Source organism: Limnobacter humi (genome assembly GCF_024518835.1).
Lineage (GTDB): Bacteria > Pseudomonadota > Gammaproteobacteria > Burkholderiales > Burkholderiaceae_B > Limnobacter > Limnobacter humi.
Genome location: NZ_JANIGO010000002.1, coordinates 291,190 through 752,562, shown reverse-complemented (window position 1 = coordinate 752,562; position 461,373 = coordinate 291,190). Strand labels below are relative to the sequence as shown.

409 protein-coding genes, 11 tRNA genes, 1 other RNA gene and 4 pseudogenes (2 of these 425 cut by a window edge) are annotated in these 461,373 nt (G+C 55.7%); 243 read left to right on the top strand and 182 right to left on the bottom strand.

Features of this window, described 5'->3' with window-relative positions; genetic code table 11:
- The 4 genes in view from NQT62_RS08515 to NQT62_RS08500 are tightly spaced (at most 20 nt apart) and all read right to left on the bottom strand, a layout consistent with a single transcriptional unit that may run on beyond the window.
- On the bottom strand, positions 1–308 hold the 5' portion of the coding sequence (locus NQT62_RS08515) for a rhodanese-like domain-containing protein (protein WP_256764254.1). Its footprint begins 103 nt before the window's first position; the window shows 308 of its 411 coding nt (coding positions 1–308); it begins with the start codon at positions 306–308; its stop codon lies off the left edge, out of view.
- Complete coding sequence (locus NQT62_RS08510) at positions 278–715, bottom strand: DoxX family protein (RefSeq protein WP_256764253.1); 438 nt, start codon at positions 713–715, stop codon at positions 278–280. Before NQT62_RS08510 ends, NQT62_RS08515 begins: the two co-directional genes overlap by 31 nt.
- A gap of 20 nt (positions 716–735) precedes the next feature.
- Positions 736–1,218 carry an acyl-CoA thioesterase gene (locus tag NQT62_RS08505; RefSeq protein ID WP_256764252.1) on the bottom strand — a complete coding sequence of 161 codons (483 nt, stop codon included), beginning with the start codon at positions 1,216–1,218 and terminating at the stop codon, positions 736–738.
- Positions 1,219–1,228: 10 nt separating this feature from the next.
- Positions 1,229–2,809, bottom strand: coding sequence for an aldehyde dehydrogenase family protein (locus tag NQT62_RS08500; RefSeq protein ID WP_256764251.1), 1,581 nt, complete (start codon positions 2,807–2,809; stop codon positions 1,229–1,231).
- A 222-nt stretch (positions 2,810–3,031) separates the two neighbouring features.
- On the opposite strand from NQT62_RS08500, the gene NQT62_RS08495 reads away from it, so the two are divergent.
- Entirely contained in the window at positions 3,032–3,898 is an 867-nt protein-coding gene (locus tag NQT62_RS08495) for a bile acid:sodium symporter family protein (protein ID WP_256764250.1), read from the top strand.
- 15 nt (positions 3,899–3,913) lie between these two features.
- Here NQT62_RS08495 and NQT62_RS08490 read toward each other — a convergent pair whose 3' ends face one another.
- The gene (locus NQT62_RS08490; protein WP_256764249.1) at positions 3,914–5,917 is read right to left on the bottom strand and encodes an alkyl/aryl-sulfatase; all 2,004 of its coding nucleotides are present in this window, start codon (positions 5,915–5,917) and stop codon (positions 3,914–3,916) included.
- An 81-nt stretch (positions 5,918–5,998) separates the two neighbouring features.
- Between NQT62_RS08490 and NQT62_RS08485 the strand changes: the two genes are divergently transcribed.
- Positions 5,999–6,628: a class I SAM-dependent methyltransferase gene (locus NQT62_RS08485; RefSeq protein ID WP_256764248.1), complete on the top strand. Its 630-nt coding sequence runs from the start codon at positions 5,999–6,001 to the stop codon at positions 6,626–6,628.
- On the opposite strand, the gene NQT62_RS08480 is transcribed toward NQT62_RS08485, so the two are convergent.
- The gene (locus tag NQT62_RS08480; protein ID WP_256764247.1) at positions 6,591–7,400 is read right to left on the bottom strand and encodes an ABC transporter ATP-binding protein; all 810 of its coding nucleotides are present in this window, start codon (positions 7,398–7,400) and stop codon (positions 6,591–6,593) included. The two genes, NQT62_RS08485 and NQT62_RS08480, sit on opposite strands and share 38 nt — an antisense overlap.
- Complete coding sequence (locus NQT62_RS08475) at positions 7,397–8,419, bottom strand: FecCD family ABC transporter permease (RefSeq protein ID WP_256764246.1); 1,023 nt, start codon at positions 8,417–8,419, stop codon at positions 7,397–7,399. Before NQT62_RS08475 ends, NQT62_RS08480 begins: the two co-directional genes overlap by 4 nt.
- Positions 8,420–8,591: 172 nt before the next feature.
- On the opposite strand from NQT62_RS08475, the gene NQT62_RS08470 reads away from it, so the two are divergent.
- Genes NQT62_RS08470 through NQT62_RS08445 form a run of 6 tightly spaced genes read left to right on the top strand, consistent with a single transcriptional unit; the run spans position 8,592 to position 12,925 of the window.
- The gene (locus NQT62_RS08470; RefSeq protein WP_256764245.1) at positions 8,592–9,107 is read left to right on the top strand and encodes a PAAR domain-containing protein; all 516 of its coding nucleotides are present in this window, start codon (positions 8,592–8,594) and stop codon (positions 9,105–9,107) included.
- On the top strand, positions 9,104–10,189 hold the full coding sequence (locus tag NQT62_RS08465; protein WP_256764244.1) for a DUF2515 family protein: 1,086 nt from the start codon (positions 9,104–9,106) through the stop codon (positions 10,187–10,189). Before NQT62_RS08470 ends, NQT62_RS08465 begins: the two co-directional genes overlap by 4 nt.
- A complete protein-coding gene (locus NQT62_RS08460) occupies positions 10,186–10,854 on the top strand; it encodes a hypothetical protein (protein WP_256764241.1) in 669 nt (222 codons plus the stop codon). The genes NQT62_RS08465 and NQT62_RS08460 overlap by 4 nt, the downstream gene beginning before the upstream one ends.
- 41 nt (positions 10,855–10,895) lie before the next feature.
- Positions 10,896–11,546: a hypothetical protein gene (locus tag NQT62_RS08455; RefSeq protein WP_256764240.1), complete on the top strand. Its 651-nt coding sequence runs from the start codon at positions 10,896–10,898 to the stop codon at positions 11,544–11,546.
- A gap of 40 nt (positions 11,547–11,586) precedes the next feature.
- On the top strand, positions 11,587–12,237 hold the full coding sequence (locus tag NQT62_RS08450) for a hypothetical protein (protein WP_256764239.1): 651 nt from the start codon (positions 11,587–11,589) through the stop codon (positions 12,235–12,237).
- A gap of 40 nt (positions 12,238–12,277) precedes the next feature.
- Positions 12,278–12,925 carry a hypothetical protein gene (locus tag NQT62_RS08445; protein ID WP_256764237.1) on the top strand — a complete coding sequence of 216 codons (648 nt, stop codon included), beginning with the start codon at positions 12,278–12,280 and terminating at the stop codon, positions 12,923–12,925.
- A gap of 7 nt (positions 12,926–12,932) precedes the next feature.
- On the opposite strand, the gene NQT62_RS08440 is transcribed toward NQT62_RS08445, so the two are convergent.
- From NQT62_RS08440 to NQT62_RS08410, 7 genes are all read right to left on the bottom strand, one after another.
- Positions 12,933–13,535: a TetR/AcrR family transcriptional regulator gene (locus NQT62_RS08440; protein ID WP_256764236.1), complete on the bottom strand. Its 603-nt coding sequence runs from the start codon at positions 13,533–13,535 to the stop codon at positions 12,933–12,935.
- Complete coding sequence (locus tag NQT62_RS08435) at positions 13,532–16,645, bottom strand: efflux RND transporter permease subunit (protein WP_256764235.1); 3,114 nt, start codon at positions 16,643–16,645, stop codon at positions 13,532–13,534. The genes NQT62_RS08440 and NQT62_RS08435 overlap by 4 nt, the downstream gene beginning before the upstream one ends.
- A gap of 71 nt (positions 16,646–16,716) precedes the next feature.
- Positions 16,717–17,871: an efflux RND transporter periplasmic adaptor subunit gene (locus NQT62_RS08430; protein WP_256764234.1), complete on the bottom strand. Its 1,155-nt coding sequence runs from the start codon at positions 17,869–17,871 to the stop codon at positions 16,717–16,719.
- A gap of 94 nt (positions 17,872–17,965) precedes the next feature.
- Entirely contained in the window at positions 17,966–18,688 is a 723-nt protein-coding gene (locus NQT62_RS08425; RefSeq protein WP_256764233.1) for an SDR family oxidoreductase, read from the bottom strand.
- Positions 18,685–18,957 carry a SemiSWEET transporter gene (locus NQT62_RS08420; RefSeq protein WP_256764232.1) on the bottom strand — a complete coding sequence of 91 codons (273 nt, stop codon included), beginning with the start codon at positions 18,955–18,957 and terminating at the stop codon, positions 18,685–18,687. The genes NQT62_RS08425 and NQT62_RS08420 overlap by 4 nt, the downstream gene beginning before the upstream one ends.
- Positions 18,958–18,960: 3 nt before the next feature.
- The gene (locus NQT62_RS08415) at positions 18,961–19,929 is read right to left on the bottom strand and encodes a PA2778 family cysteine peptidase (protein WP_256764231.1); all 969 of its coding nucleotides are present in this window, start codon (positions 19,927–19,929) and stop codon (positions 18,961–18,963) included.
- A complete protein-coding gene (locus NQT62_RS08410) occupies positions 19,926–20,306 on the bottom strand; it encodes a PA2779 family protein (RefSeq protein WP_256764230.1) in 381 nt (126 codons plus the stop codon). Before NQT62_RS08410 ends, NQT62_RS08415 begins: the two co-directional genes overlap by 4 nt.
- Before the next feature lie 96 nt (positions 20,307–20,402).
- Between NQT62_RS08410 and NQT62_RS08405 the strand changes: the two genes are divergently transcribed.
- The 3 genes from NQT62_RS08405 (at position 20,403) to NQT62_RS08395 (ending at position 23,260) form a co-directional block, all read left to right on the top strand.
- A complete protein-coding gene (locus NQT62_RS08405) occupies positions 20,403–20,969 on the top strand; it encodes a hypothetical protein (protein WP_256764229.1) in 567 nt (188 codons plus the stop codon).
- A 178-nt stretch (positions 20,970–21,147) separates the two neighbouring features.
- Positions 21,148–21,636, top strand: coding sequence for a TadE/TadG family type IV pilus assembly protein (locus tag NQT62_RS08400; RefSeq protein WP_256764228.1), 489 nt, complete (start codon positions 21,148–21,150; stop codon positions 21,634–21,636).
- Positions 21,626–23,260, top strand: a complete 1,635-nt coding sequence (locus tag NQT62_RS08395; protein WP_256764227.1) for a pilus assembly protein TadG-related protein — start codon at positions 21,626–21,628, stop codon at positions 23,258–23,260. The genes NQT62_RS08400 and NQT62_RS08395 overlap by 11 nt, the downstream gene beginning before the upstream one ends.
- On the opposite strand, the gene NQT62_RS08390 is transcribed toward NQT62_RS08395, so the two are convergent.
- The 5 genes from NQT62_RS08390 to NQT62_RS08370 form a co-directional block, all read right to left on the bottom strand.
- Complete coding sequence (locus NQT62_RS08390) at positions 23,250–24,137, bottom strand: DMT family transporter (RefSeq protein ID WP_256764226.1); 888 nt, start codon at positions 24,135–24,137, stop codon at positions 23,250–23,252. The two genes, NQT62_RS08395 and NQT62_RS08390, sit on opposite strands and share 11 nt — an antisense overlap.
- 10 nt (positions 24,138–24,147) lie before the next feature.
- Positions 24,148–24,741, bottom strand: coding sequence for a hypothetical protein (locus tag NQT62_RS08385; RefSeq protein WP_256764225.1), 594 nt, complete (start codon positions 24,739–24,741; stop codon positions 24,148–24,150).
- Positions 24,742–24,795: 54 nt separating this feature from the next.
- Positions 24,796–26,349, bottom strand: a complete 1,554-nt coding sequence (ahpF, locus tag NQT62_RS08380; protein WP_256764224.1) for an alkyl hydroperoxide reductase subunit F — start codon at positions 26,347–26,349, stop codon at positions 24,796–24,798.
- A gap of 98 nt (positions 26,350–26,447) precedes the next feature.
- Positions 26,448–27,011, bottom strand: a complete 564-nt coding sequence (gene ahpC, locus NQT62_RS08375; protein ID WP_256764223.1) for an alkyl hydroperoxide reductase subunit C — start codon at positions 27,009–27,011, stop codon at positions 26,448–26,450.
- 136 nt (positions 27,012–27,147) lie between these two features.
- On the bottom strand, positions 27,148–27,759 hold the full coding sequence (locus tag NQT62_RS08370; RefSeq protein WP_256764222.1) for a TetR/AcrR family transcriptional regulator: 612 nt from the start codon (positions 27,757–27,759) through the stop codon (positions 27,148–27,150).
- A gap of 148 nt (positions 27,760–27,907) precedes the next feature.
- Here NQT62_RS08370 and NQT62_RS08365 point away from each other — a divergent pair, with 148 nt between their 5' ends.
- Both NQT62_RS08365 and NQT62_RS08360 read left to right on the top strand, forming a co-directional pair.
- On the top strand, positions 27,908–30,421 hold the full coding sequence (locus tag NQT62_RS08365) for a hypothetical protein (protein WP_256764219.1): 2,514 nt from the start codon (positions 27,908–27,910) through the stop codon (positions 30,419–30,421).
- On the top strand, positions 30,422–32,044 hold the full coding sequence (locus NQT62_RS08360) for a hypothetical protein (RefSeq protein WP_256764217.1): 1,623 nt from the start codon (positions 30,422–30,424) through the stop codon (positions 32,042–32,044).
- Positions 32,045–32,057: 13 nt separating this feature from the next.
- Here the strand turns inward: NQT62_RS08360 and NQT62_RS08355 are convergent.
- Positions 32,058–32,243: pseudogene (locus NQT62_RS08355) on the bottom strand (sll1863 family stress response protein); the annotation flags it as partial.
- A 98-nt stretch (positions 32,244–32,341) separates the two neighbouring features.
- On the opposite strand from NQT62_RS08355, the gene NQT62_RS08350 reads away from it, so the two are divergent.
- From NQT62_RS08350 to NQT62_RS08325, 6 genes are all read left to right on the top strand, one after another.
- On the top strand, positions 32,342–33,271 hold the full coding sequence (locus NQT62_RS08350; RefSeq protein WP_256764215.1) for a VTT domain-containing protein: 930 nt from the start codon (positions 32,342–32,344) through the stop codon (positions 33,269–33,271).
- A gap of 100 nt (positions 33,272–33,371) precedes the next feature.
- Entirely contained in the window at positions 33,372–34,250 is an 879-nt protein-coding gene (locus NQT62_RS08345) for a phosphate/phosphite/phosphonate ABC transporter substrate-binding protein (protein ID WP_256764214.1), read from the top strand.
- On the top strand, positions 34,247–35,116 hold the full coding sequence (phnE, locus tag NQT62_RS08340; protein WP_256764213.1) for a phosphonate ABC transporter, permease protein PhnE: 870 nt from the start codon (positions 34,247–34,249) through the stop codon (positions 35,114–35,116). The genes NQT62_RS08345 and phnE overlap by 4 nt, the downstream gene beginning before the upstream one ends.
- Positions 35,117–35,860 carry a phosphonate ABC transporter ATP-binding protein gene (locus tag NQT62_RS08335; protein ID WP_256764212.1) on the top strand — a complete coding sequence of 248 codons (744 nt, stop codon included), beginning with the start codon at positions 35,117–35,119 and terminating at the stop codon, positions 35,858–35,860.
- Positions 35,853–36,752, top strand: a complete 900-nt coding sequence (locus NQT62_RS08330) for a hypothetical protein (RefSeq protein WP_256764211.1) — start codon at positions 35,853–35,855, stop codon at positions 36,750–36,752. Before NQT62_RS08335 ends, NQT62_RS08330 begins: the two co-directional genes overlap by 8 nt.
- A 119-nt stretch (positions 36,753–36,871) precedes the next feature.
- A complete protein-coding gene (locus tag NQT62_RS08325) occupies positions 36,872–37,699 on the top strand; it encodes an alpha/beta fold hydrolase (RefSeq protein ID WP_256764210.1) in 828 nt (275 codons plus the stop codon).
- 29 nt (positions 37,700–37,728) lie between these two features.
- Here NQT62_RS08325 and NQT62_RS08320 read toward each other — a convergent pair whose 3' ends face one another.
- Positions 37,729–38,907 (bottom strand): hydroxymethylglutaryl-CoA reductase, encoded by a 1,179-nt coding sequence (locus NQT62_RS08320; protein ID WP_256764209.1) that lies wholly within the window; start codon positions 38,905–38,907, stop codon positions 37,729–37,731.
- Positions 38,908–39,074: 167 nt separating this feature from the next.
- On the opposite strand from NQT62_RS08320, the gene NQT62_RS08315 reads away from it, so the two are divergent.
- A complete protein-coding gene (locus NQT62_RS08315; RefSeq protein WP_256764208.1) occupies positions 39,075–40,058 on the top strand; it encodes a TerC family protein in 984 nt (327 codons plus the stop codon).
- 10 nt (positions 40,059–40,068) lie between these two features.
- On the opposite strand, the gene NQT62_RS08310 is transcribed toward NQT62_RS08315, so the two are convergent.
- Together NQT62_RS08310 and senA are read right to left on the bottom strand one after the other, a co-directional pair.
- On the bottom strand, positions 40,069–41,187 hold the full coding sequence (locus NQT62_RS08310; protein ID WP_256764207.1) for an NAD(P)H-dependent flavin oxidoreductase: 1,119 nt from the start codon (positions 41,185–41,187) through the stop codon (positions 40,069–40,071).
- A complete protein-coding gene (senA, locus tag NQT62_RS08305; protein ID WP_256764206.1) occupies positions 41,147–42,454 on the bottom strand; it encodes a selenoneine synthase SenA in 1,308 nt (435 codons plus the stop codon). Before senA ends, NQT62_RS08310 begins: the two co-directional genes overlap by 41 nt.
- Before the next feature lie 137 nt (positions 42,455–42,591).
- Here senA and NQT62_RS08300 point away from each other — a divergent pair, with 137 nt between their 5' ends.
- Positions 42,592–43,110 (top strand): RcnB family protein, encoded by a 519-nt coding sequence (locus NQT62_RS08300; protein WP_256764205.1) that lies wholly within the window; start codon positions 42,592–42,594, stop codon positions 43,108–43,110.
- Here NQT62_RS08300 and NQT62_RS08295 read toward each other — a convergent pair.
- Positions 43,095–43,982: a LysR substrate-binding domain-containing protein gene (locus tag NQT62_RS08295; RefSeq protein ID WP_256764204.1), complete on the bottom strand. Its 888-nt coding sequence runs from the start codon at positions 43,980–43,982 to the stop codon at positions 43,095–43,097. The two genes, NQT62_RS08300 and NQT62_RS08295, sit on opposite strands and share 16 nt — an antisense overlap.
- Before the next feature lie 100 nt (positions 43,983–44,082).
- Between NQT62_RS08295 and NQT62_RS08290 the strand changes: the two genes are divergently transcribed.
- The 11 genes from NQT62_RS08290 (at position 44,083) to NQT62_RS08240 (ending at position 53,799) form a co-directional block, all read left to right on the top strand.
- A complete protein-coding gene (locus NQT62_RS08290) occupies positions 44,083–45,102 on the top strand; it encodes a YeiH family protein (RefSeq protein WP_256764203.1) in 1,020 nt (339 codons plus the stop codon).
- A 59-nt stretch (positions 45,103–45,161) separates the two neighbouring features.
- Positions 45,162–45,923 carry a GntR family transcriptional regulator gene (locus tag NQT62_RS08285; protein ID WP_256764202.1) on the top strand — a complete coding sequence of 254 codons (762 nt, stop codon included), beginning with the start codon at positions 45,162–45,164 and terminating at the stop codon, positions 45,921–45,923.
- Between the two features lie 12 nt (positions 45,924–45,935).
- Positions 45,936–47,660: a fumarate reductase/succinate dehydrogenase flavoprotein subunit gene (locus tag NQT62_RS08280; RefSeq protein WP_256764201.1), complete on the top strand. Its 1,725-nt coding sequence runs from the start codon at positions 45,936–45,938 to the stop codon at positions 47,658–47,660.
- Positions 47,661–47,717: 57 nt separating this feature from the next.
- On the top strand, positions 47,718–47,951 hold the full coding sequence (locus NQT62_RS08275) for a 4Fe-4S dicluster domain-containing protein (protein ID WP_256764200.1): 234 nt from the start codon (positions 47,718–47,720) through the stop codon (positions 47,949–47,951).
- A gap of 8 nt (positions 47,952–47,959) precedes the next feature.
- On the top strand, positions 47,960–48,922 hold the full coding sequence (locus NQT62_RS08270; protein WP_256764198.1) for a HEAT repeat domain-containing protein: 963 nt from the start codon (positions 47,960–47,962) through the stop codon (positions 48,920–48,922).
- Positions 48,919–49,263: a ferredoxin FdxA gene (gene fdxA / locus NQT62_RS08265; RefSeq protein ID WP_256764197.1), complete on the top strand. Its 345-nt coding sequence runs from the start codon at positions 48,919–48,921 to the stop codon at positions 49,261–49,263. Before NQT62_RS08270 ends, fdxA (NQT62_RS08265) begins: the two co-directional genes overlap by 4 nt.
- An 89-nt stretch (positions 49,264–49,352) precedes the next feature.
- Complete coding sequence (locus NQT62_RS08260) at positions 49,353–50,798, top strand: ABC transporter substrate-binding protein (protein ID WP_256764196.1); 1,446 nt, start codon at positions 49,353–49,355, stop codon at positions 50,796–50,798.
- Positions 50,799–50,823: 25 nt separating this feature from the next.
- Positions 50,824–51,831, top strand: coding sequence for an ABC transporter permease (locus NQT62_RS08255; RefSeq protein ID WP_256764195.1), 1,008 nt, complete (start codon positions 50,824–50,826; stop codon positions 51,829–51,831).
- Positions 51,828–52,697, top strand: coding sequence for an ABC transporter ATP-binding protein (locus NQT62_RS08250; RefSeq protein ID WP_256764194.1), 870 nt, complete (start codon positions 51,828–51,830; stop codon positions 52,695–52,697). Before NQT62_RS08255 ends, NQT62_RS08250 begins: the two co-directional genes overlap by 4 nt.
- A complete protein-coding gene (locus tag NQT62_RS08245) occupies positions 52,694–53,026 on the top strand; it encodes a gamma-butyrobetaine hydroxylase-like domain-containing protein (protein ID WP_256764193.1) in 333 nt (110 codons plus the stop codon). Before NQT62_RS08250 ends, NQT62_RS08245 begins: the two co-directional genes overlap by 4 nt.
- Positions 53,023–53,799, top strand: coding sequence for a ferredoxin--NADP reductase (locus tag NQT62_RS08240; RefSeq protein WP_256764192.1), 777 nt, complete (start codon positions 53,023–53,025; stop codon positions 53,797–53,799). Before NQT62_RS08245 ends, NQT62_RS08240 begins: the two co-directional genes overlap by 4 nt.
- Positions 53,800–53,831: 32 nt before the next feature.
- On the opposite strand, the gene NQT62_RS08235 is transcribed toward NQT62_RS08240, so the two are convergent.
- Together NQT62_RS08235 and ppnP are read right to left on the bottom strand one after the other, a co-directional pair.
- The gene (locus tag NQT62_RS08235) at positions 53,832–54,296 is read right to left on the bottom strand and encodes a DUF3828 domain-containing protein (protein WP_256764439.1); all 465 of its coding nucleotides are present in this window, start codon (positions 54,294–54,296) and stop codon (positions 53,832–53,834) included.
- A 5-nt stretch (positions 54,297–54,301) separates the two neighbouring features.
- Positions 54,302–54,616 (bottom strand): pyrimidine/purine nucleoside phosphorylase, encoded by a 315-nt coding sequence (gene ppnP, locus NQT62_RS08230; protein WP_256764191.1) that lies wholly within the window; start codon positions 54,614–54,616, stop codon positions 54,302–54,304.
- A gap of 99 nt (positions 54,617–54,715) precedes the next feature.
- On the opposite strand from ppnP, the gene NQT62_RS08225 reads away from it, so the two are divergent.
- On the top strand, positions 54,716–56,734 hold the full coding sequence (locus tag NQT62_RS08225) for a YhgE/Pip domain-containing protein (RefSeq protein ID WP_256764190.1): 2,019 nt from the start codon (positions 54,716–54,718) through the stop codon (positions 56,732–56,734).
- 17 nt (positions 56,735–56,751) lie between these two features.
- Here the strand turns inward: NQT62_RS08225 and NQT62_RS08220 are convergent, their stop codons facing one another.
- From NQT62_RS08220 to NQT62_RS08210, 3 genes are all read right to left on the bottom strand, one after another.
- Complete coding sequence (locus NQT62_RS08220) at positions 56,752–58,371, bottom strand: alpha/beta hydrolase family protein (protein WP_256764189.1); 1,620 nt, start codon at positions 58,369–58,371, stop codon at positions 56,752–56,754.
- Between the two features lie 96 nt (positions 58,372–58,467).
- On the bottom strand, positions 58,468–59,124 hold the full coding sequence (locus tag NQT62_RS08215) for a hypothetical protein (RefSeq protein ID WP_256764188.1): 657 nt from the start codon (positions 59,122–59,124) through the stop codon (positions 58,468–58,470).
- On the bottom strand, positions 59,121–59,612 hold the full coding sequence (locus NQT62_RS08210) for a M23 family metallopeptidase (protein WP_256764186.1): 492 nt from the start codon (positions 59,610–59,612) through the stop codon (positions 59,121–59,123). Before NQT62_RS08210 ends, NQT62_RS08215 begins: the two co-directional genes overlap by 4 nt.
- Before the next feature lie 146 nt (positions 59,613–59,758).
- Here NQT62_RS08210 and NQT62_RS08205 point away from each other — a divergent pair, with 146 nt between their 5' ends.
- Together NQT62_RS08205 and NQT62_RS08200 are read left to right on the top strand one after the other, a co-directional pair.
- On the top strand, positions 59,759–60,670 hold the full coding sequence (locus tag NQT62_RS08205) for a restriction endonuclease (RefSeq protein ID WP_256764185.1): 912 nt from the start codon (positions 59,759–59,761) through the stop codon (positions 60,668–60,670).
- A 45-nt stretch (positions 60,671–60,715) separates the two neighbouring features.
- Complete coding sequence (locus tag NQT62_RS08200; protein WP_256764438.1) at positions 60,716–61,498, top strand: endonuclease/exonuclease/phosphatase family protein; 783 nt, start codon at positions 60,716–60,718, stop codon at positions 61,496–61,498.
- Here the strand turns inward: NQT62_RS08200 and NQT62_RS08195 are convergent.
- Positions 61,495–63,687 (bottom strand): malate synthase G, encoded by a 2,193-nt coding sequence (locus NQT62_RS08195; RefSeq protein WP_256764184.1) that lies wholly within the window; start codon positions 63,685–63,687, stop codon positions 61,495–61,497. The genes NQT62_RS08200 and NQT62_RS08195 overlap by 4 nt on opposite strands.
- Before the next feature lie 144 nt (positions 63,688–63,831).
- Positions 63,832–64,998 carry an acyl-CoA desaturase gene (locus NQT62_RS08190; RefSeq protein WP_256764182.1) on the bottom strand — a complete coding sequence of 389 codons (1,167 nt, stop codon included), beginning with the start codon at positions 64,996–64,998 and terminating at the stop codon, positions 63,832–63,834.
- A 207-nt stretch (positions 64,999–65,205) separates the two neighbouring features.
- Between NQT62_RS08190 and NQT62_RS08185 the strand changes: the two genes are divergently transcribed.
- Positions 65,206–66,465, top strand: a complete 1,260-nt coding sequence (locus NQT62_RS08185) for a hypothetical protein (RefSeq protein ID WP_256764181.1) — start codon at positions 65,206–65,208, stop codon at positions 66,463–66,465.
- A gap of 72 nt (positions 66,466–66,537) precedes the next feature.
- On the opposite strand, the gene NQT62_RS08180 is transcribed toward NQT62_RS08185, so the two are convergent.
- The 4 genes from NQT62_RS08180 to NQT62_RS08165 form a co-directional block, all read right to left on the bottom strand.
- Positions 66,538–67,893 (bottom strand): hypothetical protein, encoded by a 1,356-nt coding sequence (locus NQT62_RS08180; RefSeq protein WP_256764179.1) that lies wholly within the window; start codon positions 67,891–67,893, stop codon positions 66,538–66,540.
- A gap of 162 nt (positions 67,894–68,055) precedes the next feature.
- Positions 68,056–69,300 (bottom strand): MFS transporter, encoded by a 1,245-nt coding sequence (locus NQT62_RS08175; protein ID WP_256764177.1) that lies wholly within the window; start codon positions 69,298–69,300, stop codon positions 68,056–68,058.
- 34 nt (positions 69,301–69,334) lie between these two features.
- Positions 69,335–69,769: a styrene oxide isomerase gene (locus NQT62_RS08170; protein ID WP_256764176.1), complete on the bottom strand. Its 435-nt coding sequence runs from the start codon at positions 69,767–69,769 to the stop codon at positions 69,335–69,337.
- 73 nt (positions 69,770–69,842) lie between these two features.
- A complete protein-coding gene (locus NQT62_RS08165; RefSeq protein WP_256764175.1) occupies positions 69,843–71,885 on the bottom strand; it encodes a methyl-accepting chemotaxis protein in 2,043 nt (680 codons plus the stop codon).
- Between the two features lie 210 nt (positions 71,886–72,095).
- Here NQT62_RS08165 and NQT62_RS08160 point away from each other — a divergent pair, with 210 nt between their 5' ends.
- Positions 72,096–72,368 (top strand): YkgJ family cysteine cluster protein, encoded by a 273-nt coding sequence (locus NQT62_RS08160; RefSeq protein ID WP_256764174.1) that lies wholly within the window; start codon positions 72,096–72,098, stop codon positions 72,366–72,368.
- Between the two features lie 11 nt (positions 72,369–72,379).
- Here the strand turns inward: NQT62_RS08160 and NQT62_RS08155 are convergent, their stop codons facing one another.
- Complete coding sequence (locus NQT62_RS08155) at positions 72,380–72,814, bottom strand: SRPBCC domain-containing protein (protein WP_256764173.1); 435 nt, start codon at positions 72,812–72,814, stop codon at positions 72,380–72,382.
- Between the two features lie 106 nt (positions 72,815–72,920).
- Between NQT62_RS08155 and NQT62_RS08150 the strand changes: the two genes are divergently transcribed.
- From NQT62_RS08150 to NQT62_RS08140, 3 genes are read left to right on the top strand one after another with little or no spacing between them, the layout of a single operon-like run.
- Positions 72,921–75,035, top strand: coding sequence for a molybdopterin oxidoreductase family protein (locus NQT62_RS08150; protein WP_256764172.1), 2,115 nt, complete (start codon positions 72,921–72,923; stop codon positions 75,033–75,035).
- Positions 75,036–75,068: 33 nt separating this feature from the next.
- The gene (locus NQT62_RS08145) at positions 75,069–75,944 is read left to right on the top strand and encodes an SDR family oxidoreductase (protein ID WP_256764170.1); all 876 of its coding nucleotides are present in this window, start codon (positions 75,069–75,071) and stop codon (positions 75,942–75,944) included.
- Between the two features lie 33 nt (positions 75,945–75,977).
- Complete coding sequence (locus NQT62_RS08140; RefSeq protein ID WP_256764169.1) at positions 75,978–76,973, top strand: AraC family transcriptional regulator; 996 nt, start codon at positions 75,978–75,980, stop codon at positions 76,971–76,973.
- 32 nt (positions 76,974–77,005) lie between these two features.
- Here the strand turns inward: NQT62_RS08140 and NQT62_RS08135 are convergent, their stop codons facing one another.
- Entirely contained in the window at positions 77,006–77,143 is a 138-nt protein-coding gene (locus NQT62_RS08135) for a hypothetical protein (protein WP_256764168.1), read from the bottom strand.
- A 95-nt stretch (positions 77,144–77,238) separates the two neighbouring features.
- Between NQT62_RS08135 and NQT62_RS08130 the strand changes: the two genes are divergently transcribed.
- The 4 genes from NQT62_RS08130 (at position 77,239) to ovoA (ending at position 82,844) form a co-directional block, all read left to right on the top strand.
- A complete protein-coding gene (locus tag NQT62_RS08130; protein ID WP_256764166.1) occupies positions 77,239–78,381 on the top strand; it encodes an acyl-CoA dehydrogenase family protein in 1,143 nt (380 codons plus the stop codon).
- A gap of 41 nt (positions 78,382–78,422) precedes the next feature.
- Positions 78,423–79,319: a MaoC family dehydratase gene (locus NQT62_RS08125; RefSeq protein WP_256764165.1), complete on the top strand. Its 897-nt coding sequence runs from the start codon at positions 78,423–78,425 to the stop codon at positions 79,317–79,319.
- Positions 79,316–80,608 carry a thiolase family protein gene (locus NQT62_RS08120; RefSeq protein ID WP_256764164.1) on the top strand — a complete coding sequence of 431 codons (1,293 nt, stop codon included), beginning with the start codon at positions 79,316–79,318 and terminating at the stop codon, positions 80,606–80,608. The genes NQT62_RS08125 and NQT62_RS08120 overlap by 4 nt, the downstream gene beginning before the upstream one ends.
- An 82-nt stretch (positions 80,609–80,690) precedes the next feature.
- On the top strand, positions 80,691–82,844 hold the full coding sequence (gene ovoA, locus NQT62_RS08115) for a 5-histidylcysteine sulfoxide synthase (protein ID WP_256764163.1): 2,154 nt from the start codon (positions 80,691–80,693) through the stop codon (positions 82,842–82,844).
- Positions 82,845–83,059: 215 nt separating this feature from the next.
- On the opposite strand, the gene NQT62_RS08110 is transcribed toward ovoA, so the two are convergent.
- From NQT62_RS08110 to NQT62_RS08090, 6 genes and pseudogenes are all read right to left on the bottom strand, one after another.
- Entirely contained in the window at positions 83,060–83,587 is a 528-nt protein-coding gene (locus NQT62_RS08110; protein ID WP_256764162.1) for a hypothetical protein, read from the bottom strand.
- On the bottom strand, positions 83,584–84,627 hold the full coding sequence (locus NQT62_RS08105) for an AAA family ATPase (RefSeq protein ID WP_256764161.1): 1,044 nt from the start codon (positions 84,625–84,627) through the stop codon (positions 83,584–83,586). The genes NQT62_RS08110 and NQT62_RS08105 overlap by 4 nt, the downstream gene beginning before the upstream one ends.
- Positions 84,628–84,734: 107 nt before the next feature.
- Positions 84,735–85,208 (bottom strand): annotated as a pseudogene (locus NQT62_RS08100) (DDE-type integrase/transposase/recombinase); the annotation flags it as partial.
- An 82-nt stretch (positions 85,209–85,290) separates the two neighbouring features.
- Positions 85,291–85,653, bottom strand: coding sequence for an IS3 family transposase (locus NQT62_RS15525; RefSeq protein WP_370569146.1), 363 nt, complete (start codon positions 85,651–85,653; stop codon positions 85,291–85,293).
- Between the two features lie 38 nt (positions 85,654–85,691).
- The gene (locus tag NQT62_RS08095; protein ID WP_256764159.1) at positions 85,692–86,096 is read right to left on the bottom strand and encodes a transposase; all 405 of its coding nucleotides are present in this window, start codon (positions 86,094–86,096) and stop codon (positions 85,692–85,694) included.
- A 371-nt stretch (positions 86,097–86,467) separates the two neighbouring features.
- Positions 86,468–86,683 (bottom strand): annotated as a pseudogene (locus tag NQT62_RS08090) (IS3 family transposase); the annotation flags it as partial.
- A gap of 1,013 nt (positions 86,684–87,696) precedes the next feature.
- Here NQT62_RS08090 and NQT62_RS08085 point away from each other — a divergent pair.
- Positions 87,697–88,376, top strand: a pseudogene (locus tag NQT62_RS08085) (site-specific integrase).
- An 87-nt stretch (positions 88,377–88,463) separates the two neighbouring features.
- Here NQT62_RS08085 and NQT62_RS08080 read toward each other — a convergent pair.
- Both NQT62_RS08080 and NQT62_RS08075 read right to left on the bottom strand, forming a co-directional pair.
- Positions 88,464–89,144, bottom strand: a complete 681-nt coding sequence (locus tag NQT62_RS08080; protein ID WP_256764156.1) for a hypothetical protein — start codon at positions 89,142–89,144, stop codon at positions 88,464–88,466.
- Positions 89,145–89,419: 275 nt separating this feature from the next.
- Positions 89,420–89,496: transfer RNA gene (locus NQT62_RS08075), tRNA-Met, on the bottom strand.
- A gap of 181 nt (positions 89,497–89,677) precedes the next feature.
- Here NQT62_RS08075 and NQT62_RS08070 point away from each other — a divergent pair.
- From NQT62_RS08070 to NQT62_RS08015, 12 genes are all read left to right on the top strand, one after another.
- On the top strand, positions 89,678–90,130 hold the full coding sequence (locus tag NQT62_RS08070; RefSeq protein WP_256764155.1) for a DUF4442 domain-containing protein: 453 nt from the start codon (positions 89,678–89,680) through the stop codon (positions 90,128–90,130).
- A gap of 15 nt (positions 90,131–90,145) precedes the next feature.
- Positions 90,146–90,373 (top strand): DUF1289 domain-containing protein, encoded by a 228-nt coding sequence (locus tag NQT62_RS08065; protein ID WP_256764153.1) that lies wholly within the window; start codon positions 90,146–90,148, stop codon positions 90,371–90,373.
- A 465-nt stretch (positions 90,374–90,838) separates the two neighbouring features.
- Complete coding sequence (gene scpB / locus NQT62_RS08060) at positions 90,839–91,453, top strand: SMC-Scp complex subunit ScpB (protein ID WP_370569145.1); 615 nt, start codon at positions 90,839–90,841, stop codon at positions 91,451–91,453.
- Positions 91,422–92,912 (top strand): 23S rRNA pseudouridine(2605) synthase RluB, encoded by a 1,491-nt coding sequence (rluB, locus tag NQT62_RS08055; RefSeq protein WP_256764152.1) that lies wholly within the window; start codon positions 91,422–91,424, stop codon positions 92,910–92,912. Before scpB ends, rluB begins: the two co-directional genes overlap by 32 nt.
- Before the next feature lie 228 nt (positions 92,913–93,140).
- Complete coding sequence (rimP, locus tag NQT62_RS08050) at positions 93,141–93,650, top strand: ribosome maturation factor RimP (protein WP_256764151.1); 510 nt, start codon at positions 93,141–93,143, stop codon at positions 93,648–93,650.
- A 10-nt stretch (positions 93,651–93,660) separates the two neighbouring features.
- A complete protein-coding gene (gene nusA / locus NQT62_RS08045; RefSeq protein ID WP_256764150.1) occupies positions 93,661–95,130 on the top strand; it encodes a transcription termination factor NusA in 1,470 nt (489 codons plus the stop codon).
- A gap of 96 nt (positions 95,131–95,226) precedes the next feature.
- Positions 95,227–98,055: a translation initiation factor IF-2 gene (gene infB / locus NQT62_RS08040; RefSeq protein ID WP_256764149.1), complete on the top strand. Its 2,829-nt coding sequence runs from the start codon at positions 95,227–95,229 to the stop codon at positions 98,053–98,055.
- 36 nt (positions 98,056–98,091) lie between these two features.
- Entirely contained in the window at positions 98,092–98,463 is a 372-nt protein-coding gene (gene rbfA, locus NQT62_RS08035; RefSeq protein WP_256764148.1) for a 30S ribosome-binding factor RbfA, read from the top strand.
- A gap of 2 nt (positions 98,464–98,465) precedes the next feature.
- Positions 98,466–99,443, top strand: a complete 978-nt coding sequence (truB, locus tag NQT62_RS08030) for a tRNA pseudouridine(55) synthase TruB (protein ID WP_256764147.1) — start codon at positions 98,466–98,468, stop codon at positions 99,441–99,443.
- Positions 99,440–101,260 carry a translational GTPase TypA gene (gene typA, locus NQT62_RS08025; RefSeq protein ID WP_256764146.1) on the top strand — a complete coding sequence of 607 codons (1,821 nt, stop codon included), beginning with the start codon at positions 99,440–99,442 and terminating at the stop codon, positions 101,258–101,260. The genes truB and typA overlap by 4 nt, the downstream gene beginning before the upstream one ends.
- On the top strand, positions 101,257–102,264 hold the full coding sequence (gene dusA, locus NQT62_RS08020; protein ID WP_256764145.1) for a tRNA dihydrouridine(20/20a) synthase DusA: 1,008 nt from the start codon (positions 101,257–101,259) through the stop codon (positions 102,262–102,264). The genes typA and dusA overlap by 4 nt, the downstream gene beginning before the upstream one ends.
- Before the next feature lie 59 nt (positions 102,265–102,323).
- The gene (locus NQT62_RS08015; protein ID WP_256764144.1) at positions 102,324–102,668 is read left to right on the top strand and encodes a hypothetical protein; all 345 of its coding nucleotides are present in this window, start codon (positions 102,324–102,326) and stop codon (positions 102,666–102,668) included.
- Here NQT62_RS08015 and NQT62_RS08010 read toward each other — a convergent pair.
- From NQT62_RS08010 to wrbA, 3 genes are read right to left on the bottom strand one after another with little or no spacing between them, the layout of a single operon-like run.
- Positions 102,665–104,095, bottom strand: coding sequence for an FAD-binding oxidoreductase (locus NQT62_RS08010; protein WP_256764143.1), 1,431 nt, complete (start codon positions 104,093–104,095; stop codon positions 102,665–102,667). The genes NQT62_RS08015 and NQT62_RS08010 overlap by 4 nt on opposite strands.
- Complete coding sequence (locus NQT62_RS08005; RefSeq protein WP_256764141.1) at positions 104,079–104,477, bottom strand: DUF2069 domain-containing protein; 399 nt, start codon at positions 104,475–104,477, stop codon at positions 104,079–104,081. Before NQT62_RS08005 ends, NQT62_RS08010 begins: the two co-directional genes overlap by 17 nt.
- On the bottom strand, positions 104,474–105,085 hold the full coding sequence (wrbA, locus tag NQT62_RS08000; protein WP_256764140.1) for an NAD(P)H:quinone oxidoreductase: 612 nt from the start codon (positions 105,083–105,085) through the stop codon (positions 104,474–104,476). The genes NQT62_RS08005 and wrbA overlap by 4 nt, the downstream gene beginning before the upstream one ends.
- On the opposite strand from wrbA, the gene NQT62_RS07995 reads away from it, so the two are divergent.
- From NQT62_RS07995 to NQT62_RS07960, 8 genes are all read left to right on the top strand, one after another.
- Positions 105,084–106,472 (top strand): YihY family inner membrane protein, encoded by a 1,389-nt coding sequence (locus NQT62_RS07995; RefSeq protein WP_256764139.1) that lies wholly within the window; start codon positions 105,084–105,086, stop codon positions 106,470–106,472. The genes wrbA and NQT62_RS07995 overlap by 2 nt on opposite strands.
- A gap of 168 nt (positions 106,473–106,640) precedes the next feature.
- Positions 106,641–106,874, top strand: a complete 234-nt coding sequence (hfq, locus tag NQT62_RS07990) for an RNA chaperone Hfq (protein ID WP_008248719.1) — start codon at positions 106,641–106,643, stop codon at positions 106,872–106,874.
- 58 nt (positions 106,875–106,932) lie between these two features.
- Positions 106,933–108,054, top strand: coding sequence for a GTPase HflX (gene hflX / locus NQT62_RS07985; RefSeq protein WP_256764138.1), 1,122 nt, complete (start codon positions 106,933–106,935; stop codon positions 108,052–108,054).
- Between the two features lie 36 nt (positions 108,055–108,090).
- Positions 108,091–109,386 (top strand): FtsH protease activity modulator HflK, encoded by a 1,296-nt coding sequence (gene hflK / locus NQT62_RS07980; RefSeq protein ID WP_256764137.1) that lies wholly within the window; start codon positions 108,091–108,093, stop codon positions 109,384–109,386.
- A 2-nt stretch (positions 109,387–109,388) separates the two neighbouring features.
- Positions 109,389–110,258, top strand: coding sequence for a protease modulator HflC (gene hflC / locus NQT62_RS07975; RefSeq protein ID WP_256764136.1), 870 nt, complete (start codon positions 109,389–109,391; stop codon positions 110,256–110,258).
- A 168-nt stretch (positions 110,259–110,426) separates the two neighbouring features.
- Positions 110,427–111,629: an ATP phosphoribosyltransferase regulatory subunit gene (locus NQT62_RS07970; RefSeq protein ID WP_256764135.1), complete on the top strand. Its 1,203-nt coding sequence runs from the start codon at positions 110,427–110,429 to the stop codon at positions 111,627–111,629.
- On the top strand, positions 111,626–112,927 hold the full coding sequence (locus tag NQT62_RS07965; protein WP_256764134.1) for an adenylosuccinate synthase: 1,302 nt from the start codon (positions 111,626–111,628) through the stop codon (positions 112,925–112,927). The genes NQT62_RS07970 and NQT62_RS07965 overlap by 4 nt, the downstream gene beginning before the upstream one ends.
- A gap of 104 nt (positions 112,928–113,031) precedes the next feature.
- The gene (locus NQT62_RS07960) at positions 113,032–113,529 is read left to right on the top strand and encodes a phosphoribosyltransferase (RefSeq protein WP_256764133.1); all 498 of its coding nucleotides are present in this window, start codon (positions 113,032–113,034) and stop codon (positions 113,527–113,529) included.
- Positions 113,530–113,595: 66 nt separating this feature from the next.
- Here the strand turns inward: NQT62_RS07960 and NQT62_RS07955 are convergent.
- Positions 113,596–113,682 (bottom strand) — tRNA-Leu (locus NQT62_RS07955).
- Positions 113,683–113,728: 46 nt separating this feature from the next.
- On the opposite strand from NQT62_RS07955, the gene rnr reads away from it, so the two are divergent.
- The 4 genes from rnr to htpG all read left to right on the top strand — a co-directional run bounded on the left by rnr (position 113,729) and on the right by htpG (position 121,438).
- Positions 113,729–116,230 (top strand): ribonuclease R, encoded by a 2,502-nt coding sequence (gene rnr, locus NQT62_RS07950; RefSeq protein ID WP_256764132.1) that lies wholly within the window; start codon positions 113,729–113,731, stop codon positions 116,228–116,230.
- 83 nt (positions 116,231–116,313) lie between these two features.
- Positions 116,314–117,048, top strand: a complete 735-nt coding sequence (gene rlmB / locus NQT62_RS07945) for a 23S rRNA (guanosine(2251)-2'-O)-methyltransferase RlmB (RefSeq protein WP_256764131.1) — start codon at positions 116,314–116,316, stop codon at positions 117,046–117,048.
- Positions 117,049–117,140: 92 nt separating this feature from the next.
- Positions 117,141–119,462 carry a DNA topoisomerase IV subunit A gene (gene parC, locus NQT62_RS07940; RefSeq protein ID WP_256764130.1) on the top strand — a complete coding sequence of 774 codons (2,322 nt, stop codon included), beginning with the start codon at positions 117,141–117,143 and terminating at the stop codon, positions 119,460–119,462.
- A 77-nt stretch (positions 119,463–119,539) separates the two neighbouring features.
- On the top strand, positions 119,540–121,438 hold the full coding sequence (gene htpG / locus NQT62_RS07935) for a molecular chaperone HtpG (RefSeq protein ID WP_256764129.1): 1,899 nt from the start codon (positions 119,540–119,542) through the stop codon (positions 121,436–121,438).
- 27 nt (positions 121,439–121,465) lie between these two features.
- Here htpG and NQT62_RS07930 read toward each other — a convergent pair whose 3' ends face one another.
- From NQT62_RS07930 to NQT62_RS07915, 4 genes are all read right to left on the bottom strand, one after another.
- Positions 121,466–121,960: a hypothetical protein gene (locus NQT62_RS07930; RefSeq protein WP_256764128.1), complete on the bottom strand. Its 495-nt coding sequence runs from the start codon at positions 121,958–121,960 to the stop codon at positions 121,466–121,468.
- A gap of 119 nt (positions 121,961–122,079) precedes the next feature.
- Positions 122,080–122,703 carry a glycine zipper 2TM domain-containing protein gene (locus NQT62_RS07925; RefSeq protein WP_256764127.1) on the bottom strand — a complete coding sequence of 208 codons (624 nt, stop codon included), beginning with the start codon at positions 122,701–122,703 and terminating at the stop codon, positions 122,080–122,082.
- Positions 122,704–122,810: 107 nt separating this feature from the next.
- Positions 122,811–123,986 carry a vWA domain-containing protein gene (locus NQT62_RS07920; protein ID WP_256764126.1) on the bottom strand — a complete coding sequence of 392 codons (1,176 nt, stop codon included), beginning with the start codon at positions 123,984–123,986 and terminating at the stop codon, positions 122,811–122,813.
- Positions 123,987–124,015: 29 nt separating this feature from the next.
- Positions 124,016–124,858, bottom strand: coding sequence for an AAA family ATPase (locus NQT62_RS07915; protein ID WP_256764125.1), 843 nt, complete (start codon positions 124,856–124,858; stop codon positions 124,016–124,018).
- Between the two features lie 245 nt (positions 124,859–125,103).
- On the opposite strand from NQT62_RS07915, the gene NQT62_RS07910 reads away from it, so the two are divergent.
- Together NQT62_RS07910 and NQT62_RS07905 are read left to right on the top strand one after the other, a co-directional pair.
- Positions 125,104–125,433: a c-type cytochrome gene (locus tag NQT62_RS07910; protein WP_256764437.1), complete on the top strand. Its 330-nt coding sequence runs from the start codon at positions 125,104–125,106 to the stop codon at positions 125,431–125,433.
- Between the two features lie 30 nt (positions 125,434–125,463).
- Positions 125,464–125,796, top strand: coding sequence for a c-type cytochrome (locus NQT62_RS07905; protein WP_256764124.1), 333 nt, complete (start codon positions 125,464–125,466; stop codon positions 125,794–125,796).
- 52 nt (positions 125,797–125,848) lie between these two features.
- Here the strand turns inward: NQT62_RS07905 and NQT62_RS07900 are convergent, their stop codons facing one another.
- The 7 genes from NQT62_RS07900 to fdxA (NQT62_RS07870) form a co-directional block, all read right to left on the bottom strand.
- Positions 125,849–126,280, bottom strand: coding sequence for a DUF1841 family protein (locus NQT62_RS07900; protein WP_256764122.1), 432 nt, complete (start codon positions 126,278–126,280; stop codon positions 125,849–125,851).
- Positions 126,273–127,364, bottom strand: coding sequence for a hypothetical protein (locus NQT62_RS07895; protein ID WP_256764121.1), 1,092 nt, complete (start codon positions 127,362–127,364; stop codon positions 126,273–126,275). The genes NQT62_RS07900 and NQT62_RS07895 overlap by 8 nt, the downstream gene beginning before the upstream one ends.
- A complete protein-coding gene (gene nth, locus NQT62_RS07890; protein ID WP_256764120.1) occupies positions 127,361–127,993 on the bottom strand; it encodes an endonuclease III in 633 nt (210 codons plus the stop codon). Before nth ends, NQT62_RS07895 begins: the two co-directional genes overlap by 4 nt.
- On the bottom strand, positions 127,990–128,664 hold the full coding sequence (locus NQT62_RS07885) for an RnfABCDGE type electron transport complex subunit B (RefSeq protein WP_256764118.1): 675 nt from the start codon (positions 128,662–128,664) through the stop codon (positions 127,990–127,992). Before NQT62_RS07885 ends, nth begins: the two co-directional genes overlap by 4 nt.
- The gene (locus tag NQT62_RS07880; RefSeq protein ID WP_256764117.1) at positions 128,639–129,874 is read right to left on the bottom strand and encodes a polyhydroxyalkanoate depolymerase; all 1,236 of its coding nucleotides are present in this window, start codon (positions 129,872–129,874) and stop codon (positions 128,639–128,641) included. Before NQT62_RS07880 ends, NQT62_RS07885 begins: the two co-directional genes overlap by 26 nt.
- A gap of 121 nt (positions 129,875–129,995) precedes the next feature.
- On the bottom strand, positions 129,996–130,802 hold the full coding sequence (locus NQT62_RS07875) for a ferredoxin--NADP reductase (RefSeq protein WP_256764116.1): 807 nt from the start codon (positions 130,800–130,802) through the stop codon (positions 129,996–129,998).
- Complete coding sequence (gene fdxA / locus NQT62_RS07870; protein WP_256764114.1) at positions 130,799–131,122, bottom strand: ferredoxin FdxA; 324 nt, start codon at positions 131,120–131,122, stop codon at positions 130,799–130,801. The genes NQT62_RS07875 and fdxA (NQT62_RS07870) overlap by 4 nt, the downstream gene beginning before the upstream one ends.
- Before the next feature lie 167 nt (positions 131,123–131,289).
- Between fdxA (NQT62_RS07870) and NQT62_RS07865 the strand changes: the two genes are divergently transcribed.
- The 3 genes from NQT62_RS07865 to NQT62_RS07855 all read left to right on the top strand — a co-directional run bounded on the left by NQT62_RS07865 (position 131,290) and on the right by NQT62_RS07855 (position 133,460).
- Entirely contained in the window at positions 131,290–131,979 is a 690-nt protein-coding gene (locus NQT62_RS07865) for a LutC/YkgG family protein (RefSeq protein ID WP_256764113.1), read from the top strand.
- Positions 131,979–133,118, top strand: a complete 1,140-nt coding sequence (locus NQT62_RS07860) for a TRAP transporter substrate-binding protein (protein WP_256764112.1) — start codon at positions 131,979–131,981, stop codon at positions 133,116–133,118. Before NQT62_RS07865 ends, NQT62_RS07860 begins: the two co-directional genes overlap by 1 nt.
- Positions 133,119–133,184: 66 nt before the next feature.
- Positions 133,185–133,460, top strand: coding sequence for a polyhydroxyalkanoic acid system family protein (locus tag NQT62_RS07855; protein WP_256764111.1), 276 nt, complete (start codon positions 133,185–133,187; stop codon positions 133,458–133,460).
- Here NQT62_RS07855 and NQT62_RS07850 read toward each other — a convergent pair.
- Entirely contained in the window at positions 133,440–134,207 is a 768-nt protein-coding gene (locus tag NQT62_RS07850; protein WP_256764110.1) for an NAD-dependent epimerase/dehydratase family protein, read from the bottom strand. The two genes, NQT62_RS07855 and NQT62_RS07850, sit on opposite strands and share 21 nt — an antisense overlap.
- Before the next feature lie 189 nt (positions 134,208–134,396).
- Here NQT62_RS07850 and NQT62_RS07845 point away from each other — a divergent pair, with 189 nt between their 5' ends.
- Positions 134,397–135,437 (top strand): CDP-6-deoxy-delta-3,4-glucoseen reductase, encoded by a 1,041-nt coding sequence (locus tag NQT62_RS07845; protein WP_256764436.1) that lies wholly within the window; start codon positions 134,397–134,399, stop codon positions 135,435–135,437.
- Here the strand turns inward: NQT62_RS07845 and NQT62_RS07840 are convergent.
- From NQT62_RS07840 to NQT62_RS07820, 5 genes are read right to left on the bottom strand one after another with little or no spacing between them, the layout of a single operon-like run.
- A complete protein-coding gene (locus NQT62_RS07840; RefSeq protein WP_370569155.1) occupies positions 135,419–136,138 on the bottom strand; it encodes an ABC transporter ATP-binding protein in 720 nt (239 codons plus the stop codon). The two genes, NQT62_RS07845 and NQT62_RS07840, sit on opposite strands and share 19 nt — an antisense overlap.
- Positions 136,139–136,166: 28 nt before the next feature.
- Entirely contained in the window at positions 136,167–136,943 is a 777-nt protein-coding gene (locus tag NQT62_RS07835; protein ID WP_256764108.1) for an ABC transporter ATP-binding protein, read from the bottom strand.
- The gene (locus tag NQT62_RS07830) at positions 136,940–138,046 is read right to left on the bottom strand and encodes an ABC transporter permease subunit (RefSeq protein WP_370569144.1); all 1,107 of its coding nucleotides are present in this window, start codon (positions 138,044–138,046) and stop codon (positions 136,940–136,942) included. The genes NQT62_RS07835 and NQT62_RS07830 overlap by 4 nt, the downstream gene beginning before the upstream one ends.
- Positions 138,043–139,008 carry a branched-chain amino acid ABC transporter permease gene (locus NQT62_RS07825; protein WP_256764107.1) on the bottom strand — a complete coding sequence of 322 codons (966 nt, stop codon included), beginning with the start codon at positions 139,006–139,008 and terminating at the stop codon, positions 138,043–138,045. The genes NQT62_RS07830 and NQT62_RS07825 overlap by 4 nt, the downstream gene beginning before the upstream one ends.
- Before the next feature lie 58 nt (positions 139,009–139,066).
- Positions 139,067–139,321, bottom strand: a complete 255-nt coding sequence (locus NQT62_RS07820) for a hypothetical protein (protein ID WP_256764448.1) — start codon at positions 139,319–139,321, stop codon at positions 139,067–139,069.
- Between NQT62_RS07820 and NQT62_RS07815 the strand changes: the two genes are divergently transcribed.
- Positions 139,254–140,408 (top strand): branched-chain amino acid ABC transporter substrate-binding protein, encoded by a 1,155-nt coding sequence (locus NQT62_RS07815; RefSeq protein ID WP_256764106.1) that lies wholly within the window; start codon positions 139,254–139,256, stop codon positions 140,406–140,408. The two genes, NQT62_RS07820 and NQT62_RS07815, sit on opposite strands and share 68 nt — an antisense overlap.
- Before the next feature lie 83 nt (positions 140,409–140,491).
- Here the strand turns inward: NQT62_RS07815 and NQT62_RS07810 are convergent, their stop codons facing one another.
- Positions 140,492–140,800, bottom strand: a complete 309-nt coding sequence (locus NQT62_RS07810; protein ID WP_256764434.1) for a c-type cytochrome — start codon at positions 140,798–140,800, stop codon at positions 140,492–140,494.
- 265 nt (positions 140,801–141,065) lie between these two features.
- Here NQT62_RS07810 and lgt point away from each other — a divergent pair, with 265 nt between their 5' ends.
- Complete coding sequence (gene lgt, locus NQT62_RS07805) at positions 141,066–141,872, top strand: prolipoprotein diacylglyceryl transferase (protein WP_256764105.1); 807 nt, start codon at positions 141,066–141,068, stop codon at positions 141,870–141,872.
- On the opposite strand, the gene NQT62_RS07800 is transcribed toward lgt, so the two are convergent.
- From NQT62_RS07800 to NQT62_RS07775, 6 genes are all read right to left on the bottom strand, one after another.
- Positions 141,869–142,681 carry a sulfite exporter TauE/SafE family protein gene (locus NQT62_RS07800; RefSeq protein WP_256764104.1) on the bottom strand — a complete coding sequence of 271 codons (813 nt, stop codon included), beginning with the start codon at positions 142,679–142,681 and terminating at the stop codon, positions 141,869–141,871. The two genes, lgt and NQT62_RS07800, sit on opposite strands and share 4 nt — an antisense overlap.
- Positions 142,682–142,793: 112 nt before the next feature.
- Positions 142,794–142,976: non-coding RNA, 6S RNA (ssrS, locus tag NQT62_RS07795), on the bottom strand.
- A gap of 5 nt (positions 142,977–142,981) precedes the next feature.
- Positions 142,982–143,308 (bottom strand): cell division protein ZapA, encoded by a 327-nt coding sequence (locus tag NQT62_RS07790; RefSeq protein WP_256764103.1) that lies wholly within the window; start codon positions 143,306–143,308, stop codon positions 142,982–142,984.
- Positions 143,309–143,536 (bottom strand): hypothetical protein, encoded by a 228-nt coding sequence (locus tag NQT62_RS07785; RefSeq protein WP_256764102.1) that lies wholly within the window; start codon positions 143,534–143,536, stop codon positions 143,309–143,311.
- A 100-nt stretch (positions 143,537–143,636) separates the two neighbouring features.
- Positions 143,637–144,458 carry a 4-hydroxy-tetrahydrodipicolinate reductase gene (dapB, locus tag NQT62_RS07780; RefSeq protein WP_256764101.1) on the bottom strand — a complete coding sequence of 274 codons (822 nt, stop codon included), beginning with the start codon at positions 144,456–144,458 and terminating at the stop codon, positions 143,637–143,639.
- Between the two features lie 18 nt (positions 144,459–144,476).
- A complete protein-coding gene (locus tag NQT62_RS07775) occupies positions 144,477–145,010 on the bottom strand; it encodes an outer membrane protein assembly factor BamE (RefSeq protein WP_256764100.1) in 534 nt (177 codons plus the stop codon).
- Between the two features lie 134 nt (positions 145,011–145,144).
- On the opposite strand from NQT62_RS07775, the gene fur reads away from it, so the two are divergent.
- On the top strand, positions 145,145–145,576 hold the full coding sequence (gene fur, locus NQT62_RS07770; protein ID WP_256764099.1) for a ferric iron uptake transcriptional regulator: 432 nt from the start codon (positions 145,145–145,147) through the stop codon (positions 145,574–145,576).
- Between the two features lie 2 nt (positions 145,577–145,578).
- Here the strand turns inward: fur and recN are convergent, their stop codons facing one another.
- A complete protein-coding gene (recN, locus tag NQT62_RS07765) occupies positions 145,579–147,237 on the bottom strand; it encodes a DNA repair protein RecN (protein ID WP_256764098.1) in 1,659 nt (552 codons plus the stop codon).
- On the bottom strand, positions 147,227–148,174 hold the full coding sequence (locus NQT62_RS07760; protein ID WP_256764097.1) for an NAD(+)/NADH kinase: 948 nt from the start codon (positions 148,172–148,174) through the stop codon (positions 147,227–147,229). Before NQT62_RS07760 ends, recN begins: the two co-directional genes overlap by 11 nt.
- Before the next feature lie 79 nt (positions 148,175–148,253).
- Between NQT62_RS07760 and hrcA the strand changes: the two genes are divergently transcribed.
- The 5 genes from hrcA to dnaJ all read left to right on the top strand — a co-directional run bounded on the left by hrcA (position 148,254) and on the right by dnaJ (position 154,559).
- A complete protein-coding gene (gene hrcA / locus NQT62_RS07755; RefSeq protein WP_256764433.1) occupies positions 148,254–149,270 on the top strand; it encodes a heat-inducible transcriptional repressor HrcA in 1,017 nt (338 codons plus the stop codon).
- Between the two features lie 143 nt (positions 149,271–149,413).
- Positions 149,414–150,535 carry a ferrochelatase gene (gene hemH, locus NQT62_RS07750; RefSeq protein ID WP_256764096.1) on the top strand — a complete coding sequence of 374 codons (1,122 nt, stop codon included), beginning with the start codon at positions 149,414–149,416 and terminating at the stop codon, positions 150,533–150,535.
- 120 nt (positions 150,536–150,655) lie between these two features.
- Positions 150,656–151,249 carry a nucleotide exchange factor GrpE gene (gene grpE, locus NQT62_RS07745; RefSeq protein ID WP_256764095.1) on the top strand — a complete coding sequence of 198 codons (594 nt, stop codon included), beginning with the start codon at positions 150,656–150,658 and terminating at the stop codon, positions 151,247–151,249.
- Between the two features lie 112 nt (positions 151,250–151,361).
- Positions 151,362–153,311 (top strand): molecular chaperone DnaK, encoded by a 1,950-nt coding sequence (gene dnaK, locus NQT62_RS07740; RefSeq protein WP_256764094.1) that lies wholly within the window; start codon positions 151,362–151,364, stop codon positions 153,309–153,311.
- Positions 153,312–153,434: 123 nt separating this feature from the next.
- Entirely contained in the window at positions 153,435–154,559 is a 1,125-nt protein-coding gene (gene dnaJ, locus NQT62_RS07735; RefSeq protein ID WP_256764432.1) for a molecular chaperone DnaJ, read from the top strand.
- A 453-nt stretch (positions 154,560–155,012) separates the two neighbouring features.
- Here dnaJ and NQT62_RS07730 read toward each other — a convergent pair whose 3' ends face one another.
- Together NQT62_RS07730 and uvrB are read right to left on the bottom strand one after the other, a co-directional pair.
- Positions 155,013–155,504: a low molecular weight protein-tyrosine-phosphatase gene (locus NQT62_RS07730; protein WP_256764093.1), complete on the bottom strand. Its 492-nt coding sequence runs from the start codon at positions 155,502–155,504 to the stop codon at positions 155,013–155,015.
- Between the two features lie 80 nt (positions 155,505–155,584).
- Positions 155,585–157,645 carry an excinuclease ABC subunit UvrB gene (gene uvrB / locus NQT62_RS07725; RefSeq protein WP_256764092.1) on the bottom strand — a complete coding sequence of 687 codons (2,061 nt, stop codon included), beginning with the start codon at positions 157,643–157,645 and terminating at the stop codon, positions 155,585–155,587.
- 276 nt (positions 157,646–157,921) lie between these two features.
- On the opposite strand from uvrB, the gene NQT62_RS07720 reads away from it, so the two are divergent.
- On the top strand, positions 157,922–159,109 hold the full coding sequence (locus tag NQT62_RS07720) for a pyridoxal phosphate-dependent aminotransferase (RefSeq protein WP_306173583.1): 1,188 nt from the start codon (positions 157,922–157,924) through the stop codon (positions 159,107–159,109).
- A gap of 120 nt (positions 159,110–159,229) precedes the next feature.
- Positions 159,230–159,305: transfer RNA gene (locus NQT62_RS07715), tRNA-Asn, on the top strand.
- An 87-nt stretch (positions 159,306–159,392) separates the two neighbouring features.
- Here NQT62_RS07715 and NQT62_RS07710 read toward each other — a convergent pair.
- Positions 159,393–160,685: a GDSL-type esterase/lipase family protein gene (locus NQT62_RS07710; protein WP_256764091.1), complete on the bottom strand. Its 1,293-nt coding sequence runs from the start codon at positions 160,683–160,685 to the stop codon at positions 159,393–159,395.
- Between the two features lie 170 nt (positions 160,686–160,855).
- Here NQT62_RS07710 and NQT62_RS07705 point away from each other — a divergent pair, with 170 nt between their 5' ends.
- The 5 genes from NQT62_RS07705 to NQT62_RS07685 all read left to right on the top strand — a co-directional run bounded on the left by NQT62_RS07705 (position 160,856) and on the right by NQT62_RS07685 (position 166,553).
- Positions 160,856–161,272, top strand: coding sequence for a hypothetical protein (locus tag NQT62_RS07705; RefSeq protein WP_256764090.1), 417 nt, complete (start codon positions 160,856–160,858; stop codon positions 161,270–161,272).
- A 465-nt stretch (positions 161,273–161,737) separates the two neighbouring features.
- Entirely contained in the window at positions 161,738–163,783 is a 2,046-nt protein-coding gene (locus NQT62_RS07700) for an ATP-binding protein (RefSeq protein WP_256764089.1), read from the top strand.
- Positions 163,784–163,861: 78 nt separating this feature from the next.
- Complete coding sequence (locus tag NQT62_RS07695; RefSeq protein WP_256764088.1) at positions 163,862–164,653, top strand: DUF1295 domain-containing protein; 792 nt, start codon at positions 163,862–163,864, stop codon at positions 164,651–164,653.
- 20 nt (positions 164,654–164,673) lie between these two features.
- Complete coding sequence (locus tag NQT62_RS07690) at positions 164,674–165,801, top strand: SAM-dependent methyltransferase (RefSeq protein ID WP_256764087.1); 1,128 nt, start codon at positions 164,674–164,676, stop codon at positions 165,799–165,801.
- Between the two features lie 14 nt (positions 165,802–165,815).
- Positions 165,816–166,553: a hypothetical protein gene (locus tag NQT62_RS07685; protein WP_256764086.1), complete on the top strand. Its 738-nt coding sequence runs from the start codon at positions 165,816–165,818 to the stop codon at positions 166,551–166,553.
- Here NQT62_RS07685 and NQT62_RS07680 read toward each other — a convergent pair.
- Genes NQT62_RS07680 through NQT62_RS07665 form a run of 4 tightly spaced genes read right to left on the bottom strand, consistent with a single transcriptional unit; the run spans position 166,547 to position 170,831 of the window.
- The gene (locus NQT62_RS07680) at positions 166,547–167,137 is read right to left on the bottom strand and encodes a nucleotidyltransferase family protein (protein WP_256764085.1); all 591 of its coding nucleotides are present in this window, start codon (positions 167,135–167,137) and stop codon (positions 166,547–166,549) included. The two genes, NQT62_RS07685 and NQT62_RS07680, sit on opposite strands and share 7 nt — an antisense overlap.
- Positions 167,134–168,135: an XdhC family protein gene (locus tag NQT62_RS07675; protein ID WP_256764084.1), complete on the bottom strand. Its 1,002-nt coding sequence runs from the start codon at positions 168,133–168,135 to the stop codon at positions 167,134–167,136. Before NQT62_RS07675 ends, NQT62_RS07680 begins: the two co-directional genes overlap by 4 nt.
- Positions 168,136–168,143: 8 nt before the next feature.
- Entirely contained in the window at positions 168,144–170,357 is a 2,214-nt protein-coding gene (locus tag NQT62_RS07670) for a xanthine dehydrogenase family protein molybdopterin-binding subunit (protein ID WP_256764083.1), read from the bottom strand.
- 15 nt (positions 170,358–170,372) lie between these two features.
- Positions 170,373–170,831 carry a (2Fe-2S)-binding protein gene (locus NQT62_RS07665; protein ID WP_256764082.1) on the bottom strand — a complete coding sequence of 153 codons (459 nt, stop codon included), beginning with the start codon at positions 170,829–170,831 and terminating at the stop codon, positions 170,373–170,375.
- A 157-nt stretch (positions 170,832–170,988) separates the two neighbouring features.
- Between NQT62_RS07665 and NQT62_RS07660 the strand changes: the two genes are divergently transcribed.
- Entirely contained in the window at positions 170,989–171,690 is a 702-nt protein-coding gene (locus NQT62_RS07660) for a DUF305 domain-containing protein (protein ID WP_256764081.1), read from the top strand.
- Between the two features lie 25 nt (positions 171,691–171,715).
- Complete coding sequence (locus NQT62_RS07655; RefSeq protein WP_256764080.1) at positions 171,716–173,197, top strand: LVIVD repeat-containing protein; 1,482 nt, start codon at positions 171,716–171,718, stop codon at positions 173,195–173,197.
- 15 nt (positions 173,198–173,212) lie between these two features.
- Here the strand turns inward: NQT62_RS07655 and NQT62_RS07650 are convergent, their stop codons facing one another.
- The 3 genes from NQT62_RS07650 to NQT62_RS07640 form a co-directional block, all read right to left on the bottom strand.
- Positions 173,213–173,851: a DUF305 domain-containing protein gene (locus NQT62_RS07650; protein ID WP_256764079.1), complete on the bottom strand. Its 639-nt coding sequence runs from the start codon at positions 173,849–173,851 to the stop codon at positions 173,213–173,215.
- A gap of 18 nt (positions 173,852–173,869) precedes the next feature.
- The gene (locus tag NQT62_RS07645) at positions 173,870–175,384 is read right to left on the bottom strand and encodes an LVIVD repeat-containing protein (RefSeq protein WP_256764078.1); all 1,515 of its coding nucleotides are present in this window, start codon (positions 175,382–175,384) and stop codon (positions 173,870–173,872) included.
- 63 nt (positions 175,385–175,447) lie between these two features.
- Positions 175,448–177,151 (bottom strand): acyl-CoA dehydrogenase family protein, encoded by a 1,704-nt coding sequence (locus NQT62_RS07640; RefSeq protein ID WP_256764077.1) that lies wholly within the window; start codon positions 177,149–177,151, stop codon positions 175,448–175,450.
- A 163-nt stretch (positions 177,152–177,314) separates the two neighbouring features.
- On the opposite strand from NQT62_RS07640, the gene NQT62_RS07635 reads away from it, so the two are divergent.
- Positions 177,315–177,638 carry a hypothetical protein gene (locus tag NQT62_RS07635; protein ID WP_256764076.1) on the top strand — a complete coding sequence of 108 codons (324 nt, stop codon included), beginning with the start codon at positions 177,315–177,317 and terminating at the stop codon, positions 177,636–177,638.
- A gap of 18 nt (positions 177,639–177,656) precedes the next feature.
- On the opposite strand, the gene NQT62_RS07630 is transcribed toward NQT62_RS07635, so the two are convergent.
- The gene (locus NQT62_RS07630) at positions 177,657–178,304 is read right to left on the bottom strand and encodes a TetR/AcrR family transcriptional regulator (RefSeq protein ID WP_256764075.1); all 648 of its coding nucleotides are present in this window, start codon (positions 178,302–178,304) and stop codon (positions 177,657–177,659) included.
- Positions 178,305–178,509: 205 nt separating this feature from the next.
- Between NQT62_RS07630 and NQT62_RS07625 the strand changes: the two genes are divergently transcribed.
- Positions 178,510–179,652 (top strand): acyl-CoA dehydrogenase family protein, encoded by a 1,143-nt coding sequence (locus tag NQT62_RS07625; RefSeq protein WP_256764074.1) that lies wholly within the window; start codon positions 178,510–178,512, stop codon positions 179,650–179,652.
- Between the two features lie 68 nt (positions 179,653–179,720).
- Positions 179,721–181,031, top strand: coding sequence for a hypothetical protein (locus NQT62_RS07620; RefSeq protein ID WP_256764447.1), 1,311 nt, complete (start codon positions 179,721–179,723; stop codon positions 181,029–181,031).
- A 49-nt stretch (positions 181,032–181,080) separates the two neighbouring features.
- On the opposite strand, the gene NQT62_RS07615 is transcribed toward NQT62_RS07620, so the two are convergent.
- Positions 181,081–181,893 carry a sulfite exporter TauE/SafE family protein gene (locus tag NQT62_RS07615; protein ID WP_256764073.1) on the bottom strand — a complete coding sequence of 271 codons (813 nt, stop codon included), beginning with the start codon at positions 181,891–181,893 and terminating at the stop codon, positions 181,081–181,083.
- A 174-nt stretch (positions 181,894–182,067) separates the two neighbouring features.
- Here NQT62_RS07615 and NQT62_RS07610 point away from each other — a divergent pair, with 174 nt between their 5' ends.
- Together NQT62_RS07610 and NQT62_RS07605 are read left to right on the top strand one after the other, a co-directional pair.
- Entirely contained in the window at positions 182,068–182,664 is a 597-nt protein-coding gene (locus NQT62_RS07610) for an isochorismatase family protein (RefSeq protein WP_256764430.1), read from the top strand.
- Between the two features lie 69 nt (positions 182,665–182,733).
- Positions 182,734–183,069, top strand: coding sequence for an H-NS histone family protein (locus NQT62_RS07605; protein ID WP_256764072.1), 336 nt, complete (start codon positions 182,734–182,736; stop codon positions 183,067–183,069).
- 201 nt (positions 183,070–183,270) lie between these two features.
- On the opposite strand, the gene NQT62_RS07600 is transcribed toward NQT62_RS07605, so the two are convergent.
- Together NQT62_RS07600 and gltX are read right to left on the bottom strand one after the other, a co-directional pair.
- Positions 183,271–184,470, bottom strand: a complete 1,200-nt coding sequence (locus tag NQT62_RS07600) for an O-succinylhomoserine sulfhydrylase (protein WP_256764071.1) — start codon at positions 184,468–184,470, stop codon at positions 183,271–183,273.
- Positions 184,467–185,894 (bottom strand): glutamate--tRNA ligase, encoded by a 1,428-nt coding sequence (gltX, locus tag NQT62_RS07595; RefSeq protein WP_256764069.1) that lies wholly within the window; start codon positions 185,892–185,894, stop codon positions 184,467–184,469. The genes NQT62_RS07600 and gltX overlap by 4 nt, the downstream gene beginning before the upstream one ends.
- A 64-nt stretch (positions 185,895–185,958) precedes the next feature.
- On the opposite strand from gltX, the gene NQT62_RS07590 reads away from it, so the two are divergent.
- The 5 genes from NQT62_RS07590 to NQT62_RS07570 are packed head-to-tail and all read left to right on the top strand — an operon-like array spanning position 185,959 to position 193,137.
- Positions 185,959–186,594 carry a YcbK family protein gene (locus NQT62_RS07590; protein ID WP_256764068.1) on the top strand — a complete coding sequence of 212 codons (636 nt, stop codon included), beginning with the start codon at positions 185,959–185,961 and terminating at the stop codon, positions 186,592–186,594.
- Positions 186,595–186,654: 60 nt separating this feature from the next.
- The gene (locus NQT62_RS07585; protein WP_370569154.1) at positions 186,655–188,934 is read left to right on the top strand and encodes an ABC transporter substrate-binding protein; all 2,280 of its coding nucleotides are present in this window, start codon (positions 186,655–186,657) and stop codon (positions 188,932–188,934) included.
- Positions 188,931–189,908: an ABC transporter permease gene (locus tag NQT62_RS07580; RefSeq protein WP_256764067.1), complete on the top strand. Its 978-nt coding sequence runs from the start codon at positions 188,931–188,933 to the stop codon at positions 189,906–189,908. Before NQT62_RS07585 ends, NQT62_RS07580 begins: the two co-directional genes overlap by 4 nt.
- A gap of 11 nt (positions 189,909–189,919) precedes the next feature.
- Positions 189,920–191,311: an ABC transporter permease gene (locus NQT62_RS07575; RefSeq protein WP_256764066.1), complete on the top strand. Its 1,392-nt coding sequence runs from the start codon at positions 189,920–189,922 to the stop codon at positions 191,309–191,311.
- Between the two features lie 2 nt (positions 191,312–191,313).
- Positions 191,314–193,137, top strand: a complete 1,824-nt coding sequence (locus tag NQT62_RS07570) for an ABC transporter ATP-binding protein (protein ID WP_256764065.1) — start codon at positions 191,314–191,316, stop codon at positions 193,135–193,137.
- Between the two features lie 16 nt (positions 193,138–193,153).
- Here the strand turns inward: NQT62_RS07570 and NQT62_RS07565 are convergent, their stop codons facing one another.
- Together NQT62_RS07565 and gloB are read right to left on the bottom strand one after the other, a co-directional pair.
- On the bottom strand, positions 193,154–194,503 hold the full coding sequence (locus tag NQT62_RS07565; protein WP_256764064.1) for a transglycosylase SLT domain-containing protein: 1,350 nt from the start codon (positions 194,501–194,503) through the stop codon (positions 193,154–193,156).
- 164 nt (positions 194,504–194,667) lie between these two features.
- Positions 194,668–195,444 (bottom strand): hydroxyacylglutathione hydrolase, encoded by a 777-nt coding sequence (gene gloB, locus NQT62_RS07560; RefSeq protein ID WP_256764063.1) that lies wholly within the window; start codon positions 195,442–195,444, stop codon positions 194,668–194,670.
- On the opposite strand from gloB, the gene NQT62_RS07555 reads away from it, so the two are divergent.
- Genes NQT62_RS07555 through NQT62_RS07505 form a run of 9 tightly spaced genes read left to right on the top strand, consistent with a single transcriptional unit; the run spans position 195,435 to position 210,731 of the window.
- Positions 195,435–196,295 carry a class I SAM-dependent methyltransferase gene (locus tag NQT62_RS07555; protein ID WP_256764062.1) on the top strand — a complete coding sequence of 287 codons (861 nt, stop codon included), beginning with the start codon at positions 195,435–195,437 and terminating at the stop codon, positions 196,293–196,295. The genes gloB and NQT62_RS07555 overlap by 10 nt on opposite strands.
- Positions 196,296–196,321: 26 nt before the next feature.
- Complete coding sequence (rnhA, locus tag NQT62_RS07550) at positions 196,322–196,762, top strand: ribonuclease HI (RefSeq protein ID WP_256764428.1); 441 nt, start codon at positions 196,322–196,324, stop codon at positions 196,760–196,762.
- A gap of 15 nt (positions 196,763–196,777) precedes the next feature.
- Positions 196,778–197,506, top strand: coding sequence for a DNA polymerase III subunit epsilon (gene dnaQ / locus NQT62_RS07545; RefSeq protein ID WP_256764061.1), 729 nt, complete (start codon positions 196,778–196,780; stop codon positions 197,504–197,506).
- Complete coding sequence (locus NQT62_RS15455) at positions 197,503–199,191, top strand: patatin-like phospholipase family protein (protein WP_306173581.1); 1,689 nt, start codon at positions 197,503–197,505, stop codon at positions 199,189–199,191. Before dnaQ ends, NQT62_RS15455 begins: the two co-directional genes overlap by 4 nt.
- Before the next feature lie 24 nt (positions 199,192–199,215).
- Complete coding sequence (locus NQT62_RS07525) at positions 199,216–199,995, top strand: 3',5'-cyclic-nucleotide phosphodiesterase (protein WP_256764060.1); 780 nt, start codon at positions 199,216–199,218, stop codon at positions 199,993–199,995.
- A 12-nt stretch (positions 199,996–200,007) separates the two neighbouring features.
- Complete coding sequence (locus NQT62_RS07520) at positions 200,008–201,678, top strand: ShlB/FhaC/HecB family hemolysin secretion/activation protein (protein WP_256764059.1); 1,671 nt, start codon at positions 200,008–200,010, stop codon at positions 201,676–201,678.
- A 10-nt stretch (positions 201,679–201,688) separates the two neighbouring features.
- Entirely contained in the window at positions 201,689–206,989 is a 5,301-nt protein-coding gene (locus NQT62_RS07515; RefSeq protein ID WP_256764058.1) for a two-partner secretion domain-containing protein, read from the top strand.
- 11 nt (positions 206,990–207,000) lie between these two features.
- Positions 207,001–208,479 (top strand): FecR family protein, encoded by a 1,479-nt coding sequence (locus NQT62_RS07510; protein ID WP_256764057.1) that lies wholly within the window; start codon positions 207,001–207,003, stop codon positions 208,477–208,479.
- Complete coding sequence (locus tag NQT62_RS07505) at positions 208,476–210,731, top strand: CHASE2 domain-containing protein (protein WP_256764056.1); 2,256 nt, start codon at positions 208,476–208,478, stop codon at positions 210,729–210,731. Before NQT62_RS07510 ends, NQT62_RS07505 begins: the two co-directional genes overlap by 4 nt.
- 5 nt (positions 210,732–210,736) lie before the next feature.
- On the opposite strand, the gene NQT62_RS07500 is transcribed toward NQT62_RS07505, so the two are convergent.
- The 7 genes from NQT62_RS07500 to NQT62_RS07470 are packed head-to-tail and all read right to left on the bottom strand — an operon-like array spanning position 210,737 to position 225,037.
- Positions 210,737–213,217, bottom strand: a complete 2,481-nt coding sequence (locus tag NQT62_RS07500; RefSeq protein WP_256764055.1) for a cyclic nucleotide-binding domain-containing protein — start codon at positions 213,215–213,217, stop codon at positions 210,737–210,739.
- Position 213,218: 1 nt separating this feature from the next.
- Complete coding sequence (locus NQT62_RS07495; protein WP_256764054.1) at positions 213,219–214,586, bottom strand: multiheme c-type cytochrome; 1,368 nt, start codon at positions 214,584–214,586, stop codon at positions 213,219–213,221.
- Positions 214,583–218,491 carry a hypothetical protein gene (locus NQT62_RS07490; RefSeq protein WP_256764053.1) on the bottom strand — a complete coding sequence of 1,303 codons (3,909 nt, stop codon included), beginning with the start codon at positions 218,489–218,491 and terminating at the stop codon, positions 214,583–214,585. The genes NQT62_RS07495 and NQT62_RS07490 overlap by 4 nt, the downstream gene beginning before the upstream one ends.
- Before the next feature lie 18 nt (positions 218,492–218,509).
- On the bottom strand, positions 218,510–220,747 hold the full coding sequence (locus NQT62_RS07485; protein WP_256764052.1) for an SH3 domain-containing protein: 2,238 nt from the start codon (positions 220,745–220,747) through the stop codon (positions 218,510–218,512).
- Positions 220,748–220,758: 11 nt separating this feature from the next.
- On the bottom strand, positions 220,759–222,732 hold the full coding sequence (locus NQT62_RS15560; RefSeq protein WP_256764051.1) for a heme-binding protein: 1,974 nt from the start codon (positions 222,730–222,732) through the stop codon (positions 220,759–220,761).
- A 7-nt stretch (positions 222,733–222,739) separates the two neighbouring features.
- On the bottom strand, positions 222,740–224,212 hold the full coding sequence (locus tag NQT62_RS07475) for a cytochrome c3 family protein (protein ID WP_256764050.1): 1,473 nt from the start codon (positions 224,210–224,212) through the stop codon (positions 222,740–222,742).
- Positions 224,213–224,221: 9 nt separating this feature from the next.
- A complete protein-coding gene (locus NQT62_RS07470; RefSeq protein WP_256764048.1) occupies positions 224,222–225,037 on the bottom strand; it encodes a hypothetical protein in 816 nt (271 codons plus the stop codon).
- Positions 225,038–225,225: 188 nt separating this feature from the next.
- Between NQT62_RS07470 and NQT62_RS07465 the strand changes: the two genes are divergently transcribed.
- The 9 genes from NQT62_RS07465 (at position 225,226) to yghU (ending at position 233,043) form a co-directional block, all read left to right on the top strand.
- Positions 225,226–226,428, top strand: coding sequence for a tetratricopeptide repeat protein (locus NQT62_RS07465; RefSeq protein WP_256764047.1), 1,203 nt, complete (start codon positions 225,226–225,228; stop codon positions 226,426–226,428).
- Between the two features lie 3 nt (positions 226,429–226,431).
- The gene (locus NQT62_RS07460) at positions 226,432–227,844 is read left to right on the top strand and encodes an ATP-binding cassette domain-containing protein (protein WP_256764046.1); all 1,413 of its coding nucleotides are present in this window, start codon (positions 226,432–226,434) and stop codon (positions 227,842–227,844) included.
- 3 nt (positions 227,845–227,847) lie between these two features.
- Entirely contained in the window at positions 227,848–228,564 is a 717-nt protein-coding gene (gene ccmC / locus NQT62_RS07455) for a heme ABC transporter permease CcmC (protein ID WP_256764045.1), read from the top strand.
- Positions 228,561–228,749: a hypothetical protein gene (locus NQT62_RS07450; protein WP_256764044.1), complete on the top strand. Its 189-nt coding sequence runs from the start codon at positions 228,561–228,563 to the stop codon at positions 228,747–228,749. The genes ccmC and NQT62_RS07450 overlap by 4 nt, the downstream gene beginning before the upstream one ends.
- Positions 228,746–229,150, top strand: a complete 405-nt coding sequence (ccmE, locus tag NQT62_RS07445) for a cytochrome c maturation protein CcmE (RefSeq protein WP_256764042.1) — start codon at positions 228,746–228,748, stop codon at positions 229,148–229,150. The genes NQT62_RS07450 and ccmE overlap by 4 nt, the downstream gene beginning before the upstream one ends.
- Positions 229,147–231,141: a heme lyase CcmF/NrfE family subunit gene (locus NQT62_RS07440; RefSeq protein WP_256764041.1), complete on the top strand. Its 1,995-nt coding sequence runs from the start codon at positions 229,147–229,149 to the stop codon at positions 231,139–231,141. Before ccmE ends, NQT62_RS07440 begins: the two co-directional genes overlap by 4 nt.
- 5 nt (positions 231,142–231,146) lie before the next feature.
- A complete protein-coding gene (locus tag NQT62_RS07435) occupies positions 231,147–231,734 on the top strand; it encodes a DsbE family thiol:disulfide interchange protein (RefSeq protein ID WP_256764040.1) in 588 nt (195 codons plus the stop codon).
- Positions 231,721–232,113 carry a cytochrome c-type biogenesis protein gene (locus tag NQT62_RS07430; RefSeq protein WP_256764039.1) on the top strand — a complete coding sequence of 131 codons (393 nt, stop codon included), beginning with the start codon at positions 231,721–231,723 and terminating at the stop codon, positions 232,111–232,113. The genes NQT62_RS07435 and NQT62_RS07430 overlap by 14 nt, the downstream gene beginning before the upstream one ends.
- A 63-nt stretch (positions 232,114–232,176) precedes the next feature.
- Complete coding sequence (yghU, locus tag NQT62_RS07425) at positions 232,177–233,043, top strand: glutathione-dependent disulfide-bond oxidoreductase (RefSeq protein ID WP_256764038.1); 867 nt, start codon at positions 232,177–232,179, stop codon at positions 233,041–233,043.
- Between the two features lie 73 nt (positions 233,044–233,116).
- Here the strand turns inward: yghU and ettA are convergent, their stop codons facing one another.
- Together ettA and NQT62_RS07415 are read right to left on the bottom strand one after the other, a co-directional pair.
- On the bottom strand, positions 233,117–234,778 hold the full coding sequence (ettA, locus tag NQT62_RS07420) for an energy-dependent translational throttle protein EttA (RefSeq protein WP_256764037.1): 1,662 nt from the start codon (positions 234,776–234,778) through the stop codon (positions 233,117–233,119).
- A gap of 33 nt (positions 234,779–234,811) precedes the next feature.
- On the bottom strand, positions 234,812–235,954 hold the full coding sequence (locus NQT62_RS07415) for an NAD(P)/FAD-dependent oxidoreductase (RefSeq protein ID WP_256764036.1): 1,143 nt from the start codon (positions 235,952–235,954) through the stop codon (positions 234,812–234,814).
- A 192-nt stretch (positions 235,955–236,146) separates the two neighbouring features.
- Here NQT62_RS07415 and NQT62_RS07410 point away from each other — a divergent pair, with 192 nt between their 5' ends.
- Positions 236,147–236,977 carry a L,D-transpeptidase Cds6 family protein gene (locus tag NQT62_RS07410; protein WP_256764035.1) on the top strand — a complete coding sequence of 277 codons (831 nt, stop codon included), beginning with the start codon at positions 236,147–236,149 and terminating at the stop codon, positions 236,975–236,977.
- Between the two features lie 80 nt (positions 236,978–237,057).
- Here NQT62_RS07410 and NQT62_RS07405 read toward each other — a convergent pair whose 3' ends face one another.
- The gene (locus tag NQT62_RS07405) at positions 237,058–238,113 is read right to left on the bottom strand and encodes a saccharopine dehydrogenase family protein (protein WP_256764034.1); all 1,056 of its coding nucleotides are present in this window, start codon (positions 238,111–238,113) and stop codon (positions 237,058–237,060) included.
- Positions 238,114–238,179: 66 nt separating this feature from the next.
- Positions 238,180–238,644: an SRPBCC family protein gene (locus NQT62_RS07400; RefSeq protein ID WP_256764033.1), complete on the bottom strand. Its 465-nt coding sequence runs from the start codon at positions 238,642–238,644 to the stop codon at positions 238,180–238,182.
- Positions 238,645–239,039: 395 nt separating this feature from the next.
- Here NQT62_RS07400 and NQT62_RS07395 point away from each other — a divergent pair, with 395 nt between their 5' ends.
- From NQT62_RS07395 to NQT62_RS07370, 6 genes are all read left to right on the top strand, one after another.
- Complete coding sequence (locus NQT62_RS07395; RefSeq protein ID WP_256764032.1) at positions 239,040–241,535, top strand: acyl-CoA dehydrogenase; 2,496 nt, start codon at positions 239,040–239,042, stop codon at positions 241,533–241,535.
- Positions 241,536–241,651: 116 nt separating this feature from the next.
- Positions 241,652–243,439: an MFS transporter gene (locus NQT62_RS07390; RefSeq protein ID WP_256764031.1), complete on the top strand. Its 1,788-nt coding sequence runs from the start codon at positions 241,652–241,654 to the stop codon at positions 243,437–243,439.
- A 323-nt stretch (positions 243,440–243,762) separates the two neighbouring features.
- Entirely contained in the window at positions 243,763–245,631 is a 1,869-nt protein-coding gene (locus tag NQT62_RS07385; protein WP_370569152.1) for a PrkA family serine protein kinase, read from the top strand.
- Between the two features lie 11 nt (positions 245,632–245,642).
- A complete protein-coding gene (locus NQT62_RS07380) occupies positions 245,643–246,899 on the top strand; it encodes a YeaH/YhbH family protein (protein ID WP_256764029.1) in 1,257 nt (418 codons plus the stop codon).
- 18 nt (positions 246,900–246,917) lie between these two features.
- Positions 246,918–248,384, top strand: coding sequence for a SpoVR family protein (locus NQT62_RS07375; RefSeq protein ID WP_256764028.1), 1,467 nt, complete (start codon positions 246,918–246,920; stop codon positions 248,382–248,384).
- Entirely contained in the window at positions 248,374–249,378 is a 1,005-nt protein-coding gene (locus NQT62_RS07370; protein ID WP_256764027.1) for an aminotransferase class I/II-fold pyridoxal phosphate-dependent enzyme, read from the top strand. Before NQT62_RS07375 ends, NQT62_RS07370 begins: the two co-directional genes overlap by 11 nt.
- 20 nt (positions 249,379–249,398) lie before the next feature.
- Here NQT62_RS07370 and NQT62_RS07365 read toward each other — a convergent pair whose 3' ends face one another.
- The 5 genes from NQT62_RS07365 to NQT62_RS07345 form a co-directional block, all read right to left on the bottom strand.
- Entirely contained in the window at positions 249,399–249,866 is a 468-nt protein-coding gene (locus NQT62_RS07365; protein ID WP_256764026.1) for an RDD family protein, read from the bottom strand.
- Between the two features lie 9 nt (positions 249,867–249,875).
- Positions 249,876–250,301 carry a DUF3106 domain-containing protein gene (locus NQT62_RS07360; protein ID WP_256764025.1) on the bottom strand — a complete coding sequence of 142 codons (426 nt, stop codon included), beginning with the start codon at positions 250,299–250,301 and terminating at the stop codon, positions 249,876–249,878.
- Positions 250,302–250,318: 17 nt separating this feature from the next.
- Positions 250,319–250,822 (bottom strand): DUF3619 family protein, encoded by a 504-nt coding sequence (locus NQT62_RS07355; RefSeq protein ID WP_256764024.1) that lies wholly within the window; start codon positions 250,820–250,822, stop codon positions 250,319–250,321.
- Entirely contained in the window at positions 250,819–251,379 is a 561-nt protein-coding gene (locus NQT62_RS07350; protein WP_256764023.1) for an RNA polymerase sigma factor, read from the bottom strand. Before NQT62_RS07350 ends, NQT62_RS07355 begins: the two co-directional genes overlap by 4 nt.
- A gap of 227 nt (positions 251,380–251,606) precedes the next feature.
- Positions 251,607–251,738 (bottom strand): hypothetical protein, encoded by a 132-nt coding sequence (locus tag NQT62_RS07345; RefSeq protein WP_256764022.1) that lies wholly within the window; start codon positions 251,736–251,738, stop codon positions 251,607–251,609.
- A gap of 39 nt (positions 251,739–251,777) precedes the next feature.
- Between NQT62_RS07345 and NQT62_RS07340 the strand changes: the two genes are divergently transcribed.
- From NQT62_RS07340 to ilvC, 3 genes are read left to right on the top strand one after another with little or no spacing between them, the layout of a single operon-like run.
- On the top strand, positions 251,778–253,490 hold the full coding sequence (locus NQT62_RS07340) for an acetolactate synthase 3 catalytic subunit (RefSeq protein ID WP_256764021.1): 1,713 nt from the start codon (positions 251,778–251,780) through the stop codon (positions 253,488–253,490).
- A 19-nt stretch (positions 253,491–253,509) separates the two neighbouring features.
- Positions 253,510–254,001, top strand: coding sequence for an acetolactate synthase small subunit (ilvN, locus tag NQT62_RS07335; protein ID WP_256764020.1), 492 nt, complete (start codon positions 253,510–253,512; stop codon positions 253,999–254,001).
- A 41-nt stretch (positions 254,002–254,042) separates the two neighbouring features.
- Complete coding sequence (gene ilvC / locus NQT62_RS07330; RefSeq protein WP_256764019.1) at positions 254,043–255,059, top strand: ketol-acid reductoisomerase; 1,017 nt, start codon at positions 254,043–254,045, stop codon at positions 255,057–255,059.
- Between the two features lie 105 nt (positions 255,060–255,164).
- Here the strand turns inward: ilvC and NQT62_RS07325 are convergent, their stop codons facing one another.
- Positions 255,165–256,793: an inositol phosphate phosphatase SopB gene (locus NQT62_RS07325; protein WP_256764018.1), complete on the bottom strand. Its 1,629-nt coding sequence runs from the start codon at positions 256,791–256,793 to the stop codon at positions 255,165–255,167.
- 88 nt (positions 256,794–256,881) lie between these two features.
- Here NQT62_RS07325 and NQT62_RS07320 point away from each other — a divergent pair, with 88 nt between their 5' ends.
- The 7 genes from NQT62_RS07320 to zapE all read left to right on the top strand — a co-directional run bounded on the left by NQT62_RS07320 (position 256,882) and on the right by zapE (position 266,060).
- Positions 256,882–257,145 carry a hypothetical protein gene (locus NQT62_RS07320; RefSeq protein ID WP_256764017.1) on the top strand — a complete coding sequence of 88 codons (264 nt, stop codon included), beginning with the start codon at positions 256,882–256,884 and terminating at the stop codon, positions 257,143–257,145.
- A gap of 224 nt (positions 257,146–257,369) precedes the next feature.
- Positions 257,370–258,014, top strand: a complete 645-nt coding sequence (locus NQT62_RS07315) for a phosphatidylserine decarboxylase (RefSeq protein ID WP_256764015.1) — start codon at positions 257,370–257,372, stop codon at positions 258,012–258,014.
- 5 nt (positions 258,015–258,019) lie between these two features.
- On the top strand, positions 258,020–258,838 hold the full coding sequence (pssA, locus tag NQT62_RS07310) for a CDP-diacylglycerol--serine O-phosphatidyltransferase (RefSeq protein ID WP_256764014.1): 819 nt from the start codon (positions 258,020–258,022) through the stop codon (positions 258,836–258,838).
- A gap of 320 nt (positions 258,839–259,158) precedes the next feature.
- On the top strand, positions 259,159–262,017 hold the full coding sequence (locus NQT62_RS07305) for a 2-oxoglutarate dehydrogenase E1 component (protein WP_256764013.1): 2,859 nt from the start codon (positions 259,159–259,161) through the stop codon (positions 262,015–262,017).
- Positions 262,018–262,097: 80 nt separating this feature from the next.
- A complete protein-coding gene (gene odhB, locus NQT62_RS07300; RefSeq protein ID WP_256764012.1) occupies positions 262,098–263,381 on the top strand; it encodes a 2-oxoglutarate dehydrogenase complex dihydrolipoyllysine-residue succinyltransferase in 1,284 nt (427 codons plus the stop codon).
- A 12-nt stretch (positions 263,382–263,393) separates the two neighbouring features.
- On the top strand, positions 263,394–264,830 hold the full coding sequence (lpdA, locus tag NQT62_RS07295; protein WP_256764011.1) for a dihydrolipoyl dehydrogenase: 1,437 nt from the start codon (positions 263,394–263,396) through the stop codon (positions 264,828–264,830).
- Between the two features lie 138 nt (positions 264,831–264,968).
- The gene (gene zapE / locus NQT62_RS07290; protein WP_256764010.1) at positions 264,969–266,060 is read left to right on the top strand and encodes a cell division protein ZapE; all 1,092 of its coding nucleotides are present in this window, start codon (positions 264,969–264,971) and stop codon (positions 266,058–266,060) included.
- A gap of 32 nt (positions 266,061–266,092) precedes the next feature.
- Here zapE and NQT62_RS07285 read toward each other — a convergent pair whose 3' ends face one another.
- Positions 266,093–268,423 (bottom strand): Tex family protein, encoded by a 2,331-nt coding sequence (locus NQT62_RS07285; protein ID WP_256764009.1) that lies wholly within the window; start codon positions 268,421–268,423, stop codon positions 266,093–266,095.
- 10 nt (positions 268,424–268,433) lie between these two features.
- Here NQT62_RS07285 and NQT62_RS07280 point away from each other — a divergent pair, with 10 nt between their 5' ends.
- The 3 genes from NQT62_RS07280 (at position 268,434) to yoaA (ending at position 271,176) form a co-directional block, all read left to right on the top strand.
- The gene (locus NQT62_RS07280) at positions 268,434–268,829 is read left to right on the top strand and encodes a hypothetical protein (protein ID WP_256764008.1); all 396 of its coding nucleotides are present in this window, start codon (positions 268,434–268,436) and stop codon (positions 268,827–268,829) included.
- A gap of 127 nt (positions 268,830–268,956) precedes the next feature.
- Positions 268,957–269,166 carry a YdcH family protein gene (locus NQT62_RS07275; protein ID WP_256764007.1) on the top strand — a complete coding sequence of 70 codons (210 nt, stop codon included), beginning with the start codon at positions 268,957–268,959 and terminating at the stop codon, positions 269,164–269,166.
- A gap of 42 nt (positions 269,167–269,208) precedes the next feature.
- Positions 269,209–271,176 carry a DNA repair helicase YoaA gene (gene yoaA / locus NQT62_RS07270; protein WP_256764006.1) on the top strand — a complete coding sequence of 656 codons (1,968 nt, stop codon included), beginning with the start codon at positions 269,209–269,211 and terminating at the stop codon, positions 271,174–271,176.
- A gap of 51 nt (positions 271,177–271,227) precedes the next feature.
- Here yoaA and NQT62_RS07265 read toward each other — a convergent pair whose 3' ends face one another.
- On the bottom strand, positions 271,228–272,079 hold the full coding sequence (locus tag NQT62_RS07265) for an outer membrane protein assembly factor BamD (protein ID WP_256764004.1): 852 nt from the start codon (positions 272,077–272,079) through the stop codon (positions 271,228–271,230).
- 111 nt (positions 272,080–272,190) lie between these two features.
- Between NQT62_RS07265 and NQT62_RS07260 the strand changes: the two genes are divergently transcribed.
- The 8 genes from NQT62_RS07260 to NQT62_RS07225 all read left to right on the top strand — a co-directional run bounded on the left by NQT62_RS07260 (position 272,191) and on the right by NQT62_RS07225 (position 281,971).
- Positions 272,191–273,399, top strand: a complete 1,209-nt coding sequence (locus NQT62_RS07260; protein WP_256764003.1) for an RluA family pseudouridine synthase — start codon at positions 272,191–272,193, stop codon at positions 273,397–273,399.
- On the top strand, positions 273,399–274,241 hold the full coding sequence (locus NQT62_RS07255) for a purine nucleoside phosphorylase YfiH/LACC1 family protein (protein ID WP_256764002.1): 843 nt from the start codon (positions 273,399–273,401) through the stop codon (positions 274,239–274,241). The genes NQT62_RS07260 and NQT62_RS07255 overlap by 1 nt, the downstream gene beginning before the upstream one ends.
- A gap of 399 nt (positions 274,242–274,640) precedes the next feature.
- Positions 274,641–276,506: a PHA/PHB synthase family protein gene (locus NQT62_RS07250; protein ID WP_256764001.1), complete on the top strand. Its 1,866-nt coding sequence runs from the start codon at positions 274,641–274,643 to the stop codon at positions 276,504–276,506.
- A gap of 36 nt (positions 276,507–276,542) precedes the next feature.
- Positions 276,543–277,721 (top strand): acetyl-CoA C-acetyltransferase, encoded by a 1,179-nt coding sequence (locus NQT62_RS07245; RefSeq protein WP_256764000.1) that lies wholly within the window; start codon positions 276,543–276,545, stop codon positions 277,719–277,721.
- A gap of 54 nt (positions 277,722–277,775) precedes the next feature.
- Positions 277,776–278,519 carry an acetoacetyl-CoA reductase gene (gene phbB / locus NQT62_RS07240; RefSeq protein ID WP_256763999.1) on the top strand — a complete coding sequence of 248 codons (744 nt, stop codon included), beginning with the start codon at positions 277,776–277,778 and terminating at the stop codon, positions 278,517–278,519.
- Positions 278,520–278,725: 206 nt separating this feature from the next.
- Positions 278,726–279,307: a polyhydroxyalkanoate synthesis repressor PhaR gene (gene phaR, locus NQT62_RS07235; protein WP_256763998.1), complete on the top strand. Its 582-nt coding sequence runs from the start codon at positions 278,726–278,728 to the stop codon at positions 279,305–279,307.
- A gap of 8 nt (positions 279,308–279,315) precedes the next feature.
- Positions 279,316–280,683, top strand: a complete 1,368-nt coding sequence (rimO, locus tag NQT62_RS07230) for a 30S ribosomal protein S12 methylthiotransferase RimO (protein ID WP_256763997.1) — start codon at positions 279,316–279,318, stop codon at positions 280,681–280,683.
- Positions 280,684–280,789: 106 nt separating this feature from the next.
- Complete coding sequence (locus NQT62_RS07225; protein ID WP_256763996.1) at positions 280,790–281,971, top strand: acetyl-CoA C-acyltransferase family protein; 1,182 nt, start codon at positions 280,790–280,792, stop codon at positions 281,969–281,971.
- 5 nt (positions 281,972–281,976) lie between these two features.
- Here NQT62_RS07225 and serB read toward each other — a convergent pair whose 3' ends face one another.
- The 3 genes from serB to mfd are packed head-to-tail and all read right to left on the bottom strand — an operon-like array spanning position 281,977 to position 287,445.
- On the bottom strand, positions 281,977–282,843 hold the full coding sequence (gene serB, locus NQT62_RS07220) for a phosphoserine phosphatase SerB (RefSeq protein ID WP_370569142.1): 867 nt from the start codon (positions 282,841–282,843) through the stop codon (positions 281,977–281,979).
- Positions 282,844–282,856: 13 nt separating this feature from the next.
- Positions 282,857–283,981, bottom strand: a complete 1,125-nt coding sequence (locus NQT62_RS07215; protein ID WP_256763994.1) for a tetratricopeptide repeat protein — start codon at positions 283,979–283,981, stop codon at positions 282,857–282,859.
- Positions 283,978–287,445 carry a transcription-repair coupling factor gene (gene mfd, locus NQT62_RS07210; protein ID WP_256763993.1) on the bottom strand — a complete coding sequence of 1,156 codons (3,468 nt, stop codon included), beginning with the start codon at positions 287,443–287,445 and terminating at the stop codon, positions 283,978–283,980. The genes NQT62_RS07215 and mfd overlap by 4 nt, the downstream gene beginning before the upstream one ends.
- A 69-nt stretch (positions 287,446–287,514) precedes the next feature.
- On the opposite strand from mfd, the gene ispD reads away from it, so the two are divergent.
- From ispD to NQT62_RS07185, 5 genes are read left to right on the top strand one after another with little or no spacing between them, the layout of a single operon-like run.
- Positions 287,515–288,243 (top strand): 2-C-methyl-D-erythritol 4-phosphate cytidylyltransferase, encoded by a 729-nt coding sequence (gene ispD, locus NQT62_RS07205; RefSeq protein ID WP_256763992.1) that lies wholly within the window; start codon positions 287,515–287,517, stop codon positions 288,241–288,243.
- Positions 288,244–288,245: 2 nt separating this feature from the next.
- On the top strand, positions 288,246–288,752 hold the full coding sequence (gene ispF, locus NQT62_RS07200; RefSeq protein ID WP_256764426.1) for a 2-C-methyl-D-erythritol 2,4-cyclodiphosphate synthase: 507 nt from the start codon (positions 288,246–288,248) through the stop codon (positions 288,750–288,752).
- Complete coding sequence (tsaB, locus tag NQT62_RS07195; protein ID WP_256763990.1) at positions 288,749–289,534, top strand: tRNA (adenosine(37)-N6)-threonylcarbamoyltransferase complex dimerization subunit type 1 TsaB; 786 nt, start codon at positions 288,749–288,751, stop codon at positions 289,532–289,534. The genes ispF and tsaB overlap by 4 nt, the downstream gene beginning before the upstream one ends.
- Positions 289,521–289,991 carry a ribosomal protein S18-alanine N-acetyltransferase gene (rimI, locus tag NQT62_RS07190; RefSeq protein WP_256763988.1) on the top strand — a complete coding sequence of 157 codons (471 nt, stop codon included), beginning with the start codon at positions 289,521–289,523 and terminating at the stop codon, positions 289,989–289,991. The genes tsaB and rimI overlap by 14 nt, the downstream gene beginning before the upstream one ends.
- Positions 289,988–290,698, top strand: coding sequence for a uracil-DNA glycosylase (locus NQT62_RS07185; RefSeq protein ID WP_256763986.1), 711 nt, complete (start codon positions 289,988–289,990; stop codon positions 290,696–290,698). Before rimI ends, NQT62_RS07185 begins: the two co-directional genes overlap by 4 nt.
- Positions 290,699–290,707: 9 nt before the next feature.
- On the opposite strand, the gene lplT is transcribed toward NQT62_RS07185, so the two are convergent.
- Positions 290,708–291,991 carry a lysophospholipid transporter LplT gene (gene lplT, locus NQT62_RS07180; protein ID WP_256763985.1) on the bottom strand — a complete coding sequence of 428 codons (1,284 nt, stop codon included), beginning with the start codon at positions 291,989–291,991 and terminating at the stop codon, positions 290,708–290,710.
- A 146-nt stretch (positions 291,992–292,137) separates the two neighbouring features.
- On the opposite strand from lplT, the gene alr reads away from it, so the two are divergent.
- The 4 genes from alr to NQT62_RS07160 all read left to right on the top strand — a co-directional run bounded on the left by alr (position 292,138) and on the right by NQT62_RS07160 (position 298,976).
- Complete coding sequence (gene alr / locus NQT62_RS07175) at positions 292,138–293,247, top strand: alanine racemase (RefSeq protein WP_256763983.1); 1,110 nt, start codon at positions 292,138–292,140, stop codon at positions 293,245–293,247.
- An 8-nt stretch (positions 293,248–293,255) separates the two neighbouring features.
- The gene (gene radA / locus NQT62_RS07170) at positions 293,256–294,635 is read left to right on the top strand and encodes a DNA repair protein RadA (protein ID WP_256763982.1); all 1,380 of its coding nucleotides are present in this window, start codon (positions 293,256–293,258) and stop codon (positions 294,633–294,635) included.
- 62 nt (positions 294,636–294,697) lie between these two features.
- Positions 294,698–295,873: an efflux RND transporter periplasmic adaptor subunit gene (locus NQT62_RS07165; protein WP_256763981.1), complete on the top strand. Its 1,176-nt coding sequence runs from the start codon at positions 294,698–294,700 to the stop codon at positions 295,871–295,873.
- Between the two features lie 10 nt (positions 295,874–295,883).
- Positions 295,884–298,976: an efflux RND transporter permease subunit gene (locus NQT62_RS07160; protein ID WP_256763979.1), complete on the top strand. Its 3,093-nt coding sequence runs from the start codon at positions 295,884–295,886 to the stop codon at positions 298,974–298,976.
- Positions 298,977–298,984: 8 nt separating this feature from the next.
- Here NQT62_RS07160 and NQT62_RS07155 read toward each other — a convergent pair whose 3' ends face one another.
- Entirely contained in the window at positions 298,985–299,842 is an 858-nt protein-coding gene (locus tag NQT62_RS07155) for a hypothetical protein (protein WP_256763977.1), read from the bottom strand.
- A 135-nt stretch (positions 299,843–299,977) separates the two neighbouring features.
- On the opposite strand from NQT62_RS07155, the gene NQT62_RS07150 reads away from it, so the two are divergent.
- The 9 genes from NQT62_RS07150 to NQT62_RS07110 all read left to right on the top strand — a co-directional run bounded on the left by NQT62_RS07150 (position 299,978) and on the right by NQT62_RS07110 (position 308,970).
- Positions 299,978–300,062: transfer RNA gene (locus NQT62_RS07150), tRNA-Leu, on the top strand.
- 180 nt (positions 300,063–300,242) lie between these two features.
- Positions 300,243–301,547 carry a trigger factor gene (gene tig, locus NQT62_RS07145; RefSeq protein ID WP_256763976.1) on the top strand — a complete coding sequence of 435 codons (1,305 nt, stop codon included), beginning with the start codon at positions 300,243–300,245 and terminating at the stop codon, positions 301,545–301,547.
- Between the two features lie 23 nt (positions 301,548–301,570).
- Complete coding sequence (gene clpP, locus NQT62_RS07140) at positions 301,571–302,221, top strand: ATP-dependent Clp endopeptidase proteolytic subunit ClpP (RefSeq protein WP_256763975.1); 651 nt, start codon at positions 301,571–301,573, stop codon at positions 302,219–302,221.
- 45 nt (positions 302,222–302,266) lie between these two features.
- Positions 302,267–303,541, top strand: a complete 1,275-nt coding sequence (gene clpX, locus NQT62_RS07135) for an ATP-dependent Clp protease ATP-binding subunit ClpX (RefSeq protein WP_256763973.1) — start codon at positions 302,267–302,269, stop codon at positions 303,539–303,541.
- Positions 303,542–303,706: 165 nt separating this feature from the next.
- On the top strand, positions 303,707–306,115 hold the full coding sequence (gene lon / locus NQT62_RS07130; RefSeq protein ID WP_256763971.1) for an endopeptidase La: 2,409 nt from the start codon (positions 303,707–303,709) through the stop codon (positions 306,113–306,115).
- Between the two features lie 219 nt (positions 306,116–306,334).
- On the top strand, positions 306,335–306,607 hold the full coding sequence (locus tag NQT62_RS07125) for an HU family DNA-binding protein (RefSeq protein ID WP_105029303.1): 273 nt from the start codon (positions 306,335–306,337) through the stop codon (positions 306,605–306,607).
- Between the two features lie 125 nt (positions 306,608–306,732).
- A tRNA-Val gene (locus tag NQT62_RS07120) sits at positions 306,733–306,808 on the top strand.
- A gap of 37 nt (positions 306,809–306,845) precedes the next feature.
- Positions 306,846–306,922: transfer RNA gene (locus NQT62_RS07115), tRNA-Asp, on the top strand.
- A gap of 140 nt (positions 306,923–307,062) precedes the next feature.
- On the top strand, positions 307,063–308,970 hold the full coding sequence (locus tag NQT62_RS07110; RefSeq protein ID WP_256763970.1) for a SurA N-terminal domain-containing protein: 1,908 nt from the start codon (positions 307,063–307,065) through the stop codon (positions 308,968–308,970).
- A gap of 23 nt (positions 308,971–308,993) precedes the next feature.
- On the opposite strand, the gene NQT62_RS07105 is transcribed toward NQT62_RS07110, so the two are convergent.
- Positions 308,994–309,653: an arylesterase gene (locus NQT62_RS07105; protein WP_256763969.1), complete on the bottom strand. Its 660-nt coding sequence runs from the start codon at positions 309,651–309,653 to the stop codon at positions 308,994–308,996.
- A 19-nt stretch (positions 309,654–309,672) separates the two neighbouring features.
- Between NQT62_RS07105 and NQT62_RS07100 the strand changes: the two genes are divergently transcribed.
- Positions 309,673–310,344: an ABC transporter ATP-binding protein gene (locus NQT62_RS07100; RefSeq protein WP_256763968.1), complete on the top strand. Its 672-nt coding sequence runs from the start codon at positions 309,673–309,675 to the stop codon at positions 310,342–310,344.
- Here NQT62_RS07100 and NQT62_RS07095 read toward each other — a convergent pair.
- On the bottom strand, positions 310,321–312,099 hold the full coding sequence (locus NQT62_RS07095) for an NAD(P)H-hydrate dehydratase (RefSeq protein WP_256763967.1): 1,779 nt from the start codon (positions 312,097–312,099) through the stop codon (positions 310,321–310,323). The genes NQT62_RS07100 and NQT62_RS07095 overlap by 24 nt on opposite strands.
- A 126-nt stretch (positions 312,100–312,225) precedes the next feature.
- Between NQT62_RS07095 and purL the strand changes: the two genes are divergently transcribed.
- The 6 genes from purL to NQT62_RS07065 all read left to right on the top strand — a co-directional run bounded on the left by purL (position 312,226) and on the right by NQT62_RS07065 (position 321,194).
- Positions 312,226–316,266, top strand: a complete 4,041-nt coding sequence (purL, locus tag NQT62_RS07090; protein ID WP_256763966.1) for a phosphoribosylformylglycinamidine synthase — start codon at positions 312,226–312,228, stop codon at positions 316,264–316,266.
- A 25-nt stretch (positions 316,267–316,291) separates the two neighbouring features.
- Positions 316,292–317,002 carry a uracil-DNA glycosylase gene (locus NQT62_RS07085; protein WP_256763965.1) on the top strand — a complete coding sequence of 237 codons (711 nt, stop codon included), beginning with the start codon at positions 316,292–316,294 and terminating at the stop codon, positions 317,000–317,002.
- 26 nt (positions 317,003–317,028) lie between these two features.
- Complete coding sequence (gene uvrC / locus NQT62_RS07080; RefSeq protein ID WP_306173579.1) at positions 317,029–318,993, top strand: excinuclease ABC subunit UvrC; 1,965 nt, start codon at positions 317,029–317,031, stop codon at positions 318,991–318,993.
- An 88-nt stretch (positions 318,994–319,081) separates the two neighbouring features.
- A complete protein-coding gene (gene pgsA / locus NQT62_RS07075; protein ID WP_256763964.1) occupies positions 319,082–319,651 on the top strand; it encodes a CDP-diacylglycerol--glycerol-3-phosphate 3-phosphatidyltransferase in 570 nt (189 codons plus the stop codon).
- 13 nt (positions 319,652–319,664) lie between these two features.
- Entirely contained in the window at positions 319,665–321,023 is a 1,359-nt protein-coding gene (locus tag NQT62_RS07070) for a DUF3422 family protein (RefSeq protein ID WP_256763963.1), read from the top strand.
- Between the two features lie 81 nt (positions 321,024–321,104).
- Positions 321,105–321,194, top strand: a tRNA-Ser gene (locus NQT62_RS07065).
- 83 nt (positions 321,195–321,277) lie between these two features.
- Here NQT62_RS07065 and NQT62_RS07060 read toward each other — a convergent pair.
- The 9 genes from NQT62_RS07060 to NQT62_RS07020 form a co-directional block, all read right to left on the bottom strand.
- Positions 321,278–323,260 carry a TRAP transporter large permease gene (locus NQT62_RS07060; protein ID WP_256763962.1) on the bottom strand — a complete coding sequence of 661 codons (1,983 nt, stop codon included), beginning with the start codon at positions 323,258–323,260 and terminating at the stop codon, positions 321,278–321,280.
- 11 nt (positions 323,261–323,271) lie between these two features.
- On the bottom strand, positions 323,272–323,841 hold the full coding sequence (locus NQT62_RS07055; protein WP_256763961.1) for a TRAP transporter small permease subunit: 570 nt from the start codon (positions 323,839–323,841) through the stop codon (positions 323,272–323,274).
- A gap of 77 nt (positions 323,842–323,918) precedes the next feature.
- Positions 323,919–325,040, bottom strand: coding sequence for a TRAP transporter substrate-binding protein (locus NQT62_RS07050; RefSeq protein WP_256763960.1), 1,122 nt, complete (start codon positions 325,038–325,040; stop codon positions 323,919–323,921).
- A gap of 149 nt (positions 325,041–325,189) precedes the next feature.
- Positions 325,190–325,783 (bottom strand): hypothetical protein, encoded by a 594-nt coding sequence (locus NQT62_RS07045; RefSeq protein WP_256763959.1) that lies wholly within the window; start codon positions 325,781–325,783, stop codon positions 325,190–325,192.
- A 191-nt stretch (positions 325,784–325,974) separates the two neighbouring features.
- Complete coding sequence (locus tag NQT62_RS07040; RefSeq protein WP_256763958.1) at positions 325,975–326,832, bottom strand: ABC transporter ATP-binding protein; 858 nt, start codon at positions 326,830–326,832, stop codon at positions 325,975–325,977.
- 39 nt (positions 326,833–326,871) lie between these two features.
- Entirely contained in the window at positions 326,872–327,741 is an 870-nt protein-coding gene (gene ntrB, locus NQT62_RS07035; RefSeq protein ID WP_256763957.1) for a nitrate ABC transporter permease, read from the bottom strand.
- 14 nt (positions 327,742–327,755) lie between these two features.
- Entirely contained in the window at positions 327,756–329,093 is a 1,338-nt protein-coding gene (locus tag NQT62_RS07030; protein WP_256763956.1) for a CmpA/NrtA family ABC transporter substrate-binding protein, read from the bottom strand.
- Positions 329,094–329,464: 371 nt separating this feature from the next.
- Positions 329,465–329,890 (bottom strand): hypothetical protein, encoded by a 426-nt coding sequence (locus tag NQT62_RS07025; RefSeq protein WP_256763955.1) that lies wholly within the window; start codon positions 329,888–329,890, stop codon positions 329,465–329,467.
- 363 nt (positions 329,891–330,253) lie between these two features.
- Positions 330,254–330,343: transfer RNA gene (locus tag NQT62_RS07020), tRNA-Ser, on the bottom strand.
- A gap of 181 nt (positions 330,344–330,524) precedes the next feature.
- Between NQT62_RS07020 and NQT62_RS07015 the strand changes: the two genes are divergently transcribed.
- A complete protein-coding gene (locus tag NQT62_RS07015; RefSeq protein WP_256763954.1) occupies positions 330,525–331,589 on the top strand; it encodes a putative solute-binding protein in 1,065 nt (354 codons plus the stop codon).
- 65 nt (positions 331,590–331,654) lie between these two features.
- Here NQT62_RS07015 and NQT62_RS07010 read toward each other — a convergent pair whose 3' ends face one another.
- Positions 331,655–332,494 carry an HDOD domain-containing protein gene (locus NQT62_RS07010; protein WP_256763953.1) on the bottom strand — a complete coding sequence of 280 codons (840 nt, stop codon included), beginning with the start codon at positions 332,492–332,494 and terminating at the stop codon, positions 331,655–331,657.
- Between the two features lie 125 nt (positions 332,495–332,619).
- On the bottom strand, positions 332,620–333,393 hold the full coding sequence (locus NQT62_RS07005; protein ID WP_256763952.1) for an SDR family oxidoreductase: 774 nt from the start codon (positions 333,391–333,393) through the stop codon (positions 332,620–332,622).
- Positions 333,394–333,512: 119 nt separating this feature from the next.
- On the opposite strand from NQT62_RS07005, the gene NQT62_RS07000 reads away from it, so the two are divergent.
- From NQT62_RS07000 to NQT62_RS06980, 5 genes are all read left to right on the top strand, one after another.
- Complete coding sequence (locus NQT62_RS07000) at positions 333,513–333,935, top strand: gamma-glutamylcyclotransferase family protein (RefSeq protein WP_256763951.1); 423 nt, start codon at positions 333,513–333,515, stop codon at positions 333,933–333,935.
- Positions 333,936–333,992: 57 nt separating this feature from the next.
- The gene (locus NQT62_RS06995; RefSeq protein WP_256763950.1) at positions 333,993–335,225 is read left to right on the top strand and encodes a hypothetical protein; all 1,233 of its coding nucleotides are present in this window, start codon (positions 333,993–333,995) and stop codon (positions 335,223–335,225) included.
- A 28-nt stretch (positions 335,226–335,253) separates the two neighbouring features.
- Positions 335,254–336,744, top strand: a complete 1,491-nt coding sequence (gene glpK, locus NQT62_RS06990) for a glycerol kinase GlpK (protein WP_256763949.1) — start codon at positions 335,254–335,256, stop codon at positions 336,742–336,744.
- The gene (locus NQT62_RS06985; protein ID WP_256763948.1) at positions 336,737–338,233 is read left to right on the top strand and encodes a glycerol-3-phosphate dehydrogenase/oxidase; all 1,497 of its coding nucleotides are present in this window, start codon (positions 336,737–336,739) and stop codon (positions 338,231–338,233) included. Before glpK ends, NQT62_RS06985 begins: the two co-directional genes overlap by 8 nt.
- Positions 338,234–338,323: 90 nt before the next feature.
- Positions 338,324–338,400 (top strand) — tRNA-Arg (locus tag NQT62_RS06980).
- 64 nt (positions 338,401–338,464) lie between these two features.
- Here the strand turns inward: NQT62_RS06980 and NQT62_RS06975 are convergent.
- Positions 338,465–340,489: a TonB-dependent receptor family protein gene (locus NQT62_RS06975; protein ID WP_256763947.1), complete on the bottom strand. Its 2,025-nt coding sequence runs from the start codon at positions 340,487–340,489 to the stop codon at positions 338,465–338,467.
- A 271-nt stretch (positions 340,490–340,760) separates the two neighbouring features.
- Here NQT62_RS06975 and NQT62_RS06970 point away from each other — a divergent pair, with 271 nt between their 5' ends.
- The 4 genes from NQT62_RS06970 to NQT62_RS06955 all read left to right on the top strand — a co-directional run bounded on the left by NQT62_RS06970 (position 340,761) and on the right by NQT62_RS06955 (position 345,914).
- On the top strand, positions 340,761–341,018 hold the full coding sequence (locus tag NQT62_RS06970; RefSeq protein ID WP_256763946.1) for a VOC family protein: 258 nt from the start codon (positions 340,761–340,763) through the stop codon (positions 341,016–341,018).
- Between the two features lie 139 nt (positions 341,019–341,157).
- Positions 341,158–342,009 carry a phosphate/phosphite/phosphonate ABC transporter substrate-binding protein gene (locus tag NQT62_RS06965; RefSeq protein WP_256763944.1) on the top strand — a complete coding sequence of 284 codons (852 nt, stop codon included), beginning with the start codon at positions 341,158–341,160 and terminating at the stop codon, positions 342,007–342,009.
- A gap of 2 nt (positions 342,010–342,011) precedes the next feature.
- Positions 342,012–344,093 carry an ATP-binding protein gene (locus NQT62_RS06960; protein ID WP_256763943.1) on the top strand — a complete coding sequence of 694 codons (2,082 nt, stop codon included), beginning with the start codon at positions 342,012–342,014 and terminating at the stop codon, positions 344,091–344,093.
- A gap of 150 nt (positions 344,094–344,243) precedes the next feature.
- The gene (locus tag NQT62_RS06955) at positions 344,244–345,914 is read left to right on the top strand and encodes a GMC family oxidoreductase (protein ID WP_256763942.1); all 1,671 of its coding nucleotides are present in this window, start codon (positions 344,244–344,246) and stop codon (positions 345,912–345,914) included.
- Here NQT62_RS06955 and NQT62_RS06950 read toward each other — a convergent pair.
- From NQT62_RS06950 to NQT62_RS06915, 8 genes are read right to left on the bottom strand one after another with little or no spacing between them, the layout of a single operon-like run.
- Positions 345,911–346,627, bottom strand: coding sequence for an acetoacetate decarboxylase family protein (locus NQT62_RS06950; RefSeq protein ID WP_256763941.1), 717 nt, complete (start codon positions 346,625–346,627; stop codon positions 345,911–345,913). The two genes, NQT62_RS06955 and NQT62_RS06950, sit on opposite strands and share 4 nt — an antisense overlap.
- A 35-nt stretch (positions 346,628–346,662) precedes the next feature.
- Positions 346,663–347,364 (bottom strand): hypothetical protein, encoded by a 702-nt coding sequence (locus NQT62_RS06945; protein ID WP_256763939.1) that lies wholly within the window; start codon positions 347,362–347,364, stop codon positions 346,663–346,665.
- A 57-nt stretch (positions 347,365–347,421) separates the two neighbouring features.
- Positions 347,422–348,495: an MBL fold metallo-hydrolase gene (locus NQT62_RS06940; RefSeq protein WP_256763937.1), complete on the bottom strand. Its 1,074-nt coding sequence runs from the start codon at positions 348,493–348,495 to the stop codon at positions 347,422–347,424.
- Positions 348,496–348,528: 33 nt separating this feature from the next.
- Entirely contained in the window at positions 348,529–350,820 is a 2,292-nt protein-coding gene (locus NQT62_RS06935) for a DUF3604 domain-containing protein (RefSeq protein ID WP_256763935.1), read from the bottom strand.
- A complete protein-coding gene (locus tag NQT62_RS15510) occupies positions 350,813–351,841 on the bottom strand; it encodes a HupE/UreJ family protein (protein ID WP_256763934.1) in 1,029 nt (342 codons plus the stop codon). The genes NQT62_RS06935 and NQT62_RS15510 overlap by 8 nt, the downstream gene beginning before the upstream one ends.
- The gene (locus NQT62_RS06925; RefSeq protein ID WP_256763933.1) at positions 351,838–352,647 is read right to left on the bottom strand and encodes a peptidylprolyl isomerase; all 810 of its coding nucleotides are present in this window, start codon (positions 352,645–352,647) and stop codon (positions 351,838–351,840) included. The genes NQT62_RS15510 and NQT62_RS06925 overlap by 4 nt, the downstream gene beginning before the upstream one ends.
- A gap of 9 nt (positions 352,648–352,656) precedes the next feature.
- Positions 352,657–353,403: an SDR family NAD(P)-dependent oxidoreductase gene (locus NQT62_RS06920; RefSeq protein WP_256763932.1), complete on the bottom strand. Its 747-nt coding sequence runs from the start codon at positions 353,401–353,403 to the stop codon at positions 352,657–352,659.
- The gene (locus NQT62_RS06915; protein WP_256763931.1) at positions 353,400–354,530 is read right to left on the bottom strand and encodes a glutathione S-transferase family protein; all 1,131 of its coding nucleotides are present in this window, start codon (positions 354,528–354,530) and stop codon (positions 353,400–353,402) included. Before NQT62_RS06915 ends, NQT62_RS06920 begins: the two co-directional genes overlap by 4 nt.
- Before the next feature lie 137 nt (positions 354,531–354,667).
- On the opposite strand from NQT62_RS06915, the gene NQT62_RS06910 reads away from it, so the two are divergent.
- Positions 354,668–355,288: a TetR/AcrR family transcriptional regulator gene (locus NQT62_RS06910; RefSeq protein WP_256763930.1), complete on the top strand. Its 621-nt coding sequence runs from the start codon at positions 354,668–354,670 to the stop codon at positions 355,286–355,288.
- Here the strand turns inward: NQT62_RS06910 and NQT62_RS06905 are convergent.
- Together NQT62_RS06905 and NQT62_RS06900 are read right to left on the bottom strand one after the other, a co-directional pair.
- Entirely contained in the window at positions 355,278–355,862 is a 585-nt protein-coding gene (locus tag NQT62_RS06905) for a TetR/AcrR family transcriptional regulator (protein ID WP_256763929.1), read from the bottom strand. The genes NQT62_RS06910 and NQT62_RS06905 overlap by 11 nt on opposite strands.
- Positions 355,856–356,950 (bottom strand): glutathione S-transferase family protein, encoded by a 1,095-nt coding sequence (locus NQT62_RS06900; protein ID WP_256763928.1) that lies wholly within the window; start codon positions 356,948–356,950, stop codon positions 355,856–355,858. Before NQT62_RS06900 ends, NQT62_RS06905 begins: the two co-directional genes overlap by 7 nt.
- 105 nt (positions 356,951–357,055) lie before the next feature.
- Between NQT62_RS06900 and NQT62_RS06895 the strand changes: the two genes are divergently transcribed.
- From NQT62_RS06895 to NQT62_RS06885, 3 genes are all read left to right on the top strand, one after another.
- Complete coding sequence (locus NQT62_RS06895; protein ID WP_256763927.1) at positions 357,056–359,449, top strand: arylsulfatase; 2,394 nt, start codon at positions 357,056–357,058, stop codon at positions 359,447–359,449.
- Between the two features lie 5 nt (positions 359,450–359,454).
- Entirely contained in the window at positions 359,455–360,273 is an 819-nt protein-coding gene (locus tag NQT62_RS06890; RefSeq protein ID WP_256764424.1) for a formylglycine-generating enzyme family protein, read from the top strand.
- 113 nt (positions 360,274–360,386) lie between these two features.
- Positions 360,387–362,168 carry a methyl-accepting chemotaxis protein gene (locus NQT62_RS06885; RefSeq protein WP_256763925.1) on the top strand — a complete coding sequence of 594 codons (1,782 nt, stop codon included), beginning with the start codon at positions 360,387–360,389 and terminating at the stop codon, positions 362,166–362,168.
- A gap of 102 nt (positions 362,169–362,270) precedes the next feature.
- Here the strand turns inward: NQT62_RS06885 and NQT62_RS06880 are convergent, their stop codons facing one another.
- The 3 genes from NQT62_RS06880 to NQT62_RS06870 all read right to left on the bottom strand — a co-directional run bounded on the left by NQT62_RS06880 (position 362,271) and on the right by NQT62_RS06870 (position 365,800).
- A complete protein-coding gene (locus tag NQT62_RS06880; RefSeq protein ID WP_256763924.1) occupies positions 362,271–363,752 on the bottom strand; it encodes an OmpP1/FadL family transporter in 1,482 nt (493 codons plus the stop codon).
- A gap of 243 nt (positions 363,753–363,995) precedes the next feature.
- Positions 363,996–364,856: a metal-dependent hydrolase gene (locus NQT62_RS06875; protein WP_256763922.1), complete on the bottom strand. Its 861-nt coding sequence runs from the start codon at positions 364,854–364,856 to the stop codon at positions 363,996–363,998.
- Between the two features lie 131 nt (positions 364,857–364,987).
- Entirely contained in the window at positions 364,988–365,800 is an 813-nt protein-coding gene (locus NQT62_RS06870; RefSeq protein WP_256763921.1) for a PaaX family transcriptional regulator C-terminal domain-containing protein, read from the bottom strand.
- A gap of 116 nt (positions 365,801–365,916) precedes the next feature.
- Here NQT62_RS06870 and NQT62_RS06865 point away from each other — a divergent pair, with 116 nt between their 5' ends.
- Together NQT62_RS06865 and NQT62_RS06860 are read left to right on the top strand one after the other, a co-directional pair.
- The gene (locus NQT62_RS06865; protein ID WP_256763920.1) at positions 365,917–366,957 is read left to right on the top strand and encodes a hypothetical protein; all 1,041 of its coding nucleotides are present in this window, start codon (positions 365,917–365,919) and stop codon (positions 366,955–366,957) included.
- Positions 366,926–368,356 carry an MBL fold metallo-hydrolase gene (locus NQT62_RS06860; protein WP_256763919.1) on the top strand — a complete coding sequence of 477 codons (1,431 nt, stop codon included), beginning with the start codon at positions 366,926–366,928 and terminating at the stop codon, positions 368,354–368,356. The genes NQT62_RS06865 and NQT62_RS06860 overlap by 32 nt, the downstream gene beginning before the upstream one ends.
- Before the next feature lie 4 nt (positions 368,357–368,360).
- Here the strand turns inward: NQT62_RS06860 and NQT62_RS06855 are convergent, their stop codons facing one another.
- From NQT62_RS06855 to NQT62_RS06835, 5 genes are all read right to left on the bottom strand, one after another.
- Positions 368,361–369,563 carry an ammonium transporter gene (locus tag NQT62_RS06855; protein ID WP_256763918.1) on the bottom strand — a complete coding sequence of 401 codons (1,203 nt, stop codon included), beginning with the start codon at positions 369,561–369,563 and terminating at the stop codon, positions 368,361–368,363.
- 98 nt (positions 369,564–369,661) lie between these two features.
- The gene (locus NQT62_RS06850) at positions 369,662–370,201 is read right to left on the bottom strand and encodes a hypothetical protein (protein ID WP_256763917.1); all 540 of its coding nucleotides are present in this window, start codon (positions 370,199–370,201) and stop codon (positions 369,662–369,664) included.
- An 11-nt stretch (positions 370,202–370,212) separates the two neighbouring features.
- Positions 370,213–370,977 carry a helix-turn-helix transcriptional regulator gene (locus tag NQT62_RS06845; protein ID WP_256763916.1) on the bottom strand — a complete coding sequence of 255 codons (765 nt, stop codon included), beginning with the start codon at positions 370,975–370,977 and terminating at the stop codon, positions 370,213–370,215.
- 113 nt (positions 370,978–371,090) lie between these two features.
- On the bottom strand, positions 371,091–371,438 hold the full coding sequence (locus NQT62_RS06840; RefSeq protein WP_256763914.1) for a hypothetical protein: 348 nt from the start codon (positions 371,436–371,438) through the stop codon (positions 371,091–371,093).
- Positions 371,439–371,500: 62 nt separating this feature from the next.
- Positions 371,501–371,764 carry a hypothetical protein gene (locus NQT62_RS06835; RefSeq protein WP_256763913.1) on the bottom strand — a complete coding sequence of 88 codons (264 nt, stop codon included), beginning with the start codon at positions 371,762–371,764 and terminating at the stop codon, positions 371,501–371,503.
- A gap of 92 nt (positions 371,765–371,856) precedes the next feature.
- On the opposite strand from NQT62_RS06835, the gene NQT62_RS06830 reads away from it, so the two are divergent.
- Positions 371,857–372,888 carry an NAD(P)H-dependent flavin oxidoreductase gene (locus tag NQT62_RS06830; protein ID WP_256763912.1) on the top strand — a complete coding sequence of 344 codons (1,032 nt, stop codon included), beginning with the start codon at positions 371,857–371,859 and terminating at the stop codon, positions 372,886–372,888.
- Here NQT62_RS06830 and NQT62_RS06825 read toward each other — a convergent pair.
- A complete protein-coding gene (locus tag NQT62_RS06825; RefSeq protein ID WP_256763911.1) occupies positions 372,885–373,607 on the bottom strand; it encodes a queuosine precursor transporter in 723 nt (240 codons plus the stop codon). The two genes, NQT62_RS06830 and NQT62_RS06825, sit on opposite strands and share 4 nt — an antisense overlap.
- Before the next feature lie 166 nt (positions 373,608–373,773).
- Between NQT62_RS06825 and NQT62_RS06820 the strand changes: the two genes are divergently transcribed.
- Genes NQT62_RS06820 through NQT62_RS06810 form a run of 3 tightly spaced genes read left to right on the top strand, consistent with a single transcriptional unit; the run spans position 373,774 to position 376,447 of the window.
- Positions 373,774–375,288, top strand: a complete 1,515-nt coding sequence (locus tag NQT62_RS06820; RefSeq protein WP_256763910.1) for a flavin-containing monooxygenase — start codon at positions 373,774–373,776, stop codon at positions 375,286–375,288.
- An 11-nt stretch (positions 375,289–375,299) separates the two neighbouring features.
- Positions 375,300–375,527 (top strand): hypothetical protein, encoded by a 228-nt coding sequence (locus NQT62_RS06815; protein ID WP_256763909.1) that lies wholly within the window; start codon positions 375,300–375,302, stop codon positions 375,525–375,527.
- Positions 375,524–376,447, top strand: a complete 924-nt coding sequence (locus NQT62_RS06810; protein ID WP_256763907.1) for an alpha/beta hydrolase — start codon at positions 375,524–375,526, stop codon at positions 376,445–376,447. The genes NQT62_RS06815 and NQT62_RS06810 overlap by 4 nt, the downstream gene beginning before the upstream one ends.
- 5 nt (positions 376,448–376,452) lie before the next feature.
- On the opposite strand, the gene NQT62_RS06805 is transcribed toward NQT62_RS06810, so the two are convergent.
- On the bottom strand, positions 376,453–377,466 hold the full coding sequence (locus tag NQT62_RS06805; RefSeq protein ID WP_256763906.1) for an alpha/beta fold hydrolase: 1,014 nt from the start codon (positions 377,464–377,466) through the stop codon (positions 376,453–376,455).
- Positions 377,467–377,697: 231 nt separating this feature from the next.
- Here NQT62_RS06805 and NQT62_RS06800 point away from each other — a divergent pair, with 231 nt between their 5' ends.
- The 3 genes from NQT62_RS06800 to NQT62_RS06790 are packed head-to-tail and all read left to right on the top strand — an operon-like array spanning position 377,698 to position 379,156.
- Entirely contained in the window at positions 377,698–378,225 is a 528-nt protein-coding gene (locus NQT62_RS06800) for a PhoD-like phosphatase N-terminal domain-containing protein (RefSeq protein WP_256763905.1), read from the top strand.
- The gene (locus NQT62_RS06795; protein ID WP_256763904.1) at positions 378,164–378,439 is read left to right on the top strand and encodes a hypothetical protein; all 276 of its coding nucleotides are present in this window, start codon (positions 378,164–378,166) and stop codon (positions 378,437–378,439) included. The genes NQT62_RS06800 and NQT62_RS06795 overlap by 62 nt, the downstream gene beginning before the upstream one ends.
- A 36-nt stretch (positions 378,440–378,475) precedes the next feature.
- Positions 378,476–379,156 carry a hypothetical protein gene (locus NQT62_RS06790; protein ID WP_256763903.1) on the top strand — a complete coding sequence of 227 codons (681 nt, stop codon included), beginning with the start codon at positions 378,476–378,478 and terminating at the stop codon, positions 379,154–379,156.
- On the opposite strand, the gene NQT62_RS06785 is transcribed toward NQT62_RS06790, so the two are convergent.
- Both NQT62_RS06785 and NQT62_RS06780 read right to left on the bottom strand, forming a co-directional pair.
- Entirely contained in the window at positions 379,141–379,419 is a 279-nt protein-coding gene (locus NQT62_RS06785) for a hypothetical protein (protein ID WP_256763902.1), read from the bottom strand. The genes NQT62_RS06790 and NQT62_RS06785 overlap by 16 nt on opposite strands.
- An 83-nt stretch (positions 379,420–379,502) precedes the next feature.
- Positions 379,503–380,519 (bottom strand): SMP-30/gluconolactonase/LRE family protein, encoded by a 1,017-nt coding sequence (locus tag NQT62_RS06780; RefSeq protein ID WP_256763901.1) that lies wholly within the window; start codon positions 380,517–380,519, stop codon positions 379,503–379,505.
- 97 nt (positions 380,520–380,616) lie between these two features.
- Between NQT62_RS06780 and NQT62_RS06775 the strand changes: the two genes are divergently transcribed.
- Entirely contained in the window at positions 380,617–381,672 is a 1,056-nt protein-coding gene (locus NQT62_RS06775) for an META domain-containing protein (protein WP_256763900.1), read from the top strand.
- Between the two features lie 11 nt (positions 381,673–381,683).
- Here NQT62_RS06775 and NQT62_RS06770 read toward each other — a convergent pair whose 3' ends face one another.
- Positions 381,684–382,910 (bottom strand): saccharopine dehydrogenase family protein, encoded by a 1,227-nt coding sequence (locus NQT62_RS06770; RefSeq protein WP_256763899.1) that lies wholly within the window; start codon positions 382,908–382,910, stop codon positions 381,684–381,686.
- Between the two features lie 157 nt (positions 382,911–383,067).
- On the opposite strand from NQT62_RS06770, the gene NQT62_RS06765 reads away from it, so the two are divergent.
- Positions 383,068–383,955, top strand: coding sequence for an EAL domain-containing protein (locus tag NQT62_RS06765; protein WP_256763898.1), 888 nt, complete (start codon positions 383,068–383,070; stop codon positions 383,953–383,955).
- A gap of 8 nt (positions 383,956–383,963) precedes the next feature.
- On the opposite strand, the gene NQT62_RS06760 is transcribed toward NQT62_RS06765, so the two are convergent.
- The 4 genes from NQT62_RS06760 to metE all read right to left on the bottom strand — a co-directional run bounded on the left by NQT62_RS06760 (position 383,964) and on the right by metE (position 390,233).
- Complete coding sequence (locus NQT62_RS06760; RefSeq protein WP_256763897.1) at positions 383,964–384,854, bottom strand: mechanosensitive ion channel family protein; 891 nt, start codon at positions 384,852–384,854, stop codon at positions 383,964–383,966.
- A 7-nt stretch (positions 384,855–384,861) separates the two neighbouring features.
- Positions 384,862–386,622, bottom strand: a complete 1,761-nt coding sequence (locus tag NQT62_RS06755) for a monovalent cation:proton antiporter-2 (CPA2) family protein (RefSeq protein ID WP_256763896.1) — start codon at positions 386,620–386,622, stop codon at positions 384,862–384,864.
- On the bottom strand, positions 386,622–387,821 hold the full coding sequence (locus NQT62_RS06750; protein ID WP_256763895.1) for an acetyl-CoA C-acyltransferase: 1,200 nt from the start codon (positions 387,819–387,821) through the stop codon (positions 386,622–386,624). The genes NQT62_RS06755 and NQT62_RS06750 overlap by 1 nt, the downstream gene beginning before the upstream one ends.
- A gap of 111 nt (positions 387,822–387,932) precedes the next feature.
- On the bottom strand, positions 387,933–390,233 hold the full coding sequence (metE, locus tag NQT62_RS06745) for a 5-methyltetrahydropteroyltriglutamate--homocysteine S-methyltransferase (protein ID WP_256763894.1): 2,301 nt from the start codon (positions 390,231–390,233) through the stop codon (positions 387,933–387,935).
- A gap of 97 nt (positions 390,234–390,330) precedes the next feature.
- On the opposite strand from metE, the gene NQT62_RS06740 reads away from it, so the two are divergent.
- The 4 genes from NQT62_RS06740 (at position 390,331) to NQT62_RS06725 (ending at position 394,024) form a co-directional block, all read left to right on the top strand.
- Positions 390,331–391,257, top strand: coding sequence for a LysR family transcriptional regulator (locus NQT62_RS06740; protein ID WP_256764423.1), 927 nt, complete (start codon positions 390,331–390,333; stop codon positions 391,255–391,257).
- Between the two features lie 108 nt (positions 391,258–391,365).
- Entirely contained in the window at positions 391,366–392,136 is a 771-nt protein-coding gene (locus NQT62_RS06735; protein ID WP_256763893.1) for an SDR family NAD(P)-dependent oxidoreductase, read from the top strand.
- Positions 392,137–392,147: 11 nt separating this feature from the next.
- Positions 392,148–393,308, top strand: coding sequence for an acyl-CoA dehydrogenase family protein (locus NQT62_RS06730; protein ID WP_256763892.1), 1,161 nt, complete (start codon positions 392,148–392,150; stop codon positions 393,306–393,308).
- Between the two features lie 83 nt (positions 393,309–393,391).
- The gene (locus NQT62_RS06725) at positions 393,392–394,024 is read left to right on the top strand and encodes a hypothetical protein (RefSeq protein WP_256763891.1); all 633 of its coding nucleotides are present in this window, start codon (positions 393,392–393,394) and stop codon (positions 394,022–394,024) included.
- Here NQT62_RS06725 and NQT62_RS06720 read toward each other — a convergent pair.
- Complete coding sequence (locus NQT62_RS06720) at positions 393,946–395,634, bottom strand: aminotransferase class III-fold pyridoxal phosphate-dependent enzyme (protein WP_256763889.1); 1,689 nt, start codon at positions 395,632–395,634, stop codon at positions 393,946–393,948. The two genes, NQT62_RS06725 and NQT62_RS06720, sit on opposite strands and share 79 nt — an antisense overlap.
- Before the next feature lie 79 nt (positions 395,635–395,713).
- Between NQT62_RS06720 and asd the strand changes: the two genes are divergently transcribed.
- The 8 genes from asd to NQT62_RS06680 all read left to right on the top strand — a co-directional run bounded on the left by asd (position 395,714) and on the right by NQT62_RS06680 (position 402,647).
- Positions 395,714–396,568 (top strand): archaetidylserine decarboxylase, encoded by an 855-nt coding sequence (gene asd / locus NQT62_RS06715; RefSeq protein WP_256763887.1) that lies wholly within the window; start codon positions 395,714–395,716, stop codon positions 396,566–396,568.
- A gap of 60 nt (positions 396,569–396,628) precedes the next feature.
- Positions 396,629–397,357 (top strand): fused MFS/spermidine synthase, encoded by a 729-nt coding sequence (locus NQT62_RS06710; protein ID WP_256763886.1) that lies wholly within the window; start codon positions 396,629–396,631, stop codon positions 397,355–397,357.
- Between the two features lie 66 nt (positions 397,358–397,423).
- Positions 397,424–397,891 carry a hotdog fold thioesterase gene (locus NQT62_RS06705; RefSeq protein WP_256763884.1) on the top strand — a complete coding sequence of 156 codons (468 nt, stop codon included), beginning with the start codon at positions 397,424–397,426 and terminating at the stop codon, positions 397,889–397,891.
- A gap of 3 nt (positions 397,892–397,894) precedes the next feature.
- Positions 397,895–398,272 (top strand): DUF2237 family protein, encoded by a 378-nt coding sequence (locus NQT62_RS06700; RefSeq protein WP_256763882.1) that lies wholly within the window; start codon positions 397,895–397,897, stop codon positions 398,270–398,272.
- Positions 398,272–399,150 carry a class I SAM-dependent methyltransferase gene (locus NQT62_RS06695; RefSeq protein WP_256763880.1) on the top strand — a complete coding sequence of 293 codons (879 nt, stop codon included), beginning with the start codon at positions 398,272–398,274 and terminating at the stop codon, positions 399,148–399,150. The genes NQT62_RS06700 and NQT62_RS06695 overlap by 1 nt, the downstream gene beginning before the upstream one ends.
- A 26-nt stretch (positions 399,151–399,176) precedes the next feature.
- Positions 399,177–400,514, top strand: a complete 1,338-nt coding sequence (locus tag NQT62_RS06690) for a DUF1329 domain-containing protein (RefSeq protein WP_256763879.1) — start codon at positions 399,177–399,179, stop codon at positions 400,512–400,514.
- A gap of 101 nt (positions 400,515–400,615) precedes the next feature.
- The gene (locus tag NQT62_RS06685) at positions 400,616–402,019 is read left to right on the top strand and encodes an ABC1 kinase family protein (protein WP_256763878.1); all 1,404 of its coding nucleotides are present in this window, start codon (positions 400,616–400,618) and stop codon (positions 402,017–402,019) included.
- Between the two features lie 214 nt (positions 402,020–402,233).
- Positions 402,234–402,647, top strand: coding sequence for a hypothetical protein (locus NQT62_RS06680; protein ID WP_256763877.1), 414 nt, complete (start codon positions 402,234–402,236; stop codon positions 402,645–402,647).
- A 29-nt stretch (positions 402,648–402,676) separates the two neighbouring features.
- On the opposite strand, the gene NQT62_RS06675 is transcribed toward NQT62_RS06680, so the two are convergent.
- The gene (locus tag NQT62_RS06675) at positions 402,677–403,750 is read right to left on the bottom strand and encodes an MBL fold metallo-hydrolase (RefSeq protein WP_256763876.1); all 1,074 of its coding nucleotides are present in this window, start codon (positions 403,748–403,750) and stop codon (positions 402,677–402,679) included.
- Between the two features lie 24 nt (positions 403,751–403,774).
- Positions 403,775–404,047: a hypothetical protein gene (locus NQT62_RS06670; RefSeq protein ID WP_256763875.1), complete on the bottom strand. Its 273-nt coding sequence runs from the start codon at positions 404,045–404,047 to the stop codon at positions 403,775–403,777.
- 153 nt (positions 404,048–404,200) lie between these two features.
- Here NQT62_RS06670 and NQT62_RS06665 point away from each other — a divergent pair, with 153 nt between their 5' ends.
- Positions 404,201–406,168, top strand: coding sequence for an ATP-binding protein (locus NQT62_RS06665; protein ID WP_256763874.1), 1,968 nt, complete (start codon positions 404,201–404,203; stop codon positions 406,166–406,168).
- 28 nt (positions 406,169–406,196) lie between these two features.
- On the opposite strand, the gene NQT62_RS06660 is transcribed toward NQT62_RS06665, so the two are convergent.
- Complete coding sequence (locus tag NQT62_RS06660) at positions 406,197–406,499, bottom strand: hypothetical protein (RefSeq protein WP_256763873.1); 303 nt, start codon at positions 406,497–406,499, stop codon at positions 406,197–406,199.
- A gap of 87 nt (positions 406,500–406,586) precedes the next feature.
- On the opposite strand from NQT62_RS06660, the gene NQT62_RS06655 reads away from it, so the two are divergent.
- The 4 genes from NQT62_RS06655 (at position 406,587) to feoB (ending at position 409,757) form a co-directional block, all read left to right on the top strand.
- Positions 406,587–407,048: an SRPBCC domain-containing protein gene (locus tag NQT62_RS06655; protein ID WP_256763871.1), complete on the top strand. Its 462-nt coding sequence runs from the start codon at positions 406,587–406,589 to the stop codon at positions 407,046–407,048.
- Complete coding sequence (locus tag NQT62_RS06650) at positions 407,038–407,445, top strand: carboxymuconolactone decarboxylase family protein (RefSeq protein ID WP_256763870.1); 408 nt, start codon at positions 407,038–407,040, stop codon at positions 407,443–407,445. The genes NQT62_RS06655 and NQT62_RS06650 overlap by 11 nt, the downstream gene beginning before the upstream one ends.
- A gap of 105 nt (positions 407,446–407,550) precedes the next feature.
- Positions 407,551–407,859, top strand: coding sequence for a FeoA family protein (locus NQT62_RS06645; protein WP_256763869.1), 309 nt, complete (start codon positions 407,551–407,553; stop codon positions 407,857–407,859).
- A complete protein-coding gene (gene feoB / locus NQT62_RS06640; protein WP_256763868.1) occupies positions 407,856–409,757 on the top strand; it encodes a ferrous iron transporter B in 1,902 nt (633 codons plus the stop codon). Before NQT62_RS06645 ends, feoB begins: the two co-directional genes overlap by 4 nt.
- Before the next feature lie 19 nt (positions 409,758–409,776).
- On the opposite strand, the gene NQT62_RS06635 is transcribed toward feoB, so the two are convergent.
- Both NQT62_RS06635 and NQT62_RS06630 read right to left on the bottom strand, forming a co-directional pair.
- Complete coding sequence (locus NQT62_RS06635; RefSeq protein ID WP_256763866.1) at positions 409,777–410,367, bottom strand: YceI family protein; 591 nt, start codon at positions 410,365–410,367, stop codon at positions 409,777–409,779.
- Between the two features lie 132 nt (positions 410,368–410,499).
- Positions 410,500–411,447, bottom strand: a complete 948-nt coding sequence (locus NQT62_RS06630; RefSeq protein WP_256763865.1) for an alpha/beta fold hydrolase — start codon at positions 411,445–411,447, stop codon at positions 410,500–410,502.
- 200 nt (positions 411,448–411,647) lie between these two features.
- On the opposite strand from NQT62_RS06630, the gene NQT62_RS06625 reads away from it, so the two are divergent.
- Positions 411,648–412,424: a ferredoxin--NADP reductase gene (locus tag NQT62_RS06625; protein WP_256764422.1), complete on the top strand. Its 777-nt coding sequence runs from the start codon at positions 411,648–411,650 to the stop codon at positions 412,422–412,424.
- Positions 412,425–412,508: 84 nt separating this feature from the next.
- Here the strand turns inward: NQT62_RS06625 and NQT62_RS06620 are convergent, their stop codons facing one another.
- Complete coding sequence (locus NQT62_RS06620; protein ID WP_256763864.1) at positions 412,509–413,750, bottom strand: DUF445 domain-containing protein; 1,242 nt, start codon at positions 413,748–413,750, stop codon at positions 412,509–412,511.
- Between the two features lie 187 nt (positions 413,751–413,937).
- Between NQT62_RS06620 and NQT62_RS06615 the strand changes: the two genes are divergently transcribed.
- The 4 genes from NQT62_RS06615 (at position 413,938) to NQT62_RS06600 (ending at position 417,576) form a co-directional block, all read left to right on the top strand.
- A complete protein-coding gene (locus tag NQT62_RS06615) occupies positions 413,938–415,200 on the top strand; it encodes a DUF445 domain-containing protein (RefSeq protein ID WP_256763863.1) in 1,263 nt (420 codons plus the stop codon).
- Between the two features lie 81 nt (positions 415,201–415,281).
- Positions 415,282–416,292 (top strand): FecR family protein, encoded by a 1,011-nt coding sequence (locus tag NQT62_RS06610; protein WP_256763861.1) that lies wholly within the window; start codon positions 415,282–415,284, stop codon positions 416,290–416,292.
- A 51-nt stretch (positions 416,293–416,343) separates the two neighbouring features.
- Positions 416,344–417,354 carry a DUF2804 domain-containing protein gene (locus tag NQT62_RS06605; RefSeq protein ID WP_256763860.1) on the top strand — a complete coding sequence of 337 codons (1,011 nt, stop codon included), beginning with the start codon at positions 416,344–416,346 and terminating at the stop codon, positions 417,352–417,354.
- Between the two features lie 39 nt (positions 417,355–417,393).
- On the top strand, positions 417,394–417,576 hold the full coding sequence (locus NQT62_RS06600; protein ID WP_256763859.1) for a hypothetical protein: 183 nt from the start codon (positions 417,394–417,396) through the stop codon (positions 417,574–417,576).
- A 10-nt stretch (positions 417,577–417,586) separates the two neighbouring features.
- Here the strand turns inward: NQT62_RS06600 and NQT62_RS06595 are convergent, their stop codons facing one another.
- Positions 417,587–417,751, bottom strand: coding sequence for a rubredoxin (locus NQT62_RS06595; protein WP_256763858.1), 165 nt, complete (start codon positions 417,749–417,751; stop codon positions 417,587–417,589).
- Between the two features lie 222 nt (positions 417,752–417,973).
- Between NQT62_RS06595 and apbC the strand changes: the two genes are divergently transcribed.
- From apbC to dcd, 4 genes are all read left to right on the top strand, one after another.
- Positions 417,974–419,062, top strand: a complete 1,089-nt coding sequence (gene apbC / locus NQT62_RS06590; RefSeq protein ID WP_256763857.1) for an iron-sulfur cluster carrier protein ApbC — start codon at positions 417,974–417,976, stop codon at positions 419,060–419,062.
- Positions 419,063–419,068: 6 nt separating this feature from the next.
- A complete protein-coding gene (locus tag NQT62_RS06585) occupies positions 419,069–420,061 on the top strand; it encodes an alpha/beta fold hydrolase (protein WP_256763856.1) in 993 nt (330 codons plus the stop codon).
- 173 nt (positions 420,062–420,234) lie between these two features.
- Complete coding sequence (locus tag NQT62_RS06580) at positions 420,235–420,717, top strand: hypothetical protein (RefSeq protein WP_256763855.1); 483 nt, start codon at positions 420,235–420,237, stop codon at positions 420,715–420,717.
- 46 nt (positions 420,718–420,763) lie between these two features.
- Positions 420,764–421,330: a dCTP deaminase gene (gene dcd, locus NQT62_RS06575; RefSeq protein ID WP_256763854.1), complete on the top strand. Its 567-nt coding sequence runs from the start codon at positions 420,764–420,766 to the stop codon at positions 421,328–421,330.
- Here the strand turns inward: dcd and NQT62_RS06570 are convergent.
- A complete protein-coding gene (locus NQT62_RS06570) occupies positions 421,327–422,196 on the bottom strand; it encodes a hypothetical protein (protein WP_256763853.1) in 870 nt (289 codons plus the stop codon). The genes dcd and NQT62_RS06570 overlap by 4 nt on opposite strands.
- A gap of 487 nt (positions 422,197–422,683) precedes the next feature.
- Here NQT62_RS06570 and NQT62_RS06565 point away from each other — a divergent pair, with 487 nt between their 5' ends.
- Positions 422,684–424,939 (top strand): arginine/lysine/ornithine decarboxylase, encoded by a 2,256-nt coding sequence (locus tag NQT62_RS06565; protein ID WP_256763852.1) that lies wholly within the window; start codon positions 422,684–422,686, stop codon positions 424,937–424,939.
- 20 nt (positions 424,940–424,959) lie between these two features.
- On the opposite strand, the gene NQT62_RS06560 is transcribed toward NQT62_RS06565, so the two are convergent.
- On the bottom strand, positions 424,960–426,171 hold the full coding sequence (locus NQT62_RS06560; RefSeq protein ID WP_256763851.1) for a PLP-dependent transferase: 1,212 nt from the start codon (positions 426,169–426,171) through the stop codon (positions 424,960–424,962).
- 10 nt (positions 426,172–426,181) lie between these two features.
- Positions 426,182–427,585, bottom strand: coding sequence for an amino-acid N-acetyltransferase (argA, locus tag NQT62_RS06555; RefSeq protein WP_256763850.1), 1,404 nt, complete (start codon positions 427,583–427,585; stop codon positions 426,182–426,184).
- Positions 427,586–427,726: 141 nt separating this feature from the next.
- Here argA and hrpA point away from each other — a divergent pair, with 141 nt between their 5' ends.
- From hrpA to NQT62_RS06540, 3 genes are all read left to right on the top strand, one after another.
- Positions 427,727–431,650 (top strand): ATP-dependent RNA helicase HrpA, encoded by a 3,924-nt coding sequence (gene hrpA, locus NQT62_RS06550; RefSeq protein ID WP_441007049.1) that lies wholly within the window; start codon positions 427,727–427,729, stop codon positions 431,648–431,650.
- Between the two features lie 79 nt (positions 431,651–431,729).
- Positions 431,730–432,494, top strand: coding sequence for an EI24 domain-containing protein (locus NQT62_RS06545; protein ID WP_256763847.1), 765 nt, complete (start codon positions 431,730–431,732; stop codon positions 432,492–432,494).
- The gene (locus NQT62_RS06540; protein ID WP_256763846.1) at positions 432,457–433,275 is read left to right on the top strand and encodes a competence/damage-inducible protein A; all 819 of its coding nucleotides are present in this window, start codon (positions 432,457–432,459) and stop codon (positions 433,273–433,275) included. Before NQT62_RS06545 ends, NQT62_RS06540 begins: the two co-directional genes overlap by 38 nt.
- Before the next feature lie 164 nt (positions 433,276–433,439).
- On the opposite strand, the gene NQT62_RS06535 is transcribed toward NQT62_RS06540, so the two are convergent.
- Positions 433,440–434,000 (bottom strand): phasin family protein, encoded by a 561-nt coding sequence (locus NQT62_RS06535; RefSeq protein WP_306173602.1) that lies wholly within the window; start codon positions 433,998–434,000, stop codon positions 433,440–433,442.
- Positions 434,001–434,183: 183 nt separating this feature from the next.
- Between NQT62_RS06535 and NQT62_RS06530 the strand changes: the two genes are divergently transcribed.
- Positions 434,184–435,134, top strand: coding sequence for a histone deacetylase family protein (locus tag NQT62_RS06530; protein WP_256763844.1), 951 nt, complete (start codon positions 434,184–434,186; stop codon positions 435,132–435,134).
- Between the two features lie 95 nt (positions 435,135–435,229).
- The gene (locus tag NQT62_RS06525) at positions 435,230–436,096 is read left to right on the top strand and encodes a serine hydrolase (protein ID WP_256763843.1); all 867 of its coding nucleotides are present in this window, start codon (positions 435,230–435,232) and stop codon (positions 436,094–436,096) included.
- A 16-nt stretch (positions 436,097–436,112) separates the two neighbouring features.
- Here NQT62_RS06525 and NQT62_RS06520 read toward each other — a convergent pair whose 3' ends face one another.
- Positions 436,113–436,925: an IclR family transcriptional regulator gene (locus tag NQT62_RS06520; RefSeq protein WP_256763842.1), complete on the bottom strand. Its 813-nt coding sequence runs from the start codon at positions 436,923–436,925 to the stop codon at positions 436,113–436,115.
- Between the two features lie 133 nt (positions 436,926–437,058).
- On the opposite strand from NQT62_RS06520, the gene NQT62_RS06515 reads away from it, so the two are divergent.
- Together NQT62_RS06515 and NQT62_RS06510 are read left to right on the top strand one after the other, a co-directional pair.
- Positions 437,059–437,820 carry a (Fe-S)-binding protein gene (locus tag NQT62_RS06515; RefSeq protein WP_256763841.1) on the top strand — a complete coding sequence of 254 codons (762 nt, stop codon included), beginning with the start codon at positions 437,059–437,061 and terminating at the stop codon, positions 437,818–437,820.
- A gap of 1 nt (position 437,821) precedes the next feature.
- Positions 437,822–439,228: a LutB/LldF family L-lactate oxidation iron-sulfur protein gene (locus NQT62_RS06510; RefSeq protein ID WP_256763840.1), complete on the top strand. Its 1,407-nt coding sequence runs from the start codon at positions 437,822–437,824 to the stop codon at positions 439,226–439,228.
- On the opposite strand, the gene NQT62_RS06505 is transcribed toward NQT62_RS06510, so the two are convergent.
- Genes NQT62_RS06505 through NQT62_RS06490 form a run of 4 tightly spaced genes read right to left on the bottom strand, consistent with a single transcriptional unit; the run spans position 439,229 to position 442,385 of the window.
- Entirely contained in the window at positions 439,229–440,275 is a 1,047-nt protein-coding gene (locus tag NQT62_RS06505; RefSeq protein ID WP_256763839.1) for a quinone-dependent dihydroorotate dehydrogenase, read from the bottom strand. It abuts the gene before it with no gap.
- Between the two features lie 59 nt (positions 440,276–440,334).
- On the bottom strand, positions 440,335–441,075 hold the full coding sequence (locus tag NQT62_RS06500; protein ID WP_256763838.1) for an arginyltransferase: 741 nt from the start codon (positions 441,073–441,075) through the stop codon (positions 440,335–440,337).
- On the bottom strand, positions 441,062–441,793 hold the full coding sequence (aat, locus tag NQT62_RS06495) for a leucyl/phenylalanyl-tRNA--protein transferase (protein WP_256763837.1): 732 nt from the start codon (positions 441,791–441,793) through the stop codon (positions 441,062–441,064). The genes NQT62_RS06500 and aat overlap by 14 nt, the downstream gene beginning before the upstream one ends.
- 28 nt (positions 441,794–441,821) lie before the next feature.
- Entirely contained in the window at positions 441,822–442,385 is a 564-nt protein-coding gene (locus tag NQT62_RS06490; protein WP_256763836.1) for an NUDIX hydrolase, read from the bottom strand.
- A 196-nt stretch (positions 442,386–442,581) separates the two neighbouring features.
- Between NQT62_RS06490 and NQT62_RS06485 the strand changes: the two genes are divergently transcribed.
- The 3 genes from NQT62_RS06485 (at position 442,582) to NQT62_RS06475 (ending at position 443,702) form a co-directional block, all read left to right on the top strand.
- Positions 442,582–442,657: transfer RNA gene (locus NQT62_RS06485), tRNA-Ala, on the top strand.
- A gap of 17 nt (positions 442,658–442,674) precedes the next feature.
- Positions 442,675–442,750, top strand: a tRNA-Glu gene (locus NQT62_RS06480).
- 112 nt (positions 442,751–442,862) lie between these two features.
- The gene (locus NQT62_RS06475; protein ID WP_256763835.1) at positions 442,863–443,702 is read left to right on the top strand and encodes a sulfurtransferase; all 840 of its coding nucleotides are present in this window, start codon (positions 442,863–442,865) and stop codon (positions 443,700–443,702) included.
- A 70-nt stretch (positions 443,703–443,772) separates the two neighbouring features.
- On the opposite strand, the gene NQT62_RS06470 is transcribed toward NQT62_RS06475, so the two are convergent.
- Entirely contained in the window at positions 443,773–445,257 is a 1,485-nt protein-coding gene (locus tag NQT62_RS06470; RefSeq protein ID WP_256763834.1) for an OmpP1/FadL family transporter, read from the bottom strand.
- 137 nt (positions 445,258–445,394) lie between these two features.
- A complete protein-coding gene (locus NQT62_RS06465) occupies positions 445,395–446,207 on the bottom strand; it encodes a crotonase/enoyl-CoA hydratase family protein (protein WP_306173575.1) in 813 nt (270 codons plus the stop codon).
- On the opposite strand from NQT62_RS06465, the gene NQT62_RS06460 reads away from it, so the two are divergent.
- Complete coding sequence (locus NQT62_RS06460) at positions 446,206–447,573, top strand: PcfJ domain-containing protein (RefSeq protein WP_256763833.1); 1,368 nt, start codon at positions 446,206–446,208, stop codon at positions 447,571–447,573. The genes NQT62_RS06465 and NQT62_RS06460 overlap by 2 nt on opposite strands.
- A gap of 17 nt (positions 447,574–447,590) precedes the next feature.
- Here the strand turns inward: NQT62_RS06460 and NQT62_RS06455 are convergent, their stop codons facing one another.
- Genes NQT62_RS06455 through yjgA form a run of 4 tightly spaced genes read right to left on the bottom strand, consistent with a single transcriptional unit; the run spans position 447,591 to position 449,858 of the window.
- Positions 447,591–447,986, bottom strand: coding sequence for a DUF3717 domain-containing protein (locus NQT62_RS06455; RefSeq protein WP_256763832.1), 396 nt, complete (start codon positions 447,984–447,986; stop codon positions 447,591–447,593).
- 22 nt (positions 447,987–448,008) lie between these two features.
- On the bottom strand, positions 448,009–448,683 hold the full coding sequence (locus NQT62_RS06450; protein ID WP_256763831.1) for an alpha/beta hydrolase: 675 nt from the start codon (positions 448,681–448,683) through the stop codon (positions 448,009–448,011).
- Positions 448,684–448,710: 27 nt separating this feature from the next.
- Positions 448,711–449,298, bottom strand: a complete 588-nt coding sequence (gene mog, locus NQT62_RS06445; protein WP_256763830.1) for a molybdopterin adenylyltransferase — start codon at positions 449,296–449,298, stop codon at positions 448,711–448,713.
- Entirely contained in the window at positions 449,295–449,858 is a 564-nt protein-coding gene (gene yjgA / locus NQT62_RS06440; RefSeq protein ID WP_256763829.1) for a ribosome biogenesis factor YjgA, read from the bottom strand. Before yjgA ends, mog begins: the two co-directional genes overlap by 4 nt.
- Before the next feature lie 45 nt (positions 449,859–449,903).
- Here yjgA and pmbA point away from each other — a divergent pair, with 45 nt between their 5' ends.
- The 4 genes from pmbA to NQT62_RS06420 all read left to right on the top strand — a co-directional run bounded on the left by pmbA (position 449,904) and on the right by NQT62_RS06420 (position 454,434).
- Positions 449,904–451,256: a metalloprotease PmbA gene (pmbA, locus tag NQT62_RS06435; RefSeq protein ID WP_256763828.1), complete on the top strand. Its 1,353-nt coding sequence runs from the start codon at positions 449,904–449,906 to the stop codon at positions 451,254–451,256.
- A gap of 17 nt (positions 451,257–451,273) precedes the next feature.
- The gene (locus NQT62_RS06430; RefSeq protein WP_256763827.1) at positions 451,274–452,359 is read left to right on the top strand and encodes a TRAP transporter substrate-binding protein; all 1,086 of its coding nucleotides are present in this window, start codon (positions 451,274–451,276) and stop codon (positions 452,357–452,359) included.
- A 222-nt stretch (positions 452,360–452,581) separates the two neighbouring features.
- On the top strand, positions 452,582–453,250 hold the full coding sequence (locus NQT62_RS06425; RefSeq protein WP_256763825.1) for a response regulator transcription factor: 669 nt from the start codon (positions 452,582–452,584) through the stop codon (positions 453,248–453,250).
- Positions 453,251–453,264: 14 nt separating this feature from the next.
- A complete protein-coding gene (locus NQT62_RS06420) occupies positions 453,265–454,434 on the top strand; it encodes a sensor histidine kinase (RefSeq protein WP_256763824.1) in 1,170 nt (389 codons plus the stop codon).
- On the opposite strand, the gene NQT62_RS06415 is transcribed toward NQT62_RS06420, so the two are convergent.
- From NQT62_RS06415 to argH, 3 genes are read right to left on the bottom strand one after another with little or no spacing between them, the layout of a single operon-like run.
- The gene (locus NQT62_RS06415) at positions 454,389–455,819 is read right to left on the bottom strand and encodes a TRAP transporter large permease (protein WP_256763823.1); all 1,431 of its coding nucleotides are present in this window, start codon (positions 455,817–455,819) and stop codon (positions 454,389–454,391) included. The genes NQT62_RS06420 and NQT62_RS06415 overlap by 46 nt on opposite strands.
- A gap of 6 nt (positions 455,820–455,825) precedes the next feature.
- Positions 455,826–456,419, bottom strand: coding sequence for a TRAP transporter small permease subunit (locus tag NQT62_RS06410; protein WP_256763821.1), 594 nt, complete (start codon positions 456,417–456,419; stop codon positions 455,826–455,828).
- Positions 456,420–456,446: 27 nt separating this feature from the next.
- The gene (argH, locus tag NQT62_RS06405) at positions 456,447–457,871 is read right to left on the bottom strand and encodes an argininosuccinate lyase (protein ID WP_256763820.1); all 1,425 of its coding nucleotides are present in this window, start codon (positions 457,869–457,871) and stop codon (positions 456,447–456,449) included.
- Between the two features lie 134 nt (positions 457,872–458,005).
- Here argH and hemC point away from each other — a divergent pair, with 134 nt between their 5' ends.
- The 3 genes in view from hemC to NQT62_RS06390 are tightly spaced (each overlapping or abutting the next) and all read left to right on the top strand, a layout consistent with a single transcriptional unit that may run on beyond the window.
- A complete protein-coding gene (hemC, locus tag NQT62_RS06400; RefSeq protein ID WP_256763818.1) occupies positions 458,006–458,929 on the top strand; it encodes a hydroxymethylbilane synthase in 924 nt (307 codons plus the stop codon).
- On the top strand, positions 458,926–460,950 hold the full coding sequence (locus NQT62_RS06395; RefSeq protein WP_256763816.1) for a uroporphyrinogen-III C-methyltransferase: 2,025 nt from the start codon (positions 458,926–458,928) through the stop codon (positions 460,948–460,950). Before hemC ends, NQT62_RS06395 begins: the two co-directional genes overlap by 4 nt.
- Positions 460,947–461,373, top strand: the 5' portion of a protein-coding gene (locus tag NQT62_RS06390; RefSeq protein WP_256763815.1) for a heme biosynthesis HemY N-terminal domain-containing protein. It continues 764 nt past the right edge of the window; only the first 427 of its 1,191 coding nucleotides appear in the window; the start codon lies at positions 460,947–460,949; the stop codon falls past the right edge of the window. Before NQT62_RS06395 ends, NQT62_RS06390 begins: the two co-directional genes overlap by 4 nt.

Genomic DNA, 461,373 nt, shown 5'->3' with positions numbered 1-461,373 from the left:
TCTTGCAGGGCGGCAGTGGCCAGGCTGGAACGCCAGGCCGATTGGCAATACAGCACAAATTCTTTGCCACTGCCAAAAATCTCTTTGTAATAGGGGCTGGCCGGGTCTACCCAAAACTCCAGCATGCCGCGCGGTGCGTGAAAGGCACCGGGAATCATGCCTTCCCGCTCCAGCTCGCGCGGATCGCGAATGTCGACAAACACCACATCGGGGTTGTTGAGCTTGGCTTTGGCCTCGTCGAGGCTCAGGGTTTTGATTTTTGTGCGGGCTTCCGCAATCAGGGCTTGGACGCCTTTGGTGATGGGCATGGTGAACGGTCTCCTGCTGGACTACTGCCCACACAGTCTAGCCCAGCTGCTTTCACAATGCACACCAGTAAAAACACTTGAACCACCAGGCGCACATACAACAGCGCCAACGGAAATTGGGGAAACAGGTCGGGGTGCATCACCATGTGAATATTGGCGGGTGTCACTGCCAGGGTCAGCACAAACAAACCAGCAGCGGCCAGCCGACGTGTGCTCGGGATCAGCAAGCCCGCGGCACCCATCAGTTCCAGCACACCACTGGCCCAAATGACTTCGGTGGGATAAGGCACCCAGGGTGGCGTGATGCCGACAAAAAAGTCGGTGGCCATGAAATGGCCCACCCCCCCAACGGCAAACCACAGCACCACAAACGCACGGGCCAACAGCGACACATTCAAAGGCAACATGGTGAACATCCAGTCCGGTTTCAGGTATTTGACAGTGCAGGGTGAGTGGAATAGGCGCTCAGGAACACGGGTGGTTGGCGCTTGGGGCGACCAGTGGCCATGTCCACACACACCCACTGTGTGAGGCCTTTGGCAATCAGCGCACCATCCTGTTTCCGGATGAATTCAGTGGCACGCCACATGTCGCTGCGGCCTTCATTGCGCTGCACCCAGGTGGCCACATACAAGGTGTCGCCCGCATAGCTGGGCTGTACATAGTGAATGTCGTGTTTGCGGGCCACGCAGCCCACACCCAGTTGCACGTAATCCTCAAAGGTCAGCCCCTGCGTTGCAGAATGCAGTCGTGCAATGTCCTGAATCCAGCTGAGGTAAACCACATTGTTGGTGTGGCGGTATTCGTCCATGTGCACGGTCTGCACCTGGACTTTGGCCACAAAGGGCGTGGGCACCGACCACTTCAGCCCCGAAGCGGTGTCGAGTTCTTCGTTGGTCAGTGCGTCCATTCGGTTCCCGTCAGAAGTACATGCGTTTGACCATGTAAGGTACCACGCGCAACGCTGACAGCAAGAACTCGCCAATGTTGCGGGGTGAACCCAACCGAATGGCCTGCTTCAGCACGTTGTAAGTGGCACGGTCTTGCGGGTACCACCAGAGGTTGCGGCGGGCCCGCAGCAGGTCCCAGTTGATGGCTTTCAGGCGGCTCATTTCGATGAGGCCTTCCGGGCCATGGGTGCGGCCAATGCCCGACTCACCGGGGCCACCCCACGGCAGGTCCGACATGCCGTGCGTATAGAGGTGGTCGTTGATCACCACCACGCCACCGCGCACGCGTTTGGCCAACGCCTTGCCCTTGGCCGTGTCCCGGGTCCAAATCGAGGCCGATAGGGCCATGGTGCAATCATTCGCCAAGGCCACGGCTTCGTCCAGCGTGTTGAACTTCATGACCGGCAACACGGGGCCGAAGGTTTCTTCACGCATTACTGCCATGGTGTGGTTCACATTCGTGAGCACGGTGGCTGGGAAAAATTCGCCTTGCAGTCCGTTTTGCAGTTGGGCCTGGGCTTCAATCTTGGCACCATTCGCCACGGCTTCCTCCACGTGGCGTTCGACCAAGCGGCGTTGTTTGGCGGTGGTCATGGCCCCCACATCCACGTTGCAGTGTGCGCTGGGTACACCTTGGCGCAGTGCGCGGGTTTTGTCGGCCAACAGTTGCACAAAGCGGTCATACACCGACGCTTGCACATAAATGCGCTCTACACCTGCGCAGGACTGTCCACTGTTCTGGAAACCGGCCCAGGCTGCGCCGCCTGCTGCACGCTCCAGGTCGGCGTCTTCCAATACAATCATCGGGTCTTTGCCACCCAGCTCCAATGACAACGGTGTGAGTGTTTTGGCCGCTTGCGCCATCAGGTCCTTTCCAGCGGGCACCGAACCGGTGAAGAAAATCTTGTCCACACCCTGGTTGAAAAACGCCGTGGAAATGTCGGCACCGGGGCCCACAATGTGGTGGAACAAGCCCTGGGGCAGTTCACCGGCGGCCACAATCTCTTCAATGGCCTTGCCCACCATGGGTGTGGCTGCTGCCACCTTGAGCAGGATGGCGTTACCGGCCATCAAGCCCATCACAATTTCGCCAAATGGAATGGACAGTGGGTAATTCCAGGGGCTGATGATGGCCACCACACCCAAGGGTTCATGCGTGACCAGTGAGCGTTTGCCAATCCAGATGATGCTGGAGGCCTCACGCCGCTGGGGTTTCAATACCTTCGCAGCATTCTTGCCGTACCAGTTGCAGGCCAGTGTGCAGGGCAGCACTTCGGTCGTGAGTGCGTCCATGAAGGTTTTGCCGCTGCCTTGGCTCACGATTTCAGCCAGTCGGTCGACGTTGTTCACAATGTATTCGCGCATTTTGCGAATGTGCCGCGCACGTTGGCGAAAGCTCAACTCACCCCACACGGCCTGTGCTTGCCGGGCCGATTCGAAAATTGCGGGCATCTGTTCAATCGGGGTGTTCACGAGTGCGCCCAGTGCTTGGCCTGTGGCGGGGTTGGTGCCCACGGTTTGCGCCAGGGCTTTGGAGTCGGCCAGGTTCATGACAAAGGTCTCCGTCAATGTGAAAATGATTATTGTCAGTTTGGCGCCTAGTGTGCCGACGCAGGTAAACAGTTGTCAACATGCAGCGTGGAGGATGGACTCGAAAATATCGCCGGTTTGAGTGACAAAGCCTGCAAAATTACTGGCTTGCGCAGCAGCAGGCCTTTCGGGGACACTCACGGAACACTATTCAAAACAACAAGAACATTCCGGAGACAGGAATTGAATCAAAGCGTTTTTCTGACGGTCGGCTTGCCTGTGGCACTGGCCATCATCATGCTGGGGCTGGGTTTAAGCCTCACCCTCAACGACTTCAAGCGTGTGCTGGTGTATCCCAAAGCGGTGGTGGTGGCCTTGCTCTGCCAAGGGGTATTGTTGCCTGCTGCGTGCTTTGTGCTCTGCCTGTTGTTCAGGCTGCCACCCGAACTGGCTGTGGGAATGATGTTGCTGGCGGCCTCGCCCGGCGGTACCTCTGCCAACCTGTACAGCCACTTGGCGCATGGCGATGTGGCCCTGAACATCACCCTGACCGCCATCAATTCCGTGATTGCCATCGTCACCATGCCTTTCATTGTGAACTTGTCATTGATGTATTTTTTTGAGCACGGCGCGGTGTTGCCGCTGCAATTCGACAAGGTGTTGCAGGTGTTTGCCATTGTCATGATTCCTGTCATGATCGGCATGTTCATCCGCCACAAGGCGCCCGATTTCTCAGCGCGCATGGACAAGCCGGTGCGGGCTTTCTCCCTGTTCTTCCTGATTGCTGTGGTGGTGTTGGTGACGGTGACACAGTGGGGTGTGTTGTACGCCAGCATTGCGATCATCGGTGGTGTGGTGCTGACCTTCAATGTGTTGAGTCTGGCGGTGGGGTATTGGGTGCCCCGTTTCACCGGCATTGATCAGCGACAGTCCATCGCCATCGGCATGGAAATCGGCATTCACAACGGCACACTGGCCATTGCCATGGCCATGAGTCCCAATCTGTTGGACAACCCGCAAATGGCCTTGCCGGCCGCTGTTTACGGCGGGCTCGTGTTCTTCACGGCCGCCGTGTTCGGTGTGCTGGTCAACCGCGGGCGTCGCGATTGACCCTGTCGCTGAAGGTCAGGGGGTAACGATGTTGAAGTTGCCCTCGGCCTTGTCGAGCATGCCGAAGAACTTGCCCACCTTCAAGGTGCTGCCTTCAATCTTGGTTTGATCCGACAGCAGCAGGTCCTTCGCGCCTGCCTCGCCGATCATCATTTGCAGGAAAAACGGTTTGGTCAACACCAGTGTGCCTGCGGCCTCTTTGCTGCGTGGTGCCAGGGTGTGGTGCAGCACACTGTTCTTGATGTGTAACACATAGTTTTCGCCAGTGTCGGAAAAGCTCAAGTTGATGGTGAGGTCTTCGCCCTCGGCCTTTTCAGCATTCACCGCCGCAGACATCGCTTCCAGAAAACGCTCCACCGGAGTTTGTTCCAGCATGTTGAGCAACTGGTTGCGCTTGATTGCATCTTTGGGTGCACCTTGCCGGAGTTCTTTGGCACCGGTGAGGTAAACATTGCGCCAAGGGCCCGACTCGGCCATGTAACCCATCTGCTCAAAACACTGGGCCTGCAATTCACGCGCGGGTTTGCTGTCCGGGTTGGCATACACCGCATGTTTTAGCAACTCCGCCGACCACCGGTACTCCCCTTTGTCATACGCGGCCTGGGCTGCTTTCAGCACATTGCTTTCGCCACCGGCCAACGCCACATACCGCTTGGCCTGTTCCACTGGGGGCAGGGGGTTCAGGTTGGCGGGGTTGGCATCATACCAGCCCATGTAGAACTGATACACCGCCTTCACGTTGTGGCTCACGGTGCCGTAGTAACCGCGTGTACTCATAAACTCGTTTAGTGACTTTGGCAGCTTTACCGCTTCCGAAATTTCGGAAGCTGTCAGCCCCTGGTTTAACTGGTGAACGGTTTGGTCGTGCAAAAACTTGTAAGTGTCCCGCTGTTTTTCCATGAAGTTGGCAATATTGGCTTTGCCCCACACCGGCCAGTTGTGTTGGTGAAAGCTCACCTCGGCATCGGCGGCGTATTGCATGGCATCGTTCATGTAATTGGACCACTTCAAAGCATCCCGCACTTTGGCGCCCCGCAGTGTGTACAGGTTGTGCAGGGTGTGCCCAAACAGCTCGGCTGCACCAAACGCCTTGTACTGGGGGAGGTAAAACACAAACTCAGCCGGTGCCTCGCTACCCGGTACGTTGTGGAACTCAAAATCCAGTCCATCCAGGCTCACCGTTTGAGCCTTGCCTTTCACCAACACCGTGGGTGGCAAAATACCCACCGTACCGTACGCTACAGCCTTGCCCAAGCCATTGTCCACCAAACCTTCTGCACTGCGGGGCAGGGTGTTGCCATACATGTAAATGGAGCGGCGGGCCATGGCTGGACCCACCAGCACATTCTCGCTGGTGGCTTCTTCCATAAACCCTTCAGGTGCCACCACCGGAATATTCCGTTCTTTCACTTCCTTGGCGCTGACCAAGCCCAGCACACCACCAAAGTGGTCAATGTGGCTGTGGGTAAACACAATGCCCGTGATGGGTTTGTTGCCCAGGTGCTTCCGCGCAAAATCAATGGCGTATCGGGCGGTTTCCTCCGAGGTCAGGGTGTCCACCACAATCCAGCCTGTTTTGCCTTCGATCAGCGTCATATTGGCCAGGTCGAACCCGCGCAACTGGTAAATGCCATCCACCACCTTGAACAAGCCCACCTGGTTGTTCTGAATGGCCTGTTTCCACAGGCTGGGGTTCACCGTGCTGGGGGCAGGGCCTTGCAAGAAGTTGAAGGCATCAAAGTCCCAAATAACCTTCCCGGCGGCATTCTTGATTTGCCCGGTGGGCTTGGCAACCAGTCCGCGTTGGGCGTCCTCCAGCGACTGGTTTTGGTCCATGAATGGCAGTTTGGCCACATCGGCATTGACGGTTTGTACCGTGGCCGAGGCGGCGCTGTGCGTATCCACTGCTGTGCTGGGTGTTTTGGAGCAGGCGGCCAGTGCAAGCAGCAGGCCAAGCGGAAGGGTGTGCTGTGCAAATCGGCCAATCGGTGTGGTTACCGGGCTCATGGGGGCTTTCATGGGTATGTCTCCGTGTATTTTTTTGTATTCTGTCGGTGAGACTAACCCAATTTTTACAGGCTGCACAGCAGGACAATACGCATGGGAATGATCGCAGATTGGTACGACAAGAAGATATTGCCTTTCATGATCGACAAAGCCTGTGGCATGAAAGCGATTGGCCAGCAGCGGGCCAAGGTGGTACCCCGCGCGCGGGGCCGTGTGCTGGAAATTGGCATTGGGACTGGCCTGAACCTGTGCCACTACGATACCGCCCAAGTGACCGAGCTGTTGGGCCTGGACCCAGCGATGCAAATGCATGCACTGGCCCGCAAGCGCATGAAAGCGGCTGGCTTGAGTGTTGAGCTGCTGGGCTTGCCAGCCGATACCATTCCCTTGGCCGATGCCAGCATCGACACCCTGGTAATGACATTTACCCTGTGCACCATTCCCGAGCCTTTGCCAGCCTTGCGTGAAATGCGCCGGGTGCTCAAGCCCGATGGGGTGTTGCTGTTTTGTGAACATGGTGTTGCGCCGGATGCCCACATTCACCGTTGGCAAAACCGCATTCAACCCCTGTGGGGCCCGCTGGCCGGTGGGTGCCACCTGAATCGGGATATTCCGGCCCTGTTGCGTGAGGCGGGTTTCAAGCTGGATGAGTTGAACACCGGCTATGTGCCTGGCCCGAAGATATTCACGTACAACTACTGGGGCCAGGCCTATCGGGGGTAGTTGCCCGTATCCACGGACCTGAAGCGGTTTGCACCACGTCAATCGGCAGGTTGTAGAGCAGGCTCAGGTTGTGAGCCTGAATGACCTCGCTGGCAGCCCCTTGGGCCAGCACACTGCCTTTGTGCAGCAGCATCACCTGGGCTTGCAGGTGCAATGCCTGTTGCGGGTCGTGGCTGGTCCATAGCACGGCATGTTCGCCATCGACCAATAATTGCTCCAGTTGGTTCATCACCAATGCGGCATTGGCAAAGTCCAGGCTGGCGGTGGGCTCATCCAGCAAAATGTAGCGGCTGTTTTGGCACAGCGCACGGGCCATCAGCACCAGTTGCTGTTGCCCACCCGACAATTGATTGAAGGCGCGTTTGGCCAAACCTGCAATGCCCAAACGGGCCAGGGCAGCATGGGCTGCTTCCCGATCCGCCATGCGTGGCCCCAACAGTGCGCCACCCAAGCCCCGCCATTGGTGACTGCGGGCCATCAATACCACGTCTTCACAGGCAAAGGCAAAGGGGTCGTCTTTGTGTTGGGGCACATAGGCCAGTTGGCGTGCCAAAGCGTTGCCACGTAAGTTGTCAAACGCTTCGCCATCTACCTGCAGTTCACCCTGCAGCGGTGGCAATATTCCCAACAGGGTTTTGAGCAGTGTGGACTTTCCGCTGCCGTTGGGCCCCAGCAGGCACAGCGCCTGGCCAGGCTGTAGTTCAAACGTGACCTGTGTAACCACAGCGCAAGGGCCATGGCCCACCGACAGGTTTTCTGCCTTCAGGCTCATGGTGTTGCCCCGCCACGCCGCATCAGCAACGCCAAAAACACAGGCCCACCCAACAGCGCCGTGATCACACCCAACGGTACTTCAAATGCAGTGAAAGCGCGCGATGCCGTGTCGACCAACGCCAGAAACAGCGCACCGAAGAACAGGGAAACCGGCAACAGTTTTGGGAAATTGGGCCCGACCAGCAAGCGGGCTGCATGCGGCACCAACAGGCCCACCCAGCCCACCACGCCGACAGCCGACACCACCGCGCTGCTGATGAGGGTGGCATACACAATCACTTCCAGCCGAATGCGGGCCACGGGCAACCCCAGCGCGCGGGCCTCGTCTTCACCCCAGGCCAGTGCATTCAAACTCCAGCGGCGCAGGGCCAAGCCAAGCACACCCAGTACCACTGCTGGCACAATCCACAGCAATTGGTTCATGTTGGCATTGGCCAGGCTGCCCAACAGCCAGAAGGTCATGGCCGGCAACTGGTTGTAAGGGTCGGCCAGCACCTTCAGCAAAGCGGTGATGGCACCTGCGAGTGAGGCCAGCACCAAACCAATCAGCACCAGGCTCAACAGTGGGTCGCCCCGTTGAACCCCGCGTGCGCACAGCACCACCAAGGCCACCGTGAGCAGGCCCCCCACAAACGCAAACCCCTGTACACCGGCTTGTGGAAGGTTCAGAAATATGCCGAGCACCGCGCCCAGGCCTGCACCCGTGCTGACGCCCAGAATATCGGGCGACACCAAGGGGTTGCGAAACAACAGTTGATAAGCAGCGCCCGCCCCGGCAAGGGCTGCGCCCACCAGCAGTGCGCCCAGCAGGCGCGGCAAGCGCAAGTCATACACCACGGCAATCGCGGTGGGGTCACCCCGGTGCAACAGTGCATGGGCCGCTTGTGCCACGGTGAGGGGGTAGTCGCCCGCACACAGCGCCCAGGCCACCACGGCCAACAGCGCACCCACACACAACAGCCCGATGGCGGTGTTGCGGCGGTGTTGGTCAGTGTTGTGGGCGATCAAGGGTTTCAATCAGAGGGCGCTGTAGAAAACATCAGCAGCGAGTATACCCCGGCCTGCTGGGTCGGGCAGCGTGAAGGCATGGGCAGAACCAACCCGTTTCAATCACAGTGGGTGACGCCTTTTTGATGCTGCAAGGTGCCGTGCTAGCGTTGGGTGTTTATGAATTTGAAACTCGATTGCCATGCCACTGATGATTCGCCAAGGTGACACCACCACCCACGGTGGCACCGTGTTGGAAGGCTTCCCTGCGTATGTGGTGGAAGGCAGGCCCGTGGCGGGCCTGGGCCACAAGGTGGCATGCCCCCTGTGCAAAGGGGTGTTTCCCATTGTGGAAGGCAACCCGACACACCAGTTTAACCACACCCCGCTGGCCTATGCCGGCATGAAAACAGCCTGTGGTGCCAGCCTGGTGGCCTCGCAGGGCAGCACACAGCACAGCAACCTAACCCGCCAATGGCCCACGCTGCCCATCGACTTGCTACCGCCCAGCCCGGTAAAACACCAAGCGGATGAGCGGGTGGTGCAATTCAAGCTGCGACACCACGACACCCGCGAGCCCTTGGTTGGGGTGCCCTATGTGATCGAACTCTCCAACGGTGGGCGCGAAACAGGCCACACGGACAGCGAAGGGCTAACCACCCCCTTGGTGGTGAAAAAAACCATTGAGGCCACTTTGGCCGTTCAGTCCACCCCATGAGCCAAACCTTTCAACGCCTGGCCAGCGACCACATGGCCCTGCACAAAGGCGCCCGCGACCTCGACGAATGCAATTGCCACAACACCCTGGCCTACGATGGCAAAGACCGCTGGGTGGCCGAGGTGCCAGTGCTGACTTGCGACTGCCTGTGGCGCATTTACCAGCGTGAAGCCGAACACATTGTGGCACCCGGCGGTGTATTGATTGCCGACCCGGTGGCCAGAAACCAGCGAATTAACGCCGCCTACGCCGCCTTGTGGCTGAGCGACCCGCGCTTTGAATGGGCAGGCCTGGCAGCCTTTGCGTCCAAGCAGGTGGGTTGTGGTTTGCTGCATGCCGCAGACAACATGAACACGCTGCGCGAAGGCCAACACCGCGCAACACAAGCGGGGCGTGTGCTGGTGCAGCCCAGTGCACAATTGGGTGTTGCGGGTGTAAAGGGTGTGCTGTCGGCTGCCGATGTTTCCGTGAAATATGTATACGACACACTGGCACTGGGCAACACCACGCTGTTTTTGGACATCTACCCGCTGCACATGTTTTACGCGAAGCGGGGGTTGGCGGAGATGAGGAAGTGTATTGAGGTTCGGAAAAAAATTATCGCTAATTCCCGGTTTCCGATCCAATGGCCTGTTGAGTCCAAATTAGAGTTTGGTAAAAACTTTCCTGAAATCATTCCGGCTTTTGAGGCAATCGAGCGGGGTGATACTGTTGAAAGTGTTCGCCTCTTAGCTCGGCATGAACAACTCAATATTTTGCAACCTACTATCTACGACGATGGGATCATGGTTGCACTTCTCGGAACCAACCAAGCTTTTAGTTCGTTTGCTTACGTTACCGGTTTATCTACCAGTTTTGAAGAGAAGGTGCAGTTGACACTGGCCAATCAATGCCGGCCTTTGTCTGATGGGCGAAGTATTGAATTCAGTCACAGTCCCTTGGCCAACCTTGCCAATTTTGATGAACGAATGCCGTTCGTACTTCGTGCAGCCCGTCAGTTTCATTCATTGCTGATTGGCCCAGGCCGCCAAAATGTTGAAAGTGCCATTCGTGAAATCGCACAAGGTCGCCCAATCCGATGAGCAAGGTCTTTCTCATTTTACATTGGGTCCGAAAGCATTGGTTTGTCTCCGCTGGTCTGTTAATAGTTGGTTATGTTGGAGTCTCTAAAACCATTGACTATTTGACCCCACCGAAGGAAATCGCCCTCATCATTGGCGAACCTTGGAAAGACATGCAGGCTCGCTCAACAGCTCGAATCGGTGATGACATACCCGATGAAATTTGGTTTCGACAACCGAAAGACCTTGCTTATCTCCGTTTTGCTGATCCTCAATATGGATTCACAACACCACCTGCGAAGTTTTTTACCATTGGTTTTAACCGAGGCAAGATTGACAGCATCCGCATGTCTCCTCAAATAGAGCCACTATCCCTTCAGAACGCACTGAATGTGGTGTTGAGTTTGCAAGACCAATGGCGAAAAAGGGGGTGGGTTGTTACCGATCCTGTAGCCAATCCGCCTTATGAAGACACGGTTGAGTGGAGACGAAAAATTTCAGCTTGCGAGCCTGATGATACGTATTGGCAAACAACTCACTATCAGGTTTTTATATTTATTTCCTGTTTTGGACGGGAAGCTGAGCCCAGTAAACAGCGTTATTTGGTTACTTTGGCGATGGCGAAGCCTTGGTACGAGCCATCAAAACTTAGCCCTGTGGAACGAGATACCCGGTCTTCAGAATGAAAATACCCATCAAAAAATTTGAAAATTAGTGTGATCTGATCATGAAAGTGATCCCTACTTGGCATTTGATCCGAAAGCATTGGTTTGTCTCCGCTGCTCTGTTGATAGTTAGTTATGTCGGGGTCTCTAAAACGATTGACTATTTGACCCCACCGAAGGAAATCGCCCTCATCATTGGTGAGCCTTGGAAGAACATGCAGGCTCGTTCCACAGCGACCATTGGTGATGAGATTCCTGGTCACAATTGGAATCGGGAGCCCAGGCAACTCTCGTATTTGCGGTTTGCAGATAACCAGTACGGTTTTGTAACCCCACCAGCGAAATTTTTTACGGTGTCTTTTGACGATAAGGGGCTTGTTGAATTTATCCGGATGTCCCCACAGGTTGAGCCACTACCGCTAAAGGATACCCTCGATATCATTTTGAATCTTCAGGATCAGTGGGCAAAATCAGGATGGGATTTGGATGATTCAGTTAATTTCCCAGCATATCAAGATAGTCCATTTTGGATTCAGGTGCTAAAAGATTGCCGTGCGAGAACCACGCATTGGGATGCTGGTGAGCAATATCAATTAATGGTTGTTGCAAGTTGTTTTGAGGATCGGCGATATCCAAAAGAACAACGCTATTTAATCACAATATCCATGGGACCTTATGATAAAGAGCGTGAGCGACCATTTCGCAAGCGATAGACCATACCGTTCGCGACATTTGATAAGGTCGCTCTATCCCATGAGCTATATCTCGGTGGTCCAGCGATGGATTAAATTGCACTGGTTGGTTTCCGCGACTATTTTGGTAGTCGGTTACATCGGTGCGTGCAAAGCCATCGACCATCTGAAGCCCCCCAAAGAGATCGCACTCATTATTGGAGAGCCTTGGAAAGATATGCAGGCTCGCTCAACTGCCAGAATTGGTGATGACATACCCGGTGAGATTTGGTTTCGACAACCGAAAGACCTTGCTTATCTCCGTTTTGCAGATCCTCAATACAGATTCACAACACCACCTGCAAAATTTTTCGCGATTGGATTTAATCGAGGAAGAGTTGACCGCATTCGTTTGTCTCCTCAAACAGAACCATTACCACTTCAAGATGCACTGAATATCATTTTGAATCTTCAGAATCAATGGAGGAGTTCAGGCTGGGATTTGGATGATCCAGAAAATTATCCAGCCTATGAAAATAATCAATTTTGGATAGAAGAGCTTAAAAACTGTGATGCGGGCACAACGCACTGGGATGCAGGACAGATTTATCAACTGGTGGTTATCGCTACATGCTTTAAAGACGATCGTCATCCGAATGAACAGAGGTATTTGGTCACTCTTGCTGTAGGTCCATTTGACAAAGAGCTAGAACGACCGTTTCGCAAGCAATAGAGCTCAACATTGATCAAATTGCACAGGTTAGCCCAATCCGATGAGCAAGGTCTTTGTCGTTTTACACTGGTTCAGAAGGCACTGGTTTGTCTCTGCGACTATTTTGCTAGTCGGTTATATCGGCGCCTCCAAAGCCATTGACTATCTAAAGCTAAAGCCCGCCAATGAAATCGCACTCATTATTGGAGAACCTTGGAAAGACATGCAGGCTCGCTCAACAGCTCGAATCGGTGATGACATACCCGATGAAATTTGGTTTCGACAACCGAAAGACCTTGCTTATCTCCGTTTTGCTGATCCTCAATATGGATTCACAACACCACCTGCGAAGTTTTTTACCATTGGTTTTAACCGAGGCAAGATTGACAGCATCCGGATGTCTCCTCAAATAGAGCCACTATCCCTTCAGAACGCACTGAATGTGGTGTTGAGTTTGCAGGAACAATGGATGAGGGGGGGATGGGTCGTTGTTGACCCGAAGCACAATCCGGCGCATGACAATACAGCGAACTGGAAAACGCGCATAGCAGCTTGCCGGGCAGATACGACATTCTGGAACTCTGGCACTGAGAAGCGCTATCAAATTACAGTGGGCATTGCTTGTTTCAAAGACGATCGCCATCCCAATGAGCAGCGGTTTCTCATCAATTTGGCCATCGCTCGACCTTGGTTTGAAGCCCAAGAATAATTGACAGTCAACCCGCCAACAAATTCTGGATCATCAAGCGCACAGTGGGGCCCAGGTTTTGTTTCACCACCTCCGGGTCTCGAATGGCGCGAATCATCAAACCATCAAAAATGGCCATCAGCAGGGTTGTTTTGGCGCGCACTGCATCGGGATCAATCGGTGAGCCTGCTGTGTGGTGAATATGTTCCACCAAGGTGGCCAGGCGTTCCCGAATTTCCCGGTCGGTCTCTTGCACCGTCTGTGCCACCTTGGGGTTGCGTCCGGCTTCTGCCAGTATTTCGGCATCCATGCCGCTGTTGACCATGCGGCGCTGCACACCTTCGTCGGTGCGCAGCAGCAGGGCCTTCAGCAGGTCTTTTTCCTCGCTCAGCGTGGCCAGCCTGTCCAGTGTGTGTTCCAGGTCACGAGCCACCATGGCTTCAATAATGGCTTCCTTGCTTTCAAAGTAGTTGTAGATGTGCCCGCAGCTCATCCCGAATGACTTTGAAATATCGGCCATGCTGGCGCCATGGAAGCCGCGCTTTTTGAAGCACTCGGCAGCAGCATCCAGAATTTGTTGCCGACGCAGTTCGGCTTTGTCCGAGGTTTTGCGATCCAACTGTGCACTCATGGCTGTGCAACCTCCTTGGGCTTGCTGAACTTGCTGCGCACCAGTACAAAAAACATGGGTACAAAGAAAATACCCAATGCAGTGGCAGAAATGGTGCCACCCAACACGCCGGTGCCGATGGCGTGTTGACTGCCCGAGCCTGCACCGGTGGACACGGCCAGCGGTACAACACCCAAGCCAAAGGCCAGCGACGTCATGAGAATGGGGCGCAAGCGCATGCGCACCGCTTCCAGCGTGGCTTCGTACAGTTCTTTGCCGCCTTCCACCAACTCCTTGGCAAATTCCACAATCAGAATCGCGTTTTTGGCAGACAAACCCACCGTGGTCAGCAAAGCCACCTGGAAGTACACGTCGTTCGCCAATCCCCGGCCACCCGCTGCCAACAATGCGCCCACCACGCCCAGCGGTACCACCAGCATCACCGCAAACGGAATGGACCAACTTTCGTACAGCGCTGCCAAACACAGAAACACCACCAGCAGCGACAATGCATACAGCAACGGTGCTTGCGAGCCAGACCGCTTTTCTTCGTAGGACAACCCTGTCCATTCAATGCCCACGCCGGGCGGCAAGTCCTTGGCAATGTCTTCAATGGCTTGCAAGGCATCGCCCGTGCTGCGTCCCGGTGCAGCCTGACCCAGCACTTCCACAGCGGGCAGGCCGTTGTAGCGTTCCAGGCGCGGGGCACCGGTGGTCCATTTCGCGCTGGCAAAGTTGGCAAAAGGCACCATCTCGCCACGCACGTTTCGCACATACCACTTGTTCAAGTCTTCGGGCAGCATGCGGAAGGGGGCATCGCCTTGCACGTAGACTTTTTTCACCCGGCCACGGTCCAGGAAGTCGTTGACATAGGTGCCGCCCCAAGCGGTGCTCAGGGTGTCGTTCACCTCGGCCATGTTCACGCCCAGGGCGCCGGCCTTGGCGATGTCAATGTCCAGTTCATATTGCGAGGTGTCTGCCGGCGCATTGGGCCGCACCGCCACCAGCACCGGGTTTTTGGCAGCAGCAGCCAGCAATTGGTCACGCGCTGCCAGCAGGGTTTCACGGCCCACGCCACCCCGGTCCTGGATAAACACGTCAAAACCGGTGGCATTGCCCAGCTCGCGAATGGGGGGTGGGGCAAAAGCCAGTGCCACGGCCTCGGGCCATTGCGAGAAGGTTTTCATGGCGCGGGCCACCACAGTTTTGGCTTCGCTTTGTTCGCCCGGGCGCTCATCCCAAGGCTTCAAGCGCACAAAGCCCAGGCCTGAGTTTTGACCGGTGCCGGAGAAGCTGAAACCCGCCACGGTGAACAAGGACTTCACTGCATCCTTCTCAGTTTCCAGAAAGTGCTTTTCCATTTTGCGCAGCACATTCAGGGTTTGCTCCTGCGTGGCACCAGACGGCAACTGCACCTGCGTGAAGAACACGCCTTGGTCTTCGTCGGGCAGGAAGGAGGTGGGCAGCTTGGTGAACATGAACACCATCACCAACACCAGCGCAGCGTATACGGCCATGAATCGGCCTGAGCGTTTCAGGATGCGGGCCACCACACCTTGATACTTGGCATTGCCACGGTCGAAGGTGCGGTTAAACCAGCCAAAAAAGCCCTTGGGTGCGTGGTTGGGGTTGTGCGGTTTCAGCAAGGTGGCGCACAACGCCGGGGTAAGCACCAGCGCCACAATCACCGACAATGCCATGGCCGCCACAATGGTGATGGAGAACTGTTTGTAGATCACTCCAGCAGAACCGGGGAAGAAAGCCATGGGAATAAACACGGCAGACAGCACCAGGCCAATGCCCACCAGCGCGGGCGTGATCTGGTCCATGGATTTTCGCGTCGCTTCCAGCGGCGACAAGTGTTCCTCGGCCATCACCCGTTCCACGTTTTCGACGACCACAATCGCATCGTCCACCAACAAGCCAATGGCCAGTACCATGGCAAACATGGTCAGGGTGTTGATGGAAAATCCGAAGGCTGCCAGCACGGCAAATGTGCCCAGCAAAACAATGGGCACCGCAATGGTCGGAATCAACGTGGCGCGGAAGTTTTGCAGAAACAGCAACATCACAAAGAACACCAGCACAATCGCTTCAATCAGGGTGTGGATCACCCCTTCAATGGACAGCTTCACAAAGGGTGTGGTGTCGTAGGCCACTGTCCAGCTCATGCCTTCCGGCAGCAGGGGAGTGAGGCGCTCCATTTCACGCTGCACGGCATCGGCGGTGTCCAGCGCGTTGGCACCCGAGGCCAATCGAATGCCAATACCGGACGCTGGTTTGCCGTTGTAGCGCGGCGAAAAGCCGTAGTTGTCGCTGCCAATGGTGACCCGGGCCACGTCCTTGATGCGCACCACACCGCCATCGTCGGCCGATTTCAGCACAATATTCTCGAACTCTTCAGGGCTTTGCAGCAGGCTTTGCGCTGTGATAGTGGCATTCAGTGACGAGCCTTTCACCGCCGGCAACGCGCCCAGTTCACCGGCTGACACCTGCGCATTTTGTGCGCGAATGGCGTTTTTGATGTCGGTGGTGGTGAGCTTGAACTGGTTCATTTTGTTGGGGTCAAGCCAAATACGCATGGCATACGAGCCCCCAAACACCTGGGTTTCGCCCACGCCCGTTACGCGCGACATGGCATCCTGAATATTCGACGAAATGAAGTCGGCAATGTCAGTGGAGTCCAGTTTGGGGTCCGTGGAGGTGAATGAGATCACCAGCAGGTAACCGGCCGCACTTTTGGTCACGCGCACGCCCTGGCGCTGCACATCTTGCGGCAGCACCGGGATGGCCAAAGCCAGTTTGTTTTGCACTTGCACCTGGGCAATGTCGGGGTTGGTGCCGGCATCAAAAGTCAGTTCAAGGCGCAAGCTGCCAGTCGAGTCGCTGGTGGACTTCATGTAGCGCAAGCCATCCAGGCCCGTCATGCGTTGTTCAATCACCTGGGTGACCGAGTCTTGCAGGGTTTTGGCAGAGGCACCAGGGTAGGTGGCTTGAATGGTCACTGCCGGTGGGGCGATGGACGGGTACTGCGCAATCGGCAGCTTGAAAATGGCCAGCACACCGGCCAACATGATGACAATCGAAATGACCCAGGCAAAAATCGGGCGGTCGATGAAAAACCGTGACATGGAACTGCTCCTGCGAATTCTTTGGGCAGGCTCATGTGATGAGCCTGCTTCGACATTGCGGTGAATCGGGCTTATTTGCCGGCAGGCTGAATAATCTCAGCGGGTTGGCCTGGTTTGATTTTCTGGATGCCTTCCACCACCAGGCGGTCGCCGTCTTTCAAGCCGTCTGCCACCAGCCATTTGTCGCCAATGGCACGTTCGGTCACCACCTTGCGCTTTTCCACCACATTGCCTTCACCCAGCACATAGGCCACAGCAGCGCCGGTGTTGTCACGCGCGATACCTTTTTGCGGCACCAGGATGGCATTCTGGCGCACACCTTCCTGCAACACGGCGCGAACGTACATGCCGGGCAGCAGTTGCTTGTTGGGGTTGGGGAACACAGCCCGCAGCGTCACTGTGCCGGTGTTGGGGTCGACGGTGGCTTCCGAGAACTGCAGCTTGCCCTCTTGGGCATATTCAGAGCCGTCTTCCAGCATCAGTTTCACTTTGGCGGCATCCTTGCCGGCATTTTTGAGCACACCACTGGCCAGGTCTCGTTTGAGTTGAAGCAGTTCAGTGGTGGATTGGGTAAGGTCGACATAAATGGGGTCCAGCTGCTGAATGGTGGACAGCGCCTGGGCTTGGCCTTGTTGAACCAAGGCACCCGCGGTCACATTGGAACGACCAATTCGGCCTGAAATGGGCGCACGCACCTGGGTGTAGCCCAGGTTGATTTCTGCCGCCTGCACGGCGGCCTTGGCGGATTGCACATCGGCCTGTGCCTGTTTCAATGTGGCAAAGGCGTCGTCCCGCTCCTGCTGGCTGACTGCGTTTTGTTTGGCCAGGTCTTGAAAGCGGGTATTGCGTACATCAGCACTCACCAGGTTGGCTTCGGCCTTGGCCAGTGCAGCCTTGGCGCTGTTGTAGGCCGCTTGGTAAGTGGAGGCGTCAATTTGGTACAGCGAGGTGCCGGCTTTCACATCTGCACCCTCGGTGAACTGACGGGTTTTGAGAATACCGGTGACCTGTGGTCGTACCTCGGCGATGAGATAGGGGCTGGTGCGGCCAGGCAATTCGGTGAACAGGGATGTGGGCGCGGCCTCAACTTTTACCACCGCAACCTTGGGCAGGTTGGGTGCCGTGGCTGCGTTGGCCACCTCTTTTTTGCCGCAACCGGACAGGGCCACGACACTGACGGTTGCCAATACAGCCAGGGCTGTTGCAGTTCTGGATGCGGTCAACATGGGTACTACCTCGGTGAATTTGAAAAACTGAATGAACGTTCATTCTTTCATGATGCGCTGCATCAGTCAAATTCGGGTAATCACGGATATTGAGTTAGCCGATCTGACGAAGGTCAGCCACAGCCAGCTCGCCAAACCGATGGCCCAAAACATAGTGAATCAATGTTTCGGCACAGTCTTGAGGGGTTTGAAGCTGGTTTTGCGCTTTCAAGGCTTTGAAACGCGCCAAGTTGGGGAAGTCGTCCGGGTTGCTGGCGCGGATTTCACCTTGCATGTCGGTGTCAATCACGCCGGGTGCCAGACTGCAAATGCGAAGGCCCTGGATTTGGTCTGCAGCCACCGCTTGCGCATGCATGTCCAACGCCGCTTTGGTGGCGCAATACACACTCCAGCCCGGGTAAGGGTTGCGCGCAGCACCGCTGGACACATGCACAATGCGCAGTGGCTGACCGCCATCGCGTTGCTGTACACAAGCGGCGCTAAGGGCGAGCACCGCCGTGATGTTCAATTGGACTGCGCGTGCGATCGAAGCGGGGTTTTGGCGGTGCAAAGGGCCAATCGGCTCCACCACACCTGCATTGTTGATCAGCACCACTGCTGGCGCGCCCGCCATGTATTGGCGCAAAGCTTGGCTGTCGATCCAGTCCAGCAAGGCAGGAGTATCCGACAGGTCCAGTGCAACGTCGGTTAACAAAGGGTGCACGGGGCTATCGGGAACGGTTCGCGCCAAGCCCAGCACCGGAATGCCTTGGTTAAGCAGTTCGAGGCAAATGGCCTTGCCAAGCCCGCGGCTGTGGCCAGTGACGATGGCTTTCATCGATCGCGTTGCCTTTCTCGGACTTTCAACCACAGAATGGAACTGGCCAATGCCAGGGTGATGGCGTTGGCCGCCACCACCGGCCACTGTTCCACCCGCACACCGTACACCAGCCACAACAACACGCCCGTACAAAACAGGCTGTACATTCCCAGTGAAATGCTGCGGGTGTCACGGGTTTTCCAGCAATACCACACCTGGGGCACGAAGGCGCCAGTGGTCAGGCAGGCCGCCAAGTAACCCAGTGCCATGTCCATCCAGGCGGCCATGGTTTAATCCAGTTTTCGGGCGGTGTCCCGGTAGGCGGCCAAACGAGGCCCACCTAGCGAAATGGCTTTGTTCACCGCTGCGCGGGCTTCGCTTATCTTGCCCAGTTCGATCAGTACTTCAGCCAGATTATTCCAGGCATCGGCCATGTCCGGGTAAAGCGACACTGCCTTGCTGTAATTGGTCTCCGCGTCTTTGAATTGCTTGTTACCGGCTTGAATATTGCCTGCTGCGAAATAAAACCAGGGTTCACTGGGCCAACGCTCCATGCCTTGTTGATAGGCTTTCAATGCCCCTTTGGAATCCGAGCGTTCCAGCGCAACAGCCGCATTCAAGTACCCTTGCGCTGTGGCAAATTCCGGTACTTTGGCCGATGGCTTGAGCACGACAAAGCCCCAGTTTTTGCTGCGTTCCCACAGTTTCAGGAAAGTGGCCAGGGGTATTTCATCCCGCTCTTTTTTGCCAGACCGAAGCACCACCACATCGGTTTTGGGGTCATAGCCCACCACCACGGCGTAATGCCACATCGGCGCAATTTGTAGCGAGAGGTTGAGCAGTACAACCACAGGTTGATTTTCGTTGAGCGCCTTGAACAGAGCCTGCGCGTTAGGTTCCACTTCATAGCCGAGGTAACCCTGGGTGCGAGGGGCAGCCAGCATTTCAACCTGCAAGCTTCCTTTGCGGTCTGGCACGTACACCAGTTTGGCTTGTTGATCGGGTGTGGTCTTTGCGCCCTGATAGTTCAGTGCCATCGCCAACGAAGACGGGCCGCAATAGTAGTCTTCCTGGGAAAAGAAGGGCACGTCCTTAAGTTCGACGGGCTGCTGATGGGCGGTGACTGCTTTTACATCATCCGGCACTGTGGGCAGAATAGAGCAGGCACCCAGCGCCAGTGAGGTGGCCAATATCAGAATGCGACAGTGGCGGACAAACCCCGAAGGGTTTGCCTGCCGATTGTGGTGATGCAATTTCATCGAACAGAGCGGGTGAACGGGAATACCTTGGTCAAGCCGAGGATGTCGGTCACCAACAGAATAATGAACACGGCAAACAGTGTACCAACAATACCGGCACCTGCCGGGGCGTTGTCGATGTGGGCCGCCAGCTTCTGGGCTTCTTCATCGGTCATGGCGTCTACACGGGCTTTGGCCATGTCCGCGGTCACACCGTGGGCTTGCAAGGCTTTGGCGATGTCTTCCCGGTCAAAAAACTTTTTCAGCTCGTCCCGGTTTTGGTGAGCAACCACCGCCTCCTCGGTGCCGACCATGGCAGCCATGGCAGGCCCAGCGATAAAAGTAGTTCCGAAACTGAGCAGAACAGCCAGGGATGTGGCGCGAATTGCCTTTTTCATTGTTATCTCCTTGTTGACGCGAAGGTCGGGTTGTTACGGAGTCAACCAAACGCCGGTCGATGCGTTTTTGTTGACATCTCGTCACAGGAGTTGAGCATGAAATTGCGAATCGTGAAATGGTTTTTTGCAGCAGCCTTGGGCGCTGCCGGTTTCGCGGTGGTTCCGGCACAGGCTGGGGACCTGGGTATTTCCATCGGTATTGATGGCATTGTGGCCCCTGGCGTGTACGGCAGGGTCAACATCACCAACCAACGCTATCCCGAGCTGGTGTATGCGCAGCCGTTGATCATCGCGCAACCGGTTGGGTACGTTCAGCCGCTGTATTTGCATGTGCCACCGGGCCATCTGAAACACTGGGACAAACACTGTTACCGCTACGGCGCTTGTGGTCGCCCGGTGTATTTTGTGCGCTCCCATGATTATGACGGCTGGAACAATGGCTACATCAACAACCGCTGGGTGTACCGGGAGCCGGTGCGCTATGAACGCCGGGAAGCTTACCGGGATGGCTATCGGGATGGTCGCCGTGACGACCGTCGGGATGACCGTTGGGACGGACGCCATGACTGGGACGACCGCCGCGGCGGTGGTTGGAAAGAGGATAAGCACGAAGGGCGAGGTCATGGCCGTGGCCATGGTCGCGGCGGTCGCGACGACGACTAAGCCTTGGCTTGCCGACAGTTCGTCGGTTTGCTGATCAAACCCCGGCACGCCATGGCCGGGGTTTTTTTATGGGCCGGCTGTCAGTAAAACGCTGACAAAAATGCCAATAGTGACTACAATTGCGTGCAATTCGGGGGATTGCCTGTCAAACCCGCAGTTAACATGGACAGTAGGCAACATGACCGTCGGCGGGGCTCACATGGTTACCCACATTCAGGCATTTCAACGCAAAACGCTGCAGCGCGCTGGCCGGCAGGCGGGTGCATTGCTGGTGGAGATGGCGTTGACCTTGCCCATTTTGTTGTTGGTGGTCTTTGGGATTGTTGAATACACCATCATGTTTGGTGCCATGATCGTGATGAGCAATGCAGCCAATGAGGCTGCGCGGCAAGCCACGGTGTACCGCAGTGGGTATAGTCAGGCCGATTATGAAACCGCAGCCATGCAATCGCTGACCTCCGCTTTGCCCAGTTACGTGGGCGACTTCAAAAACCAGGTTCAGAAAACAGTCACGCCGTTTGCCTGCGGTGACTCTGTTTGCTTGCGGCTCACCTTGACCTATCCGAATTACAAAACCAATCCCTTGGTGTCCAACTACGCCTTTCTTCCTTTGCCTAGCAGTTTGACCGCCCAGGCCACCACCCGCGTTGAACCTGATGGCTCCTGACCGTTACTGTGTTGACCATCGGCAGGCTGGTATTTACACCATCCTGACTGCGCTGGTGTTGACCATGTCGCTGGGGGCGCTGGGCGTGCTGGCGGTGGGCTACAACGTGTGGGAAAAAAACCAGTTGCAGGGCATTGCAGACCTTACTGCTTTAACAGCGGCTCGCCAAATGGCTGACGGCCCGGCGTTTCCCGATGCGAATACAGTTGCCACTGAAAACGGCGCAAAACCGACCGATGTATTAACCATTGAATGCATTGTGAACAACGCGGTGACTGGCAATTGCGAGAATTCAATCACCGCGCGGGTGACCCTGAAGCGAACCACCTCGTCCATTTTGCCGTTTTTTGTGGGGCAGACCCTGCAAGTGGTCGCCGAGGCCACTGCATCACCCACGGTGGTGGGGGCGGTGGGTTCCAACCTGTTGAACCTGAACACCCAGCAATCGGCCTTGTTGAATGGTTTGCTGACCGCCTTGGGCGGTGGCAACATCAATTTGAGCGTGGCGCAGTGGGGCGCACTGTTGGGCAGTGACATCGCCGTCAATTTGCTGGATTTGCAAGCCAAGCTGGGTTTGGCCACCTTGAACGATTTGTTGAACCTGCAATTGAGCGCTTTCAGTATTTTGAATGAGGGTTTGAGCGTGGGCAATGGCAGTGCCGCCGACAAAACCCAGGCCCAGGGTATTTTGAATTTGCTCAGCGGGCCCCTGAATGCGGTGAACATGAAAGTGGGCGACCTGCTGGCCGTTGATTTATCGGGGCGCACCAACACCCCATTGAATGTCAATTTGGGCGAGTTGGCCCAGGTGGCCTTGTTGCGCTCAGTGAAGGGCGTGAACTACACCTTACCGATCACGTCTGGCGTGTTGAACCTGGACGTGGGTGTGCGAATTCTGGAGTCCCCGCAAGTGTTTATGGGCCGCAAGTTGCCCAACAAAAACCCGATCGCAGAGGCCCGCACCGCCCAGGTTGCACTCGATGTCCGCATTCGGCAGCCGTTGAACATCAATATCGGTTTGGTGTCGGTGAGTGCACTGGACATGCGAACCCAGTTGCGTGTGGCCGGTGGAGTTGCTGAAGTCAATGACCTGCAATGCCGTTACCCCCGTGCGGAGAACAGCCTGCGCATGACCATTCTGCCCTCCGCTTTGGACCTGTGCGTGGGCAGTGCTGCGTCCAATTTGTACACCACCACCAGCGCATTAACTTGTGGTGCACCTGCGCAAATTTTGTCGGTCACGCTGTTGGGCATTGTGACCACGGGCGTGAATCTGGGGGCGTCGGCCAGTTTACGCCCAAACAATACCGAGGCAGATTTTGATGGTGTTCCACCGTTTACCCGAACCGTGAATCTGAGTGGTGGCCAGTCGCTGGGCAATCTCTTGGGCAATTTGAATGTGAATCCACAAATTGTTGCGCCGGTGGTTGGCCCTTTGCTAACAGCAACGGTCAACGGCCTGCTGGTGGTACTTCAACCAGCATTGAAAGCCGCACTGAGCCCTGTGCTGGCCACGGTGGGCGGCATTCTGGATACGCTGCTGCAGGTTTTGGGCATTGGCGTGAACCAGGTTACCGTGAATGTGAACTCGATGGACTGCCAAAGCGTGATTCTCAGTCGTTGATCGCCACCGATGGATTGGATTTCTCCCGGGTAACCAAGATGGTGCCAGCGACCACCAACAGGCCACCAGCCCCTGTGTTCCAACCCACACTTTCACCCAACAACAGCACACTCCAGAGAATGCCAAACACGGGAATCAGAAAGGTCACGGTGAGGGCTGATGTCGGGCCTACGTCATCCACCAGGCGGAAATACAGCATGTAAGCCACCCCGCTGCACAACACACCCACCGCCACGGTGGACAGCAACGCTGCTTGGCTGGGGAGTTGGGTTGGCCAGTAAAAAGGGGCGACGGGTGTTAGCAACACCGTGGCATACACCAGGCAACCCAGTGCATTGGTTTTCGAGTCGATGTGTTGACCAAACCCCAGGGCCATGTTGGTTGAAACGCCATAACAAGCGGCAGCACCAAACGCGGCCAGAAGATGCAACACCAGGTGTTCACCCTGCAGGTGCTGGATGCCACCGCCCACGATGACCGACACACCACACACCCCCAACAGCAAGCCCAACACCACGGTGGCCTTGGGGGCCTTGCGAGTCCACACCGCATAAATCATGGCGGACCAAATGGGCGCTGTGGCATTGATGATGACCAGCAAAGACGCGCTGATGGTTTGCGCTGCGTAGGCAAACAGCCAAAAGGGCAGTGCGGCGGCAAAGGCGGCAATCAACACCATGGGTTTCCACTCTTGCTTCAGTCGTGTTTGTTTGCCCTGCAGGGCAAACAAAATGGCCAGAAACACCGCACCGCACAGCACACGCATCCACGCCAGTGAAGGAGCCGGAATTTCAGCTGCTGCAATTTTAAAAAAAATAAATGAGCAACCCCAAATCATCGCCAGCAACAGCAGGCGCAATGAACTGGCGCGGCTCATTCCGTCTGGCTCAAGGTTTGAGCCCACAAAGTTCAGTGGCCTTGGTTTTGGATCCCGCTGATTTCACACATTTGGCGAGGTCGACCCGGTTCTCCAGGCTTTGGCAAAACGGCACCTGCTCAAAAGGGCTATTGGGTTGATCAAATTTGCAGGCGTAAAAAATCACCAGGGTGGGTACCGGTCGGTTTTGAATTTTGCTGCAAGCTGGTTTTAGGGTTTGTGTGACCCAGCTTTCATAGGCCAGGCGTTCCTTGTCGAAACTCTCTTTGATCTGGTTGAATTGTTCGCCGTCGGTGTTGAATTTTTCAATGCGGGCGTTGTATTTGCTAATGTCATCGGCGCCGGACTTGCGTTTGGCCATGACCGCCTTTTCAGATTCCAGGCTGTCCCGGGTGGCTTTGAGTTCTTGCTCGCGGTTGCGCAGCACCTCGGCACGCACTTCCAATGCGGAAAACCGCTTCATCGCCTCTTTTTCCTGGGTCAGGCAGGCTCCCAGTTCAGTTTCGCTCACCGGTTTATCGGCATCCTGGGCGTGGACAGGGCCTGCGGCGATTGACAGAGCAGCCAGTGTGAGGGCAAGGGTGGCACGTGGGCGGGCAAGCATGACAAATGGGGCCTGTGTGAATACAGGCCCCATTGTATGCGATGAAAGGTGCGCTTATTGACGGATGAGGTGGTCGAAGGCTGACAGTGCTGCCTTGGAACCTTCACCCATGGCGATAATGATTTGTTTGTACGGCGCAGTGGTGCAGTCACCGGCAGCAAACACGCCATCCAGGCTGGTTTGGCCTTTGGCATCCACCACGATTTCACCGCGATTGGACAACTCCAGCGTGCCTTTCAACCATTCGGTGTTGGGCAGCAGGCCGATTTGTACGAAGATGCCCTCCAGTTCAACCTGTTTGCTCTCGCCCGTGGCCCGGTCCGTGTACACCAGTCCATTGACTTTGGTGCCATCGCCTTTGACCTCGGTGGTTAGTGCATTCAGGATCACCGTGACATTGGGCAGGCTGTACAGCTTTTTCTGCAGCACGGCATCGGCCCGCAGCTTGGTGTCGAATTCAAACAAGGTCACGTGTTTCACGATGCCAGCCAGGTCAATCGCTGCTTCAACACCGCTGTTGCCACCGCCAATCACGGACACGCGCTTGCCTTTGAACAAGGGGCCGTCACAGTGCGGGCAGTACGCCACGCCCTTGTTGCGGTATTCCTGTTCGCCAGGCACGTTCATTTCGCGCCAGCGTGCGCCGGTCGACACGATCACGGTCTTTGCCTTGAGCTTGGCACCGTTGTCCAGTTCGACCTCCAACTGGTCGCCCACTTGGTGTAAGGCTTTGGCGCGCTGCAGGTTCATCACGTCCACATCATAGGTTTTCACGTGTTGTTCCAGTTGGGCAACCAATTTCGGGCCTTCGGTTTCTTTCACCGAAATAAAGTTTTCGATGCCCAGGGTGTCCAGCACCTGTCCACCAAACCGTTCGGCCAGCACACCCGTTTTAATGCCTTTGCGTGCGGCATAAATGGCAGCTGCTGCGCCAGCAGGGCCACCACCGACAATCAGTACGTCGAATTCGCCTTTCTGGCTCAGCTTTTGAGCCTCTTTTTCAACAGCGCCTGTGTCCAGCTTGGCGAGGATTTCTTCCAGCGCCATGCGGCCGTTGCCGAAATTCTGTTCGCCCTTGAACACGGCTGGAACTGCCATGATTTTGCGCTGTTCAACCAGTGGCTGGAACAGTGCACCGTCTACCATGGTGTGTGAAAAGCCAGGGTTAAGGGCAGAAATGGTGTTGAATGCCTGAACCACATCGGGACAGTTGTGGCACGACAGTGAAATAAAGGTTTGAAATTCCAGACCGCCTTCAGGGGCTTGCAGACCTTTGATACGCTCAACCACATCGGCATCCAGCTTGGGTGGATGGCCACCCACATGCAGCAGGCCCAGCAGCAAGGAGGTGAATTCATGCCCCATCGGAAGGCCTGCAAATCGTACCCGGCCGGTTTCGCCAGCCTTGGCGATCGAGAAAGAGGGGCGCAAGGCATGGTCGCCGTCCAGGCGCACTGTCACCTTGTCGGAACATTCCTTGATTTCCAGCAGAAGTTCTTCCATCTTGTGCGCGCTGTCGCTGTTGTCCAGTGAGCCCACCAGTTCAATCGGGTGGCGCAGCATTTGCAGGTAGGTTTTCAGTTGCTGTTTGATGTTGGCGTCAAGCATGCTCTTTCTCCAGACAAATCGGGGGCATTCCCGCCCCTTGTGGGGGCGGGTTTACCGGTACTACTTAGGGGTATTTCAGTGAGAGCGGGTGGGCGCGATTAGATCTTGCCGACCAGGTCCAATGAGGGTGTCAGGGCTGCATCGCCGGCTTTCCACTTGGCAGGGCAAGCCTGGTTGGGGTTGGCGGCCACGTATTGGGCAGCCTGGATTTTGCGCTTCAGTTCGGAAGCGTCACGGCCAATGCCCAGGTCGTGAATTTCAGCAACCTTGATCTTGCCCTGTGGGTCCATCACGAAGGTGCCGCGCAATGCCAGGCCTTCTTCTTCGATCATCACATCAAAGTTGCGGGTGATTTGACCGGTGGGGTCGCCGATCATGGGGAACTTGATCTTGGCAATCGTTTCGGATGCATCGGCCCAGGCTTTGTGGACGAAATGGGTGTCGGTGGACACAGAGAACACCTCAACGCCCATGGCCTTCAGCTCTTCGTACTGGTCGGCCAGGTCGCCCAGTTCAGTAGGGCATACGAAGGTGAAGTCGGCGGGGTAGAAGAAGAACACGGACCATTTGCCTTTCACGTCGGCTTCGGTCAGCTGGATTTCTTTGCCGTTGCAGTAGGCAGTGGCTTTAAAGGGCTTGATTTCTGTATTGATCAAAGACATGTTCAGGTCCTCTTGATTGGGTTAAAACCAGTGAAATTTGAGAGAACCTGCAGTGTAGCCAAAAATGCTGCGATTGCAAAATTTAATGATCTAATTTTATGAATAAATTATATCTATCGTATCGAAGTGCTTGATCTTAAGACGATTCTCGATCCAGATGACTTGAGATGCCATTCCAAACGGTGTTCATCAGGGTATTGACCACTTGTTGTCGTGAAATATCGGGCCGTGTCACCCACCACTTGGCCAATTGTTCCCCCGCACCGGACAGGCTGTGCGCAATCATGAGGATTTGGTCATCGGTGACCGTGCTGCGAAGTTCGTGGAACAGGGCGGTGATCCGGTTAACCGTGTTAAAGCGCATTTCCAATGCAGCTTCAGCGGCTGGTCCCGCCACGGCAGAGCCACCCGCATACAAAAATCGCCAGGCGGCCGGTTCACTTTCCACAAACTTGAAATAACCCTCAAAGCCCGATCGAATGCGACTTTCAAGGTTGGTGGCTTTCAAGATTTCCAGTCGAATGTAATCGTCCAGCAGTTCCCGAGCCCGTTTCAGGCAGGCCAGGTAGATGGCATCCTTGCTCCCAAAAATGTTGTAAATCACAGGGCGGGTTACACCCGCTGCTTGAGCGATGTCTTCCATGGTGGTGCCCTGGTAGCCCGTTTCAATAAAAATCCCTTGCGCAACGTCCAGCAATTGTTTTTCGCGGGCTTGTGGCTTCATGCGGGTTTGTGTTTTTTTAAGCATCACCTGTTTTTTCCATCCGGATTCTTGCACTAGCGCGGACTGTGCCACTGCTCTAACCTAACTTTACAACTCTGTAAATTAAATTGGGTGAGGGGACACACAATTTATTATTTCAATCATCCGGTCCCCCACGAGAAAGGTTGGAGACATGGGTATTCAGACATCGGTTGGGCGGGTACTGGCCTGCTGCGCATTGTTGTTGGGCGGTTGTTTTGAGGATGGCAATACCATTGTTGTGCGCGGGAGCCGCACCGACCCGCAAGGCAGCGAAAGCGCTGGCAATGACACCAACGCTGGCAATCAACAAGGAGGATCCGACAGCGGGTCAGATAACACCGGTGGTGGACCTGGTTCGCCGCCAGCGTTGTTTCCCAAGGAGGTGATGGTGCGGTCTGAACCCCCGGGCACGGGGGTGCCACCTGCGGGTGCAGATCGATGCGATCCCCTGGATCCGGCGTACTGCCTGTTTCCCTTTCCGAACAATTATTTCACGCAGGCTGATCCCGGTACCGACAACCGGATGCGCGTAAACCTGAATCTGTTGTCCATGCCACGCAATGTGGCGGGTAAACCCATTGATCCATCGGAATGGGGGCGCAACGATGGTTTTTCGCCGGGCCAGCCGATGCTGACCCTGGTACCCGGTCTTGACCTGAAAAAGACTAGTGCCACACCGTTGACAGATTTGGAACGCAGCCTGGCGAAAGACCAGCCCATCGTCCTGATCGATACGTTGACTTTGAAGCCCCAGTTGACATGGTCTGAGCTGGATGTGAATGCCACCGCCGGTGCGCTTGCACCACTGAATACAGTGACCTCTCCCCAGTCCAATGCCGGCAGCGTGTTGGCCATACGGGCCGCCAAAAACCTGGTACCGGGGCGGCGTTACATTGTGGCCATGCGCCGCTTGAAAAATGCGGCAGGCGAGACCATTGAGCCGAACACCGTGTTCAAGTCGTACCGGGACAAGCAACCCCTGTCCAACGCGGTGCAAGAAGCTCGTCGACCCTTGATGGAAAACCTGTTCTCGATTCTTCAGGCAGCCGGTGTTGCGCGAGAGGACCTTTACTTGGCCTGGGATTTCACCGTGGCCTCTCGCCGCAACCTGACTGAGCGTGTGTTGCACATGCGCGATGAGTCGATCCGCCTGACCCAGGGCAAATCCCCTGCGTTCACGATTGACTCGGTGATCAACAATCCAGACAATGGTGGTGCATCGGCCATCACCGCGCAGCGCATTCGTGGACATGTGGAGGTGCCTTGTTTTTTAAGCACACCCAATTGCGTGTCGGGTGGTACGTTCAACTATCCACCGCAATCGTTGACCAGCCCGGCGACCGCGTTGCCGCAGCGCAATCCGGCAACACCAACTGCCAAAGTGCCGTTTATTTGCTCCGTGGCCCGCACCACCTTGGGCGACGCATCCGACCCAACCAAGGCCACCGTGGCCAGGCCAGCCCGTCCATCCCTGTATGGCCATGGTTTGTTAGGCTCGCGAGACGAGGGTAATACCTACGACCTCAATGTCCGCGAGATGGCACAGCGGCACAACATGCTGTTTTGCATGGTGGACTGGGCTGGATTGGCCACTGGCAATCAGCCGGATGATCAGGCGGACCCCCAGAAATACGACCCTTTGTGGGACATGGCTGGCGGTGACCTGGCCAGCACAGTGGGTATCCTCACTGATTTCAGCGGCTTTGCGCGATTGGCAGACCGCCTGCAGCAAAGCTTCCTGAATTTCGTGATGTTGGGTCGGGCCATGATGAGCAGCAACGGCTTTTGTAGCCACCCAGCTTTTCAGGTGAAGGGACAGTGCATCATCAACACCGAAGCCTTGTACTACGATGGCAATTCACAAGGTGGTATCAACGGTGGGCCGGTGATTGCCATCTCTCCGGATATTGTGGCCGGGACGCTGGGTGTGCCAGGGATGGCCTACTCCATCTTGTTGCAGCGCTCGGTGGATTTTGCTCCCTATGCACCGGCGATGTACAACGCCTACCCGGGTACTGTGGACCAGCAGTTCATTCTTTCTCTGGTGCAGATGCTCTGGGACCGTGCAGAAAACAACGGTTATGCATTCAGTCTGGCACCCGGCCAGGCACTGGCAGGTACCAAACCCAACAAGCGGGTATTGCTGCTCCCGGCATTTGGAGACCACCAAGTCACCATGACCAGTGCGGAAATCATGGCCCGTACCATTGAGGCACCCGTGCATTGTCCCGCGGTGGTGGGGGGGCCTTCCGTGCAACGCGGGCTGGCTGTGCTGAAGGAGGTGCACCCAGCCGTGGTGGCTGAAAAAGAACAGTTTCCTTTGGTGTCGTTTGGCCGGCGGCATCCAGATGACCATCCTTACTTTGGCTTGCCCTGCGTGCCTAAATATCCGTTCAAAGGCAATGGCTTGACGGTGTGGGACAGTGGCCCCATGGTCAAGGCAGATGGTTCACCAAGCCCAAGCGGCAACGCGCCGCCGCCGATCGAGAACCGGCCTCCTGCATCTGGATATGGTGCTGACCCGCATGGTCATCCCCGTGGCGAGTTGTTGAACATGGACATGAAATCGGCATTTTTGAAAACCGACGGAGCACTGCTTGATGTGTGCAAAGGCATGCCTTGTACGTCGCGCGGTTTTGATCCCAGTTTGAAGGTGATGAAATAAATGAAGAACATGGCTCGAGTGGTTTATGCAGGCATGTTGTGCACATTGCTCGGCGGTTGTTTGGGTTCTGGCGGTGGTGCATTGAGCGACCCCACAGCGGGTGTGCCGACTTCACCCAATGAAACAGGCTCAGGCAATGAGCCTGGGGGCACTGGTGGGGTGGGCAATCCACCTGACATTGATCCACCGCCGACACCGCCGGGTGCACCAGTGTTTTCTTACCGTGCAGCAGCCAGTCGCGTGGCCATCGACCCCACCCCGGCCCAACTGAACGGTGTGCCCGATCCAGCTTCGCCAGTGGGGCATATTCAGAAGTTCAATCTGGGGGGCTACGGTGGTTTTGGATTCAATGGCCCGGAAACCCTGTTTCACTTCAATATCGGGGGGCCACCGGCCGAGGGCATTGGTGATGGTACCTTCCTGCGCCTGTTTTTGCTGGAGAGCAATACTCAACCGGTAACCCGGTTGGTGTTTGTAACCATGGATGCCATTGGTGCGGGCAATGTGATCCAGAACCAAATGAAGGCCTCGATTTCCGCTGCCATTGATGTACCGCCCGAGAACATTCTGTTTGCGCAAACCCACTCCCATTCCTCGGCTGACCTCCAAGGCTTGTGGGGCGGTGTGCCCGACAGTTGGTTGAACTGCAGCAAGCCGGATTCAGCCACGGCTTGCGACCCGGCTCTGCAGCCCGGGTTGTATCAGCTGGCGGCCAAGGCTGCCAAGGATGCGGCTGCGCGACTGGAGCCGGTTAATGTCGAGTTTGCCCAATCGGCGCTGGAAGGCGATGAACGATTGAACAACTTTCGACGCTGTGACCCCAGCGATACCCAGGTCCCCGATCCGTTCATGACTGTGTTGATTGCAAAAAATGCGCAGAACAAGGTTGTGGGAGGTGTGTTGAATTACGGCGCACACCCCACCGTGTTGGGGTCCAGCAACCGGCGTGTGCACACCGATTGGGTGGGCGGAGCCCTGCGGACATTGGACAAAGAACTGGGCGGCAGTTTTCTGTTTTACAACGGGGCCATGGCCGATGCCTCACCCCGTGCGCCCGACGGGGCTGATCAGTACGAGCGGGCACGCCAATTGGGTGTGAAGATGGCTCAGACGGCCATGCGTTTGTTGAGCACCCAGAAAAAAGACCTGACCGGCGGCATGGCTGTGAATCACGCCACTGCTTACCTGCCTGTGAACAACCCGTTGTTTGTGGGCGCTGGCGTGTTGCGCAGTTTTAACCGGTATTACAACTTCACGCCGCTGGGCGAAGTGGCGGCTGCCAATGTGCCGCAGTACAACCAATTGCCCCAGGCCGCGGTGTATGCGGTGACGACGGTGTCCCGCATTCGGCTGGGGCAGGGCGAAGGCCAGTCTCTGGAGGTGGTGACCATCCCTGGCGAGGCCTCACGCGGGTTCTCCGATGTGTTGCGGGCACGCAGCACAACCCCCATGATGTTGTTGGGCTTAACCCACAATTCATTCGGTTATATTTTGACCGAAACCGAGTTTGGTAACGGGGTACTGGCGTGTCAGGATGCTTACGAGGAAACAGTATCGCTTGGACCTTTGACAACGCCAGCGTTGAATCTTCAGGCCTATCAACCCCTGTTTGCAGGGAACTGACAGGCCCTGTTTCTTAGAATTTCGATTTGGCTTGATCAAAAGCGTCTTTCAAGCTTTCCCAGGCCTTGTTCGCACCGTCTTTTAGAGATTCCACGGCATCACCAGCAGACTCACGAACCTCTTCCAGCTTCTGACGGCCATGCTCCAGCTTGGCCTCCAGGGCTTCAATCGATTCATTCAGGTCTTTTTTGGCATCGGCCATGTTCAGTACTCCTGTTCAACGTGGTCATGAAAGAACGTCACCTTGTGCCATCCAGATGACAATTTCTGCTGCACAATCTGGAGTGCAGTCTCTAAATGAATGTCATGGGTGTTGGAATGGGCGTGTCAGACACACGGGAATTGCTGGTGTTCGTGAATGTTCTGCTGCAGCAATTGGGCGCGCCAGTGCCCGCAGTACCGACCATGGTTGTCTCAGCCGGTTTAAGTACGTCGTGGGCCAATGTGCTGTTGTTGGCCCTGATCGCAACAGGCGCATCGTTGCTGGCTGATTGGGTGTGGTACGCGGCAGGCCGGTATTATGGGTACCGGGTTTTGTCGGGGCTGTGCCGCTTGTCCATCAATCCAGAGTCCTGCGTGTCCACCACCGAACTCCGGTTTCGAAACTGGGGGCCCTGGTCCCTGGTATTGGCCAAGTTTATTCCCGGTTTTTCCACCGTGGCCCCCCCGATTGCCGGGGCTGTCAAAATGCCCGTGCTGAGCTTCACGTTGGCGTCCGCATTGGGTGCATTCTTGTGGGCTTTTGCAGCCATGCTGGCTGGTTGGTTGTTTCAGGAACAGGTCACGGCAGTGTTCGATCTGCTACGAAGCAACTGGATGGCCATGTTACTGGTGGTCGGTTTGATGGTGTCGGTGTGGTTACTTTGGAAAATTTCCCGACGTCTGGCCTATGCCGCGAAAATGAAATCGCCCCGCATTTCCCCTGCAGACCTTCAACGCTTTCTGGGCTCAGTCAACGAGCCTGTTCGATTGTTGGATTTGCGGCCGCAGCCGATCAAGGAGGCAGAGCCCTTGGCGGGTTGGCTGGATGCCAATCCCGACACGGTGTTGGCGCAGGCCAGTCAGTGGGGGGCTGGCGACTTCATCGTGACCATGTGCGCCTGCCCAGGTGATGTCACAGCCAACCAAGTGGCCAGTGCACTGCAGGAAGCTGGTTTTTTGAATGCCAAAACCCTGGAGGGAGGCTACGGTGCCTGGTCGACACAGATTCAGACGAAATCGATGTAACTTTTTAACGGCGACTGCGAATTGGCGACGTGTGCATCCAGAATGTGAGCACGCCTGTTGTGGTTTAACAAATCATCCATGCATTGAAATCGGAGAAATCATGCGCAAGTTTTTTCAGGGTTTGGCGGTTGGTGCGACCGTCTTGGCAGCGTCGGTGCTGTCTGCGGCACCCGTCATGGCTCAGGATGTGATCAATTTTGGCGTAGGCCTGTACCAGCCAGACAAAGACAAAAACGACGCCACCTACACACCACTGGCCCAGTACCTGGAAAAGAAGCTGGGCAAACCGGTGAAATTGCGCACCGTGGACAGTTGGGAAGGGCTGGCCAAGTCGCTCGCCAACGGCGAGACCGACATCGCGTTGATGGGCCCTTGGGGCTACGTATTGGCCAACAACGAATCCAAGGCACAGGCGGTGGCCACCATCGAATACGAAGGCAAACCAGAATACTTTGCCATCATGGTGACCAACCCCAAAAGCGGGATCAACAGCCCGGCGGACTTGAAAGGCAAAACCTTTGCCTTCGGCGACAAGGGGTCCACCTCGGGTTACCTGATACCTTTCCATTTCTTCCAAAAGCAGGGCATTAACCCCGACACGTATTTTTCCAAGGTGATTTACACCAAGCACCAGGCCATTGAAACCCAGGTGGCGGAGGGGACGCTGGATGCAGGCGCTGATTACAATCGCAACCGGGACGCCATGATTGCAGATGGTCTGATCAAGGCCCAGGATTCAAAGATTATCTGGACTTCAGACCCATTGCCCAATGATGCCGTGGCCGTGAGCGAAACCCTGTACAAGGACAAAGCCTTTGTTGAAAAACTGCAGGCAGCCTTGATCGGCATTGGTGCTGAACTGAAAAAGCAGCCCAACCTGCTGCCACCCCGCTACACGGGTTTTGTGAAAAAAGACAACAGCTATTACAAACCCATTCGTGATGCAGGCTTGGCCACAGGGCGCTTGCAACCCAAATGACCTTGCGTTTTTTCAGCGGCCGGCCCGGTTTTTTCGGGCTGGTATTTCTGTATGCCTTGGTGGTGGCCACTTGCTTGTGGAGCCTGGGTGCAGCGGGTGATCTGAATACAGGCCGCAACCCCTGGGCTAACCTGGTGAAAACCGCCAGTGAATTTGCACGGCCCAGCTTTGTGGACGTGTGGTTGGGTAACCCCAAGCTGGAATACAAAAGCGATGATGGCACGGTGCTGCGGGTTGAAAACCGCCGTGAGGTCGAAGCCCAATACCTGAAACAATTGGGCGTGGCCACTTGGGTGACTTTCAAAATTGCAACACTGGGTTCACTGCTGGCTGCTGTGTTGTCGCTGCCGTTTGCTGTGCTCAGTGCACGCAACATCCGTGCGCCGCGGGTTTTGGCCAGCCTATCTCGTTCCGTGTTGGCCGTGTCGCGGTCTGTTCACACCTTGGTGTTTGGCCTGGTGTTGGTGGGTATTGTGGGTTTAGGCCCAACAGCCGGCATTTTGGCCATTGCATTTCACAGCCTGGGCACCTATGGCAAGTTGTTCGCCGAGTCGATTGAAACCCTGGACATGGCCTCCATTGAAGCGGTGCGGGGTGTGGGTGCCAGCGGTTCACAAACCTTTTTTTGGGCAGTGTGGCCCAATGTGTTGCCGCAATGGGTCAGCAGCCATTTGTACATTTGGGAGTACAACATCCGCGATTCCACCATCCTCGGTTTGATTGGTGCGGGTGGTTTGGGTTTGCTGATTTCCGAGTCGGTGTCCCTGTTTCAATGGGGGCGTCTTTCGACCATTCTGCTGGTGGTGGTGGTCATGGTGTCGGTGTTTGATGCGGTCAGCCGTCGTATTCGTCAGGCGTTGTTGTAAATGAGTGTTGTACCCACCATGATTGAACTTCGCGATGTCAGTGTGCAGGCCCAAGGCAAAGTCCTGCTGCACATTCCACAACTCAGCGTGTCCGCTGGTGAACGGGTGGCCGTGCTGGGGCGCAACGGGGCAGGCAAGTCCACCCTGTTGCGGGTTCTCAATGGGTTTGTCAAACCGGAATCGGGCACTGTTCGAGTAAATGGATCCCAGGTGTACCCGTTCACAGCCCAGACCTCGCTGAAACAGGTTCGTGCTGACATTGGTCAGGTTCTGCAGGGTTTGCATTTGGTCCCTCGGCTGTCCGTGCTGGAGAACGTGCTGGTGGGGGGGGTGCATCGCATGCCTGTATTTCGCAGCTGGTGCCGCATTTTTAACGCTGGGGAAATTGCCCAGGCTCAAGCCGCATTGACCGCAGTGAATGCGCTGCATTTGGCCAATACCCGTGCAGATCGATTGTCGGGTGGTGAGCGACAAAAAGTGGCCATTGCCCGCATGTTGATGCAGGCACCCCGGTTGGTATTGGCCGACGAGCCGACCGCAGCGCTCGACCCCACCGCTGCCGATGAGGTGTGCGATTTGTTGGTGAAGGCCAGCACCGGGACCACCTTGCTGACGGTGGTTCATCAGGTGGAGTTGGTTCCCCGCTTGGCCAACCGGGTGTTGGGGCTTCAACATGGTCAACTGGTGCTGGATTGTCCGGTGAATCAACTGGACCAACAGCAGTTGGACGCGTTGTATGCTTAACAGCGCTGGCCGCAGTTGCCCCATCCGCTATCGCTATGGCGCGCACGCTTTGGCGCAAACACCGCTGGACCACTGCGAGACCCTCTATGTGATTGGTGGTTTGTATGGCAATCCGCTCGCCCTGCGCGAGGTGTTGCGCATGGCGCAGGCCGAGCCTGGTCCGGTTCGCCTGTGTTTCAATGGCGATTTCAATTGGTTCAACACCAACGACGATGCTTTTGCGGCCATCAATGCTGCGGTGCTTGCGCATGACTGTGTGTTGGGCAATGTGGAGGCGGAGCTGGGCGAACCCCTGGATGCACCTGATTGTGGTTGTGCCTACCCAGAGCACGTGGACCAAGCCGTGGTAGACCGTTCCAACCTGATTCACACCGCATTGAAGCGGGTTGCCCAGCGCCATCCAGACTGGCTTGCCCGCTTGAATCAACAGCCTTTTTACCGGCGCTACCAGGTGGGAAAGTTGCGTGTGGGCGTGGTGCATGGCGATTCGGAATCCCTGGCGGGTTGGCGATTCGACCCCAGCCATTTTGATGACCCCCGAGAGGCTTTGTGGCGTGCAACCCAGTTCATGACGGCGCGTGTGCAAGTATTTGCCAGCAGCCACACTTGCACCGCCGGCTTTTTGAATGAGCCGGCCGGACTGATTAGCAACAATGGGGCTGCCGGCATGCCCAGCGTACCTGGCCAAACAGCCGGCATGATCACCCGGATTGGTTTGGCACCCTGGGCTGAAGGTGCTGCGGTAGCCCGTGTACGCCGTGAGGGTGTTTGGTGTGAACAGTTGCCGGTGGCGTATGATCAGGCTCAGTGGGTGAGCCTGTTTGAACGCTGGTGGCCAGCGGGTTCAGCTGCGCATGAGTCCTATTTTCGTCGAATTACCGAAGGTGCCTGAGCCACCGGTATTCGGTCCATTCGTGCACTCCGTGCAACAGTGATGTGCGGTCAGATGGCTGTATTCATGACCGCTGATTGCCTACAGTGAGTCCATTCCGATGTTGAAGGACAACTGCCATGAACGCTCCACTGAGCAATACCCATGCTGATCCCGAATATGGCCTGATCGCCCACACCCTGCGCGAGGCTGAGCTTCAGGAGTTTGTGACCGCCATTCTCACGCCGCGCGCCAGTGCCTTGAAAGCCACTCTGGGTGATTACGGGGTGCCTGTTCGGCAGTTGACCTGGCGTGGTGGAAACCTGGCCTATGTGGTGGTGGGCCTGGGCCCTGTGGTGGTTTTAACGCATGGCTGGGAAGGCGCTGCAAGCGACTTGCTGCCCATCGTCAAGTCGCTGGTGGATGCAGGTTACCGGTGCGTGCTGTGGGACCTTCCCGCACACGGTGAGTCCAGTGGTGCATGGACCAGCATCCCGCACAGCGCGCAAGCATTGCAGCGCCTGGCGGACCATGTGGGTCCGGTCTATGCAACCGTCTCGCACTCGGTGGGTAGCGCAGTCACTGTGCAAGCGTTGTCCACAGGCCTTCACTGCGACCGCTCGGTATTGATTTCACCCCCCGGCCGTTACATGGACTTTGTTGAACACATTGCAGCCCAATTCGGCTTTGCAGGCGATGATCTGCAACGGATTGTAGACATTTTGGCAGAACGTGGGGTGGACGCTCCTGCGTTGAACCTGCCCAATGAGGTTCAGGCATTTGAACATGCGGGCCTGTTTGTGCATGCCGACAATGACCGGGTGTGTGACGTGCGCTGGTCGCGCCTCGGTCACGCTGCTTGGCAGAATTCCAGCTTGATGGAATTCCCAGGCTTGGGCCATCGGCGCATTTTGTCAGACCCGGCTGTGGTGACCAGTGTGACCGGTTTTCTGGCGCAGGACTGGTGAGCCCTCCATCCTGTTTCACAGGTTCAGGCTCAACGGTTGCGCCCGTAGGCGTCATGCGAGGACACCCATTCATCGGCCATGATGGCTGACAGCAGTGAGAGGTCGCCCGCCAGCACAGTGGCCCCCACAATTTCCGCCAGTTTTTTGGCTTTGCCCTCGCCGTGGCAACCCAGCAGCGCCAAACACTCGGCCTGCGTGGACAACCCAGTGCCGCCACCCCGGGTGGCACAAATCACCGAGGGCAGGGTGACCGAGAAATACAGGTTGCCGTCCGCAGTCAAGTCCATGAACACAAACCCGGCGTGGCTTTCCACCACATTGGCTTCGTCTTGCCCGGTGGCAATGAACAAGGCTGCGATCCCATTGGCGGAATGGGGACCACCGTAGGCTGAACCCGCCAGTTGGTTGCCGATCGCACTGCGTTGGCGTTGTTTGAAGACAATCTCGGGTGTGGTGCGTGCCAGGCGTTGAAGCACTTCACGCTGAATCACTGCTTCGGCAATCACCCGCTTTCCCCGGCTGTGCATCAGGTTCATGTGGGAGTGTTTTTTGTCAGTTTCCGTGGCTCCACTGAGTGCAAAGTGGGTGATGGTCTCGGGACTGTTTTTGAGCATCCATTGCGCAGCCGCATGCGTGGCTTTGCCGCACATGTTTTGCCCGGCTGCATCGCCAGTGGTGTAGTTAAACCGGGTGTACACCATGCGGGCAATTTGCCAGCGCTGAATGTGCATCAGCTTGCCATGCGCGGTGGTTGATTCTGCAGCTTGACGAATGTCGGCTTCATGGGTGTCGACCCAGGCCAGAAAGCGCTTGGCTGCGCGCGCATCCTCAAATTCAAACAGGGGTGCCCGCTGCATGAACTCTTCCACCACGGTGGTTTTCACCCCGCCTGACTCCGAGACAATCCGCATGCCCCGGCTGTAGCTGGCCACCAGTGTGCCTTCCGTGGTGGCCATGGGCACATAAAACCAGCCTTGTGCATGTTCACCGTTGATCAGCACCGGCCCAGCCACCCCCACCGGCATTTGCACGACGCCGATAAAGTTTTCTGTGTTGTTGCGCAGGCTATCGGGTGACAGGGAATAGTGGGCTGTGTGTGGCAGGCTGGCTCCGGTCTGTGCGGTCAGGAATGCCCGACGGGTGCTGGCGGCTTCTTCCGAATAATTGTCGTCCAGCCGTGGAATGGGTTGGCGTGCCGGAATGCTCATGTCGTCCTCGTGTTGTGTTGTGTTTTCTCTATCTTAGCGGCAGTTGTGCAGGCTGTACGGCCCGATGTTCGATAAAACCGAAGCAATGGTTCCGCAAAACCGGCTGGTTTCGAAGTGACTGCGTCCGTAACCTTCGCCCATGGAATTCTTTAATCTGGAGTGCTGTCATGGAAAGCGTGGTGAGTGTTCTGTCCCAGGACTTTATGGGGCAGGCGGTGTGGTTGTGGTTGATGTTCATGGGGGTGGTGTTCACCCTGCTGGCACTGGACTTGGGGGTGCTGCACAAAGACAGCCATGAGATCGGTGTGCGGGAAAGCCTGCTGCTGTCGGCGGGTTACATCACCGCTGGTTTGCTGTTTGGTGCATGGGTGTGGTGGTACCTGGGGCCACAGAGCGGCATGGAATACCTGACCGGTTTCATGATTGAAAAATCGCTGTCGATGGACAATGTGTTTGTCATCGCACTGATTTTTGGATTCTTTGCCATTCCGCGTCAGTATCAGCACCGGGTGTTGTTCTGGGGCGTGATGGGTGTGATTGTGCTGCGGGCCCTCATGATTGGCTTAGGTTCAACACTGGTGAAAGAGTTCAGCTGGATTCTCTACCTGTTCGGTGCCTTCCTGGTGGTCACGGGTTTCAAAATGTGGTTCATGGCCGACCATGATCCAGACATTTCAAAGAACCCGATTTTGAAGTTTTTGCGCAAGCACTTAAAGGTGACTGACAAGCTGCATGGGAATGCCTTCTTTGTAAAGTTGCCTGACCCGACCACCGGAAAAACCGTTCGATGGGTCACGCCGTTGCTGTTGGCACTGGTGTTGATTGAGCTGGTGGACCTGGTGTTTGCAGTCGATTCAGTGCCCGCCATTTTTGCGATCACCACCGACCCGTTCATTGTCTACACCAGCAATATCTTTGCGATTCTGGGCTTGCGGGCCTTGTACTTCGCGCTGGCTGAAATGATCCACCGGTTCAAGTACCTGAAGTACGCCTTGGCCTTGGTGCTGGTGTTCATTGGATCCAAGATCTTCCTGGTGAACATCATCGGCAAAATCCCCGCAGCCTTCTCGCTGTCCGTCACCTTGGGATTGATTTTGGCCGGTGTGTTGTTCTCGTTGTGGAAGACCCGGGAGGAAGCACGCGCGGTGTAAGCCGCCTGGTCTAAACCAGATCTTGATCTGCAAAACGGGCCAGGCTGGCACAGCTGGCCCGTGCCTCGTTCATGATGCGATCGGTCAGTGCCTGGACAGTGGGAATGTCGTGCACCAAACCTTGTGCCTGACCAATCAACTGAACACCATTGCTCAAGTTGCCATCGATGGTGGCCCTGCGAATGGAGCCCACTGCAGCACCAAAAAAGGTCAGGGTCAGGGTGTCCTTCAGGCCTTGCTGCAAAGCCATGCGCACAATACTCACCAGTGATTTGCCATTGTCACGCGCAGCCTTCAAGGCCCTTGCCAAAGCACGACCGAAGGACAACCGCTTTTTGGTCACTGCCCGGGCATGGGGTGTGTCCATCACGCGGCAGGGCAGGGTGTCGAAGTTGGCGGAGTAAATGGTGGAAAACACATCTTTGGCCACAATCGCCTGTTTGGTGTTGTCGTGCACCGGGCTTTCCTGTGTGGCCGCCCAGCGTGTGCCCATGGCCACGGCATCGGCACCCAACGACAACGCTGCAACCAAAGCGCTTCCGCTGCTGAAACCGCCTGCAGCAATGATGGGCAATGTTGTAATTTGGCGAATGGCGGGCACCAGCACCAGGGATGTAACCGACCCGCCGTGTGCCGCTGCCTCGTGGCCGGTCACCAGCAGGGCATCCACACCGGCCTTTTCAGCGCCCAATGCGTGTTTGGCATTCACCACGGTAGCAATCACTTTGCCACCATAGGCATGCACCCGCTTGCACACTTCCGAGCCGTTGCCCAGCGAGAAGTTGATCACGGGAACTTGCTCTTGCAGCGCGATTTCCAGATTATCCCAAGCGCCCGGCATCATCAGGGCGCAACCAATGCCAAAGGGTTTGTTGGTCAGGCTTTTCACGCGCCGAATTTCCTCCCGGGTTTCGTCGGGGGTGAGGTGGCCAATGGCCAATATACCCAAACCACCCGCATTGCTGGTGGCCGCCACCAGGGTGGAGTTGGCCACATAGGTCATGCCAGGGCAGACAATGGGATGTTCAATATTCAGCAGTTCGGTGATGCGGGTTTTCATGAAAGTGTCCTGACGTAAAGACCACGATTTAAGAGAGGGTACCCAGGGCGCAGGTTCTGAAACCAACATACACATCATTGCGCTCGGGCAGATAGGCTTGGCGGTAGGTGCCGCGGATCAACATGGACGAGGTGGCACACGACCCGCCCCGCACCACTTTGTGATCACCAAACTGCAGTGTGGACATGAATGGATACATGTCCACGGAAAAGCCGTTGTAAGGCATGAATTGGTCGGATGTCCATTCCCACACCGTACCGATCATTTGTCGGCAGCCGAACGGACTGTCGCCTTCGGACAGGGCGGTCACCGGCAAGCGGGCAAAGTGGGTGCCATCCATGTCGACCCGGTTGGATTGCATCTCGCGACCCCAGGGAAGCGTTTTGAACGGCTCACCCTCCCGATTTCCCAAGGCGGCCACTTCCCACTCCGCCTCAGTGGGCAGTCTTCGACCAGCCCATTTGCAGTAGGCCTGGGCTTCCCAATAGCTGACATGCTTCACAGGGGCGTCGAGTTGCAGGGGCAGCCACAGATCAAAATGGCGCTCCATCCACTGGCCGTTTTCACACTTCCAGTACTGCGGATGTTGCAGGGCGTGTTGGCGAAGCCAGCGCTGTCCACCCAAGCCCCAGAGTGTTTGGTTTTCGTAGCCACCCGCTTCAACAAAATCCAAAAACTCCGCATTGCTTACCAGCGTTTTTGAAATGTGGAAGCCCCGCACTGATTTCAAGAAGCCAGGTTTCTCGTTGTCGAAGCAAAAGTCGGCACCGGCATGGTCTGCCGACTGTGCTGGCATGCCGATGCGGTAAACGCCCGACGGAACTTCGGCATCACCCAGCGCGACCGGTATCGACGAGGGTTCACTTCTGGGTGCTTGGGCGCTGGGCGGTGGTGGGTATCCCACGGTCTGCCTGCACCAAATCAACGACTCCACATGCATGTTGAGGTGGAAGAGGGCGTATTTGTAGAGGTACAGGTCCTCAGCTGTCAGGGGTTTGGACTGAATGCGGTTTTCGACTTTGTTCAGAATGAAATTGAAATAAGCCTCGGTCTCGACTTTGTTGGGGAATAAACCGGGATTCCAACGGTCGTCATGGGCCAGTTCAAACGAGTCCCAAATGTCGTCCAGTGCGGGGTTGACCGAGGGTGCCTTGTCCAGAATTTGAAAAAGAAAGCGCTCAAAGAAAAATGCCGCATGGCCCATTTCCCACACCGGGGGATTGATGCCGGGGTGATAGGGCACCTGCAATTGTTCGGCGCTCAGGCTGTTGATCAAAGCCAGCGTGTTGTCACGGCTGGACCTGAGGTAGGTCAGCAGGCTGGTGGGGTTGTTCATGGCAATCAAGCGATGGGCGCCATGGCGGCGCTGATGCCTGCATTATAGGCGCATTCATTTCACGCACTGGCTTACAATTGAATTGCAGTGTAACCATCGACTGAAACAACAAAACCATTTGTAAAGGATCACGACCCATGAAGCACTCAAGCATTCGATTGGCGGCAGCAGGTCTGCTCGGCCTGGGCATGATGGTGGGCATGGCCTATGCCGACAAACCAGAGAAAGGCCATGGACATGGCAAGCACAAAGACCGGGGCGATCAACAGGAGGACCGGCGCGGTGACGACAACGACCGCTACCGAGACCGTGGTGGCCGTGATTCGGGCGGCATCAATGCATCGATTAACTTCAGTTTTGGTGGCGCGGATATTCGCACGGTTCGCGATTATTACGGCGGTCAGGCGGCCAAAGGCCATTGTCCCCCCGGACTGGCCAAGAAAGGCAATGGTTGCCAGCCACCCGGTCAGGCTCGCAAGTGGCACAAAGGCCAGGCCCTGCCACGCGACCTGCGTTACTACGATGTGCCCAATGAACTGCGAATTCGCCTGCCTGCGCCACCTGCGGGGCACAAATATGTGCAAATGGGTGCAGACCTGCTGCTGATTGCGGTGGGTACATCCATTGTGGTGGATGCTGTTCAGGATATTTTTTGAGGTCGGCTCAACTCCCCCAACAGCGCTTCAAAGGCCAATGCAGCATTGCTTTGAGGCCTGTTGGGTAGCCGCAAGCGGTACAGGGTTCGCTTCAATTGCACACCAGCCGGGTGCAGGCGGCGAACCCGTTTCAAAGCCAAGGCATCCCGAGCCATGATTTTTGGAACCACCCCCACCCCACAGCCCGCCGCCACGGTGTGCAAAATGGCTTCATTGCTGTTGAGCTCCACCAGCTTGGGGCGCTCAATGCCCAATTCATGCAGGGCTTGCTCAGCCGCTTCGCGACTGCCAGAACCAGGTTCGCGTACCATCCAGAGGCTTTCTTCCAGATTCAGCCGTTTGCTGGTTTGTGCCGGTTGAGCCGGTGCAATCAAAACCATGTCCTCGGTTCGCCAAGGGCGACTTTCCACGGCAGGGTCGTGAATGGCACCCTCAACCAGAGCGACATCAATCGAACAATCGAGCAACCAGTTGCGCACGGTGTCGGTATTGGCGCTGCGCAGTTTCAGTTCTATGGTTGGGTATCGATTTAAAAACATTCCGATGATGGCGGGCAGCCAGTAATCGGCCACCGTGGTGCTGGCACCAATCACCAGCGTGCCACGCTGCAGGTTCCGAAAACCTCGCAACACCTCGGAAGCCTCCCGTTCAATGGCCAGCAAGGCCCGTCCGTAGTCGTACAGCACCTGGCCTGCTTCGGTGGTTCGAAAGCGCTTGCCTTGCCGCTCCAGCAGTGTGGTTCCCAATTGCTCTTCCAGCTCCCGCACCCCCTTGGACACGGCTGGCTGTGTGAGTTGCAGCGCATCAGCAGCCCGTGTAAAGCCTTGCTCTCGAACCGCCATCACAAACAATTTCAACAAGTGTAGGTTCATGTATAACTCAAAGTAATGAATAAGTAAAAATCATTATCTACAAGAATGATTAAAAAATCACCATGATGTGACTTGAGCGTTACTTTAAACCCAGGCAACCATGCGTGTTATTTCCCAGCCGATTGAGAGCCGGTTCACCCTGCGGGGGTTCACGGGCATCCTGTTGTGTGCGGCATTGACAGCGCTGGCTTGGCTGTTGGCGGTGCCTTTCAAGGCGCAATCGCTCGGCTTGGGCCTGTTGCCGCTGGTGATGGCCTTGGGCGTGTTGTGGGCCAATAGCGGTTTGCCCGCACCAGCGGCGAGCGATCCAGGGCTGCGCTGGTGCAAAACCACCGCATTGCGCACCGGGCTTGCCCTCTTTGGCTTTCAAATCAGTTTGTCGGAAGTGTTGGGGCTGGGTGTGTGGGGCATGGCCTCGGCCGTACTGATGGTGGTGAGCACCTTGGGCACTGCTCAGGTGTTGGGGCGGTGGCTGGGTTTGTCGCCCCGTCAGCGCTTGCTGGTGGGTATGGGCAGTGCCATTTGCGGCGCAGCAGCCATTGCAGCCACCGAGTCGGGCTGGAAAGGGCGCAGTGATGAGACGGCGGCTGCCTTGGCCACTGCCTTGGTGTTTGGCATGGTCAGTATGGTGGCTTTGCCCTGGCTGGCGGTGCATTGGCAGTGGAGCGATGTGCAGGCCGGTGCCTGGTTCGGCTTGTCCATTCACGAAATGGGGCACGTGGTGGCTGCTGCACAGTTTGTGGGCGCGCACAGTGCACCGGTGGCGGTGCTGGACAAAATGATGCGGGTTTTTTTGTTGGCACCGGCCCTGGTTGTGGTGTTGCGCGCTGCACCATTCGAGGGCCAGTCGGCGACCAACACCCGTGTGCCGGTTTTCCTGTGGGGGTTTGTATTGGCTGTGTTGCTGAATTCCATGGCTTGGGTGCCTGCATCGGTCATGGTCTGGTTGAACCCGATCGCGCAATGCGCTTTGGCGTTGGGTTTGGCGGCACTTGGGCTGTCCACTCGCTGGAGCGACTTGAAGTCGGCAGGCTGGAAAGTGTGGGTGCTGGGTGCTGCCCTGTGCGCGCAATTGTGGGTAATCGGTGGGGTGCTGGCGCACCAGTGCAGTGCAACATGATTGGCACGGCATTTGCATGTCATAACCTGTCATAACAAGTATGGTGCAGCGGGGTGGTGATGAAGGATTCAACAGCGTCTTCCCAGGTGGTTCCACTGACGAACTCCGTCGTCAACATGCCCCTGTACACGCAGGTGCGAGAAGCGCTCCGGGAGCAAATTCTGGATGGCACCTACCCGCCCCATTCGCAAATGCCTTCCGAGGCGCAAATGATTCGGCAGTACGGCGTGAGCCGCATCACCGTGCGGCAGGCTTTGGGTGATCTTCAAAAAGAAGGTCTGATTTTCAAGGTGATGGGCAAGGGCAGCTTTGTGTCCAAACCCAAAGCGTTTCAAAGTCTGTCCAAATTACAGGGTTTCAACGAGGCCATGGGCCAGTCGGGTTACGAAACCCATGCCCGGGTGCTGAGCGCCAAAGTGGTCGCCGCCACGGTGCAGGTGGCCAGTCGGCTGCACATCAAGCCGGGTGAACCGGTGTTTGAGCTTCAGCGCTTGCGGTTTCTGAATCGCGAACCACTGTCGCTGGATGTGAGTTATTTCCCCCAAACCTTGGGCGAACGACTGGTTCAGGAAGACTTGGCCGTGCGGGATGTGTTTGCCATTCTGGAAAATGATTTGGGTCACAACCTGACCCATGCCGACCTGCAGATTGAGGCCATCACAGCCGACGAAACGCTGGCACATCAATTGCGAGTGAACGAGGGTAGTGCCTTGCTGCGCATGGAGCGTTTGACCCATGCTGGTGAAGTGCCCCTCGATTTTGAATACCTGTATTTGAGGGGCGATGCATTCCAGTATCGCTTGCGAATCAACCGGTCCTGAGCGAGGTGAAACATGAAACGGATTGATCTGGAATACGACTTGGTGGTGATTGGTGGTGGAACTGGCGGCCCGATGGCCGCTGTGAAAGCCAAGGAGAAAAACCCGAAGCTGAAGGTGTTGTTGATCGACAAAGCGAATGTGAAGCGCAGCGGTGCGATTTCCATGGGCATGGACGGCTTGAACAACGCGGTGATTCCCGGCCACGCCACGGCCGAACAATATGTGAAGGAAATCACGATTGCCAATGATGGCATTGTGGACCAGGAAGGAGTGATGGCGTATGCCGCCAACAGCTTCGACATGATTCAGGAGCTCGACAAGTGGGGCGTGAAGTTCGAAAAGGACGAGACTGGAGATTACTCGGTGCGCAAGGTGCACCACTTGGGCAGCTATGTGTTGCCCATGCCGGAAGGCCACCACATGAAGCGCGTGTTGTATCGCCAGTTGAAACGCACCCGGGTGGAGGTCACCAACCGTGTGGTGGTGACCCGGTTGATCACGGGTACGAACGGCGAAGTAACCGGTGTGATGGGGTTTGATTGCCGCACGGCTGACTTTTATGTGATCCGTTGCAAAGCGGCTGTGGTGTCCACCGGTGCCGCCGGGCGCATTGGTTTACCGGCCTCCGGTTACCTGATGGGCACTTATGAAAACCCCACCAACTGTGGCGATGGCCATGCCATGGCTTACCACGCTGGCGCTGCGCTGGCCAACCTGGAGTGCTTCCAGATCAACCCGCTGATCAAGGACTACAACGGCCCGGCCTGTGCGTATGTGACGGGCCCCTTTGGTGGCTACACCGCCAACGCGGCGGGCGAACGCTTCATTGAGTGCGACTACTGGAGCGGCCAGATGATGCTGGAGTTTTATCGCGAGCTACAAAGTGGCAACGGGCCTGTGTTCCTCAAACTGGACCATTTGGCCGAAGAAACCATTGGTGAAATTGAAACCATTTTGCACACCAACGAGCGGCCCAGCCGTGGGCGGTTCCATGAAGGGCGGGGCAATGATTACCGCAAGGAAATGATTGAAATGCACATTTCCGAAATCGGTTTTTGCAGCGGCCACAGTGCATCGGGTATCTGGATCAACGCCCGTGGTGAAGCATCCATTCCGGGATTGTACGCAGCCGGTGACTGCGCCAGCGTGCCACACAACTACATGTTGGGCGCGTTTGTGTACGGCAAAATTTGCGGCCAAAATGCCGCCGACTACTGCGCCACCATCGACTTTGCACCGGTGGATGAAAGCCAGATACAGGCTGAACACGACCGCATTGAAGCCCCCTTGTTGCGCACCTCGGGCCTGACTCCTTATCAGATTGAATTCAAGACACGCCGCTTGGTGAATGACTACCTGCAGCCGCCCAAGGTGACCCGCAAATACCAGATCGGCCTGCGCCGCTTGCAGGAAGTGCGCGATGACCTGAAAGCCATGGTGGCCACCAACCCGCACGAATTGATGCGGGCGATGGAAGCCACCTCCATTCTGGATTGCGCAGAGATGGCGGCTGTGTCGTCGCTGTATCGAACCGAAAGCCGTTGGGGGCTGTACCACTTCAACGTGGATCACCCGGACCGTGACGATGCCAACTGGTTCTGCCACACCCTGCTGTACAAAAACGCACAAGGTGAAATGTCGATGAAGAAAAAAGACATTGAGCCCTACATCGTGCCCATTGACGAGGCAGAAAGGAACGCCTACCAGCGCTTGCGGGTGGTGGGTGAGGCGGCTTGATAAAAAGCTGGCACACGAACTGATGCTGTACAACCGATTGAACCGATGAGGTGAACCATGACATTGGCAACAACCCTGACCCAGGTACCGGTCAAAGTAGACAACGACAAGTGCATCGCCGAGAAAGGCTGCACCGTGTGCGTGGATGTGTGCCCGCTGGATGTGCTGGCCATCGACCATGTAACAGGCAAGGCTTTCATGAAGTTTGACGAATGCTGGTATTGCCTGCCCTGTGAGACAGACTGCCCCACCAGCGCCATCCATGTTGACATTCCATTTCTGTTGCGCTGAGGCCTGCCATGAGTACTGATCTAATGGACATGCAGGCTCGCCTTGTGAGCCCAGACGCTGCGGTGCGCAGGCTGGCCGTGATTGATTTGCCATATAGCGACGAGGACGACATTGAGCTATTGCTTCAACCCATGCTGAAGGACCCGGATGCTTCGGTGCGCATGGAGGCTGTTAAAGCATTGGAAGGGTTTGAAGACCTGGAGACCGTCACCGCCTTGGCCCAATGCCTGCTGGATGCAGATGCGGAGGTTCGTGAGGCCACATCCACCGTGCTGGCGGAACTGAAAGAATCCGAATCTGCCGCACCCCTGATTCCGTTTTTGACCCATGCGGACCCAGGCGTTCGGGCTGCCGCCTTGAAGGCCGTGCGGGCCTTGCGGGTGGATGAAGCCTATGCGCCTGCACTGGGGCAGCTGAAAGACCCGGATCCTGCTGTGCGCCGTGAAGCTGTGGGCGTACTGGGTTACTTGAAGCGCACCGATGCCATTGGCCATTTGGCTGAAGTGGCAGCGCATGATCCGGATGGGGAGGTGCGGCGAATCGCAGTGGGTGCCTTGGCCTATAGCACCGAGGTAAGCGCAGTGCCGTCACTGGTGCGCGCGCTGGGTGACTCGGTCTGGATGGTGCGCGAAGAAGCGGCTGCCACGCTGGGCAAGCTGCGCATGGTGCAGGCCACCGATGAATTGATTGCCGCGCTGAAGGATGACTACTGGCAGGTGCGGGTGCGCGCGGCGCGGGCTTTGGGTTGGTTCAAGGCCTTGTCGGCACTGCCTGCTTTGGTGGAAGCCCTGACCGACACGGTGAGCAACCTGCGCAAGGAAGCGGCCATCGCATTGGGTGAAATCGGTGACACTCGGGCCATTCCTGCCCTGGAAAAAGCGCTGGACGATGCTGACCCTGATGTACGCAAGCTGGCGCGCCTGGCACTGACCAATATCACCCTTCAACACAACTCGGGAGAACGGCCATGACTTTCGTTGTGACAGAAGCCTGCATCCGCTGCAAATACACCGATTGCGTGTCGGTGTGCCCGGTGGATTGTTTTCATGAAGGGCCCAATTTTTTGGTCATCGACCCCGCTGGTTGCATTGACTGCGGCGTGTGCGTGCCCGAGTGCCCGGCCAGTGCCATTTATGAAGAAGCGGATTTGCCGGTAGACCAGCAAGCGTTTGTGGCCATCAACGCCCGACTGGCACAGCAATGGCCTGTCATCAATGCCGCCAAGGAACCACTGTCCGACGCTGAGCAATGGGCCGATGTGAAAGGAAAACTGCAGTACCTGGAAGAGGAGTGTCCACAAACCCAAGCCTGAATTGACCGTGCACATTCTTCCATTCATTCAACTGTCATCCACCACACAACGCAGTGTTCAACAACAAACGCAACACAAGGATAGTTGACATGAAACCAGGAACAGACACACGCAACGCCGCCCTGCGCGGTCTCATCAACGTCACTTCAGCCATGGTGCTGGCGTGCGCCATTCCGCTGACCGCTTGGGCCGATGTGGTCACCGTGGGTATTGGTACACAAAACACCACCACCAACACCGTCACCGGTGGTGTGGTAATCAAGGAATTGGGCCTGCTCGACAAAGAACTGGCCAAAATCCCGAAATACAAAAACACCCAGTTCAAGATCGAATGGCAGAACTTTACATCCGGGCCACCCGTGACCAATGGCATGGTGGCCAACACCTTGCAGATCGGCATGATGGGCGATTACCCCTTGCTCGTGAATGGCGCTACCTTCCAGGCCAGCAACGAAACCCGCAGCCGCTTGATTGCCATCATTGCCTACAATGCCGATGGGGCTGGCAATGGGATTGTGGTTCACAAAGACTCACCGTATTACGACCTGATGGATCTCAAGGGCAAAAAGGTGTCTGTGCCATTTGGGTCTGCAGCCCACGGCATGTTGCTCAAAGCGATGGAAGACCGTGGCTTGAAGCCCGAGGATTTTGAGCTGTCGAGCCAAAGCCCGGAGGTGGGTACATCCAGCTTGCAGGAAAAGCGCATTGATGGCCATGCAGACTTTGTGCCCTTTGCCGAGTTGCTGCCGTATCGCGGTTTTGCCCGCAAAATTTTTGACGGCGCTGAAACCCGAGTGCCGACGTTCCATGGCGTGGTGGTGCGTGAAGACTTTGCCAAAAAATACCCCGAGTTTGTGGTGGCCTATTTAAAGGCCTTGATGGAGGCCAACAATTGGGTGCGAAAAAACCCGGTACAGGCGGCTGAAAAAATCGAGCAATGGACCCGGGTTGAAAAGGAAGTGGTCTACATGTTCCTGGGCCCCGGTGGCATCCACACGCTGGACCCCACCATCAAGCCCCGCTGGGTTCAAACCGTGAAGTATGACCATGGTGTATTGAAGCGGATGGGCCGTGTGAAGGACTTTGATGCAGACGCGTGGGTGGATGAAAGTTACCTCAAGCAGGCCTTTGCGGACTTGAAGCTGGATTACGACAAGCAGAAGCTGAGCCAAAGCAATTACGAAATCAGTGGAAAGGACCCCCTGTGTGGCGGCGATATTTTGAATCCCCGACAGGCGGGCGAAGTGTGGATTGAAGGCGGTGCCATCACCGCTTACAAGTCGGCCAATTGCACCTTGGCAGCCATCAAGAAAGCAGAGAGTGCCGGCAAGAAGATTGGTGTGGCTTATGTCTACGATCAAAGCATGCGCATCAAGGTGTTTGCAGACAAGGCTTATTACGCCTTGAAAGTTGGTGGAAAGGGCGGTGCAGATATCACCCCCTTCCTGCTGAAAAAAGATGCCGAAGCCTATGCAGCCAAAGTGGGCGGAAAGGTTGGCTTGTACCCGGACGCCTTGGCACTGGCTGAGAAATAACATTCACCCACCTTGCGGAGAAATCATGATGGCGAGCATTCTTGGAATTCAGACGAAAGCTGCGAAGGAGTATGCCCCGGTGGCTGTGGTTGATGCCACCGGGGCCAATTCGGCAAGCAGTGAAAACACGCCGGCATTGGTGGCCGTGGAAGGGGGCGGCGCAAGCTCAAGCTTCAGCTTGAAAACCAGCACACCCAGTGCCCCTGTGCAAGCGCTGGGGCTGGGTGCCCGCGCGGCCATGGTCATTCGCAAGCAGATGGTGAGCGTGCTGTTGGCAGCCGTATCCATTTCTGCCCTGTTGCTGTTCTGGCACTTGGCCACCCTTTACAAGTGGAACTTCTACATTCGCTTCACCAATGTGCCATCGCCTGAAGCCGTGTTCACCAACTTTGTCAGCATGGCGGGTGACCACCGGTTTCAAACCAACATTGGCATGAGCGTGAAGCGCATTCTGGAAGGCTTTGCGATTGCAACGCTGCTTGGGGTGATGTTGGGCTTGGTGTGCGGTCGTTTCAAAATACTCCGGGGTTTGTTGTTTCCAGCGCTTGAAGTTTTGCGGCCCATTCCCGCCATTGCCTGGGTACCCATCTCGATCATGTTGTGGCCCACCACCGAAACCAGCATTGTGTTCATCACGTTCATTGGTGCGTTCTTTCCCATCTTCATGAACACCATGGCGGGTGTGAAGGGAGTCGACCCGGTGTTGCTGCGTGCTGCACAGGCGTTGGGGGCCAGCGAGTTCACGGTGCTGACCAAGGTGGTGTTGCCAGCGGCATTGCCCAGCGTGTTCACCGGTTTGGCCGTGGGCATGGGTGTGGCCTGGGTGTCGCTGATCGCTGCGGAAATGATTTCCGGCCAGTTCGGCGTGGGCTACTTCACCTGGGAGGCCTATTCCTTGATTGAGTATCCCAACATTGTGTTGGGCATGGTGGTGATCGGGGTACTGGGCCTGTTGTGCAGTGGCGCGATTGTGTGGGTGTCGCGACTGTTGATGCCCTGGGTGAGTCTGGCTGGAAAAGGGAGTGAGCGATGAATGCACGAGATGAATCATTGGCCACAGGCCACATTGACCTGCAGCATATTCAGGTGACCTTCACCCAACAAGGCAGCCAGTTCACGGCGGTATCGGATGTGTCGCTGCATGTTGAACCTGGCGAATTCGTGTCCGTGGTGGGCCCATCCGGGTGTGGAAAGTCCACCTTGCTCAACATTGTGGCGGGTTTTCTCAAGCCCGATTCCGGTGTGGTCACCATGGATGGAAAATCCATTGCCGGGCCATCCGCCGAGCGGGGCGTGGTGTTTCAGCAGTATTCGCTCTTTCCCTGGTTGAAGGTTCGCGAAAACGTGGAGTTTGGTTTGAAGCTTCAGGGGATGTCGCGTCATGAACGTGAAACCAAAGCCCGCACGCTGTTGGGCTTGGCCGGTTTGCTGCCCTTTGAGAACCATTACCCGGACCAGTTGTCGGGTGGCATGAAGCAACGCGTGGGCATTGTTCGGGCACTGGCCACCGGCCCCCGGGTATTGTTGATGGACGAACCGTTTGGTGCGCTGGATTCGCAAACCCGGGTGGTGATGCAGGAAATTCTGACCCACATGTGGCAGCAGTGGAAAATCTCAGTGCTCTTCATTACCCATGACATCGAAGAAGCCATTTTTCTGTCCGATCGGGTGTATGTCATGACTGCCCGACCCGGGCGAATCAAGGCTGAAATACCGGTGGATTTGCCGCGCCCGCGAACCCCGACCATGACGGCCTCGCCCGTGTTCACCGCGTTGCACCGTCAACTCAAGAGCCTGATTCGGGAAGAAAGCCTGGCTGCCATGGGCGGAGAGCTGGATGCCAACAGTTTGTCGGCCAGCTGGCATTTGGGCCAGGAGGGTGTGGAGGCTTTGCGATGAACGGGTTTCACAACCTGCCGCCCACCAAGGTGGTCAATCACCAGCAAGCGGGTTTCCTGAGCTTGAGCTGGGGCGACGGTACACAAAGCGACATACCGCATGCACTGATTCGTCAGGCCTGCCGTTGTTCTGAATGTATCGCGCTACAACGATCGGGCTCACGGCTTGAGCCCGAGCACAGGGTGCGTATACAGCAACTGGATGTGGTGGGTCACTATGCACTCACCTTTACATTTGATGATGGACATCAGCGGGGCATTTACCCTTGGGCCTATCTCCATGAGCTGGCCGAGTGCACAAGCCTTGCATACACCGGAGAAACACCATGAGCAGTTTAGCCAAAGAAACCGTGCTGGAAGTGCACCACTGGAATGAGTCCTTGTTCAGCTTTAAAACATCGCGCAACCCGGGCTTGCGGTTTCGCAACGGGCATTTCGTGATGATTGGTCTGGAACAGGATGGCAAACCGCTGTTGCGGGCCTACAGCATTGCCAGTGCCAATTACGAAGAGCATTTGGAATTTTTGAGCATCAAGGTACCCGATGGGCCTTTAACGTCCAAATTGCAGCATTTAAAGCCCGGTGACCAATTGATTGTGGGCCAAAAGCCAGTGGGCACGCTGGTGATTGACGACCTTAATGACGGTCGAAACCTGTATTTGCTGGCAACGGGCACTGGTTTGGCCCCGTTCATGAGCATCATTCGCGACCCCGACACCTATGAGCGTTTTGACAAAGTGGTGCTGATCCACGGGGTGAGAACAGTCAGTGAATTGGCGTACTCAGACTTTATTCAGCAAGAGTTGCCTCGGCAGGAGTTTATCGGCGAGCTGGTGCAGGAGCGGCTGCTGTACTACCCCACGGTGACCCGGGAGCCCTACAGAAACCGTGGCCGCCTGACCGACCTCATCGTGAGTGGCAAGCTGTTTGACGACCTGAAGCTGGATGGCTTGGACGCAGCGAAAGACCGCGCCATGATCTGTGGCAGTCCGAGCATGCTGACCGACAGTTGCCGCATTCTGGATGAGCGTGGGTTCAAGATCAGCCCCCGGCAAGGCGAGCGGGGCGATTATGTGATTGAGCGGGCTTTTGTGGAAAAATGAGGTGGAAAAATGAGTTTGAGAAATAAGGCCGATCAAGGGGCTGACAGGAAGGTGCGCAGGCTGGGTATGTCACTGGAGACCACTTCATCAACCCGCCACTGCCCATCTTCCTGAATAAAGTGTAGAAGAATCGGCGTGGTGGGTGATTGGTCTTGCCACGCAATTTGAAGCGTCAACCACTGAGAAGGTTTACCGTCTGCATCTGCAATGGTCACGCTTTGAATGGCACCGGTGTCCTGGCAGTTGCACAGCGGTTCAAAGTCCAGTCGTCCGACTTCGCCTGGGCCCGCCGACGTTTGATCTTTTTTGATCAGCACGCGAAGGGCTTTGGAATAGACGACGTCTGTACGGTTGATGCTGGAATCCGCTGATTGGGCTGACAAATACGTATCTACCAGCGCCTGCGCCTGTTCCTGGGGTGTTGAAGGCGAGCAAGCCCCCAACCCCAACATTGCGTAAAGCGCCCAGCGCGGATGGCTGGGCTTGAACGGTGCCACCAAGCTTATTTGCCCAAATAGCTGCAGCAGTAGTCGGTGGGGGTTTTCACCTTCAACTGGAACTTGGCATCGGCTGGCACTTCAAAGGACTGGCCGCCCTGAATGGCTTGCCAGCCTGTACCGGGCAGGCACACGTCCAGTTCGCCGGCCAGAATTTCCATGATTTCTTTTTCAGACGTACCGAACTCGTACTCACCGGGCAGCATCAGGCCCAGGGTTTTTTTGCTGCCATCGGCAAACAGCACGGTGCGGCTGCTCACTTTGCCGTCAAAGTAGATGTTGGCGGCTTTGACCACGGTCACGTTTTCAAATTGGCTCATGTTGCAATCCTGTGTGTGCATTTAGAATGGCGAAATGATGCCTGAAAATTCAGGCCACAACACACAGACCTGAACAATTCAGGCGGGAGCTTTCGCACCATGGGCTTAGTCCGGCAAATTCAATCGGTCGTGCACGCAGACTGGGGCTTGCTGCGTCGCTATCCCCGTCTTCGGTTGTCCGCGTTTGGGGTGTGCTTCATCCCCGCCCTGTACGCCACCATCTACATTTCCAGCATGTGGGACCCCGAGTCCAAAGCGCCGCAGTTGCCAGTGCTGATTGTGAATCATGATGCAGGCACAGCCTACAAAGGCGAGGCCATCCATGTGGGCCAATCGCTGACCGACAAACTGCAGGCCGACCGTAAATTGGGTTTCGTCCTTCAACCCGATGAGCAAAAGGCACGTGCCATGGTTCGCGACGGTGAGGTGGATTTTGCACTCATCATTCCAGAAAACTTCAGTGCCGAGGCGGTGGGTGCCAGCCGCAGCGGTGCAGGTGAGCTGGTGGTGTTTACTTCTGAAGGCAACAACTACACGGGTGCCAATGTGGCGAAAAAATTTGCGCCCGAGGTGTCGCGACGCCTGAATGAGCTGTTGAATGAACGGCGCTGGACCAAGGTGTCTGAGATTGCCGCCGATTCAGAAATCAAGGTGGCCAAGTTGAAAGAGGGGGTGAGCGCTCTCAATGCCGGTGCAGCCCGCTTGAAAGAAGGTTTGGAAAAAGCTTCTGAGGGTTCCACCCAACTGAATGCGGGTTTGGGCAAAGCGCGGGATGCTGGTGTGAAAATCAGCGCGGGTGCTGGCCAGTTGAGGGATTCAGGCTTGAAGATCACCGAGGGCATGAAGCAATTGGGCGGTGGCATTGCCCAAATGAATGCCAAACTGCCTGCGGATACGGACCTTGCCGCGTTGAAAGATGGCGCCACCCAAGTGGCCGAGGGTAACGCCCAATTGAGCCAAGGCTTGGGCGAGTTGAAGGCCGGCTCGGTTCGGTTAACCGATGGGCTGACCGAACTCAAAACCAAAACCGCCAGCATTCCGTTTTTTGGCACCAAGGTGTCCAACGGCGCAGCGCAACTGGAGGAGGGCTCCATTAAACTGGGCAATGGCTTGAGCAAGGCCAAGGGGGGCAGTGACACCCTGGCCGATGGAAGTGCCCGTGTGCGTGATGGGGTGGTGAAGCTGTCCGATGGCATGGGCCAATTGGCGGGCGGTATTCGCACCATGCACAGCAAAATGCCCGCCGCCAGCGACCTGGACCGCTACGGCGATGGGCTGACCACCCTCGCCGGTGCAACTGGGCAACTGTCGCAAGGCTTGAATCGCCTGGAAGAGGGCTCAGGCAAGCTCGACAATGGCCTGGCTCAATTGGCCGATGGGGCAGGGCAGTTGTCCAACGGCCTGAACCTGCTTGACGAAGCGGTGCCTTCCAAGCTCAACATTCCCAATATCAACCCGGCGGGTTTTTCATCCACCGTGCAAACAAGGGTGGAAGTGGCTGCACCAGTGCAAAACAATGGCAGTGCATTCGGTTCCAACTTCATTCCGCTGTCATTGTGGGTGGGGGCGGTCATGACCTCCTTCCTGTTTCACTACCGCAAGTTGCCCTTGAGTTTGGCCCACCACGGCAACTGGTCCAAGTGCATCGGTAAAATGCTGATTCCGTCTTTCATTGTGGCTGGGCAGGTGGTCATCATGCTGTTGACAGTGGGCCTGCTGCTGGGTATTTCCATTGCACATCCGGTGTTGCTCACCATCACGCTGTTCACCGCATCGATTGTGTTTGTCAGCATTGTGATGGCCTTGGTGCGCTGGCTGGGGGACACCGGCAAGGTCATGGCGGTGCTGTTCCTGATTTTGCAACTCAGTTCATCGGGCGCTATTGTGCCCATTCAATTGAGTGGTGAGCTGTTTCAATTGCTGCACCCTTACCTGCCATTTACCTGGGTGGTGAAGGCCACCAAGGTGGCCCTGTTTGATGCCTTTGACGGACAGTGGTTGTGGATGTACGCCCACATGCTGCTCACGCCCTTGGTGTTGTGGCCGATCGCCACGTACACCGGGCGGTGGGTACACGTACCCGATGAGCAGTATGTACCCGCGCTGGACGTCACATAAGGACGCCAGTCACGCATTCACCTGTACAGTGCGCGAATGTCGTCGCTCTGGATGGGCAAGCCATCCCGGGTTGTAAATTTCCGTGCACTGGCAAAGTGGAAGCTCATGCGTTGAGCCCACTGGGCATCGTCCAGCAAGCGTTGGTCAGCACTGTCATAACCCGGTTCGCCGGGGTTCTTCAGGAAGCGGTCCATCCAGGCCAGCGTGTAGTGCAACATCATGGGCTTTGCCCAACCACCGACACAAGCGTTGTTCTCAATCTTTGGGCACCAGGAGCTGGCCGGCAGGACTGGGCCTGGCGAATAGTCCAGGTGGGTTGTGCCAGCGATCGTGACCTGCATCACCGGAACGTTGGCGGCACTCCATTGTTTGAAGCCGCCCAGATGTTCATCCCGGGCGGGGTTGCGCACGAACGGAACGGGTGTGAAGCCGTACTCGGAGGTAAAGCCCAAAGCTGGCACACGGGCGCTCACTGGTGGTGCGCCTGCCGGGCCAGTCAAAGGGTTTTGTACAGGCAGGGCCGATGCACCACCGGTGGGTGCCAGGCTGGTGAGCGTGGCCGAATTGGGCGCAGTGCGTGAGCCCAGTGCATCCCAAGCCACCACGGCCTTCACGGGGTTCAACCGGGTCAACAAACCAGGCCAGGGCAGCGAGTCGGCTGCGCCATAACTTTGCACCCAGGTCACGCCACCGGCCCCATAGGAGTGCCCTGCGATGCCAATACGGTCTTCATCCACGTTGGCATTGAAAGGATTGAACGACGCTGTTTTGGTGGGGTAGGTGCCTTTGCAGGTGGCCTCATGGGGATAAGGTTTGCCGGGGCTGGACAACAAGAAGTCGATGTCATTCACCAGGCCCTGGAAAAACACGGCACCATTGAAGTTGCCGCCTTGTTCACCAGTGGGGGTGGATGCATCCGACAGGCCTTGTCCGCGTGGATCGTTCGTCAGCACCACATAACCGGCCCGCACAAAGGCCTGCACCGCCCACCAATAAAGTTGTTCGCTGGCCTGCACAGAACCGTTCTTCACCACAATGGCAGGCAATCGCTTCCCGCCTGAGTTGCGGGGCCGCCAAACGTGGCCTGAAATGCGTGCACAGCCTTGGTCGTAATACACCACTGGGAGAACTTCAGCTTCCTGCTCGTAGAAAGTTTTGCCGTCGGGTCCATCGACATTGGGGTAACGGAATGGGTCTCCCACGCAGGGGCCAAAGCCAGCTGCACACAGGGGCGTTACCCCGGTATTGCCAAACGCCGGTGGCAATATCCAGCTGGGGTCGCTCATGGAACGCTGCAGCAGGTTTTGAAGGTTGGCCTGGTTTTGGGTTTGAAGCTGTTGCAAAAAAGCCGGGTTCAGTTGTTCCCGGTTGGCCTCGAGCGTGTGGGCCACGTTGGTGGCTTCGCACTGGGCAAACAGGGTGGAAGGGTAGGCCGCATCATCGCAGCTCAAATCCAGCTTCAGGTTCTGGTTGGCTGGGTTGACCTGGCTTCCGTTGGCAGCGCTGTTTGCAGGGGTGGTGCGCGTCGCTGAGGGGCTTTGTGAATCTCCACCGCAGCCAGCCAGTGTCAATAAGGCCGCAAGTAATACAACGGTTGATGCAATCTGGATATTTAAATGCGGGCGAAAGGTCGGCATGGTGTGCTGCAAACAAAGGTGACCTAGTGTTACTTTGCACATGCCAAAAAAGATTCATAAACAACCCGACCCACAAGGTCGGGTTTTTCGGCATGTTTATCGAATGCGTTTGATTGAACGTCCAATCAGAAAATGCATCGATTGAACGTTCATGGTTTTCATAAAGCCCGTTTTTTGTTCCATCTGTTGGAAAGCTTGCGCTTTGAACGTCAGCACTGGCTGTTCCAACTCGTTGTCACTGATGGTCCCGTAGGGCCCTAGGCAATCGTCTTGTTCAGAACCGTCGGTATCCGTGTTGGAAACGCTAAACGGTAATGTACCGATTATTTTTACCTTGCCTTGTTTTATTCCGACAATGAGTGTGCCATAGCAGCTGGCCTCATCTCGATGGTCAATAACCAGAATTTCATTCCAATGGCTTTTGCTCTGTGGTGCTCTTACAAAGCCGCGAATCGCGCCAGATTCCGCATCCCCCAAGTTTTGAATATTGTGAACAAGATTTTGGTTTGTCGGGATTTCGCTGGTATAAATTGCCAAGGAATCATAGGGCGATTTCCTGCAGAGCCCAACTTTCAGAGGGCTGCTCACACTGCTGTAAACAGATGAACAGTTCAATCCGTCCAAATTAAATGTGGAAACAGTTTCGGGGTTTGTGTCTTGCCAGGTTGCTGAAAAGCCAGGGGTCGAGCCTCCAAAAATGGTTAAACCAAAGCAAATGTTCAGCAGAGCGAATTGGCGGTAATGTGGTCTCACCCTGCAACTCCGATATTGAGTGGACAGAAGCCGAACGCCTGGATCGGGTCGATTCGATCTTGCAAGCCCAAGCGTGGATGTGCTGTTTCCCGTATTTCAAAGTGTAGATGTTGATCCTGTAGTGCTTGGCTTTTTGCGTTCCCTGTATCGCCTGTGACACCCAGTAATTGATTCGAAGCGATCACATCACCTGTTTTCACGTAAACCTGACTGAGGTGCGCATAGAAAGCATAGAGCGTTTGACCTGCATAAGAAAAACTGTGACAGAGCTGAAGGCCATAATCCCCCCTTTGCACAACAAATTCCACCTTTCCTGCTGCGATCGCGAAAAAGGGCGTTCCTATTCTGGCCTCGAAATCCCATCCTTGATGAGGACGCATCTGCCCTGTGGCGGTTTTCCTCACCATGCCGAACGTATTGTTGATTTTTCCACGTCGGATTTTGTTTAGGGACAAGGGCCAAAATAGACTCTTGAAATCCACTGCCATAAAATCTCCTTGAAAAGATTCGTGACATTAACATTGACGGAATCCGGGTGAGAAATTTTGAACCGCCCCTACGCCAAATCTGGTTAATATTGACACGCGATGTTATTTTTGCCTCTCGCTGACAACCCCATACTCAGCAGTCCAATATGCCGATACCTCCGTACCAAGACATCTTTGTCCCGTTGCTGAACAAAGCCGCTGACGGCGAGATTCACACCATTTCCGAATTACTTGACCCGCTTGCGGACCACTTTCAATTGACGCCAGAGGAAAGGGAGGAGCTTCTTCCAAGCGGAAAGCAGGCGATTTTTCACAACCGCTTGGCATGGGCCAAGACATACCTCGCAAAAGCCCTGGTGATTGAGTCCGTTGGTCGTGGAAAATTTCGAATTACAGAAAGGGGCAAAGCCCTGCACGCTCGGGGACTCAAGCAAATCACATCGCAAGTCCTGCGGGAGTACGAGGAATTCAGAGAGTTTTCTGGCGGTGGAGATGCGCGCGACCAGGCGCCAAACGACACTCAAGTAGAAAAAGGGGTGCAAACGCCTGAAGAGATTTTGGCCAAGGCATACCAGAATATGAGAGCGCAGCTTGCTGGTTTGCTCATCCAAAATGTGATGAGCTGTTCACCTTCATTTTTTGAAAACCTGGTGTTGGACTTGCTGTTGGCGATGGGGTACGGTGGTTCAAGGCGGGAGGCAGCTACCGCTGTTGGGCGTTCCTCTGACGGTGGTATTGATGGAATCATCAATGAAGACCGACTTGGTTTGGATGCTGTTTACATCCAAGCAAAACGATGGCAAGGCAGTGTGGGTAGTCCTGTGGTCAGAGATTTTGTTGGTAGCCTGGTTGGTCACTCCGCAAACAAAGGGGTACTCATCACAACATCTCACTTCACCTCTGAAGCAAAACAGTTTGCAGCCAAGGTGCCGCAGAAAGTGGTATTGATTGACGGCCCGAAACTTGCGGAGCTGATGATTGATTTTGGTGTTGGTGTGCAGGTAGAAGAAACCTACATTCATAAGCGCATTGATGAAGGCTACTTCGATGGTGAATAGTGGCGTGCGTCACTCAACCACAGCCCTCAGGTGTATGTTTTGAAAGTGCTTACCTGGAATTGCAACGGCGCCTTCCGGAAAAAGTTTGATGCTTTGGCTGCATTCGATGTGGATTTACTTGTCGTACAAGAATGCGAAGACCCTGCTCGTGCAACCGACAGGAACTACAACGAGTTCTCCCAAAACTATCTTTGGTCTGGCCCAACCAAAAACAAAGGGCTTGGGGTTTTTGCAAAGCCCAATATCAAAATCGAACAAGTTCACATGGATTTGGACCCATTGGAGTTATTTCTCCCGGTAAGAGTGAACGGAGAATGGCCACTGCTTGCGGTTTGGACTCGGCATGCAAACTCTCCAAACTTCAGGTACATCGGTCAATTGTGGAAACTGCTTCAACGCGACAAATCCTTTCTGAACCACCCAGGTGCTGGACTGATTGGAGACTTGAACAGCAACAAACGCTGGGATGAATGGGACAGGTGGTGGAATCACTCGGATGTGGTTAGGGAGCTGAGTGACCTAGGGTTGGAAAGTGCATATCACAGACACTTCCAAGAAGAGCAAGGGGCTGAGAGCCGTCCCACGCTTTACCTCCAACGCAACCTAGCCAAGGCTTATCACATAGACTATGGATTCTTCGGACCGGAATGGTTCGTTAGGAAAGTCGAAGTTGGAGAGGCGCACGAGTGGTTAGAAATCAGTGACCACATGCCCGTGGTGTTTGAGCTGGAACGAAATGCCCATTTCAATAAAAAAACCCGGCCTTGTGGGCCGGGTTTTTCGTGTCACGACAAGCGCCCGGTGGGGCGCCCACCAACTAAGCGTTAAGCAGCGGCTTTGACCTTCAGGCGCCAGGCGTGCAGCAGGGGTTCGGTGTAGCCAGCCGGCTGCTCCAAGCCCTTGAACACCAGGTCACATGCAGCTTTAAAGGCAGCGCTGTTGTCAAAATTGCCGGCCATGGGCTTGTACAGTGGGTCTCCGGCGTTTTGCTGGTCTACCACGGCGGCCATGCGCTTCATGGTTTCCATCACTTGGGCCTCAGAAACGATCCCATGGTGAATCCAGTTGGCAATGTGCTGGCTGGAAATGCGCAGTGTGGCGCGGTCTTCCATCAGGCCCACGTTGTTGATGTCGGGCACCTTGGAGCAACCCACACCCTGGTCCACCCAGCGAACCACATAACCCAAAATACCCTGGGCATTGTTGTCCAGCTCTTGCTGCTTTTCAGCCGCGGACCAGTTGGTGTTGGTGGCCACGGGCACCTGCAACAGGTTGGCCAGAATGCCTGGGCGCTCTGCGTCGGCATCGATTTTTTCCAATTCGGCCTGAACGGCTGCAACGCTCACTTGGTGATAGTGCAGGGCGTGCAAGGTGGCCGCTGTTGGGCTGGGCACCCAGGCGGTGTTTGCACCGGCCTTGGGGTGACCAATCTTCTGCTCCAGCATGGCTTTCATCAGGTCTGGCATGGCCCACATGCCCTTGCCGATTTGCGCTCGGCCTTTCAGGCCACAGCTCAAACCCACCAGCACATTGTTCTTTTCGTAAGCCGCAATCCAAGCGGAGCTCTTCATGTCAGCTTTGCGGATCATGGCACCGGCCTGCATGGCGGTGTGCATTTCGTCGCCAGTGCGGTCCAGGAAACCGGTGTTGATGAATGCCACACGGCTTGCAGCCGCAGCGATACAAGCCTTCAGGTTGACGGAGGTGCGGCGTTCTTCGTCCATGATGCCCAGCTTGACGGTGCTGTCGGCCAGGCCCAGCAGTTTTTCAACATGGCTGAATAGTTCAGCAGCAAAACCCACTTCCTTGGGGCCGTGCATTTTGGGCTTCACAATGTAAACCGAACCTTTGCGGCTGTTGCGGATGCCATTGGCACCGTTGCCTTTCAAATCGTGCAGGGCGATGGTGGTGGTGATCACCGCGTCCATGATGCCCTCGGGGATTTCCTTGTCGCCATCGTACAAAATAGCGGGGTTGGTCATCAGGTGGCCCACGTTGCGCAGGAACAGCAGCGAGCGACCATGCATGGTCACAGGCTCACCGTTTGCACCGGTGTACTTGCGGTCACCATTCAGGCCACGGGTGAACGTTTTTCCACCTTTGCTGACCGATTCAGTGAGCGTACCCTTCAGAATGCCCAGCCAGTTGCTGTACGCCACCACTTTGTCGTCGGCGTCCACTGCGGCAACCGAGTCTTCCAAATCTAGAATGGTGGACAGCGCAGCTTCCATCACCACATCGGCCACACCAGCGGCGTCGGATGCACCAATGGGGGTGTTGCGGTTGATGATGATGTCGGAGTGGATGCCATTGTTTTTCAACAGCACTGACGACGGGGTGGCTGCATCGCCCTGATAACCCACGAATTGGGCCGGATTGGCCAGGGTTGCCACGCCGCCGTTTTTCTGGGCTACTTTCAGTGCGCCGCCTTCAACGGTATAACCGGCTGCATCTTTGTGGCTACCGCCCTGCAGCGGGAAGGATTGGTCCAGGAAGTTGCGGGCGAACTCAATCACCTTCGCGCCTCGCACGGGGTTGTAACCACCCGCGCGATCTGCACCGCCTTCTTCGGAAATCACATCGGTGCCATACAGTGCGTCGTACAGGCTGCCCCAACGCGCGTTGGCGGCGTTCAGTGCATAACGGGCATTCAGAATGGGCACCACCAGTTGGGGGCCAGCCTGGGTGGCCAGTTCGTCGTCCACGTTGGTGGTGGTGGCTTTCACGTTGGCGGGTTGCTCAACCAGGTAGCCGATTTTCTTGAGGAATTCCTGGTAAGCGGCCATGTCACCGATGGGGCCGGGATTGGCTTTGTGCCAGGCATCCATCTCGAGCTGGATACGATCGCGTTCGGCCAACAGGGCAATGTTCTTGGGGGCGAGTTCTTTGACGATGGCGTCAAAACCAGACCAAAATTGGGCAGCCTCAATGCCTGTACCGGGCAACACTTGCTCGTTCACAAAGTTGTACAGGTTGGTGGCCACTTTCAGGCCATGAACGGTGGTGCGTTCTGTCATGTCTAGAACCTCAGCAATGGATCGAATAGGGCGCACCCGGTAAAGCCCAGGGCTAAGCGCCGAAACCGAGTATTGTAAAGGAAACTAAGGGGTCACTCGAATGGGGGCTAACCAGAACAGCCCCCGAGTGAAGACCCCGGGTACTTAAGCCATGGCCAAGCGGGGGCTGGGAACCTCGGCAACCAGGGCCTGAAGGCGCTTGCGCTGGGCTTTCATCTGGCGTTCCAAAGCCTTGAATCGGGCTTTGTAGGTTTTCATCGTGTCGCCATTCTTGAACGAGTTTTTGGTGTCTTCATACCAGGCTTCTTTCAGTTTCGCCCAATCCTGCAGGGCTTTGCTGAAATGGTCATATTCCAGGCTGAGGCGCTCTTTGAAGGCTTCCAGCTGGACTTGAACCGTGGAAGGCTGGGCGTCGAGCTTTTCCTGGGCCCGCTTGAACTGCATGCTGGCACGGGCTTTTTCAATGGCAAACTTGGGGCAACGCTTCAGGTTTTTCGTCAAACCCACCCAGGACAAGCTGGCGATCAGCCACTTTGTGGCGTCCAGTTGGTACCAACGCACGCCATTGCGGTAGTCGTACTGAAACAGATGGTGGTAATTGTGATACCCCTCGCCGTAGGTGAAGATGGCCAACAGGTCATTGTCGCGGGCGGTATTGTCGTCGGTGTACGGACGACGACCCCAAATGTGCGCCAGCGAGTTGATGAAGAATGTGGTTTGGTGGGACCACACCAGGCGCAGCAAGCCGCTCAGCAGCAACACGCCCCACACATCGCCTGCCAGAAAACCGATCAACAGCGGAATGCCCAGATTGGTGCCCCAAGCCAGCGCGTAGTAGTGCTTGTGCTGGAACATCACCAGTGGGTCTTTCAGCAGGTCCGGTGCATTGCTGAAGTTGTCCGCGCCCGATTCATATCGCTTCAACATCCAGCCCATGTGTGAAAACCAGAAGCCCCGCTTGGCTGAATACGGATCATGCTCAGGGTCGTCCACATGGCGGTGGTGAGTGCGGTGGCCCGATGCCCAAATCAAAATGCTGTTTTGCAATGTCATGCTGCCGAACACCATGAACACCAGGCGAACCAGCCAGTGGGCTTCATAGGTGCGGTGTGCCCACAGGCGGTGGTAACCACCCGTGATGGACATGCCATTCAGAATCGCCAACACCACGAAGCTCACCCAAGCGGTTGTGGAGAAGTCGTGAAACCAGGCGTATGCAGGAATGACGGTGAGGGCGGCAATGGCTGTACCAAACAGCACAATGATGGCAGCCCAGTTCTTGGGGCTGTTGGGGTCAACGCGTGTGGTCATGGAGATGTTCGTCATGAATGTTGAAAGATCAGACCGAATCATACGGATTTCCCGTGACATTCATCGGACAAACACCTCAAATAATTGGCCTCAATTGCCAGAAACCAACATTTGAATCCAAAAAGGGCAATGGGTGGCTCACCGACAGACCCGTCTACGCATTGGAAATTTGGGTTAACATTCTCGTGTTATTTACATAGTGACCATATGTCGAGTCATCCAATTTATCTGGGCTACTACAACAGCCCATGGCCAGCAGAGGACGCCGGCCCCACACGCCTGCAGAACTGGGCTGGATTTGGCTGGCTTCCAAATACCCGGTTAAACCTGACCCATCGTCGCTCCCAACTCTCAACCATGGTGGTGTTGGGTGACCCGGGCGAGGTTTTTCTGTTGACGCACACGGCCCTGCGGGCCAAGTTTGGGATGCCCACCACTGCCCGGGTGGAGCAGATTGACCCGTTGACACTGAAGACCATCCGTCAATCTCCGCGCTTGCCCGGTGGCCCCATGTGGCCGGGTGGTCTGGCTGTGTTGGCCACTGGAAACATTCTGGTGGTCTACGGTCGCCATGCGCACTTGCTCAACCGCCAGTTGCAAGTGATTGCCCATCGCGAGTTGATGCTCAACGAGCCGCACAATTCCTTCGTGGTGCTGGACAACGGCTGGATTGTGACCAAAAACCTGTCGCAAACCACGAATGCCTGTCTTCAGGTGTTGCATCCGGACAATTTGGCACCAGTGTGTCCACCCATCCAGTGTCTCGAGCCTTCCATTGCGCGGCTTGGTGCCACTGGCAACACCGTGTATGTGGTGGGTATGCAGCACCTGTACCGCTACATTCTCAATCAAGAGGCTCAGGGTTTGAGCCTGGACAAGGACTGGATTCCAGACTACATGGGCAATTCCCGAAACAGCTTTGGATGGGACATGGTGCTGGACGGCCATTCGGCGTGGTTAATGGACAATGGCCACCACCGCTACCTGTACACGATGGTGGGGGCCGGTGTGTCACCCACGGCCAATCGGTTGGTGCGGGTGTCGTTGAATGACCCCCAGCAGGTGTGGCGCAGTGAAGTGTCCGGTTTGATCGGGGGCAGCGTCACCAATCCGCCGCTGGTGAGCCCGCTTCACCGAGTGGTGTTGGCCTACGACTCGGCCAACAAAGTATTAAAAGCCTGGCGCTTCCATGTGGATACACAGACTGAACCGTCGCTGTTGTGGAGCAAAAGCGGCTTTGCTTGCGCCAGCCACATGGTGCTCATGGACCGGTCGGGCGTGGTGTGGATCAATGATTACCAATGGTTCACTGAGTCTGTTGTGGCGCTCGATCTACAGAGTGGTCAGGAGTTGGCGCGCATCAAAACGCCTGGCCACATGCAAGGCGTTGTTTTTCCATGTCCCGGTTGGAATCGGGATATTTATTGGGTTTCCATGGACCAGGTGTGTCGGGTTGCCTTGGGATAGCCGTAACCAAAACCCGGCAAAAAGAACCCGGTGAGCCCGCGCCAATCGGCAGTGCTCACCGGGCCAGGGTGGTCAAATGCTGGGGTGCAACAAGTGATTCAAGTCCAGTGCGCCGCCCAAGGGCGAACCGGCTGACGCCGAAGATGCGATCGAGGTCAACTGGCCCACCACAGGCAGAGGCGACATGGCCGAGGTGGCCTCTGCACCACCGGCACCCGTCAACACGCCGGTAAGCGATGACACCACATCACCCAACACGGGAATGCCATTGAGCGCGCCCCCGCCCAGCAGTCCAGACAATCCATCCAGTCCGCCCGTATGGGCCAGCGTATCGGTGCTGATCAATTCAGGCGTTGCCACACCTGAGGTCCCCAACAGGTCGGCAACCAAGTGCGCCAATGGCTCCGCGGGTGTCCCCGCAGCCAAACCATCGATGTTGTCAGCCACGAGATGGAGCCCACCCACCAAGCCACCGCTCAGCTGTTCGACTGGAATCGCATCACCACCATTGAGAACCAGGCTGAGCGCATCGCCCAAAGGTGCCAGTGGTGTGCTGGACACAGCCCCATCCAAACCCATGCCCAATCCTGAGGCGATGCCCGCAAGTCCGCCATCGTTACCGCCTGTGATGATGGCGTGAAGAATGTCGGCTGCATCTCCAATCACGGGTACGCCATCTGTTGAATTGGCAAATTGATCACTCAAATTCAATAGTGTATTGGTGACACCGCCCACGGACAGGCCAATCAGGCTGTCGCTCCCGCCGTTGCCAGCCAGCACGTCGGTCACGGTATCTACCAGGGTTCCCACCACTGGAACCGGCGCGGTGAGTGCATCCAGATGTTCACTCAGATTCTCAACCGTGGCGGTTAAACCGCCCGCAGTATCCGCTGGCGTTATGATCGGGTCGGCCGTTTGTGGACTGTCCACTGGGGTGTTTGACCCACCATTGTCGCTGAGCGCCACAAAAGCCGCAGCCGCGCCTGCAGCGGGAAACAGCAGACCGCCACCAGCGCCGGCCAGCAAGCCTGCACCCACCAGACCGGTCATGCCATCTGCACCTTCATCGCCGGCAATGACGGCGGCTGGATTTTCTCCGGTCATGTCTTGGGTCAGGGCCAAGTCACCCACATTCTCAGGGCTGACGCGTTGTACCACCACGTGGCCATCCTGACCCGACCTGCGTTCCAGATTCAACTGGGCTTCAGCACCGCTGGACACTTCCAGCATGGATGCAATTTGGCCGATAGTCCCTGGAATGCTAACCATGGCGATCGAACTGGGCGTTGATCTCAGCACATCGCCGCTGCGAATTTCCATGCCGCTGGTCAGTTGCATGGGGGGGTGGCCTTCACGAACCAGGGTGACGTTGCCCCGAACGTCCGACGCTTGCGCGATGCTGCTTTGTGTACCGATATTTGTTGTCATTGTTTTTATTCCGTTAGAAACATTACCTATTTTTGGTTAATCATTTGTAGGTAAAACGCTGACATGTTATCGGAGGTAATTACTACAATCAAGTGAGTGTGTAAAATTTTTTAATTCATTGATTGTTGGAGATTTTCAGTGGCTTCAGCCGCTGATGGCAGCTCATGATCGGACGTGCGTGCCCACCAGGTCGCCCATGTTGAGTCGACGCAAGCCGGGTGCCTTTCGGTCTGTGACCAACACCACCAGCAAGGTCACCACGCCACCAGCCACAATCGATGGAACCAGCCCCAGTGCACTGGCTGCCATGCCCGACTCGAATGCACCGAGCTCATTGGAAGAGCCAATAAAAATGCCGTTGATGGCCGAGACGCGACCTCGCATGTCGTCGGGTGTACTCAACTGCAGAATGGTGGATCGCACCACCACGGAGACGCCATCAAAGGCGCCGGACAAGAGCAGACATGCGAAAGCCATGTGCACCGAAGTCGACAAACCAAACCCGATGATGCACACACCAAACCCGGCTACACACCACAGCAGGATGGCACCGGCGTTGCGATCAACGGTGAAGCGTGCCAACGCCACACCCACCACGGTGGAACCGATGGCTGGTGCAGCCCTGAGCAAGCCCAGCATGGTTGGGTCGCCTTGTAGTACCTCGGCAATAAAAGCGGGCAGAATGGACACAGCTCCACCAAACAACACGGCAAACATGTCCAACGACAAAGCCGCCAGAATGATGTTGTGGCCAAAGACAAATTTCAGGCCTTCTCGAATGCTGCTCAACACCGGGGCAGGTGTTGCCTGCGGCAGATCGTAAACGGTTTTCATGAAACAGCAGGCCAGCAGGGACAAAGCCGCCAATGCGGCTGCCAGGCCATAGGCTGCGGTCACGCCTAAACCGGCAATCACCAAGCCACTGGCCGCAGGCCCCAACACGAGGCAGGCCTGGAAGGCGGTGGCGCTGACCGCACTGCCGCGGGCATACAATTCACGGGGCAGAACCGATGCCATCAAGGCTTGGTACAAGGGCCGCACAAACGCCCGACTGAGGCCGCCCACCCCCACAGCGCCATACAGAAACGCCACCGTCCAACTGTGCGGCGTGTGGGTGAATAAGGCAATGCCTGCCGCCAGCAGGGTGTGGATGACCGCAGCCAGCAAGGTCAGTTTTTGGCGGGAATAGGTGTCCACATAGTGACCAGCCAGCAACGCTGTGGCGAAGTAGGGCACCACTTCCGCCAAGCCCACCCAGCCCAGGCTCAACACATTGTTGGTTAAGCTGAATACATGCCAACCCACGGCAACCGTCACGATTTGATAACTCAGGGTGATCCCGATTCGAAAGGCCATCAGGGCGAGGAAAGGCCAGTCGGCCAGCGGCGATCGATGGGAAACAGTCATGCTGGCTTCTCTTCAAATGCGGTGGTTCGGTTGATTACCGGGTGATCCAGGTTTGCCAGAAGAGGCCCACCCAGGCCGACACCACCAACGCCGTGGATATTCCGCCCAAGGCTGCGCTCAGGCGCTGCAGGGGCGGCCCGGCAAATACGAACGCATTCACGCCAAAGGCGCGAAACAGGTAAGACAAGGGGTTGACCCAGGCACCAAACACAAAAGCCCACACCACCCAGTGCGGTACCTGTGGCAGTTTGAATACCTGGATGTACAGGGTGATTAGCCCCAGCATCAGGGCCAGCATGATCCAGTCCAAGTGGGCTGCGCCGATTTGCCGCAGATTCACTTTGACCGACCCGGGTTTGTCGTGCAGGCGCTGAAGAATGCCCAGCATGGCAAAACCCAACAAGCATGAAAAGGTAATGGCCAGACCTGCGCTGAGCACCAAGATCTGGCTGGCGTGTTCTGCATTCATTGATGATGTCCCGCGGCTGCAATCGCCCGATTATAGGGCGATTGCAAAGCAGGAACTGGCGAGTGGTGAAGGTTCAGGCAGTCCTGAACTTTTGCAGTGCGGCTTTCAGGCGCTGAGACAGTTCCGTCATCTGGCGGGCGGCGTGTTCGCTGCTTTCAGAAGCCGTGTTGTTGCGTTGTGCAAGTTCAGTGATTTTCATCACGGCCTCGGCGAAGCGCTCCGTGGCAATTTTCTGCTCCCCGGTGCTGTGGGCAATGTCGTTGGCCCGCACGGCGGAGCGTTCAATCAAGGTGTCGATTTCGTCCAGCGCGGAGCCGGCCTGGTGCGCCCGTTCCACACCCTCGGACACGCCCTTGCGGACCGCTGCCATTTTTTCAACAGCTTCTTCAGTTTGGTGAACAATGTTGCCCACCGTGCTGGAAATTTCCTGCGTGGACTGGCTGGTTTGCTCGGCCAGTTTGCGTACTTCATCGGCCACCACCGCAAAGCCACGACCCTGCTCGCCCGCGCGCGCCGCTTCAATGGCTGCATTCAGTGCCAACAGGTTGGTTTTGTCGGCGATTTCCTGAATCACGTTCACAATGTTCAAAATTTGTTGTGAGCTGGATCCCAATGATTGAATCACCGCTGCAGACTGCTCCACTTGGGCTGAAATGGTGCTCATGTCATTGACCGTACCCCCCACCATTTGGCGACCACGGGCTGTTTCTTCAATCACATGGCCGCTGGCCGCAGCCGCTTCGGCGGCGTTGTCTGCCACCTGGGATACGGTGGCATGCATCTCTTCAACCGTGGCTGACATGTTCGATGATGCATCAAACTGCTGCTCGGAACAGTCCTTGGCCACACGCGCCTGTTGAACGAGGTCTTCTGATGATTGGGCAATTTCGTCGCAAGCGGTTTCAACGCCGCGGATCAGGTTGCGAACCTGTTCGCTGGTTTTGTTCAGGGACACACCAATCACGTCGATCTCATTTTGGCTGTCGTGTTGGACCTGTTTGACTTGGGCACTCAGATCGCCCTGGCCCAGCCTATGCAACGCATCAGCCACGTCAGTCAGGGGGCGAAGCCGGTTTTTCAGCAACCAGAACATGGCACCAGCACACACCAGCGAGGCCAAAATACCCGCCAGAATAATCTGGTTGCGTGTGTGATTGCTGCTCGCCAGGAATTCGCTCTTGGGGGCTGTGACCACCACCAGCCATTTCCAGGACTTAGAAAATGCGGTTGAAATCATGGTGTCGGTGGCAGAGCCGTCCTGCAGGTTCACCGCCAATTCGCCAACTTCCGGTTGGCTTTTGATGGTGTCCAGCGTGCCGGCTGTCCAACTCGAGTCCTTGGGCATTTCCAAAATGGTTTTGGATTCCAGCGATGGGTGCAACACCCATTCACCGCCGCCAGTGTCGTCGCCACCCACCCGCACAATACCCACCATGCCGGTGTCTGCAATGTGAAGGTTGCCAAACAGTTCTCGGATCTGGCCCAGTTCGCTTTCCAGGGAAATACGGATGGACAGGCCGGCAAACACGCGGCCTTGCGGATCACGAATGGCTTTCACTTTGCTGAAGAAATATTTCCCACCGCGAACAGTCAAGCCGCTGTAGTCCTTACCGGTGGACAATGCTGCGCCCACGGGGTCGGTCAGGGAAATTTCGCTGCCGTGCATGGCTTTTCCGTCCTTGCGTAGCAGGGTACTGGCACGGTACACCTTGCCGTTGTACACCGACAGGAATGCAATTTCATCCCCTGTCAGCGACTTGAACGAATTCAACAAATCAGTGTTGGCATTCACCGGGGTGCCTGCAATCATGAGGGTTGGCAGGTCGCGGCCATTGGTGTTGATGAGTTGGGGTTGCTCAATCAGGTCGCCGGGCAGCCATTGCTCCAGCAATCGGAACTGCCGTTCTGCACGGGTGTTGACGGCATCGAAATAGCCATCCAGCACTTTTTGTACAGTTTGGGATTGTTGCTTCAAGTCAGTGCGCGCACCTTCCATGGCGTCTTGGTGGCCAGTGATGGTAACCACCGTGGTGAGTACGGCCATGGTGGTCAAAATGACGCCGGCCGAAAAGACCGAAATCTGTTTGGTCAACGATGACCGAGAGAGAATGCTCATGTGTTTTTCCCCAGTGTCTAGAGTTCCGGGATCGGAATGGTGTGATTGGACGGGTTCGTGATGCCCGGTTTTGAATCACTGTAGGGGAACACGGGTTAACCCAATCGCTTGAATAAAGCCTTAAAATTGAACAAGTTTTGGGCTAAAGTGCCGTGAAAATAGCGGCCCCCGCTTGTTTGGGGCTCCCCCCACTTTTATGGGATCCATGCCATGGAATGCCGCCCCCAGTGCGGCGCTTGCTGTATTGCGCCGTCGATCACCAGCCCAATACCGGGCATGCCCGAGGGAAAACCCGCGGGCGTGCCGTGTGTACAACTGGATGAGGATCTGCGTTGTCGCCTGTTTGGCAAGCCGGAACGTCCAGCCTTTTGTGGGGGCCTACAGCCCAATCTCGAGATGTGTGGTGAACGGCAGGCGCATGCGCTTCAGTGGTTGGGCGATTTGGAGAAGGCGACTTTACCGGCAACCCAGCACATCCGCTAAGAGGCCGTCTATCAATGGCACTCCACCCGTTGTTTAAGCGCCTCATTCATCGCTGTGTAAGCCCGTTTGGCCCGGCGAATTTGCGACCACATGGCATGGGCCACCACGCCGGAGAACCGCTCTCCATGAATGAAACGGCATTGCCCAGGTGACAATTCTTCAATCGTAAAATAGTGTTCGCCAGCAAACAGGGCGGCCAGTACGGGGTTGTCCGGTGCACCCCAAGTGAGGTTCTTTGCGGCATCGCACTGGCGGATCTTGGCTGCAAATTTGAACAGGCGCCCGTTGACCTGCGCGTGGAAACGAACCGTATCCCCCAGCACGGCAGTGCCGCGGATGCGGGTAATAAAAGGGTTCCAAGCCGGATAGTGCTCAAAATCGACCAAGGCAGACCATATCGCCTCCTTGCTCGCGTGGATCAGAATATCGGTTCGAATTTCGCGCATGCTGATGTGAAGTGGGCCGTGGTTGAAGCCTGTCCGAGCGACAGTCATTTCATGCAACAATGGTAGCAGAGACACTGCAGTGTCCACACCCCTACAGGAGACTTCCATGAGTACCCATTACCGCGCTTGTCACTTGTGCGAGGCCATTTGCGGCCTAAAGATCGAGGTTGAGGACGGACGCGTGGTGTCGGTGAAAGGCGACGAGCACGACCCATTCAGCCGCGGACATCTGTGCCCCAAAGCGGTTGCATTGCAGGACATTCACGAGGACCCGGACCGGCTGCGCCAGCCCGTTTTAAAGCAAAACGGCGAGTGGGTTGAAATTTCATGGGATGAGGCCATTGAACGGGCCTGCGACGGTTTGCTGTCGGTACAAAACCAACACGGACTCCATGCGGTGGGGGTGTATCAGGGCAATCCCAATGTGCACAACTGGGGGCTGATGACCCACAGTCCCAATTTCTTGGGCTTGCTCAAAACCCGGAACCGGTATTCAGCCACCTCAGTGGACCAGTTGCCTGCGCAGCTCATGGCCTATTGGATGTACGGGCATCAATTGTTGTTGCCCATTCCCGATATTGACCACACAGACTATTTCTTGATGCTGGGTGCCAACCCCTTGGCCAGCAATGGCAGCCTCATGACAGTGCCCGATGTAACCCATCGGCTCAAGGCTTTGAAAGCCCGCGGTGGCCAATTGGTCGTGGTGGACCCCCGGAAAACAGAGACAGCCGAGCTGGCCACGCAATACCATGCCATTCAGCCAGCCGGTGATACGGCATTCTTGTTTGCCATCATTCACACTGTGGTGTCTGAAGGGTTGACACGGGCTCATCATTTGAGCTTGCACACGCAAGGTTTGGACGAGGCCCTTGCTGTCATTTGCAAGGTTACGCCCGCCATGGCGGCCGCTGAATGTGGCATTCCAGCCGAGCAGATTGTTCAAATTGCCCGGCAATTTGCTGCATCGCCACGGGCGGTGGCTTATGGGCGCATGGGTGCGTGTACCCAGCGCCATGGCTCGCTGGCCCAATGGGCCATTCAAATCCTGAACCTGATCACTGGCAATCTGGACGCCGTTGGCGGTGCCTTGGTAACCCAACCGGCACTGGACCTGATTGCTGCGCCCAACAGCAAGCCTGGTAGCTATGCCCGCTGGCACAGCCGTGTCAGCCAGCGGCCCGAGGCTTTGGGTGAGTTTCCATGTTCCATCATGGCCGAAGAAATATTGACGCCTGGGCCAGACCAAATTCGCGCCATGGTCACGGTGGCTGGCAACCCGGTGCTGTCCACTCCGAATGGTCGACAGCTTGACCAAGCCTTGGCCAGTTTGGACTTCATGGTCTCGATTGACCTCTACATCAACGAAACCACCCGGCATGCCGACCTGATTTTGCCGACCACCTCTCCGTTGGAGCATGATCACTACGATCTGATCTTCAATATTTTTGGTGTGCGCAACCAGGCCAAATACAGCGAAGCCACGTTGGCCAAGCCCGATGGGGCACTGGACGATTGGGAGTTGATGGACCGCTTGGCCAGCACCTTCGCTGCGAAAACCGGCAAGCCAGCCCGGCCGTCCATGCCGCCCCAAGTGATTCTCGACATGGGCCTGCAGATGGGACCTTATGGCATGGGCAGTGCGCACAACCTCAGTTTGGCCGCGCTGAAGGCCAATCCCCACGGCATTGATTTGGGGCCGTTGAAACCGAGCTTTCCCGCGCGGCTGCAAACCCCGCAGAAACAGATTGAGGCTGCCCCTGCACCGGTGCTGCAGGCAGCCCAGGCATTTGTGTCTGAACTGGGTACAGCCGTTTCGGCCACGACAGACAACACCTTCCGCTTGATTGGCCGGCGGCACATTCGCAGCAACAATTCCTGGATGCACAACAGTGAGCGTCTGGTGAAGGGTCGAGACCGCTGCACCGCGATGATCCACCCAGACGATGCAAAGCAGTTGGGCGTACCCGATGGGGGCACGGTGCAGATTGTAAGCCGCGTGGGTGATATTCGTCTGCCGGTTGAAATCACCGACAGCATCATGCGGGGCGTGGTCAGTGTGCCGCACGGCTGGGGCCATGGTCGGCCTGGTATACGCCAAGGTGTTGCACAGGCTCATGCCGGCGAAAGCTGCAATGATCTCACCGATGAACGCTGGCTTGATGAGTTGTCCGGCAACGCGGCGTTGAATGGCCTGCCGGTTCAACTTCGACCCGCTTGATCATCAACACCACACCCTGAAGGAATTCCTGCCATGACCCAGCAAACTGTTCAGACCGTGACACCCAACGGTCAAGTTGCCTTCATTACCGGTGCCAACACCGGCATTGGCCGGGTAACCGCCACCACCCTGGCCCTGCAGGGCTACCATGTGGTGTTGGCTTGCCGCAATCGGGCCAAAACGGATGCGGTGTTGCGAGACATCCAGCAACGCAGCGGGGGCACCGCCCAGGCAGAGTTTTTGCCCTTGGACCTGGGGGATTTGAATTCGGTCCGCGCCTGTGCCCAACAATTTCTTGCCAAAAACCTGCCCTTGAACCTGCTCATCAACAACGCGGGTTTGGCGGGTAACAAAGGGCTATCAAGCTCAGGGTTTGAGCTTACTTTTGGCGTGTGCCATGTGGGTCACTTTCTGTTGACCCAACTGCTGATGCAGGCGCTTCAAGCTGCACCGTCGGCGCGCATTGTGGTGGTTTCCAGTCGCGCACATTTGCGGGTCAAAGGAATCGACTTTGCTAGCCTCAAACAGCCCACTCAAAGCCCGGGCGGTTTGAAGGAGTACTGCCAGGCCAAACTGGCCAACATGCTGTTTGTCAAAGGTTTGTCCAAACGCCTCAAGGGCACCGCCATCACCGCGTATGCACTCCACCCAGGGGTGGTGGCCACCGAGGTGTGGCGCAGTGTGCCCGCCTTTTTGCAGCCACTCATCAAGTTGTTCATGATATCGCCCGAGCAGGGCGCGCAAACCACGCTGTACTGTGCCACCAGCCCGCAAGCGGCAGGGCAGTCTGGTCTTTATTACGACGGTTGCAAACCGGTGCGGCATTCACCAGCAGCCGATGATGACGCGCTGGTCGAGCGTCTGTGGACCGAGTCTGAGGACTGGGTTGCACCCTACACAACGGCGTGAGGGTGCGTGCTGGTGAGTGACGTGGTATTTCCAATGACTTACACCCGCACGTTGGCGCGTGAACAAGGTTTGGACCACAAAGGGCAATTGGCCTTGCTGCGCGGCACCCGGTTAAGCCCCAACGACCTGCTGGAATTGAATACCCACATGGATGCCGACACGCAGGCGACCATTGTGCGCAATGCCCTACAACTGAGCGGAAACCCGGCGCTGGGTTTGCGCTGGGGCGCCAACCTGCACCTGGCGGCCCACGGGCCTTTGGGCACGGTGATCGCATCGTCGCCCACGCTGGGCCAAGCCTGGAAAGCCACGGAGAGGTTTCATGACATTCGCGGCGGGTTTGCCCGCATGCAAGGTCAGGTGGGCAAAGACCATTTCGCAGTCATGGTTCAAATGGCCATACCCTTGGACGACGTGGGTCGTTTTTTCTGTGAGGCGGTGTTAACCACCATGGTGAACCACTTGGGCATGATCATCGGCCGCCTCAGCCCAGCCATCCGGATAGAGCTGGAATACCCCGCCCCAGCGTATGCCGAGGAATACACGCATTACCTGCGTGCGCCGTGTCTGTTTGATCGACCCCGAACCCAGATTGTGATTCCCGCCGGTTTGGCGCTGATGCCCAACCCCATGGCCGACCCGGAAACCTATGCATTGGCGCTGGCTCGCTGTGAGCAATTGTTGCTGGAGCAGCAGCGGCCCCGGGGCTGGGCTGCGCGAGTCACGGAAATTCTCCGCTCCAACCCGGGTCAAATTTGGACGTGTGAGCAAGTGGCGCGCCATTTTCATGGGTCATCCCGAACCTTGATGCGGCATTTGCGATCCGAAGGCACCACCTATCAACAGTTGCGCGACACCGAGTTGGCGCGGCAGGCGCGAATAAGCCTGCAGGCTGGCAACCACAGCATTGAGTCGGTTGCACTCAGCCTGGGTTATCAGGACGTGTCCAATTTCCGCCGGGCTTTCAAGCGCTGGTTCGGCATGTCGCCGCAGGAGTTCCAGCGTCAACAGGGTCAGCATCCGGCCTGACAATCGGTCAAAACAGACCGACGTGTCGCTATTTACCCCCATGCTGTCGAGCTTTGCCCTTGGCCTTTGTTGGTCAGCAGTCCACCATGGTCGACAGTTTGGAATTGGTGCACAAAGCCTGCAGCGCCGGGCATGAGTGCCATGTTGATGTGTGGCTGGGCACTATTCATCGACCACCTGAACACCTGCACCGCATCTGTCAGCTCAGCAGTTTAGCCACGCCCAAGGTTTAATCAGTCCCCTTCATCGACCCATCGAGACCGCCATGTACACCAGCTATTTCAATGAAACCCATGAGGAAGTGCGGCGCAATGTGCGTCGATTTGTTGAACGCCATGTCAGCCCCGGCATTCAGGACTGGGAAGAGGCGGGTACCTTTCCCCGTGAACTGTACACATTGGCTGGTGAGGCTGGCATTCTTGGGGTGGGCTACCCTGAGGAGCTGGGAGGAAACGCCGAAGGCGATGTGTTCATGATGCTGGTGGTGACCGAGGAACTGCTGCGCGCGGGTTCCGGCGGCTTTTTTTCCAGCTTGATGTCCCATGGCATTGCACTGCCGCCCATTGCCAAATGGGGCAGCGAGGCCATGAAACAGCGGATCGTACCCGACGTGCTGCGTGGAGAAAAAATAATTTCTCTGGCTGTGACCGAGCCTGGTGGCGGTTCTGATGTGGCCAATTTGACAACCCGTGCTGTGGACTGTGGTGACCATTACAAAGTCTCGGGTTCCAAAACCTACATCACATCGGGCATTCGCGCTGACTATTACACCGTCGCCGTGCGCACGGGCGGCGAGGGGTATGGCGGCGTCAGCATGTTGCTGATGGAAAAGGGCATGCCCGGTTTCACCACAGGTCAACCCCTGAAAAAAATGGGTTGGTGGTGCAGCGACACCGCTGAGCTTTTTTTCGACCAGGTGGTGGTGCCCAAAAGCAATCTGATTGGTCAGGAAAACTGTGGCTTCCTGATGATCATGAACAATTTTGAGAGCGAGCGTCTGGGCCTGGCGTGTTATGCCAACATGATGTCGGAGTTGGCTTTGAATGCTGCCATCGATTACGCCAAAAACCGCCAGACTTTCGGCAAACCCCTGTCCAAGCACCAGGTGATTCGCCACAAAATTGCCGACATGGCCACGCAATTGGAAGCCAGTCGAGAGTTCACCTACCGTGTTGCAGCCCGCATGCAGGCAGGCAAAAACGCACTGAAGGAAGTGTCCATGGCCAAAAACTTTGCCACCAAAACATCCGACTTCATCACTTACGAAGCAGTCCAGATTTTTGGTGGCATGGGCTACATGCGCGAATCGCTCGTTGAGCGTTTGTACAGAGACAATCGCATCGCCTCGATTGGTGGTGGTACGTACGAAATCATGAATGAAATTATTGGCAAACAATTGGGCTTGTAAAACAAGCTTGGCCGATACAGCAACACCCTGGAGTAAACCGCATGCAACTTGATTACCCGGTCAAATACCTTGTTCACCACTTGGCCAATATTCGCAGCATGGGCATGGCCGCCGTTCGCAATTCAAATCCACTCACACGGCCTGCCAGCTTGCCGCAATTGCCAGTGAATCTCGAGCAGAGCATACAGCCCATGCCCAATGCCCTGATTGATAGCTATGTGCAATGGAGCGGGGCCGATCCGGAACGCTACACAGCGCATGTGCCTGCGCATTTTTGCAGTCACTTCGCGATGCCTTTGTTGGCCAATCTTGGGTCGCTGGCCCCCTACAATCTGCTGGCATTGCTCAACCAAGGTGTTCGCATTGAAATTCTAAAGCCTGTGGAGCGCGATCGCCCCCTTCATTTGTCCGGCAGCTTGATGGATGTCAGCGTAGAGCCCGATCGAGTGCGGATTCACACCCAGGTTCGCGTGCTGAACGCGCAACATGAATTGAGCATGGTCATCGACAGCTATTCCACCGTGCCGCAGGGCAAGCCCAGCCAGCGCAAAAGTAACAAACCCACAGACGATGCAACCGCCTTTACCACGGTGGGCAGTTGGTCTGCTGAATTTCATGATGGCTTGAATTTCGCCATGCTCACCGGCGATTTCAATCCCATTCACACCTGGCCCGCCGTGGGTCGGCGCAGCCGTTTCAAAACACTCATCTTGCATGGCTTTGGTCAACTGGCCCGCACATTCGAGTGTGTACAAAACATCGGTTACACCATTGTTGGGTTGGACGTGCGGTGGATCAAGCCACTCACACTGCCCAACGCCAATTTGAGCGTTCAAGTGGGTGAGCGCGCTGACATTGACGGTTGGCGAGGCATTCGTTTATTGGCCAGCGATGGCAGTGTCCACATGGTGGGCCGCTTTTTGGGGAAGGGCGCATGAGCGGTTTGACTCGAGTGGTGTTGGTGGCCGGGGCACGCACTCCTTTTCTGGATTCAGGTGGAGCCTATTCACCCTTGATGACCTACGAACTGGCAGCCCATTCAATTGCTGGGTTGGTGAGTAAAACGGGTGTGGATGTGCGCCGCATCGGCATGGTGACCATGGGCACCGTGCTGCATGAAATCGAGACATCCAATGTTGCCCGTGAAAGCATGCTCACCGCTGGCTTGCCAGCCACCATTCCGGCCTACACCACCTCCATGGCTGGGCTATCGGCCAGTGTGGGTTTTGCCAACCTGTGCGACATGATTGCACTGGGCCGCATCGAGGCTGGCATTGCTGGGGGTGTAGAAAGCTTCTCAGACATCCCGATTCGTTTTTCACAGACCATTCGACGAGCGGCCATGAAAGTGCGGCAAGACCCTTCTGCCAAAAATATTCTCAAACTGGTAGCGACTTTACGCCCGCGCGACCTGCTTCCGGAAATGCCCAAGGGTACTGACTTCACCACCAAAAAAGTGATGGGCGTGTGTGCCGAAGCCATGGTGAAAAAGTTTTCAGTGTCTCGCGCCGATTGTGATGCATTCACCGAGCGCAGCCATCAGCTAGCTTTGACGGCTATTGCAGCAGGCCGTTATGCCGATGAACTGGTGCCGGTGCATGTTCCCAGCCTGAACACCACCGTGACTGACGATGACACCCCGCGGGCCGACTGCACACACCGCAAACTGGTCAACATGAAACCCATTTTCGACACCGCGCAGGGTGTGATCACGGCTGCCGGTTCATCCCGATTCACCGATGGCTCAGCCGCTGTTCTCATGACCAGTGAGCAAGCGGCGCAGTCCATGGGCCTCACGCCCAAGGCGGTGGTGGTGGACTATCAATTTTCGGCTGTGAAAGACCTGAACACCGAAATGTTGTTGGGCCCCGCAGTGACCATCCCCAAACTATTGGGCCGTCACGGTTTACACATGGATGACATCGGCGTGTGGGAATTGCATGAAGCCTTTGCCGCCCAAATTCTGGTGAATGTGGCCTGCATGGCGCGGCCAGAGTTTGCGGACGAATACCACGCTGGACAGGTACCCGGTCAATTGCCCATGGATCGACTCAACGCCTGGGGCGGCTCACTGGCTCTGGGCAATCCCTTCGCAGCCACGGGCATGCGGCTGCTAAGCACGGCCGCCAATCGCTTGCAAGCAGAGGGGCAGCGGTACGCCGTGGTCTCCAGTTGTGCTGGCGGTGGGCTTGGCGCGGCCATTTTGCTGCAGAACCCCAACGTCTAGGGCTGGCATGCGTGGGCGAGGTTGGTGAAGTCACAAAAGTGTGTTAAACCCGTAGATTGAGTACACACTGTGATTCCCCTGCATGAAAGCCCTTGCTCAAACTCAGCCCGACGACTGCCCCCTGTTTCTGCGTACACCCCGGCTGACCGGATCATCGGTTGAACACACCCGCGACGCATTGTTGCGGTATTTTCATGCCAGCTTCGACCGCTACGAATCCCTGTTTGAGTTGCTGAGTTGCGATGAGGCTTATTACAAAAAGCCCATTCCTTTGCGCCATCCCCTCATCTTTTACTTTGGGCACACCGCTACATTTTTTATCAACAAGTTATTGCTGACTGGTTTAATCAGCCAGCGAATCAACCCACGACTGGAATCCATGTTTGCAGTGGGTGTTGATGAAATGAGTTGGGATGACCTGGGTGATGCAAACTACGATTGGCCCACCGTGGCCGAGGTGCGTGATTACCGCAAGCAGGTCCGCGCTGTTATTGATCGGGTGATTCGCACCACCCCGTTTTCAGTGCCCATCGGTTGGAACGACCCCTTCTGGATTGTGTTGATGGGCATTGAACACGAGCTGATCCACCTGGAAACCTCGTCGGTGTTGATGCGCCAGCATGCCCTTCATGACATCAAACCACATCCAGCCTGGCAGCCATGCTCTGCCAGTGGCCCAGCGCCGGTCAATACCTGGGTGGATATTCCAGCAGGCCCGGTTGACCTCGGCAGGGCGCACACCGACCCAGTGTATGGCTGGGACAATGAATATGGCCAACACCAGGCTGATGTACCCGCTTTCAAGGCGGCGCAGTATTTGGTCAGCAACCAAGAATTCAAAGCGTTTGTGGATGCGGGTGGTTACGCCACAGACCATTATTGGGACGAGGAAGGCCTTGCTTGGCGGCAATTCACCCAAGCGCAACACCCCACCTTCTGGGTGCGAAACGCCAGCAGCCCAGGTGCATGGGCCTTGCGCCTGTTGAGCCGGGAAACGCCCATGCCATGGAACTGGCCTGTGGAAACCAATTGCCATGAGGCCCGCGCATTTTGTCGCTGGAAGGCCCAGCAAACCGGTCTGCCAGTTCGTCTGCCCACGGAAGATGAATGGCATCGCCTGTATGCGTTGGCGGAGTTGTCCGATGTGCCTGATGATGCACCCGCGCAAGCCAATCTGCACGCCGACCATTGGGCCTCCAGTTGCCCCGTCGATGAATTCGCGCATGGCCCGTTGTTTGATGTGGTGGGCAATGTTTGGCAATGGTGCGAAACACCCACCTATCCATTCGACGGGTTCAAGGTGCACCCCGTTTACGATGATTTCACCAGCCCGACATTCGATCAACGCCACAACATCATCAAAGGCGGAAGCTGGATTTCGTGTGGCAACCAGTCCCGCCACGTGTCTCGCTATGCCTTTCGTCGTCACTTCTTTCAGCATGCAGGTTTTCGCTACATCATGAGCAACAGTCCCGCCGTAAACCCCTTGTCTACCTATGAAAATGACACGCTGGTGTCCCAATATGCCGAATTTCATTTTGGTGACCCAGTGTTTGGTGTTCCCAATTTTGCCAAGGCCATGGCCGACCTTTCCGTTGCAGCACATGCCCGGCATGGCAACGGCAGCCACGCCAAAGCACTGGACTTGGGGTGCGCCACAGGCCGCTCCAGTTTCGAACTGGCCAAAGTGTTTGAGAAGGTCACGGGCATTGATTTCTCAGCCATGCTGATTCAGGTGGGATCACGCCTGCTTGAGACGGGTTCGATCCGCTACACCCTGCAGGATGAAGGAGAGTTGCTGAGCTATTACGAACGGCGGCTGGATGAATTGGGGCTGGCAGAGACTGCAAGGCGGGTTGAGTTTTGGCAAGGCGATGCCTGCAATTTGAAAGCCCAGTTCACCGGTTTTGATTTGATTCTGGCTGCCAACCTGATTGACCGCCTGTATTCACCCCGCCGGTTTCTCGACGATGTGGCTTCACGACTGAACCCGGGCGGTTTGCTGGTACTGGCCTCACCCTACACGTGGATGGAAGACTACACCCCCCGAGCTGAATGGATTGGTGGATTTAAAAAAGATGGTGAGTCGTACACCACGCTGGATGGTCTGAAAGACATTCTGGGCTCACGGTTTGAGCTTGTGCAGGGGCCTGATGCGGTGCCTTTCGTGATTCGAGAAACGCGGCGCAAACACCAACACACCTTGAGTGAAGTCACGGTGTGGAAGCGGAAGTAAGCATTATTCAAAGCTGATTTTCAGTGCTGGAAAACAAAAAACCTAGTCCAATGGACCAGGCTTTTTGTTGCGTTTGGTTGCGGGGGCAGGATTTGAATCTACGCTATCGAAAATCCAATGTTTTCAGGAAATACTGGTTAAATCAGCAGCTCGAAAATAGATTCAAACCTTCCTAGGCGCGTGGTGTAGCAGTTTCTGTAGTTTTAGATGTGGCGTCAGCAGCGATTCAGCGGCCAACTAGGAAATACCTTGTTCCAGCGTTCGATGTTTAGCACTTCGCACGAAGCAGCTAGCCCGCGTTGCCAGCGTGGACCGGCAATTCCAACCGGCAATGCCTTGTGCAATTCCTTTCGTACCGTCCCTAGCAGGCCGTTGTCCAGGCTAAGCAAACAGAGGTAGAACACTTGCTTACCGGGCGTACCCCTTGCTCGTTCGGACCAACGATAAAGCCAAGTATCGCGAAACTTGTGTACCAATACATCGCGCAGGTGATTTACTCGCTTGCGTCGCTGGCCCTCCTCGTCGTTAGAGATCGCCGCGTTGAAGTTGTAATCGTCGGGCGAGTGGAAATCTTTCACCTCAATGAAGAGGGTATGTTGTGGCAGTTCCACCACTAGGTCCACGGCCTTCATAGCGTGTGATAAACCATGGAAATTGGACTTTAATTTGTCACTCTCGTCGAAAACAAAGGCTTCTAGGGCGCCGGGGAATTCGAACTCAAAACCATCTGCTCGAACTTTCATTGACCTAGTCCCCCCATTTGCTGGCGAATCTCTCGATCTGTCAATTCGCCAAGTGTGTCGTCAATTGAGTTTGGTTTCAGGTCTTCGTATCGCCTGAACGACGCGACTTGCACATTACGATGATCATCGCGGAAAAGGCTGTGAAACTGCACTTCATCCTCTGGTATTAGCTGAAGGTCAAATTCCTTAAGTAGGTTGTAGTTGTGTGTGGTGATGAAGACTTGAACGCCCAAGCGTTGTAATTCAATCAAGATTTGGACCACGGTCCGCATCAGCTTTGGATTGAGGTTAGCCTCGGGTTCGTCCCAAAGCAGTACGCTACCGTCTAGCAACGTACCGTTTTGGATTAGCACCCAGAGCAATCCCAATTTGCGGATACCCTCTGCCAAGAGGGTGAACTCCAGCTCACCTTGTGGACTTTTGAGGAAGAATTCTTCATTACGTGTAACGACTTTGCCTTCCATCGACTGCTGCAGGATTTCTAACAGGCGTTTCCGGTCTTTGTCGGTCGGACCTTTTAATGTCCCAAGGAAGGCGCGATCGATTATATCTGCGTAGACTTCTTCGAAATGTATGTGACGTAGACTGTAGAGTGAGCGGAATCCGGGAGCATTGGCCATCATATCTTTTACCGGAACGTAGACTGACGTTAGATGGTTCTCTTGCCACTGCTTGAAAGCTCCTGATACCGTGGCCTTCTTTGGTTCCTTGGTATGGTTAGACATCGATAGACGAAGTGAAATTGATTTTCGCTGTCCGTCTGACTGCACACTTCGGGAAATCTCAACACTGCCGGTACTACTTCCTGTACGCCGCTTTACGAGTCTTCCAATTTGCTCGTCTGAAGGGAGAAAGACTCGGTTAACTTTGTCAGCGAAACTCTTCTGACCCGTAGATACGTCGCAAGCTGCATAGATTAGTTTCAGAAGGTGCGTTTTGCCAGAGCCGTTTTCTCCGATGAATATATTCAAGCCAGGAGAAAACTTCAGGCTGAATTTTTCAAAGGCCGTAAATCGTTCAAGCCTTATATGTTCGAGCATAGCGTGTCCTTCTTACTGTAGGGCCGCAGACCCTTGTTTTGAATTAGCATTCAGCAAAGTCTCAACATCTTACTGAACCGCACCGGTTTTCGTGGAGGCCAATTGGTTTAAGTGCAGGTTTGTTCGGTCTGTTGACCGAATTGTTGATAATAATTCATCTCAGCTTCGGCGGGTGGAATGTAGTCCAGAGGCTCCATTAGTCGATGATGATTAAACCAAGCCACCCATTCCAGCGTAGCCAGTTCCACCGATTCAATTGTTTTCCAGGCGCTTCTGCGGTGAATCACTTCGGCCTTGTACAGCCCGTTGATGGTCTCTGCCAGTGCGTTGTCATAGCTGTCGCCCTTGCTTCCAACTGATGGCTCAATGCCAGCCTCAGCCAAGCGTTCGCTGTACCGAATGGACACGTTTTGTGAACCCCTGTTACTGTGGTGAATCAGTGACTTATTTCGGTCAGGTTGGCGGTCCCATAAGGCTTGTTCCAGTGCGTCGAGCACAAAGTCTGTATAAATGGAACGGCTCGCGCGCCAGCCAACAATTCGCCGAGAGAACACGTCGATAACAAATGCCACATAGACAAATCTCCAACCAGGCCGGCGTCAATGCCTTTGGTGGTTGCCACCCAGCTCATGACTTCTCGGTCACAGCAATCCAAGGCAAAGGCTACTCTGACCTTTTCACCGTTGTCGCAAGACAGTTCAAACCCGTCCGAGCACCAACGAGTGTTGCTACTTTGAACAGCCACTTTGCCGTCGTGCCTACGCGTATCCCCAAGCTTATACTGCCATGCCTAAACAACAGCAAATTGTTGTCTCGCATCACGCGGTAAACACGTTTGTGGTTCACCATTCGAAGGCCGCCATTGACACCTTGAAACTTCAGAATCGCCCACACACGGCGATAGCCGTAGGTGGGCAGGTCTTTGGCAACGTTGATGATGTCACTGAACAACTGGTCGTCATCAGGCCTGGGTGGCGCCTTTCGACGGTCAACCCAATCGGCTTTTCTGGTTCTCAGAGCGGTCATGTGACTGCGCGAAACGCCAAGGACGAAACAGACCTCTCTTACTGGTCATCCCCGGGCAACAAGGGCGAGTGCGCAATCCACTTTCGGCTTTTACCGTACTCCACCGCTTCCTTGAGAATTTCGTTCTCAAGCGTTTTGCGGCCCAGCGCAGCTTCCAATTGTTTGATGCGCTTCAATGCCTCTTTCATCTCTGATGCTGGCACCACAGGCTCATTGGCTCCGACGGCAACCAAAGAGCCATCTGAATATGCTTTGCGCCATTGGAACAACTGGCTGGCAGTGATGCCCGCTTCGCGGGCCACCAAGGAAACCGTTTTACCTGTTTGGTATGTTTCCTGGACCAGAGCCAATTTCTCTTCAGGTGTCCAGCGCCGTCGGCGCTGGACACCCGTAATCACTTCAACCCGCTCGGGCTTGCCGTCTGAACTCATAGTCGTAAACATAGATGTATTCCTAGTCCTAAGTTTAAGGAATACCTCCGGTACTGTCATTCAGGGGGCAAGTTCAATAGCGCCTCATCTAGGCGTGAATTTGTTTGTGATGGGGCTACTGTTTTTTCTGTTAAGTGGAGTGTTACCGTCTCTAAAGATAAGGTCTTAAGTCGTTCTTTCATAGATAATATAAGCTATGATTTAGCTGAGGTTTATTGATATATTTTTTTAAGATTATTTTAATGAGATTTGATTGGTATTTTTGTAATAATAATTAATGGTGTTTTTTTAAAATTGTGTCTCTTATAAAATATTTTATTTGTTCGATATTGTTGTTGTTTTTGACGTGGGTTTGAGCGTTGCTGTGAATCGCCCCGAGTTAACTAGACACTCGTTGGCCTCGTTAAAAACTGATTTTCAAAATCCACAGGCGACATCCCTTTGGTAAATGAGTGCCTGCGCTTTCGATTGTAAAACACCTCGATGTAATCGAAGATTTCTTCTCGCGCCTGATTTCTGGTGTCAAAGGTTCGGCGTCGAATTCTTTCGCGCTTGTGCAGTTGAAAGAAGCTTTCAGCCACCGAATTGTCGTGGTGACCTGCCCCATGTTTGGGTGAATCTAAACCGTGGTTCTGGAGGTATGACCTGTATTGTCCAGTTGAAGGAGGTTAACTTGCAAAAGACTTGTTCCTTGGTTTTGATTAGTGCCGTAGCAATATTGGCAGGATGCGCCTCCTCTAAGCAGATTACGGGGCCTGACGGCAACGTGGCACACATGATTAACTGCGGCTCAGCCGTTCCGCATAAGTGTGTTGAGAAGGCTGGGGAGATTTGTCCCGCTGGCTATTCTGTTCTTGACAGAAGTGGGGGGCAGTTTTTGGGGCAGTTTTCAACAGGGTCGTTATCTGGGACTTCAACCGCCCAGTTCGGGTCAGTCCAAGGGAGTTACACGTCGGCCCCTCTAACCAGTCAACCCTACCTGCTAATTCAATGCAGATAATTTCAACATTGCTTGTATGAAAACACCCACCCTGCGCGGTTGGTTTTCATTGTCTGTAGGGTAGGGTGTTTGAGGGAAATGCTTCCCCAGACCGTAGAAAACAAAAAGCCCGGTCGTGTATACCGGGCTAGATGCTTTGTATATTTGGTTGCGGGGGCAGGATTTGAACCTACGACCTTCGGGTTATGAGCGGTTGCGAGCTACGTCAGTAGCCGCGCTGGGAGCGCTTCTGCCGTTCTTTCTTGTGAATTTACCACTCTCCGAGCGACATCAACTGTCAACATTTAAGGAGTGGTCATGCCCACAATCGTTTAAAAGAACAATCGCTTTTTGTCACGTGTCCGCGTCACTGGACACCAAGGAATTTCGTCAATCTTTGATTCATATCATGAAGCCCTTAAATGGGGTTTGCAGATGGAAGCCGAGCTAAAGCGAGCGAAGCCTGAAAGACAACGATTACTTGAAGTGCCCACTTTGAAAGCAGCAATGCTTCGTTACAGGGAAGTGGTCACACCCACCAAAAAAAGCCATGCCAGTGAACGCAACCGGATTGACTTGACCATTCGGTATTAACCCGTCTTGGTCAATCGCAAGCTGGAAGAAATTGAAGGAATGCACATTGCTGACTTCCGCGATGCGCTGGCTGGTAGCGGGTATGCACCGGCCGCCGCGAAGCGATATATGGAAGTCATCAAAGCGGTATTCAAGATCGCAAAATACGAATGGGGCTTCCGCAAAATTCTCGACCCGACCGAAGATATCAGAATGCCCAGTATTCAAAATGCTCGCTCACGCCGGCTGTCTCAAGAGGAGTTTCAATCTCTGCTGGCCTCGTGTGATGAACACCCCAGTTATTGGTTGCGCCCCTATGTGGTTCTTGCAGTCGAAACGGCCATGCGTCGCGGCGAACTTGGCAACTTGAAGTGGCTCATGTCGATTTCGATAAACGATGGGCTCGCCTGGATACAACGAAGAATGGCCGGCGTCGTTTTGTGTCCTTGTCCAAGAAAGCACTTGAGCAGCTTGAATTCCTCAAAGGTCTATCGCTCGGGGAACGCGTTTTCCCCCTGCAGATTGACGCGATCACGGGTGCGTTCGGCACGGCTGTAAAACGAGCCCGTATTCTGGATTTTCGCCTGCATGATCTGCGTCACGAAGCAGTTTCACGACGGATTGAGCGCGGGCTTACTGTATTCGAGGTGAAGGAAATTACTGGGCAGCTCACAACCACAATTGTGGAGCGTTATACGCATCTACGGCGCGATGATCTCATACAAAAACTTGACTCGTAATTTTGCTATCGCCCCGCCAAAAACCAATCACACCTACAGCATAGTTGTGGTTGGTGTTTGAATCGAAGCGTCGCGTATGAAATTGAACTACGGGTCTGTCGGTAGGTCGAGTAAGCCTTTTAGTCCCGTTAGTGGCAAGCCACCAGTCAAGAAATGATTGGACATATACTGAACAGCACTAGGAGCAAGTATCTCTTTTTTCTTTTCATAGACTTCGGTAAGCATGTTCAAAGCAGAAATCCAGATCGTGAATCGCGGGGCTATTTTCACGGTCTCCATGATTGATTCTTTTGACTGATCAGCGCTGCGTCTCAGAAATAGATTTTTTACATCCTTTTCATCGATTGCTTGAATAAAGTCATCCATGGTAAGAGCGACAGAATCTATTCTGTGAGCTGCTTTGTTTCTCAAGTTTGAAAGAGCGTCAACGAAATTTGTGGTGTCTTTATCAATCAAAGATAGAGCTGACGCAATCTTAATTTTGCTTGTTGTCCCACCGTTTAGTGAGGCTTTCTCAATAAGAGAGTCAAGCTCTGGTATCCCAATACGTTGTTGAATTAGGTGTCCGATTGCCATTTCTAGTAAGGCATGGACTTTTATCAGAAAAGACCAGTCGTCGCCCTGATCGCATAATTTCCAAAAGAAGCCCGGAGTGATTTTTAGGGCCGTCTCCAAAGATTCTATTCTAGCGCTCGCCTTGAACAGCCACCCATCGATTTTCTTGGCGGGAGAGTCTTTTATGTTCTTCGCTTCTGATCGTTTTGTCATGGCGTTTTTTGATGAGGGTTACTAGGAGCTCCAGTCATGTTAAATCCAAGAACTGAATTTTCGTTGTTGGATGAACAAATTTGCACAGGCCCAGATTGCTTACATAGGTCTTGAACGGGTAATCTCGGACTATCGTCAATTGCCCGAAATTTTTTGGCACTTGTGTGAGTGGAAATTTCACATTTGGTGACAGGTCACCAACCCAAAACCGGCATTTATTGTCACAAAACAAAAAGGTCAACCACCGCTCTAAGTGATTGACCTTCTTGAGTATTTGGTTGCGGGGGCAGGATTTGAACCTACGACCTTCGGGTTATGAGCCCGACGAGCTGCCAGACTGCTCCACCCCGCGTCTGTTGAGAACGAGACTATAGCGCGTTTTTGAGTATGTTGCAAGCGCACATGTCCGCAAATGTGAATGAATTGCCGCTCAAATCCGCTATCCTCTTGAATCTTTTCCATAAAAACTTTTGATCGTGATTCGCTCAGCGCTTAAAAAAACACTGATGTCACCGCTGGTGCTTAAGCACCTCATGAACTTGTATGCCCCCCTGCGCGGTGCAGGCATCCGCGTGAAAGACATCGCGCCCGATTATTCGCGCCTCGTGGTGGAAATGCCGCTCACTCGCCGCAACAAAAATGCGGTGGGCACTCAATTTGGTGGGTCACTCTACGCCATGGCCGACCCGTTCTACATGCTGTTGCTCATGCAACGCCTGGGTAGTCATTACCTGGTGTGGGACCAAGAGGCCACCATTCGATTTGTGGCACCCGGCAAGGGCTTGGTGCGGGGCGTTTACAGCATCACCGAGGCCCAGCTCAGCGAGATCAAAGCCCAAGCCGCCAGCGGTGCCAAGGTGCTGTACACTTTCCATGCCCAAATCACCCATGCCGATGGCAGTGTGGTGGCCGAGGTTCACAAGGTGCTCTACATTCGTCTGAAACCCGAGTTTCGTCCGGTGACGTCGCCTTCCGTTTCATCCTAATCCCTGGTTCTCGTCATGTCGCAGTCCAAATCTTCCGAATACGCCCATTTGCCGGTCTGGCCCGAGGCAGACACCCCTTGTGTGGGTTTCTGCTCCACGAATCTTGGCGATGATGTTTGCATGGGGTGTGGCCGAACGCTGGATGAGGTGGATGGCTGGCTGTTCAAGTCGGATGAAGAAAAAGCAGCGGTCTGGGCTCGAATCCAAGCGGCTGGTGTGGGTTATCGTTGGCAGAATAAGTAGCCAATCTGCAAAGCCGACACCCTCCTTCAAGGGGTTAGAGGTGTTGCTCAGTTTTTAATCAAGCTAGTAAAAACACCAATAAATCAATCGTCTGAAATTCTTATCCACAAAAAATGAAGAATGTTTTCCCCGCTTTGTGTGGATAACTGTTCCCGCCGATTGGGGATGTGCACAAGGCACCGCCGTCATACCCTGTATAGGTCTCCAGTCCTGTCGGGCTTTTCAGACCGCGGTGCCTGCCTTGCGCAGGTGCCGCTTTTTTTTTGCCGCGGTGGCCGGCCCAACATGCCAGTTGCTACCGGGCTCAGAACGTGGTTACAATGCGCCATCGGTTAAATGCCCAGTAGCGCAGCAAGAATTATCAAAGCGCTCCCCCTCCGCACCATCACTTCCTCGGCGGTTGGGTCACCCGGCACTGTTTCCCAAACTTTGATTCACAATCTATCTTGAAGAGAGTCCGCGTGGATGGATCCCCAGCGCGCTAAAAACATATTAGAAGCGGCATTGCTGTGTTCGGTAGAGCCCATTGCCCTGAAAGAGTTGTCTCGGCTGTTTGAAGACACGCTGGACAACGCCGTCCTGAATACCCTGCTGGAAGACCTGCGCCGGGACTGGACCAACAGGGGCCTGGAGTTGGTGCAGCTCAAGACCGGCTGGCGCTTTCAAACGCGGGACGACGTGAAGCGTTATCTCGAAATGATGAATCCCGAGAAGCCGCCCAAGTATTCCAGGGCAACGCTCGAGACACTGGCCATCATTGCCTACAAGCAGCCGGTAACCCGGGGTGACATTGAGTCCATTCGTGGCGTTACGGTGTCCTCCCAGGTCATGAAAGCCTTGGAAGACCGGGGTTGGATTGAGGCCATTGGCCACCGTGATGCACCAGGCCGCCCTGCGCTGTGGGGAACAACCAGCCAGTTTCTGGCCGATCTCAACCTGATGAGCCTGGCCGACTTACCACCACTGGACAGTGAAAAAGACCAGTTGATGGCCGATGAATTGCAAAAAGTCATCCCCTTTGAGGGCGATGACAACACCACAGAAAGCGATGATGAGAACACCACGACGCAAGAAAGCTGACCCCGTCACCCAACCTGCCTGGCTGGACGGCGCTGAGCCTTCGGACCTGCAGGGCGCAACACTGGAAGCGGCCCCGGCCATTGCACAAGACAACGAGCCTGAGTGGGCCGAGGTGCTGGACCAGGTGGAGGGCTTGAAAGCCGGTTTTGACACCAAGGCTGGAAAAAACCGCAGCAAACTGAATGTGCGGCTAGACCCCGAACTGGCCCCAAAATTGCACAAGGTGCTGGCCGACAGCGGCATGGGTTCGCGTCGCGAAATGGAAGAATTGATTGTGGCTGGCCGAGTCTCGGTCAATGGCGAGCCTGCACACTTGGGGCAGCGTGTACTGCCCACCGACATGGTCCGCGTGAACGGCAAGACGGTTCAACGCAAAAACAAGTCCAGACCACCCCGGGTACTGATTTATCACAAGCCAGCCGGCGAAATTGTGTCCATGGACGACCCGCAGGGGCGCCCAACGGTATTCCAGCGTTTGCCCAAAATTTCCAACGCCAAATGGCTGGCGGTGGGTCGTCTGGATTTCAACACCGAGGGCCTGTTGCTGTTCACCAGCTCCGGCGAATTGGCCAATCGGCTGATGCACCCTCGCTATGAAGTGCAGCGCGAATATGCGGTGCGGATTTTGGGTGAACTGTCGGATGAGCAGCGCCAGCAGTTGTTGGATGGCATCACCTTGGACGATGGTCCAGCCCAATTCCTCTATGTTGAACCTGCTGGTGGTGAAGGAGTAAACCGCTGGTACCGCGTTGGCTTGAAAGAAGGGCGCAACCGCGAAGTTCGCCGCATGTTTGAGTCCCTGAATTTGACGGTCAGTCGTCTGATCCGTACCCGTTTTGGCGACATCTTGATGCCATCCACCCTCAAGCGGGGCAAGTGGATGGAAATGGAGGCGCTGGAAGCCATGTCCTGGGTTCAATCGTTGGGGCTGAAAGTGGACGAGTCCGCCAAAGAAGGGGCCGTTCGCCGCGACATCAAAAACCAACAGGGTCGAAATGGCAAGCGCCGCAGTCAGCAACCCCTGATCGACCCTGGCCTGGCCATTTCACAACCCAAGAACTATCTCACGGTGTCTGGAGCCGATGCAGCGGCCTCGCGCTCCAATTCCAACTTGTTGTCCAGTGCCACTGCTGGCATGCGGGGGGGTAACGGTGGCCGTGCGGGTCGGCCAACCGGTAATCGGGCCGGTTTTGGCGGTTCAAATGGAAATGCCAACGGAAATGGCTTTGGCAATGGTGGCGGGAACGTCAATGGTAACCGGGCGCCCAACGGCAATCGGGCACCCAACGGCAACAAATCGGCATCGGGTGGGCCCAAGCGGGGTGGTAAACCGGCCTCCGCCGGGTTTGCCGGTGGTGGTGGAGGTAACCGAGCTGGCAATACCGCAGGTCAACCATCCGGCAATGGCGAGGCCCGTGGTGGTCAGCGCCGTCGCAAGCGTTCACCCGTGGCGGGTTGAGCCGGTCGACCCAGCGTCGAAACCTGTGAAAATGCTTGAAAATTAAGGCGGTTTCCATTACAATCTCGGACTGCCTGAGCCCCAACACAACAATGGGTGTCTCAAATGAAGTGGGCTTTTCAGCCCATTTTTTTTTGGTTTTGCGATTTGAATCAAACTGTTGAATGCGTGTGCAGGCCTATCACCAAGAGGCGCTGCAGCTGAAATACTGAGTGCACTGGGAAAGCAATGGGTGTCTTGAATCCGGAAGAATTTGTCGGCAACACATGGTCGGGCGTGTGGTCCGAGGCTTGGGTTGACCAGGCTGAGGCTGTTATTGTCTCGCTGGGTTTGGAAATAGCCGACATTGAACGCGAGGGCAATGGCCTGTTGCGCATCATGATTGATTCCGAGAATGGCATTTCCGTCGAAGATTGCGAAAAAGTCAGTCACCAGCTCAGTCACTTGTTCACGGTTGAAAACGTGAATTATGAGCGTCTGGAGATTTCCTCTCCGGGCGTCGATCGGGTGTTGCGCCGTGTGCGCGATTTCAATCGTTTCCTGGGTGAAGAGGTGTCCTTGAAGTTCAAGCGCGCCATCGACAACCAGAAGCAATTTAAAGGGTTGCTGCAGAAAGGGGACAAAACCGCCTGGGGCCTGCTGGTCACGCCCGAGGGCAAGAAAGCCCAGCCCTATTTGCTCGACTTTGAAATCGCCGACCTGGCTGGTGCCCGTTTGGTCCCCCATCTCAAGTTTTAGGAGCCCTGTGATGAGCCGTGAGTTGCTTTTGTTGGTTGACGCCCTGGCGCGTGAAAAGAATGTGGACAAAGACATTGTTTTCGGTGCGCTTGAGTTGGCTTTGGCCTCTGCGACCAAAAAACGCTTCGATGAAGAAGTCGACGTGCGCGTGTCCATTGACCGGGCCACCGGCGACTACGAATCTTTCCGTCGCTGGGAAGTGGTCAGCGAAGAAGATTTTTATGATCCAGCGTATCAAGTGCTGATTGAACGCGCCCGTGAACAGGCCCCAGGCGTTGAGCTTGGCGAGTTTGTTGAAGAAGAACTGGAGCCCATTGAATTCGGCCGTATTGGCGCCCAGGCAGCCAAGCAGGTGATTTTGCAGCGGGTGCGTGATGCAGAGCGCGAGCAGATCCTCAATGATTTCCTCGACCGCGGCGATAAAATCGTGATCGGTCAGGTCAAGCGCATGGAGCGCGGTGACGCCATTGTGGAAAGCGGCCGCATCGAAGCCCGTTTGCCCCGCGACCAGATGATTCCACGTGAAAGCCTGCGTCCGGGTGACCGTGTCCGGGCATACCTGTGGAAGGTTGACCGCAATGCGCGTGGCCAGCAGGTTATTTTGTCACGCACCTCGCCGGAATTCATCAAGGCATTGTTTGCCATGGAAGTGCCGGAAATTGAGCAGGGCAATTTGGAGATCAAGGCAGCCGCTCGCGACCCAGGCATGCGTGCAAAAATTGCCGTGTTGGCCCATGACCGCCGAATCGACCCCATTGGAACTTGCGTGGGTGTTCGGGGTTCCCGCGTTCAGGCTGTTACCCAGGAATTGGGCGGCGAGCGCGTGGACATTGTGTTGTGGTCTGAAGACCCAGCCCAGTTCGTGATTGGTGCCTTGTCTCCAGCCACGGTGCAATCCATTGTGGTGGACGAAGACCAGCACGTGATGGAAGTGGTGGTCGACGAGGCCGAGCTGGCCCAGGCGATTGGCCGTAGCGGACAAAACGTGCGCCTGGCCTCCGACCTGACTGGCTGGCAAATCAACATCATGACGCCGGAAGAGTCTGCCAAGCGCTCCGAGGAAGAAATCGGCAAGTTGCGCGAGTTGTTCACGGCCAAGCTGGATGTGGATGAAGAAGTGGCCAACATTTTGATCGAGGAAGGTTTCACTGGCCTGGAAGAAGTGGCCTACGTACCACTGGCTGAAATGCTGGACATTGAAGCCTTCGATGAAGAAACCGTTGAAGAGTTACGCACGCGAGCACGCAATGCCTTGCTGACAGAGGCGATTGCACGCGAAGAAATGGTGGAAGGCGCGGCTGATCTGGCGTCGCTGGAAGGCATGGACGCGGAACTGATCGCCAAATTGGCTGAACACAGTATTTCAGACCGCGACAGTCTGGCGGAATTGGCTGTGGACGAGCTGATGGAAATGACTGGGGTGTCCGATGAGCGTGCACGTGACCTGATCATGAAGGCCCGCGCGCACTGGTTCAACTGAATAGCGGGGCCTCGCACCCCGACCAATGCGAGAACTGTCTGCACCGTCGGCCCGGCGGTGTGTGATTGGCAAAGGGAATTTGAAGGAAAAGCGTAGATGACCAGTACCACCGTTGCACAGTTTGCAGCCGAATTGAAAATGCCAGCCGATGTATTGCTGGAACAGTTGAAGTCTGCAGGTGTGAACAAAGCATCTGAGTCCGATGCGGTGACCGAAGCCGACAAAAGCATGCTGCTGGACAGCTTGCGCAAGGCGCACGGTTCTGCAGGTGGCCAGAAGAAGATCACCATCACTCGCAAACAGACCAGCGAAATCAAACAAGCAGGTCCGGGTGGTCGTGCGCGCACGGTGCAGGTGGAAGTTCGGAAAAAGCGTGTATTTGTTCAACGCGACGGTGTTCCGGGCGAGGCGGCTGAAACCGCTGCAGAGCCGATGATTGATGCGGCTGAGCAGGCCCGTCGCGAGGCCGAAGCCAAGCGGCAGGCAGAATTGCTGGCTCGGCAAGAGGCTGAGCTGAAAGAAAAGCAGGCCCGCCTTGAGCAGGAGCGTGAGCGCGAGCTGAAGTTGCAGGAAGAAGCTCGCCAACGCGCCGAAGAGGAACGCTTGGCCCACGAAGCGGCTGAAAAAGCCCAGCAAGAAACCGCTGCCGTCGATACCGCCGAAGCGGATGCCAGCGCAGACGAAGCTGCCTTGGCCGCCAAGGCTGAGCAGGCAAAGGCCCGCGAAAAGCGTGCAGCTGAAGCCCTGGAAGCCGAGCAAAAAGCCAAGAAAGCCGCCGAGGCTGCAGCACAGGCCAGCGCGCAGCAAGAGCGCGCCCGCCGTGCAGCCGAAGCTGAGGTGGCCGCCATCAACCGGATGATGCAACAGCCGGCTCGCGTGATGAAAGCGCCTGAGGAAGTGGCCCCGGTTGCAGAACCCGCCAAAACCCTGAAAAAGCCTGAGAAGGCAGCCGAAGCCGGCAGCGATGATGATCGCAACCGCAAAGGCACGCGAACGCTAGTTGCCAAAGAAGAAGTGGGCAAGCGCCGTGGCGGTGGTTTGAAAACCCGCGGCGACACCACCAGTTTGGGCCGTGGTGGTGCAGCGGCCTGGAAAGGCCCCAAGGGCAAGAACAGTCGGCATCAGCAAGACCAATCCAGCAACTTCAATCAACCCACCGAACCCGTGGTCAAAGAAGTGCATGTGCCTGAAACCATCACAGTGGGTGAATTGGCCCACAAGATGAGTCTGAAAGCGGCCGAAGTCATCAAGTGCCTGATGAAAATGGGCCAAATGGTGACCATCAACCAGGTGCTGGACCAAGACACCGCGATGATCGTGACCGAAGAATTGGGACACAAGGCGATTGCCGCCAAGCTGGATGACCCGGAGGCCCTGATTGACGAGATGGGCACCGACCATGCCGAGGCCGAATTGTTGCCACGTGCACCGGTGGTGACCGTGATGGGTCACGTGGACCATGGTAAAACGTCGCTGCTGGACTACATCCGCCGCACCAAAGTGGCTTCGGGAGAGGCCGGTGGCATTACCCAGCACATCGGTGCCTACCACGTCGAAACTCCGCGCGGCATGATCACCTTCCTAGACACCCCCGGCCACGAGGCCTTCACGGCCATGCGTGCCCGGGGTGCCAAGGCCACCGACATTGTGATTCTGGTGGTTGCGGCCGATGACGGTGTCATGCCACAGACCATTGAAGCGATTCACCACGCCAAAGCTGCTGGTGTACCGCTGGTGGTGGCCATGAACAAAATCGATAAACCCGATGCCAATCCGGAACGGTTGAAGCAGGAATTGATTACCCATGAGGTGGTGTCGGAAGAGTACGGTGGTGACTCTCCGATGATTGCGGTATCGGCCAAAACAGGCCAGGGCATTGACGACCTGCTGGAAAACGTGTTGCTGCAAGCCGAGGTGCTTGAACTGAAAGCGGCTGTTGATTCACCTGCCAAAGGCTTGGTGGTGGAATCCCGTCTGGACAAGGGCCGCGGCCCAGTGGCCACGGTGCTGATTCAAAGCGGTACCCTGAAGAAAGGCGATGTGGTTCTGGCAGGCTCCGTCTATGGTCGCGTTCGCGCCATGCTGGACGAAAATGCACGGTCCATCGACAGTGCTGGCCCGTCCATCCCTGTAGAAATTCAGGGCTTGAGCGATGTGCCCGCTGCTGGCGAAGAAGTGATGGTGTTGCCGGATGAACGCAAGGCCCGCGAGATTGCCTTGTTCCGCCAGGGCAAGTTCCGAGATGTGAAGCTGGCCAAGCAGCAAGCGGCCAAGCTGGAAAACATGTTTGAACAGATGACCGAAGGCGAAGTGAAATCGTTGGCCATCGTGTTGAAGTCCGATGTTCAGGGCTCGCAAGAGGCCTTGGCGCATGCGTTGTTGAAGCTCTCCACCGACGAGGTGAAGGTTCAAATCGTGCACGCGGCCGTGGGCGGCATCAGTGAATCCGACGTAAACCTGGCTGTTGCATCCAAGGCGGTCATCATCGGCTTTAACACCCGTGCTGACCAAGGCGCCCGCAAAACCGCTGAAAACAATGGCGTGGACATTCGCTACTACAACATCATTTATGACGCTGTGGACGAAATCAAAGCTGCCATGACCGGCATGCTGACCCCGGATAAGAAAGAGGAAATCATCGGCAACGTGGAAATCCGCGAGGTCTACAAAATTTCCAAAGTGGGTGCAGTGGCGGGTTGTATGGTCACCGAAGGCCTGGTTCGTCGTGGTGCCGGTATCCGCCTGCTGCGCGACAACGTGGTCATTTGGACTGGTCAGCTGGCCTCGCTCAAGCGCTTCAAAGATGATGCCAAGGAAGTGCGTCAAGGCTTTGAATGTGGTTTGCAGCTGGCCAACTACGATGACATCAAGGTCGGCGACATTCTGGAAGCCTTTGAAGTGAAGGAAGTGGCCCGTACCCTGTAAGCCGCAAGGCTTGCAGACCGGGCATCGAGAGAACGTATGCGTCACAAAAAGAAAGCACCGGCCCGCGGTATTCGCGTGGCTGAGCAGATTCAGAAAGACCTGGCCGAGTTGATTCCCCGGGAGTTGCGGGATCCTCGCCTGGGTTTTGTGACCCTCACCGACATCGAACTGACACCCGACTACGCTTACGCCACCGTGTATTTTTCGGTACTGACCGGCAGCGCGGAAGACAGTGAAAAGGCGCTCAACGAGGCTTCAGGCTATTTGCGTAACCTGATCTTCAAAAAAATGCACATTCACACCGTGCCAACCTTGCGGTTCAAACACGATGTGTCCGTGGAGCGGGGCGCTGAAATGTCCCAACTGATTGACCGTGTGTTGAAGGACAGCGGAGAGGGCACGGCCTGATCATGGTGAAAGCCAGCCGACGCCCGGTGTCGGGCGTGCTGCTGTTTGACAAAGCCACCGGCTTGTCGTCCAACCAGGCCTTGCAGCAGATCAAGCGCCTGTATCGGGCCGAAAAAACAGGGCATACCGGCACGCTCGATCCATTGGCCAGTGGATTGTTGCCGTTGATGTTTGGTGAGGCCACCAAGTTTGCAGCCGATCTGATTGATGCAGACAAAACCTACGAGGCCACCGTTCGCCTGGGGTTTGTCAGCACCACAGGCGATGCGGAGGGGCAAATCGAACCAGTTGAGGGTGCCGACCCGGCCAAACTGACCGAGAAGGAAGTTCGAGGAGTTTGCCAACAATTTTTAGGCGAAGTGGCGCAAACTCCGCCCATGTTTTCCGCTTTGAAGAAGGACGGAAAGCCGCTGTATGAATATGCACGCCAAGGCATCGAGCTGGAACGTGCGGAGAGAACCATTGCCATCCACCGTCTGGATGTCATGTTTCTCAAGCACCATGCCTGTGGTACTGAGTTGTTCACCGAGTTGGGCATCGAGGTGTGCTGTAGCAAAGGCACGTATGTGCGTACGCTGGCTGAGGACCTTGCCAAGGCCTTGGGCACTGGCGGCTACCTCACCGCGCTGCGGCGCACGGCCATCGGTGGTTTGCACACCGGGCAGGCGTTGGGGGTCGATCAGTTGCAGTCCATGGACGGTCAATTCGATCGGCTGGACGCCGTATTAAAGCCAGTCGACAGTTTGTTGACCAGCCTGCCGGCCATGCTGTTACAGCTTGACCTGGCAAAACGATTTTTGCATGGCCAGCGTTTGGCCTTGCCACCCGCAGGGGAAACACCGGGACGTGTCCGGGTGTATGCAGTACAGAACAACATGACCCAAGGCGGGCAACCGACCTTTTTGGGCACAGGAAATTTAGAAACCGACGGCAAGGGCGCGTTGCTCAGGCCAGAACGACTTATTCAGGTAACACTATGACCCGCGCACTACGCAACGTCGCCATCATCGCCCACGTGGACCATGGCAAAACCACCCTGGTGGACCAGCTTCTTCGCCAATCCGGCACCTTCCGCGAGAATGAAAAGCTCGAAGAACGGGTGATGGATAGCAACGACATTGAAAAGGAACGTGGCATCACGATTCTGGCCAAGAACTGCGCGGTGGAGTATGAAGGCACACACATCAACATTGTTGACACCCCAGGACACGCCGACTTCGGCGGTGAAGTGGAGCGCGTGTTGTCCATGGTGGATTCTGTGTTGTTGCTGGTGGACGCCGTTGAAGGCCCCATGCCTCAGACCCGCTTCGTGACCCGCAAGGCACTGGCCTTGGGCTTGAAGCCCATCGTGGTGGTGAACAAGATTGATCGTCCGGGCGCACGCCCTGACTGGGTCATCGACCAAACGTTTGACCTGTTCGACAAGCTGGGCGCCAATGAAGAGCAACTCGACTTCCCCATTATTTATGCCTCAGGCTTGAACGGTTTTGCCGGCCTCACCCCCGATGTGCGTGAAGGCACCATGCGCCCCCTGTTTGAAGCCATTTTGGAATACGTGCCCGTGCGGGACGATGACGCCGCTGGCCCCTTGCAATTCCAGATCACTTCGCTGGATTACAACAGCTACGTGGGCAAGATCGGCATTGGCCGTATCAAGCGTGGTACGGTGCGTGCTGGCCAGCAAGTGATTTGCGCCAACGGCCCTGAAGGCACCCCATTCACTGGCAAAATCAACCAGGTGTTGAAGTTCCGTGGGCTGGAGCGTGTGTTGGTGGACCAGGCGGAAGCCGGTGACATCTGCCTGATCAACGGCATCGAAGAAATTGGCATTGGCACCACCATTTGCGCGGCAGATGCCCTGGATGCATTGCCCGTGTTGAGCGTGGACGAGCCCACCTTGACCATGAACTTCATGGTCAATACGTCACCATTGGCGGGTCGCGAAGGCAAGTTTGTCACCAGTCGCCAACTGCGCGACCGCCTCGAGCGCGAGTTGAAATCCAACGTCGCTTTGCGTGTGAAGCAAACCGATGACGACACCGTGTTTGAGGTGTCGGGTCGTGGCGAACTGCACTTGACGATTCTGCTGGAAAACATGCGCCGTGAAGGTTACGAGCTCGCCGTTTCCCGTCCGCGTGTGGTTTACAAAGACATCGACGGTGTGAAGTGCGAGCCCTATGAAAACCTGACAGTGGATGTTGAGGACAGCCATCAGGGTGCCGTCATGGAAGAGTTGGGCCGCCGCAAGGGCGACCTGCTGGACATGCAGCCGGACGGCAAAGGCCGTGTTCGCTTGGAATACAAAATCCCCGCTCGCGGCTTGATTGGTTTTCAGGGCGACTTCATGACCATGACCCGCGGTACTGGTCTCATCAGCCACGTGTTCGACCAGTACGGCCCCGTGCGTGAAGGCGGTGTGGCCGAGCGCCACAACGGCGTGTTGATTTCTCAGGACGATGGCGACGCGGTGGCGTATGCCCTGTGGAAATTGCAAGACCGCGGCCGCATGTTTGTGAGCCCCGGCGAAGCCCTGTACGAAGGCATGGTGATCGGTATTCACAGCCGTGACAACGACCTGGTGGTCAATCCCATCAAGGGCAAGCAGCTGACCAACGTGCGTGCTTCTGGCACCGATGAAGCAGTTCGCTTGGTACCACCCATTGCGCTCAACCTTGAATACGCGGTTGAATTTATTGCAGACGATGAATTGGTGGAAATTACCCCCAAGAACATCCGCATTCGCAAGCGCTACCTGAAAGAGCATGAGCGCAAGAAGGCCAGCCGCGAAGCTGCATGATCGTGAAGCCTCGGGTACTCAGTGTTGCGCCCATGATTGACTGGACCGACCGGCATTGCCGGCGGTTCCATCGGGAAATTTCGCGCCACACCTGGGTGTATACCGAGATGATCACCACCGGTGCGCTCATTCATGGAGATCGCCGGCGGTTTCTGGCCTACAGCCCTGAAGAACATCCCATCGCATTTCAGATCGGTGGTAGCGACCCCAGCGATTTGGCCCAGTGTGCCAAATGGGTGGAAGAGGCTGGTTACGATGAGTTGAACCTCAACTGCGGTTGCCCCAGTGAACGCGTGCAGAAAGGTGCGTTTGGTGCCTGTTTGATGGCCGAGCCCCAATTGGTGGCTGATTGCGTGAAAGCCATGCGCGATGCTTGCTCACTGGATGTGACCGTGAAGCATCGCATTGGTCTGGATTACATCGAAAGCACCCAGCAGCTTCACGATTTCGTAGGGGCTGTCAGCGAGGCTGGTTGCCACACCTTCATTGTGCATGCCCGCAATGCCGTCCTCAAAGGCCTGTCGCCCAAAGAAAATCGCGAAATCCCACCCTTGCGCTATGCGGTGGTGAAAGAACTCAAAACACTGTTTCCCCACCTTCAAGTCATTTTGAATGGCGGCATTCAAACGCTGGCCGATATTGAGTCGCACCTTCAATGGGCAGATGGCTGCATGATCGGTCGTGAAGCCTACACCAACCCGTGGTTGCTGGCTGGTTTTGATGCATTGATCGAACGGTATGCGGGTTTGAAAGCAGGCTCATTGGATGAGCTTGAACTGGATCGAACACGCACGGATGTGATTCAAGCCCTACGTCCCTATGTTGAAGCGGAAATGGCCAAGGGTGAAAATCTCCGAAACCTGACCAAATCCTGGTTGGGCCTGTTTCATGGTCAGGCGGGTGGAAGGCTGTATCGTCAGGTGCTGTCCGATGCCGTTCAGCTCAAAACCAACCGTTGGTCCGTGGTTGAAATGGCGCTTCAACAAGTCAGTCAATTTGCCTGAACTTCACCGGGTGTACGGCTACTAAAGGTTTTTGGTAAGTAAGACCTTTAGAAACATTCATGTTTTCAAGTCCATTTTCCCCTTCCACACCCACCAATCAAGTTGCTGGCCATCAGTCTCAACAGCCAGGCACACCCGTTGAAGGGCCAACCATTCGACGCGCTGCATCGCTGCTGTCATCTCAGTTGCTGCGCCTGGACCGTGAGGATTCGCCCGGTTTGCTCAATCGCTTGGGCAGTGTTGAAACAGCCCATCAAATCAACCAGCTGATGGAGCAGGGTTGTGATATCGATGGTGCCTGTTTGCAGGACAAACTGGATTGGGCCGATGCGCAGCGGCAAGCCTTGCAGCGTGGACTGCCCATTGCGAAGACCTGGGTGCTCACACCGCCAGCATCCCGTTAATTCGCCAGCAGTTTTCCTGGATTGAACAGATTTTGAGGGTCCAGCGCAGCTTTGATCGCCACAAAGGCCCGATAAGTCGGGGCTGCGGTGATGTCCCTCAACAGTCCCCGCTTCAATTGACCAATTCCATGCTCTGCCGACACGGTGCCGCCACAAGCCAAGATCGCCGAATGCACGATGTCGTTCAGGGCCTCTTGATGCTGCTCCAGAAATACTTTGGCGTCCAGATGACTTGGCGCCGACAGGTTGAAATGCAGGTTTCCATCGCCCAAGTGCCCGAATAGAATGGGCTGCACACTCAGCCCGGCCTCTTCAATCGCTGCCAGCGCCTGGTGATGAAATTCCGGCAGCCGAGACACTGGGCACGCCACGTCATGCTTTACATTCAGACCTTCTTTGGCCTGGGCCTCTGAAATATTTTCGCGCAAGGCCCACAGTTGCTCTGCCTCCCGCGCGTTCTTGGTCAGCGTGATATTCATCACGGCGGGGTTGCCGTTCATCAGGTCCGCAAGTACACCGGCCACGTGATCGTGCAAAGCGGCTTCTGAGCCCAGTGACGAAAATTCAACCAGTACATGGTCGCAGCCAGCAGGTCCAACCGGCGCCTTGGCCGGAAAGTGCTTTTGCACCAGGTCGATGGCGGTTGCATTCATCCATTCAAAGCTGGTCAATTCATGGAAGGCCTTTTGCTGGATGTGGTTCAAGGTTTGCACGGCTGCATCAATGTCTCGCACGTGCAGCCAGGCCACACAGCGGCTATTGGGGGCGGGGTACAGTTTTATGCAGGCTGTGGTGATCACGCCCAGCGTACCTTCCGATCCAATCAGCAAATGCCGAAGGTCATAGCCAGTGTTGTTTTTACGTAGACCACGCAGGTCGCCGCAACGCTCTCCGTGCGCATTCACATACTCCAGTCCAAGGCATAACTCACGCGTATTGCCGTATCGCAGCACAGCCACGCCGCCAGCATTGCTGGCCAAATTGCCGCCCAGTGTACAGGTGCCTTCGGAGGCCAGGCTGAGTGGGAACAACAAGCCATGGGCTGCAGCAAATTCTTGAATTTCATGCAGGGTGTACCCTGCGCTTGCCGTGAGGGTCAGGTTGGCTTCATCCAGCGTTAATACCTCACGCAGTCGGTGAGTTTTGAGTAGCACATGCGGGCGGGTTGCATGTTCACCATCGGCCACCGGTACAGCACCACCCACCAGACCGGTGTTGCCGCCTTGTGTGCACACCGCAACCCCGTGTTCGCCGCACCGCTTCACCAATGCCTCCACCTGTGCGGTGGTCTGGGGCTCCACCACAGCCAGTGCTGTTGTGGCATATCGCTTGCGCCAATCGGTGCAGGCTTGCGCTATTGGATCGGGGTCTGTGGTGATTTTCAGGCCGGGAATGCCGCGTACCAGGTTTTCAAGAAACTCGGTCATGGTGCGCTGTCTCCTTGCGGATGTTTGGCTTTTTGAAGGTGCGTGCGTACAGGCTCACACTGACGAACAAACCCAGGCAAAGAAGTACTTCCAGAATGGCCATGGTGCGGGACGGCCAAGCAGGGTCAGACGTAGCCCGCACCACACCCTCGGCAAAATAAATCCACAGCAGAAGCGATGTGGCCTGGTAGGTGCGCACTCGCTGTTTCAACAGGCCGGGCAACACCAGCAGCAATGGAAGCACCTTCAGCACCAACCAGGAACCACCGGGCCGCAAGGGGGCTGCAAACAGTTCCCACACCACACACAGGCCAATGAGTGCAATCAACAGGCCGCTGGCGGTGCGGTGCATGTGGTGACGTTGGGTGTTGACATCCATCATGTTTGACCTGCATTCAGCGGTTGCAGGGCCAATGCTGCTTTGGCCAGGCGCACGCCTTGAGCCCGGGCCAATTGACGCTCATGGTCAGTCAGCGGCAGGCCGCCTTTCGGGCCAGACCGGTGGCTGGCACCGTAGGGTGTTCCGCCGCTTTCGGTGTCATTCAGCGCCTGTTCTGAATACGGGATGCCCATCCACAGCATGCCGTGGTGAATGAAGGGCAGCGCCATGGAAAGCAGGGTGCTCTCCTGGCCTCCATGCATGGTGGACGTGGTGGTGAATACGCAAAATGGTTTGTTTTCCAGATCGCCAGCCAGCCAAGCACCTGCGGTGCTGTCGATGAAATATTTCAACGCGGCGGCCATGTTGCCAAATCGCGTGGGTGAACCCACGGCCAGTCCGGCACATTCCTTCAGGTCGCTTAATTCAGCATAGGGCGGGCCCTCGGCGGGAATGTCTGGCGATGTGGCTTCACAGGTGGTTGACACGGGTGGAACTGTGCGAATTCTGGCGCTCGCGCCTTTCACCGAGTCTATGCCTTGGGCGATTTCACGGGCCAGTTGCTCGGTTGCGCCATGGCGGCTGTAATACAAAACCAATACGTCAATCATGCTGAAAGGGGTATCATCTGGCGACAAGAACCCCATTGTACTGAAGCCAATGACCGCTGCTTTGCCCAAGCCACCAACCGAACCCAAGAGTTTGGACAAAAAGAAAACTGGATTCATCGGGGCTGCACGCATGGCCCTGCTGGCCAAAAAAGCCGAACTCACGCCGGTCAACCCTGCATGGTGGGTGGCATTCACGCGTTTGGTGTGGAGCAGAATCAAGTACCAGAATTTGCCCCAGGTTGCCGCCAGCCTCACCTTTACCACCGTGCTGTCACTGGTGCCCATGATTACGGTGGCTTTGGCCATTTTCACGGCATTCCCGATGTTCGAGCGCATGCAGACCTCCTTGCAGAGCTACATGCTCGAGAGTTTCTTCCCCGAAAACATTGCCGACACCATCCTGACCTACGTGAATCAGTTTTCAGCCAAGGCAAAAGGTTTAAGCGCCATCGGTACCCTGTTTTTGGTGCTGACTGCACTCACGACCATGTTCACGGTGGACCGTGTGTTCAACCAGATCTGGAACGTGAAACGACCGCGCACACTGGCCAACAAGGTGGTGTTGTACTGGACGGTGATCAGTTTTTCGCCAGTGCTGATCGGCTTTAGTCTCAGCTTGTCCACGGCTGTGATTGGCCAAAACCTGAAAGGGATCGATTCTAGCCAGGGCGGCTGGTTGCCGTTGCTGAACCTGGTGTCGATGCTGGTCACTGCCGTGGCATTCGCATTCATTTACCGGGTGGTGCCCAACCGGGCGGTGCACTGGAAAGATGCGCTGGCCGGTGGCGTGGTGGCGTCAGTGCTGTTTGAGGTGACCAAACGAGCCTTTGCAGCCTACATCACCCACTTCCCCAGCTACACGGCGGTGTATGGCGCATTGGCCGCTTTCCCGATTTTTCTGCTGTGGATTTATGTGTCCTGGATCATCGTCCTGTTGGGCGCCAGCACGGCGGCTGCCTTGCCGGTGGCCCGCACTGGTTGTTGGGACAATGCCGTTCGCCCCGGACAAGATTGGTACCAAGGACTTGCTGTCCTGGCCGAGCTTGAAAAGTCACGTCAACAAGCCTTGCCCGGCATGACACTGGAGGAGTTGCGCGTATTCACCAAGGTGCCGCCCGACCAGTTGGACCATATTTTGAGTGCCCTCATCCAGCATGGTGTCGTGGGGCCGTTGGCCAACAGCCGGGGATCGGAACGTTTTGCTCTGATTTGCGATCCAGCCCGCATCAGCGCCGCTGTGGTGGTCAGGGCTTTGTGGTTGGACACCACCCTGAATGATGACTATGCAGGGCGTTTGCCGCAGGGCACAGCCCGCATGATGCGTTTGCAAACCGAGTTCATCGACCAGCCGCGCCTGGCCGACTGGCTCGAAAACCCGGACGCCTGACCGTTTTTGACTGTTTTGGGTCCGAATATGGAACCAAATACCCAAAACAGGTGTCACTATCAGCAAAAGACGGGCTTGAATTTGGCACCCGTTCTCGCTTTCTGTAAACTGAGCGTGACGAGCCAAAAGCTCTGACATTTAATAATCACAACACAGTCTGGAGCTGTTATGAGTAATAAAGGGCAACTGTTACAAGACCCCTTCCTCAACTTGCTGCGCAAAGAGCACGTGCCCGTGTCCATCTACTTGGTCAACGGCATCAAGCTGCAGGGGCAAATTGAGTCCTTTGATCAGTATGTTGTGCTGTTGCGCAACACGGTGACGCAAATGGTGTACAAGCATGCCATTTCCACAGTGGTGCCTGGCCGCTCGGTGACATTCACCCCCGAGGTTAAAGAATAAGCACCTTTCACTGGACCCGGTGCTGCTGCGCTTCGCCCAACTTTTTTCAAGGCATTGAATGACCCGCAGCGCACTGGTGGCCCTCGATCTGGGCCAGGATGAATTTCGCGAAAGTATTGATGAGCTCGCACTGTTGGCCTCCTCGGCAGGGGCTGAAGTGGTGGGCGTTTTCACGTCCAAGCGCCGTTCACCCGACTCCGCACTGTTCATTGGGTCGGGCAAGACCCAGGAAATTCGGGACTACTGCCAAGCCAACGATATTGAGCTGGTCATTTTCAACCATGGTCTGAGCCCTGCACAGCAGCGTAATCTTGAAAACGCGCTGGACCTGCGGGTGATTGACCGCACCGGCCTCATCCTCGACATCTTTGCCATTCGCGCCAAAAGCCATGAAGGCAAGTTGCAGGTCGAATTGGCGCAGCTGCAGTACCTCGCCAGCCGCCTCGTGCGCAGCCGCGCCGATCTCACCGGCCAGCAGGGCGGTATTGGCATGCGTGGACCTGGTGAAACCCAGTTGGAAACTGATCGTCGCCTGATTGGTGTCAAGGTCAAGCAACTCAAAGCCCGCCTGGAGAAATTGCAGAAGCAGCGCCAAACACAGCGCCGACAGCGCGAGCGCCGTGGACAGTTCACCGTTGCGATTGTTGGTTATACCAACGCTGGCAAAAGCACCCTGTTCAATGCCATCGCCAGCGACAAGGCCTATGCTGCAGACCAGTTGTTCGCGACGCTGGACACCACAACCCGCCGGGTTTATTTGGCGCCCCGCGTTGACATGGCGTTGTCCGATACTGTGGGTTTTATTCGTGATTTGTCGCACTCCCTGGTGGAAGCCTTCAAAGCCACTTTGGAAAGCACTGTGCATGCGGACTTGTTGTTGCATGTGGTGGATGTGAGTTCGCCGGTGCGCCATTCTCAAATCGCTGAAGTGAACAAGGTGTTGGCCGAAATTGATGCAGCCGAGGTGCCGCAAATGATTGTCTGGAACAAAATCGATGCCTGCGAGCGAGCTGTGGAAGTAGAGCGGGGCGAGGATGGTAAGATTTTGTCGGTTGCGGTCAGTGCCCGCTATGGGCTTGGCTTGGCTGAATTGAGAGCAGTTTTGACGGAACTGGCCACCGGGTTTTACGCTCAAACCCGGGATTTGGGTGTTGAGGCCGACAAACCGCAATGGGCCTGATCAAATAACAACGACTTTTGAGCAGTAGGAACCAGCATGTCAATGAATGATCCGGATTGGGGGCGACATTCCCAGGGCGGTGGCCGAGACGGTCAGCAACCCAATAACCAGAATGATCAGGACAACCGGCGACCAGGTGGCCGTCAAGATGGTCCACCCGACCTTGATGAGTTGTGGCGCGACTTTAACAATCGCCTGAACCGCCTGTTCGGTAAGAAAGGCGGCGGCCCTCAGGGGCCATTTGGGGGTGGCAATGGTTCTGCACCCAACATGCCCAACCCTGGTAAAGGGATTGTGCTCGGCATTGTGGCCGGCGTATTGGTTTGGTTGGCCAGTGGTTTCCACATTGTGCAAGAAGGCAGCGAAGGCGTTGTGTTGCAGTTTGGCAAATACAGTCACACTGAGCCGCCGGGCTTCCGGTGGCGTATGCCGTATCCCATCCAGTCTCACCAAATTGTGAACAGCTCCCAGGTGCGGATCATCGAGGTGGGCTATCGCAATGATGTCAAAAGCAAGGTTCTGCGCGAATCCCTGATGTTGACGGAAGACGAAAACATCATTGATATCCAGTTCGCTGTTCAATATCGCTTGAAAGACCCTGGTGCTTATTTGTTCAACAACGTCGACCCTGACGACTCCGTGAAAATGGCGGCTGAAACAGCCATTCGCGAAGTGGTGGGCGGCAACAAGATGGACTTTGTGTTGTACGAGGGGCGTGAACAGATTGCGCTGGCGGCCACCAAAGTCATTCAAACCATTTTGGACCGATACCAAACCGGTATCCTGGTGACCAGTGTAACGGTTCAAAACGTGCAGCCACCCGAGCAGGTTCAGGCTGCATTTGACGACGCGGTGAAGGCAGGTCAGGACCGTGAGCGCTTGAAGAATGATGGTCAGGCCTATGCAAACGACGTCATTCCCAGGGCCAAAGGTGCGGCTGCGCGCCTGAAGGAAGAGGCGCAGGGTTATCGTGAGCGTGTGGTGGCTCAGGCTGAGGGTGATGCTGCCCGGTTCAAGGCTGTGTTGGGCGAGTATGAAAAGGCTCCCAAGGTCACCCGTGACCGCATGTACATCGACACCATGCAGGAAATTTACTCCAGCGTGACCAAAGTCATCGTGGACACCAAGAGCAATAGCCAATTGTTGTACTTGCCGCTGGACAAGCTGATGGAAAAAACAACGCCATCTGCGCCGCTGGCCAACACGGGCAATTATGGCGCCAATGCCTCCAGCGCCCCGTCCAAGGGTGAATCGGCTGAAAGTACACGGGCAGCCCAGGACGTGGATGCCATGCGCGATGCCTTGCGCAACCGTGATCGAGGAGTTCGTTAATCATGCCCAGAATTTTTGTTGTTATCGCCGCGGCATTGGTCGGTCTTTTTTTCGCCAACACGTGTTTGTATGTTGTGGATCAGCGCCAATATGCCATTGTGTTTGCACTGGGTCAGGTTGATCAGGTGCGTTCCGAGCCAGGCTTGTATTTCAAATTGCCCGCACCGTTCCAGAATGTGGCGTTCTTTGACAAGCGCATTCAGACCATCGACACGCCCGAGGCTGAGCGCTTTATCACGTCGGAAAAGAAAAACCTCTTGGTGGATTCCTACATTAAGTGGCGGATTGTCGACCCACGCCTGTATTTTGTGCGTTTGAGTGGGGACTCCCGTTTGGCAGCCAGCCGCATGACCCAGGTGGTGAAATCGGCCCTGAACGAAGAAATCACCAAGCGCACCGTGGCGCAAATGATTTCCGGCGAACGCACCCAGGTGATGAGCTCCGTGGTTGAGAAGGTGAAGGATGAAGCCAAAGAAATTGGCGTTGAAATTGTGGATGTGCGGCTGAAACGGGTGGATTTGCTGCCAGAGGTCAGTGAGTCGGTATTCCGCCGCATGGAAGCAGAGCGCAAGCGCGTGGCCAACGATTTGCGAGCCACCGGCGGTGCGGAGGCCGAGCAAATCCGCGCCGATGCAGACCGTCAGCGGGAGGTGATTCTCGCCGAAGCCTATAGAGAAGCACAAACTATCAAAGGGGAGGGTGATGCAAAGGCCGCTTCCATTTATAATGCTTCTTTTGGTCGAAACCCGGAGTTCTTCTCTTTCTATCGCAGTTTGGAGGCGTACAAGAAGTCGCTCGCCTCAAAGCAGGACGTGATGGTTGTCGATCCCAAGTCGGATTTCTTCCGCTTCATGCAGTCGCAGGGCAAGTGAAGGAAGGGCGGGCTTGGGTTGACCAGCCAGCCCGCCGACCGCTCAAGCCGCATCAAGAGCAGACCTCCCTCGGCAAGTGAGGGCTCACCGCCATGATTGGCGGAAGGGGCCCCTTTTTGCCGTTTGGCTTCATTGAAACTACAAACACGCGCAAGCGTTGGAATTACCATGTCTGCCTGGCTATTGCCCGAGTCTGTTGCTGATGTATTGCCATCCGAGGCCCGTCGCATCGAAGAGTTGCGGAGAATGTTGCTGGACCGTTTCCGGGTGTACGGATACGAGTTGGTCATGCCGCCCATGCTGGAGTACACCACTTCGCTACTGGCCAAAGCCGATGCCTCGCTGGACCTGCAAACCTTCAAGTTGCTGGACCAGGCCAGTGGCCGAATGCTCGGCCTGCGTGCAGACACCACGCCACAGGTTGCCCGCATTGACGCGCATATCTTGAACCGAAAGGGCGTGACCCGCCTGTGCTACTGCGGGCCTGTGTTGCACACCCAAGCCCTGGGTTTGCACACCACCCGCGAGCCGCTTCAGTGTGGTGCCGAGCTGTACGGCTGCGGTGGTGTTGAGGCCGATCTGGAAATGTTGAACCTGGCGGTGGACACGCTGAACTTGTCAGGCCTGAAGAACTATCGGCTGGCGCTGTCTCATGCTGGCCTCCTGGCCGCGGTGCTGGAAGGCGAGGACCTGTGCGAGACCACCGTGCGGCAGGTGCACCACGCCTTGGCCCAAAAAGACCAACCTGGCCTGAAAGCCTTGTTGTCAAACGCATCGTCAGTTGCTCAAGGGGCGGTGCTGGCCCTGTTGAACCTCTATGGTGCGGTGGGCGGCGCCCATTGTGTGCTCAAGCGCGCCAAGTCGATACTGCCAGCCAAGCCTGGTGTGCAACGTATTCTGGACGACATGTTGGTGTTGGTCGACCGTTTGTCCGAGACCGTGAGCGCCATGCCCACCGTGTTGGCAGATTTGGCGGACCTGGCCAACTTCGATTACCACAGTGGGCTGCTGTTTTCTGCCTACGTGGAAGCTTGTCCCAATGCGGTGTTGCGCGGTGGGCGTTACGACGACGTCGGTGCGGTGTTTGGGCGAGCCCGGCCAGCAACAGGTTTCTCTGTCGATTTGCGGGAACTGGTGGCCCTGCAGCGCGCACAGGTGCAACCCAAAAAGGCCATTCGGGCGCCGTGGATGTATGACACTGCGCTGATGGCGGTCATTCGCCAGTTGCGCAGCCAGGGCGAGGTGGTGTTGCAGTCACTACCTGGCGCTGCACCCGAGGAAGAAGAATTTGTGTGTGACCGGCAGTTGGTGCGGGTCAACCAGACGTGGACAGTCGCACCCATGGGTGCAAGTCAGGAGAAAGTGCAATGAGTTTTCGCAATGTGGTGGTGATCGGTACCCAATGGGGTGACGAGGGCAAGGGCAAAGTCGTCGACTGGATGACTGACCATGCCCAAGGTGTGGTGCGCTTCCAAGGCGGCCACAATGCAGGTCATACACTGGTGATTGGTGGCAAGAAAACCGTGCTGCGTCTCATTCCCTCTGGCATCCTTCGCCCAGATGTTCAGGTGTACATTGGCAATGGTGTGGTGTTGTCGCCCGAAGCGTTGCTCTCGGAAATTGATGAGCTGCAGGCCGGTGGCATTGCGGTGGAAAACCGTTTGAAAATCAGCGAAGCCTGTCCCTTGATTTTGGACCACCATGTGGCGCTGGACAAAGCCCGTGAAGCCAAACGTGGCGAGAGCAAAATCGGCACCACAGGCCGTGGCATCGGCCCCGCCTATGAAGACAAGGTGGCTCGCCGTGCGTTGCGTGTTCAGGATTTGTTTAATCCTGAAAAATTCATGACCAAACTGGTTGAGGTGCTGGACTACCACAACTTTGTACTCACGCAGTACCTTGGCGCAGAGCCTGTGAGTGCGCAAGCCGTGTTTGACAAAGCCATGGCTTTGGCACCCCGCATCAAAAACATGGTAGCCGATGTGCCCAGCCTGTTGCAGAAGGCAAATGACGAAGGCCAGAACCTGCTGTTTGAAGGTGCGCAAGGCGCGTTGTTGGACATTGACCACGGTACATTCCCGTATGTAACCAGTTCCAACTGTGTTGCAGGTGCAGCTTCCCCCGGCGCCGGTGTGGGTCCGCAGCGCCTGCAGTACGTGCTGGGCATTACCAAAGCGTATGCCACCCGCGTTGGCTCAGGTCCATTTCCGACGGAGTTGTTCTGCGACACCGGCATGTACCTGGCCAAAAAGGGCAATGAATTTGGGTCGGTGACGGGTCGCCCCCGCCGTTGCGGCTGGTTCGATGCGGCAGCACTGCGCCGGACTATTCAATTGAATGGTGTGAGCGGTTTGTGCATTACCAAGCTGGATGTATTGGATGGCTTGGAAACCATCAAGCTGGGCGTGGGTTACGAGTTGGCTGATGGCACACGCACAGACATTCTTCCCTTTGGTAGCGACAAAGTGGAAGGCTGCAAGCCGATTTTCGAAGAGTTCAAGGGTTGGACTGGAACCACGTTTGGCGTAAAAACCTACGAGGACTTGCCAGCAGAGGCGAAAGCTTATCTCAAGCGCATGCAAGAGGTGTGCGGTGTGCCGGTGGACATGATCTCGACCGGTCCGGACCGCGATGAAACCATTGTTCTTCGCCACCCCTTTAAGGTTTAATGGATGGTGCGCCCAAGCCGATTGGCTGGGCGCGAACAGTCCGCTGAAGGTGCACGTGTGATTGTTCAATCCGCGTGCATTTTTTATTTCAATGATCGAATTTGATGAGCAAGCTGTACGTTGATTACGCGCAATACCATCAACTGATTGACCAGGTGATTGCGAAGGTTCAAGACGATGGGTTCAAACCCGATTGGGTATTGGGTGTGTCGCGTGGTGGGCTGTTTCTGGCCGATGGCTTGTCACGTGCACTGCGGTGCCCCATGGCGGTCATTGCTGCGTCCTCTTACGGTGCTGGTGAGGCCGGCGAGGGGACGGTGCAGGGGGTGTTGCAGGTATCGGCTTCTGTGGCCTGTGTGGGGCATTTGGCTGGGCGCGTGCTGTTGGTGGATGATTTGGCGGATTCGGGCCACACCCTGGAGGCACTGGTACACCACGTGCAAGCCCATTACCCGGCAATCCATGCGTTAAAAACAGCAGTGGTTTGGGTGAAGCCCCACTCAGTGTTCAAGCCCGACTTTGCAGCGCACTGGATGACCGACGATGCATGGATTGTTCAGCCGTTCGAAGTGCGTGATTTCCAGAGCCGGGATTCAAAATGATTCGGGGGGAGGTGATTTTGTGCTGTACACTGCACGCAGTTGATGAACAACATTGCTGTTGTTGCTTGGTGCCCAGGAGAGGACTCGAACCTCCACAGTGTTACCACCACTAGGACCTGAACCTAGCGCGTCTACCAATTCCGCCACCTGGGCAACAGGTGATGAGCGGTGAATTTTAATGAATTAAAAACTTTTGTCAATGCATAAATACGAAATAAAAATCCCAAGTCGTGAAGACATCCTCGCCGTGTTGCGGCAAAGCCCCAATCCCTTGACGCGTGAACAGGTGTATGAACACCTGAAACTCACAGAGAATCAGATACCTGTGATTGAAAAACGCCTGACCGCCATGGAGCGTGATGGTCAACTGATGCCCAATAGAAAAGGCCTTCTATTGTTGTCAACCAAGCTGGATTTCGTGGCTGGCAAAGTTCTTGGCCATCGCGATGGCTTCGGTTTCCTGAACCGGGATGACCGCGGCCCTGATATTTTTCTTAGCCCGCGAGAGATGCAAAAAGTGTTGCATGGCGACCGCGTGTTGGTGCGAATTACGGGGACTGACCACCGCGGCAAGCCCGAGGGCACCATTGTGGAAGTCACCGAGCGACGCACCAACAAGCTGGTCGGTCGGTTGGTGTCCGAACGCGGCATTTTGATTGTGGTGCCCGAGGACCAGCGCATCAAGCACGACATTCTGGTCAGCACCAAGGATGTGGGGCAGGCCATTCCTGGCCAAGTGGTGACCGTGGAAATTGTTGAGCAACCCACGCGCCACTCTCAGCCCATCGGCCGTGTGGTCGAAGTGCTGGGCGACCTGGATGACCCCGGCATGGAAATCGAAATTGCCGTGCGCAAGTTTGATGTGCCTTATGAGTTTGACCACCTCACCATCAACCAGGCTGAGAGCCTGCCCGATGTGGTTGAACACAAGGATTTGAAAGGCCGTGTTGATTTGCGCGATGTGCCGTTTGTGACCATTGACGGTGAAGATGCACGCGACTTTGACGATGCGGTGTATTGCACCCCGTCGGACAGTGTGAAGGGCGGTTGGCGTTTGTTGGTGGCCATTGCCGACGTAAGCCATTATGTGGAACCTGGCACGCCCATCGACAACGAAGCCGTGAAGCGCGGCACCTCGGTGTATTTTCCGCGTCGGGTCATCCCCATGCTGCCCGAGAAATTGTCCAACGGCTTGTGTTCGCTCAATCCCCAGGTGGACCGCCTGGTGCTGGTCTGCGACATGATCATTGGCCCCAAGGGTGCACTGAAGGCCTATCAGTTTTATAACGGGGTGATTCACTCGGCTGCTCGCCTAACCTACACGCAGGTGTGGGATGCCTTGAGCGACCCGCAAAGCCTGACGGCAAAATCATTGAACGGTTTATTGGGCGACATCGACAACCTCTACACACTGTACAAGGTGCTGTTTGAAAGCCGGCAAAAACGCGGGGCCATGGAAATCGAAACCGTGGAAACCCAGGTGATGCTGGATGCCGAGGGCAAGATCGACAAAATTGTGCCCAAGCGCCGAAATGATGCACACAAGCTGATTGAAGAATGCATGTTGGCTGCCAACGTGTGTGCAGCGGATTTTCTGGAGCGCAGCAAGCACCCAGCCTTGTACCGGGTGCATGAAGGGCCCACAGTGGAGAAGTTGCAAAACCTGCGTTCATTTCTGCGATCGGTGAGCCTCACGCTGGATGGCGGCGATGACCCCAGCAGCATGGACTACGCCACGCTGATGAAAAAGGTGATTGGTCGCCCGGACCAGGAGCTTTTACAAAGCATGATTTTGCGCAGCATGCAGCAGGCTATTTACACCCCGCACAACAGTGGGCACTTTGGCTTGGCTTACGATGCCTATGCGCACTTCACCTCGCCCATTCGCCGTTATCCGGATCTGATGGTGCACCGTGCCATCAAGGCGTTGCTGGCCGGCAAACGCTATGTGCCCATGCCGCTGGACGAGCGCGAGTTTGAGGATTTCAACCCGAAACGCAAAGTGGACAAGGCCGAGGAAATGGCCCGCTGGGATCAGTGCGGCACTTGGTTCTCATCGACCGAGCGCCGTGCGGATGAAGCCTCGCGCGATGTGATGTCGTGGTTGAAATGTTTCTTCATGAAAGAGCGTGTTGGTGACACCTTCCTGGGCAATGTCACCGGCGTGACCTCGTTCGGTTTGTTTATTACGCTGAATGCCCTGTATGTGGAAGGTTTGGTGCACGTGAGTGAACTGGGCAATGAGTACTTCCAGTACAACGACAGCCTGCACGAATTGCGCGGCGAGCGAAGTGGCATTCGCTACCGGTTGACCGACCCCATCCACGTCCAGGTATCCCGGGTGGATCTGGACGCACGTCGAATTGAGTTCCGGCTGGTCCAGGGCGTGAAGTTTGAATCCCTGTTCAAAGAGCCGACAACCAAACCGTCTGGTAAAACCCAGAAAGGTGGGCGTCGCAACAACACCGAGGCCCTGGCAACGGCGGTCGAGGAGGGGGGGCGAAAAGCCCCGGTTTTGCCACCCGAGGTCGACAAATCCGGTGGTGCATCCCGTGGCAGTAACAAAAAGCGGGCCGCCACGGAAAGCCGCAGTCGGACTGCTGCCGAAAAAAAACGCAAGGAAGAAATCCAGAAAGCCAAGCGCACAGCCCAAGCCAAGCCGGCTTCCGGGTCTAAAATGCGGTCAGGCCGAAAAAAATAAGCAGACGGTGTGCACGCTCGCATGGGCGTGCGCACCTGCTGTAAACCGGCATTCCCAATTCAATCCTGATTCCGGAGTATCCCGTGGCCATTTTGTATGGTTTTCATGCAGTGCTTGCGCGCCTGAAGACAGCGCCGTCCAGTGTGGATGAGGTGCTGTACGAGCAGTCCCGCAAAGACAAGCGCATGCAGCAGTTGATCGATAAAGTGAAAGCCAATGGGGTAAAGGCCACCGGTGTGGATGCTGAACGCTTGGAAAAAGCTGCAGGGCACCGCCAGCACCAAGGCGTGGTGGCGTTTGCCAAAGAAATCACCAAGAGCAATGACCTGTTCGAGATTATTGAGCGAAACGGCAAAAACACCCTGCTGTTGGTGCTCGATGGGGTTACCGACCCACACAACCTCGGTGCCTGCCTGCGCAGTGCTGATGCAGCCGGGGTGCAGGCGGTGGTGATACCCAAAGACAAAAGCGTGGGCATTACCCCTGTGGTGTCGAAGGTGGCTTGCGGCGCGGCTGAAACGCTGCCAGTCATCATGGTGACCAACTTGGCGCGAACGCTGGAAGAGATTCAGGACGCCGGCGTGTGGTGCATTGGTGCGGCGGGCGAGGCCGATGGCACACTGTACGATGTGGACCTGAAGGGCCCTGTGGCCTGGGTGATGGGTGCAGAGGGTGATGGCCTTCGCCGACTGACCCGAGACAAATGCGATCAGTTGATCCAGATCCCGATGGTGGGCAGTGTGGAAAGCCTGAACGTGTCGGTGGCCAGCTCGGTGTGCCTGTTTGAAACCCTTCGGCAGCGACAGTTTGCCCGATGATTTTGCCCGATGATTTTGCCCGATGATTTTGCCCGATCAGTCAGCAGCGCTGACGGAATACACCTCAACCAATATTGACTGATGTACACCGTATGGAACAAATGACCTTGGATGCCACCCCGCCCGGCGGGGAAGATGCAGACACCATCACACTGGGCCTGTATGCCGAGCGGGCCTATCTGGATTACGCGGTGTCGGTGGTGAAAGGCCGTGCCTTGCCCGAATGCGCGGATGGACAGAAGCCTGTCCAACGTCGCATTTTGTATGCCATGAATGAAATGGGCTTGGGCGGCAACGCCAAGCCCGTGAAGTCGGCCCGTGTGGTGGGTGATGTGCTGGGTAAATACCACCCGCATGGCGACCAGGCTGCCTATGAGGCACTGGTCCGCATGGCGCAAAACTTCACGCTGCGATACCCATTGATTGACGGGCAGGGCAATTTCGGCAGTCGCGATGGCGATGGTGCTGCGGCCATGCGATACACCGAGGCCCGTCTAACCCCGATTGCCAAGTTGCTGCTCGACGAAGTGGACATGGGTACGGTGGACTTTGTGCCCAACTACGACGGCAGCTTTCAAGAGCCTAAACTGCTGCCGGCCCGTTTACCGTTTGTATTGCTCAATGGTGCCTCTGGCATTGCGGTGGGCATGGCCACCGACATTCCGCCGCACAACCTGCGCGAAGTTGCACAGGCCACAGTGCACTTGATCAAGCACCCCAATGCCAGCCTGGACACCTTGATGGACCTGTTGCCAGCGCCGGATTTCCCCGGTGGTGCGCAAATCATTTCCAGCCCGGCCGTGATGCGGGAAATTTATGAGGGTGGCCGGGGTTCCATCAAGGTGCGTGCACGTTGGACCATTGAAGAGATGGCCCGTGGCCAGTGGCAACTGGTGGTCAACCAATTGCCGCCCAACACCAGCTCCGCCAAGGTGCTGGAAGAAATTGAAGAACTCACCAACCCCAAGGTGAAAACCGGCAAAAAGAGCCTGAGCACCGAGCAGCAAAACCTGAAGGCGCAAGTCTTGTCCGTGCTGGACGCGGTTCGGGACGAGTCGGGCAAGGAGCACGCAGTCCGGCTGGTGTTTGAGCCCAAAAGCCGCAATGTGTCGGTCGATGAGTTTGCCAATTTGCTGCTGACCCACACCAGCCTTGAAACCAACGTGTCGATTAACCTGGTGAGCATCGACAATGCAGGGCGACCCGGCCAGCGGGGTTTGGTCGCCATGCTGCTGGACTGGATTGAATTTCGCAAAGCGTGTGTAACACGCCGCAGCCAGCACCGCCTGGCTCAGGTGAATGACCGCATCCACGTGCTGGAAGGCCGACTCATTGCCTGGCTGAATATTGATGAAGTGATCAAGGTCATTCGTGAAAGCGACGAACCCAAACCCGCGCTGATTGAAGCGTTCAAGTTGAGTGAGCGCCAAGCCGAAGACATTCTGGAAATTCGGCTGCGCCAGTTGGCACGTCTTGAAAAAATCAAGATCGAGCAAGAACTGGAGAAGCTGGCCGAGGAAAAAGCCGACCTGGAAGGGTTGTTGGCCGATGAAGGCAAATTGAAGAGCCGCATCATCCAGGAAATTCGCAAAGATGCAGACACTTACGGCGATGACCGCCGCACCCTGATTGAGGAAGCGGCCAAGGCCAGCATCGACCTCAAGGTGCCCGAAGAACCCACCACCGTGATTGTGTCGCAAAAGTTTTGGATACGGAACCGGCAAGGCCATGGGCATGATGCCGCGCAGTTCAGTTTTAAAACCGGGGATGCGCTGTACGGTGCATTTGAATGCAAAACCACCGACAACAGTTATTGGTTCGGCGGCGGTGCAGCCAGTGGAAAGGTGTTTTCCGTGCCGGTGGCCACATGGCCCGGTGGTCGCGGTGACGGCATTCCAGCCCCCAGTGTGGTGGAGCTCAATGGCGGTACCTTGGTGCATGCCTTTGCAGCGCCTGCCGAGCAGGCTGTGATGCTGGCGGGAACCGGTGCTTATGGTTTTGTGTGCAAGGCTGCCAACCTCGATAGCCGGGTCAAGGCCGGCAAGCAGTTTATTAGCCTCAATGCGGGTGAACGTCTGCTGCCGCCGGTTTTGCTCAGCGCAACCGACGATCGCGTGGCAGTACTGGCCGAGTCGGGCCGATTCCACGTGTTCATGCTGGAGGAGATAAAGCAACTCGCCGGTGGTGGCCGGGGTGTGCAACTGCTGCCCCTGGACGATGGCGATACCTTGTTGGCTTGCGTGGCCTTCGGGCCTGATGACAGTTTGCTGGTGCGTGGTACCGGGCGGGGTGGCAAGGAACGGGAGGAAATCCTGAAGCCTTTATTGCTAAATGAGCGGTTGGGCAAGCGCGGGCGAAAAGGTCGCGAACTGGACATCAAGTTCAAGGCGGAAAACCTGACCAAGGTGGTCTGACACCCTCTTGAAAAATTCGCACCCATCCCCACCTCCTGCGGTATTCCAAGGAAAACCGCCAATTTCAGGAGAACGCGATGGGTGCGATGAAAGAAACCATGGGTTTTCAGACAGAAGTGAAGCAGCTTCTGCATCTGATGATTCACTCTCTCTATTCCAACAAAGAAATTTTCCTGCGCGAACTGGTGTCCAACGCCTCGGATGCCTGCGACAAATTGCGCTTTGAAGCCATCAACAATGCGGGACTGTTTGAAGACGACAGCGAGTTGAAGATTCGCGTGAGCTTCGACAAAGACGCCCGCACCATCACGATTGAAGACAATGGCATCGGCTTGAGCCGCCAAGACGCCATCGACCACCTGGGCACCATTGCCAAGTCGGGTACCAAAGAGTTTTTCAGCAAACTGAGTGGTGACCAGCAAAAGGATGCAGCACTCATCGGCCAGTTTGGTGTGGGTTTTTACTCCGCGTTCATTGTGGCTGACAAGGTCACCGTGCGTTCTCGCAAAGCGGGTTTGCCTGCCGCCGAGGGCATTGAATGGGAATCCAAAGGCGATGGTGAATTTTCGGTTGAAAACATTGAGAAAGCGGGGCGCGGTACACAAATTACCCTACACCTGAAGGCCGATGAAGACGAATTGCTGTCGTCCTGGAAATTGCGATCCATTCTGACCAAATATTCCGACCACATTTCCCTGCCCATCCAAATGGTCAAAGAGGAGTGGGACGAAAAAGAGAGCCAGATGAAGCCCACGGGTGAATGGGAAGCGGTGAACAAGGCCAATGCCCTGTGGGCCCGTTCCAAGAGCGACATTTCGGAAGAGCAGTACAACGAGTTTTACAAGTCCATCAGCTTTGACTTTGCTGACCCGTTGGCCTACACCCACAACCGGGTGGAGGGTGGTCGTTCCGAGTACACCTCACTGCTGTATGTGCCAGCCAAGGCCCCTTACGACTTGTGGGACCGCAATCAGCAGAAAGGCATCAAGCTGTATGTGAAGCGCGTGTTCATCATGGACGATGCCGAGCAATTGATGCCACCGTACCTGCGGTTTGTGAAAGGCGTGATTGATTCTGCCGACCTGCCACTGAATGTGTCTCGCGAGATTCTGCAAGAAAGCCGCGATGTAAAGGCCATTCGCGAGGGTTCTGTGAAGAAGGTGCTGGGCTTGCTGGAAGATTTGGCCAGCAATCAGCCTGAAAAATATGCCACGTTCTGGACTGAGTTTGGTCAGGTGTTGAAAGAGGGCATGGGCGATGACCCCGCCAACAAGGACCGCATTGCCAAGCTGTTGCGTTTTGCGTCAACCCACAATGACAGTGATGCGCAAACCGTGTCGCTGGCCGATTATGTTGGCCGCATGAAAGAAGGGCAGGACAAGATTTATTACGTGACTGCCGACACCTACACCGCCGCGCGCTACAGCCCGCATCTGGAAGTGTTCAAGAAGAAGGGTGTTGAGGTGTTGTTGCTGTCGGACCGTGTGGACGAGTGGATGCTGTCTTACCTGCAGGCCTTTGACGGGAAAGATTTGCAGAGCTGCGCCAAGGGTGGCTTGGACTTGGGTGCGTTGGAGGACGAGAAGGACAAGGAAACCAAGGAGAAGGTGGAAGGCGAGTTCAAGGACGTGATCAAACGCGTTGAGGAATTGCTGAAGGACCGCATCAAGGAAGCCCGTGTGACCTTGCGCCTGACCGACAGCCCGGCCTGCATTGTGGCCGATGAAATGGGCATGAGCGAGCATTTGAAGCGCATGCTGAAACAGGCTGGCCAGAAAGCCCCCGACAGCAAGCCGATTTTGGAATTGAACCCGGAGCACCCCTTCATCCAGCGCCTCAAGATCGAGAAAGATCACTTTGATGAATGGGTGAATGTATTGCTGGACCAGGCGGTGCTGGCCGAAGGTGGCACACTGGAAGACCCAGCCGGCTTTGTGCGGCGACTCAACATGTTGCTGCTGACGGTGAAAGCCTGATCAAAACCCCGCTTCGTGCGGGGTTTTTTATTGCAGGGTTTGTCCAGCTGGGCGTGGAAGCACGCCGGCGTAACGCGTGCTCAGGGCATTGGCCATCATGACACTGTGTGAAAATACACGCTCAATGCAGCTCAGTTGGAACGGTTCTGTCAGTTGCTCCTGCCAGCGCAATTCCAGCTGATCATTGCTGGTGTTGGCCCACAAAACAACGGGCAGTCTGGTTTTTTCCATCAACCGATTGAATTGGCGAATCTCTTCGCGCAAATGGAAGCGATCAGGAAGATCAGACAGCGTCAGCAACTGATGAATGCAGGTTAATTCAAGCGTGTCGGAGCGCGTCCATTGAAATTCCGCCCATGCTCCGTGGTGCGTAGAGGGCACCGCCACCTTGTCTCCATACAAACGCTTGCCCCCACCCGCCGCGATGTCGGTATTGGCATCGGGTTCATAGGGATTGCGCTGCTGATTCACCCAGCCAGCCAGGGTTTTGATCAGTGCGTGTGAATTCAGGCCAATGCTCATGGAATCAGTCCAGTTGAGGTTCAACCCCTAGGTTGCATTTCCACACAGATCAGTTCCCCCGATTGGCACGGCCAATAAAAAAGCCACCGCATGGGTGGCTTTGTTAGAGCGATGTTGAATCAGGAGGCTGAAGCAATTTGCCCGTTGACCACCTTCACCCGGTCGCCCACTTGCCAGCTGCTGTTGTTTTCTCGGAAGGTGCGTGTGGTGCCATCATCGAAGGTCACGACCACGTCATACACGGTGGATGAGCGACGGTCTTTTTCAATTTTGTTGCCCACATAAGCACCACCAGCAGCGCCAGCCACTGTCATGGCTGTTTGGCCGCGGCCGTTACCAAATTGCTTGCCCAGCAGAGCGCCGGCCACGCCGCCGGCAATTGCACCAAGGCCAGTTCCTTCACCTTCAACCTTGATGGCACGCACGTCAGACACGCGACCACAATCACGACAAACAGCAGCCACCTGTGCTGGCGTTGGGCTGGATTCATTGCTGGCGGCTGACGATGTGCTCCGGTGGGTTGTGCCCGTTTTATGCGATGTGGCTGGCTTGCTGCTGGCTTTGTCGGCCTCCGCTGTTTTTGCGGTTGTGTTGTTGTCAACGGCCGCCACATCCTCCGGCAAGGGGTTTTCAGCCTTGCTGCTGGGCAATAGTCCAGTCATGGAAGCGATGGCAATGCCACAAGTCAGAATGACCGCGGCGGCGGCAGTAATCATCAGGGGGTGTGTGCGTTTGACTTCCATTTTAATCTCCACGCGGAAGTGTGTGTGTGAGGCCAATAACGCGGGACCCCCCGTCTTGGTGTACAGGTTGACAGATTGGCTACTGGATTAGAACAAATGCTCTGCGTTTACTTGCTGAGGCTGCGCATGGCCTGCTCCAAGCCCTTCACCGTCAGCGGGTACATTTGGTGTTCCAGAATATTCTGAATGATTTCAATGCTGTGCCGGTATTGCCACAAACCTTCCGGTTCGGGGTTTAGCCACACAGCCTTCGGGAAGCGGTCCAGAAAACGCCGCAGCCACACTGCACCTGCCTCTTTGTTGTTGTACTCCACCGAGCCCCCGGGCTGCAGGATCTCGTAGGGGCTCATCGTTGCATCCCCAACAAATATTAGGCGGTAATCGCTGTTGTAGGTTCGTAAAATATCCCAGCTCTTGGTGCGTTCACTGTGTCGGCGGTGGTTTTTCTTCCAGAGAAAGTCGTACACACAATTGTGAAAGTAATAAAACTCCAGGTGCTTGAATTCACTTTTGGCGGCAGAGAACAATTCTTCGGTCCGGCGAATGTGGTCATCCATGGAACCACCCACATCCATCAACAGCAGTACCTTGACTGAATTGTGGCGCTCAGGCCGCATTTTGAGGTCGAGCCAACCGGCATTGCGGGCGGTGGATTCGATGGTGTTGTCCAGGTCCAATTCTTCCTCTGCACCTTCCCGTGCAAAGCGGCGAAGCCTGCGCAAGGCCATTTTGATGTTGCGCGTACCAATCTCAAGATTGTCGTCATAATCCTGATACAGGCGCTGGTCCCACACTTTCACGGCTTTGCGGTTTCGGCTTTCTTCCTGACCAATCCGGATACCTTCCGGGTTGTAGCCGTTGTTGCCGAACGGTGAAGTGCCGCCCGAACCGATCCATTTGTTGCCGCCCTCGTGCCGCTCTTTTTGTTCCTTGAGCAACTCTTTCAGGCGTTCCATCAATTTATCCAGCCCACCCATGGCCTCAATGGCCGCCATTTCCTCAGGTGTGAATTCACGGTTGAAGCGTTTTTCCAGCCAGTCTTTGGGCAATTGGGCGAACAAATCCATGTTCTTTTCCATGCCCTTGAAATAGTTGCCAAAGACCTGGTCGAAGCGATCAAAAAAACGTTCGTCCTTGACCAGCGTCAGTCGTGACAAATGATAAAAGTTGTCGAGACTCGGGGCCATGAACTGGGCTTTCATGCCTTCCAGCAAGGTGAGGTACTCCCTCACCGTCACCGGAATTTTTGCATCACGAAGCTGAAAGAAAAAATCAAGCAACACGGTTGAACATTCCTCGCGACATTCGCCGGTTATCGACCCTGGCGCGCCATGAAGACCAAGCGCTCGAAAAGCTCAATATCCTGCTCGTTTTTCAGCAAGGCACCATGAAGGGGCGGAATGGCGTCTTTGCCGTCTTTGGCTTGCAGCGCGCTGGCTGGAATGTCTTCGGCCAGCAACAGGCGCAGCCAATCAATCAATTCGGAGGTGGTGGGTTTTTTCTTCAAGCCGGGCAGGGCACGAATGCCAAAAAAGCTGGACAGTGCCGCATCCAGCAGTTCCTTTTTCAGGTTCTTGAAGTGCACATCCACAATGCTTTCCATGGTGGTTTTGTCTGGAAACTGGATGTAATGGAAGAAACAGCGCCGCAGGAACGCATCGGGCAGTTCCTTTTCATTGTTGGACGTGATGATGACAATGGGGCGGTGTTTGGCTTTGATCAATTCTCGGGTTTCGTAACAGTAAAACTCCATCCGGTCGATTTCCCGCAGCAGGTCGTTGGGAAACTCGATGTCGGCTTTGTCAATTTCATCGATCAGCAGCACCACCGGCTTGTCGGCCTCGAAAGCTTGCCACAGCACACCTTTCACGATGTAGTTTTTGATGTCCTTCACCCGTTCATCACCCAGCTGTGAATCGCGCAGGCGGCTTACCGCATCGTACTCATACAGGCCTTGCTGCGCCTTGGTGGTGGATTTGATGTGCCACTGCAGCAGTTCAAGGCCCAAGCCCGCCGCCACCTCTTCGGCCAACATGGTTTTGCCGGTACCGGGCTCACCCTTGATCAGCAGCGGGCGCTGCAGGGTGATGGCGGCATTCACCGCCAATTTCAAATCATCGGTGGCTACGTAGGTTTTGCTACCTTCAAATCGCATTTTTGCAATTCCTTGTAATACGTCAGGGAGTTTCTCTAAGTGTACGTGGGAATGTGGTTCAAATTGCACAGGAATTTGTCGAATAATCCATCCAAAACAGGGGTTTCGCGTTTGGCGCATAGACGGTCACCCCGTTCGATCGTAAAATGCCAGAGTTTGTCCAGTGCCAATGAGTCAAACCGGTGCTGGCCTCCATCGAATAACAACGACAGTGACGAGAGAGTGTGATGAAACGTATCGGTTTGATGAGTTCTGCAGCACGTGCCCTGGCCGCGGGTGGCCTGTTGGCTGTTTGTTTTGCTGCGCCCGCCCAGGCAGTGGAAGGCAATGCCAAAGCAGCTGAGTCCAAAAACTCCATGTGCATTGGTTGCCATGGCATTCCGGGCTACAAAGCCAGTTTCCCGACGGTGTACAGCGTGCCCTATATTGGCGGCCAAAACGCCAAATACATTGAGGCGGCCTTGCAGGGTTACAAGAAGGGCGATCGCAGCCACCCCACCATGCGCGGCATTGCTGAAACCCTAACCGACCAGGACATTGCCGATTTGGCAGCCTATTATTCCCAAGCCAAATAATCACTCGGACATCACAAGGATTTTCGCACCATGAAGCAGACATTCGCATTGGCGGCCGCCTTGTTGCTGGCCTCCGCATCTGTTCAGGCCGCTGACATTGCCGCTGGCAAAGCCAAGGCCGAGGCGCAATGTGCGGCATGCCATGCCGCAAACAACGATTGGAACAAGCCTGTTGATCCGTCGTACCCCAAGCTGGCTGGCCAACACAAGGATTACCTGGCGCATGCGCTGAAGGAGTACCAGAGTGGTGGCCGTAAAAATGCCATCATGGCCGGAATGGCTGCTGCCTTGAGCAGAGACGACATCGACAACTTGACCGCCTACTTCGCATCGCTCAATGGTGATTTGTACCTGCGAAAGTAAGCTGTATGTGGTTCCGTAACAAAAAAGCCACCTTCGGGTGGCTTTTTTATGCCTACATGCAGTGGTCAATAATGCAGTTGATGTACCGCTCACTGCTGAAGGGCACGCCATTTCGCTGCTGTTGATAGATTTGTTCGGCCAGGCACTCAAACACTTGGTGTGCAGCCTGGTGTTCATCACCCATTTTTTCGCACAGTTTTGCAAACGCACTGCGTATGCCGGGGGGTTGATCAATGCTCACCTGCTCAGCCACCGCCAGGTGCATCGACAAATGCAGAAACGGGTTTCCTTCTCCACCTTCCACCGAGTAATCCCGGGCCAACACTTCTTCCAGGTCGGCGTCAAATGTGGGGAAGTATTCTGGATGGCGGCTCATCCACTGCAAGGCCAAACTTTCCGCTTCGGAAATCGGTTGTTCCTGGTGGTATTTTTTCCAGGTGTTCAGAAAAAACAGGCGGGCTTGGTCTCGAGTTGGATTAAACATGGTCAGCGTTAAACAGGCAAATACTCAGGCGGTTGTTTCTGGGTGGGGTTAACAGCGTTGCGCCATCATTGAGCCAGGCAGCCTGTCCCAGTGCACCAAACCACTGGGTATCCGGAAAGGCAGCCAACACCGCGGCAATGTCCTGATCGGTTTCATGGCACAGTGCGCTTCTTTCAAATCCGGCAAAGAGCACGCCGATGGCGGGTGGCTGGTTGTTAAACCGTTTGGCTGCGGCAGTTTTCCAGTCGGGAATTTCTCGTTCAATGGCTTGCGCAGTTCGACGGGCCAGGCGTACACGCTGACCCTTGACGACCGGTGCCGCCAGTCCTAGAGTTCCGTCCGCATGAATTTCCATCACAGGCACCCAACTTTCCCCATGGGCATGAAACACCTGCAAGCGCAGCCCGACAGGTTTGGTTTGTTCTGCGGGGCACCTCAGGGCGTGTGCGGCAGGTAAGCCATTGATCTGAATCAGAAACAAACCATTAGACTCCTCGACCACCTGCGGATCGGTCAGGAATTCTAAACCTTCTGAATTCAGCACCAGGGGGTTGGAGACTCTCAACACGGTGTCAGCAAGATGATCGCCCGCCAGTCGACCGTGGTGCAGGCGTGGCATCTTGGCGTAATTCGCACCGTAGGACAGCATGCCCAAGCAATCGGCATTGTGCACCACCGTACCAGGTTCATTCAGCTGTGCCACATCCACAGTGTGGGCCGATGGGTCATGCTCCGACAGTTGCAGGCGAATGCTGTCAAACGGTTGGCCTTCATGGCCTGCTGTCTCAAAAGCATGGCCAAAAACCGCCACTGCGATGGCCGGTTCATGACCTGTCACCTCACCATCGACAACTAGCCCGGAGACACATCCGCCCCACACATTCATGCATTGTGTCTTCGTCACCGCTGCTTGCGCAACATCGGCCATCATGGAGGAAAAATGTGGTGTACACAGTACCCATACCCGGCTGACGTAGTCACTGTGGCGCCGCAAACTGGCCTGGGTCAGTGCATCGTCCAGTGCAGACACAACGTCGTCCAGTGTGGCGGTCTCACAGCGGCGGACACAGATCGCGTGGCTCATTGGGTTTTCTTCTTGTATTCACAAAGGTCCACGATACTACAACGGCCGCACTCCGGGCTGCGGGCTTTGCACACATAGCGACCGTGGAGAATCAACCAGTGGTGGGCATTGAGCATGAATTCCTCAGGGATGAATTTCAGCAAACGTTGTTCAACCTCAAGAACATTTTTCCCGGGGGCAATGCCAGTGCGGTTCGACACCCGAAAGATGTGGGTGTCCACAGCCATGGTCGGGTGCCCAAACGCTGTGTTCAAGACCACATTGGCCGTTTTGCGTCCAACCCCTGGCAGGCTTTCCAAGGCTTCCCGATCCTCCGGCACTTCACCGTTATAACGGTCTCGCAGAATTTCGGCGGTTTGCACCAGGTGTTTGGCTTTCGATCTGAACAATCCGATCGTCTTGATGTAGTGCTCAACCCCCTCTACGCCCAAGGCGGCGATCGCCGTTGGTGTATTGGCCACAGGGAAGAGTTTTCGTGTGGCAATGTTCACGCCCTTGTCAGTGGCTTGTGCACTGAGCAACACCGCGGCCAGCAGCTCAAAAGGCGTGGAATACTCCAACTCGGTTTTGGGTTCGGGGTTGGCTGCGCGAAAGCGCCCAAAGATCTCGGTGCGTTTGGCTTTGTTCATGGTTTGGATTCGGTACTGTTACCCTGTTGCCGGCGAGCGCGTGCACGGGCCAAAGCGGCTTCGATGATCGCTTTCTTCTTGGCAGCATCCGGGTCCATGCTTTCAGACAATCCATCGAGCTTTTGGATCGCCTTGGATTCCAGGCGGGCAGACTGCTCCGATTTTTGTCTCACCAGTCGTTCCGATCGCCGGTGCATTCTGGCGCGGGCTGCGTGAGCCTGCTCGGTGGTCCAGTTCGCGTGCGCGGGCATGAGTAGCATGTCGATGCAGTCAACAGGGCAGGGGGGAATGCACAATTCACAGCCTGTGCACAATTCAGCAATCACGGCATGGCGGCGCTTGCTGCTGCCCACAATGGCATCAACCGGGCATGCTTTAATACACAGTGTACAGCCGATGCAGTGCTCTGGTTCAATCACGGCCACGTGCCGTTCCAGCGTGATGCCACAACTCGGGTCAATCGGTTTTGGCGGTTTGTTGAGCAGGTTCGCCAACTTGAGCATGGTTTGCTCTCCGCCGGGCGGGCAGCGGTTCAGGTCAGCCTGACCAGCTGCCATGGCTTGCGCGTATGGCAGGCACCCGGTGTAACCACATTGGGTGCATTGGGTTTGGGGCAGGCAGTCATCCAACTGCCCAGCCAGTTTGTCAGGCGTTTGAAGCGATGAATTCACGGATTTTTGGGTAGATCATTTCGCGCCAGCGGCGACCGCTGAAGATACCATAATGTCCGCATTCGGGTGCTTCAAAATGCTGCTTCTTGGCAGCTGGGATACCGGTGCACAGGGTATGCGCTGCCTTGGTTTGGCCTGGGCCGGAAATGTCATCCAACTCGCCTTCGATGGTGAACAAGGCCACCGTCTTGATGTCGGACGGTTTGACCAGTTCGTCGCGCACGGTCCACTGTCCTTTGGGCAATGCGTGGTCCTGGAAGACTGTCTTGATGGTGTCCAAATAGTATTCGGCAGGCATGTCCAGCACGGCATTGTACTCATCATAAAACTGACGATGGCTTTCGGCGCTCTCGCCATCGCCTTCTACCAAGTGCATGTAGAAGTCATAATGGCTTTGCACATGGCGATCCGGGTTCATGCTGACAAAGCCCAGGTGTTGCAGAAAACCAGGATACACACGGCGAAGATAACCCGGGTAGGTGTGCGGCACCGAGTAAATCACATTGTTTTCAAACCAGGAATGGGGTTTCTTGGTCGCCAGGTCATTCACTGAGGTGGGGCTTTCCCGGGTGTCGATGGGGCCACCCATCATGGTCATGGTGCGTGCCTGCTTCGGGTCTTGGTTGCTCGCCATGATTGACACGGCAGCCATGACCGGAACGGTGGGTTGGCAGACCGAAATCAGGTGAACATCAGGGCCAAGCAATTGAATGAATTCAATGCAGTAGTGCACATAATCATCCAGATGAAACGCCCCTTCAGACAGCGGTACCATGCGCGCATCCACCCAATCGGTGATGTAAACATCGTGGTCCTGTAGCAAGGTACGGACTGTGTCTCTCAGCAAGGTGGCGTGGTGCCCGGACAATGGAGCCACCACCAGCACTTTGGGTTGCGGCGCCAGCGGTTTGGTTTCACTGGGGATCAGCTTCCGGAAATGAATCAGTTGGCAAAATGGCTTGGCCACCACGATTTCTTGCGCGATGGATACTTCACGGCCCTCGCACTTCACGGTTTTGATGCCAAACTCGGGTTTTTCGTATTCCTTGCCCAAGCGATACATCAATTCAAAGCCTGCTGCAATGCGCCGAGAAAACGGCGAGTGAGCCAACGGACTAAACGGGTTGCTGTACATTTTTGCGCCAGCCTCAGCCCAAATGGTCATCGGGTTGAGCAACGCGCGTTGAAACTCGTGCAATTGATACAGCATGCAGCCTCCGGTACTTGGCCAGAATTGGAATGAATCGACAGGGTAGACCGTCAAGCTGACGGCGATCTGTCGATTATCGAACAATTATTGCTGCAATGCAACAAGTTCCCTGTGGGGCAGGTTACCAGTAGTTTTCCACCGCAATTTCACCTGGCGAGTTTCGTCTGGCAGGCGAAAATCCCCTTTTTTTCAGTGATTTGCGTATGTCTGTAACCATCTCTGGATTGCCACAAATCATGAAGCGGCTGTGTTGCTGATCAAACGGTAGACCAGTCACCGCCTCGAGTGCACCGTCGTCAATCAGTTGGGTAATGCGTTGCGTCAGGCAGTTAGCCACCGTTTCACGGGTAACCACCGGTACATAGACAAAACGGCTGTTCAGGTCGGGCACCAGCTCGCTCATGAGTGGATGGTCTGTGAAAGTTTGGATTTCAGCCTGGTAAACCAGCTCCTCAGCGGTTCTGGCGCTGTGAACCAGAACGATTTTATCAAACTGTTCCCAGGTGGCCGGGTCGTGGAGAATGGACAGAAAGGGTGCAAGCCCGGTACCAGACCCGAGTAGCCACAAATGCTGGCCTGACTCAAAACGGGCGGTGGTTAAAAAACCGAAGTTGGTTTTGTCCACATACAGGGTGTCGCCGACATTCAGCTGACTTAAGTGCGAGGTAAATGCACCGTTGGGAACCACGATGGAGAAAAATTCCAGGTGTTCGTCAAACGGCCCGGACACCATGGAGTACGCTCGCCAGATAACATCAGGCTCGCCTGCGATTTGAAGCCTGTTGTCAACACCCAGCCGGGCAAACTGCCCAGCAGTAAACCGAAAACCGGTGGGCCTGGTACAGGTCAGCGAAAAAAGCTTGCCGGGCACCCACACCCGAACACCGGTGATGGTTTCTCGGGTGTACTTCTCGTCGGGTGTGGTCACTTTTCCAGATACTGCAATTTGTCCTTCACGTCCTTCCAATCGTCGGCGTCGGGCAAATGGGCTTTCATGCGGGTGATGCTGGGCCAATCTTTGGTCAGGTCCGCATTGATCTGGATGAATTTCACCTGGTCAGCCGGGACATCCTCTTCTGCATAAATGGCATTCACCGGACATTCCGGAATGCAGACTGCGCAGTCGATGCACTCGTCCGGATCAATCACCAGAAAGTTTGGGCCTTCACGAAAACAATCCACAGGGCAAACATCCACGCAATCGGTGTATTTGCACTTGATGCAGGATTCGGTAACGACGTGTGTCATGGCGCAACATCAGCAGTTGAAAATCAAGGCTGCATTGTAATCCATCCCTGTGGCCTTGCAGTGAGGAAGGTTTCCAAATCCAGCAAAGGCATGTGGGGAAACCCCAAGCGCAGAGCAGCAGGCAATTTCCTATAATCCGTAAATATTCATTATTCACGGATTCGCTTGTGACCCATTCCGCTGACGAATTTGATACCAGTGCAGCCCGCGAGGCCATTTTCAAGCGAACCCGTGCATTGCAGGGCCGGCCAGACACGCGAAAACCCCACGAGGCTCAACTGGCGCGAGAGTACATGGAACAGCACCGTCGTGGTCCGCAACCCTCGCCAGTTGAGGATGTGGTTGCGCTGTTTGTTGAAAAGTCCAAGGCGATGCTGTGCTCGGTGGACCGCGTCGCCACCCTGGAAGAAGCCGTTCAAAGCTGCCGGGATTACCTGGCCCATCAGGGCTTGGTTGCCCAAGGTGAAGCTGTGGTGTGGCCTTCGTTGAAACACCTGAACTGGCAGGCGTTGGGCATGCCGGTTCGATGGGGTGCCCCCACGGGAGACGATCGGGTTGGCATCAGTGGCACGGCATTTGCTGTCGCTGAAACCGGCACGCTGGTGTTGGCCAGCAGCCCGGAAACACCGGCCAGTACGCACCTGTTGCCCGAGACACACATTGCACTGGTGCATGAGCACCAGATCGCCCACACACTGGAAGACGTGTTTGCCCGAATGCGTGCACAGGGCATGGCCATGCCGCGTGCGCTCAATTGTGTATCGGGGCCATCACGCACCGCCGATATTGAGCAGACCATTGTTCTGGGTGCCCACGGCCCTTATCGCGTCCATCTGGTTGTCATCAAGGAAGCCTGATGAGTAACCGCAGCCGCCGTGAATTTGTTCAAAACAGTCTTGGGTTGGGGGCTGGCCTGTTGGTGGGGTCGCAGGCCCAGGCCCAGGCTGAGGTTTCGGCCCCTGCGGTTGTTAAAACCATCAAGCCCACCGTGCTCAAGTTTCAAAGCACTTGGCCCACGCGGGATATATTCAACGAGTTTGCACAAGACTTCGCCAAAAAGGTCAATGACATGTCCGGTGGTGAGTTGCGCATCGACGTATACCCAACCAACAGCATTGTGAAAGCCTTCGGCATTCAAAATGCTGTGCACAAGGGTCAACTCGACGGTGGGCATGGTGTTCCAACCTACTGGCACGACCGCCACCCGGCATTTTCATTGTTTGGCAGTGGTCCCAGTTTTGGCATGGACTCCAATCAGGTTCTGGCTTGGTTCCAATATGGCGGTGGTCAGCAGCTCTATGACGAGTTGGTTCAAAAAGAAATGAACCTGAATATCCAGGGGTTTCTCTACGGGCCGCTCACCGCTCAGCCCCTGGGCTGGTTCAAAAAGCGGATTGACGAGCTCAAAGACATGGCGCACCTTCGGTTTCGGGCGGTTGGCTTGGCGGCCGATGTCTACCGTGAATTGGGCGCCAACCCCACAGCCCTGCAACCCGCTGACATTGTGCCCTGGCTGGACAAAGGCTTGATCGATGCCGGTGAGTTCAACAATCCGAGTTCGGACCGGGCGCTGGGTTTTCCCAATGTCACGCCCGTGTGCATGATTCGCAGCTTCCACCAAAGCTGCGAGGTGTTTGAGGTGATTTTCAACAAGAGCCGCTTTGATGGCCTGTCATTCCCATTGAGGTCCATCATCCGCTATGCCCTGCAGGCCTCTTCTTCGGACTTGAGCTGGAAGGCAGCCGATCGGTTTTCCAATGACTATGAGGAAATGCGCCGTAAGCAAGGCGTGCGCTATTACTACACGCCCGAAGATATTCTGAAAGCGCAACTGAATGCCTGGCGGAAAATCATCGCCAAAGAGTCTGCGGCCAGTCCCATCTTCAAACGCATCATTGATTCTCAAATGCGTTTTGCAAAGCGGGTGGTTGGTTTTGAAAATGATGTGACGCCATCGTCCAAGATGGCTTACGACTTCTGGTTTGCATCGGTCTAAAAGTCGCCCAAGCCTCGTGGCCGTGAAGTAAACTACAGGCTTGTCAAACACCACAAAGAGTGCAACATGTCTGATATTCACGCTCATCGCACCCACAACCTGTCACTGGACGACGCAAAAAAGGTTGCGCAAAAGCTGGTGGATCAATTGGAAAAAGAATTTCAGCTTGAGAGTCGCTGGGTGGGCAATACCCTGAATTTCACACGGTCTGGCGTCAAAGGCACCTTGGATGTCACTGACAAAGACGTCACGCTGGACATTTCTTTGGGCTTTATGCTGAAAGCCTTCAAGTCCAAAATTCAGTCTGAAATCGACAAAAATTTAAGCAGCATGTTTGCTTAAGAAATGGTCCACGCTGGGGTACTTCAACTGAAACCCCAGCTTGGCTTGTTCCACTGATCGAATTCGGCGTGACTCGGCCATAAAGCTCCACATCATCGGGCTGACCTGTTCCTTTACGGCATTTCGGCTCAAGCGCGGCGGACGCTGCAATTGGTAAGCGTCCGCAACAGCGTCAAAGTAATCACCCATCTTGCAGGGTTCACCGTCGCACGCATTGACCACACGCCACACCCCCCCCTTGAAATTGCACCACACACTCAAGCGCCCCAAGTCCAATTCATGAATGTGATTGGACCAGGAGTCTTCCGCGTTCACAATCGCTGGCGTGCCTGCACGAATGCGGTCCAATGGCAAACGCGTGTTCCCATAGATCCCGGGGGCACGCAGTATGTGGCCGCTATGTCCCAACAGGCTGGCCAGGCGCACCTGCTGCTCAGCATGTACCCGTCGGCGGGCCCTGTCCGATTGCGGGTTTACCGGCGAGCGTTCGTCAATCCATTGACCCTGTGCATTGCCATACACCCCGGTCGTTGAAATGTAAGTGAGGTGCAAGCGCTGTTTGTGCCAGGCCTGGTTTCGGGCCGCAGCATACAAAGCCAGCCGCTTGAGCGTGTTGTCCACCGCTGTGGAGGTGTCGGGTGCAGCCATCCACAACACGCGGTGGGCAAGGCTCAGGGCTTTCAGCAAGTCGCGTTTGTTGCTCAAGTCACAGGGCAGGGCTTGTGCACCCTGCTGGCGAATGCGCATGCGCTTGTCCAAGCCGGTCTCCCCGGGTCTGCAAGTCGCGATAAAATGCCGCGTGGTGTCATGGCGCAGCAGGGCAAAACCCACCTGACCACAGCCAGCAATCAACAATCGTTGTTGGCGAAGCAGGCGTGGCTTGACCCGGCTGAAAAACCCATTGGGGGAATGATTTTTTTTGAAGGCAGCAGTTCGATGATTCACAGCGTGAGTATTCTTCCCAGTCAACGGCAGTTCGAGTGTGAGGCCGATGAGCCCATACTCACCGCCGCTCTGCGCGCTGGTGTTATTTTGCCATATGGCTGCAAGGACGGCGCATGCGGTTCCTGCAAGGCCGAGTTGGTGAATGGCAAAGTGGATTATGGCCATTATCAAGTGCGCGCGCTGTCGGATGAAGAAAAGGTGCGTGGCAAGGTGTTGACCTGCTGCGCCAAGCCTTTGAGCCCAATCCAACTGAAGGTTCGTGAATTGTCGGGTCTGGGTGATATTCCTGTTAAAAAAATGCCCTGCCGTTTACAGCGCATTGAAAAGCCGGCGTCCGACGTGGCGGTTCTCAAGCTTCAACTGCCCGCCAATGAGGTGCTGCAATTTCTGGCTGGGCAGTACATTGAATTCATCTTGCGCGACGGGTCTCGCCGCAGCTACTCCCTGGCCAATGCACCCTATCAGGAAGGTGGTATTGAATTGCACATCCGGCACATGCCGGGTGGTCTGTTCACAGACCATGTATTTGGCGCGATGAAAGAGCGCGAAATTTTGCGTTTTGAAGGTCCGATGGGCACCTTCTTTTTGCGGGATGACCCCAACAAGCCAGTCATTCTATTGGCCAGTGGTACAGGTTTTGCGCCCATCAAGTCCCTGCTCGAACAGGCCTTTTTCAAAAACAACAACCGACAGTTCGTGTTGTATTGGGGGGCGCGCACGCGGGCTGATTTGTACATGGCCGAACTGCCTGAACAATGGGCCCGGGAGCACGGCAATTTTCAGTTTGTGCCTGTGTTGTCACACGCCACAGCCGCTTGCAATTGGTCGGGTCGAACCGGGTTTGTTCATCACGCAGTCATGCAGGATTTCCCGGACATGTCCAATCACCAGGTGTATGCCTGTGGTGTACCCGTGATGGTGGAGTCGGCTTTGCGGGACTTCACCACCCTGTGTGGATTACCGGAGGATGAGTTTTACGCCGACGCTTTTACCTCCGAGGCCGACAATCACCTTCAGGACTCGCCCAAATAAGCCTCTCGCACGCGCGGGTCGAGAATCAAGTCACTGGCTTTGCCATGAAAGTCGATCAAGCCTGAATCCAATACATAGGCTCGGTCGGCAATCTGCAAGGCCAGGTTGGCATTTTGCTCCACCAGCAGCACAGTCAAGCCTTGTGCGTGAATGGACTGAACGACGTCAAAGATTTTTTCAACCATGATGGGTGCCAAGCCCATGCTGGGTTCATCCAGCAGCAACAAGTCAGGCCGACCCATGATGGCGCGGCCCATGGCCAGCATTTGTTGCTCGCCACCGCTCAGGGTGCCAGCAGACTGCTTGCGGCGCTCTTTCAGCCGGGGAAACAGGGTAAACACCCGTTCTTTGTCGTCCTGAATGCCCGCTTGATCGTGACGACAATATGCACCGAGGTCCAGATTTTCCTCGACCGTCATGCGGGCAAACACACCGCGACCCTCGGGCACCAGCGCCATGCCCAATGCTAGCCGTTGATGGGCGGCCAGGGTGTTCAAATCGACCGAGTTGTTGTATACGGCGCGTTTTGCCTTAAACGGCAGCAGCCCTGCCATGGCCTTCAGTGTGCTGGTTTTGCCAGCACCGTTGCAGCCAATCAAGCACACCAATTCGCCGCGCATCACATCAAAAGACACTCCTTTGACGGCCTGAATACCACCATAGTGAACCGTGAGCTGTTCAATCGACAGAATCGGGCTCATCGCCTGAGCCTGTCCTTCAGGAATGAGTTCAGCCAGCATGGTGTAGACCCCCCAAATAAGCCTCAATCACTGCAGGGTCTTTTTGAACAATCGCTGGTTTTCCCTGGGCAATCACCTTGCCGTAGTCCAGCACGGTAACAGTGCTGCAAATGCCCATCACCAGTTTCACATCGTGCTCAATCAGCAGCAGGGTTTTACCGTCGCTGGCAATTCGCAGCAGCAGTTCTTTGAGTTGCAACTTTTCGGATCCATTCATGCCAGCGGCGGGTTCATCCAGGGCCAACAGGCTGGGGTTCATGGCCAAGGCACGAGCGATCTCGAGTCGACGCTGATGTCCATAAGACAATTCGGAGGCCAGGTAATTGGCGTGCTGTGCAATGCCCACGTAGTCCAATAGTTTCAGGGATTGGTCTCTAAGTCGACGCTCTTCATCGCGCTGAGACGGTAGTCGCAGAATCGCAGCGATGGCTCCAGCTTTACTCTGGGTGTGAAAGCCCACCATCACGTTTTCGACGACCGTCATGGTTTGAAACAGGCGAATATTCTGAAATGTGCGTGCAATGCCCAGCTTGGCCACATCGGCGGGGTTGTGCGGAAAGAAGCGGTGCCCCTTGAATTGAAAATGCCCTTCATCGGGTGTGTACAAGCCCGTGATCAGATTGAAGCAGGTGGTTTTGCCAGCGCCGTTGGGACCAATCAAACCGGTGATGGTTCCCTGCGCAATGTCCAGATCTACCGCATCGACGGCGGTCAGGCCGCCAAACCGCTTGGTCAGTCCACGAATACTCAACAGCGTGTTGCTCATGTGGTGGCCTCGGTATGAGATGGGCTGTTTCGGCCTTTGCGCTCTGGCCACAAGCCTTTGGGCTTGTACAACATCACCAGCACCATGGTCAGCCCATAAATGAGCGAGCGGATGATCTCGGCATCCACCAACACCTCGCCAAACAATTGTTCTTGCAGCGGAGCCACCACATGGCGCAGCATTTCTGGAAAACCCGAGAGCAGAACCGCACCTAAAATAACGCCGGGAATGTGCCCCATACCACCCAGCACCACCATGCACAGTACGATCACCGATTCCATCAGACCGAATGACTCCGGGCTGATAAAACCTTGAAATGCTGAAAACATGGCGCCCGACACGCCGCCAAATGAAGCCCCCAGCGCAAAGGCCAGGAGCTTCACATTGCGGGTGTTGATGCCCATCGCTTTGGCCGCAATTTCGTCATCGCGAATGGCTGTCCAGGCGCGGCCCAGGCGGCTGTCCTGCAATCGCAGGCTGACCACCATGATGATCAACACCAAAGCCAGGAACAGGTAGTAATACAAATGCAGTGCAGGGATGTCCAGCCCAAACACGTGAACTGTTTTTTCAAACCGAATGGTGCCGATGCGCACGGGTTCGATCATGTAAATACCCTGAGGCCCGTTGGTGATATTCACCGGTGCATTCAGGTTGTTCATGAACAGGCGAATGATTTCGCCGAATCCCAAAGTAACGATGGCCAGGTAATCACCCCTCAGCTTGAGGGTGGGTGCGCCCAGCAGGACACCAAACAGCCCGGCCACTGCTGCCCCCAGCGGAATGATGAGCCATAGCGAGACGTGCAGACCGTCGGGGAATTGGGCTGCAATCCATTCAAAGTTGTCGGTAAGATGGGGTGAGTTGAGCAGACCGTACAGGTAGGCACCTACAGCATAAAACGCGATGTAACCCAGGTCCAGCAGGCCTGCAAAACCCACCACAATATTCAGGCCCAAGGCCAGCATGACGTAAAGCAGCGCCACGTTGACAATGCGCAGCCAACTGTTGCCCAGGTCACCCACCACCCAAGGCAGAGCCACCAGAGCCACCGCAACCAACATCAGGCCAACAATTTGTTTGGTTAGTGGTGCGTTCATCATGCTCGGTCCGATACCTTTTCACCCAGCAGGCCTGAAGGCCGTACGGTGAGCACCAGGATGAGCACTGCAAATGCAAAAATATCCTGATAATTTGAACCCAAAAAACCACCAGTCAATTGCCCCAGATAGCCAGCCCCCAGGCTTTCGACCAAGCCCAGCAGCAAGCCGCCTAGCATGGCACCATAAATATTGCCGATGCCACCCAGCACAGCAGCGGTGAAGGCCTTCAGGCCAGGCAGAAATCCCATGTAGAAATGCGCCACCGAGTAATTGGCCGCCACCATCACGCCGGCCACTCCGGCCAGTGCTGCGCCAATCATGAACGTGGCCGAAATAATCGCGTTGGGGTTGATGCCCATGAGGCTGGCAATCGCCGGGTTTTCTGCTGTGGCCCGCATGGCTTTGCCGAGTTTGGTGCGATTCACGAGTGTCGTCAGGCCCATCATCAGCACCGATGACAACACAACAATGGTGAGTTGAACGGGTGTGAGTGAAATGGTTCGCGCGGGTGCGTCTGCCACCGTGTTGTGAAAGGTAAAGAGGGTAATCGGATCTTGGGAAAGGGTGGTTGGAAAAATCAAGTAGTTGCGGCCCCAGATGATCATGGCCAATGTCTGCAAGGTAATGGACACACCAATGGCAGAAATGAGGGGAGCAAGCCGTGGCGCCGTTCGCAGGGGGCGATAAGCCACCTTTTCTACGGTAAAGCTGACCGCCATGCACACTGGAATGGCTGCCACCATGCCCAATGACAACAACAACCAGCCAGGTAACCCCGGGTTGATGCCTGCAATGGCCGAGATGGCGCTGAATGCCACCATGGCACCCACCATCACCACTTCACCATGGGCAAAGTTGATGAGGCCCAGCACGCCGTACACCATGGTGTAGCCCAAGGCCACCAGCGCGTAAATGCTGCCCAATACCAAACCGTTGATGATCTGTTGAATCAGTGTGTCCATGAATCCGATGCGTCTACCCAAACCCAGGATGATCAACCGGATAACCGTGCAAAGTGGCTTAAACCTTGCTTCCGGAAGGGTGTGCTTTTTTTGAAGGATAGTACAAAGGATGCAGCGGCTGCGAGAAACCAATCAGAAACAGGCCAGTTAATTCAACCCTTGCCAGCGGTGCCGCCTTTGATGCTACATTCAACAACGAAGCAAGTTCGATTCCATTCACAACACACAAATTCGGGGGAAGCAGAATGCGCAGTTTGAACAAACCCACACTGATTGGTTCGGCAGTATTGGCAGCAATGGGCAGTTTGGCCATGGTCAGTACAGCACAGGCCAAGGATGTCATCGTCAAGATTGGCCATATTGCGCCGCTGTCAGGTCCACAGGCCCATTACGGCAAAGACAACGAGCAGGGTGCCCGGTTGGCCATCGATGATTTAAATGCCATGAAGATTCAACTCGACGGCGGCACTGCCAAATTTGAGTTGGTGGCTGAAGATGATGCGGCCGATCCCAAAACCGGTGCAATCGTTGCGCAAAAATTGTGCGACATGAAAGTAAACGGCATTGTGGGCCACTTGAACAGCGGCACCACGGTGCCAGCCTCCCGCATTTACCACGACTGTGGCATTCCTCAAATCACGCCCTCGGCCACCACACCCAAAATCACCAAGCAGGGTTTCGATTCCGTATTCCGCGTGATTGCGCATGACGGCGTACTGGGTGTTGCGCTGGCCAAATTTGCCACCGCCGATTTGAAAGCGAAGAAGTTTGTGGTGATTGATGACCGAACCGGCTACGGTCAGCCCCTCGCCGATATTTTTGCCAAGCAAGTGCAGGCGGGCGGTGGTCAGGTGCTGGAGCGCCAGTACACCAACGACAAGGCCACCGACTTCGCCGCCATTTTGACCTCTGTGAAAGCCAAAAACCCGGACGTGATTTTCTATGGTGGCATGGATGCCCAGGCAGGCCCCATGTTGCGTCAAATGAAGCAGCTGGGCATCAAGGCCAAGCTGATTGGCGGTGATGGCATTTGCACCACCGAGTTGAGCAAACTGGGTGGCGACAATGTGGGTGACAATGTGATGTGCGCCGAAGGTGGCATGGCCTTGTCCAAAATGCCGGGTGGCCCTGCCTTTGAGAAGCGCTACAAGGACAAATTCAAGTCAGACATTCAGGTGTATGCCCCCTTCGTCTACGACGCCACCATGACCATGGGCATGGCCATGAAAGAGGCGAAGTCGGCCGATCCCAAGAAGTATCTGCCCAAGCTGAAAGCCATCAGCTACAAGGGTGTTATCGGTACCATTTCGTTTGATGAAAACGGGGATGTGAAAAATGCGCCGGTCACGGTGAACACCTATGGTGCGAAGGGAAAGACACCGTTGACCATCATCCAGTGACGCGTGATTGGGTATCAATCAATAAAAACCCCGCAGGGTGATAACCGCTGCGGGGTTTTTTTATTCAGTACTGCCTGTTGGTATTACAGGGACAAAACCCACGCAACCAGTTTTTTGGCTTCTTCGTCCGTCACGTTTTGAGCAGGCATCGGAATTTGGCCCCAGGTGCCTTTGGTGCCGTGTTTCACTTTCTCGGCCAGTGCAGCAGGTGCTGCCTTGTCACCTTTGTACTTGGCAGCCACGTCCTTGAAAGCCGGACCTACCACTTTCTTGTCCACCTGGTGGCAAGACAAGCAGGCCTTGCTCTTGGCAAGCGCTTCGTCGGCGCTGGCTGTCAACGGCAGGGCAGCCACCAAAGCGGCCACAGCCAACACACCCATTTGCTTCTTCATCATCAACTCCTCAACACGGTGACGGTTTTCAACTCTTATAACGGATCGGTCCGTATTTTGGCAGACAAATCCAGGTTTTGTCATGTTACAAAAGGAAATATTTCTGCACACGCCTTGTTTTGGGAAAAGTTCCCGGTGTCCGTCGCGGTTGCGCCATGTGGCCGATGAATTGAATCACCGCCGGCCGGTGTCAAGCAGTGCCTGCAAGGGCAGGGGGTACAATACCGAACCTGGTGTTTTTCAATTCCCTTGAACGAGATTGCGAATGTTTGTTCATCCTGAGTTTAATCCGGTCGCCATTCAGATCGGCCCCTTGGCGGTTCGCTGGTACGGTCTGATGTACCTCGCTGGTTTTATTGCGTTCATTACCCTGTCCAAGCGTCGCCTCAAGTTCTTTCCGGCCATCAAGGAGCTGGATGTGGACAACCTGCTGACCTGGGGGGTGCTGGGCGTTATTTTGGGTGGACGTTTGGGCTACGTGCTGTTTTACAAGCCGGACTATTACTTGCACAACCCGACTGAAATTCTGGCCATATGGGAAGGTGGCATGTCTTTCCATGGCGGCTTTCTGGGTGTGTTGTTGACCTGTCTGGTTTATTGCAAAGTCAAAGGCTGGAATTTTTTTGACTTGATGGACTTTGTCGCACCCTCGGTGCCACTGGGTTTGGCATTTGGTCGATTGGGTAATTTTATCAACGGAGAACTGTGGGGGCGCCCCACCGATGGCTGGTGGGGCGTGGTTTTCCCGCAGGCCGGCGATTTGTTGCCTCGCCATCCATCCCAGTTGTACCAAATGAGTCTGGAGGGCTTTGCCCTGTTTGCGTGGCTTTGGTGGTTTTCGTCCAAACCCCGATCGCGTGCGGCCATCTCGGCCTGGTTCATGATGGGCTACGGCGGTGCACGTTTTATTGTTGAATATGCCCGCGAGCCTGACCGATTCCTGGGTACTTTGTCACTGGGCCTGTCGATGGGGCAGTGGTTGTGTTTGCCCATGATATTGCTGGGGCTGGTATTGCTGGCGTGGTCGCGCGGTAAACCCACCGCGCTCCAGACCATGGCGCCTCGACCTTAAAAGCCGGTGATGGCCTTGTAGATCATGGACAAGGCCACAAAGGTCAGCAACACGGCGAACACCCGTTTAATCCGTGCAACCGGTAGGCTGTGGGCCAGCTTTGCGCCTCGGGGTGCCGTCAGCACACTCATCACGGCCACACAAGCCACTGCCGGCAGGTAGATGTAACCCAGTGAGCCTGATGGCATTCCTTCAAGGTGTAGGCCGTTGATAATGTAGCCCATGCTGGCAAACACCGCGATTGGAAAGCCCAGTGCGGCCGATGTCGCTACCGCATTGCGCACCGGTACATTGCTCCACACCATGAATGGTACTGATAAAAAACCGCCGCCTGCTCCCACGATGCTGGAGACGCCACCGATGACACTGCCCATGCCGACCATGCCAGCTGCACCAGGCAGGGTTCGTGAGGGTTTGGGTTTTTTGTCAGCAAACATTTGGTAAGCTGAAAAAATAACGAACACGCCAAAACTCAGCGCAAGCTCTTTGGTGGGCAGGTACGACACAATTTTGGAGCCCACGAAGCCACCAATCAAAATACCCGGTGTGAGAAATTTCACAATGTCCCAGCGAATGGCACCTGCTTGGTGGTGGGCTCGCATGCTGGAGATGCTGGTAAATACAATAATCGCCAACGATGTGGCGATCGATGCATGCACCACATGGTCTGCAGGTACGCCCTGTTTGTGAAGCAGAAAACTGAGGAATGGCACAAGAATCATGCCGCCGCCGATGCCCAGCATGCCGGCCAGCACACCGCTGAACACGCCCAGAACCAGCAGCGCAGCGATGAAAATAGGATCAATCATGGTGTGTGGATCTTTTAAAAATGAAAGAGACTGACCCATCGGTCAGTTTGCCCGCCTTCCATTGTCCAATAAAAAAAGCGCCACCTTCTCGGGTTGGCGCTTTTTTCGTATTAGGGTCTCTGCCAGTGGTGCGCTGGTCCGATCCCTGAACCTAAGGTTCAAGTGGGTCGCAGTATCAGAGTCTTCAGGTTTCCCAGACAAACGTGGGAATCACACCGACTCGTAAAAAATCCGCAACCGGGATCACAGATATTGGTTCACGGAATGCTGACCAACACAGACACGGCAGAGATGAAACATTTAGAACAAGCTTGCATTTTTGGGTGCTCCGCCGGAATTCAAGCTTGCATCCACCACCTGTTCAATGGCCTCAATTTTACGCTCAATCGACTCAATGTCCAGCCCTAAAACAGGTTTGTCTTGATTACTTCCAGTGAGGGATTCATGCGCGATCTGCAAGGCAGCCATGACGGCAATGTTATCCAGACCAACCACCCGCCCCGAATTGCGAATGCTGGTCATTTTGGTTTCCACAATGTTGACGGCTTGTTGCAGCGCGGCACGCTCCTCCGGTTTGCAGGAAATCCGAAATTCCCGCCCCATCAGCTTCAGCAGCAGTGTGTCCAATTATTTCTCCGAGTTCAGTTCGAGTTCCGGAAACCACTGATTCAGCATCTGGTTGATCTGGCCCTGGGCGTGGTCCACCTTGCGCCGAAGCTGCTCGTTCTCGCGAGACAGTTGCTGCGCTCTTTCCTGGGATTTTTGCTGCTCATGCCGGCTTTGCTCCAGGGCTTTTGCCAAGGTGCTCACCTTGTCCTGTAGTTCGTCCAGTTTTGCAAGCAGAGATTGCGCCATTGGGCTCGCTCCATCGAATGTTGGGTGTCAAACTGCCATGACCATGACTATACAACCGGAAAACCCTGATTGGGCAAGGTCTTCCAGCAGAAAATTGATCTCAGACCTTAAATTGTGACAATCCGAGCACGTCTTGCATGTCATAAAGCCCGGTGGCTTTGTCCATCAGGTACTGGGCGGCACGAATGGATCCCTGCGCGTAGGTCATGCGGCTGGAGGATTTGTGGGTGATTTCGATGCGTTCGCCGATGCCTGCAAACAGCACGGTGTGGTCACCCACAATGTCACCGCCCCGAATCGTTGAAAAACCGATGGTGCCAGCCTCACGCTCACCCGTGATACCTTCCCGGGCAAAGACGCCCACATCCTTCAGATTCACGTTCAATGACTTGGCGATCACTTCGCCCATGCGCAGGGCGGTGCCAGAAGGTGCGTCCACCTTTTTGCTGTGGTGTGCTTCAATCACTTCGATGTCATAACCTTGCGACAGTATTTTGGCTGCCACTTCCAACAATTTGAAGGTGGCGTTCACACCGACAGCCATGTTGGGTGACCACACCATGGACACTGACTGCGAAGCAGCTTTCACGGCATCCATCTGCTCGCCTTCAAAGCCGGTGGTGCCAATCACAGCCTTCACACCCAGGCGTTTGCAAACATTCAGATGTTCAAGCGTACCGGCTGGCCTCGTGAAATCAATCATGACTTGCGCATTGGCCAAGGCTTGTTCGACCTGATCGGTGATGATCACGCCAGTGTGTATGCCCATGAAGTCGCCCGCATCACGTCCCAGTGCGGGTGAGCCAGCGATGTCGAATGCGCCCGCCAGGGTGCAAGCAGGGTGATTCAATACCGCTTCAATCAAGGTCTTGCCCATGCGGCCGGTGGCACCCGCAATCGCAATTCGAATGGCTTCTGTCATAGGTCGATCTTTGTTAAGTCAGTTGAGTACTGGGGCTTTGTCCGTGCCGGAAAGGCCATCGCCACTGGGGGTGGCAGGCGATTCTTGATTTTGCGGACCACCCGTGTTGGGTTTTGATTCAGGTTTTGCCGCCGGGCTAATTGGAGCGATTGGGCGCTTGATGCCACTGGATGGGCCTGTCAGGAATTCAGCCTGATCGGTTGGCAGGTTTTCCCCGCCATGCCGGGCGAGTTTGTCATTTTCAAAAATGCAGGTGTAGCGAAACTGTGCGAACGATCCATCGGCACGGTTGAGCCGGTAGACATAGTCCCAGCGGTCGGCGTGAAACGGGCTGTTCAAGAGCGGCGTTCCCATGATGAACCTGACTTGGTCTTTGGTCATGCCGATTTGAAGCCGTTGCGTTTCCTGTTCGGTTACGAAGTTGCCCTGCTGGATATCGACCTTGTACGGTTTGATGAACTGCGGCACATAGCTGGTGTTAAGGTAAGAACAGGCAGAGGCCGACAGACACAGCGCAATACCGGCGAGCCGATTCAGACGTAGAATACCCATGGTGGTCAAATCATCATAGTGAGGATGTCGGTGGGCTTGGATGCCAAGGAGCCACTAAGCCCACTCGACCCGCCCGCCAAAGACGTTATCATAAGCTACTTGCACGCAACAAAAGACGAGACGGACCCAAACTCATGACAACAGCCACCGACCTCAAAAGCATGGGCCTGAAGGCAACACTGCCCCGAATGAAAATTCTGGAGCTGTTTCAGAGTGGACAACATCGCCACCTCAGTGCAGAGGATGTGTACAAGCTATTGCTTCAGGAAGATCTCGACATTGGTCTTGCCACTGTTTATCGGGTGTTGACCCAATTTGAACAGGCTGGCTTGCTGGCGCGTCAACACTTTGAGACGGGCAAGTCGGTGTTCGAGTTAAATGAAGGCGAACATCATGACCACCTGGTGTGCGTGCAATGCGGCAAAGTGGTGGAGTTTTTTGATGCTGAAATTGAAAAGCGTCAGAAAACGATCGCGAAAGAGCGCGGTTTCGACCTGCACGACCATGCACTGGCGCTGTATGGTTCTTGCACCAAAAAGGACTGCGAAAACCGCCGCAAGCCCTGAGCCTACACAGGGCCGGCTGCCTCAATCATTTCCGAAGCCGCCGTTCGCGTTGCGTCTGAAATATTGACGCCGCCCAACATGCGGGCCACCTCATGAACCCGCTCGGTTTTGTCCATGCGGCGAATTTGTGACCGGGTGGTGCCCGATGCAATGTCTTTGGACACCTTGAAGTGGTGATGCCCTTGAGCGGCCACCTGGGGCAGGTGAGTGACACACAAGACTTGTTTGTTACCAGCCAGTTGGCGCAGGTATCGGCCAACGGTCTCGGCCACTGCGCCCCCGATGCCACTGTCCACCTCGTCAAAAATCAAGGTGGGTACTGGTGTGCTGGTGACTGTATTGACCGTTATGGCCAGACTGATTCGGGCGAGCTCACCGCCAGAGGCCACTTTCTGGATGGGCTGTGGCGTGACCCCTGGATGGCCTGCCACGCGAAATTCAATGAGATCGTTGCCTGTGGCCGATGCAGGGCCAGGCTGAACCTCCACCACAAACTGTCCGCCTTGCATGTTCAGCGATTGCATCGACTCGGTCACGGCTGCCGATAGGGCTTTGGCGGCGGCCTGCCGTGCTGTGGTCAATGCGTGGGCGGCTGCGGTGTAGGCACCCTGGGCTTTTTGCAGTTCCAGTTGCAGATGTTCTACATCAAAACCTTCTTCAAGACCTTGTATTTCTGCACGAACCAAGGCCAGTTCTTCGTGCATCAGTTCGGGTGGAAGACGCAGTTTACGTGCCGTGTCGTGCCACAGGGCCATGCGGCTTTCCACGGCGGTCAACGTGTCCGGGTCAAGGTCTGTGTGCTTGATGTAATGAGCCAATTCATAACTGGCTTCGCGCAACAGGATTTCGCCCTCACTCAGGTTTTTAACCACCGATTCGAGCTGTAAATCCCGACTGGCCAGCGAACCCAATTGCTGAATCAGATGGGCCAGTTGGTCCAGCACAGCCCCTTCATTGTCAGCCAAAGCGGCGTTGGCGGCCTGTGTGCCTTCAATCAATTCCGCCCCATGGCTTAAGCGGTCAAAATCAGCACTGAGCGTCTCCCATTCGCCCGCCTTGGGCGCCACTTTTTCCAACAGATCCAATTTCCAGTGCAGGCTTTCCAGGCGTGCTGCCCTTTCGTTTTGGCTGCTTTGGGCTTGTTGCAGGTGTTTTTCAGCCTGTCGAAGTGTTTTGTAGCTGAGCGAAACAGGCTCAAGCAGTGAGCCCAACTGACCGAAATCATCCAGTAAGCGCAATTGCTCGCCCGGTTTAGCCAGTGTCTGAAAGGCATGTTGACCGTGAATGTCAATCAGCGTTTCGGACAGTTGCTTGAGCAAGGACGCTGGCACTGGAGTACCGTTGACATAGGCCTTGGAGCGGCCTGCGCTGTCGATGGCTCGGCGAAGGTGCAACTCGCCTTCGCTGCAGTCGATGCTTTGTTCGTCCAAAATGGCTTTTGCGGCTGGATTCAGCTCGAACACTGCGGTGATGTTGGCCCGTTCGCTGCCCTCGCGCACTTGCGATGCATCGGCTCGGGCCCCCAAGCACAAGGACAGGGCATCAATCAAAATCGATTTCCCTGCGCCAGTTTCGCCAGACAGCACCGACATCCCGGCCTCAAAGTGCAGGTCAAGTTTGTCAACAATGACAAAATCCTGAATGGTTAAACTACTTAGCATGTCCGCTGTCTCGAAGTCCTCGTGTGCGATGGCCCACTTCCGTGGGGGTGGCGCTCCAGTGCAATTTCTGGCGCAGCATCGCGAAATAATCATAACGGCCTGGGTGGAGCAAGTGGATTGGCTTTTGCGACACTTCAATCCGAACCTGGTCGCCCACCTTGGCACGCTCGTTGGTGTGCATGTCGAAGTGCACGCCGGTTTGTTTGCCGCCGGTCACCGTAATCGTAATGCTGCAATGTTGTGGCAGGGCAATCGGACGGTTCGTGAGTGCATGCGGCGCAACCGGCACAATGACAATGCCAGCCAGGCTGGGGTGAAGAATTGGACCGTCGGCCGACAAGGCATAAGCCGTTGAGCCAGTGGGTGTCGACACAATCAAACCATCGGCCCGCAAGTCATACATAAAGTGACCATCCACTTCCACCCGCAGTTCCACCATGCCGCCCACGATGCCGCGACTGATCACGACATCATTCAGGGCGATGTGGTCGGCAATCACCTTGCCATTCCTCAACAATTGCCCGGTCAGGTAATGCCGGCTCTCAGAAATGGAGTCGCCATTGAGGGTTTCGATCAGGGTTGGGTCAATGTCATCGGACCGGATGTCGGTTAAAAACCCCAAACGCCCCTGGTTGATCCCGAGCAATGGGATGTGGGTGTCGGCCAGTTTCCGGGCATTGCCCAAAAAAGTGCCATCGCCACCCATGATCACGGCGTAATCGGCTTTTTTACGGATCTCCTCAATGCTGGCAAATTTAAAGCCCACAGCGGCCTTTTCCGCGGCTGCAGCATTGCGTGCATTGAGCATGCTGTCACTGACCAGCACCTTGAACTGGTTCTTGAGCAGCAACTCCACGACAGTGCGCCAGCTGTCCTGACGATGAGAGGCCCCATGTTTGGCAAACACTGCAATGCACTTGCCCGGTGTTTTTGGCATTCTGAAGGTCCCGAATTTGTCGTAAAGTGTGGAAATAGGCTTAATCGTATCGCAACGTGCATTTGAAGTGACACCCATGATTGACGAACGGGGACGTTCCCTCCTGAAAACCCTGGTTGAACGCTACATTGCTGAAGGCAGTCCGGTGGGTTCGCGGGCGCTGTCCAAGTATTCAACGCTGGATTTAAGCCCAGCCACCATCCGCAATGTGATGGCCGACCTGGAGGAACTCCGCCTGGTGGCCTCGCCCCACACCTCTGCAGGCCGCATTCCCACGCCCCAGGGCTATCGCATGTTTGTGGATTCCCTGTTGACGGTGAAGCCCTTGGAACGGGATGTCAAACAGATGCTGTCCGGGGGCATTCAACGCGATGACCCCAACCGGGTGTTGAGCAAAGCGGTCAACCTGTTGTCGAGCTTGTCTTCATTTGCCGGTGTTATTACTTCGCCCAAACGCTCAGCCCTTTTCCGCCAGGTGGAGTTTTTGGGTTTGTCCGATCGCAAGGTGCTGCTGATCATCGTGACACCGGACGGCGATGTGCAAAACCGCATTTTGATTGTCGACAAACCGTACACCCAGTCGGAACTGACCCAGGCCGCCAATTTTTTCAACCAACATTTTTCTGGTTTGAGCTTTGCGCAGGCACGCGAGCGGTTGAGCGAGGAGCTGCATCAAATCAGCCAGGACATCAGTGCGCTGATGCAAGCCGCAGTCAATGCGGGCACTGAAGCCGAGGAGAGCCAGCAGGAGCATGTGTTGGTGTCGGGTGAGCACCGATTGCTGGATGTGCAGGATTTGTCCACGGACATGGATCGTTTGCGCAAATTGTTTGGTGTGTTCGAACAGCGCACCGCATTGATGCGTTTGCTCGACAGTTCCAACCGGGCACAGGGCGTGCAAATTTTTATTGGGGGTGATTCCAGCCTTGTCCCAATGGAGGAGATGAGCGTGATTTCCTCACCCTATTCCATCAATGGGGAAGTGGTGGGCACCCTGGGGGTGATTGGGCCCACGCGCATGGCCTATGAAAAGCTGATCCCGATTGTGGACATCACGGCCAAACTGGTGTCGTCGGCCTTGTCGGACCCCAACTGAGCGGACCCCAACTGAGCGGACCCCAACTGAGGCCAGGTCAACGGTCTGTCCCGGAGACCTTGAAAGTTGACGGGCTCACCTGCTGCGCTTTTTGCGTATACTCGGTGGCTTGTTGTCATCCTGTTTTTAGCAGCAAACTCCCCATGCGCACCGAAGCTCCTTTCCGTCACGGAACCCCCCAGAAAACCGCCGTTTTGCTGGTCAATCTCGGCACACCCGATGCCCCGGACACACCGTCCCTGCGTCGGTATTTGCGTGAATTTCTGTCCGACCCACGCGTCGTGGAAATTCCCCGGCTGGTGTGGTGGATGATTTTGAATCTGTTCATCTTGCCGTTCCGGCCCAAAAAGTCGGCAGCCAAGTACGCCACGGTGTGGACCGAAGCGGGTTCACCCTTGTTGGCGATTGGTCACCAACAAGTGGCGCGGGTTTGCGAGGGGTTTAAAGACCGGCGCTGGGAGGTGAAGGTGGAATTGGCCATGCGCTATGGCAATCCGTCCGTGGCCAGCAAAATGGATGAATTGCGGGCGGCTGGTTATGACCGTGTTCTGGTGTTTCCGTTGTACCCCCAATATGCGGCGGCCACCACAGCATCGGTCATGGACGCGGTGTTTCAATGGGCAGCACCCGTTCGCAATTTGCCCGAGCTTCGCTTTGTCAAGCACTACCATGACCATCCTGCCTATATCCATGCATTGGCAGACAGCGTGTTGACCCATTGGCGTGCCAAGGGTCGCCCCAATTTCGATGGCGGTGATGTGTTGCTGATGAGTTTCCACGGGGTGCCCGAGTTTGCCTTGCTCAAAGGCGACCCCTACCATTGCGAATGCCACAAAACCGGCCGTTTGCTCGCTGAGGCACTGGGCTTGGAAAAGTCCAATTACCGGGTAACCTTTCAAAGCCGGTTTGGCAAAGCCAAGTGGTTGGAGCCCTACACCGATGCCACGTTGAAAGCGCTTGGGCAGGCCGGTACCAAACGGATCGATGTGATTTGTCCAGGCTTTTTGGCCGATTGCCTGGAGACGCTGGAAGAAATCAACCAGGAAGGTCGTGAAGATTTCCTTCATGCCGGGGGCGGTGAGTTTCATTACATTGCTTGCCTGAATGACAGCGATGGCGCGGCAGCCATGCTGACGGAAATTGTGGCCCAGCATTTGCAGGGTTGGCCTGTGGACATGGGCTACGAAGACGCCATGGCTGCGGAATTGGCTGCCAGCCGTCGACTGGCCTTGGCCATGGGTGCCCGGGACGGTCAAAGCACCTGAGGCTGCTCTTCTCGCCTAAAAAATTCAATCAAAGACCCTTGAAATAACAGGGTCTATCCCCAACTCCGGACAATGTTGGGCGGACCCTCGCCCCAAGTTATTGATTCGGAGGATAAAAAGATGTCAGAGCCGACTGGAAAGCCGACTCCCGAAGAACACGCTGGGCAAGAAGAAGCCGCGTCGCAGGCTCAACCATCCCCGCAAGCCGATGTGGGTGAACCAGCAGCATCGACTGCACCATCCGAGATGGATCATCTTCGGGGCCAGTTGGCTGCCGCCCAGGATGAGGCCGCCAAGGCCAAAGAGGTGTACCTCCGCCTGGCTGCTGACATGGAAAACCTGCGCCGGCGCACCCAAGAGGATGTGGCCAAGGCCCACAAATTCGCCATCGAAGGCTTTGCCGAAAGCCTGTTGCCCGTGCGTGACACACTGGAAATGGCCCTGGCCGTTGAAAACCAGACCTTTGAAGCCCTGAAAGAGGGCGTGTCAGCAACCTTGCGCCAGCTCGAGTCCGCATTTGAGCGCAACAAGGTGAAATTGCTGAACCCGGTGGGCGAGAAGTTTGATCCCAATCAACACCAGGCTGTGGCGATGGTGCCCGGTAACTCGGTTGAGCCCCCGGTGGCCGCCAACCACGTGGTGGCGGTGCTGCAGAAGGGTTATTTGTTGAACGAACGCGTGCTGCGCCCGGCATTGGTGTCGGTTGCGCAATAACCGGCTGAACAATCATCAGTTTTTGAATGGATATGGGCTTGAATTGGCAGGGTAAAACCCCACATCAGGCCTAAGCAGACAATCAGCAGACATTTAGGAATACGGAGAAATCATGGGAAAAATCATCGGGATTGACTTGGGAACCACCAACTCTTGCGTGGCAGTGTTTGAAGCCGGCGGCTACAAGGTGATTGAAAACTCGGAAGGTGCGCGTACCACACCGTCCATCATTGCCTACATGGAAGACGGTGAAATCACCGTGGGCGCACCGGCCAAGCGCCAGGCTGTGACCAACCCCAAGAACACCCTGTATGCCGTAAAGCGCCTGATTGGTCGCAAGTTTGGTGATGCAGAAGTGCAAAAAGACATCGGTCTCATGCCTTACAGCATTATCAAGGCCGACAACGGCGACGCCTGGGTTCAAGTGCGTGACCAGAAATTGGCGCCACCCCAAGTGTCTGCTGAAGTGCTGCGCAAAATGAAGAAGACTGCTGAGGACTACCTGGGCGAAGAAGTGACCGAGGCCGTCATCACCGTGCCTGCTTACTTCAACGACAGCCAGCGCCAAGCGACCAAAGACGCCGGCCGCATTGCTGGTCTGGATGTGAAACGCATCATCAACGAACCCACGGCTGCGGCCTTGGCGTTCGGCATGGACAAGAGCGAAAAGGGCGACCGCAAGATTGCCGTGTACGACTTGGGCGGCGGTACTTTCGACGTGTCCATCATTGAAATTGCCGACATCGACGGCGAGAAGCAATTTGAAGTGCTGTCCACCAACGGTGACACCTTCCTGGGCGGTGAAGACTTCGACCAGCGCATCATTGACCACATCATCGACGAGTTCAAGAAGAACAACGGCGTTGATTTGTCCAAAGACCCGATCGCCCTGCAGCGGATCAAGGCCGCTGCCGAGCGCGCAAAAATCGAACTGTCCTCCTCACAGCAGACCGAAATCAACGAGCCCTACATTGCGATGGCCAACGGCGCACCTGTGCACCTCACCACCAAGCTGACCCGTGCCAAGCTGGAGTCCTTGGTTGAAGACCTGATTGTGCGCACCATTGAGCCTTGCAAGATTGCGCTGAAAGACGCGGGCGTGTCGGCCGCTGACATCGACGACATTATTTTGGTGGGTGGTCAAAGCCGCATGCCCAAGGTTCAGGAGGCCGTGAAGAACTTCTTCGGCAAGGAACCCCGCAAAGACGTGAACCCCGACGAAGCGGTGGCCGCCGGTGCTGCCATTCAGGGTTCGGTCTTGAGTGGTGACCGCAAAGACGTGCTGCTGCTGGACGTAACGCCGCTGTCTCTTGGTATTGAAACCATGGGCGGTGTGATGACCACCATGATTTCCAAAAACACCACCATCCCGACCAAGTTCAGCCAGGTGTTTTCCACGGCCGATGACAATCAGCCGGCAGTCACCATCAAGGTGTACCAGGGCGAACGCAAAATGGCTGGCGACAACAAGAGCCTGGGCGAATTCAATCTGGAAGGCATTCCACCCGCACCACGGGGCGTGCCACAAATTGAAGTGACCTTCGACATTGACGCCAACGGCATTTTGCATGTGTCCGCCAAAGACAAAGGCACTGGCAAGGAAAACAAGATCACCATCAAGGCCAACTCTGGCTTGTCGGAAGACGAGATCCAGAAAATGGTGAAAGACGCCGAAGCCAATGCTGCGGACGACGCCAAGCGCCGTGAACTGGCCGAAGCCAAAAACCAGGCCGATGCGCTGGTGCACAGCACCCGCAAGAGCTTGGGTGAGTATGGCGACAAGCTGGAAGCCGGTGAGAAGGAAAAAATTGAAGCCGCTTGCAAGGCGCTGGAAGAAGCCGCCAAGGGTGATGACAAAGACACCATTGATGCCAAAACCAAGGAATTGGCTGAAGCCGCCCAAAAGCTCGGTGAGAAGATGTACGCCGACATGCAGGCTGAGCAAGCTGCAGCAGGCGCGGCTGCGGGTGCTGCAGGTGGTGCCAGCGGTGCCGAGTCTTCCAGCAAGCCAGACGCCGATGATGTGGTCGATGCCGACTTCAAGGAAGTGAAAGACAAGTAATGCAGCACTGCGGGTTTTCTTCGGAAAGCCCGCCTTGTTCAAAGGGCGACCACCGTTTTCGGTTCCGCCCTTTTTGTGTAATTGGAGGCTCATGGTGTGAGCCTTCCACCCAACGAGACAGACATGGCAAAACGGGATTTTTACGACATTCTGGGTGTTCAGAAAAACGCCACTGACGATGAGCTGAAAAAGGCTTATCGAAAAATGGCCATGAAGTACCACCCGGACCGCAACCCAGGCAATGCCGACGCAGAAGCCAAGTTCAAAGAGGCCAAAGAAGCCTACGAGATGCTGACAGATCCGCAGAAGCGCGCAGCCTATGACCGTTACGGACATGCTGGTGTTGACCCGAACATGGGCGCAGCCGGTGGCGGTGGTGCTGGATTCTCGGACTTCTCGGAAGCCTTTGGCGATATTTTTGGCGATATTTTTGGTGGCGGTGGACGCAGTCGCCAGTCCAATGTGTACCGGGGTTCTGACCTGAAGTACAACATGGAAATTACCCTGGAGCAGGCCGCCAAAGGGTTTGACACTCAGATCCGCGTGCCCACCTGGGACAATTGCGGTACATGCCATGGCTCGGGCGCCAAACCGGGCACCAAGCCTGAAACCTGCTCCACCTGTGGTGGAGCCGGTGCTGTGCGCATGACCCAAGGCTTTTTCAGTGTGCAGCAAACCTGTCCGAAGTGTCACGGAACCGGAAAAGTGATTCCTTCTCCCTGCCCAGACTGCGACGGTGTTGGCCGCAAAAAAACCACCAAAACCTTGGAAGTCAAAATCCCTGCCGGTATTGATGACGGCATGCGCGTACGCTTGAGCGGCAAAGGTGAACCGGGTGTCAATGGTGGCCCACCGGGCGACTTGTATGTCGAAGTGCACTTGAAGGAGCATGCAGTCTTCCAGCGGGATGGCGATGACCTGCATTGTGAAATGCCTGTGTCGTTTGCAGCCGCTGCCTTGGGCGGAACCATTGAAGTACCCACGCTGGGTGGCAAGGCCTCTTTTGACATTCCAGAGGGTACTCAAACCGGCAAGACATTCCGCCTGCGCGGCAAGGGCATCAAGGGCGTTCGGTCGTCCATTCAGGGTGACCTGTTCTGCCACATTGTGGTGGAAACGCCGGTGCGATTGTCGGACCGACAGAAGGAACTGTTGCGCGAGTTCGAGAAAAGCTGTGAGGCCGATGGTGACAAGCACTCACCCCGTGCCAAGAGCTGGATGGACAAGGTCAAAGACTTTTTTGGTTGAGCGATGGCGCTGCATACCCATGTGGCGCTTACCAGCGCTTGGTGAGCCGCCCGCGCATTCACACCCCTTTGCGACGGCCAATCTGTTGTTCAAAAACTGAGCCTCGCGATTGCTGAGGTCGACCCTCCAAAAAAGACGGTCGGGAACCGCGCAGGCCGCGCGCCCAGCAATGCCGGTATGCCCGGCGCCGAACAGTCAGCCCCCGGATCGGCTTGACCCGCACAGCATTCGAACACACGGACCGAGATGTTTGAGCCACGCAGTGGCGAGTTATCGGTCCGGTTTGAAGGCGCGGGGCAACCTTTACATTCGGGGGGCGTTCGGACCGGGCTACCGGCGTTGCCGGGGGCTAAAAAAGCACGGGCTACCGTTTTGCGCGGGGCAATAAAAAACCGCCAGCCTTTCAGCCAGCGGTCTCTAAAAACCCACTTGTTCAGTGCGTTAACTGCCGATTTAAGCAGCAGCGAACTGAAACACGCGCTTGCGCAACACCTCCAACAGCCCTGTGCAGCTGTCTTCGATGTAGTTCAGCACCGTGTCAAAGCCGTCAGGGCCGCCGTAATAGGGGTCGGGCACGGTTGCTTCGTCGTGCTCTGTGGCGTAACGCATCATCAGTTGAATTTTGTGTGCGTACTGGCGTGGGCACTGCTGTTGCAGCAGGCTCATGTTGTCCCAGTCCATGGCCAGAATGACATCGCTGTCGCGGAAGTCTTCGGCGGTGACCTGGCGTGAGACCAGCCCGGAAATGTCGTAGCCACGCTTGGCTGCTGCGGCCACTGCACGGGGGTCGGGTGTATTGCCCAGGTGGTAGGCATGGGTACCGGCTGAATCCACGCTGATCTCATGGTCCAGTTTGGCTTCTGTCACCATGTGCCTGAAAACGCCTTCCGCTGTGGGGGAGCGGCAAATGTTTCCCATGCACACAAACAAGACTTTGCTTTTCATCGTTGGTTTCCTATCGCTGAAGCCATCAAACATAAATTGGGCCGCGCACCATTATTTCAAGATTTTTCAATGAAATAAAGCTATGCACGTTTTGCATCAAGGGAGGTGATGTTGCTTTCACCCTTGCTGCCAAATACTTGCTCTTTCAATACACCCAACTGATCTCTCACCTGGGCTGCCTTTTCAAACTCAAGGTTTTTGGCATGTTCAAGCATCAGCTTCTCCAAGCGCTTGATTTCCTTCGCCAATTGCTTCTCACCCAATGGCGCGGATTCCAGCGCTTTCTCGGCTTTTTTCGCCTTGGAAGCGTTTGGATCAAACACGCCGTCGATAAGTTCCTTGATCTCTTTGCTAACGCCCCTGGGCACAATCCCGTTGGCCGTATTGAACTCAATTTGCTTTTCGCGCCTGCGCGCAGTCTCTGACATGGCCAGTGCCATGGAGTCGGTGATGCGGTCGGCATACAGAATGGCTTTGCCGTTCAAGTTGCGGGCGGCCCGGCCAATGGTCTGGATCAAACTGCGTTCACTGCGCAAAAACCCTTCTTTGTCGGCATCCAGAATAGCCACCAGCGACACCTCGGGGATGTCCAGTCCTTCCCGAAGCAGGTTGATGCCCACCAGCACGTCAAATTCACCCAGACGCAGGTCACGAATGATTTCCACCCGTTCCACTGTGTCGATGTCGGAATGCAAATAGCGCACTTTGACACCGTTGTCGCTGAGGTAGTCTGTGAGGTCTTCGGCCATGCGCTTGGTCAGCGTGGTTACCAATACTCGATCGCCGGCTCGGGTCCGTTCGTGGATCTCGCTGAGCAGGTCATCGACCTGGGTGGTGGCTGGGCGCACTTCAATCACCGGGTCGATCAACCCGGTGGGGCGCACCAATTGTTCAACCACCTGGCCAGAATGCTCTTTCTCGTATTTCGAGGGCGTGGCTGAAACGAACACAGTTTGGCGCATTTTGGACTCGAATTCCTCGAAACGCAAGGGGCGATTATCCAGGGCAGATGGCAGACGAAAGCCGAAGTTGACCAGTGTTTCCTTGCGGGACCGGTCGCCACGGTACATGCCGCCCAATTGGCCAATGGTGACGTGGCTTTCGTCAATGATCAACAATGCGTCTTTCGGCAGGTAATCAATCAAGGTGGGGGGCGGTTCGCCAGGCGCTGCACCGCTTAAGTGGCGGCTGTAATTCTCAATGCCTTTGCAAAAACCCAATTCCTGCAACATTTCCAGGTCGAACCGGGTGCGCTGTTCAAGCCGCTGGGCTTCCACCAGCTTGGAATCCTTCACAAAAAAGTCCAATTGCTGGCGCAACTCTTCCTTGATGGTTTCAATGGCCCTCAACACCGTGGCCCGAGGCGTTACATAGTGGCTGCTCGGGTAAATGGTGAAGCGCGGAATTTTTTGGCGAATCTTGCCCGTTAACGGGTCGAACAGTTGGATGCCGTCGATTTCATCGTCAAACAGGTCAATGCGCACCGCCAGTTCGGAATGTTCGGCTGGGTATACGTCAATGGTGTCGCCGCGCACACGGAAGGTACCCCGGGAAAAATCCAGGTCGTTGCGCTTGTATTGCATGGCAATGAGGCGCTTCAAGATGTCCCGCTGACTGAATTTGTCGCCATGGCGCAACTGCAGAATCATGGCGTGGTAGTCAGAGGGATCGCCGATACCGTAGATGCAGCTCACCGTGGCCACAATGATGGTGTCGCGCCGTTCCAGCAGGCTTTTGGTGGCGGACAGGCGCATCTGCTCAATGTGTTCGTTGATGGAACTGTCTTTTTCAATGAACAGGTCCCGGCTGGGTACGTAGGCCTCGGGTTGGTAGTAGTCGTAATAGCTGACGAAGTACTCCACCGCGTTTTTGGGGAAGAATTCCCGCATTTCGGCGTACAACTGCGCAGCCAGTGTTTTGTTGGGTGCCAGCACCAGGGCAGGGCGGCCGGTTTGGGCAATCACGTTGGCCATGGTGTAGGTTTTGCCCGAGCCCGTCACACCCAGCAAGGTTTGAAAAAACTCGCCGTCGTTGACGCCTTCCACCAGCTTGCCGATGGCGGTCGGCTGGTCGCCGGCCGGTGGGTAAGGCTGGTACAGCTGGAATGGGCTGTCTGGAAAAGAGACGAAACCTTGGGTCATGTTAAAATCGTGATGCCGGGCTACCACAGTTGATTGGGCTTTTTATTGTGCTGCAACAAAGGTGTTTCAAGGCGGTGTTCTTTCCCGTAGAATCATGGGTTTGCAAGGTTTGGAACACGTTGCCGCTGAGCTTCACACGGAGTTGAACACCACATTGAATGCGACTCTGCACTTCAACAGCGCCATTTGTGATGTGCCAATCGAGCATTATCGTCTGAAATAGAAATTATTTCCAGACTTGACTTTTCCAATTTTCACGAGCCACAGACCGAAATCATGCTTTCAAAACGCGCACTTACGATCAAACCCTCTCCAACACTGGCTGTCACAGCCAAGGCCGCCCAACTGAAGGCCGAGGGCAAGGACATCATCGGCCTGGGTGCTGGTGAGCCTGACTTTGATACGCCTGATCACATTAAGGAAGCGGCGAAGAAAGCCATTGATGCCGGTTTCACCAAATACACCAACGTGGGCGGTACCCCCGGCCTGAAAAACGCCGTGATCGCCAAGCTGAAGCGCGACAACAACCTGGAGTACAAAGCCAATGAAGTGGTGGTTGGCGTGGGTGGCAAGCAGTGTATTTTCAACATGGTGCTGGCCACCATCGATGATGGTGATGAGGTGGTGATTCCCGCCCCGTACTGGGTGAGCTATGCCGACATGGTTGAAATTGCCGGTGGCGTGCCCAAGCTGGTGTTTGCCGGCATTGAGCAGGGCTTCAAGATTACGCCTGCACAACTGGAAGCGGCCATTACCCCCAAAACCAAAATGTTCATGATCAACAGCCCCAGCAACCCCACGGGCGCTGTGTACACCAAGGAAGAGCTGGCTGCGCTGGGCGAAGTGCTGTTGAAGCACCCCGACATTATTGTGGCGACGGACGACATGTACGAGCACATCAACCTGACCGGTGAGCCCTTCGTGAACATCGTGAACGCCTGCCCCGGCCTGAAAGACCGTGCCGTGGTGTTGAATGGTGTGTCCAAGGCCTACAGCATGACTGGCTGGCGGATTGGTTATGCCGCTGGCCCGGCCAAGTTGATCGACGTGATGACCAACCTGCAAAGCCAGTCTACCTCCAACCCCACATCGATTTCCCAGGTGGCTGCCGAGGCTGCGCTAAATGGTGACCAGGGTTGCCTGGTGCCCATGGTGAAAGCTTTCCGTGAGCGCAATGAATTTGTGACCGCCGCACTGAACGCCTGCCCCAACATCAGCACGCTGAAGGCCAAAGGTGCGTTTTATGCATTTGTGGATGCCCGCAAGGCCATCACCAAGCTGGCTGCAGAAGGAAAGATCAAGGCTGCCAACGACCTGGAACTGACCGCCTACCTGCTGGAAGCGGGTGTGGCTGTGGTGCCGGGTTCCGCGTTTGGTGCCGAGGGTTACTTCCGCATTTCATTTGCAACGTCCATGGACAACCTGAAAAAGGCCTGCGACCGCATTACCACAGCCCTGGCCTAAAGGCTTCGGTGAAGGGTTTTCGAGGTTTGCGACAGTTTTTTGAAAAAAGTCGCGCAAATTGGTGAATCGCACCGATTCGCGCTTGCACAAAAAATTTTCGCTGCTATAATCTCGGCTCTTTCCCCGATAGCTCAGTCGGTAGAGCGACGGACTGTTAATCCGCAGGTCCCTGGTTCGAGTCCAGGTCGGGGAGCCAAATACAAAAAAGCCCACAGTGATGTGGGCTTTTTTTTCGCCTGTCAGTACGTGTTGGGTTCAAAAAGAGGCCGACCTTCCGCATCGATTAACGACTTTTCTCCACCCAGGTTTTCAACGGGGTGACTTGCGCCCACAAGGCATGGCCTGCATCGTTGGAATGGATGAAGTCGCCACTGTTGTACTGGGGCAGGTAGGTCAGCCCGCCGGGGGCCTCCACCGTTTTGTTGTAGTCGGCGGTGCCATCGCATTCGCCGCTGTTCAAAATCCAGTCATTGAGTTTTTTCCGCTCACCATTGAGGTTGGCCTGCATGGACTGCGCGCCCGGTAACCAGGTTGGACAAAACACCCGGATATTCTTGCTGTGCGCTTTGGCGATCACCGATCGATAATTGTCGATGATTTCATCGGCTGTGCGGTCAGCCAGGTCGTTGGTGACCCACACCACCACGGCGCGCACGCCCACAGTGTCAAACACATCCCGCTCCAGTCGCGTTGCACTGGCATTTTCCAGTGTGTCACCACCAATGCCCCGGTTGACTATAGTCATTCGCTGCCCGGTGCCCAGTTCGCTCAACATCTTGACCGATAGCAGGTCGCTGATGCGTTTGTATCCGTTTTGCGTGGTGTTGTAGCCGTGAAAGCTGGAGCTGCCCAAAAACACCATGGCCCCTTGGGCATCACTGCTTAGCACTTCAACATCGCGAATGGCGTACACCAGGCAGCCGTTGCAGGTCAGTGGAGTGCCCGGCACGGATGAAAATCGGCTGTCATCAATCAGGCCGTATCCCGCGCCAGAGTTGCTTCGGGTTTGATCACCAGAGCCATTCGGCAATTTGTAAGATTCAGTCCAGGTGGCGCCAAACTCTCCCGGGTTGGCGGTGCCTTTGACATACAGGCTGATGGCCAGGTCGTCCTGATTGTTGACCGGAAATGCAATGGCATCGCTGTAAAACGACGGTGTGTTGGGTGGAATGGTGACGCCCGGCTGGCCACAATTGAAGCTGAGCACTCGATTGGAGTTCGGTTTGATATTGGCGCCGACAGCACCATCCCGCAGGCCCACCGTTGCGGCTCCGATTTCAATCGGCTGGTCGCTTAAATTGATGAAGCGGATGCGAATGTGATTGCCTTGTGTGGTTACCCGGGCAATGTTGCGAACGGTGGTGTCTGTGGGTGCGGTGCCTGTGGACCGCGTGACGCCCCATGCCGACACCCAGCGGGCATCGGCCTGGCCCTCGGCATTACTGCACGCCGATTGATTGACCTGCGTGCTGTTGATGCGACCAGTGGTTGGACCGGATTCGCCGCTGCCCATGCAGGCCGACAGGAGTAGGGTTAGGCCGATCGGCATTGCAACAAATCTTCGGATGGTCAGCATGGCACAGTCCCTGGTATTTGCTGTTGATACTCGGCTGGAGTCGTTATGGATGTTCGGCGCCTGACCCAGCAAGGATCTTGTCCCGGTCTGTATAACCTGAAGACGCCGATTGCGTTATGTTGGGTGAATAAGGCACGCACAAGGCGCAGCCTTTCAGCAGGAGTCGTCCAATGAAGGCAGTCAAATTGTTTGCCACAGTGCTGGCAGCATCCACCCTGTTGGTGTCCACCCCCAGCCATGCAGACCGGGCCGGTGCGGCCATGGGTGGCCTGGTGCTCGGCGGTTTGCTGGGTGCGGCCATCGCCAGCTCACCGGGCCCCAGTGTGCCGCCCCCGGCGCCGGTTGTCGTGCAACCTGCACCGGCCGTGGTTCAGGCACAGCCCGTACCCGTTCCCCAGTGTGTATACCCCGGCGGTGCAGTGGGCGCATGCCCGGGTTATGTGGTTCAGCAAGCACCCGTGGTGGTGTACAGCCCGGCACCGGTGTACTACAGCCCGCCACCCGTGTACTACCGGGCTCCCCCGGTGGTGTCATTCGGCTTTTATGGCGGCGGCGGTTACCACCATCACCACCGCTATCCGTATTGACCCCATGCTTGCTTGATTTATGATGCCTTCACACGCAGTTTGTTGTGAAGGCAGTACCCATGGCGAAACGCAATTCATTGAAAGATGTCGAGAAGCAATTTCTCAGCAACGCCGTGAACGGTGGCCTGGCTGCTTACCATTCAGATTGAGTGCAATAAGCTTTTATTGTGCATCGATTCATGCGGTTAAAGGTATGTTGGGCTTTCTACCATTCAAAGGAGCACGGGGTACATCGTTGTACGTGATTGGTCCAGATCTGAAGCATTCTTTGCCCTCTCTTAACCTTGCCGGTTAAATCTGCATTTCACCTCAATTGCTTGATATATGCCATTGCTGGGGTCTATTTTGTCAAATTGGTTTGCGTATAGCCTGTCACAATCATTGTATGTCCGGAAATGGGTAGGTGCTGGACGTGTTCCTTAATCCTCCCGCTTGATGTCAACAACGGGCGATCCGGGGTCAACCATGCAATTGAACGAATATTTACCGCACGGGTTCTGCATCAACTGGAACCCGTTTTTGCTCGGCCTTCATGTGGGTTCAGACCTGCTGATCGCGCTCGCGTATTTTTCCATTCCGGTGAGTTTGCTGTGGATCAGCAAACGCCAGAACCTGGGCTCGTTGCAAACGGTGTATTACCTGTTCGCCCTGTTTATTTTGGCGTGTGGGGTCACCCATGTCATGGGCATTGCGACTTTGTGGGTGCCCCTGTACTTGTTTGAAGGTTACGCGAAGGCGTTCACGGCTTTGGTGTCGGTGGCCACTGCACTGTATTTGATTCCCAAGTTGAAGTTGATCCTCTCATTGCCGAATTTGCAGGAGTTGATCGACCTGAATGATCGGTTAAAACGTGAGGTGACAGAGCGTCAAGTCGTTCAGCAGCATTTGGAAAAGTCGATGCATGAGGCCATTGAGGCCAAGCACACCCAGTCGAAATTCCTGGCCAACATGAGCCATGAAATCCGCACACCGATGAACGGTGTGGTGGGTGCTTCCGAGCTGTTGTTGCACACGGCACTGGATGCCACTCAGAAGGATTTGATTAAAACCATTCGCGCCAGTGGCAAGACATTGCTCAATTTGCTGAACGATATTCTTGACCTGTCGCGCGTTGAAAGTGGTCGATTTGTCATTCGAAAGGGCCCTGTCAAGCTGGAACAGTTGTTTGATGAGGTGGCCGAGAGTTTTGTTCTGGAGGCAGAGCAGAAAAACATCGAACTGATTTGTCCCTTCAATCCCAGCTTCAGCACATTGATTGAAGCGGATGGAACACGCCTGCGCCAAATTTTGTTCAATCTCGTGGGCAACGCGGTGAAATTCACCGATGCTGGCCATGTTCAGGTGACTTGGTCCATCCGAGAGGCCAGCCATGCTGCCGATGGGCATGTGCTGTTCGTGGAGGTTGGCGATACCGGCATCGGTATTGCGCCACAAGACTGTCAGCGCGTGTTTCAGCGTTTTAAACAGGCCAGCCAGGACCCCACAGGGCAACACCGGGGCGGAACAGGCCTGGGCTTGACCATTGTGCATGAGTTGTTGGAATGGATGGGCGGGCATATTGCGTTGGACAGTGTGTTGGGCCAAGGCACACGGGTGGAGTTCAGTTTGCCCATCCGGTTGATTGAGCAATCTGACCCAGCGACGGTATTGCCGGCCTCCTGCCGGCCCCGTGGCCAGTTGGGGGTCTGGATGAGTACCGATATACTTCAGCGGTATGTGGAGTCGCAATTGCATCACCTGGGTTTGGAAACCTGTGATGGACAATCCATGCTGGAGCGTTTGGGCTCAAGCACTGAGCCCGCGCAGAGCAACACGACAGACCTGCTGTTCGTGAGCCGCAAATGTTTGCTGAACCAACCCAAGGTCCGCGAGCGCTTGCAGCAACTGAAAAGCCAAGGCCATTTGAAAGTGATCCTGATTGATCAATTGTCGCTGAAGGTGGCCGGTGAGCCCAATGCTTACGCCTGGGTGGATGCCTCTGTGCTAAAGCCACTCAGCTTTGTGAAGTTGGCCGAAGCCTTGAAGCAGGTGATGGGCGATGGGGCTGCGGGGTCGATGGTGAACCCAGAGCGTCAGTCTGTCGAGCCAGCACTGCATCAATTTGAAGGCCGAGTGGTGTTGGCCGAAGACTCGCCCATCAATCAAAAAATCATTCTGGGCATTTTAAAGCGCTACGGTGTTCAGGCTGCATCGGTGGCCAATGGTCAGCAATTGATTGACCACCTGAAGGCGCATGAGGTGGATCTGGTGATTGTCGATGGGCAAATGCCGGTTCTGGATGGCTATGAGGCCACCCGGATGATTCGCCGTGGGGATTGTGGTGTCTACAATGCACATGTCCCGATTGTGGCCCTGACAGCACACGCCATGGCCGGTGAGCGGCAACGGTGCCTGGAACTGGGGATGGATGAGTTTTTGGTCAAGCCCCTGGATGTGGATGAATTCATTGCGTGTTTGAAGCGATTTTTGAAAACAGTGCCCGGCGATGCAACACTGCCGTCGGCGGTGTGAGGAGAACTATTCCTGCCGGGGTGCATCTATTCAAGACCCTGTAACGTATACTGGGTAGGGCCATTGGGTGGCCTTTGAATGGATGTGAACAAGATGAATGCGTGGACCGTATTTGGACTGGGTTGGCTCGGCCTGGTCGTCATTTTCACTGCAGTGTGGGCGGTACAGCTCAAAACCCGCAACGCCGGTATTGTGGATGCCGTGTGGGCATGGACATTGGGCGCGCTGGGCCCCTGGTTTGCGCTCAATTCAACAGCCCCGATCGAGGTGCGTTGGCTGATTGGCATCATGCCGCTGGTGTGGGGCCTGCGCCTGGGCACTTACCTCTGGTTTCGCAACCATGGGCATGCCGAAGATGGCCGTTATGCCCAATTGCGCAAGGAGTGGGGTGAATCCCAAAACCTGCGCATGTGGACTTTCTTCCAGGTGCAGGTGGTGTTTTCGATGTTGATTGCCCTGGGCTTGGCTGTGGCTGCGCAACGCAGCGACGCACCTGCACCCCTGTGGCTTTGGCTGAGTGTGGTGCTGTGGGTGGTGTCGATTGCTGGTGAGGCCTTGGCAGACCGTCAATTGGCAGCCTTCAAGGCCAACCCGGCCAACAAAGGGCGGGTTTGCAAACAAGGCCTGTGGAAGTATTCCCGCCACCCCAACTATTTTTTCGAATGTGTGCATTGGGTGGCCTATGTGCCATTGGCCTTGGGCGCCCCCTGGGGCTTTTTGTCCCTCATTCCGCCGGCAGTGATGGCATTCCTGCTGCTGAAAATGTCCGGTATTCCAGCCACCGAAGCCCAGGCTGCACGAACTCGGCCAGAGTATGCCGAGTACATTCGCACCACTTCCGCCTTTATTCCCTGGTTTCCAAAATCCTGATTGTGTAGGTTTGTTGATTCATGCGTAGCCCAACTTCCAGCGCACCCGCGGCCAGTCCACGGGTGAGCCAATTGAAATTGTCTGTTTTGAACCTGGCCACCAATGCGGCCATTGAGGCCTGCGAGCGGGGCTGGGTGCCCGATGCAGCGGTGCGAGCCGCCATGCGCGGCTTGATCCAGCAGCGTCTGGACGATGAGTATGCCGACCAGCCAGAAGTGGCCCGTGCCCGCCTGAGCGCGCTGGTGGAAGAGCTGCGGGCCAGCCCGATTGCGGTCGACACCGATGCGGCCAATGAGCAGCACTACGAAGTGCCTGCCGAGTTTTTTCACCTGCACCTGGGCCCCCGCAAGAAGTACTCTTGCGCCTGGTATGAAACCGGTGGCGAAACCCTGGCCGATGCTGAAATTGCCATGTTTGAGCAATACGCTGCACGGGCTGGCCTGGCCGATGGTCAGCGCATTCTCGAGTTGGGTTGCGGTTGGGGTTCCATGAGTTTGTGGATGGCCCAGCGTTACCCGCAAGCCCAAGTGGTGGGTGTGTCCAACTCACACGGTCAACGCGCGTACATCGAGCAACGGGCTCGTGAGTTGAGCCTGACGAACCTGAAAATCATCACCGCCAATATTGTGGATTTTGATTTTCCCTGCGAAGGGGTTGAGGCGGGTTTTGACCGGGTGATCTCGATCGAAATGTTTGAGCACATGAAGAATTACCAAGGCTTGTTCCGCAAGATTTCAAGCTGGATGAATGCCGGGGCCCGCATGTTTGTGCACGTGTTTGCCCACAAGGAGCTGGCCTACCATTTTGTGGTCAAGGACAAGACCGATTGGATGAGTCAGTACTTTTTCACCGGTGGCATCATGCCCAGTGCGGACCTCTTCCTCCATTACCAGGACGACCTGAAAGTGGTGCAGCGTTGGTGGATCAATGGGCAGCACTATGAAAAAACAGCCAACCACTGGCTGGCCAACATGGATGCGGCCAAGAAAGACATCATGCCCGTGTTTGAAAAAGCTTATGGCGCTGCACAGGCCAAAATCTGGTTCCAGCGCTGGCGCATGTTTTACATGGCGGTGGCGGAGCTGTTTGGCTACAACCTGGGTCGTGAATGGGGCGTGGGGCATTATCTGTTTGAAAAGCGCAGCTGAGCGAGGAGAGCAACATGAACCGACGCGAATGGATGGCCGGTACTGCAGGTGTGTTGGCGGGTGTGGGCCTGATGGGCCCCACGGTGGTGTGGGCCGATGAGGGCAGCAAAACCCAGCAATTTATTGGCAAAGCCTACGACAAGGATTCCGGCCAGTGGATTTACACCGAGCAGCACAACCAGACGTTCCGGAACGGAAAATGGGTGTCGGGTGTGATTCGTTATGTGTTGCCCACTGGTGAATTGATTGCTGAGAAGAAGCTGGATTTTTCGGCAGACCCCTTCATTCCGTTAACAGCCATGAGCATTCCCCGTTCGAAATATGCGGAGGCCATCACCGAGGTGAACAAAGACTTTGTGGTGATGCAAACCACGGAGAACGGCAAAACCGAGTCGGACAAGGTCAACCGGAAAAACCCGATGTGTGCCGACTCTGGTTTTCACGCTTTTATTCAGGCCAATTTGCCCGATTTGAATGCAGGCAAAAAAATAACCCTGGCTTTTGGTGTGGTGGGGCGGCGCAGTGAATACAGCTTCCGGATTTTGAAAACCGGCAGTTCCCAACTAGACGGTAAAACCCGCGTGGAGCTTCGGGCTGAGCCCGATTCGCTGTTGCGCTTTGTGGTGGACCCGTTAACCTTGGTTTACGAACTGGAAAGCCGTAATCTGCTGGAGTACAACGGGTTGTCCAACATTCCCGATGTCAAAACCGGCAAGCCGCCGATGGTGAAAATTGTGTATTCCGGTTACTGATTCGGCACTGAGGTAGGCCAGAGCAAATCGGCTGGCTGGTCGATGTCGTGGTGAATGCCCAGGTCTTGCACCTCCACCCAATGGATTTGCCCTGCATGGGTTTTGATTAGTCTGCGGGCCCCTTCATCGCCAGTTAATTGCATCAGCGACACCCGGTGTACAAATGAGAACCCCACCGGATTGCCGCGCCGCTGATTCATCACGGGCACTGCAATTGAATGGCCTTCTTTCAATGCGTCGGCCAATTGAACCGTGGTGGAACAATTCACGGCGGGCATGTCCGCCAGCCCGATGATCCAGCCAAGGCAGGGTGGGCTGTTGGCGATGCCATGGGCCAGGCTGTGGCCCATGCCCAAATGGGCATCGGGGGCCAATGTCCAGGCACAGCCATGCTGTTCAATCCAGGGGGTCAATTCGGCGTAATTCTGTGGGCCCACCACCACCAGCACTTGGTCGCAGGAAGCCTTGAGTGACAATAGGCTGTGAATCAACACAGGCTCACCCCGTGAGCCCCAAGGCTGAATCAACTTGTTGCTGCCAAAGCGACGGGCCTGTCCTGCGGCCAAGAGAATACCGACAATCAAACCGATACACCATCGGCAGGTGTGGTGCAGGCAGAGCGCACGGTGGGCTGTTGGTGCAACTGGTTTTTCACCTGCGTGAGTTCGGCCAATAGCGACACGGCGATTTCCGGTGGTGTGCGGCTGCCAATCGGCAACCCCACGGGGCCATGCAGGCGCTCCAACTCGTCGGCTTGCAACTCGAAGTGCTCCTTCAAACGGGCCTTTCGGCGGGCATTGTTGGCCTTCGAGCCCAAAGCCCCCACGTAAAATGCAGGGCTTCGCAAGGCCTCCATCAGGGCCAAGTCGTCCAGTTTTGGGTCGTGCGTGAGGGCCACAATGGCGGTGTGTACATCGGGTTGAATGCCCAGTACCACATCATCGGGCATGCCGGGCAGCCAACGGCTGTTGGGTACGTCCCAACTGGCGTAATACTCCTCACGCGGATCGCACACCAGCACCTCGTAGCCCAGCGCGTGGGCCATGGGGGCCACATATCGGGAAATTTGCGAGGCACCAATCAGCAGCAGCCGCAGGCGTGGTCCATGTACAGTGGTGAGCACTTGGCCAGTCCATTGCAGGGTGTCGGCTCGCTCACCGGGTTCAACCCGAGTGGTGCCGGCTGTCAGGTCCACAGTGCGACGTGCCAAGGCACCCGAGTGGGTCAAGCTGCGCAGCGTTTCAAGCGCGGTCAAATCGGTTGAAGGTTCCAGCACCAATTCCAGTGTGCCACCACAGGGCAGGTTGAAGCGGTTCGCTTCCTCGGTGGTAACCCCGTATTTCAACGCCAGTGGTGCAGTGCCATTGAATTCCCCGTGCGTGACGCGGTGAATGAGATCGTCTTCAATGCAGCCACCCGAGACTGAACCCACCACCTGGCCATCGTGGCGCACCACCATCCAGGCGCCCGGTGGCCTGGGGGCAGAGCCCCAGGTGCGCGCCACAGTCACGGTGGCAAAGCGGTGCCCTTGTGCTGCCCACTGAAGGGCAGCATTGAGGACCTGTGCGTCCATCGTGTCCATGGCAGTCCTCAGGCCTTCAGAAGAGCTGTGTCCACCGGCATGGCAGTCAGCCGTTTGCCGGTTGCGGCAGCCAGCGCATTGGCCACCGCCGGTGCCAGTGGTGGAACACCTGGTTCGCCAATGCCAGTGGGGGGTGCCGCCGAGGGCACAATGTGGGTTTCCACCTTGGGCATGTCAAAGATGCGCAGTTGTGGGTAGGTGTCGAAGTTGCCTTCCTGCACCTGGCCTTGCTTCAGGGTGATGGCACTGTTCATCATGGCCGACAGGGCAAAGCCCACCCCCCCTTCAATTTGTGCCGCAATCACGTCGGGGTTGATGGCCACACCGCAATCCACAGCGCACACCACGCGGTCTACCTTGTAACTGCCGTCCTTTTGAACAGTGACCTCAGCCACTTGGGCCACATAGCTGTTAAAGCTCTCGTGCACGGCCACACCGCGACCCCGGCGTTCTCCGGCTTTGCCGGCTTTCAGTGGCTTGTTCCAGCCCGCTTTCTCTGCCGCCAGTTTCAGCACGCCCAAGTGGCGTGGGTGGTTTTTCAGGAGGGCTGTGCGGAAGGCAACCGGGTCCTTGCCAGAAGCCTGCGCCACCTCATCGATGAATGTTTCGGTCGAGAAGGCTGTGTGGGACGAGCCCACCGAGCGCCACCACAACACCGGCACGGCAATGTTGTTGGGGGTGTGCAGGTCGCATTGGAAGTTGGGAATGGCGTAGGGCAGGTTGGCTGCACCTTCCACCGACAGGGCATCCACACCGTCCTTCACCATCATGCCTTCAAAGGCCGAACCGGCTGCAATCGACTGGCCCACCAAGCGGTGACGCCAACCCGTGACTTGACCATTGGCGTCCAGCGCGGCTTCCAGTGTGTGGTGGAACATGGGCCGATAATAGCCGGCGCGCATGTCGTCCTCGCGGGTCCACACCAACTTGACAGGGGCCTTGCCGCCATGGGCTTTGGCGATCATGGCCGCTTCAACCACGTAGTCGGAGTCCTTGTTGGCACGGCGGCCAAAACTACCGCCTGCGTACAGGGTGTTGATGCGGATTTTTTCCATGGGCAAGCCCAACACTTTGGACAGGGCAAAATGGTCGCCGGTGTGCAGTTGTTCGCCGTTCCACACTTCGCAATGGTCGCCTTGCAAGTGCACCAGGCAGTTCAACGGCTCCATGGGCGCATGGGCCAGGTACGGGAAATCGTAGCTTCGGGACATTACCTTGGCAGCACCTTTGAATGCGGTGTCAACGCTGCCAGTTTGTTTGGCCACAATCCCTGGCTTTTGCGCCATGGCTTTGTATTGGGCCATGATCTCGTCGCTGCCCATTTTGAAAGCTTTGCTGTCGTCCCACTGCACCTTCAGGGCATCGCGCCCTTTTTTGGCGGTCCAGGTGTCTTTGGCCAGCACGGCCACACCTTGGGGAATTTGCACCACGTCCACCACGCCAGCAATGGCTTTGGCGGCTGTGGCATCGAATGATTTAACCGTGGCGCCAAACTGGGGTGGGTGGGCCACCATGGCCACCAGCATGCCGGGCAATTTGAAGTCTTGCGTAAAGGTGGCCGTGCCATTGGTTTTTGCAAACGAGTCGCGCCGGGGTACCTTTTTGCCGATCAGCTTGAATTGCTCAGGCTTTTTCAGCACCACAGTTTCAGGGGCTTTCTCTTGGGCTGCGGCCTCGGCCAATTCGCCGAATGTGGCCTTCTTGCCGCTTTTGTGCAGCACCACGCCGTCGTTGACGGTGATTTCACTGGCAGGTACTTTCCACTGTTTGGCTGCCGCCGACACCAGCATGGCGCGCGCAGCCGCACCCGCTTTGCGCATTTGCTCAAAGCTGTTGGCCATGGCGGTGCTGCCACCGGTGCCTTGGGCTGGGCCCCACAGCAGGTTGTTGTAGCGGGTGGCGTCGGCAATGGCGCCTTCCACTTTCACGCTGCCCCAGGCGGCATCCAGTTCCTCAGCCACCAATGTGGCCAAGCCGGTGTAGGTGCCTTGGCCCATTTCCAGGTGTTTGGAAATAACCGTCACTGTGTTGTCGGTGCCAATTTTCAGGAACGCATTGGGCTCGAAGCCACCAGCGGCTGCGCTGCCCACGGTTTTACCCGGGCCTGACTCGGCAGCCGATACGGCGGCCTGCATGGCACCGGGAATCACAAAACCGAGGGTGAGGCCGGCCCCGGCTTGAACAAAGCGGCGGCGGCTGATGTTTTCAATGGTGTGTGTCATCGTACGGCTCCCGGTTTAGGCCAAAGCCTTGGCGGCTTCGTGAATGGCTGCACGAATGCGCTGGTAGGTGGCACAGCGGCACAGGTTGCCGCCCATGGCACCATCAATGTCGGCGTCGGTCGGTGTTTTGTTGGTTTTCAACAGGGCAACCGCGCTCATGATTTGGCCGCTTTGGCAGTAACCGCATTGCACCACATCGAGCTTTCGCCAGGCGGCCTGAACGGCTTTGCCCTCACGGCTTTGGTCCACGGTTTCGATGGTCGTGATTTTGCTCTTGGCCACATCACCCACCGCCACACTGCAGGAGCGGGTGGGGTTGCCGTCCACATGCACGGTGCAGGCGCCACACAGGGCCTGGCCACAGCCAAATTTCGTTCCAGTGAGGTTGAGTGCGTCGCGCAGCACCCACAAGAGGGGGGTGTCGGCGGGTACATCGGCCTTCACGGCCTGTCCGTTCACGTTGAGTTCAATCATTGGAGGGGCTCCCGAAGAGAATTGGCTGGTTGATGCTGCCAAATGGATAGTTTGCAATGTACAACATTCCATCCGTATTTCTCGGCAATTTGTCGGGAACCGGACTCAGGATTACCCCCGGTTGAATCCGTTACCGCTGAGACTTGGTAACACCTCAATGATGTCAAATTCCATGGGTTCACCGTTGCCGATCGATACACGCCCAACACGGGGCCGCCTGCCCGGCGGGCTGGCCGCGTTGTTGATGTTGGTTTTGTTGTCGGCAGGCTTTGCGGGATACCGGTTGCTTGGGCTGGCCCCAACCACCCACCAATCCGCCGCCGTACCCTCGGTGGTGGACACGGGTTTCGCGCAAAGCATGATTCAGCATCACAGCCAAGCCATTACCATGGCCATGGCCGTGCAAGACAACCCCAACCCGGCGGTTCGCGGCTTGGCTCGGTCCATTCTGTTGGCCCAAATGCGTGAGATCGGCTTGATGGAGGGGTGGCTGAGTGCCTGGGGTGCAGCGCCCGTGCCCATGGGGCCCGCCATGGCTTGGGTGGACACGGTCAAAACTTTCAAGACCGTGGACGATGAACTGTTTGCCACCTTGTGCCGTTCACAGGGTGGCAACATGCCTGGCCTGGCCTCACCGGAGGACTTGCAACAGCTGAGGTCCTCAACAGGCACCGTGCAGGAAAAACTGTTTTTGACACTGATGATTGCCCATCACCGATCGGCAGTCAGCATGGCCAATTTCGCGTGGCGATACGCCAGCACCGATTTGATCAAAGGGTTTGCCAAGACCGTGGCCCGTGACCAGTTGACTGAAATTGACTGGATGCAACGGCAGTTGCAAGCCATGACTAAACCTTAAAACAACGGAGACTCGAGAGCGCATCATGATCAACAGGCAATTTACATGGGCTGTTTCAGCCTTGCTGATTTCTCAACTCCTGGGTGGTTGCCTGGGCAGTTCCTCGGGTTCTTCCGGCAGTGGTGCTGGCGCAGCGTCCGTTTCACCCAACCAATTTCAGCAATCCAATGATGGTGTGAACATTGCCGCCACGCAGCAAGGGGTGTGTGGGCCCGGTTCGCGTCCGGAGATGGGCATGCAGGGCCGGGTATCTCAAGCAGACCATGACGCCGGTCGGGCAGCAGCGGGCTTTACCTGCAACACGGAGCTGGTTGGGCAATTTGCGCCCGACATGGTCATTGGAACGGTGGGCGGCTTCAAGGTTGAGCGCTACACCGACAAAGCGGGCCATGATTGCGCCTACTATGACAGTACCCTGCTGTTTCCAACCAATTTGGCAGACCGCGAAATTGGCGTGAACGTGATGGACATGAGCAATCCGGCAAAACCAGTGCGAACCGCGCGTTTGGTGACGCCAGCCATGTTGTCGCCCCATGAATCACTGGTTCTGAGTTCGCAGGGCGGCGTGTTGGCCGCGGTATTGGGCAACCCAGCGTTTGGCCCAGGCGTTGTGGATGTGTATGACATTTCCCAGGATTGCCGCAACCCGGTGTTGAAGTCGTCCACACCCTTGGGTGTGTTTGGTCATGAAAGCGGTTTGTCGCCCGATGGCAAAACGTTTTACTCGGCCTCGCCATCCACCTCCACCATTGTTGCGCTGGACATTTCCAACCCCAGTGTACCCAAGCCCCTGTGGTACGGGCGATACCCCAGCCATGGTCTGTCATTGAGTCCCGATGGCAATCGGGCTTATGTGGCCAGCATCAGTGACCCTCCCGGACTGGTGGTGTTGGATGTTTCTGAAATTCAGGCCCGCAAACCCAATCCGCAGGTTCGCCAGATTTCCGCGCTGACTTGGGATACAGCCAGCATTCCGCAAAACGCGATTCCCGTCACCATTCAGGGCAAGCCCTATCTCGTGGAAATTGATGAATACGCCACTGGCGGTGGTGGTTTGATTGTGTCGGCCAATGGCCCCTTGGTGGGTGCAGGGCGCATGATCGACATTTCAAATGAAGCCCGTCCGAAGGTGGTGTCCAACTTGCGCCTGGCCGTGCACAACAAGGCCAACCGCGATGCCATCGCCGCCGACCCCGGCGCTCAAAACCCCACTGGTGGTTATGCAGGTCACTATTGCAATGTGCCGACCCGTGTAAATCCGACCATTGTGGCCTGCAGCATGATTCTGTCTGGCTTGCGGGTGTTTGACATCACAGACCCAGCCAACCCAGTGGAAGTGGCATACTTCAACGCGCCGGTCAAACCGCGCGCATTGACCCAGCCGGCACCTGCCAGTAACTGGGCCATGTCCAGCCCCTCGTTTGTGCCTGAGCGCAAGGAAATTTGGTATAGCGACGGTTACCAGGGGTTCTATGTGGTGAAAGTGACCAACGACGCCTGGAAGTAAAACACCGTTGGGTGTTTATTGTGCGGCGCTGTGTGCATTGCGCAGTGCCTGAAGGGTGAGCAGTTCCTTGCGCTGCTCGGCCCACATGGCTTGTGCTGTTTGCCGAACAGCAGGCGTGTGGGCCTCACGGGCTGCATAAGCCAGCATGGGCAGGGCGCTTTCATGGTGCGCAATCATGAGACTGACAAACAGCCGTTGGGCATCACCTGGCTGGGCTGTGGCCAGTTCATTGAGTTGAGCCACCGTCGCCAAGCCCTCCATGCCACCGTCGGTGGCCTTGCAGCGGGTGATGTACAACGTTTCATCTGCCGTGGCGTTGTGGCTCATCCAGTCCATGTTAATGTGCCGCGGCAGGGGCTCTGCATTCCACAACATCAACCAAGCCTTGAACATGCCGGTTTCGCTGCGCTGTGTGTGTTCAATCTGCCGGGCCAAGCTGTTGACCATGCCAGTGGACTTGCCCGCCATGATTTGAGCCATGGTGATGGCCTGGTCATGGTGGATGGTCATGTGCTGAAGGAATGGAATGTCGGTGCGTTGGAGGGCTTGTTCCTGCAGGCTCGTTTTGTGAGCCTGCCAAAACTGGACGGACACAGGAATTGACACGCAGGACAGGCCAAGCGCCAACAACCAAGGTTTGAAACGGGCGTGCATGGAGAACCGCGAAAGTGATTACTCCGCAAAAGGATACACGCCCGGGGCAAATTGCAACACCATGAAGCCATTGTCCTGACAGGTCACCCACAGTTGGTCGTTGACAAAACGCGGTGGTGAGCTGCACCAGTCGGTGCTCATGTCACTTTGAAAACTCAGTTGCGTGGGAATTCCAATTCCGAGGTTTTGCACGTCGCTAAGCGATGGGCCTTTACCTGCCAGGCTACCTGCATGTTCCGACCCCTTCAGAATGGCTGCATTGCGAGCCTGTGCAGGTGGGTTGTAATAGGCGATTTCGCGGGGTTGCGTAAGGTTCCGGATATCAAACACACGAACACCAGACTGAAAATATCCGCAAGCCATGGCTTGCGGATCAGTGGTTCGGTCCACAGTGCAGTAATGGGCTTCATATCCAAACAGACCATTGTTGCCCAGGTCGGCTCGCCGTTTGTCCGCGTTTTCAGGCTGCTGGATGGCCAGCCGCATTTTGCTCACAATGAAGGGTTTTGTTTCATCGGCGATGTTGAGAATTCGGGCGGCCCCTGTGCCAAATTCATCCACCACGATTAAGTGGGGCACCCCGCGTACGCTCACCGGGATGGTGTGCTGGGAAATATTGCCGTCTTGCCAAAAGAGGCTGCCCACAGGTTTCACAAGCGGGATGGGCTTGCGGTCTTGCACATCGCTCACATCCAGAATCATCACGCCGGCTGGGTTTGCACTGGTGAGGTACATGCGGCGGCCATCAGCGCTGAATGAAAACCCATGATTGGGCAGCAGGCTATTGCCGATGAAGACAGGCCTGGGTTGCGCCGGGTTTCGAATGTCGATGGCCGTGATACTGCCCCCCGCTGAGCTGGTGGCCCAGTAGGTGTTGCCATCGGGGCTAAATTCACCCTCATGGCCCAGCAGGTTGGCAGGCAGCGTGATTTTGCCGGTCAAGCCATTGAGCAGTTTGGGTTGGGAACAGTCGCCGGAAATGTCATAAAGATCAAAGAAACCCACATCTTCGATGGGGCCAGCCGCTACGCCACCCAACAAGCCCCGCTTTTCGTTCACCTTCAGGCTTTCCCAGGTGCTTTGAACAAAGGCGATGCTGTCCAGGCTTTTCACGTACTGGGGGGTGGTCGGGTTGCGCACATCGATGACCTGCACCCCTGGCAGCTGTTTGGTCAGCAATCCGGAAAAGGTGGTGGCCATGTAGGCACAGTGGCTGGTCGACGGGTTGACCCAAGTGCTGCCTTCACCCTGAAACTGACCGATTCGGCTGAGGTTGCACCAATAGCCGGACTGGCTCCGCCCGCTGTTCCGGTCAGTGATGGGCACTCGGCCTTGAACATCGGTTTCCGGCTGACTTCCTGGGGCGCACTGCTTCACTGGGGCTACGCTGGGGAACTCGCTGGCGGCAAACCCAATGCGTGCAGCGGTGGTCAGTGCTGTGGTGGTGTCTGAATTGCAGCCTTGCAAGGCCAGTAAGGCAAGCATGCTGGCAGCGAGAAAGGTGGCGGTGAGAGGGCGGGTGGGGCGTTGCATGGCGTTACCAACAGTAAGGTGGGTCACCTTTGATACCGCCATGGTCGACATCTGGATGTGGGGTTAAACCTTGTCCAGCGCTGGGTCTGCACGCTCAATGATGTGCTGGACGGCAGAGCCTTTGGGCAACGTGCCGTAATTGTGGTGGCCCACACTGGCCAGCCGGCTGCTGCAAAAAGCCTCGCTGACCGCGGCGGGTGCATGTCGAACCAGCAACGAGGCTTCAAAGGCCACCGCCATTTGGTCGACCAGGTGCCGAGCCATGAATTGCAGGTCGTGGGGGGTTGCTTTGGTCAGGCTCATGAGTTGAGCCTGCAGGCCATTCAAAGCACCGTCCAGAATGCTGTTACCACCCCGAGCCAGGTTCAATTCCTCTACAAATGCCATGAGTACGGCGGGGTCTTTGCCCACAGCACGCAGCACGTCCAGACACTGCACATTGCCACTGCCTTCCCAAATCGGGTTGATCACCGATTCCCTGAACAAGCGCGGGTAAATGGCATTTTCCATCACGCCACTGCCGCCAATGCACTCCATGATTTCATAGGCGTGTTGGGGTGCCCGCTTGCAAATCCAGTATTTGCCCACAGCAGTGGCCAGTCGGGCCAGCTTGGCCTCATGTTCATGGCTGTCCTTGTGGTCCAGTGCCCGGGCCATGCGCATGGAAAATGCCATGGCGCCTTCATATTCCAGTGCCAGGTCGGCCAGCACGTTTTGCATCAGGGGTTGATCCAGCAACTTGGCGCCAAAGGCAGCCCGGTGCCGGGTGTGGTGAATGGCATTGGCCAGGCCAGCCCGCATCAAACCAGCCGACGCGCCCATGCAGTCAAACCGGGTCAGGCTGACCATTTCAATGATGGTGGGCACGCCTCGACCTTCTTCGCCGACCAACCAGCCCTGCGCACCGCGAAACTCCACCTCGCTGGATGCGTTGGACTTGTTGCCCATTTTGTCTTTGAGGCGGATCACGTTCAGCGCATTTTTGCTCCCGTCTGGCAGCCAGCGAGGCACTGCAAAGCACGATACGCCAGCCGCGGTCTGCGCCAATATCAGAAACACATCGCACATGGGCGCCGACAAAAACCATTTGTGCCCCACCAAGCTGTAGAGTTTGCCCGGCCCCGCTTCAGCAACCGGGGTGGCTTGGGTTGAATTGGCACGGACATCCGATCCACCCTGTTTTTCGGTCATGCCCATGCCCACGGTGATGGCTGTTTTGTGGTCTACAGGCAGGTTGCGTGGGTCGTAGCCTCGGGCCAGGATTTTCTGTTCAAACAATGCGGCCACTTCAGGCTGCGTGCGGATGCTGGGGATGGAGGCAAAGGTCATCGTCACCGGGCATCCGTGACCGGCTTCCACCTGGCTTTGCAGAAAAGCCTTGGCACCGCGCACCACATGGGCACCGGGCTTGGGGTCGGTCCAGGGCTGGCTGTGTAAGCCGTTCTCCAGGGCTGTGCGCATCAGGGTGTGGTAGGCCGCATGGTAACGCACCAGGTCCACCCGGTTGCCAAACCGGTCATGGGTGTCCAGTTCCGGGGTGTACTTGTTGGCCAGGTGCCCAAGCTCCAGGTATTCGGGTTGTCCGCACAGGGCACCAAACTCGCGAACCTCGGCAATACCCCATGCACCGCCCTCACGCTGTATACCCTCCACCAGGGCCGCATCGGTGGTGAACAGGTTATAGCTGTGCAGTTCACTGGCCACGTTGGTGACTTGGTGGGTTTCACCAAGAGCAGGTGTGTTCAGCAGTTCTTTGGCGGTTTTCATGGCGAGGACCTTGGCTTGAAAAAGATCGAGTTCGATGGGGTGGATGTATTATTAATTACATTAAATAACAAATCAAGCAATTAAATGTAATTTAAAATTGGGCAGATGACGAAACCAACTGGCTTGAGGTATAAGGACTGAACATCCATTCGAAGGAGTGTGCATGGCCGACACCCACCGTGTTGAGATCGACCTCAATGTACTGATGCGGTTGGTCAGCGAGGTGGCAGCGGAAGATCCACTGGATTATGCCGATTTGCCAGTCGATGAAGCCCTGCTGAGGCAAGCCTGTTGCCAAGGGGCTTTGAATATCCTGGAACACGCAGCCAGCTTCAATGCGGAAGACCTGATTTATGTGTTGCTCAGCGCCATGGCCAAACTGATTGAGGAAAATGTGCTCTTGCAGGCGCAAAACCTGGAGCGGGGTGCGCAGGTGCGCGGCGAGTTGGTGGCTCAAATATTAGAACGGGCCAAGCGGGGCCGTTGAGCGAACGCGGCGCATTGGTTAAGGCTGGGTGGCCAAACGGATAAACGACTGGCGCGCGGCGTCTTCCAGTTGCTGGCGTGACAGCGCTGATCCGTGTTTGCCCACCATTTGGGTGGCCAGCCCATGTATCAGCGCTACCATGACCGCTGCCCGCTGCTTGCATTCCTGCGCGGTCAGGGTAGGTTCAATGCCGTAAATCAGCCTGAAAATTTCTTTCTGTTCCCGCGCAAACACCGTCTCCATCAGTCGCCCTGCAAATGGCAAGCGGTTGGCCAGTGCACAAATTTCGGTGAGGATGCCATAGGTCTCTGGCCGTCGGGTCTCTACCAGCACCATGTCCATGATGACCATGAACCGTTCGAATTGGCTTTGTTGGCTCAGCGAGTTCATGAGGTCCGCCACCACAGCCTGATAACTGTCCATCACATAGGTCAGCACGGCCTGAATCAGGACTTCCTTGTTGTTGAAATAGTGCTGCACCGTACTGAGGGACACACCGACTTCGCTGGCCACTGCACGCATGGTCAAGCCCGCATAACCCTCGGTGGCCAGCAATTGCCGAGCAGCGTCCAAAATGGCCTGTACACGCAGCAAGCCTTTGTCGGTGGTGCCACTGGTTTTTTTGCCAGCCAGGTCGCTCAAAGCGGTTGAGGGTGAGTTCGTCATGGAACGCGGCGCTGTTGCTGTGTGGTCTGAACAGAATGGTCCTGAATTGTCTCACAGCGGATATCCGGTGCAAGACCCTCGCGGGCGGGCTTTGGGTCCGGCTCGGTTGTGCGAATCGATTGACAAATAGGTCGATCGACCTATAATTCTTGCAGCATTCAAACAATCGTTTGATTTATTTCAATTTCCCCGGACATGATGCACCATGAAATACCCCACGCCCAGCTGGATGAATTCCGACCTTGACCTGTACCGCGCCAATGTGCGCCGCTTTGTGGAATCTGAAATTGTTCCCCATCAAAAACGTTGGGCAGAGCAACAGCATGTGGACCGCAACACCTGGTTGAAAGCTGGTGAACTGGGCTTGCTGCTGGCGGATATCCCGGATGAGTACGGCGGCAGTGGTGGCGACTTTTCTCACATGGCGGTGTTGTTTGAAGAATTGGCCTATGGTGGCGACCGGGCTTTTGGTGTCCATGTGCATGCCATTGCTGCGCACTACATCCTGAACCACGGCACCGAGGCGCAGAAGCAAAAGTACCTGCCCAAGATGGCGACTGGTGAAATGATTGGTGCGATTGCCATGTCGGAACCCGGCGCAGGGTCGGACTTGCAGGGCATCCGGACCACCGCGGTGAAAGATGGCAGCGACTACCTGGTCAATGGCTCAAAGATCTTCATTTCCAACGGTTACATGGCCGACCTGATTATTCTGGTGACCAAGACGGACCCCAATGCGGGGGCCAAGGGCGTGACGTTGCTCATTCTGGAAACCCGCAATGCACCAGGCTTCAAAGTGGGCCGCATTCTGGAAAAGTTGGGTCAAAAAGGCCAAGACACTTGCGAACTGTTCTTTGACAACGTGCGCATTCCGCAAAGCCAGGTGCTGGGCGCCGAAGGCCTTGGGTTCATGCAGTTGATGACCGAATTGCCCTACGAACGCTTGATGCTCGGCGTGGGTGCCTTGGCCATTGTGGAAAAAGCACTGGACATGACCATTGAATACACCAAAGAACGCAAAGCGTTTGGCAAAACAGTGTTTGATTTCCAGAACACCCGGTTCAAGCTTGCGGAATTGAAAGCCCAGGCCACGGTGGCCCGTGCCTTCATTGATGACTGTGTTCACAAACTGATTGCCGGCAAACTGGACACTACCACGGCATCGATTGCCAAATTGCACCTCAGCGAACTGGAGTGCAAGACCATCGACGAATGTCTGCAGTTCTTCGGCGGTTACGGTTACATGCTGGAATATCCAATTGCCCAAATGTACGCAGACGCCCGTGTTCAGCGCATTTACGGTGGTACCAGTGAAATCATGAAGGAGATCATTGCCCGTTCACTGTGATGGTTTGAAACCGAATTGGGGTTTACCAATGTATGAACAGCATTGGTAACTTTACGCCGAGTAATTTGATGAATTCCAATTCCCCAATCGCGCAGATACAAACGCCCAATGCCTTGCCCACCGTCAACCGGGCAGGGACCTTGCTCACCGATGCCACTGAACTCCAGTGGGGCGACCAAATCAGCAACACCTCGGCATCGCCGATGGAAATCAAGATTCCCGCCCGTGCACCTGGCCAGGGGGCAACCCTGCTGGTGTTGCAGCCCGGCGCCGCCGCCCGTCTGGAACAGCTGAGCAGTGACTTGGCCGATGGCGCATCCCGAACCAAAGTGGTTGCATTGTCCGAAGGTGTGGAGCTTTACGACATTGACGATGACATCGCCTCTGCCGTGTTGGAGCAGGGCGATGGCGAGGGCATGGCCGGACTGGTGGGTGCAGGTCTGTTGGCTGGTGGTTTGGGCGGTGGTGCACTGGCTGCCCTGGGTGCTGGTGCAGCCGGTGTTTTTCTACTGTCCGATAACAACAGCGACGGTGGAGGTTCCTCCACATCGGGCAGTGGTGCCGGTGGTGTAGCCGGCGCGCTGGACAGTGTGGGTGGTGGTTTGGACCAGACTCCACTGGCCCCGGTGTCCCAGGTGACTGATGCAGTGTCGGGCGGTTTGGGCATGGTGGGTGGTGCTTTGGGTGGTGCTTCTGGTGCAGACCCCACGGGTTTGACCGATGTGTTGGCAGGCGTGGTGGGTGATCCCAGCAGTGGCGATGGGTCTTCAGCCACCGGATTGGTGGGTGCAGTCAACGCGGTGTCAACCGGTTTGGATTCCGGTGCGGCAGACACCCCACTGGCACCGGTGGTGGATCCCTTGACCGAGACTTTGGGCAGCAATGCGGGTGCTGTCGATGGCGTGGCACAGGGCCTGTCGGATGTGGGCAATGTGTTGGCCAGCGACGCCAGTCCGCTGGCGCCAGTGACAGCCGACCTGTTGGCCCCGATTGTGGGCATCAATCCAGATTCGGGCACAGCCAACGGGTTGCCAGGTACCTTGAATGAAGTCAGTGAAGGCTTGACTGACCTGACCGCGACCGATTCGGCTTTGGCGCCGCTGGACCCTGCCACCAGTGGTGTCGGTGGCGCAGTGGACACTTTGGCCGGCGGTGTGGAAACCTTGGGCAATGCGGTCACCGATGCCTCTGCACAGGACCCCACGGGCACCATCGGCCTGGTCGGCGCCGTGTTGGGGGGCGATACCGCGGGCACCTCGAGCGGCGGTGGCGCCGCGCTACCAGGCCTGGAGGCCTTGCCCACATCGGGTTTGCCGATTTCCACCGACGCCGGTCTAACCACGGTGTTGGACCCGGTCACCAGCGTATTGCCGGTTTGATCACGGCCTGATGATTTGCACTGCAAAACCCGCTTTCGAGCGGGTTTTTTTATTGGGCGAAAACCGACTTCAGCATCAGCAACGCCACCAGCACCGACAGCACGCCGAACAGTCGGCGTATCAACAGCGCCGGCATGCGCTTTGACAATCCTCGACCCCCGACCATGCCCGCCAAGGCGGCGGCAGAAAATGTGGCGGCCAGTTGCCAGTCCATGCCGGCGGTTTTCAAACCATGGAACGCACCGAACCAGGACACCACCGCGATCACACCCAGTGCTGTGGCCGTGATGGATTGCATCGACAGGTTGGTGAAACGCTGCAGTGCGGGTACCAGAACAAAACCCCCGCCCACGCCCAGCAGCCCAGACAGTAAACCTGTCAATGCCCCGGCAAATGCCAGTGCCCGCGCGCAAGGCAGGGTCCAGATGAACTTGCCGGATTGATCGTCGCGCATGCACGGCAGCAGGGCCAGGTCGGTCTCGTTGGCTTCAGCGGGAAGCCCGGGGTTCAGTTGGCTGCGGAATGACTGCCTGGCAATCCACAACAGCACCACTGCAAACAGCCCATTGAGCCACTGGGGATCCAGACGGTGGGCGAGCCACAATCCCACGGGTGAGAAGATCAGGCCGATACCGCCCATCAGCGCGGCGGCCTTGTAGCGCAAATCGCCCTGACGATGGGCCAGTGCTGCGCCCAGCGTTGCCGCCATGCCCACCGCCAGCAGGGCAATGGGTGCAGCTTGCTGCACGGTCTGATGCAGTCCAAACACCAGCAGTGGCACTGCCAGCACGCCGCCGCCAGCACCGGTGAGCGCCAGAATGACGCCAACAATCAGGCCCAAGGCCGCAACAACCGTCAACATGACATGTCTCAAAGAATGATGTTCGAACAATATATAAAAATATATAACGTTAGTCAATCATATTTGTGGGATCATGAATTCCAACCTTCTTCAATTCACGCGAATGGCGACAACAGCAGCGGGGCAAGCAGCAGAGACGGTATGCTTGGCACATGTTCAACTGTCCAAGACACCATGCTACTCAATCACGACAACAGCCAACTGGTATTGGTTGATTATCAAACCAAATTGATGCCAGCCATTGCTGATCATGAACAGGTTTTAAAAAATGCACGCATCCTGGCATCCATGGCCAAAAAAATGCATGTGCCTGTTTTTGCAACTGAGCATGTTCCCGAGAAAATCGGTGCATTTTCTCCAGAGTTGGCCTTATTTTGTAAAGGAACATTGCGTAAAAGCCATTTTAGTGCGTGCCCGGAGGGGTTGATTGATCTGTTGACCCCCAAGGCAAATACCGCAGGCAATGCACGAAGTTTACCCAAACACCTTCAAAAAAATAATCAACCAGAGCCGCGAACCAGTATTGTCATTGCCGGTGTGGAAGCCCATGTTTGTTTGCTGCAAACGGCGCTGGACCTGCTGGATCATGAATTAGAGGTATGGGTGGTTACCGATGCCTGCGGCTCTCGCCACGAGAAAAACCGTGATGCGGCATTTGATCGGCTGGCCGGAAATGGTGCTGAATTGGTAACCACTGAAATGGTTGTATTTGAATGGCTTGAATCTGCAGATAATGAGCACTTTAAATATGCGCTGGATTTAATTAAATAGTGGTTGGTGCTCCATATTGATGTATTATTGAGCCGCAAGTTTACATTTAATAATATGGAAGCCAATGCCATGAAAAAAATCAATTTATCGGCCATGAGTGCAGCCGACCTTCAGCAATTAAAAGCAGATATTGATCAAGAGCTGAATAATCGCAGCGCCAAACTGCAAGCGATTGAGGAAGTAAAGCAAATCGCAGCGTCCAAAGGTTTAAAACTGGAGGAATTACTGGCCGAACTGGGCATGGGCAAAGTGGCTGTGAAAGGCAAGCGGGAGCTCGGGCCTGCGCCCATTCGCTTCCGTCACCCCCAGAACCCCAGTTTGACCTGGTCAGGCCGTGGCAAGCGCCCCACCTGGATGCGTGATGCATTGGCTGCTGGTGTGTCGGAAGCATCGATGAAAGTGTAAGCCAGCGTTTGTTGGCAGCATAAACGCCGTTTCACACGGTTGGTGTGGGCGGCGTTTTTTATTCTGGTGTCTGGGTAAACGAGGCAATGTGGGCTCAAGGTGTCGCTGCAGGGGAGGTGAACCGTGCAGGCCGCCTGCACCGAGGCCCCAGCAATGCCGGTCTTGCGAGGGGGGAATAAACCGGCACAGACTACCCAAAAGTCAGCCCAATCCTTTCTTCAAATCCGCAATCAAATCGCCCGTGTCTTCCAAGCCAATCGCCAAGCGAACCAAGCCTTGCTTGATACCCGCTGCCTCTCGGGCTTCGGGGCTCAAACGGCCATGGGTGGTTGTTGCCGGGTGTGTGATGGTGGTGCGGGTGTCACCGAGGTTGGCGGTGATCGACATGGTTTTGCTGTGGTCAATCACGTTCCAGGCCTTGGCGCGGCAATCTTCTTCGCCATGGCCTTTCACCTCGAAGCTCACAATGGCACCACCACTTTTTTGCTGTTTCATGGCCAGGGTGTGTTGTGGGTGGCTGGCCAACCCGGGGTAATACACCCGGTCAACAGCGGGATGAGCCTCCAGCCAGCGTGCAATCTCCAGCGCGCTGTCGGATTGTGCCTTCATTCGAATGTTCAGGGTTTCAAGCCCTTTGAGCAGCACCCAGGCATTGAATGCTGACAAGGTGGGGCCGGCTGTGCGCAGCACCGGCAGAATTTTGTCTTTCAACAATTGCTTGGGGCCGCAAATGGCACCACCCAGCACACGCCCTTGGCCGTCCAGGTATTTGGTGGCTGAATGAATGATCAGGTCTGCACCAAAGTCCATGGGCTTTTGCAGGGCAGGGGAACAGAAGCAGTTGTCCACCATGTTCAAAATGCCATGCTTGTGTGCCAGGTCGCTTAAGGCCTGAATGTCGATCACCTCGGTCAATGGGTTTGACGGTGTTTCAACATAGAAGAGTTTGGTGTTGGGCCGTATGGCTTTTTCCCAGGCGTCCAGGCTGACGCCATCCACGAAGGTGGTTTCAATGCCAAAGCGGGACAAAATATTCACGAACAACTGAACGGTGGCGCCAAACAAGGCTTTGGAAGCGATGATGTGGTCACCCGCGTTCAAAAGGCCCATGCACGCCGTGGTGATGGCGGCCATGCCGCTGGCGGTGGCCAGGCAATACTCGGTGTTCTCCAGCACGGCCAGGCGCTGTTCAAACATTTGCACACTGGGGTTGGTGAAGCGGGCGTACACATTGCCTTCTTCAGTGCCTGCAAAGCGTGCGGCCGCCTGCGCGGCCGAGTCGAACACAAAGCTGGAGGTGAGGAACATCGCCTCGGAGTGTTCGCCAAATGGGGTGCGCTGGCTGCCAGCTCGAATGGCCTGTGTGGCGGTGGCCCAGTCCGGGTGGTCTTTGTCGCTCATGACTGCAATTCTCTCAAACCGTTGGCGATGCGTGCTTTCACGGTCGATTGACCCATCAACACCATCACCTTGTCAATAGAGGGGGTCTGCGTAATGCCGGTTAGCATGAGGCGCAGGGGCATGGCCAACTTGGGCATTTTCAGGTTATGGGTTTTGATGGTGCTTTTCACCAAACCACTCAGGCCTTCCACGGTCCACTCCACACTGTCCAGTCCGGCCAGAAAATCGGTCAAGCCTGCCAACACGGCGTCATCGGCCATGGTCTTCAATTCATCCACATTCAATGCGGGCTCTTTGTAGAACAGGGCAGCTTCATCGCGCAGTTGAACCAGCGTCGAGGCCCGCTCAACAACCACATCCAGGACCGCATTCAAATCGGGGCCTTGTTCGGTATCCAGACCAATCGCGGCCAAGCGCTGTTGGGTTTCCGAAGCCAGCAAAACACGGGGGGCCTGTTTCATATAATGGGCGTTCACCCAGGCCAGTTTTTCAGGGTCAAACTGGGCGGCCGACTTCGACAGGCTGGTGGAGTCGAACCACTCGACCAGTTGAGCACGGCTGAAAATCTCATCATCGCCATGGCTCCAACCCAAGCGTGCCAGGTAATTGATCATGGCTTCTGGCAAAAAGCCCATCTCGTGATACTGGATCACGCTGACCGCACCATGTCGTTTGGAGAGCTTTTCACCATCGGGGCCCAAAATCATGGGAATGTGGCCATACACCGGTTGTGCGCCGCCCAGCGCCCGCAAAATATTGATTTGTCTGGGGGTGTTGTTGATGTGGTCATCCCCGCGAATCACGTGGGTGATCTCCATTTCCCAGTCGTCCACCACCACGCAAAAATTGTATGTGGGTGTGCCATCAGCCCGGGCAATAATGAGGTCATCCAGTTCTTCATTGTTGATGGAAATGGGGCCTTTGACCAAGTCATCCCATTGCACCGCACCGGTTTGCGGGTTTTTGAACCGCACCACGGGGTTTACGCCGGCAGGCACCGCTGGCAAGGTTTTGCCAGGCTCAGGCCGCCAAGTGCCGTCATAACGAATGCGCAGCCCTTTTTCACGCTGCTGTTCGCGCATTTGGTTCAATTCCTCGGTGCTACAGTAGCAAAGGTAGGCATCACCCTGTTCCAATAGCTTTGAAATCATGGACTTGTAACGGTCCATGCGTTGCATCTGGAAGAAGGGGCCTTCGTCGTAATCGAGGTTCAGCCAGTGCATGCCATCCATGATGGCTTGCACCGCTTCCGGGGTGGAGCGTTCCACATCGGTGTCTTCAATGCGAAGAATGAACTGGCCTTGGTGGTGACGGGCAAATGCCCAGCTGTACAAGGCCGTTCGCGCACCACCCAGGTGCAGGTAACCGGTGGGACTGGGTGCGAAACGGGTACGCACTGTTCGGATTTGGCTGTTGTTGGACATTCGAATCGTGACTTTTTATCAAAGAGCTTTTATCATCAGTTCAAGTAATTTCTCAAGTTTTGCAATGAAAACCCTGGACAGACGTTCATTCATCAAATCCGTGAGCACATTGGCCATGGTCGGTGTTGCCGAAACCTTGATCAACACCGATGTGTTGGCAGCCTCCAAAGAGTTGGCACCCCCACCGGATTTGTTCGATCCCTCGCTGGTTGACCTGGACTTTTGGGTTCAACCCCGAAGTGTCGACATGATCCGACCGCAGTCTGGCGACCGCGTGAAACTTACTTACTGGAAAGACGGACATATTAACTCAAACGCCTACGAAGAACTCTGCTTCCTGCTGCGTGACGTGCAAGGCAACCAGATCTATCGCATGGATACCCGGTTGATTGACACCTTGTGGGCAGCGCAGGCGTTTGTTCGCCGATATGGCTTCTCTGCGCCCGTGGAAATTACCTCGGGTTATCGCAGCGCCAAAACCAATCGCCGCTTGATCGAAGCTGGTTTGCCAGCTGCGCGCAATTCCTTGCACATGCGTGGCCAGGCGGCGGATTTTCGCATGCCGGGTTTGCACCCCAGTGTGGTGGGTGAACTGGTTCAGGGCTTCAAAGCCGGTGGCGTTGGTTTTTACTTCCGGGTGGGTTCAAAAGGCGGCTGGATTCATGCCGACACTGGTCCAGAGCGTGAATGGCGTGGTTAAATAAAGCCACGATAAAAATTCACAGCAAAGGGTGGTTGTTTGGCGGTGTCACGCGGTTTGATGTTCGTGCGCTGGCAGGGTACCCGCATGGGTGCCGCTGTTGCATTGTGCTCATGGCTGTTGGCGGCATGCGGGCCCGCCCCCAACAACCCCTATGTCGAAAGCAAGGCTGACCAGGCCACGCCGACCCTGTACACGGCCTTCACTGCCCGGCCCAAACACTTGGACCCTGCACAGTCCTACACCTCCGATGAAGCAGAGTTCACCTATCAAACCTATGAGCCGTTGTTTCAGTATCATTACCTGAAACGCCCATACACCTTGCAACCGCTGACGGCTGTGGACATGCCGCAGCCCGTGTATCTGGATGCGCAAGGCCACACCTTGCCGCAGGACGCGCCCGCCGAGCGGGTGGCCACCAGCGTGTACACCATTGCGATCAGGCCGGGAATACGCTTTCAACCCCACCCCGCTTTTGCTCGGAGCAGCGACGGACAGCCGCTGTATTTGAATCTTGGCGACACGGCAGCCCGCTATCGCTCACCCAGCCAATTTGAGCAACAGGGTACGCGTGAGCTCACAGCCAACGACTATGTTTACGAAATCAAGCGTTTGGCCAGTCCGCGGATTGTCTCGCCCATCCTGGGGCACATGGGTGAGTACATCGAAGGGTTGGGTGAATTGGCCGCCAGCTTGAAACAACAGGATGAGGCCCTGAAAGCGGATATCCAGAAAAAAACCGGCGGTGCCTTTGCGCCATCGACCGACCAGCTGCCATGGCTCGATTTGCGGCCATTTGATTTGCCGGGTGCCAAAGCGCTGGATGACCACACCCTGCAATTGCGGGTGAAGGGGAAATACCCCCAGTTTTTGTATTGGCTGGCCATGCCGTTTTTTGCACCCATACCGTGGGAAGCGGATGCGTTTTATAGCCAACCAGGCTTGGTAAAAAACAACCTGACGCTGGACTGGTGGCCCGTGGGCACAGGCCCTTACATGTTGACCGAGAACGACCCCAACGCCCGCATGGTGCTTACCCGCAACCCGAATTTCCGGGGCGAACCCTATCCGTCGGAAGGTGAGCCGGGTGATGCGCAAGCCGGGTTGCTCAAAGATGCTGGAAAGACCATGCCGTTCATTGACCGTGTGGTGTTTACGCGGGAAAAAGAGGGCATTCCGTACTGGAATAAATTTTTGCAGGGGTATTACGATTCCTCGGGCATCAGTGCCGACACCTTCGATCAGGTGATCCGCGCCAGTGCGGACGGAGCATCCCAACTGACGCCCGAGATGCTGGACAAGCAGATTCGTTTGGAAAGCTCGGTGGCCACCAGCATTTACTACCTGGGCTTTAACTGGCTAGACCCGGTGGTGGGGCCTGGCAAGTCGCCTTCTGAGGCTGAACGGGCCCGTTTGCTGCGCCAGGCGATTGCCATTGCAGTGGATTGGGAAGAGTTTTCGCAAATTTTCACCAACGGCCGTGCCATACCCGCGCATGGCCCCCTACCGCCGGGTATTTTTGGTTATCAACCGGGTCCAGACGGGTTAAATACGCAGGTCTACGACGTGGTTGAGGGAAAACCGGTGCGCAAGCCGATTGAGCAGGCCATGGCCTTGTTGGAGAAAGCGGGCTATAAAAACGGCACCGACCCCCGCACCGGCAAACCGCTCACGCTGGCCTTGGATACCACTGGGGGAGGTCCAGGCGACAAAGCCCGTTTTGACTGGTATCGCAAGCAATTTGCCAAGCTCAACATCGAGCTTGAAATTCGTGCCACCGACTGGAACCGCTTCCAGGAAAAAATCCGAAAGGGCAATGCGCAATTGTTTTTTCTGGGCTGGAATGCCGATTATCCGGACCCGGAAAACTTCATGTTCCTGCTGTATGGCCCCAACAGCCGCGCCAAAACAGCGGGTGAGAACGCATCGAACTATTCGAATGGTCAATATGATGCGCTGTTTGAACGCATGAAGACCATGCCCAATTCAGACGAGCGGGCGCGTTTGATTGCCGAGATGACCCAACTGGTGCAACACGATGTCCCTTGGTTGTTTGCATTTGTGCCCAAACAATTTGGATTGATCCACCACTGGATGGGCAACGTCAAGCCCAACGACATGGCGCGAAATGATCTGAAGTACAAAACCATTGATGTGGCCGCCCGTGCCGTTGCACGCAAAGCCTGGAACAGGCCCCAGTGGTGGCCCATTCCCCTGCTGTTACTCGCCGCCTTGGTTTTTGCATGGCCCGCCTGGGCTGCCTGGAAACGGCGTGAGCGACAGATGGGTGTGCGGCGTGATTTGGCCCACCTGGCCTCCAATGCGGAGGGTGTGCAATGAGCAACTACCTGGTTCGACGTGTGTTATATGGGTTGCTGGTGTTGTTGGGTGTCAACCTCATCACTTTTGTGCTGTTTTTTAAAGTGAACTCCCCCGACGACATGGCCCGCATGGCCTTGGGTGGCAAGCGTGTGACCGAGCAGGCGATTGAACAATGGAAGCGCGAGAAAGGGTATGACTTGCCCCTGTTGTTCAACACTGCTGTTCAGGGCACTGATCAATTCACTCAAACCATTTTCTTTCAAAAGTCCATGCCCATGTTTGTGGGCGAATTTGGCAGTGCAGACGATGGCCGCAACATTGCTGACGAAATCCTCCGCAGGGCAGGGCCCAGCCTGGCCCTGGCCGTGCCAGTGTTTGTGTTGGGTTTGTTGGTCAACATCGCATTCGCATTGTTGCTGACCTTTTTCCGGGGTACCTACCTGGACTTAAGCGGCGTGGTGCTGTGTGTGCTGGCCATGTCCATTTCCGGGCTGTTTTACATCATTGGTGGGCAGTTTCTGTTTTCCAAAACCTTGGCGCTGGTGCCCATTTCGGGCTATGCGCCCGGTGGCCAGGCGTGGCGTTTTCTGATACTGCCCGTCTTCATCGGTGTGCTAGGTGGTGTGGGCGCGGGCACCCGTTGGTACCGCACCATTTTCCTGGAAGAAATCAACAAAGATTATGTGCGCACCGCGCGCTCCAAAGGATTGTCGGAGGCTCAAGTTCTGAGCCGCCACGTGCTGCGCAACGGACTGATTCCCATCCTCACCGGTTCCGTGTCGGTCATCCCATTGCTGTTCATGGGTTCACTGATTTCTGAATCCTTCTTTGGCATTCCTGGTCTTGGCAGTTACACCATCGAAGCCATTCAGTCACAAGACTTTGGCGTTGTTCGGGCCATGGTCTTTATTGGTTCAGCCTTGTATCTCGTGGGGCTCATATTGACCGACATTGCCTACACCATTGCCGACCCTCGGGTCCGCCTGTCCTGAGGTTGCCCAGCATGACGCCGATTTTGTTGTTGACCGATGCGTTAATCTGGCTGCTGGTGTTGCTGGTGCTGGCCTATGCCCGTTCCGTGTGGCGCAACCCCTTGTCCCGTGCATCGTGGGCTTTGGTGTTTGAATCCAGCATTGCGACCGCCAGTGCAGTGGTTTTGTTGGTGGCCGTGGGCATTGCCTTGCTGGATAGCGTGCATGTTCGTGTCACATCCGATCAGCAAACCCGCTATGGCGTGCCGATTGTGTCAGCGCTTGACCTGGCCGTTGGGCCCCTGGCCTATCAGCGCGAGAAATCCTACTCCGCTCCGTTGGCCATCCACGCACTGTCGAAGGAAACCCTGCAAGTGGATGGCAAGCCGGTGCGCGACTACCCCCGATTGAAATACGGTGGTGCGCATCTCAAGCGTGTCGCGGATCAGCCTGATGACCTGGCCCAGCGTGCGTATGCGGGCGTGCTCAAAGGGGGTGTGTGTTGGCTGGTGTTGCTCATTGCCTTGTGGACCATTCGGCGGGCTGCTGCCATGGGTGAATCATCCGTGATGGTGTTTACGGGCAGCCCTGCCTACAAAACCCTGGTGTGGACATTGCTCCTGGTGTGCGTGGCTGGTGGCGTGATTGCGCAATGGGCACCGGTTTACCATGTGCTGGGCACCGACAAAGTGGGGGTGGACGTACTGTACAGCGCGCTCAAAAGCTTGCGCACAGCCATGCTCATTGGCCTGCTGACCACCTTGCTGACCTTGCCGGTGGGCGTGGCCCTGGGCTTGGCAGCTGGTTACTTTGGTGGTTGGGTGGATGACATCATTCAGTATGTGTACACCACCTTGAACTCCATTCCATCGGTCTTGCTGATTGCTGCCACCGTGCTCATGCTGCAAGTGGCGCTGGACGCCAATCCCGATGCATTTGCATCGTCCATCGAAAAAGCAGATTTGCGGCTGTTTTTCCTGTGTGCCATTTTGGGCCTGACCAGTTGGACTGGACTTGCACGGCTTCTGCGTGGTGAGGTTCTGAAAATGCGCGACCAAGATTATGTGCTGGCTGCAAGGGCCAGTGGCGTCTCGCATGTGGGTGTGCTGTTTCGCCATTTGTTGCCCAACCTCATGCACCTGATTCTCATCACCATGGTCATGGATTTTTCTGGCCTGGTGCTGGCTGAAGCTGTGTTGTCGTATGTGGGGGTTGGTGTGGACCCCAGCATGTATTCGTACGGCACGATGATCAATGCGGCCCGTCTGGAGCTCAGCCGTGAGCCCATGGTGTGGTGGGCGCTGGCAGCGGCCTTTGTCTTCATGTTGTTGTTGGTGTTGTCGGCCAATCTGTTTGCAGATGCGGTGCGGGATGCATTTGACCCCCGGGCACGCCAGCTTAAACAATCCTTGATTCGGGTGTGAACATGCCTTTGTTGAATGTCGACGGAATCAGTACCTGTTTGGCCAGCGAGGGTGGTTGGGTGCATGCGATTGACGCATTAAGCCTGAGCATTGAAGCAGGCCAAACCTTTGCGCTGGTGGGCGAGTCGGGTTGCGGCAAATCCATGACGGCACTGAGCATTGCGCGCCTGCTGCCCGACGCAGGTGCTGTGGTGGCGGGCCGCATCAACTTGACTGGCCCCAGCACAACCGATGACCTGTTGCAGTTGCCCGAGTCTGCCATGCGGCGGGTGCGCGGCAAGCGCATTGCCATGATTTTTCAGGAGCCCGGCACCAGCCTGAACCCGGTGATGACGATTGGTCAGCAAATGACCGAGGCCATCGAGCTGCACACAGGTGTGGGTGGTCCTGAGGCCCTGGATTTGGCTGAGCAATGGCTGACCCGTGTGGGTATTCCAGAACCCAAAGCCCGTTTGTCACAGTATCCGTTTGAATTGTCCGGCGGACAAAAGCAGCGGGTCATGATTGCCATGGCCTTGAGTGTGAAGCCGGATGTTTTGATTGCGGATGAGCCCACCACGGCGCTGGATGTGGCCATTCAGGCTCAAGTGTTGAGCCTGCTCAAACAGCTTCAGGCAGAGCAGGGCATGGCCATGCTGTTAATTACCCATGACCTGGGCATTGTCAAACACATGGCTGACACCGTGGGCTTGATGTATGCCGGTCAATTGATCGAAGTGGCGCCCGCTGCCGAGTTCTTTGCCAAGCCTCAGCATCCCTATGCACACGCGCTCATTCAGTCGCTGCCGAGCCAGGCCCAGCGGGGCAAAGCGCTGTATGCGCTGGACGGCCGAGTGCCCAGCCTGGTTCATCCGCCCAAGGCATGCCGGTTCGCCGAGCGCTGTGCCCATGCGGCGGACCAATGCCGGGAGGAACCCCCGAACTGGCATGCAGTGAGCGCTGGCCACCGTGTGCGTTGCAGCCGCATTGGACAGCTCACCGCCGTGGTCGCGCCGCCACTCTCCACCACAACGTCCTCGGCCACGGTGAACAATCCGTCACCTGTTCTGCAGACAGTCTCTCTGGGCGTGGCCTACCCCGAACGGGCCGGCCTGCTGCGAAAACGCTACAAGTCAGTGCTGAGCCACCTGGACATTGCCCTGCATGCAGGCCGCACCGTCGCGCTGGTGGGCGAGTCCGGGTCTGGAAAAACCACTGCTGCGCGGGCTGTGCTGGGGCTACTGGCAGACGGTACCCGAGTCGATGGGGACGTGCTGCTGGATGGCAAGCCCCTGCGCCATTGGCCGAAGTCGGGGCCGCAAGGTTGGCGCGCGCGGGTGCAGTTTGTGTTTCAGGATCCTTTTGCGTCCTTGAATCCACGGCACCGGGTGCTTGAAATCCTGGAAGAACCACTGGTGAACCTCCGGCCCGATTTGACGCCACAAGTGCGTGAGGCCCGTGTTCGTCAGGCCATTGTTCAGGTCGGTTTACCGGAAGAGGCCCTGAAAAGGTTCCCGCATGAGTTTTCGGGTGGGCAGCGGCAACGGATTGCGATTGCCAGGGCCTTGGTGTGCGAACCGCAAGTATTGGTCTGTGATGAACCAACCTCTGCACTGGATGTGTCCGTTCAGGCTCAAATCCTGAACTTGCTCAAGCAGTTGCAGGCCCGCACCGGTGTGGCGATTTTGTTCATCACCCACAACCTGGGTGTGGTGCAATATTTTGCCGATGAGGTGGTGGTGTTGAAAGCTGGTGCGGTGGTGGAGCGGGGCGGGGCTGAGGCGCTGTTTGAGCATCCGAAGCACCCGTATACCCGTGAATTGATTGCGGCGTCCCCCGTGTTTTAACAGCCGGGAGGGTTCATCAATGGTGGCGACGTTTCCCGCTGGGTGCTTCGCCAGCCGGTATGCGGATGGAGGTGCCCGGCCGAAGCACGCTGCGCTTGGAGAGCTTGTTGGCCTTCAGAAGATCATCCACCGATACCCGGAATTGCGTGGCCAGTTCAGCCAGGGTGTCACCCCGGCGAATTTGATAGCTCTTCGGGCTGCTGGGTTTGTATTCCGTTTTTGTTGCGGTCCTGCCCGGTCGGTCAGTCGGGCTTGAAAAATGGCGCGGTGACTGGTAATTCACCAAAGTCTCTTTCACCTTGTCTTCATGGTAGATGGGCACGAGCAAGGTGTCGGTTTGCGCTGCATAGAGCACAGGCTGGTTCAGCGCGGTGTTTAGTTTCTGGATCGACTCCAGATCGATTTGTGCCAGCCGGGCGATTTCCCGCAAATCTAGATTTCCAGGCTTTTTGATTTCTGTGAAGTAAGGCGTGTTCGGTACCTCCGGCAAGACCACGTTGAAGCGTTCCGGATTCAGAATCAAATTCTTGAGCGCTTGCAGTTTGGGCAAGTACTGTCGCGTTTCAGCGGGTACATCCAGATTGCTCCAGATGGGTTCCTGCCCCATCTCTCGAGTGCGTTTGACAGCTCTGAGAACAGCGCCTTCTCCCCAGTTGTACGACATCAGTGCCAAATGCCAATCACCATGCATGTCATACAGGTAGGTGAGGTAATCCAGAGCTGCACGGGTTGAGGCGATCAGGTCGCGTCGTTCATCCACATAGCGGTTTTGTTTCAGGTCGAACTGCCGACCCGTGCTGGGGATGAACTGCCACAAACCCTCCGCAGCCGAGGGTGATCGCGCATTCGGGTTGAACTGGCTCTCGATGAAAGGGATCAGGGCCAACTCGGTGGGCAAACCCCGTTTTTCGCATTCTCGCGCGATGAAATACAAGTACGGTTTGGATCGAACCAACATGCCATTGACCATGCGGGTACTTCTCAACAACACCGCTTCCCGGTCCCGAACCTCCGCATTGTCGATGTCCGGGATGGTGAAACCCCGCTTCAATTCAGTCCACACATCATCGGCCGGAACACTCAAGTCCACCGTCACCGGGACAGGCGGGGGAACCAGCTTCAACTGAATACTGGGCATGGCATTGACGCTGCTCAAATTGGGAGACACCAAACCAAACAGTTGACCGTCGTTGTTGCTGTTCAAGCTCAGCTCGTCCCGTGGCGGTGCCGCGTAACCAGGTTTGGCAATGAGCAAGCCCAGCAGCACCCAGCCCAGGGCCAAGCGCAATGCGCACCAACCGCCTTGTGCACCAAGGGGTGCGGCAGTCAGGGCAAAGCTTCGCTTTTTGAACAATGTTGAGTTCAAAACTGGGTTGTCCTGTGGGTTTCGCAACGGTGGGAGAAGTCGAATGCTAGGGCGATATTCCGGTGGGGTCAATCCGTAGTAAACGGGTTCACCGACGAGGTATCACCACATTATTCAACCCTGTTTGCAAGGAATGTAAACCGACTCTAAAAGTTGCTAAGTTCTTAAAATTGATCTTTTTTCAGACGCAAATCTCTGAGCTCGTTGGCATTTTTCGATCGAACAAATAGATTGGTTTGGCGCTCGATTCTCAAAGTCGTCGGTATTGTACTCAAATTTGCTGTCCGAACTCTTTGTACTTCGTGCATCCGGTTTTGGATGTCCGGGTTGTCCGGTTCAATGCTCAAGGCGAACCTCAGGTTGGATTCGGTGTATTCATGGGCGCAAAACACCAGTGTTTGCTCGGGCATTTGATTGATTTTCTGAAGGGAGGCAAACATGTCTGCCGGGGTTCCTTCAAAGAGTCGGCCGCAACCGGCGCTAAAGAGGGTGTCCCCACAGAATAGCCAGGGCACTGGCAAGCGTTCGCCCGCAGTGGTTTGTTCGATGGCATAGGCCAAGTGGTCCCGGGTGTGCCCAGGCACACCCAGTACACGGATTTGCAACCCTTGCCAGGTCACGATGCTGCCGTCGTCAACGGCTTGATTCACAGCGGCGATTCGGCCGGTGCGGGTTCCAAAGACGGGCACTTCCCCATCGCTTGTCGCCAAGATGGCTTCCACCCCGCCAATGTGGTCGAGGTGGTGATGGGTGATCAAAATGCCAGTACACTGCAGGTGGTGAGCCCGCAGCCAGGCCAGCACATCGGGTGCACTGCCTGGGTCGACCAGCAGACACTGGCGACTTGGCGTGTGCTCAATAATCCAAAGATAATTGTCCTGAAATGCCGGTACGCCGTGCACCACCCAATCCGATGCCTGAGATGCTTTGAATGATTCCATCTGAACCTCTGTCACCCTTCGACGATCAACGGCTGACCATGGTAGCACTGGACCACTGGTTGTCCAGTCCGGCCGGGCAGTACTTTGTCCGCAAGGAACAGGCGTGGATCGATTCCGTGGTGCCGGATCTGTTTGGTCTGCATGCAGTGCAGTTGGGTACGCAGCGGGTGGATGGACTGCGCGAGAACAGGATTCCCCACAAGGCTTATGTGCAAGACCTGTTGCTGCTGGAGCAGCCGGGCGGTTTGCGTGAGCAAGGCGGCCCCGCGGCCACTCGGGTTCCCGATTGTTATGCCAATTACGAAGACCTGCCGTTTGAGAGCCAGTCGCTGGATCTGCTGGTTCTTCCCCACGTGCTTGAATTTTCTTCGGACCCCCATCAACTGCTGCGCGAGGTGGAGCGGGTATTGATGCCCGAGGGGCGCGTGCTGATCACCGGCTTTAATCCGATGTCCCTGTGGGGCCTGCGTCACTGGATGTTCAAGCGCTGGGCCAGGGTATGGCCTCAGGGTTGTCAGCCCATCCACCTGAGTCGTTTGAAAGATTGGCTCAAACTGCTGTCTCTGGAGCCGGAGTTTGGTCGGTTCGGTTGTTACCGCTTTCCTTCTTTTACCGATGCAGGTTTGAATCGCATGGGTTTTATGGAGCATGCCGGGGACCGCTGGTGGCCCGTGTGCGGCGGTGTGTATCTGATTTGCGCGGTCAAGCGCGTTCGTGGCATGCGCTTGATTGGCCCCGCTTTCAAAGACAAATCGCTGTCAGTCAAACAACTCAAGCCCGTGGCGAACAAAGCCTTGAACAAAGGGCCTACAATGGGCGCCCCGTTGAACCAACAGCAGGACTTGTCTTGAGTGATTTGAAAATTTCCTCGGTGGTGATGTATGCCGACGGCGCCTGCAAAGGCAATCCCGGCCCGGGTGGTTGGGGCGTTTGGTTGAAGTCTGGCAGCCACGCCAAAGAACTGTGCGGTGGTGAATTGAACACCACCAACAATCGCATGGAACTGACGGCGGTCATCCAGGGGCTCAATGCCCTGAAAAAGCGTTGCAGCGTGGATGTTTACACCGATTCCCAGTACGTGCGAAAGGGTGTTCTGGAATGGATGCCCAACTGGAAGATGAATGGCTGGAAAACCGCCGATAAAAAGCCGGTTAAAAACGCGGATTTGTGGCAAATTCTGGACGATGCCAGTGCCCGCCATCTGGTTCGCTGGCATTGGGTTAAGGGCCATGCGGGCGACCCCGGCAATGAGAAGGCCGATGCGCTGGCCAATCAGGGCGTTGAAGTGGCCTTGCGTGAAGCCAGAACAACAGAATAAGACAAGGAGATCACCATGCGCTATGTGGTACTGGACACCGAAACGACGGGTCTGGAGGTACGTCAAGGGCACCGGATCATCGAAATTGGTTGCATTGAGGTGGCTGGCCGACAGGTCACCAACAAGCACTTTCACGAGTATGTCAACCCGCAGCGCGCGGTGGACGAGGGTGCATTCCAGGTACACGGCATTTCGGACGAGATGCTGGCCGACAAGCCAGTGTTCTCCGCCATTGCGGAGCGCTTCCTGAATTTTGTGCGTGGTAGCACCTTGATCATTCACAATGCCGCATTTGACATTGGATTTCTGGATGGCGAACTGGACCGTTTGAATCTCGGGAAGATGGCCGATCACGTCGACGGTGTGATTGACTCGCTCACGATGGCCCGCGAGATGTTTCCCGGCAAGCGCAACAACCTGGATGCTTTGTGCGACCGGCTGGGTGTCAACAACAGTCACCGACAATTTCACGGCGCTTTGCTGGATTCCCAGATTTTGGCGGAGGTCTACCTGGCCATGACCCGCGGTCAGGACAGCCTGGTGATCGACCTGTCGGCCGGCCAGGGTGGGGCCACTGACGCCACCATTGAGCTGGCCAGCCTGCAACTTCCAGAGCCGGAACCCGGCGCCGATGAGCTTGCGCTTCATGCCCGCTATGTTCAGGCGCTGGACAAAGAGGTCAAAGGTGCCTGCATCTGGACAACGCTGACCACCACACCGCTTGCAGTTAACGACGCAGCATGAGCACCGGGCCCCGGGCGTCGATGATCCTACCATCGGTCATCGAGGTGTTGGCGCACAAGCTCAAGCTGCCCTTGGCTGAAGTCGCACAAATTGCTCAACAGGCCCACATCCGGACCTTGAACAAGGGCGAGGTGTTGTTCAAGCAGGGGGATGTGAGCCAATCGTTTTTCATCATTGCCAGTGGGCAACTGAAAGGACAACGAAGACGCCCCGATGGACAGTTGGACCTGAGTCTGTTGTTCTCTGCGGGCGACATCATTGGCGAGCTGGGTTTTTTTGACCAGTCGGCCCGTACCCTCACCATTTCCGCACGCAAGGATGCAGTGCTGCTGGAGATTGACCAGTCGGTGATCGAGTCGATTGGTCAGCGCAGTGCGGGTATTTATCAGCATCTGATCCGTATTTTGGTGGCACGGTTCAAGCATGAACTGGGGTACAGCGCCACCGTGAGCACCGAGCAAACGCTGGTGTTTCAAAACCTGGTTCGTCCTCAGGGGTTGGCGGAATCAACCGAAGCCCTGTTCCGCACAACAGTGAGTCGCCTGGCACAGTCTGAGCCGACATTCACTGTTCGTTGGGTGGCGGTGGATGCGCATGATGCCATCCAGGCGAGCATGCCAGACGCACCGGATGCCGTGCTGTTGGCAGTTTGCGCCAGCACCCTTCAAAACCAAGATTGGTGCAGACGACTGGAAGCTGATTTGCAGGCGCTGGACGAGTTGACACCCGTCTGGATATTGTTGGTACACGAAGCGGCCTGGGTGGAGCCCAATGTGGCGGCCCGCCTGCGCTCCCTGTGTGGCCCGCATAGCCGGGTGTTGCATTTGCGGCAAGGTCAGGCCCAGGACTACCGCCGTGCAGCCCGGATTGTGCTGGGTTTGTCCCGTGGCCTGGTGTTGGGTGGTGGCGGTGCTCGAGGGTTTGCCCATGCAGGCCTGTTCAAAGCCCTGGACGAAGCGGGCATTGAATTTGACTGGGTGGGCGGAACCTCCATGGGTGCACTGGTGGGCGGTTTGATTGCGCAGGGGCAGGGTGCTGACTGGGTGATTGAACAACTCAGCGTCCATTTCAAAAAGGGTTTGCCCTTCAAGTTCACGGATTACTGGATACCGCGCCATGGTTTTATCAAGTCGCGTGCTGCAGACCAGGTGTATTTGAAAGCCTTTGGGCAACACATGATCGAGGACCTGCCTGTGCCTTATTACGCTGTGGCTTGCAATCTGACCTTGGGCACTCCTCAAATATTTGACACTGGTTTGCAATGGCAGGCTGTGCGGGCTAGCACGTCGATCCCCGTGGTGTTTGAGCCTCATGTGCATCAGCAACAGGTTTTGGTGGACGGTGCTATGCTCAACAACTTGCCAGTGGATGTGATGCGGGCCCAAGGTGTTCGGCGGGTGATTGCCGTGGATGTGGGCATGGAGGAGGACATCTCGGCCCACATGGCCCAGGGGCAAGCGGTGGTGATGCCCGGTTTGGTCAAATCCATGATGCGGGTCATTGAATTGGGCGGTCTGGAAAAAGCACGGCAGGCTCGCCACGTGTGCGATCTGGTGATTCAGCCGCCCATCCAGTCCATCGGACTGATGGAGTTTGAACGGCGTGCAGAAATCATCCAGTTGGGCTACGAAGCGGGTAAACTTGCAATTGAAGATATACTACGCCGTATAGAACAATCACTATAAAACCATCGCCAGCCAAGAGGTGCTATGCGGAAACACTCCACCGTTGAGGTGTTGGGGTGCAGCGGCAGTATCGGAATCCCCGGAGAAGGCACCACCAGTTTTCTGATTGATGAGGACATCCTGATCGATGCAGGCACCGGTTTGTGCAACATCGATTTTCAGCGCCTTGAAAAAATCAACCATGTGTTCATCACCCATGCGCACCTGGATCACATTTGCGGTCTGCCGTTCCTGGTCGACTCCGTGGGTGTTGGGCGCGCTTCCCCCCTGAAAGTGTATGGCATTGCCCAGACCATTCATGCCTTGCGCCAGCATGTGTTCAATGAATCCATTTGGCCCGACTTCACCCGGATTCCGGAGCCCGACCATCCCGTGATGGAATATGTGGTGATTGAACCTGAAACAGACATTGTGCTGGGCAATCGCACCATTCACACGGTGTTGGTGGAGCACACGGTGCCTGCAGTGGGTGTGTTTCTGAGCACCCCGACCGGCCGGTGGTGTTTTTCAGGGGATACCCACCGAACAGACCGGTTGTATGAGTTGATCAACGCAGGCCGGGCAGTGGATTATCTGTTCATCGAATCGGCCTTTCCGGATGAGGAACAGTGGTTGGCAGACCTGGCCAAACACCTGTGCCCAGCGTTGCTGTTCGATGAGCTTCAGAAAGTTCGCACGCCGTGTGAGGTTTGGATTAGTCATCTCAAACCCCGAGAGTTCGAGCGGATACAACACCAGCTTCAGAAGTACCCGGGTGCCCAGCCATTGAAATTATTGGCGGCTGGGCAGGTATTCCATATTTAAGCCAACCTCATCATGATCAACACATCCAACCTGAAGCGTTGCACCACAGCCTGGGCAACCCTGATGATGCTGAACCCGGTATTGTCCTGGGCGCAAGATTCCACAACACCTGCCGCACCGCTGCCTTCTGTTCAACAAGCCGTATCAAACAGTGACACAGGCTCAGACGATGAGCCTGTCTTTTCAATCGCCGGTTTTGAGGTTCAAGGGCCAGAACTGGTTCCCCGCAATCAGGTGATGGCTGTACTGGCTGGTTTTTCCGGTCGACCCATCACATTTTCCGAGTTGAGAACAGCCACTGCAGCGGTTGAACGCCTGCATGCCTTGGCCGGTTTTGAGGTGGTGCGGGTTTTGATTCCAGAGCAGGATGTGGAACCTGGCCAACGCCTGAAGTTGCAGATTGTGGATGCCCGCCTGGATGTTGTTCAGGTGTCAGGCAATGATTTTTTACCCGCTGAACGGGTGGCTGCCAGCCTGCCAGTGCTTAAGCAGGGTGCACTGATCAACACGGTGGACATGGATAAAAATCTCCGGCTGGTCAATGACAATCCATCCCGGATTGTACGGGTTGAGCTGGAGCCCAGTGACAAACCAGGTTTGGTGGATGCCAAGGTGAAAGTGAGCGATCAGTCCCCCCTGGCAGCCTATGTCAGTCTGGACAATTCCGGGACGAACGCCACGGGCGATTTCCGCTTGGGGGTATCCCTTCAGCACAACAACTTTTTGAACCGTGACCACATGGCGTCACTGCAGTATGTCACTTCTCCGGGCCATTGGTCTGACGTGGAAGTGTACGGTCTGAATTACAAAATTCCCTTTTACGAACTCAATTCCATGTTGGAAGTGGCCTACAGCGATTCCAATGTGAATGCAGGCAGTTTGAGTTTGGGGGCCAGTTCAATTTCAGTGCAGGGTGCAGGTACCAGCTACGCGGTGCGCTGGACTTATCTGATGGACCGTTTGGCTGGCTTTGACCAGCGCGTTACGGTTTCACAGGAGTTGAAGCAGTTTGTCAGCCAGGTGCAGCTCAATGGTTCGGGTTCCAGTCTGGTTCCGAACCTGGAGAGTCGCCCAACTGGCGTGAGCTATAGTCTGACCGAAGCCCAGGATACCCGCACGCGCAGCGCACAGATCGCGTATTTCAAAAATTATGTCACGGGTGGCGACAACTCCACGGTGCGATACAGCCAGTCCAACAGTGCTGCGCGGGCCGATTTTGATGTGTTTCGCATGAGCCTGGCATGGTCCGATCAATGGCTGGGAAACTGGCGTTTCACTGCCCAGGTGGATGGCCAATACTCCGGCAATGCACTGATTTCCGGTGAGCAGTTTGGTGCCGGGGGCATGTATTCCGTTCGGGGGTTTGAGGAGCGGGTGTTGTCGGGTGATTCAGGTCTTCGCGAATCGATCGAATTGCAAGGCCCGAACCTGGCCAAAAGTTTTGGCGGTGTTTTCGAACGTTTCATGCCGGTGGTGTTCACCGAAGCAGCGCAGGTGCGTCTTCACAATGCTGCTTCTGGCTCACCCAGTGAGCCCCATTTGATGTCCTATGGCATCGGTGCACGATTTGCCTTTGCACCGCGCCAGCAGTTCCGTGTTGATCTGGCCCGTGTGGTGTCCGGCGTTCCGATCCAACCCCAAGGGGATGTGATGTTGCATGTCTCTTTTGCCACAGCACTCTAAGGAGGCCACGATGCGCACATTGAACCAGAATTTTCGTCGCACAGCCCTGTCGATGGCCATTGCATCGGTGCTCTCGACTGCAGCTTGGGCCAACCCCAGCGGGCTGTCGGTGGTGGCAGGTCAGGCCACCGTGCAGAACCTTGGCGCACTGACACAAATCACCAACACGCCGGGTGCCATTCTGAACTGGCAACAATTCAGCATCGGGGCGGGTGAAACAACCCAGTTTCTTCAGCAACATTCGGCCAGCCAGGTGTTTAACCGGGTGACCGGGGGCGATGTTTCACACATCCTGGGAGCCCTGAAAAGCAATGGGCAAGTGTTTTTGATCAACCCAGCTGGCATTGTTTTCGGGCAGGGCGCGCAAGTGGATACGGCGGGTTTTCTGGCCAGTACGTTGGCAGCCAGCAATGCCGATTTGTTGAAAGGGCATTTGAAATTTGCAAGCGATGGCAGTGCTGGCAACATTGTCAACCAGGGCAGTTTATCGGCCTCGCAGGGCGGCTCCATCGTGCTGATTGCCCCCAATGTCGAAAACTCTGGCTTGATTCGCGCCGATGGTCAGGTGTTGTTGGCCGCTGGTCACAGTGTGACTGTGGTCGATCTCATGAATCCAACGGTGGGCTTGAGCATCACGGCGCAGGCAGGTTCGCAGGCGGTTAACCTGGGGCAAATCATCGGTCAACGGGCATCGGTGTTCAGCGCACTCGTTCGCAACACGGGTGTGGTCGAGGCAACAGGTGCCTCGGTGAACCAAGGGGGGGTGATTCAGTTCAAAGCACTGGGCGGTGCCGCTCAAGTGGGTGGCGTGCTCACCGCCAATTCAGCTTTGGGTCAAGGTGGCACCATCGAGGTCACCGGGCAATCGGTTCAGGTGGATTCGTCCGCCCGCATTCATGCCGACGGGGGCAGTGGTGGTGGCGTGGTGCGTTTGGGCGGCGCCTGGCAGGGTGACCAGTCGGTGTTGTCCTCTGCACAAAACACCACCATAGAAGCCGGTGCTCAAGTTACAGCCAATGCCACCGTTGACGGTGCAGGTGGTGAGGTTGTGGCCTGGTCTGAAGCCCACACAGCCGTGCATGGACAATTGCAAGCGACTGGTGGTCAGCAGGGTGGCAACGGGGGGCGCATTGAAACCTCGGGTCGACAAACCTTGACTGTCGGCCGCGCAGCCGACACATCCGCGCCCCAAGGGCATGCTGGCACCTGGTTGCTGGACCCACAGAATCTGCATGTGGTCGCAGGGCCAACCAGTGTCAGCGGTGTGGAATCCTACTTGAATGTCGCCGAACTTAAAACTGGTTTGGAAAACAATGGCCAGGTTATTTTGGAGGCCACTGCTGGGCTCGATCCCAATAGCCAGCAGACGGCATCTGGAAATCTGAGTATTGAAGCACCCCTGCAAATAGGCACACCCAACAGCACAGGAGCCGCTGGGCATTTGCCTAATCTCATTCTAAAAGCCGATGGCAAAATTGACATCAATGCTGCCATCTCGGTTGCCCCCAACCAATCGGACTTTGTTGGGCTGAACCTTGGCCTGTCTTTCGATGTGGATCGGCCGGTATACATCCGTGCACCGTTGAATTTGGGCGATGGTGGCTTGTATTTGGTGCCTTTTGATCAGTCCGCCTTGGGCGTGCTGACGAATCCTGGCGGTGCTGGTGTTCCAGCCATGGGAGTCAACTTTCTCGCTGGAGCTAGCAATGCCAGTGTGTCATCGCAATTCTCAAGGTTAGAAGTTTCAAGCGATTTCTCAGCGATTGGCCCATCCCTCACGGTACCTCCGGTATTTTCCGATGGCAACAAGTTCGCTCAGGTGAATATTCAGAACTCATCTGTTCGAATGGGTGAGATTTTTGCGCAGATTGATCCTCAATCCAGCACTGGTCAGCCCATCCCCTTGGAGCTGACAGTCAGCAATGGTTCGCTGACGGTGGGCAGCACATTCGATGTCCGAAAAACCAGCGTGAATACAGGCGGCGTGTTCGCCAATGATCCAGCCTTGCTGGTGGAGTCCGTCACTGGCGTGTCCATGAATCAGCTGGACATTAACGGTGGCACGGCAAACCTCATCGAATTCAATGACATCCAAACCGTGAATGTGAATAGCGGCGCGTTGAATGTCAGCAGCGGCAACAGCAACAGTGGTGCATTGTCGGGTGACAACCTGACCGTGGGCAGCACGGGCATGTTGAACAGCCAGGGTGGTTATGTGTTCTTCCGCGATGCACTGGTCAATGGCACCATCAACGTGAACAGCGATTCCACCCGCAACACGTATGGCACCCTGGCTGCTGGAGACCTGCTGCTCAATGGCAAGCTGAACATCAACCAAAGTTCGGCTGCGATTCAAAACCTTTCCATGGGTTCAGCCTCGGTATTGACCCTGAATGGCCCATCCTTTTTGAACCTGGGCGTCAATCTCAGCGGCAATTATTCCGGTACCCCACAGCCTGGGCGTTCTTCCTCAGACGGCAGTTTTACTGCCCAGCCTGGATCAACAATCGTGATGAACGGTTTGACGGCCCCGGCGTATGCCTTCAACAATTCGACCAATGCTGTCAACCCGCTAACCCATGGTGCAGTGATTTCGCTGGACGGTCTGGATGGGCAACTGAATGCACCGGTGGCCATCCAGGTCAATGGTTTTGAGAATGCCATTGAAACCTTCATGAACAATACCTATTCGGTCACCAGCATTGACCCGCAAACGCAGACGCCCATCAGCACCACGGTGAGCACCCCCATCACCACCATGTCCATCCAACAGGCCAACATCCAGGTCAATGGCGGTGCGCTGGAAAGAAGTCTGTTCATGGGTCAACGGCCCGATTATTCATCCACTTCGCCATCATCGGTGAGCGGCTATTCAACGCCAGACCCAACCGTGAGTTTCTCGTTTCTGGGAACGCTGAACATCAATTCCGGTGGCGTGAATCTGCGTGGACAACAAATCAACACCACCGGTGGCAGTATGACGGTGAATGGCGCCACGTCAGGTTTGTCGTTCAACGGCGGATTCCGCAGTGCCGATCTGAATGCGATTGCGCGCAACAATGGCGGTCTGCTGGCGGTGGCCGGGCGTTGGGACAACACCGCCGTGACCTCACAGAACGCAGCCACCAACTCCCCCTTGGCCAAAGGCAACATCATCGTGTTTGACGACCTGACCATTCAGGGTGGCTACCTGTCTGCAGGCAACGGCACCGGGAAACTCACGGTTGAATCGGACAACTTGCTGGAGTTGCGCAACATCACCATGGCAGCCAACATTGACTTGGGTGTGGGGTCTGCGCTGTTGCTGGGCAACCAGGACAACACAGGTGCTGCAGTACCGGCACCTGTCTTTGCTGGAAGCACGGTGACGCTGGCGGGCAATGATGCAATCATTGTGGAGGCCGATGCCAATGGCATTGCCAACCTGAATGGACAAGCCACCTTTACATCAGCCAGTCAGGGCAATGCGGTGTTGGCGGGTCGCAAGTTGTATGACGCTGCCCAGGCCGGCTCAATCCCCGATGCCATGGTTTTGAATGTGGGGTCTGGCATTCGTTTGCAGGTCAGCGGCAACAATCCAAGCAACTCACCGGCGGTGAGTTATTACTACCTACAGTCCGGCATTCAAACGCCGCCTCAGCGCCCGGTGTTCACGGTGGGCAAATTGCCGTTGGAGCTGCTGACCCAATTCGAATACGAGTCGTTCAATTCGGGCACTGGCACCCCGGTTGGCACTGTTCTTGGCACCTACGCCAATCCATCCTTTGTGGTGGACGGTACACCCGATCCGCTGTTCTTCTCCAGCGTGCCCAACTTTTATTGCAGTGTCACCAACCTGTGCGTGAAGTTTGATGTTGATCAAACCGGCAGCTTTGCGGGTTCGGTCATGAGTTCGCTTAATCCCACTGCGCCAAGTTTGTCGACCAGTGGTGTGGCTTTTGCGTCCCAGATCGATGTCTCCCAAATTCAGTTCGCTGCGGTGAACGATACCGACATTGTGTTCATGACGGGGATTAACGATCTTCGTGCCAGCGACTTGGCCTCTGGCAAGCGCCTGGTGGCTGGTATGGGTTCTACAGTTCGGTTCGGCGCTAACCTGGTCAATGAAGTGCTGGGCAATGCGATTGTGAATGACGGGACTGTTGATTTTTCCGGCAACTACACCTTGTCTGGCCCAATCTCTGGTGTGGGAACGATCTCCAACAGCGGCGTGTTGACACTGAGTAATACCCAAGGCACGGTGCTTGGCAATCAATTGCTGAACAACGGCACGCTGAACAACACGGGCAATTATGTGTTCAACGGCACCATGGCCGGTGCCGGTGGGTTTGTGAATGCGGGCCAATTTACATTCACTTTACCGGGCACGGTTGGTAATAGCATCAACAACACCGGTGGGCTCACGCTGCAAGGCAGTGTTGGTCAAACTTACAACCTGCAAGGGGGGCTCGCCAACGGTGGTCAATTCACATCCAACGGCGCTCAGCTGAATTTCGGTCCAATCGGGTTCCAGCAATCGGCCGGTAACGCTTTCTTTGCACCGGGCACTGTAACCACTGGCAACCTGGTGTTCAACGGTGGTGCTTTCCGCGGGTTCGGCAATTTCGCGGGCGATATCAGCCTGAACAACACACGGTTTGCGCCCGGCGCTTCTCCCGGGGCTGTGACGGTCAACGGCAATTTGACCCTGAACAGCAGCAGCATCACCGACATTGAGGTGCGCGCCGCAGGCCAGCCTGGGGTGGACTATGATGTGATTCTGGTTAACGGTACTGCTGCACTGAATGGGCAATTGAATCTGATTGACATTTCCAATGGCGGTGGGGGCGGTGCGCTCACCAGTGGCTCGTCCTACACCTTCCTGCAGGCCAATGCCATCACCGGCCAGTTTGCGGCGGTTTCACCCGTGAACACCGGTTTGTTGTACACCTTTGCTGCACCGGTGGCGGGAATGAGCAGCAATGGTGCCTTCTTGAGCACGTCGCTGGTGGATACGCCAGCCAACGCCATCGGCTCAGGCTCAACAGGCAGCACATCGACCTCGCCCATCAGTCAAAACTTGAACCAGGCATTTTTGCCGCCCCCCACCAATTCCACGTTGAGCAGCAGTGGAAACCCACCACCACCGCCACCGCCACCCCCCGGGTCCACTGGCCCCAACAGCGGTGAACCAACGCCCCAGGAACAAAAGCAGGCATCCGATTTTGCCAGCCAGAACACTGGTCCGGTTCCGGTGTCACAGCAAAACCCAGATTTGATGTTGCGTGGTGGGCCCAGTGATCCCAAGCGTCCAGCGGCGGTGTGCAAATGAGGAAGCTTCGCATGACTCAGTCCAATGACCTCGTCAGGTCGGTTCTCGGGATGGCCGTCGGCCTGTCTGTTCATTTGTGTAGCTGGACTGTGCAGGCTCAAACCGTGAGCCCGGCAGCATCTGCCAGTGTGGTTCCACAAGCTCAGTCTGTTGGAACCATCAAGGTGGTAACCGGTTTGGTGAATTTGCAAAGTGCGGCTGGCAAATCCCGATTTGCTGCAGCGGGCAGTGCTCTGTACAAAGGCGATATCATCAATACCCAGGCCAAAAGCACGGCGGTGCTTGAATTCATTGACAGCACGCAGGTGGCTTTGCGGCCAGGGTCCCGCTTTGTGGTTGAAAACTATGAATATCAACCCGAGCAGCCGATTGCAGACAAAGCAGAGTTCAAGCTGGTGAAAGGCGGTTTGCGGACTTTGACCGGTCTCATTGGAAAACGCGGCAATGCCGATGCATTTTCCATGAAAAGTGAAACCGCCACGATTGGCATTCGCGGAACCGACTTTACTGCGCGCATTTGCAAAGGCGATGAATGCAACCGATTGGCGTCTTCGGAGTCCGACAAGCCGTCCAGCACCAACACGTCCATGGCCGATGTGGCCGGGCGGGTGTCTCAACTCAACGGGGAATTGACCGCCACCGACAGCAAGGGGAAATCACGCGCTGTTCCCAAGGGTAGTGCGGTCTTTGCCGGCGATGAAGTTCGGGTCTCCGACGGCGGCTTTGCCGTGCTCGTGATGGCTGACTCAACCCGCCTGACATTGCCCGGTGGCAGCAGTCTGCAAGTGGCGGCTTACCGGTATGCGCCAGCCTCGCCCGATACCTCGGTGGCCTCCTTTAAATTGCTGAAAGGGGCAGTGCGAGCAGTGACTGGCGCCATTGGCAAAGCCGAACCCAAGAATGTGAAGTTCTTTACCGAGACCGCCACGGTGGGTATTCGGGGCACCGCGCTGGACATGAGTTGCACTGCAGCCGATTCCGGTGGTGGAGTGATCCTGGTGCAATGTTCGTCGGGTGCCCAATTCACGCTGGACATGCGCGACGGCTCGGTTCAATTGACGTCCAACAATGGGTCGAACCAGATTGTCAGTGCAGGGCAATCCGCGTTGCTATTGCCAGGTAACCTAAATATTCAGTTGCAAAATGGGGTGTCGAACCTGCTCAATCGCGTACCCAATGCAGGGCCATTGCCGGAACAAACACCGCCGAACTTTGAAAGTTTGTCATCCACCCCGGTGCGTTCAATGACGGGCCCTGAGGGTGGGCCACCACCCGGAGACTCTGCGCAGCTCTTTGTGGCCGTGAACGACGGCACGATTGTCATCACCAACGGTCAACAACCGCCGCTCATGGTCAACCGTGGGGAGGGCGCTTTTGTGCAGACATTCACCAACTTGCCCCCACAACTGTTGGTTGCGCCACCCGATGTGATTGTGCGTGACAACACCTTGTCGTCACCGCCGTTTTCTGCCCCCAAGTGTGCGCCATGATGGCGAAACACTGGCAACGTTGGTTGGGCAAGGGGTTCCGTATCCTGGTGGGGTTTTCTTTCACCGGGATCGCAGTGCTGAATGTGTTGGGGCTTGCTCATTCAGAGATCGTTCAGCGCTTGGACCACCTCATCTATGACGTGCGCTTGCGCACCACGGCCGCCCAGGTGGAACTCGATCCACGCATCATCATCGTGGACATTGATGAGAACAGTTTGAGTCAGGTCGGGCGCTGGCCTTGGTCTCGGGATGTGTTGAGCCAATTGGTGGTGGAGTTGACCGACCACCTGCAGGCTGCCGTGGTGGGCTTTGACGTGGTGTTTGCCGAACCGCAGTCCAGCGACGCAGCCCAGGCGCTGAGTGAGGCAGCAGCGCTGAACCCGGCCCTCAAACCCGCATTGGACAAAATCCAGCCCGCGCTGGCACAGGCCTTTGATCGGGACTCGCAATTCGCGCAAACCATCGCATCGCGTCCGGTTGTGCTCGGCTATTACCTGAATCAGAATGCGCAAGCCACCTACGGTGCGCTTCCGCCGGTGTTGTTCAAGCGCGCCCAGTTGGGAAGCCTGGCGCTCGACAGCACACAGTGGCAGGGGTATGGCGGCAATATTCCAGTGCTTCAAAAAAAGGCTGGTGGTGGTTTTTTTAACCCGATGATTGATGAAGACGGCACTGTGCGCAGTATTCCTTTGGTTGCTCAGTATCAAGATGGGTACTACCAAAGCCTGGCCCTGGCCACGCTGCGCAGGGCCTTGGGCAACCCGCAGGTTATCCCCGTATTCCCGGAAGGTGTTCCCGACGATTACGGGGCGGTTGAGCTGCTGGCGCTTCGATCTGACCAAGTCAGTCTGGATATTCCAGTGGAGCGTGGTTTGATCAGCCGAGTCAACTTTCGCGGGAAAGGTGGGCCGTCCGGTGGTGCTTACCAATACGTGTCGGCGGCCGATGTTCTGGGTGGAAAATTCAAGCCTGAGCAATTTGAAGGCCGAATTGTATTGGTGGGTACCACAGCCCCAGGCCTGCTTGATCTTCGAAGCACGCCGGTCAATCCCGCTTATCCGGGTGTTGAGGTACATGCCAATGTGTTGTCCAGCATGCTGGATGGGGACTACAAGCTGAAGCCCGAGTTTTCTCAAGGCTTGGTGTTGGTGTCCGTGTTGGTGGTTGGTCTAACCCTCAGCTTGTTGATGCCCATTCTCAACCCGGTGTGGTCCCTGGTGACCGCATTGGTGGTGTTGTCGGGTGCCATTGCTGTCAACTTTGCATTGTATTTTCAAGCCAGCCTGGTATTGCCAGTGGCCGTGGTTCTGTTGCTGGTACTGGCTATTTTCATGTTCGATGTGGCCTACGGTTATTTGGCGGAAAGCCGCAGCAAACGCCAAATGGTCAACCTGTTCGGCGAGTATGTAGCGCCCGAATTGGTGACCGAAATGGCTGCAGACCCCAGTCGCTATTCCATGGAAGGCGAGAGCCGGGAGTTGACCGTGTTGTTTTCCGATGTGCGGGGTTTTACGAGCATTTCGGAAAGCCTGGAACCCAATGAGCTGCGCGAGTACATCAACGAATATTTGACGACCATGTCCGAAATCATTCGTGCGCATCGGGGTACGCTGGACAAGTACATTGGTGACGCCATCATGGCCTTTTGGGGCGCACCAGTGTCCGATGTGGATCATGCCACGCTGGCCACACAAGCCGCAGTGGCCATGCAAGAAGAAGCGATCAAACTGAATGCCCGGTTCAAGGCCCGCAACTGGCCCACCTTTTCAATTGGTGTGGGCGTGAACACAGGGGTGATGCGTGTTGGTGACATGGGATCGAAAATTCGACGGGCCTACACGGTGATGGGCGATGCGGTGAATTTGGGTTCACGCCTGGAAGGCATCACCAAAACCTATGGTGCCGGGGTTATTGTTGGGCCACAAACCCGGCAGGCTGTGGCCTCTTGGGTGTTTCAGGAACTGGATGCCGTGCGGGTAAAAGGCAAACTGGAACCGGTGGCCATTTATGCCCCGGTGGCGGTCAAGGCCGGCATGACGGCCACCGAACAAGCCCGCTTGGACCAGTGGCATGCGCTGCTCACGGCGTTCAGAGCCCAAGAATGGGACAAGGCTGAACAAATCCTTCAGCAATTGGTCGACGAGCACGGAGACAGCACCCTGTACACGCTGTATCGGGATCGCATCCAGCACTTCAGATCAAATCCACCAGGCAGCCATTGGGATGGCGTTACCACGTTCGACACCAAGTAAACGGATCAAGCCGTTTCACTGGGCTTGATCAGGAACTGTTCAGGCGATATCCGGATGGCTGCACCGGTGGGGCAGGCCCGCACGCAGGCCGGTCCACCACTGCTGCCGTGGCACATGTCGCATTTCACCGCTTTTTTGATGGCATTTGGGTCGTACTCACCCACGCGCTGACCGGGCTTGTCACCCAAGCCAAACAGCAGCCAGGTCAACAGATTGCCTTTCTTGGGGGGCGCTTTCACCGCCATTTGAATCACGCCATAGGGGCAGTTGCGCTGGCAGTTGCCACAGCCAATACAGGAGTCATTGATCATCACTTCGCCGTGTTCGTTTCGGCGAATGGCATCGGGTGGGCAGTCTTTCATGCAGTGTGGGTGTTCGCAATGCCGGCAGGATGTGGGAATGTGAATATTCTGGAAAGTGGGGCCGGCACTGCGGTCCAGCCTGGATGTGCCATCGTGGGTGTCGGCACACGCGGTTTCGCAGTTGTCGCACTGAATGCACAGGTTTTCGTCAATGATGAGCGCATCGGTGGCTTCACCCAAACCCTCTTGCATCAAGAAGCGCACCAGGTCGCTGTCTCGGTAGGCTTGGTCCTCCCGGAAGATGTTGCTGCGCACGCGTTTGCTCACCTGCAGTTGCAAGGCAGCGCGCCACTGTGGGTTTTCATCCAGCACTGTGCGCACCGGGCCTGCCGGCAAGACCAGGGCTTCCGTCATGACGGCTGCTGTGACAGTGGCTGAGCGCGGATTGTTGTTCAGCATGGCCATTTCGCCGACGTAGTTCCCGGCAGACACATAGGAAAGCACCATTTCCTTCCCGGCAATCACCTTGGAAATAGCCACCGAGCCACGGCGAATCAGGTACAGGCCATCGGCCTCATCGCCGTCCTTGAACAGCACCTCGCCTTTGGCATAGCGGCGAACATCGATACCACCGCTTAGCAGTTTTTCAACCGCGGTGGCTTCCAGCGAGGGGGCCAGGTACATGCTGATGGCCCGGCGCACAAACACCTCATCGATGGTTTTTCGAACGCTGTCAACCGAGGCAATCAGCTTGAGCATGGCTTTGCGCGGTGTTTCCACGAGCACACAGCCTGCACCGGCGCGCACTGTGGCAGTTCGGCGCCGACCAGAAATCAACCCCATTTCACCGAAATACTGGCCTTGCCCCAGGTTGACCGTGAAGGGTTTGCCTTGCTTGTCCACCAACTCAATGTCCACCGACCCTTCCACAATCGAAAAGAAAGTGCTGGTGTAATCGTTTTTCTTGAACACCACCTGCCCTTTGGCGGGTTTCAGCACGGCAGATTCCAACATGAACTCACGCAGTTGAAGGCGTGTCATGCCCGAGAACACCGGCACATTGTGCGCAATCAGGTCGAGTACCTCGGATACACTGCGGTCACCCAGGCTCTTGAACTTGTCAGCCAGCAGCGGTTCATCCGCAGGAACCACCGGCAAGCCCATGATGGTGTCCACCACCTCATAACCCTGGTTCATGGCTTGTTTAATCAGGGGGTAGCCACCCAGCGCACCCACAATGAACAGCCCTGGTACATTGGATTCATAGGTTTCCGAGAGCGCTGGCACCGCATTCGGATCGCTGTTGGGAAACTGCACCCCAAAGCCCTCCACCAATTGGCGGGGTGGGGTTGCACCCAAGCGGGCAATAATGCGGTGAACATCCTGGGTCCGCTCACCATCGGGCCCTTTGTACACATAGCGCAGGCTGGGGGCGTTGTCGGTAGCGCCGGCAATTTCTTCAATGCGTACTGTGCTGGTGTTGTACAGGATTTTCAGGTCGTCGTTGCTGTCGGCAGCCAGAATCAAATTCAGGTTGCCTTCCTTGCAGCGGGCAAATTCTTCCCGGCGATTCACCAACAACACGGTGTTTTTGCTCATCAGGCCAAGTGCGTTTTCAATCGCCGCATCGCCCGCGCCGATCACCACAATGGTTTCGTTCTGAAATTCATCGGGGTCGTTCAGGGTGTATTGCACATTGGGCAGGTCGTCACCCGCTGTACCAATGGTTCGAATGTTGCCTTGCAGACCAATACCCAAAATCACTGTGCGGGCAGTGCATTGCGTGCCATCTTCACAAGCCAGAGCAAACGGGCCTTCCCCGCCATTCAGTTTTTGAATGGTCGACACCTTTTTTTTGTATTGAATGTGTATGCCTTGCTGGGCAAGTTGTGTGTCCCACGTGCCCAAAATCGCTTCGCGCTTGCCTGCCTCGAATGACATGCCACTGCGCAGAGGTAAAAAGCCGGGCTCGGCCATCACGTGTTTGCCCTTCTGGTATTTGTAGATGGTGTCAGACGCGTGGTTTTCAGCCTCCAGCAGCACGTAGCTGCAGCCCAGTTCCTGCGCGCGTGAGGCGGCCGACAACCCCGCAGGGCCTGAACCCACAATTGCAATGTCGTAATCGGCTGTGAGGTGTGCAAACATTGGTTTGGCTGTTTGGCTGTTGTTGGGTGTTGGGCGCATGTTATTGACCTCCCACAGACGCTTTGAGTTTGACCAACTCCTGTTGGAAGGCGGTGCGGTCATAGCTTTCATCGTTGCGTACAAAAGCCAGTAGGGCGGGCAAGCGCTGATTAACCTTGCTACCCACTGCCGAGTTACCTCGGCTTTGCAAGCCGTTGGCCACTGCTGACATCGACATATACACCTGCTCAGCCCCGGCAAAATCAGTCAAGCGCTGTTCGCCGGCGAGGTTCAGCAATTCGCGCAACACATTGTCCAGTTGGGCTGTATTGAAATTGCTGGAGGCCAACTGAGGTTGCAGGCTCTTCAAGTGAGCCTGAAGATCGCGGGCCGCTGTTTCAAATTGCGTCATGCTGGATGCGGGCGATGTCGCTGCCACATGCACCGAATTCACCTTGCTGGCCAAGGTTGGATAAAGCTCAGGCCGTGCGCCTTTCAACAAGGCCTGAAGCATGAGAAGGCTGGAATCGTTGATGCGGGCCTGGCCAGGGCTGCTGCCCAGTTTGGGTGTCCAGTCCTTTTTGCTCATGGGCGAATGGCAGGCATGGCAATCAAACACCATCAGCTCGGGCAGTATGCCTTGCCGGTTGCGTTTCGGGTCCGCCATCAGGTCGGCCAGGTTTTGTGCTGCCACCAGCTGGCCCATGGCCCAAATTTTGGCACTGTCAAAAGCGCCTTTGCGTTGGGTCCAGTCGGCGTCGATTCGGTAATGCGGTGGTTGCAAAGCCAGAAAAGTATCGGTTTCTAGGGAGATGCGCGGGTGCCCGGCACCCATGATGCGGTGGGTGATGGGCCTGCTGGCATCGCCCACATGGCAACTGCTGCAGAGTTTGGCGACGGCATAGGGTTCATTGGTGGGGTACAGGCCGTTGGCCACATTTTTGGCATGGGTGGCGTTGGGCTCCACATGCGTTTTGATCCATTGTTCGGCAGGGCCATGGCAGGCCTCGCAGTTCACGCCGTCTGTGGCATCAAACCGTGGGCCGCGTTGGGCAGCAGGCGGATTGTGGCTGTGGCAATCCAGGCAAACTTTGGATTCATGCGCTGGTTTGGGCAAGCCGAGGTTTTTGGCAATGCGGCGTGACTGCTCATTTTTCAACACCGCATAGGCTTGGGTGTGCGGGTCTTGCCGCAGCCAGGTGGTGTATTCGTTTTGCAGCACGGGCGTGGCGCTGCGCTCGTCAATGCTGCCGTGGCAGGTGCTACTGGCGCAATTTACTGTGCCCATGGATTTCAATCCGGACTGGTGCGGCATGACTTGGGCCTGCGCTGCAGACACAGTCCACACCAGACAGGTCAGCACCCACAAGGCCCATATCATCACGGATTTGAGGTCTGGCCACCGATGAAAAGTCGCGAAGGTCATCATGGTGTTGTCCTCTTGAAGGCCACGGAGTCCACTGCCGGGCGTCTGGCCAGCAAAGGCACGTATTTGTCTTTTTCAACCGTGTCGGTGACCGTCCACAGTCGACCATCCGGGCGCCGGTAAAACGCTTCCATTTCCTGGCGATTAAACGGCCGCGCACCGATTCGACCAAACACCGCAATTTGACCACCGGTTTCGTCCACGGCTCGGTCACGGTCCAGGCCCTTGGACAGCGCAATGGCTGGGCTGTGGGTTTTGCGCCAGGCAATCAGCGCGGGTTTGGGGTCGGGAGAAAAGCCGTAAAACTTGGGCTGACTCTCGGGCGAGGTCAGTTGCAACACCTTCAATCCGTTCACGCCATCGGCCACGTAAGCAAACAGGGATGCATTGGTAGAGCCCACCACCACGTCGCGTGCATCGTTCAGTTGTCCACCCGCTGTGAACAGTTGATAAAGTTTGGGTTGACGGGGCTTTTCTATGTCAATGATGGCCAAGCCCTGTGCGCCAGCCGCCACATAGGCATAGGTGCGGGCCAGGTACACACCCCGTGCATTGGCCAAGGGCACCACTGCACCTGTGTGCGCGGGTTTCTCGGGGTTGGTGATGTCAATCACCTCCAGGCCCTTTGCGGTGGTGGCCATCAAGTACCGGAATTGAACTGCGGTGTGCCGCACATCCTGCAAGGGCAGGGTGGTGATGGTGCGGGGTTTCAATGGGTCATCAATGTCCAAAAACACCAAGCCTTTGGGCGTGGCCACATAGGCATAATGGCCTGCCAGGGTGATGTGGCTGGCACCGTTGAGTATCCCTTTGTCGTTCCAAGTGGTGGCACGCTTCAAGAAATTGTTGCGGGCTTCGCCGTCGGTGAGCGTATCCACGTTCACCACAATCAAGCCTTCTTCACTGTCGGTAATGAAGGCGTAGTGGTACATCGGGTGGAAGGCTTGTTCCTGGTTGATATTGCGCATCAGGTCGCCCTGGTTGCGCTCGGGGGCAATGTTCTGGTTGGTGGGCAAGGCCATGCAGGTGGCGTTTTTGCTGGCCACATGGGTGTCTTGCCCCAGGCTGCTGAAGGGGGCGCTCACGATGCGCTGGCTGTAGCCCTTGTTGGCCACGCTGGCCGCGTCGTACACACGGAAGCCACCTTTGCCCTCGGCCACAAACACGTATTCGCCGCGCAGTTGTATGCACGAGGCTGCACCACCAGTGCTGTGGTCTTGCAGCATGGGCATTTCACCATCGGCCAATTCACGTTGATGGGCCAGGTGGCGGGCGTAATAGTCCGGGTAGGCGTATTGGTGCAAGTAGCTGCCAATCACTGCTTGTGGTTCATCCCATTCAGTCACCGTGATGGCCGAAATGTCTTGTGTTGAACCCACCCAGGCATTGAAGCCGATGAAGTTGACAAAATTGGTCCCCTGCAACAGCAGCTGAGCCATGATGGCATTGTTGTCATCGTCGCGAGACACATGGCAATCCGTGCAGGTTTTGGTTTCTTCTTTGCGTTCGGTGTGCGGGTAGTGCGGGGCAAATGCCTGCGACGAAAAACCGCTGGCAGCGATCGGCGGTTGCTGAATGTAAATGCGCTCGCGGTTGGCGTTGGTGGACGACAACACCAATGCCGAGCTGGAACGCACCGGCGCAATGCGGCTGCCTTTCACTGGACTATGTTTGCCGAGCTGGAACATGTCGTCGCGGGCCACCTGCGGGTTGTAGGTGGCATAGTTGCGGGTTTCTCCGCCCTCGTAATGCAGCCGTTCGGTTTTCCAGTTGGCCTGAATCGGCAGGTGGCAACCGGCGCAGCTGGTGGTCCAGCTAAGGTGGCAGGTAAAGCAGGTCATCTTGCTGTTGTCATGCGCAAGTTCCTTCACACCGGGGCCCCATTTTCCGTCCATGCCCTCTTCACCGGCGGCCATCAATTTGGCCCTGGCGGCTTTGGCGTTGTAATGCGGGTTATTGGGGTTGACGGTGTCTTTCACCAGGCTCATTTCCCATTCTTTGTCGGGGTCTAGCGCGGCGCGTTGGTAAAGCTTGCCATCCCGCCACTCAAACCGTTTGCGACCGTCTTGCGTGCGCAGCTTGGTGAGGTCGGTGCCGCCGGGTGGCGCAGCAGGCCCACTGGTGCGCAGGGTGGGGTATTGCGTGGCAGTGCCGTGGCAGTCGGCGCAGTCCACTTCCACGGCGGCGGCCACTTCACCATAAATGTGGCCGTTGCCGTGCATGTCTTGAGCAAAGTGGCAGTCCACGCAGTGCATGCCCAGGTCCATGTGAATGGAGCTCAAATGCACGGCTTTTTCAAATTTTTTGGGATCATCATCCGACACCGGGTTGCCTTTGGCATCCAGCAGGGTGCCTTTGCGGTTTCGCTTGAAGACCGCCCGGAAGTTCCAGCCGTGGCCATGGTAGTCGGCAAATTGGGTGTCTTTCAGTTTGCTGTTCAGGGTGGATACGTCTTTCAGGAAATCCGGGTCACTCCATTTGCCGCGCACCGATGCTTCTTCCGGGTTGCGGTCCAGAATTTCCCGCATCTCAGCGTCGCTGGGGTAGCGCTGTTTCTCCGGCCACATGTGGGGTGCATCACTTTCATAGTCCCACATGATGTAGCCGTAAAAACTGTTCACAAACACATTGGGCTGGTGCATGTGGCACACCATGCATTGCGAGCTGGGAATGGCCCGTGTGAAGCTGTGTTTCACCGGGTGCCCCGATTCATTTTTGGCAATCGTTGGATCCACGGTTTGCGTGGTGCCGGTGTTGCCCAGTTTGGCATAAGGGCCCGCATGCAGCGGGTCACGGTCGTTCGTGTACACCGTGTGGCAGGCGGTGCAGCCGGAGGACCGGTAATCACCCGGTTGTTCATTCGTGCCCAAGAACCACAGGTGCGGGTCGTTCAGGCGGGTTTTGGTGACGTTAATCAGGGGCACCGCAATGCGCTGGCCAGTGCCAGGGCCCCGGTTGGACTGTTTGATGTCGGGGCGGCCGGGCTCGTCCAGCCGCTGAATTTGGCCCAACACGTTGGGCAGGCCCACTTCCGGAAACGTGGAGTTGATGACACGCCCACCGCGTTCAAAAACCCGGAAAATATCGCCAGGTGGTGCAGTTTCCCAGGCGGGTAGGGGGGCCAGCGAGGGCAAAATACCCTTGAACTTGTGCAGTTCGTCCGAAGGTTCAATCGGGTTTTTCAGCAGGCCCGGTTGACTGTCTGCGGTGTATGACTCGCCCACGATGTAACGCTTGAACGGCAGAATGCCGTTGTTGTAGGACGCACCGCCCCAGAGCATGGCCGAGGTGCTCATCAGGCTCCTTTCTTGAGCCTGAATGATGGGCAAATGGCAAGACCCGCAGGCATCACGCGCCACGCGCAAATCACCCGGGTTGATAAAGCGAATGTACGCCGGGTGTTCCTTGTTGAGTTTTGCAAAGCTGCGTTGTGGGTTGGCGGAGGCTGGGTAGTTCCAGAATTTTTCATTGCGGGGCAATACATGAGCCTGGTCCAACGCAACCCTGTAGGCTGGGTTGTAACCGTGTTCACGGGCTGCACGGGTGTGGTCAAAGGCCAGGCTGCCCACCGGGGTTTCCGGGCCAGCCCATTTCACCGACGCATTGCCGCCATGGCAGTCGGTACAGCCCAGCACCACACCTGGGTTTTCATGCATGGTGTGTTGGTCGGTTTGGGTATGGCAGCTCATGCAGCCTTCGGACTTCAGTTGGGCCTGCGCTTCGGTTTGTCGGGCAGGTGCAGCCGGTGCCATGGTGTAGGCCCGGTTGGACAATTTTTCCGAGGATGACCAGGCTTCCTGCTCGCCAGTGAGCAGCCCCAACATGCAGGCAAGGCCCAAAGCCGCGCCCAACACCCTCAGGCGTTGGCGACTTAACAGTGGGGCAGCAGTGGCGGGTTGATGTGGCACAGGCAGTATTTCCAAACCTTAAAATGTCAACAACACGTTGAACAACAGTGAGTAAGGGCGTTTGGCGTTGTCCGCACCAAACAGGTCTTTGTAGCCATCGCCTGGAAAGAGCCGCGCAATCGAGCCATTGACCACCACGTTTTGCGTGAAGAAGGGCCGGTACTGGAATCCCACCGAGGCGTCATAACCAATGTCGCGGGAAGGCGGCCGTTGTTGACGCAACACGCCCAGCACGGTGGTGTCCTCAAACTGCAATTTGTTCAAGTTGCTAACAATTCGTAATTCCGGCAACACATCCAGGTCGGCACCAATGCCCAGCAACAGCAGGCCAGGGTTTACAAAGTTGGATTGGCCTTGTTCTTTGGAGGAACGCAAGGAGGGCAGAACGCCGTTGCGGCCCGACAAGGCCACACCGCCACCGCCCACCAACGGGATGTTTTGGCGAATCCAGAAACTGGTGTCAGCGCCCGCAAATTGCGGGTTTTCGAAAATGGCATCAAAACCCTCGGCTTTGCCATCGAAGGGGTCTTTGTCACCCGAGGCATACAAGAAGCTGCCCCGCACACGCATCCAGTCAAAGTCCCGAGACACCTCGGTGGCATGGAACCAGGCACTGATGTCCAGCTCCCGTTGGGCAATGGGATCGCGCTCTACCTTGCCTGTGGCGTAATAGGTTGAGGTGGTGATGTTGGTGCGTCCGAAATGGCCGTCGCCACTGAAGCCGAAATAGTCCACATGGTAGGCAAACGGCTTTTGGTCACCGATGGAGGCTGGTCGCACCTGAAAGCCGTTGGCATCGAAATACCGACCGTCATTTTCATGGTTGCGGTTGTGAATGTAGGACACCTGGCTGGTAAAGCCCACCACCGGGAAGTCCTGTCGATACAGGTTGGCCACCAGGAAATCATCGTCCCGCAACGGCTGGCGAATGTCATTCAAGCCACTGTTGGTGTCTTTTTCAATCCGCTTGAAATAACCCAGATTGTATTGGGTGCGGTTGTTGTCCCGGTTACCAAACAGGCGCACCCCAATGGGCAAGTCCTGAAACAGGAAGCCCCGGAAGTCGCTGATGAAGGGCTGGATTCCAACCCGCAGGCTGTCGAAGTCGTAGCGGTCTGACACGTTGCGCAGGTGGATGTCGGCAAAGGCCTCCTGGATGCCGACAAACCCTTCTTTGCGTTCGGTGCCCGATGTGGGGCTGATCTTGAGCAGACGGTCTTCTTGAACCCGAACGTCGGTGTAATTGAATACTGGCACCAGCCTGAATTCATAGTCTGGCGGCCGGAAGGTGGTGTTGCCCTTGATCAGGGACAAACTAACGATCAGGTTTTGCGCAAAAATGGACTGGTCGCCCCCACCAAAAATACTGGTTTGTCCCGGTTTGGTGGAGGTGACGGGTGGTACTGGCACCGGGAACCGACGTTCTTCATAGAGCGTGTCAGAAATCGCATTCAGGTTAAAAAACCAGTCGGGTCCCAGCACGTCCCGCAGCACTGGCAAATCGGCCTTGATCGGGTTTTGGTTGTAGGGGTCGTAAATAGGAAATTTAAAACCCAGCGACTGCATGATGCGCCAACGGTCAGGCACTGACACGGTTTCACGGGGCAGGTTGGGCTGCGGTGGCGGCACCTGCGACGGATCAATCACCGGGATGGCGATATCCCGGGGCGGAACACTTTGGGCCCGACCAGGAATGGCGCGAGGCACAGATTCCGGCACACTGCCGGCAGTGGCGGTGGTGGATGGACGCAGACTGCTGTCGGTTTGTGGGTCTAGCAACGGATTGTGTGGGAAGACCCGTGGTGCAAACAGGCCCAGGGCCATGTCGCCGTAGTCGCCTTGCGTTTGCTGAACCCAACCCACAGAGCCACCCAGCAGGCTGCCTTGAATACGAACACGGTACCAGCCGTCTTTCTCTTCGAACGCATCGACCAATTGGCCTTTGAAAAATTCACCAATGCCACGGGCACTGCTGCTGGGCTCACTGCGAACCACAATCCGTTTGGTGAACACTTGGAGCAGTGCAACCGGGCGCTCATCGCCCAGCAACTCGGCAGCATCGGGAATGCCCACGATTTGTTTGCCGACATTTTCCACACGTTGGGCCACTTGCCCCAGGGCACTGCCCACTTGGGCCATGAGCGTGGGTTGGATTTGTGCAGCAGCGTTCAATGGCGTGAAGGCCAACGCAACCAGGCTGGCGGCCAGCCTGGCCACCGGCTTTTGCGTCCATGGGGCGGCGCGCTGTTGGGTCATGTTGGAATGCATCATGAGTTTGGACACACGTTGGTGGCATTGCTGTCATTAAAAGGCGCTTGCGGGCACTGCACATACTTCAGAAATTGCCCACCTTTGCTCAAGCCATCCGCGCGACGCAGGGTGGCCGGGAAGGGACGCATATTGGCGGTGCCAGCGGCTGTTGCACCATTGATCACGCCCAGGTAACCCACCATGTCGTCTTGGTCCACGCCATCACCCGATACACCCACGGCGCCCACCAGCGTGTCGCCTTTGTAAATGGGGAACCCACCCGGGAATATCTGCATGCCATTGGCAAACCGCTTTTGGCGTGCAGCATTCACCGTCGGGTCTGCACAGGTGGTGTTCAGTGCCGGATCAAATACATTGGCTGCACGGCCCGTACCGGCTAGATTGGACAGCACCTGGTTCAAAACCACGTTGAGTTGGAAGCCCACATTGAACGGACTCCAGTTGTTGCCCGCCTCAGAAATTGCTGTGGACAACGGACCTTTGGGTTGGCTGGTGTCGCCATCCGGAAAATAGGGCCTGTGTACATTGCCCACTGCGCGGCCAGAAAACGCCACGGTGCCGTCCAATACCTGAGCTTGTTGTGCAAAAAAAGTGTTCAATGCATTCACCAGGGCATCGTTGCTGTTGTCGCCGCTGTCCAGCAGGTCTGTCAGCGCGGTGTTGCTGCTAAAGGCCAGCGCTGTCCGCGCCTTTTGAACGCTCACATCCGTGCCGAAAATCGGCGCATCCGATGAACGCACCAGCCCGAGGATGCTGCCGTCACTGTCCACCACACTCACGGTTACATCGGCTGGGGAACCGAGTGGGCGGCGAATTTGCGCCCGCGCGCGGTTGGCAATTTTCATGCCCTCGACCAAAATATTCTGAACCTCTGCCTGGGTTAGGCCGCCAGCGCCTGCAGTGGCAGGGTAGCGGGCAGTGGTGGGGTCGGCAGGGTTGGTGATCAGGTTGAAAGTATTCAAACCCGTGAATGCCGGATTGGACGTGGCCACATACCCCGATGCTCCCTGACCGTAGGCTGTGCCGGCAATGGGTGTAGACACCGATTTGTAACCGGTGATCGCCACAAAAGCACCATTGGCCAGCACCGATGCCGCACTGGCCGGTGCAGGGTCGCTGTTGGTGTATTGGAAGGTTTGACCATTGGCGGTGATTCGATTGGCGCGAATATCGGTGGGTGCACGCATCTCGGTTGGCAGTGCTGCTTGGGCAATTTGCTCTTCAATGTCTTGGTCATTGTCCAGAATATTTCGGTCTAGACCATAGGTGCCGTTGACCGCACTGCCACTGGGCGTCGCGATAATGCCGATGCCACCCACCACGCGGCCATTTTCGTAAATCGGAAAGCCCCCCGGGTCGGCGGACAAACCCAGCGGTGAGCGTTTGGGGCCGATGGTGGCATGCTGGGACAGCCACACATTCAGGTCGGAGCAGGGCAGCTGACTGAACTGCACACCATACAGTGGCCCGCTGGGTTGACCAACTTCGCCAGGCTGAAAAAATTCCTGAACAATTTGGCTGGCTGTTCGTGTGCTGAAGGCATTCCCAGACGACGACAGGTAAGCACCGGTGATGGCTTTGGAGATGGCGGCCAGGGTGCTGGGCACGACGGCCCCGTCCAGTTGGACGGTGGTTGGGTTTAGTCCGCTGGTGATGGTGGTGTTGTTGGCAGCGCCCGTCATTTGGTAAACCGCCAGCACATTGCCCACCCGGTCCACCACGGCAATCGTCGAGGTTTGGTTGCGATCCAGTGAGGCCTGAATGGCACGGCCAACAATATTGCTGACTTCTGTGTCCGACAGAAACTCAACGCCCAGAGGCGATACAAAAAAACCGCCGCCCGAGGAGCCGCCGCCTCCACCACCGCCACAGGCCAGCAAACCCATGGTTACACTCAACCCCAGGGCTGGCCATGCCCAGTTTCGGATTTTGATGGTCTTCAATGCGTTCAATCGATGTTTTAAAAACATGGGGTATTTATTCCGTGAATGTGTTGTGTGCACGAGGGCTCATGGTTTGAGCCTCTTTGGGTGGCAATGGATGCAAATGATATCCATGGCAAACACCACAATCGGATTGAACTTTGTGGGCAACGGGTTGCCGGCCCGCGTGGCATGTCTGGCAGTTCTCGATGCCGGGTATCAAGATTTGCTCGGCCTTCTTGGCGGTTTTGGCCGCGTGGCAGTTGTCACAGGACTCCAATGCATGCGCTTTGTGATCAAACTTTGCCATGGGTAACCAGGTGTGTGCAGGTGCCACTGCGGCAATGTTGTAATACGGCAAACCTTTGCCGGAGGTGTTCAGGTCCGCAGGCGCCGGGGCTTCTTTCACTGCATGGCAAACCGAACAGGCTGTTTTTTCAAACAGCTCCCGGGTTGCAAAAACCGCTTGGGCCTGTGGGTTGCCAGCCAGGTTTTGCAGGGCTGAACGCTGAGGGGTTTTTTCACCGGGGCGAGCACGAAGCGCAGCCCGTTGGTTGTTCACCTTGGCCTTTTCCTCCGGGTGCAGTGCCAGGTAACTGTAAAATTCGCTGACGGTGCTCAACACCGCACTCACCGGCCCATGGGGCACCTGCCTGTCTGGCAGCGCTGGTTCAAAGTTCAGCTTGTGGCAGCTTTGGCAGTGGTCCGCCATGTTAACGGGCTTGAAGCTGGTGCCGGTGTCGTTGGGGCGATGGCAGTCGGCGCATTGCATCACCACCTGTTTCTTGGGCCCTTCAATGCCTTTCGCGTTCAGGTGCACATCATGCGGAAACTTCAAGCCGGTGTTTTCGGTCAGCAGGGTATTTTTTTCCATTCGGATACGTCGGCGGTCACTGGTCTCTGACCCTGTGGCCACAGTAAGACGAAAGGCAGGATGACCCTGGGCGGCAAAGTCCCGAACAGCTTGAGTTTCGGTATTCGGGGCAATTTGTTCAATCTGACTGTGGCAACTGCTGCAGTCCCGCCCTACAAAATGTTTGTTCTGCTCTGCCAGGCTTTCACGGCCTTTGTGATCCCGGTGACAGGATGCGCAACGCCCTTCCTCGAAATGGCTATCAGACCTTGTTTGTTGCGTCACATGCTCACCCATGTTCTGGTGGCATTGCGTACAGGTTTCGTCCTTCACACGGGAGAAATTGCCCTGATGGCATGCACGGCAATCCTGCTCCAAATTGGCGTGTGCCGATGCCAACGGGCCTGGATTCCAAACTGCATCCAGTGCATATCGAGTTTGTTCATGGGTTTGCGAAACTCGGGTATTGGCGTTCAGCATGGCCCGGTTCTCAGGCGCGGAGGCAGCCGTTTGCACGGGCTTTGGTTCTGGCCACCAAGAGGCAGCCCAGGGCAGCACCAAAAAAGCCAGCAAGATGGGCGCAAACAGCAGCCAAGACACGACACGTTTCAGGCCCAAAGGCTTTTGAAGTGCGCGAACTTCCTGTTGAAGCGGGTGGTTGGATTGGTCGGCCATGAAACAGGGTTACCAGTAAATGAACACAGACAGCACATGGGCCAGCAATGCCGCGAGCAAACCAAACGACAGGGGCACGTGCACCGACAGCCAGAGATCCATCCAAAAACGCAGGTGATAATAACGCCGAAGTTGCTTCAATGCCCTCAAGCGCTGAACCTGGTTTCGATAGAGGTCGGCCAATTCCGGATTGGCTTGCAGCGCTTGTTGCAATTGATTAACGCAGTTGTCGGTGAGGCAAGCAGAAACGTGTCCACGCCAGGCATCGGTTCGTTGGTTGAACACACCTTGGCCGGCCGACGCCGCCACCAATGTTTGAACAGCCTGGTCGGCCTGCTTGCTCGCTTTTGCTGCTTCACGGTCCAGCTGTTCAACCAAGCTGGCCAATTCTTCCGGACTTTGACGGTTCAGAACGTCCGACATTGCTTTGGGGCCTTGAACATACAGTGTCAAACCCCAGCCCCCCGATGCAATGGTGGCCATCATGAGCACATAGGCTAGGCTGTGTACATTCCAGCCAATTTGAAAACCAGTGTGCAGCGTCGCCACCACCGTGAGTGCCAAGCCAAGGTAAATGTGTGCCGATACCCAGGCCCGAAGATTACCGGTTTCGTTGCTGTATTGGCGCTTGCGCACACCGAGCCACATGAGCCACACAATCAGCAGGGCGCCGACGGTTCCCAGGGTGTAGCCCAACCAGGTGCCGCCGTTGGCTGTGATGGCGGGTGTGTGTATCAGGTACGCAATGCCGGATATCAGGGCCAGGGCGACGGCCAGTTTGAGAAACACAAAGTGCTTGTAGTTGAACAGATTGTCCTGAATCATTGCCAAAACGCCGTGTCGTTGTCGTTATCAGAAGTAAGGCAAGTTCAGAACTGCAGGCGCTGTCCTTACAGTCCGTAATGTTACGACACCTGACACGGTGTTAGTATCCTTTTTCCCGAAAAAAGTGAGGTGAAGAATTGGATCTGGGGCTTGTTCTCCTTCTTGCAGCGCTTTTTGCAGGTGTGGCCTTGGCGCTTTACCAGATCGGTTCGCCCTTTCGAGTTCTTCAACCACCTGTTCATGCCACGGGTGAGCATTCGCCGGAATGGAATGCCCTGGTTCAGCGGCGGCAGGAAATCGAGTCTGACCCCCTGCTGGATGCCGATGCCAAGGCGGATTTGATAGCGCAGTGGCGACACATGGCCAACGATACGCGTCCCTTGCTCCAAGCATCCCCCACGCTTGCAGGCCTCCCGCCCGTGTTGATCACGGGTACACGGGCATGGGTGGTTTGCCTGTTGGTGCTCTCCCTGCTGCTGCTCTGGGGCGTCGGCGGCTTTCATTCCGATGCGCTTCGCTGGCCTGCGAAAACGCGGGATGCCATTCAGATCCAGTCGTCGACCGTGGATCGTTCCGATCAAGCCCATCCCGGTGATGGGGTCAAACTGGAAGATCGACTGGCTGGTCTGCAATCGCGTCTGAAAACCAATCCTGATGATTTGCAAGGCTGGGTGCTGTTGGCCCGTACTCAGGCATCACTGGCCCAATATCCCGAAGCGGCCGCGTCCCTGCGGCAAGCCTTGCAGCGGTCACCCTCGCATCCTGATCTGTTGGCCGACCTGGCTGACATGTTGGCCATGGCCCAAGGTCGTGTATTGACCGGCGAGCCCGAGCAGTACATTGCGCAAGCACTGAAGAGCGATCCCAAACATGAAAAAGCACTCGCCTTGGCCGCCACTGCAGCAGAGCAGTCTGGACACACCGCGCAGGCCAGCATGTACTGGAACCTGCTAAGCCAGGTTCAGCAAACGCGCTTGAAGGGTGAAGGCAACACAACATCACCGGACACACCTGCTGCTGGGCCAGCTGTTTTTAAGGTGCAGGTGGCTGTCCGCTTGTCGGCCGATGCCATTCAGCGCGCGTCGCCCAAGGCTGTGCTGTTCGTGGTGGCCAAGTGGCAGGCAGGCCCGGGCATGCCGCTTGCCGCCATTCGTGTGCCGGCGAGCCAGCTCAAAGCGGGTATTAACCAGGTCACCCTGGATGAGAACACCTTGATTCAGCCCGATGCGTTGGCCCAAGCTCAGCCCATGGGCTCGACGTCAGCGGTGTTTGTGCAGGCCCGTTTGGCCCAGCAGGGCACGCCCACCCCGGCAGATGGCGATCTGCAATCAAATTGGCAGCAAACGCCCATGGTGAATTCCTTGTTGCAGCTTGAACTGGAGCAGCCTTAAGCCATGGTCATGACCCAACCGTCACGCCCGGTACATCAGCCCAACTGCCAGTGGTTACCCTCTGGGCAGTTGCAGGTTAAATGGCCGGTGCTGCAGGCTGGCGGTGTGGAGTTGGCCCGGAATATTGAAATGACACTGCCGGCCGGTGAGCTTTGCCAGGTACGCGGCAGCAATGGCTGTGGCAAATCAACGTTTCTCAAAGGTCTGGCCAATGCACTGAACCAGATGGCACCGGGGCAGGCGCTGCTGCTGAACACCACCATGGGTTTTCGTGGTGAGCTGACGGTGCTTCAGCAATTGGCTCTTCATGCCAGCTGGCTGGGCTCATCTGATGCGCCTGAACCCAAGTTGTCACTGGGTTCATTGGACGGTGTTCTTGAACAACTGGGTTTGATGGATTGGCGTTACGAATATGTCGCGACCCTGTCTTCTGGTCAAACGGCCCGGCTGGGGTTGGGCGTGTTGTTATTGTCACCAGCCCGCGTTTGGCTGTTGGATGAGCCCCTCAACACCCTTGACCATGCGGGGCAACAATTGCTGGATGGCCTGATCAAACGCCACTTGGCCCAAGGCGGCAGCGTGCTGATGGCTTCCCATCATCCTTGGCCGCCCATGGCCGGTGGGTCAGCCTGTGTCCGCGTGACCTGGCAGTTTTCTGGCAGTTGTCTGCAAAAAAGTGAGGAGCCAAGCCTGTTCAACCCTCACTTGGTCAGCCCTGTTGCCTGGGCAAGCAGACCCGCTCGTGCACTGGGTTGGGCCCGAGCACTGGGGTTGAGCATTCAGCGTGATCGCTGGTTGTTGGGCAGCAGCTTGCAAACAGTGGCCTGGAGTGCCCTGTTTTTTTGGATCGTGCTCAGCCTGTGCGGTTTTGCCCTGCATCGCACCGAGCTGCAAGCTGCTCGAACCCTGGCCTGGGTCAGTCTGCTGTTGGCCGTGTTGCTCACCGTGAAGGATTGGTTCGCTGAAGATCATCGGATCGGATGGCTACAATTGTTGCTCCATGCATCACCGGGTAGCTTGGGCGCGTACTGGTTGGGGCGTTGCCTGTTGCAGCTCTTGCAGCATGTGGCTGTTTTATTGCCGGTCGCTGGTTTGCTGGTGGTTCAATTTCAATTCACGGGTAGCCAGGCTTTGCAATTTCTATGGGCGGGTGCCAGCGGGGTTCTGGCCATGGTGCCTTTGCTGGGTTTGCTGAGCTTGCTGGTGTTACTGACCCGCGGTGGTACCGCGCTGTTGCTGGTGCTGGGTCTGCCTTTGCTTTTGCCTGTGTTGGTGTTTGGTCTGGAAGCGACCCAGGCCGCCAGCGTGGGCCGCTCGGCATTGGCACCCTTGATGGTGTTGTGGGGTTTGGGCAGTTTGGGTTTTTTGCTGGGTGTGCCTGTTGCGCGCCGGCTCTGTGTTCTTGTTCAGGAGTAGGGTATGTGGTTGAGCTGGGCCTCGCCGCCCAAGTTTCTGGAAGCCACTCGCAGGCTTTGGAAAGTGCTGGGCATGTTGGGTTGGGTGCTGATGCTGGCGGGTCTCTACCTGGGTTTGGCCATCGCTCCAGTGGATGCGCAACAGGGTGAAGTCTATCGCGTGTTGTATGTGCACGTGCCGGCAGCCTGGATGTCGATGTTTCTGTACCTCGTGGCCTGTCTGTACGCGGGCATGAACTGGGTGTATCGCGGCCCGGTCTCCGCCGTCATGATGCGCGCCCTGTTACCCACTGGCGCGTGGATGACAGCACTGGCCTTGGTCACCGGTTCGTTGTGGGGCAAACCCACCTGGGGCACCTACTGGGTATGGGATGCGCGCATGACCTCCGAACTGCTGCTGTTGTTTATTTACCTGGGTTTAATGGCACTGTCGCAACTCAGTGCGGATGCTTCCAAGTCCGATCGTGTATTGGCCATCGGCCTGTTGATTGGCGCTGTCAACATTCCGCTCATTTACGGCTCTGTGGTGTTTTGGAACACGCTGCACCAAGGCTACAGCGTGTCTCTGTCGGGCAGCCGTTTGCACCCGGACATTGCCCAGGCACTGGTATTGTGTGTATTGGGGTTCTGGCTGTGTTGTGCCAGCACGGTGTTGAACCGTGCCCGTCAAGCCTTGTTGGCCAGACGGGCGATGAAACTTTTGAGGAGCATGGGCCCATGACATCCATCTGGCTCACCATCTTGACCTGCACTGCGTTGGGTGTGGGCATCGTTGCACTGGACGCCTGGCTCGCCCACCGGTCTGGCCACGTACAGGCCCATGAACAGGCTCGCCGGGATGCACGACAGCGGCGCATGAAAAGCGCTGAAGGGGCCGATTCAACATCGGGACAGGGCACACCATGACGCTTCGTGGACAACGTGTGTTGTGGTTGTTGGCTGTGTTGGTCGTGGCGGCCGGCTTTGCATTTGCCTTGCTGAAGGTGTTTAACGACAACCTGGTTTTTTTCTACACACCCAGCCAGATCCTGTCTGGCGAAACCCCCGTTGGCCAGGGCAGCTATCGCTTGGGTGGGCTGGTCGAGAAGGGGTCTGTTCAGCGTGAACCGCACAGCCTGAAGGTTCGTTTTGTGGTGTCAGACCAGCACCAACAAGTGCCGGTGCAATACACCGGTATCTTGCCTGACCTGTTCAAGGAGGGTACCGGCGTGGTGGCCGACGGCCATTGGGACGGACAGGTGTTTACTGCCAGTGAAGTACTGGCCAAGCATGACGAAAACTATTCACCCCCTGGAATGCCCAAATGATTGCAACCCTGGCCCAGTGGGCCTTGTCCTTGGCTTTGTTGTTGTGTGTGAGCGGCGCTTGTTCTGGACTGGCCGCCTTGCGGGGGGTGCGTGGCCATGCAGTTGCTCAGCCGGTGTTGCTGGGAACGCAGCGGCATGTTGCAGGTATTTTCAGCCTGGTGGTGGTGGCTTTTGCCGGGTTGCTCGCCAGCTTCATGTTGAGCGATTTTTCAGTGCGAAATGTGGCCGAGAATTCCAATCTCAGCCTGCCCCTTTTCTACAAAGTGGCCGCCAGCTGGGGTTCGCATGAAGGCTCATTTTTGTTGTGGATCCTGATGTTCACGGGATGGATGCAGGCGGTGTCCTGGTCCCGGTTTGATGTGTCTGCCAGCTTCAAGGCCCGGGTGCTGTGCATTCTACAACTGGTGCTTAGTGGCTTCTTGCTGTATTTGTTGTTAGCGTCCAACCCCTTTGAGCACCTCAGTCCAGCGCCGCTGGATGGACGTGACTTAAACCCCCTGTTGCAAGACGTCATCATGGTCATCCACCCACCCATGCTGTACATGGGGTATGTGGGGTTTGCAGTGTCGTTCGCATTTGCCATGGCTGGACTTCTGGAAGGCCGGTTTGACATGAGCTGGGCCCGCTGGAGCCGCCCTTGGGCCAACACTGCCTGGGCATTTCTCACAGTGGGAATTGCGCTGGGCAGTTGGTGGGCCTACCGTGAGTTGGGCTGGGGTGGTTGGTGGTTTTGGGACCCGGTTGAAAATGCCTCCCTCATGCCGTGGTTGGCAGGTACCGCGCTTATCCATTCCCTGGCCGTGAGTGAAAAACGCGGTGCACTGAAAAGCTGGACCGTGCTGTTGGCCTTGACCACGTTTGCGTTGTCGTTGCTGGGTACATTTTTGGTCCGCTCCGGTGTGCTCACCTCCGTTCATGCGTTCGCAACCGACCCGAAACGGGGCATTTTCATCTTGGTGATTCTGTTGTTGGTGGTCGGTGGCTCCTACCTGCTGTACGCCCTGCGTGCAGGCCAAGTGGGGCAGGGTGGCACCTTCAAGGCAAGCGGCCGTGAAGCGCTGCTGTTGTCCAACAATGTGCTGATGAGTGCAGCATTGGTCACCGTCATGTTGGGCACGTTATACCCCTTGGTGGTCGAAGTGCTGAATGGCCGAAAAATGTCGGTGGGTCAACCCTATTTTGAGGCCTTGTTCGTGCCACTTCTGTTGCCTGCGGTCTTGTTGATGGCCTTGGGGCCCGACAGCCGTTGGCGGGAAACGCCTCTGGCACGTTACGTTAAACCAGGGGCGTTGGCCATGGTGCTCTCCTTGGTGGCGTTGGGGCTGGCTTGGTTAAATAGCGGGCACTTCAGCGCCCTGTGGGCCCTGGGTGTGGTGTCGGCAGCTTTTTTGGCGTTGAGTACCTTGGCCCATGCGCAGCGGGCTCAACACCAACTCCAACAGCAACGCCCCGAAACCGGATGGCTCTACCGGGCTCAACGCCTGAGCCCGTCTTACTGGGCCATGGTGCTGGCACACTTGGGGGTCGCAGTGTTTGTACTGGGGGTGTCCTCGGTCAAAACATTCGAATTGGAAAAAGACTTGGTCATGAAGCCAGGTCAAACCGAGGAAATCGGTCCTTGGAGGCTCACATTCATCGGTGTCGATTCCGTGCAGCGGGTAAACCATGTGGCGGCACTGGGTGTGTTTGAGCTCACGCGCGGTGCCGGCAATGTGATTTACCTGATGGAGCCTGAAAAGCGTCGTTACCAGTCGTCGTCCAACGTCATGACCGAAGCAGCGATTCACACCGACTGGTTTTCGGATGTGTACATCAGCCTCGGGGAGGCTGTTCAAGGCGGCAACAATGCTGGCGCAACGCAAAGCTGGGGAGTGCGTGTGTATTACAAGCCACTCATCAACCTCATTTGGTGGGGCTGCGCACTCATGGCTCTGGGTGGTTTTATCACGGTGATGGACCGTCGTTACCGCGGAAAAGGCCAGGGGATTTAAGCGGTATGAACATATCCAAACCGTCGTTGCTGCGCTTGTTATTGCCCCTGCTGGTGCTGTTGTTGCTGGGTGTTTTTTTGCTCAAAGGTTTGTGGCTGGACCCCAAGAAGCTGCCGTCCGCCCTGATCGGCAAATCCATCCCGCAAGCGACCTTGCCTGTGTTGGCCTTGCAAGGGCCAGAGGCCCGGCTGGTACACATTGCGGACCTACACACCCTGCAAGTCATTGATGCGCTCAAAGGCCAACCCTGGGTATTGAATGTGTTTGCTTCCTGGTGCCAGGCCTGTTTGGTTGAACACCCCCACTGGCTGGACATTGCCAGGGATAAACACATCCGGCTGGTTGGACTGGCCTACAAGGACCAACTGGACGATACCCGCCAATGGCTGGCTCAACATGGCAACCCGTATGACCTTGTTTTGATTGATCAAACGGGTGATTTTGGTATCGAGCTGGGTGTGTACGGTGTGCCGGAAACTTTTTTGATGAGCAGCAACAATGTGGTGTTGCACAAGCAGGTGGGGCCCATCGCACCGGATTATGTGCAAACGGTGGTGATGCCCACCCTGGAGGCAACGCATGAATCCCAATGATTTAAGCCCTGCCGAACAAGCAGTCTATCGGGATGTGGCCAGCGAGTTGCGTTGCCTGGTGTGCCAAAATCAGTCACTCGCCGACTCCCATGCGTCCCTGGCCATCGACCTGAAAGAGAAAATTGCCGAGCAAGTGCATGCCGGAAAAAGCCAAGCGGAGATCAAGCAATACATGCAGGACCGCTATGGCGAGTTTGTGTTGTACAAACCAGCCTACACACCGGGTAACGCCGTGTTGTGGGGTGGGCCGTTTGTTGTGCTGTTGCTGGCGGTTCTTCTGGCGCGCAGGGTCATGAAGCCCAGGCAGGAAGCCCCCCCAACCATGCTGACCATGGATGATCCGGATTGGGCTGAGCGTCAATACCAAGACCGCCCTTGATCAAATCCGAAGTACACTCAATCGGTCAAGTTTGTTGTTAACGCAGAATTCAGGAGTATCCCGATGAGTGACGCTACCTACACCCCACCGAAAGTCTGGACCTGGGACAAAGCCAGCGGCGGTCAGTTTGCCAACATCAACCGACCGATTGCCGGGCCCACGCATGACAAGGAATTGCCTGTCGGCAAGCACCCCTTGCAGCTGTATTCACTGGCCACGCCCAATGGTGTGAAAGTGACGGTGATGCTGGAGGAGTTGTTGGCCCGTGGGCATGCCAGTGCCGAATATGATGCCCACCTCATCAAGATCAACGAAGGCATGCAATTCAGCTCCGGATTTGTGGATATCAACCCCAATTCCAAAATTCCAGCCCTGCTGGACCGCAGTACCAGCCCCGGCACACGGGTGTTCGAGTCAGGTTCCATCCTGTTGTATTTGGCCGAGAAGTTTGGTGAATTCCTGCCCCAAGACCCCGCCAAACGCACCGAGACCTTGAATTGGCTGTTTTGGCAGATGGGCAGTGCTGCCTTCGTGGGCGGTGGCTTTGGGCATTTCTATGTATACGCACCAGAGAAGTACGAATACCCCATCAACCGCTACACCATGGAACTGAAGCGCCAGCTGGATGTCTTGGACCGTCAGTTGGCCAAAAACCGTTTTGTAGCTGGTGATGAATACACCATTGCCGACATGGCCTGTTGGCCCTGGTATGGCGGCATTGTGGTGGGAGCGGTGTACAACGCAGCGGAGTTTTTGGAAGCCCACACTTACACCAACGTACTGCGCTGGACCCATGAATTGGCGGAGCGACCAGCAGTCAAGCGTGGCCGCATGGTGAACCGCGCCTGGGGTAAACCGGAAGAGCAGTTGTTTGAACGGCACGATGCCAGCGACTTCGACCTGAAAACCCAGGACAAGCTCAATCCTTGAGCCTGATTTTCAATCACACTGATCAATAAAAAAGGGCTTCGTGATGAAGCCCTTCGTTTACCTCGATACCCATTTACTTGAGGGGTTTGTACCGAACCCGCTTGGGTCGGGCGCCTTCTTCACCCAGGCGTTTGACCTTGTCGGCCTCATATTCCTGGAAGTTTCCATCGAAGAACACCCACTGTGAGTCGCCTTCGCAAGCCAGAATGTGTGTCGCAATGCGGTCGAGGAACCAGCGGTCGTGTGAGGTCACCAGCACGGTGCCCGCAAATTCCAGCAGTGCATCTTCCAGGGCACGCAGGGTTTCCACATCCAGGTCGTTGGACGGCTCGTCCAGCATCAGCACATTGCCGCCAGAAATCAACGTTTTGGCCAGGTGCAAGCGGCCGCGTTCACCCCCCGACAAGTTGCCGATGATCTTCTGCTGGTCGCCACCCTTGAAGTTGAAGCGGCCCAGGTAGGCGCGGGAGGGCATTTCAAACTTGCCCACGGTCAGAATGTCTGAACCTTCGGCAACTCCCTCAAACACGGTTTTGTCATTGGGCAGCGAATCGCGGGCCTGGTCTACCATGGCCAGCTTGACTGTGGGGCCAATTTTTACGGTGCCGCTGGTGGGTTGCTCCTTGCCGGCGATCATTTTGAACAAGGTGGATTTACCCGCACCGTTGGGGCCGATCACCCCCACAATGGCGCCGGGTGGAATTTTGAAGCTGAGGTTGTCAATCAGCAAACGGTCACCAAAAGCCTTGCTGACATTTTCAAACTCAATCACCTCATTGCCCAGGCGTTCAGCCACGGGAATGAAAATTTCCTGGGTCTCGTTGCGCTTTTGGTATTCGTGGCTGGACAATTCTTCAAAGCGGGCAATACGTGCCTTGGATTTGGCCTGCCGCCCCTTGGGGTTTTGGCGAACCCACTCCAGTTCTTTCTTCAGGGCTTTTTGGCGTGCGCTTTCCGAGGCCTCTTCCTGTTTCAGACGGTCTTCCTTTTGTTCCAGCCAACTGCTGTAGTTGCCCTTCCAGGGAATGCCGTGGCCACGGTCCAATTCCAGAATCCACTCGGCCGCATTGTCCAGAAAGTAGCGGTCGTGAGTAACAGCCACCACGGTGCCCGGGAATTTGTGCAGGAACTGCTCCAGCCAGTGAACCGATTCTGCATCCAGGTGGTTGGTGGGTTCGTCCAGCAGCAGCATGTCGGGTTTGCTCATCAGCAAGCGGCACAGGGCCACGCGGCGCTTTTCACCGCCAGACAAATTGCCAACAATGGCTTCCCAAGCAGGCAGGCGAAGCGAGTCAGCCGCAATTTCCATCAGGTGTTCTACATCATTGCCTGCCGCAGCAATCACGGCTTCCCATTTGGCCTGCTCTTCAGCCAGTTTGTCGAAGTCCGCTTCGGGGTCGGCATAGGCTGCGTAGATTTCTTCCAGCTTTTGCTGAGCCACGCCCAAATCACCCAAGCCTTCTTCAACCGCTTGGCGCACGGTGTGCTCCGGGTTGAGTTCAGGTTCCTGGCTCAAGTAGCCAATGTTCAGGTTGGGCATGGGCACGGCTTCGCCTTCAATGTCCTTGTCCACCCCAGCCATGATTTTCAGCAGGGTTGATTTTCCGGAGCCGTTCAAACCCAACACGCCAATTTTGGCGCCCGGAAAAAAGCTCAGCGAAATGTCTTTCAAAATTTGGCGTTTGGGAGGAACAATTTTCCCCACGCGGTTCATGCTAAAAACGTATTGGGCCATGGCCAGTCCGTGTAAAAAGGGTTGTGCAGGAGTTTAATGCAAGGCGGGCAACTGGGGTGCCAATGCTTGCCTCTCTTTGGTGGCCTCACCCAGCAGGGCCATGCCCAGCAGGGCACCATCGGCGCCTTTAAATAGTGCTTTCACACCGTTGTCATCCGCAGTAATTTCCCAGGCGCCCACATGTTCGGGCAGGGGTGGATTGACCACCGTGGGGCAGTCGGGTGTTTTAATCACCACCGGCATGGCCGGGAACTTGATCTCGGTGGGGTTACCCGCCAAGGTTTGCGCCATGGCTCGGGCCGCTTGCATGACCGGCATGATGTACGGCAATACAAATTTGCCGAGGTATTCTGCACAGTCACCCAACGCAAAAATGTCCGGGTGGCTGGTTTGCCCCAAACCATTCACCACCACGCCGCGGTTCACGTTTAAGCCCGAGGCTTTGGCCAAACCCGTGCGGGGCACAAGCCCTACGGCTGACAACACCAATTGCGCTGTCGTGGTCTCCCCGGTTGAGTCCGTGATGACGTACCCATCGCCTGTTTTTTCAATGCGGTTTACGCTTCGTCCCAGTTTCCAGCTCACACCCTGTGCCTGCAACTTGTTCAGCAGAAATGCACTGCCCTCCGGCGGCAGCAGGCGGGGCAGGGGGCGGTCTGCCAAGTCAAACACGGTGGTGTGTACATTCGCTTTCAGCAAATCGTTGGCGAATTCGCAGCCAATCAATCCGGCACCCAACACCGCCACTTCAGTTTTACCCTCCAGCAGACGACGAAACGCGGCATAGTCAGTCAGGTCATTCACGCTGACCACATCGGCAGCGCCACTGCCTTCCAAAGGCAATTTGATGGTGTCGGCACCCAAGCCCAACACCAGCTTGTCGAAATTGAAATTCCCGACGGCGGTCCGCACGGTTTTGTTGTGAATATCCAAGGCGCTGACCGAGGTATGGGCCACCAGCTCCACTTTTTGTTGTTCGGCCAGCTTGGCGGCGGGCGTCATCACCAGGCTTTCCGCGGTTTTATTGCTGGCCAATGCGTTGGACAACATTGGTTTGGAGTAAAAATCGCCACTGTCTGCCGTGATGACCCGAATGTTCATGTCGGGTGACGCTTTTCGCAATTCGCGCACCAGGGTCCATGCGGCCACGCCGCTGCCAATGATGGTGGTGTTCATGGGGGTGAAATCCTTCTAGAGTTTCTGCAGGTCGGCCTTGTACCAGAGCGCTGTCGTGCACTTACAGAAATCAATGTGATTCGCTAAGATGCACGCTGTAGTGCTGTTTTCCGCGTTACTTTCGCGTAAAGCCGTGTACATTCCGATATTATCGGATGACTTAAACACAATACACATCAAAGGGAGACAACTTTGAGCACATTTGATCACCTCCGCGCTTCTCGTTTGCTGTCCACGCTTGGTTTGGTTTTGTCCGTCACCACCTTGGCGGCTTGTGGTTCGATCAAATCACTCAAGGATGTGCCCGAGTATCTGGATTCCGAATTTGAAAATGTGGGGCCCCGTGATTTCATCACCAAAGTGGACCTTGCCCGCATCAAGCTGGGCATGAGCCCGCTGCAAGTGAAAAATAAAATTGGTGCGCCCATGCTGAGCAATACGGAAGACCAGTCCCGCTGGGATTACGTGGTGAAGCAAGGGGAAGGTGCTGGCGATGAATACGTGCCCTATGGCGTGTATTTCAAAGATGACAAAGTCGTTCGCGTTGCTGCCTTGGAAAGACCACCCGCAAGCACGGTCAAGGCCGATGCAGCCGCTGCGCCTGCGGCTGCACCCGCTGAAGCAGTTCCAGCGGCTGACTTGCTGGCATCCGACCCAGCGCCTGCGGCCGGTGCCGATGTGGGTGATGGTGCTGCCATTGCCGACATGTTGAGCAATTGGGCTGCAGCTTGGTCATCCAAGGATGTGGCCGGTTACATGGGCTTTTATGCCGATTCTTTTAAACCCAGCAAAATGACTCGATCGGCCTGGGAAAAGCAACGCAAGCAGCGCCTGTCCACGCCCGAAACCATCAGCGTTACCCTGTCGGATATCCAGGTGAAAATGGCTTCGGACAGCATGGCAACCGTCAGCTTCAAGCAGGAATATGTGTCCAACAAATTCAAGGATGTGGGCCACAAAACCCTGAAATTGACCAAAGCCTCCGGTGGATGGAAAATTGAACGGGAAGAGTTCAGCAAGTAATTGAACAAGCCCTGACAAAAAAGCCCGTGCTGCATGGCACGGGCTTTTTTATTGATTGACCAATCAGAGCCGTTGGTTAATCACACATCCGAAATCTGGATTTTCCCTGAGCCATCCAGACGCTCCACAAAGTCACTGCCCATGAGTTTGGACGGTGTATACGCGCCACCGGGAATGTTTTTCTCCATCAAGATGTAACTGGCCACAGCCAATGAACCGGTGATGGTCAGGCTGTAGCCGTTGGCTGTCTTCACGCGGGCGACGACTGTTTGTCCAGCTTCATTGCGGGCCTCACCCCACACGTAGGCCGGCATCTTTCCCCGCTGCTCCTCGTTGGGGCCTTCTACTTTTCCAGCCTGGCTTTTGAGGATGCCTTGGACCAAGCCCAAACCCAGAATCGGACGCGCCAGATTGGCCGCACGCATCATGCGAACAGACTTCGCTGAGGAGGGAATATAAACTTCCACATTCCGAATACCGGTGCTGTGAAAGGCGGTGGATACGTCGCCCCAAGGAATGGTGACCGCAAATTTGGTGCCGTTTCCAAAATTGATGTCGCGGGTTTTGTACCCCAGGCCCACAGCTTTGATTTCACCATCTGCACGAATTCGTCCGCCCAATTTCATGGCTTCCACTGTGGTTTTAGCCGTGCCAGAGGACAATCCGCTGCGGGAGTCGAAACCCAGGGTCAGGTGGGTGGCGTCGGGCAAGGTTTCCTTCAGGCGTGCCGCCACGCAATCGGTGGGAATCACATCAAAGCCCACGCCTGGGCACAACACAATTTTTGCTTTGCGTGCCTTGGAGCTCAAGCTTTGGGCCAGTTCAAATACGGAAATTTCCCCCGTGATGTCCAGGTAATGCGTTTTATTCTGGATACAGGCAAACATCATGGGTTCAGCGGTTTGAGAAAACGGACCCGCACAGTTCAGCACCAGGTCAACATCCTGCAACCCCTCGAACAACGCTGATTCATCTTGCAAGCCAAAGCTTCGGCTGGGTAAGTTCAATTCAGCTGCCAGGGCTTCAACGGTTGCAGCGTTCCGACCCGCCAGAATGGGGCGCAGGCCGCGTTTGGCCGCCTCTCGAGCGATCAGTTCTCCGGTGTACCCATTGGCACCGTAAATCATCCAGGGCATTTCGTCTCCTAAAGCGAAAATCGCCCCAGTGGCCCCAGGGCGATTCAATGCGTATTGGTCAGTGGATCAGGACTCGAGCTTGGCCTTGACGCGGTCAATGAAGGTGCCCACTTGGGCTTCAAACTCCGATTTCACAATGCCTTCAGCAATGCCTTTCATCAGGCGGGGCACAGGCATTTCAAATTCACCGCTGGACCGGAAAGCAATGGAACAGGCCTTGTCGCCCTTGGCCGTGATCACCCAACCACCAGACACCTGTGCGTTGCCATCTCCAGGTGCGGGGTTCCAGTCGATCTTTGACGCGCCATCATTGGTGTACTTCACGGTGTATTTCACTTGGTGGGATAAACCACCCGCACCAATTTTCTCCATTTCCCAGCGCCACACGCCGTCTTTCAGTTCCACGATTTTGTCGAGCTTGGGGAAGAGTGTGGTGGTGTCGGCCACATTGGCCAGTTGATCGAAGGCTTTTTTTGCCGAACAGGCCACATTGAATGTGCGTTCGATTTTTACGTTCACGTTGACTGCCATTTTCTCCTCTCTGCTTTGTTGTGGTTTGTTCTTGTCGGGGTTATACACCCCGAGCGTTGCTTGAAGTGTATCGGGTTCTCGCCCGCATGGTGAGGGCATTTGCACAACTATTGCACGCCCGGCTGCGGCTTTGCGGGGCACACCTTGGGCCTGACGATTGTTCACATTGCCTCTTTTGCATTGCAAAACCTGTTCGATCGAGGAATTGTATGGTTTTCAGGCGATTGCATCCAAGTGTTTGTTTTTATTGGTGCAACGCAACACAACAACTTGAATGATTTCGAATTGAGCCTCTAGAAAAAAGGCGGTTTTTTTGCTGCAATGAGGTTGACAGTTGTTCACCGAAAGCGCATGTTACGCTCCAGTAACTTTGATGGCATTCAAGGGGATTTACCATGTCAAACGTTCTTTTTGGTCTTTTCGCAGCCGTTGTGCTGGTAGGCCTCGTCTACAGCGGCGCAAGCCTGCTGACCTTCACTGCTGCCGTTGGCGCTGCTGCTTTGGGCTTCTATGCCCTGGGTGGTTTGGGTACGGTTGGCCTCACCATTTTCGCGGTGCTGTATGTGCCTGTGGCGGTGGTGCTCAACGTGCCGGCCCTGCGTCGTGGTGTGTTGACTTCTCCAATTTTCAAGGCATTTTCCAAAGCCTTGCCCGCCATGAGCCAAACCGAAAAGGATGCGCTGGAAGCGGGCGACACCTGGTGGGAAGCCGAAATGTTTGGCGGCAAGCCAGACTGGTCCAAGCTCATGAACGTGAAGTACACCGAGCTGACCGCCGACGAAAAATCGTTCCTTGAGAACGAAACCGAAGAACTCTGCAAAATGCTCGACGACTGGAAGATCACCTTCGAACTGAAGGATCTGCCTCAGGAAGTGTGGGATTTCATGGGCAAGAACAAGTTCTTCGCCATGTTGATTGCCAAAGAGCACGGCGGTTTGGGTTTCTCTCCCTACGCACAAAGCTGTGTGGTGGCCAAAATCGCTACCCGTTCGCTGACTGCCTCCGTGACCGTGATGGTTCCCAACTCCCTGGGCCCAGGCGAACTGATCATGCACTACGGCACGCAAGAGCAGAAAGACTACTGGCTGCCTCGCTTGGTGGATGGCCGGGAAATTCCTTGTTTCGGTTTGACCGGCCCCGAAGTGGGTTCCGATGCCTCCGCTATTCCTGATACTGGTGTTGTGGTTAAGCGCAACATCAACGGCAAAGAAGAGCTGGGCATTATGCTGAACTTCAGCAAGCGCTACATCACCCTGGCTCCTGTGGCCACTGTGGTTGGTTTGGCATTCAAACTGAAAGACCCACAAGGCCTGCTTGGGGATGCCAGCAAAACTGATTACGGCATTACTTGCGCCCTGTTGCCCGCGGACACCGCTGGTGTACAGATTGGTCGCCGCCACTTCCCGGGCGCCGTGTTCATGAACGGCCCGATCATTGGCCGCGATGTGTACATTCCACTGAGCTCCATCATTGGTGGCCGTGAAATGGCCGGCAAGGGATGGCGCATGCTGGTGGAATGTCTGTCGGCCGGCCGTGGCATTTCACTGCCCGCCTTGTCAGCCGCATCCGGGTGGGGCATGTACCTCGCCACTGGTGCCTATGCCCGCATTCGTCGCCAGTTCAAGTTGCCCATTGGCAAATTTGAAGGCGTTCAGGAAGCCACGGGTAAAATTGGTGGCCTGACCTACAAGTTGGAAGCATCCCGTGTGTTGACTGCCACCGCTTGTGCAGAATGTGCACCGTCGGTTGTTACTGCGATGATGAAATACCACATGACCGAAATGATGCGCGAAATCATTCTGCGCTCCATGGACGTACACGGCGGCCGTACCGTCATTCTTGGCCCACGCAACTACCTCGGCCAAGCCTACCAGGCCATGCCGGTGGCAATCACCGTGGAAGGTGCCAACATCATGACGCGTAACCTGATCGTGTTTGGTCAGGGTGCCATTCGCTGTCATCCCTGGGTGTTGAAGGAAATGCAAGCTGCCCAGAACCCCAACAAGGCAGAAGGTCTGCGCGACTTTGACAAGGCATTCTTTGGTCACTTGGGCCACATTTTCAACCGCGCCATGCGTGCCTTGGTACTGGGCTTGACTGGCAACCGCCTGGCCAAGAGCCCTGTGTCTGGCGAAATGGCCGTGTACGCCAAAGCGCTGGAGCGCCGTTCCGCTGCATTGGCTTTCACTGCTGATGTGGCCATGGGTGTGTTGGGTGGCGAACTGAAGCGCCGTGAGCGCCTGTCTTCCCGCCTGGGCGATGTGTTGAGCCACCTGTACATGGCCACAGCCGTGATCAAGTACTACGAGACCAACGGCCGCAACAAGGAAGAACTGGCGCATGCCAAGTGGGCCATTGAAGATTCCATCGCTGAAATCGACAAAGCTTTTGTTGAATTCAACCGCAATTTCCCCGTGAAGGCGATTGGTGGTCTGCTGAACTTCGTGGCATTCCCCTTCGGCATGGGCAAGACCCGCGGTCCTAGCGACACGCTGAACGCTCAAGTGGCCGACCTGATGATGGAACGCAACGTGTTTGCTGAGCGTCTGCTGGACAAGGTATTTGTTGGTGAGGGTTCGTCCGATCCAACCGGCCGTATCCTGGAAGCCGCTGACAAGCTGCTCTCGATTGAGCCCGGCTACAGCAACTTCCTGAAGGCCGTGTCGTCTGGCAAAGTGGTTGGCGAAGGCCTGGAAGCCCAACTGAAAGACGCGGTGGCCAAGAAGCTGATCTCCGCTGAATTGGCTCAAGGTATTCGGGAATATGAGCCCATTCGCTTTGACGCCATCCTCACCGATGACTTCAGCAAGGACTACCTGCGCACCAACGGCCAAATCCCGGATGAAATCATTGAAGCCAAGCCTGTGTCCGAGTACAAGGAAGCTGCTTGATTTAACAAAGGAAGTTTTTTTGCTGCGACTTTGTTGTAGTAAAAACGGCTCAAAAGCCCGGCCTAGGCCGGGCTTTTTTTATGTCTGTTCCCGGGCATTTGCGCTATGCTGATTGCATGGCCCTTTCACTGATACGCGACAAACGCTTCGGCGCTTTTTTCTGGACGCAGTTTCTCGGCGCGTTCAACGACAATCTTTTGAAATTTGCAGTCACCCTGGCGGTGACCTACAACGAGGCGCTGCGCGGCGACTGGTCGGCTGGTTTGCTGGTCAATCTCATCGCGGGTCTGTTCATATTGCCTTTCGTGATCTTCTCGGCAACCAGTGGACAGCTGGCTGACAAATACGACAAAACCAAAGTGATGCGCCTGGCCAAATGGCTAGAGCCGTTCATCGTGCTCATCACAGGCCTTGGCTTTGTTCTGAATTCGGTGGAATTGCTGGTCACTGCGGTGTTTCTATTGGGGTCGCAGGCCGCCTTCTTTGGGCCCGCTAAATATGCCTATTTGCCAGACCAACTCAAGCCGCATGAATTGGTGATGGCCAATGCTGTGGTCGAATCCGCAACATTCATGGCCATCCTGCTGGGCACCATCGCCGCAGGTGGTTTAATGAGTGCAGATGCCGGTCACACCGTGGTGTATGTGGTGTGCGGTTTTGGTTTGTTGGTGGCGCTGGCTGGTGTATGGTCAGCCCATCGCATGCCGCTCACACCCTCTCATTCAGCCGGTCTAATCGTGAACTGGAACGTGGTGTCTGAAACTTGGCGCAATGTGCGTTTTGCCACCCAGCTCTCGGCGGTTTGGCCGTCTTTGTTGGGTATTTCCTGGCTGTGGTTTGTCGGGGCCACTTACCTTACGCAATTTCCGTTGTTGACCAAAACCGTGTTCAATGCCAGTGCCGGTGTGGCCACTGTCTTGCTGTTTTCGTTCACGGTGGGCTTGGGTATCGGTGCGTTTTGGTGCGAGCGTTTGTCCCACAAGCGAATTGAAATGGGCCTGGTTCTGGTCGGGTTGGTGGTGATGGTGTTTTCCGGCTTGCTGTTGCATGGGGTTCTCATCAACTATCCGTCTGTTGGCAGTCAGCAAGGTGTGCTGCTGTTTTTCTCGCAAGTTCGTAACATCGGGATTCTTCTGCTGTTTGTAGCCATCAGTGCTGGGGTCGGCTTGTACAGCGTGCCCCTGTATTCCACCATGCAAGCCTTGGCACCCAAAGAGGCCCGCTCGCGAGTGGTGTCTGCCAACAACATCGTCAATTCATTTTTCATGGTTGTTTCTGCTGGCTTCGCCATCGCGATTTTGATGGGTACGCAAGGCCAGGTGGTGTGGGTGTTTTCAGCGGTCACGGCGCTTAATGCGGTTGCGCTTGGTTTGTGGTGGTTCAAGCAACCGTACGTGGTGCTGCGCGCTGCGCTGTTGTTCAAGGTCCAGCGCCGCCATTTGCCACAACTGGCCGATGTCGATCACCTGGGCGAACCGGGTGGGCACCTGATCGTGTTTCCAACCTTGTTGCATGAAAACCATCTGCACCGCATGGCCGGCCTTCCGCTGGAAATGACCGTCGTTTTGTCAGGGCGCCTGAAGTCCAGTCGTTTTGTGGCCTGGATGCGAAAACACCGGTTTATCCTTGAATTTACCAAATTGTCGGAAGTGGATGCCCAAAAGGAACTGATTCGCCAGATTGCTGCGCACATGCAAGAGGAACGCTCGATTGCCATCGACAAACCCATGTACGAACTCTTGCGCCGACAATATCGGCTGGATGACATGCCTGCTGTGTTGGCCAAAAAAGGGGTCAGCATGGGCATTCTAGAATTTCAAGAAGAATTGAAGAATGAGCATGCAATTTCCCAGCCGATTTGGCGTCTAAGTAAACGAATGCTCCAACCCGCTCAAGGGATGTGAGCAAGCGATTGATAAGGGGATAGTGAACCTGAAAGAATTAATCCGCGATGAAGGGCGAACGCTGTTTGAGGCACCAAAACAGCGCATGGGCAAACTGGCAAGGTGGCCTGCTTTTTGCAACTTGATCGGCAGATGGGAATGTTGGATTTGAGCGCGAAATGAAATCGTGCGCAGGTCAGATTGTGCGTAAGCACGAGCGGTGAAAGCGAGTTGTGCAGGAGGGAACCATGAACACTGAGCTTGACAAACCAACTGTGAATTCCGGCGGTGAAGACCTATTTGGTCAGTTCCAGTCCCGATATTCATCCCTTCAACAAACCGAGATGAGCCTTGAGGAGTATCTCGAACTGTGCAAGGTCGAACCCATGACCTATGCCAGCGCTGCCGAACGCATGCTGCATGCCATCGGTCAGCCCGAGGTCATCGACACCCGAAACGACCCTCGACTCTCTCGTCTGTTTGCCAATCGGGTACTTCGCCGGTATCCCTCCTTCAAAGAGTTCTATGGCATGGAGGAGGTGATTGAAAACATCGTGGCTTACTTCCGTCACGCCGCGCAAGGCTTGGAGGAACGTAAACAGGTGCTTTACCTGCTGGGGCCTGTGGGCAGTGCCAAATCATCGCTGGCGGAGCGGCTGAAAGCCCTGATGGAGCAAATGCCCATTTATGCACTCAAAGGTTCGCCAGTGAATGAAAGCCCATTGGGGCTGTTTGATCCAGCCCAGTTCGGCTCATCCCTGGAAGACAAATATGGCATTCCCAAACGGTACCTGACGGGCATCGCCAGTCCTTGGGCCACCAAACGGATGAAAGAGTTTGGCGGTGATCTGCGCAAGTTTCGTGTGGTTCGCCTGATGCCATCGACGCTTAACCAAGTGGCGATCGCCAAAACCGAACCAGGCGATGAAAATAACCAGGACATTTCCGCCTTGGTGGGCAAGGTCGACATTCGCATGTTGAACCAGTTCAGCCAGGACGATCCCGATGCCTACAGCTTTTCAGGTGGTCTGTGTCTGGCCAACCAGGGGCTGCTCGAATTTGTGGAAATGTTCAAGGCACCCATCAAGATGTTGCACCCCTTACTTACCGCAACGCAGGAACGCAATTTCAAGGGCACGGAGGGCTTCGGCTCCATTCCGTTTGACGGCATTATCCTGGCGCACAGCAATGAGTCTGAATGGCAGCAGTTCCGCAACAACAAGACCAACGAAGCCTTCCTGGACCGGGTGTATATCGTCAAGGTGCCGTATTGCCTGCGCGTGTCCGAAGAAGTCAAGATTTATGAAAAGTTGTTGGAGCATTCATCGCTCAAAAAAGCACCTTGCGCACCCGGCACATTGAACATGATGGCTCAGTTCAGTGTGCTGACGCGGCTGAAGGAACCCGCCAACAGCAACCTGTATAGCAAAATGCGCGTGTACGACGGTGAGAATCTGAAAGACGTCGACCCACATGCCAAGCCTTTGCAGGAATATCGTGATGCAGCCGGTCCGGATGAGGGTATGCAGGGCTCGTCCACCCGTTGGGCTTACAAAGTGTTGTCCAAGGTATTTAACTTTGATCACCATGAAATTGCCGCCAACCCGGTACACCTGCTGTACGTGCTGGAGCAGCAAGTGATCAAGGACAACCTGCCAGAAGAACAAACCCGGAAATACCTGGACTTTGTAAAGAGTTACCTCACACCCAAATACGCCGAGTTTGTGGCCAAGGAAATTCAAACGGCCTACCTGGAGAGCTACAGCGAGTACGGTCAAAACCTGTTCGAGCGTTATATCCAGTTTGCCGACAAGTGGATTCAGAACGAAGAGTTCCGCGACCCGGCCACCGGTCAAATTTATGACCGCGAATCGCTGAACGAAGAGCTTAACCGGATTGAAAAGCCTGCAGGCATTGCCAACCCGAAAGACTTCCGCAACGAGGTGGTGAACTTTGTGTTGCGTGCCCAAGCCAGCAATGCGGGTGTAATGCCCTCTTGGACCAGCTACGAAAAGCTGCGTGAAGTGATTGAACGCAGCATGTTCAGCAAAACCGAGGACTTGCTGCCAGTCATTTCCTTTGACGCAAAAGGCTCCAAGGAAAATCAGGACAAGCATGACAACTTTGTGGACCGCATGGTCACCAAGGGTTACACCGAGAAGCAAGTGCGCTTGCTGGTCGAATGGCATTTGCGGGTGAAGAAAGCGTCGTAAGGATTCACGACATGGGCGATTCAACCATCATTGATCGCAGGCTGAATGGCAAGCATCGAAGCTTGCCGAATCGGGAACGGTTCATTCGTCGCTACAAGTCACAGCTGAAAAAGGCGGTGTCGGATGTGGCGGGCGAGTCGTCCATCTCCGATGTCAGCGGCGATGGTAAGGTCAAGGTTCGTATTCCAACACGCGAGGTGTCTGAGCCCACCTTTGTGTATGGGCAGGGGGGCGATACCGAACGTGTGGTACCGGGTAACCGGGACTTTGTGCCCGGTGATCACATTCCGCGTCCGCAGGGTGGCGGGCAAGGGCAGGGTGGTAACGACCCCGGGGAAGGCAGTGGAGAAGATGCTTTCACTTTTGTGTTGTCGCGTGAGGAATTTTTAAACCTCTACTTTGACGACCTTGAGTTACCCGAGTTGCTCAAGCGTGAAATTTCCTCTGTCAAACGCTTCAAAAGCCGCAATGCAGGTTACACCCGCTCGGGCGCACCAACCGCCTTGTCGGTCATTCGAACCATGAAGGCTTCGCTAATGCGGCGTGTGGCACTAGAGCCTCGTGAAGAAGATGAAGAGGACGACGGTCAGCACGATCAACTCGATCTGGATTTGCCAGACCCGTCCAAGCGGCCATATGTGCCGTTTCTGGATGAAGTGGATTTGCGGTTTCGCCATCGCGTGGTGTATCCCGAACCCTCCACCAATGCGGTCATGTTTTGCTTGATGGACGTCTCCGCCTCCATGGATGAAGCCAAGAAGGATTTGGCAAAGCGTTTTTACACCTTGCTGTATTTGTTTTTGACGCGCAAATATGAGGAGGTGAAGTTGGTGTTTATTCGGCACACCGATGAAGCCGAAGAGGTGACTGAAGAAGATTTCTTCTACGGTAAAAAAAGTGGCGGAACCGAGATTTTGCCCGCCATGCAGTTGGTGCATGACATCATCGAGAAGCGATACCACGGCAGCGCCTGGAACGTGTACGTCGCCCAGGCTTCCGATGGCGATGCCACCTCGCGGGACGCCAAACGCAGTACCGATTACCTCATCCAACACATCATGCCCCATGTGCGTTACTACGCCTACGTAGAAACCATGCCCACACCGATGTTTGGCATGGCGCGCGCCTCCGATTTGTGGGAGAGTTTCGAAGCCGTTGAAGAACAGTGTGCAGGGCACTTCGCCATGCGCAAGCTGTTCAACCGTCGCGACATTTATCCAGTGTTTCGCGGATTGTTTGAAAAAAAAGAGACGGCATTCGGCCGTTGAGCGTTGGGAGGGAAAGCCATGGGCAAGCGCCTGGATTCCGCTGGCAATGAATGGACATTCGAATTGCTTCGCGACATCGACGAGGCCGTGCATGACATCGCCGCCAATACCTACAAGCTGGATACTTACCCCAACCAGATTGAGGTCATCAGCGCCGAGCAAATGCTGGATGCCTATTCCAGCGGTGCCATGCCTGTAATGTACCCGCACTGGAGTTATGGCAAATCCTTTTCGGTCAACGAGCATCTGTACGAGACAGGCCAGCAGAATCTGGCCTATGAAGTGGTCATCAACAGCAATCCCTGCATTTCTTACCTCATGGAAGAAAACACCATGACCATGCAGACCCTGGTGATTGCGCATGCTTGCTATGGTCACAACTCGTTTTTCAAGGGCAATTACCTCTTTCGTCAGTGGACGCAGGCCGACGCCATCATCGACTACCTGGTGTTTGCCAAAAAGTACGTGATGGAGTGCGAGGAGAAATACGGTTTCGATGCGGTGGAGGAAGTGTTGGATGCCGCCCATGCCATTCAGCATTTTGGCGTGGACCGCTACAAACGCCGTTTTGAATCGGAAGCGTCAGTAAGGGCCCGGCGGGATGATCTCGCCGAGGAAAAGCGCAGGCAGTACGATGAAATCATGGCCAAAGTCTCGCCGGTGGAGGCGGCCAAGATTGAGCGCAAGCAAGACAACTACCCGCCAGAGCCCGTGGAAAACCTGCTTTACTTTATCGAAAAAGAGGCGCCCAAATTGCGGGATTGGGAGCGTGAACTGGTTCGGATTGTTCGCAAAATGTCCCAATATTTTTATCCCCAGGGGCAGACCAAGGTGATGAACGAAGGTTGGGCCAGTTTTTGGCACTACACCCTGCTCAATACGCTCTACGATCGAAAGCAAGTGTCCGACGGGTTTATGTTGGAGTTCCTGACCTCGCACACCAATGTGGTGTTTCAACCCGATTCACGGGATGGTCGTTACCGTGCACTGAACCCCTACGCCTTGGGCTTTGCCATGTTTGCGGACATTCGCCGCTTGTGTGAAAAGCCCACCGATGAGGATCGTGCCTGGTTTCCCGAGTTGGCCGGCACAGGCGATTGGCTGAAAGCCATTGACTTTGCCATGCGCAACTTCAAGGACGAATCATTCATCCGGCAGTTTTTGTCTCCCAAAGTGATTCGTGATTTCCGTTTGTTCGCAATTGCGGACCACGTCAATGAGAGCGACCTGGTCATTGACAGCATTCACAACGACGAGGGCTATCGCCGCATTCGGACCCTGTTGGCCGATCAATATTCCCGTGAAAGCACAGTGCCCGACATTCAGGTCACATCGTATGCACGGATGACAGACCGCTCCTTGACCCTGAGTCATATGAGTCGACGTGGGCGACCACTGAACGATGGCGAAGCTGAAAAAACCCTAGCCCATGTGGAACGTCTCTGGGGCTTCCCGGTTCATCTGGAAACCCTTGATGTTCATTGACACCCGGATTGCAGCGGCGGCAAAGCTCGATTTGTCGGGTTCTGTTGCCCCCGATGAATTGCCACTTCCCCCCATGCCTGCAGACATCTGGGCAAAGGCCGATGTATTGCGTTCCCATTTTCATGCGCGTGCCCGCCAGTTCTTTGATTGCGAATCGGTGTTGGCCGTCACTGGCATTGAAAGTGGTATTTCGGGTTTGGCGCGTTTGTTCCAAACCTGGTATGGCAGCATGCGCATCGTGTTGGCCGAGCCCAGTTTTGATCAATGGGACAAGCGCTTCCGACGGGCCAGTCACATCGTGCTGGATTGGCCCGTGGACATGATTCTGGAGGGAGACATTCCAGAGTGCGATGTTTTGATCCTTGCTCGCCCGGTCAATCCAACCTGCGAATTGATCTCGATTGAGCGCGTCAAGGCCCTGGCGCATCAATTGCGCCAACAGGGCGGTTGGCTCATTCTGGATGAGGCTTATCTGGATTGGACCGATGAGCCCAGCTATGCGGCTTGGATTGATGACTGTCCGGCCATTGTGCTGCGCTCGGTGGCCCCGTTCTCTGGTCTGCAGGGCGCTAACCTGGCTTTTGTGTGTGCGCCCAAGGCGGTTTGTTCCGCTTTGCTCAATGAGGTGGGCACACAGGCGGTGTCAGCGCCTCAGTGGTGGCTGGCGTTGCAGTTTTTTGAGGCAGCGGGCTGGCGGGTGGAGCAACGCGCGCGGTTGCGTGAGGCCGTTGGGCGATTGGAACGATTGTGGTCCACCACACTCGGGGTTGAGGACGATCTGTACAAGGGAGGCTACTTCGTGGCATTTCGGCATGTCGACACCGAAACCTGGGCGCATCAGCTGGAGCGATTGGGAATTCTGGTTCGAACCTACCCAACCGAGCAGGGTGTGTTGATTCGTTGTGGTGTACCGAAAACCGAGGCGGATTGGTTGCGTCTGGAGTTGGCCTTGCGCAGCCTGAGGAAACAACTCAAGGTAAAGGGGGGTGGTTGAACGATGCGGCTGTTGGGTGACTACACACGTGTGGCCTCTTCAACGCCCCGTGCGCGGGCCTTGGTGCTCACCAGCCGTGTGTTGCAAAGTCTGTCTTGCGCAAATTGGCCCTGTGGATCAAACCAGGAATAGATAAAACCCAGGCCACTGAGCGACAAAGGCCAGCAGATCAAGTACCGAAACAGAGCCTGTCCCCAACCGACCGCAGTGCCCTCGGCATTCACCAACTTGATGTGCCAGGTTTTCATGGCCAAGGTCTGGCCACCGTGCCGCCAAAACCAGACAAAATACAGTCCGATGACAAAAAACAGCCACGCCTGCCGTTGATGGCGAAGGTACAGCGCATGTTTGCTCTGGGTGAGTGTGTCGAAGAAATAGCCAGCGATAAACACCACACCGAACAGCAGCATGGTTTCGTAGAGCATGCAGGCTAGGCGCCGCTTACGACTGGGCGATATCAGACCATGGTCTAAAATGCGGATATTCATGGTTGTGGTTTAGCGGCCACGGCCGCGGGGGCGTTCCTGATAGCCCTCCCGCTCTTCCGGTCGAAGGGTTTGGTAGCTGTTCCAGCTTGAATTCTTCTCGCCTTGCTGTTTTTCTTGCAGGGCTTTGTAGTTGGCGCGTGCAGCGGCCTTTTCTTGTGGACTGAGCTCGCGCCAGGTACTAACGCGTTCACGCATCATGTTTTGCCGCTCTGGGGCCTCATTCTCGTACTTTTTCCCCACATGCAGCCAACGCTCTTGTTGAGCGGGTGTCATGTTATTCCAATCGTTGCGCATGGGTTCCAACAGTTCCTGCTGCTTCGGACTGAGCTGATTCCACGGTGTTTTTGCAAATACATCCGTGGTTTGTACCCCGAGGATGAACAGCAGGCCCGCCGTCAAGCTCCAGTGTTTCAAACGGATGACTGTGTGGTTCATGGTGAACTGGCTCCGATTCAAATGGCAGCCTGGCCCTCTGGGGCCAGTTTCTGAATCCATTCATCAATGGCGTCATCGGGCGGTAACTGGCCTTCTTTGGGTTGTTTCGTGGTGAAGTTCACAAAACCAGAATCCAGGTACGCGTCTGGTGGCAAGTCATCCGACAAAATGGCAGCGTCCAGATCCGCTGTTTCGGTGACCTTGGCGTTGTATGTGTCTGTCCCATATTTCACGACGCCCACCACGGAAACGGCAACAAAGGCAGCGCTGAGCGCCAGCGACAGTGCAGGGCGGTTGAACCAGCCTGACAATGTTTCGAAGAAGCCCGTCAAACCCCCGGTGGGCAGAGCCTTCATCACTGGCGATGATTTCTGGGCGTTTTGGGCCGATTTCAGCGCATGCGTCTGCAATGCTTTGGCGATTGAATCGTCCAGGCGTGACTGCACGTTGGACGGCAGTGATTTAACCGATTCGTCCAACATCCGCTTAATGATTGCTGCGGTAAGCCGTTCCTCGTTCATGACCTAAACCCTTGCTGTTTGAGCACAGCCGCCAACGCCTTCGTGGCCCGAGAGCAGTGAGTTTTCACGCTGCCCTCCGAGCATCCCATGATCTTTGCGGTCTCCGCCAAGTCCATCTCCTCCCAATAACGCAGCAGAAAGGCCTGACGTTGACGTTCCGGCAGGTTTTCAATGGCCTCCTGAATGGCCGCCATGTTTTGTTGTGTTTCCACTTCAGACTGAGCGCTGTCGTGCTGAGAGTCGTCTTGCGCTAGAAGGTTCTCCAGCACATCGTATTCTTCCTCTTCAGCTTTCTGGAAGCTTGAAAAGAGGGTGGTCCAGGTGTTTCTGACCTTCTGGCGCCGGTGATGGTCAAGAATCGTGTTTTGCAGGATGCGGGTGAACAACATCGGCAATTCCTCGGCCGGTTTGTCTCCGTATTTTTCCGACAGCTTCATCATGCTGTCTTGCACCAGGTCCAGTGCGCTTTCTTCATTCTTGACGGCGAACATGGCCTGTCGGAACGCCCTGGGCGTGACTTCCCGCAGAAATTCTTCAAGTTCTCTCGTGCTGGCCATGGTGTTCTGTCGCGTCTCGAGTGTGAAGAATCCGAAAGGGTGAGCGGGGTGGGACCAAGGTCCCAGCTTGTTTTAAATTGCCTAGGATGATAGCAAAGCAGCGGGCAAAATTCTTGACCGAAGGACGGTTAACCGCTACCATCGCGTTCTACCCTAATTTTGTCCTAGTCATCCAGCATACCCTTGTTGTTTTGGCGAAAGACGCGCTAGGGCGCTGAAACCGTGTTTCAGAAGCCCATGGCCAACCTGCCCGACATAATCGGGTCGAGATCGCCAGCGCTTTGCGACATGTCCACACCCACAAGGTTGTTCATCTCCCCAAAGCCTGTGCCCCACGGCAATGCGATCCAGGACGGCATCCGACCAATGTCCCGTGGATTTTGTCAGGATTTGAAAAAATGGAATATACCGGCGCGGAAATCGTTGTCAAATGTTTAGAAGAAGAAGGTGTCAAGCATGTTTTTGGCTACCCCGGTGGTGCCGTGCTGTACATCTACGATGCCATTTTCAAGCAAGATGGTTTTGAGCACATCCTCGTGCGTCATGAGCAAGCCGCTGTTCATGCAGCCGATGCTTACTCTCGCTCAAGCAACAAAGTTGGCGTGTGTCTGGTGACATCGGGCCCCGGCCTGACCAATGCGGTCACCGGCATTGCCACAGCCTACATGGACTCCATCCCGATGGTGATCCTGTCCGGCCAGGTGCCGACGCACGCCATTGGTCAAGATGCTTTTCAGGAATGCGACACCGTGGGCATTACCCGCCCCTGCGTGAAGCATAACTTCCTGGTGAAAGATGTCAAAGACCTTGCACGCGTGATGAAAGAGGCGTTTTACATCGCCCGCACCGGCCGCCCCGGCCCCGTGCTGGTGGACATTCCCAAGGACATCACCATCCACAAAACCACGTTTGATTACAGTGAGCCGGTGAAAATGCGCTCCTACAATCCAGTGGTTAAGGGTCATCAGGGGCAAATCAAAAAAGCGGTTCAGATGATCCTGGACGCCGAGCGCCCCATGATTTACACCGGCGGTGGTGTGGTGTTGGGTGATGCGTCCCCCGAGCTGCACCGATTGGTGGAATGGGTGGGTGCGCCCGTGACCAACACCCTGATGGGTTTGGGTGCCTTCAAGGCCACTGACAAAAAGTTTGTCGGCATGCCCGGCATGCATGGCACCTATGAAGCCAACATGGCCATGCAAAACTGCGACGTGCTGATTGCCATCGGCGCGCGTTTTGATGACCGTGTGATCGGTAATCCCAAGGATTTTGCGTCCATTCCTCGCAAAATCATTCACATCGATATTGATCCCTCCTCCATTTCCAAGCGCGTCAAGGTGGATGTACCCATTGTGGGCAACATCAAAGACGTGTTGGTTGACCTTCTGCAACTGCTGGATGAAAGCGGCCGCCGCGTCGACCAGGGCAAGCTTCAGGGTTGGTGGGCACAGGTTGAAAAGTGGCGCGAACGCAAGTGCTTGGGCTACGCCAATTCTGACGAAGTCATCAAGCCGCAGTTTGTGGTTGAAAAACTGTGGGAAGTCACGGGTGGTGATGCCTTCATCACTTCAGATGTGGGGCAGCATCAAATGTGGGCGGCCCAGTACTACAAGTTTGACAAACCCCGTCGCTGGATCAATTCCGGTGGCTTGGGTACCATGGGCGTCGGCCTGCCGTATGCCATGGGGGTTCAAATGGCCAACCCCGACGCGCTGGTGGCCTGTATCACGGGTGAGGCATCCATCCAGATGAACATCCAGGAACTGTCGACCTGTTTCCAGTACCACTTCACACCCAAGATTTGTAACCTGAACAACCGTTACCTGGGCATGGTTCGTCAGTGGCAGCAGCTGGATTACGGTTCCCGCTATTCCGAGAGCTACATGGACGCCTTGCCCGATTTCGTCAAACTGGTGGAAGCCTACGGCCATGTGGGCATGCAGATCACCAAACCCGCCGATGTGGAGCCCGCGCTGCGGGAGGCCTTTGGCAAGTACAAGGACCGCCTGGTGTTCATGGACTTCATCACCGACCGCACGGAAAACGTGTGGCCCATGGTGAAGGCCGGCAAAGGGCTGACCGAAATGCTGCTGGGTTCAGAGGAGCTGTAATCACATGGAAAACGCAAATATGAGACACATCATTTCCGTTCTCCTGGAGAACGAACCGGGCGCATTGTCCCGTGTGGTGGGCCTGTTCTCGGCCCGTGGTTACAACATTGAGACGTTGACTGTGGCCCCCACGGAAGACGAAACCCTGTCGCGCATGACCATCGTGACGGTGGGCTCCGATGACATCATCGAGCAGATCACCAAACACCTCAACCGCTTGATTGAAGTGGTAAAAGTGGTGGACCTGACCGACGGCCCGCACATCGAACGCGAGCTGATGCTGGTAAAATTGCGCGCAGTTGGCAAAGAGCGGGAAGAGATTAAGCGCACCGCTGATATCTTCCGCGGCCGCATCATTGATGTGACCGAGAAAAGCTACACCATCGAACTGACTGGCAACAAGTCGAAACTGGATGCATTCCTGGACGCGATTGACCGCACCGCCATTCTGGAGACTGTCCGTACCGGCAGCTCCGGCATTGGCCGCGGAGAACGCATTCTCCGCGTGTAATCCGCAAGCCATTAACCTCACATTGACGCAAGGAAACTGACATGAAAGTGTATTACGACAAAGATGCGGATCTGTCCCTGATCCAGAAGAAGAAAGTGTCCATCATCGGCTACGGCTCACAGGGCCATGCCCACGCACAAAACCTGCGTGACTCGGGTGTGGACGTGGTGGTTGGCCTGCGCAAAGGTGGTGCTTCCTGGTCCAAAGCCGAAGGCGCCGGCCTGAAAGTGAAGGAAGTGGCCGATGCCGTTCGCGAAGCCGACGTGGTCATGATCCTGTTGCCCGACGAGAACATTCCTGATGTGTACAACAAGGAAGTGGCCCCCAACATCAAGCCCGGTGCGGCTTTGGCGTTTGCCCACGGCTTTAACGTGCATTACAACCAAGTGGTACCCCGCGCTGACATCGACGTCATCATGATCGCCCCCAAAGGCCCAGGCCACACCGTGCGTTCCGAATACCTCAAAGGTGGTGGCGTTCCTTCCCTGATCGCGATTTATCAGGACAAGTCAGGCTCTGCCAAAGACGTGGCGCTGGCCTACGCTGCCGCCAACGGTGGCACCAAAGGTGGCGTGATCGAGACCAACTTCCGTGAAGAAACCGAAACCGACCTGTTCGGTGAGCAAGCCGTTCTGTGCGGTGGCGCCGTTGAACTGGTGAAGGCCGGTTTTGAAACCCTGGTCGAAGCCGGTTACGCACCTGAAATGGCCTACTTCGAGTGTCTGCACGAACTGAAACTGATCGTGGACCTGATGTACGAAGGCGGTATTGCTAACATGAACTACTCCATTTCCAACAATGCGGAATATGGTGAGTACGTGACCGGCCAGCGTGTGATTGCCGACCAGGCTCGTGCTGCCATGAAGGAATGTCTGACCAACATCCAGAACGGTGAATACGCCAAGCGTTTCATCCTGGAAGGTCGTACCAACTACCCGGAAATGACCGCCCGTCGCCGTTTGAACGCAGCACACCCCATTGAAGTGGTGGGTGCACAGTTGCGCGCCATGATGCCTTGGATCTCCAAGAACAAGTTGGTTGATCAGTCCAAGAACTGATCGTGCTTTGCCAGACCAATTTTGGTCTGACTTTGACTGAACCCCAACCATCAAATGGTTGGGGTTTTTTTATGGATTGGGCAGTCAGCCTTGAGCTAGAGACAATCAGGTGCCTACCCACTTGGATAGCCCTTTGATGGCATCCATTTTTTCGGCTTTCACACCCAATAGTGCATGGTAAAAAGGCAGTTGAGACTTGCTACCTGGTACACCCGTATTCAGCGTTTGAATGTGGCGGTCGCCTCCGTCGGCAAACAGGGTTGAGTAATTCTGGCGTTCGAGTTCCGAACGCTGTGCATCGGGCTGGCGAAATTGCCCTGTGCCATGGAAATGTGCGTAAAAGTCCCGAATTTCGACATTCAATTGACCCGTGCGGTCCTTGCCACTTTTGCAATTGTAGGCTGGCACTGCGCCACACTCATGGGCCAAGGCGAGCAGACGCACTGGCAGTTTGTAGGGCTCTTTGCCCACACTGTGGTGACGATGGTTGCGCGTGATACTTCGAATTTGTTCACTCAAAGTGGTAATCATCGCCATTTTTTGGTGCACCACCCGCTGCTGGGCGGTGGTGTCGCCTCCCTCTCGTTCTGTAGACTTCAAGTCACTAAGTTGCTGGGCATATTCGGCCAAGCGAGCCCCAGCCAGGCCGCTGAAGGCTTTGTCTGGGTGGCCAATGAGGGCAGTAATCGCTGCTTGGTTCATGCCATCAGAAAAACGCCAAATTCCGGTCATGTGCGCTCCCAGTCCCAAGGCGAACCCATTGACTGGCACGTTAAACGGCAAAAAGCGTGGAGCAACTTGGACCTTGCGGGGGTGTCCTTGAGGGTCGGTGATCCGCAATATGAGCGGGGCTTTGTTATGCAGGCTCTGATTGTGCATTAACTCCATCGCGTTGAAGGCAGCTGTTTGATGCTCAATCATAGATTTTTCCTTGCCCACGGGGGTAAGTAAATTCACGGACACGATGGGTAACTCAATCACCTCCAATCCGGCCAATTGGCGTTCATTCAACGGTCTGCGAGCCATCTGATCCACCAGGCAGGCTTTAACAAATTCCCAGGTGCGCTGCTGGTTGGCCCGGATACGTTCTGCACCGTTGAGTCCATAGGCATCGTGAACACCATGGCGAATGCCTGAAAACAGGGGAGGCTGACCTGTTTGTTGTCTATTTTCAGCATTAAATTGTGTTTGCCAAAGGTTCACGGCATGCCGGGCTTCCTGCGTGCTGTAACTGCAAACCCCCTGAATGCCTGACGCCTCGTAGGCCCGTTTTAGGCCCCCCGACAGCTGGGAAGCTGGAGTCATGGTGCTCAAAAACTCTGCAGTTTTATGCTGTGCTGTGGAGGCCTGAAACGAGAGGGTATTTCGAAGATGAGTGGTGCTCCAGTTGCTTCGGTTCAAGATGTCGATGTAATGATTGAAGATCAATTTATCCAGGGTTTTCAGATCGAGCACGCCATCCAGGAATCGGCTAGCCCGCAGCGCGCCATGTATGTACGCCGCGAGACCTTTGCGAATGTGCACATGTTGCATGTTCTGTGGCAGTGCTTGGCCGTTTTTCCCTGCTTTGTATAGGCTGCGCAATTCGAGCCAATATCGAATACCGCTCAAACTGAGCGAGGTGGCTTTCTTTTTACCACCGATGATCTCGCGGATTTCAGAGGGCTGACCACTGGATCGCTCCAGCTGAGAATTGTTGGTTTGCTCCAGCGCTTGGTTCAGTTGTGCGGCCAAGGATGGCAACGGGCTATTGCGGCCCTTTCCGATAGACAGTTTGCTCAGCTGTTTGATCAGACTTGTCGATGCCTCCAGGTGCAACGTCTTGAAATCGATCGCATTTTTATTGGATATCCCTGAGTCGACGGAGCTTGTTCGACTGATGGATGAGGACGATATTGAGGTTGGACCTGCCGGACGGAAGTGTTTCAGCAGACCCTGCGCGATGTTCGCAACGGTTTGGACGCATTGTGTGGGCAAGGTCTGGGTTTTGGATGAAGCCGTCGCCAGTAGGATGGCTAAACGGTTGATTGATTGTGCGCGGGGGGCGTTCATGGACAATGGGTATTCGCGGGAACTGTTGAAATGAATGCTGATGTCCCTCAACCATGCTGCTGGGGCCTGAGCACATATGCGAACAAAATATCCAATGAGTGCGTGATATCTGGAGAATGGTTCCTCATCTACCCCGTGATCCGCCAGCTTCTAGAGCACACCTTTCAGATTCTTATCGGCGAATTCGCACAAAAATACCCCGCACGGGTGTGTTTTGCTTTATAAAATCGTCTTCAACACCATTCACAATAAATAACGATGAACTATCCCCACCCGATTATTGCCCGTGAGGGTTGGCCATTTCTCGCCATCGTCGGCATTCTTGCCTTGGCGCTTCAATCGTTCGGCTTGAGCTTCCTGTCCCTGTTGGCATGGATTCTTTTCGTATTTGTTCTCCAGTTTTTCCGGGATCCTCCTCGTTATATTCCCAGTCAAAAAAATGCCGTGGTATCGCCGGCAGACGGTCGCATCGTGGCTGTTGAGCGCACAGATGATCCTTATGCACAGCGTGAGGCCTTGAAGATTTCCGTGTTCATGAATGTGTTCAATGTGCATTCCAACAGGATCCCGATTGGTGGCGAAATCAAGACCGTGGATTACTTTCCCGGCTTGTTCGTGAATGCAGACCTGGACAAAGCCAGCACACAAAATGAGCGCAACGCGGTGGTCATCCACACCGATAGCGGTGCAACTGTCACTGCCGTGCAAGTCGCTGGGCTGATTGCACGTCGTATTCTTTGCTATGTGAAGCCAGCCGACACGGTGGAAAAAGGTCAGCGCTACGGCTTTATTCGATTCGGATCTCGCGTGGATGTGTACCTGCCGGTTGATTGTGTGCCCAAGGTCGCGATTGGCGACAAGGTGTCTGCGTCATCCACCATTCTCGCTGAGTTGGTGTCCTGAACCGTATGCGATTCAAGCGCAACAAAAACCGTTTCGGGGCCCCCCGGCGCACCATTGCCAGTGCGGTTCGTCCAGCAGGTCAGCCTCACAAAGGGGTGTACCTGCTGCCCAACCTGTTTACCACCGCGGCCCTGTTTTGCGGGTTTTACGGCATTGTGCAGGCCATGGGGCAGCAGTTCACCACGGCGGCTGTGGCCATTTTTGCAGCCATGGTGCTGGACAGTCTGGATGGCCGGGTGGCCCGCATGACGAACACCCAAAGCGCATTTGGTGCTGAATACGACAGTTTGGCCGACATGGTGTCGTTTGGTGCTGCACCGGCCCTCATTGTTTATGAATGGGCGCTGCATGGCATGGGCAAGCTGGGTTGGGTTGCGGCGTTTGTGTATGTTGCCGGCGCAGCATTGCGTTTGGCGCGGTTCAACACCAATGCAGCCAAAGTTGACAAGGCTTGGTTTCAAGGTTTGCCCAGCCCTGCTGCAGCGGCTTTGGTCACTGGTTTTGTCTGGGTGATGGACGACGTCAAGATGGCGGGTGCCGAGTTGGACTGGCTGGCATGGACCATCACCTTTTACGCGGGTGTGACCATGGTGTCGTCGGTGCCGTTTTTCAGTGGCAAAGACTTTCATTTCCGCAAGAGCGTGCCATTTCTGGTGTTGGCGCTGATCCCGCTGGCTTTTGCACTGGCCTCCCAGGATCCGCCCAAGGTGCTGTTTGGCGTGTTTGTACTGTACGGCTTGTCAGGTTATGTGGTCTACGTGGTTCGCCGTTTGAAAGGGCAGGGCTTGAAAGGCCTGGACATTGAGGAAGACAAGCACTTCTAAGATGTGCCCGGGTTGGCATTTCCGCTGGCCCGGGCTACCACTTCGTGAAAACCCGTAATTCCCCTTTTTCGCCACAAAAAAACACCTGAACCTAAAAAGAGGTTTAGGGGCGTTTCTCTAATCTGATATTCTCTCAAATACTCTGAAAACATCAGTGATGGTGTTTTTTGCTATCCAAACCCGGGCAGGAGCCCATGGAATGGACGGGGAGTGCGGTGTATGTACCCACGTGTGTAGGGATTCGGTCCGAACAGCGGTCGCTGCGGTCGAGTCCGAACCCCACATCTTGAACGAGAAACTCGGAGAAAGGTGAAGCGCAAATGATGCGACAATCTAGACAAAATTCGTACCTGTTCGGCGGCAATGCGCCCTATGTCGAAGAGATGTACGAGGCCTACCTGGACAACCCAGGTTCGGTTCCTGAAAAATGGCGCGCGTATTTTGACCAACTGCAAATGGTCCCCTCGTCTCACGGCGATGTGAACGAACGAGACGTCGCCCACGCACCGGTTATCGAATCCTTTGCGCAGCGGGCCAAAAAAGGCTTCATCCAACCGCAAATCCAGTCTGCAGACCTAGAGGTTGCCAAAAAGCAGGTTCACGTCCAATCGATCGTGGCGGCTTATCGCTTTCTCGGTTCCCGCTTTGCAGACCTTGACCCCTTGAAGCGTCAAGAGCGCCCCAACATTCCTGAGCTTGACCCCGCTTTTTATGGCCTCACCGAGGCCGACATGGACATCACCTTCTCGGCGTCCAACACCTACTTTGGTCAAGACCAGATGACGTTGCGGGACATCGTGAAGTCCCTGCGCGATACCTATTGCCGCTCCATCGGCATCGAATACATGCACATCAGCGACCCGGCGCAGAAGCGTTGGTTGCAGGAGCGCATGGAATCCACCCGCGGTACAGCCCAACTGACTGCCGATGAAAAGCTGCGCATTCTGGAGCGTTTGACGGCTGCTGAAGGGCTTGAGCGTTATTTGCACACACGCTACGTTGGCCAAAAGCGGTTCTCGCTGGAAGGCGGAGAATCCTTCATTGCTTCGCTGGATGAGGTGATTCAGCGCGCTGGCAAAAATGGCGTACAGGAAACCGTCATTGGCATGGCTCACCGCGGTCGCTTGAACGTGTTGGTCAACATTCTGGGCAAGGCGCCAGGTCAGTTGTTTGAAGAATTCGAAGGCAAACATGCCGATGACTTGCCTGCTGGTGATGTGAAGTATCACCAGGGTTTCTCGTCGGATGTTGTCACGCCGGGTGGCCCCATGCACCTGTCGCTGGCGTTCAACCCCTCCCACCTGGAAATTGTGAACCCTGTGGTTGAAGGTTCGGTAAAGGCCCGCCAGGAACGCCGTGGCGACAAAGACGGTAAGCAGGTATTGCCAGTGCTGGTGCATGGCGATGCTGCGTTTGCAGGCCAAGGTGTGGTGATGGAAACCCTGAACCTGGTGCATACCCGAGGCTACGGCACTGGGGGTACGGTGCACATCGTCATCAACAACCAGATTGGATTTACAACGTCCGACCCCCGCGATAGCCGGTCGACATTGTACTGTTCCGACGTGGTCAAAATGATTGAAGCGCCCGTGTTTCACGTCAACGGCGACGACCCGGAAGCGGTGATTTTTGTGACCCAGCTGGCGCTGGACTTCCGCATGCAGTTCCAGCAGGACGTGGTGATCGACATTGTCTGCTTCCGCAAACTGGGGCACAACGAGCAAGACACGCCTGCCGTAACCCAACCGCTGATGTACAAGAAAATCGGTCAGCATCCGGGTACCCGTGCCTTGTACGCCGAACGGTTGGTCATGCAAAAAGTGTTGTCCGCTGACGACGCAGAACAAATGATTTCTGACTTCCGTGCAGCGATGGACGAGGGTAAACACAGCCGTCGTGATCCCGTGCTGACGAACTACAAGAGCAAGTTCGCTGTGGATTGGTCACCGTTCCTGGGCAAAAAATGGACGGATGCGGCCGACACATCGGTCCCACTGGCTGAACTGCGCCGCCTTTCTGAACGCATCACCACGATTCCCGACACTTTTAAGCTGCATCCGCTGGTTCAAAAAGTGGTGACCGACCGTGCCACCATGGGCCGTGGTGAGGCCCCGTTGGATTGGGGCATGGGTGAGCACCTGGCATTTGCCTCGCTGGTGTCGTCGGGGTATGCAGTGCGCATCACGGGTCAAGATTGTGGTCGTGGCACCTTCACACACCGTCATGCCGTGTTGCACCACCAGGGCCGTGAAAAGTGGAATGAGGGGACTTATGTTCCCTTGGAAAACATCGCCGATGGTCAGGCACCATTCACCGTGATTGACTCGGTGTTGTCTGAAGAAGCGGTGCTGGGTTTTGAATATGGTTATTCGACCGCTGAACCCAACACATTGGTGATTTGGGAAGCGCAGTTTGGCGACTTTGCCAACGGTGCCCAAGTGGTGATCGACCAGTTCATTTCCAGCGGTGAGGTGAAATGGGGACGGGCATCTGGCCTCACGATGATGTTGCCACATGGTTATGAAGGTCAGGGTCCTGAGCACTCCTCTGCGCGCATCGAGCGTTATCTGCAGCTGTGTGCCGAGAACAACATGCAGGTGTGTCAACCCACAACACCGGCACAGATCTTCCACCTGCTGCGTCGACAGATGATCCGCTTGTTCCGCAAGCCGTTGATCATCTTTACACCGAAGTCATTGCTGCGTCACAAAGAGGCCATTTCCACGTTGCAGGATTTGTCCAAAGGGCATTTCCACACCGTGATTGGCGACCAGGGTGACCTGGATGCAGGCAAGGTCAAGCGTGCGGTACTGTGCTCAGGCCGTGTGTACTACGACCTCGTGTCCAACCGCCGCGAACGCAACCTCAAAGATGTGGCCATCATCCGCATTGAGCAGTTGTATCCCTTCCCGCACAAATCCTTGGCAGCCGAGTTGCGCAAGTACCCTAACCTCAACGAAGTGGTGTGGTGTCAGGACGAACCGCAAAACCAGGGGCCCTGGTTCCAGATCCAGCACAACATCATGGAAAACCTGGAAGAGGGGCAGCGCCTGGGCTATGCGGGACGCCCTGCATCGGCGTCTCCAGCCGTGGGTTACTACGCCAAGCACAATGAGCAGCAGAAGGCGCTGATCGATGCAGCCTTTGGCAAGCTCAAAGGCTTTGTAATGACGAAGTAACGAACCTTTCGTGTGGCGAGATGGAGGGGGTGCAGGAGCGGCCCCTCCCGTGAACAAAGAATTTACAAGGAAACTATTCCATGGCAATCGTAGATGTGGTGGTCCCACAACTGTCCGAGTCTGTTGCTGAAGCAACCCTGTTGAACTGGTACAAAAAGCCGGGCGACGCCGTTAAACGTGATGAAAACCTGATTGATATTGAAACCGACAAAGTGGTGTTGGAAGTGCCTGCGCCACAAGCCGGTGTGATTGTAGAAATTTTGTGCGCTGATGGTGCCACGGTGGTGGCAGGTCAATTGCTGGCCAAGATTGACACCGAAGCGGTTGCTGGTGCATCGGCATCGGCGCCTGCTGCAGCGCCAGCCGCGGCATCAGCGCCTGCAGCCCCAAGCCCTGCGCCCACAGCGGCAACCATCGCTGCGCCGGCAACGTCGGGCGCTGTGGCCATGCCGTCTGCCGCAAAAATGATGGCGGAGAACAATCTGTCGTCCAGTGCTGTGGCCGGAACCGGCAAAGACGGCCGCATTACGAAGGGTGATGTGATTGCCGCCGTGAGTGCGCCCAAACCCGCCCCGGCACCTGCAGCAGCACCTTCTGCAGCCAAGCCGGTCAGCCTGTTGCCGGAAGTGTCTGCTCCGCTGGACCCCTCCACGCTGATTGAAGGCCGCCCGGAGCAGCGTGTGCCCATGAGCCGTTTGCGTGCCCGTGTGGCTGAGCGTTTGGTGCAGTCACAGCAGACCAACGCCATTCTGACCACGTTCAATGAAGTGAACATGAAGCCAGTGATGGATCTGCGGGCCAAGTACAAAGACAAGTTCGAGAAGGAGCACGGTGCCAAGCTGGGCTTCATGGGCTTTTTCGTGAAAGCGGCGGTGGCGGCACTCAAGAAGTACCCCGTGCTCAATGCCTCGGTGGACGGCAACGACATTGTGTACCACGGCTATTTCGACATTGGTATTGCAGTGGGTTCACCCCGTGGTTTGGTGGTGCCCATTTTGCGCAACGCCGACCAAATGAGCATTGCTGATATCGAGATGAAAATTGCGGAGTTTGGCCAGAAAGCCAAGGACGGCAAGTTGAGCCTGGATGAGCTGACCGGCGGTACCTTCTCGATTTCCAACGGTGGTGTGTTCGGTTCCATGCTGTCCACGCCCATCATCAACCCGCCACAGTCAGCCATTTTGGGCATTCACGCAACGAAAGATCGCGCCGTGGTTGAAAACGGTGAAATTGTGATTCGCCCCATGAACTATCTGGCCATGAGCTACGACCACCGAATCATTGACGGTCGAGAAGCTGTGTTGGGCCTGGTGGCCATGAAAGAAGCACTGGAAGACCCAGCCCGCCTGTTGCTGGACCTGTAAGGAGCACCGCACATGAGTACGCAATACGATGTATTGGTGATCGGTGCTGGCCCTGGCGGCTACATTGCCGCCATCCGTGCCGGGCAACTGGGTTTGAAAGTGGCGTGTGTTGAGGGCAATGCCTACGATGACCCCAAGGGCGAGCCACGTCTGGGCGGTACCTGCCTGAATGTTGGCTGCATTCCATCCAAGGCACTGCTGGCCTCTTCCGAAGAGTTTGAGAAGATTGCACACCATGCCGAGGACCATGGCATCACCGTGACTGGCGCGAAGATGGATGTCGCCAAAATGGTCAAGCGCAAGGACGACATCGTCGCCAAAATGACCGGGGGTATTCAGTACCTGTTCAAGAAAAACAAGGTGACTCAGTTGAAAGGCTGGGCGAGTTTTTCAGGCAAGGTCGATGGTGGTTTCGAGGTTTTGGTGAAAGGCGCCGGTGGCGAAGAGAAAGTAACAGCCAAGCAAGTCATCATCGCAACAGGTTCCAAGGCACGCCATTTGCCCGGTATTCCGGTCGACAACGTGACTGTTTGCGACAACGAAGGTGCGTTGAAATTTGGTGCTGTACCCAAGAAACTTGGTGTGATTGGTGCTGGCGTGATTGGTCTTGAGCTGGGTTCAGTGTGGCGACGCCTGGGTTCGGAAGTCACCATTCTGGAGGCCATGCCCACCTTTTTGGCAGCAGCCGATGAAGGTGTTGCCAAAGAAATGCACAAAATTTTCACCAAGCAAGGCTTGCACATCAACCTCGGTGTGAAGATCGGTGAAGTGAAGGTCGCCAAGAAAGGCGTTACGGTTGCTTACACCGGTGCCGATGGTAAAGACCAGTCTTTGACTTGCGACAAGTTGATTGTGTCGGTGGGCCGAGTGCCCAACACCGATGGCCTGAACTTGGAAGCGGTGGGCCTGAAAACCAATGAACGTGGTCAGATTGATGTGGATGCCCATTGCCAAACCTTGGTCAGTGGTGTTTACGCGATTGGTGATGTGATTCGCGGTGCGATGCTGGCCCACAAAGCCGAAGAAGAAGGCGTGATGGTGGCTGAGATTCTGGCTGGTCAGGCCGGGCATTGCAACTATGACACGGTGCCATGGGTGATTTACACCAGCCCTGAAGTGGCTTGGGTCGGTAAAACCGAGCAGCAGTTGAAAGCCGAAGGGCGCGCATACAAGCCAGGCCAGTTCCCCTTTGTGGCCAATGGCCGTGCCTTGGGGCAGGGCGATTCACAGGGCTTTGTAAAGGTGTTGGCCGATGCAGCCACCGACGAGGTGCTGGGCGTGCATATCATCAACAGCCATGCATCCGACCTGATTGCAGAAGCAGTGATGGCCATGGAGTTCAAGGCGGCATCGGAAGACATCGGCCGCATTTGCCACGCACACCCCAGCTTGTCTGAGGTGGTGAAAGAGGCTGCGTTGGCGTGCGACAAGCGCCAGCTCAATATGTAAACGGCCTGGAGTGCAGGCACTAGATTGAATCGATCTGGTTGCCTGCACTTTGACTTACACTCGCATCACTGTTCAACTTGCGGCTGACGGCTTTTGCCTCAGCCATTTTTGTACCCACCAATTCTGAACGCCGTAAACGTGAACGTCGTCGACTATTACACACAAACCTTGGCTGAGCGTGGCTATCAGCCTGATGCGGCACAGCGCAAGGCGGTAGACCGCATGCAGGTGTTTTACGACGAGTTTGTGGAATATAAAAAAGCCCGAAGCAGTGTCATCAAGAAATTCCTGAATCGCCCTGCGGTTCCCAAGGGTCTTTACCTGTGGGGGGGGGTGGGGCGCGGCAAAAGCTTTTTGATGGATTGCTTTTACAACTGCGTGACCGTACAACGCAAAACCCGCCTGCATTTTCACGAATTCATGCGGGGTGTGCACGCAGAGCTGGATGAGCTCAAGGGTGTGCAAGACCCATTGCTGGAGGTCGCCTCCCGGATTGCCAAGCGCTATCGCCTGATTTGTTTTGATGAGTTTCATGTGTCGGACATTGCCGATGCCATGATTCTGTATCGACTGCTGGATGCCTTGTTTGCCAATGGCGTGACCTTTTTGATGACATCCAATTACAAACCCGATGACTTGTACCCCAATGGCTTGCATCGGGACCGAATCATGCCCGCCATCGATTTGCTCAACAAGCAGCTGGATGTCATCAATGTGGATGTGGGGGTGGATTATCGGCGGCGCACCTTGGAACAACTCAATGTTTACCTGATGCCCTTGAACGATTTAACCGATGGGCAGTTGAAAGAGGCGTTCGATCGGCTGGCTGAAGTGGCCGATGAAAGCCCGCTGCTTGAAATTGAAGCCCGAAAAATTCGTGCTGTTCGTCGGGCGGGTTCGGTCATCTGGTTTGATTTTCCGACCCTGTGTGGTGGTCCACGCTCACAGAATGACTATCTGGAAATTGCCAGCCAATTTCAAACCGTCATTCTCAGTGGTGTTCCAAAAATGGGCGCTGGCATGGCCTCTGAAGCCCGCCGTTTCACTTGGTTGATCGATGTATTCTACGACCACAAGGTGAAGTTGATCATGTCTGCGGCGGTGGAGCCTGAGGAGTTGTACACCGAAGGCGCCATGGCGAATGAATTTTTCCGTACGGTGAGCCGCATTGTGGAAATGCAATCCACTGAATATCTAGACGCCCCAAAACGCAGCGCAGTCAAGCTGTAGGCTCAACCGATGAGCCTACAGCGTGAATCGGCTTATTTGCTGTTTTTTGCTTTGGCAAAAGCGGCCGCGAATGCGTTGTTAGAAGGAGCTGGTGAGGAGCTGGCGCGGCGAATATCGCGCTGACCGCCACCGGCACGGTTGGCTTGAACCTGTCCACCCGTACTTTTCACGGGGTCGTCGCTCAAGCGCATGGTGAGCGAAATCCGCTTCCTGGGAATGTCAATCTCCAGCACTTTCACCTTCACCACCTGGCCAGCTTTGACCACGCTGTGTGGGTCTTTCACGAAGGTGTTGGACAATGCTGACACATGCACCAATCCGTCCTGGTGCACGCCAATGTCTACAAACGCGCCAAAGTTGGCCACGTTGGTGACCACCCCTTCCAGCAACATGCCTGGTTTCAAGTCGGCCATGGTGTGAACATTGTCATCAAATTTGGCGGTTTTGAAACTGGGACGTGGATCGCGGCCAGGTTTGTCCAGTTCCAGCAAAATGTCTTCGACGGTGGGCAAGCCGAAGCGTTCGTCCACAAATTCCGTGGGTTTGAATGTTTTCAGAACTTCTTTATTGCCCACCAAACTGCCGACTGGCTTGCCAGCCTTCTGGGCCATTTTTTCGACCACGATATAGGCTTCGGGGTGAACTGCTGATGCGTCCAAGGGGTTGTCTGCACCATGGATGCGCAAAAAACCCGCTGCCTGTTCAAAGGTTTTATCGCCAAGGCGCGGCACTTTCCTTAAATCATCACGGCTTTTGAATTGACCATGGGTATTTCGAAAACTCACCAATGCTTTGGCCACCGATGCATTCAAGCCCGACACTCGGGCCAACAGGCTTTCCGATGCCGTGTTCACTTCCACGCCCACAGCGTTCACGCAGTCCTCGACCACTGCCTCCAAACGTCCGCTCAACTGACGTTGGTCGACATCATGCTGGTATTGGCCCACCCCAATCGATTTTGGATCGATTTTGACCAATTCCGCCAATGGGTCCTGCAGTCGTCGAGCAATTGAAACAGCGCCGCGCAAGCTCACATCGAGTTCGGGCAACTCGGCAGAGGCCAGTGCCGATGCACTGTAAACGGAAGCGCCCGCTTCACTGACCATCACCTTGGTGGCTTTCAGGTCTTTGTGTCGAGCCAGCAGGTCACTGGCCAGTTGGTCGGTTTCCCGGCTGGCTGTGCCATTGCCAATCGCGATCAATTCAACCTGGTGTTTGTGGCACAGGGCCGCCAGTACAGCGATAGATTCGTCCCATTGGCGGCGAGGCTCATGCGGAAACACGGTGGTGGTGGCCACCACTTGGCCGGTGGCATCCACCACGGCAACCTTGACCCCCGTGCGAATGCCCGGGTCCAGGCCCATTGTGGCTTTGGCGCCAGCTGGTGCCGCCAGCAACAGGTCTTTCAGGTTTTTACCAAATACACCAATCGCATCGGCTTGTGCTGCGTCGCGCATGTTGGCCACCACTTCGCTTTCCAGTGTGCTTGCCAGTTTGATGCGCCAGGTCCAACGGCACACTTCACTGAGAAATTTGCCACGGGGTGATTCATCGCGATTGATTTTGTGGAGGTTGGCGATTTCGGTTTCAAAGGGGTGGGCTGCACGCGGGTTTTCGTTGTCCCACACTTCTGGCAAATCAACCTTGAGTGTCAGAAAACCTTGTTCACGTCCACGGAGCATGGCCAGCATGCGGTGGGAAGCGACCTGTTTCAGCGGTTCTTGGTGTTCAAAATAATCCTGGAACTTGATGGCCTCTGCTGCTTTTTCCGGCACCACTGCCGCACGAATCGAGCCCTCGGCGGTCAGGCGGGTTCGAAGGCGTGCCAACAGGTCTGCATTTTCAGAAAACTGCTCAGCCAAAATATCTTTGGCACCATCCAGGGCCGCTTTCACATCGTTGATCTGGTGTTCTGGATTCAGGTAGCTGGTAGCCAGATTTTCCGGCACGCAGTCATGTTGGGCCAAGATGGCATCGGCCAGTGGTTGAAGGCCAGCTTCTCGGGCAATTTGCGCCCGCGTGCGCCGCTTGGGTTTGTAAGGCAGGTACAGGTCTTCCAATGTTTGCTTGTTGCCGGCCGCTTCAACAGCAGCTTTCAATTCGGGGGTCAGCTTGCCTTGGCCACCGATGCTTTCCAGGATCACCGCACGTCGATCTTCCAACTCCCGCAAATAGACGAGTCGTTCCTGTAAGTCGCGCAATACAGCATCGTCAAGGCCCCCAGTCACCTCTTTTCGATACCGCGCAATAAAGGGCACGGTGGCACCCTCATCGAGCAGTTGGACAGCGGCTTGAATTTGTTGGGCTGCGCAGCCCAATTCCTGGGCCAACTGGGCGATAATCCGATTTTGAACAGTCGTCATGGGGGTTTGAATGGTTTTCAGAAACAGGCAGGGCATTTTGCCACAGCTTTATCCCATGAAAGCCATTGGTCGGCCAAGCCGTATGCCCGTGCTGCTGTGTGGGGCAGTTCTGTCCCTGGCTGCCTGTGCTGGTGTTCAGCTGCAAACGCCCTATCCAGAGCCACCAGCCACCGTCGATCAAGCCAAGGCCTACATGGCGGCCAGAGATCAGGCCTTGGCCAATCTGGATTACGAAATCAATCAAAAAACACGCGAATGTTACAGCCGCTTTTTTGTGTCGGATTGCTTGGACAAAGTCCGAATTGAAGGTGCGAAGTTGCGTCGAGCACACCTGGAAATACAGGGGCAAGCTGGTGACCTCATCCGTCTGGATGATTATTCCAAACGGCGTGCAGGCAAAAACTGAACTGACATTGAATTCACCGGGTCGCCATGGAGTACCCTTCCCACGAGTGAATCCGATCGGGTTCGTTTCCCACTGTTTGCTGTCGTCGGCTACAATACATATTGATTCATTTCCTAGATGCCTCGCCATGGTTCAAACCATAGATGCCGATACCATTCAACGCCGTATTGTGGAGTTGCAGGTAGAGCACCGAGATCTGGACCAAATCATTGATATGTTGACTGCCCAGCCCGGGTTTGATCAACTGCAAATTCGACGCCTGAAAAAGCGAAAGCTGCAAATCAAGGATGCCATTACCTTGTTGCAAATCCAGCTTGAGCCCGATATTCCCGCCTGATGAATCAGCCTGGTCACTCCAACACCCATCACTGTTTCTTGAATGTTCGATTTTTCCTCTGACGTGCTCGATGCGTTTTCTCCCACGGGTGCGTTGGCCAAACGCTTGCCAGGCTTTTCAGCCCGCGCTGCACAGTTGGAGATGGCCCAAGCCGTTTCACAGGTCATTCAATCGCCGGGTGCTTTGGTCGTCGAAGCGGGCACTGGCACCGGTAAAACCTTTGCTTACCTGGTTCCAGCGCTGTTGTCTGGAAAGCGGGTGCTGCTGTCCACCGCCACCAAAACCCTTCAGGATCAGCTTTTTGCCAAGGATTTGCCCCTGGTGCGCGAAGCCTTGGGCGTGCCTGTCAACATTGCTTTGCTCAAAGGTCGCCAGAACTACGTTTGCCATTTTCATTTGGAGCGGGCTTTGCGGGAGGCGCGTTTGCCGTCGCCGCGTGAGGTAGACCATCTGCAGAAGGTGAAGTTGTTTCTCGGTAGAACCCAGTCCGGAGACAAAGCGGACTGCAGTGGGGTTCCCGAGGACTCCCCAGTGTGGTCCTGGGTCACATCCAACAAGGACAATTGCCTGGGCAGTGAATGTCCGAACGCAGCTGAGTGCTTTGTCAACAAGGCACGACGTGAGGCTTTGGATGCGGAAGTGGTGGTGGTCAATCACCATCTGTTTCTTGCAGATCTCGCACTGCGAGAGGACGGCGTGGCTGAATTACTGCCAGCCAGCGATGTGGTTGTATTCGACGAGGCCCATCAATTGCCAGACATCGCCACCAATTTATTGGGGCAGGCCGTGTCCACTACCCAGTGCCTGGAGTTTTTGCGCGATGTACTGATTGAAGGCCGAAGTTCAAGCGCTGATGCTGGTGATTGGGATGCCGTGCTCCGCCCCCTGGAGACACAGCTCAAGGAAATTCGCCGATTGGTGGGTGTTGAGATTGATTCGGCCCGGTATACCCGAGCGCAATTTCTGGCGTTGCCCAAAGTGGCTGCGGTGTGCGATCAATTTGCATTGGGTCTGGAAAGTTTGGTTGAGATGATCAGCCCGCTGTCACCGCGTTCAGAGGCTTGGGTCAAGTTGATGAGCCGCGCCAGCGATTTGTGTTTGCGATGGCAAAACTGGTTTTCAGGTGCAGCGGGTGAACAATCGGCAGACTCCGTGAAATGGGTCAGCATCAGCCATCATGCGGTTCAATTTTGCGACTCGCCGCTGGATGTCTCCAATGCATTTGCCAAGCTGTACGCCGAGCAGCGCAAAAGCTGGATTTTTACCAGTGCCACCCTCAGTGTGAAGGACAGTCTCCGGCATTTCAACTTGCAAGTGGGGCTGGATGACTGTGCACAACTGCTGTTGCCCAGCCCTTTTGATTACGAGTCGCAAGCCCTGCTATGTGTACCTGACGATTTACCGTTTCCCAACGAATCACAATTCAGCCTGAAGTTGGTCAACAGCCTGTGGCCTCTGTTGCAAGCCAGTGATGGCGGCGTGTTTTTTCTGTGCACCAGTCACCGCGCAGTCAAATTGGTGGGTGAAACTTTGCGCCAGCGCATTGAGGAGCAATCCCTTCCTTGGACCCTCATGGTGCAAGGGGAGGCATCACGGGGTGAATTGCTGGAGCAGTTCAGACAGCAGGACAAACCCGTGTTGGTGGGTGCGGCCAGTTTTTGGGAAGGCGTGGACATTCGGGGTGATGGACTTCGTTTGGTGATCATCGATAAGCTGCCGTTTGCACCGCCAGATGACCCAGTTTTCCAGGCCAAAAGTGAATTGATTGAAAACCGGGGAGGCAACGCCTTTCAGGAGTTGTCGGTGCCTGATGCGGCCATTGCACTCAAACAGGGTGCAGGGCGCTTGATACGGGATGAACGCGACTGGGGGGTGCTGGTGATCGGGGACCGTCGCTTGGTTGAAAAAGGTTATGGCAAACTGCTGTGGCGTAGCTTGCCACCGTTCCGCCGCACCCGTGATTTGGCCACCGCAGTGGAATTCATGCAGCATCAACGACAAGGCCAGTGATGTTTCACTGGCCTTGATGTTGTTCTGTGGTTAACGGCAACCAATGAAGGTCTAGTTTTTCCAGACTTGCCACCATTGCGCGTCAGTGGTGTTCCTGGGGTCGGGCAATTCTTGTTTCCAGTACGGGCTGTTTTTGAAATTCAGGTCAATGACCCGCTTGGTGTCTTCAGCCAGCTTGGTCATGCCCAACTTTTCATAGCAGCGCAAGCTGATAAACAAGGCCTCCTCGATTGAAGGCGTTTGCTCGAACCGCTTGATCACTTCCTGCGAGCGATTGACGGCAGCCAGATATGCGCCTCGCTTGTAGTAATACCTCGCCACATGCAACTCGTTTTGGGCCAGTGAATTCACCAAGTATTGCAGGCGCGAGCGGCTGTCATCATAGTACTTGCTGTCCGGAAAGCGGGTCACCACTTCTTTGAATGCATCGAATGCGGCGCGTGTTCCTTTGGGATCACGGGCGCTTTGGTCTTCACCCGACAGCAGGGTAAAAATTCCCTTGTCTTCGTTGAAGCTGATCAGACCTCGCAGGTAATACACATAGTCCAGGTTCTGGTGATTGGGATACAGTTTAATGAAGCGTTCGGTGGCAGCCAGGGCCTGGGCATTATCGCCGCTCTTGTAATAGGCGAAGGCTGTATCAATTTGCGCCTGCTGGGCATAGCGGCCATACGGGTAACGCGATTCCAGTTTCTCCAGCAGCTGGATGGCACGCTCATAGTTCGCCGCATCCATTTCAGCTTTGGCCTCTTCATACAGCCGCGCCGGACTCCAACCTTCTGTTTCATCAATGGGCTTGCCCGTACCGCAGGCTGCCAGCATGAAAATCAGGGCAGGGATGAGCAATACCTGAGATAATGAGCGCAGCCACGAGGCGCGCGGGGCTTGTCTGGAAATATTCATAAATGTTTGCAAACCCGAGTGTCCTGTTCATTCGCAATGTTTTTGCATTATATCGGGCAATGCCCACGATCGCCCTTGTGGCGCCGCATTTGATTGATTCGATTCCACACCATGAGTTCCCCAGAAATCACACCGGTCGACAACATGCCCAGCACTGACGCCTTGACGGCTCGTGTTCCCCTTCACCTCGGCGGAAATCGGCTGGACAAGGTCATTGCCGAGCTGTTTCCGCAGTATTCGCGTTCCCGGTTGCAAACCTGGATGAAACAGGGGCGAGTCTTGGTCAATGACCAGCCTGTACAAAAGAGCAATCAGAAAGTGCAGGGGCAAGACACCATTGCCTTGAGTCCTGGTGTGCTGGAGCACATGCAGACCCTGATCCCGGAAGACCTTCATCTGGACATCGTTGGACAAAGTGAAGACTACACGGTGGTCAACAAACAGGCTGGATTGGTGGTACACCCGGCTCCAGGCCATTGGACCGGCACCCTCATGAACGGCTTGTATTTTCTGGATCCCGGTTTGATCTCAGTGCCCAGGGCTGGCATTGTTCACCGGCTGGACGCCGACACCACCGGATTGATGGTGGTGGCGCGCACGTCCGAAACCCAAGTCAAATTGGTGCAAATGCTGCAATCCAGGATTGTCAAACGGGTCTATCTGGCCTTGGTTTGGGGCCGCATCAGTCAGCCGGTGACAGTAAACAAGCCGCTGGGGCGTGACCCGCGCAACCGTCTGCGCATGGCCGTGGTGGACCACGGAAAGCCAGCGGTCACGCATTTCATGCCGGTGGCCCACGGCGAGTTGTTGGAGGTGCCGGTGACATTGATGGTGTGCCGTCTGGAAACAGGCCGCACCCATCAGATTCGCGTTCATGCGCAACATGCGGGCTTTGCCCTGGTTGCCGACCCGGTGTATAAAATTCGAGGCGCAGGCAATCATTCAACCCTTCGGATGTCTGAAATTCCCCTGCCCGATGGCACCACGTTCAAGCGGCAGGCTTTGCACGCCACGCATCTGAGTTTTCCGGATCCAGCTGAGTTCGAAGCCCGTGAACCCGGTACCCCCGTGGAAGACTGGGAGGAAGCCCTGGATGCCCATGAATGGCCTGAGTTTGTTGCCAAAGCCCCTGCTGATTTAAAGGCCTTGGGTGACATGGCCGGCATTGATTTTCACTCGGATGCGGTCCACCTCGCCATTCTGGAACAGGCTCACCAGCACAAGGCCTCGGTCTTGGTGCGTTTTGATCACGAGTTGGATGCCGGCGATGATGAAGAAGAGGATGGTGATTACGATGTTGAAGTGGTGGAAGAGGTTTGATGTTGCTACCCGATACGCTGGTATTAACACCTGATTTACCGCGAGCTTGGGCAGGTGTGCAGGTTTGGCTCACCGCCAGCGGCTTCGGTACGCCCCTTGAACAACAGCCGCCCAATCTTCAAGCGTGGGTTGATCCGGTATTTGGATTTAATGTGGGTGACCATGTGGGCGATGACCCGCATGCTGTAACCCGGCGCCGTGCTGCACTGAGCCGATGTGTGGGGGCGCCGATCCAATGGTTGAAGCAGGTGCACGGTTGCGAGGTGTTGAGGGCATGTTCTGATATTGGGGCCGACGCTGGCGCTGATATTCCCCAGGCCGACGCCGCCATGACCGACCAAACCGATGTGGCACTGGCAATCATGACGGCGGACTGTTTGCCAGCGGTGTTTGTCGCTGTCGATGATCAGGGCCAGATTCGGGCAGTGGGGGCGGCGCACGCCGGTTGGCGTGGCTTGCACGCGGGCGTACTAACAGCCTGTGCCACCAGTTTGGCACGTTTGGCCAACGTCTCGATGGCCCAGGTTCAGTGTATGTTGGGGCCAGCCATTGGCCCGAATTCATTTGAAGTCGGGCAAGAGGTGCGACAGGCGTTTGTCGGTTTGTCGCCAGCCCTGGCTGATTGCTTCAAGCCCGCCAGGGAAAGTGGAAAATGGCTGGGTAACTTGTACGCCTTGGCCACACAGCTGCTGGCCGACCAAGGGGTTTCGGTGGTGGCTTGCGTGGGTGGCGACACCTTCACGGATTTGAATTGGTTTTCTCACCGGCGGGGGCAACAGCAGGGGGTTCCGGCAGGTCGTCAGGCGATGGTGGTTCGCCGGCTTCCATCGCCTTTCGCTTAGCCCGCCTTGATTTGGTGCCAAGCAAATACATCAGCACTGAACATGGAAAAAGACCATAAAACACAAAGGTGGCAACCCCAGCCGCGATGTTGGTCTCTGTGGCGGCCATCAAAGTCACCACATACATCCACCCAATTGCAACGATGTACATCCGTTTTCCCTGCTGCGCGTTGACTCTCCGGCGTGATCTTGCCATGTTTTGGATTGTTTTGTCAGATTCTGCCCGGTGCAAAGGCCTGACTGGATAAAGTATTTGACAAGTAAAATGGTGCGGTGCACAATCAATAAAAATAGAGTAAACACTCAAATAAGCTCGGGTGAGCTTATAGAAAGCCTCAATCGGAAACACATGGGGCAGTAACCGTGAGCGTGGCTCGCAGGTTCCAAAAGGAGAGGAAGGTGAACAAATCATCCACAGACTTCACGGAAGTCCTGGGGCAGTTTTTTCCCGCTGCGGGTCAATTCCAGCAGCAGGTGCAGTCGCAATTTCAGGAAGCTTTCAAATCGCTAGGTGCGGGCTTTCCGGGCATCCCTGCCATGCCCACAATACCTGGGATGCCGTCTTTCCTGGCCATGCCCGGGGTCAATCCGCTGACCTTGGCTGCCATTCAGCCTTTCATGCAGACGGTGATGCAGTCCTGCCAGCATGCCTTGTCTCAAATTCCAGTGCATTCATTGGGACAGGTCCAGTCGGAATATGCAGCCGAGTTCGCCTCGCTGATGGCTTCTGCATTTGCGGGGTTTCCAAACATGGAATCCTCGGTCGCCAAACCGGCTGGGCTAGACGCATGGTTGGCCGGTGACAAGCGGTTTGCTGCATCGGATTGGCATGACCATGGTGTGTATGAGTTAACCGCTGCACTGTATTCGTTAAACGCCAAGTACACCAAAAAACTGGTTGAACTGGTGCCAGACGACAACATTGAAAAGCGGCGCGTGGGTTACGCGATCGAACAACTCGTGGGTGCGCTCAGCCCTGCCAACTTTTTTGCGACCAACCCGGAAGCGCAGAAAAAATTGCTCGAAACCAAGGGTGAAAGCCTGCGGCAGGCACTTGACAACCTGATGCACGACTTGCAGAAAGGTCGTATTTCCCAAACCGATGAATCAGCCTTTGAGGTGGGCAAGAATGTGGCCACCACACCGGGTTCGGTCATTTTTGAGAATGACTACTTTCAATTGATTCAGTACCAAGCCACCACTGAGACCGTGGGCAAGGTGCCCATGCTGTTTGTGCCACCGTGCATTAATAAGTTTTATATCCTCGATCTTCAACCCGACAATTCGCTGGTGAATTACGTCGTGGGGCAGGGCCACACCTTATACCTGGTGTCATGGAAAAACCCGACTGAAGAAAATCAGCATTTTTCCTGGGATGGTTATGTACAGGACGGGGTGATTACCGCCATCGAATTGGTCTGCCAGTTGTCGAAACAACCCAAAATCAACGTGCTGGGCTTTTGCGTGGGCGGCACTTTGCTGGGCACTGCATTGTCAACATTGGCTCAACGGGGTGAAGACTGCATCAACAGTGTCACCTTTCTCACCACACTGCTGGATTTTTCAGACACCGGCGCGCTGGGTGTATTCGTGAGCGAGGAACAGGTGAGGGCACGGGAGGAAAGCATCGGCCAGCGTGGTTTGATGTCGGGCAAGGATTTGTCCAGCGCGTTTTCAAGCCTGCGGCCCAATGACCTCATTTGGAATTACGTGGTCAACAATTACCTGAAAGGCGAAAAGCCGCCAGCCTTCGATCTGTTGTACTGGAACAGCGATAGTACCAACCTGGCAGGCCCCATGTTCTGTTGGTATCTGCGCAACACCTATTTGGAAAACCGGCTGATTGAGGCTGGACAAGCGGTTGTGTGCGGTGAGCCTGTGGATTTGGGACTCATTGATGCACCGGTCTACATTTTGGCCACCCGCGAAGATCACATTGTCCCCTGGACCAGTGCCTACGCCACCAGCCAGTTGGTCTCCGGTGATGTGCGCTTTGTGTTGGGGGCCAGTGGTCATATTGCCGGTGTCATCAACCCGGCCTCGAAGAACAAGCGCAATTTCTGGGTGTATGACGGTGACTTGCCAGAAAGCCCGGATGAGTGGTTTGACAAAGCCAGCGAAGTACCGGGCAGTTGGTGGAAAGACTGGGCAGCCTGGCTGGAGCCCCTGAAGAATGGTGACGTGAAAGCGCCTGCAAAACTGGGCAATGCAAAATTCAAACCCATCGAACCTGCACCTGGCCGCTACGTGAAGCAGCGGGTGTAATTGCTATTTTGAATAGAGAACACAAGGAGATTAAACATGACGGATGTTGTGATTGTTGCAGCAGCTCGCACGGCGATTGGCAAGTTTGGTGGCAGCTTGGCCAAAATTTCAGCGCCTGATTTGGGCGCGCATGTCATCAAAGGTTTGCTGGAACAAACCGGCGTGAAAGGCGAGCAGGTGTCCGAGGTGATTCTGGGACAGGTGTTGACTGCAGGCTCTGGACAAAACCCGGCTCGGCAAAGTGTGATCAAGGCTGGGCTGCCCGCTGCGGTTCCCGCACTCACCATCAACAAGGTGTGTGGCTCGGGCTTGAAGGCTGTGATGCTGGGCGCGCAAGCGATTGCGTGTGGCGATGCAGAGATTGTGATTGCCGGTGGCCAAGAGAACATGAGCGCGGCACCACACGTGATGTTGGGTAGCCGTGATGGCTTCCGCATGGGTGATGCAAAATTGGTGGACTCGATGATCGTGGATGGGTTGTGGGACGTTTACAACCAATACCACATGGGCATCACGGCTGAAAATGTGGCCGAAAAATTCGGCATTTCCCGTGGCGTTCAAGATGAGTTTGCCGTGGCTTCACAGAACAAGGCAGAGGCTGCTATCAAGGCCGGTCGTTTCAAAGATGAAATTCTGCCTTTGAGTATTCCGCAGAAAAAGGGCGATCCAATGGTGTTTGACACCGATGAATTTCCACGCCTGGGTGCCACGCTGGATCAAATGGCGGCGCTCAAGCCGGCCTTTAAAAAGGACGGTTCTGTGACCGCTGCCAATGCGTCTGGCATCAATGACGGTGCTGCTGCGGTCATGTTGATGAGTGCTGCCAAGGCCAAAGAACTGGGTTTGCCGGTGTTGGCCAAAATCCAGGCCTATGCCAGTGCAGGTCTGGACCCCACCATCATGGGCATGGGGCCGGTACCCGCTTCCAAACGCTGTCTGGAGAAAGCGGGCTGGACCGCAGCTGAACTGGACTTGATGGAAATCAACGAGGCATTTGCCGCTCAGGCTTGTGCTGTGAACAAAGAGATGGGTTGGGATACCAGCAAAATCAATGTGAATGGCGGTGCGATTGCACTGGGCCATCCGATCGGTGCGTCCGGTTGCCGTGTGCTCGTCAGCCTCATTCACGAAATGGTCAAGCGCGACGCCAAGAAGGGATTGGCCTCACTGTGCATTGGTGGTGGCATGGGTGTGGCGCTGGCGGTATCACGCTGATCAGCCGTACAACAAAATGGATTGAACACACAAAATAAAAGGATGGATGTGAACATGAATAATCAAAAAGTGGCGTACGTAACCGGCGGTATGGGTGGCATTGGCACCGCCATTTGCAAAACCCTGTGCCAGGCTGGCTTCAAAGTGGTGGCGGGCTGTGGTCCCAATTCACCCCGGAAGGACAAGTGGCTGGGCGAGATGCGCAGCGCAGGTTTCGAAGTGTGGGCCAGCGAAGGGAATGTGGCCGATTGGGACAGCACTGTCGAGGCCTTTGAGAAGGTGCGTGCCGAGCATGGCACGGTGAGTGTGCTGGTGAACAACGCCGGCATTACACGCGATGGCACCTTCGTGAAGATGAGTCGCGATGACTGGTCAGCGGTCATTGACACCAATTTGAATTCGCTGTTCAACGTGACCAAGCAAGTGATCGGTGGCATGGTAGAGCAGGGTTGGGGCCGAATCATCAATATTTCGTCGGTCAACGGACAAAAAGGCCAGTTTGGTCAAACCAATTACTCCACTGCCAAGGCGGGCTTGCGTGGTTTTACCATGGCCTTGGCGCAGGAAGTAGCAGCCAAAGGTGTGACGGTGAACACCGTATCGCCCGGTTACATTGGTACGGACATGGTTCGCGCCATTCGCCCCGATGTGCTGGAAAAGATTGTGGGCACCATTCCCGTGAAGCGTTTGGGCACGCCTGAGGAAATTGCATCGATTGTGGCTTGGCTGGCATCAGACGACTCCGGCTTTTCCACCGGTGCAGACTTTTCATTGAACGGTGGCTTGCACATGGGTTAAGCCTTGGCGTGGTTTGCTGCGGTGGCACCTTTTGCCGCCGCGGCAGCGAAACCCGATTCAAGCCATCAAAAAGGCGGTATGATGTTGCACTGCACGTGCCTGGCGCGTGCGGTGCTTTGTTTTTTTGCAAGTGCTTGTTTGCATACAGAATAAAACCGTTGCCTCTCGAGGTGCAGCGGCAAATAACACCAAGGAAGAGAAGAGGCATGGCTGAGACAACACGACTGATCAAGAAATACCCCAATCGCCGTTTGTATGACACTCAAACCAGCAGTTACATCACGCTGGGCGACGTTAAACAATTGGTGTTGGCCAATGAAGGTTTTCAGGTGTTGGACGCCAAAAGTGGTGAAGACCTAACCCGCAGTATTCTGCTTCAGATTATTCTGGAAGAAGAAACGGCTGGAGCCCCCATTTTTACATCGGCCATGCTCGCCCAGATCATTCGCTTTTATGGCAATGCCATGCAAAGCATCATGGGCACGTTTCTGGAAAAAAACCTGCAGGCGTTCATCGACATTCAGAACAGCTTTCAGGACCAGGGCAAGTCGGTGAGCGATGGCAGCCAGTTTGCCAATCCCGAGTTGTGGGCCCAATTCATGAGTGTGCAAACGCCAGTCATCCAGTCGATGATGAGCAACTACATTGATCAAAGCAAAAACATGTTTGTGCAGATGCAGGACCAGTTTCAAAACCAGACCCGCAGCCTGTTCAGCAATTTTGGGTTTCCCAACCCGGTTGACCTGACCGGGGCTGCGCGACCCAAGCCCGACCCCACCAAAAAGTAAGTATTCACATGCAAGAAAAAGCCAATTCCGCCAAGCGCCCACCCAGTGTGGGCTTTGTTTCATTGGGTTGTCCCAAGGCGCTCGTCGATTCGGAGCGCATCCTGACCCAACTGAAGGTGGAGGGTTATGAAGTGGCGCCCACCTATGAGGGTGCTGATCTGATTGTGGTCAACACCTGTGGTTTTATCGACAGTGCAGTTCAGGAAAGCCTGGATGCCATCGGTGAGGCCATTCACGCCAATGGCAAAGTGATTGTGACAGGCTGCCTGGGTGCCAAAAATGGCGATGAAGGCAAGAACCTGATCACCACTTTGCATCCCAAGGTATTGGCGGTGACTGGGCCCCACGCCACTGAGGAAGTGATGCAGGCGGTGCACACCCACTTGCCCAAACCGCATGACCCGTTTATTGACCTGGTGCCCGACCACGGTGTGAAGTTAACGCCCAAGCACTACGCCTATCTGAAAATTTCCGAGGGCTGTAATCATCGCTGTACTTTCTGCATTATTCCCGACATGCGGGGCGACCTGGTGTCACGCCCCATCGGGGAAGTTATGCGCGAGGCTGAAAGTCTCAAGAAAAGTGGTGTGAAGGAATTGTTGGTGGTTAGTCAAGACACCTCCGCTTATGGTGTGGATATCAAGTACCGCACTGATTTTGTGAATGGGCGTCCTGTCAAAACCCAGTTCCAGCAATTGGCTGAAGAGCTGGGGCAGTTGGGTATTTGGGTTCGCATGCATTATGTGTACCCATACCCCCACGTGGACCGGGTGGTGCCGTTGATGGCGGAAGGAAAAATCTTGCCATATCTGGACATTCCGTTTCAGCATTCCCATCCGGATGTGTTGAAGCGCATGAAGCGGCCTGCCAGTGGTGAACGCAACATTGAACGTATTCGCGCCTGGCGCGATGCCTGCCCGGACATCACCTTGCGCAGCACGTTCATCACCGGTTTTCCCGGTGAAACTGAAGCGGAATTTGAACACTTGCTGGCCTTCATTGAGGAGGCCCAACTCGACCGCGTGGGCGTATTTGCCTATTCACCTGTAGATGGGGCCAAAGCCAACGAGTTGCCCAACCCGGTTCCTGAGGAAGTGAAGGAAGAGCGCCGTGCCCGGCTGATGGCGCTGCAGGAGACCATCTCCTTGGTCCGTAACCAGGCGAAGATTGGCAAAACACTGCAGGTGATTGTGGACGAAACCGACGACGAAGGCATTGTCGCCCGCAGTGCAGCCGATGCGCCGGAAATTGATGGCAATGTGTTCATACCCATGCCTGAAAACCCGGCGTTGCGACCCAAGGTGGGCGACTTTGTATCGGTTGAGATTGACGACTGCGACGAGCACGACCTGTGGGGCAGTATCACCGAACATTGATCAACATGTCGGTGGCCTGATGTTCAAGAAACCAATCCATGGGCTCACTCATTGAGCCTGTTACGAGAACAGCCGAACCCATTCGGCAATTGACGGAGAAATCAAGATGACACGTGAAGTGGTTGTAGTGGCCGGTGTGCGCACCGCCGTGGGCGATTTTGGCGGCAGCCTGAAAGACTTTTCACCCACACAGATGGGTGCGATGGTGGTCAAGGAAGTGGTGGCCCGTGCGGGGGTATCCGCCGACCAGGTGGGCCATGTGGTGTTTGGCCATGTGGTGAATTCAGAGCCCCGTGACATGTACTTGGCTCGCGTGGCGGCCATTGAAGGTGGTTTGGACAAAACCACCCCTGCGTTGACTTTGAACCGCTTGTGCGGCTCGGGCCTGCAGGCCATTGTGACTGCCGCACAAAGCATCATGCTGGGCGATGCAGACGTGGCCATTGGTGGCGGTGCTGAAAGCATGAGCCGCGCCCCCTATATTTTGCCCGCTGCCCGTTGGGGTGCCCGCATGGGCGACATGAAAGGCATCGACATGATGGTCGGTGCATTGCATGACCCATTTCATGTGATTCACATGGGTGTGACTGCAGAAAACGTGGCCAAAGAGTTTGGTATTTCCCGCGAGGAACAGGATGCGTTGGCAGTACTGAGCCACCAGCGCGCTGCCAACGCCATTGCCAAGGGTTATTTCAAGGAGCAGATTCTTCCCGTTGAAATCAAGAGCAAGAAAGGCCCGGTGATGTTTGACACCGACGAGCATGTTCGCGGTGACGCCACCGTGGAAGGCATGGCCAAACTGCGCGCTGTATTTCAAAAAGACGGCACAGTAACTGCTGGAAACGCCTCTGGCCTGAACGATGGCGCAGGCGCTGTGCTGTTGATGGAGCGTGGCGCTGCTGAAAAAGCAGGCAAGAAGCCGATGGCCCGTTTGGTAAGTTATGCCAACACCGGGGTAGAGCCCACCATCATGGGCATTGGCCCGGTTTCCGCCACCAAGAAAGCGCTGGCCAAAGCGGGTTTGACCATGGCAGACATTGATGTGGTGGAGGCCAATGAAGCCTTTGCTGCGCAAGCCTGTGCAGTGACCAAAGAACTCGGCATGGACCCAGCCAAAGTAAATCCGAATGGTTCCGGTATTTCCATTGGTCACCCCATCGGTGCAACAGGTGCCATCATCACTGTGAAGGCCCTGTATGAATTGCAGCGGATTGGTGGTCGTTATGCCTTGGTGACCATGTGTATTGGTGGTGGTCAGGGTATTGCGGCCATCTTCGAACGTATTTAATCGTTTTACGCGGTCATCCACTGGCAAACGGTGTCCAGCCCGCCGACATTGATGCAGAAATCAGTCTGCGCTTGAACGGCGGGTTTGGCCCGGAACGCGACACTAGCGCCGGCCACACCCATCATTTTCAGGTCGTTGGCACCGTCGCCCATGGCGATGGCCTGATCAGCCGTGCATCCCAATTCTTGGCACACCGCCAGCACAGTTTCCCGTTTTACATCGGCATCCACAATGGTGCCCAGCACGCGGCCTGTGAGTAAACCATCCACAATTTCCAGTGTGTTTGAGCGTGTGTAGTCCAAGCCGAGGCGGGTTTTCATGGCGTCGGTGAAAAAGGTGAATCCACCACTCACCAAGAGCGTTTTCCAGCCCTGTTGTTTGGCAAATGCAATCAAGGCTTCGGCGCCTGGGGACAGGCGCAGCCGTTCATTCAACACGGCTTGCAGGCTGCTGGCGGGTACGCCTTTCAACAGGGCCACACGCCTGTTCAGGCTTTCAGAAAAGTCTTTGATTTCGCCGCGCATGGCGGCCTCAGTAATCTCCGATACTTCCTTTTTTTTGCCTGCGTAGTCGGCAATTTCATCAATGCACTCAATGGTGATGAGGGTGCTGTCCATGTCCATGGCCAGCAGTTTGAATTGATCGGCCGTGTGCTGGGGGCCCAGAACCGCCAAGTCGCATTGGTGTTGTTTGGCCAGTGCCAACAGATCGTTACGGCCAATCGTGAAGTTGTCGGGCAGTGCATGGCGTGACCAACCGGCTCCGGTTTGTGAAGCCGAATTGCAAGTCGGCAATTGAAGCGATTTCAGTACCTGTTGTATCTGTTGTTCCGTCAATGCGGGCGCTGACATGTGAAGGGTGTTCATGGACATCTCTTGGAAATGATTATTCGGTCACGGCTTGGGCTTGACCGCCACTTTGTAGCAAGACGGGCAGTTGCACCACATTTGCATCGGCATTGTCTTCGCCAGCAGGAGCGGGATTGGGCACCGGGGTCAATTTTGTAACAGCCTGCATTTTCTCCAGCAGCACTGTGGAAGGTTCATGTCCTTTGGCACTGGCGCGTTCCAGCCACTGCATGGCCAGTGGGCGATTGTACGGGATGCGTTTGCCTTCATACAGCAGTTGACCCAGCAGGTACATGGCTTGCACCTCGCCTTGTTCGGCACTGGTGTTTAGCAGGCTGGCCAATGCGGGGTCTTCGGGTTGCAGGGGCACCTGCCCATTGATCACTTGCATGGCCAGGTCCAGGCAGGCTTGAGGGTGCCCCAAGCGCGCAGCACGGCGAATCCAATAAGTGCTGTCTTCACCTTGAATACCCGCCAGCCTCAACATGGCTTGTGCATCATTGCTGGCGGCCAGGTTGTACAACAGTCTGCGGATGGTTTCGCAACGCTCATTCGCGGTGCAGGGCAGGGTGGTGTCCAGGGGTTCTCTGTCGAGCCTGGCCAGTGCATGGTAGGTGCAGGGTCGATAGGTGTCGGCACATTGCAGCAAAATGCTTTCCGCTTCCACTTTGCTGTGGCCAAACGGGTTGTCCGCTTTGCTGTCCAGCACGGTTTGCGCATACAGCAGTTGCGCAGGGCGGTATTGTTCTCGGGCTGCGCGTCGAAGCCACCCCAGGCCTTCGGTCAGTTGCTTGGTGAGGTCTGCCGGGTTGGCGCCCAACACATCCAGCATCAGCAGTTGGCCCAGGTAGTACTGGGCAGTGACATGGTTTTGCGTGGCCGCTTTCCCCAGCCACACGCGTCCTGCTTTCAGGTCGCGGGGAACCACATCCCCTTCAATCAGCGACAAACCCACCGCGGTTTGCGCCACGGCGTCGCCGGTTTCTGCTTTCCGGAGGTTGGCCTTGTGCAGTTCAAGCGAGTTCACCACCGTGGGATTGGGATAGGCGGGCTGCGTCACTTGGTCAACAGTTTGAGCCTGGGCAACGACTGGGGCATCGGTCAGGTACAGCAGGGCGACCAGTGTGTGACGTAAAACAGCAGACGGGTATGCAGACATCATGCACTCAATTGTTTGATTAAGCCTTTGATGAACTGAACCCGGTCGTTCACCTTGGGAATGCTGCGGTTCACACGCAGCTTTTCTGGGCCTGCCAGTTTCATGTCTTTTTCTTTTTGAATCATGAGAATGATTTTGCCAGCATCCACATTGGGCTGCGCGTCAAATTGCACCACAGTGGCTTCCGATGAACTGTCAATTTTGGCAACACCCAGGGGTTTGGCCAGAATGCGAAGGCGATGGGTGTCCAGCAATGCGGTGGCTGCATCGGGCAATTTGCCGAATCGGTCGATGAGTTCTTCCTGAATCAGGGCGATGTCGTCGAGCTCGTCCGTACTGGCCAAACGCTTGTACAAGGTCAGGCGTTCATGCACATCGGGACAGTAGTCCTCGGGCAACAGGGCGGGCGTGTGCAGGTTGATTTCCACCGTGGCATTCAATGGTGCGGTCAAATCAGGTTCTTTGCCAGCACGCAGGCTGCGCACCGCGTGGTTCAACATGTCGGTGTACATCTGGAAGCCCACCTCATGCACATTGCCGCTCTGGTTGGCACCCAGCACCTCGCCGGCGCCGCGAATTTCCAGGTCGTGCATCGCCAGGTAAAAACCACTGCCCAAGTCTTCCATCATGGTAATGGCCTCCAGGCGTCGCCCAGCGGTTTTGCTCAAGCCTTCTTCGCTGTTGACCATGAGGTAGGCATAGGCTTGGTGGTGCGAACGGCCCACACGGCCCCGCAATTGGTGCAACTGCGCCAAGCCGAATTTGTCGGCACGGTGGATCACAATGGTGTTGGCGGTGGGCACGTCAATGCCTGTTTCAATGATGGTGGTGCACAACAACACATTGAAGCGTTGCTGGTAAAAATCCCGCATCACGCGCTCCAGATCGCGCTCGTTCATTTGCCCGTGTGCAATGCCGATGCGGGCTTCAGGAATGATCCGCTCAAGTGCTTCCTTGCGGTTTTCAATGGTGTCTACCTCGTTGTGGAGGTAATACACCTGACCACCGCGTTTCAATTCTCGCAGCACGGCTTCACGAATCACGCTGTCGGTTTCGCGGCGAACGAATGTTTTGATGGCCAGTCGCCGTTGTGGGGCTGTGGCAATCACCGAGAAATCCCGAATGCCTTCCATGCTCATGGCCAGTGTGCGGGGAATCGGCGTGGCCGTCAGGGTGAGCACATCCACCTCGGCCCGCAGGTTTTTCAGGGCCTCTTTTTGTCGAACGCCAAATCGGTGTTCCTCATCAATAATCACCAAACCCAAGCGTGAAAACTCAATGTCAGCACTAAGTACCTTGTGCGTGCCGATGATGATGTCAGCCTTGCCTGCGTTGATGAGGTCAATCGCTTCGCGAATTTCCTTGGCCGATTTAAACCGGGACAGTTCAACCACCTTGACGGGCCAGTCTGCAAAGCGGTCTGAGAAGGTTTGAAAATGCTGCTCGGCCAGCAGCGTAGTGGGCGCCAGCAGCACCACCTGTTTGCCGTCCATCACGCTGACAAAGGCTGCGCGCAGGGCCACTTCGGTTTTTCCAAAACCCACATCGCCGCACACCAAGCGGTCCATGGGGCGTGTGGATGTCATGTCCGAAATCACCGCGTGGATGGCCGCAGCCTGGTCCGCCGTTTCTTCAAAACCAAATTTTTCAACAAAGGCTTCGTAGTCCGACAGGCTGAGTTTGAACTGGTGCCCCTGCCGCAGGGCGCGGCGTGCATACAGGTTCAGCAATTCAGCGGCCGTGTCGCGTACCTGCTTGGCTGCTTTGTTTTTGGCTTTCTCCCACTGGCCCGAGCCCAAGGCATGCAATGGTGCATTTTCGGGGTCGGCACCGCTGTAGCGGGCAATCACATGCAGTTGGGATACAGGCACAAACAGGTTGGTGCCGTTGGCGTATTCCAGGTGCAAAAATTCGGAAGCACCTTCACCCAAGTCCATGCTGGTCAGGCCTTTGTAACGGCCAATACCATGTTGCTGGTGCACCACCGGGTCGTCCACTTTGAGTTCAGACAAATCCCGAATCATCGATTCGACATTGCTTTGCCGTTCCTGGGATCGACGTGCCCCACGGCGTCGCGCAGTGAGCGCAAACAGCTCGGCCTCGGTCACCAAAGCGACCACGCGCTCCAGTCCGCGGTGAATCGCAAAGCCCCGGTCCAGTGTGGCGGTGGTCAACACAAAGTGCGCATCGCCGCCCAGCGCCGCCTGTAGCGAGTTGGCCTGGGCAGGTTTCAGGCCATGTTCAGCAAAATACTGAAGCAGGGTTTCTCGGCGCCCATCGCTGGGTGCCGTCACCACCACTTGCCGATAGCCTGCACCACCGGCCTGTTCAATCAAGGTTCGCAGCTTGAACAGCGGGTCTTCAGCGCGCCGGTCCACGGTCAGCTCTGGCAATGCCGCACCGGCATATTCGGGCACCACGGCATTCTTGCTGTCCGACAAATTCACCCGGGCCGCGTGTTCAAACCGTTTGAAGAATTCATCAGCACCCAAATAAATTTCATTGGGGCGCAGGATGGGGCGTTCAATGTCCTTGGACAGAAAGTCGAAGCGACTTTGAGTTTCCGTCCAGAAGGTTTGCAGGGCTTGTGCTACATCACCATGTTGAACCAAGGCCACTTCACCAACTGGTAGGTAATCGGCCAGCGTGGCGGTGTTTTCGAAAAACAGTGGCAAATAATATTCAATGCCTGCCGAGGCCACACCGCTGCCCATGTCGCGGTAGATGCCCACGCGGGACGGATCGCCCTCAAAGCGTTCCCGCCATTTGCTGCGGAATTGGGCACGGCTTTGTTCGTCCATGGGGTATTCACGGCCCGGCAGCAGCCGCATTTCACGCACGGGGTACAGGCTGCGTTGGGTGTCCACATCAAAGGTTTTAATGGACTCGATTTCATCATCGAACAGGTCGATGCGGAATGGCAGCGCAGTGCCTGTGGCAAACAGGTCGATAATGCCGCCGCGGATGCAATATTCACCCGGGGTCATGACCTGTGACACATGGCTATATCCCGCCACCGTGAGTTGCTCACGAAGCTTTTTTTCATTTAGTTTGTCGCCGGTTTTGAAGAAAAACGTGCTGCCCGCCAAAAATGCCGGTGGTGCCAGGCGTTGAATGGCTGTGGATGCAGCCACCAGCAACACGTCCAGATCGCCCTGGAGCGTGTGGTACAGCGTTGCCAGGCGTTCAGACACCAGGTCTTGGTGGGCGGACAAGCTGTCGTAGGGCAGGGTTTCCCAGTCGGGCAGGTAGTGCGCACGCAACTCGGGCGCAAACAGGGCGATTTCGTCTTTCAGCCGGGTAGCATCGTGCGTACTGGCGCACACCACCACACACAAGCGTTGCTGAGCCTTGGCCTGCAGGCACAATTGGGCCAACAAAAAGGCGTCCGCACTGCCCGGTGGATGGGCCAAGCTCAACTTGTGGCCCCCGGTCAACTGGAAAGAGGAAGTAAAATACGACTGCATACAAACAAACGGGGCTGACTTGGCAGCCGCTATTATAAGGCGGGCTAGGCCCGACAGGAATCTGTAGAGATGGCCAGACCAGCCAGGTATTTTGGATTGATCCCCGCCGGTGGGGTGGGCAAGCGCTTTGGGGGCGACACACCCAAGCAATATGCTTTGCTGGGTGAGCTTACCGTGCTTGAGCGCAGCGTGAATGCGATGTTGGCCGACGACCGGGTGGTGCGGGTGTATGTCGTGGTGTCCAAGGATGACACCCAGGCCGAGCGTTTGTTTGAGGGCCACCCGCGGGTGCAGGTGCTGAAAGTGGCTGGCCGCGAGCGGGCCAACACGGTGCTCAATGCCCTGCAACACTTGCTCGAACAATTTAAAATTGACGACACCGATTGGGTGCTGGTGCACGATGCTGCGCGACCAGGCCTAAGCCTGTCAGCATTGAAGCGCTTGATCGATGAGGCCTCTACCCACGTGGCGGGCGGCCTGCTGGCCTTGCCGGTGGCTGACACCTTGAAGAAGGTGAACCGTACCGAGGATGGCGAGGTGGTGGTACAACAGACCGTGCCGAGGGATTCCCTCTGGGCGGCCCAAACCCCCCAAATGTTTCGCGCACAGGCCTTGGCGTTGGCCATTACCGAATGCCTGTACAAAGACGTGCAGCTGACAGACGACGCCAGCGCCATTGAAACCATGGGCATCAGCCCCTTGATTGTTGAAGGCCATCTTGAGAACATGAAAATCACCCACAGTGCAGACCTGCACACCGTGGCAACTTTGCTGGGCCTGGAGGGCAAATTGGCATGAGCATGGATGTGTCTGCATTGCAGCGCCTGCGTGTGGGGCAGGGTTACGATGTCCACCGCTTGGTGGAAGGACGCAAGCTGATTCTGGCTGGTGTTGAGATTGATTCGCCCGTGGGTTTGCTCGGCCATTCGGATGCCGATGCCTTGCTGCATGCTGTTACTGACGCAGTGCTGGGCGCTGCGGCGCTGGGTGACATCGGTCGACATTTTTCAGACACCGACCCAGCTTTTGAAGGTGCTGATAGTGGCGTTTTGCTGCAAAAAACCTTGGCGCTGGCGGCCAGCAAGGGCTATCAACTGGTGAATGTAGACACCACCCTGATTTGCCAAAGCCCCAAATTGGCCCCACACATGGACCGCATGCAGGCCTGCCTTGCCCGGTTGTGTGGTCTGGATGCGGGGTGTGTCAATATCAAGGCCAAGACCAATGAAAAGCTGGGTTATTTGGGTCGCAAGGAAGCGATTGAAGCCCAGGCCGTGGTACTGATGATCAAGGATTTGCCCGCATGATTGCACTGGGTATTTCCACCAGCAGTGGTGTGGCCAAAGTGGCGGCTGTCCAGCAGGCGGAGGCCAACGCTGCACAGCACAGTCTTCAGGGTTTTGCCTTCAACACCTGTTTTGAGTTTTCCATTGAGGACTACAAAGCGCAGTCAGTCGAGCTGTTGCCCAGGCTGTCGCAAGCGTTGGCTGGCCATGGCCTGGCCTTGGGCGACTTGACCGTGTTGGCTGTGGACATTGGCCCTGGTGGGTTCACCAGCCTTCGCACGGCCTGTGGGGTTGTACAAGGTCTGGCTGTGGCCCTGGGTAAACCCACTGTTCCAGTTACCAGCTTTGAATGCATGGCTGTTCAGGCCCGACTGGATGGTGTGAGGCGGGCTGAAGCGTCACAGCTTCCTTGCGTACTCGACGCCCGACTGGGTGAATTGTATGTGGGTGTGGTAGACCTTCAGGCTCACGGTGTGAGCCTGAAGGGCAGCGCTGCATTGTGTGCCTGGGTTGATCTGAATGCTTGGGTGGACAGACAGGCTTACCAAACGTCCCCCTTGGCTTTGTGTGATGCTGCTGTGGCGAAAGGTCTAACAGAGCACGAGGGGGAGCACCCCGGTGTATTGCCCGCCTGGGTGGTTCAAACAGCGGGCCCTTCAGCGCTTGCAGCTGCGGCTTTGGGTGGGCTGCGGTGGCAACTCAAACAAACCAGCGAGCCCCTGGCCTGCCAGCCCTTGTATGTGCGGGACAAGGTGGCGCAAACCACGGCCGAACGCCAGGCGGTTAAACATGGCCCTGTTTAGTATTCGCCCCATGCGTGAAGACGATGTGCCGCAGGTCATCGAGATTGAGAACCGGATCTATGAGTTTCCGTGGTCAGCACGCAACTTTCTGGATTCATTGCGGGCCGGTTATGATCTGCACTGTTTTTTGCTGGACGACATCCTGGTGGGCTACATCGTCATGATGCAGGTGGTGGATGAGGTGCATTTGCTCAACATCTCTGTCAGTGCCGACCAACAAGGCAAGGGTTACGGCAAACACTTGCTGCAATGGGGTTTAAGCCGCGCCCGCATGGCCGGCCTGGAGGGCATGCTGTTGGAAGTTCGCCCCAGCAACACTGTGGCGAAAGCCTTGTATGACAACCAGGGTTTCAAATTGATTGGTGTGCGAAAAAATTATTATCCGGCCCGCGTGGGTCGGGAGGATGCCCTGGTGTTGTTCAAGCGCTTGGGTCAAGGATTGGACATTGCTGCATGAAAACACCGACAACAACCAAAGCTGCGCTGTTTGACGCCATGGGCTTGGGCCCGGTGTGGGAATTGCGCAAATCGCCGGCGGGGGCTGTTGAAGTGCAAGCACCTGTTGAGGTGCAAGCGCCTATGGTGGGTTTACCGAATGATTTGACTGATTTGCAGCAGCAGGTTGCCCAATGCCAGGCCTGTGGGTTGTGCAAAACCCGCCAGCAAACCGTGTTTTCGGCTGGGGTACCCAACGCAACGCTGATGGTGGTCGGCGAAGCACCTGGCGCCGATGAGGATGCCCAAGGCCAGCCATTCGTGGGCAGGGCCGGTCAATTGCTCGACAAATTGTTGCTGTCTGTGGGGCGAAGCCGCCAAAACAATGTCTACATTGCCAACGTGCTGAAGTGCAGGCCGCCGGGCAACCGCAACCCCGAGGCCGATGAAATTGCCCAGTGCGAGCCCTACCTTCGACAACAGCTGGCCTTGGTCAACCCCAAGGTGCTGCTGCTGGTTGGGCGGTTTTCCATTTCAACCTTGCTGAATACCGACAAACCCATTTCCCAGCTGCGGGGGCAGGTTCATCAAGTCTCGATTGACGGGCGGGGTGTTCCAGCGGTTGTCAGTTACCACCCGGCGTACCTGCTGCGCCGCCCGGAGGAAAAGGCCAAGTCCTGGGATGATTTGTTGTTGCTCAAGCGGGTGATGGAAGAACAGCAGGCCTGAGAATGTGGCTTATCGCTGCGTTTGGATGCCGACGGGTCGTTCTTCACCAATCTGGGCTTCCACGTCGTAGAGTGATTGATTGTGTCGATGCCACACAATCACCAAAAACATGGCCGCCATCACAAAACCACCGAACATCAGGATCACGGTGTTGACGTGGACATTCAGGCTGATCAGCAGGGCGTAAATGCCCAACATGGTCAGCACGGAAATGTTTTCATTGAAGTTTTGAATCGCAATCGACCGCCCGGCGCTCATCAGTACATGGCCGCGGTGTTGTAGCAGTGCGTTCATGGGCACCACAAAAAAACCGCTCAGGCCACCAATGATGATGATTAGCACCACAGCCACCGTCAGGTTGTGAACCTGGGTCATCAGCATGCACACCAGGCCCATGGCAATGCCCATGGGCAACACCCGCATTGATTTTTTCAGCGGAATGATTTTGGCTGCAATGATCGCACCTCCGGCCACACCGAATGCACAAATGCCTTGCAGCATGGCCCCCTTGTCCAGAGACAGACCCAAGGCGGCCTCGGCCCATTTCAGTACAATGAATTGCAGTGTGGCACCAGCACCCCAGAACAAGGTGGTGACAGCCAGCGAAATTTGCCCCAGTTTGTCCGACCACAGGCGCTTGAAGCAGCCGAAAAACTTTCGGGTCATGATGATGGGGTGGTTCAGTTGGGGCTCATACCGTGCGCCTGTGTCGGGGATGTTCAGGTTGAACACCGCGGCAATCAAATAGCCAAACGTAATCACGAAGATGGCCGCCTCGGCGGGGGTTTTCATCCCCTCGATAATACCGGGAATGTGCATCTGCATGAGGTGTTGGGCGGTGGAGGGTGAAATGAGGAAACCGCCCAGCATGGTGCCCAGAATGATGGAGAGTACTGTTAAACCCTCAATCCAGCCGTTGGCGGCCACCAGTTTGTCGTGGGGTAGCAGCTCCGTCAGAATGCCGTACTTGGCCGGGGAATAAGCCGCCGCACCGAAACCCACCACCGCATACGACACCAGCGGGTGAAATCCAAAAAACATCATGAGGCAACCGATCACCTTGATGGCATTGGTGATGAACATCACCTTGCCTTTGGGCAGTGTGTCGGCAAAACCACCCACAAACGGTGCCAACACAACGTAGGACACCACAAAAAACAGCTTGAGAAGGGGGGTCATCCACTCGGGAGACTGAATTTGAAACAGCAAGGCGATGGCTGCAATCAGCAAGGCATTGTCTGCCAGCGACGAAAAAAACTGCGCCGCCATGATGGTGTAGAAGCCAGGTTTCATTCACAGATCGATGCAAGCACCAATATTCTCTGGCTTGCGGTCTCGTTGCTCTTTCAACAATGTTGAGGCGTTATATCATATTCACACTGATTGCGTGTGACAGTCCGACCAATTTAACAAGTTCGAGCGCAAGCCGCTCTCCCAGTATGCCCCGTCCCATTCGTGCCTTGGTCAAGCCCTCGGCCATCGATTACAACCTCCAACGCATCCGGGCGATCAACCCGGCTTGGCATTGCATGCCTGTGGTCAAGGCTCATGCCTACGGACATGGTTTGGAACGCCTATTGAGCGGCCTGCAGTCTGCGGACAGTCTGGCCATTCTTGAAATTGAGGGTGCTGCCGCATTGCGAAAGCTTGGGTGGTCCAAACCGATTGTGTTGCTGGAAGGCTGTTTTGATTCAGCCGATGTTGAGCAGGCGGTGGCGTTGGGGCTGGACTGGGTGGTGCATGATCATGCCCACCTGCAGGCGGTGGTGGATTTGGCTGACCGGTGGTTGGACACCCAGCACGCACCGCGCATTTTTTTAAAGCTCAACACTGGCATGAACCGTTTGGGTTTTACCGTGGACACAGCACCAGCGGTCATTGAACAACTGGATGCGCTCGCCCGGCAAATGGAATGGCCAGTCCCGGTGTTGATGACCCACTTCGCCAACGCCGATGCGCAGCAACTGGTCAACGCCCGCCCCAGTGCGCAAGCGCAGTTCGAGGCCTTGATGGCTTTAAAGCCGGCGCATTGGTTCAGTAGTTTGGCCAACTCAGCGGGCGTATTGAATTGCCCGGAATGGGCCGGCGACATTGTGCGCCCGGGCATTGCCATTTATGGAGCCACACCCGGGCCCAAAACTGCTTTGGAATATGGTTTGAAGCCCGCCATGAGCTTGCGTAGCCAGGTCATCGCCATACAAACCGTGGCTGTTGGAGAGCGCGTTGGATATGGTTCCCGTTGGCAGGCCACCCGTTCCTCGCGCATTGGTGTGGTGGCCTGCGGTTATGCCGATGGCTATCCACGCCATGCGCCCGATGGCACTCCGGTGGTGGCTGCAGGGCAGCGGGTGCCATTGGCAGGCCGAGTGTCCATGGACATGTTGACGATCGACATCACCGATGCGCCGCAGGTGCAATTGGGCAGCGACGTGGAGTTGTGGGGTGAAGCCTTGTCCATTGATGAGGTGGCCGAGCATGCCGGTACCATTGGCTATGAATTGATGTGTGCATTGGCCCCCCGGGTGCCAGTCACCGTTGTAGAAGGTTAAGCCCGACGATGGCCAAAGCAAAAAGCCAGTACCAATGCACCGAATGTGGCGCCGTGTTTGCCAAGTGGCAAGGCCAGTGTGGCGAATGCAACAACTGGAACACAGTGGTCGAGTCGCTCGTAGCCCCGGTCACGCCAAAAAATAATCGCTTCACCGCCTTGGCGGCCCAAAGCAGTCAGGTCATCAAGCTCGCGGACATTCAAGCGCAGGAATATCCCCGGTTTTCCAGCGGCGTGGGCGAGTTTGATCGGGTTCTGGGCGGTGGCTTGGTCCCCGGTATGGTCGTATTGTTGGGGGGGGACCCTGGCATTGGCAAGTCGACCCTGCTGTTGCAATCCATGGTGAACCTCGCTCAGCAGGTCAATACGTTGTATGTCAGTGGTGAAGAGTCCGCAGGTCAAATTGCGCTGCGCGCCCAGCGCCTGGGCTTGGAACACGCCAGCTTGAGTGTGCTCACCGAGATTCAGCTCGAACAAATTCTGGCGCAAATTGAAATTCTCAAGCCTCAGGTGCTGGTCATCGACTCCATCCAGACCTTGTACACCGCGGAGCTGTCGGCTGCGCCCGGCTCGGTGAGCCAGGTTCGGGAATGTGCCAGCCAACTGACCCGGGTGGCCAAAAGCCTCGGCATCACCACCATCTTGGTCGGCCACGTGACCAAGGAAGGCACCTTGGCTGGCCCCCGCGTGTTGGAACACATTGTGGACACGGTGCTGTACTTCGAAGGGGATTCCCAGTCGTCATTCCGCTTGGTGCGTGCCTTCAAAAACCGGTTTGGGGCGGTGAATGAACTGGGTGTGTTCGCCATGACCGACCGTGGACTCAAAGGCGTCAACAACCCATCCGCACTGTTCTTGTCTCAACAAACCGATTGGGTGCCTGGTTCGTGTGTCATGGTCACGCAGGAAGGGGCCCGGCCTCTGTTGGTGGAAATTCAGGCCTTGGTGGATTCATCGCATTCACCTGCACCAAGACGCCTATCCGTGGGCCTGGAGCAAAACCGCCTCGCCATGCTGCTGGCGGTGCTTCACCGCCATGCCGGTTTGCAGTTTTTTGATCAGGATATTTTCATCAATGCAGTGGGCGGTGTCCGCATCTCCGAACCCGCAGCTGACTTGGCCATTGTGTTGGCCATGGTGTCGTCGCTGAAAAACAAGCGCTTGCCCCGTGAATTGGCTGTGTTTGGCGAAATTGGCCTGTCGGGTGAATTGCGGCCTGCGCCCCGTGGACAGGACCGGTTGCGAGAAGCGGCCAAATTGGGCTTTACCCATGCCTTGGTGCCGGCCAGCAATGTGCCCAAACAAACCATTGAGGGCTTGCAAGTCATTGGTGTAGAACGAATTGAACAGGCATTGTCAGCCTTGCGGGATACATTGCACTGTTTTTGACTAATTGTTCATTTGACACCACAATTGCGGGATTCTGAGTCGTCACCATTAAGAGTGAATGTATGGTTCCCCTCCGCCCGGTTAAGCCTTGGTTGTTGATGGCCGCACTGGCGCTGTCATTGGCCGCTTGTTCCCGCTCCGCACCCGATACATCTGAAGTGATTCGTCCTGTGCGTGTGATGGAACTGAAAGCGGATGGCACTGAGTCAGAGGACACTTTTCCTGCCCAGATTGAACCCCGATACAGTGCCAGCCTGAGTTTTCAGGTGGGTGGCCGCTTGGTCGCGCGTTTGGTGGATGTTGGGGACCGTGTTAAAAAAGGTCAGGTCTTGGCTCGCATCGATCCCCAAGACCTCAAGCTGGCTTTGCAGGCAGCACAGGCGCAATACAATGCGGCCAATACGGAATACCTTCAGAACAAAACCGACTTGGCGCGGTTCAAGACCCTGCGTGAGCAGAACTTCATCAGTCCAGCTGAACTTGACCGTCGGCAATTGGCACTGGATGCAGCTGAGAGCCGATTGACCCAGGCGCGCGCGCAGCTGAATGTGCAACAAAACCAGGCCCTGTACGGCGAACTGAAAGCCCCCAATGATGGTGTGATTTCTCAAGTGCTGCTGGACGCAGGTCAGGTGGTGGCCCCTGGTCAGCCCATTCTGCAATGGGCCAATGAAAAAGCGGTGCAGGTTCGCATGGCCGTGCCTGAAGGTCGGGTCAAGGATGTCCGGAATGGTCAGGGTGCTGTGGTTGACTTGTGGTCGATACAGCAGCAACTGAAGGCCCGTGTGCGTGAGGTGGGTCCCGTGGCAGACCCGGTCACCCGAACTTATCCAGTCTTTCTGGATTTGACAGACCCGACGCCTGACGCGCGCTTTGGCATGAGTGCCACGGTTCGTTTTGCAGCCCGCAATCCCGAGGTGGCCTTCAAACTGCCAGTGGCTGCGTTGGTGGCAGAGGCCACTGGTGCTTTTGTGTGGGTGTTTGATGAGGCCAAAGGTGAGGTGCACCGACGACCGGTGAAACCCTACGATGTGAATGAAAGCAGTTTCTTGGTCAAAGACGGCCTGAAAGACGGCGAGCTGGTGGTGACCGCCGGCACGCACACCCTGAACGAGGGGCAAAAGGCGCGCCGTTTCATCGAGACAGCCGACCTCGCCAAAAAAGCCAAGGCTTTGCAGGACGGGGAGGGCAGTGATCCAACCGCCACTTCAGGCTCACAGCCTGAGCCCAAACGGTAAGGTCTGCCTGATGAAAAAACTGAATATTTCCCGTTGGGCGCTGGAAAATCAGCCCCTCATCCGGTTTTTGTTGGCTGTTTTTATTTTTGCAGGCAGCGCTGCGTTTTTCTCACTGGGGCAGGAAGAGGACCCCCCCTTTGTTTTCAGGGGCATGGTGGTGCGTGCGTACTGGCCTGGTGCCACATCCATGCAAATGGCCCAGCAAGTGGCCGATCCCATTGAAAAGGTCATGCAGGAAGTGCCCTATGCGGACAAAATCCGTTCTTATTCCAAACCGGGCGAGTCTGTGATCTTTCTGCTGTTGAAAGACAGCGCACCGCCCAAGGACGTGGCCAATATTTGGTACACCACCCGCAAGCGGGTCAATGACATGGCCAGCCGGCTACCCCACGGTGTCATTGGTCCATTCTTCAACGACGAATTTGGCGATACGTTTGGGGTCATGCTGGCGTTTTCAGCCGACGGCTTCAAATACAACGAGTTGAAAGACTTCGTGACCCAGGTGCGGCAGGACCTGTTGCGGGTTCCGGATGTCGCCAAAGTGCAGTTGTTCGGGGTACAGGCCGAAAAGGTTTACATTGACGTTTCGCACTACAAACTCGCCAAATTGGGTATTTCGGCCCAGAGTGTGTTGAACCAGATCAATGCTCAAAATGCCGTCACATCTCAAGGTGTCTTGAGTCTGGAAGAGCAGAAAATATTTTCTCGCGTACAAGGCCAGTTCGAGTCAATCGACGACATTGCCAACACACCCATACGCGCCGGTAACCAGACCGTGTTGCTCAAAGATTTTGCCGACATTCACCGGGGTTACGAAGACCCACCTCTGTCCAAAATGCGGGTCAATGGCCAGGAAGTAATCGGGCTGGGTATTTCCATGGTCAATGGTGGGGATATTATTCGGCTGGGCAAAAACCTGGAAAAAGAGGAAGCCCGCATTCTGTCGCAATTGCCCGTGGGCGTTGAAATGATGCGGGTGGCTGATCAACCGGAGTCGGTGCGCACCTCGGTCAATGAGTTCGTGAAGGTGTTGATTGAGGCGATTGTGATTGTGTTGGGTGTCAGCTTTGTCAGCCTGGGCCTGCACACCAAACCGCTGCGTGTGGACATGCGGCCCGGTTTGGTGGTGGCCTTGACCATCCCGCTGGTTTTGGCGATGACTTTCCTGGCCATGTCTTACTTCGGCATCAACCTGCACAAAATTTCGTTGGGTGCCCTCATCATCGCCTTGGGCCTGTTGGTGGACGATGCCATCATCGCCGTCGAGATGATGGTGCGCAAACTGGAAGAAGGTTATTCCCGTTTCGACGCGGCGACTTTCGCCTACGAATCCACAGCGGTGCCCATGCTCACCGGAACGTTGATCACCGCCGCTGGTTTTTTGCCGATTGCCTTGGCCAAGTCGGCCGCCGGTGAATACACCTATTCCATTTTTGCGGTCACAGCCATTGCTTTGTTGCTGTCGTGGATTGTGGCGGTGGTCTTTGTGCCCTATATCGGTTATTGGCTGTTGAAAAAGCCACGGGATGGCGAGGGGCATCATGAAGTATTCGACACCCCGTTCTACGCCCGTTTCCGTCGATGGATTGAGGCCTGCGTTCGCCATCGCTGGATCACGATTGGCGTGACCATCGCAGCATTCTTGCTGGGTGGGTTTTCATTCAAATTCATCGAGCAGCAGTTCTTCCCCGATTCCAATCGCCTGGAGATCATGGTGGATCTGTGGCTACCCGAGGGCACCTCATTTGCGCAAACCGAGGCCCAGGCCAAAAAGCTGGAAACCTGGTTGGCGCAGCAGCCCGAGGTGGATCGCTATGCTGCTTTCGTGGGTGATGGAGCCCCACGGTTTTACCTCTCGCTCGACCAGAAGTTTGTGCAAAGCAACTTGACAGAATTTATTGTGATGCCAAAGGATTTTCAATCCCGAGAAGTGTTGCGCAAAAAAATGAAAGATCATCTGGAGCAGAATTTCCCGGATGTTCGACCGCGGGTAACCTTGCTGCCCAACGGCCCACCCGTTACCTATCCAGTTCAGTTTGTGGTTCAGGGGCCTGACCCGTATGTGGTGCGCGCCGTTGCTGACCAGGTGAAGGCCGCTGTGGCTTCTAGCCAGTACACACGGGGCACGCACGACAACTGGAACGAAAATGTGAAAGCCATGAAGGTGGAGGTGGACCAAGCCCGAGCCCGTGCCTTGGGCGTCAGCAGTGAAAGCATCGCTCAAGCGTCCCAGGTTATTTTGGCTGGTGCCCCCATTGGGCAGTACCGGGAAGGCAACCGCCTGATCGACATTGTGTTTCGCAATCCGCCCAGCGAACGAGACACACTGAGTGAACTCATGAATGCCAATGTGCCCACGGCCTCGGGTGCCTATGTCCCTTTGTCCCAGGTGGGGAAAGTGACCATGGGTTTTGAGCCGGGGGTGATCTGGCGCCAAAACGGTGATTTCGCCATCACGGTGCAGGCTGATGTGGTGCCCGGTATTCAAGGCACCACCGTGGCCTTGGCCATGAACAAGGCGCTGGAGCCGATGCGGGCCCAGTTGCCACTGGGTGTTCGCATCAGTCTGGACGGTTTGGCTGCCGACTCCGGCAAGGCACAGCAATCCATCATGGCCAATGTGCCGCTGATGCTGTTCCTGGTGCTCACCTTGCTCATGCTTCAGCTCAAAAGCTTTGGCCGAACTTTGCTCGTGTATTTCACAGGCCCACTGGGGATCATTGGTGCTGCCATTGCGCTGATCGCCACTGGTCGGCCGTTTGGCTTTGTGGCGCAATTGGGGGTCATCGCCTTGTTTGGCATGATCATCCGGAATTCGGTCATTCTCGTTGATCAGATCGAGCAGGACAGGGCGGCTGGTGTTGATCCATTCGAGGCCATTATCGGGTCCACCATCCGCCGTTCCAGACCGATTCTGCTGACCGCTGCTGCGGCTGTGCTGGCAATGATTCCGCTGATGCGCTCCCAGTTCTGGGGGCCGATGGCGGTTGCGATCATGGGCGGTTTGATCGTCGCCACCCTTTTGACGCTATTTTTCCTGCCGGCCTTGTACGCGGCAGCCTACCGAATCAAAAAACCGATGCAGACCAGCAATGCCTTGTAATGTAACGTTCAGGCCCTGAGAACCTGGGTCGTCCAGCTGATGGAAAACTTCCGCAGGGGAGTCAGGGCTTTTTGCTCAACCAATAGCGCCGGTTGGGGGCCATGCAGGCGGAATTCCCGCACCTTCATGCGGTACAACGCCCGCAGTGGGCGGCAGAACAGGCGAAGTTCGGTGGGCATGCGTTGCCAGGCTGCTTCAGCCACCTGAATTCGAGCTTTGCCGATGTGCAGAAACAGCGCATGGATGGCCGCATCGTGCCGGCGCTGTCGAATTTGCTCGGCAGTAACCCCATGCTGGCTCAACAGCGCTATCGGCATGGGTTGAAACTGTTCATCCAGGTACTTGGCCAACCGCAGCACTTGGCACAGTTGAGTGGAGGCCATCCAGAAGTCCATCAGGGCCTCGTAACCCGCAGGTCTATGGAGGGGGGTTGTTTGCCCAAATTTCTGGGCAATAAGCGGCAGCCATGGCGCAATCTGTGTCCGGGTCGTCTGGTCCCAGGTCTCCTGGTTCTCAAACCGGCGGGGTTCGCACGCTGCGGCCACCTGTTCAATCAGCACTGGCCAGTTATCGGCATCCACACCCGCAACCACCTCCCGGGACAGCGCCTGGATCACCGGGTGCAGGTTGGTTTCCTGCCCCGCATTGGCCAGCGCATTGCGCCACCAGCCCAGCTTCACCTGGGTCAGGCCGGCTTCCAGTTGTTTCAGGCAGGCCTGGCGCAGCTCGCGGTTGAGTGCAAACAGCCCCAACCAGTAGGCTTTCAGCGCCACAGGCTGAAACACGGTCGCGTAATGCAGGCTGGACAGATCGGGGCAGACTTTTTCCCGGCAGTAGGCCAGCGGGGTTTCGAGGAGGGTTGACATGGCAATGGCGAGCAGCCCGCAATAAGGCTCGGAACGACAACGGCTGAATTGTAGGGCATTTGGGTGAACTGCCCCATGGATTGATGGTTGACCATGGGCATTGAGCGCAAAAAGGGCTATACTTCGGCCCGTGCTGCGGATGTGGCGAAATTGGTAGACGCACCAGATTTAGGTTCTGGCGTGGCAACACGTGAAGGTTCGAGTCCTTTCATCCGCACCATTTTGAATGGCCCTTCGTGGGCCGAAATCCCGGTCAAATCGGTGCCCGTTCGGGCCAAACCCCCCCTCAAGTTGTGTAAGATAACGGCAATTGTAGAGGCCTCGCTCCACGGCTGTTGCGTGTCCATTCGTCGATCAACCCACCTGGTTTGTCCGGGTTATTCAAGCTCAAGAGTTCCAAATGACTGAAACCACCACCACTGCAAGCCCACTCGAGAAAACCATTTCTCTGAAGCTTTCAGTTGAAAAGATCAATGCTGAAGTTGAAAAGCGCCTTCAGAAAGTGGCGCGCACAGCTCGCATGCCAGGCTTTCGCCCCGGAAAGGTGCCCATGAAGATGGTCATCCAGACTTACGGTCCCCAGGTGCACTCTGAAGTGCTGAACGACGAAATTGGCCGTACATTCAACGAAGAAGTGCAAAAGCAGGACCTGCGCGTGGCTGGTACCCCCCGCATTGAGGCCGCTGAAGGCGCTGCTGAAGAAGCGCTGGAATTCAACGCCATTTTTGAAGTGTTTCCTGAAGTGAAGTTCGGTGACTTCGCCGCACTGGAAGTCGAAAAAACCACCGTTGAAGTGTCCGATGCCGAAGTGGACAAGACCCTGGACATTCTGCGCAAACAGCGCGCTACCTTCGCTGCTGTTGACCGCGCGGCCCAAGATGAAGACAAGGTAACCCTCGATTTCGTGGGTAAAATCGACGGTGTGGCCTTCGCGGGCGGTACAGCGGATGATTTCTCCTTCGTTGTGGGCAAAGGCCAGATGCTGCCCGAATTCGAAGCCGCAGCCAAAGGCATGAAAACCGGCGAAACCAAAACCTTCCCCTTGAGTTTCCCTGAGGATTACCACGGTAAGGACGTGGCGGGCAAAACCGCTGAATTCGACATCACCATCAAATCGGTTGAAGGCGCGCAATTGCCCGAGCTCAATGAAGAGTTCGCCAAGGCCATGGGCATTGCCGACGGTAGCATCGACAAACTGCGTGAAGACGTGCGTGTGAACCTGTCGCGCGAAGTGAACAACCGCACCAAGGCGCAAACCAAGGAAGCCGTGATGAATGCGCTGCTGAAGGTGGCCGAGTTTGATGTGCCCAAAGCACTCATTCAGTCGGAAACTGCTGAGCTGGCCCAGCGCGCCCGCGAAGACCTGCGCGCACGCGGCATGAAAGATGTTGAAAACATTCAACTGCCCGAAGATATTTTTGCTGCACAAGCCGAGCGCCGCGTTCGTCTGGGTCTGATCGTGTCAGACTTGGTCAAGAACAACAGCCTGCAGGCCAAACCAGAGCAGGTTCGTGCTTACATTGAAGAACAGGCGCAAAGTTATGAAAACCCTGCTGAAGTGATGCAGTGGTATTTCCAGGACCGCGCCCGTTTGGCGGATGTTGAAGCCGTTATTCTGGAAGACAATGTGGTTGAATACACATTGGCAAAAACCAAAGTGGTTGAAAAGAAGCTGTCTTTTGACGAACTGATGGGAAATAAATAACGATGAAGTGGGACCCTCGCTCTATGACCGGAAATTTCAATAACTTCAGCAGTATGGAACCCCAAGGGAATATGTATGTTCCCATGGTGATTGAACAAAGTGGTCGGGGCGAGCGGGCCTATGACATCTACTCACGTTTGTTGAAAGAACGGGTCATCTTTCTGGTTGGCCCGATCAACGACCAAATGGCCAACGTGATTGTGGCCCAAATGCTGTTCCTTGAGTCCGAGAACCCTGACAAAGACATCGCGCTGTACATCAACAGCCCGGGCGGCTCCGTGTCCGCTGGCATGGCCATTTATGACACCATGCAATTCATCAAGCCCGATGTGTCCACCCTATGCACAGGTCTGGCCGCATCCATGGGGGCTTTCCTGTTGTCATCCGGTACCAAAGGCAAGCGCTTTTCCTTACCCAATAGCCGCATCATGATTCACCAGCCGCTGGGCGGCGTTCAGGGGCAAGCGTCCGACATTGAAATTCACGCCAAGGAAATTCTGTACTTGCGTGAGAAGTTGAATGGTATTTTGGCTGACAACACCGGCAAGCCGATCGATCAAATCGCACGCGACACGGATCGTGACAATTTCATGGGTGCCGACGATGCCAAAAACTATGGTCTGATCGACGATGTGTTGAAACACCGTGTACCGCCCGCAGAAGGCAACAAGTAATCCAGAACGTATGCAGGTGGCCCTTCGGGGCCCAAGGGATTGACGATGTCAGAAAAAAAAGGCTCCAGCGAAAAGCTGTTGTATTGCTCCTTCTGCGGCAAAAGCCAGCATGAGGTGAAGAAACTCATCGCCGGGCCCTCGGTGTTCATCTGTGATGAATGCATCGAGCTGTGCAACGACATCATTCGAGACGAGGCTGCCGAGGCCACAGCCAACGGTGGTGGCGACAAACTACCCACTCCGCGCGAAATCCGCAACATTCTTGACCAGTACGTGATTGGACAGGACAAGGCCAAGCGCGTGCTGTCCGTGGCTGTGTACAACCACTACAAGCGCCTGCGCCACATGGGTGGCAAGAAAGACGACATCGAGTTGTCCAAGTCCAACATTTTGCTGGTTGGCCCAACCGGTTCTGGCAAGACCCTGTTGGCACAAACACTGGCACGCTTGCTGAACGTGCCTTTCGTGATTGCCGACGCCACCACGCTGACCGAAGCCGGTTATGTGGGTGAGGATGTCGAGAACATTATTCAAAAGCTGCTGCAGAACTGCAACTACGAAGTCGACAAGGCCCAGCGTGGCATTGTCTACATCGACGAGATCGACAAGATTTCCCGCAAGTCCGACAACCCGTCCATCACGCGTGACGTGTCGGGCGAGGGTGTTCAGCAAGCACTGTTGAAGCTGATTGAAGGCACCGTGGCCTCTGTTCCTCCTCAGGGAGGTCGCAAGCACCCCAACCAAGATTTTGTTCAAATTGACACCACCAATGTGCTGTTTATTGTGGGCGGTGCGTTTGAAGGTTTGGACAAGGTGATTCGCAACCGCTCCGAGCGCTCAGGCATTGGTTTTGGTGCTGAGGTCAAGAGCAAAAACGAGGAAAACGTCGGCACGGTGTTGGCGGAAGTGGAGCCGGAAGACCTCATTAAATTCGGGATCATCCCGGAGCTGGTGGGCCGCTTGCCAGTGATCGCCACGCTGGATGAACTGGACGAAGCAGCCCTGATCGAAATTTTGACCAAGCCCAAAAATGCGTTGGTCAAGCAGTTCGAAAAGCTGCTGGAAATGGACGGCGCCGAGTTGGAAATTCGTCCCTCTGCACTCAGTGCCATCGCCAAAAAGGCCATTCAGCGCAAAACGGGTGCCCGTGGCTTGCGGACCATTCTGGAACAGGCCTTGTTGGGCGTCATGTACGACTTGCCCAATGAAGGCCACGTCAAAAAGGTGGTGGTCGATGAGCCCACCATCAAAGGTGAAGGGCAGCCATTGTTGATTTATGAAGATCAACCCAAGGTGGTCGGTAGCAAGGACAAGTCCTGATAATGTGGGCGTGTGCAAAAGCCCGCGCAAAATGACAAAAAAAGCCCAACTCGTGAGTTGGGCTTTTTCTTTTCGGTGGTATTGTTTTAACACGATGTTCAAAAAGGCTTGAATAAGCGCGTTTCGACCCCACTGTATGGGGCATGCATTCAATAGGTGATCAACATGTCAGCAACCAACGTGCTTCCTGAACAACCGATTGAACTCTCGCTGCTGCCGCTGCGGGATGTGGTTGTTTTCCCCCACATGGTCATTCCCCTGTTTGTTGGACGTCCAAAGTCCATCAAGGCGCTGGAAATTGCCATGGAAACAGGCAAGAGCATCCTGCTGGTGGCCCAGAAGTCCGCCACCAAAGATGAACCCAGCGAGAAAGACATGTACAACATTGGCTGTGTGGCCAATGTGTTGCAAATGCTGAAGTTGCCCGACGGTACGGTAAAGGTATTGGTCGAGGGTGTTCAGCGCGCCCGCTTGCTGCAAGTCAGTGACGAGGGCAGCCATTTTTCTGCAGAGGCCATGCCCCTGTTGCCAGATCCGTCGCAAAGCCCGGAAACCGAGGCCATGAAGCGCGCAGTGATGGCGCAGTTTGACTCCTATGTCAAACTGAACAAAAAAATTCCGCCAGAAATCCTGACATCACTGGCCAGTATTGATGATGTGGGCCGCCTTGCCGACACCATTGTGAGCCATTTGCCGCTGAAACTGGAGCAGAAGCAAACCATTCTGGAAACCTTCAGTGTGGCCCAACGCTTGGAAGCGTTGTTGTCACAGCTCGAAACCGAAATTGACATTCTTCAGGTGGAAAAGCGCATTCGCGGACGGGTGAAGCGCCAGATGGAAAAAAGCCAGCGCGAGTATTATCTGAATGAGCAAGTGAAAGCCATTCAGAAAGAGTTGGGCGAGGGCGAAGACGGTGCTGACATGGAGGAGCTTGAAAAGCGGATCAAGCAAGCCAAGATGCCCAAGGAAGCCCTGAAGAAAGCAGAGGCCGAGTTGAAAAAACTCAAACTGATGTCGCCCATGTCGGCCGAAGCCACGGTGATTCGCAATTACATCGACACCTTGGTGAACCTGCCTTGGAAGAAGAAAACCAAGATCAACAACGACCTTGGTAATGCAGAGCGTGTGCTGGACGAGGACCACTATGGTCTGGACAAAGTCAAAGAGCGCATCGTGGAATACCTCGCCGTGCAGCAGCGTGTGGACAAACTGAAAGCGCCGATTCTGTGTTTGGTAGGTCCTCCTGGTGTGGGTAAAACGTCGCTCGGCCAATCGGTTGCCAAAGCGACGAACCGCAAGTTTGTACGCATGGCCCTGGGTGGTGTGCGGGATGAAGCAGAAATTCGCGGTCACCGCAAAACTTACATTGGATCCATGCCTGGCAAGGTGTTGAGCAGTATTACCAAGGTGGGGGTTCGCAATCCATTGTTCTTGTTGGACGAAATTGACAAGATGGGCATGGACTTCCGCGGTGATCCAGCATCGGCCCTGCTGGAGGTGTTGGACCCCGAGCAGAACAGCACCTTTGTGGACCATTATGTCGAGGTGGAATACGACCTGTCAGACGTGATGTTTGTGGCCACCGCGAACTCGCTCAATATTCCGCACGCACTGCTAGACCGCATGGAGGTGATTCGTCTGTCGGGTTACACCGAAGATGAAAAGGTCAGCATCACCCAGAAGTACTTGTTGCCCAAACAGATGAAAAACAACGGTGTGAAAGCCGAGGAACTCAGTCTGTCGGAGGCGGCCATTCGCGACATGATCCGCTACTACACCCGTGAAGCGGGTGTGCGCGGTCTGGAACGTGAAGTGTCCAAGATTTGCCGCAAAGTGGTGCGTCAAATGGTGCTGGGCAAAAACGAGAAAAAAGTCCAAGTCACACCCAAAAATCTGGACAAGTTTTTGGGTGTTCGTCGCTTTAGCTACGGCATGGCGGAGAAGGAAAACCAGGTGGGGCAGGTCACTGGTTTGGCCTGGACTGAGGTGGGTGGCGATTTGCTGACCATTGAAACCGTGGCCATGCCCGGCAAGGGCAACATCATCCGCACAGGCTCATTGGGCGACGTGATGAAAGAGTCTGTTGAAGCGGCCCGCTCCGTGGTGCGCGCGCGCGCCAAGCGCCTGGGCATTAAAGATGATGCATTCGAAAAACAAGACATTCACGTGCACGTTCCGGAAGGTGCCACACCGAAGGATGGACCATCGGCAGGTATTGCGATGACCACCGCATTGGTGTCCACCCTGACCAGCATTCCGGTGAAATCGACGGTTGCCATGACCGGTGAAATTACCTTGCGCGGAGAAGTGCTGGCCATTGGCGGGTTGAAAGAAAAGTTGCTTGCAGCCCACCGTGGTGGCATTAAAACGGTGTTGATCCCGGAAGAAAACGTGAAAGACCTTGCCGAGATTCCAGACAACGTGAAGAACAGTCTGGAAATTATTCCGGTGAAATGGATTGATCAGGTGTTGCAAAATGCCTTGGAAGCCCAGCCAGAGCCGCTTCCAGAGACACCGGAGGTGATTGCAGCAAAATCGGAAGACCCTGCTGCAAAAACCAGTCTAAAGCACTGATTCGACAAAGCTTCTTGTCCAACGCCTCTGCAACAAAATGCAGAGGCGTTTTTCTTGTTGCCCTGAAAGCCTTGCCAGGCCTCGTTAAAAGACGACAAACACCCCGCAAAACCTGTTGACACAAGGCTTTCAGCCGTGTCTAAATAAAGCGCTAGAAGCAAATCGTGGTGCCAAGTTTTTTGGCACCGTTTTTTTGTCACCATGAGGGGGCTTTTTAATATGAACAAAACTGAACTGATCGACCAAATCGCTGAATCTGCAGAAATCTCCAAAGCTGCTGCCGGCCGCGCATTGGATGCCATGATTGCTGCAGTGAAAACCACCCTGAAAAAAGGTGGTTCAGTGACATTGGTTGGTTTCGGTACCTTCGCTGTTGGCAAGCGCGCCGCACGCAGTGGTCGCAACCCACGCACTGGCGCAACCATCAAGATCAAAGCTGCCAAAGTGCCCAAGTTCCGTCCTGGTAAAGCATTGAAAGACGCAGTGAACTAATTTTAGAAATTTTTGTGCAGCAGGTATTGCAAGACGAATTATTCTCTGTATATAATTGCGGTCTTGGCTGATTCGCAAAACGACAGCGACAAAAACAAAAAGTGATTTGAGTTTTTGGACATGTCGGGTGCTTAGCTCAGTTGGTAGAGCGGAACCCTTACAAGGTTTAGGTCGGGAGTTCGAGCCTCTCAGCACCCACCAAATTGCAGTCAGCGTCGCGAAAGCGGCAACCAACTCAGGAGTGGTAGTTCAGTTGGTCAGAATACCGGCCTGTCACGCCGGGGGTCGCGGGTTCGAGCCCCGTCCACTCCGCCAGCAGTAAGAAAAACCCCAGATTGCGAAAGCATCTGGGGTTTTTTGTTTCCTGCGCACCTGCGGCGCAGGCCCCGTATTCCGCACCTGTGTTCGGTTATGATGTGGCGTCACTTTCCTCAAATCCACATTGCTTGTACACCATGTTTGATTTCATCCGCAATCACCAAAAACTCATGCAATTCATCTTGCTGTTGTTCATCACACCAGCATTTGTTTTGTTTGGTCTGGAGGGTTATCGCACGGTCAGCGGCGATGCCAATGCCTACGCCAAGGTGGGTGATCATGTGGTGTCGCCGGAAGAGTTTGACGCTGTCAAACGTCAGCGAATCGAAGAGGCGAGAGCGCAGTCAGGTCCCAATTTCGATCCCAAGGTATTCGATTCACCCGACATCAACCGGCAACTTCTGGATGCCTTGGTGATGCAATACATGCTCGAACAGTCGGTGAACAAGCAATACTTAACGGCGAGCGATGCAGCGTTGCAAAACGAAATCAAGAACACACCACTGTTTCAGAAAGATGGGAAGTTTGATCTGGAACTGTACAAGGCCCAACTGGCAGCTCGCGGTTTGAGCCCGGTTCAGCACGAAGCCAATGTGCGATTTAATCTCGCGCGCAATCAAGTGTTGGACCCGGTTTTGCGCGCCGTGTTTTTTCCAAAGTCGATTGCTGCGCAATTGGATGATGTCCAACTGGCAGGTCGTGTTATCCGGGTAAAGACCATTGACCTGGCACCGTATCTTGACAAGGTTAAACTGACCGAAGACCAGGTCAACGCTTTCTACGAGGCCAACAAGGCGCAATTCACCGTGCCACAAAAGGCCGATGTGGCTTACATCGTGTTGTCTCCCGAGAACATCAAGTCAAAGATTCAGGTGAGCGACGCCGACGTGGCTCAGTACTATGCGCAAAATAAAGCACGTTTTTCAACACCGGAAGAGCGCAAGGTTCGTCACATTTTGCTACCCGCTAAGAAAGAAGGCAGCAATGAGGCGGATCTGAAAGCGCAAGCGGAAAAAGTGTTGGCTGAAGTGAAAGCAAATCCTGCGCAGTTTGGTGAATTTGCCAAAAAATACTCAATCGACCCTGGCTCTGCCGCGCAGGGTGGTGACCTTGGTTTCTTCGGCAAGGGGGCGATGGTGCCCGCTTTTGAAGCCGCAGCCTTTGCGCAAAAGAAAGGTGAGATCAGTGGTCTGGTGAAGTCTGAGTTTGGCTATCACATCATTGAAGTCACCGATGTCCGTGGCGGTCAGGTGAAAACGCTGGACGAGGTGAAAGCGTCGATTACGGACGAAATCAAAAACCAGAAAGCCACAGCGCAAATTGCTGATGCCCAGGGGCGTTTTTCGGAGTTGGTGTATGAAGGTGGCCAGTCATTCGACAACGTTGAGAAGGCGCTGGGCCTGAAGGCACAGACCTATGCGCGCCTGGGTCAACCGGCGCCTGGTGATGCGCCTGCGGTGCTGAAAGACCCCAAGGTGTTGGCCGAAATTTTCTCCGACGATTCCATCAACAACAAGAACAACACCAAGGCCATACAGGTGGGTGATTTGCTGGTGTCTGCGCACATCACACAATACACCCCGGCCACGCCCAAGCCGCTGGCTGAGGTAAAAGCCCAAATTGAAGGCCAGTTGAAAATCGAAGAGGCCAAGAAGCTGGGCTTGACCGATGCGGATGCATTGGCTGCCAAACTAAACGCAGCCAAACCCTCCGATGGTGCTGCAGAGTTGGCGGGATTTAGCGATAAGAAAACAGTGTCTGCTTTGGGGGCACAAGGTGTGCCCTCGGGTGTGATGCAGTCGGTGCTCAATACACCGTTGGCTGGCTTGCCCACAGCCAAGGTGGTTGGTTTGGGCCCCAATGGCTTTGCAGTGGCTTGGGTAGAGGCTGTGGCGCCGTCGGCTGAGGTGAAAGCCAAGGCAGACCCGCAAATTGTTGCTTACTACGAAAACCTCACGAACCAGTCTTACCAGGAAGCCTTGGTCTTGGCATCACGGGATGCAATCAAAAAGCGCATCCATGTGGACATCAAGAAGACGTTCTAAACGGGTCTTGATTCAAGGCATGTTCACCGGTTGAGCATGCCTGCCAAGGCTGGCCATACATTGTCAACCATTCTTGGTTGGCTTGCTGCGTTGGGATGAATGCCGTCGGCTTGAAAGGCATCCGGATTCTGCGCGAATCCATCCAGTAGAAAAGGCACCAATGGTAGCTTGTTTTGTCTGGCCAGTTCGGTGAATGTTTCTCCAAATCGACGGCTGTAGGCCGGTCCATAATTTGGTGGGATCTGCATGCCCACCAACACGGTTTGTGCCCGCGCTCTGCGGGCCATGTCGATCATGCTGGCCAAGTTGTTTTTCATGGTCTCAATCGGGAGGCCACGCAATCCATCATTGGCGCCGAGCTCCAAAATCACTTGGGTTGGTTTGTGTTGCCTGAGCAGTGCGGGCAATCGGGTTTTCCCGCCTGCGGTGGTTTCGCCCGAGATGGATGCATTGGTCAGCTGGCAATGCGGGAACTTTTGTTTCAGCCGACGCTCCATCAAGGCAACCCAGCCTTGCTCCACCGGCAAACCGTAGGCAGCGCTCAGGCTGTCGCCCATGACCAGAATGTGGCAAGCTTGACCAGCGGTGCGAGTGTTTCCATTGGCAGCCTGCACATTCGTGGCTGACCAGCCACTGAAATACAGCGTGAACAGCGAGACCCACAACACCTGCTTTGCGGACACGAACCTTTGCAGCAAAACCATGACAACAGCAATCCTTGAAGTGAATAATTTGGCGCAATGCGTGCGGGATGGCGAAGATGAGCTTCACATCCTAGAGGCCATCACCTTCACTGTACAGCAAGGTGAAGCGGTCGCCATCACCGGTGCCTCCGGTTCTGGCAAGTCTACTCTGCTGGGCATGCTCGCCGGGTTGGACACCCCATCCTCCGGGTCGGTTCACCTGCTCGGCCAGGACTTAACCCGGTTGTCTGAGGAGCAGCGGGCCGTGCTGCGCGCCCGGCATGTTGGATTTGTGTTTCAGTCTTTTCAGTTGCTGGATCATTTGAGTGCACTTGAAAATGTGATGCTGGCCACGCAACTGGTGCGCATGCCCCACGCAGAAGAATCCGCAGTGGCCATGTTGCAACGGGTGGGTTTGGGTAACCGGCTCAAGCACACGCCCAAAACGCTGTCGGGTGGCGAGCAACAGCGGGTGGCCCTGGCCCGCGCCTTCGTTCGCAAGCCATCGATTGTGTTTGCGGATGAGCCCACGGGCAGTCTGGACTTCGCCACAGGTCAGCGGGTCATTGACTTGATGTTTGATTTGCGCCAGGAGCAGGGAACCACCCTGATTTTGGTGACCCACGATGAAAAACTGGCTGCCCATTGCGACCGCCAACTGGTGTTGTCAGCGGGTGCCTTGTTGCAGTAACTGGTTGTAGTGCTGGGCCATTCGCTGGGCGATCGCGCTGGCATGGCTCACGCGATGAGCCTGATTCTCGCCTGGCAGCGCATTGACCGACAAACCATGTAACCACACCGCGCAGGCTGCCGCATCAAACGAGGTTAGCCCTTGCCCTAACAAGGCCGCCACTGCGCCGGTCAGCACATCGCCACTGCCGGCTGTTCCCAAAGCGGGGCCTCCTGTTCCATTGATTTCAATTCGAGTGGCTGGTGAATGATTGGCTGCAATCACCGTGCCGGCACCTTTTAACACCGCCACGCAGTCAAACTGACGTGCTAGCTCACGTGCGGCGTCTGGCCGATTGCGTTGAATTGCATCCACCGTGCTGTTGAGCAGACGTGCCGCCTCCAAGGGGTGAGGAGTGATCACTGCATGGCACTCTGGTGATTGTTTGCGTAGTTTCAGCCATTTGGTTTTCAGCCGATTGTGTTCGGCAAGCAGGTTTAATGCGTCGGCATCCAACACCCAGTGGTGCTTTTTGACGCCCAGGGGGCCGTGTTCCAGGGCTTCATCAAACAGGGCGTCTAGCCAGTCCTGTGCTTCAGGGCTGGTTCCCAAGCCAGGGCCAACAGCCAGTATTTCTGCGAAATTGCAGTTGTCCTGCAGCGGTTTGTTCATGATTTCCGGAAAATTCAAGTCCAGAAACGGACGGGTTCCTGGCCACTGAACGTCGGGCGATGAATGTCCATGTTCGGCCAGCAAGCTCAAGGCCACCCGGCCAGCACCCATCAGCAGGGCGCTGCGGGCGGTGAGTACGGCTGCACCCACCATGCCGTGTTGGCCACCCAAAACCGCCACACTGCCAAAACTGCCTTTGTGCTGGGCATGCTGCCGCCGGGGTAGGCGCTGCATTTGGCTCAGTCTTCCCCGAACACGCACGACTGCGCCCAAGGTACCCTGTGCAATCCGTTGGTGAATCAAGGCATCGCAGTGCAGGGTATCGAGCCAGATCTCGCCGCAAACATCTTTGCCATCGCTCATAAACAGACCGGTTTTTGCTGCGATGTAGGTGAGCGTGAGGTCTGCTGCCAGCACCTCGCCGGGTGCCAGGCCTGTGTCGCAGTCCAGTCCACTGGGGCAATCCAATGCGACGACGTGCACATGTCCTGTACGTCCCAGTCCTTCCCGTTGCGCATTGATGGCTGCGATCACTTCTGCAATGGGTCCCTTGGGGCGGTCCCGCCCTGCGATGCCCAAAAGCCCGTCCACCACCAGTGCCCCAGGTTTTAATTGCAGGGTCGTTTTCCCCCACTGGGAATGTCGCAGGTTGGGATGTTTGCAGCCAGCTTCGGCCTTTTGTCGGTCTGCAGAGCCTTCACGCCCCCCTTTAAACTGCCACAGTTCAACCGGCAGCCCTTGCTCGGCCAGGGCGTTGGCCACGACGCAGGCATCCCCACCATTGTTGCCTGGGCCCGCCAACACCACCACCTGGGGGCAGCGGTGGTCGAGGTGTTGAACCAGGTCCATGATTTTCTGTGCGGAGCGCTGTCCTGCAGCCTGCATGAGAATGTAAGACGCTACTTCCCGAAAAGCGGCATGCTCCACCTGGCGAACCTGCTCAACCGACAGCACCAGCCAATCCTGCTGGTGGGCAGGTTGCCAGGCCGCCGCTTCCAGCAGGCTGGGCAGCGTGTTCAAATTACGCTGCGGGAGTGCCTGCGACGGGTTTGTCACGGGGCTTGCTTGCTGTTGCAAAGAATCGGCAGGTTTGGCTGGGTGCATGGTTCGAATCGTATTCTAATCGTGGGCTTTGGGGGCTTGCCACGCCCCTTGCGCAGGCGGATGCCCCTTTGATGCGGGGTGCTTCCGGTATAATTCAAGATTACCTCAACCTAGCCCTCCGCTGTCATGTCTCTCGCCCTGTCTTCGGCTGATCAATTCGCTGTTTCCGTGTTTCATGGTGCCTCCGCACTGTCTGCGTTTCGTGCCGAGGGCTTGCTGAAACGCCTGCAATCCGTGGATGCGAATGTGGCGGCTGTGTCCGCACACTTTGTGCACTTTGTGGCCTCCAAATCGGTATTGGAAGGCCAGGCACTGCATGTGATGGAAGGCTTGCTCGACTATGGTCACCCGGCCCCGGCCTTGGATCGCGTGGATGTACGCTGTGTGGTTGTGCCGCGTCTCGGGACGGTCAGCCCCTGGGCCTCCAAGGCCACCGACATTGCCCACAATGCTGGGCTGTCCAGCGTGGTGCGCATGGAGCGGGGTGTTGAGTTTCAACTCCTGTTCAAAAAAGGCTTGTTGGGGGGCGCGAAATTGCCGGAAGGCGAAGCCCTGGCGCAGTTGAAGGCGATGCTGTATGACCGCATGACGGAAACCGTGTTGCCCGATGGTTATGACACCAAAAACCTATTCCTGCCGTTGCAGGGCAAGGCACTGCAGATTGTTGAGCTAACCGAAGGCCGCAACAGCTTGGTGAAAGCCAACAGCGAGCTGGGCCTGGCCTTGAGCGATGATGAAATCGATTACCTGCTGGATGCCTACACCAGCATGGGCCGTTCGCCCACTGATGTGGAACTCATGATGTTCGCGCAGGCCAACAGCGAGCACTGCCGCCACAAAATTTTCAATGCCACTTGGACCATCGACGGACAGGCCCAAAGCGAAACCCTGTTTGGCATGATCCGCAACACCCACAAGACCACGCCGCAGGGCACGGTGGTGGCGTATTCGGACAATGCCGCCGTGATTGAAGGCCACACTGTGCAACGCTTTTTTGCCGATGCGGATGGCGTGTACCGCCCGCATGAAGAGTTGACCCACTTTGTGGCCAAGGTGGAAACCCACAACCACCCCACAGCGATTTCACCCTATGCGGGAGCCGCCACTGGGTCTGGTGGTGAAATTCGCGATGAAGGGGCAACCGGCCGAGGCGCGAAGCCCAAAGCTGGCCTGTGCGGTTTCACCACGTCACATTTGCGCTTTGACGATGCGCCACAGGCCTGGGAAAACGGCCAGGATGCCCTGCAGCCGCTGGAACAACGTGGTGAGGCCAAGCCCGTGGGCATTCCCAGCCGCATTGCCACACCGCAGCAAATCATGATTGACGGCCCCATTGGCGCGGCTGCCTTCAACAACGAATTTGGCAGGCCCAACCTGGGCGGTTATTTCCGCACCTTCGAGCAGCGCGTCGGTGAGCGCGTGTACGGTTACCACAAGCCCATCATGATTGCCGGTGGCATTGGCAACATTCGCGATGGCCACACCCACAAGCTGGATTTGCCCGAAGGCACCTTGCTCATTCAATTGGGTGGCCCAGGCATGCGCATTGGCATGGGCGGTGGTGCTGCATCCTCCATGAATGCAGGCACCAACACCGAGGCGCTGGACTTTGATTCGGTACAGCGCAGCAACCCGGAAATGGAACGCCGCGCACAGGAGGTGCTGGACCGTTGCTGGACCCTGGGTGAGCACAACCCCATCCTGAGTATTCACGATGTGGGCGCGGGCGGTATTTCCAACGCATTCCCTGAATTGGCGGATGCATCCAATCGCGGTGCCACTTTCGACTTGCGCAAAGTCAACCTGGATGAAAGCGGACTCAGCCCGGCTGAAATTTGGTGCAACGAATCGCAAGAGCGCTATGTGATGGGGATTGCACCCGAGTCGCTGGCCCTGTTCACCGAGCTGTGTGAGCGCGAGCGTTGCCCCTTCTGCGTGGTGGGCGTGGTGACCGAAGAACGACAGTTGAAGGTATTGGACGCTGAAAGCGCCAGTAGCCCGGTCGACATGCCCATGGAAGTGTTGTTGGGCAAGCCGCCCCGCATGGAACGCAAAGATCAGCATGTGGAGCCAGCCAAAGCGCCGGTGGACCTCACCCAAAGTGAATTGGGCGAGGTGATTTCACAGGTGCTGAAGTTCCCGGCTGTGGCCAGCAAGCGGTTTTTGATCACGATTGGCGATCGCACCGTGGGTGGTTTTACCGCGCGCGACCAAATGGTGGGCCCCTACCAGGTGCCGGTGGCCGATGTGGCTGTGACCACCAACGATTACACCGGCTACACCGGCCAGGCCATGGCCATGGGCGAACGCACCCCGTTGGCGGTATTGAACGCGCCGGCATCTGGCCGCATGGCGATTGCTGAAGCCCTGACCAACTTGTTGGCTGCGCCCGTGGCCCAACTGGAAGATGTGAAGCTGAGTGCCAACTGGATGGCTGCCTGTGGTACGCCTGGGCAGGATGCGGCGTTGTTCGACACCGTGAAGGCTGTGGGCATAGAATTGTGCCCACAGTTGGGTCTGGGCATTCCGGTGGGCAAAGACTCCCTCTCGATGCGCACCCGCTGGAGCGAGGGTGCCGAGCAGAAAGAAGTGCTGTCGCCAGTCAGTTTGATTGTGTCGGCTTTTGCCAAGGTGGACGATGTGCGCGGCACGCTGACCCCGGTGCTGGACACCACAGAGGACAGCGTGCTGGTGCTGGTGGATTTGGCCCGCGGCAAAATGCGCATGGGCGCCAGTGTGCTGGCCCAGGTCACCAACCAGTTGGGTGACGACACGCCCGACGTTGAAAGTGCGGACGACATCAAGGCCTTTGCCAAAGCCATGACCGAATTGCGCGCTCATGGGCTGGTGAAGGCTTATCACGACCGTTCCGATGGTGGCTTAATGGCAGCGCTGGCCGAGATGAGCTTTGCAAGCCGCACCGGTTTGTCAATTAACCTCGACATCATCACCATTGACCCCCATGCAGCCGATTGGGGCGATTTTAAAATTCGCCCGGAGCAGGTGGCGGTGCAGCGCAATGAACTCACGCTGAAAGCCCTGTTCAACGAGGAACTGGGCGTTGTGTTGCAAGTACCCGCAGCCCGCAAAAGCGAAGCCATGGATGTGCTGCGTTCGGTGGGCTTGAGCAAGCACAGCAACATCATCGGCAAACCCAATGACCGCGATGTGATTGAGCTGTATCGCGATGCCAAGTGTGTGTATTCGGAAACCCGTGCCGTGTTGCAAGGTCAGTGGGACGAGGTGAGCTTCCACATCGCCAAACGCCGCGACAACCCCGCATGCGCACAGAGCGAACATGCCGTGCAAGCCGAGTTGCCCAATGCCTTGGTGTGGCAGCCCGCGTTTGATGTACAAGCCAACGTGGCCGCACCATTCATTTCCACTGGCAAAAAGCCCCGTGTGGCTGTGTTGCGCGAGCAGGGCGTGAACGGTCAACTGGAAATGGCCGCCGCGTTTACGCAAGCCGGCTTTGATGCGGTCGATGTGCACATGAGCGATTTGCTCACCGGCAAACGCACATTGAGCGAGTTCCAAGGCCTGGCAGCCTGTGGTGGCTTCAGTTATGGTGATGTGTTGGGCGCCGGTGAAGGCTGGGCCAAAACCATTCGCTACAACAGTGTGTTGGCTGACCAGTTTGCTGCATTCTTCGCTCGCAACGATGTATTCGGCCTGGGCGTGTGCAATGGTTGCCAAATGATGGCCACCTTGAGCGACCTCATTCCCGGTGCACAGCACTGGCCCAAACTGATGCGCAATGAGAGCGAGCAGTATGAGGCCCGTTTGGTGAATGTGCGGGTCAACAAAACACCGTCGATTCTGCTGCAAGGCATGGAAGGGTCCGTAGTGCCGGTGGTGGTTGCCCATGGCGAAGGCCGGGCAGATTTTTCACGGCAGGGCAACCATGCGCAACTGACTGCAAGTGGCCTGGTGGCTGTGCAGTATGTGGGCTCAAACGGTGAGCCCACGCAGCAATATCCATTCAATCCCAATGGCAGCCCGGAAGCGCTGGCTGGTTTTACGACACCCGATGGCCGATTCACCATCATGATGCCGCACCCTGAGCGCGTATTCCGCACGGTGCAAATGAGCTGGTCACCCACAGGTGAGGGCGAATTCTCGCCCTGGATGCGCTTGTTCTGGAATGCCCGCAAGGCATTGGGCTGACATGAATAAAATGCAACCCGGTAAAATGCACACTGAACTTTTGGTTGAGCAGGCCTGCAAGCCCTGGGCGCCGTTGCCCATGGACCAGCAGTGGCCCACTGCGGTGTTTGATGTGCACTGTTCAGCTTGCCCACGTTTGCACAGTTTTCATGAACAGAACCGGGTCAAGTTTCCAGACCATTTCAATGGCCCGGTTCCGCCGTTTGGTCCCGAATCAGCCCAATTGTTGATTGTTGGCCTGGCCCCCGGTTTGCATGGTGCCAACCGCAGCGGGCGGCCATTCACCGGCGATTACTGTGGTGATTTGCTCTACAGCAGCTTGAACAAGTTTGGCTTTGCCACCAAGGCGCAGTCGGTGGCTGTGGGGGACGGCTTGCAATTGCGCAACGCCCGGGTGAGCAACGCGGTGAAGTGTGTTCCTCCAGAAAACAAACCCACGCCAGCGGAAATCAAAACCTGCAACACATTCATTGCGCGTGAATTGGTGGAGCACCCACCCCAAGCTATTTTGGCGCTGGGGTTGGTTGCCCATCAGGCCGTGTTGAAGGCTACAGGTCACAAGCAGAGTGCTTTCAAGTTTGGCCATGCTGCGCAGCATGACTTGGGCGCCGTTCGCCTGTTCGACAGTTACCATGTGAGCCGCTACAACACGCAAACAGGCCGTTTGACTGCGCCCATGTTTGAAGCGGTGTTGCAGGCCATTGTGGATTACCTGCCTGACCATTTGCCGCAATAAGGCAGCTTTCATCCAGCCAACGCACCATGGACGACACCCAGCAAGCCGCCACACCGCCGGAAGAGGTCTTTGATGTTGCCGCGTTTTTGCGTGAGTTGACCACACGCCCCGGTGTGTACCGCATGATCGACGCGAATGGGGTCGTGATGTATGTGGGCAAGGCGAAAAACCTGAAGAAACGGGTGTCCTCGTATTTCCAGAAAACCCATTCTAGCCCGCGCACTGCACACATGGTGGAGCGCATCGTGCGGGTGGATGTAACCCCCACACGCACCGAGGCGGAAGCCCTGCTGCTGGAAAACAACCTCATCAAAAGCCTGAACCCGCGTTACAACATTTTGTTTCGCGACGACAAAAGCTACCCCTACCTGCGCATCACCAATCACACCTATCCCCGTGTGGCTTATTACCGGGGTGCAGTGGACAAGCGTTCCCAGTTTTTCGGTCCGTTTCCCAATGCGTGGGCGGTGAAGGAGAGTATTCAGGTGTTGCAGCGGGTGTTTCTGCTGCGCACCTGCGAGGACACCGTGTTTGCCCATCGCTCACGGCCTTGCCTGCAAGCGCAGATTCAACGCTGCAGTGCGCCCTGTGTGGGGCGCATTACACCGGAGGATTATGCGCTGGATGTTGCGGCCGCCTCCCGTTTTTTGCGAGGAGACCACAAGTCAGTGCTGGCCGAGCTGGAGGACAAAATGCTGGAAGCCAGCAGTTTGCTGGAATTTGAAAAGGCGGCTGTGTTTCGCAACCAATTATCCGCCTTGGGCCGTGTGTTGCAAAAGCAGAGTGTGGACACCACTGGCGGGGAGGACGACGCCGACATCATTGCTGTGGTGATTCAGGGTGGTGCGGTGTGCGTGAACCTGGCCATGGTCAGGGGCGGGCGCCATTTGGGCGACAAGCCCTTGTTTCCGTCGGTCAACCAGGTGTCAGAAGATTTGGGGCCTGAGGTGCTGGAAGCATTCTTGAGCCAGGCGTATGTGGACCGACCCATTCCACCCCTGCTGATTGTGAACCAGGACCTGGATGCGCCCGAGTTGATCATGGCCTTGTCGGAACAGGCGGGACGCAAAATCAATTTGATCCGCCAGCCGCAGAGTGAACGCCGCAAATGGCTCGACATGGCGGTTGACAATGCGCGCATTGCCATTGAACGGCGGATTGCAGAACAGGGCTCGGCGCAATTCCGAACCCGTGCCCTGGTTGAAACGCTGGGCCTGGAAGCCCGGCTGGAAGAAGCATTGCAAGAGCAGGGTGGCACGCGCGAGATGGATATCAAACCATTGCCGGTTGCCCCAGGCACCGACGATGCAGCCGCCGAACTGGAGCCTGTCGATTTGTTGGCCACCTTGCGGGTGGAATGCTTTGATATTTCGCACACAGCTGGTGAGGCCACCCAAGCATCGTGTGTGGTGTTTCACAACCACGACATGCAAAGCCGGGAGTACCGCCGTTACAACATCGAGGGCATCACGCCAGGCGACGATTATGCGGCCATGCGGCAGGCTGTGACGCGTCGCTATCAGCGGGAAGGCAAAGAGCCCATCGCCATGCCCCACGTGGTGCTGATCGATGGCGGCAAGGGGCAAATCGAGGTGGTGCGGCAAGTGTTCACTGAACTGGGCCTGGACATTGGTCTGATTGTGGGCGTGAAGAAGGGCGAAAACCGCAAGGTGGGCTTGGAAACCCTGGTATTTCCAGATGGTCGACCCAGCCTGGAACTGGGGCCCGGGCACCCGGCCTTGATGTTGATTGCTCAAATTCGCGACGAGGCACATCGATTTGCCATCACCGGCATGCGTGCCAAGCGTGCCAAGGCTCGCCAAGCCTCAGCCCTGGACGAAATTGAAGGAATTGGGGCCAAGCGAAAACAAAAGCTGTTGACCCGGTTTGGCGGCCTGCGGGGTGTAAAAGCGGCCAGTGTCGAAGACCTGATGACAGTCGACGGCATTTCGTCCACCTTGGCTGAGGAAATTTATCGCCGTCTGCACTAAGGGCGGGCTGCTCAAGCTGGGGTCACGCTGATATATTCACGGTTGAAGGCAAAGATTCCTCACCAACCACCACAACAATTAGAACACCATGCCCTTAAACCTGCCCATGATCCTCACCTGGATACGAATCGTGCTGATTCCGCTCGTGGTGGGTGTGTATTTTCTGCCGGATACAGTGTTGCCGGTTCATCTTCAGAACTGGGTTGGTGCATGGATTTTCATCGTGGCTGCCATCACCGATGCGTTTGATGGTTACTTGGCCCGCCGCTGGAATCAAACCTCTGCCTTTGGCGCCTTTCTAGACCCCGTGGCCGACAAGCTGATGGTGGGCGCAGCACTCATTATTCTGGTGGATTTGGGTCGGATTGGTCCGTTCATCGCCTTGATTATTATTGGCCGTGAAATCACCATTTCAGCCTTGCGGGAGTGGATGGCCAGCATTGGCGCACGCAACAGTGTGGCTGTGAATTGGTTGGGCAAACTGAAGACCATTGCACAAATGGTCGCGATTCCCATGTTGCTGGTCAATGAGCCTGTGTTGGGCATCGACATGCGGCTATTGGGCATGCTGCTGATTTACGTGGCGGCTGTGCTCACCGTGTGGTCGATGTGCTATTACCTGATGAAAGCCTGGCCTGAAATTCGGGCCAGAAGCTGACTGGTTGCCCACGATGAGCAAGAACAAAAGCAATGTGCTGCCGCAAGCACACCCGCTGCGGCAGGTGTTGAATGACGAGGTACACTCACGCCCCACCGAAGCGCTGTGGCCCCAGGAACGCGTATTCCACATTGCCATGCTGGTTCAAGGCAATGTCAATGCGGCGCTGGTCAACGCGCTTCAAGAATTGATTGAATACTGCGGTTGCCCCGCCATGAGCGAGGCTGAGCTTTCAGCGCCGCAGGTCAGCATCAACCTGTGCTTGGGTGAGTCGGCATTGCGCCTGCGGCTTGAGAAGCACAATGAGTTCATCACCTTGACGTTTTTTGAGCGGGCAGATCACGCCATTGTGTTCGATCGCCCCGTGACGCGTCGCTTGCCGGCCAGTTGGATGGCCAGTTTGCCCGGTACGCTGTTGGTGGCCTTGGAGCTGTTTGTTCAAAAAACAGAAAAACCCCGTGAGCCCAAAAGCGTGGCGGGTTATTTTGACGGCAACACACTGATTGGCGGCATGATCGCCAACGGGGCCGGACAGGTGTTTTCAGACTTGCGAATAGCAGACCGTGGAGCAACCCGTTTCCTGATTTGCAATTTGAGCATGGGTTCGCGCCAGTTGGGCCGCGTGGTGCAGCGGACCATCGAAATGGAAACTTACCGCATGATGGCACTGCTGAGTTTTCCAGTGGCCAGGGCCACCTTGCCCAAGCTCAGCGGTTATGAAAACCAATTGGTTGAACTGGCCAGTGAAATGGCGGCCACCAGCAAGTCGGAGCATCTTCAGGCTGTCACAGCCGAGGACCTGGAAATGGATCGCCGACTGTTGAGCCAATTGACCGATTTGGCAGCCAAGGTTGAGAAACTCAGTGCCGAAAACCGCGTGCGATTTACAGCCGCCGAGGCCTACACCGACTTGGTGAAAAAGCGCATCACGGAATTGAAAGAAATTCCAATGGTGGGCATGCAAACTTTCGGTGAATTCATGGACCGTCGCTTGGGCCCCGCCATGAAAACCTGCACCTGGACAGCACGGCGACAGGATGAGCTCGCCGCGAGGATTTCCCGGGTCACCCAGCTGTTGCGCACGCGGGTTGAAATTGAGCGCGAAAGCCAGAACCAGCGTTTGCTGACGTCGATGGATGGCCGAGCCAAAACCCAGCTGCGTTTGCAAGAAACGGTGGAAGGCCTGTCGATCGTGGCAATTTCTTACTATGGTGCGAGCTTGGCTGGTTACATCGCCAAAGGCTTGAAAGTGCTGGACGTGGTGCATCTGGCGCCTGAATTGGTGACCGCTGTGGCGATTCCTGTCATCGCCGTGTTTTCTTACCTGTCCATGCGAGCCATGAAAAAGCGGCTTGGGCTGGAGGCACACTGAGGCGCATTAAAGGCCAATTAAAGGCCCGTTCGGCAGAACAGGTCGTCACCGGGTTGTAAAGTGGGTATAATTGCGCCCATTGGAAGCTTGGCAGAGTGGTTGAATGCACCGGTCTTGAAAACCGGCGAGGGTGCGAGCCCTCCGTGAGTTCGAATCTCACAGCTTCCGCCAAATCAAAAAACCCGCCCTAAGGCGGGTTTTTTGTTATGTGGTTACCCATGGTGACAACCGATCGGCAACCACGGTCTTCCGGCTTATTTGTACAGCACCTCGGGCAGCCACAAGCCAATGCCAGGGAACATGTACAACAGCACGATCGCCAGAATCTGAATCATCATGAACGGGATCATGCCCGCGAAAATCTGATTCAAGGTGACACTGGGCGGTGATACTCCCTTCAGGTAAAAGGCCGCCATGGCCACAGGCGGCGAGAGGAATGCGGTCTGCAGGTTCAAGGCCACCAAGAGGCCGAAGAACAGCGGGTCAATCTGGAAGTGCTCCAGCAATGGAATGAAAATCGGCATGAAAATCACGATGATTTCCGTCCATTCCAGAGGCCAACCCAAGATGAAGATGATCACTTGAGACAGCACCAGAAACTCGGTTTTGCTTAGACCCAGTGACAGCACCCATTTTTCGATGATTTCCTGACCACCCAGCAGCGCGAAGGCGGCAGAGAAAATCGAAGAGCCCACAAACAGCCAGCACACCATGGCGCTGGTTTTGGCGGTGAGGTAGGACGACTCCCGAACCAGCCCCACATTTAGTTGCTTGTAGGCCGCTGCCAACAGGAACCCACCGAAGGCTCCCACAGCCGCTGCTTCTGATGGGGTGGCCAGACCAAATACAATGCTGCCCAACACCGCCAAAATGAGAAACGCCAGCGGGAAGAAGGACTGCAGCAACATCTTGAATACTTCAAGACGCTCGTAGCTCAACTTGGCATAGTACAAAGCCAGCAAAACACCCACCACAGCCAGTGAGATCCAGAAGCCACGCGGTGCGTCTGGAATGACCGGTGCCTCTGCCACAGCTTCTGCTGCAGGCATGCTGGCTTCAGCGGGTGATGGCTCTGCTGCAGTCACTGCTGCAGGTTCCTGGCTGGCTCCCTCAGGCTCACTGGTTTGAGGCTCACTGAGTGCGCCTGGCTCAGCGCTTGAGCCTTCCGGTTCCTGCAAGCCGCCTTCCTCTGATGGTGGTTCGGCCAGGTCACCATTGTCGGTAACACCACTGGGCTGAATTTCGCTGCTGGTGGCATCAAAACTCACCAAGCCATCGGCTGCCGTGTCGGCTTCAATGGGGGCCGTCAGTTTGGTGTATACCAAGCCAAACAGGAATGCCGCAAACAGGGCAGGCAACAGGGCTACAACAAACTGTTTGAACACGTCAGCAGTACTCAAGCTGCCGGCGGCACGGCCCTTCAAGCCATCCAGCAAGGCGCTGATGGCATGTTTGGTGCCCACTGCGTTTTTCAGCGCAGCCAGTGCCGGGCTGAGGGGTACTCGACGGTCTTCTTCCGAGAGTGGTGGTGCACTTTTCGGGTTCAGCTTTGCGCGAATGATGACGTACAAAATATACAAACCCGCGAGCATGATGCCCGGGAAAAACGCACCGGCGTACAGTTGAACCACGGACACACCCGCAGTGGCACCATACACAATGAGCAACACCGACGGCGGGATGAGAATGCCCAGGCAACCACCTGCAGTAATGGCGCCTGCCGCCATCTTGGTGTCATACCCGGCTTTCAGCATGGAGGGCATGGCCAGCAAACCCATGAGCGTGACCACCGCACCCACAATGCCGGTGGCGGTTGCAAAAATGGCGCAGGTTACCAGGGTAGCCACGGCCAATGCGCCAGGTACCCGGGCCATCGACAAATGCAAACTCTTGAAGAGTTTTTCAATCAAATTGGCCCGTTCCACCAGGTAGCCCATGAACACAAACAGCGGCACCGAGATGAGCACGTCATTGGTCATGACCTTGAAGGTGGATTGCACCATGAGGTCCAAGGTTTTGCCGATGTCGCGATCGTAGGCCAGGTAGGTGAAAATCATGCCCATGCCCATGAGCGTAAACGCCGTGGGAAAGCCCAGCATGATGGCGACCACCACCAGCGACAACATCAACAGGCCCAAATGACCATTGGTCATGTCAGCCGGTGAGGGCAGGGTGTACACCACCCCGATCAGAATCATGGCCATGATGGATAGGCCGAAATACAGTTCCTTTCTCATGCCATGCCCCTTTATTGTTTGCCGACCATGGCTTTGAGTTTGTCGACATCCACTTCTTCGACGTCTTCTTCTCGGCTGGGCCATTCACCGTTTTTCAGGCACATCACACAGCGCACAATTTCTACAAAACCCTGAAAGAGCAGCATGGTGCCGGCAATCGGGATGATGGTTTTGAAGTGGTAAATGGGCGGTCCGTCGGCGGTTACCGAGGAATGTTCCTTGATGATCCAGGCGTCGGATGCGAATTGATAACCCGCGTATGACAGGGCAACAACACCCGGAATGAAGAACAGCACATACAGGATGAGGTCGAAGAACGCCTGCGTGCGCGGTGTGAAAAAGCCATACAGCACGTCGCCCCGTACATGACCATTTTTGGCCAGCGTGTAGGCACCGGCCATCATGAACAGTACGCCGTAGAGCATGTACGTTACGTCGAACACCCAAGGGTGCGGGCTGTTGAGAATATACCGGGAAGCCACTTCCCAGACGATGAGCAAGGTGAGTGCCACGATGGACCAGGAAAACACCTGACCGATCCAGGTCGACACCTTGTCGATAAACAACAAAAATGTTTGCATGATGCGAAAACCAAGAGGGTTTAAAAAAAGCCAACAACCGGTTACCCAATTGTTGGCTTCTTCCGAATGGACACCGGTTACTTCTTGCCGCCGAAGTAGAAGTTGTAAGCCATCTTGTAGTCCACCGATGTGTCGTTTTGCCACTTCGCAGTGCGCTTGGCAAAGTTGCGCATCGACTCAAACACCTTCTTGAAGGTGGCGTTTTCTTCGGACTTGGCTTTCGTCACTTCATCCCAAGCCTGCAGTTGTGCCTTGAGGATGGTGTCGGGCGTTTTGTAGAACTTCACGCCTTGCTTGGTCTGCATTTCCTGATAGTCGGTGGAATAGCGGTCAATGGCCTTCCAGCTCATTTCCGCAGACGACGCCTCGGCCGCGTATTTGATGATGGCCTTTTGCTCAGCCGACAGGCCCGCATACTTTTTCTTGTTGAACAGGATTTCGAACTGCTCAGAGGCCTGGTGAAAGCTTTGCAGCATGCACACCTTGGCCACATCCGGGAAGCCCAGCAAGCGGTCGGACGAGGCGTTGTTGAACTCGGCTGCGTCCAGCAGGCCGCGGTCCATGGCTGGCACAATTTCACCGCCGGGCAGTGCATTCACAGCCAGGCCCATTTTGGTGAAAATATCGATGGACAGGCCCACGGTGCGGTACTTCAAGCCCTTGAGGTCTTGTGGCCCTTTTACCGGTTTTTTGAACCAGCCCAGTGGTTGCGTGGGCATGGGGCCATACAGGAACGACTCCACCTCCAGGTTCAAGCTGTCGTAAATTTCATCGAGCAGTTGTTTGCCGCCACCGTAGTTGTGCCAAGCCAGCACCTGGTTGGCATCCATGCCAAATGCCGGGCCTGAACCCCACAGCGCAACGGCGGGATTTTTGCCATACCAGTAAGCCACCACACCGTGGCCGCCATCCAGTGTGCCTTTGCTCACGGCGTCGAGCAGGTCGAATGCCTTGACCACGGCACCGGCTGGCAGTACCTCAATCTTGAGTTTGCCGCCCGACATCTCATTGACCTTTTTGGCAAAGTCGGTGGCGTATTCGTGGAAGATGTCCTTGGATGGCCAGGTGCTCTGGAATCGAAGGGATGTGGTTTGCGCGGTGGCAATCATGGGGAACGCGAGGGTGCCAGCACCCACAGCGGCCGCAGATGTGCCTTTGATGAAGTCGCGACGCTTCTTGTTGTTGATGATGTCAGTCATCAGTGCCTCCTTTGGTTTACAACGCTGAACTACTTTTTTATTGGCCCGGTAGTTTTTTTATGCTTTTTTTATGTTCAACAATGTAAGGGGCAGTGATCAAAGGCCGAAATAGTGGCAAACCCTGATGATTTCGTTAAAGAAAACCTTTTTCACAAATTTGCGACAGGGTTACTACGTAAACTGGATTGCACGGCGTATTGCGCAACTTGTTGCTCATAGGGGCGACGTTCAAGCCAACTGGCAATCCAGGCGGCTCGCGCCTGCAGCACGTGGGGTGCCTGGTGAAGTGCTGTTGCAACCTGTTGCAAATGCAATCCAAGGCCTGGAGCCAGCGCCGGGCTGGAAGCGCCGATCAGCGATGCAGTTTGAAGCCAGTCCATGAGCACCAGTGTTTGCACCACAGTGCTGCTTCGAGCCACGTCTGCGCAATAGGCCGTGAGATCAAATTGCGCCGGGTTTTCAAGCACGCGAGTATCCGGTGTCATCAGTTGAACCAAGTCTGCGGTTTCATGACCCGCCACGCGTTCAATGTCGTCCAGGGTTATCGGGCTCATCAACACCAGATCATGAAGAATGGCGGCCTTGACGGCGGCGCTGTCCAGGTTCAATCGCATCGCCTCGGTGGCCATCTGTTCTGCATGGTGATGAACGGGAAAGAACGGTGTGGGCCATGTCCGGGTTTTGAGGCTGGTTGCTTGGTGGGCCACCGCCAGCGCGGCTTGATATTGAATGGGTAACTGCATGGTCAGCAAGGTCAAGGGTGGTGTTGATTCGCTGTCCCATGTTAATCATTGGGTGCATGCACCCAAAGCGGGAGAACAGGCAAAAATGTTATTTATTTTTCAGTTGAATAATTAACAAAGTTAAATTGTCAAAAACCCTTGCCAGTTGTGACCGACAAGGGCTTGCTTTGCACAATGCCGCACTCGCTGCCTTAAGCGTGCGCTTTCGTCGAGCCGGATGCGACCGTGCTGTTGCGTTGCTGCTTGTGCTTGTCGAAGTCTTCAACCTTGCGCTGTTTTTCGTACAGGAAGCTCAGCACCTCATGGCGATAGTGGTTGTAACGGGTATCGTCTGCCATGGCGATGCGGTCGCGTGGGCGGGGCAAATCAACATCCAGAATTTGGCCGATGGTGGCTGCCGGGCCGTTGGTCATCATCACAATCCGGTCCGATAGAAGCACGGCCTCATCCACATCGTGGGTGATCATGACGACTGTGTTTTGCAATTCACTTTGAATGCGCATCACTTCATCTTGCAACTTGGCACGTGTCAGCGCATCCAGTGCACCGAAGGGCTCATCCAGCAGCAGCACCTTGGGTTCCATGGCCAACGCCCGCGCGATGCCCACGCGCTGTTTCATGCCGCCGGAAATTTCAGAAGGCAGGCGGTCTAGCGCGTGGCCCATGTTCACCATTTCCAGGTTGTGAAGAATCCAGTCTTTCCGTTCGGCTGCGGTTTTGCTGTTGCGGAAAATTTTGTCCACTGCCAACTCCACGTTTTGATACACCGTGAGCCACGGCAACAGCGAGTGGTTTTGAAACACCAGGGCTCGGTCTGGCCCCGGTGCGTTCACCTCTTTGTTGTCCACCAGCACCACGCCTTCGCTGGCCCGAAGCAGGCCGGCGATGATGTTGAGCACGGTGGATTTGCCGCAACCCGAGTGCCCAATCAGCGAAATGAATTCGCCACGTTGAACGTCCAGATTGACATCACGCAGCACCGGGTTGACGGTGCCGTTTTTTTCAAAGTTCATGTGAACTTTGGAGAGATTGAGAAAGCGGTCTGACATGGTGTGTTCTCCTGTGTTGCCGGATGGTGCGGACGGTGTTTAACCGGCGCTGGTACCACGGGTAATTTTTTGGCCAACGAAACCCATCAGGCGGTCCAGCATGAAGCCGACCACGCCGACGTAGAGCAGGGCCAATACAATTTCGCTGATGCGTGAGGAATTCCAGGCGTCCCAGATGAAGAAGCCAATGCCCACACCACCAATCAACATTTCAGCCGCCACAATGGCCAACCAGCTCAAACCCACACCAATTTTCAAGCCTGAAAAAATGTAGGGGGCTGCAGCCGGCAGCATGATCTTCCAGAAAAACTCCAGGCCATTGAGCTGGATCACGCGGGACACGTTTCGGTAATCTTCCGGAATATTGCGAATGCCCACCGAGGTGTTGATGATGATGGGCCACACCGAGGTGATGAAGATCACGAAAATTGCCGACGGGTTGCCATCCTGAAAACCAGCCAGCGAGAGCGGCAGCCAAGCCAGCGGTGGTACCGTGCGCAACACCTGAAAAATTGGATCAAGCCCGCGCATGGCCCAGGTGGACTGGCCCACCAACACACCCAAGGCCACACCCACCACCACGGCAATCGAATAGCCGTAGGCCACCCGCTTCAGGCTGGCGAGAATTTGCCAACCCATGCCGACATCGGTGCCACCTCGGAAGAAAAACGGATCAATGATCAGTTCCCAGGTGTCGTTGATCACTTTGCTGGGCGAGGGCAGGCGAGCCCCCTGGCCAGAGCACAGGAGTTCCCAGATCAGCAACAGCAAGGCAGTGATGAGCACGGGCGGAACCACCTTGCCCAATTGCTTCATGCACTGTTTGAAAAACTCGGTTTCAATCAGCGGCGTGTGGCGTTTGGCCAGTTGCGCCCGGTTGAGTTGGTCCAGTGTGTCGGTGTTCATCATGGTGTGTGCTCCACTCAGCCTTTCATGGATTTGATGGCCAGGCTGTCGAGATATGCTTTGGGTTTGGCCGGGTCAAACACCTTGCCATCAAAGAATTTCTCAACGCCGCGTGAGGTCGATTTGGGAATGTCCTTTTTGTCGACACCCAACTCTGCTGCAGCCGTGCGCCAGATGTCTTCGCGGTTTACTTTCTTGATGAGGGCGTTGGTGTCCAGCTTGGCGGGCAGGTAGCCCCAACGCTGGTTTTCTGTGAGGAACCACAGGTCATGGCTTTGGAAGGGGTAAGAGGTGTATTCCTTCCAGAACTTCATGGTCTCCGGGCTGCTGTCCACCACGCGGCCGGTGCCGTAGTCAAAGTGGCCCTTCAGGCGGTCGACAATGTCGGCCACCGGCACGTTGAACCAACGGCGCTGCGAGCAAAGCTTGGCCACTTCTTCCTTGTTGGCCGGGTCGTCGCAGAACATTTGTGCCTCCATGATGGCTTTTACAATCGCCTTGGTCGCATTGGGGTTGGCCGCCACATAGTCGCTGCGCATGGCGAAGCTTTTCTCGGGGTGGTTGTGCCACAGTTCGCCAGTGGTCAGTGCGGTGTAGCCAATGCCCTGGTTAACCAGTTGAAGGTTCCACGGTTCGCCCACACAGAAGCAATCCATATTGCCCACTTTCATGTTGGCCACCATCTGGGGTGGTGGCACCACAATCGTAGAAATGTCGGTCAACGGGTTGATGGCACCGGCTGCCATCCAGTAACGGAGCCACAGGTCGTGTGTGCCACCCGGGAAGGTCATCGCCGCATTCACAGCTTTGCCGCTGGCCTTCTTTTTGAGAATGGCCCGACCAAAGTCCCGGGTGTCCAAGCCAACTTTCAGGTCTTTGAACTCATTCGACACAGAGATGCATTGTCCGTTGACATTCAACCGCATCAGGATGGACATGGGGGTGGGAACGTTGTTGGCCGTGACCGCACCCGTGGTGAGTAGATACGGCAGCGGGCTCAGGATGTGAGCCCCGTCGATGCCGTTGTTTTTTGCACCCAAAACAAGGTTATCCCGGGTGGTTCCCCACGAGGATTGTTTCAGAACCTCCACGTCGGTCATGCCGTGTTTTTTGAAGAATCCCTTTTCCTCGGCAATAATCAATGGGGCTGCATCGCTCAAGGCGATGAAGCCGAGTTTGGCTGCCTTGGTTTCCAGGCTCGTGGATTGAGCCCGTACAATACTGGGTGCAGCCATTGAACCCAGAACGCCAGCACCGATCAGCAGGGAGCTTTGCTTGATGAATGTGCGGCGGTCGGATGACACGCCTCCGAGGTCCTGCAGCATTGCGGGTTTGGATGGCTTGTTCGAATCCATGATTTTTCCTTCATTAGAAAATCAAAATAAAAAACGGCGAACATCGCCAATGCCGGGTCCACCGATGGGCCTGGCAAGGGATGGACGCCGTTGTCCGTTCTATTTCAGTGCAACTTCGACCTGATCCGTCTTTGGCAAAGGTCTACGTTGAACCAATAGCAGGGACCGTGCCAGGCACCACAAAGCGTCAATTGATCGACGTGTGGCATTGAAATGCGCAATTTCGGGGCGAAATGGAAGCAGGGGCCGTAACCCGGATGCGCTGTGTGCCCGATTTGGTGCGGTGCGGAAAAGTTTTGTAACCTTTGTTCCGTATTGACGTGCAGATCCGGTGCGTTGCACCGGATCAAGGCCGACGCAGTGTGGTGCGTTCAGTGCGCGTGTGGTGCTGGGGGCTGTTGTTTGAAGCCCAGAAGGGCAACCCACAGGAAGAACAGGCCATAGGCCAGGTCGATCAAACCATAACTGCTGTAAAAGAGCGCGGTTTGGGGCGATTGGGTTTGAATGGTGGCCAGTTGCCCCCAGTTGTGCTGCGCCCACACCACCCAAGTGCCGGTGTACAAGAATTTTTCAACCGCGAACACCAGGCACAGCAGCGGCACTTCCAGCGCCTTGTGGGCGACCGACAGATAAGCCAAGCCCCACAGCATGATGCACACCGCTCCAAAATTGGAGAACACGGTGGGCGAGAGTTCATTGAACAGTGTGTTGGTGAAGGCCTCACTGACAGCCAGCATGCCAATGAGGTTGGTGAGGCCAGCGGAGAGAAAGCCCAGGCGGATGAGTTTGTTGGACATTGCGGGATGTATAATAGTTACGGTGTGTAAATAATATAGTGTTCAAGCCATTTGGGAAAGGCTTATCCCCGTTGCATTGTCCAACAATTCGCACTGGGTCAGCAGTTACCCTTTTTGGCCTGTCCTGGCGGGCAGAAGCCGCCCCCATCGCCCCGCCCACCAGCAGGATCAACAACGACGCTTCCCGCGGGTGTGTAGACCGCACAACCATACAACAGTGTAACCAACACGGATAAAGCCACTAAACGTCTCATGTTCATGCATTCCTCAAGAATTGGTGATTCGATGATTCGGAAAATTGTCTCATTCGACATACTACCTTGAAATAAAAAAGCGCCGAGCGGCGCTTTTTTATGGAATGGATGGCGGAGACGGAGGGATTCGAACCCTCGAAGGGGTTGCCCCCTTACTTGATTTCGAGTCAAGCCGATTCAGCCGCTCTCGCACGTCTCCGAAGGGGCGGATTATAACCGAGCCCGGCCTGCTGCGTGTTCGAATGGGCTGGAAATTTGTCCTGAATGGTCAATTTGAAGGCAAATTCCCAGTGCAATAATATTTGAATGCACAGGGTACGCATTGACAAAGCCCTGGCGATGACGCCCATTGAAGGGCATTCACACATGGAGACAGAGAGATGAAGTTCAAACCAGCTCAAGGCCTGGCGGCATCTGTATTGGCAACATTGGGCCTGACCCTTGGGGTTGCAGCACCGGCACAAGCCGCAGCCAATTCGAAATTGTGCGTCTACGATTTGCTGGGCGCGACTGGCGACGTGTACAACATGTCGAAAGACTATGTGGTGGCCGCCAAGCAGTGGGGGGCTGATATTGAGTTGCGCGCATACACGGATGAGCGAATTGCGACGCAAGACTTCATTGCCGGCGAATGCGATGCCCTGTACGCCACTGGCTTTCGGACTCGCCAGTTCAATGCCACCACAGCGGTGCTAGACTCCTTGGGCGTCTCATCCATCGTGAAAAACAACAAGGTGGACATGCCAGCCAGTTATGACGTGGTGCGGCGGGCCATTCAATTGTTTGCCCAACCGGCTGCAGCCAAGCTGAACGTGAATGGCAAATATGAAATTGCCGGCATCATTCCATTTGGTACGGCTTACCCGGTTATCAATGATCGGAAAATCCGCACGGTGGAGGATTTGGCTGGGAAAAAGATTGCAGCCTTTGACTATGACAAAGCGCAAGCCGTGATGATCCAAAAAATTGGTGCCCAGCCTGTGTCCGCCGACATTACCAATTTTGCCAGCAAGTTCAACAACGGTGCCGTGGACATGATTGCTGCACCGGCAGCGGCCTACAAGCCTTTGGAGCTGTACCGTGGCATTGGCACCAAAGGGGCCATCAATCGGTTTCCCATTGTGATTTTGAGTTACCAAATGGTGATCAACAACACCAAATTCCCCAGCGGCTTTGGTGCAAAGTCCAGAACCTACTGGTTGTCGCAGTTTGACCGGGCGCTCTCCATCATCACCCGCGCGGAAAAATCCATTCCCGAAGGAACCTGGAGTGACCTCACACCCGAGAACATGATCAAGTACACGGTGATGTTGCGGGAGTCGCGTGTGTCAATTGCCGATCAAGGTCTCTATGATAAAGGTGGTTTGAAGATTCTCAAGAAGATCCGTTGCGGCGTTAACCCGGCTGATTCTGAGTGCTCCACCAACAGTGAAAACTGGAACTGAGCTGGAACTGAGCTGGAACTGAGTCGCCAGTGGGCACATCGGATCCCGTTGAGGTGACCACGCCGTCAGTGGGTGGTCACCAGCATTTCCACAAACTCCCGGGATTTGTCAAAGCGCGGGCGCAGGGTTTTCAAATTGTCCAGTGTGGTACTGAGCAACTCTTCCACACTGCTGTCCAGGTTATCCACCCACAATTCTTCGGGCATGTCGTCGGTCAGGTCCATGGCCAATGCCACGCTCAAGTGAACAATGCTAGACAGGCTATAGGGGCCGGTTCGACGGGGGTGTGGGTATTGGCGTATGGATTCGCCAATGTCCTCGGGCAGTTTCCAGCCTTTGGCGATTTCGGCACTCACCTCGCCGTGGTGAAAGCCCAGCAATGCGTTTTCAACATCGGCACGGTCATAGGGGCATTCGTCTTTGCAATTTTGATCAATTTGATCGGCAAGGTCGGGCAGGGCTTTGTGAATGGCCAGAACGCCCAGGCCATGAATGAGCGAGGCGGTGTAAGCCTTGTTGCCGTTCAGGCCGACCGAGTTGGCCAGATCGCGGGCAATGTACGCTGACAGCAGGGAGATGGTCCAGAACCGCTGACGGTCAAACCGGGCCATGTCCTTGAATGTGTCCATCATGCCCGAGGCCAGCACCATGGTCCGGATGGAATCAATCCCGATCATGAGCGCTGCGCTCTCAACCGTGTCCACCTCGCGTTGAACGCCGAAATAAGCCGAGTTGGCCAGCCGCAGCACTTTGGCGCTCATCACCGGGTCGTGGGACAGTGCCTCAGCCAGTTCGCCGATGGTCAGGTCCGGTTTTTCCAGCAGTCCCAACACCTCTTGTACAGCACGTGGAATGGAAGGCAGGGAACAGGCGGCTTGAAGAATGGTCTGCAGCTTGGTACTCATGGTGTGCTCCGGGACGTTGGCCAGACAAAACCAGCCTAGCAAGTCCCTGCGCACGCTGCCATCCCTGAATCGTCAACAAAGGTGAATGGGGGGTGTTTGCCCCCCATTTCCAGTCTTAAACAGGGTTAAGCCACCAGGTAGCCCCCATCCACATTGATGCAGGCACCCGTGGTGTAGGTGGAGGCTTCCGAGGCCAGGTAAAGCACCGTGCCGGCCATCTCCGACGGTTGGGCAATTCGGTTCATGGGGACATGCTGAAGCAGTGCATTTCGAATGGCATCGTTGTTGACCAGTGCAGAGGCGAACTTGGTGTCGGTTGCCCCCGGCAGAATGGCATTGACGCGAACCTTGGCGGGTGCACATTCTTTGGCGAATGCTTTCGTCATGGAGATAACGGCCGCCTTGGTGATGGAATAAATGCCTTGGTACAAACCAGGAATAACCCCATTGACGGACGCCACATTGATGATGCTGCCGCCACCGTGTTTGGCCATCAGTTTGTAACCCAGACTGCTCATGTAGAAATAACCCCGAATGTTCACATCCACTGTTTTTTGAAAGGCGGACAGGTCGGTATCGAATATGGGCCCGAAGTGTGGGTTGGTTGCGCCATTGTTGACCAAAATATCCAGCCGACCAAACTGCTGCTCAATCTGTTTCCAGAGGGCTTCAATCTCAGCCATTTCACCCAAGTGGCAAGCCATCGGCACAGCTTTGAAGCCTTTGTCAGTCAGGGTTTGAGCCACCGCTGCACAACTGTCGGCTTTTCGGCTGGAAATGATCACGGTTGCCCCATGGGCGGCCAACAACTCTGCACAAGCCAACCCAATGCCTCGGGTTGCGCCGGTAATCAGGGCCACTTGGCCATTCAGGTTGAACAGGTCTTGCAGTGATTTCACAGGTCTCCTCCGGTGGTGTTGTTGTGTTATCGAATGTTCGGTCTAAAGTTTTACTGACTGTAATCCAAAACCGCCCAGCAAAGGTACCATTCAAGCCTTGACTCACCGGAGAGGCTGGCATGCATGTGTTTGTCTACGGTTCGCTGATGTATTTGCCCGTGTGGCAACAGGTGGTGAAAGGCCAGTATGCCCGGCAGCCCGCGACGGCTGTGGGCTATGCCCGTTACGCGGTGCCCCAAGAAGATTACCCGGCCATGGTTGAGCAAGCCGGTGCGCAGGTTCAGGGCATGGTCTGGTTGGACGTAACCCCTGAGGACATCGAACGGCTGGATGCTTTTGAAGGGCCTGAATACACTCGCCAGACCATTGCGGTGCAGCTTGAAAGCCTCAAGGAGCCACTGCAAGTGGATACGTACCTCTGGTTGAATCACGATCAATTGCAGCGGCATGAGTGGCGGGTAGACCTGTTTGAAGCGGTTGGTTTGCAGCAGTTTTTGAACAAGCATGTGAGGCGCTGGACAACCACCGGGCAGCGTCAATAACGACCGAGGCAGCACAGGCTGCTCGCACACACGATAAAAACACCAACGGAGACAAACATGAGTACGCTTCATCCTGCGCCTGGGGCTCGGCAGTTTTTTCGGCATTTTGTTGGTTATTTGGGTGATGCCGGTTACACGCCAGCGCAGATGCTCAACTATGTTTGGCGGCCCCACAAGCCCACCGATCTGAATGTCCTGGGTGCGCAGCGTGATCAGGATTTTAGCCGGCTGGCACTAACCGAGCAGGATATTCAGGAGGCCCAAGAGGCTTGTTTTGCTGGGGATCGGTTTGTGGATCGGTCCTTTTACAGCAACAACAAAACCATCATTGTGCTGGTGCCCGGATTTACCCACGAGACACTGAAAAACCTTTCTCTGCATGAGGAGGTGGAGCGTAAAGATTCGCCGCACGAAGTGTTGATGTTAAGTCCAGGCGCAAAGGGTGAGCCCAGTCAGGAGACACTGTATGCACAGGGTGCGGGTTTCAAACTGGTGTATGCGCGCTATCCCCGTAGCAACGCGGATTCTTCTCACATTGTGCCTGCCCTGTTTGACCTATTGCACAACAGCGTGACCCTGAGGCGTTGGGTGGAGGAAGAGGGGTATCAATTGTTTTTCATGGGGTACTCTTATGGATGCCCCTTGTCGCTGGAGCTGTTAGCTGGCATGAATGCCCGGCATTTTCCAGATGAATTCATCTTGAAAAACACCCGTGGCATGCTTGCCCTGTGCGGCGCCATTGGTGGTTCATACTTGGCTGATGATGTGATGCGACCGGAATCCAAGCTGGTGTACATCCCCAAGCTGGTCCAGCGGTGCAGAAAGCACCCGTGGCTCAGCAAACTGGTGGGGATGCCCACGCGCCAGTTTCAAGACGACATGGAAGGCGGTGTGCGTTCTCTCACGCGGGCTGTTCGACAGGAAAAAATCGCCGAGTATGCCAAAAATCTGCCTGCGCACTTGCACTATTTTTCGGTCAGTGCCGTGTTGCCGTTGAGCGACTACAAACGCCGCTGGTGGCAGTTCAATCTGGACGATTACACCATGTGGCTGCAAGCCAAGGTCAGCGACCCGATTTCGATTTACAACGACGGCCAGGTGGTGATGACCGATAATCTGATCCCTCATCCACCCCACATTCCGGCGGAACGCATTGTCCACCTGGGTGCGGTTCGGGCGCACCATTGGGCGGTCAGTTACAAAACCTTTAATCTGGGCAAGAATGACTTTCCAAGGCGAGCGTTCTACAAGGCCTTGATGCAAACCATTTACGACACCTTGAACCAATAACAATCCATTCAGACAAAGGAGACCGTTCATGGGATACATCTTGGCCCTGGATCAGGGAACCACCAGTTCGCGTGCCATCGTGTTCGACGAGACTGCCCGCGTGGTGGCCAGTGCACAGCAGGAGTTTGAGCAAATTTTTCCAAAAGCAGGGTGGGTGGAGCACCGGCCGATGGACATTTGGAACACCCAACTGGCTTGCGCGCAGAAGGCCATGCAACAGGCTGGCTTGCAAGGGCGTGATATTGCTGCGATTGGGATTACCAACCAGCGCGAAACCACGGTGGTGTGGAACCGTAAAACCGGACAACCGGTGTACAACGCCATCGTGTGGCAGGACCGCCGAACGGCTGCAACCTGCGACAGGCTGCGTGAGCAGGGCAAGGCACCTTTGATTAAACGCAGCACTGGATTGGAGACGGATGCATATTTCTCCGCCACCAAGTTGAGCTGGATTCTGGACCATGTGGCCGGCGCGCGGGCCATGGCACAGGCTGGGGAGCTGGCCTTTGGCACCATCGATTGCTGGTTGATTTGGAGCCTGACGCGGGGCGCTGCCCACGTGACTGATGTGAGTAACGCCTCACGCACCATGTTGCTGAATATTCACAGCCTGCAGTGGGACGATGAACTGCTCGAACTGTTCAATGTGCCCCGCAGCGTGTTGCCCACCATTGTGGATTCCAGCGGCCTGATGGCGCAGTGTGATGCCAGCCTGCTGGGGGCGCCCATTCCGATCGCCGCGGCGGCCGGTGATCAACAGGCGGCTACCTTTGGACAAACTGCCTTTGCACCGGGCGAAGCCAAAAACACCTACGGTACCGGTTGCTTCATGTTGTTGAACACGGGTGCCGAGGTTGTTGAAAGCCACAACCGGTTGCTGACCACGGTGGGATGGCGCATGAACGGCCAAACCCATTACATGCTGGAAGGCAGCGTGTTCATGGGTGGGGCTGTGGTGCAATGGCTGCGGGATGGTTTGGGCATGATCCAACACGCTGCTGAGGTGGAGCCCCTGGCTGCCAGTGTACCCAGCACCGATGGTGTTTGCCTGGTGCCGGCCTTTGCTGGTTTGGGAGCCCCGCATTGGGATCCCTATGCCCGCGGCACGCTGGTGGGCATGACCCGCGGTACCACGAAAGCGCACATTGCACGCGCCGCGTTGGAGAGCATTGCCCTGCAGACTGTGGACCTGGTGCAAGCCATGCAGCGTGACGGTGCTGCGCCCTTGTGCGAATTGCGGGTGGATGGTGGGGCGTCCAACAATGGTTTGTTGATGCAGATCCAGGCTGATTTGCTGGGCGTGCCGGTGGTGCGCCCCACAGTGACCGAGACCACCGCCTTGGGCGCAGCCTACCTGGCCGGTTTGGCCGTGGGGGTGTTCGATGGTTTGGACAGCCTGAAGGCCAACTGGACGGTGGATGCTCGTTTTGAGCCTGCGATGGGAATTGATGAACGGGGTGCCTTGCTGGATCGTTGGCACCGCGCTGTAGAACGTGCAAAAGGATGGGCCGATGCTTAGCCGCAAACAACACCTGGAGGCGGTGAAGCAAAAAGCCTCTGCCGGGTTTGAATGGGACCTGATTGTGATCGGTGGTGGTGCCACTGGTTTAGGTAGCGCCGTGGATGCCGCTAGTCGGGGCTTGAGTGTATTGCTGGTGGAGGCCAATGATTTCGCCAAGGGCACCAGTTCACGGGCAACCAAGCTGGCCCATGGTGGTGTGCGGTACCTGGCCCAGGGCAATTTCAGCCTGGTGCGCGAGGCTTTGGAGGAACGTGGCCGCATGTTGATGAATGCGCCCAATCTGGTCAAGCCGTTGGCTTTTGTCATTCCGGTGAGCAGCTGGTTCCAGAAAATGTTTTACTGGATCGGCCTGAAAATGTACGACTTGCTGGCTGGAAAACTCAGTGTGGGGCCAACCCGGACGATGGACCGTCAGTCGGTGATTCAAGCTGTGCCCACCATTCGACAGGACAAGCTGGGTGGTGGCGTGCGGTATTTTGACGCACAGTTTGACGATGCCCGACTGGCTGTCGCTTTGATGAAAACCGTGTTCAAGCTCGGTGGTGTTGCACTGAATTATTTGCCCGTGGTGGGCTTTGACAAGGAATCGGGAAAAATCACTGGTGTGAAGGTTCGAGACGCCTTTACGGCGCATGAGATGAGCCTGAAGGCCAGGGCGGTGATCAATGCCACCGGTGTGTGGGTGGATGAGCTTCGTCAATTGGACAACCCAGCGGCCAAACCCATGCTGAGCCCCAGCCAGGGCGTGCACGTGGTGGTGGACCAGCATTTTTACCCGGCGCAGGATGCTTTGCTGGTGCCCAAGACCAGCGACGGCCGTGTGTTGTTTGTCGTGCCTTGGTTGGGAAAAACATTGATTGGCACCACAGACACACCTCGCCAGGATGCACCCTTTGAGCCCAACGCATTGCCCGGTGAAGTGGCGTTTATCTTGACCACGGCTGGACAGTACCTGGCCACGGCTCCCACGCTGGCCGATGTACGCAGCGTGTTTGTGGGCCTGCGGCCATTGGTGAAACAGGGCGGGGCTGGTGATACGAAAAGCATTTCCCGCGAACACACCATTGCCACGGCAGACAGTGGTCTGATCACCATCACCGGCGGCAAATGGACCACTTACCGCAGCATGGCTGAAGAGGTGGTCAACCTGGTGTGCAGGCAATTGGCCCTTCGCAACAAACCCAGCCGAACCCGCATGCTGCGTTTGGAGGATGACTTGCCCAACCGCAATCCAGAGGCCCGTTTGCACCCCCGCCTGCAACTCACGCAGGCCGAGATTTCGCAAGCGGTGCTCGAGGAGATGGCCATGACCATTGAGGACGTGTTGGCACGACGCAGCCGCGCTCTGTTTCTCGACAGCGCCGCTGCGTTGGATTGCCTGTTTTCGGTTCGTGCAACCCTGCAGGACGAATTGGGTTGGAGCGATGCGGAGTTGGATCGTCAGGAGATGCAGTTCAGGGCATTGGCTGCCCAGTATGGTGTTTGACGGGATGCATCGGATTCAAATATTTTCTTGAAAATGACAACACCGTCTTGCGCCAACGCACGCTTTCATGCATAATCTCGCTTCTTCACAGCGGCTGTAGCTCAGTTGGATAGAGTACTTGGCTACGAACCAAGGGGTCGTGGGTTCGAATCCTGCCAGCCGCACCAAATGCAGTACAAAAAAGCCCGTCTCATTGAGACGGGCTTTTTTACATCTGGCATGCAAATTCGCTCACCACCGGTGTGTCACCGAAACACCCACCAACACTTGCCGTTCGGCTGCGGGCTCATAAAACTGCTGTTGCGCCTGGTTCACAATCACAGAACCCACGTAACGTTGCGCCAACACATTGTCAACCCGTGCATAGGTGCGCAAGCGCCACCCATCACCCAAGGATTGGTTGTGGGTGATGCGCCAGTTCAGCAGGTCTGCAGCGTCCGTTTGTGCCGTGTTGGCGTCATTGGCATACATCCGGCCAATGTGGCGGTATTCCACCGCAGTTTCCAGCTGTTCCGAAGCTTGATAGGTCAGTTCACCGAACAGGCTCTGCTTGGGAATGGATGGCAACGCATTGCCGGCTGTCAACGCTGTGTTGCTGGATTTGTATTCCGCAGTGATCCAGTTTGCCGCCAGGGCGCTTGCCCATTGTGCATTGAAGCGATGTTGCAGGCCAAGCTCCACACCTTGGCGCCAGGTTCGGCCAGCATTCTGGAAGGAGGTCAGTCCAGCGGCTGCAGACTTCACCACAATTTCGTCGCGGGTGTCCACGGCGTACAAGGCCGCATTCACTTTGGTGCTGCCATGGCGGGCTTTGTAGCCCACCTCATATTGCTGGCTTTCCGAGGCGTTCAGGTTGGGGTTGAAGTTGGGCGCACCCGGTACATTTTGATACGCGGTTTCCAGCAGGGTTGGGGTTTCAAAGCCTTGGCCATACGCGGCATACAGGTTTTGTGTTGGGCTGAGGTAATAATTCACGCCCAAGTTGGTCGTCACCTTGCCGTAGTCTTTGGCACCACTGCCATCGCCATTGGTCAAAAACTGGTCTTTGGATTCAATGTCAATGGACGAATTGCGTAGCCCTGCAAGCAGACTCCATTGCTCATTGAACAGCCACTCGGCTTGAACATACTGGTCAAGCTGCCTGGCCGAATTTTGTTCATACCGGTTGATGGGTTGGTTTTCTGCCGATTGCCCCTGCCGGGTTTGTTCCAGCACACCCGCTGTCAAGCCAGTGTTCAGCAGCAATGGTGCGCCCAGCAGCGCAAACCGGTGCCGCAGGCGCAGGTCTGCGCCATAGAAATCGTTGTTCAGGTCGATCACGGTGCCGCTGGCCACCACCTGCCGAATCTGTCGTTCGCCCGAATACGGCGTGAACACCAACCCTGTGTCTGCATTGAAACTGTGGTCAATCACCAACCCGGTCTGCATTTGTTGAACACTTTTCCGGCTGTTGCTAGCCACCGCGTTGGTGCCCGCCTGCCGGCGATTGCTGGCCAGTTGTGCTGCAGTCAAGCCCAGTGGGTCCTGCGCTTCGGGAATGTCGACTGCATTCACAACCCAGGTGACCTTGGTGCTGTCCAGCTTGAACACCATTTTGCTGTTGATGTTGTCGCGTCGAGCTTGGCTGTGGTCTCGGTAACCGTTGGTTTCAAATTGCGACGCATCCAGCACCCAGCCAAAATTTTCGCTGCCTGTGTTGAACTGGAGCGTGCTTTTTCGTGCATGGTCCGATCCAAAGACCAATCCGGCCTCCAGTCGTTGACCGGGTTCTGGGTCCCGGGTGGTGATGTTGATCACGCCGCCCGATGAATTGCCGTACAAGGAGGAAAACGGGCCGCGCAGCACTTCAATCGATTCAGCGGAACTCAAGCTGAAATGGGAAATTTGACCAGAGCCATCCGGCATGGTGGCTGGAATGCCGTCGGAGAACAGGCGAACACCACGAACCCCAGAGGTGGAACGTGCACCAAACCCCCGAATGGAAATTTGCAGGTCCTGCGCAAAGTTGTTCCGGTTGTTGATGACCAGGCCTGGCACGCGGTAACCCGTTTCCGACAGGTTGACCTGGAACCCGCCAGCGCTGTTCAGCGTGTCCTGGTTGATCTTGTCAATCGATGCAGGAATATCAAAAGCGTCTTTGGCCTCGCGGGTAGCGGTGACCACGAGATCATCCAATGGGGCGTTGCCGGGTGAAGTCTGGGACAGAGCGGGCAAGGCCATGCCCAACAGGCCAGCGCCCAAGAGTGCTTGTGTCAAACGGGAGTCGTGCATGGTGTGATGGATCGGTATTGAATATCAGGTCCGTGTTATTGAGCCATATTTCACAACGAAATGGACGGGAAATTTGCCCGATGCCGTGATAATGTCCAACATCTCCGGATGGTCGGAGGCATGGATGTTGAACAAGGAGACACACAATGTTGGGATATGTGACGCTGGGCACCGATGATCTGGAAAAGACATCGGCATTTTTTGACCAATTGTTTCAGCCACTGGGTGCCAAGCGCCTTCTGGAGGTGCCCGGGGCGTGTTTTGGGGCATCGACCTGGGCAAACCTTTCATTGGCGTGATGAAGCCTTTTGATGGCAAAGCGGCGGCCTGCGGAAACGGCACCATGGTGGCCATGCCGGTCAGCAGCCGTGAGCAGGTCGACCAAATGTACCAATTGGCCCTCCGCTTGGGCAGCACCTGTGAGGGCGCCCCTGGCGAGCGCATGCCTGGCTTTTACGCGGCTTACTTTCGCACACCGCAAGGCTACAAAATGAATTTCTTTAAAATGGGTTAAATCGCCTTGGCCCATGTTCGCCGAGCACGCGCATGGGCCGTGGTCCGAGAAGAAAGAACGTTAAATACACGCTTTTCCTGATTTAAAGGTTGTTGCAATCGCGATACCCTCTGTGCCAGTTCTGGTTCGGAGTGATTGCATGTGTCGTTGGTTGACCTTTTCCAAATGCCTGGGTTTGTTTTTGGGCATGGCCCTTGGCAGCGCTGCCATGGCAGAAACGGCTGTTTACCGGTTTTCACCTGTGAACCAGTGGGACATCACAAAGACAGCGGCGTACTGGAATCCCATCATTCAGTATGTCAGCGCCAAGAGCGGCGTAAAACTTGAACTCAAAATTGGGCGAACCTCAGCGGACACCACCGCGTATGTGTTGGCACAAGAGGTTGAATTCGTATTTTCGAACCACTTGTTCAGCCCCGAGCGGGAAAAACTGGGGTGGCGGGTGTTTGGCCGACGTGCGGGCCCCATGTTGTACGGGCAAATCGCAGTGCCGGAGGATTCCCCGATTCGGCGTCTTGAAGACCTGAAGGGCATGGATGTGGTGTTTGCTGGTCCAGAGGCCTTTGTGGGTTATCGCCTGCCGTATGCCGAGTTGCTCAAACGGAGCATTCCCATCAATCCGGTGTTTGCCGGCAATCAAAATGCGGCATTTTCACAGTTGTTTGCAGGCCGGGCCAAAGCGGTGGGCAGCAATTCAGCCTTGATTGACGGGTTTGAAGAGCGTGAGGGCAAAGCCTTGCGTGTGTTGTGGACTTCAGAGGGGTATCACGACCTGGCCCTGATGGCGGCTGCCAAGGTGCCAGAGCCTGCTGTGCGGGCCGTGGCCCAAGCATTTTTCAACATGCACAAAGATCCCCACGGAAAAACCATCCTCAAACAGGCGTCCGAAACGGTTGGACTGAGCGAGAAGTTCTATTTCATGTCCGCCACCAATGCTGATTATTCCGCCTATCGACGGTTTTACGAGTCAGCACCCATGAGTGTGCGTTAACCATGTTGCTGCGCAAGCTAGAACCCTGGTTGCCGGAATCCCTGGTTGGGCGTATTTACCTGCTATACACGTCCACATTGTTGTTTTTCGTGGTGTTCACGTTTGGTCTGTTTTATTCATTTCAATACAAAGCCCTCATCGATGATGCGCAGGATTCCGCCAACATGTTGGTCGAGGTGGTGTCGCAAACTGTCGGCGATAGCGCTGTGATTGGTGATTACGACACCATTCAGCGCACACTGAACAAGTCACTCGTTGGTTCTCGGTTTGCCGCAGCCCTGTTCATTGATTTGCAGGGTGCAAAAATTCAAAGCCACAATAATTCCGTGGTTCACACCCGTGCGCCCGGCTGGCTTCGCCATGAAGTCCAGAGCCAGCTGTATGACGTGAACCGCAACATCAATGTGGGCGGGCGTGATTATGGTGTGCTGCGCTTTATCTTTGATGTGGATGTCATCACAGACGGCTTCTGGAAACTGATTCAAGCGTCACTGGCACTGGCCCTGGTGACCGCGATTGGCGGATTTTTCATCATTCGCTACCCGCTCAAGCGCTGGTTGACGGGGGTGGAGCAGGTGTCCAGTGTGACCGGTCGAAACTTGCGCGAGCAGACCGATTTCGCCATTGAAATGTTGCAGGAGGTGCCCAGCGAATTTCGCCCGGCCTTTGAAGTGTTGAGAAAAACCACGCTGCATTTGCGCCATGAACTGAAGTCGCGTGACCAGGCGCTGGCCCTGTTGCGCAAGTTGCTGGTAACGCTGTTGCCCGAGGGTGCACGCTCGCAGCCAGACCGCAGCGATGACCTGACTGCAGTGACCGAATACCTGGCCCGCATTGTGGCCGACCGAGAGGCCAGCCGACAGGAGCTTCAGCAAGCCAAAGACAGCGCAGAGAGTGCCAATCGAGCCAAAAGCGAATTTCTCGCCAATATGAGCCATGAAATCCGCACGCCATTGAATGGCATCATCGGCATGAGCGATGTCTTGCTGGACATGAATCTGAATCCCCAAGAGCGCGAGTTCATGGAAATCGTGCGCCAATCGGCGGACCATTTGTTGACCATCGTCAATGAGATTCTGGATTTTTCAAAAATTGAGGCAGGCATGATCACACTGGAACATCTGCCTTACCAGCTTGCGCCGGTGGTGGACTCCGCTGTGTCACCGTTCAAGCCCAAAGCCGACAAAAAAGCAATTGCACTTCAGGTGCATCTGGATGATGACCTTCCCGATGCGGTGTTGGGCGATTCACACCGACTGGTTCAGGTGCTGACCAACCTCATCAGCAATGCCATCAAATTCACCGAGCACGGCGACATTGAATTGACGGTGTCGCCCGTGTATGAGGCGCATGCCATGCGTGACCGCAACCGGTTATCGGCCAGTGGCGTGGCGGCTATTCGATACGAGCTGCGCGACTCGGGCATCGGTATTCCTGCCGATCAGGTGGATCGTATTTTTGCAGCATTTGAACAGGCCGACACATCCACCACACGCCACTATGGCGGCACCGGGCTGGGATTGAGCATCACGAAACGCCTGGTTGAACTGATGGGCGGCACCATTGAGGTGAGCAGCGAAGTGGGGCGGGGCAGTGTGTTCACCGTGATGTTGCCAGCGCAGTTGCCCAACACCGAACAGGTCAATGCCATGTTGCCTGTCCATCCGGTCCGATCAGTGCTTCCGCCTGCGCCCCGGCAGGATCACCCATCGCCCGTGCTGGTGGTTGAAGACAACCCGGTCAATTTAAAGCTGGCTACTCACCTGTTGTCCAAATGGGGCTACTCGGTGGTGACCGCCAGCAATGGCCGTGAGGCACTTGAGCAGTTGTCGGCACACCCGTGCCTGGCTGTGCTGATGGACATGCAAATGCCGGTGATGAGTGGCATTGAAGCCACCTGCATGATTCGGGATCTGGAAAGGGTTCAGGGCAAGTCTCCGGTGCCCATCATTGCCATGACGGCCAATGTCTTGCCCAAAGACCGTGAGGCTTGTCTGGCAGCCGGCATGAATGATTACATTGCCAAGCCCATTGAGGCAGCGCAGCTTCGGGAGTCGCTGGCGCAATTGACGGCTTCGGCCTGATTGTCCCTTGGTCTGACCGAAAATATCAATGTACACAGGCCCATGGGCCTGTTGGACTCTGCATGCATCCTCTATGATGAATGCCAAAGCTGAGCCTTCCCAAGGCATTCATCAGCAGTGAATCCCAAGGTATTCAACTGGAGCGAGACAATGGAGACAACACACGATTACGTGGTGGTGGGTGGTGGTTCGGGGGGCTGTGTCATGGCAGCAAGGCTGAGCGAGGACGCCAACACCACGGTGTGCCTGCTGGAGGCTGGCGGCGATGGCACCGGTGCACTCATCAACATTCCCAGTGGTGCCGTGGCCATGTTGCCCACGAAGATTAACAACTGGGGCTTTGAGACCACCCCACAGCCCGGCTTGAATGGCCGTCGTGGCTACCAGCCTCGGGGAAAAACCCTGGGTGGATCTTCCGCCATCAATGCCATGGTGTATGTGCGCGGTCATCGGGAGGACTACGACCGGTGGGCGAACCAGGAGGGTTGTACAGGCTGGTCCTACCAAGAGGTACTGCCGTACTTCAAGTTGTCTGAAGGCAACGAACGCATTCGGAATGCTTACCATGGCAATCAAGGGCCATTGAATGTCAGCGACCTGCGGTCGGACAATCCCTTCCAGCAACATTATCTGAACGCTGCCCGCCAGGCCGGTTTCAAGATCACCGATGACTTCAACGGCGAGGACCAGGAAGGTGTTGGCATTTACCAGGTAACCCAAAAAAATGGTGAACGCTGGAGCGTGGCCCGAGGTTATTTGCTGCCCAACTTGCACCGCAAGAACCTGATCGTCCACACCCGCGCGCTGGTACAAAAAATTGTGTTTGAAGGCACACGGGCCGTGGCGGTTGACGTGAATGTGGGCGGACAAGTTCAACGCATCACAGCCCGAAAAGAAATCATTCTGGCTGCAGGTGCTTTGCAAACTCCCCAATTGCTCATGGTTTCCGGTGTGGGCGATGCCGCCCAACTTCAGTCTTTGGGCATTCCGGTGGTGGCCCATTCTCCCGAGGTGGGCAAGAATCTGCAAGACCATCCAGATTTCATTTTTGGTTACCAAACCCAAAGCACCGACAACCTGGGGGTTTCCTTGCGGGGCAGTTGGCGCATGCTCAAGGAAATTCTGCGCTTCCGTCGCGAACGCCGCGGCATGTTGACCAGCAATTTCGCTGAAGGCGGGGCTTTTCTGAAAACAGACCCGTCGTTGTCAGCGCCCGATATCCAATTGCATTTTGTGATTGCCATGGTGGATGACCATGCGCGCAAATTCCACTTCGGACATGGGTTTTCCTGTCATGTATGCCTGTTGCGCCCCCGCAGCCGTGGCAGCTTGACCATTCAAAGCACATCCATGGCCGACGCACCGTTGATTGACATTGGTTTCTTGAACCATCCTGATGATCTGGAGGACCTGGTCAAAGGGTTCAAGATGACACAGCGCATCATGCAGGCACCTGCATTGGCGCAGTGGGTGGTGAAAGACAAGTTCACCGCGCATGTGAAAACCGATGATGACATTCGTGAAGTGCTTCGCAATCGTGTGGACACGGTTTATCACCCCACCGGCACTTGCCGCATGGGCAGTGATGACAAAGCGGTGCTCGACACGGAATTGCGGGTGCGCGGCGTTCAAGGTTTGCGGGTGGTGGATGCCTCTGCCATGCCAAGCCTTGTTGGCGGTAACACCAATGCCCCAGTGGTCATGATGGCGGAGAAAGCAGTGGACCTCATTCGGGGGCATTCCCGGGTAGGCTCAGTCGATGAGCCTGTACAGCAAGCATCCACCCATGCGCAATTGATGGCAGCAGCCCCGGTTGCTTAAATCACCACATCACGGATGTCGGGCACTGGAAATACCATCTCGAAATCCGTGATTTCCAGTGCGGTGACCACATCCGCACTGCTCAGGTGTGGAAAATGGTTGTCCATGCTTTGCAGTTTGTGTATTCGGGCCAGCCGTGAACGGCCTCTGGCCTGAGGGCTGTAGACAAACTGCCGACCATTCATGCGTTGGCCCAGTGTTTTCAAAAAACTGGGCACCCACGCGGTGTTGATCGGCAATCGGGGGCCAAGGCTGCTGGTTTGCAGGTCAAAAAACGGTACACCGTCGATGCTGGCAATGGTGCGAACATGGCCTTGTTCGGGCTGTGTCTGCGTGAATTCGCAGCGTTGTTTGGGTATGCCCCAGTTGGACCGACCATGGTCCACACTGGACTGCGTGGACACGTAAATATTGCTGATGGTGGCCAGCCGTTTGCCGGAAAAGTCGCAGGTACCCGGGATGAACAGCAATTCCTGGTATGGCCCTGCATTTGATTCGGTGTAATTCACAAACATCAACACCGACAGTGGGCTTTTCAGGGTGCTGCGGATGTCATCCGGAATGGCTTGGTCATGCCGAAGGTCGCCATGCCGCGGTTTGATCACAACAATCACACCGTTGCCGCGCAGGGTCCACGGGGCTGGCAAGGCGGGACCTTGATGTTGGGTTGACGCGCCAAGGGCCGGCGATGTGTTCGGGTACAGCGTACTCATGAAATCTCCTCAATGCAGCCGAGAAGATTAAGACCTTACACGGGCAGAGGCAAGCTGCTGGTGGGCAGGGCATCCGTGGGCAAGCTGCTGATGGGCAAGGCATCGCCCGACGGCGCACCGCCGCCAGCGGGCAGCATATCCAGTGGCAAGGCATCGGTGGGCAGCGCGCTGCTGCCGCTGTCAACACCAGACACCACCATGTTCAATGGGTCACCCAATGGCGAGTCGCCGATGGGCCCGGTGATTTCCGCTGGCAGTTGGCTGGTCGCGCCGGACAGGGTACCGCCACCACTGGCCGGTGCAGGGGCACTGTCATCGCCGCTGTTATTGCTGGCCACAAAGGCCACGCCCAGTGCGCCAGCGGCTGCCGTGGCAGGGGTAAGGGCGGCAAAACCACCACCCAAAAGTCCACCAAACAAGCCCATGGAGGCTGCCTCGGTGTCTTCCGGGTTGTCAACAGCCGCGCTTGCGGCGTCCTGGACGGGCGCTTCGTCTGGCAAAACCTCGGCTTGCACTGGCGGGGTTTGTTGCGCACCGATGGCTGTTGGGGCTTGTTCGACCACTGGTACCGCCAGTTCGGCCGGGGGTGTTTGGTCAACCACGGCTGGCATGGAAGGCGCAGCATCCGGAGCGGCCAGAATGTCGGCTGCAGTCTGCACTTGAAGCGTATCGTTTTGGGTATTGACCATGGTGATCTCAAACGGTTGAATGTCGGGCATGCCGCCGGTTTGGGGCAAGCAGGTCTGTACGGTTTATACGTCAGGGTGCGGCAATTGGATTCGCAACTCCCAAGGCTATTGCCAACGCCGCTCAAACTGGATCTGACTGCTACCCGTTGGCAGGTGGATCAGGTCGCCGTCTTCGCCAATCCGCAGCGGTCCGGTGAATATCTCCGGCGCTTTGCCCAAAAACAGTTCCTTCATGGGCGGCAGTGGCAGCGGTGGAACAATGTGGCTCAGTACCACGGATTGCACGCCGGCCTGCGTGGCCAGTTTGGCAATCTCCTCCGGTGATGTGTGGTAGTTCGGAATGTCGTGAAAGATTTTTTGCAACTTGTCCCGGTGGTGTTCACCGGCAATGGCTTCCAGGCGAGCAACCAGTTCCGGGCTGAGTGCTTCATGCACCAGCAGGTTCACGTCCTTGGCCACCATGGCCAGGTTGCTGCTGCTTTGGGTGTCGCCACTGATCACCATGCTGCGGTCTTTGTAACGGATGCGATAACCCACGGCAGGTTCCACGGGCCCGTGGTCTACCCGGAACGCTTCGATGGTGGTGTTTTCATCCTGATACACAGGAATGACACCTTGGGCTGGCGCATCAAAGGATTGCACCTCAGCGCCGGCCAGCTTGGGGATCATGGTGGCCTTTCCGTGGTGTGCAATGCGGTATTGGGTGTCGTGCGCGTAGGCTTCTTCAAAGCCCTTGACCACCTGTTCTACACCCGTGGGCCCGATCACGGTCAGTCGTTCGTCCCCCGTGGTTTGCGCCCAGCGTGTCATCATGATTTCGCCCAGCCCATCGATGTGGTCTGAATGAAAATGGGTAAGGAACACCGATTGAATTTGCCCAGTGCTGAATTTCATGCGCGAGATCTGCTTGGCCGAGCCACTGCCGGCATCAAACAAAAACACCCGCTTGCCAGCAATGACCAGTGTGCACGGTGCACCGCGCTGTGGGTCGGGAAAGGGGGAGCCGGTGCCGCACAGGCCAACATGCAGTCCATCCACCAAGCCCGTCAGCGGGTCTGCCATGCGCTCACCGACCATCCGTTCCACAATCTTGCCGGTGATGGCCAAACGTTGGGTGTACGCCACGGCGCCACCCACCAACACAATACCCAGCAATGCCCAGCTTATTTTTTTAATCATGATTGTCTCAGTCGTTTTGTTGGTTGGGCTTGTTTATTCAACCCAGATGGGTGAGGTCCATGCACGTTCCTGTTGGGTGATGAACCGGAATTCACCTTTGAAGTTTCCAGGCTCTCCGCTGATCCGACAGCATCCTTCATAGCCAGCAAATCCGCTGCTGTCGGGAAATACACCATTGGATTTATCCAGCGCTTCACATTTCACCTGTTTGGCTGCGCACATCCGTGTTGTCCACCGGCATGAGGTATTTTCCAGCGCGCGAGCATAGTAAGACGCGCCCAGCTTTGGATCGAAATTCTTGTCCTGGAACACGGCGCACATTTGCTCAGGTCCCTTGTAATCCATCTCGCAGCGGTTCCCGGGTGTTGGTGCATTCCGGTTCTCCTGCAGTGTGAACAGTTGCTGCTGGATTTCCTGCTGGCCATTGGCCCACACTTTCACCAGCTCCAGTTTTTGCAATGGAATGCCAGGTTCGTCACCGCCCGGGTCCTGAATGGCGTAGGCCACCACATAGGGCCCGCCTTTGCTCGCCTCGAGCGTTCCCCCCATGGGCACGCCATTGACCAGTCCATCCTCGATGGGGCTTTCACCGCGACCCAGGCGTTCGCAAATATCTGCCGGGAATGGTTTATTGGATGCCAGTGTCCGAATGCGCATGCGGGACCCCGAGGTTGCAAAGGTTTCGCGACGCTTCAACGCAGCAAAAATTTCTTTGCGGGTGTTTTCTCGGGCCCAAACGCCAGCCAGCCCACCCGGCGTAAAGTTGGAGGCCACGGCTGCGAAGTAACGGTCCTGGCAATTGCCAGGATCATTCGGTGAGCCTGTGCCCACTGGTGGCTTAAACCCGGTCACTGAGTCTGTGGGTAGTGCCGGGGGGCGGCATTCCCAGCGGCCCAGTACTTCAGCCGGCTCATCGTCCAGTACACCGCCGTGCCCGGGGTTTTGGGCAAACTTGGTTTTGTCGGTTCGGCCAGCCAGACCATTGTGGGTATCGCTGGAGCCAATGAAACCGTATTGGTAGGGATTGATACCCAGCTTGCGCTTCAATGCCATGCCCTCGGGAATCACATTGCGTGCGTAGTCCAGCGGGGCCGTACAGTCGTTCGGGGATGAAGCACCCGGACTGCTGCTGGTGCAGGGTTGTGACGCATGAAGGGATTGCTTGCTACCTTGCAGTCGGTTGACTTGGCAGAAGAGGGGGTCCGATGCTTTGCCTTTGCACACCCGGGCACATTCCGCCGGGTCATCCGGCAAGCCTCTGCACAAGGTTTTCCATTCCTCAAATCCACAACCCGATTCCTCACCACCCACCAATCCTTTGTTGAAGCCGGTGAGGCATTCACTGACCCCCTTGTGCTGGGCAATTTCCATCAACCGGTCCAAGCGGTTGCGCAGCATGGCATCTTCCTTGGTCAGGGTTGCATTGTTGCGGGCCAGGGGCAGGCCAGTGTTGACTTCGCGTGTTCGTGCAAACCGTCCATCACTCTGGTTCGTGCTGTGGGGAATGGTGACCACATCGCAGCCATTTTTATCCAGGCATTCGGTTTTGAGTTTGTCGAACAGACCCCATTCATCGTTGGTGTTGTCATTGGTGGGCAATGGGGCAATCGAGCTGACCACGTCGGCTGGCACCGTGCTGCCTGCGAAAATCACGTTTCGGTGCAATACCTGTCCACCTTTGTTCGATGAAAACTCATAGCCCTTGAAGGTGGTGAATTTGCAGGGTTCATTTTCTTCCTCAGCAATGGCTTGGATATCCTGCCAGGTGCGGGTGCTTGGAACCCGGCTGCCAGCGCTGGTGACCAACTGCAGATACAGGGGCACATCACCCGTGATGAAGACGGACACGTTGTCCCGAATGAATCCACCCAGCACATCACAAGCCGGGTTGGTGCCGGCCGGTACATTGCCCTGCACCTGGCAGATGTTGTAGAAAGTCCCCAGTTGTTCCGCATGCTCGGTGACGGCTGCAAAGTCCAGTGGCCGACCGATGTTCACCTTGCGTTTGGCAGTGTCGGGGTCATCGCCAGCGGGCAAAAAGCCATCGGCGCCTTTTGCATATCGGTATGCCTCCCTCGGGCCGTTCAGCGAATTGAAAAAATACGCATCAAATGACAATTTCGTGTGAATATGCAGGTCACCAAAGAAGGCCTGCTTTCTGTTGCTGGTGGTTTTGGCGCATTCAACATCCTTGGGGGCCTCGGCCGGTGTGACCACCGAGCCTGAGCCAGCGGTGCTCACGGGCTCATCGCCTGAGCCCATACAGCCGGCCAATAACACCAATCCACTGAAGCCCAGGGTGAAGTTCAATGCAAGGCTACGCATAGGTGGCAATCCTTTCAACGGTCCAGAACAGGGCGAATCCGCCCGTGAGAATGATCAGGGCATGCTCGCCCCAAGGCAGAAGGTGTGGGTAACGCCGTGCTGACAGGGTTTGAAACCATGCAAACAAACCAGCCATGAGCGTGACGATGATGATCTGGCCCAGTTCAATACCGAGATTGAACAGCAGCAGTGCCGGCATCAATTGGTCGGCAGGGAAACCACGGTCTTCCATGGACAGTGCAAAGCCCGATCCATGCAGCAAACCGAACAAGAGAACCAGCAGCAATTGCGAGCGAACCATGCGGTGTTGTGACTGCTTGGGGTCATGAAGCGCCAGTTGCACAGCCACCCACAGCACACTCAGGGCGATCCAGGCTTCCACTGCTCGGGTAGGCACCACCATCCAGCCCAACACCAGCAGGGCCAACGTCAGGCTGTGGCCCACGGTGAACGTGGTAAACAGGCCCAGCAATTGCGCCACCGTTTGTTGTCGCTTGCGCCACAGCAAAAAGATGCCCGCCACAAAGAGCACATGGTCCATGCCAAACAGAATGTGTTCAAGACCAATCAACAGGTAGTCCAGCAGGGGGCCATCCGACGCTTTCTGACCATTGAGCATCAGCGTGGGTTTTTTGGGGGTGAGCACGCCAGTCAATGTTTGACCCTCGCCCAGTTGCCCGGACACAATCAAGTCCGGCGCCAACCGGGTAAAACCTGTCGCTTCCAAGGTGTGGGTGTTCAAAGGGCCTGCACAGGCCAGTTTGGCCCGCTGGATGACTTCGCGGTCCTCTTCCCACGTGGTGCCTTGATCAGCAATCTCGCATGGGGGTGACAGGGAGAATGCGATGGGGGGCACCGTGCCATCTGCGCTTTTGCTGCGTTTGAAGACCACCTGGGCTTGTCCTGGCCCCCATTCATGAATCATGAGCGCGGCTGTGCCCATTTCATGCCCATGCGCCAGTGGCCAACCCAGCAGCATTGTCAGGCCAAACACCAAGCCGCGCATCAGGCCCGCAATCACTGCTTAACCTCATGAATGCGGTATTTTGATTTCAATGCTGCCACACTGGCTGCATTGACTGCCTCTCGCTGGGCGGACATCAGGTCCACACGGACCCGTTCTCGCGCCTCTTTCAAGAGCATGGTGTGGCCCCCATCGCGGGCCTCAACCCGAACCAGGTGCACCCCCATGGCTGAATTCATGGGTTCCGACCACGTGTTCAGGGGTAAGTCCAGTATCGCCTGGGTCAGGGTGCTGCCCAATTCGCGCACCAGCGTGGCCTCATCCACAGGCCCGTGCAGTGTATCCAGTGGAAACACATCCAGTGACTGCAGGGTTTGTCCTTCCAGCAATTTCACCCGTAGTTGTTGGGCATCATAAATGGCGTGATCACCCCGTTTCCCCCGGCTGAAGAAGAGGTGGGTCAGGGTCAGACGACGCCCCGTCTGATATTGATCCGGATGCTTGTCCAGCCAGGTTTGCAGTTGTGCGTCGCTTGGCTCGGCAACTGGCGTCATATCCTCCAGCATGAAGCGCATTTTCTGAACCACCCGGCGCTTGACGATCAGGTCGTCTTTTTCCAGCCCCAGTTTGATTCCCTCCCGGTACAGCACCTCTTCTTCAATGGCCTTGTCCAGCGCTTCGTCCGGTTTCAGGGTTTGGGGCAAAGCGCCGGCCGGTTGTTGCACCTGATCGAGCACGAATTGCCGATAGGCCGGTGTAATTTCAATCACATCCGCTGGCGCAGCAACAGGTGTCAGCCACTCCGCAACCCCAATGGCGCAGGCCACCAGAACAAAACCGATCAGGGTGTGGGTGGGTTTCATGGATCCGTTTCAAACCTTCATGTATTTCCACAGGCCGGTGGGGATGCTGCTCATCAGCGGCTTGATGAATTTCCAGGGATAGCCGGGGACAACTCCCACGGCATGCTTTTTTTCGATGTGATCGGCCATCTCGCGCGCTGCTTGCTCCGCCGATACCAGGAACGGAAACTGTTCCATGTTGTCGACGATCTCTGTTTTCACAAAACCCGGCAAAATCTTGGTGAAGTGAATGTTGTGCTTCTTCAATTCAATGGCCGCACAATCCATATACATCGAAAACGCGGATTTGGTTGCACAGTAGGCCGCCTGTTTGGGGATGGGGGTGAGCGACGCGAGGGACGAAATGCCCACCACATGCCCCCCTTTGTGGGCCCTGAAATACTCGGCAGCGGCATCCACGGTGGCAATGGCACCCATCAGATTGGTTTGAACAATGGCCAGTTGTTCGGCCAGTTGCCCTTTGCCCACGGCCGTCAGCGCATTGACGCCGGCATTCACCACCACGGTGTGGACGGTGCCCAGTTGGTCAATCAGGGCCTGCATGGAAGGCGCTATCGTTTCACACTGGTTCACATCCAGGCTGCGCAATTCAATCAGCAATTGGGGGTGTTGTGCGTGGATCTCGGCTTTCAGTGCTTCCAGTCGGTCCATTCGGCGGGCTGTCAGCCCCAGGTTGTGACCGCGTTTGGCCAATTCCAGCGCCAATGCCTTGCCAATCCCCGAGGACGCGCCAGTGATGATGGTGGTGTTGCTCATGCTGCTTGCTCCAGAAAATTCGATGGCAGTTTTTCGACGCTCACGTTCAAAGCCACACGATTAACGCGTGGCAGGTCCAGCTCCAGCACATGCGCCGCACCGTAGCCGCTCAGCCATTGGCGAACGTTCGCTTGGTCTGCTGCATTCATGGCGTGGTAAGTGTCCAATGCGCGCTGCAGCATCCACACCATGTAGGGCAGTGCGCCCCGGGTAAACGGTTCGCCGGCCATGGTGGTGGTCACTTGTCCTACACGCCGCGGAAGCTTTTGGTTCAATCCATGCTTGGCGGCGTAGCGCGCCGTGTTCTCGGCCACCGCTTCCACCATGGGCACAAATTCATGGAATACCGAATAAAACACGGGGTCTAGTGTTCGTGGAATGCCGTCGTTGGGCAGCAATGCGCCGGTGCTGTGCGGTGCCGGGTTTTTCATCCGTTCCAACCAGGCACTGAGGTGTTTGCGGGGTTCAATCAATTCGCGCTTGGGCCAGGGGTCGCGCCCCAAATGCCCGTACATGGTGCCCACCAGGCTGAAATCGCCCAGGCTGGGGCGTTCCCCCAGAAGGAAGGGGGTGGCAGAAAAATGCGCATCCAATGCATCCAGCATCTTCACTGTCCAGCGATTCATGCGATCGTACTGCTCGGGCACAATCCCAACGTAGGGCAACATGCTTCTCAAAAAGCGGGCCGGTTTGGCGGCGGCTTTTTTTTGGAGAAACGTGGGTGCCCAGGGCAAGAGCGCTTTGCCGGCGTCATGCTCGAACAAGGCATAGTTTTCCGGATAATTCCAGCGGGTGTGCATGGCAATTGGAACCCACCATTCATCGCCCCAGGCCTCCAGCATGCGGGATGCGAAAGCTTGCACCGGTGTGGCGGGAATCACTGGGTTGTCTGGGATCAGGGCTTCAATCCGGTCAATGATGACGCTGGTGTCCTGAATCCATTCGCCTTGAGGAGAGCGCAACACCGGCATGACGGCTGCACCCGTCTTTTTCTTGATGGTCCAGGTCAGGGTCAGCAGGTTGACAGGTTTCAGGCGGAAATCCACCTGTTTGTACCGCAGATAGCACAGCGCCTTGCCTGTGAAGTAGGACAGGTGCCAGCCAAAGAGGGTGTATTGTCGTCTCATCGTAGCCCTTCTGATGGGGTTGTGCGTTAGAAGTGAGTGCCCGTTTGGGCTTCATCGCTCAAACTCTAAGATTTACATAGTGTCTATTTCTTATTGATTGTGACACAATGATGGCCATGATGGAAGGATTTCAAGGGATGATCAAAGAAAAAACTCGAGAAAAACGCCCCTACCTGGGCAAGGACGAGCGCCGCAAATCGTTGTTGAAAACAGCCGCTGAACTGGTTGAAAGCCAAGGCTGGTCCGTGCTCACCATGAGTGCATTGGCCGACAAGGCGGGCGTCTCCCGGCAACTGGTGTATCAGCACTTTCCCAACCTGGAAAGCCTGCTGGCCGCCACCGCCATGAACATTTACATGGCCACTGCGGAGGGCACAGGCAAGGCGATTGCCGAGCATGCTGGCAACATCAAAATGGCCATTCGCACAGCGGCCCTGGTGTCGCTGGATTTGCCGCGCGGGCGGGGTGATGCCCTGTGGCAACTCATTTCGGGCACCACCCTGGGCTCGCCCGAGCTTGAAACCATCCGGATCGGTATTCGCGACACCATTCTTCAACTGTGGGCACCCATGTTGAAACAGTTGCGCGATGGGGATGAAAAGCAGGGCCGTACCCTGGCCTGGATGCTCGTCATGGCCTTCTGGGGTGTTCGGCAAATGATTCGCGATGGGTTGATTACCCGCGATGAAGGCCTCATCGAAATGGATCGCGTGCTGGACCGCATTCTGCTCAAATCACCCCAGGCCATCACGGCTTGATCAACTGAAGTGCGCAGCGCTGCATCACCTGTTTGGCGCTGCGTACACTCAAACCTTGGTCCCGTCGCAGGCGGATCCAGGTTTCGATGCTCAGGCACAAATCCAGGGCCTCAAACAAGGGTTTGTCGGCCACCAAGTGGGTGGGCAAAAACAGTTTGAGCAAAAAGCGCTGCATCTCCACATTGCGGGCCTGTTGTTCCCGAAGATAAGCCGACTCATGCAAGTGCACCAGGCTGGATAACTGCATGGGCATCAATTGTTCAAACATGCTGGCACGCCGTTCAATGGCATGCAGCAGCCGTTCCTCCACCGTGTCGCCCTGAACCGGTTTTTTCAAGGTTTCCAACACCTTTTGGTCCATGGCTGCGCTGATTTCCCGATACAGCGTTTCCATGTCGTCAAAGTGGCGAAACACGGTTCTCAAACCCACCCCAGCCCGTTCACTCACTTGCTCGGCGGTGGGCGACATCACACCCTCGCAGGTCAGATCAATCAGGGCCTGAACAATCTGTTGGCGGTTGATCAAGCCACGGGTGCGGCGCCCGTCGGTGTGGGTATCCGGCCTATTCACCATGTCCGGGCGACCATCGTTCGGTGTGCTCTGGGCGCAATCGGTAGCTGCTTGATCTGCGCCTCGATGGCGTGTGCAATCGGGGCAGTCAGTGCCGCGCACAGGGCAGGTTGCCAGGCTTGCAGGGCTGCCTGTGCGTTGGCTGGCAATGCTTGGTACTGGGTGCGTAGCCGTTGAAACCGCCAGGCCCTGTATCGCTGTATCGGCACGGTGATATCCACCCCCCCGCTGTGAAACGTGAACTTTGGGCGATTGGCAATCACGGCGCTTTCATTGGCCTGTGCATAGGGTATGAATTCGGACACCACAATGTGCATCAATGGGTTGAGCACCGGCAGTACACCGCTTGGCAGGGGTTCCGCGTTCAAGCGAACAAGCCGTGTATTCCACAGCCGCGCCACCCATTCCATGACGTTGGGCGCTTCGCGCCGCATGATGCCGGCGGGGGTAGGATCTGAAAAAAAGTGCCTGAACATGGAACCGAAAAACCCATAATCAGCCAGGGTTGGCCGAGCCCCCATGACATACGGCTGATGTTGAAGCACCGCTTCAAGTGCTGCCAAACACTCGGTGTAATGCGCCTTGATGCGTTGCCCGGTGGACGGTCGGTAGCCGTCCATCCACAAAAAATGCAGTTGCTGGCGCTTGGTGATCACCCATCGCCGTAGGCTGGTGGGCAAGGGTACATCCCGCATCATGCCCTCGGCCAGGCGCTGGCCCATCAAGCGCGCATCCTGCGGGTTGGCCCAGCGGTGGGCCAAGGCAGGCCGCCACAGCCATTCATCGGAAAAATCCTCCAATACGCGGCTGGTGAACCAGGCGACGGGGTCGGTTGGTGTGATGGATGTCTCTGGCCGAACACGGTCGAGAAATTCCAGAATCAGCGTGGTGTCGCTCAGCCACTGGCCGTTTTCCCACTCAACCTGCGGCATTTGAGCCACACCAGTGGCTTGGCCGCAGGCCTTGAAGTCTCGAGTATCCATTTCAATCAGGTCATAGGCGATGCCTTTGCCACGCAAGTAGGCCTCCAATTTTCCGGTGAAATAAGACAGGTCAAGGCCGTGCACTTTCAGGGGTTCTGGTGGGTTCATGTTCTGCTTGTGATTCATCCATGATTTGAATATAGTGGCACAAAGCGTGTCACTATTCCAATAAAAAATTGTTTAACCATTTCAACATCGACCGGGGGAGACAACATGGCCGAGCAGGACAACACAAAACGACAAAAGCGCCGTGCCTTTCTGGCCGGCATGGCAGCAGGTGCAGCGGGGGCCGGTGTGGTCGGGTCGGGGGCCTATGTGGCTGCGTCCAAGGCCAAAACCCTGATGACGCCCAAGGCACTGGAGCCAGGCCAAGCCGCGCAGGTCGGCCTGTCTTTCGCTGATTCACGGCCGGCCAACACCGAGCGTGTGAAGGCCAAAACCGGCTCTCCCAATGTGGTGGCGATTATTCTGGATGACTGTGGCATTGCGGACCTGGGCTGTTATGGCAGTGAAATCAAAACGCCAGCAGTCGACGGCTTGGCCAAACAGGGTTTGCAGTACACCAATTTCCGTACCACCGCCATGTGCTCCCCCACGCGAGCCTCTTTCCTCACCGGTTTGAACCACCACTCAGCCGGCATGGGCTGGCTGGCCGACATTGATGCGGGCTACCCTGGTTACCGGGGCGACTTAACCCATGAAGCGGCCACGCTGGCCGAGGTGTTGCGCGATGCCGGCTGGTCAACATTGTTGGTGGGCAAGTGGCATGTCAACAATGCCAACACGACTGGTGCCAATGGTCCTTATGACAATTGGCCGACCCAGCGGGGATTTGACCGCGCCTATTGGTTTCAGGGCCATTCCACGGATTACTTCAAGCCGTCTGAATTGTTCGACGGTGTGGCACCCGTGGAGCCGCCCGATGACCCCAATTACTATGTGTGCGACGACTTGACCGACCGGGCCATCACGTATGTGCGCACACAAAAAGCCCTGGAACCAAACAAGCCGTTTTACCTGCACCTGGCTTACCCGGGCCCACATTCACCCTTGCAGGCAAAACCGCAAGACCGTGATGCCTACAAAGGCCAATACGACGAAGGGTGGGATGCAATCCGTGCGAAGCGGCTTGAACGCCAGAAGAAAATGGGCCTGATGCCAGACACCGTGGAATTGCCGCCCTTGAGCCTGGGCGCGACGGAGTGGAGCAAGGTGCCCGCAGAGCATCGAAAAATCATGTCGCGTTACATGGAGGTGTATGCGGGCCTGATCAGCAATCTGGACATGAACATTGGCCGCCTCATGACCAGTCTGGAAGAAATCGGCGAGCGCGACAATACGATTGTGGTGCTGTTTTCGGACAATGGCGGTTCGCCAGAAGGCAGCCCCACCGGCACACCCAATGTGTTTGCCCCCGCGTTTGGTCGGCCAGTGCCCGTCGAAGAAGCGGCAAAGTTGTATGACGTCATGGGCGAGGAGGGCACGTTTCCGCATTACCCCATGGGCTGGGCAGCGTGTTCCAACACACCCTATCGGCAGTACAAGCAATACACCCACCTGGGCGGCGTGGCTGACCCCCTGATTGTGAGCTGGCCCAAGGGCATTTCAGCCCAAGGTGAGGTGCGGCATAACTTCGTGCATGTGGTTGATTTGTTCCCAACCTTGCTGGAAGCCACCGGTGTGGAGCGCCCCAAAACCTACAAGGGCCAAGTGCAAAAGCCGGTGGAGGGGCAAAGCGTGGTGCCCACCTTCGCAAAGGCCGATGCACCCACCCGGACCGAGCAGTATTTTGAATTGGGCGGCAACCGGGCCTACCAGGAAGGCAGTTGGCGACTGGTGGCCCGCCACACCAAAGGCAAGGATTTTGAAAAAGACCCTTGGGAGCTGTTTGACTTGTCCAAAGACCCCAATGAATTGAATGATGTCGCCAGTGCACACCCGGACATCGTGAAGCGGTTGATGGACAAATGGTTGCAGGCTGCGCAGCAATACCAGGTGCTGCCCCTGGATGATCGCAATTTTGTGATTCGATTGGCACAGGACCGTCAGCAAAAGAGCCTTCGCGAAAAATGGACATTCCATCCACCCGTTGAACGCCTGGCCCGGGATGTGGCACCGATCGTGTGCGGCTTTTCGCACACGGTGGATGTGGATTGTGAGCGCTTGCCCGGCAAAGGCGATGGCGTGTTGGTGGCCCAAGGTGCCAAGTACGCAGGCTGGGTGCTTTACATTCAGAATGGCAAGCTGGTCTATGAGCAAAGCCTGATTCCCTGGGTGGAACGCATCGAGGTGGCTGATGCATTGCCCGAGGGCAAGTTGAGCATTCGCTACCAGCAGACCATGACCGCGCGGCCATTCGATGGGGAAGGTGCCCTGTTCGTCAATGGCAAGAAAATGGCGCAACACACCTTCAAGCGCGTGTTGTTTTCCACCTCGTACGATGGTTTTACCTTGGGCAGCGACCTGGGCAACCAGGTGTCCACACGTTACAAAGGACCATTCCCGTTTCAGGGAAGGTTGGGTGTGGTCAATATCCGGGTTGACATCAGCAAATCAACCCCGGTTGAAATGTTGCGCTTCATCAATGCCATGGGGTTGAACATTTGACGCGGGTGTTTGTTCCCGGTGGCGCTTTCCGGATGGGGTCCAACGACCATTATCCGGAGGAGCGCCCGGAGCGCACCGTTGAGGTGGATTCATTCTGGCTGGATGAAACACCCGTCACCGTTGCCCAGTTCAGTCGCTTTGTGGAAGCCACGGGCTGGGTGACCCAGTCGGAAGAGCAAGGTTCATCCCACGTGTTCGTGCCCACCTCAGGCCCGGTGGACTTGAGCAACCCGGCCTTGTGGTGGTTGCCGGTTACCGGTGCGTGCTGGCATACCCCACGCGGGCCCGCTGAGGCCACCGCGACCATCGATCCACAAACCCCAGTCACCCACATTGCCTTGGCTGATGCCAAAGTGTATGCGGCCTGGGCTGGCGGTCGGCTACCCACGGAGATTGAGTGGGAGCGTGCAGCCCGTGGCGGGCGCGATGGCGAGCCTTACGCCTGGGGTACCGAGTTTGCACCGCATGGCCAACGCATGGCCCACGTGTGGCGGGGCTCCTTTCCGTGGTACTACGCACCGGGCGGCGTACCCGGTCCCTGTCCAGTGGGGCAGTTTCCAGCCAATGGCTACGGCCTCATCGACATGATAGGCAATGTGTGGGAATGGACCGTGTCTGCCTACACGAAAACAGACGCAAGCAGTGTCTGCAGTTGTTATCCAGATCGGGATACACAGCAGCTTTGGACGCTCAAAGGGGGCTCACACCTGTGTGCTGCCGAGTATTGTCTGCGCTATCGACCAGCTGCCCGAATCGGTGTTCGCAGCACGGCCAGCACCTCCCACATTGGCTTTCGCGTGGCTTATAGCAATCCTGAGAATTGACCACAATAGGGTAGTCTTATTTGGTGATGGGTCTCGGGTTTCCCCTCGGATAATCAAATCAACGTCAAGCCGAGACGGCCTGATTGTTTAACATTTCAATCACGAGGAATAACATGAGCGGCTTAGCTTGGTTTGGTTCGAAATCCATCGAACAACTGCAGGGGCAATTGCAGGTTTTGGGTGATTCCCCGTCACCCCAACGTTTGCTGTCTGGTTTGTTTGATGTCAATGCGCTACCGGCTTCAGCGCATGCATTGGCCACCCAACTGAATGTCCTGGTGGGCAAACTCCAACGCCGTGTTGAGGCGCTTGAAGCCGAAAAAACCGAGCAGTCCGCAACGCTGGACCGTTTCGTCCAGGCGCAAGCCGAAATGGCCCGGTATCACAATGAGCAGGGTTTGATCTCCAAGAACATCGACGAAGCGGCGTTCCAGGGTGTTTTCAAAACCATGGCCAACAATGTCAACACCATGGTGCAGGCTCACATCAATGTGAAAATGCGCATGGTCGATCTCATCACACAGTACTCCAACAACAACTTCAGCCAGTCGATGGAAACCCTGCCGGGCGAGAAGAAAAAAGTGTCGGATGCGGTCCAAGAAGCCAAGCGCATCATGGAAACCAACCACAATGAACTTGAGAAGTTTGTGAAAGCGCAAACCGAAATGTCGGTGCAGCACAATGAGTTTGGCATCATCTCCCACAAGATTAACGAAAGCCAGTTCACTGGTCATTTTCGCGACATGGCCAAAGGCGTGAACGACATGGTTCAGGCGCACATCAACGTGAAAATGCGCATGGTCGAGCTGATCACTGAATATGCCAATTCGAATTTCAGCCAGGATATGGAAACCCTGAAAGGTGAAAAGCGCAAAGTGTCAGACGCCGTGCAAACTGCCAAGCAGATCATGGAGCAGTCCCACGAAAGCCTGAAGAAAGTCACTGAAGTCTTTGAGGCGATTGCCAAAGGCGACATTACCCAAAAAGTGGAAGGTCAATACACCGGCTTGCTCGCCAATGTTCAGAAAAACGTAAACACCACCGTGGACCGTCTGGCTGAAGTGATTTCAGATGTGCGCCGCAATGCGCATCAACTGAACCATGCCGTTCAGGAAATCACGAAAACCTCCACGTCACTGTCATCCAGCGCCAGCGCGCAGGCGGCCAGTGTGGAAGAGGTCACCGCCTCGATTGAAGAAATTGCAGGCTCTATCCGCCAGAACAGCGACAACAGCCGCGTAACCGACCAAATTGCGGGCAAAGCGGCCACTGAGGCGAAAGAGGGCGGGCGCGCAGTACAGGAAACCATGCAAGCCATGCGTGAAATTGCCAACAAGATCAGTATCGTGGATGACATTGCCTACCAAACTAACCTGTTGGCCCTGAACGCCGCGATTGAGGCAGCCCGTGCCGGCGACCATGGCAAAGGCTTTGCTGTGGTGGCCACCGAGGTTCGCAAGCTCGCTGAACGTTCGCAACTGGCAGCGCAGGAAATTGGCTCACTGGCAGAAAGCAGCGTGCGCATGGCTGAGAAAGCCGGTACCTTGCTGGACGAAATGGTGCCCGCGATTAATCGAACCTCTGATCTGGTGCAGGAAATTACGGCAGCATCGTCAGAGCAGAGCAACGGTGTGTCCCAGATCAATGAAGCCATGGGCAATCTGAATCAACAAACCCAGCACAACGCGGCCGCATCGGAAGAGTTGGCTGCCACGGCTGAGGAAATGAACGCACAAGCCCGAGCGCTGCTGGATATGATGGCCTTCTTCACGGTGGGTCAGGAGCGCGCAATCGCTGACTTCGTCACCGGTGGATCTTCTGCTGGTGTTAAAAGTGGATCGTCCTCACGCAAGGTACACGCCTCAGCGGGCATGGACCAGTTTGATGATTTCTGATCCAACAGGTTTAATCGGGCTCATGCGTTGAGCCCGAACGGGCCCAACAAAAAAGCCACCTTGCGGTGGCTTTTTTGTTAAACAGCATCAAACACCGACCGGTTAGAAGCGCTCGGTGTAACCCACTGAGAAGAAACGCACATCCAGGTTGGCAATCCCGTTGTAGGGCGCACCCGAAACCTCCACCGGGGTGATGGAACGGTTGTTACCCACCGCACCTTCCTTCACATCCAGCAACTGGTAAGCGAAGGTCAGGCGGATGTCACGGTTCACATCCACACTGGCGCCCAGGCCGTAAAACTTGCGGTCATTGTCCGGCAAGATGGGCAGGCGAAGGTCATCACCCACCACGCCATTTTCCGTGGCATAGCCCGCATGCAAGGTCAACCGGCGATACATCTTGTAGTTCAGGCCCACGCGGTAGGTTTGAGCCACCTTGAAGTTTTGGGGCACATCCTCAATCACACGGCCGTTGCTCTCGCGGGTGTAGCGCAATTTGGTATCTGTGTAGTCCTGGCGCCCATAGGTGAACATCAGGTCGAGTTTGGGTGTGGCATGGTGAAACACCGACAGGCGCAGTTCATCGGGGAACGTGATGTCCTGCTTGGCCCGTTGATACGGTGCCAGGTCACCCGCAGCCTGCGGACCATTGATGCCCAGTGCAGGGCCTGTTGCGCCAATCAACCCGCCTTGCAGGAAGTCGCGGAATGCAGCGGTTTGGGCCGTGTCATTGATCTGCAAGGTACCCGTGTTGCTTCGGAATTTGGTTTTGGGACGATAAGACAAACCCACCCGCGTCACTTCCGTGGGTTCCCAAAGCACGCCACCTTGTGCATTGAAGGCCCAGCCGAAAATCCGCAATTTCGCATCGGTTTCTTCTGGAATGGGTGGTGTTGCTCCCAGAGCCGCCGTGCCATCCAAGGCCGTGGTGGTTCCGGGTGGTCCCAGTTTGCTGACAGCATCGCGGAAGTTCAGGCGAATCTTGATGGATTGAAAGTACCGTTCATAAGACCCGTTGGCACCCAATGACAACGTCGGGCTCAGTTTGTAGCCAAAACCCAGGTTCAAACGGGTCACCTTCAAGTCCACATCTCGGCCTTGTCCTCGGCCCGGGAAGTTTTCATCGTAGCGGGCCATCAAACCGTGCGAGCCCGATGCACTGAAACCCATGACCAGCTTCTCGTTGATGGGTGCCACAATGAACAGTGCGGGAATCAGTTCAGCAGCGTCGTAGCCGTCGCGGCGCTCAAAAGACTGGCCGTTGGAACCCTGTGTGCCCTGATTGGTGGGCGCACCATCCTGGTCTCGGGTAGAGCGATAATCGTTGTAAAACAGCGCCACCGCCGCCGTGTTCAGCACTTCGATGCGTTTGAAACGGGTTAGGGCGGCTGGATTAAAGAAAATGACGGATGCGTCACCCGCTTCTGCTGCCTGGCCAGCACCGGCAGTGGCAATGCCTGCGGCACTCTGGTTGTCGTTGGCTGTACCACCAGCCCAGGCTGTTTGAACCGAGCATGCCACCATGCTCAAACCAAAGGCCAATACGGCGGCCTGCCTTTGTAGGCTTTGCTGCAACACACTCATGGGCTTGTCTCCTGCCTCTCGTTTTGAGCCGTGGTCAGTTGCCCGGCTCTTGTGTTCGAATAAAGTGTTTGTGCTACGTGTCTTTAAATGACTTTGATTTGGGTAATTTCAGAGGTCTGTCTGTCCTCAAACGATTGTTTGAATTGGTACTTTATCATTGAAAATTTGGATGTGTGGCACAACCGAAAAGAAAAAATGGGTCATATGACCCATTTTTGCGGTGAACCCAACAGAAACCCCGCTTTATGGCGTGTTGAATCCCAAGCGCGCTGCCCAGCGCTGCATATCGGGTTCCAGGCGGGCTTGCTTGGGGTGAAAGTCCCTGCGGTAGAAGCGCAGCAGGTCTGGAATGGCCCGGCTGAACAAACCGTTGGGCCCGAAATACAACCGCACAAAACGCGCCCAGGACCGCAAGTTCAGCAGTTGCCCGTCCTGCCGCATGCAACTGATCATGGCTGCACCCACCAGGGGAACGATACCCAGGCTGACCACGGTCATGGCGATGACCCGCTCGCGATGCCGTCCACCAATGGCCACATGGGTGTCAAAAGCAACAGCCCGATGTTCAGCCTCTTCCATGGCATGCCAAATGATCAATGCTTTGATCGTGGGGTCATTGATGCGGTCGGTGAAGTCGTCACGCTTCAACAGGTGTTCAGCAAACACGGCTGTGTAGTGCTCAACGGCGGCAGTACCTGCCAGGCGTGAACGCACCCCAAAGCGCTTGTTCAAGAAGCGGCGCAGGGTTCCAATCCGTGCATCCCAGGCATCCACCGACACGCCTTGTGCCTTCAAGGCCGCGTTGGCAGCCAGGTGCTCCTTGCCATGCATGGCTTCCTGGCCGATGAAGGCGCTAATTTCACGCAACAGGGCTTCGTCCTTCACCCGGGGTTTCGCACTTCTCACGGCATCCACAAAGAATTGTTCGCCCTCGGGAAACATCGATTGAAATGCGGTCCACACATGGGAACAGGCTGGATCATGGTCAACAAAGTGTTTGTCAAAACCGGAGAAATCGAAATCCATTCGACGAACGGGAAAACTGGATCCCTTCTGGTGAACGGAAACCGGCGGATGTTGAATGTCGGGATGCGGGTTCATCATGTTGAAACTCCTGGTGGCCGATGTTGGGGTCAATCCAATCATTACAGTGAATACATTAACATTGAATAATGTAATGTTACAAGATAAAAAATTAAATCAAGTGGGTGTAATGATTCGCGGGGTGCCCGCGGTTAATACAGGGGTGTTTCGTCTTTGAGAATGCGCTGCTGCAGGGTGTGCCAAATCACGTGGCCGGCTTGGTCAAATTGTTGAACGCATTGAAAAAATGCACTGCGCAATGTGGTGTCCAGCCATTGTGCCGGTAGCAATGGGTCATGCCGAACCTGATAAATGCCTTCACTGCCCAGCAGATAGGCTTCTTTGGCTGCACGTTCCAGCGGCATCTTGCCGTAGTTGCTCAGCCACAGATTCATTTTGTCTGCGTGGGTTTTGTAAAACCGCTCCAGCTTTTTGGCATCCCACAACTTTTGGATGGCATGTTGCTCGGCCTCATCCCTGGGCAACATCTTGAACAGGGTGGTTTCCGGGTCCAGTCCTTTGTCGTGCAGGCGTGCCTCCAGGCCGTCCAGGCCCCAGTTTAGGTTGTCTGGGCGCAGGTAAAGTCCAGCATGCCATGGGCGAAAACCGTACAGGGCCAGCGCCCGCTCCCGCAATTGAACCTGTTGCCGGTCTTTGCGGCCCAAGTGGGCCGTGTAGGCGGCAATAAACTGGCCGGTCCAGGCGGCGGGCGCCGTCAGCCGCGATGTCCAGTCTTTGACATCATCGCCGGTGGGCACCGCCTTGGCGCCCAAGGTATACACGCCGCGGCTCACTGATCGTAAAAAGCCCTCGCCACTCAAGCGTGTTAATGCCACACGAACATGGTTTTCGGAGACGCCGAACAACTGGCCCGCCAACACCATGTGGGCCGCTTTGACCGGTTTTCCCTTGGCAGCCAGCATGAGGCCGAGGATGAGTTGTTTGGGCGAAGCTTTGGTGCGCATGGCAAGGCGTACAAGGTTCAACACTGAAAGGATACAGTGCCCGCAGGTTCTTGGGACGCGCAGTATTCGCAAACAAAGTGCTAGTCTGGAGGCTGTATGACATATTCCGCCTGTTCATGAGCTTGTTTCCCACCGTTGCATTCCGCCAGAGCCTGGCATTGACTTTGATTTGTTTGCTCACTGCCTGCGCCATGCCCGGTGTTGGGCCGCGCAGCATTTCTCCGTCTCGCATGAATTACAACGATGCCATCTCCCGTTCCTGGGATGAGCAGTTGCTGCTGAACCTGGTGCGGGTGCGTTATGGCGAAAGCCCCTTGTTTGTGGATATCACCGCCATCAACGCCAGCATGGCGGCCAGCGCCAATGCGGGTGTGGGTTTGAACTTCATCGACAACGGGTCGCGCGAGCGCATTAATTCGGTGGGGGTGGAGGTCCGTGACGCGCCCGTGATCAGCTACAACTACTTGCAAGGAGAAGCGTTTGCCAAACACGTACTGACGCCTCTTACACCGTCCATCATTGAACCGCTGACCCGTTCAGGCTGGTCTGCTGAACGGTTGTTGTTGTGCTGTATCGAAACCGTGAATGGCATTGACAATGATGTACCTGACCGCGATCGTTTTGGTCGCGTGGCCGATTTAATGGGTGAGCTGCAAACAGCGCGCCTGCTGCGCATCAACAGCACAGCCGACCGCCGCATCGTGTTGACCATCCGTTCCCAGCACCCCATGGCCGTTGAGCTTCGCCACATGTTGGGCCTGGACCCCAATGAAGAACGGTTCGACCTGGTTGATGGGGTGCAACACACACCGCATTCGATTGCCATGCAGGGCAGGTCAGTGTTGGCGGTGTTTCATGGTTTAGGGTATGCCGTGGAGGTGCCACCGGTGGACAGCAACAAAGTGGTTCAGCTCATCAATAGCGATGGCGTTGAAGTGGATTCGCGCCTGTTAACCAGCCAGTTGTTGCGCGTGCAAAGCGGCAACAAAGAGCCGGACAATGCGCAAGTGAAGGTTAATGTGCGTGGTCATTGGTTCTGGATTGATGACACCGACCTCAATTCCAAGCTGACATTGTCATTGTTGCGCATGCTCCTTTTTATCAAATCTGTGGACCGTCCATCCTATGCCCCTGTCATCACCATCCCAACCCAATAACACGGGCTCAATCAAACTCAGCTTTCACGGCGCCAACCAGGCGGTTACGGGTTCCTGCCACCTGCTGGAAGCTGGGGGGCTGCGGATTGTGGTGGACTGTGGTTTGCACCAGGGGGGGCGCGATGCTGATGAACGCAACGCAGCACCTTTTGGCTTCGATCCCAGTTCGGTGGATGTGCTGGTGCTGACCCATGCCCACCTGGACCACTGCGGGCGCTTGCCTTTGCTGGTGAAGCGGGGGTTTAAAGGGCGGATTGTGTGCACCGAGGCCACACGCGAACTGGCTCGATTGGTGTTGCTAGACGCGGCCCATCTGCAGGAAGAAGAAGCGCAATACCAGCAGCGCAAGTTGCAACGCAGGGGCGAAAACCGGGATGCGCCGGTGCTGTATTCCGTGGTGGATGCGCTTCGAAGTTTCGACTGCTTTGCGCCCGGGCTGGCATATGGTGAGGCCCACGCATTGAACAATTCTGTCAGTGTGACACTGCACAATGCCGGCCACATCCTGGGGGCGGCCAGTGCAGAATTCCAGATTCAGACCGAGCAGGGTGCCCGGCGCATTTTATTGTCGGGCGATATTGGTCCGCAGCACCCGGCCCTGCTCTTGCCGCCAAAACCACCCGGTCAATGCGATGTGGTGGTGATGGAAACCACCTACGGCGACCGTTTGCATCGGCCTTTGCAGCCATCAATTGACGAGTTGTACCAGGTTATTGAGGAAACCTGGCATCGAGGCGGCAATGTGGTCATTCCGACCTTTGCCCTGGAGCGTGCGCAGGAGCTGCTGAATGTGCTGCGCATGGGCGTAGAGCAACACAACATTCCCAGAGGCATGCAGATTTTTCTGGACTCACCGATGGCCATTTCAGCCACCGAGATTTTTAAACGGTACGCAGACCAGTTTTGTGAGCCAGTGCAGGCCATGTTGACCCGCGGAGAAGACCCCTTCAGTTGGTCTGGTGTGCACAATCTCAGGGAAAGCAGCCAGTCACAGGCCTTGAACCAGATCAAATCAGGGGCCATTATTTTGGCCGGTGCCGGCATGTGCAACGGCGGGCGTGTTCGTCACCATTTGCGGCACAACCTGTGGCGTCCGGCTTGTGCTGTGGTGTTTGTGGGTTTTGCTGCCCAGGGCACGTTGGCACGCCGTATTATCGACGGCGCTCGCACCGTGCATTTGTTCGGTGAAGAAATTCCTGTGGCCGCACAGGTGCACACCATCAATGGTTTTTCAGCCCATGCAGACCAGGCGGATTTGTTGACTTGGCATGCCGCCACGGGGAAGCCCATGGACACGGTGCTGGTGCATGGAGAGTCCGCGGCGATGAACGCATTGGCAGAACGATTGCCGAACACCACAGTTCATCGCCCCGAGCAGGGTGACGAACTGCGGATTTAAGCGCTTACCAACTGGTTTCGCGTTCGGGGCTGGCACTTACCTTGTGAATGGTGAGGTCGGCGCCCGTGTATTCTTCCTCTTCGCTCAGTCGAATACCCAGTGTGGCTTTGAGCACCCCGTACACAGCAAAACCCGCCACGGCAGCAAAAGCCACGCCGGTGAGCGTGCCAATCAGTTGGCTCATGAAGCTCACGCCACCCATGCCGCCCAGGGCCTGTTGACCCACCACACCCGCTGCAATGCCACCAAAGGCGCCGCACAGGCCATGCAGGGGCCACACACCCAGCACATCATCAATTTTCAAGCGGTTTTGGGTGAGGGTGAACATGAATACAAATAGCACGCCAGCACCACCACCCACGGCCAGTGCGCCCAGCGGGTGCATCAGGTCGCTGCCTGCACACACAGCCACCAAGCCAGCCAATGGGCCGTTGTAGACAAAGCCGGGGTCGTTGCGGCCCATCAGCAGTGCAGTCAATGTGCCGCCCACCATGGCCATGAGGCTGTTGACCGCCACCAAACCTGAAATGCCGGCAATTTTTTGGGCGCTGACCACGTTGAAGCCAAACCAGCCCACCGCCAAAATCCAGCTGCCCAACGCCAGGAAGGGAATGGAGGAGGGCGGGTGGCTGGAGACCCGGCCGTCACTGCGGTAGCGGCCGCGGCGCGCACCCAGCATGACCACGGCACCCAAGGCTACCCAGCCACCCACCGCGTGGACCACCACGCTGCCCGCAAAGTCGTGGAAGGGTGCACCAAAAGCAGTTTGCAACCATTGTTGAAAGCCGTGGTTGTTGTTCCAGACCAAACCTTCAAAAAACGGATACACCAATCCCACCAGCACCGCCGTGGCAATCAGTTGTGTTCCAAAGCGCGCACGCTCGGCAATACCCCCGGAAATAATGGCGGGAATGGCCGCGGCAAAAGTGAGCAGGAAGAAAAACTTCACCAGCTCGTAGCCATTGTTGAGGTTCAGTGAGCTGGCTGGGCTGTAAAAACTGACGCCATACGCCACTGCGTAACCCACAAAAAAGTAGGCGACGGTGCTGACGGCAAAGTCAGCCAGAATTTTGACCAGGGCGTTGACTTGGTTCTTGTTGCGCACCGTGCCCACTTCCAGAAAAGCGAAGCCAGCGTGCATGGCAAGCACCATGATGGCGCCCAGAAGCACAAAAAGAGTGTCCAGGGAGGTTTGAATTTGTTCCATTTTGGTGAATTTTTAGGGTTTGACAGGTCATGGGCCCCTTAAAAGCAAGCACGATGCCAGCTTGTTATGCACCAAAGTAGTGAATGTAAGACGCCGGTTCAGAACCCAGTGTGCTGGGTGTTTTTCAGGGCAGCCTTGCACAGTTCAATGGCATGCCAGTTGGACCAGGCCAGCGTTGGAGCGCGGTCTGCCAGTTGAGACTGCTTTTTCTCTAGCAGTTCCAGGCGTTCCTGCAAGGCGCGTTGAGCCTGTCCTTGCATGTCCAGCGTGAAGGTCCGGATAAAGTGGGTCAGGTTGGCAAAATCAAAGCGGGGGGTAAATGCCAGGTGAATGTTGCCCAGGCGCAGGTAGCTCTCGGTCAGCCGCGCGCTGCTGGATGCCATGAACTTCACGCCGGGTGTATTCAAAATCGAACAGTCTGCCGTGTCCAACGGAATGTTCAGGCCGTACGCCTGCAATTCAAACCGCTCTGGCACATAGACCAGGGTCAAACCGGGAAACAACTGAAACTTTCCCTCAATCAGGTGCAATGCCAGCCATTTCAGGAAAGCGTCATCAAAGGCGTTGGTCTGGGGGTTTGCACCACCCAGACCCGCGCCCATGACGCCCAACGGTCGAAGTACGTCCAACGGTGTCATGTCGTGTTCAGTCAGCGCTTTTTGGCGAAAGCGTCATCGAGTGATTTCTGAGCCACCTGCTTGGCCTTGGTCTCCAGCATTTCAGCGGCGGTCACGCTGGATAGGGCCACACCCAACAGATTGCCCTTGGGGTGCTGTTGGGCTTCCAGTGTCCACTGGTTGCGTTGTTGCACCAAGCGTTGTGGTGATACTTCAACCGTATTGCCGGTTTTGCTGCCTTTTTCTTTGACCTGCAGCAGCAGCCGTTGCCGCTTGAGCAAGGCCAGCGCAACAAGCTCAAAATGAGGCACATCCGCTGATGGGGTGTGGCTGGGATCAACCTGGATGCGCTTGATGGCTTCATCGGCGCTCAGTCCATCGACTTCCAGTATCCCGGCCAGGCGAGCCATCACGGGTTGTATGTGGGGCCCCAGGTTGCCTTTTTTGTCCAGCGCGGCAAACCATTGGTGGGCTGCCAGCACAGCATGGGTTTCCTGCGCATTGAACCAGGGGTGCTTGGCTTGGTATTTGGCCGATTTCCCACCTTTGGCCGCTTCAAAACGGTAACCACCAGCAGCGCGGTCAAACACAATCGGGGCGTGTAGGTCGTCACGAAGGTGAGACAGGTCTCGCTTCAGGGTAGCCCAAGACACCCCCAAACGCTTCATCAGTGCTTCCTTGCTTACCACACCGTGCGCCTGAATCAGTTGGTCGATTTGAAACAGTCGATCGTTGTTGATCATGATGTCTTCTCCCATGGAGCCATGCCGTTGAGCTACAAGATACCACAGGCTCATGAATTGAGCTTAAATGATTGAGCAATAACCTGCACTTAGCGCTTTTCACCTGCTCCATGAAAAAAGCCCGGCAAGAGCCGGGCTTGATGGACGCAGTGCCCGGGCGTTTGGATTTAACCGCCTGCTGCCTTCACCTGGGCATTGGCAGCAGCCAACCGCTTGTCCAGCGCGGCCAAGTCTTTGTTGATTTTGGCCACTTTTTCTTTGTCTTCCCCGGCCGCTGTCAGTTCTTTCTTTTTGTCGGCAATCAAGATGTTGATGGCCGCTACCTTGGCTTTGGCATTGTTGGCCTTGACATTGACTGGCTTGGCCGGTGTGGCAGCAGGTGCTGGTGCTGCGGCCGGTGCAGGTGCCGCGGCCGGTGCTGCAGCGGCCGCTTTGGTTTCAGCCAGAGCGGACTGGGCCATCAGCAGTGCTGTGCAAGCCAGGGTGATGGAACTCAGGGTTTTCAGGGATTTCATGCATGTCTCCTACAAATCAATCAAACAGCGTCCGTTCAGGGAGGCTCACTCCCCGAGCCCGTTCAGGACGCTTGGCACTTCTTCATGAACGAATTCTTTGCGGCACCTGCCAGTTTTTTGCCGTTTTTATCCACGGCCTTTTCTTCACAGCTGGCCTGTTTGCTCCCGGCCAGGCACTTTTTCATGGAGGATGCTTTTGCTGCACCGGCCAGGGGTTTGCCGTCCTTGCTCACTGCTTTGGCCTCGCAGGCCTGCTCGGCCGCTGGATCGGCATAGGCCGGCAGGGCAAACAAACAAACCAGCAAGGCGGGAATCAGTTTCTTCATGGTGTCATCTCCAAAAAGGTTGGGGTGGGATTACACTGCGCTCGTGAGAATGCCGCTCAGGCATTACAGACAAATTCCGGGCAATTTTCAAGATGACTAGGGTTTACGATAGTTTTCCAGCCCTGATTCAGGCGCCGATGGCCGGCTCGCAGGGCAGTGCATTGGCCATCGCGGTGGGCCAGTCGGGTGGTTTGGGTTCGCTGCCTTGTGCCATGTTGGGACTGGATCAATTGCAGGCCGAACTCCGTTTGTTAACAGAGGCTGGTCTGCAGGCTTATAACATCAATTTTTTTGCACACACCACGCCACAGCCCAATCCAGCTCAAGAGGCAGCCTGGCTGAACTGCTTGAAGCCTTACTTTGACGAATGGGATTTGAATGTTTCGCAGGTGGTGTCGGGCCCCGGTCGGCAGCCGTTTTCTGCGGCACAAGCTGAAGTGCTGGAGGCCTATAAACCCGCTGTGGTGAGCTTTCATTTTGGTTTGCCCAGTGCTGATTTGCTGCGCCGCGTGAGGGCCCTTGGTGCGCAGGTGTGGAGCACGGCCACCACCGTGGCGGAAGGCCTGTGGTTGCAAAAAAACGGTGCGGATGTCGTGATCGCCCAAGGGCTGGAGGCTGGTGGGCACCGGGGGCATTTTTTAAGCCCCGACCTCACCGAGCAGATGGGCACACTGGCCTTGCTTCCCCAGTTGGTGCGCATGTTGGACATTCCGGTGATTGCAGCCGGTGGTATTGCCACGCCACAGGCGGTGCGGGCAGCGCTCGAACTGGGTGCCAGTGCTGTTCAAGTGGGGTCTGCCTATTTGTTGGCGAATGAAGCCACCACGTCAGCAGTTCATCGGGCTGCACTGAAGTCGGATGCGCGTTTCCACACCGCGCTGACCAATCTGTTTTCCGGGCGACCCGCCCGAGGCATGGTGAACCGCGTGATGCAGGAATTGGGGTTCATCCGGTCCGAGGTGCCCGAGTTTCCGCTGGCCACCGCGGCCATGGCACCGTTGCGGGTTGCTGCAGAGCGGGCGGGTCTGGGTGATTTTTCACCATTGTGGGTTGGGCAGCATTTGGCCACCACAACCGAGGAACCCGCCGCGGTGATTACGCAGCGCCTGCTGAGCGGGCTTTAAACCTTCAGGCTAAACGGTGTGAAGCGGGTATTGCGGTCATAGTAATCCTCGTTCTCCGCTTTCTTGAGGCTGCTCACCACCCAGTAGGTGAGCGGTGTGGCCACCACTTCCCAGCCTGTTTTCACCACATATTGGGTCAATGTGACGGTGATCAGTTGGTCGGTGGTCATGATGCCCCAAAACGCAATGGTGTAAAACAAGGCCGAGTCAATCAGCTCGCCCACCAGGGTTGAGCCGATGGTGCGGGTCCACAACCAGCGGCCTTGGGTGAGCAGCTTCAATTTGGCCAGCACAAAGCTGTTGGCAAAACTGCCACTCCAGAACGCAATCAATGAAGCCAATACAATGCGCCAGGTGTTGCCAAACACGGTTTCAATGGCGGGTTGCCTGTCTGCCCAGAAGGGGGCTGGCGGCAGGTTGACCACCACAAACGCCATGGCGGATGCAAACACCAGCGCACCAAAGCCGCTCCACACGGCACGGCGATCGCGGCTGTAGCCGTATACCTCGGTCAGAATGTCGCTGAACAGGTAAGAAATGGGGAAAAACAGCACACCGGCGCCAAAGGTAACGCTGCCCACCCAAGGCAAGTCTACTTGGGCAATTTTGGCCGGGCCAATCAGGTTGGAGCACAGCAGCACCACCACAAAGGCGACGAGAATGAAATCGTAGTACTTGTATTGCCGGGGAAGCGTCGCGGCGGTGGAGGGTGCAGTCATGGTGTTGCCCGAAATGCTGTTGTTGGTGTGTTGTCTGATTTTATTGTACTGATTTGACCCGTCGACCGCGGACTAGGTTCGGGAGTTTGACAGACGGACGTTGCAATGCCAGCATCTGTCAGTGTCTTATTCCACCAATCGTTTGATATTTATCGACAGGTTGATTGTGCAAAAACGCCAAACAAGTCAGTCCGCTATTGATGCAGACACCCCTCAACTGCCGCTGTCAGAAGATCATATTCATCACACCCTGATTATTGGGGGTGGTTTCGCTGGAGTTGGTGCAGCCATTGGACTGTTGCAGGCGGGTTTTGATGATTTTCTGTTGTTGGAAAAAGCCAGTGAATTGGGTGGCGTTTGGCGGGAAAATACTTACCCGGGCTGTGCCTGTGATGTGCCTTCAGCGCTGTATTCCTATTCGTTTGCACCAAACCCCCGTTGGAGCCGCTTGTTCGCTGGTCAATCGGAGATTAAACAATACCTTCAGGACACTGCAGCCCGCTTCAAGGTGATGCCCCATGTGCATTTTGGCCAGGAAGCCTTGAGTCTGGCCTGGCAACATGATGCAAATCTGTGGGAGGTACAAACTCCCACACACACCTTACGCAGTCGGTTCATCATTCTGGCTTGCGGACCCATGCACGAGCCAGTGTTGCCCAACATTCCCGGATTGTCCGAATTCAAGGGCGAGATATTTCATTCCTCCCGCTGGAACCATGCGGTGGATTTGACCGGCAAGCGAGTGGCTGTGATCGGCACCGGCGCGTCGGCCATTCAGTTTGTTCCAGCCATTCAGCCGAAGGTGGCTGAGCTCACCGTGTTTCAGCGCACGCCGCAATGGGTGTTGCCCAAACTCGATCAGTCATTGCCCCGTTGGGTTCAACTGTTGTTTAAAGCCTTGCCCACCACTCAGCAAGCCCTGCGGGGCGCCACTTATGGCCTGTTTGAGGCACTCAATGGCAGCATGCAAAGCCTCAAAGCCATGCAGCATATTCAGAAAATTGCGCAATGGAATCTGGCGCGCACGGTAAAAGACCCAACATTGCGAGCACAGCTCACCCCGGATTATGTGATGGGTTGCAAGCGCGTCCTGCAGTCCAACCAGTGGTACCCGGCACTCATTCAACCCAATGTGAAGGTGTTGACCAGTGCGCTAATCGGCGTGGACGGCCAAACCCTGATTGCCGAAAACGGCGACACGGTTCAGGCCGATGTCATCATTCTGGGCACTGGTTTCGAGATTGCCGAGCCACCGATTGCGCAGCGTGTGCACGGCCGTGATGGCCGAAGCATGGCCGAGGTTTGGCAGGGCAGCCCCGAGGGCTACCTGGGCACGCTGGTGGAGGGATGTCCGAATGCTTTTCTCATGTTTGGTCCCAACATTGCCGTCAGTTCGTCTGCATTCATCATCATCGAGGCGCAACTGAATTACATACTCGATGCCTTGAAACAGGTTCGGGCCAAAAGCCTGAAAACCATAGAGCCTCGGTCTGATCTCACAGCCCTCTACAACGCACAGGTGCAAGCTGCACTGGAAAACACCGTGTGGAATGCCGGTGGTTGCCACAGCTATTTCATTGACCGCAACGGGCGCAATAGCACGGTGTGGCCCTGGAGCACACTGGACATGAAGCGCCGCTTGAGCCGGTTCAATATTCACGAATACGTTACACATGCTTGAGGAGACAAACGATGTTCAAACGCAAACGACATTCGCCGCTGTTTGGCAAGGTGATTGCCATCACGGGTGCCGCGCGTGGCATCGGCCTGACGACAGCCCGCCTGTTGCGTGAACAGGGTGCCCAGGTGGACATGGGTAGTTTTCTGGCTGGGAACACCCGCATCCTCGACAAACTCGACAAAGGTGCGCACGCAGCCTACGATGCGCGAATCCACGCTCTTTCCAAAAATGCACGATGAATGCTCGACTCAATCTTGTGATGACGGCTGTTGAACGGCTGTCCGAAAAACTGGTGCGTGGCGCACTCCGGGTGTCCTTCAAAGGTTCGACTCAGTTCCCGTTGCCACTGCCATTGTTGCGAAAAACCATGGATGCCGGTGCATTCCTGTTCTGGACCCGTTCGGACTGCTCAGTTGAGCATCGGCAATTGGGCAACGTCAGTGTGGCGCTGTTGACCCCCAAGAATGGACCTGCCCACAAAACCCTGTTGTTGATGCATGGTGGTGCTTTTTTCGCAGGGTCGCTTCGAACCCACATGGCCATGGCCAGTGAACTGGCTGTGCGTTGTGAGGCGCAGGTGGTGCTGGTGGACTACCGACTCGCGCCCGAGCACACCTACCCGGCAGCCACCAACGATGGTTTGGCGGTGTACGCGGCATTGATGGACCAGTACATCGATCCAGCCACCACCTTCTTGGTTGGCGATTCTGCTGGCGGGGGTATGGTCTTGCACATGGCCCAGCAGCTTCGCGATCAAGGTGTGGAGTTGCCGGCTGGCCTGATCCTGATTTCACCGTTTGTAGATTTGACGCTGTCGTCCCATTCGATTCAGACCCGGCGCCGTGACGACCCCATGCTGAGCGAAGCGCCACTTCGCCGGGGTGGTGATGCGTACCGGGGTGAGTTGGATGCAGCAGATCCCCGGGTGTCGCCGGTGTTTGGTGATTTGACAGGCCTGCCGCGCATGCTGATTCAATGCGGTTCAGATGAAATCCTGCTGGATGACACCTTGCTGCTGGAAAGCCGTGCCAAGGCTGCCGGCGTGATGGTTCACTGCACGATTTACCCGCGCATGTGGCACAACTTTCAGATGTTCAACGCCTTGATCGGCGCTGCCGACAAGGCCTTGTATGAAGTTGCTGAATTTGTACGGGACTGAATGCCTTACAGGTGCTTGCGCACAAAGGTTTTGATGGCCTGTGCGCACATGTAAGGCGTTTCAATCATGGGCAAGTGGCCGACATTGTCAAATAGGCACAACTCTGACCGCTTGATCAGTTTTTCAAAGGTGTGGGCGCAACTGGGGTGCAGCACTTTGTCTTCTGTCCCCCACATCACCAGGGTTGGTGTGCCAATGTCTTCAAACGTGGCCTTGGTGTAGTCGGGTCTGCGGCTCAGCATTTCTCGAAACAGGAAGGTGTTGACATCGCGCCGGTGGACCAGTTCGGTGGCTGAGAAAAACGCCGCCGATGCAGCCAGGGCCCGGTTGTGAAACACCAGGTCGGTGAGCTTCATCACATCCACTGGGTCGCGGGGCACCAGTTTGTTTTTACCACGCAACAATTCATCCACAAACTCGGTGTGGGTTTCTCCGGGCAAACCCAGGGCATCCATCAACACCGAGCTGGTCACCAAATGAGGATGCCGTGCGGTCAGCAAACCGGCCAATGCCCCACCCATGGAGTTGCCCACCACATTCACCTTGTGAACGCCAATCTCGCCCAGCCAATGGGCAAGGCGGTCGGTCTGGTCTTCCAGGCCATATTGCTTGTGCGGGTTGAAGCCACTTTCTCCCCAGCCGGGCAGGTCGGGCATGAGGATGCGGAAGTAGCCGGCCAGAAAAGGCACAATCGGCAGCCAGTGCTCTTTGGCCGCAGCAAAACCATGCAGCAGCAACAGGGTGGGTTGGCTGGACTGGCCCACTTCCAGCCACACCAGTTTGTCTTTGCCCACGCCGATGCGCCGACGGTGCACCCCGACCAAGCCGCCATACCAGGGGTTCAGGCGCGTCAGGCTGAATATTTTGGGTCGCCAGTTCTCTAGCAACTCAGGTTCTGGTGCCTTGCTATGGCGAAGGAAAGAATCACCCACCGTGTCAAAGTATTGGTCAACCAGTCGGGCGCCTTCGGACACCGGTTTGGGTTCGATGCGTTTTTTGCGGGTGGTGGATTTCAACACGGGGCAATCCTGTCAGGTGTTTGTCGTTATCGGCAAGGCGTTCTCTATCGCCCGAATAAAGGTGTCACAGGCTTGTCATGGACGTCAATAAGGAAATCAGACAAAAACACAACAATGTGTAATTTTTATATCATGGGTTTGACTTGTCATTTGGAACCTGTTTACAAAATCTCCTCAATCCATTCGGATCGATTGGGTGGTATCAATCAAAACCCATGACATGGACATCGCATGAAGCGCAGGGATGTATTGAAAGTGCTGGCCGCAGGCACACTGACCGCTTGTGGCGGCAACAATGAACTGATCGGTACCGTTGGCGGTGGTGCCGGCGATGGAAGCTCACCCACCACACCCACTGAAAACCCCGTTAATCTGGAATTCACGGGCGCATTGCCTGAGCCTGGGCAAGAGCCCGCTTCCTTTGATTTTCCGCTATTGCTGGCATTGCCGTTTGCCCATGGCGTGGCCAGCGGCGACCCACTTGCGGACCGTGTGATGCTTTGGACACGGTTGACCTTCATCAATCCACCTGTCCACGGAGTCCTGGTTCGCTGGAGAGTCAGCACCCGGCCTGATATGTCTGACACGGTGAAGCAAGGCAAGCAACAGGTGATTGCTGATCGGGACTGGACCTTGAAAGTGGACGTATCGGGCCTTGAACCCGCCACCACTTACTACTACCAGTTACGTGCAGTTCATGGAATGGGTGGAGCATGGCTACGGCATTGTGCAACTGGATGCCGACAAAGCGGTGTTTGAATGTTGGTGGCAAAACAAGCTCGAAGACAATTCCCCCGATGTTCTGGGCGCGCAATTGGTCAGTTTTTCAGCCAACGCGTCCACCCAATTCCCGGTGCCGCGTTTTAAGAATCAGATCGACACCGTGGGTGTGCATGGCTTGGGCGTGATGCCCACTCAAAGCCCGAGGCGTGCTGCCTTGGCCCCCATGGCGGCGGTGTTGAAACCCCGATAAACTGGGGAGCTGCATTCGAAGTCTGGAGTATTTGAAATGAGATTGGTCAAGTGGGCGATGCCGATTCTGGCCTTGACGCTGAATGCCTGTGCATCGGTGTATGACGTACGGCCTCAGCCAGTCAATACGCAGGTGTCGGTGTTCAACAACGGCGTTGAGTCATTGCGTTCCAAAAAAGTTCACGAAGTGGAGGTGGGCTCCAGCGCGCCACAGATGGTCCAATTCGACGATTTAAGGTTCATGGTGAGTTTCACCAACCATGGCAAAAACCCAGTGGAGTTTTCCCCGGCCAACGTCGCGGTCACCCTCAATGGCCAAGTCGTGCCTGTTCTCAGTTATGAGGCCCAATTGCAGGACATTGAAAACCGGTTGAGCTATTACGGCTATCGCCTGTCGCTGTTTCCAGGTCCCGGTTATATTGCGCCCTTCTACCAGTCTGGCGTTGGGTATGGTGGTCGCTTTGGATTTGGGTTTGGCAATGCCGGGTTTGATGATGGTTTCAATGATCGGTTGGACGTGCAGCGGGCCTACAATGATCTGGAGCGTCTGAAGCGTTTGGGTTTGAAGCCCAAAGTGGTGAAACCGGGTGAAACTTCTGCCGGTGAAATTACGCTGGCTCGGCGATTGCCCGCTGGGTCGGTGCAATACCTCAGTCTGGATGTGACAGTGGACGGTGAGGCCCATCACTTTGAGTTTGGTTATCACTCTCGCCGTTGATCATCCATGACAGGTTCCAGCGCAGGACTGATTGCCAACCGAAGCGATTGAAGTTTGGTTTCCAGAAAACAGATTCGCTGATCCCGCTGACGCAATTCATCGCTCAAAAACTCAATGACTTGATTGAGTTGATTGATTTCCCGAACACGTTGTGACAGCAGTGTTGCGCAACGTTCCTGAATCTTTGCCAAGTGTCGGGTCAGCACTTGGTTTTCAAACATGATCTGCTCGATTTGTAGCAGAGGGCAATCCATGGCGCGCATCTGAATCTCCATCGGGGTTGATAGAGATCATATTAAATGAGAATAATTCTCATTACAACAGGCGCTGACCCAGACCGCAGCGGTTATCTTTTTCTAAATAGGGTCAGCGTGTTGCCCACCGGCGAATTGTTGTCACCAATGATGCCTTTTTCGGTGACCAACAAATCTTGACTGGAAAACAGTGGTGCACGGCCCTGCCGCACTTGCGATGGGCCAGTGGAGAATGTCAGCGGTGTGGTTGACGCCAACACAGCACCGGTGGGGCTGATGTGCGCAATCTGACCGGTCAGGTAATAGGTCATTGCATAACTGCCGTCTGGCAAAATCGAAAAGTCATCGGGCAACTGGGGCAGGGTGGCAATCACAAATGGCGTGCCTGCGCTTGCGTCGCTTCGCACAGCCACCGCATTCAATTGCCCCAGATTCGGCGGTGCAGAGTCGGTGAAATACAGAATATTGCCGTGCCGCTGTATCCCGTTTGGAAACCGCCCCGTCAAATCCAACCAGGTGGACTGCTGTTGCACCACCATGGGGTTGCTGACATCCAGTTCAAGCCGAATCAATTTGGGCGAGGGCAGGGCGCTGCTGGACAAGGGGCCATCCGCCGCATACAGACTGCGTCCGTCCGGCCCATCTACCAAGCCGTTGGTCAAGGCAACGCCGCTGTAGGTGAATATTTTGTTCAGGCGCATGGGTTGGCCATCCAGCCGGGCGGCCCACAGCGTTCCATCGCCGCAATTGGCATACAACACCTGTCGTTGAATGGCCAAGCCAGTGAAGTTGCAAGCGGTTTCATTCAATGCTGTCAGGCTGAATCCGCTCGCCTTGCCAGTGGCTGCTTGGGTCACCTCAAACACCCCAGTGCCACCAGATACAAACAGGCGGCCGCTGTCGGAGAAGATCATGTTTTCGGCATCGGGCACCGTTAGCAAGGGCACAGCATCGGCGCATCCGTTTTCAAAGCACAGTGAACTCACCTCGGCAGCGCTGGTGCGTCCAGTTGTGGTCGCGGTCGAAGCCGAGTCGGATGTGCAGGCGGTTTGTGCAAAACACCCTGCCGCAAGAATGGCTGTGGATGCGCGTTTCAGCGTGATGAACATGATGGGGTCCACGGTTGTTGTACACCATGTTACTGACTGAGGCGTTGACTTGGATGTAGGCAATAATCGATCAACCCCTTCAATGGAGTCCACAACAATGAAGAAGACGATGAATGCTGCTGTGGCTTGTACTGTGATTGCGCTGGCCAACACCGCGTTTGCGCAGCCTGCTGTGTCGGTTGAGCAGACCGCCCGTCCATGGGCCCTGGGTGCTTTGCCAGCCACTTTTCAAGGCGATTTGCCCTGCGCCAGTTGCCAGGCCATCCAATATTTGGTCACGTTCAATCCGGACCACACCTATGTACTGACTTACCGCTACAAAGGCGTCGAGGGCCCAGACACGCGAAGCGATCTGGGACGTTGGTCACAAGCGGCTTTTGGCCCTGTGATTGCGCTGCGCGGGCAGGAAGAGAGACCTCTGTTTTTCGCCGTGCAGACGGATGGCAATTTGCGCCTTCAAGACACGGAGGGGCGTAACATTCTGTCCCCATTAAACTACAGCCTGAAACGACTGCCGCAGCCCGAATCCGTGCGCGTGCGCTTGCATCCACTGCATGGTGAGTTCACCGTGGCCGATGACGGCGCACAATTCACGGAATGCGCCACTGGCAAAACCTTCCGTGTAGCGTCTGCAGGCGAAAGCGACAAACTGTCCGCCGCCTGGTCCAACGCCCGCGCTCAGGGTGCGTCAACACTGGTGGCCACGGTGTACGGTGAACTGGTGCAGGGTAAGGGCGATGTCAGTGCGTTGACTGTGTTGCGCCTGGACCATGTGAAAGCGGGTTCCAAATGCGCCATGCCCAAAACACCATCGCAACTGCAAAACCAGGTGTGGAACCTGGTGAAGCTGGGCGACCAGGACATTGATGCGGGGAAGCTGCCACGCGCACCTCAGTTGCTGTTGCAAGCCGATGGCAAACGCTTGAGTGGCTCCGGTGGATGCAATGCCATTTTGGGTAGTTATCAGCTCGATGGCCAGCGCCTTGGCCTTTCAACCGTGGCTTCCACCCGCATGGCCTGCACTTCACCCAACGATGTCGAGGGGCCTTTTGTTCAAAGCCTGTCCGAAGTCAGAAGCTGGAACATCTTGGGCAACTGGTTGGAGTTGTATGACGAGAAGGGCCAAATGCTGGCCCGTTTCGAATCGGCTTGATGGATCAGCGTTCATTGATCCATCAGGTCGAAGCTCAAGCCTGCATGTTGTTGCAGCCTGGCCAGTAGGGCATCGCCCATGAGTGAAGACGGTGTCCAAAAACCACCGTCTCCTTTCTTGGGCAAATCCATGGCCAGGCAAGTGACCGCCTCACCCAGAATTTTTGCGGTTGAACCGTAGCCAGGGTCCATGTCGCCCTTGACACGTGCGCGCAGGGTTTGCCCCCTGCTGGTTGTACCAAAGAAATGCAGCTCATAAAAACCTTTGCGTTGTGCCTCCTCGCTGGGGCCCTCGCCAGGTTTGGGCACCACAAAGCGTTCAAGCACCCAGCGGCTGGGCGGTATGGCTGCCCCGACAAAAAAACCAGTCAGTGCGCTGGCCACAGAGGCGGCCGTGAGTCGTCCTTTCAAACCCTTGCCGGTCATCATGGCTTCGTCGTATTGAAAATCTTTGCCGTAGGCGTAATTCATCAGTGCATTGCTGCGATGAATAACGCGCACGTTGATGGCCCCCATCACAAACGGTGCCACCCAGCTTTGGGCGGTGTTGTCGAATTCGGCGAATTTGACGTTGGGTTGGCGAGCAGCCAACTTTTCAGGGGCCAACAAAAATGGATTGGCCAGTTTTTTCGCCAGGGAAGGGTCCTTGGTGACTTCTTTGGTGATGTTAATCATGCTGGCCACGGTGCCGCCTGAAAATTCGCCGCGGAAGCGGCCAACGCGCATCGCCACCCGCTGGCAGGCGTCGCCAAACTGGCTTTTTGCGGCCCGCTGGAGAAAGTAAACCCCCATGTCCGATGGAATGGAATCAAAGCCGCAGCAATGCACAATGCGGGCACCATTTCTCTTCGCGGTGCTTTCATGGGCTGCAATCATGCGGGCAATCCATTGCACCTCACCGGTCAGGTCACAGTAGTCCACACCCGCCTCTGCACAGGCCCTCACCAGTTCCGAGCCGTACAGGGCGTAGGGCCCAACCGTGGAGACCAGCACCCGTGTTTGGGAGACCATGGTGTCCAGGTCGGTTGGGTTGGATGCATTGGCCAGGATCACCGGCAGGGCATCAGCACCATCCCCCAGCGACGCTTTCAGGCTGGCCAGTTTGTTGGCATCCCGTCCGGCAATGGCCCAAGTGATTTCACCTTGCGCCCCATGGCGCTTCCAGAGGTAGCGGGTCAATATCTGCCCCACAAAGCTGGTGGCGCCAAACACCACCACATCAAAGGTTTTCTTGGTCATGCCGCGGTCTCCTGGTTCGATTCGATTGGGTTTTTTTACTCTTGTTTTGCAGTGAGGTTACTCCGTTGGGATGATACTCGCCTTCCATCACCCTACCGACTTCGAGCGATCTGATTGCGGGTGTGAAATAGTGGTAGGCCCGGCAGGAGAGCAGCAATTGGCACATCCGTTCACATCTCAACACGCGCACGAGCCCACCCAACGTGGCGGGTATTTGCGTTGGCAGTTGCTGCGCAGCCTGTTACAAAACCAAATGCCTGCTGGGCTGACCTTGGCCTGGCAACCGTTGCTGTGTCGGCATGCGGCAAGCGGTGGTTTGCATGCCGAGGCCTTGTTGCGGTTTTGGGAACCTGGGCAGGGTTCCATCGGTCAGTTTTCTCAGGCTGATGCCGTGTTACAAATTTGTCAGCAGCTTGGCAAAATGGCTTTTCTGGACAATTGGGTGATGACCCGCTGTGTTGAGCATTTGGAACAGCATGCCGAAGCCCTGTTGGGTCTAAAAACGCTGTGCGTGAATATCTCCCCGCAATCGTTGAATCAGGCGGCTTTTTTGGACGACTCTCTGGCGCTCATCCGTGCGCATCCCAGGGCCGCCAGCAAACTGTGTCTTGAAATCACCGAATTGGGCGCGGTGTCCAACCTGAATGCCGTTCAGCGATTTGTCTCTCGTTGCCGCCAGTTGGGGGTTCGGATTGCGCTGGATGATTTCGGTTCTGGTTACAGTAACCTGCGCTATGTGATTGATTTGCAATTGGACATGATCAAGATTGACGGGGCCATTGTGCGCACCATGTGCCACAACCGCGCCAGCCGAGCGGTGGTCTCCGCCATCAGTCAGTTGTCAGCCAATCTGGGTTATCTGTGTGTGGCCGAATGGGTGGAAAATCTGGAGACCTTGCGTGCCTTGAATGCCTTGCCAGTGGACTGTATCCAAGGTTATCTGGTGTCCGAGCCAGTGGACCCGGCTCGGTTCCTTCACCGCCAGACGATGCACGACCTGGTTTTTTCAGAACGCCCTTTGCCGGTGGAGTGGATGCAGTCTTGATGGCGGGATTAATCCTGTGCCTGGGTATTGGGGTCCACTGCATGTTCCAGATACTCAACCCAGAACCGTTTGACCACCGCTTTTTCGAGTTGCCCCCGTTTGTTTAGTGGGCAACCCAAGCGCAGCGTCATGCGCAAGCACTTTTCATCCACACTGTTCCAAAACACTTCAGGCTGGGCTTTGGGCAAGTCCACAAAGTGGCTGTTCTCTAGGTGGGTGAAATGCCGTTCTGCCTCCAGAATCCAGTGTTTCCCGGCTTCATTGGCCAGTTTCAGCACCAGGTTCTCCGCGCGTTGAATGTTGACGCGTCGGTCGAAATGAAAGTCGATCAAGTGAATGCCGTAGGCTCCATAAGCCGACAGGTTTTTTAACGGCCATTGGAATATCAGGCTGTTGGGCAACTGCAGCAGCCGACCCGTCTGTTTTTTGGATGGGCCGATTTCAGCCAGCTCGAAACTGACAAACCCTGTATTCACCAATTGGCCAGTGTATTGACCAATTTCAATGGTGCTGCCGATTTTCAGGCTTTTGTTGAGCGAAATGATGAGTGCGCCCCACACACAGAGAATGAATTCCTTGCTGACTACCAGCAGCGCACCACCAATGGCCGCCAGAGAAATCAGAAACCCGGTGATTTGGTTGGACCACAAGGCCAGGATCAGCAACACAGCAGTGACCCAAACCATGTTGCGTCGGCGTACCCAGGTGGCGCGCAAATCGCCAGAGGGGTCCGCTGTTTTCTTCACCGCCAGCCGCCAATGCATGAAGCGGTTGATGAAGGTGGCCATGAACAGAATGAGCACGGTCAGAATGACCCGGCCCAGCCTGCTCTCCAGAAAATCAAACACCGCCTCGATCACGGGCAGGGTTTCTCGATACAAGTGCAAGAGTTCATTCATGGTGTGTTCAGTGCCTGCCACCGATGGTCTGGTCTTGCCGGAAAATATCCTCCAGCTCCTGTCGTCCCTTCAAGCCCAGCTCAATCAGTTTGGCAGGGTCGTCCTGCACCGTGTTCAAACGATTCAGCATGTCCTCGTCGTGTTTGCGAAATACTTCGGCGGCCCGAATGGCTGCGCCATCGCTGTATCCCAAGGCGTTCAGGGTGTCCGTTGCAGCTTCCAGCGCACCGCCAAACAGCTCGCGAATCACGTGGTGAGCCCCGGCTTTCTTCAGCGCCACATAGTCCACTCGATTGTGGGCTCGCGCTATGATGGTGAGCTTGGGGTATTGGGTTGCAATGTACTCAACCAGGTTTTTGGCGGTTTGGGGCTCATCAATGGCCACCACCACCACACGCACCCGGGATATACCAGCGGCTTCAATCACTTCGCGTCGTGCTGCATCACCGAAGTACACCAGATTGCCGAATTTCTTCACAAATTCAATGTGGTCTGCGTCTTTGTCCAGCGCGGTAAAGCGGATTTGGTTGGCCGCCAGAATGCGGCCAGTGACCTGACCGAAGCGACCAAAACCGAGAATGAGTACCTCCGATTCTTGTGAATCAAATTTGGCCTGTTGTTGAGGGTCTTTGGCAATTTGCTTGTCGGTAAACCGGTCAAACCACAACACGGCCGGTGCAGTCAGTGCCATGGATAGACCCACCATCAGGTTGACCATGTCGGCTGTGGAGGCTGGCAGCAGTTTTTGGGCGGCAGCTTGCGCCATGATGACAAAACCAAATTCACCGCCCTGGCACAACATCAGGCCCAACATTAGCGCCCGTGGAAACGGCACGCGCGCCAACATGACAAGACCAATGATGACGGTGGTTTTCAGCGCCATCAGCCCCAGTGTTCCAAAAGCCACTGTGATGGGTGAATGGGCCAGCAGTTTGAGGTCCAAGGTCAAGCCGATGGAAATAAAAAACAGCCCCAGGCTTAAACCTTTGAAGGGTTCAACATCGGCCTCCAATTGATGGCGAAAGGACGAGTTCGCCAGCATCAATCCAGCCATGAACGCACCCAGACCCATCGAGAGTTGGACTTTTTCCATGATGGTGGCTGCGCCCAGAACAATCAGCAGGGCCACCACGGTCATGATTTCCCGGCCACCATAGCGAGACAACAGGTTGAGGATGGGGTTGATCAGGAAGCGTGCAAACACCACCAGCCCGAGAATCGTGGTGGGTGCAATCCACCAGGCCAGTTCTTTGTCGTTCAACTCAACCGGGGCCACTGCTTGAACAACAAACAGAATGGGCACCACGGCAAGGTCTTGAAACAGCAAAATCGAGAAACCGCGTCGACCGTCTTCATTGCCCAGCATGCCCTTGTCTGCCATGAGCTGCACGGCAAAGGCGGTGGACGATAAGCCCAGCGCCAGTGCAATCACCAAGGCGCCATTGGATTTCATTTCGAACAAATACACCAGGACCGCGTACACCACGGCGGCGGTGGCGGCCAACTGGCCAGTGCCCAATAGCAAGACCTGGCTGCGCATGGCCCACAGTTTGGCTGGCTCTAGTTCAAGGCCAATCACGAACAGCAGCAGAATGACGCCAATCTCAGAGAGGTGCAGTACTTTTTCAGGGTCGCCGATTAAGCCAAGCACCTGGGGACCAATCACCACGCCAGCCACCAGGTAGCCCAGAATGGCGCCCAAGCCAAGCCGCTTGAACAGCGGCACAGCCAGGGCGGCAGCCAGCAGGAAGTAAACAACGCTTTGCATCAGGCATCCAGCAGGCGGATGGCCATGGCGGTTGCTTCACCACCACCGATGCACAGGCTGGCCACGCCGGTTTTTCCGCCCGTTCGTTTCAATGCGCCCAGCAAGGTGCACACAATGCGTGCACCACTGGCACCAATCGGGTGGCCCAATGCGCACGCACCACCGTGAATATTCACTTTGTCTGCCGGCAAGTTCAAGTCGTGCATGGCGGCCATGGTCACCACGGCAAAGGCTTCGTTGATTTCATACAGGTCCACTTGTTGAGCCTGCAAACCCGTTTTGGCAAACAGTTTTTGAATGGCACCCACCGGTGCTGTGGTGAACAGACTGGGCTTTTGGGCATGGCTGGCATGGCCCAGTATTTCGGCCACAGGCTGCAAACCCATGGATTTTGCGGTGCTGTGACGCATCAAAACCAAGGCGGCGGCACCGTCAGAAATCGATGAACTGTTGGCGGCAGTGACTGTACCACCATCACGCCGGAAGGCGGGTTTGAGTTGACTGACCTTGGCAGGGTCTGCCTTCAACGGTTGTTCATCCACGGAGACTGTGTCGGTGCCTTTCCGACCAGGCACGTCAATCGGCGCAACCTCCCAGGCAAAGTGGCCTTGTTCAATTGCGTCTTTGGCCCGCTGTAGGGAGCGCATCGCAAACTCATCCTGGGCTTGCCGTGTAAACCGATATTGGTCTGCGCATTCTTCAGCAAAGGTGCCCATCAAACGGCCGCGTTCGTAGGCGTCTTCCAGTCCATCGAGAAACATGTGGTCCAGCACTTGCCCATGGCCCATGCGCAAGCCAGCCCGGGCTTTGGGCAGCAGGTAAGGTGCATTGCTCATGCTTTCCATACCACCGGCCACCGCCACGGTGCTGCTGCCCGCCATCAGGCCATCGTGCGCCAGCATCAGGGCTTTCATGCCCGAGCCGCACATCTTGTTCACGGTGGTGCATGCTGCATCCAATGGCAAACCAGCCCCCAGGGCTGCCTGGCGGGCTGGTGCCTGGCCTTGGCCTGCAGGCAATACACAGCCCATGATGACTTCATCCACGCACTCTGACAGGGTGGGGTGCCCAGTGCGCTTTAGCGCAGCGGCAATCGCGTGGGCACCCAGGTCCGCAGCGGGCAGGGCAGACAGACTACCCTGAAAACCGCCCATGGGTGTGCGGGCGGCAGAAACGATCACAATTGGGTCAACAGACATGTTTGGGCTCCACGGTTCAATGCTTTTGGGGATTATTGTCCACGCAAAATCGTGACCAAAAGCCCTATGAACGTGAAACCCAGCGGTTTTGCTGACCCGCTCAACACGCTTTCAGGTGTTGAGCAAAGCCCGGGTGTCCGCCGTGGCTTCCACCATCACTTTCAATGCTTGCTCGGTTTCTGCCCAGGCACGGGTTTTGAGCCCGCAATCCGGGTTGATCCACAGATTGCGGGCTGGAATCACCTCGATGGCTTTTTGGATGAGACGAACCAGTTCCGCTTTTTTGGGTACCCTGGGTGAATGAATGTCGTACACCCCGGGTCCGATTTCATTGGGGTAGGCAAACTCCCCAAAGCCGCGCAACAATTCCATGTCTGAGCGGCTGGTCTCAATCGTGATCACGTCAGCATCCAGTGCAGCGATGTCCGGCAGGATGTCATTGAATTCCGAGTAACACATGTGGGTGTGAATTTGGGTTTCGTCGGCCACGCCACTGGCACTGATCCGGAAAGCCCTGGCGGCCCATTGCAGGTATTCTTTCCAGCGGGATGTTCTCAGTGGCAAACCTTCCCGGAAGGCGGGCTCATCGATTTGAATCATGCCGATACCAGCCGCTTCCAAATCACACACTTCATCACGCACGGCCAGGGCAATTTGCAAGGCGGTATCACTGCGCGGCTGGTCATCCCGCACAAAGCTCCATTGCAAAATGGTCACTGGACCGGTGAGCATGCCTTTCATGGGCTTGTCTGTGAGGCTTTGCGCAAAGCGGGTCACATCCACTGTCATGGGATTCGGTCGGCTAACGTCACCAAACAGAATGGGTGGTTTGACACACCGCGATCCATAGGACTGAACCCAGCCATTGGCACTGAATGTGAAACCCTCCAGCTGCTCACCGAAGTATTCCACCATGTCATTGCGCTCGGCTTCGCCGTGCACCAACACGTCGAGCCCAATGCGCTCTTGAAATTCCACGGCCTGACGAATTTCCTGTTGAATACCTTGCCAGTATTGATGGCGGTCCAGTTCACCTTTCCGAAAACGCGCCCGCAAATGACGAATATTGGCTGTTTGCGGAAAAGAACCAATCGTGGTGGTTGGCAACATGGGCAAATTGAACTTGTCCTGTTGTTTGGCTTGCCGGGTGTTGAAGTGGCTTGAGCGCTGGTCAACACCGGCTGGCAATTCAGCCAGGCGCGTTCGCACAGCCGGGTTGTGTACCAGCGGGCTTTGTTGACGTTGGTGAACCCGGGTCTGGTGTGCTTGCCAAAGCTGGGCTTGTGCGGTGTCCCAGTTGGTTTTGCCCAGGTGGGCTTCAACCCGCATTTTGAGCAATTTCAATTCATCCAGCTTTTCATGCACGCCTGCCAGCCAGGGCCGCACTTCGTCCCGAATGCTTGCGTCGTTGCTCAAGCGATAAGGCACATGCAGCAAAGAACAACTGGGCGCAATCCACACTTCGCCTTTGCCGCTGTCAAAGGCCTGCTGGATCATGCTGTGAGCTCGGTCCAGGTCCGTGGCCCAAATATTTCGACCATCCACCACACCCAATGACAGCACCTTGTAATTGGGTAACCAATCCAGCACTTGGGGAAGGTCCTCCAAAGCGCGACAGCAGTCGACATGGAGCCCGTCTACGGGTAGTTTGCACAGCAGGCTGGTGTGGCCCTGTGTGCTTGAGAAGTAGGTTGCCAAGAGCACTTTGACGCCGGTCGATTTCAGCGGTTGGTAGGCTGACTCGCAACGTGCAATCCACTCAGACGGGAGGTCCAAGCCCAGCACAGGTTCGTCCAGTTGTACCCAGCTCACCCCGGCTTTGGCCAATTGGCTGAGCAGTTGTGCATACACGGGCACCAGTTGGTCGAGCAACGCAAGTCGGTCAAACCCCAGCGCCTTCGATTTTCCCAGCCAGAGAAAGGTCAATGGCCCCACCAGGCTGACCTTGATCGGATGCGCCAGAGAACGGGCCTCTTCAATTTGCTCCAGCAAACGGCTGGCATGCAAGGTGAACTGGGTGGATGGCGAAAACTCCGGCACCATGTAATGGTAGTTGGTGTCAAACCACTTGGTCATTTCGAGCGCATGGGTGTCCACATGGCCTGACTTGCCTCGTACCATGCCGAAATAGCGTTCCAGCGCGGTTTGGTTTTCGGTAAACCCAAACCGCGTGGGTTCACAACCTAGCAACTGAATGTGGTCGGCCACATGGTCGTACAGGGTGAAATCACCCACAGTCATGAAGTCCAGGCCTGCTGCGATTTGTGCCTGCCAATGCCGCTTGCGCAGGCCGCGGGCGACCGCCAGCAGGGCTTGCTCATCGCTGTCGCCTTTCCAGAATGATTCCAGCGCAAATTTCAACTCACGGTGTTCTCCAACACGGGGAAAACCTAAAACATGGGATTTGATCATGGTGTGCTCAAGGGAATTTGAATCAGAAGCTGCATGGTCATGCGAATCGGTATATTATTCAAACGATAAATATTCACAAAAAACATGAATGAAATTCATGTATGAAGCCATGCTTGAACTACGCCACCTCCGAACCTTGAAAGCCATTGAAGAAACGGGCAGCTTGTCCCGTGCGGCCGATGTGTTGTGCATTACGCAGTCAGCGGTGTCGCACCAAGTGAAGGCATTGGAGGATTGGGTCGGGGAGGAGCTGCTGTACAAGCAAGGTGGCCAAACCCGCTTCACCGTGTTGGGTCAAACTTTGCTGAACCTAGCCCACACGGTGTTGGCCGAAGTGGACAGTTGCGAACTGGGCATTCGCCAACTGAAAGAGGGCGCGGGTGGACCCTTGCGCGTTGCTGTTGAATGCCACACCTGCTTTGACTGGTTGATGCCGGCCATGGACCACTATCGAAGCCGCTGGCCCGAGGTGGAGCTGGACATTGTGTCGGGCTTTCATGCAGACCCGGTGGGTTTGATCCACCAATCGGCGGCTGAATTGGCCATCGTCTCTGAGGATGGCGCGGAAGAGGGTGTCACGCTGTTCCCATTGTTCAAATTTGAAATGGTGGCCGTGGTGCCAGCCGATTCCAAGTTGGCTGAGCGCGCTTATCTTCGCCCATCGGACTTTAAAAACCAGACCCTGATCACTTATCCGGTGCCCGATGACATGTTGGATGTCGTTCGTCTCTTTTTGAAGCCTGCCGGTGTAGAGCCCGCCCGGCGAACCAGTGAACTGACCGTGGCCCTGTTGCAACTGGTGGCCAGCCGCCGGGGCGTGTCCGCATTGCCCGCCTGGGCGGTGCAAAGCTATGTGGAACGGGGTTATGTGGCCCAGGTCCGGTTGGGCAAACATGGGTTGATGTCCACGTTGTACGCCGCTGTGCCCAAAGCGTTGGCCGGCAAAGCGTATGTGCTTGACTTTGTTCACTTGGTCCAGGATTTGTGTCTGCGCGAATTGCCGGGTGTCGAGCGGGCGTCATAAGCATCACAACATTTCAAAAAAACGAACGTTCGTTTGTTTTTCTGGTGCTGCAACACCCAAATCTGCGGTACGCTTTCGGCATTCAAAACAGTGTGCAGGAGACATGTCATGAAACTCGACAATGCGGTTGCCGTGGTCACGGGTGGTGCGTCTGGCCTGGGTTTGGCCACAGTAGAAGCCTTCTTGGCCAAGGGTGCCAACGTGGCTGTATTCGACATGAACGAGGCCGCAGGCCAGGCTGTCGCGGACGCGCACCCAGGCCGGGTGATTTTCCAGAAAGTAAACGTGGCCGATGCCGATTCAGCAACCGCAGGCATTGCAGCCACGATGGCTGCTTTTGGTGCCATTCATGTGGCGGTGAATTGCGCCGGTGTGGGCACTGCATCCAAAATTCTGGACCGGGACAGCAAGGCCTTGCCGCTGGAAGCCTTTAACAAAACCATTCAGGTGAACCTGGTGGGCACTTTCAACATTTGCCGACTGGCTGCTGAAGAAATGGCCAAAAATGCACCCGATGCAGATGGCCAGCGTGGTGTGCTGATTAATACCGCTTCGGTGGCTGCATTCGACGGGCAGACCGGCCAGTGTGCCTATTCCGCCAGCAAGGGGGGTGTGGTGGGTATGACTTTGCCCATGGCCCGTGACCTGTCGCGCTACGGCATCCGTGTCAACACCATTGCTCCCGGTATTTTCGATACCCCGATGATGAAAGGGGTGTCAGAAGAGTACCGCCAACCGCTGATCGCCATGGTCCAGAACCCCAAGCGTTTTGGAGACCCGGCAGAGTATGGTCAACTGTGTGTCACCATGGTGGAAAATAACTATCTGAATGCCGAAACCATTCGCCTGGATGGCGGTATTCGCATGGCAGCCAAGTAAGGAGACACAACATGGGCGGCATGGACCAGTTCAACACGGCCGGAGAGGACATCACGCTGTTTCGGGACATGCTGCTGCGCTGTCTTGAAAAAGAGGTGATTCCCCACTACGACCAATGGGAGAAAGATGGCTGGATGCCCAAGGAGGCCTGGCTGATGCTGGGTGCTGCTGGCATGCTGGCACCGGACATGCCGGAAGAATATGGGGCCGCTGGGGCACCGTTTGAAGTCAACCAGATGATTCTGGAGGAAACTTGCCGCCTGAATCTGCACGCATTGAGCACTGCCTTGAACGTGCACGCCAACATTGTGGCTCCCTATGTGAACAACCTGGGTACGCCGGAACAAAAAGCCCATTGGTTGCCCAAAATGATCACAGGCGAGGTGGTGGGCTCCATCGGCATGACCGAGCCTGGTGCAGGCAGTGACCTGGCCGGTATGCGCACCACCGCGGTTCGCGAGGGTGATGAATTCGTCATCAACGGTTCCAAAACATTCATCACCAACGGCCTGCATTGCGGTTTGCTGGTGCTGGCCGCCAAAACAGACCCCAGCAAAGGTGCCAAAGGCATTACCCTGTTTTTGGTGGACAGTTCGCTGCCAGGGTTCAAGAAAGGCAAGGGTATTCAAAAAATGGGGCAGCACAGCAACGACACGGCCGAACTGTTTTTCGACAACCTGCGCGTGCCAGCCAGTGCGGTGTTGGGCGGTTTGAACCAGGGCTTTATTCACCTCATGCAGGAGTTACCGCGTGAACGACTGGGCATCGGTTCCCAGGCCATTGGTGCTTGCGAAGGGGCCATGGCTGCCACGGTCGACTACGTGACACAGCGCAAGGCATTTGGGCAATCGGTGTCGCAGTTTCAAAATACGCGCTTCAAAATGGCTGAGCTGCGGGCGCAACTGGAGTTGACCAAAGCCTATTGGAAGCAGTGCCTGCATCGCTTCAAGGCGGGTGTCATGAGCACAGAAGAAGCCTCTATCCTCAAACTGACTTCAACTGAATTGCAGGTAAAAGTGACACACGAGTGCCTGCAGCTGTTTGGTGGCTATGGCTATACCGCGGAATACCCGATTTCCCGCTTTTTTGCAGATGCACGGGTACAAACCATTTACGCGGGTACATCCGAAATCATGAAGGAAATGATTGCCCGCTCTGAACTGGGCCGTTGATCACATTCCCGCAACATACGGCTGGCATAAAGGGGAGTTGAGTTCAACTCTCCGATCAACCCAACCCCATGGGGCCAGCCTGAATGAAATCCATTCTGAATACCTTGCAAGAACAGCGGTGGGACGACCACCGTTACTACCACCACAGCCGCATCAACCAAAGCCTCCATTTGCTCAGCGCCTTGTCGTTTTTATTCGGCTATGTGCTGTTGTTTGTGGACCCGATTGCCGCAGCGTTTGTGGCCTGGCTGGTGGCCATGACCAGCCGCCAGATTGGCCATTTTTTCTTTGAGCCCAAAAGCTATGATGAGGTGAACCAGGCCACCCACGACTACAAAGAAGACATCAAGGTGGGCTACAACCTGCGCCGCAAAATTATTTTGTTGAGCATTTGGGTCGCTTTGCCTGCGTTCATTTGGTTTACGCCATCCACCTTTGGTCTGCCACCCACACAGCCCGACATTCAAAGTTTTGTGCACACGGTTGGCGAATGCTGGCTGTATTTGGGTTTTGCGGGTTTGGTGTTCCGCACACTGCATCTTTTCTTTATTCGCGATGTGGAAACCGGCCTGGTGTGGGCACTGAAAATCATGACCGACCCGTTCCACGATGTGAAGCTCTACTACAAGTCGCCGTTTTACCTGTTGAAAGGCCAGCTCATCGACCCCATGGACGACGTGAAAGCGCGCCAGCTTTCCAGCAGCACACGCCGTTGAATTTTCTGGTTGGTGTTGCAGGCCTCGCCAGCCTCCCACCAACCATCGGCCTGCATGGCGAGGGCTGCTTGAACAAATCGCTGACACACCTCATCGAACGCCATGTCATTGAATGCGTGGCTGAAAATCATGCGGCCGGACCCAACCCAACTCAGCAGCAGGCCGGCATCTAGCAGGTAAAACTGGAACATCCAGTTGAAACGGGACGCACGCGCATACACGATGGTCCACACCGAGGCCATGTTGCGGACTTCCACGGGCAACTGGGCAGCTTTCAGGCGTTGATTGAGCTGTGCACACCGGCCATTCCACAATGCATCCAGGTTGTTGTACAAGCCCGCCGCCTCTGGCGCATCCAAATACCGCAAAAATGCGTTCATGGTGTGCATCACATACGGGTGCGAATTGAATGTGCCCCGGGCAAAGCAGATGTCGGCGGGTTTTCGGTTGGAGTAACGACGCATCAATTCTGTTTTGCCGCACAGCACGCCCACTGGCAAACCGCCCCCCAGCGTTTTGCCATAGGTCACCAGGTCGGCGCGCACACCGAAGTAGTCCTGCGCCCCGCCTTTGGCCAGCCTGAAACCCAAAAACACCTCATCGAAAATCAACACAATGCCCCGGTCGGTGCACACCCGTCGCAGTGCCTGTAGCCAGGCGGTGTACGCTGCTTTGTCGTAGCCAGCCTTGCGCGCACTGTTTAACAGCGCGCTGTCACCAGGCGCATTGCTGTTGGGGTGCAGCGCCTGCAATGGGTTGACCAGCACACAGGCAATGTCGCGCCGGGTGGCCAGCACTTTCAGGCTGCGTTCACTCAGGTCCTGCAAGGTGATTGTGCGGTCGGCAGTCACCGGGTTTCCCACGCCGGGTTGAACATCGCCCCACCAGCCATGGTAGGCCCCTGCAAACCGCACCAATCTCTCCTTGCCGGTGTGGTACTGCGCCAGCCGAACAGCTTGCATCACCGCCTCGGTGCCCGACATGTGGAATGAAATTTCATCCTGCCCGGCAATGCTTAAAATGCGGCGTGCATTGTCCAGCACCACTGGGTGGTAGGGTCCCAGCACGGGGCCCAAGGTGTGCATCTCGCTCGCGGCTTCTTCGATAAACCGCTTGTAGTGGTCATAGCCCAGCAGGTTGGTGCCATAGGCACCGGTCAAGTCGATGTAGGCATTGTTGTCCACGTCCCACACGCGCACCCCCTCGCTCTTCGACAAAAACAGCACAGGCTGCAGGTGTTCATTGACCATGTGTCGAAACTGGAAGGGCACACGGTATTTGTAGGTGAATTGCGCATCCGACAGGGTTTGAATGGCCTCGCGCATGAGCACCGCACCCACTGGGGCGCGTTGCGCAAGCCGTTCAGACAATTTGAAAAACCCGGTTTTGCGTTGATTCACCAGGGCAGCATCTGCACTGTCACAATCAAAAAAAGCCTGGTCTTTGAGTTCGTAGTAGGGCATTAAGCGGCTTAAGCGCTTGGCCATGCGCACATGCCCAGCCAAGCCCGGGTGCTTGGCCCGCGATAGTTGCAGTCGCTCATGCCCCAGGTTGATCAAATAGCCCGCTGAGCCAGCGCCAGCCAGCCACATCAAAAGGTCGAAGTCCATACACGGTCTTGTCAAAATGCACCGGTATGTTTGTACCCTTAACGAATGACAGGCCGATGAAAGCGGCCCACGGATCTGCATGCAACACAACCAACCTGACTCCTGGTTGGACGCACTCAATTTTTGGGTGACCAACCGAATTCCCCGTTTGGCAGCAAGCCGCTGCATGGGTCGCATCAGCCAGATTCGTCAACCGTTTTTCGTGAGGCTCGCCTTGTGGGCTTGGAATCGCATCACCCCGCTGCAACTGCACGAGGCTAACCAAACGCAATTTCGATCCATTCACGATTGTTTTACCCGGGCCTTGAAACCTGGCCAACGTCCCGTTGATCCGGCAGGCAACGGCGTGTCTCCTTGCGACGGCGAGGTGGTGTCGCACGGGTTGATCCAAGAAGGCCAGTTGTTTCAGGTCAAGGGCTTGGACTACAGCGTGCAGGAGTTGCTGATTCATCCAGACACTGCGGCACGCTATGCCAACCACCAATTCATCACGCTGCGGATTCGCGCGAGCCAATACCACCGCTTGCATGCGCCAACCACCGCACAACTGACCCGTGTGGATTACATCCAGGGCGATACTTTCAATGTCAATCCACCCACCGTGAAACGGCTGGAAAAATTGTATTGCCGCAATGAACGGGCAGTGCTACACCTGAAGGGCTCACAGGGTGAGCCTGTGGCCATGGTCGCCGTCGCCGCCATTCTGGTGGCCGGTATCCGCTTGCATGCCACAGGCCTGTTGTTTAACCAAAGCTACGCAGGGCAAGCCAGTTTGTCGCTGAACCAGGCTGTGCAACGGGGTGAAGAGCTGGGATGGTTTGAACACGGGTCTACCGTCATCCTGTTGGTACCCGCCACCTGGCAACTTCATCCATCCATTACGCCGGGCAGTGGTGTTCGAATGGGCCAGTGTTTGTGGGTCTGCGCCGATTGATCCGATTGTTCCTCAGCCTGGGGTATGCTGTGCGCTGGTTTAAGTCAGGTGGTTGTGTCGGTGGATATTGTGATTAGCGAAGACCAAGGTGTGCGCAACCTGCATTTCGGTTCGGAGTGGGTACAGGGGGCCATGCGCATTGCCAGACCGTATGCGTTGGAACTGGAGTACACCCGGGAAATGATGGCGCCATGGCTGTTTCAGGCCGATGCAGATTGGCCCCGCAATGCGTTGGTGATTGGTCTGGGTGTGGGCGCATTGTCCAAGTTTTTGCATCGACACCGTCCATCGTGTGTTGTGACAACGGTCGAGGTTGAACCAGCCGTGGTGGGGGCTGCTCAACTGCATTTCAAGTTGCCCCCACAGTCGCCCACATTCCGCATTGAAGTAGCCTGCGGTGCCGATTTTCTGACGCAATCAACAGAACAGTTTGACCTCATTTTGGTGGATGGGTTTGATCACAAAGCCAAGGTGGGTCCACTGAACTCGAGTGCGTTTTATGCCCAATGTCGAGACCACCTCAGCCCCAATGGCTATTGCGTGGTTAATGTCTTGAGCAAGCAGAAGGACACCCAGGCTGGGCAATCCCGTTTTACGCAGGCTTTTGACGGTCAAGCCCTTGTACTGCCGCCCTGTGCCAGCGGGAATGTGGTGGCTTTGGCGCACGCAGGTGCTGGTTTCGACACCACGGCCGCAGCACTGGTCCAGCGGGTGGATGCGATTAAACAGGCCACGGCATTGAACCTGAAACCGACAGCTTCCAAGCTCAAATCGCTTCTCAGACTGTGAAATTCCGTTACAGTAAAGTGAAGTTTGGCTGTCTGGCCAGCAACACCAACCCACAAGAGCCTGTTCATGACCACTCAATCTGCCTCTGAAAAATCGTCCATTTGGTTTGCAAACCCCGACCTGGCCGCCATGAATGCGGGTGGAAAAAATACCGCACTGGAAGCGTTGGGTATTCAAATCACCGAGATCGGACCTGACTACATTCGCGGCACCATGCCCGCCGAGCCCCGCACTTTCCAGCCATTTGGATTGGTTCACGGGGGGTGCAATGTGGTGCTGGCCGAAACATTGGGCAGCGTGGGGGCCAACCTGGTGGTGGACAACAGCCAGTATTACTGTGTTGGGCAGGAGGTCAATGCCAACCACCTGCGCGGTGTTCGGTCCGGCACGGTCACTGGCACAGCGACGCTATTGCATGCCGGCCGCACCTCGCAGGTGTGGAGCATTGAGCTGCGCGACGATGCAGGCAAGCTCAGCTGCATTTCACGCCTGACGATGGCCGTGGTGCCTATTCCCAAAACATCCCGGGGTTGATACATGAGCGATCTGCCTGAAGCCGAAGACCGAAACGTGTTGGGCGGCAACTTGATGGCCTGCTCCTATGCACCGCTCACCGGGTTTTTTCGGGATGGTTGCTGTTCAACAGGCACCTTGGACACGGGCCGCCATGTGGTGTGCGCCAAGGTCACTGAAGAGTTTTTGGCGTTTTCGCTCAGCGTGGGCAACGACCTGTCGACCCCTCGACCTGAGTACCGTTTCCCCGGTTTGAAGCCCGGCGACCGTTGGTGTGTCTGTGCCCTGCGCTGGCTCGAAGCCTACGAGGCAGGTTTTGCACCCCCCGTATTGTTGGAGGCCACGCATGAGGCGGCTTTGCGTCTGGTTCCTCTGGAATATCTGAAGGAACTTGCACTCTGATGTTTCCCAGCTTGTTTCCCCGCTTTGCCCGACAATTCATGTCGGCTGCACGCATCAGCCCCACCGCGTTGTACACCGCGCAGGTTTGGCAAGAAAGCGGCCGCTCAGTGCCCGAGCTGGCCTCGTTACCCGCCAAGGCCTTGTACACCGCATTGAGCCCGGCCATGGCGATGTCCAGAAGCTTCGGTGGCCCCACCTTGCAGGACTTCCTGCTGGCCCGCCACGACCTGATTGACCGCCAATTGCACCAAGCCATCACCAGCGGCAAAGCCACCCAAGTGCTCGAAATTGCAGCCGGCTTGTCACCACGCGGCAGTCGGTTTGTGCAAGAGTATGGTGACGACATCACCTACATCGAGGCTGATCTACCGGGCATGGTGGCCCAAAAGCGAAAGTTGTTGGAGCAGCGCCTGGCCGTGTGCCCTTACCACCGCATTGAGGTGATTGATGCGTTTGCCACCGACGGTGTCCACAGCCTGGCCGGTTTGGCGGCGCAACTGGATCCGGAGCGCGGTTTGGTCATTATCACAGAGGGTTTGCTCAATTATTTTGATCGCGCCAGCGTGCTGGATTTGTGGACACGGGTTGGACAGACATTGTCCGGATTTCAGCGTGGTTTTTATTTCAGCGACCTGCACTTTTCCTCGCACAATGATGACCTCCTCAGCCGGGCTTTTGCCGCTGCACTGGGTGCCTTTGTGCGTGGAAAAATCCATTTGCATTTTTCGAGCATCGGTGAAGTACAGCAGTTGATGCAGCAGCGTGGACTGGCTTGTGAGGTGTTGAATCCATCGGATTTTGCGGCTGAACTGGCATCCTGCACCACAGCGGGTGCACACCTGACCCGAGTGCTATCTGCCTCGGCCATGACCTATTGATCACGACCAAATTGGCTGGGGGAAACATGCGAACAGGCGACAGCTTTCGAACCCTGGTGTGCTTGGGCTTCATGGTGATGTGTCTTGCCGTGCATGCACAAACGCCGGGTTTGCCATCAGGCCCATTGACTCCGATGGGAGCGGAACAGAAAGGCAATGCAGCAGGCACCATTCCGGATTGGACGGGGGGGCTGGTCAAAGCGCCTGCCGGATTTGATCCCAAAAAAGGTTACCTGGATCCATTTGCATCGGAAAAGCCCCTGTACACCATCACATCAGCCAACCAGGCTCAGTACATGAGCCTGCTCACCCCTGGCCAGCAGGCCTTGCTCAAACGCTACCCAGGCTATGCCATTCCAGTGTACAAAAGCCAACGCACAGCTGCATTCAGTCCCGAGATGATGAATGCGGTGTCTGCAGAGTCCAAACAAGTCCGCCTTTCAGCCGATGGCCTAGCTTTGCAGGGGATTCAATCCAGCAGCGTGCCGTTTCCTCAACCCAAAAATGGCCTGGAAGCCATCTGGAACACCTTGCTGCGCAGGCCGTCACAAACCGTGCGTGTACACACGGCGAGTTTTGTCAGTGGTGCAGGGGTTAAGCCCAACCCGGTGTCCAGCAGCGCCACCATTGCTTTTGCGCCAGCCATTGGCAAGGCTGGAAGCAATACTCTCTTTGGTCTCATCGGCGAGACCACACGGCCCTCCGCTCAGGCCGGCGAGGCCGTTCTGGTGCTCGACACGCTCAATTTCAAAGATGAACAGCGCGCCGCCTGGGTTGTGAACTCGGGGCAACGTCGCATCATTCGCGCACCCGAGCTGTCTCATGCTGCCCCGGCCGGCAATTCCGATGGGTTACGCACGGTGGACGATATTTACGGGTTCAATGGATCTCCCGAACGTTTTGACTGGAAGCTGCTCGGTAAGCGGGAAATGCTGATTCCGTACAACAATTACCGCCTGACGGACAAAACCCTGAAATACGAGGCCATGTTGAATGACGCATTCTTGAAGCCCGAGCTGACCCGGTTTGAGCTTCACCGCGTCTGGGTGGTGGAGGGCACACTGAAACCTGGCGCTGAGCATGTGTATTCCAAGCGAACTTTGTACATCGATGAAGACAGCTGGTATGTCGCCCTGATGGACCAGTACGACAACAAAGGAGAGTTGTGGCGCGTGAAAATGTTGTACTTGATGCAAGCGTATGACGCACCGGGCATGTACAGTGCGGGAGAAATCCAGCATGACTTCAACGCGAGAAAAACCGCGTTCTCGGGTTTTCAGAATGAAGAATCACCAACCGAGTTCAATGTACCGGTGAAACCGGGGGATTTCACGCCCACCGCCTTGCGAAAATTGATGCGCTGATCCACAGCGGCCCGGCAATTTAGAAGAGATTTTCCCGACCCAACCGAGGGCAGGGCACTACAATACCCCCGATTTGTTTGAAACCGCTCTCAACACTGCACATGGCCAAGCCAACCAAACCCACTGATCAGGATTCCGAACTCGACCGCATCAAGACTGGCGCGTTTGAGCGCAATGTCGCGTTGACCAAAATGGGTGTGGGCGCGGGTGCCAAAATTGCGTCGCACACTGTGCGCAACCTGTTTCGCCGTGGGGAGTCCAAAGACCAGGCCAATCGGGATTTTTATCGCCAGCAGGCCCGTGAATTGGCTGACGAACTGGGGCGTTTGAAGGGCAGTGTGATGAAGGCGGGGCAAATGTTGTCTCTGTACGGCCAGTATTTTCTGCCGGAAGAGGCAGTGGAGGTACTGGCATCGCTACAGGACAATACACCAGCCGTTTCATGGTCTTTTGTTGAACCCCAATTGATTCAAGCCTTGGGCCATGGTGTGATCCAGAAACTCCACATTGAGCGCAAGCCGATTGCTGCTGCATCGCTGGGGCAAGCCCACAAGGCCACCGTCAAGGCAACTGGCGAGACCGTGGTGGTCAAAATCCAGTATCCAGGTGTGGCCGACGCCATCGACACCGACATCCGCACGCTGTCCCGTTTGATTGCAGCCACCCGCATGGCGCCGAAAGCGTTGGACCTAACCCCGGTGTTTCACGAGCTTCGCGACATGCTGGTGCGTGAGTGCGACTATGTGCAGGAAAAGGCGTTCACCGATACTTTCAGCCAACAGTTGGCCACTGATGCGCGCTTTATTGTGCCCAAGGTCTACCCGGAGTTTTGCGCACAGCGGGTGTTAACCACCCGTTATGAGCCCGGTTATTCTGTTTCGTCGCCCCAAGTGCAGGCTTTGTCGCAGGCCAGACGCAACAAATTGGCTCAAGCGTTTGTTGATTTGTTTGTTACCGAGTTTTTTGACTGGAAGCTGGTTCAGACCGATCCGCACTTTGGTAACTACCGCATTCGGATTGATCCTGCTGGTGAACATGATCAAATCGTGACCCTGGACTTTGGGGCGACACGTCCGTTTGAACCGCAGTTTGTGGACAGCTACGCAAAAATTGTGCGTGGCTCGCTGCTGCGCGACCGGGCCGAGATTGCCGAGGGCGTGCTGGAGATTGGTTTGATGGATGCCAATACGCCCCAGTCTGTGCTGGAGGGTTTTGGTGATTTGACCGAGTTGATCGTGGAGCCTTTCCGCAAACCATTTTCGCCGGGTGTTCCCGAGCATTTGTACACCCCGGGTGGCGCCTATTGCTTTGGTCCTTCGGACCTGCCGGCGCGTGTTGGACAAACCGCCGCACTGAAAATGATGTCCAAGCATTTCAAAATTCCGCCACAGGAGATTATTTTCCTGCATCGGCGAATTGGGGGGGTGCTGGTGACGTTGCGAACGCTGCGTGCCGAATTGCGTTTGCATGAGCTGCTTAAACCTTACCTGAAGTTGCCAGACTGACGGGGCTGGACCCCGAGACGGCCCTAGAACCTGGAATTGACCGAATTAATCAATTTTTAACGGGATGGCCCTGGAACAACGGCCGCTATGATGGGTCTGACACAAAGCATGGACATTCGGTCCCATGCGGGATGCTTTGAACAGCATTTTTGACTTGCCCATTCACAGGTCCTGTGGTTCAATTCATTATCTTGTCCTAGACAAAAGGCTAACCATGGCGGCAGCACTCGATTCAATCGGCGTCGTTGTTCTTGAGCCGAATACACAACTGCTGAAGAAATTGTGCGCTGTTGCTGCTGGCACCTGGGGGCAGCATGAGGTATTGCCCCGTGGCACGGCAAAAGAACTGGCCAATGCAGCAAAGTTTCTCCGGATCGGGGTTGTGGTGGTCCGTGCCAGTTACCAGCGCTCCTCCGATTTGATTCAGAACACACTGGCGGACTTATATGCAGCGGGCACACAGCTGGTGATCATTCAAGATACTCCGGCGCGGCTGGATCGCCGCCATTGGGTGTCCATTGCTGGCATGCACTTTCTGTCAGACGATTCCACCGACGAGCAGTTGCATGATTTGCTGGCCCTCTGCTTGGTGCGCCACTGCACACCCAGTGTGCACCGTCTGATTTAACATTAACAAATCAGTTGACGTAGACAAAATTAGGGTTTGTCCAGGCGCAGGGTCTGTCCATGCTCCAGCATGACAAATTCACCTTCTTTCAAGCCCGCGCGCCGGGCCGCTTGGTCTACATCACCCAACGGTTGGTCTAATGCTTCGTCGGTGAGTTCAAACGTTCCCCAATGAACACCCAAGGAGCGGGAAGATTTCACCTCTCGGTGTACCTTCACGGCCTCTTCAGGGTTGATGTGCTGTTCTTTCATGAACCAGCGGGGTTCATAGGCGCCGACGGCAATGGCGCTAAAGTCAAATGGCCCCAGGCGCTTGCCGATTTCAGCAAAGTCTTTGCTGTAACCAGTGTCACCAGAAAAATAAAAGCGCAGGGCAGGGTGCTGGACCACCCAGCCACCCCACAGCGTCTCATTCCGGTCGCTCCAGGTGCGGGTTGACCAATGGTGTGCAGGCACCAGGGTAATCGGCACACCGTCAACTTCGGCGCTGTCCCACCAATCCAGCGCCACTGTGTTTTCAATGCCCCAATCGGCCAGTGTCCGTTCAACACCCAAAGGAACCATGAACACCGTGTCAGGCTGCAGTCTGGCCAATTGCACGATGGTGTTCTTGTCCAAATGGTCGTAATGGTTGTGGCTGATCACCACCACTCGAATCGGGGGCAATTGTTCTACTGTAATCGGGCTCTCTATTTTGCGTTTGGCCGGACCTGCCCATTGAATGGGAAACGCCCTGGGCGAAAAATGCGGATCGGTGAGCACGGTGAAGTCGTTGATTTTTAGCAGCACTGTCGCATGGCCCAGCCAAGTCGCCGACAGGCGGCCCGCCGATTCCCAGTCCGTTTTTGAGAATGGATGGACTTTGAAGTCTGCGTATGACGATCGGTATTGTCCAGGCGGGGGCGGCAGTGTTTTGCCAAACCGTTCTCGATACCAGCGAAGCACGTCATCCATGGATTTGGCAATGCGCGTTCCGTCGCTGTTGACGAAACCGTCGGGCCGATGGTGTGGCTTGCTGGCGTCGTAGTAGGGGTTGGATGAAGCGCAAGCGGACAGCAGTGTGGCTGAATACAGCACAGCCACGGTTTTAAGACCCAACTTCATATCCCCCCATTTCGCTGCTTCGTTTTACAGCGCCTTCCATTGTGTTGCCAGATATGCCATCAATGGCAGCCCAAGGTAGAGCATGCAGATGGTTCTGAAATAGTCCATCGATTCTACTGGATGAAGGGATTCTGTCAAAAAACCGGCATGCCCCAGGTCGCTGTTTACCGAGTTCCACGCCAGCGCAATGCTGGGTTCCTGGACCGAAAACAATGGGTTGATCAAGGTGGGTTCAATCACCCAGGCGCAGGCCAACACCCAAACAAACCAAAACCCCACAAAGCGCTTTACACTCATGTCGTTCCCCTATTCGCTCAATTGGTATCACTCTGAAAACAACTGTACAATAAACACTGTAACTGTGTACAGTACTTTTTATGGGTTGTTGTATTCATCCAATTGCCAAACCCAGGGGTATCAACTTCAGGCCCGGCAATTTGCCGATTCCACTTGAACATTGATTTGTGGACCGTTACACCGTTGCATTCTTCAACTGACAACAATATTCCCGACAGTTCCAGCTTTTTTGGGGCGCTGTTCCGGCAGACGCGGTCGTTGTGGCTGGCACGCCCAGTCTCGCTATCGCTGTTCGTGTTTTCGCTGCTCAGTGCCTTGGTGTTCTGGAGTCAAATCAGCCAACTGGCGTGGCTGGGGCAAGTGTTGCTGCTGTCGGTTACTGCAGCCCTTGCGGGTATTACAGGCGGCTGGCTGGCGCGTGTGTGGCTGGTGTCCAAGCTGTGGGGTAACCCTGCAGCAGTCCATTTGTTTCAACCCGACACATGTCCGCATGCCGGGCAAATCATCGACATTCTGATTGACCGGGTTGAGTCGGCCGATCGGGAGAATGCTTTGTTGACATCGGCGTTTCGGCAAAGTACAGAGCGCATTCAAGGCATTCAACAGGGCATCAATGGTTTTGTGATGGTGCTGTCCGTTCCAGCGGTGGGTCAACCCCAGGTGGAATTTGTTGATGAGTCCATCCAGCGGTTTTTACCAGTCCAGCGCGACGATGTGCGGGCAGACTGGTCTGAGCTGCTCAAGCCTGTACAGGCCAAATATCGTGACCCGCTAAGCCAGTTGATTGTCAGCAAAGTGGCATTTCCGCAGCGGGAGTCGCTCGTTCTGGCCTTGAACCGTCGGGCGGGCGAGCCCCCCATGTATCTCCAGGTGACCGCACTGCGCCGCGTGGTTCATGGGGGTATTCACCTGATGTTGGTCTGGATGGATGTCACTGCGCTGGTTCAAGCCCGTGAAGAGGCTGAAGCCGCTGACCAAGCCAAATCAGAATTTCTGGCCACCATGAGCCATGAGTTGCGCACGCCACTCAATGCCATCGTTGGGTTCGCGCGGCTTCTGGAAGACAATGCCAGTGACCCGCACCAGAAGGCCGATGCACACAATATTTCCTCTGCCGCCAACAGCTTGAACCTGATCCTGACGGACATTCTCGATTACTCCCGTATCCAGGCCAACGGCATTCGCCTTGAGGCGTTTGCATTCGACCTGGATGCGTTGGTGCGGCAGGTGGCCGACCTGAACCGGCCACTGGCTTTGCAACGCTGCCTTGATTTTGCTTACAGCCATGAACCACATGGTTCATTGTGGGTGAGGGGCGATGCCAACCGGCTTCGTCAGGTCATACAAAACCTGGTGTCCAATGCACTGAAATTCACTGAACAGGGTTTTGTTCGCATCCGATTGTTGACCTCCGCCCCAGTTCACGGCCGTGTGGACGCCTTCATCGAAATCTCTGACAGTGGCATTGGCATTTCGCAGGCCAGCTTGCGCAAATTGTTTAACCGGTTTACGCAGGCCAATCGAGGCATCAATCGCCAGTTTGGTGGTACCGGCCTGGGTTTGGCGATTTCCAAAGGCTTGGTGGACCTGATGGGGGGGCGAATCGAAGTCACTTCCGAACCTGGTGTTGGATCGGTCTTCACGGTGAGTTTGAACCTTCCAGTGGCCCAGCGTGAGCAGCCTGCCGCCGTTTCAGCGCCCGACGAAGAGGCCAGGGGTGTGATGGACATATTGATTGTCGACGACCACCCCATGAACCTGAAATTGCTGAACCGCTACCTGAGCAAGCGCGGGCACCGTGTGGTGCAGGCCGAAAGTGGTGCTGAGGCTTTGAAACTGGCCCACGACATGCGGTTTGACCTGGTGCTCATGGACATTGACATGCCCGAGATGGATGGCCATGAAGCCACAAAACAGTTGCGTGCCGATGCCAGTAGCGCCAGTGCACACAGCTTTGTGTGTGCGTTGTCCGGTTTGTCTGACCAGACCACCGTTCAGGCCTCCATGGCTTGCGGGATGCAGGAGCACCTGGTCAAGCCAGTGCAGTTTGACAAACTGGATGCATTGCTCTCCCGTTTGATCAACCTGCGTGCTGAGCAGCATGGGACGCAGGACGCCTAGGCAGGCCCCCAACACGCCTGATGCGTGTTCAGTGCTGAATCCCCAGTTGCTTTTCAAGGTAGGAACGCGCTTTTTCCAGCCAAATACTGAGCGCCGCCAACAGGTCGCTTTGGCTGAAAGAGCAGCTTTCACCCGAAAACAGGGCCACGCTCTCCAGGCGTTCCAGAATGCTTTCTAGCGCACCTTCGAACACGGCTGGCAATTCCGCCAGCAACGCTTTTTCACTGCGGAATGCGGTAATCAGTGCTGAGGTGGTATCGAAGGCCTCGTTTTCCAATTGCTTGTTCAGGAATTGAATTCGGGCCAAGGGGTCTACAGGGATGTTACTCATGAGTATAATTAATTGAATTGACGTTTCCGCACGCCAGTGTACTGTACGGCATGCGCACCCCCAACAACCTCGAGGAGATTCACGCACATGGACAGCAAGCTCGTTTTGGACAAAACCGCCACGATCAAGGTCGACTACAAGCAACTCATGGCTGACTTGGAGGCGATTGAACCGCTGATTTCCATTTTCCCGAAGTTGGAGAGCCTGACCAAATTGGCTCCCAACGCCTATGAGTGGAAACTCAAACCGATTGGCGCCATGGGGGTTTCCCACGCGGTGCACTATGCAGCCACCTATGAAGTTGACAAGGCCAACGGCAAATTGAATTTCAAGGGCAAGGAAGGCGTGGGCAATGCCACGTTGTCAGGTTGCTTTGAGTTTCATGACAAAGGCGGCGAAGTGGCGGTGGAAATCCAGATCAACGGTCAGCTTCGCGACATCAAAGTACCCATGCTGTTGAAAGCGGCCACGCCTGGCTTCATCAAAACCATGTTTGAAGGTATTGTGGATCGGTTTATTGAAAAAATCGGTGAAAAATATGGCCGCTGACAAGCCAGTGAATTACGAGGCGGGGAAAGCCATGCGGACCCGCACGTTGGGTCAAGCCTACGTGTCCAACGCAGTGTCAAACCCCAACGATTTTGCAGCACCCTTACAGGATTTGGTCACTGCCCATGCTTGGGGCACAGTCTGGACACGTGATGGCCTGGAACCCAAGCTGCGGAGTATTGCCACAGTCTCCATGCTGATGGCACTGAACCGGCCCAATGAGCTGAAACTTCACATGCGCGGCGCGCTCAACAACGGCGTCACGCCCGAGCAATTGCGTGAACTGATTATTCACGCCAGCGTGTACTGCGGTTTTCCCGCCGCCATGGACAGCATGCGGCAGGCCAAGGCTGTGCTGGAGGAACTGGCGGCTGAAAACGCTGAGCCTCCAAAATAAGGCTGGGTGTTGCCAAATTCCCGTTGGCGAATCGTTGGTGCTGTGTTTATAATAAAAACAATTCTCATTTGAATTGTTTGAGTTTCAACCGGCACCCACATCGTCATGCTTCAAGCGGTTCATCCCACCATTCAACAGGCTTCTGGCCTTCAAAGCCTTCAGGACATTGACCTGAACACGCCCAAGGTGGTGGTGGGCGTTCATCCGCCCCAACACAGCCCAGAATGGGCAGCCTGGTTGTATGAAATCGGTTTTATTCCCGGTGAGACAGTCATGGTGTTAACACGTGGCATGCCTGGCGCCGACCCATTGGTGGTTCGTGTGGGCGACTCCACCTTTGCACTTCGCCGCGCCGAAGCTGCCTGCATTGCCGTGGCCGACGCCACCGATGGAGCCTTCAAGGCCGCAGCATGAACCAGCAGGTGGTGCATTTTTTCAAGGGTGGTCCCTTGGTGGCCCTGGTGGGCAACCCCAATTGCGGCAAAACAGCACTGTTTAACCGGCTGACTGGCAGTCATCAAAAGGTGGCGAACTATGCCGGCGTGACGGTGGAACGCAAAGAAGGCAAGATGCTGACCAGCCAGGGCAAGCCATTGCGTGTGCTCGACCTGCCCGGTGCCTACAGCCTGCACCCTCGCTCGCCTGACGAGGCTGTAACCGTCAACGTGCTGTACGGGCGTGCGCAGGGTGAAAAGCGGCCCGACCTGGTGGTGTGCGTGGTCGATGCAACCCATCTGCGCCGCAACCTTCGTTTGGTACTGGCGGTCAAACGGCTCGGTATCCCGTGTGTGGTTGCACTGAATATGGTTGACCTGGCCGAGAAGCAGGGGCTGAAAATCGATTTGGATGGACTGTCCCGCGAACTTGGGTTGCCCGTGGTGAAAACCGTGGCCATTGCTGGTGATGGTGCGCAGGCGTTGCGCACGCTGCTCGACCAGCAGAACCTCTGGAAAAGCGGCGTCGAATCCCTGGTGGGTGAACCGACCAGTCTGGTGCACAATCCAGAGCTGGATGCCCGGGGCGATCATGAGGCCGTTAAGGGTATTCTGGAACGCCTGAACCTGGATGGCTTGATGCCCCAACACACCAGCGACCGGATTGACCGTGTGGTGTTGCATCCTGTTCTTGGTCCAGCTTTGCTGGCGATCATTTTGTTCCTGATTTTCCAGGCTGTATTCAGTTGGGCCAAAGCACCCATGGACTTCATCGATGCCACCGCAACCCAACTGGGCATGTGGGTGGGTGGATGGATGCCCGATGGCTGGTTCAAAAGTCTTCTGGTCGACGGTGTGATTGCCGGTGTGGGTGGGGTGTTTGTGTTTTTGCCCCAAATCCTGATTTTGTTTTTCTTCATTCTGATTCTGGAAGAATCAGGCTACCTGCCCAGGGCCGCATTTTTGCTGGACCGCATCATGGGCGGGGTGGGCTTGTCAGGTCGTTCCTTTATCCCCTTGCTGTCCAGCTTTGCCTGTGCCATTCCCGGCATTATGGCTGCGCGCACCATCAACAACCCGCGTGACCGGTTGGTGACCATCCTGATCGCTCCGCTCATGACCTGTTCTGCACGGCTACCGGTTTATGCACTCCTGATCGGCGCATTCGTGCCTGCCCGAACCTTGTGGGGTGGGGTGGAGCTGCAGGGGGTGGTGTTGTTCGTGCTTTATCTCGCGGGTATTCTAAGTGCCATGCTGGTGGCTTGGGTCTTGAAGCAGTTCACCACCCGGGGCCAGGTTCGCTCGCTCATGATGGAGTTGCCCAGCTACCACTGGCCGCGCTTGTGGAACGTGGGTCTTGGGCTTTGGCAGCGGGTTCTTATCTTTCTGCGACGGGTGGGGGGCATTATTTTGGGGCTGACCATTCTGTTGTGGTTTTTGGCCAGCTTTCCGGCTCCACCGGTCGGCGCAACCGGCGCGCCCATTGAATACAGCATGGCTGGCATGCTTGGCAAGGCGCTGGCAGTGGTGTTTCATCCCATCGGGTTTAACTGGCAGATTAGCATTGCGCTGGTTCCGGGTTTGGCCGCCCGTGAGGTGGCTGTGAGTTCGCTGGGCACGGTGTACGCGCTGTCTTCCACTGCCGAAGACACGGCCCAGGCTTTAATGCCGCTCATCTCTCAAGGCTGGAGCCTTGCCACCGCTTTTTCTTTGTTGGCCTGGTATGTGTTTGCACCCATGTGCCTGAGCACCTTGGCGACCATTCGACGTGAAACAGGTGGCTGGGCCATGCCGATGGCTGCAGCCGGTTACCTGTTCATCTTGGCTTACGTGGCGTCATTCATCACATACCACGTAAGCCTTGCACTGGGGCTGTAGGTGTTACCTCGGGTGTTGATCAGGGGTTTTTGATCGCTTCAACGGAAATCAACAACTTAACCTCGGGCTTGAAACCCATGGCCAGGCCATAGTCCACACCAAAATCCCCACGGTTAATCACTGTCTCTGCATCAGCGCCACACACCTCGCGCTTGGCAAACGGATGTGGCTTGCACAAAAATTCATTGACCTTCAGGGTTACCGGCTTTGTCACACCTTTGAGGGTGAGCTGGCCGGGTATGGACACCAGTTTGTTGCCGTCGAATACAAACCGATCACTGACAAATCGTGCGGTTGGGTATTTGGCCGTGTCAAAAATATCGGGGCCAATGGCATGCTCATTCATTTTCGGGAAACCGAAATCGATGGTGGCCATCTGCATGGTGACGTCCACCTTGCCTGTTTTTGCGGCCGCATCGTAACTGACTGTTCCTTCAGACTTGTTGATTTTGCCGCGCCATTTTGATACGCCGCCCATGTGGTCAGCCTCAAATGCCGGGTACGTGTGGCTGGGGTCAATCGTGTAATCGGCCGCATGGGCTGCACCAGCCAGAGACAGGAAAGCCAAGGATAGTGGGAAAAACTGGGCGGGAAACATCGATTTTTTCATGGCTGCTCCGGAGATTCAGGTTTAAACAGGCCCCCAGTGTAAAAGCAAGCGGTGTTCCGACCGAATCAAAAGCTTGAAGAAGTCATTCAAATGATTTGAATGACTTCGTTCTGCCCCTTCTTTTATTGGGCTTTAGAGTTCAACCCGAGTTTTGGCCAGACTGGGTGTTTCCCGCCCTGTATCGGCAAATTCCACAAACTCAGCCACACAATTGGCCACCCATTCCGCATGCGTCTGGATCACCCAGTGGTGGGCTTCAACATCCCGCCGCCACAAATTGCTGACGTAGGGGTAGCAGGATTCAACCATGGGAGGGGTAACAAATTTGTCTTTGGTCGGCACCAGGAGTTGGACTGGGACTGCGGTTTGACGAATGCGCGGATTGCTCAACCGGGGCACCATATTGGCCCGATACAGGTTGATGCCATTGATACCATCCTTGCGCTGAGAGCCATTGGTCTCAACGTCTTGGCCTTCCATCCGTTTCAAGATGCCAGGCCAGGCTTTGTCCAGCCCCAGTTTCCAGGCCGACGGTGCCAGCAATGGCAGCTGGAAAGCGGCCACATACCAAGAGTGAACCGCTTGTCCAAGCACTTCTCCCAATGCTTTGCGGTTGCTCAGGCTCAAGCCTTGCCGAAACCATTGTCCAATGTGGTCCAGGCACGGACCAGAGATGCTGGTGTAGCTGGCGATACGTGCTTTGAGTCGATGGTCGGTGACGCTTTCCCAGGTTTGTATGGATCCCCAGTCATGCGCAACAAGGTGAACAGGCTGTGTTGGGCACACGGCCCGCATCACGGCTTGAAGGTCTTCAGACAACTTGGTGAGGGTGTAGTCCCACATCCAGCCAGGTGCGCTCGATTCACCGCAGCCCCGCACGTCATAGGTCACCACATGAAAATGGTGGTGCAGGTAGTTGATAACGGGGTTCCACACACTGCTATTGTCCGGATAGCCATGCACCAGAATAATGGTTGGGTTTTGAGGGTCGCCGTGGGCGGTAACCGCCAAATCAACGTCACCGGAGTGAACCACCTGCCGCGTGTTAACCGGATGTTGAATCGTACTTGTCTCTGCCATGGTTTTTTTATTGTGTGTAGGTGATTGATTTGACTTTATAACCCGCTTGGGTGCATTGGATGGGACAAGCTTCTAGAGGGCGAACTCCAAATAAGCAAATAACTAAAAAATAGAATGACTTAGACCGTTTTTTGCAGCGCTGCGCTATCATGGGCGCCAATGCAAACTTTGCTGCGCCAACGCGCATTCACACACCTGCCATGTCCAATCTGATTCAAGAACACGTGACGGAAGTCCATCACTGGAATGACACGCTTTTCAGTTTCAAAACCACGCGCAGCCCGGGTCTGCGGTTCCACAACGGACACTTCGTCATGATTGGTCTGGAAGTGGAGGGCAAGCCACTGCTTCGGGCTTATAGCATTGCCAGTGCAAATTACGAGGAACACCTGGAGTTTTTCAGCATTAAGGTGCCCGATGGAAAGCTCACCTCACGCCTGCAGCACCTGAAAGTGGGTGACCCGGTGTTGGTCAGCAAAAAGCCCACGGGTACGCTGGTGATTGATGACCTGAAGCCTGGCAAGAATCTGTTCATGTTTGGTACAGGCACAGGCCTGGCACCGTTCATGGCCCTGATTAAAGATCCCGATGTTTACGAGCGCTTTGAAAAGGTGGTGCTTGTGCATGGCGTCCGATATGTGAGCGAATTGGCCTATGGTGAGTACATCACCGAAGAATTGCCCAACAACGAATTTTTGGGCGAAGACGTTCGCAAGAAGCTGATTTACTACCCCACGGTAACTCGGGAGGAGTTTAAGAACATTGGACGCATTACCACGCTGATGGAAAATGGCGAGCTTTGCAAAGACATCGGATTGCCACCGCTGAATCCTGAAACCGACCGTGCGATGATCTGTGGCAGCCCAAGCATGTTGGCTGATATTCGCGCGATTCTGGATGCAAAAGGGTTTGTGGTTTCACCAGGAATCGGTGAGCCGGGTGACTATGTGTTCGAACGGGCTTTTGTTGAGAAATAAGCGCTCTGCGATTGGCCTGACATGCAAAAACGCCAACCGGAAACGGTTGGCGTTTTTGTTGGTTTCTGGGGGTAATACTGGACCTTAGAGCACCCCGAAATGCATCATGGCCATCAGTTGGCCTTCCCCGACCAGGAAACCCAGCACTGCACCCACGATAATCAAAATCCATTCCTCTTGCTTGAAAACCGGGCGCAGCAACCCCTCGAATTCCAGCGGGGTCATGGCCTGCATTTTCTTGCCCACCACATTTTCAATATCAAGCGATGTTTGAACATAGCTTTCGGCATGCATGATCACATCCTCCAGACGTTCCATTAACAGCTCGGCGGTGTCTTGCTTCATTCTCTGGAAAGTTTCAGCCCCAACTGCCATCACCACAAAAGGCTTCACAATGCTGGCTTTGCTGTCGACCATTTCACGAACCCGTTCATCCACCATTTTTTGTACCCGTTCCGACAAGGGGCCAGCCACCATTTCACCGATGATGGTCTGTGGGGTAAGGATGTCGTTGGCGATGATTTTGGCGTAGTCTGCGGCCACTTTTTGTTGTCGCTTTAGGAACAAACCCTGAATGGTGTATGAACCAAATGGAATGGGTTTTTTCGGCTCGAACAGAATATTCAGCGCGACCCAGTCGGAAATGAAGCCCACGAGGAAGCCAAAGGTGGGCAGAATCCAGGGCTCCTTCAAAAAAATCCACAGTGACATCTGTACCAAGCCGATCATGAAACCGAAATAAAGCCCGGATACGCCAAAGAATTTGAATTCGTCGCGTCCAACCTCCTGAAAAATCCGGTTCAGCAGGTGTTTGTCTTTCATCAGGATTCGAATCACCAGGGCCTTCAGATCCATGATTTCATCAATGTTTTTCTTGATGTCTTCCATGACGCTGGTAATAACCCCAGGCACGTCTTTTTTAACGCGGTCAATCAGTTTTCGTTGGGCAAAGTTGGGCAGGCTTTCCCACAGGCGGGGTTGGTGGCGGGACATGACCTCACGAATGATGCTCTCAATCACCTCCATGGCTGGCCCTTCCAGCTCTTTGCCCAGGCGTTCTGAATCCAGTTTGGAAACCACTTCACGAACTGACACCAGTTTGGTGGTGATGGTGTCCACAGCGATCGAAGCCATGCGCAAGGCGTTGCGGGGCACAATGCCTTGCCACCCGAAAAAGGGTGGAATGCCGACAAACTTCATCGGATAGAACATCATTTTGACCGCGGCAATCTTGGTGATGTATCCCAATATGGCAGCGACAATGGGAATGGAACCGTAGATCAGGTAATTGGCCTGAATATCAGCCCAAATGTTAGCCCAGTTCATTGAAGGCGTCCCCTAAGAGTTTTTAATTTTTATTGATAGAGTATTAAATATATTGGTGCGCGCTGCTCGGTCATGTAATAAATCTTGAAAAACCGTTGCACCATGGCGGAAGTATAACGGTCAATTTTCCGGCCAAGTGTCAGCGAATCTAGATCAATAATTTTTATCATCAAATCGGGGCTTCGTTTTGGAATTTTCCTTTTCGCATCTGGGCTTGCCAGTGTGGGCAGTGTTTTTGTCGGCCGGTGTGGGTGGGTTGTTGCTGGCCTGGGGGTTTCAGGCGGCCGCCTTTTGGTTAATGTTCAATCCGCAGGAGTTCAAGGGCATACGGATTCCCTTGTTTCGAAAGTTGGGCTTGCATCAACTGGGGCTGGAGGGGTTGGGCTGGCAAGGCCTGGTTCCTCACCAGAAAAACATCATGGCTGAAATCGCAGTGCGTCTGATGACTCACAAGCTTCTACCGCTGGACGAAATGATCCGCCGCATTCCGGCGCAGGGTTTGTCGGATCGACTGACCCCCCCCATGCAAGAAACCGCTGACCTGGCCTGTCGGGAAGTGATGCTTCGGCACAAACCCACGCTGTGGGAAAGCCTGCCCAGCTTCATCCAGAATTCCATCATTCTGCGTATCCGAGGCATTGTGCCCACCTCCGCCAAACAAATCATTCTGGATCTTCAGAAAAAGCCCGCGTATTACCTTAGCCTGAAAACCCTGGTTTTGGATGTGATCAACACCAAGCCCTTTTTGGTGGTGGATTTGTTCAAGAGTGCTGGTCGGGACCCCATGGCATACATTCTCCGGTTTGCATTGTTCGCTGGCCTGGTGGTCGGTCTGGGCTTGGTGGCGTTGAATCAGCTCAACATCCAATGGTATGTGTCCGCGGTGGCGGGATTGCTGCTCGGTGGCATTGCCAATGCGCTCGCACTGGAGAGTCTCTTTTTCCACCCGGAACACGGCCGCGTGCGTCTGGGGCGTTTCACCGGGTTTTTCTTCAAGGATCAGCGGCACATCGCAGAAATGTTCGCCCAAACAGCCGCTCGCGAGGTGCTCACCACCGAGAACATTGTGTTGGCTTTGTGCCGGGGGCCAAATTCGGTCAATCTCTCCACCCTGATTGAGCACCACGTGCAAAAGGCGATGGACTTGGAGTCCGCCGGAATTAAGCCCTTGCTGGTTACCCTGCTGGGTGCGGAGCAATGGGTGGCCATTAAACGGGATGCTTCCCAAGTGTTTGCCAGCAAGCTGGAATCCCACCTGATGGCGGCCCGGGTCTATCTGAACGATGCCCTGCGGATTGAAGAGGTGATTGTTGAGCGGTTGGCCGCTTTGCCACCGCTGGAATTTGAGCGCGCCTTAAGGCCAGTATTTTCTCGCTACGAGTGGATGATGCCGCTAATTGGGGCGGTGTGGGGCAGTATTCTGGGGATTTTGATCTTCATTCTGACCTGATCTGGCTGAATCCATTGATGTTTCTCGCCAGTATCAATAACAACGTGGTCATCGATCACAATCATAACAATTGGAGGCAGCATGGCAGCACAGATTATTGGCACCGTCGGTGAGGTTGAAGGCACCGTGACGGTGATGCGGAATGGTGAAACCGTGGCGTTGAAGTCCGGCGAGTCCATTTCAGCGGGTGATCTAATCACGGCAGGACAAGACGGTCGCACGGCCATCACACTGGCAGACCAATACGGTCAACCCATGGGCAAACTGATGGTTGCGCCCTCAGGTAGTGTGATTGTGGACACCACGATGAAAGGGGACAAAGTGGCCTATGTGTTCGAGGCCCTGTCTCAAGATGGTGTAACCATCGCCAATCTGGACCCCGAGTTTGCGGACCAGGTGGTCATGCAAGGGGTCGAAGCAACCGGTGAAGGTTCTGGTGGCGGTTTGCTTGGGTTGTTCGATGGCGGTTTGCTGGCGGGTATGTCCCTGGATGGAACGGCCGCTGCGGTGGGCGCTGGTGCTGTGGGCATCGGCCTGTTGTCATCGGGCAGCGATGAAGGCACCGGGCCGACATCGGCTTCATCGGGCGGTACGGGTAACCCCAGCGAGAACGGTGGCGATCCACCCGCTGGAACCACTGGTACGCCCCTGGATGCCGCCTTGGATCCAATTTTTGGCGCAGCAGAAGGAACACCCTTGGCTGCTGTGACTGGTCCCTTGAGCGATGCAATTTCTGCTGGCGCAAGCGGTGGCGGTGGTGGTGGTGGCACCACGGATGGCCCCACAGGCACACCACTGGACATGGTGCTAGGCCCCTTGGCCGATGCCGCCGGTGGTGGAGCAGGTGGTGGTGGCACCACGGATGGCCCCACAGGCACACCGCTGGACATGGTGCTGGGCCCCTTGGCCGATGCCGCCGGTGGTGGCGCTGGTGGTGATGCTGGCGGTAGCGCTGGTGGAACCACGGGCACGCCGCTGGACATGGTGTTGGACCCGTTGATGGGTGCGGCGGCTGGCACGCCATTGTCGTCGGTGGCCAGCATGCTGGATCCATCGGCTTTGGACCCGGTGACCAGCAGCCTGCCGGTGTAAACTCAAATTTCTGACGTCAGGGGCAGACCAGGGTCTGCCCCTTTTTCATTGATGAATCTGATTCAGCCCAACGGGCAGCCCCAGTGGGGGCGCTTTGACGCCTTGCCCAGCGACATCAATTGGCGTGATTACGACGCCAGGACTGCTTTGGGGCATCCGCGCAGCGTGTGGGTTAAGCCTTGGTTGATGAAGCATTTTGATTTCTACGGCCTCACCGCTCCAAATTTCACATTGGGTGTTGGCTTGGTTCGCCTGGGACTGGTCAATTCCGCATTTGCCTATTGGGCTCAAGATGGCGTGCTGCGCGAGCGTGTCCAGTTTGATTTGCCCATGGATGCAGGTTTGACGGTGGATTACAGGCCTTTGGGCACGACCCGCTGGCGCCATCCTTGGCGGTCAAATCATCACATCACGTCACATCGCCAAGCAAACCTCCGTCGACTGGAATTCCGCCTGGGGTCTTACTTGAACGGTGAGGTTGAATTGCGCTGCAATGATGACGAGGCGCTGTCGATGAATACCCCGATTGGCAACACCGGTTTTGCATACGCTCAAAAAACCAGCGGATGCCCTGTTCAGGGGTATATCCAGTGTGGCGGAACGACCCTCGAGTTGCCGGAACACACTGGGTGTTATCACGACTGGACAGCGGGTTTCCTTCGGCGTGAAACCTTTTGGAACTGGGCTTGCGCAACTGGAATGGATCACCGCACACGAACCCGGCTATCGGTGAATTTGGCACGTGGTGTCAATGAGACCAGTGCCCATGAAAATGTGGTCTGGGTCAATGGGCGCCGGCATGATTTGCCGTTGACCCTGTTTGACTATGACCGTGACAACGTGATGGCGCCTTGGCGCGTTTATTCTCAGTGTGGGCAGGTTGATTTGTATTTCAAACCAACAGGTCAAATCGACGATCACCGGAATTTGGGCCTATTGGCCAGCCGTTTCAATCAATGCCATGGCGAATTTTCCGGTACGCTCTCAGTTCCTGGCTTGGGCCAAACATTTCATGCCCAGTCATTCACGGGCTGGTGTGAAGATCACTATGCAAAATGGTGATCCACACCATTTACCCACACGTAGCCAACTGGAGAAAAAATGAACAAAGGTATTCTGTATTGCGCCGGTTTGCTGCTGGTATTACAGGGTCTGCAGGGTTGCGCTGTGGCCTCGGCCACCGCTGGTGCGGCAATTTCCGTCACCGGGGCCGTCGTGTCTACCGGTATCCGCGTCACTGGGGCTGTCGTCGAGGCTGGTGTTGATGCGGTCACCGGTGATTAAACCGAGCGGCTTACACCTCAACCATTTCGAAATCCGATTTGGCCACACCGCAGTCCGGACACAGCCAATCTGCGGGCACGTCTTCCCAAACTGTTCCGGGCGCGATGCCTTCGGAAGGCATGCCAGCCGCTTCCGAATAGGTCAGGCCACAAACGATACAAACGTAGGTTTTCATGTGTTGTCTCCGGTGTGTATTGACATCGATCGACATGCTATCAATACCCGTGCGCAAAAAGTGGAGGATGCTCTCACTTGGCCGTTCATTCGCGACAGTTAGGGTTTATCTCATCTCCCACACCGCCTTTGTTTCGAGGCCCTGCCATCCGGACAACCGGAAAAACCGATAGACTCTTGGCTTATAACAGTTAACTATCGACGTCGCTCGAGGAGAATGTGTATGTCAGTCAGTGTAGACACGGTGCGTGAAGCGCTGCGCAGTGTCATGGATCCCAATCTGGGCAAGGATTTGGTGTCTGCGAAACAAATCAAGAACATCCAAGTCGACGGTGGCGATGTAACCTTCGACCTGGAATTGAGTTATCCCGGTAAAAGTCAGTTGGATGGCCTTCGCAAGCAAGCCATTGCTGCTGTGCGCACCGTGGCTGGCGTTGAGAACGTCAGTGTCAGTGGATCCATCAAGATTCAAACCCATGCTGTGCAGCGCGGTTTAAAACCCATGCCCAATGTGAAAAACATCATCGCCGTGGCTTCGGGCAAGGGCGGTGTTGGAAAAAGCACCACCGCAGTTAATCTGGCTTTGGCACTGTCTGCAGAGGGCGCGCGGGTTGGTATGCTGGATGCTGACATATATGGTCCATCCCAGCCCACGATGCTGGGTATCACCGGCAGACCGCAATCGGAAGACGGCCAGATCATCGACCCCATGGAAGGCCACAATATTCAGGCCATGTCGATTGGCTTCTTGATCGATGAGGACACACCCATGGTTTGGCGGGGCCCGATGGTCACCAGCGCGCTGGAGCAACTGCTCAAGCAAACCAACTGGCGTGACCTGGATTACTTGATCGTGGACATGCCCCCAGGCACAGGCGATATTCAACTGACCTTGTCACAAAAGGTGCCTGTCACCGGTGCGGTTATTGTGACCACCCCTCAAGACATCGCCTTGCTGGATGCGCGCAAGGGTCTAAAAATGTTTGAAAAAGTGGGTGTCCCCATTTTGGGTATCGTTGAAAACATGGCCATTCATGTGTGTTCAAACTGCGGTCACCAAGAGCACATCTTCGGTCAAGGGGGCGGGCAGAAAATGGCTGCCGACTACAAGCTGCATTACCTGGGCGGACTGCCACTGGATATTCGAATTCGCGAACAAGCCGATTCGGGCAAACCCACTGTGATTGCAGACCCGGATGGCGATCTCGCCAAGTCTTATAAGGAGATTGCGCGAAAGGTGGCTGTTCGTATTGCCGAGCAATCCAAGGACATGTCCTTGAAATTTCCATCGATCGTCGTGCAAAACACCTGATTGACCATGCCAGACGGTATTCCATTGTCCCGATTCAACCAAGCCTACTCCGGGCCAGGTCGAATCGGGTTGTGGAAAGAGCCGTCGTTCATCCTGGATTTGGGTGGCAATCTTGCCGTGTGGTGCGAGCCATCGGATCCTGCCTCCCCACATCGATCGGCCACACCCTGGATGGTTTTGCACGGAGGGCCTGGTGGCCGCCTGTCTGCTGCCCACGTGGCTCCGCTGCGCCAATTGGGTCTCCCCTGGTTTGGGTTTGATCAGCGCAACAGTGGGCTGAGCGAAGACATCGATTTTTCTGCCATCGACACACAGCGGTTTATTGATGATGCGCTGCAGTTGGCCGATCACCTGTGCATTGACCGCTTCCACATCCTGGGGGGTTCCTGGGGAGCTACCCTGGCGTTGGCTTTGGCGGCCCATGCTCCGCAGCGGGTGGCTGGGCTGGTTCTTCGTGCGCCGTTCATTCCCTGGGTGCCCAGGGTTGATGCATTTATCGGTGAATTGGAACAACAGGATCCAGCCTTGTTCAAGCGTGCTTTCCGGCCAGGTGCCCGGGGGCGCTCTGTGTTTGAGTCGGTGTTGTCGGGTTCCACTGCCGAGCAAGTGCTGGCGGTGCGGGTTTGGAATGCCCTTGAAATGGGTCTGCTTCAATGGGCTCGACCATCAACCGCCATCCACCTGCCCGATTTGACACCAGATCAGCAAGACGCGTTGTTGCGCAAATATCGGCTACAGGCCCACTTTTTGATGCATGGTTGCTTCATATCCACAGAGCAATGGGTTCGTGATGTGGAGATCTGCGCGACAGCAGCCTGGCCTGTGGCCATCATACAAGGCCAGAAAGACAGGATATGTCCACCTGGTGGAGCCATTTTTCTGTCGGAGATGTTGCCCAATTCCACCTTGCACCTGCATGCGGACCTGGGGCATTTGCCAGACTCCAGTACCATGGTTCAAGCCGTGTCGCAGGCGGTGTTTCAACTGTTGGATGTCTGAGGTCAGCACCGGCTACAAGGCCACAACGGACCCGGATCGGAACCCCTTGTCTGAAAAGTTCCACAGAGTTCATGTTACCGAGCTTAGGGTTAGACATGAAACAAGCGCCGCGAACTCCATTTCAGCAACCATCTCATTCAAGCGCAAGGTCGACGGCACTCAAACAATCCCAAATGGCCAGCTCAAGCAGCGGTTCGACAGCCAGCCCAACACCGCTCCCCAACGGTTTTTTACCGGACGATGCTGATTTGCTTCACCAAGCGCTGCGGGCCGCCGGGCTCGAGTGGTTTGACGGGGAGGGCATGGTTCTGGGGCGTTGCAAGGGCCAGGAGGTTTACTTTCGCCCAGGACAGTCCGCCCAACAGCGTTGGGTGGTGCTGGGGGTGCCCCTGTACAACATGAACATGCCCAATGCCGCAGAACTCTGCTTGCATTTTCTGGCAGAGTCATTCGACATGGTGCATGTGCTGGACTTCCATTTTCAGGTGGGCATTAACATGCACACGGAAATGTTGGAGTTTTTGATTCAATTGCCGTTGGACCAGGTGTCGCCTGTCGAGTTTGGTGAATTGGTGAAACACTTCGTAGATTCCTTGACCACCACCATTCAGGCCGAGGTTGAGCACATTCTGGAAAATCTGCAACAAGCCAGCTAAATCCTCAGGTACCATGCGGCCAATCGACAGCAGCGCAGGAGCAGGCATGAGCATCAAGTCAGACAAATGGATTCGTCAAATGGCGCAGGAACACGGCATGATTGAGCCGTTTGAGCCCCATCAGGTTCGGTATCTGGATGATCGAAAAATTGTTTCCTACGGCACTTCAAGCTACGGCTATGACATTCGATGTGCGGATGAATTCAAGATCTTCACCAACATCAACAGCACCATCGTAGACCCGAAAAATTTTGACGAAAAAAGCTTTGTTGATTTCAAAGGTGATGTTTGCATTATCCCGCCCAACTCGTTTGCATTGGCGCGCACGGTTGAATACTTTCGAATTCCACGGAATGTGCTCACCATTTGCTTGGGCAAAAGCACCTATGCACGCTGCGGCATTATCGTCAACGTCACCCCGTTTGAGCCCGAGTGGGAAGGGTATGTGACGCTGGAATTTTCAAACACAACACCCCTGCCGGCCAAAATTTACGCCGGTGAAGGTTGCGCACAAGTGTTGTTTTTTGAAAGTGATGAGGTCTGTGAGGTGTCTTACAAAGACCGTGGCGGGAAATACCAGGGACAGCATGGCGTGACGCTGCCCAAGGCCTAAGACCCATGAAAAACTGGTCTCCGTTTGGGTGTGGGTTGTAAGTTGCCCTTCCAATCGCCCAGGGCAACTGCCAACTTGGCCATCAAAAAGCACACCAAAGTGGCGGCACAAACCGCCGCACCCAGTGTAGATAGGCCGACGATCAGTTGACTGGCGGGGATGGACAGCCCAGCCGATGCGGCGTACATCAAACACGAACTGAGTCGGTGACCCAGCAATTCACCCGTGAAACGTTTGAGCACAGTCTGGTTCAACAGGCGAGCAGCATATTTATCCCAAGATATGAACAACCGGTTGGTTATCTGGAACAGGGTGTGTCCAGTAACCATCAGAACTCGGGTACATACACCGTACTGGTGAAGGTTGTTCCACATGTAGTCACAATGGCTTTGACGGCAAACCGCGGGCAATGCATCGCCTTCAATCCGTTTGTGCCGGCTAATCTGCCACTCCACCCGACTCGCCAAGCGTTTCAGGACTAGATGGCGGGAGTTCCTTGCTCGGTCCAGCAGGTGTTCCTTCTGGTTTTCCAGGTATCGCGACACCCGGTGTTGGGCTGACCAGCCCAGTCCCTGATCAGGCTGTGGCTGGCGGGCTGAGGCATCGGGAGTCAGGGCTGTCGGGTCGTTGCTGCCCGAGCGGGAACTCAAGGCCAGCGCCAACATCGACATCAAGGCGGACAGGCCATACAACACAGCCCCAGCAGATTTGTTGACCGATAAACCCATCACATTCATGTGGCTGGTGACCAGCCGTCCCATACCAGATCCGATCACGGCCGCCAAATCGGAGTTGCGCCCGTTGGACAGTGTTTTCCTCACCAGCCGCTCAACAATGGTTGAAATGTCTGCACAGACCTCCCCCATTTCCTCAGTCCATTTGGCGCCGTAACACAGAAACCGGACAAACCCGCACGGTTTGACTGTGGGGCAGATCAGGAGTGTGTCCAGGCGATGTCGAACCTGGGGGGATTGGGTTCGGAGTCGGTGTATTCGTTTATAACAGGACTCATGATCGTTCAGGCCAACTTCCACACGTCGAACAGCGTCTCGCCAAGACAGGGCTGAGCTGTGAAGACTGGTATCCTGGTTGGCCGGGAACCGTTGATAACCAATGGACTGGATGGACATGCCGGTTGGATTGCGTGGCGTTGCCCGGATTGAGCCAAGGTTTTTTGACAATCCCGTGACATCACTCGTTGTGAGGATGGTTCGGCGCCCCGAAGGCTGTTTTTTGCGCTGCAAATGGATCGAATTGCGGGTTTTTCTTGGATCAGCCCCCCCTGTGATGGATAATGCAGGCTTCTGAGTGCCAAGCCCTTGGCCACCGTTTGTTGAAGACAGGACCACCCGAATGAAATTCCGCTTTCCCATCGTCATCATTGATGAAGATTTCCGCTCCGAAAACGCCTCTGGATTGGGTATTCGCGCACTGGCCGATGCCATTGAGGCCGAGGGTGTCGAGGTTCTTGGGGTGACCAGCTATGGCGACTTAAGCCAGTTCGCACAGCAACAAAGCCGGGCCAGCGCATTCATCCTGTCCATTGATGATGAAGAGTTCGGGTTGGGCAGCAAACAGGAAGTGGACACGGCGCTGACCAGCCTGAAGAGTTTCGTGGAGGAAATCCGTTTCAAGAACGCGGATATTCCGATTTATCTGTATGGTGAAACCCGCACTTCGCGGCACATTCCCAATGCCATTCTGAAAGAATTGCATGGCTTCATTCACATGTTTGAGGACACACCCGAGTTCGTAGCCCGCCACATCATCCGTGAAGCCAAAAGTTATCTGGATTCATTGGCCCCTCCATTTTTCCGGGCTTTGGTACACTACGCGCAAGATGGTTCTTATTCGTGGCACTGCCCAGGACACTCCGGTGGTGTGGCTTTTCTGAAAAGCCCTGTGGGGCAAATGTTTCACCAGTTTTTCGGTGAGAACATGCTCCGGGCTGATGTCTGCAACGCGGTTGACGAGTTGGGTCAGCTGTTGGACCACACGGGTCCTGTGGCAGCCTCGGAACGCAATGCAGCCCGCATTTTCAACGCGGACCATTGTTTTTTCGTGACCAATGGAACATCCACATCCAACAAAATGGTATGGCATGCCAACGTGGCCCCAGGCGACATTGTTGTGGTCGACCGAAATTGTCACAAGTCCATTCTGCACTCCATCACGATGACGGGTGCCATCCCGGTGTTTCTCACGCCCACGCGGAACCACTTGGGCTTGATTGGCCCCATCCCGCTGGATGAGTTCAATCCAGAGAGCATTCGCAAGAAAATTGAGAACCATCCCTTTGCCAGCAAAGCCAAAAACAAGAAACCACGCATCCTGACCATCACGCAGAGCACCTATGACGGTGTGCTCTACAACGTCGACATGATCAAGGACACCCTGGGTTCCGAAATCGACACGCTGCATTTTGATGAGGCCTGGTTGCCCCACGCCAGCTTTCACTCTCTGTATAGGAACATGCACGCCATTGGCCGTGATCGCCCGCGCACCAAAGATGCGCTGGTGTTCTCCACACAGTCCACGCACAAATTGCTGGCCGGTTTGTCGCAGGCCTCGCAAATTCTGGTGCAAGAGTCCGAGAACCGAAAACTCGATCGCCATGTGTTCAACGAGGCTTACCTCATGCACACCTCCACCAGTCCGCAATACGCCATCATCGCCAGTTGCGATGTGGCTGCTGCCATGATGGAACCCCCGGGCGGTACAGCGTTGGTCGAGGAAAGCATCGTCGAAGCACTGGATTTTCGCCGCGCGATGCGCAAAGTGGCTGAGGAGTTCGGCAACGACTGGTGGTTTACTGTGTGGGGCCCCGAGGTTCTCAGCGCAGACGGCGCCAGTGAGCAAGACGACTGGATGATTCATGCCGAGGATCCCTGGCATGGCTTTGGCAAACTTGCCAATGGTTTCAACATGCTGGACCCCATCAAGGCCACCATTGTGAACCCAGGTTTGGATGTGAATGGTCAGTTCGCCGACACTGGTATTCCGGCATCCATCGTGACCAAATACCTGGCAGAGCATGGTGTGATTGTTGAAAAAACCGGTCTGTATTCGTTCTTCATCATGTTTACCATTGGCATTACCAAAGGGCGTTGGAACACCCTGGTGACTGCTTTGCAGCAGTTCAAGGACGACTACGACAAAAACCAGCCGCTGTGGCGCGTCATTCCGGAGTTTTGTCAAGCGCACCCGCGTTATGAGCGCATGGGCTTGCGCGACTTGTGTCACAAAATTCACGACATGTATCGCAAGAAGGACGTGGCTCGTCTAACCACCGAAATGTATTTGTCCGATATGCAGCCTGCCATGGTGCCTGCCGAAGCCTATGCCAAGGTGGCCCACCGTGAAATTGAGCGTGTGGCCATTGATGAATTGGAAGGGCGCATCACCTCTGCCTTGCTCACGCCTTACCCACCGGGCATCCCGTTGTTGATTCCAGGCGAAATTTTCAATGCCACGATTGTGGACTACCTGCGGTTTGCGCGTGAGTTCAATGCCCAGTTTCCAGGCTTTGAAACCGATATTCACGGCCTGGTTGAAGTGGAAAACGACAATGGCGATGTGGAATACTTTGTAGACTGTGTAAAGGTATAAGCCATTTGGGCACAACAGTGTCAGGCGCCTGGGTTTAACACGCTCAGCGCCTGTTCAAGGTCTGCACGCAAATCCTTGAATGTTTCAAGCCCGACTGCAAAACGCAGCATGGGGCCGCATTCCCCCAGCAGGCTCACCAAATGAGCCCGGCGGGAATCGGTAATATTCACCACCAAGCCCAGGCTTTCTGGGCCACCCCATGAATAGGCAATCCGGAATAGCTTCAACCGGTCAATTACCGCGCAGGCATCGGCATCGCTGAATTGCTGATGCAAGGCCACCGCAAACACACTGGCAGCACCGGTAAAGTCACGTTTGAACCAGGCATGTCCTGGGCAGGAGGGCAGCGCAGGGTGCAGCACTGTTTTGATGGCCGGGTGCTGGCTCAACCAGTGCGCCAGTTCCAACGCTGTGTGGGCCTGTGCTTCAAATCGAAGCGGCAGTGTGTACAAGCCGCGCAGCACCAGGCTGCAATCTTCCGGTGATACACCCAAGCCATACAGCCTGTTTTTGCGCTCAACCGCTGCAAACAATGGGCTGTTGTTGCTCAGCACAGCACCCAATAGCACATCGGCATGGCCACATTGGTATTTGGTCAGCGCCTGTATGCTGAAATCCAGGCCCAGCTCGAATGGTTTGAGCGCAATGCCTGCCGACCAAGTGTTGTCGATGCCGGTGGGTATGCCCTTTGAGTGAGCCAACGCCACGATGGCGCGCAAGTCCGGCACCTCAAAAGTCAGAGAACCGGGCGACTCTGTCCATATCAGGCGAGTGTGGTCTTTCACCGCAGCCACCAACGACTCGATCTGCGTGCTTTCATACACCGAAAACTCAACACCATAGTCTTGCCGCAGTGATTGAGCCAAAGCATGCACCGGGCCGTATGCATTGTCTGGAATGCACCAGTGGTCGCCGGTTTTCAGGCAAGCCTGTGCCACCAGTGTGATGGCGGAAAGCCCTGAGGGACACACCAGTGCATGCTTCGCTCCTTCAATCTCCGCCAGCTTTTTGGCCAACGTGAATTGTGTGGGGTTGTCGCGAATGCCGTAGGTGTAACTCAGCGCCAGTGGGTCATGTTCGCGGCGCTGTTCAGCCGTGCTGTTGAAAAAAATGCTCGACCCCCGGTACACCGGTGTGGCCAAAGCCTGGTAACCGGTGGTGTCCGCATTGTCCGTGTGAAGCAGGTGGGTGGGCAAATCCAGCCCATTGTTTTTGGGTTTGAATGTGCTCACAGTGCAGCGCTCACAATGTCTTGATCAACACTTGGGAATTGCGGCTGCGGTCATACATGCGTCGCCGCTCGACAGGCAATTTGTCGATGTCCACCGGTGCAAAACCGCGTTTGATGAAAAAGTGCGATGTTTGTGTGGTCAACACAAACAGCTTCTTGAAGCCTTGTTTGCGGGCATCATGCTCAATTTTCTTCAGCAGGCGTTCGCCATCACCTGTGCCTTGCCAGGACGGGTGCACCACCAGGCAAGCCAGTTCGGCCATGCCCTCGTTGGGGTAGGGGTACATCGCTGCGCACCCCCACAAAATCCCGTCATGCTCCAACACCACAAAATGGTCGATATCCCGTTCTATTCGGTCACGGCCGCGGCGCACCAGGGTGCCATCCATCTCCAGCGGTTCAATCAGGGTTTTAATACCGCCTGCATCGTCCAATGTGGCGTGGCGCAGGCTTTCCAAGTTTTCTTCCGACACCATGGTGCCCACGCCGTCGTGCGAAAACAGCTCCAGCAAAACGCCACCATCCAGAAACAGCGGCACGATGTGGGCCCGGTCGACGCCGCCCTGGATGGCCAAGATGCAGCATTCCAGGTAGTCCTTGGTTTGCTCGTCCAGCTTGCCGTTCATCAACAAATCCCGCGCACGGTCCAGTTCCAGTTCTTCCAGCAACTGGCCATCTCCGTCAAAAACCCCTTCAATTTTGCTGACAAAAATCAGCTTGTCCGCCTTCAGCGCGCGGGCTGCGGTGGTGGCCACATCTTCCATGGTTAGGTTAAAGGCCTCGCCAGTTGGGGAGAAGCCCAGTGTAGAGAGCACTACAATCGCATTGCTGTTCAGGCTGAAGTTGACCGCATTGACGTCAATTTTGCGCACCAGCCCGGTGTGTTGGAGGTCCACGCCGTCCAAAATACCCATGGGCCGTGCGGTGATGAAATTGCCCGACACCACCCGCATGGACGAGTGTGCCATGGGTGTGTTGGGCAGGCCCTGCGAAAAGGCCGCTTCAATGTCCAGTCGTAATTCGCCGGCGGCTTCTTTGGCACACTCCAGGGCCGCTTTGTCGGTGACCCGCCAGCCTTTGTGAAACACGGGTTGAATGTTGCGCAGCGCCAGTTGTTCTTCCACTTGCGGGCGAGACCCACACACCAGCACAATCCGCATCCCCATGGCATGCAGCAACGACAAGTCCTGCGCCAGCGAGTTCAAGTACCCCTGAAATGCCAGCTCCCCATCCACGGCCACCACGAATGTTTTGCCTCGAAAGGCATGAATGTAAGGGGCAACTGTGCGCAGCCAGGCCACAAAGGTTTGGCTGCTCATGATGACTTCATCGTTGCCCGATTTCATGGTGACCTCGGCGCTGGGGCTGACCGGGTCGGGGTCTTCGGGGGCGGCGTGCTGTGAAAGGGTGTTCATGGGGTGTGGGGTCATCCTCAAACGGTGGGCGATTGCGGGCTCAAGGCCATGGATTGATTATAATTTCCATGTGGCCGCCGTCCAGCGTTGTGGCTGTTTTTCCCCCGAATTCCTCGGACAATCAACCCCATCGGCCCTGCAGTGTTGTCAAAAGATCAAAAGCCCGTTCCATCGTCGGTTCAAACCGCCCCAGTGCGCTCCCTGCCTGCACCGGACATTCGCTATCCTGAAGAACTGCCGGTGTCGATGCGGCGAGAGGAAATCAAACGCCTCATCGCCGCCCATCAAGTCGTGATTGTGTGTGGTGAAACCGGCTCGGGTAAAACCACCCAGCTGCCCAAAATGTGCCTGGAACTGGGCCGAGGGCTCCATGGCCGTGCCATCGTTCATACACAGCCACGACGCCTGGCAGCCACCGCCACTGCCAAACGGATTGCGCAGGAGCTCAGCAGTGAGATCGGCCAGTGGGTCGGTTACAAAATCCGTTTTCAGGACCAGTCGACCGAGCAAACCGCCATCAAACTGGTCACGGACGGTATTTTGTTGGCTGAAAGCCAGACGGATCCATTGTTCAAGCGCTACGACACCATCATCATTGATGAGGCTCACGAGCGCAGCTTGAACATTGATTTCTTGCTGGGCTACCTGAAAGAGGTGCTTCTAAAGCGGCCCGATTTGAAGGTCATTGTTACCTCCGCAACCATCGATGCCGAGCGTTTTGCCAAGCATTTCGAAAACGCGCAGGGCCAGCCGGCACCGGTGATTGAAGTCTCCGGGCGCTTGTACCCCGTGGAGGTGCGCTACAAAGACCCTGCGGATTACGACTTTTCCCGCAAAAAATCAAAGCTTCCTGCACGCAACACCAGTGAACCCGAGGATATCGATGAAGACGCCTTCAATGCAGCCACGCTGGATGCGGTGGACGAATTGTGTCGGGAAGGGCAGGGTGACATCCTGATGTTTTTACCCGGTGAGCGTGAAATTCGTGACATGGCTCAATTCCTGAGTCGCCATGCACAACGTGACCTGGAAATTCTGCCGCTATTTGCACGGCTCACTGCGCAAGAGCAAGAAAGGATTTTCCGCCCCAGTGGTCGCCGCCGCATTGTGTTGTCCACCAACGTGGCGGAAACCTCGCTCACGGTGCCTGGCATTCGCTATGTGATTGATGCTGGCCTGGCCCGCGTTAAGCGCTACAGTTACCGCAACAAAGTCGAAATGCTGCAGGTGGAGCGCATTTCCAAGGCATCGGCCAACCAGCGGGCAGGGCGCTGCGGCCGTGTGGCCAATGGGGTGTGTATTCGCTTGTACAGCGAAGTCGATTTTCAGTCGCGCCCCGACTTTACCGATCCGGAAATTCTGCGTTCTTCGCTGGCCTCGGTGATTCTTCGCATGAAAAGCCTGCACCTGACCGAGGTGGAAAGCTTCCCGTTTTTGCAAAGGCCCATGGGCCGTGCCATTGCCGATGGTTACCAACTCTTGTCGGAATTGCATGCGCTGGACGAACAGGGGCAGCTCACCAAAACCGGCAAAGCCTTGGCCCGTTTGCCGCTCGACCCGCGGATTGCCCGCATGTTGTTTGAAGCGGCTCACCGCGGTTGTTTGACCGAAGTGCTGGTGATTGCCGCAGCCATGGCCATTCAAGACCCACGCGAACGACCGCACGATGCGCAAGAGGCCGCAGACAATGCCCATTCAACCTTCCAGCATCCGGATTCTGATTTTATGTTTTTTCTCAAGCTCTGGGCCTTTTATCAAGGGTTGAGGCAGGGTGAATCCACGAACAAGGAAATGCGCAATGCACTGGCCCGAAAATTCCTGAATGCCAACCGCATGCGGGAATGGGCAGAGGTGCATCAGCAACTGTCCGCGATGGTTAAAGAACAGCACTGGAAGTCCAATGCCATCGAAGCCGACTACGACCAGGTTCACCTCAGCCTGTTGTCGGGTTTGTTGGGCAATATTGGCTTGAAACACGAGACAGAGGCTGTTTATTTGGGCGCGCGCGGCATTCGATTCGCCATTCACCCTGGCTCCAATCTGTTTAAGAAAGGTGGCAAGTGGCTCATGGCGGGAGAACTCGTGGAAACCACCCGTCTGTACGCGCGCCTGGTTGCCAAAATTCAACCCGAATGGCTTGAAAAGGTTGGGGCTCACCTGGTGCGCCGCAACCACAACAACCCTCATTGGGAAAAAGGCAGTGGACAAGCGGTGGCCATGGAAACCGGGACCATTTACGGCCTACCGATTTACTCGCAACGCCGAGTCAGCCTTGCGCGGTTTGATCCGGTGTCGGCCCGCAAGCTGATGATTCAGGAAGGCCTGGTACCCGGTCAAATGACCACACGGTTGCCGTTCTATGTCCACAACCGCAAATTGGTGGACGACATCGAAAAGCTGGAGCACAAGGCCAGACGTCAGGACATTTTGGTGGATGATTCGCTGATAGCCCAGTTTTATGACGAGCAATTGCCGGCAGAAGCGGTGAACCAGCAAACGCTGGAGAATTGGGCCAAACAGGCCCCGCCCGATGCATTGAAAGCCCTGCACCTGACGCGGGATGACCTTCTGAACAAACGGGCTGGGGGCATTACCACCGAGTTTTATCCCAAACGGCTCGAAATGGGTGGCTTGTCGATCGATTTGTCCTACCATTTTGAACCGGGTAGCCCACGCGATGGTGTGACGGCCACCGTGCCTTTGATGTTGCTCAACCAGATCAGCCCCATTCGCGTGGAGTGGTTGGTGCCCGGCATGCTGAAGGAAAAGGCCCACCTGCTGTTGAAAAGCTTGCCGCAAAAATTGCGGCGTCATTGTGTGCCATTGCCGCAATTCGCTGAAGGCTTTGCTGAGCAACACCTGGACCCCAAACAATGGGACAAGCCACTGTTGGAGAGCCTGCGCGACCATGTGACTGCCAATACCCCAGCCCGCCCGTTGTTGTCTGATTTTCGGTTGGAAACTTTGGCCCCCCACCATTTCATGAACTTCAAGTTGGTGGACGAGCATGGTCGTCAGCTCGACATGCAGCGAAGTTTGTCCGCACTGAAAGCGGAGTGGGGTAGAAAAGCCCAGGAAACGTTCAAATCCTCAGCGGTTGTGGAGGCTGTTAAAGACCAGGTTCGCGCAGAGGCCAGCAAGCTTGAAGATCAGTCGGTGAGCCTGAAAAATACTGCGTTGTCCAAACCGGCATCCACAGACCTTTCTACAGAAAAAATCACCGATTGGTCATTTGGTGACCTGCCCGACATGCTGGAAATCAAGCGGGGAGGACAAACCTTTTTTGGTTATCCAGCCCTGAAGGACCAAGGCGAGCATTGCGTGCTCGAGGTGTTTGACGAGGAGGAAACAGCCCGTGCCGTGCATCGGGACGGCGTTCTGCGCCTGTTTTCGATTGCCCTCAAAGAGCCTTTGAAGTACCTCAGCAAAAACCTGCTGGATTTCCAGAAGGTGGCCATGCTTTACATGCCATTGGGCTCAAGCGATGAGCTTCAAAGCCAATGGATCAAACTGGCCTTGGTTCGGAGCGTGTTGGCCACCGGGCTACCAGCCAATCAGGCAGAGTTCAACAGCCGGGTTCAAGAAGGCAAAGGCCGCTTGAACCTGATCGCCCAGGAAATTGGCCGCTTGTGCATGGCCATTCTCACCGAGCATGCCAAATTGAGTAAAAAGGTTCAGGCCGACCTGAAAAGTTTCCCCGATGCTTGCAAGGATATTCAAAACCAGTTGCAATGGTTATTGCCGAAAGACTTTCTGTTGAAACGCCCCTGGGAACAACTCAACCACTACCCGCGGTACTTGAAAGCTGCTTACATTCGCTTGGAGCGTTTGCGCAACGGTGCGGACCGGGACAAGCAAGCCATGAAGGAGGTGTTGGACCTTCAAATGCAGTGGGTGCGGGCCAGTTCGCAGCTCAAAGGTTTTGAAGATGAAAGCTTGAACCAGTTTGCCTGGCAGTTGCAGGAGCTTCGGGTCTCGCTGTTTGCGCAGGAACTCCGCACGCCCATGCCAGTCTCAGTGAAGCGATTACAAAAAGCCTGGGAAACGCTGTCCCGTCGCCAGTGATGACAGGCCAGTGCGCAATGGATGTTATCGTCACCATTTGGGTATTCAATCCCCAGAAAAACTCAGCGGAGGTATCCAGTTGAATTCAGCCGTATCAACCCTGTTTCAGGCATTCATCGATTCCTTCCGGCCAAAGATGTTGGCTTTAACCTTGATCTCCGTCAGCATTGCGGCCTTGTTTTGGCTGTTGCTGATCTGGTTTTCCGTTGAGCCGTTGTACAACGCTGCGCTGGCTTTGCTCAACTGGTTGGGCATGGACATGACCGTGTATGCGGGCACCGAGCCCAGCATGCTGTCTTGGTTGAAGTTCATCATTGTGCCCATTGTGGTGTTTGGGTTTATGTGGCCCATTGTGGCCACGTCGGCCGTCCTGCTGGCGGGTTTGTACGTCACGCCACCCGTGCTGAATTACCTGGCACAGCGCGATTTTTCCGGCTTGGAAAAGCGCGGAAAGAACAGCATTGTTCGGGGCCTATGGGTCGCCATACGGGCCACGGTGGTGTTTTTGGTGTTGTGGGTCATCACCTTTCCCTTGTGGATCATCCCGGGCATGGCATTCGTCTTGCCCATTGTGCTGACGGCACAGTTGTTGTTGTCTGTCATGCGTCACGATGCCCTGGCCGACCACGCCACCGTTGATGAAATGAAACTGATCAAAAAAGGCGATTCCAGTGGCGCATGGCTCATTGGCATTGTCTGTGCCTTTCTCAGTTTCATTCCACCTGTGTTGCTCATTATGCCGGTGATGTCAGCTTTGGCCTTCACCCGTCATTATTTGTCCCTCTTGAATCACATTCGAAGCCAGCATGACCGAACCATTGAACATACCCTCGAACCTGTCTGAATCCAGTATCCCACCCATTGGTCTCATTGTGGTGGGCGATGAAATTCTGTCTGGACTTCGTCAGGACAAGCATGTCCCTGCGGTCATCGAACGACTCAAGGCGCGCGGATTGAGCCTGTCTTGGGTGGCGATGGTGGGTGACGACCGTCAATATCTGGCGGACACACTGCGCCGTTCTTTTGCCACGGATCACATTGTGTTGAGTTGTGGGGGTATTGGCGGAACACCCGATGACCACACCCGTCAGGCTGCGGCCATGGCACTGGGCCGGCCCATCGTTCGCCACCTGGACGCTGTCGAATTGATTCGCCAGCGCTGCGAGGAAAGTGGACAACCCTTGGATGAGTTTCGCCTTCGAATGGCCGACTTTCCAGCCGACGCCATGTTGATTCCCAATCCATACAATCGAATTGCCGGTTTTACGGTTGATCGTCACCATTTCGTGCCAGGGTTTCCGGTGATGGCCTGGCCCATGATTGAATGGGTTCTGGATACCCTTTATCCACACTTGCACCACCAATCGGTGGAGCACAAAATGGCCCTGCGTCTGTTCAATACGCCCGAAGCACGCATCACACCACTCATGGAATCACTGGAAGCGCGTTTTCCGCTAACCCGTTTGTACAGCTTGCCCAGTGTTGGCGATGACAAATTGGCACGCCACATCGAACTGGGTGTCAAAGCCCGAGGCGGTGAGGTTGAAGCCACCCAAGTGGCGGCTTGTTTTGACGCGTTGCTGGAGGTCCTTGAGGGCTTGGGCGCGCCCATTGAACGGTTGTAAATACCACCTGCAAACAACAGATGAAAAAAAAAGCCCATCCGATGGGATGGGCTTAGCCATGAAGCTTTTCGATTCACGACCGAATCGTTCCAGGAGGGAACGAGGAGACAAACACATCAGGCAAACCCGAGACTCTGAACGGGCCTGCCCATACCACATCAAACTTAAGCGGCTTTGCGGCCTTTGGCTGTGCTGGCGGCTGCAGTGGCAGCTTTCAGTGTAGCCTTGGAAGCAGCTTCCACATTGGCTTCAGCCATTTCAACGGCCTGCTTGGTCGCCTTGCTAACGCTGTCGTAAGCGCTGTTGGCTGCAGTGATGGCTGATTTCACCAAAGCAATGGCGCCTTCGGAACCAGCCGGTGCATTTTTGGAGGCCGCTTCGAACAGCTCAACAAATTTTTTGTTGCCCTCATTGACCTGTTCTTCAACCAGCTGTGCAGCTTCGGAAGCGATGCCAGATGCCAGGGTGTATACGTTCTTGCCGTATGCAACAGCCTTTTCGGACAAGGGTTGTGCAACCGCGGAGGATACCGCGACAAAATCCTGAACGTCCTTGGCGGCGCTCAATGCCTTGATGGCCTCTACACCATCTTCAAGGGCGATTTTCACGGTGTTGAGGTTCAGCTCAACAGCTTTTTCTACATGGGCGAACGACTTCAAGCTCAAGCCCAGCAGCTTGTCCAGATTGGCTTTCTGAACTTCAACGATCTGTTCGGGTGTCAACATCATTCTTTGCTCCATCGAGTTGGGTACCGCTAACGTTATGATTGATCGGTGACTGTTCTGATCACCTTTGATTTCGACACCGTATGATGCGGTGCACAAAACAAAGTCTACCAAAATAAAAATAGATGTCAACAAAAAAATGGTGCGTTGCAATAATTCGACTTCCTTCTGCGCGATTTTTCAATGATTGAAGCGTTTTACACCGATGAGTTTGTATTGCCGCTGCCACAGGGGCATCGCTTTCCCATGCAGAAATATCGAATGCTCCGGGATAAGGTATCGGAATATAAGGATTTAATTGCCTTGAAAAAGCCAGGCCCAGCAACGCCGGGTCAGTTGGCATTGGCTCATTCTCCGCAATACATCGATCGGGTATTGAATGGTTTATTGACTCCTGCTGAACAAAAGGCGATTGGTTTTCCATGGTCGCCTGCCATGGTTGAACGGTCATTGCGTTCGGTGGGGGCCAGCATTGAAGCATTTCGAAGTGCGTTGCAGCATGGTGCTGCCGTCAATTTGGCGGGTGGCACCCACCATGCAAAACACGGGGAGGGGGCCGGTTTTTGTGTATTCAACGACATTGTGGTGGCCGCACGGGTTGTTCAGACCGATGCCATCCAACGCATGTCGAACCGTCGGCTGAATGTGCTGGTGGTTGATTTGGATGTCCATCAAGGCGACGGCACGGCTGCATTGTGCCGAAATGACCCGTCCATCTTCACCTTTTCAATGCATGGCCTGGGCAACTTTCCATTTATAAAAGAGGAAAGCGACATTGACATCGCGTTGCCGGATGGCGCCACAGATGATGCCTATCTTTCACAGTTAAACTACGGGCTTTCTCAATCTGGGCGAGCATTTCAAGCCGATGCATTGGTGTATGTGGCCGGTTTGGATGCCCATGTGGCTGACCGTTTGGGGCGTTTGTCTCTTACAGATGACGGAATTCGCGAACGCGATTTGCTGGTGTTGGCCCATGCCCAAAAGCTGGGTATCCCGGTGATGGCTGTGATGGCCGGTGGGTATTTTCCAGACCTGGAGCACCTGACGGACTTGCAATGCGACACCGTATTGCGATTGGCCGAAACAGCAAAATTTCATGCAAATCGTGATGTTATCGGCACAAGCTATTGAGAATTAAGGCCAATTATCCTGAAAAGATGTTGGCGAACCACGAAATAGTGCGTACACTAAGAACCATAACTCCAATAAAAGGACTTGCCTCCTACATGAAGACGTTGTTTGTTGTTCGGGCCACCTTGTTGGCCACATCCCTGATTCTGGGCGTTGTTTCACCAGCCCTCGCTGGTTCTACCCACGGTTCCAAGGCTGGATTGGACAGGGCCTACGACCCACTGGCACTCCACAGCAACGTTGCTTTGGTGGCCGATGCAGATTCTCATGAAGTGCTGTATGCCAAAAATCCGCATGCCGTGTTGCCCATCGCGTCCATCACCAAGTTGATGACCGTGATGGTTAACCTCGAAGCCAATCTGGATCTAGATGAAGTCATTGAGATCACCAATGATGACATTGACACCTACAAGAACACCCATTCCAGACTAAAACCGGGCAGTGAATTCACGCGCCGCGAATTGATGCACATGGCGTTGATGGCCTCTGAAAATCGCGCTGCATCCGCATTGGGGCGTAGTTACCCCGGTGGTGTGGCAGCGTGCGTTGCCCAAATGAACAAGCGTGCCAAACAGCTCGGTATGTTGAGCACCAGCTATGAGGAAACCACGGGCTTGTCGGTGAATAATCGCTCCAGCGCCAGCGACCTGGCTCGCCTGGTCATGGCTGCTCGCCGGTTTGAACTGATCCGGGAGTTTTCAACAGATCCGGGTGCAGCGGTCGAATCGGTTCAGGGCAAACGTTTGAATTTTCACAACACCAACCGTTTGGTGCGAAAAGGGGACTGGGACATCGTGTTGCAAAAAACTGGCTTCATTAATGAAGCGGGACGCTGCATGGTGATGCAGGCCAAAGTGGGCGAACGCAACCTGGTCATTGTGCTGCTTGATGCCATCGGTTCAGCCGGCCGTTTCGCCGATGCGGAGCGGATTCGAAAATTCGTGACAACGCGTTTTAACTAGGCAGCTTCCTGGCAAATCAGCGCGATCGGTTGGTCGTTCCAACCGACACCAATGCGCTGATCCTTCCTTGCCAGCCCAGTGATGCGCTAATGCGCTGCGCAGTGTACTGCAACTCCCTGAGCCACTCTTCTTGAATACGGTCTGCGGGCGCTGAAATCGACAGCCCGGCAATCAGCTTTGATGAGTCGTCGTATATACCAGCGGCCATGCAGCGCACACCCATTTCCAGCTCCTCATTGTCGCGGGCAAAACCCTCGGCACGGACCAGGTTCAATTCTTTTTCCAGGGCTTCTGCGCTGGTAATGCTGTTGATGGTTGTTCCTCTCAAAGCGGTGCGCTCCGCATACGCCTTCAGGCTTTCTGGTGTATCCGTGGCCAGGAAAAGTTTCCCGGTGGAGGTGAGGTGTAATGGAGCACGCCCGCCGATGGCTCGAACCACTTGCATGCCAGACCGTTCGCTGTACGCGCGATCGACATAAACAATTTCATCGCCTTGGCGGACGGACAGGTTCACAGTTTGCCCCGTCATCCGGTGCAGTTTGCGCATCAGGTCCATGGCGGCCTCTCGGACGTTCAGGCGTGCTTTCACCAGGTTGCCCAATTCCAGCAAGCGCATGCCAAGGCGATACAGGCCAGGATCGGTGCGGTCAACCAACCGGCAGGCGACCAAATCATTCAGAATGCGGTGTGCTGTGGACGGGTGAAGCTTGGTCTCCCGGGCAAGGTCTTTGAGTGCGACCGGGTCAGGATGACCAGCCAAGGCATCCAGCAATTGCATCATGCGTTCAATGACCTGAATGCTGGTTCGTCCAATCGGTTCTTCGTTCATGTGGCGCAAAGTCTTTTCACAAGGTGAGAAGTGTACGGCATTCACAATCGCTCGTCATCCGTTATGGTTATTCCTACTGGTTAGGCCATTCGGGGCTGAATACACTGCTTCGTGATTTCATCAAGGGGATACCGTGAGGGTTGGACTGTTTGTAACCTGCTTGGTGGACGCCATGCGCCCATCGATTGGATTTGCAACGCTGGAGTTGTTGGAAAATGCCGGCTGCGAGGTGGTGGTGCCGGAAGGGCAAACCTGTTGTGGTCAGCCTGCATGGAATTCTGGCGATGCGCCCGCTACTCGAGCCCTGGCCCTGAAATGGCTCAAAGAGTTTGATCAGTTTGACCACGTGGTGGCGCCATCGGGTTCCTGTGTGGGCATGACCAAAATCCACTATCTGGATGTTTTCAAAAACGATCCGGAAATCAAACAACTGGCTGCATCGGTGGCTGCAAAAACCCATGAACTCACCGATTTTTTGGTAAATGTGTTGCATGTGCAGTCTGATGCATTGGCACAGCATGCACCAGTGCAAACGGTGACTTATCACGACTGTTGCAGTGGTCTTCGGGAACTCGGCGTCAGGGACCAGCCCCGCCAATTGATGGCCATGCAGGGTGCAACCCAATTGTGCGAAATGCGAGACAGCCGCCAGTGCTGCGGCTTTGGGGGCACTTTTGCTGTGAAATACGGCGAAGTGTCGGCGGCCATTTGTGATGACAAATGCGAACAGATCAAGGATTCTCAAGCACAAGCGGTTGTGCTGGGCGACTTGGGTTGTATGTTGAATATTCAAGGTCGCATGGAGCGCCGTGGCGAGCAGATTCAGGTCTTGCATATTGCGGAGTTATTGACGGGCCGCAAGGCTGGCCAATTGAACGCAGATCAAGGGGCGTAGCATGCAGGTTCAGAGCGTATTTTTTCAGCAGAAAGCCCGTGAAAAGTTGGGCGATTCCAACCTTCAGCGCAGCCTCGGTCGCCTGGCCAACAAGTTCGTGTCTGCGCGGGCCAACGTGATTCTCGAAATTGAGGATTTTGAAGGCACTCGAAATGCAGCGGTGGATATTCGCAACCGTGCCGTGAAAAGCCTGGACGTCTGGCTTGAACAGTTTGAATCGAAGGCCAAAGCCAGCGGTGCAACGGTGTTGTACGCCGCCACCCCAGAGGAGGCCCGTGAGCTGGTGCTGAAGATCGCTCGCAAACATGCCGTGAAGACAGTGGTGAAATCCAAGTCCATGGTGACCGAGGAAATTGCACTGAACAAAGCGCTGGACAAGGCAGGCATTCAGGTTCGTGAGACCGATCTGGGTGAGTACATTCTGCAGATCAACAACAATGAGCCGCCGTCCCACATCATTGCGCCTGTGGTTCACAAAAACAAGGAAGAAATTTCCGAATTGTTTTCAAAGGTGCACGGCACCCCGGCCAAAACTGACATCGAAGAAATTACCCATGAAGCACGGGATATATTGCGCCCTCAGTTTCTGCAGGCAGACATGGGAATTTCGGGGGGCAATTTCGTCATTGCCGAGACTGGCTCGGTGGCCCTGGTGACCAATGAAGGCAATGAGGGCATGTGCACTGTCAATCCCAAGGTGCATGTGGCCATTACCGGTATCGAGAAAGTGGTGCCGACACTGGAAGACTTTGCGACCTTGTTGCGTTTATTGCCCCGATCAGCCACCGGTCAGAGCATTTCCAACTATGTCTCGCTGCTGACCGGGCCCAAGCGCTCTGGCGACCTCGATGGCCCCGATCACATGTACTTCGTGTTGGTGGACGGCGGTCGGAGCGGTCTGCTGGGTGGCGAGTTTGAGGAAATGTTGCGCTGTATTCGCTGCGGTGCCTGTATGAACCATTGTCCCGTCTACCAAAAAATAGGCGGACATGCCTATGGCTGGGTTTACCCGGGGCCCATGGGCTCGGTGCTCACCCCCAGCTATGTGGGGCTCGACAATGCACCAGACTTGCCGCAGGCTGCCACGTTGTGTGGCGAGTGCCACGTGGTGTGTCCCGTCAAAATTCCTCTGCCCGAACTGCTTCGCAAGCTGCGAGAGCAGCAGGTGGAGCGGGGCTTGCGCCCCTGGAAAGAGCGCGTTGGGCTCACGCTGTGGGCCTGGGTGGCGAAGTATCCGGCGGTGTATCGCTTGGCGACACGTTTGGGTGTTGCTGTGCTGGCTTGGATGGGCAAGCGCACAGGCAGCATTCAGACCCTGCCATTGGCATCGGGTTGGACCAAAGGGCGGAATTTCCCAGCGCCCGATGGGCAAACCTTTCACGCCCTGTACAAGGCCCGCAAGCGCTGATCAGCGTTTTTGAACAACGCCTTTGCAATTGGCAGCAATGGTGGCCGCACACTCGGTCACCAGTTCTGGGCCTTGGTAAATCAAGCCGGTATAAATTTGCACCAGCTTTGCACCCGCCCGAATTTTTTCCACCGCATGCACGCCGTTGGAGATGCCGCCCACACCAATGATGGGTATGGCCTCGCCCAAGCTGGCATACAGGCGCTTGATGACCATGGTGGATTTTTCCAGCACAGGTGTGCCGCTCAGTCCACCTTGTTCATTGCCGTGGGGCAGGTGAGCCACTGCAGTTTTGTCGATGGTGGTGTTGGTGGCAATCACGCCATCAAACCGATAATGCGTTAAGCGCTGGGCGATTGCGTCAATTTGTTCTTCATCCAAATCAGGCGCAATCTTCAAAGCCATGGGTTTGTATTGTCCGTGTTCCTCAGCCAACTGCAGCTGGCGTGCCTTGAGCGTGGCCAGCAATTGGTCCAAGCTGTCACCGCCTTGCAAGTCACGCAGATTTTTGGTGTTGGGCGAGGAAATATTCACTGTGATGTAGGTGGCGTACGGGTACACGGCCTCCAGGGCGCGCAAGTAGTCGCTGGCAGCATCTTCAACTGGTGTCACTGCATTTTTGCCGATATTGATGCCCAACACACCGGGGTATCGGCTCCGTTTCACATTCGCAATCAGGTTGTCCACGCCCTGGTTATTGAACCCCATGCGGTTAATGATGGCATGGGCTTTGGGTAGGCGAAACAGCCGTGGTTGAGGATTGCCGGGCTGGGGCTTGGGTGTGACCGTACCCACCTCAAGAAAACCAAAACCCATCTGGCCCAGTTCATTGATGTAGGCAGCATCTTTGTCCAAACCTGCAGCCAGACCCACCCGATTGGGAAACTCAATGCCCATGACGTTAACAGGATCGGCCACAGCCGATGGCATGAGCATGTTCAGCAAACCCGCCTGGTTGGCGAGTTTTAGTGATCCGAATGTGAGGTGATGCGCCCGTTCAGGGTCAAATTGAAACAGCAACGGACGAACCAGTGAAAAAGGCAGCATGGTGAGTAGATTGAAGGATCAAGCAATGCCGCCATTGTAATGGCGTTTGGTTCGGCTGTTCAGCGCGAAAGGTCGGGCTGTGTCAGTGGCGTCCAGCGGCCATCCTGCAGTATTTCGGCTGCTTTGAAATTGGCTTTGTAGGCCATTTTCTGACTTTCCTCAATCCAGTAGCCCAGGTACACGTAGGGCAGTGCCAAATCACGGCTCTGCTCGATTTGCCACAACACCCCATACACGCCCAGCCCGGCCTTTTCGTCTGGGTCGAAGAAGGTGTACACGGAGGACAATCCGTCGGTGAGGATGTCGATGATGGACACCATTTTCAGTTCGCCGGTCGGGTTGCGAAACTCCACCAGTCTTGAATTGACCCGTGTTTGCAACAGGAACTGCGAATACTGTTCACGGCTGTCTTCATCCATGCCGCCACCTTGGTGGCGTTCGGATTGGTATCGCAAATACAGCGCATAGTGTTCGGCATTGAAGTGCAGGCGCTGAACGCTGGGACGAAGTAATGAAAATGTTTTCAGCGCGCGTTTTTGGCTTCGGTTGGTATCAAAGTGTTGAACATTGATCCGCAACGGCGTGCAGCTTTTGCAGCCATCGCAGTGGGGTTTGTAGGTGAACAATCCACTGCGGCGAAAGCCGACACGAACCAGTTCGCTGTATACATCTGCATTGATAAGGTGGCTAGGTGTGGCCACCTGGGACCTGGCTAGCCGATGTTCCAGATAGCTGCAAGGGTAGGGCGCAGTGGAATAAAACTGCAAGGTCGAAAACGGTAATTCTTTAGGTCGGGTCATTCGTCCACGCGAGTGTGCAGGGTTCCCAATTCAAGGCCGACATGGAAATGGAATGCGCCATTTCTTCTTCAAACACCTTCCGCTCCAACAGCCGTGCACCCAATGACAGGAGGTGATGAGTGGCCTGTTGGCAGTCAATTATGCGCACATTCTGTCGTTTTAGCCAAGATACAAAATATGCAAAAGCCACCTTTGATGCATCCGTTTCCCTGGCAAACATGCTTTCACCGAACACCATTCTGCCAAATGCGACGCAATACAGTCCACCCACCAAGGCGCCGTTATGCCAGTGCTCAATGCTGTGTGCATGGCCCAGCCGGTGCAGGTCCAGATAGGCTTGAATGATATGTTCGGTGATCCAGGTTCCTTGTTGTCCCGCGCGAGGGTGCCCTGCGCAGGCTCGTATGGTGGCTTCGAACGCATGGTTGAGTCTAATTTCACGGGACGGATCAGCCGCTTGCTTTCGTATTGCTTTGAGCAGGGAGCGGTGGAGCTTGAACTCTTCCACGTACAAAACGGCCCTTGGGTTGGTGGACCACCACAGCACGGGTTCACCGGGTGAGTACCATGGGAATATACCGCGTGGATAGCTTTGCAGCAGCCAGTCCACCGTCAAGTGGTCGCTGGCTGCAAGCAGGCCTGCAGGCTCTAAAAGGGCCTGCCCAGTGGTCGGAAAGTCTTTTGGCGAGTCAAGCCAGGGCAGGGTGATGGAGGCCATGCGATTTGAGAGTGGTGATACCCGACAGTCAGGCTTTGAACGAATCCAGGGGCCAGTCCGTGTGGTCATACACATCGCCGGTGTGCAAGGTGAACTGGCCTTGTCGCCGGTCTTCAAAAAACAGCGTCAATGTTTTTGACACGGTTTTAAAGGCCAGTTCATCCCAGGGAATTTCTTCTTCAGCAAACAGTTTGACGTCCAGGCTTTCCACGCCCGCCGAAAATTCTGGAGCGTCCATCTGCGCTCTGAAAAACAGATGGACCTGCTCGGCACGAATCACGTCAAACATGGTGAACAGTGGCCCAAGTGTCGCTTTGGCACCGGCTTCTTCCCAGGTCTCGCGCAACGCGCCTGCATGGGTGGTTTCATTCAGTTCCATAAAACCAGCGGGCAGTGTCCAGAAGCCGTACCGGGGTTCAATGGCCCGCTTGCACAGCAAGACCTTATTGCCAAAGGTCGGGATGGTGCCGACGACGATTTTTGGGTTGACGTAGTGAATTGCACCGCAGGACGGACAGCAGGCCCGTTCCCGATTGTCGCCTTCCGGGACTTGATACAGTAGGGGGCTTGCGCAGCCGCTGCAAAATTTCATGACGCTGATACTTTTGATGAAAAACCCCTTGCAGTGTAACTGACAAATGGGTATAGTTCGGCCTGCTCCGTTTGCTGAGGCAATTCTGGTCTAAACCGAACAACGATGCGGTTTTTCGCCAACTGTTCAGTCAACAAAAACTTGAACAAAGTGTTGACGAAAACAAAAAACTGCTTCATAATTTCGGTCTTCGCTAGGGGGTATAGCTCAGCTGGGAGAGCGCTTGCATGGCATGCAAGAGGTCAGCGGTTCGATCCCGCTTACCTCCACCAAGCGACCAAAGTTTTAGGTCCCCATCGTCTAGAGGCCTAGGACACCGCCCTTTCACGGCGGTAACAGGGGTTCGAATCCCCTTGGGGATGCCAAATACGGCACAACGCCACCTCGATCTAAGATCAGGTGGCGTTTTTGTTTTCCAGGTGCGCTCCAGCCCCTTCAAGGCTAAACTTCCTCAACAAAGTAACTCCATCGATTGCCATGCAAGGTCCATTGATTACACCGGCAGACCTCGACATCCTTCTTCAAATGCGTGACCGGTGTGTGATTTTTGACTGCCGCTTCGAGTTGATGAACCCCAGTGCCGGTCGGCGGGCCTACGCAGCGGGCCATATTCCTGGAGCACATTACCTGAGCCTGGATGATGATCTGTCAGACCATACCCGCCCATTGGCAGGGCGTCACCCCTTACCGACAGCCCATTCATTTGAGCAACTCATGCGACAGCATGGGGTGGATGCTCAAACTCGTCTTGTTGCCTATGACCAAGGTGACCATGCCATGGCTGCGCGATTTTGGTGGTTGGCCCGCTACTTTGGTCATCAGTCCGTACAGGTGCTGAACGGTGGAATTGCCCAGTGGCAGGCGCAGGGTTTTGACCTGGTGTGCGACCCTTCCGAACTCCCGGTGCAACTGGGGCGCTTTAATGCATGTGAGCAGCCAAGGCTGCGAGTGGCCTATGCGGACTTGATTCAACAGCAGGCACTCACGGTCTTGGTGGATGCCAGGGATAAAGCCCGGTATACCGGCGAGGTAGAGCCCATCGACCCTGTGGCAGGCCACATACCCGGTGCCATCAACATGCCGTGGAAGCTTAACTTGAACACGGACGGATGGTTCAAGACTCCCGAGCAACTGCTGCAGGTGTGGGAGCCGGTGATGCCAGATCTTGATCGAGCCGTGGTGTATTGTGGTTCCGGTGTAACGGCCTGTGTCAACCTGCTGGCACTGGCCTGTTTGGGTCATGGTGATATCCCACTGTTTCCGGGCAGTTGGAGTGAATGGTGTCAACGCAACGGTCCTGTCGAAACGTCGATGTGATCCAAGCGAGCCCAATAAAAAAGCAGCCCGAAGGCTGCTTTTGAAAAACGAAACCGGCTGCTGTAATGGCTCAGAATCGCTCGGTAATACCAATGCCAAAGTAGTTCACGTCCAATTGAACAGTGCCTTTGAAGTCGCCGCCGCGCACTTCTGGCGGCGTGATCTGGTTGTTGTTACCAACTGGGGCAGCAGCAAACTTGACCTTCTGGTAAGCCATGTGCAAGGCGGTGTCTCGGCTGATATCGAGCTGGGCACCGATGCTGTAATACTTGCGATCGCTGTCTGGCAGAATCGTAATGCGGTACTGATCGTCCACAACACTATTTTCCGTGGCAAAACCAGTCTTCAGGGTGAGTCGTCGATACAGTTTGTAGTTCAGGCCCATCCGATAGGATTGGGCAGGCTTGAAGTTTTGAGGCACATCTTCTAGCAGGCGGCCATTGCTTTCGCGTACATACCGCAGTTGTGTCACCGAGAAGTCCTGGCGTGTGTATGTGGCCATCAAATCCAGTTTGGGTGTTGCGTGGTGAAACACGCTCAAGCGCAATTCGTCAGGCAGCGTGATGTCCTGCTTGATGCGTTGATAGGGCGCCAAGTCACCGGCGGAGGTGGACAGATCGAGCCCAGCCAAGCCAGATGCCGCGCCCACGAAAATATTGGGATTGGCCAGGTTGTTGCGGAATTGCGTTTGTGCCGCAGTTTCGTTGATGCTGAATACGCCGCGGTTGCTCTCGAACTTGGTTTTGGGTCGATAGGAGAAGCCGACACGCGTATTTTCAGAAGGCTCCCACAGTGCACCCACTTGGGCATTGAACGCCCAACCGAACATGCGCAGCTTGGCGTCGCCTTCCTCGGTCGGTGTTTGCAGCAGCGCGTTGGCCGGCCCAGACAGCGCACCAGCGTTGTTCTGATCCAGCAGGCTTTGTACCGCCTCGCGATAATTCAGTTTCAGCTTGATGGATTGAAAGTATCGTTCATACGATCCGTTAACGCCCAGGGACAGAGTGGGGCTCACCTTGTGACCCACGCCGAGGTTGAGTCGGATTACCTTAAAATCGATGTCACGGCCTTGGTTGCGACCAGGGAAATTGGCGTCGTAATGTACAAGCAAACCATGCGAACCCGACGCGCTGAAACCCATCACGGTTTTCTCACTCAGTGGAATGGCCACGTACAAATTGGGGGCCAGCACGGAGGCATCGTAGCCGTCATTTCGATCAAACACTTGGCCATTTTGGCCTTGCGGTGCACCGGTGGAGGCACCGTCGTTGTTTTGGTTGGAGGTGTAGGGGCTGTCCACAGTAATGAAAGCTGCACCCTGCGTCAGCTCGGCCCGCTTGAATCGCGTTAAAGCAGCCGGGTTGGCAAAAATGACGGATGCATCGCCGCCTTCGGCCGCCTGGCCAGCCTGGGCATTGCCCATGGCGCTGATGCTGGTTACATCGAAAGCCGTTCCGCCCGCTGTGGCAGTGGTGGTCATGAAGGCCAGTGACACACCGGTCACCAAGGTGCGAATGGTAAAGCAGGGCGTGGCGCGCCAGCCAGTTGAATGCATGCTGTGTTGTCTCCAGATGTCGGCTAGATGCGGTTTTTCTCACCTGCTGATGGAATGCAGGGGGCCGCTGTAGGTAAGCCGAAGTGTATCATCAATAGTGGTGAATGTTACCTACTGGTAATGTGCCAACCGCCGAATTATTCGCTTTGCGTAGTCAATGAGCCTCCATGTCGACCGGCACCATCCCGAAAGGCCAGGGCACCTTGCACGGTCTCCCCGGATTGCAGCGTATTCAAACCAAATTCGAATTCCTCGGCCAAGGCCGTTTGCTCGCCAAAAGCCCATTGATTGAGCACGCTCTGGCGATCATTGCGCATGCAGGTCTGTGGATGGTCACACAGTTGTTTGGCAAGTTCTGTGGCCGCACCGACTGCTGCACCCTGCTCAACAAGGCGGTTAACCAAGCCCCAGGCATGCGCTTCTTCGGCCATCACAGGCCTGCCCGTCAGAATCATGTCCATGGCGCGGCTCTGCCCAATCAATCGGGGCAGGCGAACAGTGCCACCGTCAATCAATGGCACACCGAACCGCCGGCAGAACACGCCGAATACCGCACTGTTGTCGGCCACACGCAAGTCACACCAGGCCGCCAGTTCCAGTCCTCCTGCAACGCAGTATCCGCTCACCGCAGCAATCACTGGCTTGCCAAGCTGCAGTCGACTGATGCCCATGGGCCCGGCTCCGTGCCGCTCAAGACGATTGACGCGTTCCGGATTGCCCGAAGCCACGGCTGACAAATCAGCGCCTGCGCAGAAATGCCCTCCTGTTCCGGTCAGTATGGCCACTTTGGCAGTGGGGTCGCTGTCGAATGTATTGAATGCCAACTCCAAGGCATCTGCCGTGGGGCGGTCTACACAATTTCGCACCTCGGGTCGCTGAATTGAAATCAGCCAGATTTGGCCTTGATGTAGTATTTCATTGTGAACGGGTTCTTTGCCCTGGTTTGTCATGATGCAGCCCTTGAGTTTGAATGATTGTTTGACCACACGGCACAGCATACAACGAGTGTGCTCTGCGAAATTGCCCTTGCGTTTGGTCAATACACATTCTGGTCTACAGCTGGAATGGGCCGGCATTGCACGCGTTCGTCTAATGGAAAGCTTGCCAGTCTGTTTAAATCTTGAGCAGGCCCATCGCTTGCTTTTGGGTCTTCAGTCTTCCCCATGGAAAGCACCGCCCAGTTATCCCAAACGCCGTATTTGGGCCGAACAGGCGGTTGATTTGCCGCTTGCCCAAATGACGCTGACTGACTTTCAGCGGGCATGGTTCAAAGCTGTTCGCGAGCGCTATGGTAAATCCACGGTCTCGTTGCTGTTGAGGATCCGCCCGCGGGGTGCAACCTTGCTTGATTTGCTTCGGGTTCGGGCTCATCGAATGATCCTGTCCCGGCGACTGTCGGAGGCTCCGGTGTTGGCACCCCTGCTGGCGCAGGACCCCGGCATGTGGCCCTCGCTTGACAACTGGAAACTGGTCAAATCCCGCCTGATGTCCATGGGGCTGAGTGCCCCGGCCTGGCGATGGTTGTGTCACCAGTCGCGAGCCTACGTGGCGCGCTTTGCCTGGAATGAATTGGGTCATCTGGCCTGGGTCAATCTGCATTCTGCCGTGGGGCGTCGAATTCCGGTGTGCTGGGTGGATGCTCAAACCGGCGCACTCCGGGGTTTCGGTGGCTTGCAAACTTGGCTGCGTCGAAATCCGGAGGCATTCAATACTCCACAGGCACTGAATTTGCTGCGCGCGTTGCGATTGGCCTTGGAACGCCGAAATGAATGCCCAGACCGCGGACTTCAGCGAGAGGTCGAGCAGGAAGAATTCCCGCTGATTGCCGACTGGTTGCTGGCCAATCCAGTCTTGGCAAGGCTTGGCGGCCAGAGCATCACCAGGGATTGGACTTATGACACGCTGATGGCCCGGCAATCCCATTGGCACCTGCTCGAACGGCAAATAGACAGTGCACGCGTGAATGTATTTTGGCCGGAAGTGCTGGGCATGGGCGAACTGTCCGATGGTGTGTCTTATGTGGAACTCACCTCGCTCAATGCATTGCTGCTGGAGGCAAAGAAAATGCACCATTGTGTGCCGTCGTACATTGATCGGTGCATGGCTGGGGATGTGTGTTTGTTTCACCTCCACCGTAAAGGCGGCTTGGCAGAGCGGGCCACATTGGAACTGCGCAGAATCGGCCTTGGTCGTTGGCAGGTCAGCCAACTCAAAGGGCCTTGCAACGCTGCTGTTGGCGACGCGCTGTGGGCTGCAGCCCGCATGTTGGCACTGAAAGCCAGTCGCCCTGGGCCCTACGGGCTGTCGATGTGTTAATTCTGCGTTGAAGTAGTTCAGGCGGCTTTGGCCAGTGTGCTCCCGCTGTCCGATGGTGTGCCAGTGGCTCGCTGTGCCTCCTCCATCAGGGTTTGCTGTTCTGGTGTCATCGCTTCAAACGCGTGACAGTGCCGGCTTTCCCAAATCCACTGAGCGTAAACCTCGGCCAATACGGCCGCTTCTTTGCACAGCGTCATACTGTCGCGTGGCGCTGGGTTTTTTGAACGCCACCAGTTAATGGCGTTTTCAAGCTCGGTGATGGTAATGACGCTCGTTCTGCGGTCATTTGTTGATTGGCTGGCCATTGAATTCACCTGAATTGAATCACTCGGGTTGTTCAGTGTACCAAAAAGCTGTGAATATATACAGTATATTTTGTGACCGATCTTGCGGCTTTGATCTATCAAACGCATGGGGTGTATTGGCGTGACCGGTTTAGGCGTGGGTAAAAATGGGTTCAAGAAAACGCGCGATGGCCACAATTTCGTCGCCGCAGACCGAGTGTGCCATTGGGTAGGTTTGCCAGGTCACGTTGTAACCCCTGTCTGTCAGCAGTTGCGCTGCACGCTGGCCTCGTTCAATCACCACCACATCGTCATGCTCGCCATGCGCTGCAAACACAGGCGTGCTTTGGTTGGCCGGGTTGCGTTCAACATCCAGGGTTTGTTCGCAAGGCAGGTACGTGGACAACGCAACAATGCCGCCCAGTGCGACTTCACTGCGCAGTCCAGTTTGGTAGGCGATGGCACCACCTTGAGAAAAGCCGGCCAGTACAATTCGTTCAGAAGACAGCCCGGCTGCACATTGTTCAGCAATCAATTCATCCACCCAGCCTTGGCTTTGACGCACACCCTGCTCATCTTCCTGCCGCTGAAGGTCCACATTTCGAATGTCGTACCAGGCACGCATCATGTATCCACCATTGATGGACACGGGAATCTCCGGTGCATGCGGGAAGATGAATCGGGTGGCAGGTAAACCGAGTTGTTCAAGTTCCTTGACGATGGGTACAAAGTCGTAACCATCGGCGCCCAAGCCGTGCAGCCAAATCACACACTGTTTGGGGGCCGGGCCGGTCTCCACCCGTACGCTATGCAGTGGTCTGTTCATGTACTGTCCTGTGTTACTGGGCTCGGTTTATTTCGGGCGAATGGCCGATTTGGGTCGGAAAGCTTTGACCACAGAGTCCCGGGTTTCCATGTAGGGTCCGCCGATCAGGTCAATGCAATAGGGCACTGCAGCGAAAATTCCCTTCACAATGGACTTTCCGTGCTCATCTTTCAAGCCCTCCAGCGTTTCTGCAATGGCTTTCGGCTGCCCCGGCAAGTTGATGATCAGGCTGTTGCTGCGAATCACCGCCACCTGTCGAGACAGTATGGCGGTGGGCACAAAATGAAGGCTGATCTGGCGCATTTGTTCGCCAAAGCCCGGCATTTCCCTGTGTGCAATGGCCAAGGTGGCTTCTGGCGTCACGTCCCTTTTCGCCGGCCCGGTACCACCGGTGGTGCAGATCAATGCACACTGGTCATCGTCAGCGAGTTTGATCAGCGCGCTTTCAATGTCGGCCTGCTCATCGGGTATCAGTACTTCGACAAATTCAAGCGTATTTTCCAAGGCCTTGCTCAGCCATTCGCGCAGGCTCGGTATGCCCTGGTCTTGATATACCCCTTGAGATGCACGGTCACTGATTGAAACCAAACCGATTTTGACAGTGTCCAGGGTCATTCTTCGTCCTCCATCTCGGCGTCCAGTGAAGCGTCACCCCCCAAGGCTTCCGTGATCATTTTGTAAATGGCCTGAAATAGCTGCCGGTAATTTTTGGGCGGTTTGTTGTTGGCCCGCTCCAGTGCCGCTTGGCGAATCATGGTGTTCAAGTTCAGCTGTGCAGCCTGTGGATACGCTTTGATCAAATCGGCGAGCAGAGCGGGCTCCTGGATCAATCGGTCGCGCCACTGCTCTGCAGCATGCAGATTCAACACCTTCAGTTTTTGCTCAACCGATTCACCATTCACCCAGGCTTGAATGTCGTCGTGATCCTCCTGTCGCATCAGCTTTCCGATGAACTGGAGTTGGCGCTTTTTGGCACCAAAACTGCGGCATTTGTGAAATTCGGCGATGGCTTCCAAGAGCCGCTCGCCAACAGGCGCCTTTTTGACTTTTTCAAACGGCAGTTCGCACAAGGTTTTACCCAGGTCCTGCAATGCCAGCATTTCCCGCTTCACAGCGGATTTGCTGGGGCGATCATCGTCGTCAAACGTGTCGTCATGGTCGTTTTGATGTTTCATGGGCTGTATATTAGCCATTTTTGGCAGCATTGTTTGCGAGAACCCATGGCCTTCAGCTTTAAAACCGAGACTTTTCAGGAATTGACCGAGTACGCACTCCAGAAGGCGAAAAGCCTAGGAGCCACCGATTGTGCAGTCGACATCAGTGAAGGCGTTGGCCAGTCTGTCAGCGTGCGCATGGGCAAAGTAGAAACCATTGAGCACACCCGCGACAAAAGCTTTGGAGTCAGTTTGTTTGTTGGAAAGAAGCGGGGTAATGCATCGTCTTCTGATTTTTCAAAGCCAGCCATCGATGCAACCATCCAGGCAGCGCTAGACATTGCCAAATACACGGCGGCAGATCGTTTTGCAGGCCTTCCCGAGGTTGAGGAATTGTCTCGCCGGCACCGGGATCTTGAGCTTTATTACCCTTGGAAAATTTCCACTGCCAAGGCTGTTGAAAAAGCGCTGGCGATGGAACAAGCGGCGTTCGATGTGTCCCCCAAAATTCGGAATTCCGACGGTGCCAATGTGTCGGTGGAAACAGGTCACTTTTGGGCAGCCAACAGCCGTGGGTTCAAAGGGGGGTATCCTTATTCACGCCATTCACTGTCGGTGTCACCCATCGCCCAGGCGGGCCGTTCAAAAGACAGTCCCATGCAGCGGGATTTCTGGTATTCCTCGGAACGCAATCCAAAGAATCTCGAAAAACCAAAGTCAATCGGCACCATTGCTGCATCCAGGGCGATTGCCCGTTTGGGTTCCAAGCCGCTGACCACTCGCAAATGTCCTGTCATTTTTGAAGCGCCAATTGCATCCAGCCTGATCAGCCATTTTGTGGGCGCCGTGTCGGGCTCATCGCTGTATCGGAAAACCAGCTTTTTATTGAACAGCTTGGGTAAACCCGTTTGGGCACCTCACATCACCCTGAAAGAGGATCCCTTTATTCCGGGGGCACATGGCAGTTCGCCGTTTGATGAAGAAGGGGTCAAGGTAAAACCCCGAACCGTGGTGAAAAAAGGTGTGGTCGAAGGCTATTTTTTGTCCACGTATTCGGCCCGAAAGTTGAAAATGCAATCCACGGGCAATGCCGGTGGCACGCACAACCTGATTCTGAGTTCGTCTCGCACAACGCAGGGTGGTTTGCAGGCGCTGCTCAAACAAATGGGCACAGGGCTCTTGGTCACTGAACTCATGGGGCAGGGGGTCAATGGTGTAACCGGCGATTATTCACGAGGTGTATTTGGTTATTGGGTTGAAAACGGCGTGATCGTTCACCCGGTGGAGGAAGTGACCATCGCAGGTAATCTCAAAGACATGTTGGCCAATGTGGTGGCGATCGCTGACGATGCGCAATGGCGGGGTAGCAAACACAACGGCAGTATCCTCATTGAGTCCATGACGGTTGCCGGTAACTGACTGCGGGAGTAATGGCCATGAAACGCAGAGATTTCTTGTCGTCCGCAGTGGGTGCGGGGGCAGCAGGCAGTGCGTGGATTTCCGGGACAGCGGTTGCCGCATCAACGCCCATGGTGAAGTGGCGCTTGGCATCCAGTTTCCCCAAGAGTCTGGATGCCATCTGGAATGCAGCACCGCAATTGGCGCAGCGTGTCGCCCAATTGACGGATGGGAAGTTCGATATCCGCCCGTTTGCGGCGGGTGAAATCGTTCCGGGCCTGCAAGTGGCCGATGCTGTTCAAAATGCCACGGTCGAAGTTGGGCACACAGCCGGTTATTACTATGTCGGCAAGGATGCGGCGTTTGCATTCGATACAACACTGCCGTTCGGCCTGACCTCACGTCAACAAAATGCCTGGATTTACAGTGGTGGCGGACTACAGTTGATGCGTGAATTTTTCAAGACCTACAACATGACCAGTTTCCCAGGGGGCAATACAGGCACTCAAATGGGGGGGTGGTGGCGCAAGGAACTGAAATCCCTGGCGGATCTGAAGGGTCTGAAAGTGCGCATACCAGGTTTTGGCGGGAAAATCATGGCGGCACTGGGGGCCGTTCCACAGACCATCGCTGGGGGCGATATTTACCCCTCACTGGAAAAAGGCACGATTGACGCTGCAGAGTGGGTCGGGCCGTACGATGACGAGAAGTTGGGTTTTCAAAAGGTGGCCAAATTCTATTACTACCCAGGTTTTTGGGAACCCAGCGCCATGCTCAGTTTTTATGTGAATTTGGACGCTTGGAACAAGTTGCCAAAATCTTATCAAGTCGCATTCGAATTGGCGGCAGCGGAAGTGAATCTGACCATGCAAGCAGCCTACGACGCTAAAAATCCTGCGGCACTCGGACGGCTACTGAAATCGGGCGCACAACTGCGGATTTTCCCCAGAGATCTTCTGGATGCTGCGTACCTGGAGGCTGAAAAGCTGTACGCCGAGGAATGCAAATCCAACCCGCGATTCCGGAAAATATTTGAATCATGGAATAGATTTCGCAGTGACCAGACCAACTGGTTTAGGGTTGCTGAAAATGCCATGGCCACCTACATACCCAGAACGAAGTAACTTTTTGACCCAGATACATAACGCACGTTATAAAAGGCGGCTTTACAGGCCGCCTTTTTTTTATTCCCTGTTTGGAACCAAAGGCTACCCCTTAGTCACCCAACGCAGTGTCGCCCCAACCGGGGTTGTTTGACCTTCTGATGCCTGTCGTAATGATCCCAAGCCCGGTGGAACATCGGGCCATACATTCATGAACGGCATTTGACTTGTAGGGACTGCTCCATGTCAGCTTCTAATCAGCTTCGTGTATTCATCATTGATGATCACCCCATCATCGCCATGGCTTTGCGTGACATCATGAATGCGCGCTATTCCGACCTTGAAGTGAAATTGTTCAGCCGGATTGGCCCGGCGCTGGAACACAGCCGATTTGAGCAACCTGACCTGGTGTTGCTGGACCTTGGTTTGCCAGACATGTCACCAGAGAAAGTTCTGGAAACCGCGTTGGAGACTTTTGATTACAGCCGGACGTTGGTGATTTCTGGCAATGAGGACATTCTGGGCGACATGGCTGACCAATACCCGGAAACCGAATTTGTTTCAAAAGGCATTTCGCAAGACCGTGTGTTGAGTGTTCTGGACAGTATGGTCTTGAAGTTGCGCCGAAACAATTGGACCGAGCACATCAGCCCCAAAAGCCAGCCCAGCAATGGCTTCACGATTGGCCAGCGCATGGCTCGAATCACCGAGCGACAGGTATCGGTCCTGTATCGAATCGCCAAAGGTGAATCCAACCACGAGATTGCACAAAACCTCGGATTGTCTCCCGAAACCGTGAAGACCCATGTGCGAAGCATCTTGGCCCGCCTGAACGCACGCAATCGCCTGGAGGCAGCCATGTTGTACCGTGCGTGGCAGGAACAAAAATCCGACGAGGTGTATTCGGATTGAGAAGCGCACCCAGCATGGCCCGACTTCTGAAAATCAGCGCCTGGATTCAACAAAACCACGACAGTTGTCTGCTGGTGGCCTGGTGCATGTTTCCCCTTAGCCTGGCTTGCACCAGTTTCGAGTTGGCTGCGCGCATGCAATTGGTGGCCTTGGCGGGTATTTCAGGGGCTTTGCTGTATGCAAAGCTGCTTCGAAAACGTGCACTTCGGGTACCCAGCACCGAGAAGTTGTGGTTGCTCGTCTTTTCCTCCTGTATTTCCGGTGTGGTGTTGTCCATGGCATGGCGACAGTGGTCTTTCACCGTGCTTTGCTGGGTGCTGCCACTGGTCATTTGGGCGGTTGGTATGGAGCGTCGTCGTCGGTACCAAATCGCGCGTCAACGTATTCAACACCGGAGGGATCAACAAGCCCGCTGGCGAGAATCGAAAAAAGCGGTGTTGACTGAATGGAAGGCACGGCTGCGTTGGATTGCAGGTGTGCAGCATGACATGCGTCAGCCATTGCATGCGTTGGGTTTGCTGGTTGGGCATCCGGCGCTGGAGTCCCAATTCGCCAAGGGACCAGCCCGACAGGTGGTTAAACAAATGATGAGCTGTCAGCGTTGGTTGCACGAACTGGCTGAAAACATGCTGGAGGCCACTCGACTGGAGTTGGGTGAGCAGCGAGAGAAAAAAATTGAATCAGTGTCCAGCGGGGAGTTGTGCCATTCGATCGAAACCTGGATTTCCCAGTTGGCTGAAAGCAAAGGCTTGCGTTTTTCTGTTCAAGTTCAAGAATTGATGATTTACACCGATGTGCGTCGATTGAAACGAGTGCTGGGAAATTTGGTGTTCAATGCAGTTGAACACACCCACGAAGGGCAGGTAGAACTTCAATATCAGCGGCGAGGGGGTGTTCACCAGTTTTTGGTCATCGACACTGGTCCAGGGTTTGATGAGCGTAGTCTCTTGGGCGTATCGCACGAACGTTCCAGTTTCGGATCGGATTTACCCAAAACTGGCATCGGCCTCTATGTGGTGCGCAAATTGTGTGAGGAGATGAATTGGAATTTGTCAGTCAGCCGACGATTTGAACAGGGGACTGTGTTCGAACTGGAATTGGCGGACAGACTGCCGCCCAAGCAGGAGAGGCCGGATGGTCACTCGCTGAATTTGGGTACAAATTGTGGTTGTCCATCCCAGTAGTTGGTGTCTGGCACATCGACCTGCAGGGGGGCGTTGTCTGTTGGCTTTTCGGCCTGATCACCCACCAAGCTTGGGAATACGTAAATAAGGGTCACCATCAGCAATTGAAGTGCAATAAATGGAATGATGCCTTGGTAAATATCGATCGATCGGATGGACTTTGGCGCAACTGATTTCAAATAAAACAGGGAAAATCCGAACGGCGGGGTCAGGAAAGAGGTTTGAAGATTCATGGCAACCATGACACCAAACCACACAAGGTCGATGTCTAGCTTGGCTGCAATCGGTACCAGCAGTGGCAACACGATGAAAACGATTTCAAAGAAATCCAGAAAGCAACCCAGAACAAACACCAGCAGGTTGACCGCCAGAAGAAAGCCAACTTTGCCACCGGGCAGATTGCCCATCAAGTGCTCCAGCCAGAGGTCGCCTTCAATGGCCCGAAACGACAAGCCAAATACGGTTGAGCCGATTAGCACAAACATCACGAAGCAGGACAGCTTGGTGGTTGAATCGAGGGCTTGTTTCAGTAATGTTTTGTTTAATCGACCCTTGGCGGCTGTTAATCCCGTTGCACCCACAGCACCCATGGCACCACCTTCGGTGGGCGTTGCCAGACCAATATAAATACTGCCCAAGACCAAAAAAATCAGCACCAGTGGTGGCAGCAGCACAAATACCAACGCAGACAGCAGATGTCGCCCCTGTCGGGCGCTGGTCGAAAAGTGGGTGTTGGTTGGCAGGGCGGGCAGGGCGTCTTTGTTGATCAGGGCGATCAAGGCGATATATGCCATGAATAGGCCCACCAGCAGTAGTCCTGGCAGCAGTGCGCCACTGTACATCGCGCCGACCGAGACCCCAAGCTGGTCAGCCAGCACAATCAGGACAAGCGATGGCGGAATGATTTGAGCCAGAGTGCCCGCAGCAGCAATGGTTCCTGTGGCTATCCGTGGGTTGTAACCGTATTTCAGCATCACTGGCAGCGAGATCAGCGCCATGGAAATGACTGAAGCTGCGACCACGCCCGTGGTGGCAGCCAGCAAGGCACCGACCAGAATCACCGCAAAGGCAAGCCCCCCTCGGACACGGCCAAACAACTGGCCCACGGTTTCCAGCAGCTCTTCGGCCATGCCGCTGCGTTCCAGCATGAGCCCCATGAAAGTGAAAAATGGGATGGCCAGCAGCGTATCATTGCTCATGATGCCGAACATTCGGTCTGGCAGGGCCCGCAGCAAGGCTGGGTTCATGAGGCCCTGTTCAATGGCGATGTATCCAAACAGCAAACCGTTGGCTGCAAGTGCAAAAGCCACTGGAAAGCCAGACAACATGAACACCAGCAAGGTGCCAAACATTAGAACCGGTAACCAGTCAGTGGGGATTGCCATGTTCAGTTAGCGTTCCTGTTGGCTGGTTTGGCTGAGGGCGTTCAGGGTGGACTGAACCTCCGCCTCGTTTGCGTTGTATTGAGTACCCATGGCCGGGAGGTACCCGGTCAACATGGCTGCTTTCTTAATCAGCTCGGCGAGCACTTGCAGCCCCAATAGCGAAAAGCCCGCAGGAATCAACAATTTTGCAGGCCAGCGCGGTAAACCACCCGCGTCAGCGGACATTTCTCGAATCCGAAGGGATTCCGCCGCAAATTCCCAGCCGTACATCACCATGAATCCGACCAAGGGGAGCATGAACAACACATAACCCAGGACGTCAATCCACAGTTGGGTTCGAATTGAAAAGCGCTGAGACAGCACATCAATGCGAACGTGCGCATTGTCGGCCAATGTATAGGCTGCTCCGAGTAAAAATACAGCACCAAACAGGTACCACTGGATTTCCAGTAAACCGTTTGAGCTGACGTTGAATACTTTTCGAACCACGGCATTGTAGGCACACACCAGTGTGGTGATCAGAACCAGCCACGCAAGCCAGCTGCCCAAACGTTTGCTGATTCGGTCAATGCATGCTGAAAACGCAAGGAGCTGTTGCATGGTGTTGGCGCAGTCTGGTTTACAAGCTCATAGCTTGAGCCGCAGTCGTGTGGCAGCAACTGCTTGCTTCACCTGCTCAGGCGCTGTGCCGCCGATGTGGTTGCGAGCCTTGAGTGAACCTTCCAAAGTCAGAACACCGAGTAGCTCAGGATTGACCAGCTCGTCGCCATAGCCAAGCTCACCCAGGTGAAGTGCTTCTTGCAATTGCTCCACGGTCAATTGCTCTAGCCCCAATCCGTGTTCGTCGCAATACCGGACTGCGCGGGCCACCGCTTCATGGGCGTCTCGAAACGGCATGCCTTTTTTCACCAGTGCATCGGCCAAATCGGTTGCAGTTGCATAGCCCTCCAGGGTTGCCCGGCGCATGTTATCGGGCTTCACTCGCACTCCGTCGATCATTTCCGCGAAAATGGTGAGTGTGTCTACCACCGTGTCGACAGTGTCGAACAGTGGTTCTTTGTCTTCCTGATTGTCTTTGTTGTAGGCCAGGGGCTGACCTTTCATCAGGGTCAGCAAACCCGACAGGTGGCCATACACACGGCCTGTTTTGCCACGAGCCAGCTCCGGCACGTCCGGGTTTTTTTTCTGCGGCATGATGGACGAACCTGTGCAAAAGCGGTCAGGCAGATCAATAAAACCGAAGCGGGGGCTCATCCAAAGGATGAGTTCCTCGGATAGGCGAGACACGTGCATCATCAGCAGGCTGGCTGCAGCACAAAACTCAATGGCAAAGTCTCGATCGGATACGGAGTCGAGGCTGTTGCGGGTTGGCTCATCAAAGCCCAGCAATTGAGCCGTTCTGTGTCGGTTAATGGGGAACGTGGTTCCAGCCAGGGCAGCTGCACCCAATGGCAGGCGGTTAATGCGTTTGCGGCAATCCTGCATCCGCTCCAAATCGCGTTCAAACATTTCGGCATAAGCCAGCAGGTGGTGACCAAAAGTCACTGGTTGTGCAACCTGTAGGTGCGTGAAGCCGGGCATTACAGTGTCAACATGTCGGTCTGCCACATCCACCAGGCTTTTGATCATGGTTCTGAGCAGCCCTTGGATTCGATCAACCTCATGACGCAGGAACAAGCGAATGTCGGTGGCTACCTGGTCATTTCGGGATCTTCCGGTGTGCAGCCGTTTGCCGGCATCGCCCACAATCTCGGTTAATCGCCGCTCAATGTTGAGGTGAACATCTTCAAGATCCAGTTGCCACTGGAATTCGCCGTCAGCCATTTCCTGCCGAATTTGAGCCATGCCGCGTTCAATCGAGGCCAGGTCTTGCGGAGAAATGACCTTGGCCTCGGCCAGCATCGTGGCATGGGCCAGCGAGCCCTGAATGTCGAACTGCGCCAAGCGTTTGTCGAAAAACACGGAGGCTGTGTACCGTTTTACCAATTCAGACATGGGTTCGTTGAACCGGGCGGACCACGCTTCCTGTTTTTTGGACCATTGGTTGGACATTGGAAATCCTTGTGTGCCTTGAGATAGCGCTAATTATAAAGGCCCATCATGCTAGACTTTCGACAGGCATCCGTTCTTGCCGGGTCCGTGCACACTTTTTAACCTGTTTTGGTCTCCCGTGGGCCTCATTCTTCATGAAAATCAGAATTGCATCCCGTGAAAGCCGCTTGGCCATGTGGCAGGCCGAGCATGTTCGAGATCGCCTGTTGGCCTTGCCTGGCGTCACAGAGGTGGACATCGTGGGAATGACAACACAGGGTGACCAGATACTGGATCGCTCACTGTCCAAAATTGGTGGAAAGGGGTTGTTTATCAAGGAATTGGAGGTGGCTTTGCTGGAAGGGCGAGCCGATCTGGCTGTCCATTCGGGAAAGGACATACCCATGGACTTGGATTCCGATTTTGATCTCCTGGGCTTTATGACTCGGGAGGACCCTCGCGACGCATTTGTCTCCAATCACTTCAGCAGTCTGGATGATTTGCCACCAGGCAGCGTGGTTGGCAGTTCGAGTTTGCGTCGGCAGGCGCAGGTATTGGCCCGATTCCCCGATCTGGTCGTTCAACCATTACGCGGAAACCTGGACACCCGCTTGGGCAAATTGGACCGTGGCGATTATCAGGCAATTGTGCTTGCCGCAGCCGGGCTGAAACGGTTGGGCATGGTCGACCGCATCCGCTCTTTCATTCCCTCGGAACACATGTTGCCAGCCGTTGGACAAGGTGCTTTGGGGCTGGAAATCCGCCGTGGAGATTCGGCGCTGGGTGATTTGCTCAAGCCCTTGGTGGATCCGGTGACAACAGCACTGGTCAATGCTGAACGGCAGGTTTCCAGAGCGTTGGGCGGCAGTTGCCAGACGCCATTGGGTGGTTTCGCAGAGCAAATCTCACCCGGTGTGATGCATTTGCGCGCGGTGGTCGCCAGCACGGATGGAAAAATACGGTTGACTGCGCACTCCCACGGGCCGTTGGCCGAATGGTTGGACGTGGCCAATCAGGCCGTTGAAGGTTTGCGCAAACAGGGCGCTGAAAACCTGGTCAAGCAGGCCAGGCTGGCATGATGAACGAGGGGGCATGCATGGACTGGACACTGGTGGTGTGCAAGCCCAAACTGCCCGATGGCTATTCGGTTCAGAAATCGGAGCTGGATGAGCAGCTCACGCTGGGCAACCAGGCCTCCGTGTTGAATCTGCCCGTGTTTGAACTGGTTCCTCACACGGCAAAGTTGACAGCGTTGCGGGACTGGATGGCGGCGCCCCGTCGGCGATTCCAGAAAATGGTGGTTTTTGTCAGTCCATCGGCTTTGGAAATGGCGATGACCCATGTCACGGAATGGCCAGCCGATTTGATGTGCGGGGTAATGGGGCGGCAAAGCGCCCGTCTGGCCCAGCGGATGGGTATCCCCCGAGACCATATTTTAGCACCTAGCGTTGACGGTGGAGATGACACGGAAGACTCAGCTGGTCTATTGGCACTGATGTGCCGCCATTTTGCAGATAAAGCCCTGGAAGTGCTGGTGTGTAAGGGGCCACGAGGGCGGGTTGACTTTCCGCAGAAGTTGTCTGAATTGGGGCACGATGTCGATATTCTGGAAATTTACGATCGCCTTGAAATTCAACAAAGCAGTGTTCGACTGGCCAATTTATTGACACTGGGCGGACGCTGTGTGTTGTGGATCACCAGCAGTGAGACAGCAGAGGCGCTGGATCGGCAGATGAGTCAGATGCCGGACCATCAGTTGCTGGGATTTAAGAACTCGGCGACCGTGTTGACCACACACAACCGAATTACCCGTCGCTGCAAAGAATTGGGCTACGCGCGGGTTGTGGAGATTCCAACAGGGATACAATCGGTAAATCTTTGGCTGAAAACAAATACAACAGCGATGACAGGTTCCAGCATGACCAATCCCGTCTCTTCCCAAAGCGCCAACGCAACTGCTTACGTGGCTCAGAGCCAGCCGAATATCACCCAGCCGGCTGTCAATCCGTGGCTGGTTAAGTTGGCGTTTCTGCTGTCGCTGGCAAGCATGGCCTTGGTGTTGTTGATTTCATTCGCTGGTAAAAACCAGATCGAAAAAACAAGGTTGGCATTCGGTGAGCGTATCCAGAAGGAGTCCACCACGCTGGATTTGGTCCGTGAGCAAATGACGCAATATGACGATTTGACGCGAGATCTTAAAACCCGCTTCGAGTTGTTGGAAGAAGCTCAAAAAGAGGAGGCCAGTCAGCGGGTTAGTCTTGAAGAGGTCTACAACAATTTGTTGGCCAGCAAGACGGAGGTCTCTCTGAGCGAGGTGGACCAACTCATCTCGATCGCCAAACGGCAGTTGTACCTGCTGGGCAACGTCAACGGTGCTGCTGTGGCCTTGGGCCAGGCCATCGACTTGCTGGAGAAAGCTGAAAAGCCCTCCTTGATGAATTTGAGAACCGCTTTGCAAACCGATTTGGCGGCAATCAAGGCATTGCCCTCGGATGATTTGTTGAAGTTGGCCATTGCCTTGGATTCGGTGATCAATTCTGTCGAGACCATGCCCAGTTTGGCAGGTGCCGACGCAACCACCCAAACCAACCTTGCGAAATTAAATAACCCGGAGCGGATCGAGTCCGAACCGGCTGTGGCGCAAGATCAAACGAGTACACCGACCGCAGGTACGGCAGAGTCTTCAGCCCCCCAGTTCAGTTGGGCTGGTGCTTGGTCGTTTGTTAAAACAGTGGCGTCCACGGCTTGGTACGACATCCAATCCCTGATAGAAATCACCAAGGTGGATACTCCCGATGTGTTGTTGCTGTCTTCCCGCCAAGAGGCTGATGTACGAAATGCACTTCGATTGTCCTTGCTCAATGCAAGGGTCACCATGCTCTCTCGGCAAGGCGAGTTGCTGAAGTCAGACCTGAACCGGTCTCTGACTTTAATCAACACCTACTTCGACACCAAGAACCCCCAGGTTGAGCGGGCTGTGTCCGTGCTGAATGACATCAACAAGATTCAGGTCGACTTGGTATTGCCCGAACTGAAGGCAACAACCTCGGCCTATCGACTGGCTGTTGCCGGTCAGCAGCAAAAAGGGAGCAAACCATGAAGCAGTTGATGGGCTTGCTGCTGATTATTGTGGTGGCCGTCGCTGTGACTTTGTTTGCAGATGGGAATGCAGCCAAAGTGGTCCTGTTTTTCGGTCAGTACCGCATCGACGTCTCCTTGAACTTTGCCATCATTGCCTTGGTGCTGGGTTTTGTACTGGTCCATTTTTCGTTGCTGGCCATTCGTGCTTCTGGGCAATTGCCTGCGCGTTTCAAGGCATACCTTCAAAGCCGCAAGCAATCGGCTTTGCTGGACGCCAATACAGCCGGATTGATTGCATTGATCACAGGCGATGAACCTGCTGCTGCCAAGGCGTTGAAAGCAGCGTCCAAGACTGGTATCGAAACCGATCTGAGCTACCTGATCCGTGCGCTGTCGTCCATCCAGGCAGATCGACTGGATGAAGCCGAAGAAATTCTGAGCC

Bases quoted from the DNA above. Each gene is read 5' to 3' on its own strand.
- NQT62_RS08510 (WP_256764253.1), bottom strand. From the start codon at position 715: ATGTTGCCTTTGAATGTGTCGCTGTTGGCCCGTGCGTTTGTGGTGCTG.
- NQT62_RS08505 (WP_256764252.1), bottom strand. From the start codon at position 1,218: ATGGACGCACTGACCAACGAAGAACTCGACACCGCTTCGGGGCTGAAG.
- NQT62_RS08500 (WP_256764251.1), bottom strand. From the start codon at position 2,809: ATGAACCTGGCCGACTCCAAAGCCCTGGCGCAAACCGTGGGCACCAAC.
- NQT62_RS08490 (WP_256764249.1), bottom strand. From the start codon at position 5,917: ATGAAAGCCCCCATGAGCCCGGTAACCACACCGATTGGCCGATTTGCA.
- NQT62_RS08485 (WP_256764248.1), top strand. From the start codon at position 5,999: ATGGGAATGATCGCAGATTGGTACGACAAGAAGATATTGCCTTTCATG.
- NQT62_RS08480 (WP_256764247.1), bottom strand. From the start codon at position 7,400: ATGAGCCTGAAGGCAGAAAACCTGTCGGTGGGCCATGGCCCTTGCGCT.
- NQT62_RS08470 (WP_256764245.1), top strand. From the start codon at position 8,592: ATGCCACTGATGATTCGCCAAGGTGACACCACCACCCACGGTGGCACC.
- NQT62_RS08465 (WP_256764244.1), top strand. From the start codon at position 9,104: ATGAGCCAAACCTTTCAACGCCTGGCCAGCGACCACATGGCCCTGCAC.
- NQT62_RS08460 (WP_256764241.1), top strand. From the start codon at position 10,186: ATGAGCAAGGTCTTTCTCATTTTACATTGGGTCCGAAAGCATTGGTTT.
- NQT62_RS08455 (WP_256764240.1), top strand. From the start codon at position 10,896: ATGAAAGTGATCCCTACTTGGCATTTGATCCGAAAGCATTGGTTTGTC.
- NQT62_RS08450 (WP_256764239.1), top strand. From the start codon at position 11,587: ATGAGCTATATCTCGGTGGTCCAGCGATGGATTAAATTGCACTGGTTG.
- NQT62_RS08445 (WP_256764237.1), top strand. From the start codon at position 12,278: ATGAGCAAGGTCTTTGTCGTTTTACACTGGTTCAGAAGGCACTGGTTT.
- NQT62_RS08440 (WP_256764236.1), bottom strand. From the start codon at position 13,535: ATGAGTGCACAGTTGGATCGCAAAACCTCGGACAAAGCCGAACTGCGT.
- NQT62_RS08435 (WP_256764235.1), bottom strand. From the start codon at position 16,645: ATGTCACGGTTTTTCATCGACCGCCCGATTTTTGCCTGGGTCATTTCG.
- NQT62_RS08430 (WP_256764234.1), bottom strand. From the start codon at position 17,871: ATGTTGACCGCATCCAGAACTGCAACAGCCCTGGCTGTATTGGCAACC.
- NQT62_RS08425 (WP_256764233.1), bottom strand. From the start codon at position 18,688: ATGAAAGCCATCGTCACTGGCCACAGCCGCGGGCTTGGCAAGGCCATT.
- NQT62_RS08420 (WP_256764232.1), bottom strand. From the start codon at position 18,957: ATGGCCGCCTGGATGGACATGGCACTGGGTTACTTGGCGGCCTGCCTG.
- NQT62_RS08415 (WP_256764231.1), bottom strand. From the start codon at position 19,929: ATGAAATTGCATCACCACAATCGGCAGGCAAACCCTTCGGGGTTTGTC.
- NQT62_RS08410 (WP_256764230.1), bottom strand. From the start codon at position 20,306: ATGAAAAAGGCAATTCGCGCCACATCCCTGGCTGTTCTGCTCAGTTTC.
- NQT62_RS08405 (WP_256764229.1), top strand. From the start codon at position 20,403: ATGAAATTGCGAATCGTGAAATGGTTTTTTGCAGCAGCCTTGGGCGCT.
- NQT62_RS08400 (WP_256764228.1), top strand. From the start codon at position 21,148: ATGACCGTCGGCGGGGCTCACATGGTTACCCACATTCAGGCATTTCAA.
- NQT62_RS08395 (WP_256764227.1), top strand. From the start codon at position 21,626: ATGGCTCCTGACCGTTACTGTGTTGACCATCGGCAGGCTGGTATTTAC.
- NQT62_RS08390 (WP_256764226.1), bottom strand. From the start codon at position 24,137: ATGAGCCGCGCCAGTTCATTGCGCCTGCTGTTGCTGGCGATGATTTGG.
- NQT62_RS08385 (WP_256764225.1), bottom strand. From the start codon at position 24,741: ATGCTTGCCCGCCCACGTGCCACCCTTGCCCTCACACTGGCTGCTCTG.
- ahpF (WP_256764224.1), bottom strand. From the start codon at position 26,349: ATGCTTGACGCCAACATCAAACAGCAACTGAAAACCTACCTGCAAATG.
- ahpC (WP_256764223.1), bottom strand. From the start codon at position 27,011: ATGTCTTTGATCAATACAGAAATCAAGCCCTTTAAAGCCACTGCCTAC.
- NQT62_RS08370 (WP_256764222.1), bottom strand. From the start codon at position 27,759: ATGCTTAAAAAAACACAAACCCGCATGAAGCCACAAGCCCGCGAAAAA.
- NQT62_RS08365 (WP_256764219.1), top strand. From the start codon at position 27,908: ATGGGTATTCAGACATCGGTTGGGCGGGTACTGGCCTGCTGCGCATTG.
- NQT62_RS08360 (WP_256764217.1), top strand. From the start codon at position 30,422: ATGAAGAACATGGCTCGAGTGGTTTATGCAGGCATGTTGTGCACATTG.
- NQT62_RS08350 (WP_256764215.1), top strand. From the start codon at position 32,342: ATGAATGTCATGGGTGTTGGAATGGGCGTGTCAGACACACGGGAATTG.
- NQT62_RS08345 (WP_256764214.1), top strand. From the start codon at position 33,372: ATGCGCAAGTTTTTTCAGGGTTTGGCGGTTGGTGCGACCGTCTTGGCA.
- phnE (WP_256764213.1), top strand. From the start codon at position 34,247: ATGACCTTGCGTTTTTTCAGCGGCCGGCCCGGTTTTTTCGGGCTGGTA.
- NQT62_RS08335 (WP_256764212.1), top strand. From the start codon at position 35,117: ATGAGTGTTGTACCCACCATGATTGAACTTCGCGATGTCAGTGTGCAG.
- NQT62_RS08330 (WP_256764211.1), top strand. From the start codon at position 35,853: ATGCTTAACAGCGCTGGCCGCAGTTGCCCCATCCGCTATCGCTATGGC.
- NQT62_RS08325 (WP_256764210.1), top strand. From the start codon at position 36,872: ATGAACGCTCCACTGAGCAATACCCATGCTGATCCCGAATATGGCCTG.
- NQT62_RS08320 (WP_256764209.1), bottom strand. From the start codon at position 38,907: ATGAGCATTCCGGCACGCCAACCCATTCCACGGCTGGACGACAATTAT.
- NQT62_RS08315 (WP_256764208.1), top strand. From the start codon at position 39,075: ATGGAAAGCGTGGTGAGTGTTCTGTCCCAGGACTTTATGGGGCAGGCG.
- NQT62_RS08310 (WP_256764207.1), bottom strand. From the start codon at position 41,187: ATGTTGGTTTCAGAACCTGCGCCCTGGGTACCCTCTCTTAAATCGTGG.
- senA (WP_256764206.1), bottom strand. From the start codon at position 42,454: ATGAACAACCCCACCAGCCTGCTGACCTACCTCAGGTCCAGCCGTGAC.
- NQT62_RS08300 (WP_256764205.1), top strand. From the start codon at position 42,592: ATGAAGCACTCAAGCATTCGATTGGCGGCAGCAGGTCTGCTCGGCCTG.
- NQT62_RS08295 (WP_256764204.1), bottom strand. From the start codon at position 43,982: ATGAACCTACACTTGTTGAAATTGTTTGTGATGGCGGTTCGAGAGCAA.
- NQT62_RS08290 (WP_256764203.1), top strand. From the start codon at position 44,083: ATGCGTGTTATTTCCCAGCCGATTGAGAGCCGGTTCACCCTGCGGGGG.
- NQT62_RS08285 (WP_256764202.1), top strand. From the start codon at position 45,162: ATGAAGGATTCAACAGCGTCTTCCCAGGTGGTTCCACTGACGAACTCC.
- NQT62_RS08280 (WP_256764201.1), top strand. From the start codon at position 45,936: ATGAAACGGATTGATCTGGAATACGACTTGGTGGTGATTGGTGGTGGA.
- NQT62_RS08275 (WP_256764200.1), top strand. From the start codon at position 47,718: ATGACATTGGCAACAACCCTGACCCAGGTACCGGTCAAAGTAGACAAC.
- NQT62_RS08270 (WP_256764198.1), top strand. From the start codon at position 47,960: ATGAGTACTGATCTAATGGACATGCAGGCTCGCCTTGTGAGCCCAGAC.
- fdxA (WP_256764197.1), top strand. From the start codon at position 48,919: ATGACTTTCGTTGTGACAGAAGCCTGCATCCGCTGCAAATACACCGAT.
- NQT62_RS08260 (WP_256764196.1), top strand. From the start codon at position 49,353: ATGAAACCAGGAACAGACACACGCAACGCCGCCCTGCGCGGTCTCATC.
- NQT62_RS08255 (WP_256764195.1), top strand. From the start codon at position 50,824: ATGATGGCGAGCATTCTTGGAATTCAGACGAAAGCTGCGAAGGAGTAT.
- NQT62_RS08250 (WP_256764194.1), top strand. From the start codon at position 51,828: ATGAATGCACGAGATGAATCATTGGCCACAGGCCACATTGACCTGCAG.
- NQT62_RS08245 (WP_256764193.1), top strand. From the start codon at position 52,694: ATGAACGGGTTTCACAACCTGCCGCCCACCAAGGTGGTCAATCACCAG.
- NQT62_RS08240 (WP_256764192.1), top strand. From the start codon at position 53,023: ATGAGCAGTTTAGCCAAAGAAACCGTGCTGGAAGTGCACCACTGGAAT.
- ppnP (WP_256764191.1), bottom strand. From the start codon at position 54,616: ATGAGCCAATTTGAAAACGTGACCGTGGTCAAAGCCGCCAACATCTAC.
- NQT62_RS08225 (WP_256764190.1), top strand. From the start codon at position 54,716: ATGGGCTTAGTCCGGCAAATTCAATCGGTCGTGCACGCAGACTGGGGC.
- NQT62_RS08220 (WP_256764189.1), bottom strand. From the start codon at position 58,371: ATGCCGACCTTTCGCCCGCATTTAAATATCCAGATTGCATCAACCGTT.
- NQT62_RS08210 (WP_256764186.1), bottom strand. From the start codon at position 59,612: ATGGCAGTGGATTTCAAGAGTCTATTTTGGCCCTTGTCCCTAAACAAA.
- NQT62_RS08205 (WP_256764185.1), top strand. From the start codon at position 59,759: ATGCCGATACCTCCGTACCAAGACATCTTTGTCCCGTTGCTGAACAAA.
- NQT62_RS08195 (WP_256764184.1), bottom strand. From the start codon at position 63,687: ATGACAGAACGCACCACCGTTCATGGCCTGAAAGTGGCCACCAACCTG.
- NQT62_RS08190 (WP_256764182.1), bottom strand. From the start codon at position 64,998: ATGACCACACGCGTTGACCCCAACAGCCCCAAGAACTGGGCTGCCATC.
- NQT62_RS08185 (WP_256764181.1), top strand. From the start codon at position 65,206: ATGTCGAGTCATCCAATTTATCTGGGCTACTACAACAGCCCATGGCCA.
- NQT62_RS08180 (WP_256764179.1), bottom strand. From the start codon at position 67,893: ATGACAACAAATATCGGTACACAAAGCAGCATCGCGCAAGCGTCGGAC.
- NQT62_RS08175 (WP_256764177.1), bottom strand. From the start codon at position 69,300: ATGACTGTTTCCCATCGATCGCCGCTGGCCGACTGGCCTTTCCTCGCC.
- NQT62_RS08170 (WP_256764176.1), bottom strand. From the start codon at position 69,769: ATGAATGCAGAACACGCCAGCCAGATCTTGGTGCTCAGCGCAGGTCTG.
- NQT62_RS08165 (WP_256764175.1), bottom strand. From the start codon at position 71,885: ATGAGCATTCTCTCTCGGTCATCGTTGACCAAACAGATTTCGGTCTTT.
- NQT62_RS08160 (WP_256764174.1), top strand. From the start codon at position 72,096: ATGGAATGCCGCCCCCAGTGCGGCGCTTGCTGTATTGCGCCGTCGATC.
- NQT62_RS08155 (WP_256764173.1), bottom strand. From the start codon at position 72,814: ATGCGCGAAATTCGAACCGATATTCTGATCCACGCGAGCAAGGAGGCG.
- NQT62_RS08150 (WP_256764172.1), top strand. From the start codon at position 72,921: ATGAGTACCCATTACCGCGCTTGTCACTTGTGCGAGGCCATTTGCGGC.
- NQT62_RS08145 (WP_256764170.1), top strand. From the start codon at position 75,069: ATGACCCAGCAAACTGTTCAGACCGTGACACCCAACGGTCAAGTTGCC.
- NQT62_RS08140 (WP_256764169.1), top strand. From the start codon at position 75,978: ATGACTTACACCCGCACGTTGGCGCGTGAACAAGGTTTGGACCACAAA.
- NQT62_RS08135 (WP_256764168.1), bottom strand. From the start codon at position 77,143: ATGAATAGTGCCCAGCCACACATCAACATGGCACTCATGCCCGGCGCT.
- NQT62_RS08130 (WP_256764166.1), top strand. From the start codon at position 77,239: ATGTACACCAGCTATTTCAATGAAACCCATGAGGAAGTGCGGCGCAAT.
- NQT62_RS08125 (WP_256764165.1), top strand. From the start codon at position 78,423: ATGCAACTTGATTACCCGGTCAAATACCTTGTTCACCACTTGGCCAAT.
- NQT62_RS08120 (WP_256764164.1), top strand. From the start codon at position 79,316: ATGAGCGGTTTGACTCGAGTGGTGTTGGTGGCCGGGGCACGCACTCCT.
- ovoA (WP_256764163.1), top strand. From the start codon at position 80,691: ATGAAAGCCCTTGCTCAAACTCAGCCCGACGACTGCCCCCTGTTTCTG.
- NQT62_RS08110 (WP_256764162.1), bottom strand. From the start codon at position 83,587: ATGAAAGTTCGAGCAGATGGTTTTGAGTTCGAATTCCCCGGCGCCCTA.
- NQT62_RS08105 (WP_256764161.1), bottom strand. From the start codon at position 84,627: ATGCTCGAACATATAAGGCTTGAACGATTTACGGCCTTTGAAAAATTC.
- NQT62_RS15525 (WP_370569146.1), bottom strand. From the start codon at position 85,653: ATGACCGCTCTGAGAACCAGAAAAGCCGATTGGGTTGACCGTCGAAAG.
- NQT62_RS08095 (WP_256764159.1), bottom strand. From the start codon at position 86,096: ATGTTTACGACTATGAGTTCAGACGGCAAGCCCGAGCGGGTTGAAGTG.
- NQT62_RS08080 (WP_256764156.1), bottom strand. From the start codon at position 89,144: ATGACAAAACGATCAGAAGCGAAGAACATAAAAGACTCTCCCGCCAAG.
- NQT62_RS08070 (WP_256764155.1), top strand. From the start codon at position 89,678: ATGAACTTGTATGCCCCCCTGCGCGGTGCAGGCATCCGCGTGAAAGAC.
- NQT62_RS08065 (WP_256764153.1), top strand. From the start codon at position 90,146: ATGTCGCAGTCCAAATCTTCCGAATACGCCCATTTGCCGGTCTGGCCC.
- scpB (WP_370569145.1), top strand. From the start codon at position 90,839: ATGGATCCCCAGCGCGCTAAAAACATATTAGAAGCGGCATTGCTGTGT.
- rluB (WP_256764152.1), top strand. From the start codon at position 91,422: ATGATGAGAACACCACGACGCAAGAAAGCTGACCCCGTCACCCAACCT.
- rimP (WP_256764151.1), top strand. From the start codon at position 93,141: ATGGGTGTCTTGAATCCGGAAGAATTTGTCGGCAACACATGGTCGGGC.
- nusA (WP_256764150.1), top strand. From the start codon at position 93,661: ATGAGCCGTGAGTTGCTTTTGTTGGTTGACGCCCTGGCGCGTGAAAAG.
- infB (WP_256764149.1), top strand. From the start codon at position 95,227: ATGACCAGTACCACCGTTGCACAGTTTGCAGCCGAATTGAAAATGCCA.
- rbfA (WP_256764148.1), top strand. From the start codon at position 98,092: ATGCGTCACAAAAAGAAAGCACCGGCCCGCGGTATTCGCGTGGCTGAG.
- truB (WP_256764147.1), top strand. From the start codon at position 98,466: ATGGTGAAAGCCAGCCGACGCCCGGTGTCGGGCGTGCTGCTGTTTGAC.
- typA (WP_256764146.1), top strand. From the start codon at position 99,440: ATGACCCGCGCACTACGCAACGTCGCCATCATCGCCCACGTGGACCAT.
- dusA (WP_256764145.1), top strand. From the start codon at position 101,257: ATGATCGTGAAGCCTCGGGTACTCAGTGTTGCGCCCATGATTGACTGG.
- NQT62_RS08015 (WP_256764144.1), top strand. From the start codon at position 102,324: ATGTTTTCAAGTCCATTTTCCCCTTCCACACCCACCAATCAAGTTGCT.
- NQT62_RS08010 (WP_256764143.1), bottom strand. From the start codon at position 104,095: ATGACCGAGTTTCTTGAAAACCTGGTACGCGGCATTCCCGGCCTGAAA.
- NQT62_RS08005 (WP_256764141.1), bottom strand. From the start codon at position 104,477: ATGATGGATGTCAACACCCAACGTCACCACATGCACCGCACCGCCAGC.
- NQT62_RS07995 (WP_256764139.1), top strand. From the start codon at position 105,084: ATGCTGAAAGGGGTATCATCTGGCGACAAGAACCCCATTGTACTGAAG.
- wrbA (WP_256764140.1), bottom strand. From the start codon at position 105,085: ATGATTGACGTATTGGTTTTGTATTACAGCCGCCATGGCGCAACCGAG.
- hfq (WP_008248719.1), top strand. From the start codon at position 106,641: ATGAGTAATAAAGGGCAACTGTTACAAGACCCCTTCCTCAACTTGCTG.
- hflX (WP_256764138.1), top strand. From the start codon at position 106,933: ATGACCCGCAGCGCACTGGTGGCCCTCGATCTGGGCCAGGATGAATTT.
- hflK (WP_256764137.1), top strand. From the start codon at position 108,091: ATGTCAATGAATGATCCGGATTGGGGGCGACATTCCCAGGGCGGTGGC.
- hflC (WP_256764136.1), top strand. From the start codon at position 109,389: ATGCCCAGAATTTTTGTTGTTATCGCCGCGGCATTGGTCGGTCTTTTT.
- NQT62_RS07970 (WP_256764135.1), top strand. From the start codon at position 110,427: ATGTCTGCCTGGCTATTGCCCGAGTCTGTTGCTGATGTATTGCCATCC.
- NQT62_RS07965 (WP_256764134.1), top strand. From the start codon at position 111,626: ATGAGTTTTCGCAATGTGGTGGTGATCGGTACCCAATGGGGTGACGAG.
- NQT62_RS07960 (WP_256764133.1), top strand. From the start codon at position 113,032: ATGAGCAAGCTGTACGTTGATTACGCGCAATACCATCAACTGATTGAC.
- rnr (WP_256764132.1), top strand. From the start codon at position 113,729: ATGCATAAATACGAAATAAAAATCCCAAGTCGTGAAGACATCCTCGCC.
- parC (WP_256764130.1), top strand. From the start codon at position 117,141: ATGGAACAAATGACCTTGGATGCCACCCCGCCCGGCGGGGAAGATGCA.
- htpG (WP_256764129.1), top strand. From the start codon at position 119,540: ATGGGTGCGATGAAAGAAACCATGGGTTTTCAGACAGAAGTGAAGCAG.
- NQT62_RS07930 (WP_256764128.1), bottom strand. From the start codon at position 121,960: ATGAGCATTGGCCTGAATTCACACGCACTGATCAAAACCCTGGCTGGC.
- NQT62_RS07925 (WP_256764127.1), bottom strand. From the start codon at position 122,703: ATGGAAGTCAAACGCACACACCCCCTGATGATTACTGCCGCCGCCGCG.
- NQT62_RS07915 (WP_256764125.1), bottom strand. From the start codon at position 124,858: ATGCGATTTGAAGGTAGCAAAACCTACGTAGCCACCGATGATTTGAAA.
- NQT62_RS07910 (WP_256764437.1), top strand. From the start codon at position 125,104: ATGAGTTCTGCAGCACGTGCCCTGGCCGCGGGTGGCCTGTTGGCTGTT.
- NQT62_RS07905 (WP_256764124.1), top strand. From the start codon at position 125,464: ATGAAGCAGACATTCGCATTGGCGGCCGCCTTGTTGCTGGCCTCCGCA.
- NQT62_RS07900 (WP_256764122.1), bottom strand. From the start codon at position 126,280: ATGTTTAATCCAACTCGAGACCAAGCCCGCCTGTTTTTTCTGAACACC.
- NQT62_RS07895 (WP_256764121.1), bottom strand. From the start codon at position 127,364: ATGAGCCACGCGATCTGTGTCCGCCGCTGTGAGACCGCCACACTGGAC.
- nth (WP_256764120.1), bottom strand. From the start codon at position 127,993: ATGAACAAAGCCAAACGCACCGAGATCTTTGGGCGCTTTCGCGCAGCC.
- NQT62_RS07880 (WP_256764117.1), bottom strand. From the start codon at position 129,874: ATGCTGTATCAATTGCACGAGTTTCAACGCGCGTTGCTCAACCCGATG.
- fdxA (WP_256764114.1), bottom strand. From the start codon at position 131,122: ATGACACACGTCGTTACCGAATCCTGCATCAAGTGCAAATACACCGAT.
- NQT62_RS07860 (WP_256764112.1), top strand. From the start codon at position 131,979: ATGAGTAACCGCAGCCGCCGTGAATTTGTTCAAAACAGTCTTGGGTTG.
- NQT62_RS07855 (WP_256764111.1), top strand. From the start codon at position 133,185: ATGTCTGATATTCACGCTCATCGCACCCACAACCTGTCACTGGACGAC.
- NQT62_RS07850 (WP_256764110.1), bottom strand. From the start codon at position 134,207: ATGCGCATTCGCCAGCAGGGTGCACAAGCCCTGCCCTGTGACTTGAGC.
- NQT62_RS07845 (WP_256764436.1), top strand. From the start codon at position 134,397: ATGATTCACAGCGTGAGTATTCTTCCCAGTCAACGGCAGTTCGAGTGT.
- NQT62_RS07840 (WP_370569155.1), bottom strand. From the start codon at position 136,138: ATGAGCCCGATTCTGTCGATTGAACAGCTCACGGTTCACTATGGTGGT.
- NQT62_RS07835 (WP_256764108.1), bottom strand. From the start codon at position 136,943: ATGAGCAACACGCTGTTGAGTATTCGTGGACTGACCAAGCGGTTTGGC.
- NQT62_RS07830 (WP_370569144.1), bottom strand. From the start codon at position 138,046: ATGATGAACGCACCACTAACCAAACAAATTGTTGGCCTGATGTTGGTT.
- NQT62_RS07825 (WP_256764107.1), bottom strand. From the start codon at position 139,008: ATGGACACACTGATTCAACAGATCATCAACGGTTTGGTATTGGGCAGC.
- NQT62_RS07815 (WP_256764106.1), top strand. From the start codon at position 139,254: ATGCGCAGTTTGAACAAACCCACACTGATTGGTTCGGCAGTATTGGCA.
- NQT62_RS07820 (WP_256764448.1), bottom strand. From the start codon at position 139,321: ATGGCCAAACTGCCCATTGCTGCCAATACTGCCGAACCAATCAGTGTG.
- NQT62_RS07810 (WP_256764434.1), bottom strand. From the start codon at position 140,800: ATGAAGAAGCAAATGGGTGTGTTGGCTGTGGCCGCTTTGGTGGCTGCC.
- lgt (WP_256764105.1), top strand. From the start codon at position 141,066: ATGTTTGTTCATCCTGAGTTTAATCCGGTCGCCATTCAGATCGGCCCC.
- NQT62_RS07800 (WP_256764104.1), bottom strand. From the start codon at position 142,681: ATGATTGATCCTATTTTCATCGCTGCGCTGCTGGTTCTGGGCGTGTTC.
- NQT62_RS07785 (WP_256764102.1), bottom strand. From the start codon at position 143,536: ATGGCGCAATCTCTGCTTGCAAAACTGGACGAACTACAGGACAAGGTG.
- dapB (WP_256764101.1), bottom strand. From the start codon at position 144,458: ATGACAGAAGCCATTCGAATTGCGATTGCGGGTGCCACCGGCCGCATG.
- NQT62_RS07775 (WP_256764100.1), bottom strand. From the start codon at position 145,010: ATGGGTATTCTACGTCTGAATCGGCTCGCCGGTATTGCGCTGTGTCTG.
- fur (WP_256764099.1), top strand. From the start codon at position 145,145: ATGACAACAGCCACCGACCTCAAAAGCATGGGCCTGAAGGCAACACTG.
- recN (WP_256764098.1), bottom strand. From the start codon at position 147,237: ATGCTAAGTAGTTTAACCATTCAGGATTTTGTCATTGTTGACAAACTT.
- NQT62_RS07760 (WP_256764097.1), bottom strand. From the start codon at position 148,174: ATGCCAAAAACACCGGGCAAGTGCATTGCAGTGTTTGCCAAACATGGG.
- hemH (WP_256764096.1), top strand. From the start codon at position 149,414: ATGCGCACCGAAGCTCCTTTCCGTCACGGAACCCCCCAGAAAACCGCC.
- grpE (WP_256764095.1), top strand. From the start codon at position 150,656: ATGTCAGAGCCGACTGGAAAGCCGACTCCCGAAGAACACGCTGGGCAA.
- dnaK (WP_256764094.1), top strand. From the start codon at position 151,362: ATGGGAAAAATCATCGGGATTGACTTGGGAACCACCAACTCTTGCGTG.
- dnaJ (WP_256764432.1), top strand. From the start codon at position 153,435: ATGGCAAAACGGGATTTTTACGACATTCTGGGTGTTCAGAAAAACGCC.
- NQT62_RS07730 (WP_256764093.1), bottom strand. From the start codon at position 155,504: ATGAAAAGCAAAGTCTTGTTTGTGTGCATGGGAAACATTTGCCGCTCC.
- uvrB (WP_256764092.1), bottom strand. From the start codon at position 157,645: ATGACCCAAGGTTTCGTCTCTTTTCCAGACAGCCCATTCCAGCTGTAC.
- NQT62_RS07720 (WP_306173583.1), top strand. From the start codon at position 157,922: ATGCTTTCAAAACGCGCACTTACGATCAAACCCTCTCCAACACTGGCT.
- NQT62_RS07710 (WP_256764091.1), bottom strand. From the start codon at position 160,685: ATGCTGACCATCCGAAGATTTGTTGCAATGCCGATCGGCCTAACCCTA.
- NQT62_RS07705 (WP_256764090.1), top strand. From the start codon at position 160,856: ATGAAGGCAGTCAAATTGTTTGCCACAGTGCTGGCAGCATCCACCCTG.
- NQT62_RS07700 (WP_256764089.1), top strand. From the start codon at position 161,738: ATGCAATTGAACGAATATTTACCGCACGGGTTCTGCATCAACTGGAAC.
- NQT62_RS07695 (WP_256764088.1), top strand. From the start codon at position 163,862: ATGGATGTGAACAAGATGAATGCGTGGACCGTATTTGGACTGGGTTGG.
- NQT62_RS07690 (WP_256764087.1), top strand. From the start codon at position 164,674: ATGCGTAGCCCAACTTCCAGCGCACCCGCGGCCAGTCCACGGGTGAGC.
- NQT62_RS07685 (WP_256764086.1), top strand. From the start codon at position 165,816: ATGAACCGACGCGAATGGATGGCCGGTACTGCAGGTGTGTTGGCGGGT.
- NQT62_RS07675 (WP_256764084.1), bottom strand. From the start codon at position 168,135: ATGGACACGATGGACGCACAGGTCCTCAATGCTGCCCTTCAGTGGGCA.
- NQT62_RS07670 (WP_256764083.1), bottom strand. From the start codon at position 170,357: ATGACACACACCATTGAAAACATCAGCCGCCGCCGCTTTGTTCAAGCC.
- NQT62_RS07665 (WP_256764082.1), bottom strand. From the start codon at position 170,831: ATGATTGAACTCAACGTGAACGGACAGGCCGTGAAGGCCGATGTACCC.
- NQT62_RS07660 (WP_256764081.1), top strand. From the start codon at position 170,989: ATGATGTCAAATTCCATGGGTTCACCGTTGCCGATCGATACACGCCCA.
- NQT62_RS07655 (WP_256764080.1), top strand. From the start codon at position 171,716: ATGATCAACAGGCAATTTACATGGGCTGTTTCAGCCTTGCTGATTTCT.
- NQT62_RS07650 (WP_256764079.1), bottom strand. From the start codon at position 173,851: ATGCACGCCCGTTTCAAACCTTGGTTGTTGGCGCTTGGCCTGTCCTGC.
- NQT62_RS07645 (WP_256764078.1), bottom strand. From the start codon at position 175,384: ATGCAACGCCCCACCCGCCCTCTCACCGCCACCTTTCTCGCTGCCAGC.
- NQT62_RS07640 (WP_256764077.1), bottom strand. From the start codon at position 177,151: ATGAAAACCGCCAAAGAACTGCTGAACACACCTGCTCTTGGTGAAACC.
- NQT62_RS07635 (WP_256764076.1), top strand. From the start codon at position 177,315: ATGGCCGACACCCACCGTGTTGAGATCGACCTCAATGTACTGATGCGG.
- NQT62_RS07630 (WP_256764075.1), bottom strand. From the start codon at position 178,304: ATGACGAACTCACCCTCAACCGCTTTGAGCGACCTGGCTGGCAAAAAA.
- NQT62_RS07625 (WP_256764074.1), top strand. From the start codon at position 178,510: ATGAAATACCCCACGCCCAGCTGGATGAATTCCGACCTTGACCTGTAC.
- NQT62_RS07620 (WP_256764447.1), top strand. From the start codon at position 179,721: ATGAATTCCAATTCCCCAATCGCGCAGATACAAACGCCCAATGCCTTG.
- NQT62_RS07615 (WP_256764073.1), bottom strand. From the start codon at position 181,893: ATGTTGACGGTTGTTGCGGCCTTGGGCCTGATTGTTGGCGTCATTCTG.
- NQT62_RS07610 (WP_256764430.1), top strand. From the start codon at position 182,068: ATGCTACTCAATCACGACAACAGCCAACTGGTATTGGTTGATTATCAA.
- NQT62_RS07605 (WP_256764072.1), top strand. From the start codon at position 182,734: ATGAAAAAAATCAATTTATCGGCCATGAGTGCAGCCGACCTTCAGCAA.
- NQT62_RS07600 (WP_256764071.1), bottom strand. From the start codon at position 184,470: ATGAGCGACAAAGACCACCCGGACTGGGCCACCGCCACACAGGCCATT.
- gltX (WP_256764069.1), bottom strand. From the start codon at position 185,894: ATGTCCAACAACAGCCAAATCCGAACAGTGCGTACCCGTTTCGCACCC.
- NQT62_RS07590 (WP_256764068.1), top strand. From the start codon at position 185,959: ATGAAAACCCTGGACAGACGTTCATTCATCAAATCCGTGAGCACATTG.
- NQT62_RS07585 (WP_370569154.1), top strand. From the start codon at position 186,655: ATGTTCGTGCGCTGGCAGGGTACCCGCATGGGTGCCGCTGTTGCATTG.
- NQT62_RS07580 (WP_256764067.1), top strand. From the start codon at position 188,931: ATGAGCAACTACCTGGTTCGACGTGTGTTATATGGGTTGCTGGTGTTG.
- NQT62_RS07575 (WP_256764066.1), top strand. From the start codon at position 189,920: ATGACGCCGATTTTGTTGTTGACCGATGCGTTAATCTGGCTGCTGGTG.
- NQT62_RS07570 (WP_256764065.1), top strand. From the start codon at position 191,314: ATGCCTTTGTTGAATGTCGACGGAATCAGTACCTGTTTGGCCAGCGAG.
- NQT62_RS07555 (WP_256764062.1), top strand. From the start codon at position 195,435: ATGATTCCATCTGAACCTCTGTCACCCTTCGACGATCAACGGCTGACC.
- gloB (WP_256764063.1), bottom strand. From the start codon at position 195,444: ATGGAATCATTCAAAGCATCTCAGGCATCGGATTGGGTGGTGCACGGC.
- rnhA (WP_256764428.1), top strand. From the start codon at position 196,322: ATGTATGCCGACGGCGCCTGCAAAGGCAATCCCGGCCCGGGTGGTTGG.
- dnaQ (WP_256764061.1), top strand. From the start codon at position 196,778: ATGCGCTATGTGGTACTGGACACCGAAACGACGGGTCTGGAGGTACGT.
- NQT62_RS15455 (WP_306173581.1), top strand. From the start codon at position 197,503: ATGAGCACCGGGCCCCGGGCGTCGATGATCCTACCATCGGTCATCGAG.
- NQT62_RS07525 (WP_256764060.1), top strand. From the start codon at position 199,216: ATGCGGAAACACTCCACCGTTGAGGTGTTGGGGTGCAGCGGCAGTATC.
- NQT62_RS07520 (WP_256764059.1), top strand. From the start codon at position 200,008: ATGATCAACACATCCAACCTGAAGCGTTGCACCACAGCCTGGGCAACC.
- NQT62_RS07515 (WP_256764058.1), top strand. From the start codon at position 201,689: ATGCGCACATTGAACCAGAATTTTCGTCGCACAGCCCTGTCGATGGCC.
- NQT62_RS07510 (WP_256764057.1), top strand. From the start codon at position 207,001: ATGACTCAGTCCAATGACCTCGTCAGGTCGGTTCTCGGGATGGCCGTC.
- NQT62_RS07505 (WP_256764056.1), top strand. From the start codon at position 208,476: ATGATGGCGAAACACTGGCAACGTTGGTTGGGCAAGGGGTTCCGTATC.
- NQT62_RS07500 (WP_256764055.1), bottom strand. From the start codon at position 213,217: ATGCGCCCAACACCCAACAACAGCCAAACAGCCAAACCAATGTTTGCA.
- NQT62_RS07495 (WP_256764054.1), bottom strand. From the start codon at position 214,586: ATGATGACCTTCGCGACTTTTCATCGGTGGCCAGACCTCAAATCCGTG.
- NQT62_RS07485 (WP_256764052.1), bottom strand. From the start codon at position 220,747: ATGACCCAACAGCGCGCCGCCCCATGGACGCAAAAGCCGGTGGCCAGG.
- NQT62_RS15560 (WP_256764051.1), bottom strand. From the start codon at position 222,732: ATGTTTTTAAAACATCGATTGAACGCATTGAAGACCATCAAAATCCGA.
- NQT62_RS07475 (WP_256764050.1), bottom strand. From the start codon at position 224,212: ATGGCCGACCAATCCAACCACCCGCTTCAACAGGAAGTTCGCGCACTT.
- NQT62_RS07470 (WP_256764048.1), bottom strand. From the start codon at position 225,037: ATGATTCAGGACAATCTGTTCAACTACAAGCACTTTGTGTTTCTCAAA.
- NQT62_RS07460 (WP_256764046.1), top strand. From the start codon at position 226,432: ATGGTCATGACCCAACCGTCACGCCCGGTACATCAGCCCAACTGCCAG.
- ccmC (WP_256764045.1), top strand. From the start codon at position 227,848: ATGTGGTTGAGCTGGGCCTCGCCGCCCAAGTTTCTGGAAGCCACTCGC.
- NQT62_RS07450 (WP_256764044.1), top strand. From the start codon at position 228,561: ATGACATCCATCTGGCTCACCATCTTGACCTGCACTGCGTTGGGTGTG.
- ccmE (WP_256764042.1), top strand. From the start codon at position 228,746: ATGACGCTTCGTGGACAACGTGTGTTGTGGTTGTTGGCTGTGTTGGTC.
- NQT62_RS07440 (WP_256764041.1), top strand. From the start codon at position 229,147: ATGATTGCAACCCTGGCCCAGTGGGCCTTGTCCTTGGCTTTGTTGTTG.
- NQT62_RS07435 (WP_256764040.1), top strand. From the start codon at position 231,147: ATGAACATATCCAAACCGTCGTTGCTGCGCTTGTTATTGCCCCTGCTG.
- NQT62_RS07430 (WP_256764039.1), top strand. From the start codon at position 231,721: ATGAATCCCAATGATTTAAGCCCTGCCGAACAAGCAGTCTATCGGGAT.
- yghU (WP_256764038.1), top strand. From the start codon at position 232,177: ATGAGTGACGCTACCTACACCCCACCGAAAGTCTGGACCTGGGACAAA.
- ettA (WP_256764037.1), bottom strand. From the start codon at position 234,778: ATGGCCCAATACGTTTTTAGCATGAACCGCGTGGGGAAAATTGTTCCT.
- NQT62_RS07415 (WP_256764036.1), bottom strand. From the start codon at position 235,954: ATGAACACCACCATCATTGGCAGCGGCGTGGCCGCATGGACCCTGGTG.
- NQT62_RS07405 (WP_256764034.1), bottom strand. From the start codon at position 238,113: ATGCCCTGGATGATTTACGGTGCCAATGGGTACACCGGAGAACTGATC.
- NQT62_RS07400 (WP_256764033.1), bottom strand. From the start codon at position 238,644: ATGGCAGTCAACGTGAACGTAAAAATCGAACGCACATTCAATGTGGCC.
- NQT62_RS07395 (WP_256764032.1), top strand. From the start codon at position 239,040: ATGTCAAACGTTCTTTTTGGTCTTTTCGCAGCCGTTGTGCTGGTAGGC.
- NQT62_RS07390 (WP_256764031.1), top strand. From the start codon at position 241,652: ATGGCCCTTTCACTGATACGCGACAAACGCTTCGGCGCTTTTTTCTGG.
- NQT62_RS07385 (WP_370569152.1), top strand. From the start codon at position 243,763: ATGAGCCTTGAGGAGTATCTCGAACTGTGCAAGGTCGAACCCATGACC.
- NQT62_RS07380 (WP_256764029.1), top strand. From the start codon at position 245,643: ATGGGCGATTCAACCATCATTGATCGCAGGCTGAATGGCAAGCATCGA.
- NQT62_RS07375 (WP_256764028.1), top strand. From the start codon at position 246,918: ATGGGCAAGCGCCTGGATTCCGCTGGCAATGAATGGACATTCGAATTG.
- NQT62_RS07370 (WP_256764027.1), top strand. From the start codon at position 248,374: ATGTTCATTGACACCCGGATTGCAGCGGCGGCAAAGCTCGATTTGTCG.
- NQT62_RS07365 (WP_256764026.1), bottom strand. From the start codon at position 249,866: ATGAATATCCGCATTTTAGACCATGGTCTGATATCGCCCAGTCGTAAG.
- NQT62_RS07360 (WP_256764025.1), bottom strand. From the start codon at position 250,301: ATGAACCACACAGTCATCCGTTTGAAACACTGGAGCTTGACGGCGGGC.
- NQT62_RS07355 (WP_256764024.1), bottom strand. From the start codon at position 250,822: ATGAACGAGGAACGGCTTACCGCAGCAATCATTAAGCGGATGTTGGAC.
- NQT62_RS07350 (WP_256764023.1), bottom strand. From the start codon at position 251,379: ATGGCCAGCACGAGAGAACTTGAAGAATTTCTGCGGGAAGTCACGCCC.
- NQT62_RS07345 (WP_256764022.1), bottom strand. From the start codon at position 251,738: ATGCCGTCCTGGATCGCATTGCCGTGGGGCACAGGCTTTGGGGAGATG.
- NQT62_RS07340 (WP_256764021.1), top strand. From the start codon at position 251,778: ATGGAATATACCGGCGCGGAAATCGTTGTCAAATGTTTAGAAGAAGAA.
- ilvN (WP_256764020.1), top strand. From the start codon at position 253,510: ATGAGACACATCATTTCCGTTCTCCTGGAGAACGAACCGGGCGCATTG.
- ilvC (WP_256764019.1), top strand. From the start codon at position 254,043: ATGAAAGTGTATTACGACAAAGATGCGGATCTGTCCCTGATCCAGAAG.
- NQT62_RS07315 (WP_256764015.1), top strand. From the start codon at position 257,370: ATGAACTATCCCCACCCGATTATTGCCCGTGAGGGTTGGCCATTTCTC.
- pssA (WP_256764014.1), top strand. From the start codon at position 258,020: ATGCGATTCAAGCGCAACAAAAACCGTTTCGGGGCCCCCCGGCGCACC.
- NQT62_RS07305 (WP_256764013.1), top strand. From the start codon at position 259,159: ATGATGCGACAATCTAGACAAAATTCGTACCTGTTCGGCGGCAATGCG.
- odhB (WP_256764012.1), top strand. From the start codon at position 262,098: ATGGCAATCGTAGATGTGGTGGTCCCACAACTGTCCGAGTCTGTTGCT.
- lpdA (WP_256764011.1), top strand. From the start codon at position 263,394: ATGAGTACGCAATACGATGTATTGGTGATCGGTGCTGGCCCTGGCGGC.
- NQT62_RS07285 (WP_256764009.1), bottom strand. From the start codon at position 268,423: ATGACGACTGTTCAAAATCGGATTATCGCCCAGTTGGCCCAGGAATTG.
- NQT62_RS07280 (WP_256764008.1), top strand. From the start codon at position 268,434: ATGGTTTTCAGAAACAGGCAGGGCATTTTGCCACAGCTTTATCCCATG.
- NQT62_RS07275 (WP_256764007.1), top strand. From the start codon at position 268,957: ATGGTTCAAACCATAGATGCCGATACCATTCAACGCCGTATTGTGGAG.
- yoaA (WP_256764006.1), top strand. From the start codon at position 269,209: ATGTTCGATTTTTCCTCTGACGTGCTCGATGCGTTTTCTCCCACGGGT.
- NQT62_RS07265 (WP_256764004.1), bottom strand. From the start codon at position 272,079: ATGAATATTTCCAGACAAGCCCCGCGCGCCTCGTGGCTGCGCTCATTA.
- NQT62_RS07260 (WP_256764003.1), top strand. From the start codon at position 272,191: ATGAGTTCCCCAGAAATCACACCGGTCGACAACATGCCCAGCACTGAC.
- NQT62_RS07255 (WP_256764002.1), top strand. From the start codon at position 273,399: ATGTTGCTACCCGATACGCTGGTATTAACACCTGATTTACCGCGAGCT.
- NQT62_RS07245 (WP_256764000.1), top strand. From the start codon at position 276,543: ATGACGGATGTTGTGATTGTTGCAGCAGCTCGCACGGCGATTGGCAAG.
- phbB (WP_256763999.1), top strand. From the start codon at position 277,776: ATGAATAATCAAAAAGTGGCGTACGTAACCGGCGGTATGGGTGGCATT.
- phaR (WP_256763998.1), top strand. From the start codon at position 278,726: ATGGCTGAGACAACACGACTGATCAAGAAATACCCCAATCGCCGTTTG.
- rimO (WP_256763997.1), top strand. From the start codon at position 279,316: ATGCAAGAAAAAGCCAATTCCGCCAAGCGCCCACCCAGTGTGGGCTTT.
- NQT62_RS07225 (WP_256763996.1), top strand. From the start codon at position 280,790: ATGACACGTGAAGTGGTTGTAGTGGCCGGTGTGCGCACCGCCGTGGGC.
- serB (WP_370569142.1), bottom strand. From the start codon at position 282,843: ATGTCCATGAACACCCTTCACATGTCAGCGCCCGCATTGACGGAACAA.
- NQT62_RS07215 (WP_256763994.1), bottom strand. From the start codon at position 283,981: ATGATGTCTGCATACCCGTCTGCTGTTTTACGTCACACACTGGTCGCC.
- mfd (WP_256763993.1), bottom strand. From the start codon at position 287,445: ATGCAGTCGTATTTTACTTCCTCTTTCCAGTTGACCGGGGGCCACAAG.
- ispD (WP_256763992.1), top strand. From the start codon at position 287,515: ATGGCCAGACCAGCCAGGTATTTTGGATTGATCCCCGCCGGTGGGGTG.
- ispF (WP_256764426.1), top strand. From the start codon at position 288,246: ATGGATGTGTCTGCATTGCAGCGCCTGCGTGTGGGGCAGGGTTACGAT.
- tsaB (WP_256763990.1), top strand. From the start codon at position 288,749: ATGATTGCACTGGGTATTTCCACCAGCAGTGGTGTGGCCAAAGTGGCG.
- rimI (WP_256763988.1), top strand. From the start codon at position 289,521: ATGGCCCTGTTTAGTATTCGCCCCATGCGTGAAGACGATGTGCCGCAG.
- NQT62_RS07185 (WP_256763986.1), top strand. From the start codon at position 289,988: ATGAAAACACCGACAACAACCAAAGCTGCGCTGTTTGACGCCATGGGC.
- lplT (WP_256763985.1), bottom strand. From the start codon at position 291,991: ATGAAACCTGGCTTCTACACCATCATGGCGGCGCAGTTTTTTTCGTCG.
- alr (WP_256763983.1), top strand. From the start codon at position 292,138: ATGCCCCGTCCCATTCGTGCCTTGGTCAAGCCCTCGGCCATCGATTAC.
- radA (WP_256763982.1), top strand. From the start codon at position 293,256: ATGGCCAAAGCAAAAAGCCAGTACCAATGCACCGAATGTGGCGCCGTG.
- NQT62_RS07165 (WP_256763981.1), top strand. From the start codon at position 294,698: ATGGTTCCCCTCCGCCCGGTTAAGCCTTGGTTGTTGATGGCCGCACTG.
- NQT62_RS07160 (WP_256763979.1), top strand. From the start codon at position 295,884: ATGAAAAAACTGAATATTTCCCGTTGGGCGCTGGAAAATCAGCCCCTC.
- NQT62_RS07155 (WP_256763977.1), bottom strand. From the start codon at position 299,842: ATGTCAACCCTCCTCGAAACCCCGCTGGCCTACTGCCGGGAAAAAGTC.
- tig (WP_256763976.1), top strand. From the start codon at position 300,243: ATGACTGAAACCACCACCACTGCAAGCCCACTCGAGAAAACCATTTCT.
- clpP (WP_256763975.1), top strand. From the start codon at position 301,571: ATGACCGGAAATTTCAATAACTTCAGCAGTATGGAACCCCAAGGGAAT.
- clpX (WP_256763973.1), top strand. From the start codon at position 302,267: ATGTCAGAAAAAAAAGGCTCCAGCGAAAAGCTGTTGTATTGCTCCTTC.
- lon (WP_256763971.1), top strand. From the start codon at position 303,707: ATGTCAGCAACCAACGTGCTTCCTGAACAACCGATTGAACTCTCGCTG.
- NQT62_RS07125 (WP_105029303.1), top strand. From the start codon at position 306,335: ATGAACAAAACTGAACTGATCGACCAAATCGCTGAATCTGCAGAAATC.
- NQT62_RS07110 (WP_256763970.1), top strand. From the start codon at position 307,063: ATGTTTGATTTCATCCGCAATCACCAAAAACTCATGCAATTCATCTTG.
- NQT62_RS07100 (WP_256763968.1), top strand. From the start codon at position 309,673: ATGACAACAGCAATCCTTGAAGTGAATAATTTGGCGCAATGCGTGCGG.
- NQT62_RS07095 (WP_256763967.1), bottom strand. From the start codon at position 312,099: ATGCACCCAGCCAAACCTGCCGATTCTTTGCAACAGCAAGCAAGCCCC.
- purL (WP_256763966.1), top strand. From the start codon at position 312,226: ATGTCTCTCGCCCTGTCTTCGGCTGATCAATTCGCTGTTTCCGTGTTT.
- NQT62_RS07085 (WP_256763965.1), top strand. From the start codon at position 316,292: ATGCACACTGAACTTTTGGTTGAGCAGGCCTGCAAGCCCTGGGCGCCG.
- uvrC (WP_306173579.1), top strand. From the start codon at position 317,029: ATGGACGACACCCAGCAAGCCGCCACACCGCCGGAAGAGGTCTTTGAT.
- pgsA (WP_256763964.1), top strand. From the start codon at position 319,082: ATGCCCTTAAACCTGCCCATGATCCTCACCTGGATACGAATCGTGCTG.
- NQT62_RS07070 (WP_256763963.1), top strand. From the start codon at position 319,665: ATGAGCAAGAACAAAAGCAATGTGCTGCCGCAAGCACACCCGCTGCGG.
- NQT62_RS07060 (WP_256763962.1), bottom strand. From the start codon at position 323,260: ATGAGAAAGGAACTGTATTTCGGCCTATCCATCATGGCCATGATTCTG.
- NQT62_RS07055 (WP_256763961.1), bottom strand. From the start codon at position 323,841: ATGCAAACATTTTTGTTGTTTATCGACAAGGTGTCGACCTGGATCGGT.
- NQT62_RS07050 (WP_256763960.1), bottom strand. From the start codon at position 325,040: ATGACTGACATCATCAACAACAAGAAGCGTCGCGACTTCATCAAAGGC.
- NQT62_RS07045 (WP_256763959.1), bottom strand. From the start codon at position 325,783: ATGCAGTTACCCATTCAATATCAAGCCGCGCTGGCGGTGGCCCACCAA.
- NQT62_RS07040 (WP_256763958.1), bottom strand. From the start codon at position 326,832: ATGTCAGACCGCTTTCTCAATCTCTCCAAAGTTCACATGAACTTTGAA.
- ntrB (WP_256763957.1), bottom strand. From the start codon at position 327,741: ATGATGAACACCGACACACTGGACCAACTCAACCGGGCGCAACTGGCC.
- NQT62_RS07030 (WP_256763956.1), bottom strand. From the start codon at position 329,093: ATGGATTCGAACAAGCCATCCAAACCCGCAATGCTGCAGGACCTCGGA.
- NQT62_RS07025 (WP_256763955.1), bottom strand. From the start codon at position 329,890: ATGTCCAACAAACTCATCCGCCTGGGCTTTCTCTCCGCTGGCCTCACC.
- NQT62_RS07015 (WP_256763954.1), top strand. From the start codon at position 330,525: ATGAAGTTCAAACCAGCTCAAGGCCTGGCGGCATCTGTATTGGCAACA.
- NQT62_RS07010 (WP_256763953.1), bottom strand. From the start codon at position 332,494: ATGAGTACCAAGCTGCAGACCATTCTTCAAGCCGCCTGTTCCCTGCCT.
- NQT62_RS07000 (WP_256763951.1), top strand. From the start codon at position 333,513: ATGCATGTGTTTGTCTACGGTTCGCTGATGTATTTGCCCGTGTGGCAA.
- NQT62_RS06995 (WP_256763950.1), top strand. From the start codon at position 333,993: ATGAGTACGCTTCATCCTGCGCCTGGGGCTCGGCAGTTTTTTCGGCAT.
- glpK (WP_256763949.1), top strand. From the start codon at position 335,254: ATGGGATACATCTTGGCCCTGGATCAGGGAACCACCAGTTCGCGTGCC.
- NQT62_RS06985 (WP_256763948.1), top strand. From the start codon at position 336,737: ATGCTTAGCCGCAAACAACACCTGGAGGCGGTGAAGCAAAAAGCCTCT.
- NQT62_RS06965 (WP_256763944.1), top strand. From the start codon at position 341,158: ATGTGTCGTTGGTTGACCTTTTCCAAATGCCTGGGTTTGTTTTTGGGC.
- NQT62_RS06960 (WP_256763943.1), top strand. From the start codon at position 342,012: ATGTTGCTGCGCAAGCTAGAACCCTGGTTGCCGGAATCCCTGGTTGGG.
- NQT62_RS06955 (WP_256763942.1), top strand. From the start codon at position 344,244: ATGGAGACAACACACGATTACGTGGTGGTGGGTGGTGGTTCGGGGGGC.
- NQT62_RS06950 (WP_256763941.1), bottom strand. From the start codon at position 346,627: ATGAGTACGCTGTACCCGAACACATCGCCGGCCCTTGGCGCGTCAACC.
- NQT62_RS06940 (WP_256763937.1), bottom strand. From the start codon at position 348,495: ATGATTAAAAAAATAAGCTGGGCATTGCTGGGTATTGTGTTGGTGGGT.
- NQT62_RS06935 (WP_256763935.1), bottom strand. From the start codon at position 350,820: ATGCGTAGCCTTGCATTGAACTTCACCCTGGGCTTCAGTGGATTGGTG.
- NQT62_RS06925 (WP_256763933.1), bottom strand. From the start codon at position 352,647: ATGAAACCCACCCACACCCTGATCGGTTTTGTTCTGGTGGCCTGCGCC.
- NQT62_RS06920 (WP_256763932.1), bottom strand. From the start codon at position 353,403: ATGAGCAACACCACCATCATCACTGGCGCGTCCTCGGGGATTGGCAAG.
- NQT62_RS06915 (WP_256763931.1), bottom strand. From the start codon at position 354,530: ATGAGACGACAATACACCCTCTTTGGCTGGCACCTGTCCTACTTCACA.
- NQT62_RS06910 (WP_256763930.1), top strand. From the start codon at position 354,668: ATGATCAAAGAAAAAACTCGAGAAAAACGCCCCTACCTGGGCAAGGAC.
- NQT62_RS06905 (WP_256763929.1), bottom strand. From the start codon at position 355,862: ATGGTGAATAGGCCGGATACCCACACCGACGGGCGCCGCACCCGTGGC.
- NQT62_RS06900 (WP_256763928.1), bottom strand. From the start codon at position 356,950: ATGAACCCACCAGAACCCCTGAAAGTGCACGGCCTTGACCTGTCTTAT.
- NQT62_RS06895 (WP_256763927.1), top strand. From the start codon at position 357,056: ATGGCCGAGCAGGACAACACAAAACGACAAAAGCGCCGTGCCTTTCTG.
- NQT62_RS06885 (WP_256763925.1), top strand. From the start codon at position 360,387: ATGAGCGGCTTAGCTTGGTTTGGTTCGAAATCCATCGAACAACTGCAG.
- NQT62_RS06880 (WP_256763924.1), bottom strand. From the start codon at position 363,752: ATGAGTGTGTTGCAGCAAAGCCTACAAAGGCAGGCCGCCGTATTGGCC.
- NQT62_RS06875 (WP_256763922.1), bottom strand. From the start codon at position 364,856: ATGATGAACCCGCATCCCGACATTCAACATCCGCCGGTTTCCGTTCAC.
- NQT62_RS06870 (WP_256763921.1), bottom strand. From the start codon at position 365,800: ATGCGCACCAAAGCTTCGCCCAAACAACTCATCCTCGGCCTCATGCTG.
- NQT62_RS06865 (WP_256763920.1), top strand. From the start codon at position 365,917: ATGAGCTTGTTTCCCACCGTTGCATTCCGCCAGAGCCTGGCATTGACT.
- NQT62_RS06860 (WP_256763919.1), top strand. From the start codon at position 366,926: ATGCCCCTGTCATCACCATCCCAACCCAATAACACGGGCTCAATCAAA.
- NQT62_RS06855 (WP_256763918.1), bottom strand. From the start codon at position 369,563: ATGGAACAAATTCAAACCTCCCTGGACACTCTTTTTGTGCTTCTGGGC.
- NQT62_RS06850 (WP_256763917.1), bottom strand. From the start codon at position 370,201: ATGACACCGTTGGACGTACTTCGACCGTTGGGCGTCATGGGCGCGGGT.
- NQT62_RS06845 (WP_256763916.1), bottom strand. From the start codon at position 370,977: ATGAGCCTGTGGTATCTTGTAGCTCAACGGCATGGCTCCATGGGAGAA.
- NQT62_RS06840 (WP_256763914.1), bottom strand. From the start codon at position 371,438: ATGAAATCCCTGAAAACCCTGAGTTCCATCACCCTGGCTTGCACAGCA.
- NQT62_RS06835 (WP_256763913.1), bottom strand. From the start codon at position 371,764: ATGAAGAAACTGATTCCCGCCTTGCTGGTTTGTTTGTTTGCCCTGCCG.
- NQT62_RS06830 (WP_256763912.1), top strand. From the start codon at position 371,857: ATGACTAGGGTTTACGATAGTTTTCCAGCCCTGATTCAGGCGCCGATG.
- NQT62_RS06825 (WP_256763911.1), bottom strand. From the start codon at position 373,607: ATGACTGCACCCTCCACCGCCGCGACGCTTCCCCGGCAATACAAGTAC.
- NQT62_RS06815 (WP_256763909.1), top strand. From the start codon at position 375,300: ATGTTCAAACGCAAACGACATTCGCCGCTGTTTGGCAAGGTGATTGCC.
- NQT62_RS06810 (WP_256763907.1), top strand. From the start codon at position 375,524: ATGAATGCTCGACTCAATCTTGTGATGACGGCTGTTGAACGGCTGTCC.
- NQT62_RS06800 (WP_256763905.1), top strand. From the start codon at position 377,698: ATGAAGCGCAGGGATGTATTGAAAGTGCTGGCCGCAGGCACACTGACC.
- NQT62_RS06795 (WP_256763904.1), top strand. From the start codon at position 378,164: ATGGAATGGGTGGAGCATGGCTACGGCATTGTGCAACTGGATGCCGAC.
- NQT62_RS06790 (WP_256763903.1), top strand. From the start codon at position 378,476: ATGAGATTGGTCAAGTGGGCGATGCCGATTCTGGCCTTGACGCTGAAT.
- NQT62_RS06785 (WP_256763902.1), bottom strand. From the start codon at position 379,419: ATGCGCGCCATGGATTGCCCTCTGCTACAAATCGAGCAGATCATGTTT.
- NQT62_RS06780 (WP_256763901.1), bottom strand. From the start codon at position 380,519: ATGTTCATCACGCTGAAACGCGCATCCACAGCCATTCTTGCGGCAGGG.
- NQT62_RS06775 (WP_256763900.1), top strand. From the start codon at position 380,617: ATGAAGAAGACGATGAATGCTGCTGTGGCTTGTACTGTGATTGCGCTG.
- NQT62_RS06770 (WP_256763899.1), bottom strand. From the start codon at position 382,910: ATGACCAAGAAAACCTTTGATGTGGTGGTGTTTGGCGCCACCAGCTTT.
- NQT62_RS06760 (WP_256763897.1), bottom strand. From the start codon at position 384,854: ATGAATGAACTCTTGCACTTGTATCGAGAAACCCTGCCCGTGATCGAG.
- NQT62_RS06755 (WP_256763896.1), bottom strand. From the start codon at position 386,622: ATGCAAAGCGTTGTTTACTTCCTGCTGGCTGCCGCCCTGGCTGTGCCG.
- NQT62_RS06750 (WP_256763895.1), bottom strand. From the start codon at position 387,821: ATGTCTGTTGACCCAATTGTGATCGTTTCTGCCGCCCGCACACCCATG.
- metE (WP_256763894.1), bottom strand. From the start codon at position 390,233: ATGATCAAATCCCATGTTTTAGGTTTTCCCCGTGTTGGAGAACACCGT.
- NQT62_RS06740 (WP_256764423.1), top strand. From the start codon at position 390,331: ATGTATGAAGCCATGCTTGAACTACGCCACCTCCGAACCTTGAAAGCC.
- NQT62_RS06735 (WP_256763893.1), top strand. From the start codon at position 391,366: ATGAAACTCGACAATGCGGTTGCCGTGGTCACGGGTGGTGCGTCTGGC.
- NQT62_RS06730 (WP_256763892.1), top strand. From the start codon at position 392,148: ATGGGCGGCATGGACCAGTTCAACACGGCCGGAGAGGACATCACGCTG.
- NQT62_RS06725 (WP_256763891.1), top strand. From the start codon at position 393,392: ATGAAATCCATTCTGAATACCTTGCAAGAACAGCGGTGGGACGACCAC.
- NQT62_RS06720 (WP_256763889.1), bottom strand. From the start codon at position 395,634: ATGGACTTCGACCTTTTGATGTGGCTGGCTGGCGCTGGCTCAGCGGGC.
- asd (WP_256763887.1), top strand. From the start codon at position 395,714: ATGCAACACAACCAACCTGACTCCTGGTTGGACGCACTCAATTTTTGG.
- NQT62_RS06705 (WP_256763884.1), top strand. From the start codon at position 397,424: ATGACCACTCAATCTGCCTCTGAAAAATCGTCCATTTGGTTTGCAAAC.
- NQT62_RS06700 (WP_256763882.1), top strand. From the start codon at position 397,895: ATGAGCGATCTGCCTGAAGCCGAAGACCGAAACGTGTTGGGCGGCAAC.
- NQT62_RS06695 (WP_256763880.1), top strand. From the start codon at position 398,272: ATGTTTCCCAGCTTGTTTCCCCGCTTTGCCCGACAATTCATGTCGGCT.
- NQT62_RS06690 (WP_256763879.1), top strand. From the start codon at position 399,177: ATGCGAACAGGCGACAGCTTTCGAACCCTGGTGTGCTTGGGCTTCATG.
- NQT62_RS06685 (WP_256763878.1), top strand. From the start codon at position 400,616: ATGGCCAAGCCAACCAAACCCACTGATCAGGATTCCGAACTCGACCGC.
- NQT62_RS06680 (WP_256763877.1), top strand. From the start codon at position 402,234: ATGGCGGCAGCACTCGATTCAATCGGCGTCGTTGTTCTTGAGCCGAAT.
- NQT62_RS06675 (WP_256763876.1), bottom strand. From the start codon at position 403,750: ATGAAGTTGGGTCTTAAAACCGTGGCTGTGCTGTATTCAGCCACACTG.
- NQT62_RS06670 (WP_256763875.1), bottom strand. From the start codon at position 404,047: ATGAGTGTAAAGCGCTTTGTGGGGTTTTGGTTTGTTTGGGTGTTGGCC.
- NQT62_RS06660 (WP_256763873.1), bottom strand. From the start codon at position 406,499: ATGAGTAACATCCCTGTAGACCCCTTGGCCCGAATTCAATTCCTGAAC.
- NQT62_RS06655 (WP_256763871.1), top strand. From the start codon at position 406,587: ATGGACAGCAAGCTCGTTTTGGACAAAACCGCCACGATCAAGGTCGAC.
- NQT62_RS06650 (WP_256763870.1), top strand. From the start codon at position 407,038: ATGGCCGCTGACAAGCCAGTGAATTACGAGGCGGGGAAAGCCATGCGG.
- NQT62_RS06645 (WP_256763869.1), top strand. From the start codon at position 407,551: ATGCTTCAAGCGGTTCATCCCACCATTCAACAGGCTTCTGGCCTTCAA.
- feoB (WP_256763868.1), top strand. From the start codon at position 407,856: ATGAACCAGCAGGTGGTGCATTTTTTCAAGGGTGGTCCCTTGGTGGCC.
- NQT62_RS06635 (WP_256763866.1), bottom strand. From the start codon at position 410,367: ATGAAAAAATCGATGTTTCCCGCCCAGTTTTTCCCACTATCCTTGGCT.
- NQT62_RS06630 (WP_256763865.1), bottom strand. From the start codon at position 411,447: ATGGCAGAGACAAGTACGATTCAACATCCGGTTAACACGCGGCAGGTG.
- NQT62_RS06625 (WP_256764422.1), top strand. From the start codon at position 411,648: ATGTCCAATCTGATTCAAGAACACGTGACGGAAGTCCATCACTGGAAT.
- NQT62_RS06620 (WP_256763864.1), bottom strand. From the start codon at position 413,750: ATGAACTGGGCTAACATTTGGGCTGATATTCAGGCCAATTACCTGATC.
- NQT62_RS06610 (WP_256763861.1), top strand. From the start codon at position 415,282: ATGGCAGCACAGATTATTGGCACCGTCGGTGAGGTTGAAGGCACCGTG.
- NQT62_RS06605 (WP_256763860.1), top strand. From the start codon at position 416,344: ATGAATCTGATTCAGCCCAACGGGCAGCCCCAGTGGGGGCGCTTTGAC.
- NQT62_RS06600 (WP_256763859.1), top strand. From the start codon at position 417,394: ATGAACAAAGGTATTCTGTATTGCGCCGGTTTGCTGCTGGTATTACAG.
- NQT62_RS06595 (WP_256763858.1), bottom strand. From the start codon at position 417,751: ATGAAAACCTACGTTTGTATCGTTTGTGGCCTGACCTATTCGGAAGCG.
- apbC (WP_256763857.1), top strand. From the start codon at position 417,974: ATGTCAGTCAGTGTAGACACGGTGCGTGAAGCGCTGCGCAGTGTCATG.
- NQT62_RS06585 (WP_256763856.1), top strand. From the start codon at position 419,069: ATGCCAGACGGTATTCCATTGTCCCGATTCAACCAAGCCTACTCCGGG.
- NQT62_RS06580 (WP_256763855.1), top strand. From the start codon at position 420,235: ATGGCCAGCTCAAGCAGCGGTTCGACAGCCAGCCCAACACCGCTCCCC.
- dcd (WP_256763854.1), top strand. From the start codon at position 420,764: ATGAGCATCAAGTCAGACAAATGGATTCGTCAAATGGCGCAGGAACAC.
- NQT62_RS06570 (WP_256763853.1), bottom strand. From the start codon at position 422,196: ATGGGGGAGGTCTGTGCAGACATTTCAACCATTGTTGAGCGGCTGGTG.
- NQT62_RS06565 (WP_256763852.1), top strand. From the start codon at position 422,684: ATGAAATTCCGCTTTCCCATCGTCATCATTGATGAAGATTTCCGCTCC.
- argA (WP_256763850.1), bottom strand. From the start codon at position 427,585: ATGAACACCCTTTCACAGCACGCCGCCCCCGAAGACCCCGACCCGGTC.
- NQT62_RS06540 (WP_256763846.1), top strand. From the start codon at position 432,457: ATGACCGAACCATTGAACATACCCTCGAACCTGTCTGAATCCAGTATC.
- NQT62_RS06535 (WP_306173602.1), bottom strand. From the start codon at position 434,000: ATGTTGACACCCGAACAGATCGTTGAAGTTCAGAAAGCCAATCTGGAC.
- NQT62_RS06530 (WP_256763844.1), top strand. From the start codon at position 434,184: ATGATTGAAGCGTTTTACACCGATGAGTTTGTATTGCCGCTGCCACAG.
- NQT62_RS06525 (WP_256763843.1), top strand. From the start codon at position 435,230: ATGAAGACGTTGTTTGTTGTTCGGGCCACCTTGTTGGCCACATCCCTG.
- NQT62_RS06520 (WP_256763842.1), bottom strand. From the start codon at position 436,925: ATGAACGAAGAACCGATTGGACGAACCAGCATTCAGGTCATTGAACGC.
- NQT62_RS06510 (WP_256763840.1), top strand. From the start codon at position 437,822: ATGCAGGTTCAGAGCGTATTTTTTCAGCAGAAAGCCCGTGAAAAGTTG.
- NQT62_RS06505 (WP_256763839.1), bottom strand. From the start codon at position 440,275: ATGCTGCCTTTTTCACTGGTTCGTCCGTTGCTGTTTCAATTTGACCCT.
- NQT62_RS06500 (WP_256763838.1), bottom strand. From the start codon at position 441,075: ATGACCCGACCTAAAGAATTACCGTTTTCGACCTTGCAGTTTTATTCC.
- aat (WP_256763837.1), bottom strand. From the start codon at position 441,793: ATGGCCTCCATCACCCTGCCCTGGCTTGACTCGCCAAAAGACTTTCCG.
- NQT62_RS06490 (WP_256763836.1), bottom strand. From the start codon at position 442,385: ATGAAATTTTGCAGCGGCTGCGCAAGCCCCCTACTGTATCAAGTCCCG.
- NQT62_RS06475 (WP_256763835.1), top strand. From the start codon at position 442,863: ATGCAAGGTCCATTGATTACACCGGCAGACCTCGACATCCTTCTTCAA.
- NQT62_RS06470 (WP_256763834.1), bottom strand. From the start codon at position 445,257: ATGCATTCAACTGGCTGGCGCGCCACGCCCTGCTTTACCATTCGCACC.
- NQT62_RS06460 (WP_256763833.1), top strand. From the start codon at position 446,206: ATGATGCAGCCCTTGAGTTTGAATGATTGTTTGACCACACGGCACAGC.
- NQT62_RS06465 (WP_306173575.1), bottom strand. From the start codon at position 446,207: ATGACAAACCAGGGCAAAGAACCCGTTCACAATGAAATACTACATCAA.
- NQT62_RS06455 (WP_256763832.1), bottom strand. From the start codon at position 447,986: ATGCGTTTGATAGATCAAAGCCGCAAGATCGGTCACAAAATATACTGT.
- NQT62_RS06450 (WP_256763831.1), bottom strand. From the start codon at position 448,683: ATGAACAGACCACTGCATAGCGTACGGGTGGAGACCGGCCCGGCCCCC.
- mog (WP_256763830.1), bottom strand. From the start codon at position 449,298: ATGACCCTGGACACTGTCAAAATCGGTTTGGTTTCAATCAGTGACCGT.
- yjgA (WP_256763829.1), bottom strand. From the start codon at position 449,858: ATGAAACATCAAAACGACCATGACGACACGTTTGACGACGATGATCGC.
- pmbA (WP_256763828.1), top strand. From the start codon at position 449,904: ATGGCCTTCAGCTTTAAAACCGAGACTTTTCAGGAATTGACCGAGTAC.
- NQT62_RS06430 (WP_256763827.1), top strand. From the start codon at position 451,274: ATGAAACGCAGAGATTTCTTGTCGTCCGCAGTGGGTGCGGGGGCAGCA.
- NQT62_RS06425 (WP_256763825.1), top strand. From the start codon at position 452,582: ATGTCAGCTTCTAATCAGCTTCGTGTATTCATCATTGATGATCACCCC.
- NQT62_RS06420 (WP_256763824.1), top strand. From the start codon at position 453,265: ATGGCCCGACTTCTGAAAATCAGCGCCTGGATTCAACAAAACCACGAC.
- NQT62_RS06415 (WP_256763823.1), bottom strand. From the start codon at position 455,819: ATGGCAATCCCCACTGACTGGTTACCGGTTCTAATGTTTGGCACCTTG.
- NQT62_RS06410 (WP_256763821.1), bottom strand. From the start codon at position 456,419: ATGCAACAGCTCCTTGCGTTTTCAGCATGCATTGACCGAATCAGCAAA.
- argH (WP_256763820.1), bottom strand. From the start codon at position 457,871: ATGTCCAACCAATGGTCCAAAAAACAGGAAGCGTGGTCCGCCCGGTTC.
- hemC (WP_256763818.1), top strand. From the start codon at position 458,006: ATGAAAATCAGAATTGCATCCCGTGAAAGCCGCTTGGCCATGTGGCAG.
- NQT62_RS06395 (WP_256763816.1), top strand. From the start codon at position 458,926: ATGATGAACGAGGGGGCATGCATGGACTGGACACTGGTGGTGTGCAAG.